This window comes from Maribacter sp. UH1 (genome assembly GCF_056839145.1).
The window spans coordinates 3,314,017-3,775,389 of record NZ_CM166387.1 but is presented as its reverse complement, the minus strand read 5'-3'; the positions used below and the strand labels follow the sequence as shown (position 1 = coordinate 3,775,389).

Sequence of the window (461,373 nt, the reverse complement as noted above, 5' to 3'; positions counted from 1 at the left end):
CCCCAGTAAAATTAAAGGTTATGTTTAGAAATAATGATACCGATGCAATAAGAATATTACTTAAAGAAATAGGAGAAAGTACATTTGACCATTTTTTTAATCAGACACAAGCAAAAAACCGACCTAAGTCCATGAAGGGATTCTATTTAGAAGCAATTGACAATGAAGTTATGCTTTGTTATGAATATCCATCAAAAGCTACTTTGAAAATAATGGATGTTAAGAACTATAGTACAGTTCCAAAAACAAAATGGGATTTTGTAAAGACTAATAAGGTTTTATCTTAAAGTAAAACTATGGTTTTAAATATCTGAATCTATAAGTACTTTCCGATTAGTAATATGAAGTCTACATATAGCCCTATCAATACAAGTAATCTCTAAGCATGTAGTGCGCTAAAATATTTAATATATATTTTTTAAAGACATTATACCAAACAATAAAGTAAGCATGAATCTAACCCAAAAATTAAAAAACAGTATACTTGAACGACTAGCTTTGACAAAAGAACTAGCCTCTAAGACTAGCATAGAATTATACAAAGACGAATTCTTTATTGATTCATCAGAACTTATAAAAGAAAATTCCGAAGAATTAAGTAATAGAATAAAATCATACTTTAAAAATTCTGAGGATGACATTATATATACTGTAGAACTTGTTGGCTGTGACAAATATGAAAAAGTACAAGAGAATTTTGAGACAATTAAAAAGGATAAGACAGATGATCGAAGCTATTCCAAAGTCAATGATAAAAACGATCCTTGTAAATATCTCTATGTAGGTTCAAGTCAAAGAAAAAATTTAGCTACACGAATACGAAATCATTTTGGGCTAGGTGGTAAAACTGTATATTCCATGCATCTACTTTACTCATTTCCGAAGGAAATTAATTGTAAAATCAAAATAACTCTATACAAAATTGATATGCCAAGTCAAGAAGATAATGCTATCAATCTATTAGAGCTTTACGAGCAAGAACTCTGGGATAAATACAAGCCCATGTTTGGGAAACAGAGTGGGTTGTTGTAAAAATTTGCACTTCTTCATCTAAGTAATTTAAGGTTCTTGGATGTAAAATTTTTAGATAACGTAGGATTTAACTAATCAATTGAATATTCAAATAAATGAGCATAAGACAATTTGAATCAGCACAGCTGAAAGCTCCTTTTCTTGGTAAGCCCCACTACCCTATTTCAGGTCTTGATCAACTAGGATTAAACTTAACTAGCGAACGCATATTTGATTTACTATTACCCGGGTTAAACAATGTAACTCAGCGAATACGGTACTATTCATTTTATTGTTGGTTTTTTGATTGGTATTCTCAAACCATCAGAACTACATCTAAAAGTAAACAAAATAAATATTTAAGAAGGGCTGAATTCCTACTCGCTCTCGTTGCTGCTCATAATAAAGCCCAAGGTGTTCCTGGAATATCTAAAGCCGAATCAGTTTACGAAGTATCAGATAATCTAATTAATCTATTATTAGGTACTAATGAAGGGGCTTCAAGTGAAGGCTCTTACTGGAAAAACACAAGAGGTGTCTTAGGTCAGTACTACATTAGTTCAATTAAGCAAATGGGAATTTTAGTTGACCAAGGTGATAAAGACGGTTTATATATTCGAACAGATTTTAATCACGAATCTAAAATTTCAGGAAAAGAATTAGGTGAAGCTTTTAATCAAAACATAATGAGTTCCAAGCAAATATTCTTGGCAGCTGTTGAAGAAAACAGCATCACAAAAGACAATATTGAACTCATTGCAAAGGATTTTGACATGTTAACTATCCCGGACAATACTACCGAACAAGATTATTTATGGAAACTGTTTTCCGGAGTAGATCAACCAAAAGAAAAAATAGAAACTTATTACAGAAAAGAAACAATAAAATTACTTCTGTCAAATGTAAGTACTCATAATGAAAAAGAGAGGTATAATCAATTAAATGTACCGATCGACATTTATAACCAGCAATGGAAAGAAAAATTTAGCATGACCGAAAAGCTATGGTATTTCTTTATTTTAGAACAATTTTGGAGTGTAGCATGTACCGGTTGTCTTGATGGTTTTATCAATATTTTAGAAGAAGAATCTAAGAATAATTGGATTGACGAAATAGCTTTGATTGAAAATGTTAAAACTAAAGTCGGTCAATTGATTGAAGATGATAATTATAATATAGTCGAAGATGCTTTTACAACTATTGATGATAAAAATCTAGCGGTAGTCGAATTAGTAGAATTATCAAAAGTTGAATCAGACCCATATCTGCAAATCAAATATGCACTTTACGCAATTGGCAAACTATTCAAAGAAAATAATTTGAGTAGAAATGAATTACTTGAAATATCGAAAAAGAATAAAATTCATACCCCTAGTAGTTTTCTTGTCACTTATGACGATTTAAAAATCAAGCAAGATTTACCTATAATTCAATTTGTCGGTTACTTTCTTACCCGTTATGTCATAAATAGACATCACTATGTTGCTTTACGCAAGCTCAATGCAACTCAAAACAGTGCTAAATTTTATCGAGAAGATGGAATGATTAAACTAGTTGACACCTTTAATTACGATTATTCATCTCCCAGAATACATACACTAATTGATTTCATGAAAGACCTTAGTCTAATTGAACCAAAGTCCACAATTCTTACTACCAAAGGCAAAAATTACTTAAAACAATTGGCGTAATGAAGATAGAAAGATCAAACATTCTAGAACTTATTGGCTCTGGAAAAAATAAATATCACAGTTGTGTTATCACCAGTTATAGTATTGACCTTGCCTTTTTCGAACAGCTTGTATTACCAAAACTTAGAGCTTCTGGAGTAACAAATATTAATCTATTTGTTGATGCAGGGATGCTTGAAAAATATCTAGCCTCACATTTAGGAAATAGTACTAATAAATTCAATTTAAATTATAGCATAACACCAGTACATCTTTCAGGCGCATTTCATTCAAAAATGCTTTTTTTAGCCGGAAAGAATAAAGGCTATCTTTCCATAGGCAGCGGCAATATCACTTCTAGCGGCTTATTATACAATGATGAAATTTGGTCATCTTTTTACATAGCAAAGACAAAAGAAAAAACAAAGCCAATATTTAACTCGGCATGGAATTATATACAAACTCTCTCTGAAAATTGTCTGGAAATTAACCTAACGAAAATCAATTGGATTCCACAGCACTCTAATTGGATAAGCGAATTAAGTGAACCAAGTAATTCGGTTTTAGAAGATAAAAAAACAACTTACCAATTATCTTTTAATCATAAGGGTTCTGCACTTTATGAAAACATAATAAAAAAACTTCCTAAAAAACCTACAGCAATTAAAATTATGTCTCCATATTATAATCGTTCTGGAGCTTTATTAGATAGATTGATTAGAGATCTCAACCCTAGAGTAGTTCATTGTGTTGTCGATACTTCAAGTGGCATACTACCTGTTAATTTCACATCAGAGATTTGTCAATTTTCAGATTGGAAAGATGTAATTAAAAGTGACAATTCAAATAGTATAAAAAGACTACACGCAAAAATCCTACAATTTGAATATCCAGAAAAGACAGTTTTAATATTCGGTAGTGCCAATGCAACTCTAGAAGCATTTGGCATTAGCAAAAGTAGAACTCAAAATGACGAAGCAATTATTAGTATTCAAACTGATACTACAAGAGACTTTGTAAAGGAATTAGGAATCTTAATTCCTAAAGAAGGAACTATTGACCTATCTAAGGCTACTATTTTAGAGGTTGATAATACACATAAAACATCCAATAAACTAAAAATTAAGTATGTTGAATTATCTGAAATTACTCTTAGAATAACGACACAAGAGAAGATAACTCAAATTTTGAGATTAAAAACGTTTGATAACAATGACCAAGCTTTAGAGAGCTTGGAAATACGCTCAGATTCAACAATATTTCAAACAACTTTAAAAATTACAGAAAGAATTTTCAAAGTAGCTTTATTTGATTCTAAAACGAATGAAAGAATTTCAACCTTTGGATTGGTTCAACATATTGAACATTTAAAAAAATCAAATCCAGATGAACGCCTTGCCAAACTACAGTCTTTTGAACAACTAAATATTTTCGATTCCATCAACTTTGAATTAGTATTAGACTTCTTAAAAGAAGAAAACATTTTTAAAGAAAGTAACGCATCAAATGTACCTGTGCTTCAAAGTAATAAAAGAATAGAAGATGAAGGAGAAGTTTTATCTCCAGATGAATATAATAAAAATGCAAACTCATTTGATAATGAAGCTACTAGTAATGAAAACATAACATCCCTAATTGAAGAGTTCCTAGATGTTTTGAAGATTAGAGAAGAAAAAGAAGAGCTATCAGATAATATTGAAGAAATGGCAAAGGACGCCAATGATGACGGACTAACTGAAAGTATTATAGTTGAACATAAAAATAGAATCATAGGCTCAAAAGAAGGCAAACGTATAACTCGTAAAATTGAGAGAACAGTAAAATCTGTTTACAACCTTATCAATAATAGAACTGAAACAGGAGTACTCCAAGATAATAGAACAGTCAAAGCATTATTTATAGGATTTCATATTCTATTGCACTTTTGGGATGAAGTCTACAGTGAAGAATTATGTATCATTAAAATACGATATACAAATCTTTCTGAACTTTCTAAACTAGAGAATAATTTTGGTTTAAAACGACTAAAAATTCAAACGAACTCATCAAAATATGAAGTTAAATATCATATTGATTATACTAATTTAGCCGCATTTTTAGATTTTATTGAAACTTCAAATTTTCACCTGGTTGAGAAGCCATCAGAACCTATAACTCTTCAGCATAATTTCATTAATCATAAGCATGTTAGTTCTTATGAAAATAACACCATCCTTTTTGATTTTATAAATCTTGGAGTTTGTACAATTCTAACTTCAATAAAACAAAAAGACCTAGAGCTAGATAAGTCGCAAAAAATTAAATTTTACACGCTTCTTACGAAACTTATGAGCCGTACTATGTGGAATAAAAAAATGTCATTCTGGAGAGATCTTATATTACTTAACACTTATGATTGTATCAGCGATTTAGAAATATTTGATAGAAAAATTACTGGCTCTGATTTTAAACTAGAAAAAAGTTTTATCAAGTTTAAAAAAGATTTAGAATCAAATTTGATTACATCTGAACCGATTAGTTCACAATTAACTGGTGTTATTATTTACAGTAGTAATTACGGTTTTGGAAGAGTTAAGCGAATTTTAAAAGATGGAATTTTCGAGTTTTATTCGCCAATTTTAAATACGAACTTTAAAACAGATGATTTAGGAGTATATACAAAGCTCTTCATTGGCAGAAAATTAAAGGTATTTAAAAAATAAACCTTTGCTATTCTTAAATTTAGAATGATGAGTATTGATATAAAATATTAATATAGTGCAATTTAATACACTATTAATCACAGCTTTTAAATACAAAAGAATTTAGATACTAAATAGTGCATTTTAAAGCACTTTTTGCAAACAAATTAATTTATAAACAGATATTGTCATAAAAATGAGTCAAATTATAGACTTTAAAAGATTGGTCAATAGTATAAACGAAAGTTTAGAAATACTAGATGTAACTTAAGAAAAATTAGCAGAACTTTGAGCAGTTTGTTTATGCACACTTAAAAAGTTTGAAAGTGGCAAATAAAATTCGACCGCAAAAACTTTTAATAAGCTAGGTAAATTTTTTTGTGTAATACGGGGAAATCAAGGTCTATTAATTAATTTAGTAGTTAGATATCCTCAAATTGCTAATTTCCGTGCACTTTCCGGGACTTATTGTACCCCAAATTACGTTAAACCCCTTTATATATAGGATTATAATTCCTGTATCGGCAAATAAATAAAATAAAAGTATCAACCATGAATAGTTTCATCCTTTCCATAATTTTGAATCACTTGTGCTTCAAACTCAACTAACTCTTGCCAGCGTTTATCCACATCAACATCTTGACCATATTTACGAGCGAAGCCAATAAATGTAGTGTAATGACCTGCTTCGCTAATCATTAAATCCCTATAAAATTTAGATAATTCCGGATCTTTAATTTCTTCTGACAGTAATTTGAAACGTTCGCAGCTTCTTGCTTCTATCATTGCAGAAAACAATAATCTATCTACCATAGATTGTAACCTGTTACCACCTTTATTCATGAATTTATATAATTCATTCACATAACTATCCTTACGTTCTCTACCTAGCGTATAACCCCGCTCTTTAATAATATCATGCACCATTTGAAAATGCACCAATTCTTCTTGCGCCAGTAGAAGTAAATCTGTAACTAAATCCGGGTATTCAGAATTTAGGGTAATTATGGTAATGGCATTAGTTGCTGCCTTTTGTTCGCACCATGCATGATCTGTTAGAATCTCTTCAAGATTCTTCTCAACAATGTTGACCCAACGTGGATCAGTAGCTAATTTTAGATGTAACATGGTATTCATTTTTTTGTAAATGTAGGCGTCAGTACCCGAAATACAATAATGAAAACCCCATATAATTATAAATATGAGACGGAAATACAATTTATAATCCTAAAACCTATTTTAATTACAGGCAAAGCAACATAATGCTATTTATGCTTACATATTTCTTCGATACTGCCCTCCTACTTCAAACATAGCATGAGTAATTTGCCCTAATGAACAGTATTTTGTTGTCTCCATTAATTGCTCAAAAGTATTTTCATTATGTAATGCAACTTCTTGTAAAGCTTTTAATGACTTTTCTGCACTGGTACTATTTCTTTCCTGTAAATCTTTAAGGTTACTGATTTGTTCTTTCTTTTCATCTTCGGTTGCCCTAATAACTTCATCTGGTATTACAGTAGGTGATCCTTTTGAAGATAGAAAAGTATTCACTCCTATTATTGGTAGTTCCCCTGTGTGCTTCTTTGTTTCGTAATACAAACTCTCTTCTTGAATCTTACTACGCTGGTACATACTTTCCATAGCACCAAGTACGCCGCCACGATCGGTAATTCTATCAAACTCTACCATAACGGCTTCTTCAACCAAATCGGTCAATTCTTCGGTAATAAAAGATCCTTGCATCGGGTTTTCATTTTTAGCCAACCCAAGCTCTTTATTAATAATCAATTGTATAGCCATCGCCCTTCTTACAGAATGTTCTGTAGGCGTGGTAATTGCCTCGTCATAAGCATTGGTATGTAAAGAATTGCAATTATCATAAATAGCATAGAGTGCCTGTAACGTGGTTCTAATATCATTGAAGTCAATCTCTTGCGCATGTAAAGAGCGACCAGATGTCTGAATATGGTATTTCAGTTTTTGTGAACGTTCATTACCTCCATATTTCAACTTCATGGCTTTTGCCCAAATTCTTCTAGCCACCCTACCAATTACGGCATATTCAGGGTCAAGTCCATTACTAAAGAAAAAAGAAAGGTTTGGCGCGAATGCATCAATATGCATACCTCTAGACAGGTAATATTCTACAAAAGTAAAGCCATTGGCAAGTGTAAATGCCAACTGACTAATAGGGTTCGCCCCTGCTTCGGCAATGTGGTATCCAGAAATAGACACCGAATAAAAATTACGCACATTCTGATCTATAAAATACTGTTGTACATCACCCATTAATCGCAATGAAAATTCAGTAGAAAAAATACACGTATTCTGTGCCTGATCCTCTTTTAAAATATCTGCCTGTACCGTACCTCGTACTTTCGATAATGCATCTGACTTTAGTTCTGCATATACATCTGCATTTAAAACTTGATCACCAGTTACTCCCAAAAGAAATAATCCAAGACCATCATTTCCTTCTGGTAACTCACCTGCATAGATTGGACGCTTAGCACCTAACTTTTTATAAATAGCCTTGATTTTAGCATTTACCTCATTCTCTAATCCGTTGGCCTTAATATACTTCTCACACTGCTGGTCAATAGCCGCATTCATAAAATACGCTGCAATAGTAGCTGCAGGACCATTAATTGTCATGGAAACCGAAGTGGTAGGTGCACATAAATCGAAGCCAGAATATAGCTTTTTAGCATCATCCAAACAGCAAATACTAACACCACTATTCCCGATTTTACCATAAATATCTGGTCGATCGCCTGGATCTTCACCATAAAGTGTTACCGAATCAAATGCCGTTGACAAGCGCGCTGCCGGCAATCCTTTAGACACATAATGAAAACGTTTATTCGTTCTTTCAGGTCCGCCTTCTCCCGCAAACATTCTGGTAGGGTCTTCTCCTTGTCTCTTAAAAGGAAAAACGCCTGCCGTAAATGGGAACTCTCCCGGTACGTTTTCTTGCAAAGACCATTTTAAAATATCTCCCCAGCCTTCATATTTTGGTAAAATTACTTTTGGTATTTGTGTTTGTGATAAAGATTTTGATGTTGTTTCCACCTTCACTTCCTTACCTCTAACTACATAGGTGAAAAAATCACCCTCGTAATTCGCTTTCTTTGCGTTCCACTCATCTATAATTTTCTTATTATGTGGGTCTAGGTCTAATTGTAATTCCTCTTTTGCAGCTTCAATAGCTTCTAATGCCTCTTCCTTATCTTTTAATATTTCAGAAGATTCTTTTAAACTAAAAAGCTTTTGGGCGATTACTTTTTGATGTTCTGCTCTTTCGTTATAATCACGAATAGTATCCGTTATTTCAGAAAGATATCTTGTTCTCTTTGGCGGAATAATATAAATCTTCTCGGACATTTCTCGAGAACTTTCAAATGTTGACTTTAAGTCCTCAGCTCCCGTTTTACCCACTAAAGTATCAATCACCGCCCTGTATAATTGATTCATCCCCGGGTCATTAAATTGAGAAGCAATAGTACCATAAGCAGGAAGCTCCTCTGCCGGGGTATCCCACAACTGATGATTACGCTGGTATTGCTTTTTCACATCTCGCAAAGCATCTAAAGCCCCTCTTTTATCAAACTTATTTAGAGCAATTAAATCGGCAAAGTCAAGCATGTCGATTTTTTCTAGCTGAGTTGCTGCGCCATATTCAGGAGTCATAACATATAAAGACACATCTGAATGTTCGGTAATCTCGGTATCTGACTGCCCAATACCCGAGGTTTCCAAAATAATGAGGTCAAAACCGGCAGCCTTGGTAATATCTACGGCATCTTTTACATATTTTGATAAGGCTAAGTTTGACTGTCGAGTAGCCAATGAACGCATGTATACCCTATCATTAAAAATAGCATTCATACGAATACGGTCTCCCAACAAAGCTCCACCTGTTTTTCTTTTGGAAGGATCAACGGAAATTACGGCGATTTTCTTATGCTCAAAATCCGTTAAAAAACGACGTACTAATTCATCAACTAAAGATGACTTACCAGAACCACCTGTCCCAGTAATACCTAATACAGGAGCTACCTTTTTCGTTTCAACCTTTTTTCTAATATTGTTAAGAACCTCTTCATGCTTTTTAGGAAAGTTCTCTGCAGACGAAATAAGTCTGGCAATATCCGAATAGCCAAGTTTCTTTACCTTGCCAAATTCACCATTCAGTTGTTTACCTACCGGAAAATCACTTTTTTGAATCAAGTCATTGATCATACCTTGAAGTCCCATTTCACGACCATCATCGGGTGAATATATTCTCTCTATTCCATAAGCATGTAATTCATCTATTTCTTCCGGAAGAATGGTACCTCCGCCACCACCGAACAACTTAATTTCTGATGCACCTTTTTCCTTCAACAAATCATACATATATTTAAAGTATTCTACATGCCCCCCTTGATATGAAGTTATAGCAATTGCTTGAACATCTTCTTGAATTGCACAATCAACAATTTCCTGCACTGATCGGTTATGACCTAAATGAATAACTTCACAACCTGTGGATTGAATAATTCTACGCATTATATTAATTGCCGCATCATGACCATCAAAAAGAGAAGCCGCGGTAACAATACGAATATGATTTTGAGGTTTATAAGGAGTTTGTATGATATGGTTCATTTTATATGCTCAATTTAATTTTTAATTGCCTAATATTTTCCGAATGATGTATCAATTACATGCAATGAATCGTCGTTTATTACATTTTAGTTTTTGCACATATTGATGTTGTAACAACAATTTTAGATTGATACGAAAATAAAGATTTTAATTAGCAATAATTCATTTTTACTCTATTTCAAGGGTATTAAATGATATATTAATAAATATTTACCTGAATTTTAACGAATTGCTATTTCCAAGAACATGAATTACCTTTCTATAATCATCTCTTCAATTAAAAAAGCCTAGATTTACGACTATTTTCATTCCTTTATCTATGATTTATTTAGACCAATTAGGAAATCAATTAGACATAGACCATACGCCTTCTCGTATTATTTCTTTTGTTCCCTCTATCACAGAATTATTGTTCGATTTAGGATTAGATGATAAAATTGTTGGTTGTACCAAATTCTGCATACACCCTAACAAACCATATCTCACGAAAAGCATGATTGGTGGCACAAAGGATTTAAATTTAGAAAAGATTGTAAAATTAAATCCTGATTTAATTCTGGCTAACAAAGAAGAAAACAATAAGAAACAAATTGAATTTTTGAATAAATCCATACCTGTATGGATAAGTGATGTTAAGACTTTTGACGATAGTTTAGAAATGATTGAGCAAATCGGTTTGATTACTGGTAGCACTTTTAGAGCAAATAAAATCATCAACCAGTTAAACAACCATCTAAAACCCAAAGCTCCTCTTAAAAAAGCTGTATATCTCATCTGGAAAGATCCATATATGACCGTGGGTGGCGACACTTATATAAATGACATGCTAAACAGAGTCGGTTATATTAATCTATTTTCAGAGCAAAACCGCTACCCTATTGTAACCATAGAAGAAATAAGTGATTATAAACCTGATGTAATACTATTATCATCTGAGCCCTACCCATTTAAAGAAGAACATCTAAAAACTATTAAGGGTCTTATAAAAAATACGGATGTAGAATTAGTTGACGGAGAATTCTATTCTTGGTATGGATCTAGACAAATCCATATAACAGCTAAAAATACCTAAAATATATTTTTCATTGATACATCTAAAATAATAGAGCCTTTTAATAGTTATCAAGGTTGAAGATATCGTATTATACATGTAATATACGTAAAGCCATTCCACATTGTAAATTTCATAAAAACTTATAATGGTAATAAATAGTAACTTTGATGTAAAATAAACCCTCAGATAACTAAAACCTAATTTCAGTTTATGTTCAGCTTTTTCTCCAAAAAACATTTTTTAATTGACCATTTAGACGGATTTATTGATATTCATAATCACATCTTACCAGGTATAGATGACGGAGCAAAAACTATTGAGGATTCTATTAAGCTTATAAAAGGTTTTAATGAATTTGGAGTAACAGATTTTATCTGTACGCCACATATTATGGAGAATTATTACCCAAATAATCCCAGTACTATTGCCAGCTCGTTATCATTACTCCAAAATGCTTTAAAAATGAACAATTTGGAGCATGTGAATATAGAGGCTGCAGCGGAACACATGATCGATTCTGGTTTTGAAAAAATTCTTGAAGACAAACAATTCATGCCTTTGGCTAAAAACTACTTATTAATAGAAATGTCTTATTTACAGGCTTCAATTAATTTTGATAGTTCGGTAGATAAAATCAAAAGCTCAGGTTTATTTCCAATTTTCGCACATCCAGAGCGGTATGCATATTTACACAAAAATCTAAAAGCCTACTCTAGATATAAGAACGACGGTTTATTATTCCAAATGAATATGTTATCCTTAGGTGATTACTATGGTAAAGAAGTTAAACAAACAGCTTTATACTTACTAAAGAACAATCTAATAGATTTTGTTGCTAGTGATGTTCATAAGATTACTCAATTAAATTACCTCAAAAAAATAAGCATCAATGAAAAAACACTGATGCTTATTAAGCCTATTATCGAAAAGACTATTTATAATTTTAAGTGAAAAAGTTTTTTCCATAAAACTTTCTTACTTATCCTTTGATAATTTATATTTCTAAAAGGAGCTTTTTATTTGAACAATAATCTTATAATTATCAAGGAGATATTTCATTATTAAATTTTAAATTAATTCTCTAAAAAGTTTTATAATTTGAGCAAAAAAAAGCGAAAAATCTAAGTTAGATTTTTCGCTTTTCCATTTTTAATATTATTTCTTATTTTAATTTCTCACTACCAACTTTTTCACCAACGGAATATCTACACCTTGTATGTAAGCGTAAACTGTATAGATTTCATTTCTCAAATCGCCTATATACAATTCATAACTTCCATTACCATTAAATGATTCAAGGTATTCATATGTCTTAACTAACCTACCGCTAGTATCGTATATATAGATTCCTAATAATGGCGCCGGAACTTCCAAATTAATAAATACTTGAGCATTTTCACTTGCTGGATTTGGAGATATCACCATATTATCCATCGTTGCATCATAAGTTTCATTTTGGCTGATAGTCCAATCAAATGTTATTGTACTTGATTCTGAAGGACTACCGTCGTCGGTTACCGTAACCATGACTTCATACGGGCTATTAACAGATGCACCAGCTGCTATCGTTCCACTAATTAATCCAGTAGACGGATCAATATTCAAGCCATCAGGAAGGTTAGTTGCCGTGAAAGTCAAATTATCGTCATCAGTAGCAAGAATTTGAAATGAAATTTCTTCACCTTCCATTCCACCTTGTGCTCCAGGGAGTGTTACCTCAGGTGCTTCGTTAATCACTACGATGATATCAGTTACGTTCCAAACAAAAGATATAGTACTCTCTTCTGAAGGGTTACCATCGTCAGTAACAGTAATATTTACTACGAAAGGACTATTGGCCGATACACCAGCTTCAATTGTACCACTAATCAATCCTGTACTCATATCTATTGTCAACCCATCAGGAAGATTCGTTGCAGTATAAGTCAGATTATCGTCTTCCGCATCAGTTGCTTCAATCTGTAATGAAACTACATCTCCTTCAACTCCGTTTTGATCCCCTGGGTTTGTTACCACTGGTGCCAAGTTCACGGCAACATCGGTTACAGTCCAAGTAAAGGATATAGTACTCTCTTCTGAAGGACTACCGTCATCCGTTACAGTAACTGTCACTGCGAATGGACTGTTGGTTGATGCTCCAGCTTCAATTGTACCACTAATAAATCCTGTACTCATATCTATTGTCAACCCATCAGGAAGATTCGTTGCAGTATAAGTCAGATTATCGTCTTCCGCATCAGTTGCTTCAATCTGTAATGAAACTACATCTCCTTCAACTCCGTTTTGATCCCCTGGGTTTGTTACCACTGGTGCCAAGTTCACGGCAACATCGGTTACAGTCCAAGTAAAGGATATAGTACTCTCTTCTGAAGGACTACCGTCATCCGTTACAGTAACTGTCACTGCGAATGGACTGTTGGTTGATGCTCCAGCTTCAATTGTACCACTAATAAATCCTGTACTCATATCTATTGTCAACCCATCAGGAAGATTCGTTGTAGTATAAGTCAGATTATCATCTTCGCCATCTGTTGCTTCAATCTGTAATGAAACTACATCTCCTTCAACTCCGTTTTGATCTCCTGGGTTTGTTACCGTTGGTGCCAAGTTCACGGCAACATCGGTTACAGTCCAAGTAAAGGATATAGTACTCTCTTCTGAAGGACTACCGTCATCCGTTACAGTAACTGTCACTGCGAATGGACTGTTGGTCGATGCTCCAGCTTCAATTGTACCACTAATCAATCCTGTTGTCATATCTATTGTCAACCCATCTGGAAGATTGGTTGCCGCAAAGGTCATATTATCGTCTTCGCCATCAGTTGCTTCAATCTGTAATGAAACTACATCTCCTTCAACTCCGTTTTGATCTCCTGGGTTTGTAACTACCGGAGCTGTATTTGTTGCAACCGCAGTTACGTTCCAAACAAAGGATACCGAACTTGATTCTGAAGGACTACCATCATCTGTTACAGTAACATCTACTGTTAATGGACTGTTGGCTGATGCTCCAGTTGCTATCGTACCGCTTATTAGTCCTGTTGACAAATCAATATCTAATCCATCAGGGAGGTTCGTTGCCGAATAAGTCAATCCGTCTGAATCCGTAGCTATAATTTGTAGAGATACTATTTCACCTTCTACACCATTCTGTTCGTCCGGGTTAGTAACTACAGGAGCTTCATTAGCAGGAGTATTTACCGTAATTGTTAAAGTTGCCGTATTTGTAAGAACACCATCACTCACCGTTAATTCTACTTCGTATACACCAGGCGTATCAAAATCATGAATAGGATCCGCAGTAGCATCTATTGGAGAACCATCTTTAAAGTCCCATAAATATTCAACCACTCCAGTATCATCCGTAGAATTACTACCTGTAAAATCAACAGTTAAAATAGCATCACCTGTCGTAACATCCGACTCTATGACTGCTATTGGTGCAGTATTACCTGCCTCACCAACATTCCAAACAAATTCTAATGTATTTGACTGAGAAGGGCTACAGTCATCTGTTACCGTTACCTCTACATCATATGGACTTTCTCCCGAAGCTCCATTTGTAATACTACCTTGAGTAGATTCGGCAGCTGCAAACAATTGCGCTTCGTCATAATTTTGACTCACCAAATGCAATGCTAAACGATCAATTAAATGACCATTCGATCTAGATGAAATTTCCATGGTATATGTACCTGCATTATCAAATTCTACAAATACCCAATGCGCATCATTATCACTAGTTTTAGTACTCCAACTCCAATCTAGTGTATTGGTATATAACTTTAACCAACCATCAGCAGACGCACCCTCTACCTCTGGTGTTTTACCCAATCCTTTAGGGTAAACAATACCACCAGATCCATCAACATTTTTAGCACCATAAAAATCATTGGCATCATTAAAACGTAACCAAGCATCATTATGTTCTGTAGAAGGTACAGAAGGGGCAATGATACCTATATTATTATACCATTGGAATCTATAAACACCTGGTGTAGTAATTTCAACCTGAGTAGAAATAGTTCCAACACCCGGAGTATTAAAACTGTCAACTGAATTGAAAAGATATCCACTACCTGTATAACCAGGTTCAGTAGTCTCTTCGGTCCAGTTAGCTCCATATGTTAAATTTTCCATCTCAATAACTACTAGACCATTGTTCTCTTGATAAGCGCCAGTACCCGCACCACCATTAGAAACTGTACCGGATATTAAACCTGTATCAGGATCTATAGTTAAACCTGCAGGCAAGCCAGTTGCACTATATGTCTCGTCAGTACAAGCCCCTGTTGCATCAATTTGTAAGGAAACCACATCACCTTCACTATTATTCTGTGTACCGGGATCCGTAATTTCTGGAACATTTACAGCATTAGATAAGGTTATTTCCTTAGTTGTACCATTACCATATGTAATTGTTAACAATGCACTTCTATTATCTCCTGTTCCAGATAGACTTATCTCAATAGGATGCGTACTATTCGCATTCAACAATTGATTCGTTAATTCACCTGATACTATACTAAAATCACTAGCATTAGTCCCTGAAATAACCATCGAAGCTATTATAACCCCAACATTTCCATTTTCAATATTCAAATCAATAGTTTCTGTTTCCCCATCTGCAATTAATAATCCATCTAAAGAATTTACTTCACTTGCAACACTAGGGCTACCAACTGGAGCATCCTCTCCATAGTATTCCATGTTTTTCTGGTTATCCCCACCTTGTACAGGAGAACCTGCCGTAATAAATATTCCATTTCCGGAAACAATAGCCTGAGTACCATGTCTAGGATAATTCAATCCTGGTAAAGTAGTCCAAGTTTGAGATAAAGGATCATACTCTTCAACAGTTGTTAAAGCAGGTCCTGCCGTTTCGCTTTCACCACCAATAACCATTAACTTATCATTGAAGTTAACTGCAGAAGAACCACCTCTAGGTGTTGGTATATTCTGACCAGCTGGTAATGTACTCCAACTTTGACTTGTAAAGTCGTACACGTCAACTTCATCTATTGTGGGAGCAAAAACTCCTCCTGCTCCACCTGACAGACGACCACCAGATACGTATAATTTATCATCAATAACCACTGCAGCAAAGTGATCTCTTTCTCTTGGCGCATCAGCTAAAGGTGTCCATACTCCGGTTGCAGGATCATATTCATCAAAATATGAAACATAACCTCCATCGTGTCCTTGCGTGTTACCGGCCACAACATAAAATTTATTGTTATACATCACCAACCCTGCGGAACCTCTTCTTCTAGCAGCTGGTATCTCTGGACCTTGAATCCATTCTTCTACCGCTGGATCAAATGCCCAAACGTATTCAGCAGGTGTTTCCGTTGGGTAGGAATTATCTTTAAAAGAACCTATAATCCAAATTAATCCTTGGTATTCCGTAGCTTGAAAATGATTAAATTCAAAAGGAGCTGAATCAACTAAAGAATTCCAAGAATCAGTAGTATAATCATAAATATCAATAGTTGAAGCATTCTCTCTACCCCCCATTAAGTAAAACTTATCACCAGCTTGAACAAATGAATTTTCATGTCTTGCCGTATAATTTTCATCTTCATCTTTATCAACCCATGTTGAAGCTATATTCCAATTGAAAGTTGTACTAGCGGGAGCAGAACCACGTCTAACAGCAGTAACTACAACTTCATGTGCACCATTATTATTTGGACCACCTACAGAAGCCGTTGTCTCGATAGTACCAGTTACTTGACCAGTAGCAGCATTTATACTAATTCCGTCAGGTTGACCTGAGATGTAATAAATAAGCTCTTCTCCTGAGTCACCACCAGTTGCTGATGCTGTAAAATCTATTACTGCATCAATATCACTAACTTGGTTCGCTATTGCCGTAATAGATAAAGTAGGATTTGCTGCATCTATTTCAAAAATTTCTATAGCACTAAGAATTGGATTTTCAGCGACACCATGTAGAAATTCTAAATTTAATTCACCATCATTAAGGGTTACTGGAAAAGAAAGCATACCTGCCCTCAAATGTCCAAACTCTGCTATAATATCCAAATCATTTTCCACTACCGTTCCTTCTAATAAAATATCGAATATTCTATCTCCAATTTCACTAGCTGGCTCATAACTGTTTCCTAAATAAATATTCACCACATAATCACCATTCTCTAAAGGAAATATAAACTCCATCTCCTCACCATCAGCAGCATCATAACGTTCTCTTGCAAAAATTCCATTGAACGTAGTATTGTCAATGTAAGCTGGAACGGTATTATGTTTCTTATTAAATTCCAAAAGTGAATTAATAGAGAATCCAGTATTTACTGAATACATACTAGAGGTATATGCTCCATTTGTATTATTAAATTTCCAGTCAGTAGCAGTATCCGTAGCAGTAACCAAATCACCACCTACGTTTACTCTATAACTGAATGCTTCAAAAATTATCCAATCAAAGGTAATTGTAACAGCATCATTTGTTAGACCATCATTATCATCTATAGTAATGGTAACAGTATAAGGACTATTTAATTCAGCTCCAGCTTCAACTGTACCACCAATTTGCCCATTAGTTGGTTCTATTACCAATCCTGGCGGAAGACCTACAGCTGCATAGTTTTTATTTCCATCACCGCCAAAAGCAGTTACAGCCAAACTACCATCAAGCTGTTCACCGACCGGAGTTCTCTGCTCTTCTATATCTGCTACATAGATAGGAGTTTCGGTATCTGAAGCATCTAAAATTTCAATACCATTGATCATTGGGTTTTCTATGGCACCATGAACGAATACAATGTTAATCTCACCATCAGTTACCGGAATAATATGACTAATAACAGTACCTACTTCATGACCATAGGTAGCAGATAAATCTATATCATCTAATGCCGGGTATGTTAATCCTTCTATTTGAACATCAAATAGACGTTGCTCTGCTTCTGAAGTACCTTCCCAACCATTAGCCATATATAATCTCACTTCATAATTACCACTCTGTGTAACAGGAAATGAATATGTCATATTTGGTGCACCTGGTGCACTATCTGCTCTTTCTGTTTTAAAAATTTGATTTGGTGTAGTAGTAGGAACACTAGACCCACCATCTGCATCGAAAGAAAAAGTTTGATTGCTACCGGCATTTGCTAAATATGCTGAATTACTACCTTGAGTATCCCCTTCCCAATCGATATCTCCATCAATTGCGGTAATTTGTGGTCCCCCAGTATTTACACGGTAAAAAACAAACGGAGAATCGGTAACATTAACTTCAAATGTTTGTTCTACAAAGTTCAAATCTCCGTCAGTTGCCCTTATCGTAATATTTGATAATGCAGAAATTCCAGGATATGATAACGTTAATTCATTTGCGCTAATTACCGCACCTACATTGGCGTCTGTAATATTTTCTACTGTGTAAGTAAGGTTAGATACCCCATTATCATCACCAAAGAAATTATTTAATTCAATAATTTCGTCATTAGAGTTAATATATCTATCAAGATCAGGAATTTCAGCTAATACAAAAGGTTTACTATCCAAAACATTAAGAAAATCATATGTCACTCCAATTTCCTTACCTGTTTCATTAGATGTTCCTATAATACCAACTGCCAAATCTGTAGTAGTTTGTTGTAAGGCCGTTAAAATATTACCTGTCGCAGTTAATGTACCAACTGTTACTCTAGTACCTCCACCTGTAAAACTATATTGACAAATTACTTCACCATCTGCAGGATTCACTACTAAATAAAACACTATACTATCTGGTCGATTATTAACATCAATAATAACATCTTGTGTAGACTGAATTACATCATTAACTTCTTGTAAAATAGATACGCCATTTTGGGTTATAACCATTTTTATATAGTTGCTTTGTGTACCGTCTCCAATAAAAATACCCAACTCTCCATTTGGTGCATCAGTATTTCCGTAAAGTTGCAAAGGACCATCAAACCCAACCATACTAGAAGTTACAGTAAACACGTCGGTATTTTGATCTACCTGAATACCATATTGAAATCCTTTTTCCTGATTATTGGTTGTCCCTAAAGCCGTACCAGATGTCCAGTTTATAATCATAGCGCCAGCTGCACCACCTAATACATCATTTGGGTTAGGATCATTAGGGTCATTTTCTCTATCTAACCAGTTTTGCCAATTAGGATTAGGATCACCATTATTCATAAGACCGGTTAACCCTAAACCTCTATGTCCTCCTAAACTAGTATCTGAAAACAACTCATTAACAAATGGAATTGTAAAAGCATCACTTCCTGAATCAGCAGGGTCTCCTAATTGAAATGGATCTACATCATCATTAATACCATCATTATCATCATCTAAATCAATAAGGTTGGAATCAAGAATAGTTGTTACTGATTTATCAAAATCTTCTGGTTGAGACCCACCGTTACAAGCTTCCGTATCATTATCTTCTTCATCTTGATTAGTATACCCATCTTCATCATAATCGGCAAGAGGATCGTATTCTGGATCACTAGGGTCTACACAGTCCACTAAATCAGCAGGTTCCAACACAAGAATTTTAGACGTGGAATTAGTATCCTCTGCTGAACCGCTAAAAATCCCAACCCAAATAGTTCCCGGAAAAGGATCTGTATTGCTATTACATGTTATCCCTAGAGCATTACCTCCCAAGTTAGAGGCAAATGCAGATGTCAATGTTTCCAAACTACCATTGGCATTGAGTTCTACCCTTCGCAACAAACTATCATCACTACCAGCAATCAAATCACCTTTCATAGCTTCACCAAAATTGTCTGCCGTGTATTCATCTATACCATTGGTATTAGTATCCCAAATAGTTACAATATCATCTTCGGGACCATCTGGGTTATCAATACCAGGTCCTCTCCAATCACCTTCAACAATATTAGCATTGGCAACAGGAACTGGCGGCCAGTTCGCAGGTAACCCAAGACTAGCATCTGTTGTAGAACCGGGTGTTGACCCATCTGGATCATAAATTAAAGTTCTAAAGACTGCATCGTTATTAGTTGTTGCACTTGGGGTATAATATAAACCGGCATCGGTAGGATTGGCTCTAACAGGGTTTGGATGACCTCCATAATAACTTCCAAAAACATAATTTTGAATATCCGTTGTAATCAAGTGTAAATGATCATCGTTTACAATTTGCTCTCCACCTGAAGATGAAGAACTCCCAGGTTCGCCCGGAACATAATTATTAGTTACTGTTCCTGACATTCCTTCATTTTCAGGAAAGCCTCCCCAACTTCCGTTAGGACCATTGTCTGTAACATAAACAGCACCACTCTCTGTTACGACTAAATCATAGGCATTTCTATATCCAGGGGAAAAAATCTGCACGGGTCCACCAGGAACTATCATACCTTGGTTTAAACCATCATTACCACCAAATGGATCATTTACATCAACACCATTGTACGCAGGATTATCTGGGTCAGTAATCCCGTTAACATTAGCACGAGTTGGGTCATCTAAAGTTGGTATATCATAGATATAACTTCGCCCTTCATCACTGAGTGTAGGCATAGCTTCTATTAAATCTAAATTTACAGAAAGAATAGCTCCAGAAAGTGCATACTCCATAGCATAATTAAAACTTAGGGATGGACTTCCGCCATTAGTATTTCCTCCTTGAGCTACAATTAAATAATCCACCCCACCTATAGTAACAAACTCAAGACCATTAGTTGCGTGGTTTTCCTCTGAACGTGGTAATCCCCTTACAATATCTACAACATCCCATGTTGTTCCATTCCAAGTAAACCTGGTTATAATTCCAGAATTCGTATCCAAACCGGTATCGCCTACACCTCCAGTTACACCACCACCAACTCTAAAATCACTAGAAGTTGCGTAGATTATTGGAAACTCTGCTGTTCCTGCTAAAGTTATTCCAGTAGTTTCCCTATATATGGAAGAGTCTTCAGAACCATCATCATTATGATTTTGAATATCATTTATACCAGTTATAACTTCTGTATTTATTACCTTAAAATTGCTATCACCAACTCTTTCAATAGTCAATGCTTTTATGGTACCTGGATACTCAGAAAAGTACAGTCTACCATCGAGACCCCACATCAAGGATGTGGAAGCTAAAGCGTTACCATTTCCATCGAAATCAAGTTCACTTAGATCAAAGTTAACCTGTGCATTCATCTGGGTAATACCTAAGACGAATAACATAAAAAGATTTAATAAAAAAGATTTGAAGTAATTCTGTTTCATATTCTAGGAGAATAAAGTGATACTAATATTTTACCGTTCTACACGGTATTCTAATTTTAAAACAAATATAATTCAATAACACAATTGACGATTATTAGTCGTCTTATATTCGTTTAAACCTGAATGTTACTCGATAAAGTACAAGTATAAAATTCACCTTTACTAGTAGGAAAAAAGCCATAAAGCATGAACGGTTCATAATCTTGGATAAATAATCATACCAAAATTAGGGGCGAAAAATATTAAAAAACTGTAGAACAAGGAGTTAAGACCATTAAACATATTTGTTAATAAAAACATAAAATATGTAAAGCACTATATTAATTTCACTAAAATGTATAATTCTGAATAAATAAAAAAGACACGATAATCATAATAATCATCGTGTCTTTTTTATTTTTTAGTGATTCTAAATTTTAGAATTTCCACCATTTTTTGGCGCTTTTACTATAACCGTAACCATATTTACCGCCGTAACCTAAACTATCTAAACTAACATCATTTACAACAAAGGAAACACCTTTTAATTTGCCTTCTTCACGTAAGTTGAGAGGGAATTTAACGGCAGATTCATCAGTTACACCAGCTCTGGTCACATATATAATATGATTTGCATAAGGCGCAATTAATAAAGTATCACTAACCACCATCATTGGTGCTGTATCGACAATTACATAATCATACATTTCAGACACTTCTTCTAACAAATCCTCAATTTTAGAACTCATTAATAATTCTGCCGGATTTGGTGGAATTTTACCAGAGTAAATAACATCTATAGTATTATGATGTACCAACATAGGTCTAATGATATCTCTAACACGTATAGTATCATCTAGCAAGTATTCCGTTAAACCAGCGTCTTTATTTCTAGATGGCGTTTTTAGCTTATCTACAGAATCACCCGAAAAGAAGGTATATAATTTAGGGTTTCTAATATCAGCACCTACCAAAAGTACCTTTTTATTTGTACTCGCCAATATCATTGAAAGGTTAGATGAGACAAAAGTCTTACCCTCTCCTGGCGTACTTGAAGTTACATAAATAATATTATTTTTACCGCTATTACTTGCATGCTTGGTTTTAATGAGAAAATCTAAGTTAGCTCGTATAATACGTAGTGCTTCAGCAAGAACGGACCGATCATCATTTATAATAATTTTACTATCCTTTTTAGAAAGACTAGGTAACTCACCCAAAACAGGAATATCATTAGTGAATTTCTCTAAGCTGTGCTTATTTTGAATCTTGGTATCTAACTGATCCTTACCATAAATTACTCCAAAAGGCAACAATAATCCTAACATCAAAGCGGCTAAGTATGTAATAGCTTTTTTAGGTTTTACCGGTGTTGGACTAGAAACATAAGCTTTATCGATTACATTGGATTTAGGCGAAGCTGAAGCAAATGCTATTTGTGACTCTTCACGTTTCTGTAATAAATATAAATACAAAGATTCTGTAGTTTCTTGCTTTCTAGTAATATTTCTAAGTTCCCGTTGATTTTCAGGAGCAGAGTATATTGTACCTTGAATTCTACCTAATTGACTTTGCAACGTACTAACATTCATACCTACGTTACGCTCTAATGAATTTAAACTAGATTGCATTGTACTTTTAATACCATCTAATTGCTCATCAAGATTAACAATCATAGGGTTTTGTTCATTAGAGCTTTTCAATAATCGTTTACGCTCTGCGACCAAAGCGTTATATTGAACTGTAGCCTGACTTAAAGCTCCACTTCCCACATCAACAACAGGCATTTCATCATAACCAGTTTCACCGCTTACATAGTCTTTTAATCCACTTACCATTTGCAGCTGCACTTTTGCATTCTCTAAATTAGAACGGCTACTTGCACTTACTTGAACAGCAGCACCTACTTCAATACCAGAACCGGTCATACCCTTTTCAGTCAATAATTCTTGAGCATCTTTATCTACATTAGTTAAAGTACCAGATATTAATTGAATACGGTTGTTAATGAAATCAGAAGTTGTATCAGCAATACGTTTTTTTTCATCGATTGCATTTCTATTATATATCTCAATTAACTTGTCTATAATGTCTTTTGCTTTTTTAGGAATAGCACTTGTCATTGACACATCTAGAATATTAGAAAATTCAGCGCTTACAGATATTTTAACAGCAGACTTAAAAGTTCTTGCCACTCTTTCAACAGGACTTAAAGAAACTTGAAATCTTTTTCCTATTAAACTTTTTGGATCTTTTACATTAGGTGTAATCACCATATCTCCAATTGGTGTAGAAATACCATTACCGTAAGAATAAATTTTAGACGGCACATTTTCATTCTCAGTAAAACCAAAAGTATTACCAGAAGAAAACTCTATAAAAAAACTATAATTAGCATTATTAACAGTAGAATCTGCAGCAATAAAATTTACTTTTACAGGAGGGTTAGAATAAACTTCAGAGTTTATAATATTCCCTAAGGCCATAATCTTTACATTAGCCCCCAGTTCCTTAACAACTTCTATAAAATTAGATCTAGATGCCAATATCTCAATTTCATCTTCTACCTGTTTAGAGGAACCACCAAAAACTCCAAGATCTTGAAAAATACTCATCTCATTTCCTGTATTTTTTTCTTGAACAATTTGTATTTGTGATATTACAGCATACTCTGGAGTTGTATATCTAATATTTACATAAGCCAATGCCAATGCCATAAAACCACATAAAACAAACCATTTCCAATGTTTTGCGTAGGTCGATATAACATTTTTAATATCCTCTTTTTTTTCTGAAAAACTCATAGAATGATTTTGAATTGGGATAGGACAATCTTGTTAATTATTATTAAGAAGTAAAATTGTAGTAGTTATTAGAAGAGACGCTATGGATACTGCTAGCCCAGCTCTATTATCTAAAGATGAAGTCTTAATTGCAGAATTATTAGGTTCCACGTAAACCACATCATTTTGCGTTAAATAATAAACAGGAGAACTTAATGCTTCCTTACTAGTTAAATCTATACGCGTATACACCTTTGTTCCATTAAAATCTCTAATAACTAATACGTTATTCCGCATACCTTTTATGTTAAGGTCATTTGCTAAACCAATAGCTTCTAACACGGTAATTTGCTCTCCATTAACGAAATAAGTTCCAGGAGTATTAACCTGACCCAAAACAGTTACCGAGAAATTAACAAGTCTTATATTAATAATAGGATCTTTCAAGTATGGCTCTAATTTTTCTTTTAGCAGATTTTTAGTTTCCTCCGGGGTAAGTCCCACCAACTTTATTTCTCCAAGAACTGGAAAATCAATATTACCCTGTTTGTCTATTATATAGTCTAATTGCTCAGGTCTAGAGCCATTGGTCATCACCCCTTTAAAAACATTAAATGGTAAACTGGCTTCAGAATCTAAAGTGGAAACGTTTATAGATATTACATCATCAATTTTAAAGGTATTTACATGAGAATTATCACTAACGATAGTCTCATATTCTTGCGCATCTTGAAAATAAACAACATCTTTTTTAGAGGCACATGAAGCTATAAATAAACCTGCGCTTAGTATTAATAAGCAATTTTTAATTCTTGTTTTCAATGAATTCATTCTTCTTAAAATATTTGTAATGGTTAGTGTTATGATAATTAAGGTTGAACTATTTTGAGCGGAGCTATATTTTGACCATCTGTAGGTTTACCAGATTTATCAAGCTCACAAAAATCTGAATTTTTAGAAACATATTCGGGTACAATCTCCTTCATCAACTTAACCGTATTACCACTAAAAAACATATTGGTAATACATAACTCATCAATTTTGGACCTCACTTTAGCATATTCTACATCTCGAACTTTACTAATTTTTATTTTTTGATGATATGTAGGCAAGGTATTTTCACCATTTGCCAAAAGTTCTTCATACAGCTTCTCTCCTGGACGTAATCCAGTGATTTTAATATCAATATCCTCTGGATATCTTAAACCTGATAGCTTTATCATATTCTTGGCCAAGTCAAATATTTTTACAGATTCTCCCATGTCAAAAATAAATATTTCCCCTCCATCACCCATGGCGCCAGCTTCTAAAACCAATTGTGAAGCTTCTGGTATGGTCATAAAATAACGCGTTATATCTTTGTGCGTTAATGTTAAAGGACCTCCTTTTTCAATTTGCTTTCTAAACAAAGGAATAACCGATCCATTGGAACCTAATACATTACCAAAACGAGTCGTAATAAATTTAGTTTTGTTTTCTTTTTGCATACAGCTAATATACATTTCTGCAATTCGCTTAGTTGCACCCATAACATTGGTAGGGTTTACAGCTTTATCAGTAGATACAAAGACAAATTTCTCCACACCATGTATAACAGATAAGTCTGCTACATTTTTTGTTCCACCAATATTAATTTTAATAGCTTCATAAGAATTGTACTCCATCAATGGCACATGCTTATATGCCGCAGCATGAAAAACTACATTTGGCTTATGTTCACTAAACAATGCGTTCATTCTATTCTTATCCCTAATATCCGTAACAATAGGAATAAAATTATGAAAGCCGTTTTGTTTTAATTCCTGTTGCAAATCATAAAGAGCAGATTCAGCTGAATCAAGAACAATCAGCGACTTGTAGGAATAATTACAAATTTGACGAACAATTTCACTACCAATAGATCCTGCACCACCAGTAACCATAATTGACTTATTCATCAATTCCATGGCAATTTTACTATTTTTTATGGTGATTGGCGCCCTATCTAATAAATCTTCTATTTGAACTTGTTTAATTTGAGACACTTTTAGTTCTCCATTAATCCAATCTTCAATTGGTGGTACAATTTTAACTATTATAGGTAAGTCTACAAGCCCTTCAACGGTTTTACGCAATTTAGCAGAATCTATATTCTGTATGGAAAATATAATTTCTGAAATATTATTTTTTACAATAAAAGCCTCCGTCAATGATTTTCTAGCGAAAACAGGAACCCCATTAATATTTTTACCTATTTTTTTAACATCCCTATCAATAAACCCTACTACCTTATACCTACTTTTAGAATGGTTGGTAATAGCGCTACGGGTAAGTACACCTGACTCCCCCGCCCCATAAATTAAAACATGCTTATTTACTTTTAGGCTTCCATTAATTCTATTATACAATGATTTAAAAGCAAACCTTGAGGCAGTTAACACCACAAACGTGATTAAACTGTTAATAATAATAATGGACAACGGTACCGTAAAACTATTTATAAAACCTACTTCCCTATTCCCTATTACTATGAATATTAAAATGATACTAGATAAACAAACTGCATTAAAAATATTATAAACATCTCTAACGCCCGTATGGCGAACAACTCCATTGTAAGAACCAACTATAACAAAAGATACTAACGCCGTAAGAATAACCAAAGGTAATTGTACAACTAAATTTTGAACATCAAAATTAAAGGTCAAATTAAATCTAATCAAGTAAGACAAAACAAACGAAAAACCAACTGTAAGCAGGTCTATAAATAAAACCAGCCATTTAGAGGCATATCGTTGAGAAGTATAGTTTAAAAATCTTAATATCATAACAGTACTTTTTTAATACAATCCGAAACACGTTTCAAATCTTCAGAACTTAGGTTACTACCACTTGGTAAACACAATCCCCTATTAAATAAATCTTCGGAAGTGCCGTTAACAAATTTTTTGTATCCATTAAATATAGGCTGCATATGTAGTGGCTTCCACAATGGTCTAGATTCTATATTTTCTTCTAACAAAGCCAGTCTAATTCGTTCTCTTGTATCAAATGAAGGTGTAAGCACACAACTTAACCATCTATTTGAATAAAAACCTTCTGCTTCATCTATAAACTCAATTTCTTTTAAAGAAGCCAATTCATTTTTATAATATGCAAAGTTACTCCTTCTAGAGTCAACTCTATTTTGCAACACTTGCATTTGACCACGGCCAATACCTGCTAAAACATTGCTCATACGGTAATTATAACCAACATTAGAATGTTGATAATGCGGTGCATCATCCCTAGCTTGTGTGGCTAAAAATATGGCTTTATCTGTATGGGACTTGCTTTTAGCGGTTAAGGCACCACCCCCAGAAGTTGTAATAATTTTGTTGCCATTAAAGGAAAGAACACCTATATCTCCAAAAGCTCCACAGGGTTTATCCATATATGTACTACCTAAAGCTTCTGCACTATCTTCCAATACCGGAATACCGTACTCTTTAGCGATGGCATGAATTTCATCCACCCTATAAGGCATACCATACAAATGCACTGCGATAATCGCTTTTGGCAATCCTTTCTCTAAAAGTCTATTTTCAATTGCTTGTCTTAAAAGAATTGGAGACATATTCCAGGTATCTACTTCACTATCTACAAAAACCGGAGAAGCCCCAAGGTACATTATAGGGTTTGCGGAAGCAGAAAAAGTAAAACTTTGACAAAGTACCTCGTCACCTTGTTTCACCCCTAAAAGTTGTAGACCTAAATGAATAGCAGCTGTACCTGAGCTTAAAGCAGCTACATGCACATCATTACCTAATTGGTCCGCAATAGCATGTTCAAATGCATTTACATTAGGTCCCAAAGGTGCAATCCAATTAGTTTCAAAGGCCTCATTGACATAATCCTGTTCCGCCCCACCCATGTGAGGAGAGGATAACCATATTTTTTCCTTTGTATCTATCACTTTATTTTTTTAATATTTGAGTAAATGTACGTCAACTTGTACCTAAATTTAAATTGCAATATCTTAATTCGTTTAATCCCAAAAATTAATCGTTCAACTACTTTTAGAAAAACTTTTAAAGTAAATTCTTACCTTTTGCCGAACGATTTTTTTAGCCAGATGAACGAAATAAATTAATATTTACTAACAGTAATACAATTACTACTATTTTTAAATAAACGACTACTTACCGCATTTTCAGATACTATAACGTAACAACCTAAACCTTATTATAAGTACTAAAATCTTTATGATCTCTTTTGTATAAATCGTCAGAAGGTAATGATTTAAAGTATTCATATGTTTTTCTCATTCCTTCTTCTCTAAGGACCTTTGGTTCCCAACCTAGAATCTCCTTGGCTTTAGAAATATCTGGTTGACGTTGCATAGGATCATCTTGAGGTAATGGCTTAAATATAACTTTTTGCGTTGTACCCGTTAATTTAATTATTTCTTCTGCAAAGTCTTTAATAGTAATTTCATGAGGATTTCCAATATTAACAGGCTGATCATAATCACTTAAAAGCAATCTATAGATACCCTCTACTTCATCATCTACATAACAAAAAGATCTTGTCTGATCTCCTTTTCCAAAAACTGTCAAATCTTCACCTCTTAAGGCTTGACCAATAAAAGCGGGAATAACACGTCCATCATTTAGTCGCATTCTTGGTCCATAGGTATTAAATATTCTAACAATTCTTGTTTCAACACCATGAAATCTATTGTACGCCATGGTAATAGATTCCATAAATCGTTTCGCTTCATCATATACTCCACGTGGTCCAATAGTATTTACATTACCGTAATACTCCTCTGTTTGTGGGTGTACCAATGGATCACCGTAAATCTCAGAAGTGGAAGCGATTAGAATTCGAGCATTCTTTTCTTTTGCCAAACCCAAAAGATTATGTGTTCCTAGTGCTCCTACTTTTAAAGTTTGAATAGGAATTTTCAAATAATCTATAGGGCTTGCTGGAGAAGCAAAATGTAAAATATAATCTAAATCTCCAGCGATATGAACAAATTTGGTAACATCATGATGAAAAAATTCAAATTGCTCCAAATGAAACAAATGCTCCAAATTTCTAATATCACCAGTAATAAGGTTATCCATAGCTATTACATGATAGCCTTCTTTTATAAAACGGTCGCAGAGGTGTGATCCCAAAAATCCAGCTCCACCGGTAATTAAAACTTTTTTCAAAATATTGTTATTTTAGGTATTACGAAGATAGGTCAATGATAGTAAGCACAAAAAATGATTACAGAAATTACTTTCAAATTCAAAATTATAGGATGAAATCATACTAAACTATCAAAAATGTAGTTCATCATATGGACGATTTTAATTTTTCTTGAATCATATACATGATTAACTGTTTAAATATTATCTTATTATTATTCAAAGTAAAAAAAACATAAAAACTATTAAATTAACTCTTAAACGACTAAATAATACTTAATCATTTATCTTTGCAAATTTTGCAAAAGCATCAATTTAAAAATATGAAAAAAATTACAAATATATGCTGTATTGGAGCTGGTTACGTAGGTGGCCCAACCATGTCAGTTATTGCAAGTCAATGCCCAGAAATTAAAGTGACCGTTGTAGACATCAATCAGGAAAGAATTGATAGCTGGAATGATGACAACCTAGACAATCTTCCAATATATGAGCCTGGCTTAAAGGAAATTGTTGGCAAGGCAAGAAACAAAAATCTATTTTTTTCAACGGAAGTTGACAAAGCAATTGATGAAGCCCAAATTATTTTTATATCTGTAAACACTCCTACCAAAACCTATGGTAAAGGAAAAGGTCAAGCTGCAGATTTAAAGTTTGTAGAACTTTGTGCAAGAAACATAGCTAAAGTAGCCAAAGATGACAAAATTGTAGTCGAAAAATCAACCTTACCGGTACGTACAGCTAGCGCAATAAAAAGTATATTACAGCATACTGGAAATAAAGTAAATTTTGAAATATTATCTAATCCTGAGTTTTTAGCGGAAGGTACGGCTATAGATGATCTTTTAAATGCCGACAGGGTCTTAATTGGTGGTGATGACACCCCTTCTGGCCAAGAAGCTAAAGACACTTTAAGTTCAATATACGAACAATGGTTACCTAAAGAACGAGTATTACAAACTAACGTTTGGTCTTCAGAATTATCAAAATTAGTTGCAAATGCATTTTTAGCACAAAGAGTATCTTCTATTAATACTATCTCTGCATTATGTGAAAAAACAGATGCCAATATTCAAGAAATTTCTAGAGCTATTGGTTATGACAGCCGTATTGGACCAAAATTCTTAAATGCATCGGTAGGTTTTGGCGGTTCTTGTTTTCAAAAAGATATTTTAAACTTAGTATATATTGCACGCTCATACGGCCTTACGGAAGTTGCTGATTACTGGGAACAGGTAATTATTGCTAATGATTATCAAAAAAGTCGTTTCGCAGAACATATCATATCTTCATTATACAATACTATTTCAGGTAAGAAAATTGTTATTTACGGTTGGGCATTTAAAAAGGATACCAACGATACAAGGGAATCTCCTGCAATTGCTGTTGCGGATGCTTTATTGGATGAAAATGCAGAAATCACGGTATATGACCCTAAGGTTACTGCAGAAAGAATTTATGCCGATTTAGATTATTTAGGTACTCGCTCTCCAGAAGAAAACAGAAGACTTTTAAAAGTTAGTAATGACCCAATGAATGCTACGAAAGAAGCACATGCCGTTGCTATTTTAACGGAATGGGACGAGTTTAAAACCTATGATTGGAATACCGTTTATGACCAAATGTTAAAACCTGCATTTGTCTTTGACGGAAGACGTTTATTAGACAATGAAACAATGCATTCAATAGGTTTTAATTATTATAAAATAGGACAATCATGAAAATTCTAGTTACCGGTGCTGCCGGATTCATAGGATTTTTTGTTGCTAAATCTCTTCTAGAAAAAGGGCATACCGTTGTTGGTTTAGATAACATCAACGATTACTATGATGTAAATTTAAAGTACGACAGACTAAAAGAATTAGGTATTAGCAAAAGCAATGCAGAAGTTTTTAATAAAATTGCTACTAGTGAAAGTAAGTCACAATTCTCATTTATCCGTTTAAATTTAGAGGATCGCGAACATTTACCTTTGCTATTTAAAGAACAAGCATTCGACAAGGTTTGTAACCTAGCCGCACAAGCAGGTGTACGCTATAGTTTAGAAAACCCAGAGGCTTATGTTGACAGTAACGTAGTTGGTTTTTTAAATATTTTAGAATGTTGTCGTCATTATAAAATTAAACACTTGATCTACGCAAGTAGCTCAAGTGTTTATGGTTTAAATGAAAAAATACCTTTTGAAACCAGTGACAATGTAGACCACCCTATCAGTTTATATGCAGCCACAAAAAAGAGCAATGAATTAATGGCGCATACGTATGCGCATTTATACGGTTTTAAAACTACAGGATTACGATTCTTTACTGTTTATGGACCATGGGGAAGACCAGATATGGCCATGTTCCTATTTACCGATGCCGTAGCCAACGACAAACCTATTAAAGTATTTAACAACGGGCAGCTAGAACGCGATTTCACTTATATAGATGATATTACTGAAGGTGTGGTAAGGATTATTCAAAAACCAGTCACAGAACAAACAGAGAAAGAGGATTTATTTAAAATTTATAACATTGGAAATAGTAAGTCCGTCAAATTAATGGATTTTATTACTGCCATAGAAGAAAGTTTAAATACCGAAGCCAAAAAAGACATGTACCCCATGCAACCTGGTGATGTTGTAAAGACATGGGCCAATGTAGATGATTTAATTGCAGATTATGACTACAAACCTAATACACCAATAAAAGAAGGTGTTAACAGATTTGTAAGCTGGTATAAAGATTATTACTTGTAAATTCTACTATTTAATATTCATCTTTATAAAAGATGATTTTAATTTTTAAGAGAACATGCTCTTCAATTCCATCGAGTTTCTATTTTTTTTTCCAATAGTATTTATTTTGTATTGGTTTTTAAGCGATAGATTAACATTACAGAATCTACTACTTTTAGGAGCTAGTTATATTTTTTATGCCTGGTGGGATTGGCGCTTTCTCTCATTAATTATTATAAGTTCTGTTATTGACTATGTTGCTGGTTTATCAATACATAAAGCCATTACAGAAAAGCAACGAAAGTTTTGGCTAATGGTCAGTTTGGTAGCCAATTTAGGTTTTCTATCTATTTTCAAATATTATAACTTCTTTGCCGAATCTTTTACTCAAGCAGTTTCATCTTTTGGCTGGCAACCTAATGACTTAACGTTAAATATTATTTTACCTGTTGGCATAAGTTTTTACACATTTCAAACATTAAGCTACACCATTGATATTTATAGAGGTAGTTTTAAACCAACAACTAGTGTTCTCTCATTCTTCACTTATATAGCATTCTTTCCACAATTAGTAGCCGGTCCCATTGAACGGGCATCTAATCTTTTACCTCAGATTGAAAAGAAAAGAACATTTAATAAAGAATGGTTTAATGAGGGTATTTTACAAATCTTTATAGGTTTATTTAGAAAAATAGTTATAGCCGATACGCTTGCAACCTATGTTGACACTATATATGCAGACCCAAGCCTATATAATTCGAGTACACTATTTTTGGCCACTTTTTTCTATGCTTTTCAAATTTATTTTGATTTTGCCGGCTATTCAGATATTGCGATAGGTACAGCAAAAGTTATGGGGTTTAGGTTTCATCAAAATTTTAACTTACCCTATTTTTCAAAGTCCTTAACAGAATTCTGGCGAAAATGGCATATTTCATTGTCATTTTGGTTAAGAGATTATTTGTATATTTCTCTTGGCGGAAATAGAAAAGGTATAAAAATCACCTATCGTAATTTAATGATTACTATGTTACTTGGAGGATTATGGCATGGTAGTTCTTGGAATTTTATTATTTGGGGAGGTATACATGGTTTAGTTTTAAGCATTGAAAAGTATATAAAATCAAATTCACGATTTAATTTTTTGAGTAGATTCGCTTTTTTAGGCTATCCACTTACATTCTTCATTGTACTAATATCATGGGTGTTTTTCAGAGCAACTACGTTTGAAACCGCAATTATTGCCATAAAGAAAATTTTAATTTTCAAAGGTAGCATTCCATTTATTGGTGATATCAACATAATGGTCAATTCTTTATTTGTACTAACATTAGGTATTGCTTTTGACTATTACCTATTTAAAAAAGAAGTAGCTCTAGAAAATTTCGGAAAGAATTTTGCCCCTTTAAAAATTGCTATAATTTGTAGTATATTAATTGTACTAACTAACTTGTTCTACTCAACATCTAACAACTTTATTTATTTTCAATTTTAATATGAACAAACATAGCCTCCTATATATTATCAAACTAATTTTTTTAGTAGTTTCGGTAGTGTATACTCTAGATAAAGTAGTCTATTTTGGTCTAGAAACTCTTAATAAAAATGTATATACTGGATCTAGTGGCGGTAAAGTAAATCAATTTTTAAGAGAAAAAGATAATTTAGATTTTATAGTTCTTGGGAGTTCAAGAGCTAATCACCATATTGACAATATCAAAATTTCTAAGAATTCTTTTAATATGGGGCTCGATGGCACTAAAATTGCTTTTTCTGCAACTTTATTAAAAACACTACCAACAAACAAAGCACAAATTATTTTATTACACATTTCACCTAAATATTCATTAAATAGCAATTATAAAGGTAATGACATTGCAGGCTTATCTAAACTATACCATCAAAATAATATTATAAAGGAAGAATATAATGCCTTAGGCAAGAATAAAATCATGAATCAAATATTTTGGTCACTAAACTTTAACGGCACAGTAATGGGTTTATTCAAAAATTATTTTTTTCCTAATTATGATATTAATACATATTCTGGCTATGATCCACTTTATATTACCGATGAACAAAAGCGTATTTTCAAAACAGTACTTGAAAACAAGATAAATGAACCCTGTTTAAATGAACCTAAACTTAACTCTATTTACGAAAGATATTTAGATGAAATCTCTTTGTTTTGTAAAGAAAATAACAAAAAATTAATTCTTTTCACCGCCCCTATATATCAAGACGATTGTAAAAACGACGATGATATTTTAGGTAAAATACTAAAACAAAAAAATATTGAATATTGGAATATGACTTCTTTTTTCAACGATAATAATTCTTTAGATTATTGGCGAGATAATTCTCACTTGTCAAACACTGGGGCTGAAATATTTACAGATTCAATAAAATCCAAATTGAAGCAATTAAATTAACTTTTTTTTCAAAAAGAGACTTCTATTAGTGCTAAAACTTCTAAAATACTAATGCTTATTTAACCAAATTAATATTTTTTTTAATCACAATTCCAATTTGTGCATTGTTATTAAAGGCGTTGGGTATATTAAATCCAACTAATGTTATACTTTATAACAAACTTTAATTATAGTGATTTGCACAATGAGAAAACGGATTTTTTTTTGTTAGCAAATTATCTGGAATGAAATGAAAAATTATACTAGAAATTCAATAATAAAGTAACCCACAATAATATTGGTCCAAATATCTATTCCCTTCTTATATTAAAAATTATGCCAATTTATCAGAGCTTCAAATATTTAAGCAGTAAGGCATGTTACAAATTTTAAACGATTTTGCTAAAATATTCATCTACTTATATACATCCTACAAATATGCTCAAAGTTGAAACAAATATTAGCAATCCATTCCCCTACTCTACCATTATTAATTTGATAAAAGCATAAAAACAGATTTATCCACTCAAATTTTAGAAATAAAGAACTATGAATCTACATTATTTTAACATTGTTTTACAATCAACTTAGAGGTTAGAAGTGCTTCAATTTAAAAAATATAAAGAATCCAAATTAATAATGTCACCTATACAAGACTGTGATTTAAATAACTCTTAGGCTCATAATACATAATTTACCATCAATTATTAATAACCCTTTTAAAAGATTAAAAATTAGAAATTGAAATTCTTATACCTCGAAATAAAAAATAACAAAACTAAAACAAACTCCGCGACAAAAATTCCACTAGTTGAATTAAATATTATTAATTTCACACTATAAATTTTTTATATGAAAATTGGAATTATAGGTTTAGGTTATGTTGGTTTACCACTGGCGGCACTTTTTGCCAACAAATATGATGTTATAGGATTTGACATTAATGAACGCAGGGTAGAAGAAATTAAAAGTGGAAAAGACACCACTTTAGAACTTACAAGCATGGGTCTTGAAAAAATATTAAAGAAAAAATCAGATATTAAAGGTTCTGGTCTTTATTGCACAGCGAACATTAACGAATTAAAGAACTGTAATTATTATATCATTACAGTTCCAACACCTGTGGACGATACCAAAAGACCTGTTTTTACTCCTTTAATTAATGCAAGTAAGACCGTTGGTGAAATACTTAAAAAAGGAGATATTGTAATATACGAATCCACTGTTTACCCTGGAGCAACTGAAGAAATATGCATTCCTGTATTAGAAAAAACTAGTGGGCTGGTTTTTAACAAAGATTTCTATGCAGGATACTCACCAGAAAGAATTAATCCTGGAGACAAACTTCACACTGTTGAGAAAATACTAAAAGTCACATCTGGCTCCACTCCAGAGATTGCTAAAAAAGTTGATGAACTTTATAATTCTGTAATTACAGCTGGAACACATTTAGCACCCACTATAAAAGTAGCCGAAGCTTCAAAAGTTATTGAAAATACTCAAAGGGATATTAATATTGCTTTTGTGAATGAATTAGCTAAAATATTTCATTTATTGGATATAGACACTAATGACGTTCTTAAAGCAGCGGGAACGAAATGGAATTTCCTTCCTTTTAAACCAGGGTTAGTAGGTGGTCACTGTATTGGTGTAGACCCTTACTATTTAGCTCAAAAAGCTCAAGAAAATGGATATAATCCAGATTTAATATTAGCAAGCAGGCGTATTAATGATGGCATGGGAGAATATTTAAGTTTACAAATCATTAAATTAATGTTGAAACATGATTTGGCAGTAAAGGATTCTAAAGTATTGATTATGGGAATAACTTTTAAGGAAGACTGCCCTGACATAAGGAATACAAAAGTTGTAGACATGATTAGAAGTCTTCAAGATTATAGAGTAAAAACTACTATTTATGACCCATGGGCAGAGCCCGAGGAAGTTCAACAAGAATATGGACTAACAACTACTCAAAAACTGCCTTCCGGTCTATATGATGTTGTCATACTTGCGGTTGCCCATAAAGAATATATTAATATTAATGTACAAGATTTAATTAAAGATAATGGTGTCATATATGATATAAAAGGAGTTCTGCCCGGAAAGACACATGGAAGATTGTAATATACAATATTTATAATCCTAGCATCTTTAATAAAATTAAATCAAAATCTTTTACAGAGGTTTAGATAACGAAACATTTAATAATAAAATTGGCACAATTAGTTCTTTGGAAATGAAAATATAAAGTTTACTAAACCCGAAGATGTACTAACTATATGAATTAAGAGGTATCTTAAAGAAAGATGTAATTGATAGATTATAAATCTACACCAAATTTAAAAGTTAAAGCTTGTATGGAATCTCATTTTCATACAAGCTTTTTTATTTAAAATTAAAATTACAGTTAAAATACAATGATCTTTAACGTCAAATAAATCATGTAACGGGTCAATAAATTTCTCCAATTTCTTATCGAGATGTTAACAAAAATAGTATTTGGTCGAAAAAAAGTGTAAAATAGTGTATTTCGTCGATTAAAAACATCCGATCAACCGACTTCCTTCGTAATACAAGCGTTGCCAATAAAAATCAAATTAATCTATAAGGCATTCACCTTTAATCGATTAATAAGATATTTAACAAATAAAAAATCATTCGCATCGTTAGACTTACACGTACCCAAAACTTAACATGCAGTTCATCGAAAAAAACGGTTATTTCATCGACCTATTAAATTATTAGATTATTATTGCAACCCAAATAGTATTTTTTTTAATTCAAAAGCAAAGTACCTACTTATGTCAAAGTTCCTAAAATTTTCTTCAATATTGACCCTGTCATTTTTTGCACTATTCACACTATTTTCTTGCAGTAAGGATGCAGACCTTTTATCAGAATATGTCATTAATGAAAATGATGATTTACAGAGTTTAACTATTCTTACCAATGATAGTTTTTATATGGCTGCTGGTCAAAATACCATTTTAATGGATGTGTTGAACAATGATAATTTAAGTGATAATGTAAATGTTACAATAATAGAAACATCTGCTCCACTAAACGGTATTGTCACAATAAATGATGATAATACTTTAACCTATAGAGCTGGAGAAACAACTCCAGAGGAAACAACTCCAGAGGAAACAACTCCAGAGGAAACAACTCCAGAGGAAACAACTCCAGAGGAAACAACAACTCCAGAGGAAACAACAACAACAGAGCAAACAACAACAGAGCAAACAACAACAACAGAGGAAACAACAACAGAGGAAACAACAACAGAGGAAACAACACCAGAGGATGATAATACACAGGAAGAGCAATCTACGACTGAAGATACTTTCACCTATACTGCAGAAGTAGTAGATGAAGAAACCGGAACGGTGACCGTTGAAGAAGCAATTGTAACTGTATCACCTGGCCCTCCAACTGAAGACATCAACTCTAGGGAGACTTTAAATATGGGTGAGCTATTAGCCTTTCCTGGTGCAAAAGGTTTTGGTCAAAACACTACAGGAGGTAGGGGTGGTAACGTATATCATGTCACCAACTTAAATGATTCTGGTAGCGGAAGTTTAAGATATGGAATTGAAACTGTAACAGGCGCTAGAACTATTGTATTTGATGTGGGAGGAGAAATAAATCTTTATAGTGACATTATCGTTAGAAAAGAACATGGTAATTTAACCGTTGCAGGACAAACTGCCCCAAATCCTGGTATTTCCATAAAAAATTATGGTATAGACATTCAAAGTTCAAATGTTATCGTTCGTTATATAACTGTTAGAATGGGAGAATATCAAATGAATAATGGGGGTATAGAAAGTGATTGCATCCGAATAAAGAATTTTGGAGGTGGTACCATTTCAAATATAATCATTGACCATTGTTCACTTTCTTGGGCCACTGACGAAATATTTTCCATAAGTGGGCAAGGTGGAGTGGCTGACAGTAGAATTGAAAACATTAGTTTCAATCATAACATTATTGGAGAAGCAACTAACATAAGCGGTTATAATATTTTATATGGTGTAAACGCTTTTAATCTTACTTTTTATGGTAATTATCTTTCTTCTGCTCGAGAACGAAGTCCATTAAATGGGTATGGCGATAATGGAGAAAGTTCGGAATGGATTAACAATATCACCTATGGTTTTGAAACTGGTAGCATTGTTTCTTTTGGTACTAATTATGATTTATTAGGAAGTATTTATAAAGCATATGCAAATAATGAACCAGATTATGAAGTTATAGGAGCAGGAGCAAATTTATCTTCAAATACAATTGATGAAGGAACTTTCTACGCAAAAGATAATTTTAAAATCAATGCACCAACTAAAAATTTATTTAATCAGGCAGCTATTACTAGAATAAATAACACACCAAATAGGTATTTCTCTAACAGTAAAATTAATAGTTGGTATGACAATATAAGCGATATTGAATCTTTAGTCTTATCTGATACTAATGGTAACTCAATATATCGCGATGCAGTAGATACCCGTTTAATTCAGAACTACTATAATGAATCTGGGTCTATATGGAATGGTAGCAACCCCGATGAATTACCTGGTGGATGGCCAACCAAATTATCTACTCAAAGACCTAATGATTACGACACTGATAAAGATGGATTAGCGGATGAATGGGAAATAAATTATTTCGGAAATTTAAACAAAACAGCTAACTCTGATGAGAATAGTGATGGCTATACCAATTTAGAAGAGTTTTTGCATAGTTTGACCCTTTAAATATTGAATATATTTCTGATACAGCTTTGTTTAAAAAGAGCCACCTAAGTTTTTAGGTGGCTCTTTTTATTTACACTTACTTAGTTTAATTAACTTTTAAATCAAAACTAAAACCATTCTCATCAAGGTTATTTCTAAAGTTTTAAAACACTCTTATATTTGATATACAGCTAAAATCGCACAATTTTAATTTAAAAATATAGTTTACTATAATGTTTCCAATAAAATTATAAAATGAAAATTGATTTCTTAATTAACTCATTATCTAGTGGTGGTGCAGAAAGAGTTATGACAACTTTAGCTAATGCATTTAGCGAAAAAAAAAATGATGTAAGATTAATAACTTTTAATAATAATGATTTTTATAAATTAAATACAAATGTAAAAAGAGTCAAACTACATCATGGTCAAATTAAGAATCATACAATTAGATCTTTAATTAATTTATTTTCATTCCTTTATAACAAAAACAGTCGACCCGATATTTTAATTTCATTTCTTCCTCAAAATAATTTAATTACAATTGTAGTAGCAAAGATTTTAGGAATCAAATTAATAATAAGTGAGCATAGTAATCACAAAGTAGAAGTTAGTTCTAAAATAAAAAAAATAAGAAAATATTTATATAAATACGCAGATTTTACGACTGTATTAACTTCCTTCGACGTTTCCTTTTATGAATCATTAGGTGCAAAAGTGTCGGTAATGGCAAATCCCATTGTACTACCCAATAAAATAAATAAATTTGAAAACCGCAAAAAAAATATTTTGATTGCTGGATCTTTAAATAGGTTTAAATTAAAAGGTTTTGATTCTCTTTTGCATATTATTAACCCAATACTTAAATCTAATCCTGATTGGACATTGACTATTGCAGGGACAGGAGAAAAAGGTATGTTAAAATTAAAGGATATAGTACGAGTTTTAAATATTGAAGAGCAAGTGATCTTCACAGGATTTTGTGAAAATATTGAAGAACTTATGCAAAATTCCCAAATATTTATTTTAAGCTCACAATATGAAGGATTACCAATGGTTTTAATGGAAGCTTTATCAAATGGCATGAGCTGTATCGCATATGATTGTATTTCTGGACCGAGAGATTTAATTACAGATAACAAAAATGGTTTACTTATAGAGAATCAAAATGAAAAACTCATGCGAGATGGCATACTTAAATTAATTAATGATGATAATTTACGAAAGAAATTAGCCGAAAACTCACCATTATCTGTAGATAAATACAGTGTAGAAAATATAATGCAACAATGGAAAGATTTAATTTTGCAAATTGATTAAAACTTATGAATATTTCTTTAGTAATTAAGTATTGTATTCTCGCTTTGATATTATGGTACTTACCAGGGTTTAGTTTATTTTATTTTGAAAGTTCTTTATCTTCTCCGTTAAGCTATTTGTCTTATATACTGATTCTGATTTTTATTATTATAAATGGAAAATCTGGTAACTGTACACCTATGTTAATTGTAGGTGCCTGTTATTTTTTGATAAGTTCATTAGCAAATCAAGCCTATATGCCCGATTTCAAAACTTTTGTCATTATTGTTTTTAAGTACTTCATAATTATATGGGGCGGATATGAAGTAATGAAGAAAACCAGTTCAAATGAAATGGGTATTTTTATGTTAATAGGTGCTTTGTCCATATTAGCCAATACTTTTTTGTTTGAAAACCCAAAAGGTGATAATGGAAGATATAGTGGATTTTATATTGACCCGAACAATGCCGGACTAATCTGTTCCATAGGTTTCGCATTAAGCTTTGTGTTCAAAAAGTCTTTACGAATAATTAGTAAAACAACATTTACTCTATTGGGTATTCTTACTTTTTCAAGAACTTTTATAGTTTCTTGGTTACTACTCAATATAGTTTCAATAAAATTAGATATTAAAAACGCCAAAATGATAGGCATTGGATTCTTTTTACTGAGTTCCTTGCTTATCTATAATGAATTTTTACCTAATAAAAATGTAAGACTGGAGCAATTAGGCGCAATGATTAGTGGCGGTGACAGTAGCAGTAGCAAAGGGTTACAAAAAGACTCTAGATTAGATACATGGAGTAGATATTTTGACGCATTGCAAGACAAACCTTTTTTTGGAAATGGCTATCTAGCTTTTGGGGGAAATGGTGTTGCTCCACCTGTTGGAGTACATAATACCTATTTAATGATTATGGGTGAATCTGGTATTTTTACCCTTTTAATTTTCATATGTTATATTATTTGGTTAAGCATAAAATGTATAAAACACTTTCAAGAGATACCCCACGTTCTAATGATGCTAATAGCCTTATTTCTATTCTTAATGACCAACCATAATTTTTTTACTACGGACTACTCTTTACTAATACTAGTTTGGATTCATACTCAAGTGGAAAAACAAGAGAATGATTTAACAATCAATTTACAAACAAATGCCGTTTAAAGTTTTCAGCATACGAATACAAGGGAATTTCAAATGAAAAAAATATTAAGTTTTCTAAAAAGTACTTCTGATATCCTAAAAAGTATTTTAAAGAAACAGAAATCACAACTTTTAAGTAACATGTTAATCGTTGGTGGTATTTCATTATTAGTTAAAGGAATTAGTTTCTTCAAGGAGATTTTTATTGCAGATACTTATGGTGTTTCATTACTTCTTGATACATTTTTAATTGCGGTATTAATACCAACATTTATTCAAAGCGTTTTTATAAATTCTTATGGAAGCGTTTTCATTCCAAATTATTTACTTGAAAAAAAAGCAAAAAAAGACACTAGTAGTTTTCAATCAAGCAGTTTTATAATAACGGTTGGAATTGGTCTCCTGATGATTCTCATCATTTATATTGGTGTTGATTATTATTTAGAGTATTTATTTCCAGGGCATGAAAATGCTTATTACGATTTGATAAAAACACAACTCTTTATAATTTTACCTTGTATTCTATTTTGGGCAATATCTTCATTAATATCTGGATTATTAATGGCGGATAATGAGTTTCTCGTATCATCATTGAATGCTATTTTTATACCAATCGCAACTATTATTTGTCTTTTTTTCCATAATGAACTACAAGAAAAAGCATTGGCTTTAGGAATGTTGACAGGAAGTTTTTCAAGTACAATTTACCTTATTTATTTTGGGTTCAAAAAAAGACTATTACAACTAGGTTCTCCGAATTTTAAAAATGATAATATCCAAGTCATATTAAAACAAGTTCCGGCAAAAGTTTCTTCTGGGTTGATAAATGGAGTAAACCCTATGGTTGATCAATATTTTTCTGCACAAATGGCTATTGGTGCTATAGCAGCACTTAACTATGGTTACAAAATACCAATGGTTACGATTAGCTTATTGAGTATACCAATAGGTAGTACAATTTTACCTTATTTCTCAAATAAAGCTGCAGAGAATAGAGAAGATACATTTCTATATTTGAAAAAAATGATTAAAATGTGCTTGATAGGATTATCACTTGTTACACTAATTTTAATCATTTTTTCCAAATTGATAATTATAATATTTTTTGAACGAGGTGAGTTTAATTCTGACAATACCGATATAGTATACTTAATTCAACAAATGTATTTTATTCAAATACCTTTTTATATTATGGGGATAATTATGAATAAATATTTGACCGCAATAAATAAGAATAATTTCTTAGTATGGTCTTCTATATTAAGTCTTTCTCTCAATATTTTATTTAATTATACGTTTGTAGAATGGATAGGTATTAAAGGTTTAGCTTTAGCTACTTCACTAGTGTCACTTATTAATGCACTTGTAATATACCTGTATATCACAAAACAACACTCAAAAGAATTTTATGTTTAGCGTATTGACACCTACATACAACAGAGCACATACCCTAAAAAGGGTATTTGATTCGTTAAAAGCTCAAACCTTTCAAGATTTTGAGTGGATTATAATTGACGACGCCAGTAGTGATGAAACTTCAAAATTAATTGATAGTTGGGAAATAGTGAATTTACCCTTTTCCGTAAAGTATTTGGTTTTACCAGAAAATAAGGGGAAACCAAACGCCCTAAATGAAGGTCTAAATCACTGTAATAACGAGATTACCATAATTGCAGATAGCGATGATACCTTTGTTCCAAATACATTTCAGGAATTATATCAACTTTGGAGTTCTGTAAATATCACTAAAAATGCAGATAAGATTGCTACAATTTGGACCTTGGTAAAAGATGAAGATAATAATTTGGTAGGAGAAAAGTTTCCTGATAATTTTTGGCAAGTAGATTTTAATAATCGCGTACTTAAAAAAGACCAAAGAGTAGCTGGTGAAAAATGGCACAGTTGGAGAACAGAAGTATTAAAAAAATATAAAATGTTTCATAGTGACCAATCATTTATAAGTGAAAGTGCAACATGGAATAGAATAAACAAAGACTATGATTATTTGTGTGTAAACGTATTTCATCGAGTTTATTATTCAAGTCCTGATGGTTACATTCAAAAACAAAAAACTAGATTAGAGTTAGAAAAAGTGAAATATTATAATGCATATTATCAGCTATACGAAACTACTATTTCTGATATCTATAAATTTGAATATTTTAGAAGTTACGCATTTGATTATATAAAATCTAGACTCACGTTTAAAGATTCACAAATTTCATTAGACAGAATTAAAACTATTAATTGCTTAATTATTGCTCTAGGATTTATACCAAAAAAAATAATCTCATTTATAAAACAAAAAAGTTAGACCTTTCTTTTATTATACATGAGAGTCTCTAAATATTATCCATAATTTCTATGATAACATCCAAAAAAGAATATAATTTCTATCTTGAGCAAGATTCGATTGCTAGAGGTATTCAGATTCATTCGTTTAAGGACAAATTGAAAGATTTTTTAGTTCCAGCACCCACATGGAAATTTCAGAAATCATTAAGGAAATTAGAATTCTATTCTAACTGTAAAACTAATTTAATCGATAAACTATATATTAAATACCTACGTTATAAATTTCAAAAAATATCATTAAAATTAGGTTTCTCAATTCCTATCAACGTTTTCGGACCAGGTTTGTGCATCCTACATTACGGAACTATTGTGGTAAATAGTAAAGCACGAATCGGGAAAAATTGCAGAATGGAAGTTTGTGTAAATATTGGGGCATCTGGCGGAAAACCTGAAGCTCCACAAATAGGCGATAATGTTTATATAGCTCCCGGTGTAAAAATTTACGGCGATATCAGTTTAGGAAATAATATTGCAATTGCAGCAAATTCTTCGGTAAATAAGTCTTTTAATGAAGATGGAATTCTAATAGGAGGATCACCTGCAAAGAAGATAAGCGAGGTTGATATTAAAAGAATAATTAAACACATTTAATGTATAAAATCCTTTTTATAATCCCAAGTTTGTCCCCTGGCGGTGCAGAAAAAGTAATGTCTTTTTTGGCACAAAATATGGATGCTAAAAAATTTGAAACCAAACTTATTGTTATAGGTTTTGAAAAAGATAATGCATATGATATATCAAATGTAAAAACTATTTATTTGAACAATTCTAGTGTTGGCAAAGCATTTCTACCTCTATTAAAATTGGTCCATAAAGAGAAACCTAATTTAGTATTGAGTTCATTATCTCATTTAAATGCGATAATGGGCTATGTCTCTTTTTTTAACCCAAAAACCGTTTTCATTGGAAGACAAACAACGGTTCATGGTGCAAGTAGCGTTTTCAACGGAAGAACAAAAATTAAAACTAAGCTAATTAATTTCGCGTACCATATAGGTTATAAAGGTCTAGATAAATTGATAAGTCAATCAAAAGATATGACTAATGACCTTATTCAAAAGCAAAATGTTGATAAAACTGACATTATAACTATAAACAATCCGGTCTCACAGAATTTTAAGGTGAAGTCAGAAATACCAGTTCATAATAAAGAATTTAAATTCATCACTGTGGGCAGATTAACGAAAAAAAAAGGGCATGCTAGAATTTTACAAATACTTTCAAAATTAAAATATCCTTTTCATTATACTATTATAGGTGATGGAGTTGAAAAACCAAATATTGAAGCTGCTATTAATCAATTAAATTTGAGCCAAAATATCACTTTTATCCCTTTCACAGATAAGGTCAATGATTATTTAACAAATAGCCATGTGTTTTTGCAAGGTTCATTCGTTGAAGGTTTTCCTAACGCACTTATTGAAAGTATATCCGTTGGCACCCCTGCCATTGTTTTTAAGGCACCAGGAGGCATGAATGAAATAATGGTAAATGGCGAAAATGGATTTCTAGTAGATAACGAGGACATATTCATTGAAAAGTTAGAAGTTATAATAGAGAATATCAATGATTTTACACCAAATATGGTTAGTAAAACAGTAAGAAAAAAGTATAGCTCTCAGCAGATTATATCTGAATATGAGGATTTATTTGAATCGTTAGTAAATAACAAATCTTAAAAATATAATCTTTGAAAAGAGAGAATAACAAAATTTGCATTTTTATTTATTCAATGTCAGGTGGTGGTGCTGAGCGGGTAATGTCTTACCTTCTACCCTATTTACAGGCTAAAAACTATAACGTAGTTTTAGTATTGATGAATACTAAAATTGTATACCCAAGCATAGAAAATATTCCTATTCATTATTTAGAAAAATCTGAACCAATGGAATCTGGTTTAATCAAATTTATTAAACTACCGTATTTAGCTTGGAAATACGCGCAATTTTTAAAGAAAGAAAAAATCACCCACTCATTTAGTCTTTTATCAAGGCCCTGTTATATTAATATCATGGCACGTTGGTTTACACGGCACCCCTACAAGCTTATGGTGAGTGAACGTAATTACCCCAGCTTGCAGTACGGATACAACGACATGCAAAGTAAAATAAATAGATTTTTGGTTAAATGGCTTTATCCGAAAGCCGACCTTATAATAAGTAATGCCAAAGCTAGTGCTCAAGATTTAGTATCAAATTTTAATGTTCCTTCAGAGAAAACAGGTGTAATTTATAATCCAATAGATTTAGAAAAGATCAATAATATTACACCAAACAATACTCTATTTGACTCTAAATATATTAATCTTGTTAGTGTTGGAAGGTTGCAAATAGTAAAGAACCATCAACTAATGATAAAGGCAATTGCTCCTTTTAAAAAGGTGCGACTATATGTTTTTGGGGAAGGAGAGCTACGCGAAGATTTACAAACACAAATAAATACTTTAGGTATTACAGAAAGAGTTTTTTTAATGGGTTTTGAAAGTAACCCATTCCAGTATTTGAAAGCAGCAGATATATTTATTTTCAGTTCTAACCATGAGGGCTTTCCTAATGTAATCATGGAGGCTATGGCATGTGGTCTTCCGATTATTACTACCAATTGTAAATCTGGTCCTGATGAAATTATGGAGCTTAAAGAAACCAAATCAGATGATATTATGACTACTGATTACGGGGTACTTAGCCCTGTAGGGGATGTAAAATCACTTCAAAAAGGAATAGCATATTGCCTAGAAAATCCTGAATATTTAGTTCATTGCAGAAATAATGTAAAAAAACGTATAAAAGATTTTGAAAGAGAACCTATTTTAGAACTGTACACAAATCATATCTTAGCATAATATGTCTCTTGCCCATAAAAAAAAATCTAACGAAAAAATAATTAGAACAGCTGCTGTGCCTGGTTCGTTATATGGACTATTAAAGGGACAACTTCATTTCTTAAATCAGTATTATAATATAATTGGTGTAGCATCTGAAGGTACTGTTTTAAAGCAAGTGGAAGAACGTGAAGGCATACGAACCAAAGGTATAAATATAGAACGATCCATAAGTCCGTTCAAAGATTTAGTCTCATTATATAAGCTTTACAGGTATTTTCGTCAAGAGAAACCTTTAATGGTACACTCTATAACCCCTAAAGCGGGGTTACTTAGCATGATAGCAGCCTATTTTGCAAATGTACCCGTTAGGGCGCATACATTTACAGGACTAATTTTCCCCACCCAAACGGGATTTTTAAAAAAGCTATTATTATTATTTGATAAAATAATCTGCAGATTTGCTACAAATGTATACCCTGAAGGTAACGGAGTAAAAAATGACCTAATACAATATAAGGTTACCACAAAACCTTTAAAAGTCATAGCCAACGGTAACGTTAATGGTAAAGACCTCTCCTATTTTGACCCTAATCTATTACCAAAAGAATCTTTAATAGTTGAAAAGGACAATCTAGGTATTACAGATAAAGATTTTGTTTTCATATTTATTGGAAGGTTGGTGAACGACAAAGGCATGAACGAATTAGTTAGCGCCTTCTGTAAACTTGTTGAAATACACGCTGATGTAAAATTGATTCTTGTAGGTTCTCACGAAGGTGAAACAGATATTTTACCAGAAAGTACCTGGAATAAGTTAAATGAAGAAAAACGTATTATCTGGGTTGGTAAGAAAGATGACATTAGACCCTATTTATCTCTATCTACCGCTCTTGTCTTCCCAAGCTATCGAGAGGGTTTCCCTAATGTAGTTTTAGAGGCCGGTGCAATGGGGTTACCAGCCATAGTAACAGATATTAATGGTAGTAATGAAATTATTGAAAATGGCAAAAATGGATATATTGTTCCTTCAAAAAATGAAATGGCATTATTGAAAGCTATGACACTTTTTGTGGAAGAACCAAGTTTAGTATCAGCTATGGCTAAAAATGCCAGAGCGATGATAGCCGACCGTTATGAGCAAAGTTTTGTTTGGAAATCTATTCTAGAGGAATATAAACGTATAATTTCAACCACTGATTAAATATATTATACTTCACTATTTTAGGTAAAAAGTGGTTTTACCCATTAGCCCTATATTACAGTAATTGGTCTATTTACTGCTTTACTAGAATTTTATAATAATTAATTTAGCCCCCTAATAATAGTCAATAGCATGTATACTAGTTTTTTAAAAGGATTTTTTGATTTTATAATAGCTGCATTAGTGCTTTTGGCATTGAGCCCCGTATTTTTAATTGTTTGGATTTCATTAGCTATTTCAAATAACGGTAGTGCTTTCTTTTATCAACAAAGACCGGGTAAAGATCAAAAAATATTTAAAATTATCAAGTTCAAATCTATGAACGATAAAAAAGATAAAGAAGGTAATCTTCTGCCCGATTTTAAACGAATGACGGCAATAGGTAAATTTATTAGAAATACGTCTTTAGACGAATTACCACAATTGTTAAATGTATTGAAAGGTGATATGAGTCTTATTGGACCTAGACCTTTGTTAGTTTCTTACCTACCCTTATATAGTGAAGAACAAAATAAGAGACACTTAGTCAAACCAGGTATTACAGGTTGGGCTCAAGTTAATGGTAGGAATGCAATTTCTTGGGATAAAAAATTTGAGTATGATGTGTGGTATGTAAACCATATTTCTTTTACTATTGATATGAAAATATACTTCATGACATTACAAAAAGTATTAAAAAGATCCGACATCTCAGCATCGGATAATACGACCATGGAAAAGTTTGTTGGTAACAAATAACACTATCTATAGCTTTATCACGTTGAAGTAATAATAATACTTGTATAACCCCCGTTATACTATCTGAATATAAATTGTGATAATGAAAACTGTAATGATTTTGGGAGGTGCCAAAGGTGTTGGTAAAGAAATATTAAAGTCTTGTATTGAAAAAGGCTACAATGTTGCTTTCAGCGGAAGACAAACAACACTTGGCTCGAAAATAATTAAATCATTAAATGCAGAAGATAGACTCTATTTTCATGAATTAGATCTTAATAAAATAGATGAAATCGAGAATTTTTATATTGAAACTATTAAACGATTTAAAAAGATAGATTCTTTAATTTTGTATGCAGGTATAACACCAGTTTCCTCAATTATGGACACTGAAGAAGAAATTTATGATAGTGTATTCAATGTCAATCTAAAGGCTCCATTTTTCCTGTTGAAACATGTATTAAAATCCATGAAAGAACATAAATCTGGTTCTATTGTTTTCTTTGGATCAGCTCATATGGATTATGGTGAAATAGATAGAGCTGCTTATGCACTAACTAAAAGTTCGCTAAATACATTATCCACTCATATTGCCCATCATTATGCAAAATATGGGATTAGGTCTAACTATTTAGTTATGGGATGGACAAATACAGAAGGGGAACTTGAATTGAGAAAGAAAGAGGGAGTCAGCGAAAAAGAGTTACAGCAAAAAGCCTCTAGTATTTTACCAATGGGACGAATGTTAAACACCTTTGACCCTGTACCTGCGGTAATGTATTTTATTTCCGATCAGTCAGAAATGACTACGGGCTCAATCATGAGAATTACTGGAGGAGAGTATATATAGTTGTCATTTATGATTGATTCATTAGTATTTCATTCTAATTCTGAACTTCTAGAAGGACCTGTATTCGATAAAGAGAATAATCATCTTTATTTAGTATCTATTTTAGACTATCTAGTATATTTTCATAACCCACATACTAAAGAAGTTCTCAGTATAAAGCTAGATTCTCCTGTTAGTTGCATTTATCTTTTAGGTTATAAAAAAGTCTTAGCTGTATCTAAAAATGGTTTTTTTGAAATAGACTTTAATACATTAGAAAAGAAATTTGCTTTTCAAATTGATATTGATAATGCTGTTAGATATAATGACGGTATCAAAGATCCAATAGGAAGATATATTATAGGAACCATGGGATACCCACAGGTGAAAAAAAATATTGGACAGGTGTTTTCTTATCATAACGGACAATACAAGACTATTATTAAAAACACCACAATCTCAAACGGATTGGCATTTTCTTTAGATAATAAGTGGCTCTATTTTATTGATACACCTACCCAAAAAGTAGCGAAGTATTCATACGATTTAATAACTGGTGATGTAAAGTTCGATTCTTACATAATAGAATTACAGGATAGAGGAAGTCCTGATGGTATGTGCATAGATACTAATGGAATGTTATGGATTGCCGAATGGGGAGGCTCATGTGTGTCTCAATGGAACCCTATAAATGGTGTTAAATTAAAACATATAGAGTTGCCTTGTACTAACGTTACTTCATGCTGTTTTGATACTAACGCAAACTTATATGTGACTACGGCAAAATCTGAATCTAAAAAAGATATATACGGAGGTGGTTTATACTATCTTGAATTAAATAAAATCTAAACTTATGAACACTGTTGAAATAAGCGTAATTGTTCCGATATATAGAATTGAAAAATATTTACCACAATGTGTTGACAGTCTTCTAAATCAGTCTTTTTTAGACTTTGAATTAATTTTGGTAGATGATGGCAGCCCAGACAACTGTCCAAAAATTTGTGATGATTACGCCAAAAAAGACGCACGAATTAAAGTGATTCATAAAGAAAATGGCGGCCTTGTAAGTGCAAGAAAAGAAGGGTTGAAAAGTGCAAAAGGAAAATATGTAACCTTTGTTGATGGAGACGATTGGGTAGATAAATTTTATCTAGACATTATGTTTAAACTTGCCGATACAAATAAGGCAGACCTGGTAGTTACAGGTCACTTTAGAGAATTTGACGGAAAAATCGAAACGATTAAACCAAAAGATGTAGGTATTTATGACGAGAAGGAACTAAAATCTAAAATACTTCCCAATGCTATATACAACGGTGAATTTTGTGAACATGGTATATCTACATATGTTTGGAACAAGCTATTCAAAAAAGATTTATTAGATCAAATTCTTTTCAATGTACCAAATGATGTGGTCATGGGCGAAGATGCTGCAATTACCTTTTCATATTTAACTATTACAAAAAGTTTAGTTATAAGTAGCACTCCCCTATACTATTATAGACAACGACATGATTCTATTGTAAAATCTGTGGAGAATCCTAAAATTGAATATTATAGATTAGGATTACTTATGAATTATTTACAATCGAAACTTAAAATGTCACTCGATGAAAATAATATAAAAGAGCAAATAACATATTACCTATACTCCCAAATATTGGTAAGGTCTGGAGGATTGATATACGATGAAGATGGAAATCGAATATTTAATCCGTTTTTAAATATTGAGCCAAACTCAAGAGTTGTAGTTTATAGTTCTGGCTCTTTCGGTCAACATATTTTATCTACCAACATAAAGAATAATTATTTTAAAGTTGTCAATTGGATAGATGTCGATTATCATGAATTAAAAATAGGTGATAATTATGTTAAACCAATTAGTTCAGTATCAGAATTAGATTACGATTATTTGATAATAGCGACGATAAATCCTTCTTATCATAAAAACATCAAAACAGAACTAAGTCTTATGGGCGTAGATGAAAAAAAGATTGTGAAAATCAATACAGATTTCAACCAAGTCAGTAATTTACTTGTTCAATTAGGGTTTGACGATGAATTTAGATTTCAAAATAACTGATTTTTAAAAGCAGTTAAAATTACATCGCTATTATTACAATTTAAAAAAATCAAATTAAGGTTTTACTTATGAAAAAACTTATAATATTAGGAGGAAATCCTGAAACAGCAATATTAGTTGACATAGCAATTTCAATGGGCATTTACACTATTGTTGTTGACCCTAACCCAGATGCACCTGCAAAAAAGAATGCCTCTGAAACTTATGATATAGATGGTTTTGAGGTTGATAAAATAGTTCAGCTAGCGAAAGACTTGAAAGTTGACGCCGTCTTGGTAGGGGTAGCAGATATTTTAGTAAAACCCTATGGTGAAATTTGCGCAAAGCTTAATATGCCAACGTATGCCAACAAGGAAGCAATTGAAGCTTTTTGTAGTAAAGATGGATTTAAAAAGTATTGTGAAAAATTCGATATACAAGATATACCCGGCACCTATCTTGATAATGATTCAAATATAGAAAAACCAGCAAATATTGACTATCCATTAATGATTAAACCTGTTGATAATGGTGGTGGTGTTGGCATGAAAATATGCAGAGACGACAAAGACTTTAAAGATTCTGTAAAAACTGCATTAGAATTTTCTAAAAAGGGAGTCGTTCTAGTAGAAAAATATATGGAATGTGATGATATGGCCGTCTACTACACTTTTAGAAATGGCACACCATATCTTTCTGCTACCTATGATAGGATTACTACTAAAATACAAGGAGACTTTAGTCCCGTAGGTATTGGAGCAATCTATCCTTCAAAAAACACAGATTTATTTATTGAAAAAATACACCCGAAACTTAGCGATTTTTTTAAAAAACTTAATATTCAAAATGGAGTACTTAACCTTCAGTTCTTCGTAGAGAACGGCATTTTTTACGCCTACGATCCTGGGTTTAGGTTACAAGGTGAAGCCCCACATATTCATTTAGCACATATTAATGGTTTTGATCATAGAAAAATGCTCATCAATTTTGCCTTTACAGGCGTTCTAGGGGAAGAAGATTTTCCTGAAAAGAACGATTATATGTTTAGAGGTAAAAAAGCATGTACAATATGGGTTCTATTAAAAGAAGGAACAATTAATACTATTGAAGGTTTAGCTGAAATTAAAGATGATAAAAACGTAATTTTTGTTTTAGACAGATTTAAGGAAGGCGATAGTGTTAAAAAAGAATGGCTAGGAACTGAGAGACAAGTTTTTTCTCGTATTTACGTTGTAGCTGATTCAATTGAAGAATTGAATTCTAAAATGACAGAGTTTAAAGAAAAGTTAGTAATTACAGATAATTCTGGAAATGATATGATATTGACATGGCCAGAAACAATAAATGCTAAAAACTACCTTTAAAACTAACATATAGCATTAACTATTTATTAAAAAATATGGAAAATAAAACAGCCGTTATTACAGGTGGCTCTAGAAATATAGGTTTAGCAATAGCTGAGAAATTTTACGCTATTGGTTATAATGTAGCCATTTTAAGTGTTTCTGAAAACAGTGCAAAAAAAGCTGCTAAAAATATTGATGACACAGGCAAAAAAGTAATTGGATACAGATGTGACGTTACAAATGTATCATCGGTTGAAGAAACTCTTGAACATATTAATTCGCACTTTGGCGGAATAGATATTCTCGTAAATAGTGCCGGTATTTTAGACATGGCTAGCATAGAAGAAACCTCTATTGAAGAATGGGATAATGTTATGGCTGTTAACCTTAGAGGTACGTTTACCATGATTCAAAAATCAATTCCATATTTGGAAAAGAGTAAACATCCGAGAATTATAAACTTATCGTCCAATTCAGGTAGAATGGGAGGATTTGAAAATGGAATGGCCTATAGCGCATCTAAAGGTGGAATTATAGCATTGACATATGGTTTAGCCAGAAGACTTGCCAAAAAAAGAATTACAGTGAACTGTATTGCACCAGGGACTATAGAATCAGATATGTCTGCGGCACGTAGCCCTGAAGTTTTAAAGAAATTAAAAGAAAGATTTCCTTTAGAAAGATTTGGAACACCTAAAGAAGTTGCAGCTGCGGCTTGCTATTTTGCAAGTGACGATGCTGGCTTTACAACTGGTTCAGTTCTAGATGTGAACGGAGGATTATTCATGGGATAAAATAAAAAATATGAAATCAAATATATTAGAATCATTTAGTTTAGCCGGTAAAAAAGCAATAGTAGTTGGTGGCGCCGGTGACCTTGGAAAAGCTATGGTTGAGGCGATATCTCAAGCAGGTGCGCAAACTGTAGTCATAGACTTTGATGAAAAAGTTTTTGACATTTGCGAGCAATTCAGAAAAGATGGCCTAAAAGTAGATGCTTTACGAGCAGATATTAGTAAAATAGCTGAAATAAAAGAATCTTATCAATCTGCATTAGATTTACTAGGAGGAAAAGTAGATATTTTGATTAATTCTGCAGGAATTCAAAGAAGATACCCTAGTGAAGATTTCCCTGATGAAGAATGGAGTAAGGTAATTGCTATTAATCTAGATGCTACTTTCTATTACTGCAAATATGTTGCAAAAAACATGTTAGAAAATGGAGGTGGAAAAATAATTAATATTGCTTCTTTGATGAGTTTCTTAGGAGGAATTACTATTCCGGCTTATGCAGCATCAAAAGGAGGCGTAGGTCAATTGACAAAAGCACTATCAAATGATTGGGCAGCAAAAGGTATCTGTGTTAATGCTATAGCACCTGGTTATATGGATACTCAACTCAATACAGCTTTGATAAACGATAAAAAAAGAACCGAAGAAGTTTTCATTAGAGTTCCCATGAAAAGATGGGGTAATGGCGAGGATTTAAAAGGGTTGACAGTATTCTTATGTTCTTCTGCTAGCGACTACATTACTGGTACTGTTATACCTGTAGATGGAGGATATTTAGGAAGATAAATTATCTAATTTTTAGATTTTAATTAAACAATTAGTAAAAAAATAATAGGTTCGTAAAATTAAATTGAAGTCATTAATCCGATTAAAATGTTAGAAAACAATTTTATTAGGTGATAATACTAGATTCAATAATTTTACGACCTATTTATATAGTACATAAAAGGAATATAGCAATTTTGATTTCTATTATTGCCCTCTTATTACTAATATACCAATGTTAACTCCGATTCTAAAATTTTGACTAAAACATTAGCAACCAGTAATGAAATTAAGCATAATTATTCCTTTATATAATAAGGAAAAATATATTGAGCGCTGCTTGCAGAGTCTATTAGACCAAGGATTATCTTCAACCGATTACGAGATAATCATTGTTGATGATGGCTCAAAAGATTCTAGTGTTGTAACTGTTAATGATTATGTAAATAAAAAAAACATAGTCAACATAAAATTGATTTCGCAAATTAACCAAGGTCCAAGTGCTGCTCGTAATAATGGATTACGGATAGCTGAAGGAGATTATCTCTATTTTCTTGATGCAGATGATTTATTATCTAAAAACGCATTAAATGTTCTTCTATCCTTATTAAATGATAAGCATCTTGATATTTTAGAATTTGATACTAAAGAAATTGAAGAAGGAAAATTAACCAATTTACCCAATATAAACTTAAAGGACATAAACGATAAAAGTACCGCTATAATGAAAGGTACTGATTTCATTGCTCAAAATGATTTAAGAAATCAAGCCTGGCGGTATTTAATCAATAGAAAATTTCTTTTAAATACAGGTATTCTATTTCTTGAGGATATGAGAGCATACGAAGATCTAATTTTTACTGCAAGTGTTTTTTTAGCATCGACTAGAACCTTAAAAGTTAATATTGACGCACATAGGTATATTAAGGTTGCTGGTTCTATAGTTACCACTAAAAACCCTAAAAAAAATCTAGAATTTGTTTTAGGTATGGTAAAAGCAGTTGAAGAACTAGATAAGCTAATCAAAAATTACGATAAATCATTAGCAGAAAACAAACTAGTTATAAAAAAATTAAAAGCAAAGCAACAGGCAGTAGTTTACGCTTTAATTATACGCGCATTTAAATATCGACTTAATTCAAAAGATTTAAATATAATATTAGATCAAATGAAAACGTTAGATGCTTATCCAATTGACCCTAAATTAGGCGGAGTTGGAAATAATAACCTAACAGAGAAATTAGTTTTGCTACCTATTATCAATAACAAAACCTTACTTCTAGTAGGCTTAAATACTTCAAAGAAACTTTCATTTCTTTTAAATTAAAAAATAACAAAATAGGCTTTGGTATAAAAATTACCAAAATGCTTTATTACTTGAACTAAAATATATAAATATGATTTGTTTCCTTGTACCTGTAAAGAGTAAGAAACTTTCTTCTGATTGGGATAAATTCAGTGAACTGGTAAACCGTAGTCTAAAATCAATCAATGGTCAAAAAGACAAGGATTTTCAAATAGTAGTTGCTTGTCATGAATTACCTACTAACAAATTTGAACATCCACAAGTTCATTATATACAAGTTGATTTTGATATACCAAAATTAACTAATGAGGATTGGGAAAAAGATAGGCAGCTCAAAGAAGGTGATAAGGCAAGAAAAATACAAAGCGCATACTCATATGCCATAGACAAATTTAATATAGATTATTTTATGGTTGTTGATTCTGATGATTGTATTGATAATGGTATTAGCAAATATGTAAACAGTAGAATCAAGGACAATCTTCCTGGTTGGTATGTTGACAAAGGTTATTTCTATACAGAAGGAAGTAAATTTGCTTTTATGATTCGTAGTAATTTTAATGTTAGATGTGGTACTTGTATTATCATTAAGAAAGAATTATTTCAACAGGTAATACAACAAGAGCCATATCTCTATTATTTTCATGAGACCATAGAGCTTGATGATAATCTTTCTTTAATACCATACCCAAAACCAGCCGCATTATATAGTATGGCAAATGGAGAGAACCACTATATGTCCCAGTCAAAAATGATGAACCTTGTAAATCAAACCAAATTTTTGACAATAAGTCATATTAAAAGCCTTTATTCTAAAATAACAAGATACAGACCTAGGTACATAGGAAATAGATTTAAGAAATCATTTAATTTTTATAATATTTCTTAAAACATAAAATTATAGCTACTTAAAATTTCCAAATAACAAAGCTTCAACCTAAATCTCAATATCAGTGAATTTAGTTGAAGCTTTTACATTAAAAATACCAAATTTTCAAAATTACTTTACATATTTAATTTACTGTAAAATAATAATTAGATTTACTTTATCACATGTGCTCATCGCATATATAGCAATCTTCCCGTATTACGATATTTTCACTTAATTCTTTTGAGGTAAAATTAATTCATAAATAAAAACGGTATAAAATTTTCAAAAAAACAACCGTAAAATATTTTACTTTACTGATATACATAAGAATACACATTCAAAACCATTCATTTCATATTACCAATAATTAGGTAACTATAATTCTTCTTACAAATTTCAGCACTTAAAATGTTGAAGTTGTGCATTTCAACGATCTTTTTAAATTATTCTGGTATTTGATAGACCAAAAAGATACTTTCGTCGTAAATAAGTCGCAATTTGTCGTTAATGTTCTCTTCCCCAAGTTTAACAGACAACAACTTATATTCATATTATATAGCACATTATAAACTGAAATCTTTAACTATTTAATTATCAATAACTCCACTAAACATTAATTATGAAATTAAAAATTACTCTTTTATTACTATTACAAGCATTTTGCTTTAATCAGGTCTACGCACAATGTAGTGGTGCAGATTTTGAGGAAGAAAATGGAATTGCTATTTTAGAATTGGATTCAAAAACTTCAGGAAGTTGGCGAAAAGAATCAACGTCTGGTTCGTCTGGAGGTTCAGCATTGACTTATAGAGGAAGTAATTACTTCAACTCACCTGGAAATTCAACAATTACATATCAAGTAAGAATAAACTCTTCTGGTACTTATAGATTTATTTGGCGTAACAGAATTAGCGTTATAGCTAGTAGCAATGCCAGTACAGAACATAACGATTCTTGGTTAAAAATCAATGCTTCTAATTTTTATGGGCAAAGCGGCAGTAGCAGAATTTATCCTGGAGGATCAGGAAGAACTCCTACTCCAGAAGGTGCAAGCTCAGGAGGATGGTTTAAAGTATATACCAATACTATCGACTGGAGTTACAGTACTAAAACCAGTGACAATGATGCACATGCAGTTTATGCAACATTTAATAGTGCCGGTGTTTACTCCATTCAAGTTTCTGCAAGATCGAATGGCCATACCATTGATAGAATGGTACTTTACAAAGAAGGTAGTTATTCTGCAGCTCAAGCTGAAAGTTTATCTAGAGCAGAGACTAAATGTTCTGGTGGTACGACTACACCTACCCCAACTCCTACAACAAATGAAGCACCTACTGTAAATATTACTAGCCCAAGTAATGGTCAAACTATTACAAGTGGTAGTTCAGTTACGGTACAATTATCTTCAAGTGATCCAGATGGTAACATTACTAGTCATGAACTTTCTGTAAATAACAGCTTAGTTGATACGGACGGTGTAAACTACAGTCCTTACACATTGACTAATATTCAACCAGGTAGTTATGTTATTTCAGCAAAAGTAACAGATAGCAATGGCGCTTCTGACACTAGTACAGTAAATATAACGGTTACTGGTGGTGGTACAACTAACCCAGAGCCAGAACCTGAACCAACTCCACCAGCATCAAACACTGCTCCAACGGTAGATATTTCAAACCTAAATGATGGTCAGACTATCTCAGCTGGATCTAATGTTTCTGTTGCAATTAATTCAAATGACACCGATGGTAGTATCGTAAAGCACCAAGTATATGTTAATGATGTATTGGTAGATACTGATGGTACAAACTATACACCCCACATTATAGAAGATATTAGTTCTGGTAATTATTCCATTAGAGCTACCGTAACTGATAACTCAGGCGAGACAACTTCAGATACTGTTGTTATTACTGTGAATGATGATGATGAACCAACTACAAATCCGACACCTCCTACATCAAGTTCTGATCCTGCAGTAAGCATTACCAATCTTACTAATGGTCAAAGTTTCAATGCCGGCTCTGATGTATCAGTCAATTTAACTGCTTCTGATGCCGATGGTAGTGTTGTTAAGTATCAAATTTTCGTAAATGATGTTTTAGTTGACACAGATGGCGCAAATTACACTCCTCATATTATAAGCAGCATTAGTAATGGAAATTATGAAATAAAAGCTACTGTTACAGATAATGATAACAATACAAATTCTGCCGTAGTCAATATTGCAGTAGGACCTGCTACAACTCCTACTCCACCAACAAGTGGTAATCAAGCACCGACAGTTCAAATAACTTCATTAAGCGAAGGACAGGTTATATCTGTAGGAGAAGAAGTTTTAGTTGATGTAATTGCTAATGATAGTGATGGTGATGTTATTAAGTATCAGGTCTATATTGATGGAGATTTAGTTGATACTGATGGAGAAGTATATACTTCTCATCCTTTTCAAGAATCTACATCAGGAAATTACCAAGTTCAGGTAGTCGTTACTGATAATGATGGTGCTACAGGTTCTGATATAATAAATGTTTCAGTTGGATCTGGTGGATCTACTCCAACAACACCAACTACACCTTCACTAACATTAAATCTAATTGATGCGATATCTAATGCTAATATTGGTACTTTGTCAAATGGATTAGCTTTAAGCTCATCAAATACACAAAATGTAAATGTTAGAGCAAATGTTCCTTCTGAAGCGCAAAGTGTACTATTAGTACTTTCAGGAGCGCAGAGTGAAACAAGATATGAAAATGTTGCACCATATGCTTTATTTGGAGATGTAGATGGTGACTACAATGCTGCTAACCTTTCTAATGGCTCTTACACTTTAAAAGTGTCCGCATATTCAGGTACTAATGGAAGTGGGTCTCTTGTTGCTACAGAAACAATAAACTTTAGTGTTGGTTCAATTACAAATAAAACTGCATATGCTTTTCCTAACCCTGTTCAAACAGATGGTAAAGTATCAGTTCATCTACCAAAAGGTAATGGTGGTAATTACGAATACACCGTTTCTAATGCGATGGGAATTCAGTTAGAAAAAGGTACATTTAAAGCTGGAGAATCTGAGACAGATATTGATCTTGAATTATCTAATATAGGAAGACAAACGAAGGGTGTCTACTATTTAAGTATTTCAAAAGGTGGTTCTAATCAAATCATCCCACTTTTAAGACAGTAGTTGATAAAGTAACTAATATAAAAGTCGGCTTCTATTTTCAGTTGCCGACTTTTTTTATTTAATAAATTACAGAGAAATTAATTTTACCTTCAGATAATAACAGCAATATATACTAAGTCCAAAATAGTTCTAAACAAATTAATATATTGTATTTTAAGAAACCCTAAAAAGGTGATAAATTTAGAACAGAAGTATTTTATTAGATATGAATTCTCTTACAGAAAATATCAATGAAATAGCTATTTTTACAGTACTAGAAGTTTAAGAATTATTATATGAACTTAATTACATTTATTAAGTTTATATAGCAACTAACTATTCTTCATGGAAGTCTACATATAAGACAGATTTATAAAGAAAAAGTATTCTTCAAACTTAAAGCAAAATGAAAAAAGGGTTGATTCTATTATTTATAGTAATTATAATTCAATCATGCGGAGTTGATTTAGATGTATTAGAATATGCGGATACAGAGCCAATAGATGATGGAATAGATATTTTGTTAATCTATCCGGAAAACGAATCTGTAATTAATGAAGGTACAAATGTATCCGGAACCGAAAGCAGATTAGTTTTTAAATGGTCAAATAAAAATGATGATAATTTTAGTCCTTATAGCTTGCAACTTATTAACTTAAATAGCAATGACACTATTATTTATGAGAGCTTAGAATCTGAATCTGCAATAACTCTGCAAAGAGATGTTGAATATTCTTGGTTTGTAACAGGTATAGCAGATAGTAAAAGTAATACCTGGTCATTTTATAACAATGGACCTGAAATTGATTCCAATGCACCTGTTCCAGCAATAGCTATCTCCCCTGTTAGTGGTGCTTCGATATCTCAAACAAGTACCACAGTAAACCTAATCTGGCAATCTGAAGACCCTAACAATGATATTACAGCATATGATTTATATTTTGGGGAAATAGAAGATCCCGATATTTATGAGAACGATATTACCACTTCCAGATATAATGACATACCTGTTGAAGCTGGCAAAATCTATTATTGGAAAATTGTAACCAAAGACAGTGTAGGCAATAAGTCCACCTCAGAAGTCTTTACTTTTAGTGTAGGTTAAAATTGTAATTTATAACTTATAGAAAAGGACTGTAGTAAAAATTTACATAAACAAAAAGCCCGATAAATGTCTAAAACACATATCGGGCTTTTCTTATATCTTAATCTGTTAAAATTCTTGTATAACAAACTCAGATCGTCTGTTTACTGCATGCTTTTCTTCTGGACAATATGTATTGTCATCACAATCATTTAATAACATAGATTCCCCATATGCCTCTGTCATTAATTTATCTTCAGAAATACCTTTGGAAATTAGGTAAGCTTTAGTTTTATCAACTCTTCGTTGAGATAACCAATCGTTATATTTAGAAGTTCCTCGAGAATCTGTATGAGAAGTAATCTTTAATGTTAATGCTGGAATTTCCTCTAGAACTAGAGCTAAAGAATCCAAAACTATTTTTGATGACGGATTAACGTAAGATGAATTTAACGCAAAGTAAACATTTCCTAAATTTTCTATCTTAGATTTGATTTCTGCTTTTCGTCTATTCATAGCATCTACTTTTGCTTTTTCAGCAGCAGCTAATGCATCAACCTCTTGTTGCTTCTTAAGTCTTTCTGCCAATAAGGCTTCGTCCTTCAAACGATTTACTTCATTAATAGAATCTGTTTGGCGTTGCTTTTCTTTTTCAATTGCCGCTAATAATTCTAACTTCTCTTCACCTCGTTTAGAAAGACCTTTTTCAATTCCGAATTGATAAACAACTCCAGCGGCATGTTGTATATGATTAGTAGCCCCTTCTCCCTGGCTCATAGCCCATTTTCCCGTAGAATTGAAGTCTAACCCCCATCTGTCTGAAAACCATGTTCTAAAACCTACAACTGCATTATATGTTCCCCTACCTTTATTATTAGCATCAGTATAACCAGCTCCGATACCAACATAAGGATCAAACCAACCTGTTTCTCCTATAATTTTATTTAAATCATACGTTATTCTACCATCTAATCCATAATAATTGATATTTTCAGTTATAAAGACTCCATCAATATTATTACCTTCTTTATATTGATTGTAGGTTCCTATAGCCTCTAAACCTAGACCACTCTTGAAATACCTACCAATACTTACTCTAGATGGAAATGGAACGATATTCCACTCTTCCCCTACGTTAAAGATACCATCAAAAACATTACCTGAATCATCTACAGCATTTAAGCCAACACCGAAAATCCAAGAACTCTGCACAATACTATCTTTTGCAGTAATCTGAAGTTCATCTTGGGCATAACCGACAGATGAAAACATGAGGAGTAATAAAAAACTAAAAAAAGTAGTAGTTTTCATAATTATAAATTTGGGGTTACAAAATGTAAAATTAGTTGTTGATGAGAAGGTTAACAAATAATTACCATGTACAGTAATTAAAATCGTTTGGTAGTCGAATGTAGAATTATTATCGACTAATTACTTCATAATTTTTAGAGTTTTTGTACTTAAAGGCAACTTATACACGCTGAAAGGACTTACAATAAAATTATTTTCTTCTTTAGAAGCTGTAGTTTTAAGCTTATGAATTTGCAAATTATCAACCTTCTCATTCAATTTTAAATTAGCATAATTGGAAGCTGTACTGTCCCCACACCAAATTAGTATCATTTCGCTATTAAAATCTATTGAAGGCGGAGTCAATCCTGGTTTTCTTGTTCGATTTATCTTGCCATAAAAGGCATTTAAATCTTTTTGATTTTTTATTAAAATATACTCTTCTTGTTCAAAGCCGCTATAATTTTCATTTAAGATAAGTTCCATACCTATTTCATTAGATTCTTGCAAATTACTTTGAGCAGTACTTTTACAAGAATTCAATTGAATTATTGCCAATAAAATTAAACAAATAGAATATTTAAACATTTTTGAATCTTCCGTTATAAGCCCTTTCATATACCTCCTCATAAAGAGGTACTACTTTTTGAATATCAAAACGTTGTGCTTCTTTTAAGGCATTAAGTTTAAATCGTTCCAAAACACTATCATTCTTTAAAATGGTGATTGCCTTAGCTGCCATATCGCTTATATCACCTACATCACTTAAAAATCCGCTAACGCCTTCTGTATTCACTTCTGGTATACCACCTGCATTACTAGAAATAACAGGAACTTTATTAATCATGGCTTCTAGAGCAGCAAGACCAAAACTTTCGGATTGAGACGGTAAGAGAAATAAATCTGAAAAGCATAAAATCTTATCTATCTCATTACTATTACCTAAGAATATAACTTTATCCGCTATACCTAATTCTTCACACAAACGTTCAGCACCTGCCTTTTCAGGACCTTCACCTACCATAATTAGTTTTGAAGGAATCTCTAACTGTATTTTACTAAATATTTTAATAACGTCTGGTATACGCTTTACTTTTCTAAAATTACTAATATGAGTAACAATACGTTCATCTTCAGTTGCCATGTTAGATCTTTGACAATCCGTAAAAGATGTACTATATTTTTTAGCATCTATAAAGTTAGGGATAACTTCTATATCACCCTGTATATCAAAAGTATCTAAAGTTCCTTGTTTTAAACTTGTTGAAACTGAAGTAACTACATCCGACTGATTTATGCTAAAGGTAACCGCAGGCTTATAAAATGGATGTTTACCTACTAAAGTAATATCCGTACCATGCAATGTTGTAATCATAGGTACGTATATACCTTCTTCTTCTAACATCTTCTTAGCCATATACCCAGCGTACGCATGAGGTATAGCATAATGCACATGTAAAAGATCTATTTTATGAAGTTTAATAGTATCGACCAACTTACTGGATAATGCAAGTTCATAAGGTTGATAATGAAAGAGTGGATATTCTGGCACATGAACTTCATGAAAAAATATCTTATTACTCAACAACTCTAAACGCACAGGCTGCTTATAAGTAATAAAATGAATCTCATGACCTCTATTTGCCAATGCAATTCCTAATTCCGTTGCTACAACACCACTACCACCAAAGGTAGGGTAACATACTATTGCTATTTTCATTACAACAAAATTACCTTTTTTAATTCAGAATTGAATCGTAAATGGCTTGTTGAATTCTTGTTCTTAACCCAGATTTAACTAAAAGTGTGTTAGATGCGGAAGGATATGTTCTATTAGATAAAAATACGTAGACTATTTCTTCTTCTGGATCAGCCCAAGTATACGTGCCAGTAAAACCACTGTGCCCAAAACTTTTTCTAGAAACACAACCACATGTAGGACCACTGTGTTGCAACTGTGGCTTATCAAAACCTACTCCCCTACGCACATTGTTATCACAGAAATAACAAGTATTGAATTTTTTAACTGTCCTAGAATCGAAAAACTTAGTCCCGCCATAATACCCATCTTGTAGATACATCTGCATAATCTTGGCAATGTCATTAGAGTTACTAAAGAGACCGGCATGACCACCCACGCCTGCTTGCATTGCAGCACCCATATCATGAACGTAACCCTGTACTCTACCATACCTATAATAGTTATCTTCCTCAGAAGGAACAATCTTATTCTTGTCAAACTTCTCTAAAGGATTATATGAGGTATGATTTGCTCCTATTCTACTGTAAAGAAAATTAGATGTTAATCCGTCTAACCTTTGACCGTAACTTTCTTCGACTACCTTTTTCATTACATAATATGGTACGTCGCTATAACGGTATCTGTTAGACTTTAAATCTTGTCTACCTATTCTATTGTAAATTGAATCTTTATATGCATCCGCTAAATATAGATTGTCATAAACTTTTGTTGAAAAACCAGGCAATGGTTTATTTCTATAAAATTCACCTGATGGTTTTTTATTTTCGTCTAACGTATTTATGTAAAACGGAATCCAAGCTGGTAAGCGACCATAATGAGAAAGTGCCTTTAAAACGGTAACATTTTTAATTTCAGTGTTAGAATAATTTGGCACCAACTCTTCAAAAGTATTGTTCAAACCTATTCTACCTTCCTCTTCCATCTTCATTACCATTGGCAAAGTGGCCAATATCTTGGTTAAAGAAGCAAGATCATAAATGTAATCGTTGGTTATTTTTTCTTTACTATCATAGGTAGGTTTCCCAAAACTTTTCTGATAAATTACTTTTCCTTTTCTAGCAACTAAAACTTGAGCACCAGGAAACATTAAACTATCTAAACCATGGCTCATTAATTCATCTATTTCTCTAAGTCCTTTTGAGCTCATACCAACACGCTCTGGTATACTATATCCCAATCTACTTAATGATTTTACCTGAACGCCTGTATGTACAGGAAATTCTGGATGTGCAGAAACAGGTATTTTACCTGTAGCACTAACAGCTCCAAATAATACTTCTGCAGTTTTCTCTTGTGCAATAGCACTATTTTGATAAGACATGACTACGCCATCAATCATATCATATGATTTAACATCCAATAAAGCATATGGCTTAGCAAATACACAAAGTATAAGGTTAGAGGTACGTTCACTTCCTATTGCTTGCAACCAGTTTAGTTCTTTAGTTGAAAACTTATAGGACTTCCACGGACTTTCATTACTCTTATGATGACCAACAATAACTAAATTAAAATCTTTTAACTTAGCCTTTAAGGTATTGATATCATTTACCTCTACTACTGTAACATCGGCATAATTCTTTAATCCTTTTATGAAAGCCTCGTTATCAGAATCGCCCATTTTAACATAAGCGATTTTCTTATTGTCAAGATTTTTAATAGACAGTATATCTAACTTATTCTTTACAACCGTAATTGCATTCTCAATAGCTTGCTCGTAAATAATATCATCTTCTAAGCTATTTAAATCTTCGTATAAATTATTTAAAGCAATAGGTCTGTACTTATTTAAGCCTGCCTTATATTTTGCCATTAAAATCTTTTTGACAGAATAAGCCAATCGCTCTTCAGACAACTTACCCTTATCATAAGCCTTTGCTAATTTTTCTTTTGCGCTAACAATATTTTCAGGCATTAACAACATATCGTTACCTGCCATAAAAGCATCTAGTTCTACGCTACCATCTTTACCTTTCGTAGACACCCCTTTCATATTCAGTGCATCGGTAAATATCAATCCTTCGTAACCTAATTCTTCTTTTAGAATACCTGATATAATTTGTTCGGATAATGAAGAAGGCATTCCTTTTTTCATCTCAAGCGCAGGCACTTCTAAGTGAGCAACCATAATACTACTTAAACCAGAACTAATTAATTTTTTAAAAGGATAAAGTTCTAGGCTGTCCAATCGTTTTCTCGAGAACGGTATAACCGGCAAATTGTGATGCGAATCTACCTCTGTATCTCCATGCCCAGGAAAGTGTTTTCCATTTGCCAATACTCCTGCACTCTCCATTCCGCGTGTAAAAGCTATTCCCTTTGCAACTACATTATCCCTATCCTCTCCAAAAGAACGATTACCTATAATTGGATTTTTTGGATTTGTATTGATATCTAAATCAGGCGCAAAATTTATATGAACACCTAATCGTTTTGCATGCTTACCTATTTGGTAGCCTACTTTTTCAACAATAGAATTATCTTGAATTGCACCCAAGGTCATATTCCACGGGAAAGCATAAGTAGAATCTAAACGCATAGATAGTCCCCATTCCGCATCCATACCAATAAGTAGTGGAACTTTTGAGGCTTCTTGATAATCATTGGTAAGTTTAGCCTGACGTACAGGACCACCTTTAGAAAAAATTACTCCGCCTAAATGCTCTTTTACTATTAAGTTCTTAATTAAATCTGTTGCCTGCTTACTTTGATTGGAAGCAACGCTTACCATAAATAGCTGACCTAACTTTTGGTCCAAACTCATTTGATTGTACTGAGCATCTACCCATCTCTGCTGATTGGTGCTATCCTTAGTTACTAAAGGATTTTGAGCTAATATACTGGAACAGCAAAACAACCCACAAATAAGAATAAAAATATAGCGCATAAAAAAATATGTACTGAGATAACTATTATGGATTGAAATTATTGCATTTCATCGATAAAACCCAATAAATTCTGATACTTAAGAAGAAATTATGTTAAAGGAAACGAGCATGCCAACTCTCAGAAGCAGGTACTTCCCAGTGTTCCAAATACTCTCCCTTATTGGCAACCAGATTGTTAAATACAATCGTGTTTTTTGAAATGGCTTTTTGCTTTGCCATAGCCTTAAAATCAATTAAGCTTTTGTAAGCTACAAACTCTCCTTGTTTATAAGATACATTCATTTTATCCAGCAACAGAACATCATATTTCTTTTCTAATGCCTGTATAAAATGTACCGATGCATCTATAGAACAACCGGTAGCACCTTGGTTAGTTTGATCAAGGGCAATGACTATAAATCTTCTGTACTTAATTTCATAACCTGCATTTAAATCATTGCCATGCGCAGTCCATGATGTTAAAAAAGTATCTAAGTCCGTTCCAATTTCTGCAATTTCCTTTTCAGAAAACGATCGATTACATTGGTATATCCAAACTCTTGAAGTATCTGGTAATGTGTTAAATTCTACTAGCAAATTTCGCTTCTTTAAATTATAAATCTTCTGCAGCTGCAATCATTTCAGCGATATCCATTACTGCAACATCATCTTCCTTTTCCTTATTCTTCACACCATCGGTCATCATAGTATTACAAAAAGGACAACCTGCCGCTATAATTTCCGGTTTAGTCTCTAAGGCTTGCTCCGTACGTTCAATGTTCACATCTTTATCACCTTTTTCCGGTTCCTTGAACATTTGTGCACCACCTGCACCGCAACAAAGACCTCTTTGCTTACAGCTCTTCATTTCAATAAGCTCGGCATCCAACTTTCTAATTAAATCCCTTGGTGCTTCATACACTCCATTTGCCCTACCTAAATAGCAAGGATCATGAAAAGTGATACGCTTACCTTTAAAACTACCGCCCTCCATGGAAATTCTACCTTCGGACAGCAAATCCTTTAAAAACTGAGTGTGGTGCACTACTTCATAGCTACCACCTAAGCCAGGATATTCATTTTTAATAGTATTGAAACAATGCGGACATGCTGTTACTATTTTTTTTATTTCATAAGCGTTCAGCACCTCTATATTAGTAACTGCTTGCATCTGAAACAAAAACTCATTACCAGCACGTTTTGCAGGATCACCGGTACAACTTTCTTCTGTACCAAGTACCGCAAAAGAAACATTCGCCTTATTTAAAATCTTTACGAAGGCTTTCGTTATTTTCTTTGCTCTATCATCAAAACTACCAGCACAACCTACCCAAAACAAAACTTCAGGTACAGTTCCCGACGCAAAAAACTCTGCCATTGTAGGCACTTTTAATTCACTTGCCATATCTATCTTTAAGATTCTTTACTCCAATTTAAACGGTCCATTTGGTTAAATGGCCAAGGTGCTCCATTATTCTCAATATTACCCATCATATTATTCAAATCTGTTGGAGCCGCAGATTGTTCCATTACCAAATACTGTCTCATATCCATAATTATGGAAAGAGGGTCAATACTAATTGGGCAGGCTTGAACACAGGCATTACAAGATGTACATGCCCATAATTCTTCTGGGGTAATATAATCATTCAACAATTGTTTACCGTCATCTTTAAACTCGCCTTTATTAGCATCGATATTCTTACCAACTTCTTCTAGACGGTCACGAGTATCCATCATAATTTTACGAGGAGATAATTTTTTTCCTGTCTGATTTGCCGGGCATTCGCTAGTGCAACGACCACATTCCGTACAGGTATAAGCATTTAGTAATTGTACCCAACTCAAATCTTGCACGTCTGATGCACCAAACTTATCTGGAACAGCAGCATCTTCTGCAGGTTCAGCATAAGGATCAGCATCTGGGTCCATCATCATTTTAACTTCATCAGTAACTGATTGCAAGTTTTTGAATTGTCCCTTTGGTGTCAACTTCCCATAATACGTATTTGGGAATGCAAGTAAAATATGTAAGTGCTTTGAGTAGTAAAGATAATTTAGGAAAAATAAAATTCCAGCAATATGCAGCCACCAAGCTGTACGCTCTAATAATACCAAACTAGAAATTGACATACCTTCAAACATAGGAGCAATCATACTACTAATAGGAAATGCTCCAGCAGTTACATAGTGATCAGCACCCATTTGTTGCAACTGATAATCTGCACCGTTCATTGTTAAGAAAAGAACCATCAAGACCAATTCAATGTAAAGAATCAGATTACCATCTTTCTTTGGCCAACCTTCCATTTCAGGTTTAAAAAATCGTTTTAATTTAATAACGTTTCTTCTAATCCAGAAAATAACTACTGCAACGATAACCAATAGTGCAAGTACTTCAAAAGAACCAATTAAGAAATCATATACAGGACCTAAAACAGCAAACATTCTATGTGTACCAAAAATACCATCTAAAATAATTTCTAGTACTTCAATATTGATAATCACAAAACCAACATAAACAATGATATGTAATGCACCTGCAATAGGCCTCACTACCATTTTTGATTGCCCTAGGGCAATCATTGCCATGTTTTTCCAACGTTGCGGTTTATCATCGGTCAACGATTCTTCTTTTCCCAAGAAAATATTTCTTTTCAACTTAGAAACATTCCTTACAAAAAAACCAATACCTGCTATAAGCAGTATTACAAAAATTACATTAGGGAGATATTGCATATAATTAAGTCTTCTTTACTCGATAATCTATGTTTAAATGCCCCGACACTTTGGTCGAAATATTAACTTTGTTTTCAATTTAATGCCTTGCGGAATTCCTCAAAGGATTTTTAATTCTCAATAGCATTGGTTGCTGGATCATTTTCTGGCAACTCGTAGTCTTTCTGTTTTTTACCAAACACAGAAACATTTACATACCTTTTTGGGTTCAAACGAAAATCCTGCAGCAGAAGATCTAGTTCACGTGATGCATTATTTAAGTTATTGTATAGTTCCTTATCATTCATAAGTAAACCAAGTGAACCATCACCATTTTCTATTTTTGCAGTTACTTGATCCAAACTAGCCATTGTAGATTCTAAACTAGCTAAAGTTCTTCCTAGTCCGGCAGAATTTAAAGAATCTGAAAGTTTTGCGAAATTAGCTGTCAACTGTTCAAAATTTTCGAAAGAGTTATTTAGCTTATCCTTATTTGTATCTAAAACGGAGTTAAGCTGAGTTGCACTACCGTTAAGGCTAGTAATTAATGTATTTAAGCCACCAATAACTTCTTTTAATTCTTTTTTAGTCTTTTCATCTAAAACTGAATTAACATTAACCAAAACGGAGTCTGCTCCAGAAATAGCAGATTCAACCTTACGAACTAAAGGATTTAACTTCTGCTGTGCCAAATCTGTTATCCCCGGTCTTGTTTCTGTACGTAATGTATCACCAGATTGCGCTAAAGCCTCATCAAAAACAGGTTTAATCTGTAATCCCTTACCACCAATAATACCGGTATCATAAAGTTCAACAGTACTATTTTTAGAAAACTTAAATTCATTGCCAACAGTAAAAGTTACCAATAAATTTCCTCTCTCATCTAAAAATTTGATGTCATTGACCTTACCAACACTGAATCCGTTAATAGAAACAGTGGTACCGGATTGTAAGCCACCAACATTAGGGTATACGGCAAAAAACGTTTTACTATTGTCAAAAATAGGAGTCGACTTTAAATAGCTGAACCCCATGATGAACAGCAATATGCCACCAATAACGATAATTCCTGTTTTTAATTCTCTAGATAGTTTCAAACAAATATGTTTTTAGTCCTCTCAAAATTATGAATAAATTTTGCAACTTATGGCCTTAAATTAGAAACCTCATCAATAGCGTCTTGAATTGGAATTCTTTCACCTAATTTATAAGCAACAATATAAGCAGTTGCATATCCTTTTTCCTGGGCTTGAGTCTGCATCATTTTAGCTTCTCTATATGACCTTGTTTCACCATACATATAACGATATAAGTTTTTATATGGCTCTTGAGATAGATTAGATAATCCTTTAAAGTTGCTAGAATTAAGTGCTACATTTTTACTACTTGCCATTAATTGAATTTTAAAGACAATAGAATTTGCAACTTCTTTTTCATTGATTGCTTCCTTAACCTTAACGACAGGCGCATCCGCCACTTCTTTTACTTCTTCAACTTTTGGTGGCGTTTTAACTTCTATTGGTTTCTCTACTTCGGCAACTACTTCTTTTACAGGCTCAACAACAGCCTCTTTGACCGGATCCACAACAACCTCTTTCTTATCCTCAACCTTTTCAACAATTTCTTTGGTAATTGGTGGGGCTGTAGGTTTAGTTACTACGGTTTCAACATTCTCTATAGTTGGCTGAACTCCTTCTTTATAATGCAAAATTGCTTTGGCTATAGCATCCCCCATTTCATTTTGCCCTTTTGTAGAGTTTAAATAAGCACCTTCATCTTTATTTGTCAAAAAACCTGTCTCTACTAAAACACTTGGCATAAATGTTTGATGTAAAACAATAAACCCTGCCTGTTTTACTTTTCTATCCGTTCTTTTAAGTTGATTAGAAAAATTTTCCTGAATCATTGAAGCTAATGCAACACTTTGATCTAAAAATTCTTCTTGCATTATTGTAAGCCCGATAACCGATTCTGGAGAATTAATATCGTAATCAGCATATCTATTCTCGTAATTATCCTCTAAATAAATTACCGAGTTTTCTTTCTTGGCAATCTCAAAATTTTGCTTGTTGGCATGAAGTCCTAATACAAAGGTTCCTGCCCCATGAGCATCAGAAGTATGAGAATCACAATGTACTGACACAAATAAATCGGCATTTGCTTTATTTGCCACTTCCCCCCTAACATATAAATCAATAAACGTATCATCTTTACGAGTGTAAATAACCTTTATATCTTTATTCTTGGAAAGAATTTCACCTACTTTTAAAACAATGTTCAGGGCTATTTTCTTTTCTAAATAACCATTACCCAAGTTTCCGGGATCATGCCCACCGTGCCCGGCATCAAGTACAACTATAAATGGATCATCTGATATATTTTCCTTGTCAGACACTGTAAAAGACAGAAGTAATAACGCTGTGGTTAAAACTAAAGAAATGCTAAAGAATTTTATTTTCATATGTGTTAGGGATTTTATCGCCCTTATAATGGTTAAATTTATTGTAAGACCCTACATACGGATTAAAAAATATATGTAAGTTTGACATCTTAAATAACGGCTCATTGGACCGCCAAACCTTTACAAAAATAGGATATATAGCCTTGCAATCAAACAAACAATACTTACTTTTCCTATTCATGGTTTTTGCCAGTGCTTTTTATGCCACCGGTCAAGAAGGTAAAATTACGACTCTTAATATCAAAGCAGATAGAGATTCAATAATTGCGCCATTGTTCCCACCAACAGCGATTAGGGACTCTATAACCAACGATTCTTTAGTTGCAGATTCATTAAACCAAAAGCCTCCCTTACTTTTAGATAAGATAAAATACAAGGCAAAAGATTACGTAAAGTTAAGTCAAAAAGAAAATAAAATTTATCTGTATAACGAAGCAGAAATCTATTATCAAGATACCGAACTTAAGGCAGGTATCATCATTATGGATTATATTAAAAATGAAGTCTACGCCGGTAGAATGGTAGATTCCCTAGGCAACTATACGCAACTACCTTACTTTAAACAAGGTGAAAACATTGTAATACCAGATTCTATACGTTTTAATTTTGATACACAAAAAGCGCTCATCTGGAATTCTAGAACGGAACAGCAGGCAGCTGCTGGATCACTTGGTAGCGATGCTATGAAGGTATATGCTGAAATCACAAAAAAAGAAAATGATTCCGTATACTTTTTAAGCGAAGGAAAACTAACCACGTCAACAGACACTATAAATCCTGATTATTATATTAGAGTACGGAAGGCAAAGTTTGTTCCTAAAAAGAAGGTTATTGCCGGTTTTAGTAATCTTTATATTGCTGATGTACCAACTCCTATAGCCATGCCTTTTGCATATTTTCCACTTTCTCAAGGCAGATCAGCAGGTATTTTAATGCCCTCTTTTGGTAACGACCCAGATACTGGATACTTTCTTCAAGATATGGGTTATTATGTACCATTAGGCGATTATGCAGATGTTACACTCTCTGGAGATTTTTACACGAATGGTAGTTATGCTTTTAGAACAGCTTCCATTTACACCAAACGCTATAAATACCGGGGGAATGTCAATTTAAGGTTTGAAAATATTGTCAATAGCCAAAAGGGGTTCAGTGACTATAGTTTATCTCGTAATTATAATATTCAATTTTCTCATTCACAAGACACAAAAGCTAGTCCTAATTCTAGATTTTCAGCATCCGTAAACTTAGGTAGTAGCGATTATTATCAAAATTCGCTGCAACAGCGTAATTTACCCAATACGCAAAATAATACTTTATCATCATCAATATCTTATTCTAAAACTTTTCCTAATTACCCGTCTGTTAATATGAGTTTGACAGCTACACATTCACAACTTACAACTTCGGCAACAGATGATGACGATGACGACGATGATAATATAAATATGACCTTACCTACTTTTCAAGCAAGTGTTGAGCGTATTTACCCTTTTGTGAAAAAGGATGGTATAAAAAAGGGAATTATCGATAATATCAATTTTCAATACAGTGTCAATGCCCAAAATAGATTGACCACAAACGACGAAGATTTTTTTACGGCAAAAATGTTTGATAATGCCCGTGTAGGTGCAAGCCACAGTATTCCCGTTGCAACCAACTTCAAAGTAGCTAAATTTTTCAGTGTAAGTATGGGCGCTAGCTACGAAGATGTTTGGTCTTTAGAAACCTACAACAGAAGTTATGATAATGATCTAGAAGAAGTGGTTATAGATACCGTTAGCGGTTTTGACCGTTACAACACATACAACTTCAATGCAAGTATAGGTACTACTCTATACGGTACTTTTGATTTTGGAGAAGACAAAAGAATTCAAGCCATAAGACATACCATGAGACCTTCTTTAAGTTACGGTTACGCTCCTTCATTTGAACAGTTTTATGATGAGTATCTTGGTGAAGACGGCGTTGAAGTGCAATACAGTCGTTTTACAGGAACTCTTAATGGCGCACCTTCCTTAGGAAAATCTAACAGTTTAAGCTTTTCTTTAGCAAATACCTTAGAAGCAAAAGTCAGGGATAAGGATTCTACCAAAATTGAACCTAAGAAAATATCGCTATTAAGCAATTTCAACATTTCTACAGGTTATAATTTTGAATCTGATTCTCTACGTCTTAATCCCTTAAGCATTAACGGCGGGACAAATATCCTAGATAATAAAATGTCTATTAACTTCTCTGCCGGTTTAGACCCTTATGCCATTGACAATAACGGAACAAGAATAAACACCTTTAATATTGATAACGGCGGTAGCCTTTTTAGATTAACCAGAGCGAATGCGAACGTATCATACTCCATCAGTAGTGAAATGTTCGGTAAAAAAGATGATAAAGAAAGAGACGAAGAAGAAGAGCTAGACCCTTTTGATTATGTTGCACAAAGTGGCGGTAGAGAAGATGATCTATTTGGTCGTGCCGATGACTTCAACTCAAACCCTGTTAGAAAGGACGATAAAAATTCTGACGTTGAGAACCCAATATTTGGCACAAAAATACCCTGGAACTTTAGACTGGCCTACTCAGCAAACTACAGTAATTCTGCACGGCAAAATGAATTTAGCAGTCACTCGTTAATGTTTTCAGGTGACATAGAGCTTGCACCACGTTGGTCTGTAGGTGGCTCTTCTGGTTACGATTTTAAAAATCAAGGTTTCACCCTAACTCAATTACGTTTTCAAAGAGACTTAAAGAGTTTTACCATGCGCTTTAACTGGACTCCTTTCGGTACTTATAAGAGATGGTACTTCTTTATAGGTATAGATTCATCTATACTTAAGGATCTTAAATGGGAAAACAGAAGCCAGAACTAACACCTAAATTCTAAAAAAAATGAAGAAAATAATAAACACAGAGAACGCTCCAGCACCTATAGGACCTTACAATCAAGCAACATTGAGTAACGGTACTTTATACATTTCAGGTCAAATTCCTTTGAATCCTAAAAGTGGAGAATTAGTTTCTGGAGATATCAAGCTAGAGACTAAACAGTCTATGGAAAATTTAAAGGCCATTTTAACCGAAGCTGAAATGACCTTTGAAAATGTTGTTAAATCGTCTATTTTTCTTAGTGACATGAATCAGTTCACTGAAGTCAACGAAGTATATGCTTCATATTTTAATGCAGAAACTGCACCGGCAAGAGAAACGGTAGAAGTTGCAAATTTACCAAAGTTTGTAAATGTTGAAATTTCTATGATTGCCGTAAAATAAAAATTTACATATTAGCTTTGTGAAATTCCACAAGACCTTCAATAGGCTTTTGTCTAATTACACCAACTATTAAGTCATTTCTTAGCAATACAGAAGTTAGTTCTTCTCTTAAGTAATAAGCAACACTACCAACAAAATTGATTGGTACTTTTGTTGCTAATTCAAACTGCATTACATAGTTATTTATAAACTGCTGAAATCCTTTATCTATAACTCCTTTAGAATATGGATGATCTTTGTTCTCGATTAAAAACCGAGCAAAGGTTGCTAGATAGGTATTTGGATTAGGTTGCTTGTATAAATTCTCTTTAATAACATCAGCATCCAAATCATGCTGCTTAGCAAATTTGTGTGCTAGATCCGCAGGCATTTTATGAAAGTAATAGTCACGTATTAATTTACGCCCAAAAAAGTTACCACTACCATCGTCCATAGGAATATACCCTAATGACGTTACTTTCTGAAACAATTGATTACCATCGTAATAACTACAATTAGAACCTGTACCCAAAATACAAACTATACCTTGATGACCTACTTTGGTAGTAGCAAATATGGCTGCATACGTATCTTCTTTTACATCGGCTTTGGCATTAGGAAAAAAGTCTTTGAAAATTGTTTTTAAGAACAATTTCATTCGGTCGGTACCACAACCAGCTCCATAAAAATAGAGGTGGGTTACTTTCTCCCTATTTTTAGAAATTTCAAAATTATTCGCTAAACGATCTTCAATAACATCTTTTGTCAGTACCTCAGGACTTAGACCTAAAGTTTGCGTTAAAAAAAGTTGTTCACCATTTTCATCCAATGCAATCCAATCAGACTTGGTTGCGCCACTATCTACTATTAAAATCATATACCGAAGGTCTTTAAAAAATAATCCTGAAAATAAGGTAAAAGCGCCTCATTTTCAGGATATATCTATGTTATACTAAAATTAAGGTTATAAGGTATTAACGTGCTGCATTAAGTCTACCATTTTGTTAGAGAAACCAGCCTCGTTATCATACCAGGAAATTAGCTTAAAGAAACCAGAGTTAAGCTCTATACAAGCCTCTGCATCAAAAATACTAGTTCTTGGGTCACTTACGAAATCTTGAGAAACAACTGCTTCTTCAGTGTAACCTAATACACCTTTAAGCTCACCTTCAGACGCAGCTTTGAAAGCTTTTTTAATTTCATCCAAAGAAGTTTCCTTACTTGTTCTTACAGTTAAATCCACAACAGATACATCTGCAGTAGGCACTCTAAACGCCATACCAGTAAGTTTTCCTGTTAATGCAGGTATAACCTTGGTTACCGCAACAGCAGCCCCTGTAGTTGAAGGAATAATATTCAACATTGCAGAACGACCTAAACGGTAGTTTTTTCTAGACGGTGAATCTACTGTAAATTGAGTAGAAGTACTTGCGTGGATTGTTGTCATCAACGCTTCTTCTATACCAAAGCTATCATTTAACACCTTAGCAACAGGAGCCAAACAGTTAGTAGTACAAGATGCATTAGATACAATAACATCTGATGCCTTAACCTCTTTATGGTTTACACCCATTACAAACATTGGCGCATCTTTAGAAGGAGCAGAAATAACTACTTTTTTAGCACCACCATCAATATGGTATTGAGCTGTTTCTAAAGTTGTGAAAATACCAGTACATTCTGCAACAGTATCTGCACCAACAGCATCCCACTTAATATTCTTTGGATCTCTTTCTGCAGTAATACGTACTGTTTTACCATTTACTACCAAATGACCATCTTTTACCTCTACGGTACCATCGAATTTACCGTGAACAGAATCATACTTTAACAAGTAAGCCAAGTGCTCAACATCTAATAAGTCGTTGATAGCAACAACATCAACATCACCACGCTTAATTGTGGTTCTGAATACCAATCTACCTATTCTACCAAAACCGTTAATTCCTATTTTCAAATTTGACATTTTCTCTATTTTTAATTTTTAATATTATGTAGTCATTATTTCTGAAACTCTTATAAGCTCCTTATCAATTTTTGTGTGCCCTTTAATCGCCTTATTTATTGGCGTAAGGGTAAGCGTATTATCTTGAATACCTACCATTAGATTGGTTTTACCTTCCAGCAAAGCCTCTACAGCCTTTACTCCCATTCTACTAGCAAGAACACGATCGTAACAAGATGGCGCACCACCTCTTTGCATATGTCCTAATACAGATACACGAACATCGTAAATTGGCAAATGCTCCTCAACATATTCTTTAAGTTCAAATACGTTTTTACCAGATTTATCACCTTCCGCAACAATTACGATACTTGAAGACTTACCAGATTCCTTACTTCTTTTTAAAGACTCAAGCAATCGATCCAACCCTAAATTCTCTTCTGGAATCAAAATTTCCTCAGCACCTGCACCAACACCTGCGTTCAAAGCTATATGCCCAACATCTCTACCCATAACTTCCACGAAGAATAGTCTGTTATGAGAACTTGCCGTATCCCTAATTTTATCGATACACTCTACTACAGTATTTAACGCTGTGTCAAAACCTAAAGTAAACGTAGTACCAAAAATATCATTATCAATAGTACCGGGAATACCAATTACAGGAAAATTATATTCTCTATTGAAAATCATAGCACCTGTAAAGCTACCATCACCGCCAATAACCACAAATGCATCTATACCAGCTTTTACAAGTTGATCGTGCGCAGTTTTTCTACCTTCAGGAGTTCTAAAATCGTCACAACGTGCAGATTTAAGAATAGTTCCTCCTTTATTGATAATATTATTTACGCTACGGGCATCCATAGGTTTAAAATCCCCCTCTATCATACCTTGGTACCCTCTATAGACTGCAACACAATCTACCTTCATGTAGGCACACGTACGAACAACTGATCTTATGGCAGCATTCATGCCTGGAGAATCACCCCCTGAAGTCAGTACCGCTATTTTTTTTATTTCTGAAGACATTGAAAAATTTAAGCCAACGAAATTAATAAATCTTAGTCAAAAACGGAATAAAACTAAGTCGCATTTTAAGAAAAAATCAACGAAAAGGATTTCGCTGTAACAGATTAATACTCAAATTCTTAAAATTTGTTATTTATTGCAAAAAAGATGAGAATTCCTTTATTAATTCAATGATTTAGGCTTGTCATAAAATCGAATTAAACTATCATTACCCATAACCGAAGATGGGGTTTCAATTTCTTTTACAGGTTCTTCTTCAATTGCTGGTTTGGTAGCCAAAATCTTTTGAAAAAGTTCTTTAAAATTATTGAAATCTACCTCATAAGATATTCCCGCTCCTTGAGTGGAGCCCTGTTGATCTGACAAATAGGCTTGTATCTCACTCTGTCTACTGAAGAAATTAGCACTTAGCGTACCTTCTTCATTCAGTAATACCTGAATTTCAAAATCACCTGCAACCAAAGTTTCACTAGATGCACCCACCGGAACACCTACTTTACCATTAAACAATATTCTATCTGATATTTGAGTAGATACCGTAACCCCTATTCTATCATCCGTTTCTATATCAGCTGACCGATCCAATATACCTTGCTCATAAGATAGACCAAGATTAAATTTATCATTACCACCGCTTAATATAGAGTTTAGAATACTGGATGCACTTTGAACCAAGTTACCTGTTATCGCTTGTTGATTGATACCACTTTGAGAATTTACGAATGTACCTTGTGCCAATAAGAATATGGCATTCTTTTCTTCTACCGTTGGATCCTGTAAACGATATTCCAATTCAGATTTCACGATGGAGTTCGTACCCGGAAAATCAATACCAAAATCAATATCCGGTTTTTGAAGTTGACCGGTTAGACTAATAATTACATCAGTAGGTATTCTTCTAGTAAATCCTGCATCATCAAGCAATGGTGCCGGATTGGCATTTAAAGAATACACCGCCTCCATGTCTAAAATAGCTTCTAAAGGTTTTTGATCCCAGTTTATAGTACCACCGGGCTCCACCTTAAATTTCTTGTCTATGATTCCTCCAAACTTATAATTGAACTCACCGGTAACAACAACATAGTCCCCGTACATTTCAAATTTACCATTGGTATTGATCTGTATCAATATAATACCCACACCGGTTCCCTTCAGAGAGCTTCCAGTTTTGGTATCGGTCACAATTTCAACTTCGGCATCTGGCGTTACGTCAAGGTTAAATTCCAACTCAAGACCTTGATAATCTTTTAATTGGCGTTGGTTTTCAATTCTTAACTTATCTTTCTTTTCCAGAAAATTAATAAAAGAATAATCACCAACACTTACCACATCACTTAAAGGGATTTTTAGTGATGTACCTTTTGCCGTAGATCCATCTACCGTAATGTTCAATGCCGTTGTTGGTCCATAAATACGACCCGTACCATTCAAATAACCGGTACCATAATACAATTCGCCCTCTTTAAACTCCGTATTAAGAATTAAGAATTTATCATTCTTGGTATCTACATTCAAATCCAAAACCCAATCTTTAAAGAAGCTGTGGGTAATTGTACCATCTAAATTGGCTCGTGTGCCTTTTGTGACATCTTCTAATGCTATATTTTCAAAGTCGAAAGTCTGATTTTTAAGTATTACTCTTGAACGAGGTGCAAAACCATAATCAACATTTAAATACGGCACAGCAATACCTGCATTATCTAAAGTTAACAGACCATTAAAATCAGGATTATCTACATTTCCTTCAATCTTGACCCTACCATCTATATCTCCGCGTATATGGTCTATAACACCTTCGCCCAGTGGGCTAAACGGTTCCAATCCAAAATTATTAAAATTGGCAATTAGGTTTGCTTTAGGTATTTCTCCTTTATTTTCAATACTACCTACTACGCTGAATTTCTCGACATTATTATCCGATAGTTGGGAATTTACCTGAAACTCGGATAAATCTTTATTTCCAATAATATTTATAGCTAAATCTCCCAAAGGAATACTGTTAATTCCAAAATCAACAATATTTAAATTTGATGATGGCAAATAGATTCCGTCTTTTTGAAGCACATTCAAAGTACCGTTAACCTCTCCTTGTAATTTTAGACTATCTATTACAGGCGTTATTTTATCCAAGGAAACTATTTTGAACTGAAGCTGCAGATCTTTATACGTTGAATCTGCCAATTGACCCTTTAATCTAATTTGCTCCTTTTCTTCATTGTTCATCACAATTTCTTGGATTGTAATGCTATCTAAAGACCTATTTAGTATAACCTTGTTTTTGGTATCACCATCTTTATTCAATACCCATTTATTGCCTTTAAAATTAACATCGGAAGTTTTAAGACCAATAACGGATTTATTATCCTTATTAAATGTATGATAAAAGTTCAGGTTATATGAATCGTTAAATTCACTACCTCCCTTAAATTCAGACCTAAAGAACAAGGTATCTTTTAAAGTAGTGTTAATCAGATTAAAATCCTTAAAATTATAATACGGTGTATCTAATTCACCCACAGAAACGAAAGTATTGAAGAGCGGGTTCTTATTATCAATTCTAACCTCAATACTATCGGCAGCCGTACCAAAAGCCTCTATACTTGGAGACGCAAAATTGAGCTTAAAATCACCATCATCCGCTACTATATTCCCTTTTATAAAAGTGTTGGGATCAAAACGTACCTCAGGAAAGAATACATCTACAATCTTATTATATATCTTAAAATTAAAGGAAAGGTTTTGACCATCTGATATTTGAAAAGGTCTATAATTTGTATAAATACTACCCAAAGAGTTTTGTACAAGTTTACCTAATTCCCTCACTTTAAAATTACCCTTCATAAAACCGGTAATTATATCTGGTGAGTTTATATTGATAGTGCGCTCGCGATCTTCACCAAAGCTAGAAGTAACGGCAAAATCTTCAAAATAATAGGTATCATTTACGTTTTGATAGCTCGTTTGCGTGAAGTTAATATCTCCGGTAATATTATCTAAGGTAGTACCGGTAATATCCATACTAACGTTACCCTTAAACACTGAAACACTATCATTTATAATATTCAACTTCTTTAGATCGGCATAATCTACAGAAGCAATAAAGTTGAAGTTATTTCTTGTTTCCGCCACATTGGCCAGACCCTTAAAATCAAATTTAAAATTCTCGTCATTACTAATCAAAGAACCATCAAACAACTGATCTTTAATTAGACCTGAAACACGTAAATCTTGATAATTATAATTATTAAATTCTATAGAATATATTTGCCCTATAACCTCGGTATTCAATTTCTCTTTCACAAAACCTTTTCCTTCTACGTTGAAATCCAAAGTTGTTTTACCTAGGTTTTTATTTTCAGTGAAATCACCTAAATCAAAATCTATCAAAGAGATAAATCCTTTATAGGTAGCATTGTCAATATTATTAAAATCACTCAGTACAATATCCGCATAACTGCTACCTACGGCGGTGTTTAAATTTACTTTTGCATCTACTGAAGAATTGGTGATGAAAGCATTACCACGAATAGTAAATTGCCCAAGCTTACTAAAAGAAGAAGGTAATGACTTGCCAATTAAATTTGGTAATAACGCATTCAATTGATAGTAACTACTTGTAACATTTTTCATTTCAGCATTTAAGCTAAAAGGTTTTTGCTTGTTAAATAAATTTTTAAAATTAAAATCGCCACGTATTCCGGTATCATCAGAAAACAGGAAGAGATCATCAGTATTAAGATCATTTAAAACTCCGTTTACATTGGCGTTGAACATTACTTCTTTTCCCTTACCAAATTCATTGTAAAGCAAGTTAACTTCATCAAAAGCAACCTTAGATTCTTTAAACTCTGCCACCACATTAACCTTGTTCAAGAAATCCGCAAAATCTTTTCGGTCATAATTAAATACCAAATTACCATCTAAAGCAGAAAGCGGAGTTTGTATTTGCAAGGAATCAAAGCGCATTTGCTGCTTTGTATACTTAAAATTAGTTGCTAATCTATCAACTTTTAATCCTCTATTACTAAAGAAGGACATTTCTTGAATATCTGCAGAAACCTCAGGACCTAGAATTAAAAAATCTCCTGCATTTATATTTAGACTATCAAAATTTAAGACAGTCGCATTATTTAGGTTTTCATCAATATACTTAAACCTGCTATTCTCAATATCTACATTAGATGAGGAAAGCCTAAAAGGTGGCGTACCAGGCGCCCGGGGTTTACCATTATCTAGTTTATCTACAAAAACCTCCAAATTAGTATTCGTTTCGCCAAAATAAGTTTTAAGCTTAAAATTCAATTCATCAACATCTATATCTCCGAATTCTAAGTTACCTTGAGCTAAATTACCTATGCTGAGAATAGAGGTTTTAAGCTCATTTACATAGAATAAAGTATCTTGTTGGTAGTCTTCAATAAAGACTCCTTCCAAACCCGTATTCCATGAAATCAAAGAAACCTTTAAGCGCTCTATATTAATATGCGTACCATATTGATCGTTAATTTTTTTCGTAGCAAACTGTGCCAGCAAGGTCTGTACCACTGGCAGTGAAAAAATGATAGTACCTAAAACACATATCAGCAAAAGCACCAATAATGTTCTAACCAATATTTTTCTCAGTTTTTTGATAGGTCTTTATGTTTTACCTTTGTTGCTCAAATTTTATTCCAAATATGTCTGAACACGATACAATTTATATACTTGCAATAGAATCTTCTTGTGATGACACTTCTGCGGCAGTTTTAATGAACGATAAAGTGCTCAGTAATGTTGTGGCTACCCAGGCTATTCACGAAGAATATGGAGGGGTTGTACCAGAACTTGCTTCAAGAGCGCATCAACAAAATATAGTCCCTGTCGTTCATCAAGCCATAGCCAAAGCAAATATCGATAAAAAACAATTATCAGCCATAGCATTTACACGCGGACCTGGACTAATGGGCTCATTACTTGTAGGCACCTCATTTGCAAAATCTTTATCATTAGGTTTACAAATACCTCTTATTGAAGTTAACCACATGAAAGCCCATATTTTAGCTCATTTTATAAATGATGAAACTATGAAGGCACCATCATTTCCTTTTTTGGCATTGACCATAAGTGGAGGTCATACACAAATTGTTCAAGTCAACGATTTCTTTGATATGAAAATTATTGGGCAAACTTTAGATGATGCAGTTGGTGAAGCATTTGATAAGAGTGCAAAAATTTTAGGGCTACCCTACCCTGGCGGACCATTAATAGACAAATATGCCGCAACTGGTAATCCTCATAAATTTGAATTCACCATACCAAATGTAAAAGACTTGGATTTTAGTTTTAGCGGATTAAAAACCAATATTTTATACTTTATTCAAAGACAAACGAAAGAGAATCCGGATTTTATCAAGAACAATTTGGAGGATATTTGTGCTTCTATACAATATACAATCATCACTATATTGATGAGAAAATTGAAAAAAGCTGTAAAACAGACTGGTATAAAAGAAATTGCCATTGGAGGTGGAGTATCAGCCAATTCCGGTATTAGAAACGCACTGGTAGAAGCACAATCCAAGTTTGGATGGAAAACCTATATTCCTAAATTTAAGTATTGCACTGACAATGCTGCCATGATAGGTATTGTAGGCTATCAAAAATACAAGAACGAGAAATTTTCTCAACAAGATGTAACGGCTAAAGCCAGGTATGTTATATCATAGCTTTTAAAACTACCCACATGCAATTATTTTACAATTCAGATATAAAAGACACTGATGCCACTTTCATTTTCGATAGTAATGAAAGTAAGCACATTATAAAAGTTTTGAGAAAAAAAAATGGTGACCAGCTATGGATTACAAATGGTTATGGTTATTTATTTGAAGCAAAAATAATTAGGGATAATTTAAAAAAATGCGAGGTAGAACTTGTGTCATCTAAAAAAAACCATCCAAAATCTCATTGGTTACATATAGCAGTTGCACCAACAAAAATGAATGATCGTTTTGAGTGGTTTTTAGAAAAAGCTACCGAAATAGGGATTGATGAAATAACACCTATCATTTGTGACAGATCAGAACGCAAAGTACTAAAACTTGAACGTATGCAACGTGTGTTAGAATCAGCCATGAAGCAATCTTTGCAAACATATCTACCTAAATTAAACGAACCCATTAGTTTTTCTGAATTTTTAGAAAAACCAGCTGCTGAACTACAATTTATTGCGCATTGTGAAGACACCGAAAGGCATGAACTAAAAAGAAGGGTCGCTGCAGATAAAGATGTTACTATTTTAATAGGTCCTGAAGGTGATTTTTCTCCCGAAGAGATTAAAAATGCTATGCAAAAAGGATACGCCCCAGTTGCTATGGGCAAAACAAGATTAAGAACAGAAACTGCAGCAATCGTAGCTTGCACCATTATAGCAACCATTAACAATGGCTAATATTAAATAGCTTCTTTAACCGCACCCAAGATATCGCCATTGTTGTTTTCCATTATCAACATAAGAATAAGTTCTTCTTTGTTTTTAACGGTTGAAGGGATGGTTATAGAACCACTAAGACTACTATTTGCAATTTTTATCGTCTTTTCTGCCACCACAATGTTGGAGTTTACTAACGTTCTTTGTCTGTTCTCTCCTCTTTTTACTTGTGTTGTCCTCTCGTTTAAAACTAAAACAGCTCGCACATTTTTACCTGAAGTATCTCCAGCAATAGTATAATTGAAATTTATTTTGTCCGTTTCTCTATTTAAACTTTGTACAATAAATTGGTTCTCTGATTTCAAAACAGAATATTTATTGATAGCATTTAAAACCTTTCCTTTATTTGAACCTACTAGATGCTCTTTACCGTTAACCACCAATTCTGGAGTGTAGTTCCCTTTATATCCAAATTTTCTATTATAACTGCTTTGTTTTTCAGTAAATTCCTTATTACTAAATGGATCAGCCCAACCTATATAGTTCCAATAATCAACATGGAAACTAAGCACAAATACATTATCAGGATACCTAACCTTAACTTCCTGCAATAATTCATCCGCTGGCGGACAACTAGAACAACCTTGTGAAGTAAAAAGCTCTAGCACTACTACTCCGTTAAATGCTTTTTCTGAAAACTTTGAAGAAAAAGCATCACCAACTTTATTATCTTTACTCGGTTGGGATGGAATAAAGGAGGTTAAAAAAAGACCTGCTCCTAAAAACAAAAGAATAATCAATTTTTTATCTAACATAATAGTATAATTAGGTATACTATTATTCGAATTAAAATGAAAAAACTTACAATATATCTTGTTTTAAGCCTGTTATTCTGCAGTTTTCAGATATTTTCACAAGAAATAGCTATTTTAAAATATCAAGGTGGTGGAGATTGGTACGCCAACCCCACTGCATTACCTAACTTAATTACCTATTGCAACAATAATATTGACACAACCATAAATAGTAAACCAGAAACCGTAGAGGTTGGTAGTAGTTCCATTTTTCAATATCCTTTTTTACATATGACAGGGCATGGTAATGTTGTGTTTTCTGATCAGGAAATAGAAAACTTAAGAAACTACCTTTTATCCGGTGGATTTTTACATATTGATGACAATTATGGCATGAAGCCTTATATTACTAGGGAAATCAAAAAGCTTTTTCCAAATACAGAATTAGAGGAGTTAGGTGCTGAACATCAGATATTTAAAAACACCTATTCTTTTCCAAAAGGGTTGCCAAAAATTCATGAGCATGATGGGCAGCGCCCGCAAGCATTTGCCATATCAAAAAACAATAGAATTGTATTATTGTTTACATCAGAATCAGATTTAGGTGATGGCTGGGAAGATCCTACAGTGCATAATGATCCTGCAGAGGTACGAGAAAAAGCGCTGCAAATGGGCGCCAATATTATAACTTATGCCTTTAAAAATTAATCAATGACCGCAAAAACCATATCGCAAGGCATATTAAGAGCAATAGGTGTATTAGTTGGCATAGCTCTTTTACTATATTTTTTATACACGATACAATCTGTTATCGCATACTTAGCAATTGCAGCTGTTACCGCATTAATAGGCAGCCCTTTAGTCCGTTTTTTTAGATTACGACTTAAACTACCAAATATACTTGCCGTTATTATCACAATGGTTCTCATGGTTGGTTTGTTAGTAGGTATTATAGCTCTATTCATACCATTATTAACAGAGCAAGGCAAAAACCTGTCCTTACTTGATATAGACGAATTACAAAAAAGTTTAAACACATTATACCATCAAATTACGAATTATCTAGGCTTATCATCGCATATAGTAGAAGATGTAATTGATGATTCTGGTTTAGAACAGAATATTCTACAGGGCTTGGATATTGGTTTTATTCCAAATTTTTTAAACTCCTTTTTAAATATCTTGAGCACAGCGAGTATTGGTTTATTTTCAGTTCTCTTTATTTCTTTTTTCTTTTTAAAGGACAGTAAATTATTTGAACACGGTTTATTGATTTTCGTTCCAGTCGATAAAAAGAAAGGCACCACCAATTCAATTGGAAAAATTAATGGATTATTGTCAAGATACTTTGTTGGTCTTTTACTTCAGATTTTTATTCTATTTGTCATTTACACGATCGTCTTACTTATAGTCGGTATTGAAAATGCAGTAGTTATAGCCTTTCTATGCGCCCTTTTTAATATCATACCTTACATAGGACCTATAATAGGTGGTGTTATCATGTTGACATTGACCATGACCAGTAATTTGGGTTCTGATTTTAGTGAAGTAATATTACCAAAAACAGGTTATGTATTTATAGGATTGCTAATAGGGCAATTGGTAGACAATTTTTTCTCCCAACCTTTTATATTTTCAAATAGCGTAAAGTCTCATCCCTTAGAGATTTTCTTGGTTATTATCATTGCAGGCTTATTATTTGGTACCGTAGGTATGATAGTAGCTGTTCCTGGATATACTGCTATTAAAGTTATTTTAAAAGAATTTCTTTCTGATAATCAAATAGTAAAATCTTTGACCCATAATCTTTAGATTGTTGTGAATAAAGAATTAATAAGTAGTGAAGTACAAAATTTTATTGATGATAACCTAAAGACCGATATTCACAAAATCATCTTATCAAAACCAAAGTTCAAAAATGTCAGCCAAAAAGAGTTGGCCGAACAAATCGAGTCAAAAGTAAGGGCAAAATCAAAATTACCTACATGGTTTAAAACCAAAAATATATATTACCCTAACAAACTTAATCTTTCACAGACTTCATCAGAAATTACGGCAAATTACAAAGCTTCGTTAATAGACGGTAATTCCTTAATTGATGTAACTGGTGGGTTTGGAGTAGATTCATTTGCGTTTTCCCGTAAATTAAACCAAGTCACTCACATCGAAAATAACGAGGCTCTATCTAAAATTGCCGATTACAACTTTACCCAAATGGGTATTACAAATATAAAATGTATTTCAGAAGACGGATTAGCATTTTTGAATAACACATCTAACTCATATAATTGGCTTTATGTAGACCCATCTAGAAGAGACAAGAACAACAAAAAAGTATATTACTTAGCTGATTGCGAACCCAATGTAGTAAGCAACATGGATCTTTTACTGTCAAAATCTTCGAATCTAATTATTAAAACCGGACCATTGTTAGATATTAAAAGTGGCTTAAAGGAATTGGGATCTGTAAAAGAAATACACATTGTGGCTGTTAACAATGATGTAAAGGAGCTACTTTGGCTAATTGAAAAGGGTTTTAATAGTGAAACTCTTATAAAAACAGTAAATTTTAAATCTAATAACGTACAAGAGTTCAATTTTAATATAAGCGACGAGGAACATACAATCTCTGAATATTCAGAACCTTTAGCATATGTATATGAACCAAACGCATCCATTTTAAAATCTGGTTCGTTTCATTTTATAGGAAAGCATTTCAACTTATATAAACTTCACCCTAATTCACATTTGTACACATCAGAAAAATTAATTGAGTTCCCTGGGCGTATATTTAAAGTTGAAGATATTTATGATTACTCAAAGAAAACATTTAAAAAATCAGGGATTTCCAAAGCCAATATCACTACAAGAAACTTCCCGGATTCGGTAGAAAAAATCAGAAAAAAACTAGGCATTAAAGACGGTGGAATTAACTATCTTTTCTTCACAACCAACATTGCCGGAAAATTAGTATCTATTTCATGTTTTCAAATTTAAAAAAGCATTTTATTATGCCATTTAATAATCCCATTTATTAAATTATAACTCATTTAGAAGTAGCTCAAAAAAGTAAAACTACAACGTTGTAAATTACCTTTTAACGTAATTTTTATCTACATAACGAAATGAAAATGTTAAAAATTTAACGTAGAAAATTCCAAATTTATCGATAGCTAAATTATTGATTACTCAATATTTACGCCTATTAATACAGATTATTACAATAACAATACTACAAAATGGATTTATGACCTTCGAAAATTAACATTGATGAATTATCGATATTTAAAGTAAAAGTGCTATTATTATACCGGATTTTGATTTTTTTAACATTTAATTACTGCAACTATAAATTTTAGAAGCTCAATTTCCGCGCATTTAATTTAAACTAACAAACAACAACTATTATGAGTCAAAAACGTGATTACACGTTGATGAAATCCAGCAAAAGGTCATCCTTTATTAAGTATGGAGTTTTATCAATGCTTGTTTGCTTAGGTACCCAATTGGTACAAGCAAATGAAAACACAAGTACTTCAAACGAAGTTGAAGTAAAAACGCTTCAATCTACTATTACGGGAACCGTTTTAGATGACACTGGCCAACCATTACCTGGAGCCAATGTTGTAGAAAAAGGAACAACTAATGGTACACAAACAGATTTTGATGGTAACTATAGCTTAAATGTATCTGATGGTGCTACATTGGTATTTAGCTATATAGGATTTAAAAGTACAGAGATTGCCGTGAACGGTCAATCAAGTGTGAATGCAACTTTAGCTGAAGATGCTGCCGCTCTTGATGAAGTTGTTGTATTAGGTTACTCAACTCAAACAAGAGGTGATATTACCGGTTCTGTAGCATCTGTAGATGTATCAGAAGCAACAAAAGCACCAGTTGTAAATGCTGCTTCTGCATTACAAGGTCGTGTAAGTGGTGTAACTGTAGTACAAAATGCGACACCAGGTAGCCCACCAAAAATTAATATTCGTGGTTTTGGTACTAGTAATAATACCAACCCATTGTTTATTATTGATGGTCTACAAACAGATGACCCATTTGTATTAAACAGTATTAACCCGAACGACATTGATCAAATGAACGTCTTAAAAGATGGTGCAGCTGCCATATATGGTGCAAGAGCATCTAACGGGGTAGTAATTATTACAACTAAAGGCGGTGGTTATAATATGGACAAACCAATAGTATCTGTTGACACATACACTGGGTTTTCTTCAATAACAAACACTCCTGAGTTTTTAAATGCACAACAGTTAGGAGATGTATTGTTTCAAAGTTCAGCAAACGATGGTACAGTGTTTGATCACCCACAATATGGTAATGGTTCATCTGCAGTTGTTCCTTCAGCATTAAATGGTTATACAAGAGTAGTTTCTTATGACCCTATCGTAAGAGGTGACGCCTCGGCTTCTGTAAATCCAAATGGCACAGATTGGATAGATGCTATTACTAGAACATCAATTATTCAAAGTGTTGCATTCTCTATTGCTAATGGTGAAGAGAACAGTAAGTATTCACTTTCCGCAAATTTCTTGAACAATCCAAGTAATCTTGTAAACACATTCTATAAAATAGGTCAAATTCGATTAAACTCTGAATTTAAACTAGGAGACAAAGTTCGTATTGGTCAACACTTTAGCACAGCCTATTCTAACGGAAACCAAGGTGGTGCCGGAGCTAGATATGAAGAAGCAGTAAGAAGTAGCCCATTAATTCCTTTATATGATGATAATGGTAATTTTGCAGGTACAGGAGCCCAAGGAACAGGTAACTCAAGAAGCCCGTTAGCTCAGTTAAGTAGAGCTAGTGACGACTTTAATAAGACTCTTAGGGTTTTAGGAGATATCTATTTATCTGCTGAAATAGCAAATGGCCTTACGTTTAAAACTAATTTTGGTGGTACAATTAATTCATTCAATACTCGTAGTTTTGTAGCATTAGATCCTGAGCATAGTGAGCCATTAGGAACCAATCAACTAAGGGAACTTAACCAAGATGGTTATTCATGGACTTTCACAAATACGTTAAACTATAAAAAAACCTTTGAAAACAGTAAAATTGATGCTTTAGTAGGTATTGAGTCTGTTGAAGACGGTATTAAAGGAAAACAAGTAAGTAGAACCGGTTTCTTATTTGAAACACCAGACTTTTACTTATTAAACAATGGTAGTGGTACACCTAACATTGACAATGCCTATGACGCTACTACTAGTTTGTATTCCATATTTGGTTCTGCAACGTATTCTTATGCTGACAAATATTTTATTACAGGTACTTTACGTAACGATACATCTTCACGTTTTGCTGGAGATAATAAAAGTGACACATTTCCATCAATTAGTGGTGCTTGGGTAGTTAGTAAAGAAGATTTTATCTCTTCTGATTCAGCTTTAAGCTGGTTGAAACTAAAAGGTTCATGGGGTCAATTAGGTAATCAATCTTTACCAGCAAGTAATCCTACAATAAACATTTCTTCACTAAATGAAAGTTTATCTAATTATGCTATTGATGGTAGCTCTATAGCAACAGGAGCATTATTATCCGCTGTTGGTAACCCAAATTTAAAATGGGAAACTAGTGAGGCAATCAATGCAGGTATTGAACTTGGCTTTTTCAGTGATAAACTGAATTTAGATTTTGAATGGTTCAATATTAAAACTAAAGATTTAATTGTTCAAGATAACAGTTTAATTAGTACAACAGCTATCGATGCTGGTGCACCTTATGTAAATGCAGGAAATGTAACCAATACTGGTTTTGATATCAATCTTCGCTATAAAGATGAAACTGAATCTGGATGGGAATATGGTTTCGATGTAAACTTTTCTAAATACAAGAATGAAGTAACTGATTGGATCAGTGACTTCCAAACTGGTGATGACAGCTTCCGTGGTGGTGCTGTTTCTAGAACACAGGTTGGTCAGCCTATTTCTTCTTTCTTTGGTAGAGAAGTAATTGGTTTTACAGATGAAGGTAGATTTGAATATAGAGATGTAAACGGTGACACGGTAATAGACGATGACGACAGAACTTTTATTGGTTCTCCTCACCCAGATTTCACTTATGGATTCAACTTTAACTTAGGGTACAAAGCTTTTGACTTGTCATTATTCTTACAAGGTTCTCAAGGAAATGACATTTACAATTACACTAAAATATTTACTGATTTCCCAACTTTCGTTGATGGTAATAGAAGTGTAAGAGTTTTAGATTCTTGGACACCAACAAATACGAATGCTACATTACCAGCATTAAGTAATTCTATTCAAAATAGTGAAACACAACCAAATTCATACTTTGTTGAAGACGGTTCTTACTTACGTTTAAAAAATGTTCAATTAGGTTATGCTTTCCCTGATAAAGTAGCAAATAAGATTGGTCTTGATTTATTACGTGTTTACGTACAAGCCACAAATTTACTTACGGTTACAGGTTACGATGGGTTTGATCCTGAGATTATTTCATCGGTTACCGGTAATAACTTAACATTAGGTGTAGATAGTCAGGTTGTACCACAATCTAGAATTCTTACACTTGGATTTAATTTAAAATTGTAAAAAAATGAAAAAGAAATTAATTTATTTATTCTCACTATTCGCTGTTATAAGCGCATGTAGTGATGATTTTACAGAGCAACCTGCAGTTGGTGCTCTTAGTGACGCTGCAGTACAAAATGAAGATGGTGTTGAACTCCTTTTAGTTGGAGCTTATTCCACTCTTGATGGTATCCGTAATAACCTTTCTGGAAATGGTTTTGCCGCAAGTGGTGATAACTGGTGGTTTGACGTTGTAGCAGATGACGCCCATAAAGGTAGTACTGATGGTGATCAAGCTGATCTTTTTGAAATGGAAGTTTACAACTGGACAACTGGTAACCCTTACGTTTTAGGTAAATGGTCATCTATATTTGCCGGTGTAAATAGAGCTAACGCAGTAATTGCATTAATAGCAACCATTGAAGATGCAGATTTAACCGGAAAATTAGCAGAAGCTCGTTTTTTAAGAGGTCATTTTAATTTTGAATTGCAAAGAATTTATGGAAATGTACCTTACATTTCTGAAGAGAATTACGCAAATACAGAATTCAATCAACCTAACCCTGGTCCTATCTGGGATGAAATTGAAGCCGACTTACAATTTGCTATGGATAATTTACCTGCAACACAAGAACAGTCAGGTAGACCAACTTCATGGGCTGCTCAAGCTTATTTAGGTAAAGTTCATTTACAACAATCTGAATGGGCTGCTGCTTTTGATTTATTGGAAGATGTGATAAACAATGGTCCGTATAGCTTAAACTCAGAGTTTGTAGCTAATTTTGAAAGTACAGGAGAGAATAGTTCTGAAGCAGTTTTTGCAATTCAATTTACAGCTGATGATGGACAGTCATTTAATGGTAATATTGGAGGGGTATTAAATTTCCCTAACCCAGGACCGTTTGGATCTTGTTGTGGTTTTTACCAACCTTCTCAGGATTTGGTAAATGCTTTTCAAACTGATGCAACTACTGGTCTTCCTCTTTTGGATACCTTCAATCAGTCTGATGTAGCAAACGATTATGGTATTGAAGATGAAGATGCTTTTACACCACACACAGGTCCTTTAGATCCAAGATTAGATTATACCGTTGGTAGAAGAGGTGTTGATTATAACCGTTATGGTACTTTCCCTGGTCACTCTTGGATTCGTGCAACTTTCTCAGATATTTCAGGTCCTTATTTACCTGCCAAAAATGTATACCAAAGTGGTGATGCTGACAACCAAGGTACAGGTGCTTGGGGTCAACAACATTCGGGTATAAACTATCATATTATACGTTTTGCTGATGTTCTTTTAATGGGTGCTGAAGCTGCTGTTGAAACCAATGATTTGGCATCAGCCTTAACATGGGTAAACTTAGTACGTAACAGAGCTAAGAATATGACATATGTTCAAAATGAAGCAGGTGATGCAGATGCTGCGAACTATGTAATTGAACCTTACACAAGTTTTGCCGATCAAGCTTTCGCAAGAAAAGCTGTTCGTCATGAACGTCGTTTAGAACTTGGTATGGAAGGTCACCGTTTATTCGACCTATACAGATGGGGTAACGGAGTGGAAGTAATCAATGAGTATATTTCTAATGAAAGCCGTACTATTGCAAACTTCGGTACAAAGGCTAATGCTTTTGAAGCTAAAAATGAAGTTTTACCAATTCCTTTATCGGCAATTGATTTAAGTGGTGGTATTCTAGAGCAGAATCCTGGTTACTAAATAATAGTTTTTAAAATTATTTAAAGCAGGACATTAACATGTCCTGCTTTTTTATTTGATGCCATTGACAGAAATTCACCCTCCATTTATTATCATTAGAATATGTTTTAGCTACCATATTGATTAACGTTTTAAAGTACAAACAAGTATTACTACAAAAGCTATAAGTAAATACCCTTGTGGCTATGATATTCTATTCAAAAATATTATTTTGGTACTTGATAAAATGATTGGATTTAGTTATCCAATTTTCTATTAATTATCATTTTTTTCAACTCTTACATTCAACTAACTCATCTCACTTTGTATACTTCTAAACTAACAACTACTTTTAAGCATAAGGCTGTAAGAACAATTCTATCTATAACTTTAGTACTGTTTCTACTTAATGCCACTCATTGTAAAAAACAGAGCGATTCATTATTTGAAATTGTACCAAGTTCAGATTCAGGAATTGATTTCAATAACAAAATAGTTGAGACAGATAGTTTCAATATTTTAACAAGTGAATATATTTTCAACGGTGGTGGCGTAGCTATAGGAGATTTTAACAATGACCAAAAACCGGATATATTTTTTAGCGGAAATCAAGTTTCAAACAAGCTATTTTTAAATGAAGGAAATTTTAAATTTAAAGATGTCTCCAAAGAATCTAAAATAGAAGCCCTAAATAAATGGAATACAGGGGTTGCCTTGGCAGATATAAACAATGACGGCTTTTTAGATATTTACGTTTGTTCTGCAATGCTAAACAGTGAAGAGGAAAAGAAAAATATACTGTTTATACATCAAGGTTTAGATAACAATGGTGTACCATCCTTTAAAAATATGGCTAAAGAATATGGTCTTGAAGAATCTGGCAATAGTATGGGTGCATCTTTCATAGACTATAACAAAGATGGTCTTTTAGATTTATATGTTTTAAACAATGTGGATGTACATATATTACCATCTAATTTTAGAAAAAAAATCACCGACGGTTCTGCCCTGAGTAATGATAAGTTATATAAAAATAATGGTGACGGCACATTTACAGATGTTACGTTAGAAGCAGGTATTACCATAGAAGGTTATGGTTTAGGTCTCTCTATTGCCGACCTAAATTATGACGGTTGGCCAGATATATATGTTAGTAATGATTACCTGTCAAATGATATTCTCTACATTAACAATCAAGACGGAACATTTACTAATAAGATAAAAGAGAATATTAAACACCAAAGTAAGTTTTCTATGGGAAATGATATTTCCGATTATAACAATGATGGTTATTTGGATATTATCACCTTAGATATGCTTGGTGAAACCAATGAAAGATTAAAAACAACATTAGCAGGAAACAAATACACAGAATATATTTTAAACGACCGTTTTGGCTATGAATACCAACATACCAGAAACATGTTACAAAAAGGTAATGGAAACAATGTGCCTTTTAGCGAAATAGGATTAATGGCAGGTGTATCTAAAACAGATTGGAGCTGGTCTCCCCTATTTGCTGATATGGACAATGATGGATATGAAGATTTACTAATTACAAATGGTTTTCCAAGAGATATTACGGACTTAGATTTTGGCGATTTCAAATTTAACGTTAGTAGATATTTAAGTCCCGCTCAAATTTTAGACTCTATCCCAAAAATAAAGATTCCTAATTACGCATATAAAAACAACACCAACAATCAGTTTACAGATGTTAGTGAGGATTGGGGTATTGGAATAGCATCATTTTCCAATGGTGCTGCATTTGCTGATTTAGATAATGATGGTGATTTGGATTATATTGTAAATAACATTAACGATGAAGCGTTGATTTTTCAAAACCAAACCGACCTAAAAGATGGTCAACATAATTACCTAAGTATAGACCTTAAAGATTCCCCTTCAAAATCGCAAAAAACAGGTGCGAAAATTATTTTAAGGTTTGATGATGATACATTTCAATATAAGGAACATCATACCTACAGAGGCTATATGTCTACCGTTGAAGACATCATGCATTTTGGTCTCGGCTCCAAAAAACAAATAACATCCATTGAAATACTATGGCCAGATAATAAGTTTCAAAAAATTTCTAATGTCAAAGCAAATCAAAGAATAATTCTAAATTATGAAGATGCAGTTTCAATAGTCTCAGATAAATTAAGTTTCCCACTAGTAGCCAAAAAAGAAAAAACAATTTTCAAAGAGGTTTCCAGTGATATAGGATTATCATATTTACATGAAGAAAAAGATATTGTAGATTATAATATTCAACGAACAATACCACATAAATTAACGCAAAATGGTCCAGTAACAGCTGTGGGAGATATGAATGGTGATGGTATTGAAGATTTTATTATTGGTAGTTCTTCAGGCAATTCACCTCAATTATTTTTTCAAAACGCAGAAGGTAAGTTCATGCAACAAAGTTTATTTGATGATGAAGAAAACAAGAAATATGAAGAGGAAAGCATTGCTTTATTCGATTTAGAGAACGATGGTGATTTAGACATGTACTTAGTTTCTGGTAGTAATGAATTTAATCTAGAAAGTATATACTACAATCATAGGTTATTGATTAATGATGGTCAAGGAAACTTTGATATTGCAACTGATCAAATGCCTACAATTAGTGCAAGCGGCTCTATTGTTACCATCTCAGACTTTGACAAAGATGGGTTTATCGATTTGTTTATTGGCGGAAGAACTCCTTATTCAAAATACCCTAATACGGAAAAAAGCTTTTTATTAAAAAACCAAAATGGCATATTAAAAGATGTAACCACTAGTATGGTTCCTGATTTAAGTAACATAGGTATGGTTACAGATGCTGTTTGGGCAGATATTGATTTAGATGGAAATGATGATTTAATTGTAGTTGGTGAATTTATGCCTATCTCAATATTTAAAAATAACGGTACCAGTTTTAAAAAATTAAATAAAACAGGAATTGAAAATCTTTCCGGTTGGTGGGAAAGTATCATAAAAACCGACATAGATAATGATGGCGACATTGATTTCGTAGTTGGTAATTTAGGTATGAATAATTTTTATCAACCTTCAGCGGAAAGACCAGTAACCGTAGTCGCAAAAGATTTTGACAACAACGGCACTATAGACCCCGTAATGTTCGCATATTTCAAAGACAGCTTTGACAATCCCATCTACAAGGCATTTCCTGTAAATTTTTGGGGAGATTTAAATGGACAGAGTCCAATTTTCAGAGCAAAATACAACACATTTAAAGCATATTCCAAAGCAACTATTGCTACCCTATTTACAGATGAAGAATTAGAAGGGTCAACTAAATTAATTGGTAATTATGATAATAGTATTATTATAGAAAATAATGGTGATGGTACATTTAAATATAGTCCACTACCTACAGAAGCTCAAGTTGCTCCCATAAACGGAATTACATCTTTGGATTATAACAATGATGGTTACCAAGATCTTTTATTAGTTGGAAATAATTTTGGAAATGAAGTTTTTATAGGAAGAAATGATGCCTTTAATGGTTTATTACTACAAAACGACGGAAATGGCAAATTCAAATCTATTGAGACATCTAAAAGCGGATTTCTTGTGCCTGGAGATTCAAAAAGTATAGCTACCGTTAAAAGTAACAAAGAAAATTATCCATACTATGTCGTTACTCAGAATAGAGACTCTGTTCGGGTATTTCAGAAGAACTAAGGGAAATTGGTCATTTCAACTCCTGATTAATAAACCAATCATATAAAGCTTCGGTTTCATACGCTTTTATCCATGCGTTGTGACCTACGTTAGGGTATCTTGTGAAAATGACCTCATAGCCCATTTCCTTTAATTTAGCGACCATATTTTCAGATTCGGAAAAGGGAATGGACTTATCTTTCTCTCCATGGAAAACCCAAATAGGCATTTCGCGATTAATCCATGAAGCATATGGTAATGGTGCCATGCCACATACTACCGCCATAGCTGCAAAAGTATCTGGGTATTGAACCGCCAATTCCCACGCAGCTCCCCCTCCCCTACTCAATCCCGTTAAATAAATTCGCTTTTTATCTATTCTATTATTATCTACAATTGAATCTAGTAATTGTTTTACCGCTCTAGTATTCCACCATTTTTTGGCATTCGGATTTTGAGGTGCCAGTATTAAAAAAGGAAACTTTTTGCCTTGAACTATCAATTTTGGAGGACCATTCCTCTTAACGGTCACCAAACTATCGCCCGATTCACCACCACCATGTAAAAACAAAAGAATAGGAAAATCTTTCTCAGGCTCTTCTTCATAGTCTTCTGGAAAATACAGATAATAGGCTAGATTTTCTTTTACATTCGTTTCCATTGCCGAATCTATTAGAATGGGCTTTGCTTGAGATGCGCAACTTTGAAAAATAACCAATAAAATAATATATATAATTGCCCTCATCTGTAAAATCTAAATTATCCATCAAATGTACCCTAAAAACAAGTTCTTTTATAGTTATTGTAGTTTTAGGTTCATTCAGGTTTAAAAAGTTAGACGATGAAGAATTAAAAAACTTAATAAAATAAAAAAAGAGGATGCATTTTGCATCCTCTTTTTTTTATGTTACTATCTTAATTTATCTGTATAAAGTAAAGTGACCTACATACTTAAGCTCATCGCTATTAGCATTTACTACGTACCAATAATCTCCTGTTGGCACTTCTTTACCTTCATAGGTACCGTCCCAACCGCTAACCTCATCCAATACAGCCACTACTCTACCGTAACGGTCATATATTCTAACCTCAACTCCGTCAAAAAGATCTCTATTCTTTGGTGACCAAATATCATTAAGGTTATCACCATCAGGAGTAAAGAAATTAGGGAATTCTAACATACCCGTAAATTCAAACGGTACACTTAATTCAAGCTCACAACCTCTTGCATCTCTAACCCGAACATTTACTATTCCGCTTTCGTTAGTTGTAAATGTAGTTTCCTCACCGTAAGATTGTCCGTTAAAGAAGAATTCATATTCTCCATAACCACCTTCCGCAAAAGCTTGAACTTCATTTGGCCCTGTTTTATCAACTACCAAACTTAGCGGCTCATATGCATCTATACTGAACTCTACAAAATTTGTACATCCGTTTTCATGATAGATATAAACAGTGTGGTCACCTGCCGGTAAATCTCCCCAAACATACTCATCATTTGCATTTGCCGTAATAGCATCTGTAGGGTCAATTGGATCTAATGCAAACATCAACTCTGAAAGCAAATTGGTATTCTCTAATTGAATAGTTGTGGTGCTATTTGGAAAAATACCTTCGCAACCATATTGTACTTGTGGTTCTGCTGTTAAATCTACCCCAATATCAATAGTGAACAACTCTGAAGCTGCACACAAGTTAGCATCTTGTATGTAAATAATATAAGAAGCACCACCTTGTAAATCTTCAATTATTTCTCCGTTGTAAGGTGCAAATACCGCTGTGCCAGTTTCATCAACTGGATCAACCATTTCAATTTTATACTCAAAATACGGAGTAGGATTCACTAAAACATCATTAAAAGGGGTACCACCTATGATATCAAAAACTACTGTTCCATCATTAGCTCCAATACATAATTCATCTGTAGTCTCAATATTGATTACTTCTAATTGGTCTGGCTCTTCTACCGTAATAAAATCTTTTTCAAAACAACCGTTGTCATCTTTAATTAAGATTTCATAAGTACCAGCTGCAAGTTCATCAAAAGTATAAGTACCTGGATTATCAGAATCACTAAAGAATTCATTAAAGTTAGGGGCAATAGCAAATTGAATCAAACCTTCACCGCCATCACTTACAGAAACTGTAATTGTACCGTCTTCTTCTCCATTACAAGTAACATCTGTAGGAACGGCATCAAAAATTATTGGATCAGGTCTAACTATTTCAAACGGACCAGCAATATCCATACAAGTAGCTCCACTAGTTACAGCTATATAATATTCTGTGCCTTCTGGAAGTCCCTCAAACGTTCCGTTATCTTGAGGACCTCTAATAACCGTTGCTGTTGCAGCAGGATTAAAAGCATCTACAGGATCACCTTCATACAGGTAAAATAAATCCGCACCTACACCGCCGTTAACAAACGACTCTATTCTACCATCTAATTCAGATGCACAAGAAATATCATCCGGTAAATTTGGAAGTAAAGTAATACCCGTAGCATCGGTCATTGTAATACCATTAGAACGAATTGCCGGACAAGCACCGGCTCCATTTACTTTTCTTACATCAAACTGATACGTAATACCCTGAACTCCTGTAATAGTTACAGAATTGCTCGTCATAGGCTGATAAGTACCAATAGCAACCCCGTTTTCAACTCTTAAATATTCATAGGTAAATAAAGGATCAGGATTCTCTACCGTCATTCTCATTTCACCGTCTCCACCACAACCAGGCACCCTTGTCTGTACCAATAATGGTTGAATTGGTGGTGGTGGATCAACGTAGTAAGCGTCTGTTACATATGAACATCCAAAACTAGAAGATACTTCTATTGCATACCAACCAGCGCTAATATAACCTCCACTATCGCCAATGAAAGTTGGTGTATTCTGCAATCCACTTTCAGATACAACAGCTGTGTTATCATCACCACTTAAATATAATAATGTGTAATTGTAACCAGCACCAGGGAAACCGCCGCTTGCACCAGGTGTAGCAGTAATAGCATCACCAGAAGTGATATCATAAGCTTCAAGAACAGCATTGTTACCATTAGGGCAATCTAAAGTTTGCGGCTCTCTAATACCGGCAATTATTTGCGGTACTTCTTCTAATTCTATCTCCACTGTGTTTGTACAACCCTCAACATCTCTCACCTCTACTTCATAGAAACCAAAAGACAACCCTGTGAATTCATTATCGTTTGAGAATGCTGCTATCTCAGTAGTATAACTAGAACCACCGTCAGTGCTCATTAATAACCTGTATTCATAAGGAGTTGTATCCCAACCACCAGTACCGGTAGCTATAATTTCACCAGTATCATTCGTACAACTAACATTACCTATAGACTCAGCAGTAACTTGAAGTTCTCCGTTTGGAGTTCTAATGTTAGTAACATTACTTGTTCCAGAACAGAATGGCGTATCAATAGAAACGACATCAACAATTAAATTACCGCCGATCAGGTTATCTATTCTTGCTTCGTCTCCGTTTACATCAGGGAAATTATTAGTATCAAAAGTTCCTGAAGCCAAAGGTGTTGTTCTTGCATCATCAGTAGCCTCATAAACGATGTAATCAAATACACCAACATAATCGCTCACTGTAATAAATAGAGCCCCATCATTTCCAGGTACTGCACAACTAACCGGTTTAGCCTCGCTAATTAATACCGTAGGTGCTATCGGCGTATTCACCGTATGTACTGGCATTGGGTAGGTACAGCCAACTGTATTATCTACAACTTCGAACAAGTAATCACCTACATCTGGCAAGTACACATCAACATAGTTATTACCAGCTGTATTTGTTACAGGGGCAACCGCAGTAACCGAAACCGTATTTACAGTAAAATCAGTTGTGCCTGCTACTTCTATACGTACACGCTCATCATCTCTACAATTTAAAATATCTACCTCAACAATTGTTGGAACAACATCGGTCGGCGGATTGATAGTAGGAACGTCAAATGTAGTCTGACAACCATTTCCATCAATAGCATAAACAGTAATATTTTGAGCAGAACCATCATCAATAATTTCAAAAGTATTCCCTGGCTGATAATTTTCAAAACCAGTAATGCTATATTGATACCCTGAACCAACAGTACCTGCATCATCAACAGTCACTGTAATAATGGTTGAACTATATCTATTTGCACCTGGCTCGCAAGCAAAATCTGCAGCACTAGCACTAATACTAAATGCATCAGGATTTGTGATTGTGTGTACCGCAGATAGAACCTCACAGTTACGCGCCGTTACCACCTGTACTTGATAATCACCTGCTGGTAAATCTGAAAATGCACCCGTATTATTTCTATCTTGTTCAGAAGATGTAGTTAAGTTATTTAGGATATAGGTAATTGGAGTGTCTTGAGATGTGAATGGCACTAATGCATTTGCAGGACCAACTACTACCTCTATAGACCCATCATTTTCATCTCTACAGCTAATATCAATTGCTTCTTCTGAAACTATAACTGGCTGTGCTGCTTGATTTAAAATAATGTTAGATACCGTAGTTTCACAAAAACCAGCACCATCATTTACAATGTTATCCGTAATTACAACCTCATAAGTACCAGGCACAAGTCCTGTAAAAATTGGATCATTATTTTGTGTTATTGGTCCAACTGCACTAGAATTATAATCTATACCTGTTAGCTCAAATTCAAAATCTCCACTACCACCAGTAGTTGAAATCGTAATTTGTCCATCGGCATCATTACACGTACTATCTGTTGAGAATCTACCTGTTGCAGATAAGAAGTCATAAACCGTAGCAGTACCTTCACTAGTACAACCATTGGCATCTACTACATCTACTACATAATCACCAGGGCTACTAACAACATAAGTATATTCCCAAAATGATCCGACTACAGTTGGCAATTGCTCATCACCACCTAAAGTAAATCTTGGTGTGTTAACAGAACTAGGTACTCTTACCGTTATATCAAAAGCAGTTGAAGTAGGATCACATTGATTAACCACAGCAAATGTTGGAACTGGTAAATCTGGATCTAAAGAAATAATGGTAGCAATATCAAAAGAAGTACAACCACTTGCATCTCTTACATAAACATCATAAGTGCCATCAGCTGCCGAGAATGTGGTATCTGTAGTCCAACCTGATGGTGCCACACCTGCATCCATAAAAGCAAATTCATACGGACCACCTGAACCACCTCTACCCTGAACGGTAACTTGACCAAAAGCATTACAATTTGCAGGAACTTCCTGTAAAATATCAATATCAGGTAAATTCTGAAGTATGGTAACCGGAGCGGCATCTGTACATGTATCGGTTAAATTTTCAACCAATATCTGATAATTACCTGGTAATTCAGGATACGCACCGTTATATGGTAAAGCTGTAGTTGTTACCGAAGCTACCAACTCCGTTTCTGAACCATCTTCATTATCGATCAATACGATTCTCAAATCATCACCAATGGTATATCCAATAATTTCATAAGCGATTTCTCCATTTCTATTGGTATCACAAGCCCCAGGTGTTGAAACTGCAGTAACCTCTAAAGTGGAAGGTGCATCTACAGGTGGAATTTCCTGCTCATAGGTACAACCTGTACCAGTATCTAATACGACTACGGTATACGCTACTCCATACTGAATACCATCAGTAGTATTGCTAAACGTATGGTCATTGACAGCCGGTGTATTATTTAATGCGTAAAAACTAGGCTGATCTAATAATCTAATTTCATATGAACCAGAACCTCCACTTACACTAACTGCATAAGTAAATGATGTATCATCACAATCTGCAGGTGCTGGTGGCGGTATTGGTGTAATTACCACTTCGTTAGAAGTTATAGAAACCGTATCTATATCCGTGCAACCATTAGCATCAATTGTAATAACCGTATAATCTCCCGTTACCAAAAGTGGATCTAAAATTTGTACCGGTAATGCAGAAGGATCAACATCTTCCATTCTTGTAATTTCTACCCCTGTATTATCTTCTATGACAAAAGTATAATTAGCCGTACCGTCAGTTACAGCATCAATATTGATACCACCACTTACTGGCCCACTACCTCCACAAACTGCCTGTTCTTCAGAAACCGTAGTTGCAGGTGGTGGTGTTGTATCTAAAACAATATCGAATGTATCAGCTGGGGTTTCACAACCTCTAGCATCTCTAACCAAGTAAGAATAAGTACCTACAGTTAAGTTGGAGTATACCGTTTCCGATGCCCATCCCGTTCCATTAAAATTAACTTCGTAAGGTGGCACACCGCTTGTAGCATCAGGTATAATAGTTACCGAACCATTATTTGTTGAACTACAACTAACCGGTCTAGCAACATAAGATGCAGCAGCAATATTTTGAGGGGGATTTAAAGTGATTGCAACAGATTCTGCAACACAACCACTGCTTGTGGTATTATTATCTGTAATTCTGAAAACATAATCGCCAGGTACATTTGTATCATAATCAAAAGTATCGGTAGTTAGTGGCATAGCAGCTCCAAAAGTAGCACCACCATCAGAACTAACCTCATACTGTTTTGCCCCAGCACCAGAAGTATAGCCTCCATTAACACTTACTTCAATTCTACCATCAGCTCCACCACAAGGTATTTCCGCTGTAATACTTGTATTTACTCTCAATTGTGGCGCAATTGTCACTGAAATACTATCTGAACAGTCATTACCATCAACAACTTCAATCGTATAATTACCAGGAGAAAGTCCGCCAAAAGTTGCAGTTGGTTGCAACGTACCCCCATTAATTCTATATTGATGCGAACCAATAGCTGCAGTACCTGCAGTAGAAGTTACTGCAACCGTAGCACCAGTACCTGCTACAAAACAGAAATCAGATGATGGTCCATCCAAAGAAATACTTGGAGCATCAATAGGGTTTAAATCGAATGAAAAAGTATCTGTACAACCTTCAGCATCTTCAACAGTTAATGTATATGTTCCCGTTGCAGAAAGATTACTAAAGGTTCTTCCAGATTTTGGACCAATTTGTGGACCAACAGGCTGCGTTAAGGTATATCTATATGTACCCCAACCACCAGTTGCATCTGCTCTAACAGCTCCTAAATTTCCATTGGCACAACTCATAGCTGTTACCGTAGAAGTAGATAAATCCAATACCGGAGCTTCATTAATATCCAATGAAATAGTATCCGTACATCCTGTATCAGCGTCGGTAACCGTAATTGTATATGTACCTGCTCCAGATAATGGCAAGTCAACTTCACGGTCACTTTGCGGGGCACTAGTGGTACCTCCGTTAATATCATATGTATAATTGTTTGCGAAACCGTCAACAATAAAAGTTCCGCTACCATCGGTAGCACCATTACATACTCTTAGATCTCCACCCGACTTAACTTGAACTCGAATAGAACTGATTTCAACAGGTCTAAAACCTTCAGTATAAGAACAACCATTTATATCTGTAATTTGAAAAATATATGCCTGTGAAGTTAATAACCCAACGAACGTATCATTAGTTCCGTTATCAACATAAGCCGGACTAATTATTTCATATCTATTGGTTGCAGCATTACTTGTTGGTGTCAACTGCACATCTGTAGTACCCGCGGCACAGCTAGTATTGCTCTGGGCAAAATCTAAATCTGTAGGTGGATCAACATCTAAGATATCTATTGCAGTTAATTCTAAACGACAACCGCCCGCATCACGAATAATAGGGGTATAAGTTCCCGTAGCCAAATCTGTATAAGATGTAATAGTTGAAAAATTAACTCCGTCTATACTAAACTCGTAACCACTACCTGAACCACCAGAAAACGGACCTACAAAATCAATTTGTCCGCCTACGTTTCCAGTACCAGAACATGTAACATCGGCAATTTTAGTAGCAGATCCTGTTAATGAACCAACAGTGTCTACCGTTACCGATGGCAAGGCTAAAGTACATTCAAATGCACCTTGTTCGTACCTTACTTCAATATCATTATACGTACCTGCCGCAACTGAAATCTGTGGAGTGCTCACCCATGGATCAGATGCACTTTCTCTATAGGAAATATTGTAACCTCTACCATTATTGATAGTGAATTCCAATTTGGCGCCACCGTTACTACACGTACCATCAACACCAGCAACAGTTACATCTGGCGGCAATAAATCTTCAACATCTGAAGAAGCGTTTATAATACAACCATTACTATCGGTAATTACAAAATCGTAGGTACCTGCAGTGCTAACTGTATACGTTGTAGTACCAGAATCTGTAGCAGCATCTCCAAAAGAAGGTTGTACAGATCCGCCATTTACTGTAAATGTATAAGGCGCAGAACCACCTGAGGTATTTAACGTAATATCTACACTAGAAATATCAGAACAGCCAAAACTACTATTCACCTCAGTTGATGCATCTAGAGCAGAAGCCCCTGCACCAATTGTCATTGGATCACCATTAATATCTAAACTCTGTCTTGGAGGATCAATTCCGTTCAACGGATCACCAGTACATTGTTGCGTTTCAACTTGTACTGTATATGTACCAAAACCTACAGCTGAAAAAGTGTAAGGGTTTGTTGAAATAAATGCAGTAAATTCTTGAGCAACACCACTTGAATTCAGCAATGTATACTTATAAGGACCAGGAACATTAGATGCGGTTACGGTAATTGTACCCGTATCCCCACTACATAATGCATCTGTAAAAGTTGTAGCGATTTCTATTTCCTTTTCTTCTATAACTATAGGCTCATAAGGATATTCACAAGTATTTGCTGTATTTTTTAATCTTGCAAGAATGTTATATGTACCGGGAGTTAAGTTAGAAAATATAGCTCCTTGCCAAGAAGTACCACCATCAATACTAAATTCATAAGCACTAGACAAATTGGTAATCTGTATTCTACCATCTACACCACAGATATAATCTTGTTTTACATATGTTTGGGTTATGGTACTTTTCTTTACTTTGAAATAATATGGTTGATTGTCTATTTCAACTCTATATTCAGCACCTGAAGTAGCTGATACAGAACTGGCATCAAGATTAAAAGTTTGTCCGGTTCCAATTTCCGTATAACAAGCATCTGTAGTATTAGGACATTCTACATTCACATCTGCTGAACAAGAACCACCCAATACCTGCCATGAAACTGAGCTATAAGGACCACCAGTTAAACTTATGATACGATCGTCAAAATCACCACATAAATTAAACCGAGCAATTGTAAATCCATTATCATTACAAGTTACCGTATTGTCCGCACCTACTATTGGTGTAGAAAACATTACCGGAGCCGCTAAGCTAGACTTAGGCGAAACTTTATTTTCTAATGTCTTGTGATTGTTGGTAGAAACCGAAACAGCCTTTTCGATTACATGAGCCACCTCTTCGTATAAAGTAGTTACTTTAGAGTTGGCTAGAGCCGTAGTACCAATTACTGAAAGAACAATCAGAAGAAGTACATACAGCGCATACCGCTGTTGTTTTGGAAGCATAGGTTAAGATTCGTTTTTAAGAACAAAGTCGATTTGGGATCTAATTAGTTCTTTGGTGTAATTTTTTGCTTATATTTTAACTTTTAAATAATCATGTGTTCTCTAATATATTTCTAACGCCCGTATATGAAAAATAGTATTATTCTCAACCTTTTATTCGTTGTAACGCTAAATTTTTCTTGTGCACAAAATACTGATAACAAGGTTACTACCCCAAAAGAGTCTGTTTTTACAGCTAAGCTGTTCGTCGATGAGGTACAGATTCCATGGGGCTTCACCTTCCTTCCTGACAAAAGTATTTTAATCACTGAAAAAGAAGGAAAATTGATACATTTCGTCAATGGAAAAAAAACGATAATTAACAATGTTCCTGAGGTATATAATAGAGGCCAAGGCGGATTGTTAGATATAGCCCTACATCCTAAGTACACAGAAAACGGGTGGATTTACCTCACCTATGCATCAACAGATGGGAATGAAAAGGGCGGCCATACGGCAATTATGAGAGCAAAATTGAAGAATAGTTCTTTGACAGAAAAACAAGTACTTTACAAGGCAACACCCAATACTACTAAAGGGCAACATTTTGGATCTAGAATTGCTTTTGATAACGAAGGATATCTATACTTTTCAATTGGTGAACGTGGGGAAAGAGATATCAATCCACAAGATATCAAAAGAGATGGTGGCAAAATTTATCGTTTACATGAAGATGGGCGTATTCCGAAAGACAATCCATTTATAAATGAAAAAGGCGCCAAGACTGCAATTTACAGTTACGGACACCGAAATCCGCAAGGGTTAATAAAGCACCCCCTCACAGGTGAAATTTGGGACAATGAACACGGACCTAGAGGTGGTGATGAAATTAATACTATTAAAAAAGGAGCTAATTATGGATGGCCCCTAGTTACTTACGGCATCAATTATGGCGGTACACCTATAACCGATAAAACAGAAATGAAAGGCATGGAGCAACCTATACATTATTGGGTACCCTCCATTGCACCTAGCGGAATGGAGTATGTGACAACAGATAAGTACAAAAACTGGAAAGGAAGCCTTTTAGTAGGATCTTTAGCTTTTCAATATTTAGAACGTTTGGTCTTAGACGGAAGCAAAGTAACTGCAAGAGAAAAGTTAATGGAAGGACTAGGTAGAGTAAGAGCCGTAAAGGAAGGACCTGATGGTTATATTTATGTAGCCGTTGAAGGCAAAGGTATCTATAAGTTGATACCGAAAAAGTAGACAACAACTCCAAACATTAAAAAAGGTCTGTACGTTAATTCAACCGTTACAGACCTTTTGCTATTTTTATAGTATACTTTATATCCTTACTTATCCCCTACCGGCATCTATAGCCAGCTTTACGGAACCATGTTTTTTAAGCAACGCTTCTGCAGCTGTATATTCAATATCTAGACCTTCCATAATGTAGCGCGTACCGCGATCAACCAACTTATCGTTGCTTAATTGCATATTCACCATCTTATTACCTTTTACTCTACCAATTTTTATCATTAACGCAGTAGATATCATATTCAAAACCAATTTTTGAGAAGTTCCACTTTTCATTCTTGTACTACCGGTAAGGAATTCTGGACCTACATTTATTTCAATAGGAATATCTGCAATCCTTGCAATTGGTGCTCCAGGGTTATTGGTAATCGCTGCAGTTAAAATTCCATGTTTCTTGGCATCTTCTAATCCCCCAATAACATATGGCGTACTACCTGATGCCGCAATACCAACAACAACATCATTAGCATTAATATCATGGACCTTTAAATCTAACCATGCCTGTTTGGTAGCATCTTCGGCATTTTCAACAGCTTTTCTTATAGCTGTATCTCCACCAGCAATTAAACCCACAACACGTTCATGCGGCATACCAAAAGTTGGCGGAATTTCAGAAGCATCTAAAATTCCCAATCTACCACTGGTACCGGCGCCTATGTAAAAAAGCCTTCCTCCTTTATTAAATCTTTCCGTTAAGGCATCTACAAGTTTTGTTACTTGCGGAATCGTTTTTTCTACCGCATCCGCTATTTTCTTATCCTCCTCATTCATTTTTTGAAGAATAGTATTGGTATCCATCAACTCTAAATTGTCGTGATTGGACGGAGTCTCTGTAATCTTTTTGTAATCCATTTAATTATAAAATTTTTATATCGTGATTTTTAAAAGCCTTTAGCAAATTGTCATCCGGCTTTAACTCGGTAATCATAGTGTTAATAGAATTGATATCACAAGTCTTATACCGGTGCTGAGAATTCAGTTTTTCAGAAATAGATAAAAGCACGGTTTTCTTAGAAGCTTTTATTACCGCTTTTTTTATCTGAACAATATCCCAATCAAATTCCGTCAACCCATAAGTGGCATCAACATATCCTGTACCAATAAAACTATAATCGAATCGAATTTCAGAAATATGGTGAATGGCATTTGCACCAATGGCAATCTGGGCTTCCTTAGAAATTTGTCCGCCTATAGAAATTACATTGATATTGGCTTTATGGGAAAGCTCCATAGCAACCGGCAGACTAATGGTAAAACAAGTAAGATTCAGATTCTCAGGTATAATTCTAGCCAACTCCATACACGTAGTACCACCATCTAAAAAAATAACGGCTCCATCTCTCAACATACCAACTGCCTTAACAGCAATGGCAGCCTTATCGGCCAACTTATAAATATTGGTGTTCTTAGCACTATTGGTCATATAACCCATAGATATTGCACCGCCATGTACCTTACGCAGTTTATTTTCCGCATCAAGCTCTTTTACATCTCTTCTAATAGTATCAATAGAAACATCCAAAGCCTCTGCTATATCCGTTATAAGAATTCTATTGTGTAAATCAACCTCACTTAAAATAGTCTGTTGCCGTTCTTCTTTTAGCATTTAAAAAGCTCTTTTTTACTTATGAATCATACAAAGATAGGGATTTTTAGCTCATGCAGTTTTATGACGTTAATATAATGTAAATAGAATTTAATGATTAATTAACAGCAAAATACAGCATAATTTATGGCATAAAACTGCAAATATTCAAAATAACGCATATATTTGCATGATTTAAAAATCCAAAACCCTACCACAACCATATGAAAACAATAGTTAAAAATTCTAAAATAGACATCTCCCACAAGCCTATTGGCCAGTTTGAAGAAACACGATTCGAAAAAATTCACAATGTAATTTTCGAAGATTCCAACGAAGCTTCAATAGTAGTGGCTCATGAAATTGCCGCTTTAATAAAAAAGAGGCAAGGACAAAAAAGAAACTGCGTTTTAGGTTTAGCCACAGGTTCTTCGCCTATAAGGGTTTATGAAGAATTGGTTCGTATGCACAAAGAAGAAGGTTTGAGTTTCAAAAATGTTGTGACCTTCAACTTAGATGAATATTTACCGATGGAGCCTAATAACATACAGAGTTATTTCTACTTCATGCATGAGCATCTTTTCAACCATGTAGATATCCCAGAAAAGAATATTCATATTCCAGATGGTACGGTTAGTAATGAAGAAACAACTGCATATTGCCTAGGGTATGATCGCAAAATAAAGGAGCATGGTGGCTTAGATTTTCAATTATTGGGAATTGGTAGAACAGGTCATGTTGGATTTAACGAACCTGGATCACATTTTAATTCTGGAACAAGAGTTATTACGCTAGACCACATAACCCGCGTAGATGCCGCACCTGCCTTTTTAGGAATAGCCAATGTCCCTAGAAAAGCTATTACCATGGGGATTGCAACAGTACGTAAAGCCAAGAGAATTGTTTTATTAGGCTGGGGTGAAAATAAAGCGGGCATCATTAAAAAAACTATTGAAGGCGATATCTCATCTCATGTACCGGCAACATATTTACAAGAACATGACAATTGTACTTTTGTTTTAGATACCGGTGCCGGTAGCCAATTAACAAGAAATAAAACACCTTGGTTGGTTGATGCATGCGAATGGACAGAAGAATTAAAAGCAAAAGCTATGGTTTGGCTTTGCGAAAATACCGGTAAGACCATATTAAGCTTAACAGATAAAGATTATAACGATAATGGCATGGCCGACCTATTAGCTTTAGCTGATTCATATGATCTGAATATTGAAATGTTCAATAAGCTGCAGCATACCATTACCGGATGGCCGGGTGGCAAACCAAATGCTGATGACACACATAGACCAGAACGTGCAACACCGGCAAAAAAGCGTGTAATCATATTTAGTCCGCACCCAGATGACGATGTAATTTCTATGGGCGGAACTTTTGATAGATTAGTGGAGCAAGGACATGATGTTCATATCGTTTACCAAACATCTGGCAACATTGCGGTTTCTGATACCGATGCCAGAAAATATGCCGAGATTGCCATGCAGATTAATCCGTCTGAAGAGGCAGAAAGAATTATAAAATCAATTGCAGATAAGAATGAAACTCGTATAGATGCGCCAGAAGTTAGAAATCTAAAAGGCAAAATTAGAAGAGGAGAATCTTATGCCGCTACTAGATATATGGGGCTGCAAGATGAAAATGTACATTTCTTGGATTTGCCGTTTTATGAGACTGGCACCATAAAGAAGAAAAACTTATCTGAAGAAGATATTAATATAGTAGTAGATATTATCAAAGAAATAAAACCTCATCAAATTTATGCCGCTGGCGATTTAGCAGATCCACACGGTACGCATAAGGTTTGTTTAGATGCCGTATTTGCAGCTTGTGAAGAATTAAAATCAGAATCATTTATAAAAGATTGCTGGTTATGGTTATACAGAGGTGCTTGGCATGAGTGGGATATCAACGAAATTGAAATGGCCGTACCTATGAGTCCGGGGCAAGTATTGAAAAAAAGGTATGCCATTTTCTGCCACCAGTCTCAAAAAGACGGAGTAATGTTTCAAGGTGATGACTCAAGAGAATTTTGGATGCGTGCAGAAGAAAGGAACCGCGACACCGCTAATAAATATAAAGCTATGGGCTTATCATCATATGCAGCAATGGAAGCCTTTGTAAGACATAAATTTAACTAACAACTAAATTTGAATTAAAAGACCTATTTTTAGTTTTAAAATGGGTCTTTTCTACATTTATGACTAAACAACTAACGCTACTCGTACTTTTATTGCTGCTTCATTCGTGCGGAATTTTTAATTCTTATGAAAAATATCCGAAGAGAGAGTTCAGAGGGGTTTGGATTGCTACCGTGGTCAATATAGATTGGCCAAAAAATGGCAACGACACCGCAGAAAAACAAAAAGCTGACTACCTTAAAATTCTAGATTTTTATGAAAAGGAAAATTACAATGCCGTAATTGTACAAGTACGCGCTGCTGGTGATGCTTTTTATAAATCTGATTACGCACCCTATTCCCGATTTTTAACCGGTGAAGAAGGTAAAGCTCCACAATGGAATACAGATGTTCTTGAGTGGATGATCAATGAAGCCCACCAACGTGGCATGGAATTCCACGCATGGCTAAACCCGTATAGAGCAACTTTCGATGAGAATTTTGAAGTACTATCAGAAACGCATGACTATTGTACAAACCCTGAGTGGATGGTACATTACGGTAAAAAGAACTACTACAATCCTGGATTGCCAGAAGTACGCAACCATTTTTCAAACATCATTGCGGAGTTAGTCTCCAACTATGATGTAGATGCCATACATTTTGATGATTATTTTTATCCTTACACTATTAAAGATGCCGTATTTAATGATTCATTGGCGTTCGAAACCTATGCACAGAAGAATCAAAAAATTGATGATTGGCGACGCAGTAATATTGATTCATTAGTAAGGCAATCTCACGAAACCATTAAATCCATAAAACCATGGGTGCAGTTTGGCATTAGTCCTTTTGGTGTTTGGAAAAACAATTCCACAGACCCAAAAGGTTCTGACACTAAAGCAGGGCAAACCACCTACGAAGATTTATACGCGGACCCTTTACTTTGGATGGAAAAAGGCTGGATAGACTATCTAGCACCACAAGTTTATTGGAGTATGGATTTACCCGTAGCATCTCACAGAAAAATTTTGGATTGGTGGTCAAAAAACAATTACGATACTAACCTCTATATAGGTAATAGTCCATATAAGATTAGAAACAATAGCGATAAAGCATGGGATGATATTGAAGAAATTCCAAATCAGATTGAGCTTGCCCGTGAAACACCTCAAATACAGGGTAATATTATGTTCAGCGCCAAATCCCTAATGAAAGATAACGATGATGTAGTTGAGTATATGCATAAGAAATATTACAAAAAGCCAGCATTAAATCCGGTTTCTACCTTATCAAAAAAGCATTCTGCAAAAAAACCTAAGTTAATAGCTACTTCTAAAACAGATTCAGAGCTTGTTCTTGAATTCAATGATTTAAGAGAAATACGGTTTGCTTTGTTTTACAACTCTGGTATACGGGTCAAAGAAACATATGACATCAAGAAATTACGATCTAAAATATATGTTGATAACACCTCCAATGTTGTACGTATTCCTATTAACCAACTGAGAAAAAAATATAATGCCATTAGTTTTATAGACGTATATGGTAAAGAAACTACACCTATAATTTTTAATTTAAAACAAGTTAATAAGTAATATGGTACAAAAAGACAAAGGAGCTTGGGCATGGGTACCCGTGTTATACTTCACACAGGGCTTACCTTATGTATTGGTGGTTACCGTATCTGTAATCATGTACAAGAAACTAGGTGTAAGTAATGAAGATATTGGACTATATACCAGTATTCTCTATTTACCTTGGGTATTAAAACCATTATGGAGTCCGTTCGTGGATTTAAAAAGTACTAAGCGTAAATGGTTTTTGAGCATGCAGCTCTTAATTGCCATTGCCTTGTTAGGTGTTGGACTCACTCTACCCACCAACATGTTCTTCGTTTCATCATTAGCCTGTTTTTGGATGGCAGCTTTTGCTTCTGCAACAAATGATATTGCTTCAGATGGATATTACATGTTAGGTCTTACCGAAAAGAAACAATCTTTCTTTGTTGGAATGAGAAGTACCTTCTATCGTCTTGCAATGGTAACAGGCGAAGGGTTGATAGTTGTGCTAGCAGGATTTTTAGAAAATAAATATGGAGACAATACCAAAGCTTGGAGCGTAACCATGTCGGCAGCAGCTTTTTTAATGCTTATTATGACCGTTGCCAACTTTTTCGTCACTCCAAAATATGAATCTGAAAGCAACCAAGAAAAAGAAAAACCCGCAGGTTTCTTAGAAGTATTTGCTTCATTCTTTAAAAAACCAGGTATAGGCATTGCTTTAGCCTTTATTCTAACCTATCGTTTGGGAGAATCGCAATTGGTAAAAATGACATCTCCTTTTTTGCTGGATTCCCCTGATAAAGGAGGGTTAGGATATTCTACAGAACAGCTAGGAACCATTTTTGGCACAGCAGGAGTTATTTTTCTTTCCATTGGAGGTATTTTAGGAGGCATTTTAATTTCAAGGGACGGATTAAAAAAGTGGATGCTACCAATGGTGCTTTCATTAAACCTACCAAACATTTTGTATGCTGTATTGGCAATCACAAATACAACAAATATTTATGCCGTAACGGCAACCGTAATTTTTGAAAAGTTCGGTTACGGATTCGGTTTTGCCGCCTTTTTAATGTACCTCATTTACATTGCAGATGGCAAGTCTAAAACATCTCATTATGCAATTGCCACAGGTTTCATGGCGCTAGGTATGATGCTACCAGGTATGGTAAGCGGCTATATTCAACAATGGCTGGGCTATGATGGCTTCTTTGTTTGGGTAGTAATTGCTGCCTTGCCCGCACTATTCCTTTTAAAATTCATTTCTTATCCGGCAGATTTCGGCAAAAAAACAACACTTCCCAATGAATAATATGACACCTACAAAAGAAGCTATAGAAAAACTCTCTTTGATTGAAAAAGTGGGACAGCTTTTTATGCCTGCAGCTTTTATTAATGATACAGAAGAAGAAATTCAGAAATTAGAAAAACTGATTTCTGAGCACCACGTTGGCAGTCTATGCTTTTTTCACTCCAGGGCAAGTGCGGCTACCAATTTTGAAGGCAAGAAAAAAATAGTTGTCAATAAAAATAGCTTTGACACCTTAAGAAACCTCATCAAGAGATATCAAAAAGCGGCAACATACCCCCTATTGATTTCTATTGATGCCGAATGGGGTTTGGCAATGAGAATAGAAAATACGCCTCAATATCCATATGCCATAACCTTAGGAGCAAATACAGAAAATAAAGATTTAGTATTTGAAGTTGGTAAGCAGATTGCCAAAGATTGCAAAGCTGCGGGTATTCATTGGAATCTTTCTCCCGTAGTTGATGTCAACGTTAATCCTAACAACCCTGTTATTGGTTATCGTTCTTTTGGTGATAACAAGCACAATGTAGTTACCATGGCGACTGCTTATGTAAAAGGAACACAAAGCGAAAACGTGCTTACAAGCATTAAACATTTTCCGGGTCATGGGGACACCGCTACAGATTCGCATTTGGGCTTACCTGTTATAGATAAATCGAAAAAAGATTTACTTGAAAATGAATTGTATCCTTTTCAAAAATTAATAGACGAAGGTGTAGATTCGGTCATGGCAGGGCATTTATCCGTCACCGCTTTAACCACTAGTCCAGAATTACCTTCAAGCATAAATAAAGATATTATTACAGGAGTGTTACGCAATGAAATGGGTTTTGACGGTGTTGTAATATCCGATGCTTTAAATATGCATGCCGTATCTAAAAATTTTCCAACAAAGGGTGAACTAGAATGGCTCGCCTTTAATGCCGGTAACGACGTACTATGCTTTGCCGAACATATTGAAGAAGGAATACAATTTATCTTACAAAATGCATCTGAAAAACAAATAAATAAGAGCATAGAACGTATTTGGCATTTAAAGGAAAAAGCGATTATCGAAGATAGTTCTGAATCAGAAGTAACCGACCCATCATCTTTGAATAGAAAAATAGCTGAGCAGTCACTTACACTGCATCATGGTTCTAGCGTCGATATTGCAAATTTTAAAGAAACCAATTTCTGCACATTAACCATTAAAAGATTTGGGACGGATCAAACGAAAAAAGATATTTTAGGTAATATCAAAGAGATGAGAAAGGAAGTTAAGAACGAAACTGAAATTCTTTTGCTTTTGACTCCGCCACAGATAAAACCGACCAATAAATTCGGTTTTTTTGATGAAGAAATCGATTTCATAAACGACCTGATAACAACTAAGAATGTAGTGTTGTATCATTTTGGCAATCCGTATGCATTGAAGTTTTTCAAAACCGAAAAAACAACCGCAACGGTAATCGCATATCAAAATTTTAAAGAGTTTCAAGATGTGGCAACTGAGCATTTTTTAGGTCAACTTGAAGCAAAAGGGAAATTGCCGGTATCATTGAGCTAATCTATTATATTAAAAAATCAACCAAATGAAAACATATAAAATCATCGGTCTTATGTCTGGCACATCATTAGATGGTCTTGACTTGGCATATTGTCACATTTGGGAGAAAAATGATGTATGGCAATTTGATATTAAAAAAACCAAAAGTGTTAAGTATTCTTCAGAAATGCTGAACACCTTAAAAAATGCTATTAGTTTATCCGCAGAAAAACTTATTGAATTACATAATACGTACGGTACGTGGCTAGGTGAGCAAACCTCTATATTTATAAACGAGAACAAATTAGATGTAGACTACATAGCAAGTCACGGTCATACCACACATCACCGACCAGAAATGGGACTTACGTTTCAAGTAGGTTCTGGTCAACATTTAGCAAATGCTACAGGAATTAAGGTCATAGCAGATTTTAGAACAAATGATTTAGCACTTGGTGGACAAGGAGCGCCATTGGTGCCTATTGGTGACCGCATGTTTTTTAATGAATATGAATTTTGCCTGAATTTAGGAGGAATCAGTAATATCTCTTTTGAAGTAAAAGATAAGAGAATAGCCTACGACATTGGTTTGGCAAATATGATTCTAAATTATATTACCAGAAAGGTTGATTTAGAATATGATGAAGACGGAAATCTTGCACGTGCTGGGGTTATAAATACAGAAATGCTAGAGCGGTTAAATAATCTTGAATATTATCTGTTACCGCACCCAAAATCTATAGGTTATGAGTGGTTTTTAGAAGAAGTGGTACCCATTGTAGAAGAGACAGATGATACCATTGAACATTTACTACACACCAGTATTCATCATATATGTGATAAAGTGGCTCAACAGATCCAATTAAATTTTATAAATAAAGACCAACAAATATTAGTAACAGGCGGTGGCGCACTCAATTCATTTTTAATAGAAACACTACAAGAAAAATTAGGCGCAAAGACAAAAGTAGTTGTACCAGAAAAAATAATCATTGAATTTAAAGAAGCTTTGGTATTCGCATTAATGGGTGTATTGAGAGTGGAGCAATTAACAAATGTACTTTCATCGGTAACTGGAGCAAAAAAAGATTCTTCAAGTGGAGTATTGTTCATACCCAATTAAAGTTTTTTACCTAATTTACTCGATAATCGAGAATCAAATAAGCAGAGATTCACCCCTGCAACACACTAATTTTTAATTGAAGTTTCCTTAAATCAACTTTTAGGAAATAGACTTCGTTAAAACCAAAATAGACATGTCAGAAAAACAAAAGAAAGCGTCGGCTTATTGGAAAGAAAATGTCAGGTACCTGTTCATTTTATTAGCTATTTGGTTTATCGTCTCTTTTGGTGCGGGTATACTATTTAAAGAATCTTTAGATGCCATAAAAATTGGTGGTTTTAAACTAGGTTTTTGGTTTGCACAACAAGGTTCTATTTATGTATTTGTTATTCTGATTTTTGTCTATGTAAGACTCATGAACAAATTGGATAAGAAATACGGATACGACGAATAACAACACAACCATCAACCACCAAAAAACCAACTTATGAGTGTTCAAACTTGGACGTATATTTTAGTAGGACTCACCTTCGCTCTCTATATAGGAATTGCAATCTGGTCTAGAGCCGGGTCTACCAAGGACTTTTATGTTGCTGGTGGCGGAGTATCTCCACTTGCTAACGGTATGGCAACGGCAGCCGATTGGATGTCCGCCGCCTCGTTTATTTCTATGGCAGGAATAATATCCTTTGCCGGCTATGATGGTTCCGTATACCTTATGGGTTGGACAGGCGGTTATGTACTACTGGCATTACTGCTAGCCCCTTACCTAAGAAAATTTGGCAAATTCACCGTACCAGACTTTATAGGTGACAGATACTATTCAAAAACTGCACGTATTGTTGCAGTAATCTGCGCATTGATTGTTTCCTTCACATATGTAGCGGGTCAAATGCGGGGTGTTGGGGTAGTATTCTCAAGGTTTCTACAAGTAGATATCAATACAGGTGTTATTATTGGTATGATTATCGTTTTGTTTTATGCCGTTTTAGGAGGAATGAAAGGTATTACCTATACACAAGTAGCACAGTACTGTGTATTAATTTTTGCCTTTATGGTTCCCGCAATATTCATTTCCATACAAATGACAGGAAATCCTATTCCGCAATTGGGTATGGGCGCGACACTTAATGATGGTTCTGGTACTTTTCTTTTAGATAAGTTAGACGGACTTTCAACAGAACTAGGATTCAACGAATATACCGACGGCTCTAAATCGGTGACCGATATATTTGCTATCACCTTAGCTTTAATGGTGGGCACCGCAGGGTTACCACACGTAATCGTGAGGTTCTTCACCGTTAAAAAAGTCAAAGACGCTAGAAAATCTGCCGGGTTGGCTTTACTGTTAATCGCTATTCTATATACTACGGCACCTGCCGTTTCTGTTTTTGCAAAGACCAATTTAATTAATACGGTAAGTAATGAAGAATACTCAAGTATGCCGGTTTGGTTTAAAAACTGGGAAGAAACGGGACTCCTTTCTTTCGATGATAAGAATGAGGATGGTAAAATTCAATATGTAGCAGATGCATCTAAAAATGAATTGACCATTGATAATGATATTATGGTATTGGCAAATCCTGAGATTGCGGATCTACCTGCCTGGGTAATTGCTTTGGTTGCAGCAGGAGGATTAGCGGCAGCACTTTCAACAGCAGCAGGTTTATTATTAGTTATCTCTGCATCGGTTTCTCATGATTTGGTAAAGAAAGTGTTTAAACCGAATATTTCTGACAAAGCAGAATTATGGGTAGCAAGAGGTGCCGCAACGGTAGCAGTAGTTATTGCTGGGTACTTTGGTATTAATCCTCCAGGTTTTGTAGCCGCAGTAGTGGCACTGGCATTTGGTTTGGCAGCTGCATCATTCTTCCCTGCCATTGTATTAGGTATATTTTATAAAAAAATGAATAAAGAAGGAGCCATTAGCGGAATGGTAGTGGGTATAGTTCTCATGCTATTTTATATGACCAAATTTAAATTTGGCTGGTTTGGTGGCGGAACACCTGATGATTGGTGGTTTGGTATTTCGCCTGAAGGCTTTGGTAGTATCGCTATGATTGCTAACTTTATTATAGCCATTATCGTTCTTCAATTTACACCAGAACCACCTAAAGATGTGCAAGAAATTGTAGAAAATATTAGAATACCCAGTGGCGCAGGTGAAGCCACGGGACATTAACAGAAACAAATCAACATTCAACAACAACCAAAGGACTTCAACAACCTTTGTATAATAAATTAACGCATACCATGAGTAATTATCACATTAAACACCTGGAGGAATATTATCAAGTCTATCGAAAATCGGTTCGTAATCCTGAAGCTTTTTGGGAAGAAATTGCTGAAGAGCATTTTGTTTGGCGTAAACGATGGGATAATGTATTAAGTTGGGATTTTAAAAAACCAGAGATAAAATGGTTTGAAGGTGCTAAATTGAATATAACAGAAAACTGTTTAGACCGTCATTTACCAACAAGGGGAAATAAAACAGCTATCATTTTTGAACCTAACAATCCAAAGGAAGAAGCACAACATATAACCTACAGGCAATTACATGAACGTGTATGCCGTATGGCAAATGTTTTGTTAGACCACGGAGTCAAAAAAGGTGATCGTGTTTGCATTTATCTACCTATGATTCCTGAATTATCTGTAGCACTTTTAGCATGTGCGCGTATTGGGGCTATACATTCAGTAGTATTTGCAGGGTTTTCATCTCATGCATTAGCAACCCGTATCAATGATTCTGACTGTAAAGTTGTACTGACATCAGATGGTTCTTATAGAGGAAACAAAGCAATAGATCTAAAAGGCCTTGTAGATAAAGCCTTGGAAGGTTGTCCAGGAGTTGCAAATGTGCTCGTCGTAAAACGTACCAAATCTAAAATTGACATGTTAGAAGGTAGGGATAAATGGCTACAACCATTGTTAGATGAAGCCTATGCAGATTGCGTTGCTGAGGTTATGGATGCTGAAGACCCGTTATTTATACTTTACACTTCAGGTTCTACTGGAACCCCAAAAGGAATGGTGCATACCACGGCAGGTTACATGGTGTATACCGCATATACCTTTAAAAACGTATTTCAATATACCGAGAATGATGTGTATTGGTGCACTGCAGATATCGGCTGGATTACCGGACATTCGTATATTGTCTACGGACCACTAGCAAATGGAGCAACTACTTTAATGTTTGAAGGCGTTCCCTCCTATCCGGATTTTGGTCGTTTTTGGGAAGTTGTTGAAAAACACAAAGTAAATCAGTTTTATACCGCGCCAACTGCTATTAGAGCGCTAGGTAAAGAAAGTTTAGATTTTGTTGAAAAGCATGATTTATCAAGCCTTAAAGTTTTAGGATCTGTAGGCGAACCTATTAATGAAGAAGCATGGCATTGGTACAATAATAATGTTGGTAAAAAGAACAGCCCTATTGTAGATACGTGGTGGCAAACAGAAACCGGTGGTATTATGATCACCCCTATACCTTACGTAACCCCAACTACTCCAACTTATGCAACGCTGCCATTTATTGGTATACAACCAGCGTTAATGGATGAAAACGCAAAAGAAGTAAAAGGTAATCAAGTAGAAGGCAGGCTATGTGTAAAATTCCCATGGCCATCTATAGCAAGAACTATTTGGGGTAATCACGACCGCTACAGAGACACCTATTTTTCAGCATATGAAAACATGTATTTCACAGGCGATGGCGCGTTGAGAGATGCCGTTGGGTATTACAGAATTACTGGTCGTGTAGATGATGTCATCATAGTTTCCGGTCATAATTTAGGTACTGCACCAATAGAAGACTCCATTAACGAACACCCAGCAGTGGCAGAATCCGCAATTGTAGGTTTCCCTCATGATGTAAAAGGAAATGCTCTTTACGGATATGTTATTCTAAAAGAAACAGGTGAAAGTAGAGATCGCGACAACTTAAGAAAAGAAATCAACCAACAGATTACCGAACTTGTTGGTCCTATTGCAAAATTGGATAAAATTCAGTTTGTATCTGGACTTCCAAAAACACGAAGCGGTAAAATTATGCGTAGAATTTTACGTAAAATCGCGAGTAATGATACAAGTAATTTAGGTGATACCAGTACGTTATTGAATCCGGAAGTTGTTCAAGAAATCATGGACAATTCGCTGTAGCCATATTTGTATCTAAATTTTTAAGAAATTCGCCGAACCTGCTAAAAATAGGTTTGGCGAATTTTATTTTATTAGAGAAGTTGTCAATACTATATCCGCATATTCCCAGCTTAACTTTCTTTTTGCTTCAGTTTCGTGAACCATATTTTGGTCATTCAGCTTCTCATATGCTAGTTTTAAACCATGTAATGCCCACCCGTTTTTAGGTAACCTAGCCAGATCTTCTTCATAAGATTTGATTGCATCGTCATAAAGTTCTGCATCAATTTGTATAGCCCCAAGATGGTGCCTTACAGAGAAAAACCAATCTGGTGGTTCATTATAATTTAAACTATCCTCAATTTCAACCGCTTCCTTCAATAATACTATACTTTCTAGGTACTTAGATTCTTTAGCCAAGATTTCTGCTTTCAAAACATTTCTAGCTATTTGAACCAAAACGTATACCGAGTTAATATCCCAAATTGATATTTCCTTTAAACTATCATCTTTCGCATAAACCTCTAAAGTTCGTAATTCCTTTTTTGCATTTTCAATTTCATCTAATCTTAAAAAAGCCATTCCACGGGCATAACTTAAAATAGCTGATGGATATTTTAAAGAAGGAACTTCATTTTTCATTTTTAATATTTCATTCCACTTTCCAAACTTCACGTTAATGTAAAATGGTATCGTATAAAAATGTTGAAGCGTTCCCCAACCTGGCTCTTTCATTAACGTGGTACTTGAATACTTTGCTACTTTATTAGATGCGTCTAATGCCATTTCACTATTACCTTCTAATGAGGCGGTAGCTGCCAAAAAATGATAATTATGAGGAAAGTAAGCTATAGGATATGCACCTTGAGCATGGCAGGAAGCCACATAACTACTATCAACAGCTACTGCCTGAACATTTGCCAATGTGCCTTTATGGTAGTCCCCTGTTCGAATATAAATATGTGAAGGCATGTGAACAAGGTGCCCGGCACCAGGCACTAGACCTTCATCAAAAATTGCAGCGCTTTCTAAAGCATCTTCCGGATGTAAGGACGCTTCAAGCATATGAATTTTAAAGTGATGTGCTCCCGGGTGTTTTGGATCTATTTCCAAAGCGCTGTTGACTACTTGAATTATTTCATTTGTTCTATCTCTAGGATTTCCTTTTTCATCCCATAAATCAAAAGGATACATATCCATTATTGACTCGGCATACAATGCAGCAACATCAGCATCGTATAAATAATTATTATGAACTTCACGCAATGCGTTTGAATATGCCAAATCAAGATTACCTCTATCCTCAACCGGAAACTGAACATACCTTTTTGACAAGGCATCAATGAGATCTTTTTCTTTTTGAGAAGCGTTATTTTCTGCCAGTTCTTTTGCCTTTTGTACTGCATCGTACGCTCTTTGATAATTATCTGGTTCCATCCCTGCATTATAATTAGGTCCCAATACATACGCAAAACCCCAATATGCCATTGCACAATTAGGGTCTAACTTAGTGGCATAGTAGAAAGATCTTGCCGCCTCAGCATGGTTGAAACCGTAAGCCAAAACCGCACCTTGATTTACATATTGTTGTGCTAATCTATTATTGGTAGTTACAGGGAACTCCATCACATTTAACCCGTCTATCAAAGGAGCAATATTATCAGATTGATACCATGATATATCTGTTGTGATGGGAGCGCAAGCAATAAAAGGTCTGTTTGAAATATTTTCAGTGTTCCCTCTATTCTTACACGCTATGAAAACAAAAAGTAATACAAAGAAATAAAGAAATGATTTTTTCATAGCTGTAAACATCAATATTTATCAAAATACAATATTTACAATATAGATTCATGAGACTGAAAATCAAATATTTAACGTGCAATCCGCATTGAAGAACGTATAAATGACAAAAAACCGGAATACTTAATCTACAATTAAGAACAAGTCTTATCTATAAAAAATCATTTGGAGAACGCACGATTACTTGCAAAAAGAGGACGCGTTTTAAATGTCATAAATAATAATACCGATATGAGTCCGCATACACCCAAACCTGCAAAAAGTGCCCAAACAGAATCTTCAATAAAGCTACCTACGAAAATTGAAATTGGAATAGAGAGAATTGTAGAGATGAATCCCGTAATTGCTGCGCCAATACCAGCAATATGACCAATAGGTTCCATTGCAATTGATCGCATATTTCCCCAAATAAATCCTAAACACAAAAACTGCAGTGATAAGAATATCAGTAAAATAGTAATACTTGGATTTTTAGCCCCTAAAAATAAAAGACTATATGACAAGGCTATAAATGTGAATGCTACTAATGCTGTAAAAGATAAATTCCGCATTCCAAAACGCAACACCAATGTACCGTTCATCAATGTAGAAAACCCTACTGAAAGCGCAAGTCCGGCAAACACATAAGGAAATGTTTCAGTTAACCCGTAAAGCTCTTCAAAAACATGTTGAGCAGAACTTAAGTAAACAAGAAAAGATCCTGTAATCAATCCTGATATCATGGTACACGAAACGGTTTCTTTGTATTTAAAAATCTCTTTCGTCCCTCTAATAAAAACATGAAAAGAAAAAGGAACTTTGTATTCCGGATGTAAGGTTTCTTCTTGTCTTTTATAAAACCAAATCCCTACAACCAGAGCAAAAAACAGCTGCATATAAAAGATACCTTGCCAACCCGTAATACCCATTACCGCTTTACCAATAGCAGGTGCCACCACAGGAACAAGAATAAAGAACGCTGTAACAAATGACATGATTTTTGCCATATAATCCCCTCTATAGGTGTCACGAATTATAGAAATACTTATAGTTCTGGGTGCAGACAGACCAATTCCCTGCAATACACGACCAACTAACATTACCTCAAGATTTGGCGCTAACAAACAAATGATACTAGCAATCAAAAAAACAGTAAACCCAAAGTATACAATGGGCTTTCTACCAAGACTATCTGATAATGGACCAAAAAACAACTGCCCTACTCCCAACCCTAAAAAAATCATCGTTACTAATAACTGATTCCGTGTTGGATCTAAGCTATTGATAGACACGCCAATATCTGCCATAGCCGGCAAAATAGCATCGATTGTCAATGCAACAATCGACATCAAAGAAGCCATTAAGGCAACAAACTCAAAATTCGGTTTTACCTGTTCATTCTGCATTGTGCAAAAATACGGCTTAACATTTCAAGCTATGTTATTAAAAGTTGATATTTGAGATTATGCATTTTTGAAATTCAAATATGTACTTTTGCATTAAATTACAATGTATGCTGATTATAGGTATTGCCGGTGGAACAGGTTGTGGAAAAACCACAGTAGTAAATCAAATTATAAATGAATTACCTAATGAAGAAGTTGGAGTAATAACACAAGATTCTTACTATAACGACCTATCTCATTTATCTCTTGAAGAACGACGCAAAACTAACTTTGACCACCCAAGTTCTATAGATTTCGCATTATTGGAGCAACATTTAATTGCTTTAAAAAATGGTGAATCTATTGAACAGCCTGTATATTCTTTTTTAGAATGTAATAGAACTGCAAAAACAGTTTTAACACACCCAACAAAGGTTATTATCGTAGAAGGTATATTGATTATGACCAATTCTGCCATTCGTAAAATGTTTGATATTAAAATATTCGTGCACGCAGATACAGATGAAAGACTGATCAGAAGATTAAAGCGAGATGTTAATGAAAGAGGTTGGGATTTGGATGAAACTATAGAAAAATACCAAGCCGTAATCAAGCCAATGCACGAACAGTTCATTGAACCTACAAAAGAGTATGCAGATATTATTATTCCGAATAATAAATACAACACGGTTGCCGTTGAAATAGTTAAGAGTATTATCAACGAAAAAATCATGCAAGAGTAATGGCTTTTAAGGATTTAAAACAAAAAAAATGGTTTAAGATCATGACCAATATGTATGTATTGGTCCTATCCGTTTTTGTTGTTTGGATGCTTTTTTTTGATACCAATTCACTCTTAATTCATCTAGAATTAAGAAAAGAAATCAAGAAATTAGAAAAAACTCAAGATTTTTTAAAAGAAGAAATAGCCAGAGATAAAAAAATTATCGAAAAATTATCTGACGAAGATGAACTTGAGCGCTTTGCCCGCGAGGAGTATTATTTAAAGAAAAAGAACGAAGAAATATATCTAATTGAATACGAGGATAGTTTAAAACTCAAAGACAATAAATAGTTTTTCATATCCTTTGAATAAGTTTTTACCAATTTATATACTACGCAATATACAGGTCCTTAACCATTTCATAATTAAAAGTTTAACGCTTTATTAAAGAAAAGTAAGCGCTAATTCACTTAGTGTTAACAAAAAGCTTTCATTAGCCCCATAAATAATTGTATTTTTACCACCTAACTTACTTTGAACATGGGCAAGATTATTGCTATAGCCAACCAAAAAGGCGGTGTAGGTAAAACTACTACTTCGGTAAACTTAGCTGCCTCGCTAGGTGTATTGGAAAAAAAGGTATTATTAATAGATGCCGACCCTCAGGCGAATGCCACTTCTGGGTTAGGTATAGATGTTGACGGCGTTGAATTAGGCTCGTACCAATTATTGGAACATACTAAAACAGCCAGAGAAACCATCATCTCTACTACATCTCCCAATGTAGACCTTATTCCCGCACACATTGACCTTGTTGCCATTGAAATAGAACTGGTTGACAAGGACGAGCGTGAGTATATGATGAAAAAAGCCATTACCGAGCTTAAAGAGGATTATGATTATATATTAATAGATTGTGCGCCTTCATTAGGGTTATTGACATTAAATGCTTTAACAGCTGCAGATTCTGTAGTAATACCTATACAATGTGAGTATTTTGCATTAGAAGGGCTAGGCAAATTATTAAATACGATAAAGAGCGTTCAAAAATTACATAATGCCGAATTGGATATTGAAGGCATGTTGTTAACCATGTACGATTCTAGATTACGCTTATCTAACCAAGTAGTTGATGAGGTAAGAAAGCATTTTGGAGACATGGTTTTTGACACTGTAATTCAACGTAACGTTAGATTAAGTGAAGCTCCTAGTTATGGAGAAAGTATAATCAAATATGATGCTGCAAGTAAAGGAGCAACAAATTATTTGAACTTGGCTAACGAGATAGTCAAAAAAAATAAGCAGACGGTTTAAGTATGGCAAAAGCGACAAAGAAACAAGCTCTTGGTAGAGGACTTTCGGCTCTTTTGAAAGACCCGGAAAATGATATAAACACGGCATCAGATAAGAATGCAGATAAAGTTGTTGGTAATATAATAGAACTAGATTTAGAACACATTGAAGTAAATCCATTTCAACCACGTTCTAATTTCAATGATGAATCTATAAAAGAATTAGCCGCTTCTATAAAAGAATTGGGTGTTATTCAGCCAATTACTGTAAGAAAATTAGGCTTTAACGAATACCAACTTGTATCTGGAGAAAGAAGATATCGTGCTTCTAAACTTTTAGGTTTAGAAACTATACCAGCTTATATACGTATTGCTAATGACCAAGAGTCTTTAGAGATGGCTTTGGTTGAAAATATTCAACGCCAAGATTTAGACCCTATTGAAATAGCACTCTCTTACCAACGTCTTATTGATGAAATCAACCTTACTCAAGAGAGGCTAAGTGAACGTGTTGGTAAAAAAAGATCAACTATTGCCAATTACTTACGTCTATTAAAGTTAGACCCAATTATTCAAACGGGTATGCGTGACGGATTCTTAACAATGGGTCACGGAAGAGCTTTGGTTAATATCGACAAAAAGCAAGATCAAATTTCGCTATACGAAAAGATTATATTTGACAACCTTTCTGTTAGAGATACCGAAAGTGCTGTAAAAGCCTATCATGCAGATGATGTACCTACTGACGAAATAGTTAAAACAGTAAAAAAAGAAGCTTCTGTTTTTGTTCGTAAAGGGATAAAGGAACTAACCGATGCCTTATCGGTAAAGGTGGATATCAAGTCTGCTGATAATGCAAGAGGAAAAATAACCATACCATTTAAGTCTCAAGAGGAATTTGACCGTATCAAAAAATTGATAACAGGTGCGTAACTATCTTTTATTATTTAGTACTCTATTATTATTCATTAATTTCTCCTATTCTCAAGAGGAGCAAGATTCTATTCCTAAAACTGAAATAGACAGTGTACAAGCAGATTTAGCTGATAAGGGAGTAGTTATCAAAGATTCCGTTTCTTTTAAAAAAGCAAAAAAGGAATTCAATCCTTTAGCACCAAGTAAAGCAGCATTTTACTCTGCCGTTATACCAGGATTGGGTCAAATTTATAACAAGAGATATTGGAAAGTCCCTATTGTATGGGGAGCTATTGGTGGAAGTGCTTATATGTATGCATGGAACAATAATCAATATCAAAGTTTCAGAACTGCATTTAAAAGAAGGCAAGCAGGTTTTACAGATGACGAGTATTATGATATCAATGGTGATAATGCTGTCGGTGATGATCCAGATTTAGATACAGATGACCTTGAATATCAACAAGAACGTTTTCAAAGTGATCGTGATCTTTGGCTGGTTGCAGCTATTGGCTTATATGCCTTAAATATTGTTGATGCCAATGTTGACGCACATTTAAAACAATTTAATATTGACGATGACCTAAGTATAGACTTTGAACCATATCTTGATTTTAATCAAGTAACCAATAGTCCTAATTACGGAATGGCATTAATTATAAAATTTTAAAAATGAGAATTGCACTTTTCGGATACGGAAAAATGGGTCAGATGATAGAGCAAATCGCTCTAAAACGTGGTCATGAAATTGTTGCTAAAATTGACGAAAACTCTGAGAATATTGATTTCAGCAAAATGGATGTTGCTATTGATTTTAGTATGCCAGAAGCAGCTTTTGGTAATATTAGCAAATGCTTGAATAACAGTATTCCCGTAATCTCAGGAACAACCGGTTGGTTAGATAAATATGATGAAGCAATTTCTTTATGTGAAGAAAAGAAAGGTGCTTTTATCTATGCCTCTAATTTTAGTTTAGGAGTAAATATTTTTTTCGAGCTAAATCATTACTTGGCAAAAATGATGCAAAATCTTCCTGAATATAAAGTAGAATTAGAAGAAATACATCACACTCAAAAATTAGATGCCCCAAGTGGTACAGCAATAACCTTGGCAGAAGGTGTCATCGCTAATTCTAATTACGCCCAATGGAAATTAGATAGCGCATCTGACGAGAGCCTAAAAATCACATCTAAACGAATTGGAAAAGTACCAGGCACACACACCGTTGCTTATGACAGTGTTGTAGATAGTATTGAAATAAAACATACTGCCCATAACAGAGAAGGTTTCGCTTTAGGAGCCGTTACAGCTGCGGAATGGATCATCGGAAAAACAGGTGTTTTTTCAATGCGAGATGTGTTAAACCTAGGTTAAAAACGTAACAAAAATCAATCTATAAGACTGATGGATTATCGATGTTAAACAATACATCTAAAAATTCATTCTATTTCAATAAAAAACAAAGACGATGAACGGCACCCAATGGATTATTTTTATTCTCATTGTACAAGTAATACATTTCTTAGGTACTTGGAAACTATACGTTAAAGCAGGCAGAAAAGCTTGGGAAGCAGCAATACCTGTTTATAATGCCATAGTTTTAATGCAAATAATCAATAGACCAAAATGGTGGGTGATTTTATTATTCATCCCTATAATCAACCTTTTGATGTTCCCCGTAATATGGGTAGAAACCATAAGAAGCTTCGGAAGAAATAGTAAGTTAGAAACTTGGATCGTAGTATTGACACTTGGTTTTTATATTTACTACGTAAACTATGCTCTCGATGTAAAATATATTGAGGACAGATCGTTACACCCAACAACAGCTGCAGGTGAATGGGTTAGCTCCATTTTATTCGCAGTTGTTGCTGCTACTTTGGTACACACTTATTTTATTCAACCTTATGTAATACCTACAGGTTCTCTAGAACGTACTTTAAGAGTAGGAGACTTTCTTTTTGTAAGCAAATTTCACTACGGCGCGAGAACACCTATGACGACTGTTGCTGCGCCAATGGTTCATGATACATTACCAGGGCTGGGCATTCCGTCTTATTTAAAGAAACCACAACTACCATATTTCAGGCTACCTGGATTTACAAAAGTAGAAAGAAATGATATTGTAGTATTTAGCTGGCCCGCAGATACCGTTCGTGTATTTTTCAAAAAAGAAAAAGGCGTTGACAAACCAATAGATAAAAAATCTAACTATGTTAAACGTTGCGTTGGTGTACCCGGCGATTCTCTAGAAGTACGTGATGGTTATGTTTTTATCGACGGAAAGCAATTAGAATTACCTAAAAGCGCCAAACCTCAGTTTGATTATAACATTTACAGCTCTAAGGGAGTATCTTCAAAAACACTTGACGATTTAGGTGTAACTGATTTCACTAGAAAATATTTATCTGGGCAGTTAAATCAAAATCAAGCAAATGCCCTTAACCCTTATTTGATAGGTTATAATCCAACGGATAATGGGCAACTGGAACTATATACAAAGGCATCAGGTATACCATCAAATATTATATCCAAATATGGATTCGCATTAAAAGAAATTACCGATCGCCAACGTACGGTTCCTTTAACTGCAGATATGGTTACATCTCTAAGAAACAATCCTAATATTGATTCTGTAGTACAAAAGGTAGTAGAAAAAGGGAGAAGAGGCATTAATTTATTTCCTCAAAGTCCGGATTATCCTTGGAATTACAGCCAAATGGGACCCATCTACATCCCTCAAAAAGGAGCAACGGTAGATTTAAATTTAAAAGTACTTCCCCTATATAAGAAGATTATAAAAGAATACGAGAAGAACGAGATTTCTGTATCTGGAAATCAAATTAGCATTAATGGATCACCAGCTACAACATATACTTTCAAACAAGATTACTTTTGGATGATGGGTGACAATAGAGACCACTCAGAAGACAGTAGAGCTTGGGGTTATGTTCCTGAAAACCATATAGTTGGTACTCCCATTTTCATATGGATGAGTTTCGATAATTTTACCGAGGGCATTAGCAATTGGAGACCACGATGGGATCGTATATTCACAACTGTAAATGGGGACGGAGAACCCCAATCTTATTTCAAATATTTCTTAATATTACTAATAGCTTATTTCGTAGGAAATTGGTTCTGGAAACGTAAAAAGGATAAAAAGTGAAATTAATTCATCCCTCATATTTCCCTAACATACTAACGTTTAGTTATATCATGCACCACCCAGTTTGTTGGGAGGTGAATGATAATTACCAAAAACAGACATTCAGGAATAGAACATATATTTCTAATGATCGAGGCAAGCACATACTTAGTATTCCTATTATTCATGTAGGCAGATCAAATGGTAGACAAAAGTATAAGGATGTTAAAATTGATAATTCCTATCCTTGGCAGAGACAACATTGGCGCACATTAGAGACCGCCTATAGAACATCACCTTTCTTTGAGTTCTATGAAGATGATATTAAACCGTTATACGATAGACCTTATGAAAGTCTACTTGAGTATAATTTAAAAACGATAGAAACCATATTTGAATGTCTTCAATTAGAAATGCCGACGGCTAAAACAAGTACTTTTGAGATCAAACCTGAAGATAAGGAAGATTATAGATTTTTGATAAGCGCAAAATTTAAGCCCCAACTAAATATCGAAGCCTACACACAAGTATTTGGTGACCGACATGGTTTTACGCCCAACCTAAGCATTCTGGATCTTTTATTTAACCTAGGTCCCAATAGTATAGAATATCTAAAACACGAGTTTATAGCTACCTCAAATGATTAGGTTTATAGCGCACTATGGAATACATTTTATTGTACCCATTGTAATTGCTATCTATTTCTATAGGGAAAATATGCTTTGGTCTGCAGTAATACTTTTATCTGCAATTGTAATTGATATAGATCACTTGCTAGCAACACCATTATTTGACCCAAACCGTTGTAGTATCAATTTTCATCCACTTCATAGTTACTGGGCAATTGGTCTATATACCGTAATGTTCTTATTTAAGAAAACTAGAATTTTTGGCTTAGCATTGCTATTACATATATTGGCAGATATAGTAGACTGCCTTTTTATTCTTCAGACATCTTAAAAGTGGCCATAATAGGTTCGTGGTCAGATATATCTATCTTGTAATTCTTATGAGATAAGAATGTAAAACTAGGGTCTCCCAAAATCATATCAATTCTAAAAGGGAACTTCCAAAATTTGATAGTCTCCCCATATCCGTGTCCAGATTCTAAAAAACTATCTTTTAAATCACCCTTAATATTAAAATACACTTTAGAAAATTGGGTATTATTAAAATCACCACCTACAATAACAGGATAAGGACTGGTTTTGATATGCTCTCTCACAATATCAGATTGTCGTTCTTGTTTATCAAAAGAATCCCTTAGTCTAACAAGCAGCTTATCTGACCGTTCTTTTTTAAAATAATTTGGTCTGATACTTAAAGATTCTAGATGCAGATTATAGAAGCGAATGGTGTCTTTCTTAAATACGATATCCGCATAAACGCCACCATTAAATGTATTAGGAAAATCAAGCTCTCCATTATTAATAATCTTAAGCTTTGAAAATATAGCTAGATTTTTACTTGACTCCCCGTCTTTAATTTCAAATTTATTGGCTTTATAAGGATAGTTTTTCAACATATGATCCTTAAGATAATGAGGTTCGAATTCTTGAAAATAAATAATATCAGGATTCTCACCTTCAATAAATTCTACAACTTCTGGACTAGTGATATTCTCCCAATCCCCATGATATTTACTATGAAAACCCAATGCGTTATAAGTTAACAAAGAAATGGTATCAGAATCAGCAATAGTTTTTGACTTTCCATTAAAAGCTATAAAAGAACCAAGTGTATAGTATCCAAAAACTAAAATGGAAAGAGATAGCATCATATAAATTTTCTTACCAAATAACCAGTATAGAAAAAACAACATATTTATTAAAACCAATGCAGGCACTGTTAAACTTATAAATGCCAAACTAGCTATAGATGTATATGGTACTATGCATGCTAAAACCAAACATATTGCTGCAATCACATTTAAAAACAACATGAACTTTTTAAAAAAAGACATTCTCTTCATGTTCAATTTTCTTTACCCGCTTTAAATAAAAAGTCCTTCTCAGTCTTTGACAAACTTTCATAGCCAGACTTGCTTATTTTATCTAGTATAGCATCAATCTTTTTCTGATGTGTTTTCTTGTCGTAATCTACGGCAGATTTACTGTTACTATGGGTAGTGCTTTTATTCTTATATACTGTTTTTAATGGCGCCTTCTTCTCCGAACCTTTAAAGATGTTGACAATACTATCCATAAACTTTGAGAATCCAGCCCCTATGTCGTTTCCTTTTGTTAATTGACTTGCATATAGGTAACCTAAAAAAGCGCCTCCCAAATGCGCTAAATGACCTCCTGAATTACTAATGGGTAGTTGAATCAAATCACTCAAAACCAACACGGCACCAACCATCCATAATTTTACATTGAAAAATATAACCCGAACCTCTTGGTTAGGTAAATAGGTACAAATAAATATCAGAACAGCACTAGCACCTGCAGAAGCCCCTATTAAAGTTGCATTAACATCAAAGAAAGCAGGAAATATATTATAACCTAAAACAAAGAAGAGTCCGCCTAAAATAACTCCTAACAAATACACATTTAAAAATCGCTTAGCGTCAAAAAGATTTAAAAAGATACGACCTACGAAATAAATCATCAACATGTTCCAAAATAGGTGACCTATCCCTCCATGAAAAAATGAATAAGTTACAATAGACCATGGTTGAAAAGCGATATCGACAATATCATTAGGCAATTCGAACCATTGCACAATAATGTTGCTTGACAAGCCAAATAAGAACGGGATTAGGGCATTTACAATAAAAACTATCACGTTGACCGCAATGAGTTTTTCCGCAATGTTTAATCTACTAAATTGATATTTTAAATCTGGTTGAGCCATAGTTTAGTTCCACCTATTATTATTAAACTGATTTTTTTTCCAGTACCACATCATTAAGAATCCAAATAAAGCACCTCCTACGTGCGCAAAGTGCGCAATACCCTGTCCAAACAAACTATACCCAGTTACACCTGAAAACAAATCTAAACCTATTAAAACAGGTATAAAGAATTTTGCCTTGATAGGAACCGGAAGGAAAATAAGAAACAATTCGCTATTCGGGTAAGACATCCCAAAGGCAACCAATATACCGTAAATAGCACCTGAAGCACCAACTACCGGAGTATTAAATGCTCCTAGGAAGTTATCTATAGTAGCTTTACCTGCTATACCATACCAATCTGTACTATACTGCCCGCTATTGATAATCTCTAGAATACTACTCTCAGATATACCTGCATCCATCAAAGCACTCATACCGGCATTGTAATAGTAATAATTCACACCTATATGAATCAAAGCAGCACCTAAACCAGCAGAAATATAAAAAAACAAAAACTTATTTCTACCCCACATACGCTCTAAAGGCGTACCAAATGCCCACAAAGCATACATATTAAAAAGAATATGCATAAAACCACCATGCATAAACATATGTGTGATAATCTGCCATAACTGAAAATGATCATTCTTTGGAAAGTACAATGAAAACCACTCGTACATCTGTTCGCCATACAATTGTGTAGCAACAAAAAACAGAACATTAATAATCAGTAAGTGTTTTATTGTTTCTGTTATTCTTCCCATTTATATAAATTTTCGTTCAATATCATTCTCTGTAACTGTAATGTATACTTTTTTGTTAAACGGACTCAAAGTTGTTTCCTTACATGCAAATAAATCGTTCACCAATTTAACTTGAGAAAACTCATCCAAGGTTTCGCCTGTTTTCACCGAAAGTGTTTTTGCTAATGTTTTTGCCAACATATCACTTTGAGAAAAACTATCACCAGGTACTTCTTGTTGAAAATCAGAAATTAGTTGTTCCATTATCATTTGCACTTCACTTTCTACAACTAGTACGGGAACTCCAGAAATCTCTACTCCGTCTTCAGTAATCTCCCCGAATACAAAACCTACGGTACAAAGATTATCTTTGATTTCTTTTAAAATATTAATTTCACTCGTAGAAAAAGATAAGGTCAATGGAAAAAGTAACTGCTGACTTATAGCTTCTTTTATGGTAATATTTTTTAAAAAATTCTCATACAATACACGTTGGTGTGCTCTACTTTGATTAATAACCACCATGCCAGACTTTATCGTCGTTATAATATACTTTTTACGCATTTGAAAAGTGGTAGTAGAATGATCAACAACCTCTTTTTCACCATCGAAAATACTACTGTTCACAACCTCTGACTCAAACTCTAAATGGCTAACACCGCCATCTACCGTTGTTTCTAAACCTTCATACAACTTCTCCCAACCATCTACTTTTGGTTTTGAATAACTACCCCCACCAGAGTTACTTTTTGAAGGTTTTACAGTCTCAAAAGGATTAAATGAAGAGTCCACCACGACTTGCGGTATACCTACCTGTTTGTTTTTGTAGGAATAAGGGGTATCTAAATTTTGGTCTTGTTCAAAATCAAGCGCAGGCACCACATTAAATTGACCTAAACTATGCTTTACAGTTGATTTAAGCATGGCATACAAAGTATGCTCATCATCAAATTTTACTTCTGTTTTGGTAGGATGTATATTAATATCAATAGTACCTGGATCAACCTCTAGGTTCAAAAAATAACCAGGGTGCGTACCCGGACGGATTACTCCCTCAAAAGCACCTAATATAGCATGATGTAAATACGGACTCTTTATAAATCTATTATTAGCAAAGAAAAACTGTTCTCCCCTACTCTTTTTAGCAAATTCTGGCTTTTGAATGTACCCTGATATTTTTACTACCTGAGTTTCTTCCTCTACAGGTACAAGTTTTTCATCTGTTTTTCTTCCAAAAATATGTACAATACGTTTTCTAAAATCATTGCCTGGTAACTGAAAAACATCGCTACCGTTATTATAAAAATTAAAAGCAACCTGAGGATGCGCCAATGCAATTCTATGAAACTCGTCTGCTATATGTCGATATTCTACCTGGTCAGATTTTAAAAAATTACGTCTTGCAGGGATATTGAAGAAAAGATTCTTTACCAGCATTGAGGTCCCTTTAGGGGCAACAACCACTTCTTGCGTAACTATTTTACTCCCTTCAATCTTAATTTTCGTACCAATTTCGTCATCTTCGGTCTTTGTAAGCATTTCTACATGTGCAATAGCCGCAATAGAAGCCAAAGCCTCTCCCCTAAAACCTTTGGTATTCAAATTAAATAGATCTTCTGCCTTTTGAATTTTAGAAGTGGCATGGCGCTCAAAACTTAAGCGTGCATCTGTACCGCTCATACCTTTACCATTATCAACCACTTGAATAAGTGTTTTACCACCATCTTTAATAATAAGTTGAATATCGGTAGCACCTGCATCAATGGCATTCTCCATTAACTCTTTTACCACAGAAGATGGACGTTGCACCACTTCACCAGCAGCAATTTGGTTTGCTACATGGTCAGGTAATAATCTAATAATATCTGCCATTATGAAGTAAAGAAAATTGTGAGGTCAAAATCAATGATATAAAGAAAAATAAAAACCAGTACTGCAATTATAATAGCCATTCTAATCTTTAAGTTGCGATCTCCCTTTCTTTTAGAATCTTCAATTGCACTATTGATTTTTCTTTTTAATCCTCGAGATGTATTTAATGTGCTACGAAACTGGTCAAATTTAGGTTCCATTTTATACGGATTCCCTTTTCCTTTGCCATCATAATACCTAGGATTGTATTCAAATGACCTATTTTTTCTTAACCGCGTTATTTTGCTCAACATCCCCATAACTTCAAAGTTACTTAAAATAGAAAAATGGCGCATGTTACCAATGCCAAAATTTGTTAACATCTTACGACATTAAGCTAGCAACCTTAAGCTTAGTGGAAATTGAACTAGTGAAAAAGTTTACTTATTACCTAAAACTGCCATTTTTATGGCTGCAATAGCGGCTTCAGTACCTTTGTTTCCATGCTTACCACCACTACGATCTATGGCTTGTTGCATGTTATTATCTGTAAGTACACAAAATATAACCGGCACATTAGTAATGACATTTAAGTCTTTTATGCCTTGAGCTGTAGCATCACAAACAAAATCGAAATGTTTGGTTTCGCCTTGTATAACACTTCCAATGGCAATAACTGCATCGACCTTAAGACTCTTGATCATTTTCTTTGAACCAAAAGTAAGCTCAAAACTACCAGGAACATCCCAACGGATAATATCAGATTCTTGTGCTCCGCAATCTAACAAAGCTTGAATAGCACCTGAATATAAACCCTCTGTTATTTCTGAATTCCATTCTGAAACAACAATCCCAAACCGAAGTCCGTTCGCGTTTGGGATTGTTGCCTTATCGTAAACCGATAAATTTTTATTTACTGTAGCCATTATTCACCACTTTTAGCCATACCTATAAATGCATCTATAGAATTGGCATTTTCTGATTTTGGAAACTCGTCCTTAATTTTTTGAAAGAAACCTAAGGCTTTATCCTTATCTCCCATCTCCAATGCGGTTACGCCAGCTTTATACAAAAACTTTGGAGCAGTATAATCATTGTTACTATGCTTTACAGCAGCCTCATAATACCCTAAAGCATCAGAAGGTTGGTCTAATTGCATAAAAGCATCTCCTAAACCACCTTTTGCCAAGGCACCTAAAACATCATCATCAGAGCTAAAATCCTCTAAATAAGTAATAGCTTCTTGATAATTGTTCATATTCAAGTATGACATACCCGCACCGTAGTTTGCAAGATTGGCAGCTTTTGTACCACTATATTCTTCTATAATATCTAAAAAACCATATTTTCCTTCAGCACCTTCCAATGCCAATGTAAATAATGAATCTTTAGCAGTTGTTGCAACCAATGCTTGGTCAAAATATTGTTGTGGGTAGTACATTTCATTTGCAGCACTTGCCTCTTTCGGCTTTTCTACAAATTGGTCATAAGCCAAGTAGCCTAAAACACCAATAGCAATAACACCAATGACACCCAAAATGATATTCTGATTCTTAGAAACCCATTCTTCAGATCTAGAAGCGCCCTCATCTAACGAACTAAAAACTTCAGCTGTTGTGCTTTCCTGTTCGTCAAATTCTTGCTGTTCAACCTTTGTTTCAGGTTTATATCCTCTTTTCTTATATGTTGCCATCTCTAAATTTATTGATCGCGCAAAAATAATGGTTTTATTGAAATCGCAAAGTGTATTTATTCGTTATTTTTGGATATTTTAAGCTAGTTTACATTCTTCCAAATCTAAAATCTGATATTCTTAATGCTACTGAGACAATTATCATTGATCAATTACAAAAATTTTGAGTCCAAAGAATTGTTGTTCGATGCTAAAATAAATTGTTTTGTAGGTGATAACGGAATTGGAAAAACAAACATTCTTGACTCCATCTACCATTTATCATTTGGCAAGAGTTACTTTAACCCCGTTTCTTCTCAAAACATTCGTCACGGATCAGATTTCTTTGTAATTGACGGCACTTTTGAAAAAGAGGGAAGGGAAGAAAAAATTGTCTGCAGCTTAAAAAAGAACAATAAGAAAATCATAAAACGAAACGGCAAGGCCTATGACCGTTTTGCCGACCACATTGGTCTTTTGCCTTTGGTTATTATCTCTCCGGCAGATAGAGACCTTATCATTGAAGGTAGCGATACGCGTAGAAAGTTCATTGACGGTGTTATCTCTCAATCAGACAAAAGTTATTTACAAAACCTCATCAATTACAACAAGGTAGTTTCTCAAAGAAATGCCTTGCTAAAATACTTTGCGGCCAATAGAACTTTCAATAAGGATACTTTGGCGGTCTACAATGAGCAGATGGAGACGTATGGTACTGAAATCTTTAAAAAAAGAACATCTTTTCTAGAGGCTTTTATTCCTATTTTTCAAGAACAATATAAATCTATTACAGGCAATACAGAAGATGTTTCCCTTTCCTATAACAGCAAATTGAAAGATTATGACTTGCTAACGCTTTTAAACAAAAATTTAGACAAAGACAGAGCCTTACAATATACTAGTGTAGGAGTACATAAGGATGACCTTAGTTTTGAAATCAGCAACTACCCTATTAAGAAATTTGGCAGCCAAGGTCAACAGAAGTCTTTTTTAATAGCTTTAAAATTTGCCCAGTTTCATTTTATGAAATCTCAAAGTGGCACTACCCCTATATTAATTTTAGATGATATTTTTGATAAGTTGGATGAGCACCGGGTCTCTCACATCATCACTTTGGTAAACAATGAAAATTTTGGGCAGATCTTTATAAGTGACACACATGCCGACAGAACCGAAAGTGTTGTTAAAAAAATTCATCAATCGTATAAAATATTTAAATTGTAAGGATGAAAAAATTACTGATCATTTGTTCTTTGATTCTTATTTCTTGCAATTCAAAAATTGATAAGAATCAGTTGCATTTATTAAATGGGTATTGGGAAATTAAAGAAGTTACTTTTAAGGACGGAGCAAAAAAAGTATACTCAATTAACAGTACTATTGACTATATAAAGTTAGATTCGTTAAAAGGGTTCAGAAAAAAAGTAGACCCTAAATTTAATGGTACTTTTGAAACTTCTAATGATGCCGAGCCTTTTACAATTAGAATTTCTAACGATTCTATATTCATGAGCTACAATAATAACGCTAACACATGGGAAGAGGTATTGACAGAATTATCAAAAGATAGCTTTAAGGTAAAGAACAACCAAGGTATCACCTATACATACAACAAATTTGAACCTATAAACATAACCCCATAATGGCAAGTAGAGGCAACGACAACACTTCAATGAAAGATGCACTTTCCGCATTTATTCAAAAGAATAAATTGGAAAAAGGAATAGATAAGGTTGACGCCAGAGAAGCATGGGCTAAGCTTATGGGTAACGGTGTTAATAATTACACTACAGAAATAGAATTAAAATTCGGTACGCTTTACGTAGCGTTAAGCTCTTCTGTATTACGCGATGAATTAAGCATGGGCAAATCTAAAATAGTCCGAATGCTTAATGAAGAAATTGGGAAAGAAGTCGTAAAAAAACTCGTGCTTAGATAGTTGTTGGCTGTTGGCTGTTGGAAAATACTAGATATAAAAAATGCCAGCTCTTTTGAGCTGGCATTTTTTATATCTAAACAATTTAACTTAGTAAATTTCTCTACCAGAAAAATGGAATGAACCTTCAATAGCTGCATTCTCATCGCTATCAGAACCGTGTACTGCATTCTCACCAATACTAGTAGCGAACATTTTACGAATAGTACCTTCTGCTGCGTCTGCAGGGTTGGTAGCACCTATCAATGCTCTAAAATCTTCAACAGCATTTTCTTTTTCCAAGATTGCCGCTACAATTGTACCGCTAGTCATGAATTCAACTAATTCACCAAAGAAAGGACGCTCTCTATGTACACCATAAAATTCTTGTGCATCTCTTAAGCTCAATTGTGTATATTTCATCGCTACGATCTTAAAACCAGCAGCAGTAATTTTTTCTAAAATAGCCCCAATATGTCCGTTTTTAACGGCATCTGGTTTAATCATTGTAAACGTTCTATTCGTACTCATATCTTAATTTTTGCGCAAAAATACGTTTTTCCACATATCTCACAACTATTCGTAGACTTGTTCTATTTTCTCTAACACTATTCCGTTATCACCAACTATCTTAAAATCAACCTTTTTAGTCTTAAAATCGAATTCTAAGATTCCAAAACTTTCTGTAAAAATGACTTCTCCTACTCTATATTTATTAGGCTCACCGGTAAAACCTCTATAAGCATGTGTGAGTCCGCTACTGGTAAAATCTATTACCGGATAACTCATACCTTCAATATTGGTTTTAGAAAATTCAGAAATATGTCTGTCCCCAGATAACACAATTACACCGCCCGCATTGGAATCTGCTATCATCTTTGCCAGTTTATCTACTTCATGAGGAAAATTACCCCAAGCTTCAAAGCCATGTTCATTAGATAAATACTGCACACTGCTTACGATAATATTAAAATCAGATTTTGATGTATTCAATTCATTCTCCAACCAATTCCATTGTACTTCTCCCAACATAGTTCCTTCTCCATACTCATTGGGTTTCAATCTTTTTTTGGTTTCGGTATCAGGAGTCAATTTTGTTCTAAAATATCGGGTATCAAGTATTATGATATTGATTGAATGACCATCAACTTCATATTTCTTAGCATTATAAACCCCTTTACGTTCTCTTAGCGGACTATCATCTGGCACATTCATGAAATTTAAAAACTCTTGTTGACTGGCATCTTTTGCTTCAAATTCTACTCCGCCATCATTTAGACCATAATCATGATCGTCCCAAGTACCTAATACATCCGTACTTTCTAGTAGTTTTTTATAATCGGATTGTTCTTTTTGCACATTGTACATAGCTCTTAAGGCAACCATATTATCCGTATCCGCATAAACATTATCGCCTCCCCAAACCCAAACATCCGGTTCTGTATTTAAAACATCATCCCATAAGAGATTTGGTAAATCAACTCTATTACAGGAACCAAACGCAAGTACAAAATCGGCATTCACAGCATTATCTTCTACTGTTTTTTTGTTGGATGAACACGATGCCAATATGAGGGTGCTCATTAAAAAGTATATTATTTTCATATGAGATAGTTAAGTCTGGGTAAAATTAAGGCTTTCGGTTTAAAGCCTATATTATTAAATTGTATCTTTGCCGCCATGAATTTAGAGCACCTGAACGAGCTGAAAAAGTTACTTTCTTCAACTAAGAAAATAGCAATTATTCCACATAAAAACCCCGACGGAGACGCCATTGGATCAACATTGGCACTTTGGCATTATTTAGTTAATACTGGACATACGGTCAGCATTGTAGCTCCCAATGATTATCCAAAGTTTTTAAAATGGATGCCAGGTTCAGATAAAATTTTGAATTTCGAAAAAGAAAATTTACAGTCTAAAGCATGCATTAACAATGCTGATATCATATTTACATTAGACTTCAACCATTTAGGCCGTGTAGGTCAAATGAGTGATATTCTAGAATCTGCACAAGCAACTTTTGTAATGGTTGATCACCATCAAGAGCCATCAGATTACGCTAAAATCATGTATTCAGATGTAAAAATGAGTTCTACCTGCGAAATGGTCTATGTACTCATTAATCAACTGGGCAATGAAAACAGTATTACCCCTGAAATGGCTAATTGTATATATACAGGTATCATGACAGATACTGGATCTTTTAAATTTGCAGCTACTACCAGTAATACCCATAGAGTCATTGCCGACCTTATGGACAAAGGTGCTGAAGGTACAGAAATTCACCACCGTATATATGACACCAATTCTCCAAGCAGACTGCATTTACTGGGCTGCGCTTTGAAGAACATGGTGATATTAGAAGAATTTTCAACAGCATACATTACGTTGAGCCAAGACGAACTGGACACCTTTAATTACCAAAAAGGAGACACGGAAGGTTTTGTAAACTACGGTTTAACATTGGACGGTATTAAATTTGCCGTCATATTTATAGAAAACAGAGAAGAAGGTATTTATAAAATCTCATTTAGGTCTGTTGGTGAATTTTCTGTAAATGATTTCGCAAGACAACATTTTAGTGGTGGCGGACATACAAATGCAGCAGGTGGAAAAAGTGATGATACTTTAGAAGAGACAATTACCAAATTTACATCGTTACTACCATTATATAAAGATCAATTACAATCATGAGATTAGTTTCTTTTTTATTTTTATCCATATTGATATTAGGTTGCGACGGACCAGAACCAAGAAGACCTATTCAGACAAAAAGCGGCAGTTTTTTTAAGGCGTCTATTGAAAGAAGCAGAAAATTATTGGAAGCCGAAGAAAGTAAAATTCAAGAAATTATAGCATTAGATTCTTTGAAGCACTATTCTCATAGCAGCTCTGGATCATGGTACCATTACCTAACCGTTAATGAAGAAAGTGATTACACGCCTAAAACCGACGATCTAGTTGCATTCAACTATGACATATTAACTTTAGACAATGACACTATATATTCTCAAGAAGAAATTGGTGTTGTTACCTATAAGGTTGATAAGCAAGAGTTATTCTTAGGACTTAGAGATGCCGTTAAAATGCTAAAAGAAAATGAGCGAGCTACCTTTCTCTTTCCTTCATCCATAGCATTTGGCTACCATGGCGATGAAAATAAAATAGGTAGTAATATTCCCATAAAATCTACGATTACCATTTTAAAAATAGAAAAACAAGAAGACAACACAGTAAATTAAAATGACCATTATGATTAAAAAAATGTACTTGATTGCAGTAATAGGCTTAGTTCTAGCTAGCTGCAAAACCAGTAAAAGAGCAGATTTAGGAGACGGTTTATTTGCAGATATCAAAACTTCTAAAGGCGATATAATTGTTCGTTTAGAGCAAGAGAAAACTCCAGTTACCGTGGCTAACTTTGTCTCTTTAGCAGAAGGAACAAATACTTTCGTTAGCGAAGAATACAAAGGCAAAAAATACTATGACGGATTAACGTTTCACAGGATTATGAAAGATTTCATGATACAAGGTGGTGATCCTTTAGGTCAAGGAACAGGCAATCCTGGTTATAAATTCATGGATGAATTCAACGACTCTTTGGTTCATGATAAAAAAGGTATTCTTTCTATGGCCAATTCAGGACCAACAACTAACGGTAGTCAGTTTTTCATCACACATAAGGAAACTCCTTGGTTAAACAACAAACACACTGTATTTGGTGAAGTTGTAGAAGGTATGGATGTAGTAGATTCTATTGCCAATGTTGCTGTAGGTGCAGGTAACAAACCTGTAGAACCAGTGATTATGAATACTGTTGAGATTATTAGGAATGGTAAAGAGGCTCGTAAATTTGATGCCGTGCAAATCATGACAGACTATTTTGATGGTGAAGAAGATAGACTTGCTGCTATTGAAAAAGAGAAAGCTGAAAAATTAGCTGCAGTTCAAAAAATAAAAACTGAGTTTGCTTCTTCTATTGAAGCTCAAAAAGCAAAGGCAAAAACATTGGATTCCGGTCTTAAGGTATTAACCTTAGAAAGTGGTTCTGGTGAAAAGCCAAAAGTAGGTCAGAAAGTCAACGTAATGTATGCTGGTTATTTAATGGACGGCACTTTATTTGATAGCAACTACGAAGAAATCGCCCAGAAATATGGAATGTTCGATATTAAAAGACAACAAGGTGGTGGCTATATGCCAATACCTATGGACTATTCTCCAGAATCTCGTTTAATCGCAGGATTTAGAGAAGGACTTTTAACAATGAAAGTTGGTGATAAAGTTCGTTTGTTCATTCCTTCTCATTTAGGTTATGGACCACAAGGTGGCGGTCCAATTCCACCAGATGCAGATTTAATATTTGATTTAGAAATTACGGGCTTAGCCCAATAATTATAAGAAATAAAAAAAGCCCTTTAGTTTTCACTAAAGGGCTTTTTTTATACCTGAAATTTTAATTAGTATGCTTCAGAATTTCTAAAAGCAAACTCCAGAACTTCTGAACAGATGATATACTAACCCGTTCATCTGGCGAATGGGCTCCAAGAATGGTTGGTCCAAAACTTACCATATCTACATCAGGATAATTCTGTCCTAAAATACCGCATTCCAAACCTGCATGGCAAGCAACTACCCTAGGCTCTTCTTTAAACAAATTAATATAGGTGTCTCTCGCTACAGTTAATATTTCTGAATTAGGATTAGGATTCCAACCTGGGTAAGCTCCACTAAATTCCACCTTAAAACCACTGATCTCAAAAGCGGAACGTAGAGAATTAGCCAAATCTAACTTTGCGGTATCAACAGACGAGCGCGTTAAGCACCCAATAGATATTTCTCCTTTTTCAACTTTTACAATAGCAATATTGTTAGAAGTCTCCACCAAATCATCAATTGCAGCACTCATAGCATATACGCCGTTATGTGCAGCATAGACAGCTTTAACCAGTTTTTCTTGAGCACCAAGACCCATTACCTTTTTGGCAGGTTTTAAATCTTTAAACTCTATTTGTAAATCTGGCTCTTGTACGCTTAACTCTGCCTTTATAGCTTTAGAAAGTTCATTTATCTTCTTAAAGAATTCATCGGCATGCTTTCTACCAACATTTAGTCTACAAACACTTTCCCTAGGTATTGCATTTCTAAGACTGCCACCGTTCAATGAACTAATACGAACGTTATAATCAAGACCTAAAAAAAGTAATCTATTCATAATCTTATTGGCGTTACCCAAACCTTTATGAATATCCATACCACTATGGCCACCTTTTAAACCTTTTACAGTAATTTCTAAACCGGCATCACCGTGAGTTCCGTCCTTTTCATTGTATGTTCTAGTTGCCGTAACATCAATACCACCTGCACAACCTATATCAATTTCATCATCTTCCTCCGTATCTAAATTCAAAAGAATTTCACCCTGTAAGACCCCCGCTTTCAGTTCAAAAGCTCCAGTCATTCCAGTTTCCTCATCAATTGTAAATAAAGCTTCAAGAGCAGGATGCTGTATTTCTGTACTTTCTAAAAGCGCCATTATAGCGACAACACCCATACCATTATCAGCACCTAAGGTGGTGCCCTTTGCTTTCACCCAATCACCATCAACATACATTTCTATACCTTGAGTCTCAAAGTCAAAAACGGTATCTGCATTTTTTTGATGTACCATATCTAAATGACTCTGCAGTGTTATCATTTTTTTATCTTCCATACCTTTTGTGGCAGGCTTTCTTATAATAACATTACCTATTTCATCAGAGAAAGTTTCTAGACCAAGAGCATTGCCAAACTCCAACATAAAGCTAATGACCCTTTCCTCCTTTTTAGAAGGTCTGGGCACCGCATTCAATCTAGAAAAATTCTTCCAAACTGAGATTGGCTCTAATTTATTTATATCCATACTATTATTTTCATGGTTAGTGCCTGCAAAAATACTGATAGAAAAAGGATTTCGCTATTTTTGGAGATAATGAAGATATCTTTAAAGAATGCCATTGTAATTTCATTGATTCCCCAAATCATTATTGTAAAATGGCTAGGTACGCGGTCAGACTTAGTTGAAAAATACTATAGTAACGGATTATATCCTATAATTTCTAAATTCTTTAGACTACTATTGGGATGGATACCCTTTTCAGTAGGTGATATCATTTACTTCGTGTTAATAGTACTTGCACTCCTTTACCTAATTAAAAACAGAAAATACATTTGGCGAAATAAACTGAAATTTTTACAAAATGTAGCCATGGTACTGTCCATCGCTTATTTCACATTTCATGTGATGTGGGGTTTGAATTATTATAGGGAACCGCTAGCTAAAAAACTGGAATTAACACCTAATAAAGATTATCAAGACTTACTTGAATTTACAGAACGGTTAATTCAAAAAACGAACGAAACACAGGTAACTATCACAAACGACTCAAGTTTAGCAGTCAAAATTCCGTATTCACAAAAGGAGATTTTCAACAAAACAATTCAAGGTTACGACCATTTAAAAACGATACATCCATTTTTAGCTTACGATACACCAAGCATTAAAAAATCATTATTCAGTACCGGCCTAACATATATGGGCTACGCCGGATATTTAAATCCGTTTACCAACGAAGCTCAAGTAAACGATTTACTGCCCAACTTTAGATTTCCCTTTGTTGCAGGTCATGAAGTTGGTCACCAGTTGGGATATTCCGCAGAAAACGAAACAAACTTCATAGGTTATTTGGTTACTTCTAATAACGAAGATGACTATTTTAAATATGCAGCTTATGCATATGGCTTAGGCTATTGTCTAAATGATATTAGACGATCGGACAAAAAAGATTTCGACAGATTAATGCTTCAGCTAAACGCTGGTGTTAAAAGCAACTTTCAAGAAATGGCTATTTTTTGGAACTCTTATGAAAACCCTATGGAACCAGTATTTAAATCTGTTTTTGATACGTTCCTAAAAGCTAATAATCAAAAAGAAGGAATTAAAAGTTATAGCGCTGTAGTACTCTTTTTAGTAGCCTATCACAAAGACCACCAACTTTAAAATAGGCTTAAAACTTCGCGATCCTAAAGCGATTTATTACTGTTTCCTATAATATTTTAAGAAAATAATGGCTATTCTCAATTACTGTCAATTCAATTGTTAAAGAAAAGTGAAACAGACCGAATTTACTGTAGAATCCGAGTATTTTTAAAACACTAATTCAAACCAAACATAATGAAAAAACTATTTTTTGCGCTATGCCTACTCGGGTATGGCTCATTATTAACTGCACAAGATTATTTCCCAGAAAACGCTGGGGTAAAAGTCAACAATAACAACTACACGGCTTTTACGAATGCAAAAATCTTTGTAACCCCAACACAAGTAATTGAAAAGGGAACATTATTAATTCAACACGGTAAAGTAGTTAGCGCTTCAAGTTCCGTTAGCATTCCAAAAAATGCTGTTGTTATCGATTTAGATGGAAAATCTATTTACCCTTCCTTCATTGACGTCTACTCTAAATTTGGCGTAGAACAAGCAAAGAAAAAACCAGGCAGAGGCAGATCTACTCAATACGAACCTTCTAGAGAGGGCTATTACTGGAACGACCATATAATGCCAGAAAACAAAGCAATTGAAAAATTCACTTATGATGACAAGGAAGCCAAAATACTTCGTGAAGCTGGTTTTGGTGTCGTTAACTCTCACATTCAAGATGGTATTGCCAGAGGTACCGGTGTGCTTATTGCTCTAAATGGAAACGGAACTAATGCAAACAGAATTTTAGATGACCGTTCTGCACAGTATTTTTCTTTAAGCAGGAGTATTGCCAAAGGGCAATCTTACCCTGGTTCATTAATGGGAACATTAGCGCTGTTGAGACAAATGTATAGTGATGCCAACTGGTATGCTAAAGGCAATGCGTCTACTACGGACCTTTCTTTGGAAGCACTTAATGAGAATAAAAGTTTGGTTCAAATTTTTGAAGCAAAGGATAAATCCCATGATTTACGTGCCGATAAGATAGGAGATGCCAATGGTATACAATACACCATTTTAGGTGGCGGTAATGAATTTGAGCGTATTGAAGAAATAAAAGCTACCAATGCAAAATTCATTTTACCACTTAACTTTCCAGACGCCTACGATGTTTCTAATCCGTATGCCGTAGGGTATGTTTCTTTACAAGATATGCGTTATTGGAACCAAGCTCCTTCTAACCCAAAGGTATTGGCAGAAAACGGAATTCAGTTTTCACTGACTATCCATGATTTAAAATCACCGGCTAAATTTAAAGCGAAGTTGATGAAAGCCATTGAATACGGACTTTCCCCTACCAAAGCGTTAGAAGCTTTAACTACCGTACCTGCGCAAATATTAGGTAAATCAAATGAAATAGGTTCTTTAAAAACAGGTGCTCTTGCCAACTTCTTAATTACTTCAGGTGATGTTTTTGATAAATCTACTACACTATATGAAAACTGGGTTCAAGGCACAAAAAGTGTTGTTAATTCAATGGATTCAAAAGACATTCGTGGAGATTACAACTTAACCGTTCAAGGAAAATCTTATGATGTTTCTATAACAGGAGAAATCCTTAAGCCTAAAATTGAGGTAAAGCAAGACACTTCAAAATTGTCTTCTAAAATAGCATATAATGACAATTGGGTAACTATGTCATTTGCGACAGATAAAGGTGAAAAAACATATAGAATGATAGGTGCAGTTACTAAAGCATCTGACAATCTAACTGGTCGTTTGGTATTACCTGATGGTACAGAGTCGCAATTCACGGCAACCAAATCCAAATCTTTCACAGAAAAAGAAGCTGAGAAAAAAGACAAGGGCAAAACAATAAAAGTAATGCCGGTTACCTTCCCTAATGTAGGATACGGATTCGCATCAAAACCAAAAGCACAAAATACATTGTTCAAAAATGCTACGGTATGGACAAGTGAAGATGCTGGTATCCTAGAAAATACCGATGTTCTTGTTAAAAACGGAAAAATTGTCAAAATAGGAAAAGATTTAAACGCTGGTGGCGCAACAGTTATTGATGCTACAGGCAAACATTTAACTGCTGGTATCATTGACGAACATAGTCATATTGCAGCTTTAGCCGTAAACGAAGCTGGTCAAAACAGTTCTGCCGAAGTAAAAATGGAAGATGTGGTAGACCCAGAACATATGGGTATTTATCGCTCTCTTGCAGGTGGTGTTACATCTCTACAATTACTACATGGTTCTGCAAACCCAATTGGTGGTAGATCTGCCATATTGAAATTAAAATGGGGCGAAGAAGCAGACGGATTAATATATGACAACTCACCTAAGTTCATCAAATTCGCACTTGGCGAAAATGTAAAGCAAAGTAACTGGGGCAGCTTCTCTCGTTTCCCACAGACACGTATGGGTGTTGAACAGTTATACATGAACTATTTTCAAAGGGCAAAGGAGTATGACACCAAAAAGAAAAATGGTGAGCCATATCGTTATGATGAGGAAATGGAAGTATTGGCTGAAATCATAAACGGAGAACGTTTTATTTCTTGTCACTCTTATGTGCAAAGCGAAATCAATATGATGATGAAAGTTGCTGAACATTTTGGGTTCAGAATTAATACGTTCACTCATATCTTAGAAGGGTACAAAGTAGCCGATAAAATGGCGGAACATGGTGTTGGTGCCGGTACGTTTAGCGACTGGTGGGCATACAAATTTGAAGTAAACGACGCTATACCTTACAATGCTGCTATCATGCAACAGCAAGGTGTTGTTACGGCAATTAATAGTGATGACCGCGAAATGATAAGAAGATTAAATCAAGAAGCTGCAAAAACTATAAAGTATGGCGGCATGACAGAATTAGAAGCTTGGAAAATGGTTACTATCAATCCTGCTAAGCTTTTACATCTAGATGATCGTGTAGGAAGTATTAAAGAAGGTAAAGATGCAGATTTGGTATTATGGTCTGGTAGTCCACTATCTATTTATACGAAAGCAGAAAAAACAATGATCGAAGGTGTTACTTATTTTGATTTAGAAACGGACAAGAAAAACCGTGAGAAAATCAAAAAAGAAAGAAATGAGTTGGTTACCATGATGCTTAAAGAGAAAAGTAGTGGTAAAAAAACTCAAGGTCCTAAACAGAGTGTAAAAAGAGACTTCACTTGTGAAAGCCTTTAAATCAACAAACTGCATTTCTTAAAATATAAAACAATACAAATGAAAAAATTTATAACCTTAATCATAGCCTTAGCATTGGTCCTACCAGCTTTGGCACAACAAACACCCGGTTCTAAACAAACCGAAGCTATTACTATTGAAGGTGCCACCGCGCATTTAGGTAATGGGGAAGTTATTGAAAGCTCACTTATCATGTTTGAAGATGGTAAAATTACTTTCGTAGGCGACTCTAAAATGAGAATTGCCAGAAAAGGTAAAGTAATAGATGCCACGGGAAAACATGTTTACCCAGGCTTCATTGCCCCTGCAAAAACTTTAGGTCTTGTTGAAATCGATGCCGTAAGAGCATCTAAGGATGAAGATGAGATAGGAGATTTCATACCACATGTAAGAAGTTTAATCGCGTATAATGCAGAATCTAAAGTAGTAGAAAGTATGCGACCTAATGGAGTTTTGATCGGACAAATTGCACCGTCTGGTGGTAGAATCTCAGGTACATCAAGTATTGTACAGTTTGATGCTTGGAACTGGGAAGATGCCGCTATTAAAGTAAATGATGGTATTCATTTAAACTGGCCTTCAACTTTTAAGCAAGGTCGTTGGTGGGCTGGCGAAGACCCAGGGTATCACCCCAACAAGGATTATGCTGCACAAACAGAAGCCGTAGCTACATTTTTGAAGACTTCCGCTGCATATGGTAAATCTACCCCTAAAGAAGTAAACCCAGCTTACGCTGCAATGCAAGGAGTATTTGATGCTAGCCAAAAATTATATGTGTATGCCGATGATGAAAAGCAAATTATCGATGCAATCAACACTTTAAAGTCTAATGGTGCCAAAGAAGTCGTATTAATTGGTGGTTATCATGCCTATAAAATTCCTGAGTTTTTAAAGAGCAATAACATTCCTGTTTTGGTTCAGTACACACACAACCTACCTGTATTTGATGATGATGATTATGATCTACCTTACAAATTACCTAAGTTGTTGGTAGATGCGGGTTTATTAGTAGGAATTCAAAATTCAGATGCGGTGAACTTTCAAACTAGAAATTTACCTTTCTATGCAGGTCAAGCAGCACAGCAAGGTTTGGACAAAGAAGTAGCCGTTCAATTATTAACAGGTAATACTGCCAAGATTTTAGGTATAGATGATCTTTACGGAACATTAGAGAATGGCAAAAGTGCTACACTTTTCATATCTGAAGGTGATGCTTTAGAAATGGCAGGGAATCAATTAACACATGTTTTTATTGATGGTAGAACAGTTTCATTAGAAACACACCAAACTGAGCTTTGGAAACGCTATATGGGCAAGTACGAAGGAAAATAGTGATTTTTATAAGTTGATATAATAAAAGAGGCTGTCTACAATTGTAGACAGCCTCTTTTTTATTTACAAAAACGCTGTAATTATTTCTTACCAAGCATATATCCTAGATATGCCATTGGCATATAAGCCACAATAATATCTAAAGCGGTAAACCACATTGGTCCGCCCAACATAGCAATATTTGCAGTACCACCAATTAGAAAAAACAAGCCAATAATTAAAGCCATGAGCATTTTTCTGGTTGCCGCAATTTTAGTTGCGACGATGGCACCTACTAAAGTTCCCAAAGCATGGGCAAGAAAAGGAAAAATAAAATGCTTGGGTTCAAATAAATGCATTGTAGCCTTCAACCCTTCCATTGTTGTTATGTCACCACCCTCAGGTGGCGGAATTATGGAACCACTAATCATAATAATTCCCATATTTACAATACTACCCACAACTACTCCGGCTATGACCGCCAAAATATTCTTTACTACTGGATTCATATAGAAAAATTTAATTGATTACTATCTGGTTCTTACAAATGGCACAACCTCCCCTACCTCATAATCCTTACTTCTTGGTTCTAGACAAACAAAACCATCAGCTTTTGCTAAACTTGTTAAATCTCCCGATCCATTTTCGACTACGGGCGTTGCCCAAAATATACCTTCTTTTATTTCAGTACGCACCTGAATAAACCGGGTTAACGGCTGTGTTATTTTAATTGCCACACTTAGCTTAATATACGAATTTTCTAATGGCACTCCCCAAGAGACCTGCAACCATGGTAAAAAATAGAGATGATAATTGGCAAAGGTAGAAACCGGATTTCCTGGAAAAGAAAAAATAACGGTCTTATATTTAGGGTGAATTCCAAACCAAAATGGCTTACCTGGTCTTTGCAATACTCTATGAAAAACTTTCTCCACACCCAATGACTCCATTACTTCCGGGATAAAATCAAACTTTCCTTTTGATACTCCGCCACTTAACAAAAGCACATCGTTTTCAGTTAATGCTTTTTCCAATTCATTTTTAATAATTGCTTTATCATCTAACAAATGAAGGGAACTCGCTTCAATTTTAGAATTCATTAATGCTGCTTCAATTGTTAGCATATTAGATTTTCTAATTTGATGTGGTTCTGGAATATCCTTTACCTCTACCAATTCATTACCAGTAGCAATAGTGCAAATTTTAGGATTACCCATAACCTCAACCATAGCTTTCCCAACCGTAGCCATCACTCCGATTTCCGCTGGAGTAATATTTTTTCCTTTTGATAATAGAAGCGTACCAGCCTTTTCATCACTACCTTGATAATGTATATTCTGACCTTTTTTGACCTTCTCGTTAATTGTAACCTTGTTATCTACAATAGTGATGTGTTCATACATAACAACAGTATCACAATTTTCAGGCACTACAGCACCCGTCATCACTTCCAAACAATTACTTTTATCTTTTAAAACTTGTTGAACTTCACCAGCGGCAGCAACTACTTCAACAACAAAAGAATGACCATTATTCACAAAATCTGAGAACTGAATTGCAATACCATCTTTGGTTGCCCGATCAAATGGTGGAAAATCCCTATCAGCAAAAATATCTTCAGCCAATATTCTATTTAAACTATTTAAAAGTGAAACATTCTCCGTTCCCAAATCAAGAGGATGGTCCAACACTTTCTGAAATGCTTCTTTAAATGTAATCATAGAATTAAAGGTAAAACTATTACAAACTATAGCCTTGAAGAATTGTAGCTAATTATTTTAAACTTCTAAAATAACCCGAGTCCATTTATTAACAAGACTCTAATACCCACTACAAACACCAACAAAGCAGTAACCCTTTTAATACCGTTTGCCGAAAGTTTTTTAAGACTGATGCGAATACCTAACTGTCCGCCAAGAAGAACGGCTACAACCAAGCAAATAGTTTCTAGCCATGGTAATGACAATGAATTACTGGTTATCAACCCAAATAACCCAGATACAGAATTTACCAAAATGAATAAACTTGCTAGAGCGGCTATTTTGATGGCTTTATTCCATCGTAAATGATTTAAAATCGGAGCAAGAAAAATTCCTCCACCAATCCCTACTAATCCAGACAAAAATCCAATTCCCGCTCCCAATACATAACTTAAATAATCAGGATAATCTTCAACCTCTTTTTTAGATTGGTTTATATTAAAGGTCTGAACTGCCAAGAACAATGCTGATAGAATAAGAGAACATCCCAAAATCATAAAAAACACACGCTCTTCTAAACGAAATGTAGCTCCTATATATGCCAACGGAATACTTGCCAAAACAAAGGGTAAAAAATCTTTCCACTTTGCATGACCATTTTTAAAATACAGATACGTACTACCGGAAACAACTACTAAATTACAAACCAGTGCAATTGATCTAATCTCAAAAAAACTAGTTAGAAATAGCGTTAACAAAGCCAAATAGCTAGAGCCACCACCAAAACCTACAGAAGAATAAAGTGTAGCAATGATAAAAAAACCAATGCATAGTATAATTAGATGCTCAATTGGTATCAACATAATTTTTCATCTGGTTCATACCTCCCGTAACATTAACAAAGTCTTTACCCGGAAATAATTCTTGCAATTTTACTATTGCTTTTTTGCTACGAATACCGGACTGGCAAATTACATAAACCGTTTTCTCTAAATTAACCTCAGCGACCCTATCAGTTAATGAACCCAATGGTATATGCTTGGCTTCTTTTAAATGTTGCCTCTGAAACTCTTTATCGGTTCGCACATCAATAAGTTCAATTGAGTTACTTGAAAGTAATTTTTGAAGTTCACTAGCCTCAACTGATTTTAGCGGAAATTCACAATCAAACTCGTAGCTAGGAGCTAACGTTTTAATCTTATTGTTACCAGATTGTAATTGAAATTTCATTCGTTGCATACGCTGGCTAAGTGTATCAAACAGTAATAAAACACCTGATAACACCTCGCCTATTTCAGCAATAACCTTTACCACTTCTAAAGCTTGTAGATTACCTATGATACCTGGCAAAATACCTAGCACACCATTTTCATTACAATTAGGTACTGCATCTGCCGACGGCATGGTTGGGAACAAACAACGATATGTTGGCCCGCCTTTGTAATTAAAAACACTTACCTGCCCTTCAAAAGCGTGTAGTGCCCCATATACAAATGGTTTGTTGGCTATTACACAAGCATCATTAATCAAATACCTAGTGGGGAAATTATCTGTAGCATCTACAACTATATCATAATCTTTAATAATATCAAGTGCGTTGGCGGTTGTTAAATAAGACTTGTAAATCTCAATATTGGTTGTAGAATTCTGAGCTGACAACTGTTTCTTTATCGCTTCAACTTTGGGAGTGCCTACCATAGTCTCAGTAAATAAAACTTGACGATGAAGATTAGATAACGAAACTACATCGGCATCAACAATACCCAAAGTACCAACACCCATAGCGTTCAAATAGGTTAAGACAGGAATTCCTAATCCGCCAGCACCTACTACAAGTACTTTTGCCTGATTTAATTTTTGTTGACCTTCAGTTCCAAATCCGTCTAAAGTTATTTGTCTTAGGTAACGTTCCTCGTTCATGGTGCTATTTTTAGTAGCGCTTCTTCATACTCTGCTCTAGAATTAGCATTGAGCAATACCTCTTTTTCTTTTGGAAACACCAAGTTGACATCTGAATTTATCAGAAATTTTCTAGGACAAGAACCATTACCCGCTTCTAAATATGCAACGGACTTTTGTAAAGCCTCAGGTTCCCAAATAGCACAAAGTGGCTCTGGTAAAGGATCATCAGCATCGGCAAAAGCACTTGCTATTTTATCTAAGTTTCTTGCTGCTATTAATTCTTGAAGTGCCTTTTTATCCATTAACGGTAAATCGCACGCTAATACTAGCCAAGCAACTTCTGGGTAAGCTTTATGTGCTGATAGCAATCCATTATATGGTCCACGAAATTCATCATTATCCACTATAGTTTTAAATGAATCTGAAATTTCTTTCTCTTGATCTTTACGAATACTCAGAAAAGTTTGGTCACAGACTTCATTCAACAAATGGTATAAATGCTCACGTTGCGGAAGATTATGATACGTAATTAAACCCTTATCCTCTCCCATTCTAGTACTTTTTCCTCCTGATAGCACTAAACCGTATATCTTATCTTTGGAAATCATTCTTCCCTCCTGTTTTTTGTTCTAATTTAATTGCACCAATGACAATATCTTGCGAAAGTGCCTTGCACATATCATAAATAGTTAAGGCAGCTATAGAAACACCGGTTAAGGCTTCCATTTCCACTCCTGTTTTTTCATTGCACTTTACAGTGCAAATAATCTGAAATGAATCTAAGCCTGGTTCAATTTCAACATTAATTTTAGACAGATTTATTTGATGGCATAAGGGTATTAATTCCGATGTTTTCTTTACACCTTGTATTCCAGCAATAACAGCTGTTTGTACAATACTTCCTTTCTTGCCTACAAAATCTTGATCTGATAATGATTTAAAAACTTCCTTTGGAAATTTTATAGTACCACTAGCAATTGCGGTACGTATTGAAGCTATTTTTTGAGAAACGTCTACCATAGTAGCATTCCCAGATTCATCTATATGTGATAATTTCTTTTGCATTATCCTCCTATTGAAGTCATTGAATTACTAAATACGTCTTTATATTTTTCTTGTGCTTCAAAACCAGTTTTAGCACGACTGCCTACAGCCTTTAAAATTTCTTTTTTGATATTTTCTTCCACATCATCAGCTCTCATAATATCTCTTAAATTCGCACTTGCTTTAGCGTACAAACAAGTGATAACATCACCGGTAGCTGAAATTCTTAACCGATTACAACTACCACAAAAAGTTCTACTAAAAGAAGGAATAACTCCGAACGTGCCTTTATAACCGGGAATCTTATAATTAATGGAAGTAGATGTTTTTGGTGATTCTAATTTATAATAATCTGGGTGCTCACTTCTAATATGTTCAAGTATGGTCTTAAAATCCCATTTTATAGTTTGAAATTCTTTTGAACCACCATTAAATGGCATTTCTTCCAAATACCGAACTGAGACATTATAGTGTTTTGTAAGCTCTAGCATAGGTAAAATATCATCTGTATTTTGACCATCTAAAGCAATGAAATTAATACGGACATTAAATCCTTCGGTTATTAAGCGAATCATATTATTATACACCAAATCATAATGATCCCGGCGTGTAATACGCTCAAAAGTCTCACGATTAATGGCATCCATACTCACATTAATATTCTTAATGCCAAGTTCTTTCAACTCATCAATATACGGACCAATTAAAGTCGCATTCGTAGTAACAGATATATCATTAAGTCCCTCTAACTTTGATAAGCTTCTTAGCAATACCATTAAATCTTTACGTACAAAAGGTTCGCCACCAGTAATACGTATTTTGTCTATACCTTGAGAAACCACAATCTCACTCAATTTCACCAACTCATCAATGGTAAACAATTTGTCATTTTTAGCAAAATTGATTCCCTCCTCTGGCATGCAATAATTACAACGAAGATTGCAACGATCTGTAACCGCCAATCTCAAGTAATTAATTGCTCTATTATGGTTGTCTACTAACATATTTTTAATACAAGTTCAAACTCAAAAATCAAATACAAATTCAAAAATGAAACACAAACACAAGTTCAAGTTCAAATTCTCTATCCTCTAACTTCTCTTCTCTATTTGCTATTTTCTTTACTCTATTATCTCTTTTCTATATTCTATTCTCTTTCCTCTAACTTCTCTTTTCCAAAAATCACGGATGAGCCGAAACCCACACGGTCTTATTCTTAAACTTCTCTTTCTTCCAGATAGGAACGGTTTCTTTAAGAGTATCGATCAGATATCTACAGGCTTCAAAACACGCATCTCTGTGTGCAGATGATGCACCTACAACCACAACGGGTTCTTCAACACCCTTTTCACCAACCGCATGTCTCATGACCACTTTATTCAATGACCATTTCTGTAGAGCGCTGTCAGCAATTTTCTCCATTTCTTTAAGCGCCATCGTTTTATAAGTTTCAAACTCCAAAGCAACTACTTCTTCGTTATTTGTAAACTCACGTACAGCACCTACAAAAACACAGATTCCTCCGCTATTGGCATCGCTTAATTCAGCATACACCTTAGCCGTATCAATTTCATCGACTATCTCAATTACTTTCTTCATTAGCCTCCGCTTACTGGTGGTATAATGGCAATTTCTTCGTTGCCAATTAATGTTACATTATCATCCGCATATTCACTATTTACAGCTACAGCCAATGAATTTAATTTTGAAAATTCAGGATAAGAATCAATCAGTTGTTTTTTAAGTTCGGCAACATTTACAGGCTTAAATTCATCAGAAAAATTAATTTCTGAACTACCTACGATATCTTTTGTTATACCAAAAAAAAGTACATTCATATCCCATTAAAATTAGATAAATTCCAAGTTAGGTATAAAAAATAAGGTGCCATAAAAATGGCACCTATTTTAAAAAAATTATATGATTTTGAGAAACTCCTTACTCCACAATTACAGCATTCTCAGGTTTAGAATAAAAACCGTTTGGCTTAGCCTCTGTAGATAACGTAGCATTTTCAAAGTTTACGGTTTTAGCCGGTCCTTTAACTTCACCTTCTTCAACTTTATGCCAAGTAATTGATTTTGGCAATAAAAAGGCATCAACCTTTACCCAATCATTATAATTGATCCAATTAATTTTCTTAGATGGCTCACCACTAAAATACGTCATAGTATAACCCAACCATCTCATTTCAAAAGTCTCTGCATCATAATGAATATAGTATTCGTCTGTAGAAGAAGCCCCTACTCCACTATTATAAGAAATTTTATAACCCGGGTATGAAACCCCCTCATATACCAAAGCATCAACTTCTTCATATTTTATTCCGTCATCAGACAATACAAATGGCATTGCGTAGAAGTAAAACATTAAATTATGATAGAACTTAGGTTTACCTTCATAGTTACCTGTGTTATCTAAAAGCCAAACTTCAGCACCATCATAACCAATTGTGTATGCTGGAGTAGAAATTTTATCGAATCTTTTATGAAGATCAATAGTCTGTAATTCGTTGAACTTCTCGTTAGGCATTTCAAAATTCAACGTTTTGTATCCCTTCCAAGCATTTAATCCGCCATGAGCTTCAAATACTTTATTCAATTCCGCAGGATATTTATCTAAATTCACTTGTGTTGCAACTTCTTCAGCAGCTTCTGTAATGGTTTCTTTTTTAGGAGCTTCTTTACATGAAAATATTGCCAAGGCTAAAACTAAAAGGTAAAATTTATTCATAATGTCAATTGATTATTTATTGTTTTTTGAAATCCGTTAGTCGAGAAACTACAAGAGACTTACTAAATTGAACTATTTTTGTATTTCATGCAAGCAACAAAAAACATAAGTAGCGCCCAAAACCCACTGATAAAGAAGATTTTACTATTAAAAGAAAAATCTAGGGAGCGCAAAAAAACAGGTCTTTTTGTCTTAGAAGGGCTGCGCGAATTGCAGATTGCAAGCAATGCAGGGTATGGTATAGATACCATTCTATACTGCGAAACCATTTTAGAAAACACAGCTATAATACAGTCCTTCAGCAGTGATCAACTCATATCCGTAACACTAGATGTTTACAAGAAATTAGCTTACAGAGACACTACGGAAGGCATCATTGCTATTGCGAAGAGTAAAGACCACGAGCTCTCGTCTTTAAAATTCAAGACTAAAAATCCGCTAGTGCTGATCGCAGAAGCACCTGAAAAACCAGGCAATATAGGTGCACTACTGAGAACGGCAGACGCTGCAAATTTAGATGCCGTCTTAATTGCCAATCCAAAAACCGATTTATATAATCCCAATATTATAAGATCAAGTGTGGGTTGTATTTTTTCAAGGAATGTTAAAATAGGCAGTACGACAGAAATTATATCCTTTTTAAAAAAAGAAGGATTTCAGATATTTTGCGCTGCACTATCTGCATCCAAAGATTATACGACGGTTGATTATAAAGATCCCACAGCAATAGTAGTAGGAACCGAACATTCTGGACTAAGTGAAGAATGGCTTACGAACAGTACACAGAACATTATTATACCAATGGAAGGTGAGATAGATTCCATGAACGTTTCGGTCTCTGCGGCAATACTTATCTTTGAAGCCAAACGTCAGCGAAAAATAAACCAGTAAAACATATACTTTTTATAGTACCGTTTTCGTTTGCAACTACACTATATGGATAATACATTCGTCTTTTATTGTATACTTTTCATTTTGATAGCGGAGTTTATACTTGCTACGGTGATGAATTACTTAAACGCACAGCGATTTAAAGACCCTATACCTGAGGATTTAAACGATGTTTATAATACAGAGGAATATGAAAAATCTCAAGCCTACAAACTCACCAATTATAAATTTGGTGTTTTTACATCGGTATTTTCATTGTTATTGATTCTAACCTTTTTATTGTTTGGCGGATTTGCCTTTGTCGATAACATTGCACAAAACCAGAGTGATAACATTATCGTACAAGCATTGGTTTTCTTCGGTATCATTATGATCGGAAGCGATATTATCAATATTCCATTTTCTTACTACCAAACATTTGTAATCGAAGAAAGATTTGGTTTTAATAAAACAACCATATCGACTTTCTTTTTAGACAAATCAAAACAATGGGCAATGACCATAATTGTTGGTGGTGGAATTCTATCTTTGGTCATTTGGTTTTTTCAATGGGCTGGCACCAACTTTTGGCTGTATACGTGGGCATTGGTTGCAGCATTCACATTGTTCATGAATGTGTTTTACAGCAAGCTAATTGTACCATTGTTTAATAAGCAAGAACCTTTGGAAGCTGGTAGTTTGAAAGAAAAAATTGAAAACTACGCCGCACAAGTAGGTTTTGATCTACAAAATATATTTGTGATTAACGGATCTAAACGATCTACAAAAGCCAACGCATATTTTTCAGGATTTGGAAAAGAAAAGCGAGTAACCTTATATGACACCTTAATTAATGATTTGGAGGAAGAAGAGATTGTAGCCGTATTGGCACATGAAATAGGTCATTATAAAAGAAAGCACATCATATATAATCTAGCGACATCTATTTTGCTTACAGGATTAATGCTATTGTTACTCTCATTATTTATTAATAACCCAGAAGTTTCGTTGGCAATAGGTGTAGACAGACCTAGTTTTCACGCAGCCTTAATAGGTTTTGGAATATTATATAGTCCCATTTCAGAAATAACAGGCTTGTTAATGAATCATTTTTCAAGAAAATTCGAGTACCAGGCAGATGACTATGCTAAAGACACATACGCAGCCTTACCATTGGTCACTTCTTTGAAAAAGCTATCAAAAAACAGTCTTAGCAACCTTACGCCGCACCCAGCATATGTATTTATGCACTATTCTCACCCACCGTTAATCGATCGCATACGTAATTTAAAGGCATAATTTTTGTTGTGCATCATATAAGATTATCTTATTTTTAATCTAGTATGACACAGGCAGCGATAGAAGAGGAAAATAAGCTTATAGCTCAAGAGTACAAAGAGTTACTCCGAATTAGTTATCAAACATTGACAGATGATGATAAAAAACTAATACGAAGCGCTTTTGAGGTCGCTGTTGATGCGCACAAAACGCAACGAAGAAAATCTGGCGAAGCTTATATTTTTCATCCAATAGCAGTAGCAAAAATAGTAGCTTCTGAAATTGGACTTGATGCCGTTTCCATAGCCTCTGCCCTATTACATGATGTAGTTGAGGACACCGAGTACACTTTAGATGATATTGACCGTATGTTCGGTGAAACCGTAGCGCGTATTGTTGACGGACTCACTAAAATTTCGCATTTAAAGAAAGACATGAACATCTCTCAGCAAGCAGAGAATTTCAGAAAAATGCTCTTGACCTTAAATGACGATGTACGTGTTATTATCATTAAGATTGCCGATCGATATCACAACATGCTCACCATGGATTCTATGCCAGAGCACAAGCAAGTAAAGATTGCATCAGAAACATTGTATATCTATGCGCCTCTTGCACATAGAATTGGTCTATATAATATTAAAACAGAATTAGAAGATTTAAGTTTAAAATATACAGAGCCAGAGGTTTACAACTCTATTAAAGATAAAATAGAAGATAGCAAAGAAGACCAACAAGCTTATATTGATGCATTTTCTGGCACAATTGACAATTCACTTAAAAAAGAAGGTCTTAATTACATTATAAAAGGGAGGATGAAGTCTATCTTCTCTATGCGCAAAAAGATGATTGCCCAAAATGTAACTTTTGAGGAAATCTACGATAAATTTGCCATTAGAATTATTTACAAATCAGACCCGCAGAATGAAAAGTTTCTAGCTTGGAAAATATATTCCATAGTTACAGATCACTTTACCCCGAACCCCGTTAGATTAAGAGATTGGATATCCTCCCCTAAGTCCACAGGCTATGAAGCCTTGCACATTACCGTTATGGGACCAAAAGGGAAATGGGTAGAAGTCCAGATTAGAAGTGAACGTATGCACGAAATAGCTGAAAAAGGGTATGCTGCGCATTTCAAATACAAACACGGCGATCAAAAAGAACAAGGTATAGAAGTGTGGTTAAACAAGCTACAAGAAGCCTTGGAGAATGCAAATACCAATGCTGTTGATTTTGTAGAAGAATTTAAGCTGAACCTATATTCAAAAGAAATATTTGTTTTTACCCCAAAAGGAGAATTAAGGTCTTTGCCCAAAGGTGCAACGCCACTAGATTTTTCTTTTAACATACATACAGAAGTTGGTATGCGTACCAGAGGCGCTAAGGTCAATGGTAAACTGGTTCCTTTGAACACCACACTTTCAAGCGGAGATCAAGTGGAGATTATTACCTCTGATCAAGCAAAACCAAATCAAAACTGGTTAGACTATGCTACTACCGCTAGAGCTAGGGCAAAAATCAAATCTGTTTTACGGGAAGAGAAAAAAGCTGTTGCCGAAGATGGAAAAGAGATTTTACGCAGAAAATTAAAGTCTCAGAAAATTTCGCTCAATGAAGATTCCATTAATAAAATGGTCTCCTTCTTCAAATTAAAAACAAGTCTAGATTTGTTTTATAGAGTTGGTATAGGCTCTATTGACAATACTATGATTAAAGACTTTGCATCTTCTTACAGTAATGCATTCATCAGTTTCTTTAAGAACAGAATGCGCAAATCGCCAACACAAGAAGATATCAACAAAGATGAAATCACTTCTAAGTATGACATGCTTGTTTTTGGCAAGGAAGAAGAAAAACTAGAATACAAGCTATCCCAATGTTGTAATCCTATACCTGGTGATGAAGTATTTGGCTTTGTAAGTGTTTCTGAAGGAATTAAGGTGCACAAAAAAAATTGTCCAAATGCTATTTCATTACAGTCTAACTATGCCTACCGTATTATTAGTGCCAAATGGATAGATTCATCGCAACAAGAATACCAAGCTGACATAGTGATGACCGGTATAGATAACTTAGGACTTGTAAATGATATTACAGAAGTTATATCTGATATTATGCACGTAAATATGCGTAATTTAAATTTCAGCACTGATGGTGGCACCTTTAAAGGTAAGATTACCGTAGTGGTCAAAAACAAAGCTGTACTGAAAAAATTGACCGATAATCTTATGAACATCAACGGTATTGATAAAGTTACTCGTATTTAGAAAAAGGAAATTAAAATTTAACTGTACCTTTGTGTATTAATGTAGTAAATATGTCTTCTGATAAAAATCAAGAAATTGTAAAAAACGTCTTCACCGCCTTTTTAGAGGACAAAGGACATAGAAAAACCCCAGAACGTTACGCTATTCTTCAAGAGATTTATGAAAGTGATGAACATTTTGATATAGAGTCTCTTTATATTAAAATGAAGAATAAAAACTATCGTGTAAGTAGGGCTACCTTATACAACACCATTGAACTTCTCTTAGATTGCAAATTGGTACGTAAGCATCAGTTTGGAAAGAATCAGGCTCAATATGAAAAATCATATTTTGATCGTCAGCATGACCATGTTATACTAACGGATACCGGTGAGGTCATGGAATTTTGTGATCCAAGAATACAGTCTATTAAAAAAACTATAGAAGAAGTTTTCGACATAACCATAAATACGCATTCCCTATATTTTTATGGGACTAAAAATACTCCTGCTAAAAACGCAGGCAAAAAAGAAATTAAATAAAACTAACCAAGTATATAAAATTTAGATGGCAGTAGATTTATTGTTAGGCCTACAATGGGGTGACGAAGGAAAAGGAAAAATCGTTGACGTATTAACTAGAGATTACGACATTATTGCACGTTTTCAAGGCGGTCCAAATGCTGGTCACACCTTAGAATTTGACGGTATTAAACACGTTCTTAGAACTATTCCTTCCGGAATTTTTCATAAAAAAGCAATGAACGTTATAGGTAACGGTGTTGTTATCGATCCAGTTGTTTTTGTAAAAGAACTAGAAGGCTTAGACCAGTTCAACATAGACTACAAGGCCAAACTTATTATCTCTAGAAAAGCACATTTAATATTACCAACACACCGTTTATTAGATGCCGCATCTGAAGCATCTAAAGGAAAAGCAAAAATTGGTTCTACATTAAAAGGTATTGGTCCAACTTATATGGACAAGACCGGTAGAAACGGTATGCGTATTGGAGATTTAGAATTGGATTCTTGGAAAGAAAAGTACCGTCATTTAGCAGACAAACACGAGGCTATGATCAGCTTCTATAATGTTGATGTACAGTATGACTTAGAAGAAATGGAAGTTGAATTTTTTGATGCTGTAGAGCGTTTAAAAGAATTAACTTTTATTGATAGTGAAGAGTATTTGAACGAGGCTATTAAAGCAGGTAAAACTATATTGGCAGAAGGCGCTCAAGGATCTTTATTAGATATCGATTTTGGAACATACCCTTTTGTTACTTCATCTAATACAACTGCAGCAGGTGCTTGTACAGGTTTAGGTATTGCTCCAAATAAAGTAAAAGAAGTGTTTGGTATTTTTAAAGCATATACAACACGTGTAGGTTCCGGTCCTTTCCCAACAGAATTATTTGACGAAGTTGGTGCAGAAATGGCTAAAGTAGGTCACGAGTTTGGTGCGGTAACCGGTAGACCACGTCGTTGTGGCTGGTTAGATCTTGTAGCATTAAAATATGCTTGTCAGGTTAACGGTGTTACACAATTAAATATGATGAAAGGTGATGTACTTTCTGGGTTTGATAGCCTGCAAGTATGTACTGCCTATAAGTATAAGGGTAAGACCATAACTCATTTCCCATATAACATAGAACCAGAAAATGTAACTCCTGTTTACACTGAGTTCCCATGTTGGAAAGAAGATTTAACCAAAATGACTTCAGCAGACCAGTTGCCGAAAGAACTTAACGAGTACATCGATTTCCTTGAAAAAGAATTAGAAGTACCGATCAAGATTGTTTCTGTAGGTCCAGATAGAACACAGACAATATTGAGATAAACATTAAGCGACCAGAATAGGTTGTTCAACTTTCAGGAATGGCGATATAGGGAAATACCTTTATCGCCATTCTTTTTTTTTGTATTTTCAAGTTTGTGCAAAATGTACATTTCCACAATTCAGCAACAACTTAACTACAACTAAACAAATGAAAATAACCACCTATGCTTCCTTGCTATTTTTTCTTGTTCTAGCGACATCTTGCAAGTCAGAAAAAAAAGAAAAAGTAGAAGAAAAAAACAATGAATGGATTACTCTTTTCGATGGTAATACCACAAAAGGATGGCGCGCATACAACGGCAAAGAACTGCCACCAGGTTGGATAGCTAAAGATGGAGAATTACAATTTGATACAGAATTGGGTATGGAGCAAGATTACACCGGTGGCACAGATATTATTTATGGCGCAGAAGAGTTTGATAATTTTGAACTCTATGTAGAATGGAAATTGCCGAAAGGTGGAAACAGCGGTATTTTCTACCACTTGAAAGAAGGTTATGATAGTCCGCCAGAAGTTGCACCAGAATATCAATTGATCGATGATGAAAACTATGCCAGCATTCACGACATTACTGATTATAACTTAAGCTTAGGTTATACAGAAAAACCCGAGGAATTAAAGCCGCTTCAGCAAACCGCCTCTGATTATGCCATGCATGCCGCTAATCCAGAAGGTAAAATACTGCATCCGGTGGGGCAATGGAACACTACTAGAATCATTTTCACCCCAGAACAGGTAGAGCACTGGTTAAACGGTAAGAAGGTGGTTTCTTTTGTACCGTGGGATGAAGCTTGGTACGAGAAGAAGAATTCGGATAAATGGAAAAATAGTGAAGACTACGGTAAGTTTAAAACCGGCTATATCGGTTTTCAAGATCATTCTAGCCCTATTTGGTTCAGAAACATAAAAATCAAAAAACTTTAACCACCACACCAATGAACAAAAGAGACTTTCTAAAAAACGCAGCTACATTATCAACATTTGTATTACTTCCATCCGGACTTTGGTCTTGTAAAAAAGAAGTCAAAAAATTGACAAGATTAAAAACTGCACACATTGGCGTTGGCAATATGGGAGCCGAAGATTTAAAAGCCATTTCATCTCACAGCAAGGTTGATGTCACCGCATTATGCGATGTTGATGCAAACAATTTAGCAGCTGCAAAAGAACTTCATCCTAATGCAAAAACATATACCGACTATAGAGCGATGTTAAAAGAAATGGGCGATGAGATCGATGCCGTTATTGTTTCTACACCAGACCACACCCATGCACCAGCTTCTATGATGGCTATGGAAATGGACAAGCCTGTGTATTGCCAAAAACCATTGACCCATTATGTATCTGAAGCAAGGGCGATGAAAAAGCTGGCCGAAGAAAAAGGATTGGTCACTCAAATGGGAATTCAGGTACATTCGTTCTATGACTACAAATTGGCAACGTTATTAATACAATCCGGTATCATAGGTAAAGTACATACGGTTCGTGCTTGGTCACCAAAAGATTGGGGTTATGACGGAGCTGAACCTACTGGATCTGACCCGATACCAGCATCATTAGATTGGAATCTTTGGCTAGGAACTTCGGCAGAAAGACCTTATAAGGAAGGCTTCTATCACCCAGGCAACTGGAGAAAGTTAGTTGATTATGGTTGTGGGACATTAGGTGACATGGGCGTACATATTTTTGATACTCCGTATAACGCATTAGCTCTACAAGTTCCAAAAACGATTAAAAATGAATGCAGAGAACCGAATGGATTCGGTTTTCCACAGAACAACGTCGTTACTTATGAATTTCCACAAACAGAATATACTACGGAAACTTTAAAATGGGTTTGGTATGATGGTCCGGGTGCACCAAAAGACCATGAAGATTTAATATTACCAGGGGCTCAAAACACCGAAACTACCGAAGAAAGTAGTGAAGATTCTATGAAAGATAAAATGTCTTTGGAAACAAAAACAGCAGATGAAGGCGCGTTACCAGATCAAGGTGCCATGTTCATTGGTGAAAAAGGAAGATTATTGCTACCGCATTTCATGCAATTACCAAAAAAGATTGTAGATGGTAAATATGTAGATATTTCTGCAGAAATAGAATCGATAGAAAAAGCTAACAATATGGGCAAACCAATTAGAGATTATGATTTGGAAGGACCAAAACATTACCATCAGTTTGTAGATGCTTGCTTGGGAACAGATGAAACTACCGCTCCTTTCTCCTATGCATCTAGGCTAACGGAAACCATTCTATTAGGTGTAATCGCCGGTAGATTCCCTAACCAAACTTTACATTGGGACAGTGAGAATGCAAAATTTTCCGAAGATGAAGCCAATGCTTTTCTTGAAGGAAATTATAGAGATTTCTAAAACACATGAAAATAAAAAACCACTTTCGGGTGGTTTTTTTTACATCCATTCTTTTTTAACTTTACCGTACATGGGCGATCTTAGATACATTTGAAAAAAGCCTAAAAAATTATATTTTTCATTTAGAAACACTCATCAACAAACCCCATAAAACAATTGTCCTTTTCGCATTAAAATCCCAAAAGTATCTTAACCATGACAAGGCTCTTTTAAAATGTCCTATTTTTGAAAAAATTTTTAGGTTGAAAAAGATTTATCCAGTAGTTCTTTTATGCTTAGCATGTTCTCTTTTTGGCTATTCCCAGCAGAATACTACCGAAGAAGAACCCAAACAAATCAATATAGTCTACGGTGCCAATTTTACTAAAAACGAAGCCGAATATCCAGGTGCTTCTATTTTTAGTAAAGATACCCGTCAAGTTCAATTTGAACACCAAGGTGCCGATTTGTGGTGCGATGTTGCTATTTATTACCAATTAGAAAATAGATTGGAAGCTATTGGCAATGTCATTTTAAAGCAGGGAGATTCTGTTGAAATGACCAGTAAAAAAATCAACTACTTAGGTGATGTAAAGTTGGCTAAAGCATGGGGTAATGTTGTATTGACAAATTCTGATATGACCTTAAGAACGGATACCTTACGTTTAGATCGCGAAAAGCAAGAAGCTTTTTATCAAGATAACGGTACTGTAGTAGATTCAGCAAATACGTTGACCAGCAAAATTGGTAAGTATTTTATGGAACTTAAAAAATATCAGTTCTTAGACAGCGTACATGTTAAAAACCCTGAATATACTTTAGACTCAGAACAATTAGACTATTATACAAATTCTAAAAACGCTTATATGTACGGTCCGTCAACTATAAACGGAGAAACGTACAAAATATATTGTGAAAGAGGATTTTATGACACCAAAGTAGAAACCGGCTACGGAATTAAAAACACTCGTATAGATTACAACAACAGAATTATAGAAGGTGATAGCGTTTATTTCAATAAGGCTGAGGAATTTGCATCTGCCACTAATAACATTACCGTTACAGATACTATAAACAATGGTATTATCAGAGCGCACTATGCCGAAGTATTTAAAGCTAAAGATTCTGTATTTGCAACAAGAAGAGCAGTTTCTATTTCTGTTCAAGAACGAGATTCTCTTTATGTTCATGGAGATACATTAATGGTCACTGGAAAACCAGAAGATAGAATTCTACGAGCTTTTAGAAATGCTAAATTCTACAAAACAGATTTAAGCGGTAAATGTGATAGCATCCATTCAGAACAAAAAACCGGTATTACCCAATTAATTAAGAATCCAGTTATTTGGAATGGTGCCAACCAAATGACAGGTGACAGCATTCATCTAAAATCGAATCTAGAAACTGAAAAACTAGACTCCTTAAAAGTATTGAACAATGCCTTTATAATTTCTTTGGACAGTGTTAGCATGACCGGATATAACCAAGCCAAGGGAATTAATTTATACGGAAAATTCATTGAAAACGAATTAAAACTCATAGACTTAATACAAAATACCGAGGTCGTTTATTATATGTACAATGATGATGACGAACTAATAGGTATTGATAAAACTGTGTGTAGCAAAATAAGAATTACTATGGCAGAAAATGACATAGAAAACTTGACTTTTTATACAGACCCAGATGGCGATATTTTCCCTGAGAAAGACCTACCAAAGAATAGTAGAATATTAAAAGGCTTTGTATGGCGTGGAGATGAACGCATATTAACTAAGGATGATATTTTTGATGAAGATGATAATAACCTAAAACTTGTAGTTATCAATGGCATTGATAACCCAATAGATATTGACGCTGAGGAGCAACAACGAAGTCAAAACGAATCTGACCCGGTAAATAATATTCCTACACAAGATAAAGCAACAGACCCTAAAAAGTCTGTAAAGCCTAAAAAGGTGAAATAGCTATTTCACATGAACAAAGACTTTCTAAAATATCAAGCACAGACTTCTCCCTACCCTTTAGGCATGGAAGTTTCCTATGCCAGCGGCAGTTATATTTTTGACACCAATGGTAGTGCTCATTTAGATTTTGTTGCCGGAGTATCGGCATGTACTCTTGGTCATTGTTACCCAGATGTGGTAGATGCAATAAAAAAGCAAGTAGATAAATATATGCACGTAATGGTGTATGGCGAATATGCACAATCACCAGCAACCATATACACAAAGTTGCTTGCGGATAATTTACCTGAACCTCTAGAGGTAACCTACTTGGTTAATTCTGGAACAGAAGCTATTGAAGGTGCGTTAAAATTGGCGCGTAGATATACTGGTCGTTCAGAAATTATTGCAGCTAAATCCGCCTATCATGGTAATACCATGGGTAGCTTAAGTCTTATGGATTTTGAAGAACGCAAAAGTGTTTTTAGACCTTTATTACCAGACATTTATCATATCAGTTTCAATAACGAAGAAGATTTAGATAAGATAACCTCTAAAACCGCCTGTGTTATTTTAGAGACCATACAAGGTGGCGCTGGTTTTATACTTCCATCAAAAGACTATTTAAAAAAAGTAAAAGCGCGTTGCAAAGAAATGGGAGCGCTCTTAATACTTGATGAAATACAGCCCGGTTTTGGCAGAACAGGAAAGCTATTCGCATTTGAACATTTTAATTGCATCCCTGATATTTTAGTTATCGGCAAAGGGATGGCATCTGGCCTGCCCGTTGGTGCTTTTACAGCTAGTAAAGAAATTATGCATACGCTAAGTGAGAATCCTAAAATGGGTCACATAACTACTTTTGGCGGTAATCCGGTAATTGCAGCATCTAGCTTGGCTACACTAAACGTACTGTTGAACTCGACTTTAATTGCTGACACCTTAATTAAAGAAAAGCTCTTTAAATCGTTATTAAAACATCCGAAGATAAAAGAAATTAGAGGTAAAGGATTGATGCTTGCCTTGATAATGGATTCTCCAGAAACAGCCAATGAATTGGTATTAAAAGCAAAAGAGAAAAATCTTATTCTTTTTTGGTTATTATTTGAAAATAGAGCGGTAAGAATTTCCCCGCCATTGACCATTTCAGAAAAAGAAATTAAAGATGGTTGTGCTATAATCTTAGAACTTCTTAACGCTATGTAAATCAGCGTTGTTAACTAATTTGTTAATAATATCGATTAACAAGATGGCTGAAACCCCATACAATCACTTACTTTTAAAATATCTTGTAAAACCAAATAGTGCCTATGGCGTTAGAATCTAACGAGAGACCGGACAAGCCAATAACAAAATTTGAATCAATGTTAAAGACAGATGATGTCTATTTCTTTGATGCAGAGGATTTTGAAGATATTGTGCACCATTACCTAAATCATGGGAAGATTTCTTTGGCTAAAAAAGGAATTAAAATTGGTTTACAGCAGCATCCAGCTTCTATAGAACTGAAATTGCTGCAGGTAGAAGTCATGGTTTTTGAAAACCAGATGGAAAAAGCCGAAGCCCTGCTAGATGAATTACAGCAGTTGGATAATAATAATGATGAAATTTACATTCAACGTGCCAACATTTTTTCTAAGAGAGATGACCATGCTGGCGCAATAGAATTACTACAAAAAGCATTAAGCTTCACTAATAATAGTTTTGATATCTACAGCCTACTGGGTATGGAGTATTTGTTCATGGACAACTTCAATAATGCCAAGGAGAGCTTTATGAAATGTGTGGAGTTTGACGAACAAGATTATTCATCGCTCTATAATGTGGTGTATTGCTTTGAATTCCTTGAGGATTATGATGGTGCAATAGTTTACTTGAACAGCTATTTAGAAAAGAATCCGTATTGCGAAGTAGCTTGGCATCAGTTAGGTAAGCAGTATTATTTTAAAGAAATGTATACGGAAGCATTAACTGCTTTTGATTTTGCAGTTATTTCAGATGATACTTTTATTGGCGCTTACTTTGAAAAAGGAAAAGTACTTGAAAAATTAGGTCGCCATAAAGAGGCCATTGAAAATTACGAAACCACCATTTCCATTGAAGACCCTACCTCTCATGCATTTTTGAGAATAGGTAAATGTTATGAAAAACTGAAGGATACTGAAATGGCCAAGTACTATTTCTACCAAACAGTACATGAAGATCCACTTTTAGACAAAGGCTGGTTGGCGATTACAAATCTATATTATAATAGTAGAGATTTTGAAAAGGCAGTTTTCTATATAAATAAAGCTTTGAATATTGATGGTGAGAATCCGCAATACTGGAAAAAGTGTGCGCAAATTCACATGGCTTTAAAGAATTATGACCAAGCAGATTTCGCTTTTAAACAAGCAGTGGACCTTGGTAATTTTGAAATAGATACATGGTTAAGCTGGGCAGAGGTTGTTCATATTAACGGAGAGGAATCTGCCGCAGTAGAAATCTTAGCCCAAGGTAGAGAGTTTTATCCTGAAAATTTAAAACTTTTATATAGATCTGTAGGCTACCTACTACTTGCCAAAGACCCTATCAACGCACGCATTATGTTAATGGATGCATTGAAGATTGACAAAAAGCAGAAAAAACTACATTTGTTCACTGAAAATTTTCCAGAATACGGCAAGTCTGATTGGACACAAGAAATTGTAAGAAAATACAATAAAACCTCTTAGAATAGGTTCTACATTTCATGGACAATAGAAAACTAAAAGATTACACCTTCATATCTCTAAAAGGAATGGCAATGGGTATTGCCGAATTGGTTCCGGGAGTATCTGGTGGCACAATAGCCTTTGTAACAGGCATCTACGAAGAATTTATCACCTCTATCAATAACGTTAATCTAAAAACTTTAAAAGTTTTAAAGGAAGAAGGTTTTAAAATGTTTTGGGAGAAATTGAACGGTAACTTTCTTTTAGCCCTGCTAATTGGTATGATGATCAGTATTTTCTCATTATCAAAAGTTATTGCTTGGTTATTAGAAGAACACCCAATTGTAACCTGGTCCTTCTTTTTTGGTTTGGTATTGGCCAGTGTCATTTTCGTCGCTAAATCCATAAAAAAATGGAATATTTTAGGTTTTATATTATTTCTAATTGCAACAGTCACAGCTTTCTATATAACCACCCTTCCTCCTTCTACTAGTTCTGGCAGCTTGCCATTTATCTTTTTATCGGGTGCTATTGCAATTTGCGCCATGGTTTTACCAGGTATTTCCGGTTCTTTTATATTGGTGTTACTAGGTTCTTACAAAACCGTTTTAGAAGCCGTTAATGAAAAAGATTTTGGAATTGTAATTACTTTTGCTTTTGGCGCTGCCTTTGGTATTTTAAGTTTTGCCAGAATTTTAAAATGGATGTTTACCAATTACAAAAATAGCACCTTAGCTTTTTTAACAGGTTTCATCTTAGGCTCGTTGAACGAAATATGGCCTTGGAAGAATATCATCGAAATTATTCAGATAGGTAAAAAAGAAATAATCATTGACGAAAATATTTCTCCATTCGCTTTTCAAGGTGATAATCAATTAACCTTTGCTATTGTAGCTGCTGTAATAGGTTTTTCTCTTATTTTTATATTAGAAAAATCAGCTTCTAAGAAGTAACGCTAAAACCTACATGAACGAAACCCGATCCTTTACTGATAAATTTTTCTTGGTCGTAAAGGGACTTTGTATGGGCGCCGCCAATAAGGTACCCGGTGTTTCAGGTGGTATAGTTGCATTTGTTGGTGGTTTCTACGAAGAATTTATTTATTCGCTACAAAAGGTAAATGGCAAAGCCTTTAAACTTCTTGTTAACGGAAGACTCAAAAGCTTCTACAGGTATATAAACGGCTCTTTTTTAACCCTGCTCATTTTTGGCATGCTGGTCAGTTACTTCAGTATATCAAAAGTATTAGATTATTTTTTGGTTAAACGAGAACTCTATGTTTGGGCCGCTTTTTTTGGTATGATCCTAGGATCTATATATTACATAGGTAAGGATTTCGATTATTGGAAAAAGAAAACATTTACCGCTGCCATTATAGGCTTAAGTGTTGGTGTAGCCATTAGTTTTCTTAGTCCCGCAAAGGAAAACGACAACTTACTTTTTATTTTTTTATGTGGAATGATCAGTGTATCTGGTATGACTTTACCTGGGCTATCGGGTTCCTTTATATTAATATTACTAGGTAATTACGTACTCCTTTTAGTAGATTCCGTTAATGCCTTATATGATACATTCTCAGAATTATTAGTAGGTGATTTTAGCTTTACTTCCAATACGGAAAGGTTGCATACGCTTAAGATTTTAGCGGTATTCACCCTAGGTTCCGCTACAGGCTTAGTAACCCTATCCCATTTATTAACTTATGTTTTAAAACACTATAAGCACATTACTACGGCTACTATTTTAGGTTTCATTACAGGATCTTTAGGAGTAGTATGGCCGTGGAAAAGAACCATTTTTAAAACGGGAATTAATGGAAAAAATATTTTAGATACGAACGGAAAACCGATAATAATGAACTATGAAAGGTTTCTACCAGATTTGACCACCGTAGAAAACTGGACGGCTATTTTCTTTATTATCATAGGTATTAGTATTTTGCTACTTTTAGATTGGTATGGAAAAAACAGAAGAACAGAAAGCTAATTACGGCTTAATAGGAAAAGATATTTCTTATTCATTTTCAAGAGGATATTTTAAAAAGAAATTCGAAGATATGGGGTTGGATCAATGCCAATATCAAAATTTCGATTTGCAAGCCATATCAGAATTCCCCACTATCTTTGAAACTACAGAAAACGTAAAGGGTCTAAACATTACTATACCTTATAAAGAAGAGGTAATGGCTTTTTTAGATGATATGGATATGGCTGCAAAAAAAATTGGAGCCGTGAATACCATAAAATTTACAGAAAATGGTTTAGTTGGTTTCAATACCGATGCCTATGGGTTTGAGAAATCTATAGAACCATATTTAAAAGAACACCATAAAAAGGCATTGATCTTAGGTACGGGAGGAGCATCAAAAGCAATCGCATTTGTATTGGATGAATTAGGAATTAATTTTTCTTTTGTGTCCAGAAGTGGTAAAAATAATGGATATACCTATAGTGAGTTAAATGATGATATTATTGCTGACCATACCTTGATCATAAACTGCTCTCCAGTAGGTACCTTCCCCAATATTGAAGAAAAACCTGCAATTCCGTATTCCCAAATCAACAAACAACATCTTCTTTTTGATCTCATTTATAATCCTGAAGAAACTTCTTTTCTTGCTGCCGGTAAAGCTAATGGCGCGTCCATATGTAACGGACATAAGATGTTAGAGTTTCAGGCCGAAAAATCATGGGAAATTTGGAATCGATAACTATCCTTCTTCACACATATCAATTAGAAAGACAATGTAAAATATAGGTTTACCCTAGATTACTCTTTGGTGATTTAACTAAAAAGAACAATCAATTCTTTGCCAGTCGTAGGGTTGTTACTATCTTGTAAGCATATAATTTAGGATTATGTCTGAGGATAAAGAACAACAATTACCAGAGAATTCAATTGAGGAAAAAACTACGACCGAAACTACTGAAAACGTAGTGGAGGAAACCGTTAATCCTTCAGACGAATCAACACCATTACAAACAGAAACTACAACTGCACCAAATGAAGATGCAGAAGAAACTGATGTAATGAATGAAATTGACGATTCTAATGCAGAAGATGCAGAAGATACCGACAATGAAAAAAGACATGAGATCCCAATGCCAGATTACCATGACATGAGCATGGAAAATTTGGTAGGTGAATTACAACGTTTGGTTAAGAATGAGAAGGTACAAGCCATAAGAAAACATGTTGATTCTATTAAAGACGAATTCAATCAAAAATTTGATCAGTTTTTAGAGGAAAAGAAAGAAGAATTCATCTCAAACGGAGGTAATGAAATTGACTTCAGATACAATTCTGTTGACAAACAACAATTTAACGAAGTATACTCAGAATACAGAGACAAGCGCAACCAATATTACAAGAGTTTAGAAAAGAGTCACAAAGAAAATCTTGCCTATAGATTAGACCTTATTGAACAATTAAAAGCCTTGGTGAATGTAGAAGAGGATATTAATACAACGTATAACAATTTTAAGGATATACAAGCTAAATGGCGCCATGCCGGACCAATACCTCGCGCAGATTATAACAATGTCTGGAAAACATACCACCACCACATTGAAATATTCTACGACTTTTTAAATATCAATAGAGACTTAAGAGATTTAGATTTTAAGCATAATCTAGAGGAAAAAGGTAAAATAGTTGCTAGAGCAGAAGAACTTTCTAAGGAACCAGATTTAAATAGAGCATTTAGAGAACTACAGGTATTGCACAAAATCTGGAAAGAAGATTTAGGTCCTGTAGGTAAAGACCATAGAGAAGAAATCTGGGATCGTTTTAGTGCTGCTACAAAAATTATTCATGAAAGAAGACAAGATTACTTTAAGAATCTTGATAAGATAAAAGAAGAAAATTTAGAGCGAAAGCACGCAATTATAGCGGAGATAAATACACTTAGTGAAAATGTATCCAGCAATCATGGTGCACTTCAACAACAGATTAAAAAATTAGAGGAACTTAGAGAGTCCTTTTTTAAAGCCGGTCAAGTGCCACAAAAAGTGAATTCTAAGACATGGAATAGCTTTAAGGCAGCGGTCCGCGCATTCAATCAGAATAAAAATGCTTTTTATAAGAATCTTAAAAAAGAGCAACAAGAGAATTTAGAGAAGAAAAGAGCTCTATTGGAAATTGCGGTTTCTTTAAAAGATAGCGATGATTTTGATGCTACAACTTCAGAAATGAAGCGCATACAAGGTCAATGGAAAAAAATTGGACATGTGCCAAGAAAATATTCAGATAAGCTTTGGAAAGAATTCAAAACAGCCTGCAACCATTATTTCGATAGATTAAATGCGCTTAAAAGTGATGCATTTAAAGAAGAAGAAGCAAATTTTAAACTTAAAGATGAATTCATTAATCGTCTTAAGGCTTTTGAATTAAGTGGTGACAAAGCAAAAGATTTAGAAGCTATAACAAAGTTTTCCGAAGAATGGAAAACCTACGGTAGAGTTCCTTTTAAAAAGAAAAGCATCAATCAAAAGTTCGATAAAATTATAGATGCACTATATCAAAAATGTGGTGTTAGTAAACAAGAATCTGAACTGTTGAAATATGGTAACAAAATTCAACAATTAAGTAACAATGATAATCAAGAGCGTGCAATACAAAATGAGCGTGCTTTTATTAGAAAAAAGATTGATGAGAGTAAAGATGAAATTAGACAACTAGAAAATAATCTACAGTTTTTCTCTAATGCTTCTGAAAGCAACCCATTGGTACAAGACGTTATAAAAAGAGTCAACCAACACAAAGAAGCTTTATCTGCTTGGAAAGCAAAATTAAAGAAGTTGAATATCTTAAAAAACAATCTACTTAAAGAAGAGGAAGAAGCCGAGGATACTGAAGAAACCAAAACCGAGGAGTAACTTTAATTCTTAATAGAAAAATATAAAACATTTAAACATTTCAAACGTTATAAATGTAAGAAAATACTCACTTTAATTATATTGAGTACATAGTTACATATAAAATGGTTAAACCTGAAATACCGAATAACGAAAAACAAAGGCTAGAAGCACTAAAAAGTTTTAATGTACTTGATACATTAGAAGAAAAGGAATATGATGCTATAACCCGTATAGCCGCAGATATTTGTAATACTCCCATGGCCTTAGTTTCCCTTGTTGATGAAGATCGACAGTGGTTTAAATCTCACCACGGTATAGATGCCACAGAAACTCCTAGAGATTTAGCTTTTTGCGCGCACGCCATTAATTCTCCAGATTCTTTATTATTGGTTAATGATGCCAATAAAGACGAACGATTTTTTGACAACCCTTTGGTTACAGGCGGTCCGTCAGTACAATTTTACGCTGGCGCTCCATTAAATACAAAAGAAGGCCAATCTATAGGTACGCTGTGTGTTATAGATACCAAACCAAGAGAAAAATTTACCGAAAAACAACAAGCGTCTTTAAAAGATTTAGCTGATCAAGTAATGGCACAGTTAGAGTTGAGAAGGCAAAATATACAGCAGAAGATTGTAAATGAAGAATTACGAATAAAGAACAACCAACTAAAGCAATTATCATATCGAATGGCGCATGATATGAAAACACCATTATTGGGCATTAGCTCAATGGTTGGCTTTATTAAAGAAGATTATTCCGATTTTTTTAAAGATACCGAAATACCAAAATATCTAGGCATTATAGATACTAGAGTAGATTACATGGAATCTTTAATCACTGGTATTATCAATTACAACTCAATAACCAATGCCGAGATAAATCTTGAAAAATTTAATGTATCAAAAGAAATAGAAAATGTACTAAGCAAACAATCTGACAATGAATCTGTTTCTTTACAATTAGAAAATTGCGATCACGACATTAATCATTCTTTAAATAGCTTTGACCAAATTTTTAGAGATTTAATATCTAACAGTATTAAATTTACCGATAAGTCTGATATTGAAATTACGGTTTCTTTTAGCGAAGATGAAAAATCTTATTCTTTCACTTATGAAGATAATGGTCCTGGCATACCAGAGAAATACTGGAAAAAGGTTTTTTTATTATTCGAAAAACTTAGTACGGAAGGTGCCACCGATACCGGTATTGGACTAACCACCATTAAAGAGCTTATAGAAAAACTAGGCGGAGATATCACTATAGGCAAACGTAGTGACAATAAAGAGGGTGTGCATTTCAATTTTACACTTTCCAAGAACCTTAATTAAGGTATATGAAATCAGTAATCTGGATTGTAATAGTTATTTCAAATTTCATTTCTATACCATCAAGTAAGGAACTACAAGTAATAGGAAATCAAACTAAGACAGCGAAGAAAGAAGCTTACTTAGTATTGAATACAAAATGTAACTTCTGCCATTCCGTAAAGAAAAATAGAACTATTTTTTCCCTTGAAAATATGGACGGATTAGCAAAAGCGATAGAATTTCAAGTGTTTACAAAGAAAAAAATGCCGAAAGGCAGAAAAAATAAATTATCATCCTTAGAAGAAACCCAATTATTAAATTGGATCAAAACTTTAGATTAGAAATAAAAAAAGCCTCTATAAATAGAGGCTTTTTTTATTATTAATTGTGTTTATTACTTAGCAACGTTAACCGCTCTTGTCTCTCGTATTACAGTAACTTTCACTTGACCTGGATAAGTCATATCGGTTTGTATTTTTTGAGAAATCTCGAAAGACAATTGTGCAGCTCTGTCATCATTAACTTTTTCGCTCTCAACAATTACACGAAGCTCTCTACCTGCTTGAATAGCATAAGCCTTCTGTACCCCACTAAATCCAAATGCAATCTCTTCTAGATCTTTTAAACGTTGAATATAAGAATCTAAAACCTGTCTTCTTGCTCCTGGTCTAGCACCACTAATGGCATCACAAACCTGAACTATTGGGGCAATAAGCGTTTTCATTTCAATTTCATCGTGGTGAGCACCAATAGCATTACACACTTCTGGTTTCTCTCCAAACTTCTCTGCCCACTGCATACCTAAGATAGCGTGTGGAGTTTCTATTTCATTTTCGGTATTAGGTACTTTACCTATATCATGTAAAAGTCCGGCACGTTTAGCGATTTTAGGATTCAATCCTAATTCAGATGCCATAACACCACAAAGTTTAGCAACCTCTCTAGAGTGTTGTAACAAGTTCTGACCGTAAGAAGATCTATACTTCATTCTACCAACAGCACGTATTAATTCTGGGTGTAAACCGTGAATACCCAAATCTATAACCGTACGCTTACCTATTTCAACAATTTCAGTCTCAATTTGCTTCTCTGTTTTCTTTACAATTTCCTCTATTCTTGCCGGGTGAATTCTACCGTCTGTAACTAATTTATGAAGCGATAGTCTTGCAACTTCTCTTCTAACAGAATCAAAACAAGAAAGAATAATAGCCTCTGGCGTATCATCAACAATAATTTCTACACCCGTAGCCGCCTCTAAAGCTCTAATATTTCTACCTTCCCTACCAATAATTCTACCTTTAACATCATCAGATTCTATATTGAATACGGACACACAGTTTTCAACCGCTTCTTCAGTACCAATTCTTTGAATGGTATTAATGATGATTTTACGTGCTTCTTGCTGTGCGGTAAGTTTAGATTCTTCAACAGTAGACTGTATAAAAGCCATTGCATCTGTCTTTGCAGTCTCTTTTAAACTCTCTACCAATTGATTTTTAGCCTCATCCGCAGACAGTCCAGAAATAACTTCTAGCTGTTGAATTTGACTTTTGTGCATTTTATCCAACTCCTCATGACGCTTGTCAAAAAGTTGTCTTTTCTGCTCTACATCTTTTAATTTACTATCTAACTGAGAGTTCATGTTCTTGTTCTTGGCAAGTTCACTACTCACTTGAGATTCTTTATCTCTAGTACGCTTTTCTGCGTCGCTTATCTTCTTATCCTTATTATTAATAACCTTTTCATGTTCGGCTTTTAATTCTAAGAATTTTTCTTTCGCCTGTAAGATTTTTTCTTTCTTGACACTTTCTCCTTCGGCATTTGCATCTTTTAAAATACGTTCAGCATCTTTCTTTGCATTTATAATGGTTTTAGAGGCTTTCCCTTTTTCCAAAAATTTTGCTATTGCAAAACCGATTGCCAGCCCAACTATTGCGGCAATAATTATCATTGTACTATCCATAGTGTAATTTATTAATAAAAAAAAAGCCCACATTGGAGAAGTTTTGATCAAACTCCGGTAAACAGGTTTAGGGCTAACAGACTGATCAAGGATCCCTATACAAGTAGGGCTTGCTTTTACAATCTAAACTCACCCTTTTTAAAAAAAATAAATGTTGAGTTTGTCAAAAGGTATTACCAATGTGGGCAGTAACTTAATGTATTTAAAAGAACGTTTTTATTTCAAAGCCAATTTAGATGTTACCAAATCCTCAAGTGCTTGTAAGCGCTCTTCAGCTTCTTTGGTTCCTTCTGTTTGCTCTATGCCATTCTGTTCAATTTTAGACGCAAATTGCAAGGCGCACATGGCCAAAACATCTTGTTTGTCTCTAACTGCATAGTTCTGCTCAAATTTTTTAGCCAACTGTTCTATATTCTTAGCTGCTTTACGCAAGCCTTCTTCCTGAGCGGGGTCAATAGTCAATGGATAGACCCTATCAGCAATAGAAAGTTTTATTTTGAGCTTTTCTGACATATTATTATAAACATTACTCCGACAATTGAGCTATACAATGGTCCAACTCTCGTATTAATGTATTTATTTTAAGCTTAGCTTCTGTTTTATTGGTATTACTGCCAAGCATTGAATTAGCTAGTTTAAGCGAATTATATTTTTCTTCCCATTCAGACACCGTTTTACTGGCGCTTTCCTGTGAAGATTTTATATTCCTTAATTCTTTTTCCAATTCTAGATTAGCATTGTTCAAAACCTCAAGTTTATGCAACAATTTGCTAATTTTATTTTCTAAAGAATCAACGATTTTAATTAACTCGCTCATACATTACCATCAATGCGATTTACACAAAGTTAACATAGATTATATGACTTAGCAATAGTTTTTTCAAATATTCGTAAATCAGCGGTACATAAATTCAGAATACACAACCATATACTCTTTGTAATAATTTTTGCACCCTCAACTTCATTGAATTGTATTTGATTAATTATTTTCGCAGTATTCCTATCTACCTATGAAAAAAATATCCCTTGGTCTGTTATTATTATTTTGTTTTAGTCTTTTCTCACAAGAAAAATATCCGAAAGATGTTTTTGGTCCACCAATGGATATCCCCATTATTTTAGCGGGTACTTTTGGCGAGTTACGTTCCAATCATTTTCATTCTGGTGTTGATATAAAAACACAGCAGCGAGAGGGAATCCCGATCAACGCAATAGGTGATGGTACTATAACCCGAATTAAAGTTTCTCTTTGGGGTTACGGTAAAGTGCTTTACATGGCCCACCCAAACGGGTATACATCAGTTTATGGTCACCTTCAAAAATTTTCACCTAGAATTGAAGCCTACATCAAGAAATTACAATACAATAAAAAATCGTTTGAAGTAGAAGTATTTCCTGATTACGGGGAGTTAAAAGTTTCTAAAGGCGAACTTATTGCCTATAGTGGTAACACAGGTGGTTCTGCAGGTCCGCATTTACATTTTGAAATACGAAGTAGCATTTCTGAAAAACCCACCAATCCGTTAATGTACGGTTTAGAGGTTGCCGATGCTACTAATCCTATTTTAGAAAAATTATTTATTTATCCGTTAACAGATAATTCTCATGTTAATAATAATTACGAAAGAACACAGATAAACGTTAGTAAACAGAAAGATGGTACATTTTTAGCGGATAAAGTAACTGCTTTAGGTGAAATTGGAGTTGGTTTTATTGGATTTGATAGGTTAGATATGGCCGCCAATAAAAATGGCGTTTATAGTGTAGAACTTAGTGTAAACGGCAAAGTGTATTCTTTATATGATTTTGAGAAATTTTCATTTGGAGAAACCAGATATATAAACACACTTGTAGATTATGATTATTACGGTAGAAATAGGCAAAAAATTCAAAAAAGTTTTAAATCGCCAGGTAACAAGCTTAGTATTTACAAAGACATATATAATGATGGCAAAGTTAAAATAAACGAAGGCTTAAGTTATAACGCCAAATTATTGATTAAAGATTATGCTGGTAATAAAATTGAGGTCAACATACCTATTGAAGGGGTAAAGAATCTATTGGGCAATAAAAAGGTTATAGAAAAAACCGACAACTATGTAATCGCAAAAAAACCCAATAATTTTGATTTAGAAGGTGCTAAGGTATATTTCCCAACAAACACTTTTTATGAGGATTTTTATATTGACTTAAAGAAAGGAAAAGATACGGTTACCATACACACCAACACTGTGCCTGCACATAGAAACTTTACAATCACTTTTGACGTTTCTAAATATTCACAAGAAGAACGAAAGCAATTGTTTATCGCCAGATTAGATTCTAAACTTAGACCAAACCACACTAATACGTATAAACGTGGTAATGAATTTACAACAAGAACACGTAATTTAGGAACATATACTTTAGCTAAGGATACTGTAGCGCCAACCATAAGAACCAAAAACTTTAAAGAAAAGCAATGGTTAAATAATTACAAGTACCTAAGTGTACAGATTGCAGATGACTTAAGTGGTGTAGACAAATATTCCGCTACCTTAAACGGAGAATGGATATTAATGGAGTATGAACCTAAGCGCAATACCCTTACTTATAATTTTGACGATAAGATTGCTGATCAAACGCAATGTGTACTTGAAGTTACCGTTACAGATAATGTAGGTAATACAAACACCTTAAGCACCTCCTTTTACAGAAAATAATATAGTTGAAACTTTATAATGTTCTAAGCCTGATATTACTGCTGTGCAGCTCCATTGGTTTTGCTCAGAACGCTACTATTTCTGGTATAGTACTAGGTGCAAATAATGAACCGTTACCAAATGTCAATATATCCTGTAAGGGTTTAGGAACCACTACAAATTCTGACGGATTCTATATTCTAGAGATTACCTCAGATATAGAGAACACCATAGTTTTTTCTCATATTGCATACTTAGACGTCGTATTGGAAAAATTACTATTGAATACGAACGAGACCTTTGAGTTCAATCCTGTTTTAAAAAATGATGTTACCCAAATAGACGGCGTAACCGTTTCTGCCACTGGGACCAAAGAAGCTAATAACATTCTGAATATTTCTCCAGAGAAAATTAGAAAAATACCAGGAGCAAATTCAGGGGTAGAGACCATATTAAAACTCTTACCAGGCGTATCTTCCAATAACGAATTAAGTACGCAGTATGCGGTACGGGGCGGTAATTACGATGAAAATTTAGTGTATGTAAACGAGATAGAAGTGTACAGACCCTTTTTAATTCGTTCTGCACAACAAGAAGGATTAAGCTTTGTTAACAGTGACCTAGTACAGAATGTGAAATTTTCAGCTGGTGGTTTTCAAGCAAAGTATGGTGATAAACTAGCTTCTGTATTAGATATTAAATACAAGACCCCTACTCTATTTTCCATTAGGGCAGATGTAAGTTTTCTTGGTGCAAGCACAAGTTTAGAAACTGTTTCTAAAAACCAAAAATTGAGCTCAGTATCCGGTATAAGATATAGAAACAACTCTTTACTGGTTAATACCCTGCAGACACAAAGCAATTTCAATCCGGCATTTACAGATATTCAAAGTTATTTGACCTACCGTTTTTCACCTAAATTTCAGTTAAATTTTCTAGGTAACCTAACTGTCAACGATTACAAGAACGAACCTTTAAACAGACAAACTAATTTTGGAACCATAGATAATCCTCAGGCATTAGTAGTTTTTTATCAAGGACAAGAGACAAATAAATATACCACCGCATTAGGAGCTTTAAAAGGCAGTTATTTTTTAAATGAGAATACTACATTAAAATTGATATCCTCCATTTATCATACTACAGAAGAAGAATATTCAGATGTTGTTGCAGCCTATGAGCTTGGTGATGTTGATAGTAATTTAGGTAGCGATACGGCTGGCGAAGTGTTAACTTCTCGCGGTATAGGTTCTCAGTTCAACAGAACGAGAAACGATCTAGATGCCTTAATATTTAATCTAGAGCACAAAGGCTTACATACTATGGGTAATTCCATTTTGGAATGGGGAGCAAAATATACTCATGAAGATATACGCGATCAATTACGTGAATCTGAATTTATAGATTCTGCAGGATTTTCCATTAGACCACCTAGAAGTGAATTCATAAATAATCAACCTTCTGAACCATTTGATGCACCTTTAGAAGCATATAGCGGATTAAGCGCTTTGAACTTTGTGAAGACAAATAGGTTTTCTGGCTACGTTCAATTGGGAACACATAAAACATGGAGCAATGCAGATGTGTATTACAACGTTGGTGTACGCTCTCATCATTGGACAGTTAGTGGAACCGGAGTTGAAAAAGTATCACAAACCGTTTTTAGCCCGCGTGCGCAATTTGCAATAAAACCCAACTGGGATAAAGATATGCTCTTTAGGTTATCTACAGGAATATATCATCAACCACCTTTCTACAGAGAACTACGCGACAACACTGGCACAATACAGCCAAATGTAAAAGCACAAAAAGCATTTCATTTCGTAGCAGGTAATGAGTATAGTTTTCTTCTTTGGGATAGACCTTTTACATTGATAAGCGAAGCGTATTACAAAAAATTGGAAAATGTGAATTCGTATACTTTAGAAGATGTACGTATAAGATACGCAGCCAACAATGACACTGAAGCTTATGTTTATGGAGCGGAAATTAGATTAAACGGTGCCTTTGTACCAGGAACGGAGTCTTGGGTAAGTCTAGGTTATTTAAAAACCGAAGAGAATAGAAACAATAGAGGCTATATACCCAGACCTACAGATCAACGCGTAAAATTTGGCATTCTCTTTCAAGATTACATACCTACGATTCCAGATTTAAAAATGTATTTGAATTTGGTTTATCAAACAGGTGTTCCCGGTGGATCCCCAAGTTATGCCGACCCATATATTTTTCAGAATAGATTAAGAGATTATAAACGTGCAGATTTAGGAATTTCATATATTTTTGCAAATAAGAACAAACAATTTCCAAAAACACATTGGCTACGCAATTTTAAAGAATTGAGTTTAGGTTTTGAAATTTTCAATTTATTCAACAATCAAAATTCAATTACTAACACTTGGGTAAGAGATGCCGACAGTAAAAATGAATATGCTGTACCAAATTATCTTACTTCTAGGGTTTTAAACTTAAAATTGGGTATACGTCTTTAAACAATACAAATGAAAAGAATACTTTTCTTACTAGCACTTATTTCCTCATTTGCTGTAATGGCTCAGAAAAACATTTATGAAAGTCCAAGTTTTGATAACTTGAGTGCTGACCATAATGTATTAGCTATCATTCCTTTTTTAACCAATTTAGATTTAAATGAAAAAGTGTCTAAAACGGAACAAAAAAGATTAGAAGAAAACGAAGGTTACGCTGTGCAAAATGCTTTAGAGACTTATTTCTCTAAGCGTAGTAAAAAGAAAAAGCTTCCGGTAACATTTCAAAACATTGAAAATACAGCAGCTATCTTAGCTAAGAAGAACATCAGTTATGATAATATAGATGTATATACCACAAAGGAGCTAAGCGAAATCTTAGGTGTTGATGGTATTATTAGTGGCACCTTAGATTTAAACATACTACTATCTAATGGTATACCAACAGAGTTCAGCTTTACAGACTATTTCTCTGGAGGGGCAAATTACGGTAGAATTGGCATTAAAATAAGCGATGGCGATTCTGGTAAACTTCTTTGGAAGTACGAAAAGGAAATCAATAAGAAAACCGGTAAGAACACCACTGACCTTATTGACCGTATGATGAAATTAGCCATTAGAAAATTCCCTTACGAGAGAGAACGTAAAAGAGATCGTAAAAATTAATTACGCTTCCACAATATCCTTTAAGGCTGCAATAGTGTAATCTATATCCTCTTTGGTATTATAAGTTGAGAATGAAAAGCGAACAGATGGCTTTTTCATGTCCTCATCAGATAATATCTGGGTAAGTACATGAGAACCAGCATCACTGCCAGACTGGCAAGCACTACCTTTAGAACAAGCAATACCTTTCATATCTAAATTAAATAAAAGCAACATCGCTTTTTCTTCTGTAATAGGTAAACATACGTTTACCAAAGTATAGGTACTCTTCTCCAAATCACCAGAATGTCCATTAAATTTGACTCCAGGTATTTCTTTAGTTATCTGATCAATGAAGTAAGATTTTATGCCTTCAACATATTTCTTTTCTTCTTCTAAGTTCTCGTATGCATGAATAAAAGCCTCTTCTAAACCAACTATATTATGAAAAGACTCGGTACCGGCCCTAAGACCACGTTCTTGAGAACCACCTGAAATCATACAGCTTAAACCTGAATTCTTACGAATAAAGGCAAAACCAATACCTTTTGGTCCATGAAACTTATGAGCGGCAGCAGCTAAAAAATCTATCGGAAATGCTTTTACATCCCAATTATAATGTCCTAAAGACTGTACGGTATCTGAATGTACGAGTGCATCATACTTTTTAGATAAAAGGGTAATTTCCTCTAAATTGATTTTATTTCCTATTTCATTATTTACATGCATTAGGCTAACCAATTTTTTGGAGTCATCTTTTTGTAAAAGTGTTTCTAAATGAGCTATATCAGGATTACCAAATGCATCTAAATCTACATATAACAATTGAATCAATCCTTTCTGTTCCAATTCTTCTACAGTATGTAAAACTGCATGGTGCTCAATTCTAGTTGTAATAATAGTTTTTACACCAAGATCACGTACTGCACATCTAATGATCATATTATCAGCTTCTGTACCACCAGATGTAAATATAATTTCTGACGGCTGTGCGTTCATATACTTAGCAATTATTTTGCGTGCACTTTCAATAGCGGTTTTTGCCGTTCTTCCAAAACTATGAGTAGAAGAAGGGTTTCCATAAATAGCTAAAGCTTCTTGCATTTTTGCAATTACATTAGGGTGAACTTGTGTAGTGGCTGCGTTATCTAAATATACTTGTTTCATATAGGCGTACTCTAAAATAAATAATGAACAAAAATAGTTAATTAACCTATAATTGACAGTGATGCGACAGACAGATTTATAAATTTTAAACTAAATTTGAAATATGAAAAAATACCTTTTAATTGGCTGTTCCATATTATTCTTTAACTGTAATGATGGTGACCTACAGATAGAAACTGTTGATTTTGACAGTATTGAAACAATTGAAAGTTGTAATGATATTTCTCCAACAACAGAAAATGTATTGTTTAAAATAAACGATGACGAAGCATTAATATTAAATCTTCCTAGTGAACTATTAAAAAATGAAGTTTCAACTACTGAAATTGAAAGTGCTGTACCAGGTAGTTCTCAAATTACCTATCGTATTTTCTCTGAGACCGTTAGTAGTAGTTATTTTTGTGACTCACCACCACCACTTACGCCAACTGTTCTAGAGGAAATTGAAGCGGAAGGTGGTAGTATTATAGTAACAACCGTTGAAGTAGACAGTGTAACTTTTTCACATACGATTCAATTAAGTGGCGTTACTTTTTTAAATGAAAATGGTAGTAGAATTACAGATTTACAAGTGAATGAATTTGGCACTGTAACCACTTCAGTAGAATAATTAGAAGTTTTGAAAAATATAAACTTCCGTTGCACCTAACCCATACTTTTGGTAATCGGCATCATAATACTTTACATTGTCATATTTTCTGAATAAATAACCCAATTCTTCTTTTAAAACACCCTCACCAACCCCATGTATAAATACAATTTTCTGTATTCTTTTACTAATAGCAAAATCTAGTTGACGTTTGGCTGTATCTAACTGCAGGGTAAGCATATCAAACTTACTTATAGATTTAGGGTTCTTAATAAGTTGATTTATATGCAGATCAACTTCCATTTTTGGAGCTGTACGTTCCTTTGACTTTAGAACTCTTGTCTTTTTACGCTTAGGAATTTCCTTTTCCTTTTTAATTTTAGCGACTTCATAATTAGAAACGCGAATATCATCGGCTATCAAAACCAATTCATGAGCGCTGAATGTTAATGGAAACCCATCATCACTTAGCATAGTAATATTGTTGCCATTAATAGACTCCACAACGCCTTTTATGACATCGTCAATAGTTTCTACCGTATCACCAATATTAAAATGAGGCATGTTTTTATTTTGAATACACAAAAATAATGGTAATTTTCGGACTACTAATTTATTTATAGATGCGTATTAAAGCATTAATTATTTTTCTAGGACTTGAAAGTTTCATGCTACCCTGTTTCACAAAGCAAATATTAGGGGTTGATTGTCCTGGTTGTGGTTTACAACGATCGCTATTATTTTTACTTAAAGGGGAGTTTACATCTGCCTTTTTAATGTACCCAGCTATTTACCCTATGCTTTTACTTTTTGGCTTTTTAGGATTAAATAAATTATACCCTTTTAAACATTCAAATACAATTACAATTACGCTTATGGTAAGTACCGTAGGTTTTATATTAACCAATTATATTTTAAAATTTATCTAATAACTAAACCTTTAAATTATGGAACAAGAAAAACTACCTAATGCAACGCTAATACTAGTATTAGGAATCGTTGGATACTTATGTTGCTGCTTTGCAGGAATTGGTATAATACCTGCAGGAGTTGCATTTTATTTAGCTACTAAATCTGAAAAAATTTATAAAGAAAACCCAGAAGCATATGACAATTACCAGCAAATAAAAACAGGGAAAATAGTATCTCTGATTGCATTGATTTTATGCGCTTTAATGGTAATTCGTTTTATTTATGTTTTAACCACAAGTGACTGGGATTTACTAATGGAACAACAGCAAGAGATAATGGAACAATGGGGACTGGAACAATAACTAAATGAACAATTCAGAATATCAACAAATACCAGGTTCTAGTAACGCTTTAACTTTTGGCATTTTATCTATTGCATTAACCCTTTTCTGTTGTGGTCCCTTTGGTGCTATATTCAGTTTCATTGGCTTAAGCAATGCTAAAAAAGCTAAGAGTTATTTTGAAGCTAACCCTGGGAATTATAGAGGGTATGAAAATATTAAAACAGGAAGAATTCTTTCTTATATAGGACTAGCACTAGCTCTTATTTACCTAGTATTCTGTATTCTCTATTTCGGATTGATTATCGCTTTCTTTGCAACAGCTGATTTTCAATAGGAAAATAGTAATTAAAAAAAATCCCCGATTTACATCGGGGATTTTTTATTTCTAGTTTTTAAACTCTTGTAGTGTTTTAATAATAATAGAAACACAATCTAAAAGCTGTTCTTTTGTCATTACCAATGGTGGTGCAAATCTTATAATATTACCATGTGTAGGTTTTGCAAGTAATCCGTTTTCTTTTAAAGCCATACAAATATCCCATGCAGTAGAACTATCCTCACTATCATTAATAAGTATTGCATTTAAAAGACCTTTACCTCTAACACTGTTTACCAAATCTGTGGTTGGTATAAATTTATTTAGTTCAGCTCTAAAAAGCTCACCTAACTCAAAGGCATTTTCTGCAAGCTCCTCATCTTTTACCACTTCTAAGGCAGCCATACCAACGGCAGCGGCAATAGGGTTACCACCAAAAGTGCTACCATGATTTCCTGGGCGTATAACACCCATAATATTATCATTAGCCAAAACTGCAGAAACAGGGTATGCCCCACCGGACAAAGCTTTACCTAATATTAAAATATCTGGCTTAATTTCAGGTATTCCACTACAATGTTTATCTGGGCAAGAACAATTACCACATGTTGCCAACAAACGACCTGTTCTGGCAATCCCTGTTTGTACTTCATCTGCAATGAACAATACATTATACTTTTCACACAAAGCTTTCGCTCCGCTTAGATAACCTTCAGATGGCACATAAACTCCAGCTTCACCTTGTATAGGCTCCACTAAAAAACCAGCGATATTTGAATTTGATTTTAAAACATCCTCTAGAGCAGATAGATTATCGTACTCTATTTTAATGAATCCGTCAGTATATGGACCAAAGTTCTTACGAGCAACAGGGTCATTTGAAAAAGAAATTATAGTTGTTGTACGACCGTGAAAATTATTTTCGCAAACAATTATTTCAGCATTGTTCTCTGCAATACCTTTTTCTTCATACGCCCATTTTCTACAAATTTTCAAAGCTGTTTCTACAGCTTCTGCACCTGTATTCATAGGTAACAACTTATCAAAATGAAAAGTTTCGGTTGCATACTTCTCGTATTTACCCAACATATCATTGTAAAATGCTCTAGAAGTCAAAGACAATGTTTTTGCTTGTTCTGTCATAGCATTTACAATTTTGGGGTGACAATGCCCTTGATTTACGGCAGAGTACGCAGAAAGAAAATCATAATATTTTTTTCCTTCCACATCCCAAACATGAACACCTTCCCCTTTACTTAATACAACAGGTAATGGGTGATAATTGTGAGCACCGTGTTTTTCTTCTAATGCAATAGCATCCTTAGAAGTGATGTTTTCTAAAATTGACATGATAAAAATTACTTTAAATAAAACTTTAGCAATTCCTTCTATACCTTTTTCCTTTCAAATCCCGAAAAAGTCATCGGGGCGAAAATTCAGCGTGGGAGAGAAATCATCCTGTAGAATTACAAACTTAATAAATATTTTTTTTGAACTACTATAAATATGAAAAGAACCTATGAACTACCATTAAGTGTGACCTTTAACAAAATATGGTGTCTTAATTAATACAACCAATTTATTATAAAAAGAACACTATGAATTATTTAGAGAACATGATGACTAGCCTTTCTAACTCAGTCGGCGATTTTTTACCAACTACCATCGGCGCAATACTGATCCTTTTGATAGGATGGTTTATTGCCGGATTTTTAAAAAGGCTTATTACAAAATTAATTAAACGAACCAATGTTGACAGCAAACTTGGAACAGGTAAAGTGGTACTTTCTTCCTTTATTGGAAAATTAGTATACTTCTTTATCATGATTTTTGTGTTTATGCTTGCTTTAGAAAAGTTAGGTATGACGAGCGTTTTAGATCCAGTTAAGAACCTACTTAATGGCTTTACAGATTACATACCAAATATTGTAGGTGCAGGTTTAGTAGGCTATATAGGTTATATGCTAGCTACTATTGTATCTGAATTAGTAGGTCTTTCAGGCGAAACTATACAAAGTTTTGTACCTAAATTAAAACTTCCGGAAAATTTAGATTTAGTAAATATCCTTAAAAAAGTAGTTTTCATTTTTATCTTTATTCCGCTATTGATAACCGCATTGAACATCTTAAATATGGATGCTATCTCTGTTCCCGCAACACATATGCTAGAACAATTTTTTGCTGCCATACCAAAAATCATCGTTGCTGTTCTAATTCTTTTAATCTTCGTTATAGGTGGTAGATTTGTTGCTAGTTTGGTTACAGATTTATTAGAAAGTTTAAATTTAGATGGTATTGTAAACAGAATGAATTTAAGCAGCTTATCGTCTAATACAAACCTTTCAAAACTTTTAGGTAATGTTGTTTACTTTTTCATTGTTCTTTTTGGAATTACGACTGCATTAGAAAAATTAGAATTTGAAAAACTTACCAATGTACTTGACACTTTAGTAGGTGTTTCTGGAAATATTCTTTTCGGATTAGTAATTTTAATCATAGGAAACTGGATTGCCTCTACAGCTCACAAAGCTATGGCTAAAGATGAAAGCAGTCTTTTTGTTGCTTCAATTGTAAGAATATGCATTTTAGCTATTTTCTTAGCAATGGGTCTTAAGACCATGGGTATTGGTGATGAAATTATCAATATGGCTTTTGGTATTACATTGGGTACTATTGCAGTAACCATTGCACTATCATTTGGCTTAGGCGGTAGAGAAGCTGCTGGCAAGCAAATGGAAAGAATTTTAAACAAATTCAATAAGAACAAATAGTAGTAAAATATATTTTACTGTTCAAAGTCAGGGAATCTTAAATTAAAGATTTCCTGACTTTTTTTATTTAAATAATTAGGTAAACATTTGATTAGCTACTTGAACGGTCATATTTAACTAAATATAACAAGGCTACTAGGTTTATTAGTTATAATAAATGCCATGGGATGCTTATTTTTGCCACATGCGAAAAAAGACAAAGCGAGTAGTTTTTGAAAATGTAACGGTAACTGATGCTGCTGCAAAAGGAAAAACTATTGGTAAAGCCCCAGATGGTAGGGTTATTTTCTTAAATAACACCGTACCTGGCGACGTGGTAGATGTACAAACTACAAAAAAAAGAAAAGCTTATTTTGAAGGAACTGCTATTAATTTTCACAGTCTTTCAGATAAAAGAGTAGACCCGGTTTGTCAGCATTTTAATGTTTGTGGGGGCTGTAAATGGCAAGATATGAGCTATGAACACCAACTTTTTTACAAGCAGAAAGAAGTAGAGAATAACCTAAAAAGAATAGGTCATTTAGATTTGCCAGAGCTTACACCTATACTTGGTTCAGAACAACAATACTTCTACAGAAACAAAATGGAATTTTCTTTTTCTGACAGTCGTTGGTTAACGCTAGAAGAAGTAAGATCAGATAATCAAATAGAAGATAGAAATGCCTTAGGTTTTCATATACCAGGCATGTGGGACAAGATTTTGGACATTAAAAAATGTCATTTACAAAAAGACCCATCAAACGCAATACGTTTAGAGACTAAAAAATTTGCCACTGAAAACGGATTAACATTTTTTAATCCAAGAAACCAATATGGATTGCTACGTACATTAATGATACGTACTAGTTCTATAGGTGAAATAATGATTTTAGTTCAGTTTTTTGAAGATGATAAAGAGAAAAGAGAATTGCTTTTAAATCATCTTTCTACAACTTTCCCAGAGATTACATCATTATTATATGTAATCAACCCAAAACAGAACGATACTATTTACGATCAAGAGATTATCTGTTTTTCAGGTAGAGATCATATTTTCGAAGAAATGGAAGGACTAAAATTTAAAATCAATGCCAAGTCTTTTTATCAAACGAATTCAGAGCAAGCTTATGAGCTATATAAAATCACCAGAAATTTTGCAGATTTAAATGGTGATGAATTGGTGTATGATTTATATACGGGTACGGGTACCATTGCACAATTTGTTTCTAAAAAAGCTAAAAAAGTAATAGGTATAGAATCGGTACCTGAAGCAATTTTAGATGCCAAGGCAAACGCAGAGCGAAACAAAGTTGAAAACGTTGATTTCTTTGTTGGCGATATGAAAAATGTTTTCAACGAACAATTTATTGCTCAAAATGGTGTGCCAGATGTTATTATTACCGATCCTCCACGAGATGGAATGCATAAAGATGTAGTTCAGCAAATATTGAACATTGCACCTAAAAAAGTTGTTTACGTAAGCTGTAATAGCGCTACACAGGCAAGAGATTTAGAACTAATGAAAGATATGTACAATATAACCAAGGTTCAGCCTGTAGACATGTTTCCGCAGACGCACCACGTAGAAAATGTTGTACTTTTAGAAAAGAAAGTTTAGGATGAGAAAAATTCAATTCGGCTTATTGCTGTTTCTTAGTATTATTTCTGCATCGTCATGTGAGAAAGATGATATCTGTGTAGAAGGAGACACTCCCTTACTGGTCATAGAATTTTATGATATTGATGACATAGAGACATTAAAAGAAGTAAAGACTTTAAGGGTAGTCGGTGTCGGTCAAAATGTAACCGTGAATACTGTTACGGATCGCAGCAATTTAAGTACCATATCCATTCCGTTAAAGACAGATGAAGATACTACAAGTTTCATATTAATTAGCGACTCGGCAGATTCTGATGATGGCGCGGAAATAGGCAACCTAGATACCATTAATTTTTCATACACTAGAATTGAAGACTTTCTTTCACGTGGATGCGGTTTCGTAGTAAATTATGATGAACTACAAGCGAATGCAACAGCAGATACAGATAATTGGATTCAAAATATAGAAATAACACAGTCACTAGTCACCAACTCAGATTCTACACATGTCAAGATTTTTCACTAATCTTTTATTTATACTGGGAACTTGCATGGCTTTTAGCCAGAGTAAACCAATTGATCTTAACCCTAAGGATACGGTGGAATATAAACAATCCTATGGTTTACGTTTAGGTGTAGATTTAAGTAGAATTATAACCGGTGCCTTAGACGACAACTATCAAGGAATTGAATTTGTTGCGGATTACAGATTAACCCAAAATTTATATCTAGCTGCAGAACTTGGAAGCGAAAAAAAGACACGACAGGAAGACTTATACAATTTTACAACCTCTGGCAATTACATTAAACTAGGTATCAATAAAAACAATTATGCTAATTGGTATGGAGAGCAAAATTTGATTTACATGGGTGCCAGATTAGGATTCAGCACTTTTGAAAATACCCTTAATAACTATCAATACTTTGATACGAATAGATACTGGAATCCAGATGATTTTGCAAATGGATCGGATACTCCAGAAAATTTCTCAGGTCTTTCTGCAACTTGGATAGAAGCTCTTTTTGGAACTAAATTTGAAATCTTCTCAAATATATATCTTGGAGCTAGTGTACGTTTAGGACTTATATTAACTCAAAAAGAAGACGAGCGTTTTCCTAATCTATGGGTACCCGGTTTTAACAAAGTAACGTGGGATAGTAATTTTGGTATTGGCTATAACTATAGTATTTCTTATTTCTTACCGCTTTATAAAAAGAAAAATAAGGCTAAGAAAAAGATTGAAAATTCTAATGAACCGGTAGGACCGCCTAAGCCAAAAGAGCGCTTATAAAACTTTAAATCCTTTAATAAATACCCATTTCATTACAATCTTCTCAAGCCCTTCTATTTTTGCAACTGCAAATTTGGGAGCTAGTAGAGAAGCTGCAATAGCAGCTATTGCTGATAAATAAAGACTATTTATTGACAGCGAAATGTATAAGAGAAAGCGGAACAATACAAATAGTACTGCAAAGCCTAAAAAATTATATATTAGAACTTTATGTTTTAGCTTCATTCTTCATTTCTTTTTTGATATTTGGCCTTCTTACTACCTTCATACATTTCATACTTTACCAAACGAGATTCTAGATGGCTATTAAATACCTTTATTTTTCGAGAAGGTCTTAACCCTACAAACTTTAAAGCAGGCAGATTACTTGTTATAAACCAAGCATTAGTACCAGGGTAACCTTGTTTTAAAGTATCACCAATAGCACTATAAAAGTTTTCCAAATCAATATCTAGACGTTCTCCATAAGGTGGGTTAAAGCACATATGCAAGGTACCTTCTGTTTGCTTATCAGTTTTGAAGAAATCTTTTCTTTCTACTGTGATATAATCTTCAAGATTAGCATTTTCTATATTGTCTTGAGCCTTTCTAACAGCAGAAGGCGCTTTATCGTAGCCTATAATTTTATGATGAAACTCTCTTGTTTTCTTCAAACTAGAATCTACGATCTTCTCATATAATTCAGCATCAAAATCAGTCCACTTCTCAAAAGCAAATTCCTTCCTATTAATATTTGCGGGAATATTACAAGCAATCATAGCCGCTTCTGTCAACATAGTACCACTACCACACATTGGGTCAAGAAAATCACACTGACCATCCCATCCACTTAATAAAAGCAAGCCAGAAGCTAATACCTCATTTATTGGTGCAATATTCGTTGCTGTACGGTATCCTCTTTTGTGCAAGGAGTAACCAGAACTATCTAAAGACACATTACAGTCATTATTATGAATATGAATGTTGATACGTAAATCTGGATTTTTAACATCTACATCTGGTCTTGTACCATCAGTATCCCTAAATTTATCTACAATAGCATCTTTAGTCTTTTGTGACACATACAAGGAATGTGTAAACTGCTCTGAATTCACCGTAGCATCTATGGCAAAAGTTTCGCTGACAGAAAGATACTCTGTCCAATCCATCGCATATATTTTCTTGTACAGATCATTTTCATCTCTGACACGAAAAGAATGTATTGGTTTAATAATTTTAATAGCTGTTCTCAAACATAGATTGGCTTTGTACATAAAGCCATTATCACCTTCAAAAGATACATTTCTAGTTCCCTCAACAACATTGCTTGCCCCCAAATTTCTAAGTTCTTTAGAAAGTAGTTCTTCGAAACCAAATAAGGTCTTAGCGACCATTTTAAAATTATTACCCATATTCATCTTTTCTCGTACCGCAAAAATACGCTAATTTTGACGCCTGTTTAATTTATGACCTATTTCCTTTTTTTAAAAGGTTTATCAGCATCACATGATTTATATTTTACCTATTCTAGGAGTGCTTATTAGTTTTCTTTTTGTGGTTGTTGCAAAACCCCAGAAAAACGAATCCTTCAAACTATTATTAGCATTTAGTGGCGCATTTTTATTAGCACTTACTATTTTTGAAATGTTACCTGAAGTATATGAAAATACGAATCCTAAAACTATAGGTGTATTTATAATGCTAGGTATTCTTTTTCAAATATTTTTAGAATTTTTCTCAAAAGGAGCTGAACACGGCCACGTTCATATTTCGAAGCAAAGTAAAGATTTTCCTTGGTTACTTTTTATTAGTCTATGCACCCACTCTCTATTGGAAGGTCTACCTATAGGTACAAATGACACCATTATTTACGGTATCCTAATTCATAAAATTCCTATAGCAATAATATTGAGTATATTCCTTTTAGGGTCAAATATTAAACCTATTTACGCAGCATTTTTCATGCTTTTATTCTCTGTTATGACTCCGTTAGGCACCTATTTAGCTAATACAACAGATATACTTTCCACTTACGGTATGTATTTAAATGCCCTAGTAATAGGTGTGTTCTTACATATTTCAACTGTTATACTATTTGAAAGTTCTGAAGGGCATAAGTTTAATTTAAGAAAGTTGTTGGTGATTTTACTAGGTATAACAATCGCATATTATCTATAATGTTCAGTAAAGAAGAATCAAGAAAATTACGAGAAGAATTTTGGATTGCTTTTGGCAAATCGTTTCCAAACAAATGGACTTTATATAAAACTGAAGTTAAAGGCTTATCATTCAAATTTCATTTTGATTTAAAAAAAGCTATAGTTTCCATTGACGTAGATTCTGATTTTGATCAACGAATTAAAGTATGGGATAAACTAATTGCTTTAAAATCGATATTATTAGATGAATTCCTTCCTGAAGGAATATTTGAAGATTTTTATATCCTAGAAAACCAAAAAGAAATATCAAGAATTTATGTAGAACTAAACAACGTATCTATACATAATAAAAATACATGGAGGGAGACAATGGTATTTTTAAACCATAATATGTTGCAGATAGAGAAATTCTATGAAGAATATAAAGATGTTATAGATTCTTAATCTTATTAAAAAACATTTAGATTACATCTAGGTAAATAAAATACCAATGGCATATTGCTCCGCACAGTACAAAAAGGTGCCAAATAAAGTGATTATACGGAATTTTTCTTACCGCATAAAATAATATTCCTATAGTATAAAATGCACCTCCAAGCATGAGTAAATTAATTCCAAACTCTGAAGTATTATCTACCAGATTTTGAAAATCGAATATTATGAGCCATCCCATGGCTAAATAAAGTAGCAAGGATATAATTTCAAACTTACCAGTAAAAAATAACTTTAAAATAGTACCAACAGCAGCTATACCCCATACAGCAAAGAAAATAGACCATCCATTCCCGTTAATAAGTGTTATTAAAGCAACAGGGCTATACGTACCCGCAATTAAATAGTATATATTTATATGGTCTAGAATTCTCATTCTGAGTTTCCAAACCTTATTATCGACTGCGTGATATATCGTAGATACTGATAGCATACTTATTAATGATAGGCTATATATCACTATTCCCCACGTTGACCACTCAGATTTATGATTATTTCCTTGAATAAGAAACACCATACCCACCAAAGCCAATATAGCGCCTATACCATGAGAGATGGTATTGAACTTTTCTTCCTTTTCTAATGAATCTAAGTACATCATAACAATTTTTATAACACTATCACCTTCACAAAATCCGATACAATGACTAAAATTAGTGCTTTGTATGACCTCATAGATATAAAATTAAAGCTATTCTATAAAATCTGATAATAGTCTTAAAGTTATTAGAAGAAAAATATAACCTTGACTTTATTCCATAAAAAAAGCCCCTTACATTACTGTAAAGGGCTTTCGAAAAAGGCGGCTACCTACTCTCCCACTTGGTATAGCAGTACCATCGGCGCAAACGGTCTTAACTTCCCTGTTCGGAATGGTAAGGGGTGGGCCCCGTCGCCATGGCCACCTAAGTTTTGGATCGGGTATTCCCGACCGCGGCCTTCGCCGCAATATCGTTGACATGAATGGAACAGGATCCTATAAAGGAAAGAAGCACTTATAATATTAAAGTATGTTTCGGTATAAAAAGAAAGAGGTTAAAGATCGTCGTCCGCCCCTCCGCAAGGGAAGGGCGTACGTATGCGCAAGCCTGACGGGCAATTAGTACTACTCGGCTACGGACATTACTGCCCTTCTACCTATAGCCTATCAACGTGGTCATCTCCCACGGCCCTTTAAAGAAATCTCATCTTGTGGCCGGTTTCGCGCTTATATGCTTTCAGCGCTTATCCGATCCCGACATAGCTACCCAGCGATGCTCCTGGCGGAACAACTGGTGCACCAGCGGTCAGTCCAACTCGGTCCTCTCGTACTAGAGTCAGATCCACTCAAATTTCTAACGCCCGCAGTAGATAGAGACCGAACTGTCTCACGACGTTCTGAACCCAGCTCGCGTGCCACTTTAATGGGCGAACAGCCCAACCCTTGGGACCTTCTCCAGCCCCAGGATGTGACGAGCCGACATCGAGGTGCCAAACCCCCCCGTCGATATGAGCTCTTGGGGGAGATCAGCCTGTTATCCCCGGCGTACCTTTTATCCTTTGAGCGATGGCCCTTCCATGCGGAACCACCGGATCACTATGCTCTTGTTTCCAACCTGATCGACCTGTATGTCTCTCAGTCAAGCGCCCTTGTGCCATTGCACTCTACACACGATTGCCAACCGTATTGAGGGCACCTTTAGAAGCCTCCGTTACTCTTTTGGAGGCGACCACCCCAGTCAAACTACCCACCACGCACTGTTCTCTCATAGAGAGTTAGGCCCCGGACAAGCAAAGGCTGGTATTTCAACAATGACTCCACCACACCTGGCGATGCAGCTTCAAAGTCTCCCAGCTATCCTACACATTGCTTGACCAAGGTCAATACGAAGCTATAGTAAAGGTGCACGGGGTCTTTTCGTCCCACTGCGGGTAACCGGCATCTTCACCGATACTACAATTTCACCGAGCTCATGGCCGAGACAGTGTCCAGATCGTTGCACCATTCGTGCAGGTCGGAACTTACCCGACAAGGAATTTCGCTACCTTAGGACCGTTATAGTTACGGCCGCCGTTTACTGGGGCTTCAATTCAATGCTTCGCCGAAGCTGACATCTCCTCTTAACCTTCCAGCACCGGGCAGGTGTCAGGCCCTATACTTCATCTTTCGATTTTGCAGAGCCCTGTGTTTTTGATAAACAGTCGCCTGGACCTCTTCACTGCGGCCCCCCATAAGGGGGCGACCCTTCTCCCGAAGTTACGGGTCTATTTTGCCTAGTTCCTTAGCCATGAATCTCTCGAGCGCCTTAGAATACTCATCCCAACCACCTGTGTCGGTTTACGGTACGGGCTGCTTCACTCGCTTTTCTTGGAAGTCGATATGCTGGATTATCACCTTGACCGTGGTCTCGGTGTACTATCGGGGTATTACTACTCCCTTCAACGTACAATTCCGTCTGTACGCACCAACTTCTCGCCTCCGTCACTTTTAGCGTGAGCAGGTACAGAAATATTAATCTGTTGTCCATCCACTATCCCCTTCGGGTTCGCGTTAGGTCCCGACTGACCCCCAGCTGATTAGCATAGCTGGGGAAACCTTGGTCTTTCGGCGTGCGGGTTTCTCGCCCGCATTATCGTTACTTATGCCTACATTTTCGTTTGTAACCGCTCCAGCATCCCTCGCAGGTACGCCTTCGACGCAGTTACAATGCTCCCCTACCCCTCATATAAATATGAAGTCACGGCTTCGGTGATATACTTATGCCCGATTATTATCCATGCGGAACCGCTCGACCAGTGAGCTGTTACGCACTCTTTAAATGAATGGCTGCTTCCAAGCCAACATCCTGGCTGTCAATGCAGTTCCACCGCGTTATATCAACTTAGTATATACTTTGGGACCTTAGCCGGTGATCTGGGTTCTTTCCCTCTCGGACATGGACCTTAGCACCCATGCCCTCACTGCGCAGAAACATTTTATAGCATTCGGAGTTTGTCAGGAATTGGTAGGCGGTGAAGCCCCCGCATCCAATCAGTAGCTCTACCTCTATAAAACTATCTACACGCTGCACCTAAATGCATTTCGGGGAGTACGAGCTATTTCCGAGCTTGATTGGCCTTTCACCCCTACCCACAGGTCATCCCAAGACTTTTCAACGTCAACGGGTTCGGTCCTCCACTATGTGTTACCACAGCTTCAACCTGCCCATGGGTAGATCGCACGGTTTCGCGTCTACTACTACTGACTATGGCGCCCTATTAAGACTCGCTTTCGCTACGGCTCCGTTCCTGAAGAACTTAACCTTGCCAGTAAAAGTAACTCGTAGGCTCATTATGCAAAAGGCACGCCGTCACCCATATGGGCTCCGACCGCTTGTAAGCGTATGGTTTCAGGATCTATTTCACTCCGTTATTCACGGTTCTTTTCACCTTTCCCTCACGGTACTGGTTCACTATCGGTCTCTCAGGAGTATTTAGTCTTGGCGGATGGTCCCGCCGGATTCATACAGGGTTTCACGTGCCCCGCACTACTCAGGATACCACTATCTAAATGCTCTTTGCCTATACGGGACTATCACCCTCTATGGTCGCTATTTCCAAAGCGTTCTAGTTCATCACATCTCGAATATCGTGGTCCTACAACCCCGCACATGCCGGAACATGTACGGTTTGGACTAATCCGATTTCGCTCGCCGCTACTATCGGAATCACTTTTGTTTTCTCCTCCTCCGGGTACTTAGATGTTTCAGTTCCCCGGGTTTACTTCTCTTACGAGATGACATATCTTCAATATGCCGGGTTGCCCCATTCGGATATCTACGGATCATATCGTGTGTGCCGATCCCCGTAGCTTTTCGCAGCTTATCACGTCCTTCTTCGCCTCTGAGAGCCTAGGCATTCCCCATACGCCCTTTTCCAGCTTGTCGCCAGATCTTTAATCTATTCTATCTTATTCGTACTCTTTACTTAATAAAGATTCGTGTTTCTTTCTTTTTTAGTCGATAATACACCTAAATGTATTACCTCCTGTTCCAATATGTCAATGAACTTTGTCGTGAGCCACGACAGGCAATTGAATACCTATCTTTCTCATCTGCGATACTTCGAGATAAAATAAATTATCCCTGGGCATCGCCCAGTGGAGAATATCGGAGTCGAACCGATGACCTCCTGCGTGCAAGGCAGGCGCTCTAGCCAGCTGAGCTAATCCCCCATTCTATAAGTCGGCAGTTGCCAGTTTACAGTTGACAGGTAGCACAACTTCTAAAATTTCCTTCAATATTTCAATATATGAACGTTTCGCCTATCTCTAAACGAATTCCTTTTTTGTAGTCCCAGGCAGACTCGAACTGCCGACCTCTACATTATCAGTGTAGCGCTCTAACCAGCTGAGCTATGGGACTGTCCCTACTCCTTCCTCTTAGTATAAATACCTTTTTTGGAAAAAGCAATTACTTATATATCATGATCATGGAGATTATTTTTTTCGAACAATTCTTAAAGCGAAAACATTATTAAATCAAAAGACCGGGACCGTTATTCCGATTCTTTACTTCATCAGGGACCGTCCTTAAAGGACAATCTCTAGAAAGGAGGTGTTCCAGCCGCACCTTCCGGTACGGCTACCTTGTTACGACTTAGCCCTAGTTACCGATCTTGCCCTAGGCCGCTCCTTACGGTGACGGACTTCAGGCACTCCCGGCTTCCATGGCTTGACGGGCGGTGTGTACAAGGCCCGGGAACGTATTCACCGGATCATGGCTGATATCCGATTACTAGCGATTCCAGCTTCACGGGGTCGAGTTGCAGACCCCGATCCGAACTGTGATAGGTTTTATAGATTCGCTCCGCCTTGCGACGTGGCTGCTCTCTGTACCTACCATTGTAGCACGTGTGTGGCCCAGGACGTAAGGGCCGTGATGATTTGACGTCATCCCCACCTTCCTCACGGTTTGCACCGGCAGTCCCGTTAGAGTCCCCATCATGACATGCTGGCAACTAACGGTAGGGGTTGCGCTCGTTATAGGACTTAACCTGACACCTCACGGCACGAGCTGACGACAACCATGCAGCACCTTGCAAATTGCCCGAAGGAAAATCTATCTCTAGACCTGTCAATATGCATTTAAGCCCTGGTAAGGTTCCTCGCGTATCATCGAATTAAACCACATGCTCCACCGCTTGTGCGGGCCCCCGTCAATTCCTTTGAGTTTCATTCTTGCGAACGTACTCCCCAGGTGGGATACTTATCACTTTCGCTTGGCCGCCCAAGACTCAAGGCCTCGGACAGCTAGTATCCATCGTTTACGGCGTGGACTACCAGGGTATCTAATCCTGTTCGCTCCCCACGCTTTCGTCCATCAGCGTCAGTATATAGTTAGTCACCTGCCTTCGCAATCGGTGTTCTATGTAATATCTATGCATTTCACCGCTACACTACATATTCCGGCAACTTCACTATAACTCAAGACCAACAGTATCAAAGGCAATTTTACAGTTGAGCTGCAAACTTTCACCCCTGACTTATCGGCCCGCCTACGGACCCTTTAAACCCAATAATTCCGGATAACGCTCGGACCCTCCGTATTACCGCGGCTGCTGGCACGGAGTTAGCCGGTCCTTATTCTTACGGTACCGTCAGTAGAGTACACGTACTCTTTTTTCTTCCCGTATAAAAGCAGTTTACTACCCATAGGGCATTCTTCCTGCACGCGGCATGGCTGGATCAGAGTCTCCTCCATTGTCCAATATTCCTCACTGCTGCCTCCCGTAGGAGTCTGGTCCGTGTCTCAGTACCAGTGTGGGGGATCCCCCTCTCAGGGCCCCTACCCATCGTAGCCTTGGTAAGCCGTTACCTTACCAACAAGCTAATGGGACGCATGGCCATCTTATACCGCCCGAAGGCTTTAACCGTATCCCGATGCCGGGTCACGGTACTACGGGGCATTAATCCAAGTTTCCCTGGGCTATTCCCCTGTACAAGGTAGGTTCCATACGCGGTGCGCACCCGTGCGCCGGTCGTCATCTTGTGCAAGCACAAATGTTACCCCTCGACTTGCATGTGTTAGGCCTGCCGCTAGCGTTCATCCTGAGCCAGGATCAAACTCTTCATCGTTGTTTTGTAAATATTCGTCCCAACGAAGTCAAAATCCATCCCGGCCCCGACTCTCGATTCAATTCCTTATATATGTCCTAAGACATACTGAATTTTCATGTTTCCTTAATTCTTGTTCCTCTCATCCAGGTCCTCACCTGAACTCGATTCTTATCTCCACAATATTTCAATGAACTTCTATCCACTCAGCTCAAAATCCCTCGATTTCCTAACCTCGTTTCCCTTAGGTGTTTCCCTAAGCGGCTGCAAATATACAACTGTTTTTTAACCTGACAACTTTTATCGAAAAAAATATTTTCTTTTTTTCATCAGACCTAAACAACATATCTAAGAACCTATTTCCTACTCCCGATTCCAAAATCATCTTCCTCGTTTGCGGGGTGCAAATGTACACACTATTATTAATTTCACAACCATTTTTTAAAATAAAATTAAAGAAAAATTTACATCAACATGCAACACACTTATAAATAACACATTAACCATATTATAAAAATACAAAGCATTAAATTTTATCAAAAAAGATACTATATACTAAATACACTAAAAGACATAAACCTAGTATATAGCTTCGACCGATCAAAGACAAATACATTACAGGTCCTTTACATTATAACATGATTCTATTGCGGACGTGAATAGTTCATATTATCTTTGACATCCTATAATATGTACAACAATGATTAAAATTACACTTCCCGACGGATCGGTAAAGGAATTTGAAAAAGACACAACCCCAATACTGGTTGCAAAAAGCATAAGCGAAGGTTTAGCACGTAATGTTATTTCCGCAAAATTCAATAATACTATTGTAGAAACCACCACACCATTAGATACTGACGGCAGCTTAGTTTTATATACATGGAATGATAAAGAAGGAAAAACTGCTTTTTGGCATTCCACCTCACATATTGTAGCTCAAGCGATAGAAGAATTATACCCAGGCGTAAAATTAACTATTGGTCCAGCTATTGAAAACGGTTTCTATTATGACGTTGAACTTCCTACCGGTTCTATTTCTGAGAAAGATTTTCCTACCATAGAAAAGAAAGCATTGGAAATTGCTCGTGGAAAGCATGATTATAAAATGAGATCTGTTTCAAAGGCAGATGCTCTTTCTTTTTACAAAGACCAAGGCAATGAGTACAAAGTAGAGTTAATAGAAAATCTTGAAGATGGGACTATAACTTTTTGTGACCATGATAGTTTTACTGATTTATGTAGAGGTGGCCATATACCAAATACAGGAATAGTAAAAGCTATTAAAGTATTAAGTGTTGCAGGTGCCTACTGGAGAGGTGACGAAAACAACACTCAACTAACACGAATCTATGGTATCTCTTTTCCTAAACAAAAAGAACTTACGCAATATCTAGAACTTCTTGAAGAAGCAAAAAAACGTGACCACAGAAAACTAGGTAAAGAACTTGAATTATTCACTTTTTCACAAAAAGTTGGTCAAGGTCTACCTTTATGGCTACCCAAAGGAGCTGCCTTAAGAGAGAGACTTGAAAATTTTCTGAAAAAAGCCCAAAAGAAAGCTGGTTATGAAATGGTGGTTACTCCACATATTGGACAGAAAGAACTATATGTAACCTCTGGACATTATGAAAAATACGGTGAAGACAGCTTTCAACCTATACACACACCAAAAGAAGGCGAGGAATTTTTATTGAAACCAATGAACTGCCCTCACCACTGTGAAATCTACAATACCAAACCATATAGTTATAAAGAACTTCCAAAAAGGTTTGCTGAATTTGGTACTGTATATAGATATGAACAAAGTGGAGAACTCCACGGTCTTACACGTGTACGTGGATTTACTCAAGATGACGCCCATATTTTCTGCACACCAGACCAATTGGACGAAGAGTTTAAAAATGTAATTGACCTATCATTATATGTATTGGGTTCATTAGGATTTGACAATTTTACGGCACAGGTATCTGTTCGTGATTTGGATACTCCAGAAAAATATATTGGATCAGTTGAAAACTGGGAAAAAGCAGAGCAAGCAATTATCAATGCCGCCAAAGAAAAAGGCTTAGATTTTGTGGTTGAAGCAGGTGAAGCAGCTTTCTATGGTCCAAAGCTAGATTTCATGGTAAAAGACGCCTTGGGAAGACAGTGGCAGTTAGGAACAATCCAGGTAGATTACAACCTACCGGAAAGATTTGATCTTAATTACAAAGGCAGTGATAATGAACTACATAGACCAGTGATGATTCACCGCGCACCTTTTGGAAGCATGGAACGTTTTATAGCTTTATTACTGGAACATACAGGTGGTAATTTCCCATTATGGTTAACCCCTGAGCAAGCTATTATTCTTCCTGTTAGCGAAAAACACGAAAAATATGCTGAAAAAGTTTTAAAATCCCTAGAAAATAACGAAATTCGCGCCCTTATCGATGGTAGAAACGAGACTATTGGTAAGAAGATACGTGAAGCAGAAATGAGTAAAGTTCCATTTATGCTTATCGTTGGGGACAATGATGAAGTTGCAAATACCATTTCTGTACGTAAACATGGTGGTGAAGATTTAGGAGCAATAGATATAACTATGTTCACGGACTTGGTCAACACAGAAATAAATAGTACCTTAAAGACGTTTAAAGAATAAAAGTTTAATTAAAATTATTTAGTCATAGCAATACGTAAAAGATTTAGACCACAACCTAGAAGGGAAAATAAGAATCCCCATAATATCAATGAAAAGATAACAGCCCCAAAAGTTAGGTTGGTAGGTGACAATGTTGAAGTAGGTGTATATCCTTTTCCTCAGGCTCTTGAGAAAGCAGAAGAATTAGGTTTGGATTTGGTAGAGATATCTCCAAAGGCAGACCCTCCTGTTTGTAAGATTATGGAGTATAAAAAGTTTTTATACGAGCAGAAGAAAAGAGACAAGGCCATGAAAGCGAAAGCTTCAAAGGTCGTTGTTAAAGAAATAAGATTTGGTCCTAATACAGATGATCATGATTATGACTTTAAAAAGAAACACGCTGAAAAGTTCCTTAAAGAAGGAGCTAAACTAAAGGCGTACGTATTTTTCAAAGGTCGTTCAATCGTCTATAAAGATCAGGGTGAAATTTTATTATTGAAATTAGCTTCTGAATTAGAAGAATTAGGGAAGGTAGAACAAATGCCTAAACTAGAAGGAAAGCGTATGACAATGTTCATTGCTCCTAAGACTAAAGGAAAATAACATAACATTTCGGTTTCGTAATACGACCGAATGTATTTATAAAATACTAAACGCTGCTTACGGTTGTGAGCAGCGTTTAGCATGCAAAGTGAGATTAATATATAAACTAGGAGAAAATGCCTAAACAAAAAACAAAATCCAGTGCTAAGAAGCGTTTTAAGCTTACAGGTACAGGTAAAATTAAAAGAAAGCACGCTTTTAAGAGTCACATTTTGACTAAAAAATCTAAAAAGCGTAAGCTTAAGTTAACACATGATGGTTTAGTTCATCAAGCAGATGTTAACAGTATTAAAGAACAATTACGTTTAAAGTAAATCAAGTTCTTTAAAAGGTAAAATTATTAACCATGGAGTTAGGCCTTAAAAGTTCCTTTAAATTATAAGGGCGCCTACTACAAAAAATTAGAAAAAATGCCAAGATCAGTAAATGCAGTAGCTTCAAGAGCCAGAAGAAAAAAGGTAATGAAGCAAGCCAAAGGTTACTTTGGAAGACGTAAAAACGTTTGGACAGTAGCCAAAAATGCGGTTGAAAAAGCAATGTTATATGCTTATAGAGACCGTAGAAACAAGAAAAGAACTTTTCGTTCATTATGGATTACCCGTATTAATGCAGGTGCCAGACAACACGGAATGTCCTACTCTCAATTTATGGGAAAAGTAAAAGCTAATAACATTGAACTTAACAGAAAAGTTCTTGCAGATTTAGCAATGAACCACCCAGATGCCTTTAAGGCAGTTGTAGATCAGGTAAAATAAATTAATAACAATCTCACTTTTTGAAAAATCCGATTCTTACGAATCGGATTTTTTAATTTTAGCTATAGCCGCTTTAAATTCTTCCCAATCTATAAGCTCATCCCCACTTTCATCATAACCTTCAATTAGCTTTGAAGATACAATACCTCTAATGAATCCACTTATTTCTGCTTGTTTTAAGAGCTTGACAATTTCTGCCTTTGTCAATTTTTGATCATTATCCTTATCAAAAAAATTAAAGGCCATCTCAGGAGTTTGAAAATGGTTGGTAATTAGTATTTGAATTTTATTTAAAATAGATTCTTCTGTAGTCATATTCCCTTAGCTTTACTTCAAGTTACTCAAAATTCAATTTCCCCACAACGTCAACAATATATTTCTACCTGAAGCATAATTTCTATGCTCGCAAAGATAAATACCCTGCCAGATACCCATATTCAATTTACCATTGGTTACTGGTACCTGTACCGAAGCACCCATTAATGATGCCTTAATATGCGCGGGCATATCATCTGAACCCTCGTAATCATGTTTATAATATGGTGCATTTTCAGGCACCATAATATTTATATGAGTTTCAAAATCATCACGGACCGTTGGATCTGCATTTTCATTAATTGTAAGGCTAGCAGAAGTATGCTTTATAAATACCTGTAAGAACCCCGTATCAATATCTTTTATTTCAGGAATTTTAGCAACTATTTCATTAGTTATAATATGAAATCCCCTTTTATATGCGCGTAATTGAAACTCCTTCTGAATTAACTTCATCTCTTGTAAATTATTAAATAAAGGTAAAACTTTGAACATAACCCACCTTATTAAACATCATTCAAATATCTTTGCCCTAAATATAAAATATATGGATTTATCAAAGATTAAAATGGTTGTAACCGACATGGATGGGACACTTTTGAACTCTAACCACCAAGTTAGCGACCAATTCTTTGAAATATTCAAAGATTTAAAATCTCAAGGCATCACTTTTGTAGCCGCAAGTGGAAGACAGTATAATAGTATCATAGATAAGCTAGATGCTATTAAAAATGACATTATTGTTATTGCGGAGAATGGAGGATTTGCCATGAAACAGCAAACTGAAATTTTAGCTACTCCACTAGAACAACAACATGTTCAAAATATTTTAAGGACACTTGATGATATCCCAAACATACACCCGGTAATTTGTACAAAGCACAAAGCTTATCTAACAAATAAATCTAATGCCTTTACCAATAAATTAGCAGAATACTATACCGAATACGAAATTATAGAAACTTTGACCGATTTTAATTCTGAGGTTATTAAAATCGCAATTTATCATTTTGAAAGTTCAGAAGAACACATATACCCATATGTAAAACATTTTGAAACGAATTTAAAAGTAAAAGTATCTGGTGAAAATTGGCTTGACATTTCAAATATGAATGCAAACAAAGGATACGCCTTAGATAAACTAATGAAAAGCTATAATCTAAAATCAGATGAAGTTATGGTTTTTGGAGATTTTAACAATGATCTTGAAATGTTGGCACTTTCAGATTATGGGTTTGCTATGGAAAATGCTCATCCAAATGTAAAAGAAGTAGCAAAATTCAGCACTTTAAGCAATGACGAAAACGGTGTTGAGCACATATTAAAGATGCTAGTTAAATAGTTGTACTTAGTACACTCACCTAATTTTACTCGACAGCTGGTTTTAATTCGCTTGGCACATACCCCATAGTTCGCTTAAATGCCGTGGTAAAATGTTGCGGATTAGCATAGCCTACTTCATAAGCAGCATGTGCAATAGTTGCCCCGTGTTGTGTAATTAAACTCTTTGCTACCTCCATACGTAATGCTGTAATATACTTGAATATGGTTATCCCGTATAACTTTTTAAAATCGCGCTTTAGCTTTGTAGCATTGATTCCTGCTAAATCTGCTAGGTCTAAAATTTTGAGAGGTTCTTTTAAGTTTTTTCTAATATGATCTTCTACCCGAACTAAGGCTAAGTAATCTGAATTTAACAATTTCACATTGCTCTTAGAAAGCTTGGATGTTTGTCTACCTAAAAGAAAATCAATCATTAAAACTGTTAATTTACTTTCCAAATACGTCTTTCTAATATCACCGTTATAAGGACATTGAATAATATCATTTATTTTACTTCGAATACTAGGCGGAATGAATTTACTTTTATCCCATAGCACAAAGGAATTAGAATTTTGAATGGCACTATTTAGTTTTTCAAAAGAAGATTCAAATTCGGTGCCCAATAAATTTTTCAACAAACTGGGCTTTACATATATTTCAAATGATTTGGCGTTACCCTTAAAGAATATATCTCTTCCCTCAGTTGTTGGATAGTAAAACATATTACAATGATTTTCTGGAATTTGAACCAGGTATTTTATATGTCTAAGCGGTTGGTAGCAATAAGTACCTTCTAAGGAAAAATGAAGTTTTATTAAATGCTCATCACTAGAAACACAAATTTCAGAATTGAATTCATGAATTAATTGGTTATTAGAAAAGTCAATTCCACGTACAAAAGAACTATTATCTTTAGTAGTTACCTCTACTTGATTGAATTGCACCGAATTGTCCAAAAATCCATTTTTGAACAATTGACTCACCCGTATTTCTTTCCTCAACAACTCTTTATTCATAAGCTTTTTCTACCCACAATTCATTACTTCCTTTCGCGTATGTTTAAATTCCTTTCTCGGTACTCCCCTCTTCAAACCTGCTATAGATTTGCAAAACTAAGTTATTTAGACTAAATCTTAATAAAGATAAGATCCTTTTTAAAATCAAATGAAGAACTTCTTAACAGCAATACTTTTCTTAATATTTCTTTCAGCAAAGGGTCAAGACTTTTCCAGTACAGTTTCAGGTAAGGTTACAGATACATCTGGTAAGCCATTACCTTTTGCAAGTGTTTTAATTGAAGGTTCAAAACTCGGTGTTCTTACAGACGACTATGGAAGCTATACTCTTAAAAATATTCCCTTAGGGGAACATAACATTGTAGTATCATTTATTGGATACACAACTCTTTCAAAAGACATTGAAATCAGTGAAAACACTAAACAAATTACTCTTAACTATACTTTAGAAGAAAACGTTGAAAATTTAAATGAAGTAAATGTCAACGGTAAATCAAAAGAAACAAAACTAGAGACAAAAGGTTTTGCAGTGAATGCCATAAAAACTGAAGAAGCTAGTCTTAGAAATATTCAAACCAACGAATTACTGAATACCACTGTTGGTGTAAAGATTCGACAAAATGGTGGATTAGGATCAGAGGTAACTTATAGTTTAAATGGTTTATCAGGTAATTCGGTTCGCATATTCATTGACGGGATACCAATTTCTACGTACGGCAATTCTTTTAACTTAAACAGTATACCCCCTTCAATGATTAAAAACATTGAAGTTTACAAAGGTGTGGTTCCAGGTCATTTAGCAGATGATGCCCTAGGCGGAGCCATTAATATTGTGATGCACAATGATGCTAAAACAAATTTTAACGCATCTATATCTTACGGATCTTTCAATACAATACAAGCAAGTGTTAACGGTTTGTACCGCTTTGATAAATCTGGATTAACAGTAAAAGCTTCGTTATTTCATAACTATTCTGATAACGACTACAAAGTATCTGGCAGAAGTGTTGTTACAACTGGACTGGGCGGAGTACAAACCCCAATTACCGCGAGAAGGTTTAACGATGCATATAGATCAACCGGTGGAAGAGCAGAAATTGGGTACACAAACGTATCCTGGGCTGATCAATTTTTTATAGGAGTTACAGGATCTGATGATTACAAAGAGGTACAGCATGGTGCTTTTATGACCATAACACCATATAAAGATAGATTTCTTGAATCTGATGCCTTACTTGGTAGCATTAAATACCAAAAGAAAGATTTATTCACAAAAGGTCTTGACGTCAACATTAACGGTTTATACGGAAAAAGAAATCGTGCTGTAAACGATACGGTCTCCTGGGCCTATAGTTGGACAGGAGAACGAGCAATTGATTTTAGAGGAAATGAATATCAATATACTTGGCGTTCTCAACAAGAAGGTGGTCCTACGTTAGCAAAAATAAAAAGGAATGTGGCATCTATAAGAACCGGTGTTTCCTATGCTATAAACAAAAATCATAAACTCTCGGCTAATCATGTTTATAGTGGAATTGACAGAGAAGATAGTGACGCTCTACAATCTGTTTTAGAAAACACTTTTGTGGGTACCAGAGATTTAAAAAAGAATATATACTCCATAACCTATGAACTAACGGCTTTTGACGAAAAACTAAAAACCAGTTTATTTGGTAAGCACTATCAACAGAAAACAACTAGTGTTGACCCCGCAATAGAAACTGATGCTGACGGAAATGATGTGATAGTAGATGAAGTAGTAAGCAGCAATAAAAATTACGATGGTTATGGTTTTGCGGCTTCCTACGAAATCGTGCCTAATATCACCTTTTTAGCATCCGCGGAAAAAGCAATCAGATTACCAGATGAAACCGAAATTTTTGGTAATGACGGAGACAATGTTGTAGCCAATTCAAGCATTGATCCAGAAAGTAGTGAGAATTATAACTTAGGGTTTAGATTTGGACACTTTTCTATTAAAAAACATGATTTCACTATATCCACCAATGTTTTCACGAGAAATATAAAAGATAGAATTGGGCTACCAATAGAAACATCTTTGAATGTAGATGATGAATTAATCGTCTATGTAAATCAAGGTAGTGGAACATCAAAAGGTTTTGATGCTCAATTAAATTACTCATATAACAACAATTTTGGACTCAACTTTAATATATCAAAGTTCGACTTGAAAATTGAAAATCAAGGAATAGAAATCGATGTTCCTAATACTCCGTTTTTCACCATGAACGGTGGCTTACGCTATTCATTTAAAAATCTTATTCAAAAGAAATCTAGATTAAACGCATTCTATAATGTGTATTTCACTGATGAATTCTCATTCTTAACTGCACAAGGCAGTAATACTGTCGGCAATGAATTCTTTGAAGTGCCACAGCAGTTGTCTCAAGATATTGGACTTAGTTATGCGTTTCCAGACAACAGATTTGTAGTAAGTTTTGATGTCAAAAATATATTTGACGAACCCGTTTACGATAATCTTTCTGTACAAAAACCAGGAAGAGCTTTTTACCTAAAATTAAATTACGCAATAAATAAATTCTAATCCTTTAATCAATACATAAAATGAAAAAAACTATCCTAAACCTTAAAACCTTTGCTGCCGTAATACTTACCGCTAGTTTAATGACCGCTTGTAGCAGTGATGACGATACCGTAGTTACACCAGATACAGATACCGAAGAACAAGAAACAGAAGAACCAGTTGAAGAAGAAGATCCAAGATGGATTACCGTTGCAGGAGCAAAAATGGGAGAAGAGCCAGGTGATGGAAACGGAGGCACATTAATTTATGCTGTAACCAGTGTTGACGCCAAAGACCCTACAGTTTCTATTAATCCTTTTGAAAATGGATTTATAGCACCTTCAAACAGAACGGCAAGATTACAATCTTCTGAAGATGGAAATACCATTTTCAATATAAGCTACGCAGGTGATACTGGCGGAAATTACACTAAATATACTGTTGAAGGCGGACAAACATTTACCCCATCTGGATCTGAAGTCAGTATAGCTCCTTATGTTGGTACAGCTCCGCGTTGGATTAAGTTATTTGACGGAGATCAAACTGGTGCAGCTGTATATGTATCTACTGAAAACGAATTTGACGAGAATGATGCCTACACCCGTACCGAGGCTACCATTGGCGTAGTAACATTAGATTTGGTCAACTCTTCTATTAAAGAATTCCAAGAGCACAGTGTTCCGTTGTCCGCTGAAGAAGAAGCTGCTGGATACTATATATCTAGAATTGATATGCCAACATTAAATGCAGCAGGAGACAAATTATATATTGGTGCCCGTTTAAGTAAAGTTGATCCTGCTACAGCAGAAAGCGATAGTGATTATGAGATTTTAGGTTCTAAAACAATTGTATTGGACTACCCGTCTCTATTAAACCCAACAGTTATAACTTCTACCATTGGTCATGGAAATACCAATGGATACCGTAGTATTAATTCTTTCGAATATAATGGTAGCGTGTACCAAGCCAACCAAAGTGACCCAGAAGGTTCTTATATTTTAAAAATCGATGCTGACAATGAATACGATGACACGTACGACTTTAACCTAGATGATGCCTTAGGTATAGAAGGAGCATATATACTTGCATGGAGACCTGCTGCAAATGGTAAAGCCGTTGTAGCTTACCGTCATAACGGATCTGCTGAAGGAGTTGCTGGTCTACAAGGATTTTTTGCCCTTGTTGATTTAAATGCCCAAACTGCAGTAAGAATTGACGATATACCTTATGACCCAGATTTCTACTTATTCCAATATCAAGGATTTGTAGTTGAAGGAACAGAGATATATCTTACTCAAGGCGCTGTTGGACAGAATGGAAATATCTATGTTGTAGATACAGAAACTGGTGCTGTTACTAAAGGTGCTGAATTGGTTAATACTACAGGAAGTCACTTTATTGGGGTATTCTAGTATACAAAAGATACCTCTATTAAAAAACCGTTATCAAGACAATTGTTTTGATAACGGTTTTTTATTTCTTTCTATTACTACTAAAATTACAATTAGGTTTTCTGTTTCTTCTTTCGAGCAGCTGGGAACAAAACATTATTTAATATTAAACGATAACCAGGCGAAGTTGGATGCAACTCCAGCTCCGTTTTAGGATCCCCTACCCTATGTTGATAATCTTCGGGATCATGTCCGCCATAAAAGGTAAAAAATCCCTTTCCTTTAATTCCGTGTATATATCTAGCTTCCTCATTAAGTTTATTTTCCCCTAATACCAAAACAGTCGGCTTTATTTCAGAGCGTGTAAAAGCAGTTGTTTGCCCCATGAACCCTTTTACCAAAGAAGTATGATTCTGGCATAACATCGTAGGTACAGGGTCCCATTTAGCCGAAAAATCCATCAAAGAAAAGTAATCTGACTCTTTTGGAACATTACCTCTTTTATTAGTCATATCTATAGAAGAGAATTCATATTTCAACGGACTACGTTCTAAAATGAAATCTGTGAAAGCAAAAGTTTTTCCATAATCTAAGCTTGCTTGATAGTTGGGATCAGAAGCATCACCATCAAACATAGGTTCTACAATATCAATACCGTCAGCAGCCAAGGCAATATCAAAACTATCGGTTGCCGAACACATGGCAAACATGAATCCGCCGCCAATTACATAATTTCTAATTTTCAAGGCAACCGCCCTTTTTTCTTCGGATACTTTATCATAACCTAATTTCTTGGCTAACTTTTCTGAATTTTTCTTTCCTTCTATATACCAAGGCGTTGCTCTGTACGCACCATAAAACTTGCCATATTGACCAGTAAAATCTTCATGATGCAAATGCAACCAGTCATACAATGCCAGCTTATCTCCAAGCACTTCTTCATCATAAATGGTAGTATAAGGTATCTCGGCATAGGTCAATGCCATGGTTACCGCATCATCCCAAGGTTGTTTATCTTTTGGTGAATACACCGCTATACGAGGAGCTTTTTCCAAAATTACCGCATCTTGATTAATGGAAGGGCTACTGATTTCATCTAAAATTCCATTTGCCTGTCCGTCCGATAAAATTTCAAAACTTACGCCCCTAATCTGGCACTCTTTTCGAATACTTTCGCCGTCTGGCAATAAAAAAGAACCTCCACGGTAATTCAATAACCACTGTACTTTTTGTTGCTTTGCCAAGACCCAATATGTAATGCCATACGCTTTTAAATGATTCTTTTGACTATCCGCATCCATAGGTATAAGAATAGATGATGCGAACAATTGCAAAGAAAAAAAGAGGAATAAAACAGAGGTAATTAATTTACGCATAAAGTTTTCTAAAACTATTCACTCAAAGATATAGTAAAATCTTTTGAGCAGTATTTAAGATGCAGTTAAAGCTAATGTAAATAAGTTAACGAGATTTTATTTAAATCAATTGTTTTAAAACCAAAAAAGTCTCCCCAATGGAAGACTTTCAGACTTTTAAATATATGATATTTTAAAAAGGAACATCATTATCCTCATCTAAATCTGGACTATTGTTCATACTACTACCAAAAGCATCATCTGCACTTGGCAAGTTTTTGGTTGCAAACGGATTCTCTTCATTTGCGTTCATTTTAGATTGAAATTCAAAAGGAGAATCAAAATCATCAAGGTTATCAAATTTACCTTGATTACCAATAAACTTCAACCTAATATTTTCTAAACCACCATTACGGTGTTTTGCCACAATAAATTCACCCTGACCTTGTGTTGGCGTACGCTCTTCATCATCCCATTCTTCAATCTTATAGTACTCAGGTCTATAAATAAACGATACAATATCGGCATCTTGCTCAATCGCTCCAGATTCCCTCAAATCCGAAAGAATAGGTCTTTTACTACCTCCACGTGTTTCAACGGCACGTGATAACTGAGATAATGCAATTACAGGAACGTTCAATTCTTTTGCAAGGGCTTTCAAGTTTCGAGAAATAGTAGAAATTTCCTGTTCCCTGTTTCCTCCTTTTTGACTACCACCAGCTGTCATTAACTGCAAATAATCAATCATGATCATTTTAATACCATGCTGAGAAGCAAGACGTCTTGCCTTTGCACGTAAATCGAATATAGATAATGACGGGGTATCATCAATGAACAAAGGAGCTTTTTCCAAAGTTTTTACCTTTACGTTTAACTGCTCCCACTCATGCTTTTCTAGCTTACCGGTTCTTAATTTTTCTGAAGACAAACCTGTTTCAGAGGAAATCAATCTAGTAATCAACTGTACTGAGGACATCTCCAAAGAGAAGAAAGCTACAGGAGTGTTTGTATTCACGGCCATATTTCTTGCCATAGATAAGGTAAAAGCCGTTTTACCCATACCAGGACGTGCTGCAACGATAATTAAATCACTTGGCTGCCAACCAGATGTTAGTTTATCCAACTTATCAAATCCGGATGCAACACCACTCATTCCCTCTTTACCGGCAATCTCTTCAATTCGTTTTTTAGCTTGTATAACTAAATCTTGAGCTGTCTCCGCAGAACGCTTTAAGTTACCTTGGGTAACATCATATAATTTTGCTTCGGCAGTGTCTAACAAATCAAAAACATCTACAGCTTCATCATATGCCTCTTCAATTATTTCACCTGAAATTTTAATCAAACTACGCTGAATAAACTTCTGAAGAATAATACGTGCGTGAAACTCAATATGAGCAGACGAAGCTACTTTTTGAGTTAATTTTATCAAATAAAAATCGCCTCCACAGACCTCTAGCTTACCAGCTTTCTTAAGTTGTGACGAAACGGTTAATAAATCTATAGGTTGCGACTCTTCAAAGAGAATGAAGATAGCCTCATAAATGAATCTATGAGCGTCTTTATAGAATACATCTGGGTGTAAAATATCAATAACTTCATCAACACCTTTTTTATCTATCATCATAGCACCCAACACAACCTCTTCTAAATCAATAGCTTGTGGTGGAATTTTGCCTTTTTCAAGACTTATAATATTAGATTTGTCAATCTTTCGAGCGACAAAAGGTTTCGTGTTCTCCATAGTGCGAAAGTATACAATTAACCTTTAGTTAACGTGAAAAACATCAATTTCGATGTTCACAGTTGACTAACAATTGACTGTTAATAAGTTACAATTTTCTGTTGATAACATAAAAAAACCGAGGAATAAAATCCTCGGTATATTTTTAAGAAGCCTAAAATGCAGATTAGCCGTTAAAAACGCCCATTTGTGCGTATTTATCCATGCGTTGATTTACAAGTTCTTTTGGTGATAACTTTTGAAGATCTTCAAAATGAGAAGAAATTTTATTTTTTACCGTTTCAAAAGTTTTAGGTCTGTTGGCATGTGCTCCACCTGCAGGCTCACGAATGATTTCATCGATCAATTTCAACTTTTTCATATCGGTCGCTGTCAATTTTAAAGCCTCGGCAGCTCTTTCTTTATATTCCCAGCTTCTCCATAATATAGAAGAACATGATTCTGGTGAAATTACAGAATACCAAGTATTCTCTAACATTAACACCTTATCACCAACACCTATACCTAATGCACCACCAGAAGCACCTTCACCTATAATTACAACAATTACAGGTACTTTAAGGCGAGTCATTTCAAGAATATTTCTTGCAATTGCCTCTCCTTGACCTCTTTCTTCTGCCTCAATACCTGGGTAAGCACCCGGTGTATCTATTAAGCAAACTACAGGTACTTGGAATTTTTCAGCAGATTTCATTAATCGTAAAGCCTTTCTATACCCTTCTGGGTTAGCCATACCAAAATTTCTATACTGACGCGTTTTTGTATTATATCCTTTTTGTTGACCAATGAACATATAGCTCTGATCACCAATTTTACCTAAACCACCAATCATAGCCTTGTCATCCTTTACGGTACGATCACCATGAAGTTCCAAGAACGTATCTCCACAAATGGCTTTAATATAATCTAATGTATAAGGTCTATTTGGATGTCTAGATAACTGTACTCGTTGCCAAGCAGTTAAATTCTTATAGATATCTTTTCTAGTTTCGGTAAGTTTCTTTTCAATCTGTTTACATGTCTCGGTCACATCAACATCACTTTCCTCTCCAATGATCATGCACTTGTCCAATTGTTCTTCCAACTCTTTGATCGGAAGTTCAAAATCCAAATATTCCATATTTCTATAAAGTTTCTTTAGTTGCGGCTCAAAGATAAAACTTTAATACCTAAATCTTGGGTACCCTTTTTTTAATATTTGCTCTTTGTTTTAAAATACCGTTCGCAATGACCGTACTGAGTATGATTAAGGCTCCCACATAAAACATAGGTTTCATTTTTTCTTCTGATCCAAATATAAACCAAGCTAAAAAAATACCATAGACCGGTTCTAGATTTGTTGTAAGCATAACCGTATATGGAGTTAAAACACGCATAATCTTTACCGATGCAATAAAGGCATACGCCGTACAAATAAGGGCTAATACTACTAAATAAACCCAATCCATGTGTGGCAGTGTTATTAATGACATACTAAAATCACCCTTAGCAATTAAAATTATTGATAAGAAAACCATGCCCACGCCTAATTCATAAAAAGATATAACCGATGGACGATGAGTTTGAACCAGCTTACCGTTTATCAATGAAAAGACTGCTGCCAAAAATGCCGATATCAATGCGATGACCATACCAAAAACATATTCTGTTTCTACCTTAAATATTAAATAGAGCCCCGCTACGACCATTAACCCAAAGAAAATCTCATAGCCTATTATCTTTCGCTTATACCAAAAAGGTTCCATTAAGGCTGTAAAAAAAGCTCCTGTAGACATCATGGCCAATGCTACAGATACTGTAGAGACTTTAATTGCCAAGAAAAAGGTTACCCAATGTAAAGCGACAACCACTCCCCCACCTAACAACCACCAAAATGTTTTCCTTGAAACTTTTAAACTGAATTTGGCAAAAAGTATATATACTGCTATAAATAAGGTTGCCATACCCATTCTAATCCACACCAAGGGTAATGAATCTATAGTAATTAACTTTCCTAGAATGGCTGTAAAGCCCCAAATAAAGACAATGAAATGTAAGTGTAGTAGATTAAGTATTCTATCTTTTTGCATTTTGAAGTAGATAAAATGCCAGACATCCAAAAACTACATTAGGTATGATAACCGCAAGTAAAGGAGAAAAGCCCGATTGCTCTGCCAGTACACCGAATACCTTATCAAAAAATATAAATATAAAAGCAATTAAAATACCAAATGCTAAGTTAGCCCCCATACCACCACGTCTCTTAACCGACGATACCGAAACAGCAATAATAGTCAATATAAAAGCTGTTAACGGCAACGCCCAACGCTTATATTTAACCAAGACGTAGGTATTAATATTAGATGCACCCTTTCTCCTTTGGTCCTTAATAAAGGTGTCCAATTCAAAAAGATTCTTTGTTTCTGCAACGTATGAAACCGGGGTAAGATCACCTATATCAAAAGCAAAAATGGTATCTAACCTACGTTTACTTTCAATAATTGCCGTATCCCCCATAATGGTACGTTTTTTATAGGAAGTTAATCGGTAACTAGAATCCTTATCTACCCATCTAATATTTGCGGCAGATATTTTAAAATCCAATTCATTGTTTTCTTTAAAACGCTCAAATGTAAAATTATGACCCAACTGCCTAGCTGGATCGAAACTACTCACATAAATAAAATCGGTTTCATTGAGCTGATTAAAGATATTGTTGGTGACCCGATCTTGTTTGCCTTTTTTAAGGTATTTGTATTTAAATTCATTGAAGCCCACACTAGCGTTGGGTACAATAAACATGGTCATAAAGAACATTAAAACAGCTACCATAGAAGCTCCAATAATGTAAGGTCTTAAAAACCGACCATAAGAAACCCCAGAACTTAATATGGCAACAATCTCGGTATTGTTAGCAAGTTTAGAGGTAAAGAATATTACAGATAAGAATAAAAAAATAGGAAACAATAGATTACCAATGTAAATGGTGAAATTCACATAATACATAACTATTTCATTCAACGGTGCTTCATTATCGATCATTTTACCGATCTGTTCTGCCAAATTCACCATAATACCAATGGGAATGAATAACAAAAGCATTAGCGAAAAAGTCGCTAGATACCGTTTTAGAATGTATTTATCTATTATTGATAGCATTATAGCCTTTTATCCATTTGTTTTACCATCATATCTTTCCACATTCTAAAATCTCCTGCAATAATATGCTTTCGTGCTTCACGCACCAACCACATATAAAAGCCTAAGTTATGAATTGTGGCAATTTGTTTACCCAAATATTCATTAGCAGCAAATAAATGTCTTAAATAAGCTTTAGAATATTCACGGTCTACAAAAGTGGTTCCCATTTCATCAATAGGAGAAAAATCATCTTCCCACTTTTTGTTCTTAATGTTAATGGTACCGTGTGCGGTAAACAACATTCCGTTTCTAGCGTTTCTAGTAGGCATCACACAATCAAACATATCTATGCCCAAGGCAATATTCTCCAAGATATTAATAGGTGTACCAACACCCATAAGGTACCTTGGTTTATCTTCCGGTAGAATTTCACACACCACCTCTGTCATACCATACATTTCTTCAGCGGGCTCACCAACAGATAATCCGCCAATTGCATTCCCTTCAGCTCCCGCATTTGCTATATATTCTGCAGATTGCCTTCTTAAATCTTTATAAGTAGACCCTTGTACGATAGGAAAAAATGTTTGTGCATAATCATATTCAAAAGGTGTTTTTTCCAAATGATTGATACATCTATCTAACCACCTATGCGTCATATGCATAGATCTCTTTGCATAATTATACTCACACGGGTAAGGCGTGCACTCATCAAAAGCCATAATGATATCCGCACCGATTACACGCTGAATTTCCATTACATTTTCTGGTGTAAACAAATGCATGGATCCGTCAATGTGCGATTTAAACTTGACCCCTTCTTCTTTAATCTTTCTATTACCGGATAAAGAATATACTTGGTAACCACCACTATCTGTAAGAATATTTCTATCCCAACCCATAAATTTATGGAGTCCGCCTGCTTTCTTTAAAATCTCAGTTTTGGGTCTAAGAAATAAATGATAGGTATTTCCAAGAATAATATCTGGGTTTACCTCTTCTCTTAGTTCTTTTTGATGCACTCCTTTTACAGAGGCTACCGTGCCCACCGGCATAAATATTGGGGTTTCAATAGTACCATGATCGGTAACAATGGTACCTGCCCTAGCTTTTGATTGTAAATCGGTATTGTGTAGTGTAAACTTCAAAATTTCTAAATCTAGCTGCAAATATAATGAACTGTCTGTGGGAAAAACTTAATAAAAAGCAAAGATGTTAATGAAACCAATAAATTACAAAGCGTGACTTTATAAAATTGAAATTGACCCAAACGAAATACAAAACAATAAAGATATTTTACCTCCGTTCTGATGGTATAACGAGAAATGGAACATTTGGTATCGTATTTGCTACATGTACCACTTAAAACAACAACGATATGAAAAAAACAATTTTAGTTGCCTTCATGGCACTCTCTGGGTTTTATGGAATGGCACAGAGTGATTCGGGATTTGGTATTAAAGGAGGATTAAATTACAACGCAAACGGAGATTATTTTGAATCTGCGGGAGATGTTGCTAGAAATCCTGATAGAAACATTGGGTACCACGTAGGTATCTTCGGAAAAATTGGTGCTTCTAAAGTTTATGTTAGACCAGAGTTGGTATATACCAAAACAAAGTCTGATTATGATGGAGCTGATTTTGATATGAGCAAATTAGATGTACCGGTATTATTAGGCATCAACTTGGTTGGACCGTTGCATGTTTTTGCCGGACCTAGTTTTCAATACATTTTAGACACTGAATTTGACGGTATTACTATTGACGATGTGGAAAATGATTTTTCCGTTGGCATGAATATCGGTGCTGGAGTTAACCTTGGTAAATTAGGGATAGATTTACGCTATGAGAGAGGATTTAGTGATAACGAAGCTTCTTTTATAAATACGAACATTACAAATCTAGGACCAAGTAGAATAGACACTAGACCAGATCAATTGATATTAAGTTTGTCTTTAACGATGTAAACAAAACAACAAGAAACAAAAAACCTCTTAAGACTACTTAAGAGGTTTTTTTATTCTTTAGAATAAATTTCTATAAGTCGTTATCAAGATGATCGGGAGTTCCGTCACCATCCGTATCAAGGAAACCAACAAAATTACCATCGGCATCCAACTCAATTTCGTCAATTGTTAAAATACCGTCACCGTCATCATCGGTATCATTAAAGTTTGCTAAAAACACTGTAAATCCTTCTAAGTCTTCATCAGTATTATCATCACTAAGATTACCGTTTCCGTTTATATCTTCTAAAATTGAAGGAATTCCATCACCATCAAAATCTGAATCTGGTTCATATGTAAATGCATCAACCTTAAAAATTAGTGGCGAATATGTTGGTACTACGGTATTAGGAGATGAATCAAAATAAGCTAATGCCGCAGGCATAAAAATAGCCCCAATTCCATATCCTTCATAACTAACGGTACCATCTCCATTTTCTATAGGACCGTTACCTGTTTGGAAGTTTTTCATACCGTTACCAAAACCTTGCACTACAGAAGAAAGATTAAAGCGAATTGGCTGATTAACGGAAGCATCAAAAAGAGTACCATCCAATAATAATCCTTCATATCTAAGAATACAAAAGTCACCAATTGTTGGTTTGCCTTCAGCAACTCCTTGTCTTACTATAAGTGTGTAAAGAGTTTGATCAACTACCTCATCATCATCCGGTCTACCCAAATTTTCAGAATCAACAGTAATTGTTTGAGTAATTAAATTAGGACTATCAAAAAGTGATTGTCTAGAACTGTTGTCGCCAGCAATGGTATCGAATTTAATCTTAAAATCGAATCCTTCTGGTGGCGTTTCAAACTCGTCATCATTATAAAAATGAGTCTTCAAAAACTCTATAATCTCAGCATCATCCTCTATGGTAACTTCACTCAATAACCTTGGTGGTACAACTTCACCAATAGCATCATCATCATTTCTACATGAACCTAAAATAATTAAGCCAGCTATTAGTAAGTATGCATTTCTTAATTTCATCAATAATTTATTTTGAACGCGCAAGATACAATTTTCCCCTATTTTTGTTTGGAAGTTAACAAAGAAATGCAACCTATAATGCGCATAGATAAATTCTTGTGGAGTATACGATATTTTAAAACACGTAACATTGCATCTACCGCATGCAAAAAAGGTCATGTGAAAATTAACGGTAACACTGCCAAGCCAGGCAAAGAAGTTTTTCCGATGGATGAAATAGTAGTGCGCAAAAATCAAATCGATTATAAACTTACTGTTCTTGACATACCACCAAGTCGTGTTGGCGCAAAATTAGTAGACATATACAGAAAAGATACTACACCAAAAGAAGCCTTTGAGCATAATGAACTATTGCAATATTCAAAAGACTATTATCGTAAAAAAGGAATTGGCAGACCCACAAAAAAAGATAGACGAGATATTGATGATTATCTAGAAGGTCCTTCAAATACAAATGATGACCAAACAGCAGAACCCAATATTAAAAGTAAAGAAACAGAAGATTAACAAAAACTTTTAAAAACATACCTATCTTTATTGTTTTAAGAATAGCAAATGCAACAGACCATACTTTCACATCAGCAGATTCAACATAAAATTGAACGCATAGCGTACCAAATCTATGAAGCTAATGTTTCTGAAGAGGAAATCATAATAGCAGGTATAGAAGGCGGCGGATTACAATTTGCAAAGAAGATCGTTGCTAAACTTAAAAAGATTACCGAGGCTAAAATTGTATTATGCAAACTATCTATGGACAAGAAAAATCCGTTAGGTAGTGGTGTAACTACCTCTTTGCCTGATAATGACTTCATAAATAAATCGGTCGTAATCGTTGATGATGTTCTAAATTCCGGTACTACATTAATATATGGAGTACACCACTTTCTAAAAACCCCTTTAAAGCAACTTAAAACTGCAGTATTGGTCAATAGAAACCACAAGAAATATCCGGTTAAGGCAGATTATAAAGGAATTTCTCTATCGACCTCATTGCAAGAGCATGTAAACGTGCATTTTGAAACTAAAAATGACAGAGTCTATTTAGACTAAATTATTTACGATCATTTCTGCAATTTCAGTTGGTGTATTATTATTGCTCTTTATTTTCTGATGTGCCTGATTGTAGAAAAAGCTTCTCTCGAATAAATGCATGCCAATAAACTCAGTTAATTTTTCATCATCTAAATGAGAAATCATTGGGCGATGACTTTTTTCTTTCTTTAAACGATCGGTCAGTTCATTTATACCCACATTTAAATAAAAAGAATTGGCAGTTTTTTCATTGATTAGCTCCATATTTTTTCCAAAACAAGGCGTACCACCACCTAATGAAAGCACAAAACTACCTTCTTTTGAAAAAACTTTTTGAAGGTATTCTATTTCCTTTTTTCTAAAATATATTTCTCCTTTAGTCTCAAAAATGGAAGCGATAGACATCTCCTCACCTTCTTCAATATAATCATCTAAATCTAAAAATTTAATATTCAAATGGTTAGCAACAATTCTACCAACTGTAGATTTACCACTACCCATGTAACCTACCAAAACAATTTTCACTTCTTTCATTTGCACAAAATTGGACTAAATAAAAGGGTTTTCAAAAAAAAATAAATTTATCTCATAAATGGCTTGCAAAATAAAGTTATCGACGTATATTTGCACCCGCATTGAGGGAATATTAATTCTGAATATGCTTTTGACCTGGTAGCTCAGTTGGTAGAGCATCTCCCTTTTAAGGAGAGGGTCCTGGGTTCGAGCCCCAGCCAGGTCACCACTAAATATTAGCCTCTTCAAAAAAAAGAGGCTTTTTTATTTAAAGTTTTGAGTTGATTTATTTGACTTAATGACCTAGTAAGTTCTTTAGACATTTTGACCTGGTAGCTCAGTTGGTAGAGCATCTCCCTTTTAAGGAGAGGGTCCTGGGTTCGAGCCCCAGCCAGGTCACTTTAAAACCTTCAAATATGTATTATTTGGAGGTTTTTTTGTTTCTACTTATCTCTTATATAATTATATCTCGAATTTCTGCTATATCTTCTATCTAAACTCTAGACAGTTTTACATCCTTTTCGACTGACACAAGTCATATACTAAATCTAACACATAAGATAACTTTACCCTTTTAATATATTATCTATAATATACAACACTATTCCTAAGTAACTGAAATAGGTAATTTCAATTCAACATATGTCTCAAAACTTAGAAGCACCAGGCAAACCAGGTATAGATGCCAGATGGACATCTAGTACCAAGTCAGGTATTGGAAAGGCGCTTAACCCCGCTTCAGATGTTACTTTCACCCTTAGTCACGGTATTCTCAATGAAGCCTACTACCCTCGTGAAGATATTGCTTGTTTACGCGACATGGGCTTTATTGTAACAGATGGGCATGAGTTCTTCTCAGAAGAAAAACGGGATACAGAACACAAAATTGAAACACTTAAAGAAGGTATACCAGCATATAGAATTTTAAATACAGATAGATTCAATAAATATCAAATTACAAAAGAGGTCATTATCGACCCATTTAGAAATACTATTTTACAACATATTACTTTTGACCAAAAGGACCCTAATTTACCGTTACGACTTTTTGCCCTTCTTGCCCCGCATTTAAATAATGAAGGAGGTAACAATACAGGCTGGTTAGGCAGTTATAAAGGGGTAGAGATGTTTTTTGCTGAAAATGGAGATATAGCACTAGCAATGGCATGTTCTTCAAAATGGATAAAACGCTCTGTAGGATATGTAGGCACCTCTGACGGTTGGTTAGATATTAGGCAACACGGAGAATTGAAATGGCAATATGATAGTGCCACTAAAGGAAATATAGCGTGCACCGGAGAAATTGATGTCACAGAAAAAGAACTTGTTTTAGCAATAAGCTTTGGCAGAACACATATCGAAGCTGCTAATCATGCTAGGGCAAGTATTCTGAATGGTTTTGATACTGCAAAAAAAAGGTATATCCAAGAATGGCAAATTTGGCAGAATACGTTACCTAAAATATCTGCAAAAAATTTTAAAATGAGTGCTGCAATACTACGTATGCACGAAGCTAAAAACTTTCCTGGTGGTATCATAGCTAGTTTATCTATACCCTGGGGAGGTACAAAAGGTGATTCTGACAAAAGTGGATACCATGTAGTGTGGCCTAGAGATTTAGTAGAGACAGCAGGCGGTTTCAATGCTTTGGAGACAAAAGCAGATGTATCTAGAATTGTAAATTACTTAATGTCTACACAAAATGAAGATGGTAGCTGGCCACAAAATATGTGGCTTCAAGGAGAACCAAACTGGTCTGGGCTACAAATGGACCAAATTGCACTACCCATATTAGAGATTTTAAAAGGCTACTTACGAAATACAATGAGTAAAAGCCGACAAAAAAGGTACTGGCCATTGGCAAAAAAAGCTATAGTATTTCTTTTGGTCAATGGTCCTTATACCGATCAAGATCGTTGGGAAGAAGAAAGTGGGTTCTCTCCTTTTACAATGGCTACGGAAATTGCAGCTTTATTGGCAGGCGCTGAGCTAGCGGACTTAAATGATGAAAATGATTTTGCCAACTATTGTCGCGAAACCGCAGATAGTTGGAACGATACTTTAGAACATCGCACCTATGTTACTGATACTCCCCTAGCAAAAAAACACGACGTTGATGGATATTATATACGTATAAATCCATTTTCAGACATTGCCGCATCAGAATTAGGCGATAGAACAATCAATTTAAAAAATCATCATTTAGATCATGGTAAAACCAAAATCAATGAATTAGTAAGTGTAGACGCTTTAGCATTAGTAAGGTTTGGACTTCGTGATGCCAAAGACCCTAAAATTATAAACACATTAAAGATTATCGATGAAGAATTAAAAGTTAACACACCCAATGGAGATTGTTGGTATCGATATAATAATGATGGCTATGGAGAGCATGATAACGGTGAACCCTACAACGGTACTGGAAAAGGCAGGGCTTGGCCTCTATTAACTGGAGAAAGAGGTCATTATGAAATAGCTGCGGGTAATATTGAAAAAGCCCATAATTGTTTAATGGCAATGGAGGCTTTTGCAAACAAAGGTTTAATACCTGAACAAATATGGGATAAAGATAGTATTCCAGAAAAAGGTTTATACCGTGGTGAACATACAGGATCTGCAATGCCTTTAACATGGGCACATGCAGAGTACATAAAGCTTTGTATTTCTATAGAGTATAAAAAAGTTTTTGACATGCCACTTAATACCTGCCAACGCTATCTTAAAGAGAAAAAGAAATCTAATACCGCAATATGGCGTTTTGACAATGGTGTAAAAACTTTGATGAAAAGAAAAATACTACGTATTGAAACTTTGGCTAAATGTACTGTTCTTTGGACGGATGACAATTGGAAAACAACTTTTAGAACAAAGGCTAAGGATTTGAACTTTGGATTATTTGCGACCGATATTGAACCCAAAAATGAAGAAGTGACAACCATACAATTTACATTTTACTGGAACCAAGCTCACAAATGGGAAGGAAAAAATTATTCTGTTTCAGTAACTAGTGAATAAAATTCATTTTATAATCAAGAAGAATATCGATACATTTTCTTCATTATACTATAAAGTTCTGGATGCTTTTCTTGAAATTGCTCTGGATTATTAAAGAAATATTCGCTCGCCACACTCAGAAATTCAACTTCACTGGTTGCCCCATATGGATTAATATCAGATTTATTTTTTTTGATACTTTCAATTTCTTTGTGCATCAATTTCAACCAAGGGGCTACATATTGTTTTTGCATAAGACTTTCAGGAAGACCATCAACGGCACCATCAGCCATATCTATTAAATGCACAAATTCATGAATACCAACATTGCTAGAGGAATTCTCATTCTTAAATCCTGCACGTAGGGCGGGCAATGATAAAATCATTAAACGATTCATATTTCCTTTACCTACCTTTCCTAAAATATTACGTCCATCACCTTCCGTTTGGTGATCATCGTTAAAACTACCTTGGTAAAGTAAAACCTCATTAATATTACGATATCGCAATTCAGGAAAACCAAACAAGGGTATTACAGCACTAGCCCCTACTAACAAACGATCAGTATCATTAATTTCTATTTTTACACCGGTTATAGTTACATCATCAAAAAAATATAATAGTTCTTGTTCAAAACGTAACTTGTCGGTTGCAGACAAATCTGCATAAAATGATACTTCTTTATTAAGAATATTGCGCCAAGTATCATTAAAGTTATCTAGATTAATGGTTTTCTTATAGAACCAAACCCTCCATACTATAACCAAAACAAAAAGTAATAAAGGCAAAAAAACATAAAGACTATTGGACATAGTCAAAGTTAAGTAGTTTTAAAAAAACAGACAATAATAGATGTTCCCCAACCCTATTACTGCCTGTTCTATCAAAAACCAACCAATTAAAAAAATACCATTGATTAACACTAATGGTATTTTTTCAATTTTATACTCGGCGTTTATGATGATTTAAAATTTTTCCTTTCTCATTGGTATGCACATGAATTTTTTTACCATGATTCTCTAACACTACCCTATATCTCTTTTTTGCTTTATTATCACCAACTTGTACCATATCATAAGAATCTTTTAATATTTTCCAATTAGGATATTCTTTTGCTATAGATTTACTTACACTGTAAGGTAGAGCCACATTTTTAAAATGCTCTGTAATTTTAATCAGTTCACCATCTCTATCATAGGTAACAGTAACTTCTTTACCCGCCGTATGCATATCTATTTCATAGGTATCATAATCAGCATTAGTATCTATATTGGGGTTTATATAAACATCACCTTCTACATATTCTACTGGTATAGCATTATACTCTATTATAGTAAAATCCGGAAAATCTTCTTCTAAAGCTGTTACCACTAATTCAGGAACATCTTCTACTTCTAATTTTGCTTTAAATAACAAATCTTGTGCATTAGATTGTAAAGTCAACCCCATTAATACTGCACTTAAAACTATTGTTTTCATGTTTTTAAAATTTAAAATGAACTTCAGTTATAATTATTAAATCTTTAGGCTTCCACAGATTCTTTTGTCTGCATTTCAACTTCAGTGCCTGCGGTATCAGACATTATTTTCTCTGCTTTTTCTAGTTCTTCAGTAGAACCATGAGCAATAACCAAATACTTATCGGCTTTTAAAGCAGTTTCATATTGTAGCACGCTATCTTTTGGTATTCCAATTCCAAAAAGAGCTCCGCCTAAAGCGGACAATCCGCCTACAACTACTGCACCTTCTAAACCACCTACTAATGAAGATACTATTGGTCCTGCTAGCACTACCGGTCCTATCCCTGGTATCAAGAAAAAACCTGCTCCGAAGACAAATCCCCAAATGCCTCCCCAAAAAGCACCTGCCGATCCCCAGGTTTTCATTCTATCTCCGGTATTATAAAAACCAATGACCTTATCTTCCTCATGGTAATCTTTACCAACAATAGAAAGTTTTTTCATATCAAAGCCAGATTCTTGAAGCTCTTTAACTACCTTCTCAGCTTTCTCATGAGAGTCGCATATTGCAACAGTTACTTCTTTTTTCATACTATTCTATTTAATTGTTAAACCTACAATTAGTGTTTTGATAGAATAAAAGTATAAGGTTCATAAAGCTATATGGCTGACCTACATCAGTTCCATAAATTTTAGTATTATTTTAACGAATAGTTTATTTGGTTTTGTAGTAATCAAAAACATTTCAATAAATACAGAAAAAGGGATAAATCTTGTTTGAAATAAAAATTATTGTTTGTTTAAAATCCGTTTCAATAAAATTGAATAAATAGGAGCATTACCTAAAATAGTAGTGCAAACAGAAGCTGTAACCGCAGTAAAAATCAAAGGCAAAATCAACTCATAATTTGCCGTCATTTCTACTGAAAGCGCCAAACCTGTAAGTGGAGCCCTAATGGTTGAGGCAAAGATGCCCGCCATACCGGCAACAGCAAAAATAGCAGGATCAAGTACAAGCTCTGGAAAAAAATGTTGCGCTACACCGCCAAAGAGCATACCTATAATTACTCCTAAAGTTATTAAGGGAGTAAAAATACCTCCTGGTACTCCAGACCCATAACTAAGAACAGAAAGAATAAACCGAACTACAAATAGCAACAAAAGAAACTTCATGGTAAAAGAACTATTATAAACATGTGATATGGTACTGTAACCTGCTCCGACCATATCATCTGAAATTAAACCCACACCAGTTATTACGAGTGCCAAAATCAACGCTACTATTACATAATTCACTTTTAAGTTTTTGAAAAAATCTAGAGAGAGTATCAATGTTTTATTAAATGCAATTCCTATAACACTAAGTAAAAGACCTAGCAATACAAACAACCATATACCTGATAGTTCTTCAAAAGTAAAAATGGTTGTTTTAAGAATAGGGCCGCCACCTATTAATAGTCTAACAATCATATCTGCAGAACCTGCCCCTATCATAAGTGCAGCTAATGAATAAAAATTAAATTTAAAATGACCGTTCATTTCCTCGATTACAAAAATAATACCTGCAAAAGGAGCATTGAAAGCACTTGCCAAACCTGCTGCGGCACCTGTGCTTATTAAAGGATTATCTTCTTCTACCGGTTGCTTAAAAACATCTTCGGTCATCTTACCAACATTAGCACCAATTTGTACAGTTGGTCCTTCCCTGCCAAGTAACAAACCACTACTTAAAGAGAATAACGATGCTATGAATTTAACCGGTAGAACCTTACGCCATCTAACTGGTCTTAAACCATCTAGAGCACCTTCTATCTCTTGAATTCCGCTACCTGCAGTTTCTGGTGCATATTTTTTAACTAAGAAAATTGAAAACCAAACACCTAGAAAAGTGAAGAAAATTGACCATAACCAATCTAGACCAAACTGATTAAAACCCACTATTTTAGAAATTGTTCTTAACGTTACAAGACGGGAAAGTATCAATCTAAAGAGTGAACTCAACAAACCTGTAACCAAACCTACCAAAAGTGCATATAGTAAGAGTTTGTAATTACTTATGTCACTAATTACCAATCTTTTGATAAAACTGATTTTTCTTTCACTATTCATTTAAAATATTTAAAGTCTATACTGTTAAATATGTTATTACAATATTAAAAAGCTAGGGCAGCCTATTGCATGACCCAAATCAGCTAAGGCAAATAATATTCAATTTAAGTATAGGTGACCCAAGTCATTCTTAGTTAGAAAAGGAGCGTATACTTTTGAACTTGTAATTAGTTACAAATTCATAACAGGGTGAAACTCAAGATTCCGAAAAAAATAAAGCAATCGCTTATCGAATTAGGAGATCTCTCTTATTTCTCAGCTCGTTTTTTCAAAGAAGCGTTTCGGCCACCCTTTGAGTTTAATGAGTTTGTTAGGCAATGCTATCAAATTGGGTATCGGTCATTGACCCTGGTTTTAGTTACTGGCTTTATAATAGGGTTAGTTCTAGATTTACAGTCACGACCAACAATGATTCAATTTGGTGCTGTTTCTTGGATGCCCAACATGGTTGGCATTTCCATAGTACGCGAGTTAGGACCTGTGATAACAGCTTTGGTTTGTGCTGGGCGTATTTCATCTGGTATAGGAGCAGAATTGGGTTCTATGCGGGTAACCGAACAGATTGATGCAATGGAAGTTTCTGGCACCAATCCTTTTAAATATTTAGTAGTTACAAGGGTTATGGCCTCAATACTAATGATCCCGTTATTGGTAATATTAAGTGATGCCGTTGCTCTTTTTGGTTCAGCGTTAATTGAAAACATGAAGGGCAATGTTTCTTTTCAACTTTATTTTAATACGGTATTCGATGTTTTATCTTATTCAGATATAATACCGGCACTAATAAAAACCTTCTTCTTTGGTTTTGCAATCGGTATAGTAGGTTGTTTTAAAGGATATTATAGTAAAAAAGGAACTGCAGGTGTTGGCGTAGCGGCAAATACGGCTGTAGTAATGACCTCTTTACTTCTATTTTTAATAGATTTTGTAGCGGTCTTCATATCTAACATTTTTTTTGACTCATAATGGAAGATAAAAAGAACATATCAAAACAGGTTAAAGACAAAAAGGAAGTCATTATAGAAATCAAAGATCTCTATAAAAGCTTTGGGGACAATAAGGTGCTAGACGGATTTCATATGGAGCTGTTCAAAGGCGAAAATCTTGTAGTCATGGGTAAGTCTGGCTCTGGAAAATCGGTGATGATAAAATGTTTAGTAGGCTTAATGCAACCAGATAGTGGTTACATTTCTGTTCTGGGTAAAGAAATAAAAAAATTAGATCGTGAAACTTTAGATATACTTAGATCTGATATTGGTTTCTTATTTCAAGGTAGTGCCCTTTATGATTCAATGACCGTAAGAGAAAATTTAGAGTTCCCAATGCGTCGTCACAAAGAAAAATTTGGTGTTATAAAGGATACTACATCATTGGTAACTGATGCCTTGGAAAGTGTTGGACTAGCACATACCATTGATCTTATGCCTCAAGAGCTATCTGGCGGTATGCAGCGTAGAATTGCCTTGGCACGTACGCTCATTCTAAAACCTAAAATTATACTTTATGATGAACCTACCACCGGTTTAGATCCTATTACATCCAAAGAAATTATTGAATTAATGCGCAACATTCAGATAAAATACGGTACATCTTCATTAATTATTACACATGATGTTGATTGCGCCCGAGTCATATCTGACCGAATGATTTTACTAGTAGACGGTATCAACTACATTGAAGGTACATACACTGATCTAATACAATCAACAGACCCAAAGGTAGAAGCATTTTTTAAAAAATAAATTATGGAAAAATCAGCATCTGAAAAATTGAGACTAGGCGTTTTTGTTCTTATTGGATCAGTTTTGTCAATACTTGTCATTTATTTAATTGGCAACAAGCAAAACATGTTTGGTAATACCTTTACCCTTAATGCTACATTTAATAATGTACGGGGTCTACAAAATGGAAATAATGTGAGATATGCTGGCATAAATATTGGCACAGTAAAAGACATAGAAATGATTAATGATACTACGATACAAGTAGGTATGTTAATTGACAATAATATGCAGAAACATATTAGAAAAAATTCTGTCGCAAATATAGGATCAGATGGTTTAGTAGGTAGTATGATTATCAATATTGTACCGGGTATAGGCGAAGCGCCATATATAAAACCAAATGATGAAATTAAATCATTTAGCAATGTTGCCACTTCTGATATGATGAATACATTGAACGTAACCAATGAAAATGCTGCAATATTTACAGAGCAACTCTTAAACATTACACGTTCAATAAATGAAGGAAAAGGAACTGTAGGTCGTTTACTTAATGACACCATATTAGGTGATAATTTAAACCAAACGATAATCAATCTAAAAAACACTACTTATAATGCTCAGAAAACGATGAAAAAACTAGATGAGCTAGTGGAACATTTAGATAATAAAGAAAGTGTAGCTGCAACTTTATTTGGCGACTCGCTTTCCGGAAGAAAAATAAAAAACGTTCTAAAAAATCTCGAAAACTCTTCTATTGAAATTGAAAAAACAACTAAAAATCTCAATGCTGTAATTAGTAATATTGATAATGGTAATGGCGCCATTAACTATTTATCGACAGATACTACTTTAGTTAACCAGCTGCAGAATTCAATGAAAAATGTTGATGAAGGCATCTTAAAATTCAATGAAAACATGGAAGCGCTTAAACATAATTTCTTGACCCGTGGATATTTCAAAAAACAAGAAAAACAAAAAGCAAAAAATCTAAGAGAGGTAGAAAACTAGAGAATTTTAAAATTTCAGCTTTCATGATTTGTATCATATATCATTTTTGAATACCACCATACCTTCATACTCCTAAAACAATTATGGATTAGAAACCAGTGTTCTCTACTCTTACTTTTTAATGAATAATCTTTAATGGTAAAGGATTAAAACAACACTATAAATTCAATAAAATGAATTCAAAAATTACATCTATTTCGGCTCTTGAAATATTAGACTCTAGAGGAAACCCTACACTAAAGGCATATGTAACTTTAGAAGATGGAACTAAAGCTTCCGCCTCCGTACCATCAGGAGCATCAACTGGTATGAACGAAGCTTTAGAACTGCGCGATAACGAAAAACGTTACAGTGGAAAAGGCGTTCAGAAAGCTGTAGAAAACGTTAATAAAAAGATAGCTGCAGCGCTAACAGGAATGAATGCAGTTGACCAAAAAAATATTGATTATACAATGATTGAATTAGATGGTACCGAGAATAAATCTCAGCTTGGTGCCAATGCCATTTTAGGCGTTTCTATGGCAGTCGCTAAAGCGGCAGCCGTATCATCTAACCTTCCGCTATATCGTTATTTGGGTGGATCTAACAACTTACGTATTCCAGTGCCTTGCATGAATATTCTTAACGGTGGCGAACATGCAGATAATAGTGTAGATTTTCAGGAATTCATGCTAGTACCACATGGTGCTCCAAGTTTTAAGGAAGGCCTTAGGTACGTTGCAGAAACTTTTCATGTACTCAAAAGAATATTAAAGAATAAAGGTCTTGCTACAAGTGTTGGTGATGAAGGCGGTTTTGCACCTAATTGCGCTAGCAATGAAATTGCTATAGAATTTATTATTGAAGCAATTGAACAAGCCGGATACCAACCTGGCATAGATTTATCCGTCGCCATTGATAGTGCCGCCAATTCCTTCTCGCCTAATTTGGGTAACAAGTATGATCTTACCAAATCTGGTGCTGGTAAAATGACAACAGATGAGCTTATTGATATGTCTGGAGAATGGATAAAAAAATACCCGATCATCTCTTGGGAAGACCCTCTTTCTGAAGGAGATTGGAACGGGTTTTCTAAATTCACTAAGAAGTTTGGAGATAAAATAGAAGTGGTAGGCGATGATATTTTTGTTACCAACAGAAAATATATCAGCAGAGGAATTAGCGAGAAAACGGCTAATTCAGCGCTAATCAAATTAAATCAGATTGGTTCGGTAACAGAAACAATAGAAGCCGTGCGCATGTGCCGTGAAGCAGGATGGCGCTATTTTTTATCTCATCGCTCTGGTGAAACCGAAGATACCTTCTTAGCAGATTTTGCCGTAGCTATGGATGGCGGACATTTAAAAGCTGGGTCTGCATGCAGAGGAGAACGTGTGGCCAAATACAATAGACTATTAGAAATAGAGCACCAACTTAAAGGAAGATCAGAATACCGCTGGAAATAGTATAAGCTCTTTTACTACACAAAAAAAGACATATCATTATTAATACATAACACTAGTTATTAGAATTCACTTTTACAACAGCATAGAATTATGACAGATATATCAGTAAGCGAAAGCACTAGTATTCTCAGAGAAAATTATAATGGTCATTTAGCATATATAGCAGAGGGCAAACCCTACGTAATTCCTATTACCTATTATTTTGATGCTGAAGATAATAGTTTAATAAGCTATACTGCAAAAGGTCATAAAATTGATGCCATGCGAAAAAACAACGATGTTTCTATGGTAGTAGAACAGCTACATTCCATGGTAAATTGGGAGTCCGCCCTTGTTCATGGCATATTTGAAGAATTAGAAGGTATTACCGCTAAGGAAAAATTACATCAATTCACAGAAGGAATAAAAGCAATTATTAGAAATAAGGAACATAAAAATGTTGAGTTTATCAATGAATTTTCAAGCAAATCGTATGCAAGAGGTACACCTATAGTTTATAAAATAAATATTGAAAAAGTTACAGGTAAACGTCGTGAGATATAATCTTGTTTCGGCATAGTATATATAATCTACTTATTGATTATATAATTATCAGAATTAGAAATAATAACAATTTAAAAAAATCATAATGAGTGCAAAATCAAATAAAGTCGCAATGATTACTGGTGGCGGACAAGGAATTGGGGAAGCTATTTGCAAGAGGTTGGCAAAAGACGGATTCTCAATATCCGTTGCTGATTTAAACGAAATAAATGCTGCTAAAGTTGCCAAGGCAATTAATGAAGAAGGTGGTAGCGCAATTGCCATTCAAGTAGATGTTGCAGACCGTGAAAGCGTATTCTCTGCTGTGGAAGAAACAGCTGCTAAATTAGGTGGTTTTGATGTTATTGTGAACAATGCAGGCGTAGGTCCTATTACACCAATTGACACTATAACTCCAGAGCAGTTTGATAAGGTTTACAGAATTAATGTAGCCGGTGTGCTATGGGGAATTCAGGCTGCCCAAAAGAAATTTAAAGAATTAGGTCACGGAGGAAAAATTATAAATGCCACCTCTCAAGCAGGTGTAGTAGGTAACCCGGGCTTAGCACTATACTGTGGAACCAAGTTTGCCATAAGGGGAATAACCCAAGTAGCTGCTCGCGATTTAGCAAAAGACGCAATTACATCTAATGCGTACGCGCCTGGCATTGTAAAAACACCTATGATGTTCGGCATAGCACATGACGTGGGTCAAGCAGCTGGCAAATCTGACGAATGGGGTATGGAAACTTTCGCTAAAAATGTAACATTGGGCAGATTATCAGAACCAGAAGATGTAGCTGCAGGTGTGTCTTTCTTAGCCGGTCCAGATTCAAATTATATGACTGGTCAAACTTTGATCATTGATGGTGGAATGCAATTTCATTAAACTGAATATTTAAGTTTAAAAAAAGTACTCTAGTTCGTACTAACTGATTACACATGTATTAAATAGTTCACCCAACAAGTGAAGTTTTAAGTACCATCTTTACATTCACATGTTGGGTTATACCTTTAAAAAAATCACTTTCACACACTTTTCTTTAGTAGAAAAACACTTCTAAACAGATATAAAACTAATCAAATACAGAGCTAATGCTATGTATTTATTTGATAAAAGTCACACAATTTATTTTTTTACGATAATCTACAGCTACATGACCTGAATCATAAAGGAGGTGGAGCTAACAAGCTAGTTTTGTGTAGAATTAAGATCGTCTTCGGTAAAGACATCACATCATAAAAGTCTATATAAAATGAAACATTGTTCTATAATTTTATTGGTTATAATACTCTTGCCTGTAAGTTGGAGCTACGCTCAAACGTTAGAATTAGACTACTGCCAAGACAGAGCTAGATCTATTAGTCCTATTAAAAAACAAGAATTACTTTATGAAGCAGAAGCTTCTATGAACATCAAAAATTTAAATAGTTTTAATCTTCCCCAATCACGATTAAATGGTGAGTACAACTACTTATCTGACGTGTTAGATATAGGAATTGATATTGCTGGTTTAGATATCGCAGAAATACCTCAAAACCAATACACACTATCCTTAGATGTATCCCAAAAAATTTATGATGGTGGTTATATAAAGAATGCCAAAAAAATGCAAAAAGCACAAATGGCTGCCAATATAAAGGGTATGGAGGTTGACTTGTTTGAGATAAAAGGAATGATAAATACCCTTTATTTCAATGCTTTAGTATATCAAGAAAATGAAAAGCTACTTTCAACGGTAGTAGATGAATTGCAGAAACAACATAAAAAATTAATGTCCTTGGTTGAAAACGGTGCCATGCTAAAAAGTAACGCCAACATTCTTAAGCAGCAAATTTTACGAATTCAACAGCAAATTTTAGAAGTACAGCTAGGGCGAAAAGCAGTAATTGATATGCTAAGTGATTGGATTGGAGAACCCATTGCCCCAGACACTGAATTTAGACTCCCGTTAATAGCTGAACAAGATCTCGCCCAAGATATCAATAGACCAGAACAACAATATTTTGATTTAATGGAAGACAATCTTGAATCTCAAAAAAAGGTATTAAACGCACAAGTTTTACCCAATCTATCTGGTATTGCTCAATTGGGTATTGGGAGTCCTAATCCATTAAATTATTTTGAAGTAGACGTTACTGAATATTATGTTGTTGGAGCACGATTGAAATGGAATTTTTGGGATTGGAAACAAACATCCAGAAAAAAGAAAGTACTTGAAATTAATAAAGATATTCTGTCAAGCAAAAAAGAAGATTTTGAAAAGAAAATAAAAATAGCAGCTATTCGAGATCAATCTAGTATAGAAACCTACAAACAACTCATTGAAAAAGATAAAAAGATACTAGAGCTACAAGAAGATATTGTTCAAAAAAGTTATTCCCAATTTCAAAACGGTGTTATTACCTCAACAGATTACATCATAGAAATAAACAAAAGAACAGAAGCACAGTTGAATCTGCAAATACACGGTATTCAAAAAATACAGTCGGAAATTAATTATCTGACCACGAAAGGAAATTTATAACAATTAAATAGATATGAAAATGAAATATTTTATAGCCGTTATCATTTTAAGCTTCGGACTCATTAGTTGCTCTGGCGAGAAATTATCTGACGCATATGGCAATTTTGAAGCTGATGAAGTTATTGTTGGCTCAGAAGGTCAAGGTAAAATTCTTGCTTTTAATGTTAAAGAAGGAGAGCAAATACAAGCGGGTACAATTGTAGGGTACATAGATACTATGCAGCTATCACTTAAAAAACAACAGTTGATAGCTAGTATAAATGCTGTATCTGCACAGACCATAGACGTACAAAGTCAATTGAATATTTATAGGGAACAGAAAAACAATATTATACGTGAACAACGAAGAGTAGAACATATGTTGAAAGACGAGGCTGCTACACAAAAAGAATTGGACAATATAAATGGAAACATTGAGGTAGTGGACCGTGAGATAGAAGCTTCCAGAAAAAAGTTAGAAACCAATAACAGAGGTATTCTAAGCCAAATAGAGCCTATAGAAAGACAAATAGACCAGATCAATGATCAAATAAATAAAAGTCTAATCATGAACCCTATTTCTGGAACGGTACTTACAAAATATTCAGAAGAAATGGAGTTGGCAGGCTATGGAACCCCTCTATATAAGATTGCTGGTCTAGATGAAATTACACTCAAAGTTTATGTAAGCGGTGATCAACTTTCTCATATAAAAATTGGGCAAGAAGTTGAAGTATTGATCGATGACACTAAAAAAGAAAACCGCGCTTTAAAAGGAACAATAAAGTGGATAGCATCCGAGGCTGAGTTTACTCCTAAAATTGTTCAAACCAAAGACGAAAGGGTAGATATGGTGTATGCGGTTAAAGTATTGGTGCAAAATGATGGCTATCTAAAAATTGGTATGCCGGGCGAAATTAACTTCACGAGTAACTCGTCTGATGAAGAAAAATAAATATAACCACTAATAGGTAAGGATGACATCAATTTCGGCAGATAATATTGTAATGCATTATGGCAAGGTCAAAGCTTTAGACGCAGTTTCTCTAAAAGTAGAAAAAGGCGAATTGTTTGGGCTAATTGGTCCTGATGGTGCTGGAAAAACAAGTCTGATAAAGATTCTGGGCACTTTATTATTGGCTAATGGCGGTAAAGCCGAAATAGAAGGTATGGATGTTGTAAAGCAGTACCAAAATATACGGCGACAAATTGGCTATATGCCAGGTAAATTTTCATTATATCAAGATTTGACTGTTGAAGAAAATCTAAATTTCTATGCCTCTATTTTTGGGACTACATTAGAAGAAAACTATGACCTCATCAAAGGTATTTACCAACAAATAGAACCTTTTAAAAAAAGAAGAGCGGGTAAGCTATCTGGCGGAATGAAACAAAAATTAGCACTTTCGTGCGCTTTAATTCACAAGCCTAAAGTCTTGTTTTTAGATGAACCTACCAGAGGTGTAGATCCTGTTTCTAGGCAAGAACTTTGGAATATGCTTCAAAGCTTAAAGAAAGAAAAGATAACCATTTTGGTTTCTACTGCTTACATGGAAGAAGCACTTCTTTGCGACCGAATTTCATTAATGGACCATGGTAAAATATTGGCTACGAACAGCCCAGAAGGACTCATAGCTGATTTTGAAAAACCGTTGTACGCTATACGCTCGGGCAATTCATTTAAAATCATTAAAAAGCTTAAGGCTTATGAGCATGCCAACTCTGTTTATCCCTTTGGAGATTGGGTCCATTATACAGACCAACGTGATACGATTAACACTGCAGAAATAAAATCTTATTTGGAGAATAATGACACTCCCCATATAGAAATAAAACAGATAAAAGCAACCGTGGAAGATTGCTATATGTCACTTACCTCTAAAAATAAAAGTTATGAGCCAGCCTGAAACAGCATTTAGCATTTATGTAGAGAATCTGACCAAAAAATTCGATGATTTTGTGGCGGTAGACAAAATTACTTTCAATGTAAAAAAAGGGGAAATATTCGGTTTTTTGGGGGCTAACGGTGCTGGTAAAACTACAGCAATGCGAATGCTCATTGGTGTTTTAGAACCTACCAGTGGTAAAGGTGAAGTAGCAGGATATGATATTTTTAAAAACTCCAGAAAGCTTAAAAAACATATCGGTTATATGAGTCAAAAATTTTCATTGTATGATGATTTAACAGCAAAAGAAAACATGCGTTTTTTTGGAGGAATCTATGGACTTTCCAATAAAGAAATTAAAAATCGCACTAAAGAGCTACTGACCCATTTTAAAATGGAACATATTGAAGAAGAACGTATAAGCTCATTACCCTTGGGCTGGAAACAAAAATTGGCATTCTGTACTGCTTTAATGCATAAACCAGATGTAGTTTTTTTGGATGAACCTACTAGTGGTGTTGACCCTTCTATAAGAAGACAATTTTGGGAAATGATCTATGAAACAGCAGAAGGCGGTGTAACCGTATTAGTAACTACCCATAATATGGATGAAGCTGAATATTGCCATCGAATATCTATGATGGTAGCTGGACAAATGATTAAAGTGGATACTCCCCAAAATTTAAAAAACGAGTATAAACTAGATACAATGGCAGAAGTATTTCTCCATTTAGCAAAAGGGTATGAAAAGGAACATGCAATTACCTAAAAATGAATTGGTTTAGATCATTGAAGATATAAAAGAACAAAATGAAAAATTTCAAGATATTCAAAGGACTTGTTCGTAAAGAGTTTCTCCATATTTTAAGAGATTGGCGTTCCTTAACAATGCTATTGGGCATACCTATTGTCTTGGTATTACTATTTGGTTCTGTAATGACCATGGAAATTAAAGATGCCAATATTGCTATTGTAGATCATGCCAAAGATCACGATTCAAAAGAACTCATCAATTTAATTAGCACTTCAGAATTTTTCAAGTTGGTAAAATACCTAGATACTTCTGATGAGATTGATGAAGAATTTAAAAAAGGTACCATTCGTATGGCATTTGTTTTTGATAAAGACTTTGGTTATAAACTTCACCATGAGGGTCATGCTCAGATACAATTAATTGCCGATGGTTCTAAAATTTTGACCTCCCCTAGCCTAATCTCTTATGGTAAGATTATAATCAATAAACATATTGCCAGTAAAAATCCGCCTAGCGCCGCCGGTTATTATATTATACCAACGGTGCGTATGATGTATAATAAAAATCTTAATGGTAGGTATATGACGGTACCTGGTATTATGTCAACCGTTATTTTATTGGTGGGCGCACTAATGACCTCACTTTCAATTACAAAAGAAAAAGAATTAGGAACTTTAGAGCTATTATTAAGTACACCTATTAATCGCTTTCTTATAATGTTCGCGAAAATAGTGCCCTACCTAGTCACTTCATTTATAAGCGCCTTATCTATAATTTGGGCGGCAAAATATGTATTTGAAGTACCGGTATCTGGTAGTATGGGACTTTTGATATTGAATACCGTTCTCTACATTCTTACAGCTCTTGCCTTAGGATTATTGATATCAACTTTCGCAAATTCTCAGCTTACAGCTATGATGATTACGATGACCTTATTAATGTTACCTACAGAAGTACTGTCGGGAATGACCTTCCCTACAGACAGTCTGCCATTAGTATTACAATGGATGGGCAAATTATTGCCTTCCACATGGTTCAACATTATAAGTAAAGGCATATTACTTCAAGGTGCTAAAGCAGATAATCTTTTATTTGAGACTACCATACTTGTGATAATGGTAATGGTATTTTATTTCTGGAGTGTCATACGTTTTAAACCCAGACTCCAATAACAATTAACCGTTAAAATACAGACCAATGCGTATCATAAGATTCATTATTGTCAAAGAATTTATTCAGATTTTTAGAAATCCTCTGTTGGTACTCATTATTTTGTCTCAACCTTTTATACAAGTGCTGTTATTAGGCACTGCGGGTGGTGATATTAACTATGCAAGTGTGTATGTTGTAGATGAAGATTTATCGTCTACTTCTAGAGAAATCATTTCTAAAATGGAGGGTTCAGATTTCTTTGATATTCGAGGGGCTTCTTTAACTATGAATGAAGCTTTTAAAGTAATGGAGTATAAGAACATTAATTTGATTGTACATTTTCCTCCAAATTTTGAAAAAAAACTACTTAAAGAACATAGCAGTAAAGTACAATTGGTCACCAATGCCATTGATGCTATTACCGCCAGTCTTACCTATGCTTACTCAAGTGAAATTATAGGTGCAGTAAATAAAGATGTGGCAATAAAATGGGGTTCAAAAAGCACCACCAATAAAGCATCAACCATTAGTATTCCATATTCTTACTGGTATAATAGAGCACTTATTAGTCAATATATAATGGTACCTGCTATGTGCGTTGCCATGGTTGTAATGATCACCATTCTATTATCAGGAATGAATATTGTAAAGGAAAAAGAAATTGGTACAATGGAGCAATTAAATGTAACCCCAATGCGGAAAACTCATTTTATAATGGGGAAAATAATTCCGGTTTGGATTATTAATATTGTACTCTTGGGTATTGGTTTAATTCTAAGTAGAGTTGTATTTCACGTACCTGTAGTAGGTAGCCTTTGGCTAGTATTCTTTTTATCGGGTGTTGTAATGTTTCTACTTTTGGCGGTGGGAGTTTTAATTTCGGTAATATCAAATACGCAACAACAAGCAATGTTTTTTACTTTTTTCATCATAATGATATTTGTGATTTTTGGTGACTTTATAACTCCTATAGATAATATGCCTACATGGGGTAAGGCTATGGCCGAATTAAACCCTCAAGCCTATTATTCTCGTATGATTCACTTGGTAATTACTAAAGGTAGTGGCATAAAAGATATTTTACCTGACCTGTTAAAGGTCTCTGGATTAACCTTTGCTACTTTAGCCCTTTCCCTATACATCTTTAATAAAAAGGATTAAAAATTCGACTGAGTTGACTTTTCACAGGTATCATCAATAGCACATACATAGTTAAGCATAAAGCCGTAAATGCAAACAAAAAGGCTATCGTAACTTACGATAGCCTTTTTGTTTAAACTTAACCTAAGATTTTAGTATTCGTCTTTCTTTAAAGCCGTAAAACCAGAAACAACATCAAAAAGTTCTTCATCAATAGAGCTTTGTCGTAATCTGTGATACGTATGCCCTATCTCTTCTAATAATTCTTCTATATTTTTCTCTGCACGTTGCATAGCATTTAACCTACTTAAATTTTCGCTAGCTAATGATTCTGTACAAGTTTTATAAAGTGTAACAAAAAGATACTCTCGTATTAAACGATGTATAAGTTCACCACCATCCCCTATTACTTCTGGCTGTTTTTGGGTAGGCCATTTTAACTGAGACTTTTCTTGAATCCATTTTTCATCTAACGGAAACAGACGTAATTTCTCTTGTTCATAAGAACCTTCATTAACCAAGTGGTTATGAAAAAGATAATATTCATCTATACTTCCGCTTCCGCGATTTTTTTCTACTTCTACTAGAATTGAACCTATAAGAGAAGTAATGGCATTAATAGAATTTGGAAGATTAAACTCCTTGGTTACCAACATCCCCATATCTTTTAATAATAAAGGAACCCTAACGCCAACGGTCCAAATTTCTAATGTACCCTCATGAGTAGATAAAGAATCTTGAACATATTGCGAAAGCGCATCATTAAACTGCCCAACAAACCCTTGATCTGATCCAAAAACAATTGCGCAAATAGATTTTTCACTTTTATTAGTATTGGCGATTCTGCTATTCTGCTGATTATCTAATCTAACATGTTTTAAATAGGCTACTAAACCTAAAGAAACATTATTCCAATAATCACCTAAAGACTCCATTGCCATTTCATATTGACCAATATTGGCAGCAGCCATTGCCTTCATAGTACGTACTATAGAATTCAGATCTTTGGCTCCGGTAATTTGTCTTGTTAAGCTTTCTAACGAATCCATAGTTACATATTTATGTGATTACAATGCTTATTGAAATTCTTTGAGTGCAGCCGCTGTAGTCTTTAAAACAAGTTCTATAGCTGCATCATCTAAACCTCTATCGGTATACAAAGATTTATGAATAGTATCTGGTAAAGTGGCTATACTTTTAATAACCGCCTTTTCAGCTTTACTCATGTTTTCTATTGTTATGTCATCAAAGAATCCGTTTGTTAATGCTAAAAGAACACCTATTTGTTCTGCAACAGATAAAGGTTGAAGTTCATTCTGCTTTAAAATTTCACGAATACGCTTACCATGCTCAATAACCTTTTTTGTTTCCTCATCTAAATGAGAACCAAAACGGGCAAAGGTTTCTAATTCTTCGAACTGTGAAAATCCAAGTTTCAAAACACCTGCTATAGATTGATAAGCCGATAATTGCGCTTTACCACCAACACGAGAAACAGATTTACCCACCTCAACAGCAGGTAAAATACCAAGTTCAAATTGTTTGGGCGATAAATAAATTTGACCGTCAGTAATTGAAATTAAATTAGTGGGAATATATGCCGACATGTTCTGCGCTTCAGTCTCTATTATAGGTAGAGCAGTTAATGACCCGCCGCCGAGCTCTTCACTTAAATGAGTAGAACGTTCTAATAATCTAGAATGTATATAAAATATATCTCCGGGGAATGCCTCTCTTCCTGGTGGTCTTTTTAATAAAAGGGATAGTTCTCTATATGCTCTAGCATGGTTTGTTAAATCATCATATACAATGAGCACATCATTACCCATTTCCATAAAATATTCAGCAATACTAGTTGCTGCATAAGGAGCTATATATTGTAACCCAGGACTATTATTACCTTCTGTAACCATAACAACGGTATATGCCATTGCCCCATTTTCTTTTAAATCTGCAACTACCTTTGCAACCGCAGAAGCTCGTTGCCCTATGGCACAATAGACACAGATAACATCTTTATCTTTTTGATTAACGATAGTATCTATTGCAATAGCAGTTTTACCTGTTTGTCTATCCCCTAAAATTAATTCTCGTTGTCCCCTACCTATGGGTATGAGTGCATCTATAACCTTAATACCGGTTTGCAGCGGCATGCTTACACCAGAACGATCCATAATTGGAGTAGCATTTCGTTCTATGGGCAATCTTTTATCATAAGCAATAGCCCCTTTTTCGTCCATTGGTCCTCCTAAAGGACCTATTACCCTACCTATAAGGGATTTACCCACAGGAACATCCATAACCCGATTGGTACGTTCTACAAGGTCACCCGCATTTAAATCTGAATCTTCACCTAAAAGAATAGCACCAATTTCCTCTTCTTCAATACTAAAAGCAATACCATATAAATTACCAGGAAATTTCAATAACTCCTCATACCCAACATTGGGTAAACCTGATACTTTGACCACACCAGCTGAAACACTGGTAACCCGACCCACTTCTTTTGGGGCTAATTTAAACTCATGATCGGTTCTATTTTTAGCAAGCTCATTGAACGTATCATCTAATAAGCTTTTGTAGTCCGTTACACCCATATTATATAATTTTATTTGGTCGCTACTTCAACATCTTCTGCAAACGACCCTAAATATTCTGCAACGCTCCAAGACAATTTGTACCCATTTGTTAAAATTTCAATACCGTTAATAAGCTCTGGTTGTATTTTAAATTCAAAAGTACTATCGGTTTTCAGCAAGCTACCTATCGCTTTTTTTACGAGAGCTCGTTGTTCCCCAGATAAAGCAAAGGCACTTTGAACCAGTATAGCTTTACCACCTTTTAAAGCTTCTGAAAATTTTGTTTTTTCATCAGCTTTTAGGCCATTTAATCGTTTTAAAAAAACAGCAACAGTCTGATCTTCTAAGCTAACGGATGAAAGGTCTTTCAATGTTTTTCTTGCAATGTCAAGAACTTCACCTTTTAATCTTTTAGTCACGTTGTCATTTTTAATAGCTTGATCCTCGGTAAATGCTTTTTCTAAACTATTTTTAAGCTTGTTAGCTTCATCTCTAGCAGTAGCTTTTAATCTATCTGCTTCTGCTTTAGCTTCATCAGCTGCCTTTTGCATTAATACATCTTTCTCTTTATTGAAAATTTCGTTTTTATGGTTAAATTCATCTTTAGCTTGATCTGCTTCTTTCTTTTGAGATTCAGCAGCTAAAAGTTGTTTCTTAATATTCGATTCCCGTTCATCTATTGCAGATAAAATAGGTCGATAAAGAAATTTTTTCAATAACCACATCAACACCACAAAATTGATGATTTGAGCTATTACAGTAAACCAGTCGATTTTCATATTTGTAGTATTATGCGATGAAATGGTTCCAGAACGGATTGGCAAAAATTAAAATCATTGAAATCACAAAACAATAGATTGCCAAAGATTCTAACATAGCCAAACCCACAAACAACGTACGGGTTACAGTCTGACTTGCATCTGGTTGCTGCGCCATAGAACTTAAGGCGGTAGAAATAGATTTACCTTGACCTAGAGCCGGTATCATACAGCCAATTCCTGTGGTTAAGCCGGCAGTAATGATTGATACCATTGCTATTATTGTAGTATTATCCATAGTATTAAATTTTATAGTTTTTATTTTAAATTTTGAATTGAAATTGCCTTCTTATTAAGTTTCTGCTACTATTAATTTTTTAGCCTTATTCTTTCGCCGTGACTTCTTCTTGTCTGATTCTTCGGTTGCCGCAGCGATATAAACTGTTGCTAAAATGCTAAAGATATACGCCTGTATAATTCCTGTAATTAATCCTAATACGGTCATTAACACCGGAAAAAACAATGGGGCAATACTTAAGAGAATAGTGACAATCAAACCACCACTCATAATATTACCAAAGAGACGAACAGCCAATGCCAACGTTCGTGATATTTCACTAATGATATTAAAGGGTAGCATGATGAATGTTGGCTCTATAAATGTTTTCAAATATTGTATAACACCATTCTCTGCTATACCAAAAATGGGTGTTGCAAGAAAAACACATAACGCCAAAGCTGCAGTTGTAGATAGCGAGCTTGTAGGCGGTTCATAACCAGGGAAAATGATACACAAATTGGCAAAAGCAATAAAAATGAACAAAGTGCCTATAAAACCAAGGAATTTCTCTGATTTCTTTAAACCCACTTCTTTTATCTGTTGGTTCATACCCGTTACAAGCATTTCTAAAATGCATTGCCATCGTGATATTTTTAAACCTGTTTGTAGTTTTCTGGTTATTAGAACAGCTGTAAGAACCAACACCAGCATCAATACCCAAGTGGTTACCAATGTTAGATTGATGGTTATAAAACCATTCTGCCAAAATATTGTTTCGTCTGGACTAAGTTCCATCTTACTCTTGTTTGTCTATTGTTATAGGTTTCATCTCTTTTATTTTGGTCATACGAACAACAACAAACCGAGCTATTATAAAGCCTAAGAGACAAATCAGCATATACTTTAAACTATGCTGACCCATATAATAAAAGCCCAATAGCGTAATGCCTACTCGTATAAACAAACTCCCTATATACCAAAGTACAGGATTTTTTGAATCAAGCATTTTCTTTGAAGTAAACCAAAGTCCTCCAAAAAATAGGAGTCCTAGGCACGAGCCACCTAACAGTACCAATAAAGTCATAAGTAAATCATTCATTCTTTTTATTTTTATGTTCGTGCATTGATTTATTTTCTTTGTCTATCCATTGCCAAGCAAGTGCGCAACCAACAAATAAACCGCCTATTAATAAGGTTAGCGTCCAGGAAAAAGTCTGCGGATAATCTTTATCTAACCAAACCCCTAATACGGCTCCAAATACGGTTGGTACTGCAACAGACCAACCCACCATACCAAAAGTTCCAAATCCTCTCCATTCACTTCTTTTCTCTTCATTTCTGGCATATAACATTTGCCGTTCTTTATTATCTACCTCATCTAAAAAACTGCTCTTTTTATTATCGCTAGTCTTATTCATTATTGACGAAGTTTTTTAATACCATGAATAAATTCACTTTCTAATTTGGCAACAGCCTTTCGCATATCTCTTTCCTCTTCATCTAAATTCACAAATTGGTTCGCTACCGCGTTTCTAAGTTGACCTAGGTCTGCCCCGGCTATAGCATTTCTTACAGATACCTCCACATAACCGTCTCGCTTTGTTAAAATACCTTCATCTAATGCTACAAAGTGTTCTTGTCCATTTTTTGTTTCATAGGTTAAAATACCAGGTACCAAAGCAGCTACACAATCTAACCTTTGCTGTAAAAACCCATAAGAACCAGCGTTGGTATCTACTACAATGCGCTGCACATCTGAGATTTTCAGAAATATCTTAAACGGAAGTAGAATATGTAGCTCCATTATTTTTGGTTTTAAGTCTATGCTTTTGCAGTTTCTTTTTTATCAGCATCGGTGATATTTTCTTCTTTCTTCTGTTCTTTTTTGGCTTTTTCTATTGCCTCTTCAATAGTACCGATCATATAGAAAGCAGACTCTGGTAAATCTTTAAACTCATCGTTGAGAATACGCTCACACCCGTCAAGGGCATCTTCTAATTTGACACCTTTTCCTTTAAGTCCACTAAACTGTTCTGTTGTAAAAAAGGGTTGTGTAAAAAAGCGTTCTAAGCGTCTAGCCCTATTAACCGTTGCACGATCTTTTACAGAAAGTTGTTCTAAACCAAGCATGGCTATAATATCTTTTAGCTCTTCGTATTGCGCTAGTGTTTGTTTTATTTGTTGTAAAAGGTGGTAATGACGCTCACCTATAACACCCGGTGTTGCCATTTTAGAGCTAGACTGTAATAAATCTATAGCAGGAAAAAGTCCTTCTCCAGCCCTCTTTCTTGATAATGTAATAGAGGCTGAAAGATGAGAAAAGGTATGTACAGCAGCAGGATCAGTTAAATCATCTGCTGGAACATAAACCGCCTGTATACTAGTAATAGCACCTGTAGTGGTATTCGCTATACGTTCTTCAAATTTTGAAAGTTCGGTACCCAATGTTGGTTGGTAACCTAGTCTTGATGGCATTTGCCCCATAAGACCAGAAACCTCCATACCCGCTTGAATAAACCGAAATACATTATCTACAAGTAAAAGAACATCGCGGTGCTCTTCGTCCCTAAAATATTCTGCCATGGTTAAAGCAGCGTGCCCTACACGAAAACGTGCTCCGGGTGGTTCGTTCATTTGTCCGAACATCATCACCATATCTTTCAATACATCGGCTTTTTTCATATCGTGATACAACTCATGTCCTTCACGGCAACGTTCACCAATACCACAAAACATACTTATACCTTGGTGATAGCCTACCATATTATGAATCATCTCTGTAAGCAGAACTGTTTTACCAACACCTGCTCCACCAAACAAACCTGCGTTACCACCATGTTGTAAGGGTACCATTACATCAATAGCCTTTATTCCTGTTTCAAAAATTTCTGATTTTGTAGATCGTTTTGATAACGGCGGCGGTAATTGGTGTACGCTATTTCGTTTCATTTCTGGCAACGCATCTCCATGATCTATGGCATTACCAAAAACATCGAACATGCGCCCCATTATTTCCTTTCCAACAGGTACGGTCAACTGTCCTCCATTTGTCTGTGCCTGCATACCTCTTGCCAAACCTTGTGTTGGGGTCAATGCTATACCTCTAATTCTATTATCATCTAATTGAGATAGTACCTCAATAGCTATAGCATTATCTGGACCTGTATGGATTAATGTATTAATAGATGGTAAATTTTCATCAAACCAAATATCTACTACACTACCACGTACAGCAACTACTCTACCCAAGTTTAAATCGCTCTCATCAAGTTTTAAGGTCGTTGCCATAGTATTCTGTTCTTGTAAATAAAGTAGTAAAGGTATTTCTACATCAACCGATTGTAAATGACCTAGGTCAGTACTCTTTTTTTTTACGTATGACTCAGGTCATTTGCATTACTAATGAAACAGTTGAAATTCGTAATCAGAAATCTTGGTCTATAGACCTTATAAATCTTTAGCGATGAAAAATTACATACGTCATTTTAACGAAATCAATATTAACGATGTACCAACTGTAGGAGGAAAAAATGCCTCTTTAGGAGAAATGTTTCAAAAGCTGACATCTAAAGGAGTACAAGTACCTGATGGGTTTGCTACTACCGCAGAAGCATATTGGCATTTTTTACAAGAAGTGCATATTAAAGATGAGATTTTTGGTCTTTTAGAAAATTTGAATACTAAAGATTTCTCTAATCTTAAGGAAATTGGAGAAAGTGTAAGAAATGCAATTCTAGCAACAGAAATCCCTCAAGACATCCAAGATTCTATAAATGAAGGATATGATTTTTTAGCCAATAAATATAAAGGTGATATTTCTTTAGCAGTAAGAAGTAGTGCCACTGCAGAAGATTTACCAAGTGCAAGTTTTGCTGGTCAGCAAGACACGTATTTAAACGTAAAAGGGAAAAAAGATCTAATAGATGCCTGTAAAAGATGTTACGCATCTTTATTCACCAATAGAGCTATAAAATATAGAGAGGATAATGGTTTTGATCATACCAAAGTAGCATTATCTATTGGTATACAAATGATGGTACGTTCAGATCTAGCTGCATCTGGTGTCAATTTCACCTTAGATCCAGATACCGGTTTTGACCAAGTTGTAATGGTTTCAAGTATCTACGGACTAGGTGAAAATATTGTTCAAGGCAGTATTAACCCCGATGATTATTTTGTTTACAAGCCTAGCCTAAAAAACGGCATAGAACAACCTATTATTTCTAGACGTTTGGGTAGTAAGGAAAAAACCATGGTCTATGATAAAACGGGCAGTGGAATTATAAATCTTGACACTCCGGTAGAGAAACAAGAACAATATGTACTTACAGATGACGAGGTTGTTAAACTTGCAAAATGGGCGATGATCATTGAAGATCATTACCAACACCCTATGGATATAGAATGGGCAAAAGATGGAATTACCAATGAACTCTTTATTGTTCAAGCTAGACCAGAAACCGTTCAAAGTAATAAGAAAGACAAACTAAAAATTAAAACGTACACCTTACGCAACAAGAGTAAAGAAATTACTCAAGGTATGGGTCTGGGCAACAAAATAGCATCTGGCAAAGCACGCATATTACACAGTCCAAAAGAATCTGACAAGCTACAAGAAGGCGAAATACTGGTTACGGAACGTACCAACCCAGATTGGGATCCAATTCTAAAAAAAGCAGCAGGTATCATTACTAATCAAGGCGGTAGAACTAGCCACGCGGCAATCGTTGCTCGTGAAGTAGGCGCTGCTGCTATTGTTGGCAGTAACAATGCAACAGAGGTTATAAAAGATGGGCAAGAAATTACCATATCATGTGCTGAAGGCGATACAGGTATAGTGTATGATGGTCTTTTAGATTGGGATGAAAAAGTAATTGACCTTTCTACTTTAGGAAAACCAAAAACACAACCAATGCTTATTCTGGCAGATCCAGATCAGGCATTTAAATTCTCTTTCTATCCTTCTGCAGGAGTTGGGTTAATGCGTATGGAATTTGTCATTAATAATTCTATTCAAATTCACCCAATGGCTTTAAAACATTTTGATTCTTTAAAAGATCAGGCTGTAAAAGATAAAATTCAGAAGCTAACACACCACTACCCGGACAAGGCAGATTATTTTGTACACAAACTTGCGGAAGGTATTGGTACTATTGCAGCTGCTTTTTACCCTAAAGATGTTATTGTTCGTACCAGTGATTTTAAAACGAATGAATATGCAAACCTTATAGGTGGTACAGAGTTTGAACCTGTAGAATCAAACCCAATGCTCGGTTTTAGAGGAGCTTCTAGATATTACAATCCAAAATACCAAGATGCCTTTGCCTTAGAATGTAAAGCGTTGAAAAGGGTAAGAGAAACCATGGGATTCACCAATGTAAAAATTATGATTCCGTTTTGCCGTACGTTAAAAGAAGCTGACAAAGTAGTTGGTGTTTTAGAAGAAAATGGCTTAAAAAGAGGCGAAAACGGACTTCAACTTTATATGATGACCGAAATCCCTAACAACATTATACTAGCAGAACAATTTGCAAAATACTTTGATGGCTTTTCAATTGGCTCAAATGATTTAACCCAATTGACTTTAGGTGTAGATAGAGATTCTGAATTGTTGAGCGATATTTTTGATATTAATGATCCAGGGGTAAAACAAATGATTGCCATGGTGATTAAATCCGCAAATAAAACAAATACTAAAATTGGACTTTGCGGTCAGGCACCAAGTGATTATCCGGAATTTGCTCAATTTCTTGTTGAGACTGGGATCAACTCTATATCCTTTAATCCAGATGCGTTGATTTCAGGTATCAAAAACATAAACAAAGCAGAAGAAAATATAGTTGAATACGGCATGGCCGAAAGCAGCAATTAATGCCACTTTAGAATTTAAAAATGAAAATAGCAATATTCAACGTTCATAATTGGGAGAAAGATTATTTACAAAGTGCTAATCAAGATAAGCATGAACTTAAAATGTTTGATACTTATCTAACTTTAGATACTGTAGATTTGGCTAAAGAGTGTGATGCCATTTGTATTTTTACCGAAGACAATGCTTCTGCTCCTATTTTAAATAGGTTACATGAACTTGGTGTTAAGTACGTAGCCTTGCGTACTGCAGGTTTTAATAATGTTGATGTGCCACATGCACAGAAATTGGGTATTCGTATAGCACGAGTACCCGAATATTCTCCCTATGCAATTGCTGAATTTACGGTAGGTGTCATGCTTGCGCTTAACCGAAAATTAGTAAGAACCCATTACCGAATCATGGAAATGAATTTTTCATTGAACGGTCTGGTAGGTTTTGACATGAACGGTAAAACAGTAGGTATCATTGGTACAGGTAAAATTGGGAGCGTAGTAGCAAAGATTTTACATGGCTTTGGCTGTAAACTATTGCTATATGACATTTTTGAGAACAATTCCCTAGTTGAAAATTACGAGGCTACTTATACAGATTTAGATTCCTTAGTTGAACAATCTGATATCATCACCTTACATGCACCTCTAAATAAAAACACACATCATCTTATCAATGCCAATAGCATTTCTAAAATGAAAAAAGGAGTGATGTTAATCAATGCAGGTCGTGGAGGTTTACTCAATACCCAAGATGTTATAAACGGTTTAAAAAGTGGACAAGTAGGATACTTTGGTATGGATGTTTATGAGGAAGAAAAAGGACTCTACTTTGAAGACCACTCGGAAGATATTCTTCAAGACGATGCCATAGCGCGGTTAATGACACTTAGAAATGTATTGATAAGTAGTCACCAAGCATTTTTGACAGAAACTGCACTCCAAAACATATCAAGAATCACCTTTGAAAATCTTGAATGTATGGAAAAAGGTGATGCTTGTAAAAATGAAATTAAAATAGCTTAACATGGGTAGATTAGTATTGGTAAGACACGGTAAAAGTTTATGGAACGTAAAAAATGTTTTTACTGGATGGACAGATATTGACTTGGCACCAGAAGGAAAAGAAGAAGCTAAAATAGCCGGAGAACTTATTAAATCTAATCTTATAGACATTGATATTTGTTTCTCCTCCTATCTAAAAAGAGCGATACGAACTGCTTTGATCTTATTGGAAACTGCAGAAATGATGCATGTAGACTGCAAGTATAGCTGGAAGCTGAACGAAAGACATTATGGAGATTGGCAGGGAAAAAATAAGGACGACGTATTAAAAGAGGTAGGAGAAGATTTTTTTCTAAGTGTACGAAGAGGTTATGATACCCCACCACCTAGCCTACCTGCATTTGACAAAAGAAGTCCTGAATATGATTCTAATTACAAGGCTTTAGATTCGTCTATTTTACCATTGGCAGAATCATTGAAAGACACTTCAAAAAGAGTCATCAACTATTTTTTTGAAGCGATTGCACCAGAATTAGCTCAAGGTAAAACCGTATTAATTGCTGCTCATGGTAACTCTTTACGAGCATTAATTGAGTTTTTAGAACATATTTCAACAGAAGATATAGCCAAGTTAGAAGTCGCAACAGGTATACCCCATTTGTATGAGTTTGATGAAAAGTTAAATGTAATAGATCACTATAAATTAAAATAGTAGATATGGCCCGTATAATAACACTAACCGTAAGTCCTGCAATAGATAAAAATACCACAGTAGCAGGAATAAGACCTAATTCCAAATTACGCTGTACCGAGCCTACTTTTGACGCAGGTGGTGGCGGAATAAATGTATCTAGAGCTATTCAAAACCTAGGCGGCTCATCACTCTGCAGTTACTTTGCAGGCGGACCAAATGGGGCATTCTTAAAACACCTATTAGATGAAAAAAACATAGAACAATCTATCATTGAAATAGAGGGTTTTACCCGTGAAAATTTAGCAGTTACGGATACAAGCACTAATCAACAATTTAGATTTGGAATGCCAGGTCCTTCCATTAAAAAGGTAGAATGGCAGAACGCACTAAAACAACTTGAATTACAGCTCGAAAAAGATGATTACCTGGTCGCAAGCGGCAAGTTACCGCCTAATGTACCTGATGACTTTTATATAAAAGTAAGTCATATCGCAGAAATTAAAGGAGCTAAATTTATTCTTGATACTTCTGGCGAACCTTTATTGAAAGCTGCCAATTCTAAAGTTTATATGCTTAAGCCAAACTTAGCAGAACTTGGTATGCTTTGTAACGAACCCTCTATTACAGACTTAAAATTAAAATCATTGGCAAAAGCGTTTTTGGAGAATCATGATTGTGAAATTCTTGTTGTTTCACTCGGTCCAAAAGGTGCCTTACTTGCCACTAAAGATGAAATGGCACAAATACCTGCTCCTGTAGTTCACCAAAAAAGTACCATTGGTGCAGGTGACAGTATGGTTGCAGGAATGGTTATGAGTCTTATTTGGGAAAAATCTTTTAGTGACATGGTCAGATATGGTGTAGCATGCGGAACCGCAGCTACAATGCACCATGGTACACAGCTATGTTTTAAAAAAGATGTGGACAAATTGTATGATTGGATTAAAAACCAAAAATCTATCTAAGGAACAAATTAAAATACGCGTAATGGAACTTGAAAAATATTTAAAAGAAGAAACCTTCTACTTACTGGATCATGAATGTACTACAATCCCTAAAAAAAATATTCACCTACCAGGTCCAGATTTTGTGGATAGGATAATGGCATCTACAGATAGATCTAATAGAGTATTAGGCAGTTTACAGCAACTATTTAATCATGGTAGACTAGCTGGTACTGGGCATCTTTCCCTATTACCGGTAGATCAAGGTGTAGAACATTCTGCAGGTGCTAGCTTTGCGCCAAATCCTGCATATTTTGATCCAGAAAATATTGTGAAACTTGCCATAGAAGGTGGTTGTAATGCAGTTGCTTCTACATTAGGGGTATTAGGTGCCGTTTCAAGAAAATATGCCCACAAAATACCCTTTCTAGTTAAACTGAACCATAACGAGCTACTTACCTACCCTAATACTTTTGACCAAATCTATTTTGCCCAAGTAGAACAAGCTTGGAATATGGGTGCTGTAGCTGTAGGTGCCACTATCTATTTTGGCTCTCCAGAATCTGATAGACAAATTCAAGAAACTACTAAAGCTTTTAGACGGGCGCATGAGTTAGGTATGGCTACTGTACTTTGGTGCTACCTTCGTAATGATGCGTTTAAAACAGACAAAGACTACGCTGTAAGTGCAGATTTAACGGGACAAGCAAACCATCTTGGTGTTACCATTGAGGCAGATATCATAAAACAGAAACAGCCAAGTAATAATGGTGGTTTTCTGGCTTTAGATAATTTCGGAAAAACAAGTGATCTTGTATATAGCAAGCTCACTACAAACCACCCAATAGATTTAACTAGGTACCAAGTTGCAAATTGTTATATGGGGCGCGCCGGACTTATTAATTCTGGTGGAGCTTCAGGAGAAGATGACTTCGCCGCTGCGGCACGTACAGCCGTAATTAATAAAAGAGCTGGTGGAATGGGATTAATTTCTGGTAGAAAAGCATTTCAAAGATCTATGAAAGATGGTGTACAATTACTACATCTTATACAAGATATTTATTTAGACCCAGAAATTACAATCGCCTAATTACATAATATGAAAACGACAGAAAGACTTTCTATACCTATAGGTCAAACATCTTTAATACCATTAGCAGTAGCTAATAAATATAAAATAAGCACAAAAAATAGTTTTGTACTAGCTGGTGACATTGGAGGAACAAAAACCAACCTTGCACTTTTTGAATATAATGATGGGCAACTATTTCAAATAAAGCAAAACTCATATAAAACCAAAGATTATACTTCGTTATTAGAAATCATCAAAGAATTCGAAATAACTGAAATGAACAAAATCGACAGTATTTGTTTTGGCGTTGCAGGTCCTATTACAAAGGGTAAAGTTCATGGCACTAATTTTCCTTGGGACATAGATACTGAAGAACTCATTAAAGCGCTTAACCTTAACTCTATTTATTTAATCAATGATATGGAAGCAAATGCGTATGGTCTCGCTGCGCTAGATGAAAAAGATTTAGACCCTTTAAAGTATGGTTCACAAATAGAAGGCAATGCAGTGATTATTTCTCCTGGTACCGGTTTGGGAGAAGCAGGCTTATATTGGGACGGCAAAGCGTATCATCCATTTGCTACCGAAGGGGGACATTGTGATTTTAGCCCTAGATATGATTTTGACCTTGAGATATGGAAATACTTTCAACAAAAATATGGTCATGTCAGTTGGGAACGTCTATTGTCAGGACAGGGTATTAGAGATATCTACCAGCTTATACGAAATGTAAGCGGTGTCAAAGAAACCGATGATTTTATAGCTAAAATGGCTAAAGAAGATCCTGCCGCAGTTATTACCAAAACTGCATTGGCCGGGACTGATCCCGTCTGTGTGGAAACACTAGAGTTATTTATTCGATTTTTAGCCATAGAAACATCTCAACTTGCCTTAAAGTTTAAAGCAACAGGCGGTATCTATATTGGAGGTGGAATTATGCCAAAAATAATTAAGGGGATGAATCGGGAAGTATTTACCGATAATTTCATGCAATCCGGTAGACTGAATTCTCTTTTAGAAATGGTACCGGTAAATGTTATTTTAAACGAAAATACAGCATTATTAGGGGCTGCTTATTTTGCTACAATGTCAATAGTATAAAACTTAAAACTACTTTAGGCTTTTCATCCTAAAGTAGTTTTAAATTACCGTTTTTATAATTTAAAATTTATCGGCATTTACATCAAACTCAATGACTTTAAAAAGTTGTCTTCTATTGTTTTTCGTATTTGCAATAAATTGAACAATATCTTTTTCAAGCTCTTTATGTGCGCTTCTAAACGATTTAATTTCTTGATGTTCACTATCATCTATAACCTCAGCTAAGTATGCCAAATGCTTCTTAATCCTTTGTAAGAGCTCATTACAATCTCTTGTATCTTTTAGAATACTTTCCCCTACCCTAGTTATATTATCTAAATTATCTTTAACAGTTGTCCAGGTAAAATATTTATCTTCAAGATGTCGTAAAAATTTAAGATCATCTTTATAAAATAACAGTTCAGATTGCCAGTGCTCTGTTAAAATATATAGTTCTTCTAAACTTCCAATATCTATAAAATCTCCCTTAGGTCTACTTCTTAAATATTCCATTTAGTTTATTAATTAAAACCTTTATTTATATATTACTATTCCAATTTATTCTAAAACTAGTAATGGTATTTTAGAACTTAAAATGAGTTTTTGGGTAAGTTCAGCATCAGATGAGTTACCACTTTCAGAATGATTTCTAGGAAGTATGGTTACAAGATCAATCTCATTTTTTATAGCGTAAGTATAAATACCCTCTAAAATATCATCGTTTTTTATGAATGCGCGTTCTTGATAAAATGTTTCTAGATAATACTCAATGGCGCTTTCGTTTTTTTCTTCCTCTTTACTATAACCATATAAAATAGGCTCATTCTCAACGGTCAGTACATTAACTTTAGCATTACATTTACGGGCTATCATTAGAAGAGCCCCTAGCCTTTTAGTATCATCAATTTCCTCTTTACCAATCACTAAGGCAATATTTGCTAGACTGTATTCATTAAAATTTTTAGGGACTACTAAAACGGGACAATTACATGCTAAAACAAGTTTAGCCGTATTGGTGTGCTGATTATCACCTAATTTATTATCACCAGCAGTTCCCATAATAATTAAATCTATTTTGTCTTTTTTCTTAATTTCCAATAAAGTGTCAACAAGTTTGCCCTCCTGTATTTCCCATTCAATTTTATGCTGAAGAAGATGAGCATACTTCTCCTCTAAGTTCTTAAAATTTTCCGGGGACAACTGTAGATTACAATTTCCAGAAACGTACGCCAATACAATTCTTACGTGGTCTAGTCTACCAACGAAACTTACAGCATAATCAAGAGCATTTCTTGAGGCTTTCGTAAAATCGAATGGAATCATTATAGTTGAAATTTTGTCCATGATTTAATAATTTAGAGATGACTTTTGTAAGTCAATTAATTAAAAATAGATTCTGTTGTTTAAATTAATAAAGGGCATTTATTGAACCATTGATCATATTACTCAAGTATAAACCCAAATACCCAATATGCTTAATGCTCCAGTTTAGGTTTAACGATCTTCCATTTATTGGATTCATCTTTGACTTTTAATAAATCTGAAGAGATTATCTGTGCATGTAATTCAGGTAATTCATATAGCTTTTTTGACATAATGATATTTTGTCTTTCTTGAATAGGCCACAGTAGTTCGCCTTTTTCATTGACCACGATCTCGGTAAAGGCATAATCGTAAATATTCAATTGAAAAGAATTTTTACCACGCAACGCTTTACTCTCATAAATACCAACAGCATAACCATTATTGAACTGGCTAACATTTAAAAATTCAGCAGCCACAACTACTTTACCTGTTTTATCTATAAAACCATATCTAGCAATACCATCATCTTGCATTCTTTTTATAGAACAGAGTCCGTTAACGAATTGAGGAAATCCTATTCCCTCAATACCAATATTCATAGTATTAGGAGTCTTATTCCAAACTAAATCATCCCTGAACGCTATAACCAACTTACCTTCTTCATTTATAAAACCCCATTGGTTTCCCTTTTTAACAGCAGCTAAACCTTCATTAAAAGGTGCTACTTCATCTAGATTACCTACTAAAGGTTTATTGAGTTCTTCAAGAGATTGTGCAAAACCCAATAAGGGTATTAATAACAACAAAGCAATATTTATTATGTGTTTCATGATTTATGATTTAATGTTCATTCAAAACTATGTACATCAAATAAATACTGAAATGACTTGGGTCAGTTGGGTTACTTTGATAAATTAAATCTCCAGAACAGGAGTGTAAAAACTGTAGAATGACAGGCAAAAGAGCACTTTGTCATTTTTATTCATTTTAAGACTACTGACCTAGGTCATCTATAAGCCTAAAGATTTAGAATAATTTTGACTGAGTTTAATTTTAAAATATTGAATCATGATAAAAGACCATTCTAAACATTATAATGATCTAGTTCATTTAATTGGGGAACTAGGTGAAAAAATACCTGAAACCATAGGTGGTTTCAATAGCCTGCATAAGGCTAGTACTGCAGAAGGTGTGCTATCATCAAAAACAAAAGAGCTCATTGCCTTAGGTATTGCCATAACTGTTCGTTGCGATGGTTGTATTGCATTTCACGTACATGATGCAATAAAAGCTGGTGCTAGTTCTGAAGAAATAGTGGAAACTATTGGTGTTGCCGTAATGATGGGTGGTGGACCAGCTCTTATGTATGGCTGTGAAGCACTTGAGGCATTAAACCAATTTATAGTATTAGAAGACTAATTAAAATATCTTATTATGAAAGCAACAATTAACAATTCAGATTTACATTTTGAACACAAACAATGGGAGTCTGAGCTAGCCTTTTGGAAGGATGAACTAAAAACTTTCAATGACAGATTAGGTGAACTGGCAGCTCGTTGGACAGATAAAGATGTACTAAAGCAACTTGAACATTATCAAAACGAATTTATTTTACATGGTAATGTAATAGAGGATCTACAAGAGAGTATTGAAAAACACGAATTAAATATTGCAAATCATGAATCTTCATTAGATATAACAATGACGAACACGCACATGGATGTTCGAAATAAAATGGAAGCCGAAAGACAAATTTATATTGATCTTAAAAAAGAGTTCTTTAAGTTTTTATCAAAATATATGTAAAACAACATAGTAAGGGTTGTGTTCAGCAATCTTAACTAAAAAGGTTTGAAAAAAGCACGTTATTAGTTTCTATTCTAGAAATTAATAGCGTGCTTTTTAAATTGAATTAATAGATCAATTTCATGCTATACAATCCTGCTCAGATATATTTTAATAGTAGACTTTTTACTTAAAAAAACACTACACTCATTGCCATAGCAAAGTTTAGCAATCCAAAATTAAATAGCTTTTTTTCTTGCACCTGACCTAGGTCAGGCTATGCTACAACGTCTTACAATACATTTGAATATTGATTGAAACTCTAAGAGTTTAGATGAATAGAAATAAAAATCGTAAAACGAGAATTATGAACACAATATTAGATTCAGCTCAAAAGGCTATAAAAAACTGGTGGATATCCATTTTAATAGGAATTCTATATGTTGGTATTGGGGTGTGGGTTATGCAAACCCCTTTAGAAAGCTATATATCGCTAAGTATCATATTCAGTATGTTCATTCTTGTATCTGGTATTTTCCAAATTGCTTTTTCCATTTCCAATAAAAGTGAAATGAAAGATTGGGGCTGGTATTTATCAGGAGGTGTTTTAGATTTATTAATTGGCATATTGCTCTTGACCCACCCAATGATGACCATGGCTATTTTGCCACTTTATATAGGGTTTTGGTTACTCTTTCAAAGTACATTATCTATAGGGCTCTCTTTTCAATTAAAATCTTTTGGAATCCTAGGTTGGGGTTGGTTATTATTTTGGAGCATTATCACCCTTTTATTTTCATTCCTACTATTGTTCAATCCAATTTTCGCGGGCTTAAGCATTGTATACATGACTGCCTTCGCATTAATTACTGCAGGGGTTTTCAGAATCTTTCTAGGAATCAATCTTAAGAAAATAGGTAAAAATCTATAAGACACTTTCACTAAAACATCAAAATCAATTCATTAGGGTGTTTTGATATAAACTAAAAATGAATCAGAATTAAAAATAAAAATCATGGGAAAAGTAACAGAAAAATTCGACAAAGTATTAAATGCATCACCATTCCCAGGGCATGTAGATCATGCTCCAGATGCTAGTAAAGAAGTAGTCCGCAATTCTAAAGATCAACCTATGCCTTTTGCTGATCTTACTGGGAACTACCAACGTAATAAAGGTATACCCACTAAATCTTTTATAAACAGTAAGGTTTATATTGTAGGTACTGGTATTGCTGGTCTGTCTGCTGCATATTACTTTATAAGAGATGGGCACATACCCGGAAAAAATATAATTTTTCTTGACAAAATAGCTATTGAAGGCGGTTCTTTAGATGGATCAGGAAATGCTAAAGATGGCTACCTTATAAGAGGTGGTAGAGAACTGGAAATGAACTATGAGAATTTATGGGATCTTTTTCAAGATATACCTGCTCTAGAAATGCCAGCTCCTTATAGTGTATTAGACGAATTTCGTTTATTAAATGATAACGACCCCAATTATTCAAAAGCTAGGTTAATTAATAATAATGGAGAAGTACTAGATTTTAGCAAATTTAATTTGGACAAACTAGATCAATTAGCTGTTGTAAAACTGTTACTTAAAAAGAAAGAAGAGCTAGATGATGTTACTGTTGAAAGTTATTTTAGTGTCTCATTTTTTAAAAGTAATTTTTGGACTCTATTTCGTACTATGTTCGCTTTTGAAAACTGGCACAGTTTACTAGAGTGCAAATTATATATGCACCGATTTTTACACCGTATTGACGGTTTTAATGATCTCTCATGCTTGGTATTTCCAAAATACAATCAGCATGACACCTTTGTAAAACCATTAACAGAACATCTAAAATCTAAAGGGGTTAAAATTCAGTTCAACACCTTCGTTAAAGATTTAGATGTGCAAATAAATACAGAAGGTAAAGTCGTTAAAGGTATAATTACCCAACAAGAAGATAAAGAAGTAACAATCCCTGTAACTGAAAACGATTTTGTGATTGTTACCACAGGTTCTATGACAGAAGACACGCGTTATGGCGATAATACAAATGCCCCAATAGAAGGAATTGATAGTATTAAAAGTGGTGAAAGTGACGGATGGCAGTTATGGAAAAACTTAGCTACAAAATCTACTGAATTTGGTAAACCTGAAAAGTTCTACAGCTCTGTTGAAAAATCTTCTTGGGAATCTGCAACATTAACATGTCGCCCATCAGCTTTCACCGAAAAAATAAAAGAATACTGTGTAAACGACCCATATTCTGGAAAATCGGCAACCGGAGGGATCGTTACTATAACAGACTCTAACTGGTTAATGAGTTTTACCATTAATCGCCAACCTCACTTTCCTGAACAACCAGATGATATTCTGGTGATATGGGTGTATGCTTTATTTATGGATAAAGACGGTAACTATAGTAAAAAACCAATGCCACAATGCACAGGTAATGAGGTATTAGCTGAGTTATGTTTTCATATTGGTTTAGAGGATAAAATCGATACTATCATTAAAAATACTATTGTTAAAACCAGTTTCATGCCATACATAACCTCAATGTTTATGCCTAGAGCAGTAGGAGACAGACCAGAAGTTGTACCAAATGGCTCTAAAAATTTAGGTCTTGTAGGGCAGTTTGTAGAAACACATAATGATGTAGTGTTTACCGTAGACACTTCAATTAGAACTGCTAGAATAGCTGTTTATAAATTGTTGAACCTTAACAAGCAAGTGCCTGATATTGCTGCTGGTCAGTATGATATTCGTCAACTATTAAAAGCTGCTAAGGCGTTAAACGATTACAAACCTTTCCCAGGAGAAAGTGTTTTAAAGCGTGTACTTAAAAATACTTACTTTGAACATATTTTACCTGAAGGAGTAGAAGACGAAGATCAACATGATTCTTTTCTTTATGAACAGTTAGATAAAATTAAAGGGTGGGCAAAAGAGCTTACGCATTAACTTTTAAAAGGGTTTAGTTACCTTGTAAAAAAGGTAAATTCTATCTTATTGGTTTTTAGCCATTTTCATGCAGAGATAAGGATTGCTTTAATCTTAAAACAATACTTGATTTGAAAATATACGATATTATAATTATAGGCGGCGGACAAGCAGGGTTATCCGTTGGCTATTTTTTAAGAAGAAGCTCGTTGAGCTATCTTATATTAGATAATCAAAAAGAAGCTGGTGGATCTTGGTTAAAAACCTGGGATAGTCTTAAACTATTCTCGCCTTCAACATACAGTTCCCTATCTGGTTGGGGCATGCCTATAGGTAAAAATGAATATCCTTCAAAATCAGAATTTCTAGCATACATATCTGCCTATGAAAAAAGATATGAGTTTGCTATTCAAAGACAAACCGATGTTTTTAAAGTTGAAAAAGAAAATGGGCTCTTTAAAACCGAAACCAACAAAGGAGTTTTTTATTCAAAGACCATAGTAAGTGCAACCGGAACGTCAGGAAATCCGTTTATACCAGAATACCCAAAAAGGACAACATTTACAGGTATACAAGTACATTCTGTAGATTATAATAATCCAGATATTTTTAAAGGCAAAAAAACCTTGATTATAGGTGGAGGAAATTCTGGAGCACAAATATTAGCAGAAGTATCAAAAGTAACAACTACACAATGGGTAACATTAAAGGAGCCTCAGTTTCTACCTGATGATATTGACGGGCGCTACCTTTTTAATGAAGCAACACAAAAATTTCTAGGTAAATCAAAAGACACATCCCAGAAGAATCATAGCATTTCCTTGGCAAATATTGTTATGGTGGCTAGTGTAAAAGAGGCACGAAGTAGAAATGTATTACATGCCGTTCGTCCTTTCAAAGAGTTTTATGAACATGGCGTTATCTGGCAAGATGGAACCAAAGAACAGTTTAATGCTATTATTTGGTGTACTGGCTTTAAAGCTAATTTAAAACACTTGCAATCATTAGGGGTTGTAGAAAATAATAAAATAGAGACTACTAATACCCGTTCAATAAAAGAGCCTAATTTATGGCTTGTAGGTTATGGTAATTGGACCGGTTTTGCCTCTGCTACCATTTACGGCGTGGGTAAAACAGCCCGCCAAACTGTAAAAGAAATCAGAGAATCACTTACTAATTCTGATAGCTAAAAATCTATTTGAAGCATATTTCCGTTTCTGATTTCTGTACATACAAAGCTTAGTCTTTTCTTTCAATAATACTATAATTGTAAAGTTTTCTTAAAAATCGATAACATGATTTGTATCAGTACAATCGTTTTTGAATCTCAATAACTTTGGTATATCGTATATAAAAATCTACAAAAATGAGAACACCGAACATAGGAATTTCAGAAGAAAATAGACAGGCTATTACTGATCAATTATCAAAAATATTAGCAGATGAATTTGTACTCTATTCAAAAACGCTAAATTTTCATTGGAACCTAGAAGGACCTGATTTTCATTCGGTACACCTTTATTTAGAAACGTTGTATGAAGAGCAACAAGAGGTGGTAGATACCGTAGCTGAAAAAATACGAGCATTAGGTCATTATGTACCAGCAACTTTAAAAGACTACTCTCAATTAACGCATCTTACCGAAAAAACAAAAGGCGGAAATGATAGTCAAAGCATATTCGCAGAGTTATTAGAAGACCACGAGAGCATAATCATTTTTATACGGGAAGAAATTACACCTATTGCCGACAAATGGAAGGCTGAGGGTATCAGTGATTATATTACCGGTTTAATGGAACAACATGAGAAAACTGCATGGATGTTGCGCTCTCACCTAAAATGATTACAATTGATACATGATATAAATTGACAACAGCTTCTAATGTTCAGTTTTTAAATACTAGAAGCTGTTATTTTAATCGATCAATGTGAAATCAGACGCTAATTGGGTAACAGAACTTCCACCAATAAAAACTTTAAAGTCGCCCGTTTCAGATTCCCACTTATTATTTGCAGAATAAAATTCTAACGTCTTAGGAGTGATGGTAAAGCTCACATTTTTAGTCTCACCTGGCTTTAGAGAAACCATTTTGAAATCTTTTAATTCTTTTACAGGTCTAGCAATACTGGCAAATAAATCCTGAATATATAGTTGTACCACTTCTTTACCTTCGTATTTACCGGTATTCGACAAATCGAAACTTACTTTCAACTCTCCGGTTTTGCTTAATGAGTTTGTATTTAACTTTATGTTTTTGTAGGTAAATTCAGTGTAACTCAATCCATAACCAAACTCATACAAAGGTGTATTTACTTCATCTGTATAATGTGTCCAGAAAACAAGATCATTACCAGGGTATGTTGGCCTTCCTGTACTTAGATAGTTATAATACAATGGTACCTGCCCAACATTTCTTGGAAAAGTCATTGGTAATTTTCCACTTGGGTTATAATCACCATAAAGTACCTTGGCGATAGCATCACCACTAGTTGAACCCAATTGCCAAGCTTCTACAATTGCTGGTATATTTTCATCTGCCCAATTAATGGTCAACGGCCTTCCATTCATTAAAACCAAAACTATATTCTTATTGACCGCATACACTGCTTCTAATAATTCTTGTTGTAAACCCGGTAAATCTAAATTTGCTCTACTTCTACCCTCGCCTGATTGAAAACCATGCTCTCCTAAGACCATTACTACTACATCTTTATTTTTAGCTACTGCTACAGCTTCTGCAATACCAGTTCTATCTGTAGTGTTTATATCAATTTCAAAGACGAAAGCTTCCTTACCCTTTACTAGCTCCACTCCTTTCTCATGGTGCAGTTTGTTTCCTTTGTATTTCTTTAAGCCTTCAATTACCGATACTGCAGAATTATCTTCAGCGGCAAGTCTCCAACCACCTAATGGACTATTCTTATCAGCTGCCAAAGGACCAATAACCGCTATGTTCATTCCCTTCTTTTTTAAAGGAAGCAACTGGTCATCATTTTTTAGAAGCACTATAGACTTTTCTGCCATATCAAGAGCTATCGCTTTATTTTTATCACTTCCTATTACTTCTTTTTCTCGGTCTTCATTACAATATTTATAAGGGTCATCAAAAAGACCTAATTCATATTTTACCCTTAAAATTCGTCTTACGGAATCATCAATTTTGTCAAGGGAAACTTTACCTTCATCTACCAAATTTTTTAAATGCTTTACATATAAATAAGATTCCATATCCATATCACTACCGGCATTTGCAGCACTTTCCGCAGCAGATTTGCCATCTTTAGAATATCCATGAGCAACCATTTCAGCCATTGAACCCCAGTCAGAAACCACAAAACCTTGATAGTCCCATTCTCCTTTTAAAACATCTCTTTGTAAAAAAGAATTTCCCGTAGCTGGTATTCCATTAAGTACATTAAATGAATTCATGAATGTCTTTACATCAGCTTCTATTGCTGCCATAAACGGAGGAAAAATAGTATTGTATAATGTTGACGTACCTACATCTACCGTATTGTAATCCCTACCCGCTTCAGAAAAGCCATACCCAGCAAAATGTTTAGCTGTAGCCGCTATAGTATTTGGTGCAGAAAGGTCTTCTCCTTGAAACCCGGTAATTCTTGCTTTTGCTATTTGACTACCCAAATAAGGATCTTCACCTGCGCCTTCCATTACTCTACCCCATCGTGCATCTCTTGATATATCTACCATTGGGGCAAAAGTCCAGTTTATACCCGTTGCAGATGCTTCATCGGCAGCCATTGCAGCAGAAGCTTTTATTGCATCCATATCCCAACTAGCAGATTCTGCCAATGGTATTGGACTCTGCGTTCTATAACCATGTATTACATCATAACCAATAACCAAAGGAATACCCAATCTAGATTCTTCAACTACAATCTTCTGTACCTTACGTACTTCTTCTACGCCGGTAACATTTAACATAGAGCCTACCCAACCATTTTTAAGATGCTCAAATTTACTAGAGGCATCACCTTCTTTTGGAACAGGACCCGTAACATTCCAAAAACCATTATACTGGTTCATTTGTCCAACCTTTTCTTCAAGAGTCATAAGACCCATTAAAGAATCTATTTTCTTTTCTATGACAACATCTAATTTTGTCTGTGCGTAATTACTATGGTTAAATACAAATAAACAGAAGGCAATTAATATATATTTTTTCATGCTTTTTATTATAATGAAGAGTTTAATGGTCAATAAAATAGAACCATAGAAGATTCGAATTTACTCTAAAATTATGATAAATACCAAGAGTATTAAAAACACAAAAAAAGTATGATAGTATGTGATTTTCTTAATCAAGTAAAACCTTATTTAACTTTTAGAAATAAGGTAAAACGTTCTTCAATTTTAAGAATAAAGAATTTGTAAAAAGTATTTTTTTAGATTACAATAAAATAGTTCTAATGGTTACAATCACCATTTAAGAACCGATCTAAAACCTTAAGTTGCCACTTACCAACTACAGAAAGATTTGTTTCTGCATTTAATAGAACAAGACCATACCCTAAACGAGATAGCTTGCAGTCACTTATAACCTCGTTATTCATACTACTAAAAACCGGTTTAAAATGTTCTTTTAGATTTAGTTTAGAATTTTTAGCAACATTCATTGCCTTAGTAACAGCATCACTAATTTGTTTTGGAGAAAGTCCATCATACAATAAATCACTTGCAAAATAATACAATCGCAATCCATAATAGAAATCCATAAAATTGTTGATACTATCCGTATATTTTTGTTCTAATTTATAAATGGAGACTTGCATAATAGAACCAGTTTTAAGAGATGAAAAAATTAATTGAAGAATTGCACAAACATTTATATAAAAAAACTAATCTGCTTGAAGTAATTAAGATGACAGCTACACTGAATTTACTGAACAGTTCAGAATAGCCATCACCAAAAAAACAGAAACTAAAGACTTTTTATATAATCAAAAACCATTAGCTTAAACTGACGAAAATTACTTGTAAAACTTTCTAGTCGTGCTTTAAGCTGACGATGCTTTTCTCTATAATCAGAATCAGACAAGCCAGGTTCACCCATTTCTAAATATGACAGCATTTTTTCATGTTCCATAATATCATGAGCTAGATAATCAAACAATTCTGAATGAACCTTATCTAGATCTTTAAGTATTTTTCCAAAAGATTTTTGCGCATCATCTTTCGGTTTATTTTTTTCTAACAAGTCAGCAAAAAATGTAGTTTCATACTTATAAAATGCAATGTTGCTTAACCATTCTTCACTTTCAAAATGAAGTACGTCTAAACCTGCACCTAATAATAATTCTGCTTTCGGATTTATTGTTTTTGTTTTCATAATATATAGAAGTAAACAGTTTACATTATTTGTTTAAATACCATATAAAAATGCAGATATATGAAAGAGAATACCATGACCTAGGTCAGTCTAGCAAAATATTTTTATTAAAAAAATTACTTGGTTCAATAAGAATACAAAAGAATATTACTTGATTTATTGCTATAATCTATTGTCTTAAGCCAAGTAATTTTGTTGCTAATTTCTCAATTGTTAGATTATTACCTCTAATAACAAGTAGGTAATCACCATTACTGAGATTTTTAACGCTTTCTGCCGCTTGCTGTTCACTAACTCCAAATCCTCTTAACACTCCGTAAGGTCCTCCAGAAAGTATACCAATATTACTTTTACCAATCGGATTGAGAAAAGTAGACACTAAAAAACCGGATACAAATAAATGACCTAACTCGCGATTATAGAATGAATCAAATTCTGTTTCATCTCCTATTATTTTTTTAAGTAATTGTTGCATATCATTTTTATGTAATGCTAACTTATGGGAATCATCTGTATCGTTTGCATTACCTATAACAGAAATACCTATGCTATCATCATTCATTTCGCGTATTGCTAATAATGCATTTACTAATTCAGCAAAATTAGTATAGGAGTTTAGGAAAGTTTTTTTTAACTCTGAGTGTGGGACATTCATTATGCTAACTATTTAGAGACATCAAGTTTAAAATTGGCTATTCTCTATAGCTAAGTTACAAGTACACCATATGAATATCACTGACCTAAGTCAGTATACTCAAAATAATCTTTTAAATTTTATCGAATTAAAAAGATTAGTTATTATCAGTTTTTTCGAATGAAATCAGATAATTAAACTAGCCAAAGTCTGCCACCTGCTGCAGTTGTTTTCTATCTGATAATATAATACTCCTAGAAGTTCCTAATTGAATTATCCCCTTTTCTTTAAAACTAGAAAGTACACGTATGGCAGTCTCTGTAGCTGTGCCTATTAAACCTGCAAAATCTTCTCTGGAAATACTTATTCCCAGGTCTTCATCTTTAACTAGACCTTTATCATATAGTTCTAATAATGCCGTAGCTGCTCTTTTACGCACTGTGTCAAAGGCCATACCCATTAACTGCTCTTGCATATGAAGTACGTTATTGGACACCATAGCAATAAATTTATTAGACACCTCCCTATTATTGAATAATAACTGTGTAAATTCTTTTTTGGGTATACAGCATACTTCACAATTACTAAGTGCCACAGCGGTTTCCGTGTATAACCCTGAGCTTCCTAAAACACAAAGCTGTCCTATAAAATCACCTGCTTTGAACATGCCCGTTATATACTCTTTACCATTTTCATTATGCTTGTATGTCTTGACTTCACCACTCTGTATAAAATATAAGTTATAAGCCATACCTCCTTCAGAAAAAATCTCCTCTTTTGCTTTTAAATGAATTAGCTCTCGGTCTTCTGAAAGGTCTTTTAATTCTTGAAATTTTGAAGCTTCCTTTATAAACTCGTTTATACCTTTAGTATTTCTAGAAAACTCTTTACGTAAAAAAGAGCTCTTTTTAAGTCTTGCCTCTATAGCTTCAATTAAGTCTTCTGCCTCAAACGGTTTTGTCAAATAATCATCTGCACCTAAAGTCATTCCCTTTCTTAAGTCTGACTTTTCAGATTTAGCCGTTAGAAAAATAAAAGGAATACTCGCCGTACTGGAATCCTCACTTAATTGTTTAAATACACCATAACCGTCAAGTTCAGGCATCATTATATCGCAGAGAATAACATCTGGTCTAAATGATTTTGCTTTTTCAACACCAATTCTACCATTTTCAGCAGTATTAACTTCATAATGTTCAAGTTCTAGAAGTTCTGCGGTCATTTCGCGTATATCTAGATTGTCTTCAATAAGTAGTACTTTTTTCATTTTCCAATAGATTTAAAGGTAGTTCAACAGTAAAGGTTGTACCCTTGTTCAGTTCACTCTGAAAGCCTATAATACCATTCATTAATAGTACATATTGCTTAACTATATTTAACCCTAAGCCGGTACCCTGATAATTTGCAGCATTATTTGCTCTGTAAAAACGCTGAAACATATAACCCTGATCTTCAACAGGAATTCCGATACCCTGATCTATAACTTTAAAAAGAAGTTTCGAATCTTCGGTTGCTATTTTTAAGGTTATTTTTTTATTCTCGTTAGAATATTTAATAGCATTTGACAATAAATTATGTACAATATGCCTCAATAATTTAACATCAAGCCCTACTTCTATCTGATGCTGACTGTACATTATTTCAATAACTTGACCCTCCTTTTTAATACCTTGAATTTCTTCTACTAAAGTTTGACAAAATTCAACGACATTGAATAAGGTAGGTATTGCTATTACTTTGCCTTCTTCTAACTTACTTAATGACAGAAAATCATTTAAAATAGCCACCAGGTTCTTTACACTGTTTTTGACCTTACTTATATATTTTAATCTTTTCACTTCAAGACCATCACCATTTTGTCTTTCCATAAGATTTGTAGCAGAAAGTATAGCACTCAAAGGTGTTCTAAACTCATGAGAAGCCATTGAAATAAAACGTGATTTTAGCTCATTTAATTCTTTTTCCTTCGTTAATGTATTTCTAATATCTATTTCTACCCTCTTCTGGTCTGTAATATTATTATAGACTATTAATGCATTTTCAACTTCTTGTTCTTCATTGAACAATGGTGTGGTATTTACCAAATACGGTTTATCCTGTATTATTAATTCAAAAGAACAGTGTTCACCTTCTATGGTTTTTAATAGCTTTTCCTTAACCTTTTCAAGTACTTCAGATGCTACTACCTTAATATCATCTATGGTATCGCCTATATGAATACTTTCTCTAAAACCAAGAATATCTAAATCTTCTCCTTCAAGAAATAGTATTTTCAGATTTAAATCAACTACACCAACAAAGCCTCCCGGAAAATTTTTGAAAATTGTCTCTAAAAGTTTACGGCTAGTAATGGCATTGTTTTCCGCCAACTTTGTATACTGAATTTGATCTTCTAAGCTTAAATTAGATTCAACCAATTTCTGAACTATTTCCTTTAGTTCTATAGTACGGTCATTAACCTTATTTTCCAAAGCTTCGGCATATGTAGCTAATTGTTGCCGGCTATTATCTAAAGCAACACCAACATTGTGCTGCTCAATTGCTACACTAATTGCTTGTGTTATGATATAGATAATCTCCTTTTCTGTGTCTAGAGGTTTTCTTGAAATAGGAAAATAAATTGCAAAAGTTCCTAATAATTCTTTATTAGATGAAAATATAGGAAAGGACCAACATGCATTTATATTATCTTTTAAAACTAATTCTTGAAAATTTCCCCATAAAGGATCACTTAGTGTATCTGTAACGATAACCTCTTTCTTGAAATAAGCTGTTGTACCACAAGAACCATTATCAGGCGCAACAAACATTTTTTCAATGGCCCTTGTATAACTTTCTGAAAGGCTAGGTGCCGCTAATTTTTCTAATTTTCCAGATTCTTTATTCAATAACAGAATTGAACTTTTACAATTATGTATAGCAGATTCAATAGTTTCTATAATTTTAAACGCAATACTTTTTAATGGCTCATGCTGTATAATCATATCCATCACATGAGATTGTCCTATTTTAAAAATCTCATCAACTACGTGAACTGTAACATCACTTTGTATACCCACAAAATGTGTCAATACTTTTCTAGAATTGTAAATCGGAGTTATACTTATTTCGTTCCAGAACAATGACCCGTCTTTTCTATAATTTCTTAAAACTACTTTACACTCTTCCCCATTTTTTATAGCATCAGACATTTTGCTAATTTCAGGCTGTCCCTTATCCTCACCTTGAAGAAAACGGCAATTCTTCCCTATAAAATCTGCTTGCTCATAACCTGTAGTTTTTGTAAAAGCTGCATTACCGTAAATAATAGGAAGATCTGGTTTTTGAGCATCACAAATAATAATTCCATTAGCAGTTACCGCCAAAGCACGGTTACGAACATATAGCACATTTTCTATTACTTTTTCTTCAGTAATATCTCTTAAAATAGTTAAAACTTGATTTTTGTTCATAGGAACAATACGACCCTCGTAAAATTGCCTGCCGTTTTCTCCTTCAAAATCATATTCAATAAACTGAAGCTCGTCACTCTCAATGGTTTTATCCATTCCCTTACGCACCTCTTTATAAATATGACCTGGTAATACTTCTTTTATATTTGCCCCTATTAGAGTTGCAGGTGAAGCAAACAGTTTCTCTGGTTCTGTGGCATAACAATCAATAAATTCACCTTCATGATTTAGTATAAACATCATATCTGGAAGCGCACCTAGTAAAGCTCTATTTTTAGACAAATTATCCTCTAATTGCTTTTCAGTCTCTTTTTGCTCCGTTATATCTTGAATGGTTCCAAACCATTCTAATGGCTTACCATCTTCATCATAAGTGGCTTTCCCATTTGCAACAACATATCTTATTGAGCTATCTGCTCTAATTATTCTTTTTTTATTTATAAAAGAGGTGTGATTTTTAATAGCATATTTTACACCTTCTGCAGTGGCTTGACGGTCGTCTGGATGAATGAATTCTTTAGCATTTTCTGGTGTAAGTATATCATCACCTGGCTCTAAACCACATATTCTATAAAACTCATCAGACCATTCTCTTTCATTTGTTTGTAAATCCCAAACCCAACTACCCACATGAGCAAGGCTTTGTGCCTCATTCATTTTCTCTGTATTTATTGCTGCTTTTTTTAAAGCTAACAGCCTTTCTGTTATATCATTTACAAATGCTACAACTACATTTTTATCATGTATTTTGGTAGGACTTAAACTTATTTCCAATGGTATTTGAGTACCATCTTTTCTAATACCCAACAAATGACCTCCTTTACCCATTGCTCTGGTTACCGGGGCTTTATAAAATTCTTCTCTATAATTTTTATGTGATTTTTTAAATTGATGCGGAATTAGGTCTTCAACTATTTTATGAGTCAGTTCACCAGATTCATAACCAAATATTTTTTCGACCGAAGAATTAGCCTTAATAATCTTACCATCTTGACATACAACCAAAATACCTTCTACAGAAGATTCAAATATTCCCTTAAAGAGGTCATTATCTGAAAATTTTTCTGCCATTATAATTGATTTATAGGTTTTCTGAATGTTCTATTTCCATAGCATAAAAGAATTCTTATTGTGAAAAAATAATCCTTAAACAACATGTAGGTTATTTATTGTTTTAACAAAGAATATGAACTATTCAACTTTTCATTTATATGAAAATCAATAATTAATTATTGACAAATGTATTATTGAGTACCCTACATAAATATGACCAATATCATGTTTATAATTATGTAACAAAAAAAGGGAAGGAGCTATGCTCCTTCCCTTCCCAATATGTTTTGGTTTATGTTGGTTATTCTACCACAATAAACTCTGACCTTCTGTTCAGTTGATGTTTCTCTTTGCTACAAGGCACATCGTTGCTACAGCCATTGGTAAGCTCCGTTTCGCCGTAACCTTCATATGAGATCCTGTTGCTTGATATACCCGCTGCTATGAGGTAATCGGCTGTTGCCTTTGCCCTGTTCGCGGATAAACGCATGTTGTACGCATCGTTCGCACGTGAATCGGTATGCGAGCGTACCTGTACGTTTACACTTGGGTATTCGTTAAGGTATGCCAATACCTTTTCTATGCTGATCTTGGCATCTTCCCTGATGAAGTACTTGTCAAAATCAAAGTAGATCGGTTCTATGTTCAGGTATTTCGCAAGGTCGGTGCCTACAGGTGCCGATGGGTCTACCTGTGCCAGTACGATCTCTATGCCGGTCGCGTCTTCAGCCTTAACCGTCATGAAGGTTTTGTTACCTTCTTCATAGTCCACTTTGGTCGCCACTACTTTGTAGCTTCCTTCCGCGCAGTTGCCTTCCATTTCGAATGCTCCATTGGTATCCGTGCTCGAGCTCGATACCACTTTGTTATCCTTGTCGTATACCGTTACCGATGCATCCGTTAACAGTGCATTGGTCTTCTCGTCCTTTACGATTCCCGTAATATTTGTATGGCAGGTGAAGTCCAACGGTGTCATTTCTATAAAACTATAGATATCGTCATTGCCCTGTCCTCCTTTTCGGTTCGATGCGAAAAAGCCTTTCTTCGTCTCTTCGTTGATAATGTACGAGAAGTCGTCTTCCTCTCCGTTCAAAGGACGTCCTACATTGTAGATCTCTCCCCTTTCATTGTTCAGGTCCGTTGCGAAGACGTCAAGTCCCCCTAGTCCCGGATGCCCGTCCGAAGAGAAATATAGTTTATTAGATTCCGTTACGAACGGAAAGGTCTCCCTTGCCTCCGTGTTGATTCTTGGTCCTAGGTTCTTCGGTGTACCAAAAGTACCGTCCGTGTTGATGTCCACAACATAGATATCCGATTCCCCTTTCGTTCCCGGCATGTCCGAGGCGAAATACAATTTGGTTTCATCGTTGTTCAGCGTAGGATGTGCTACCGAATAGCTGTCACCGTTGAAAGGCAGTTCCTCTATATTTTTCCATTCATTGTTTTCTTTGGTAGCCCTGTATATCTTTAACCTACTTACCCCTTCTTCGTCCCTTTCGAACTTGCCCTCGTCGGAGTTGTTACGTGTAAAGTACATCGTGCTTCCGTCCTTGGTGAATGCCGTTGACGATTCATGGGTCTTCTTATTCAGTTGCTTGGATAACTTGTCTACATTGGTAAAGTTACCCTGATTGTCCTGTTCAGCTTTGTACAGGTTCAAGAAAGAGCCGTTGTTCCATTTATGGATGTTCTTCGTTAGCAGTCCGCTGTCCCTTGCAGTAGAAAACACCAATCCGTCTTCATAGAAAGAAGGTGCAAAGTCCGATACCTTCGAGTTCAGCCCTATGTTCTTCAGTTCGTACCTGCCAGAACGTTCCTCGATCTGTTCCAGATAATTCTGGTTTTCTCCAAAAGTGATGGCACGTTGATCGTTCGCTTTTGCACTCTTGAACTTCTGCATCCATGTATCCGATTCGTCATAGTTTTCCAATGACTTAAGTGTTTGTGCATATCTGTACATATACTCCGGGTCGATATCCGCGCCTTCCAATGCGAACAGTTTGCCGTACCAGCTAGATGCCTCTTCGTAGTTCGCGTTCAGATAGTTCGCGTTCCCGAGGTTCTTATAGATATCCTCCTCCGTATTTCCGTCCTTTACCAATTGCTCGTACGATCGTATCGCAGAGGCATAGGCATAGTTCGTGAATTTTGTATCCGCTTTCTGTATCTTCTTGTCCTGTGCGTTTGCCATCATAGCCATTACCGCCAAGCCACAAAAAATATATCCTGTTTTTTTCATGTCGTTTTTTATTAAAAGAATCTTGGGGTGATCACTCGTTTGTACTTGTTCAGGAACTCATACCTCAGCATGATCTCGAAGGATCCGTCGTTGAACGTTGTAGCTCCAAGGTCCGTCGTTTCCTTATCATATGCCAGACCCAGCATCAACTGGTCGTTCAGCTGGAAACCGAACAGTGCGCTGATCGCAGCGTCCCATCGGTACGCCGCTCCCAAGGAGAACTTGTCGTTGAACAGGAAGTTCGCGCTCAGGTCAACTTGTAACGGTGCACCTTTTACCGCTTTTACAAGTGCCGCAGGTTTGAACTTTACATCGTTCTTTAGTTCGAACACATAGCCCGTGATCAGATAGAGGTTCATACGCTCCTGCGCGATCAAACTGGAACTGTTCGTATCGGAACTGTCGAAATGTTCGGTCTGCAGGAAGTTCGGTACCGATAGTCCCGTATAGAAACGGTCCGTATGGTAATAGATACCAGCACCGAAGTTCGGCGAGAACTTGTTGTCGATATTCGGCAGGTTGCTCTCCGCCCCGTAGTTCCTTAACTTGGTAAAGTCCACGTTGAACAGGTGTCCGCCCGCTTTTAGTCCGAACGACAGCTTCCCCTCCTCCGAGGTCTTTACCGTATAGCTGAACGCCGCATCGATATAGGTATCCTGGTTGGTACCGTTACCAATCTCGTCATTTACTACGGACAATCCCAATCCTACATGTTCGGATACAGGGGTATGGAAGTTCAGCGTCTGCGTCGTAGGCGCGCCGTCAAGCCCCACCCACTGCGAACGGTGGAGTGCCGCTATGCTCAACACTCCCCGGGAACCTGCGTACGCAGGGTTCACCGATATCGTATTGTACATGTACTGCGTGTACTGCGCATCTTGCTGCGCATGACCCATAAAGAGTCCCGCAACGGTAATTATAATGGTTAGAAAATATTTGTTCATCGTATCTTTTTTAAAGGGGATTTTTTTATCTGTTGATGTATAGGTAACCGGCTTTATTTAAATTGTCACCATTGTTATTATACTTGATTATATAGAAATAAGTACCTACAGGTAACTTCGAGTCGGTTGATATAGTTACCCTTCCGTTAGAAACTCCTTTAAAAGTATTCGTAACATTATTGTAACCGTTCATTTCATAAACCAATACACCCCATCTGTTATAGATTTGTACCGTATTGTTAGGATATGACTCTATATTATCTATTAAGAACTCATCATTTGTACCATCATTATCCGGTGTAATGATTTCATTGATAACAGAAATACCTGTCTCTACCAATTCTGGATCACAACCTGCTTCTAAGGTTGGAACACCGTTCAATGAATCACAAGGGTTAAGCGGATCTGTACCGTCTGTTATCTCTTGTCCATCTACGATAGTATCTCCATCTGTATCTGCAACATCTGGATCCGTACCGATCGCCAATTCTTGAGAAGTTGTAAGACCATCTTCATCACAATCGGAAATCAAATAATCACCACCTTGTTCCAAGGTTATGCTACCTTCATTGTAATCACAAGGATCTTCCGGATTGGTATCATCTTCAAGCTCTTGCCCGTTAATTACACCATCGCCATCACAATCGGCAACTAAGTAATCACCTGAGAAATCAAGCGTAATATTTTCTATTACGTAATCACAAGGGTCATTCTTATCCGTACCATCAGCTTCTTCTTGCGTATCAAGAACACCATCGCCATCACTATCACCTATTTCTCTAAAGTTCACTTCTGGTGTGGTAGCGTCGTCGTCGTTATCCGTACCGTCAGCACCCGTATCCAAATCATTGTTTACATCGTTACCCGGAGTCCTGTCAAACCCGTCATCCAATCCATCATTATCAGAATCAATACCTGTAAAAGTACCTTCATCTGTTTCATCAATGTCTAGAACACCGTCATCTTCAGAATCAAGGTCCAAGTAATCTGGAGTTCCGTCACCGTCCGTATCTTCTGGAACCAATCCACCTGGATAGTTGGTATCCAACCCTACTTCATCAAAAGTATCGGCAGGAACAATATACGCCAAGGTAGGCTGTGCTTCTACGTTATCTGGAATACCATCATCATCCGCATCGATATCCAAGAAGTTAGCTTCACCTGTACCATCTGTATTTGGAGGAACCGTTCCTTCTGAACTATCTGCTTGACCATCAGTATTTGCATCAGCAAATCCAGAATCATTAGCATCTATAACACCGTCATTGTTTGTGTCAAGTGCACCATTACCTGATTCCACTACATCTGTAATACCATCATTATCAGCATCAATATCAAATTGGTTAGGGATACCGTCACCGTCAAAATCGAACGCTGGTTCAGTTGTTCCGTTTACATCACCAATTAATGGATCGTTAGGATCATCATCGGAATGGTTTGGAACACCATCATTGTCATCATCCGCACTTGGATCAATTCCATTGGTCTCCACTAAATCAGCTATACCATCGTTATCGTCATCCAAATCAATTGTATCAGGAATACCATCTTGATCGAAATCTAAGATATCTCTAAAATCTACCTGAGTTAAATCGGCATCATCTTCGTTATCCGTTGCAATGGCACCTGTATCCAGATCATTGTTGACATCATTACCAACAGTATCGTCATAGGCATCGTTTAGACCATCTGAATCTGCATCTGCCAAAGGATCAGTTAACGTTCCTTGTCCCGCTTCAAGAGCATCAGAAACACCATCGGCATCTGAGTCGTCATCCAAATAATCAGGAATACCATCCATATCCGTATCTTCTGGAACCAATCCACCTGGGTAATTCGTATCCAATCCGGTTGCGTCAAAAGCATCTGCTGGTACGATATACGCATCAGTAGGTTGTGCTTCTACGTTATCTGGAATACCATCATCGTCTGCATCGATATCCAAGAAGTTAGCTTCACCTGTACCATCTGTATTTGGTGGAGTCGTTCCTTCTGAACTGTCCGCTTGACCATCAATATTCACATCAGCAAATCCAGAATCATTAGCATCTATAACACCGTCATTATTTGTATCAAGGTCACCGTTACCAGCTTCCACAACATCTACGATACCATCATTATCCGCATCAATATCAAAGTGGTTAGGGATTCCGTCACCGTCAAAATCGAACGCTGGTTCCGTAGTTCCGTTTACATCACCAATTAATGGATCGTTAGGATCATCATCGGAATGGTTAGGAACACCATCGTTATCATCATCTGCACTTGGGTCGATTCCGTTAGCTTCATCTAAATCTGAGATACCATCGTTATCATCATCAAGATCTACTGTATCTGGAATACCATCTTGATCAGTATCTAGCATTGACCTAAAGTCAACCTCAGCCATATCTGCATCGTCTTCGTTATCCGTTGCTATTGCACCAGTATCCAAATCATTGTTTACATCGTTACCTACTGTATCATCAAAAGCATCGTTTAATCCGTCATTATCAGCATCTGCTAAAGGATCTACAAGAGTTCCTTGTCCAGCTTCCAACATATCTGAAATACCATCATCGTCAGAATCATCATCCAAATAATCAGGAGTTAAATCTGTATCCGTATCCTCAGGTCTTAATCCGTTCGGGTAATTTGTATCTACACCATTTGGACTAAAAGTATCGGCAGGAACAACATAACCAGTTGTAGGTTGTGCCTCTACATTATCTGGAATACCATCGTCATCCGCATCGATATCCAAGAAATCTGCATTTCCGGTTGTATCGGTATTCAGTGGTGTTGTACCTTCTGAACTATCTGCCTGACCATCATTATTGTTATCTTCAAAACCAGTATCGATATTGTCGATTACACCGTCATTGTTAGTATCTAAAGCATCATTACCAGCTTCATATACATCAAATATTCCGTCATTATCCGCATCGATATCAAAGTGATTTGGAATACCATCACCGTCAAAATCGAACGCTGGTTCCGTAGTTCCGTTTACATCTCCAATTAATGGATCGTTAGGATCATCATCAGAATGGTTTGGAACACCATCGTTATCGTCATCTGCACTTGGATCGATTCCGTTAGCTTCATCTAAATCTGAGATACCATCGTTATCGTCATCAAGATCTGCTGTATCTGGGATACCATCACCATCAAAGTCCAATACCGATCTAAAATCAACTTCAGCTACATCAGCATCATCTTCGTTATCCGTTGCTATTGCACCAGTATCCAAATCATTGTTTACATCGTTACCCGGAGTATCATCAAAAGCATCGTTTAATCCGTCACCATCAGCATCTGCTAAAGGATCTGTTAACGTACCTTGACCCGCTTCTAACATATCTGAAATACCATCATCGTCAGAATCATCATCCAAATAATCAGGAGTTAAATCCGTATCTGTATCCTCAGGTCTTAATCCGTTCGGGTAATTTGTATCTACACCATTTGGACTAAAAGTATCGGCAGGAACAACATAACCAGTTGTAGGTTGTGCCTCTACATTATCTGGAATACCATCGTCATCCGCATCGATATCCAAGAAATCTGCATTTCCTGTAGTATCCGTATTCAGTGGTGTTGTACCTTCTGAACTGTCTGCTTGACCATCATTATTGTTGTCTTCAAAATTGTCATCAACACTATCGATAACACCGTCATTATTAGTATCTAAAGCATCATTACCCGCTTCGTACACATCAAATATTCCGTCATTATCCGCATCGATATCAAAGTGATTTGGAATACCGTCACCGTCAAAATCGAACGCTGGTTCCGTAGTTCCGTTTACATCACCAACTAATGGATCGTTTGGATCATCATCAGAATGGTTTGGAACACCATCGTTATCATCATCTGCACTTGGATCGATTCCGTTAGCTTCATCTAAATCTGAGATACCATCGTTATCGTCATCAAGGTCTACCGTATCTGGAATACCATCTTGATCGAAATCCAATACCGATCTAAAATCAACTTCTGTCAAATCTGTATCATCTTCATTATCCGTTGCTATTGCACCAGTATCCAAATCATTGTTTACATCATTACCAGGGGTATCATCAAAAGCATCGTTCAATCCGTCACCATCAGCATCTGCTAAAGGATCTGTTAACGTACCTTGACCCGCTTCTAATGCATCACTAATTCCGTCGTTTTCAGAATCCAAGTCTAAATAATCTGGAGTTAAATCCGTATCCGTATCCTCTGGTCTTAGACCATTAGGATAATTTGTATCAACACCATCTCTATTGAATGCATCTGCAGGAACAACATAACCTGTTGTAGGTTGTGCCTCTACGTTATCTGGAATACCATCATCATCGGCATCTATATCCAAGAAATCTGCATTTACTGTAGTATCCGTATTCAGAGGTGTTGTACCTTCTGAACTATCTGCCTGACCATCATTATTGTTGTCTTCAAAATTGTCATCAACACTATCGATAACACCGTCATTGTTGGTATCTAATGCATCATTACCAGCTTCGTACACATCAAAGATGCCGTCATTATCCGCATCGATATCAAAATGATTAGGAATACCATCACCATCAAAATCGAATGCCGGCTCTACAGTTCCGTTCACATCACCAACTAATGGGTCTGCAGGATCGTCATCTAAATAATTTACGATACCATCATTATCATCATCTGCACTTGGGTCAACCCCGTTAGACTCATCTAAATCAGAAATACCATCATTGTCATCATCTAGATCAACGATATCCATAATACCATCTTGGTCACGATCTAATATAGATCTGAAATCGACCTCAGCGGTATCTAAATCATCTTCGTTATCCGTTGCTATTGCACCAGTATCCAAATCATTGTTTACATCATTACCAGGAGTATCATCATAAGCATCGTTCAATCCGTCACCGTCGGCATCAGCCAATGGGTCTGTGATTGCACCTTGACCAGCTTCTATGACATCTGGCGTACCATCAGCATCAGAATCTGCATCTAAATAATCAGGCGTTAAATCTGTATCCGTATCCTCTGGTCTAAGACCATTTGGATAATTTGTATCAACACCATCTCTATTGAATGCATCTGCAGGAACAATATAACCTGTTGTAGGTTGTGCCTCTACGTTATCTGGAATACCATCATCATCGGCATCGATATCCAAGAAATCTGCATTTCCTGTAGTATCCGTATTCAGTGGCGTTGTACCTTCTGAACTATCTGCCTGACCGTCATTATTATTATCTTCAAAATTGTCATCAATACCATCAATAACCCCGTCATTGTTAGTATCTAAAGCATCATTACCCGCTTCGTACACATCAAAGATGCCGTCATTATCCGCATCGATATCAAAGTGGTTAGGAATACCGTCACCGTCAAAATCGAATGCCGGCTCTACAGTTCCGTTTACATCACCAACTAGTGGATCAGCAGGATCGTCATCTAAATAATTTACGATACCATCATTATCATCATCTGCACTTGGGTCAACCCCGTTTGATTCATCTAAATCAGAAATACCATCATTGTCATCATCTAAATCAACAATATCCATAATGCCATCTTGGTCACGATCTAATATAGATCTGAAATCGACCTCAGCAGTATCTAGATCATCTTCGTTATCTGTTGCGATTGCACCTGTATCCAAATCATTGTTTACATCTAAACCTGGAGTATCATCAAAAGCATCATTCAACCCGTCACCGTCAGCATCAGCCAAAGGATCTGTCAATGTTCCTTGTCCGGCTTCAATAATATCTGGCGTACCATCATCGTCAGAATCAGGATCCAAGTAATCAGGAATTAAATCATTATCAGTATCCGCAGGTGTAATTCCGTTTGGATAATTAGTATCTAAACCTTCAGTGTCAAAAGCATCATCTGGAGCATCATAAGCTGCCGTTGGTTGTGCTTCAACATTATCTGGAATACCATCATCATCTGCATCTATATCAATATAGTTTGCACCACCTGTTGTATCTGTATTTAATGGCGCAGTACCTTCTGTAGCATCTGCTTGACCATTATCATTTGCATCTAAGAATACATCATCAGTACTGTCAATAGCTCCATCATTATTGGTATCTAAAGCACCTGTACCATTTTCAACTACATCTAGAATACCATCATTATCAGCATCTATATCTAAGTGGTTAGGATTAGCATCACCGTCAAAATTATCTATTGGTAAAGCTGTACCAGGACCATCTGTAGCCGTTGGTGTTGTATTATCATCTGTATCTGCAATATCTGAAAGTCCGTCACCATCTGCATCAGCAATAGTTCCTGTTCCGATAACACCATCGTTATCCGGGTCAGAACCACCTGCTTCCGTTACATCTGGAATACCATCATTATCAGAGTCTGTATCTATTCTATCATCAAATCCGTCACCATCGGTATCAGGACTTTCTAAAGGAGTACCTGGAGTAGTTGCATCTGCAGGATCAACACTATCTGCCAAGCCATCACGGTCTGTATCCGTAGCGAAAGTATCTATAACACCGTCATTGTCCGCATCTGGACCACCAGCTTCTGTTACATCCGGAATACCATCGTTATCAGAATCTAAATCTATTCTATCTTCGATACCGTCACCATCAGAATCTTCATCTGGTAAAGGAGTCGCTGCAATTTCATCTGCAAGTCCGTCATTATTCGTATCTGTCATAGACGTTGGGTCACCAGGGGTTGGATAGTCTATATGACCGTCACCATCATCATCGGTTCCACCAGCTTCTATTGAATCTGGAATACCATCATTATCAGAATCTAAGTCAATACTATCTGGAATACCGTCTCCGTCTGTATCGCCTGTTTCATCAACATCTAAGATTCCGTCATTATCATCATCAATATCCACAGTATCCATAATACCATCGTTATCAGAATCTAATATGGATCTAAAGTCGACCTCTGCAGGATCTAAATCATCTACATTATCTGTTGCTATCGCACCAGTATCCAGATCATTATTTACATCGTTACCTGGAGTATCATCAAAAGCATCGTTTAAGCCATCTGCATCAGCATCAGCTAAAGGATCTATGATTGTTCCTTGACCAGCTTCCTCTACATCACTAACACCATCATTGTCAGAATCACTATCTAAATAATCTGGAATTAAATCACCATCTGTACTTACAGGAGTTAAACCAACAGGATAGTTGGTATCTAATCCGTTAGCAGCCTCCCCATCTGCAGGAGCAATATACCCAGCGGTTGTCTGTGCTTCTACATTATCTGGAATACCATCATCATCGGCATCGATATCTAAATAGTTTACACCACCTGTACCATCTGTATTTGGTATTGGAAGTGGAGAAGCTGCTGTAGCATCATCCCAACCATCTGTTGTCGTTGTATCATCAAAACCATCTATGATACCGTCACCGTCAACATCAAGACCACCAGCTTCAGTAGTATCTGTAATACCATCATTATCTGAATCTATGTCTAAGTGATTTGGAACACTATCACCATCAAAATTATCAATTGGTAATGGAGTACCTGTGCCATCTGCCAAGTCAGTTGTCGTATTATCATCTGGATCTACAATATCTGAAAGTCCGTCTCCGTCTGCATCATCTATTGGACCAGTACCGATTCTACCATCGTTATCTGGATCTTCACCACCAGCTTCAATTACATCTGGAATACCATCGTTCTCTGAATCTAGATCTATTCTATCATCTAAACCGTCATTATCCGTATCTGGATTTGGAATTGGCGTACCAGGAGTAGTAGGGCCAACTGGGTCTACACTATCAGCAAGTCCGTCATTATCCGTATCGGTCATAAACGTATCAATGATACCATCACCGTCACCATCCATACCACCAGCTTCTATAGTATCTGTAATTCCGTCATTATCAGAATCTAAATCTAATCGATCTAAAATTCCGTCATTATCAGAATCCTCATCTGGTAAAGGAGTAGTATCTATACTGTCGGCAACACCGTTACCATCAGCATCTACAAAACCATCTACAGCACCATCGCCATCAGCATCTTCGCCACCGGCTTCTAAAGTATCTGTAATACCATCGTTATCAGCATCTAAATCTAAGTAATCTGGATTACCATCACCATCTGTATCAATTGGATCAATACCATCTGTATCTGTACCAACAACAGGAATACCTGTTAATGGGTCTATAGCACCCGGGGTATTAAAGCCACTTGTAGTTTGTGCTTCAACCGTATCTAAAATACCGTCATTGTCACTATCTAAATCGTAAGCATTAAGTATACCGTCGCCATCAAAATCACCACTATCATCAGTAGTACCATCTCCATTTGTATCAAAAACATTTGAAGTTGAATTAATTTGTACACAACCATTCTGTGGTGTACAAGGTGCACTACCTTCTGGACCATCTGTAGTATCATTATCCACTACATCTGCAAGTCCGTCATTATCTATATCCGTAATATTATCAAGAACACCGTCACCGTCTGCATCTATATTACCAGAACCACTCTCAACAATATCGGTAATACCATCATTGTCAGAATCTAGGTCTAATTGATTTGGAACACCATCGCCATCTGTATCAAAATTAATACATATACCATTTGCATTTAATCCGCCGCAAGTTGGAAAATCTGTGTCATAGTAGTTTGGAGTACCATCGCCATCTAAATCATCATCTGGATCAGGTAAGCCCATTGTTGCGCAATCCCATCCGTTAACACCATCAAAAGTAGCAGCACAGAAATCTGGATCTTCATAATCTAAAGTTCCGTCACCATCTGCATCGCCATTATATACTTCAATAACATCAGGTATACCGTCATTATCATCATCTAAATCTAATGGAGCTCCTGAAGCTACAGAAACGGGAATTAAGATAGCCTCACACTGACAATTGGAACTAGAAGGTAAAAACTCTACTATAAAATTAGTACCTGAACAAGCAGCACCAACAGTAGTGAATATAATTTCATCTGTAATTGTAGACGAATTAGGAATAGCATCAGCTATAGTACCTGTTGAGATAGCAACACCATCAATATCTCCATTTACATCCGCACAGTATACACTATAAGCATAACCTGCATCTGCATCTACAAGAGCGGTATTCTCAATATCTAACGATAAATGATATTCGTAATTATTACTGGTATCTACCGAAAAGAAGCTATCATTTGCCGTACCAACCAAAATTGGTTTTTCTAAAGGCATTATTTCATATGTAAAACCTGTTGCTACTTGAAAATCTGCACAACTAGCAGTTGAACAAGTAACACCGCCTACAGTTACATAATTTACTATCTGGACTTCTGCCGTATCATCACATATACCTTCATCGGTAGTTATAAAATCAAAGTCAAAAGTTATAGCATCTCCATCAACAACACCTGCAGGATATTCCAATATAAATTCTTGATGATCACCTACTGTAGCAATACTAACAAAAGTAGCTCCATCAGCACTGGTGAAAGATCCGTCAACATATTCTATACCTGAACGTAAGGTTACCCTTCCGAAATCAGATGTACCAGTTATACCTCCACTAATAGTAGTTTGTACAGATATATTGTCTGTAACTCCACAACCTTGTATAGGCGCTCCAAAACCTGGAAGACTTATTACACTAAAAGTAGTGTAAGGAGCTACTGCACCTAAAGCTTGTATAGAATTAGAAACTATTCTAGAACCGTTACCAGCAGCAATATCACCACATGGTTCTTCTCCGTAAACTTTAAAGGTAAATTCAGAATTCGATATAAAATCGCACTCTAATTGAATTTCAAGATCAACATCTGCGGTTCTTTCATTTATAGAGTTGACTGCAGGGTTACCCGCTATACCATTCAACGCAAGTATATTGGTATGCTCTAATAAATTCACTTTAGCAATACCATTCTCTATAGTAACAGTTACCGGTTGAGTATCAAGTGGATCAGTAGAACCTTTAGGATAAGTAACATTAGTACTTACAATAGAAATACCACCATCACCACCAGGAATAGCAAACTGTAATGACGGAAAAACTAAATCTGCCAATTGCGCACTAATTACATCTACATTAATATGAAACGGCGTACACAAATCTTGTGGTGTATTTGGTTGATTTGTAATAGCTACCTGTACTTGTGAACCTTTAGGCTCTAAAGTTATAGAGGTAGAATTTTGATAACACGTTGCCCCTACCGATTGATAATCTGTTATATCTACATTGGTATCTGGATAGCCAGGATAACCTGAACAATCCCAACCATGCTCTACAAGTACTGTTAAATCTGTACAATCTTCAAAGTCTGCTTTAAATCGTAAAGATTTTGTAGCACCCGATGCAACAGTACCAGCTTCAATCCAAGTTTTATCTCCTGATTGGTAATAGTTAACTGGTGTTTCAACACCTGCAGCAACAGAAAATGCACCTGTAATATTAATACCTACTGGTGAAGTAACCTGTAACCAATTATAGTCTACATCTTCTGGACTAGTATTACTTATGTTAGTATCAAAATCTACCGTATATGCATCCCCGTTAACCGTTGGTGCCGGTGATTGTACAATAAAAGTTGGTTGAGTATAAGTAAAAGTATTAGTACCCGAAATGCTTGCCGCTTCTGGAGCATCGGTATACGCGAAATTTTCAAAATTTATCGTGTATTGATATTGAACTGAAGCAGGAGATTCACATGTACCCATAAACTCCACGAAAAATCTAGGTTGAATCAAAGAAGTCTGATCCAGATTAACAAAACCAGGTCCTGGGGTAATTATTATTTGTCCATTACTTTCGGTAGCTATGAACTCGCCTGTTGCTGTTGAATAAGTACTACTTTCAAACTGTACAGAAGTTATATTCCCTGTAAATCTTGCTCCTTCCGGAATATCAACTACGGTATTTGTCCAGATAGTTGTTGGTCTATATTCATCTGGGTGCATATCATCTGGTCCCATATTATGTGTCCAGTATAGCACACCGTTAGATGGGGTACAACCATTAGTTGATCTAGATTGATTACTATGGTTTATACGTGGTCTAGAATAAAATGCCCTATCTCCCCAAGTATCACAACCCACTCTATTTGCGGCTGTATTTGCAGGATGATCTGTGAATCCAAAGAACTCTCCCCTTAAATTAGTTAGTTCATAATAATCAATATCATCAAAATCTTTGCTGAACTCAAAGGTTAATACCAACTCAACTATATCTTGTTCACTTGCATCTCCTTCATAATTATATGCTCCTCCTATTAAAGTTCTATCATCTGAAAGATCAAAACTCAACATATGTTCCGTAGTACCATTAGTTGTTAAAACAGGAGCATTGGTAATAGTACCAGATTGTGATGAAGTTGGTGTATCGTTTATGGTTATCTGAGCATCTATAAGGGTAATAATGTCTGCCCCACCAGCAGCCAAACTTTGCGTATTATAGGTTAAATCAAAATATAAATTGTCTAAGGAAATATTATTAATAGAGGCTGTAGTAGTAATCTGCATTTGATCACCTGCCATATATTTGTTAAGACCGCCTGTGTTGTCATCTAAAACTACTTTTGTAGACATGGTTTCATCCGTCCATCCGGCTGTAATTCTTTTAGCATCAAAACCTTCAATTGCAGGACCAACACATGGACCTGGGCAATGGGTATATATATTAATTACGCCACAATGAATATCTTGGTCCCAACATGTTTCACTAGAGCCGGTTGCTTTAAAATTTGTTGTGTAAGGTATTGCTTGTATACCGTTAGGACCACACGAAAAAGTTAATGGGAATTCTACCCAATCCTTAAATTCAACACTAACGTTATTAATGGTAGTAGTTGTATAGGTAATAGTATTACCTGTTTGTGTAAATTCTGAAGAAGCAGAAGGTTGTAATGACATACCTGTTGGCACTTCTATGGTAATACTCCATTCCGTATTACCATTATCTGCAAATATAGCATCTCCGTCGATCGTTGGTGTTCCCGTTCCATTAGCCTGCATTGATGGAGCAATTGCTATTGTAAAATCTTCATTATTTACAATATCTGTTGGCGCATCAATTTCTGTTACACTTCTATAATCCCTAATGATATTGAAGTAATTTAAGTCTATTCGTTCTGGAATTCGATCACTTTTACATTGGTCTTTAAAAAACACATCAAAATAGGTATGCTCCCATTCCAGATAATCAAACCTGCCGGTACCACAATTATCCTTAGGTGTCAATTCAAAATCAAAAGAAAGTTCTGTTGATTCACCAGGAGGTAAATCATCATAATATCCATCATTATCTAAATCATCAAAACCACCGGCCCCATCAGGATCCGATGTGAAAAAGTTTGGAGGTATTACGTTCGTTGTAGTAGTTGCGTAAGAATCACTCGTGACATTATTAGGTGTGAAAGTAGGGTTTGTTCCAAATCTAAAATTTGAAAATTGTCGAGTTTCAAAGCGCTCATAGCCCCATAAAGGATTAGAATCCGCTGTTGAAACCGGACTTCCATTTGCACCTCTACCCAAATTAATACCAACATCCAAAGCCATTGAACCAGCAGTGGCATTTGTATTTTCGATTCTCACTGTATATGTAACCGCTTCGCATAAGTCAGGGTTTGTAGATCCAACTTTGGTTACTTCAATATCCGGTACATTTGCACCAAAATTCAATGACCCGGTCTGTGGAGCTGCAGCCTGGCAAGTTTCGCCAGCATTACAACCCCAATAGGTATTATGGACTATAGCAGTATCTACACAATCATCTACTCTAAACTCTTCTTGAAATACAATAACCTCACCATTATCAAAGCAATTATCATTATTGCCGACAACTCCTGCAAAAGGAGCTGCGTTTAAATCAATTTCATAAGTCAATACTTGACCAACCGTTGAAACAGGAGTTAAGGGTGTTCCTGCATATGATAACTCATATATATCATCGACATCTTCACCAACATCTACATAATATGTAAATGTTTCTGTACAACCATTACCACCTTGCGCAATTGTTATATCTCTAGTATACGTTTCACCAACATTGGCATCAACAGTAGGTATGGCTGAAATATTTAATGAAGCTGCTAATAATGGATATGACGAAACAGTAATATCTGAATCTGAATCTGAATTTGGACCACCTTGATCTATAAAGTTAATGGTGTGGGCATCTTTAAATAACCCGCCCGAGTTTAAAAATTGTACAGCATCACAACTTGCGCTTCTATTGAACCTAAATACCACTTCATCAGCAACCTGCCATTCAGCGTTACTAGGTCGTAAAATTGTAAAAACTGGATCAGAGGGTGTACCTCCAGCTGTAAGAACATAATCACCAGAACCTGACTGTGAAGTAATACTCGCCGAATTGGCAACATACTCTACACCATCTGGTAAATCAAAAGTAATACTGAAATCTGTACAAGTTGGAAACTTACTACTAATTGTTACCTCTTCAAAAGAATCACCGTCTCCACATGTTGGCAAATTATCTGGGGAGAGAAGTACGGTATATCGATTACTATCTATCTGCGCCTGTATATCATTAGAATATAACAGCATTAACAACAAAGACAAAAAGAAAATTTTAATGGAAAACTTCATACTAGAGGTAAATATTTACATTTTTTAAGGACTACTTAAAAAGTAAGTTTAGTACTACAAAATATTTGTTATAAGCACAAATCTAGTTGAAGGCTAAAGTGTTTTATATTTTTTGTTGTGAAATGAAGATAGTTGTATGGCAAATGTTAAAAAACGTATGTGTAATATCTCCATTTTATTGCACTTTATCGATGAAGTAAGTTATAGCAGGCTTTGCAAAGGTATGTATTAAACAGTCATACTTCGCTAAAACGTAGTTTTCAAGCCAAACCCATTATCTACGGGTCTTAAGAGCCTAAATATTGAAATTCTAATTTTCCAATATCTTTGTGAGCAAGTGTAAATATCAGGCGCACCTTAAATTGGTCAACCAGTAATTCCTACAAATATTATATTAAAAAAATTGAAAAAATGTTCATACGTTCCTACAGAAAAAAGAGTGATTTTAACAAAACCTGAAGCGATTTCCAATCTTAGTATTAAAACTTGAGATACACTAAGTAATATTTAAATAAAATCTAATCATCTTTTATTTTTTTATCTTTTGTACTATATCAGTTGAAAACAAAAAAAGTGGATAGAAGCATTGCTTCTATCCACTTTTAATTAATTTGATCTTTGTAAATTATTCTACCACAATAAACTCCGATCTTCTGTTGAGTTGATGGTTCTCTTTGCTACATGGAACATTGTTGCTACAGTCGTTCGTAAGCTCCGTTTCGCCGTAACCTTCATATGAGATCCTGTTGCTTGATATACCCGCCGCTATGAGGTAATCGGCTGTTGCCTTTGCCCTGTTCGCGGATAAACGCATGTTGTACGCATCATTAGCACGTGAGTCCGTATGCGAGCGTACCTGTACGTTTACACTTGGGTATTCGTTAAGGTATGCCAATACCTTTTCTATGCTGATCTTGGCATCTTCCCTGATGAAGTACTTGTCGAAATCAAAGTAGATCGGTTCTATGTTCAGGTATTTTGCAAGGTCGGTGCCTACAGGTGCCGATGGGTCTACCTGTGCCAATACGATCTCTATGCCCATGGCATCTTCAGCTTTGACGGTCATGAAGGTTTTGTTGCCTTCCTCATAGTCCGCTTTGGTAGCTACTACCTTGTAACTTCCTTCCGCGCAGTTGCCTTCCATCTCGAACGCTCCGTTGGCATCCGTGCTCGAGCTAGATACCACTTTGTTATCCTTGTCGTATACCGTTACCGATGCATCCGTTAACAGTGCATTGGTCTTCTCGTCCTTTACGATTCCCGTAATATTTGTATGACATGTAAAGTCGAGCGGGGTCATTTCCACAAAACCGTAGATATCGTCATTGCCCTGTCCTCCTTTTCGGTTCGACGCGAAAAAGCCTTTCTTGGTCTCTTCGTTGATAATATATGAAAAGTCGTCTTCCTCCCCGTTCAAAGGACGTCCTACATTGTAGATCTCTCCCCTTTCATTGTTCAGGTCCGTTGCGAAGACGTCAAGTCCCCCTAGTCCCGGATGCCCGTCCGAAGAGAAATATAGTTTATTAGATTCCGTTACGAACGGAAAGGTCTCCCTTGCCTCCGTGTTGATTCTTGGTCCTAGGTTCTTCGGTGTACCAAAAGTACCGTCCGTGTTGATGTCCACAACATAGATATCCGATTCCCCTTTCGTTCCCGGCATGTCCGAGGCGAAATACAATTTGGTTTCATCGTTGTTCAGCGTAGGATGTGCTACCGAATAGCTGTCACCGTTGAAAGGCAGTTCCTCTATATTTTTCCATTCATTGTTTTCTTTGGTAGCCCTGTATATCTTTAACCTACTTACCCCTTCTTCGTCCCTTTCGAACTTGCCCTCGTCGGAGTTGTTCCTTGTAAAGTACATTGTCTGTCCGTCCTTGGTGAATGCCGTCGACGATTCATGGGTCTTCTTGTTCAGTTGCTTGCTCAGCTTGTCCACATTGGTAAAGTTACCTTGATCGTCCTGTGCCGCTTTGTACAGGTTCAAGAAAGAACCATTGTTCCATTTATGGATGTTCTTCGTTAGCAGTCCGCTGTCCCTTGCCGTAGAGAACACCAGTCCGTCTTCATAGAAAGAGGGCGCAAAGTCCGATACCTTCGAGTTCAGCCCGATGTTCTTTAGTTCGTACCTGCCCGAGCGTTCCTCGATCTGTTCCAGATAATCCTGGTTTTCTCCAAAAGTGATGGCACGTTGATCGTTCGCTTTTGCGTTCTTGAACTTGTTCATCCATGTGTCGGATTCCGTATAGTTCTCCAATGACTTCAAGGTCTGTGCGTAGCGGTACATATACTCCGGGTCGATATCCGCGCCTTCCAATGCGAACAGTTTGCCGTACCAGCTAGATGCCTCTTCGTAGTTCGCGTTCAGATAGTTCGCGTTGCCGAGGTTCTTATAGATATCCTCCTCCGTATTCCCGTCCTTTACCAATTGCTCGTACGATCGTATCGCGGAGGCATAGGCATAGTTCGTGAATTTCGTGTCCGCTTTCTGTATCTTCTTGTCCTGTGCGCTTGCCATCATAGCCATTACCGCCAAGCCACAAAAAATATATCCTGTTTTTTTCATGTCGTTTTTTATTAAAAGAATCTTGGGGTGATCACTCGTTTGTATTTGTTCAGGAACTCGTACCTCAGCATGATCTCGAAGGATCCGTCGTTGAACGTGGTAGCTCCAAGGTCCGTCGTTTCCTTGTCATATGCCAGACCCAGCATCAACTGGTCGTTCAGCTGGAAACCGAACAGTGCGCTGATCGCCGCGTCCCATCTATACGCCGCTCCCAAGGAGAACTTGTCGTTGAACAGGAAGTTCGCGCTCAGGTCTACCTGTAACGGTGCGCCTTTTACAGCTTTTACAAGTGCCGCAGGTTTGAACTTTACATCGTTCTTTAGTTCGAACACATAGCCCGTGATCAGATAGAGGTTCATACGCTCCTGCGCGATCAAACTGGAACTGTTCGTATCGGAACTGTCGAAATGTTCGGTTTGCAGGAAGTTCGGTACCGATAGTCCCGTATAGAAACGGTCCGTATGGTAATAGATACCAGCACCGAAGTTCGGCGAGAACTTGTTGTCGATATTCGGCAGGTTGCTCTCCGCCCCGTAGTTCCTCAGTTTCGTAAAGTCCACGTTGAACAGGTGTCCGCCCGCTTTTAGACCGAACGACAGCTTCCCCTCCTCTGAGGTCTTTACCGTATAGCTGAACGCCGCATCGATATAGGTATCCTGGTTGGTACCGTTTCCGATTTCGTCGTTCACTACGGACAATCCCAATCCTACATGTTCGGATACCGGGGTATGGAAGTTAAGTGTCTGCGTCGTAGGTGCGCCGTCAAGCCCCACCCACTGTGAACGATGGAGTGCCGCTATGCTCAATACTCCCCGTGAACCTGCATACGCAGGGTTCACCGATATCGTATTGTACATGTACTGCGTGTACTGGGCGTCTTGCTGCGCATGGCCCAAAAAGAGTCCCGCAACGGTAATTATTACTGTGAAAATAAGTTTTCTCATCTTTTTATATTTTTTGGGAATTTTTATCTGTTGATATATAAATAACCGGCTTTATCTAAATTATCTCCGTCATTCTCGTATTTAATTACATAGAAATAGACACCCACTGGTAACTCTGAATCTTCACTAATGGTAGCTCTACCATTAGATACACCTTGGAAGGTATTGGTAACATTGTCATAGCCTATCATTTCATACACTATTACACCCCAACGGTTATATATCTGAACCTTATTATTAGGGAAGGATTCAATATTTTCTATTCTAAAGAAATCATTGACTCCATCATTATCCGGAGTAATGACTTCGTTGAAAACTGAAATACCCGTATCTACAACTTCTGCATTACAACCAGCATCTAAACTTGGAACACCGCCTATAGAATCACATGGATCTAATGGATCTGTACCATCCTCAACTTCTTGTCCATCCAAAATAGTATCTCCATCGGTATCCGCATTGTTAGTATCTGTACCTATCGCATCTTCTTCAGATAACGTTAATCCATCTTCATCACAATCAGAAATCAAATAATCACCACTTTGTTCAACGGTAATACTACCTTCATCAAAATCACAAGGGTCTTCCGGGTTGGTATCATCTTCAAGCTCTTGCTCATTAATTACACCATCGCCATCACAATCTGCTACTAAGTAATCACCTGAGAAATCTAAGGTTGCATTTTCGATTACAAAATCACATGGATTATCAGGGTCTGTACCGTCTGCTATTTCTTGCGTATCAAGAACACCATCGCCATCACTATCGCTAGCACTATCACCTATTTCTCTAAAGTCAACTTCTGGTGTTGTTGAATCATCATCGTTATCCGTACCATCGGCACCCGTATCTAAATCATTGTTTACATCAAGACCTGGCGTATCATCAAACGCATTGTTCAAGCCATCATTATCGGCATCTGCCATAGCATCTACTAAAGTTCCTTGACCAGCTTCTAAGACATCAGTAGTACCATCATTATCAGAATCTGCATCTAAATAATCAGGTATTAAATCACCGTCTGTATCTTCAGGTCTTAATCCGTTAGGGTAGTTTGTATCTACACCGTTAACATCAAAAACATCTGCAGGAGCAACATAACCTGACGTTGGTTGTGCCTCTACGTTATCTGGAATACCATCATCATCGGCATCGATATCCAAGAAATCTGCATTACCTGCACCATCTGTATTTGGAGGTATCGTTCCTTCTGAACCATCTGCTTGACCGTTACCATCAGTATCGGCAAATCCATCATCATTACTGTCAATAACACCATCATTGTTCGTATCCAAAGCATCATTACCAGCTTCATATACATCAAAAATGCCATCATTGTCACCATCTAAATCAAAGTGGTTAGGAATACCGTCACCGTCAAAATCAAACGCTGGTTCCGTTGTTCCGTTTACATCGCCAATTAATGGATCGTTAGGATTATCATCGGAATGGTTTGGAACACCATCGTTGTCATCATCTGCACTTGGGTCGATTCCATTGGCTTCATCTAAATCTGAGATACCATCATTATCGTCATCCAAATCAATTGTATCAGGAATACCATCTTGATCAAAATCTAGGATATCTCTAAAATCTACCTGAGTTAAATCGGCATCATTTTCGTTATCCGTTGCGATTGCACCAGTATCTAGATCATTGTTAACATCTAAACCTGGCGTATCATCAAAGGCATCGTTAAGACCATCTGAATCTGCATCTGCCATAGGGTCTATTAAAGTTCCTTGACCAGCTTCTTCTACATCTGGAGCACCATCATTATCAGAATCTGCATCCAAGTAATCAGGAATACCATCCATATCCGTATCTTCTGGAACCAATCCGCCTGGGTAGTTCGTATCCAATCCGGTTGCGTCAAAAGCATCTGCTGGTACGATATACGCATCAGTAGGTTGCGCTTCTACGTTATCTGGAATACCATCATCATCCGTATCGATATCCAAGAAATTAGCTTCACCTGTACCATCGGTATTTGGTGGAGTCGTTCCTTCTGAATCATCAGCCTGACCGTTATCATCAGTATCAGCGAAACCAGTATCAAGACCATCAATAACACCATCATTATTTGTATCAAGGTCACCGTTACCAGCTTCCACAACATCTACGATACCATCATTATCCGCATCAATATCAAAGTGATTTGGAATACCATCACCGTCAAAATCGAACGCTGGTTCAGTTGTTCCGTTTACATCACCAATTAATGGATCGTTAGGATTGTCATCGGAATGGTTTGGAACACCATCGTTATCATCATCCGCACTTGGGTCGATTCCGTTAGCTTCATCTAAATCTGAGATACCATCGTTATCATCATCAAGATCTACTGTATCTGGAATACCATCTTGGTCATGATCTAACATTGACCTAAAATCAACCTCAGCTACATCTGCATCATCTACGTTATCAGTAGCAATTGCTCCTGTATCCAAATCATTGTTTACATTAATACCTAGTGTATCATCAAAAGCATCGTTCAATCCGTCATTATCAGCATCTGCCAAAGGATCTACAAGAGTTCCTTGTCCAGCCTCTAACTCATCACTTATGGTGTCACCATCAGAATCTAAATCCAGATAATCTGGTGTGCCATCTAAGTCCGTATCTTCTGGCTCAATTCCGCCTGGGTAATTGGTATCCAATCCTGTTAAGTCAAAAGCATCTGCTGGTACGGTATACGCATCAGTAGGTTGTGCTTCCACGTTATCCGGAATACCGTCATCATCAGCATCGATATCTAAATAGTTTGCGCCACCTGTAGTATCTGTATTAATTGTTTCTGTGCCTTCTGTAGCATCTGCTTGACCATTATCATTTGCATCTAAAAAGCCATCGTCATCGCTATCAATTACACCGTCATTATTAGTATCTAATGCTCCTGTATCGTTTTCTACAAGGTCTAGAATACCATCATTATCCGAATCTATATCCAAGTGGTTGGGATTTGCATCCACATCAAAATTATCAATTGGCAAAGCTGTGCCTGAACCATCGGTAACTGCTATGGTTGTATTATCATCAGTATCTACAATATCCGATAATCCGTCACCGTCTGCATCACTAATGGGTCCTGTTCCAATTACACCATCGTTATCTGGGTCTATACCGCCAGCTTCAACTACATCTGGTATACCATCGTTATCAGAATCGGTATCCCTTCGATTATCAAAACCGTCAGTATCAGTATCAGGATTATCTAATGGAACACCAGGTGTTGCGGGTCCCACTGGATCTACACTATCTGCTAAACCATCACTATCTGTATCTGTAGCAAAAGTATCTATAACACCATCGCTATTTGCATCCGTACCACCTGCTTCTGTTACATCTGGTATACCGTCATTATCAGAATCTAGATCTATTCTATCATCTAACCCATCATTATCTGTATCAGGGTTTTCAAGAGGTGTACCTGGTGTAGTAGCATCAACTGGGTCAACGCTGTCTGCTAAACCATCATTATCTGTATCTGTAGCGAAAGTATCTATAATACCATCACCATTCGTATCTGGACCACCAGCTTCAATTACATCTGGAATACCATCATTATCTGAATCTAAGTCTAAACGATCTTTTATACCATCATTATCTGAATCTTCATCTGGTAAAGGAGTAGTATCAACACTATCGGCAACACCGTTATCATCTACATCAAAAAAACCATCAACTTCGCCATCACCATCTACATCTATACCACCTGCTTCCTTAATATCTGGAATACCATCATTGTCTGAATCTAAATCCAATTGATTAGGAATACCATCACAATCCGTATCACAAGGGATTTGGTGGAACAAAGTAAAAGCTTCATAAGAGTTTGATGTTGAACCTGAACTTCTGTAGTAATCAATTTCTACCCAATTTACAGCAACCCCATTAGAATTTACTTCCCATATATTTAGATTTCCACCATAGCCACCACTAACATTATCAAAACCAACACTGGTAGTTCCATTTCCATTAACATTAGGACCACCATTGGTACCTGAATTAGCAGCTGTTGCCGTAGGTCTTTTATAGGTTGTTCCTGTTAACGGCACAGTAGATGTTATTACAATAGCTTCATCTGACGCTAGATTTCCATGCATTATACTACTAAGATTTAATATTTCAGGACCACTTGTAAATTCTATTCTATAACGAATACCCCCATCACAACCGTCCAATTTGTCAATAGCTATATTTTCTCCATTTGCGTTTGAGAAACCCTTAAAGGAATCAATGTCGTTACAAATATTAGTGGTATTCGATGCCAGTTGAGAAGGCATTGCCGTTATCGTATAATTAATTACGTCTGTACCTGCAGCACAACCTGGGATATCAAATGCTTGTGTTAATATCTGTGGTGTTTCCGTTCCGTCATGTAAGGCGCTTCTATCCAAATTATTAACAGCATCAGCAGAAATACTATCCGTTCCATTTCCGCAAGCAAGTTCCTCTGTATCTAAAATTCCATCATTATCATCATCTAAATCCGAAGAGTCTGGTATACCATCACCATCTGTATCAGCATCAACATCTATTATATCATTATCTCTGTAATCAAGATCGCCAGTTGAATTTTCATCACCAAGATTAGAAGCATTTGGTGGATTTATTCCATCATTAACGGTATTACCCGTAATTGCGCTGTCATCTATATCATCGAAGGCATCATCAAGACCATCAACATCAGCATCAACCCCAAGAATAGAACTATATATATCACCATTTTCTAATATATCATTTAAGCCATCACCATCAGAATCGTCATCTATATAATCAGGAATAATATCTGAATTAGGAAAAGTAGCATCTGTATTTACAGGTGTAAGACCAATTGAACCAGGTGCTTCATAATTGTCATCTACTCCATTCATATTTGCATCGGTCATAGCAGTCCCCACTCCACTAGGAGCTGTATAGCCTGACGTTGTTTGTGCTTCTATATTATCAGGAATTCCATCATCATCAGCATCAATATCTAAATAATTAGGTGCTCCTAAAGAATCACTATTCGTCAAAGATAGTGGAGTCGTTTCTAAAGAATCATCTAAACCATTCATGTTACTATCATTTAAGGTTGTAGCATCACCTGATGTATTATAATCAACCTCACCATCATTATTTGAATCAGAACCACCAGCCTCTATAATGTCTAAAATACCATCATTATCAGAGTCTAAATCTAAAGAATTGGGAACACCATCACCGTCAAAATCAGCTGTTGGATCTGCTATACAATATCCAAATGCGTAAAAACCTACTGTTACTTGAGCACTAACACCATCTGCCTTACCTGAAGTGATAACTAATTGATCAATAGTACCCGGAATAAAAGTGGAAAACACGTTGATTAAGGGATCAAATGAATTGTCGAAAACCGTACCTTGAACTGTATTTCCAGAAACAAAAACACCATTATCTAAACCACTGAAGTTATCAGCAGTAATAGTTATAGGTGTACCACCATTGAATGCAGTTATAGTCACCTGATCATTATTATTTAAACCACCTGTTATAAAAGAGAAGTTTTTAACTGGGGTAGGAAAGTCAAACGTGTAGGTAACAACATCTGCTGAAGCACTATTGTTTGTGTTTTGTGGTTGACCATAAAGAAAGTCACCTATTTGAGCATTGTTTTGTATTTGAATACCGTTAGCCCAAGTTGCAGAACCAGAAACGGCTGCGGAAAAATTAAATGTTCCGTTATCTAAATCATTAAGAACAACTGGACTTGTTGGACTTGTTGAGAAATCTGTATTTGTCGCATATCCTGGTGAATTTAAATCAGTAGAGGTAATACACAAAAGACCTTCCTCTAGGTCAGGAATACCATCATTGTCATCATCTAAATCATTTATGTCTAAAACAGTGTCATTATCACTGTCTTGAGCACTAACATTTTGTATTGAAACAAAAACCAAAATCAGCGAAAAGCTAAACAGGGTTTTTAACAAAAAAGTAGAATTTTTCATAGTTGAAGTTGTTAATTTATCTTCTTGTAAAATAGAAATTTGTACAGGATAAAATATACTCTGTATCAATTGGGTTGGTTTAAAATATCTTAAAAAATATAAGTACTTTTTCATAAAAGAGAGGCGTTTAGATAACTAGCATGAGCCGTATGATTAAAAGATTCGACAAAATGCTTTATATATTTTATAGAATTATATTTCCAAATAGACACCACTCCTAAGTTTGTCTCTAGGCTAAGGAAAGCAATGGGTTTTTCTTTTAAGAATTTTGATAAATTCTTCATTGTTCGCGTTTTTTATTTTCATCTTTTACCCGCTTGGTTATAAGCGTAAAATCTTTTCATACTCCTTTAAACAATTTAAATAGTGACTTACCGCAGGTTAAACTCCAGAAGTTTATTTGATTTTATTTATTTTGACTATGCAAAGAACTTTTGATTAGAATGTTAATTTCAAATTTGGTTTCTATTTGGTTAAATATCTAGAATATCTTATTTAAGATTGCAAAATGTACCTTTTCGCATAGAAAATAGTGATAAGCACTTTTTTAAATAGTTCATTGTTTTGTTGAATTAAAATCCATTCCTTTTTTGTTTAGAAACACTTTTAATGAAAAAGTTACATTTTTTCATATTAAGGCGTTTATTTACCGTTTAAACTCTTAAAAACACCTAGATTACAAAAAAAGTAATCCAAATACTACACTGCGTTTATTACTATTACAAAGCTAGATTGGAGTTTAAATCGCTTATATTTTTTGTTGTGAAATGAAAGAAGTTGTTTGTGAAATACCATATTTTGTAGGTGAAAAAATAAGATAAAATGGCATTTTACCGATAAAGTCAATAAATTCAATACTTTCAAGAGGTAATTACAATTCAAGCTAGTTCAGAACTAAATTTTGAATAAAAATCAATAATAATAGACCTATTTAAGTGATAAAAAATCACTGTTAACAAAACCATAAATCTTGTTAGCAAGTGTTAAATTCAGGCGGATCGCTAATTGGTAAACCAGTATAACTGCATAAAATTTATTTTAACGATGGAGAAAAACCATTAATTTTATTCCTACAAAAAATCATCTACCCATAACCCTAAAATAGATCAGAATTTTAATTAATTAACAACTGCCCAATTTTAAATTTTAAGATATACTTCCGCTGTTAAAAATAAATTTAAACAATGCATATTTTTTAACTTCCTAAATATTGTAGAACTTTAGGTTAGAATTGTAATTGCTATGAATACAGCGGAGGATAAATTAAAAGAACGTGTAAAAGAACTTACCTGCCTTTATGAGGTTACCTCTATAATTGTTAATTCTGATTATGACCAATTAGAAGCTTCTCTTGAAGCTATCGCCTATTGTCTTAAAAGAGCCTGGCAGTTTGAAAATGTTACAGAAGTCTATTTAAAAACAGGCGAATACCAAGTACAGACCGATGATTATAAAGACGGTATGGTCACCTTAGTTTCCAAGATCAAGGTCTTCAATAAAATAGAAGGCGAAGTTTTTGTTGGCTACCCTTCAAACAAATATACTCTTGACGATTTTTTGATTGAAGAACAGACCTTATTGAATAACGTGGCCTTAGCTATTGGTAACCTTATTGAACGTAAACAAATTCGTGATAGTGAAGCCATTACCAAAAGAAAGATGGAGCGCACAGATCGTTTGCATATTCTAGGTGAAATTACCGCAGGCATAGCCCATGAACTAAATACACCCCTAGCAAATATTCTTGGTTTTGCTGAATTATTGACTGATAAGATTACGGATAAAGAGACCGTTAGAGACCTTGAAAAAATAATGGATAGTGCTATTTTTAGCCGAGAAATAGTGAAAAAACTGATGTTCTTTGCTTGTGAAATGCCACAGGAAATGAAGATGGTAAAACTGAACCCAATAATAACCAGTGTTATAAAATTGCTTGAACCCTCTTTACGACCTAAAAATCTAAAGCTTTCTACATATTTTGATAATGATGACATTGAACTAAGGGCAGATACTGTGCAATTGACACAAGTAATGTTTAATCTGATTATGAATGCTATCTACTATTCTCCCAATGGTAGTACTATTACCATACATGTTTTAGAAACAGCAAGTCATGTCAGTATTGAAATTACTGATGAAGGAAAAGGTATACCGACCCAATTAGAAGACAAGGTATTTGAGCCTTTTTTCACTTCTAAACCTATTGGAGAAGGTTCTGGCTTAGGACTAAGTGTTGTACATGGTATTATTACCAGCCACAAAGGTAAAATAGAACACAAGCCAAATACACCTAAAGGGACTATATTTACCATTGACTTTCCTAAATTGTAATTATGGATTTGCGCAAAGAGAACATTCTTATAGTAGATGATGACATAGACATTTTAGAGCTTTTACAAAGGCACCTGAAGTCTATGGACTACCATACCTATAAAGCCGTTTCAGTGAAAGAAGCTTTATTTATATTAAAAGATACTTTTATTGACCTGCTCATTACCGATATACAAATGCCCGAAATAGACGGACTCCAATTATTAAAGTTTGCTAATGAGCATTATCCTGAGATTCCTAAATTGGTAGTTACCGGTTACCCCTCTGTAGAAGGAACTTTAGAGGTCATAAAATCTGGAGCCATAGATTATTTGACCAAACCCTTCACCAAAGCTGAGTTAAAAGAGGCGATTGAAAAAGCATTGGCTCAAAATGCAAAACGTAAACAGGTAAAAAGCATTCAGCTGAAATCTGGCGAGAATATATATTCAGATATGGTTGGCGCATCTGAAGCTTTTAAAAAAGTTACCAATATCATTGAACGTGTAAAAGATAATAAAGCAACAGTAATTGTGACTGGTGAAAGTGGAACGGGAAAAGAATTAGTTGCCAGAGCAATTCACTATTCAGGCAAATTTTCTAGAGAGCCATTTATTGCCGTTAACTGCTCAGCCATACCGGAAAACCTACAAGAGGCTGAACTATTCGGATACATTAAAGGTGCGTTTACAGGTGCCAACGAAAATAGAAACGGTTTTTTTCAGGCGGCTGAAGGAGGAACTTTATTTTTAGATGAGATCGGTACAGCCTCATTAGCCGTGCAAGCAAAATTACTCCGTGCACTACAAGAGAAAGAAATTACCAGAGTAGGTTCACAAAAGGTTGAAAAAGTCGATATTAGAATTATTGCGGCTACCAATGCTAATCTACGAGAAGAGATAAAAAGCAACAGGTTTAGAGAAGATCTATATTACAGATTAACCGTTGTAGAAATCAATGTGCCTCCCCTACGCGAGCGTAAATCCGATATAAGCATATTGACCGATAAGTTTTTGCGTAAATACGGTATAGAATTTAAAGACCGTTTACTTCGTATTTCTCCGGAAGCATTGCAAATACTTGAGCGATATAATTGGCCTGGAAATATTAGGGAATTAGAAAATATTATTCAAAGGGCCGTTATCATGACAGATGGTAGTATTGAAGTAAAGGATCTTCCTGAATTTTTAAAGTACCAAATTGATTTTCCAGAAAACGAATTACGCCCGTTACGTGTTATGGAAAAAGAATATATACAACGCGTATTAACTCACACCAACGGCAACAAGACCAAAGCTGCTGAAATTCTTCAAATAGATCGCAAAACCCTGCGTGAAAAATTAAAGTAACACCGGGTAATTTCTCCCCAATCGGGTAATTATACCCCACTTACAAAAAATTCATCAAAATTATTTTAATTTATAACTATTTGAAAGTCAATTTATTATAAAATAATTTGATTTTCAAATTATTTACAGGCATATCAATTGCTTTATAGACAATGTATAGCAAACTATTATAAATAGTCAGTACAATCATTAAAAGCAACAGATGAAATACGGCAGTCTCGTTTTTGAACAAAGTGAATTCTTGATAATTAAAGAACATCTAGAAAACAATATTACTATAGAAGACTATGCACATAAAAATGTGTTAGAAATTCTAATTCAAAATATGAATATCGCTATGTGTTTAAATGTAGAAGATATTCCGTTCGATATTATCACATTAAACTCTATTCTAAAAGTTACCGGTGCATCTGGTATACGGCAAACGTTTCAGATCGTATCACCTGACGAAGTAGACGTTAAGAACAATAAAATTTCTGTAATCAGCAGCTTAGGTGCATCGGTTATTGGACGCGCGGTAGAAGATAAAATCTCATACGGATTACCAGGAGACCTTATATCATTAAAAATAATAAAAGTAAACCAACCAAATTCAGCCAACAAAAGCACTACTGAAGAGCTAAAGACCAAAAAAGAAACAATTTATTAACTCTAAATCACTCAGTTATGTTAAAATACGCAATTACCCTATTATTTTCAGTAAGTCTATTAAACGCACAAAACAACACCACTGTACAAACAGAGGTAAATGTTGGTGATATTTTTGAAATAGGAAAACCTGAATCAAATAAATACAAACACATAGATTTCCCAAGAGAAAACTTCATTATTAAACGCGGTGGCATAGCCAATTATAGGCGGGCTCATGGCGAAGAAGTTGTAGTAACAGCCGTTAAGGAGTTAAAAGACGGTACAACACAAATTAAAATAAAACGTAATGATGGTGGTCGCTTTTTTAATAGCCATACAGTAGTAACTGTTGACTATAAAGACGCCATTACATCGGGTGAATTACAAGCACTATAATTTTTTTTAGTTGGTTGATAATCCACTTGGCTTCTATAAATAAGTTGGCTGATTTATTAAGAATCAACCAAGTGGATTTCTTTTCAAAGTAGCATTTTCAAATTTATTCATAACCCTAGAACTAAACTCATGTTTACAAAACTAAGAACATCACAAAGATTACATGCTGGCTTTATATTGGCTATTGCATTTTTATTGGTGTTGGGTTCTAATAGATTATATCACAGACATTTTTCTACGTTACAAAACACCGTAAATTCTGTGTATGATAATAGGGTTAAAGTTCAAGATTACATTTATCAATTAAACAATATTTTCCATATAAAAAGACTACGTTTCATTACTGAAGATAATTTTACCGCAGTAGCAAATGAAAATGAAAAAGCAGAAAAATTACTTTCAGATTTTGCGCTAACAGAACTAACTACTAAAGAATATAGTGCACTGAACGAATTGACTTCTCAGTTCCATAAACTTAAAATATTTGAAAACAAGGTTTTACAATCCCAAAATAATCTTAGCAATGGGGTTGCTTTACTCTCACTACAAACTCTAAAAAAAATAGATGAAAAATTAGATGTACTGGCTACAATACAATTAGAAGAAAGCAAGCAAATGACCCAGCTTTCTAACAAAGCTTTAGAAAGCAACTTACTACTTTCTAAATTATCGCTAGGCTTTTTAATATGTATTGGTGTTGCCTTGTTGGCATTAATTTTTTATCCCATAAAAACTAAAGAATCCGTCCTAGATTAAGGGACAATCAAATACATCTTAATATGAGCTCGATGAAAAATTATATGCGGAGCATATGCTCAACATGCACCCACGCTACACATTGTTCTTTAACAATAAATAAAAATAGCATTTATGCGTGCAGCGAATATTTTCATTTTCTAGATATCACTAACGAACCCGTTTTGGTAGTATCTAACGAAATGTCTAGTAATGAATTAAATAAAAAATTAGTCTTAAACTAAATAGAATGATAGCAAAAGTAGCATCTAAAAAAGCGCCTAAACAAGGCATGCTAGACAATGTAATGCGACAATTTGATAATGCCGCAGATATTATTGACCTAAACGCCAATATTAGAAAAATTCTTGAGGTGACCAATAATGAGATCGTTGTACATTTTCCCGTACGGATGGATAATGGTGAGGTTGAAATATTTACCGGTTACCGTGTTCAGCATAACAATGCGCTGGGACCGTATAAGGGCGGCTTACGTTATCATCCTACCGTTGATATTGATGCAGCAAAAGCATTGGCAATGTGGATGACTTGGAAAACCTCTTTGGCAGGTTTACCGTATGGCGGTGCAAAGGGTGGAATTCAACTAGACCCGAACAAGTATTCAAATTCCGAATTAGAACGTATAACCAGAAGGTTCACTTACGCATTAGGAGATAATATTGGTCCGGAATTAGATATTCCTGCACCAGATGTAAATACCAATCCGCAGACTATGGCTTGGATTCTAGACACCTATATGTCTACCAAATCTCCTGCAGAACGGTCTACCAATATGCACGTAGTTACAGGTAAACCTATTGGTGCGGGTGGTTCAAAAGGTCGTGATAGAGCTACGGGATATGGAGTATTTCTTACCATTAAATTTTGGGCAGAAAGTCATAATGTAGATTTAAAGGACAAAAAATTTATAGTACAAGGTTTTGGTAATGTTGGGTATTGGGCAGCCTATTTCTTGGTTAACGAAGGTGCCATTTTAACCGCGGCACAAGATGCCTATGGTAGTATAGCAAATGAAGAAGGTATAGATGTAGATCAGTTATTAGCATACGCTAAGGGCAATAAAGGCAGCATTCTTGGCTATGCAAAGGCAAGAACGATCAATAGCAAAGATTTCTTTTCCTTAGACTGTGATATATGTATACCTGCGGCATTAGGTAACCAGATTACGCCCAAAAATGCCAACAAGATAAAAGCTTATTTAATTGCCGAAGGTGCCAACGGACCTACAGATGTAGATGCTGAAGAAATTCTATTGAAAAAAGGCATCGACATCATTCCAGATATTCTTTGCAATTCTGGCGGTGTAATTGGCAGCTACTTTGAGTGGTTACAGAACCGAAATGGCGAAATATGGTCTTTAGACGAGGTCATGGAAAAGCTGGAAAAGAAAATGAAAGAATCTTTTACCACCGTTCTAGAAACATCGAAAAAGAGAAAAGTAGACATGCGTACCGCAGCCTTTGTAATCGCTATTGAACGATTAGAAGAGGCGTACGTACAACGTGGTATTTTTCCATGATCAATAAAACAGTATTTAAATAATGATGATGATTTTAAGAAATATGTAGTTAATACTGCCACATTGGGCGTGGTCGAAATTATTTGAAATAAGCTAGCCAATGTTCTCGGCTGCGCTTAAAATGGCAATGAACAATACTTTTAATATTATATCTGAATAAAATAGGAGAAAATGAAGTACGGCAATCTAGTTATAGAAAAGAAAGAATACGTGGTACTTAAAAGGTTTATGAACCTATCGGGTTATTACAAAGATGATACGCTACGTAAATCTGTCCAAAAATTGGCAGGAGAATTAGAAACTGCCACCGTTTGCGATGCATCAGACATGTACGATGATGTTATACGGTTCAATACAACAGTTACCATCGTATCTGAAAACGGTTGGCAAAAAAAGTTCAAGCTGGTAATGCCAACGGACAGTGATATAAAGAATGATAAAATATCTATACTCACCCCAATGGGTGCAGCGGTTATTGGCTACAGCGAAGGAGATTCCATTACTTGGGAGTTTCCATCCGGAGAACAAAAGCTAACAATTGAAAAAGTAGAACAAGAAAATCAGCATATGAATATAAATATGGTATTATGATTACATCCAAACATTTTTATCCGCATGAATCTGACAAAAGAATAATGGTAAAGAAGGATAAGCTGGAAATTAACAACTGGACAGATGAACTAGAGTTTCTAAATAAGGAAATCGAATTCTATTTGGACATTGAAGATAGCATCATACAAAGCTCAAAATTATACCAAGAGCTACACCATATTCGTAGGGAAAATGCATTAATGCTAGCAGCACTATACAAATATGACAATACCGTAAGTAAAGCAATTGAATGTGATACTATCGCCTGCGACGCCTATTATCTTAATCACCATGAAAAGAAAAGAGATGGCTACCTATCGCTGATTCAAAATTACAGAAACCTAAAACTAAAAGTATTGTCACAAATATTAATACAAGCAAAAAGTTAAATGAATTAGAAACTACCATTGTAAACCAAACCCACCAAACCTCTAAAATATACCGTAATGGAAAATAGAATATTATTACCAACAGATTTTTCAAAAAACTCATGGAATGCTATACAGTACGCCATTAAATTATTTGAAAATAAAAAATGCTCATTTTATATTTTGCATACCTATTCTAAAGAAACCTATGGTTTAGACAGTTTAACATTACTAGATCCAGATGAAGCCTTTGATAAAATGTCCGAATTAAGGTCAAGAAAAGATTTGGGCGATATACTGGTGCGGTTATCACAACTAAAGAATAAAAATCACCAGTTTCATGTAGTATCTGAATCTACGCTACTTTCAAACGCCATAAAAAACCTGAATAAAGAACACCGTTTTAAAATGATAGTAATGGGTGCCAAGGGCATGACGAACCAAATAGGGGAAACATATGGTAAACAGACCCTAGGTATATTAAAACAGATAAGAAAATGTCCAATTTTGATAGTGCCTACCAAACTTGATTTTAATTACCCAAAAGAAATTGTTTTAAGTACCAATTTCAATACAAAAATTAAAGTATCTGAAATAAAATACCTGGTAGATATTGCCAAATTAAGTAATGCTTGCATACAAGTATTAAGTCTAACAGCTCCCCATAAATTAACCTTTAATCAAAAAAGAAATAAAGTATTTATTCGTAAACAGCTTAAAGACGTAGCGCATAAGTTTAATTCCTTACGAAATTCAAATATGGCTATTGCCCTAAGCTGTTTCGTAGAGATTAGGCAATCTAACATGATTAGTTATATAGATAGAAAACCATCGTTTTGGGAACGACTAGGATTTGGTAGGTTATCATTAAGAAAATTAGGCTATTATACAAATGTGCCCGTATTGGCACTGCATGCAAAATAGGCTATTTTACAACATATTGGTCGTTTCTGGTTATTGCAAATCGTACATTTGTATGATTATAATGAATAGGAACAATGGACGACGATTTTCATAGAATACTATATAATTATCTTGTAGAAACGGGACTAAGCGAAAAAGGTGCTGCGTATTTAAACCTTGCTATTTTATTGGTTTCAGCATTGGTATTGGCATATTTCTTAGATCTTATCATCTGGAAAGTGTTACGATCAATCTCACTTAAACTAGCGCAAAAATCCAAAACAAATTTTGATAATTTTCTGGTAGCTAATAGAGTACCAAGATATGTAGCCCATATTATTCCCTTAAGCATTTTAGTAGAACTTGTACCCTTTGGCTTTATAGGTTTTGATTATGCCGCACAAATAGTCCTAAAATTTTTAAATGTACTTTTTGTAATTCTTGCCCTATACCTAGTAAAAAATATATTTCGAAGTATAAATGATTATTTAAAGACCAAATCAAGGTTTAGAGATAAACCAATGGATAGTTATATACAGGTATTCATGATTTTTGCATGGGTCGTAGGTATTTTTACCATATTCGCTATAATAACAGAAATACAGGTTTGGAAGTTTTTTACTGCTCTAGGAGCCGGTTCTGCAGTTATATTGTTAATTTTTAAAGATTCTATTCTTGGTCTTGTGGCAAGTATACAAGTGAGCATCAATGATATGGTTCGGATTGGGGACTGGATCAGTTTTGATAAATTCGGTGCCGATGGTAATGTGGTCGAAATATCACTTGCCACTGTAAAAGTCCAAAATTTTGATAATACCATTACAACTATACCAACTTATGCATTAATATCAGATTCTTTTAAAAACTGGCGAGGAATGCAAGAATCTGGTGGAAGACGAATGAAACGTGCCTTGATTATTAGCCAAAAAAGCATTCGTTTTCTGTCTGATACCGATGTTGAAGAATTTCAAAAAATTCAATTAATTCAGCCGTATTTAAATACTCGAGCAGAACAGATCAATACCTACAACACAGAAAACAATATCAACAAGGACCTTGCAATAAATGGTAGAAACTTAACCAATATTGGGGTTTTTAGAAAATATGTAAACGATTACCTCCAAAACCATTCTGCAGTAAATAAAGGTATGACTTTAATGGTGCGCCAATTAGCACCCACACCGCAAGGTATTCCGTTAGAGGTGTATGCTTTTAGCTCTGACAAACGTTGGGAGAATTACGAGTATGTAATGGCAGATATCTTTGACCACCTATTGTCTGCCCTACCCTATTTCCATTTACAGGTGTATGAAATACCGGTACCAGTAGCTACTTCATAAGATTTGGTGTATTAACCTTAACTGAAAATTGTATCTTTCTTGGGTATTTATGCTGTTGTGCATACTTGCATTGGTCGCTATAAACAGATAATCATGCTTAAAGAAACATTCACAAAACTTCTGTCAAAATATACAGACGATAATCGTTTGACAAATATATTGTGGTCAGAAATTGAGAAAAACTATACAGGCAAAAAAAGACATTATCATACATTACAGCATCTTGATAATTTATATTCTCAATTAACTATTGTAAAGGAAGAAATAAAAAACTGGGAAACCATATTATTTACACTTTATTACCACGACATAATCTACAATGCTACAAAATCAGACAACGAAGAAAAAAGTGCTGAACTCGCTGAAAAACGTATGAAGGAAATTTCGGTTTCTAGCAACATTATTGAACAATGCAAAGAGCAAATTTTAGCTACCAAATCGCACCATAAATCAATAGACAGCGACACTAACTATTTTACAGATGCCGACCTTTCCGTATTAGGTAAAAGTTGGGAAACATACGCTCTATACTACAAAAATGTTAGAAAGGAATATGCTATCTATCCCGCATTCATATATAATCCTGGGCGTAAAAAAGTTCTCAATCATTTTTTGTCGATGGACAGAATTTTTAAAACCGACTTTTTTTACAATAAGTTTGAAACACAAGCTAAACAGAACTTACAACGAGAACTAGATTCGTTATGATAAAAGAAAAATGGGATCTGCCTTTGTAAATTATAAGGCGCAGATACTAATCTTTAGTCAGTATTATTAAAAATAGAATTGAAAAAACCAACCAATATTAAAATATGAGCATTTTTAGAAAAATTGATAAAGTACTTGGTGCTTTTGGCAATATAAGAGCTTTAGAAAGAAACCATGTTGATACCTACACTGAAAACTTAATTAAAAATATATCTGGAGAAAAGATTGCTGAATCTAAAGATGGTCAATTATATATAGAATTTCAGGAATTAGCTGGATTTGAATTTCTAGAATCCACCATTTTAAGTAGAGAAAATATTAAAACATTTAAAGGTGCAAAATTATCTTTTATTGGCGATAACAATGAAATGATTCTAGATTCTGATATAACAGAAATTGAATCAGATTATTCAAATGTTTCAAATCGATGGATGACAAAAGTTAGTTATGTTGTTACCAAAGATGATATCAATTTCATAACTGAGAAAAAGGCAGATTTCATTTTATTTCAATACAAAAAGAAGTCAATTAAATTGTATGTTATTAAATAAAATAAAGATTAGAAAATATAAAATTTCATTTAAATTTCAATCTTAGTTAAAACTTTAAAAGTTGTAACATAAACCTCATTATTGTATAATGACATTCAAGTAGAAAAAACATATGATTAAATTCTTTTTAAAAGCAAAACATTGGCAACTATTCATTTTAATATTTGGTATTCCCTTGGCCTATCAACTATTCACTATATCTCAATTATTTGGACCACGTTCTTATCCAAATTCAATATCAGATAGTGGAGTTGGCAAAACTGAAGTTCTAAACGACAACATCATTTATTTTGACTATTTCCCATATGTAATGATTTTATTCGTTGTTATATTCTTCGGTTGGTTTTGGTCTATCGCAATCGGACTTCAAAAAAAAATTCCTTCAGAAATTAAAATGAAGGTTGAAAAATTTAAAATTTTATTCTTCATTCCTCTTATCTACATTATATCCATAATGCTTTTTATAGGCGGACTATTTTCTGGAACAGGAACTAATAGTTTCTCATTCATCGGTTGGCCTTTGCTTATTATTTCATTACTTCACCTATTCTCCATGTTCTGTATATTTTACTCCATGTATTTTGTGGCTAAAACAATTAAAACTACCGAATTAAAACGAAAAGTAGTGTTTGGAGATTTTGCCGGAGAATTTTTCCTCTTATGGTTCTATTTCATTGGTATATGGATTATTCAGCCAAAAGTGAATAAACTTTTTCTACATAAAACTACAGCAATTAATAATAGTCAAAAGCAGTAAAACGCAATAGTTATGAATACAAAGAATCTATGTGAACTATCAGATGAAGAATTAATAATTGACAAAAAGAATCTGAAAAAATCTAAAATTATTAATGCATTTGTAATCGGGTTTCTTGCCAGTATAATTGCTATAGGAATTGTTTCTTCAATTTACGGGAAAAATTATACCGTTTTTATTCCATTACTATTTCCTGTTTATTTTATTTATAGAATAGTCAGCAATTCTAATAAAAACAAAAAATTAGAAACGATTTTGAAAGAGCGAAATATCTAAAACAAATATAAGCTTCATTACTCCCCTACTCTTCATAGTCCAATGTTAAAAGCTTAAATGAAAAACAAAATCTTAATTACATTTTTACTTATTATAACTACAATCTCTTGCAAAACAATAGACAAGAAGACGATTACTAACCCATGCATTGAAATTGAATGGACGACAGATTTAAAAGGAGACTTTTCTTTTAAAGAAAATTGGAGTTATAAAGAAGGAGTTTATAAAAACAGTCATGGTCAATTAAGTTGTGACGGCAGCTGCCCTGTAGCAATTGACCGAATGAAAGATATTACCGGTAAAATTTATAAAGATTCATTAAAAGCATTTTATAAGCTAATAGATACTACTCACATATACCAATCATTAAAGTCAGAAAATAAAATGTATGAATATTCAGGTTCAGATTTTATGGATTTCAAGAAACTAAAGAATGGAACTATAAAAGGAGAATCTCAAAGCAACGTATCTACACATAGTAATTTAATGTTAGAACTAAAAAATGATTCTTGTACTGCTTTAGTTTATTTCAACAGCATAAGAGATTTAGGTGTACATACTTTCCCTTTAAAAAGCGGAACTATTAAAATTGACATACCTTTATTTGAAAACGGAATTATAAAAGCCGTGTTCGATTTTGAATTTGTAAATACTTTAGAAACAAATAAACAGTTATACTGGAAAGGGAATATTTACAGCAAAATAATTACGGAATAAGAAGTACGAACACCATACTGCCAATTAAATGAACGAAAATCTTAAGCAATACGAGCAGTCAATTAAGAAAAAGCACAGTTTTAGTTGGTCTCCCAAATTTGAAGAGGAAATAAAAACCGATTTGAATAAAACAGTCATTATAAATGTCGTCAATAAAACTTTTGAAAAGTTAGGGTGGGATATTGTTTACCATGATGATAGAAATGCCGAAGCGAAACGAAAAGGAGATTGGAACCGCTGGACCGAAAAAATTAATGTCTCATTTAAAAACGGCAAATTAAACGTTAAAAGTGTTTCTCTAGGCAACGAAATGTGGGATAACGGAAGAAACTCAAAAAGAGTAAAATTATTCATTCATGCATTTCAACAAACTGAGAAAGAGTTTGACCATGAAACATTAGCCGAACTTGAAAAGGAAATTGAAAAAGCAAACAATTGGGAGGACTACGTAATACCAGAAAATTTACCAAAGCCTAAAAGTAGAAAAGCACCTCAAATTTGGATTCCCGTTGTTGGCGGTTTAATTACAGCGCTCATAGTTGGCTTTGTCGTTGCTTTTCTATCTGTCAAAGGCATATACATCATTGGTATTTTTGAGGTTGTTGTCGCAATTATTCTAGGCTATGTACTTACGCAACTCATCAAATTAAGCAATTATACATTTTATGATCATTTACACTACTTACTTATAACAATGATAGTGGTTACCTACGTATCCAATCAATACTTTCAGTATCAAATAATATTGAATGAAAATAACTTTGAAGCCTTTAGTTTTTGGGATTTTTTACAAGTAAGATTTGATGCTGGTTTAACCATTAAAAATACAAATACAGGTTGGATCGGTTTAGTTATAAGTTGGATCGTTCAATTAGTAATTACCTATTACGTGGGTCTTTTGAGATTTGTTTCTGGTTTAACAACTTATCAGCTTAAAAGAGTGCCTACAGAGGTTATTGATTTTGCCTACTATCATTTTGTAAAAGAAAAAACAGAGCAACAAGTTAGAACTGAACTATCAAAAATGGGTTGGACAGCTGCTCAAGACCAAGATGAAGTTTTTGAATCGATTGGAGCAATAGCAGGAGCTACAGAATTAAATAGAATGGAGTAAAGAATTAGAGTTCAACAGAACAAATTCACCTACAAGAACCAAAAATGAAAAATATAATAATCATAGTATTCCTAATAGTTTCTAATTTCACTTATGCACAAAGCGAAGAGAACAAAGAAAAATTTAGAACATTAGAACCAGATATTTGGTTGGGCATTTGGGATAAGGAGAACTCAAGCCAAGAAATAAAAATTGATAGCCTTAACTATAATGAAATTCCAAAATCATTGGATTTTAAAGGCACCGTTGTGGAAGCGCTAAAATGGAAAGATGCCAATGGTGAAAATATTCTAATACAAACGTTAACGGGCAATTTCACTTGGATGGACTATGAAAAGGATAGTACAGATTACATGCTTCAAGACAAAGCTGAATTATATGCTTATTTATTTGTAAAAAGCAATACTCAACAAGAGTACAAGAGGCAATGGCGGGTATATGATTATATAGAATGTTTTGGGGTAGATTGGTTTATAGGCTTTGCACCAAAAGCAACCACCATTACAGATTTGGACCATGACGGCATTACTGAAATAGCTATGCCTTACGTATCTATGTGCCGTGGAGGAATGGATCCTGGTACCATGAAAATAATCATGTTCGAAGAAAATACAAAATATGCCTTTAGAGGCGAAACCATGCTTATGTGCGGTAATGAAGATGCCTATGGCGGCGAATTTGAAGCCAGTTCAAATTTAGAACAAAAGCCAAGTTTTAATGCTTTTCTAAAACAACATTGGAATAGAAATAAATGTGAAGAAGGAAAATACTACTAGAGTTAAAGTATTATAATCACATATAATAACCAATTACAATACCAGTATAAATATCGGCAACACTCTTCTATTGTTCCACTTATAGCTATCAAAAGTATCGAATACAAACTAAACTACAACGTTTGTCAATTCGGTATAATAACAGGCATATCAATACGATATATTTATACAGATATGTCAAATCCATTTAAAAAAATTGTAAAAAACGCCAACGAAACCCAAAAGGATTGGGGAACGAATACTACTTCTGAGACCAGTTCTCGGAAATGTAGTAATTGTGGCGCTGCAAGACCTAAAGACACCAATTTAACAACTTGCGATTATTGTGACTTTAAGTTTATGGATATAGACAACGAGATTAAAACCGATATATAATGTTTGGATTCTCTAAAAAAGAAAGCAAAGAAGAAAGAAAAAACCAGCCAGAATACCTTGCCTTGGTTGAAAAGTGGGATACATTTTTAGCAAAAATGGAGAAGCGCTTTACAGAGTCGTTAGTACATGCCGAAGAAGCCATATTAGACAATTTAGAAGCAAATAACTATGACATGTCTGCAAACATGACTGCATGGAGCGGAATTAAATCTCAGCTAGAAGCTTTAGGCGATAAAATAGAGAAAACGTTCGATGATAAAGTACAACCCCAAATGTTAGATTATGTTGAACGATGGGATATTATTGATCAAGACCAAAAGGGCTCAGAATTATCATATTCTTTTAGCAGAAGAATAAAACGTTTTGAAATTGAACTAGAAGGTAAAATTGCTCAAGAGTTTTACAACCATGCTATTCAATTATTAAATGAAGATTTTCATTGCTCGCAATGCAGTGGTAAGCTAGAAGTGAAAAAAGACATATTTAGATCGCATTATGTAGGTTGTGGGTATTGCAATACGGTAAACACCTTTATACCTAGCGATAAAATTACAGAAATACGTTGGGTTGTTGATAATATAGCGAAACACAAAGTATTGAAAGAGTGGGATGAAAAAAATGTAGCCAAAGCGCATTGTCAAAGTTTTCGCAGTTTAAATAAAGGTGATGATAAAGCCCCATTGGCAAAAGCCTATGATAACTGGGAAATTAAAGAAAATGCATTCTGGACTAATTATTTTACAGAAAGAGCCACCTTTTTGCCAGAATACCAAGAAACGATTGAACACGATGTAAGTGTAAAAATGAATCTCTTTTTCTATGATAATAAAAAGAGGAGCGATTTAAATAACAATTAAAACTAACCAAATAATGGAAATTAACGGAGTAACTTTTAGAGACTATGCATGTGCATCGGCGAATATGGCAGCAGGTATGCCTACAGAAAAAATTTGTGAAATTCTAGGTATAGAGTTACCAGTTTGGGAAGACACTAAAAACCAATGGAACGGTAAAATGGCAGAATTGAGCCATGACGATATGAAGTTTTTTGGTGAAGTCTTTATGAATCCGAAACAAGGTAAGTTTACCAATGCTGAAGGCGGTGCCGAAGGTCCGGAAGTAGCACTTGCAAAATATCCAAAATGGAGCGACCACATTAAAATGGAAAGACATTTTGCTATTGCTCAAGATGTAGGTATCGATATTGATTTTCAAGAAGAGTACGGTATTACTATTACAGAGTTTTCTCAACTAGGCATGCATTGGGGAGGGCGAATTCAAAAAGCCATGCAAGAAGATCCTAATTCTGGTAAAATTCAGAAACTTATGAAAAAACAAGGAAGATTAACTGAAAAGTGGGAGGCACACTTTAATGAAATGTACCAAGGTCAGAGCGCAAACTTAAGTGATGACATTGATTTTTAAGACAATATATACTAACCATTTACTATAAGTAAGGATAAGGCTGAATAATTTTATTCAGCTTTATTTGTTATTGGTACATACCATTTTCAACACTATTAAGCTACAAACGCAAATTCAATTATTACATATACATGAAATACGTACTAGTTATATGCTTATTAAGTCTACAAATTATGGCTGGGCAGCAACTACAGGAAAAGGCTACCAATAAGAACAAAACTTTAGAAGGATTCTATGATTTATCTGAAATGGAAATGCCTACTAAACTATACCTGTTAGACAATAATCTATTTCATTACTACGCCATTTTTGGTAGCGTAGATTTAGAAGTTTATGGTACTTATAGTATTAATGGCAAAGAACTAAAATTACAGCCCAGCAAAGAATTGGTGCAACCTTATGTTCTATATGCAAGGCACAATGACCAATTAAAAGACACTATTTCATTTAATTACATAAGCCCAGAGCATCACAGAGAAAAAGTATTTTTTAAGGTTGATGAAGAATGGGTTACAAACCCTCAAAGTACAGGTAGTTTTGACGAAGTTTCACTAAAGTACAACATTGCAACCGTAAAAAACATCAAAGTAAATCTTACCGCTAGTCAAATACGTGAAACCCCTACTTACAATACAGTAGAACTATACTCAGTTGCAGTCGCAAAAGGGTATAATGAATTTTTAATGGATAATAATCGTTTTTATTACATGAGACAGCGTTTAGCTAAAGAACCATTAGTAGTCGAAGGAGATAAAATAATTAGCGGAGGAAAAGAAAGAATACGAGAACCTTTACATGAATCTGATAAAAAAGCAATAACCAGGTACATTGCTACAGGTGGTTTTTTTAGGGACACGACAATTAATCGTGATAAAGAATTTCACAAAATCGACCTTATAAAAGAAGATGCTAAACCACTGCTGCATATATTGAAAAATGGTAAAATAAAGGAAGAAAACTAATATTGGATTTCTATTTCAGAAAAGCCTTTTTAAAACCTAGATACCAATGAAATTTACAATACTACTATTCTTTTTAATAGTCCCTATCTCGCAGTTTTCTTTGAGCGCTCAAGAAGTTCCTATTCTTGAATCTAAAATAGAATCAGACTATGATTTTGAAACAAAGAAAGATTTATGGTCTACTTGTAATTTATTATTTACAGATATGAAAGTATGGAACAGATACGATGAAGACGAAAGAAATAAATTGACAAACAAATGTGGAGAGTTAGGTTACAGTGAAGCTTGCGAAGACATGTGGAGTATTGTTTGCGGTGATGATTGGACGGATGAAGGTTATAACATTCACAAGCTAGATAAACAAATCCCATTTTGCAGTGTTTCTTCTGCCCTAAGTACACAAAAAAATAACATCTACAATCATACGAGTATAAGTGACTTAAGTTACGCTACTGCTTGGGTAGAAGGTGTAAAAGGGGATGGTATTGGTGAATATGTTGAATTTAATTTTCCGGCACAACATCCACGTATTACAGCCATCAAGATTGCAAATGGTTATATAAAAGACAAAACTACTTGGAAAAATAACTCCCGTGTAAAACAATTAAAAGTATGTTTAAACAATAAAGAGTTTGTCATTTTAAATCTAAAAGATGTGTATGCAGAACAGATTTTTGAGATACCAATAATAGGCTATGAAATAACTTATAGAGGTGTTACCAAAGACGGTAAGAGTTATTATAAATATAGGGATGAAAAAGGCAATCAGTTCAAGTCTTATAATAAAGAAATAGAATCAGGAGATACAATAAGGTTTGACATCATAAGTGTTTACAAAGGTGATAAATACGATGATACCGCTATAACAGAAATATATTTTTCGGGATTAGATGTGTATTAATATATGAGATTAATTAGTAGCATATGAATAAGGAATTAAAGAACATACTAGGTAAGTTAGATAACCAAGATGCTAATCAGCAAGAACTAGGTTTTGAGGCTTTGGCAATTATAAAAGAAATAATAAAACAAAACCCTTTTGATATTGATATGCTAACGCTGCGTATGCGTTTAAATACTGATATTTTTGAAAACACATCTCAAATTATAGAGGACGCAACTTTTATAATAGAAAATGACCAATTTAAGCAAGATAAAATGGTTGGTTATGATTGGCTTTTCTGGGTCTATAATGATTCGCTTTCAATGCCAGATAAAGCTGCCGAAGTTATTGAGGAGCAATTGGTAGAAATACAAACTCTTTATAAGAAACGTTATATAAAGGATGATAAAGAAAGTGAGTTACTAGATAAATTAGCCCTTTTAAAGCATAATAATAAGCAAACAGATGTTGCGTTAGACCTATGGTATAAAGCTTATAAAAAATATCCATTTTTTTATAACAATGGCTTTGTGGGCTTAAAACATTTAGAAAAAGAAAATTATAAGATTGCAGAAGAAATTCTACTAACACATTACACTTGGTCTTTTGATAGCGAAGATGGTTATCGATTGCAATACGGCATCAAACTAAAAGAAATGTATGATGCTAAAAAGCTAGATAAAAACCCACAATTACTAGGGCTGCTATTTAATATTATTAGAAATGAAAAAAATCATTTTAAAATAACGGATAAACTAGATTTTTACGAAAAGTATTACCCTGAAGTAGAAAAGTGGTTAGAAATTTATCCAAACAATGCATTATTAGTAACTGCTATTGCAAATACACATTACTTTGATACAAAAAATTATGTAAAGGCATATGAAGCTTTTAAACTTCTTTTTAATTGCGAAAACCATACTGCTTATACAGATTTAGATAGAGTTAAAAAAGCGGCAAAAAAATCTAATAATGATTTTTTAAGTCTTCCTTTTAAATTTTCCGGTCCTTCTGTACATATGTACAACACATTATCCACTTTTACTATCCTATACAATAAAACAAAAAAAACCAAAAAGAAGAAAAAAATAGCACAAATAGCAATACAGTATGGTGAAGTAGGTTATCAGCAATATAAAGATTACCTGCTATTTGGTAAAGGAGACACTCACAACAACCAACCACATTTATTTGCCATGCTATGTAATAATTATGCAAATGCATTGGGTAATTATGCTGAGACTCTTAAATATGACAAAGAGAAAGAACTGCTGTATGACAAAGCTGGAAGCATTCACATAGAAGGTTTTCAAATGAGTCCATTTATGGAAAATATGGAAAATGCATCTTATGATTATTTAGAAGGTAAAAATTATCAAAAATCAATAGAAAGTACACAAACAGTTTTTGAGCAATATGGCAAAGAGTTAAGTATAAACGAGAGACAAAAATACTTTTTACGCTTAGTAAAATGTTATGTTGGTTTAAAAGACCTCGAAAATGCAGAAGCAAATTATTATAAGGCAAAAAAACTTTATAACAAGATAGGACAAGGGGCTAAAGATGCTGCCCATTATGTAATATTTTCAGGGAAAATATTTTATGAATATGCTGTAACAGAAGAAAAAGTATATGATAAATATATACCAGAAATGGAATGGTTTCTTGATCAAGAAGTAATACAAGAACAAGAACCTAAAGAAGTAGGTTTGGTAGCTTATTATTTAGGTCTTTGCTATAATGCCACAAACCAAAAGGATAAAGCTGCCAAAGCGTTTCAAAAAACGGTAGACTATTTACAAGATATAGATGATTGGGAATTTTACGAAACAATATGTGAGGAAGCCGAAAATGCTTTAGATGACCTTGGAGTTAAGGTTATTAAAAGAAAGAAAAAAAATAACAAATCTGTTTTAAAAAAAATCGTGGATACTTTATTCTTTCCGTTTATGATTGTAGGTCTTATGGGTGCATCCTTAGTCGCATTGGTTCAATTGATGATGAAAAAAGAAGAATAAGTACTATGAGAACCTCATATCACCATACTAATTCTCTTTTTTTCTATAATTATAACCAAACGAAAAAATTAGGTTATACCGCTAACTGTTGTTTTATAAATAAAAAATAATATGAAAATATTACAGTCCCTAATGCTATTTACAATCATTGTTCTACACTCCTGCAAAGGGCAAAATAACCAAGAAGAAAAACCACTTACAGGTTTTAACAAGGTAGAATTAATTCTAGATAATGAGTTTATCTCAAAAGATACCATTACCCAACAAAACACCAGTTTTTTAAATGCTACAACCACGCAAAATGTTTCTGTATTACATCATATAGAAGAAACAGAGTTTCATATGTATAATGGCTTAGCGTTCAAAAACAAGAATGTTGGGATTATTGTTGGCGGTGCTGGTTTAATAACCAGAATTACAAAAGATGGTGGTAAAACCTGGCTAGAAAATCGATTCTCTAGATTTGGCAATCCGTTTTATTCAGTAGCATTTTCTGGTGATAACATATTTGTAATTGGTGATAGTGAATACATTTTCACTACTCCAGATTTTGGAAAAAACTGGAGTGTATTTAACACCAAAGAACTATTTGAAAAAAGAGGACGTATTTCACCCAAATACTACAAAACACGGTTTGTTAATGACAAGATTGGTTTTATAGTAGGCTCTGGGTATATAAGTGGAGAAGAGAATAGCTTTTCAGTTATTCTTAAAACCGTAGATGCTGGCAAAACCTGGACTACTATTGAACATATGGGCTTAGAAAAAGAAACTGAAGGAATCTCAGACTTTGTTGCCGTTTCAGAAAAAGAAATTATTGTAGTGACTTTTTCAGGCAGAAGTTACAAAAGTACTGACGGTGGTAGTAATTGGCGAATACTATTTGAGACGGACGGTGAAGATTTTGTAAACCTCAATTCTATTGCTTTCTTAAACCAAAACATTGGGTTAATAGGTGGTTTAAATGGAGACTTATTCTATACCGATAATAGCGGTAATGATTGGCGTAAAATTGATGTTCCAAAAGATGGAGATGGGTACAAAGCCAACATATCTGATATTATTTTCACTAAAGAATCTGCCTTAATTACCACAAGTATATCTTCTGATTATTACAGAGACACCTTTGTTTACGAACTCAATATAGACGGAACCAATTGTAGACCCTTTTTAATTTCAGAGAGTGAAGATGTTCTATTTACAGGAGAATCATTCGGTATTCAAGCTACAGCAGATGAAGTGTTTATTTTAGATAGAGACAATTTATATAAGACAAAAACATCAAATAAGTGATATGGCTTTTAGTTTGAAAAAGATTTGTATAATTATTATGGTTCTATTTACAGCTTCTTGTTCAGATGCTGACGAAACCTATTACGAGATAAGCGGAGATGAAGTACTATACCATTCCGTTTATAGACTTGGACAGGAATACTACACAAAAGCGCATACTTCTATTGAAGTTGTAGAAGGGGCAGATGCAAAAACCTTTCAGCAATTAACGAAATATTACGGCATAGATAAATTGAGTGTTTTTAACGAAACTCAAAAACTGATTAAACGAGACCCAGCTACCTTTAAGGTTATAAAAAGATACATTACGGCTGATAAATATGGTGTGTATTATGACAATAACATTATCCCAAACAGTCATGGTCCAAGCTTTAGGTTTTTAAACGACAAATATGCTGTAGATGATAATCAAGTATATTACAATCCTTCTGACCCTAACAGCATTTTACATGGTATTGACAAAAACTCTTTTTCGGTTTTAGGTGATGATTACAGCGAGTATGCCAAAGATAAAAAACAGGTATTCTATAAGGGAAAATCAATCGATGACGCCGATGTTAATTCATTTAGCATTTTAAAAAATGATTTTTCTAAAGATGGAACATCTATATTCTTTAAAAGGGAAAAAATTAAAGAAGCCGACTATAATTCGTTTCAAATTTTAAGTTACGAAGAGGTAAAAGAATACGAATACAAATTCGAGGCGCAAGACCACAACAATCTTTATAGCGGCAACGGTAGTAGTATCAGAATAACCAAGAAAACCGAAGTAACAAATGAACATTAAAAATCAATTCTTACTATTACTTGTCTTTTGTAGCATTACCAACCTTATAGCGCAAAAGGATACGCTCTACTTCAATTTGAAATGGAATAAAACTGACAAAAGCAATGCTGCCTTTTTTCGCCTTGTACCGTTAGAAAAAAAGGGCGATTTATATAAGGTAAAAGATTATTATATAAACGGTAATCTGCAAATGCAGGGCTATTGGTCTAATTTGGAAAAAGAGACCTTGCATGGCAAAATAACCTGGTACTTTGAAGACGGCACAAAGTCTATAGAATCAGTTTATAATAATGGTGTATTAGATGGTACAAATACCATTTATAAAAAAGGAGGTCAGGTAAGCTCTAAAGGCGTCTACAAGAACAACAAGCCTTATTCAGGTAGTTTTATCGTTTACCGATTATTACAAACCTATGCCAATGGTATATTAAATGGCGAAGAAATAAGTTATGCTGAAAATGGCAAAATAGCAACTAGAGGAATCAATAAAAACGGTAAACGATTTAGTGGAGAATTTGCCAATACACAAACAGAAAAAACCACGTACACAGATGGAAAAAATGACGGTTTCACCACAGCATACTATGATTTAAATTTTAGTCAAAAAAAGCAGAAGTATACTATTAGCAATAGTTTAAAAGAAGGCGAAGAAATTTCCTATTACGAAGACGGTAAAGAAAAAGCTAGAGGTATAAATAAGGCGGGAATGTCATATAACGGTTCATTTTACAATGAATATACGCGCAAAATCGCCTCTTATAAAGATGGTGGTTTTCATGGTCCGCTCACCACCTTTAATGAACAAGGTAAAATAATTTCCATACGTGAATATGTTAATGGTAAGATTTCAGGTAAGGTCATGAGTACGGGGCTTTTTAAAACCAAAACATGTGAATGTGAGTATAGAAATCAAAAACCTTTCAACGGTGAAGAATGCAAAGGTTATGACGTTTATGAATATGAAGATGGACAATTGGTAAAATTAACCTCTTACAATTCTGAAAATGAAGACGAAAAAATAGAAATTCAGTTGTTTAAAGATAAAGAGAAAACTAAAAAATTTGTCAACCTAAACGGAGAAGCATACGAGCTACATTATAAAAATGGCAAGGCATATTCTGGTCAAAATTATGATCGTATATCGGGTAGCCTAACCACTTTTAAAAATGGTACAAAAGAAGGTCCTTTTCGAATTAGTAAGAAATATAAGGGCTATATAGCATCTGGTAATTATAACCAAGGCGTTTACGAAGGAAAAATAGAATTTGAAAATTTACAAAGTAAGACAAGTACATTTTGCACCTACCAAAATGGAAAACCAATTGATGGTACTGCAATTTACAAAGACACCATTATATCTTATAAAAATGGACTTAAAAACGGATTAGAAACTCCTATGCGTGCTTATGGAGCCTACAATTCACCTTTTGATAGTATTAGTAGAAACTATATAGATGGGAAGCTGCATGGTCAAATTAAATACTTTCAAGAAAGTACATTAATAGCAGAAGGACTGTACAATAAGAACAAACCTTTTACCGGAGTATTTTATGAGTATTCTGGCGGCACTAATTATACCCGCAACACCTACAACGAAGGCGAACAATTAAAAGAGGAATACATCTCTCAGAAATTTAAAGCTAACTACGAATATAAAGACAGTAAACTTCATCAAGGAAAATTCTATTACAATGAAGATTTAATTGCTGAGGGCAGCTATAAAAACGGCATTCCGTTTGAAGGTAGCTTTGCCACACTAGAAAAAATCGACAAAAACTATTTCCCTGAGAAGTACACACTTACTAGCTATAAAAAAAGCAAGAAAAATGGAGAAGAAATTGTGGTTAATTTTAAAGAGAATTCAATAGAAAAAGTGATTCAATATAAAAACGGAAAAATCCTAAGCGAAATTATTTTTCTCCCTTTCAAAGACAAAAACAGTCTTGTAGGTACCTATAAAAACAACATGCCTTTTTCAGGAGATTTTTTAACGACCCTAGCTATTAACCTACCTGATACAGAAACGAAAAGTAGCTATCAATCTGTAAGTCATTATGAAAACGGTAAAAAATCTGGCATGGAATACTATACTACCATGGGTTCTAATATGCAGGTAGTTTTAGATAGTGTAAGCTATAACAACGGAAAACCATTTCAAGGCAATCTAATTGAAATATACCATAGCGATACCCTAGAACACCTTTATGAAAATGGAAGTTTAATACAGACCAATATTTTTACATGGGGACTTAGTAAAAAACCAAATGCAATAGTTAGGTATACCAATGAAGGCTATAAAACTACTAATGAACAATCTTCTAATAACACGACCAATTATTCTAGTGAAGTAACTTATATAAATACCGATTCTAGTGCAGGAACCGCAATTATTACCCGCTATGGAAATGAAATGGGAAGATTTTCATTTTCAAAAAAAGGAATTTCAAATGCTTCATTTTCATTTAAGGAATATGACACAAACGTTATCATAGAAAGTATTTCTTTGAATAAAATAAATCTAGTTTTTGACTTAGAAAATATGCTGATTAAGTTTGAAAGTACACTTAAACCTGCGCATATTATAAAACCTAGTGATGTTCAAGACTGGCTTCGACTATTTTATTTTGGTGATGGTCCGGCAAGTTTTTATTTACATGGTGAAGAAACTCCTATTGCCACATGTATGTATAAAGAAGGTAGAGAATACAACGGTGTTACAACTAATATAAACAAAGATGGCAGCTATAACTTTAACTTGTATAAGAAAGGTAAATTGGTTGAAAATCAAAAAAATATAACCAAACAGCAATTAGTACAACTAATTAAAACCAAACATTAACTATAATGAAAAGCATACTCCCCCTACTCTTTTTAGTTTTTACTATCCAAATAACGGCACAACAAGACACGCTCTATTTTGACGCTGATTGGCATAGAACCGAAAAAGCTAATGCATCGTTTTTTAGACCGTTACCACTAGAAAAGGAGGGTGATCTGTATCATGTAAAAGACTATTTCATAAGCGGAAACATTCAGATGGATGGCTATTGGTCAAACCTTGAAGATGAAATTAATCAAGGAAAAATACAATGGTACCATGAAAATGGTCAGCTTTTAGAAAGTAGGCATTACACTAATGGTAAACTTAACGGAGAATCATTAGTCTACTCCCAAAACGGATTTTTAAGAGCCAAGGGCGAATATAGAAATGATGAAGGTTGGAAAGGTACTTTTATTCACCCATGCTGTTTCAATGGTTACATACCCATTTACAGAGAAGGTAAGCGTATTGGTCAGCAAATATTTTATGAAGACTCCGATCAACTAGCGCAACAGAAATTACAACAGAATGACAGTATTGATATAACATTATATTTTGATAAAAAAGGAAATAAAATAGGGGGAAATCAATATATAAATGGAAATATAAAAAACGGAATGTTAGCCAAATTTCTCATCAATAAAGAAGATGATGCCTTAGGTTTAAAAGACTATATGCATTTTAAAAATGGAAAATTAAATGGTGAGTATGCTACTTTTTCTGACGATGGTAAATTGTTTTCAAAAGTCGATTATAAAGATGACCAACCTTATAACGGAACTGTCTTTAACTACAGTAACTTAAAAACATATGTCAACGGAAAATCAGAAGGTGAGGAAATAGGATACTCAAGAAAAAAAGAAGCAATCACTAGAGGAATAAATAAAGATGGAGAACATTGGGATGGTGAATTCGTAGATAGTTATGAAAATAAAATTTACAGCTACAAGGAAGGCAGGTTAGATGGTAAACAAACTTCATTCTATTCTGATAACTTGGAGCAAGTAAAGTCATATGAACATATTAAAAATAATGACAAAGACGGGGAAAGCGCCTATTACTTGCAGGATGGTGAAGAAGTGGCAAAAGGAATCTACAAAGATGACAAACCTTGGAACGGAACTTTTTATAATCCCTACAGCTTGTCTTTTTCTTCATTTAATGATGGAAAAAAACATGGAATGTTTACTCAGTATAACTACGAAGGTGAAGTTGTAGAACAACAAGCATATGAAAATGATTTACTGACTGGAAAGGTTAAAAGTAATCTTATAGATGGAGATATTTGCGAATGTATTTATAAAAAAGGGAATCCGTACACGGGTCAAGTTTGTGACAACTATACCAAAACGCACTATGAAAAAGGGCTTATTGTTAAAATAGACAATTTCAGTTTTGATTATAAAAATGATACTTTAGTTTTTACTGGTAGCACCACTTACGAAAACGGAATTGTTAGCGCACAATCTATTATTGCAAAAAGTAAAACCTATGCATTAACCTTTAAAAATGAACTACCGTACAACGGTGTTCAATACATAGCTTATAGTGAAGAAATTACCACCTATAAAAATGGAATTAAAGAAGGTGTTTTTTTAGAGCAAGACGAAAACAACCGAGATTTAACTATTAGTGGTATTTATAAGAAAAATCAACGCCATGGATTAATTGAGTTCTATGAAAAGGACTTAGACAGGAAGACCACTTGTATCTATAAAAAAGGGAAACCTATAAAGGGTACCGTTATATATGACCATACGTTTACAACCTACAAAAACGGTCTAAAACAAGGGATTGAAAAAGAAATCACTGAAACAAGGCTCGAAGAAGTTATAGGCAGACAGGCAGAATACGATAAGGGAATTATTTTAACCGAATCATACCCTCACTTAAAAAATTCAAATGGAGAAATTGCCAAAGGCGTGTACAAAAATGGCAAACCATATAATGGTGATTTTTTTAAATTCGAACCTATACTAGCCTCATTTACCCATTATGAGAATGGGGAAATATTTGGAGCGCAATACGTAGGTTTTAACGATTATCAAACCCTAGTAGTTGTAGATTCTATGCAATATAAATCTGGTAGACCGTACCAGGGCAGGTTTATGGAGCATACAGAAGACAGGTTGCATTTTCACGAATACCAAAACGGAAAACTTGTTAAAACAATAGTAACAAAAGATGATTTAAATCAAAAAATACGAAATACGGTTATCTATACGGATACGGGATTTACGGTTGCAGAAAGAGATGCAGATTTAGTGATGTTCAGAGGTACATATTTGAATGAAGAACAAACGAAAGCAAAAGTTGAAGTATTTTCTGATGTTGACGTGTCGGCAGGCACACTAGAATATGATAAAAATAAAATAACTACAATCGACATTAATTATCATGAAGCGCGCTATGATATCAATTATTCATTAGTTGAATCTAAATTAGTTATCACCTTGAAAAAAGAAGGAATATTATTAAAGGCATATCCTAGTTTAAAACATATTAATCAGTTTACATATAAAAATTTCCTTAACCCAGAAGAGCTTTTTGTTGATGGTGAAGTAACCATGTATTCTTATGTAGACAATAAGCTTTTAGCAACAGGTGTAATTCTTAACAATGATTTCTACGATGGTGAACATATTCGTTATGCAAAGGACAGTAAAACCTATACGTATTTTGAATATGAAAAAGGAGAGCGTTTAGCTTGGGAAACTAGCCTAACCAAAGAAGCCCTTTTAGAGCTTTTAAAGAAAATATAATTTTAATGAAAATTAATTATAAACACTCGGTTTCTCCTTTTTTAGTCAAAGTTCTCGATAATTTTTTTGACACCTATAAATTAAATAGATACGAATACAAATTAGTGAGATATTCTTAACAATAATCCTTTTTCTTAGAAGTTCAATCAACTACAACCAAGAAAAAAATTATGGGATTATTCAGTAAAAAAGATACAACAACAGTTTTATCTGAAAGATGGACAAAAGAAGGTAAACAATTTAAAAATCAACTAAATGCATTTTTAGATGCCATATATAAAGGTGGTGATGGTCCAGAAGAGCCCCATGAAACTCGTGCAGATATGGCAGAGGCTGTTTACCATAAAGCCATAGAACTGAATAAGCATGGAGAGCATAAAAAACTACGTGAATTATTTCCGCCAGCGTATGAACCATTCGAGCAATTTTATGGCGGAATCTCTAGAAGTATAAACCAAGTTATTGTATTAAAAGATGATAAAATTGTAGTTCGTGCAGATGGTAATATTTATTTGGATGACGGCAATGTTTATTTATTAGAAGATGATAACATAACCAAGCAAAAAGGAGTTCGTGCTATAGGAATTTCAGCAAACAAAGAATTTGTAGTTAAGGTTACTAAAAAAGAAGTACAGGTGTATAATGATTGGGATGCAGAACCAATACATATTTTCAAATACCCTAAAGGATACGGCAAAGCAACAGAAAACATAAAAGTTGCCAATTTTAAAAAAGAAGGTCTTATAGTTCTAAGTGCTACTGCTTTCAATGATGGCAAACGAGTGTTATTGGCGACTACGAACGGTATTTTTATAGTTGGTGATCAGGTTAGTGAATGTGTATTTCCAACACAAGAAATGCTTCCCCATTTTATAGAGAGTTTCTATGAAGAATATGATGAAGACGAAACTTTTGAAGTCAACTTAGATTATTTCCACGCTGCATTATCCCCAGAAAACACTAAAATAGCTACTGGTTTTCAATCAAGTGAACATTTTATTTTAGAAGAAATAGACGGTCATTTTCAAACAACAGGTAAAGTTCAGGCACGTTCAGAATACCCACATACCGTAGCTTTTCATGATACTTTAAATCATATCGCCTTAGGTTCATGTCATTATCAACAAAGTGGTGTAATTGGTATGGACTTAAACCATTTACCAATAGAGGCAAATACATCATGGTATCAAGATTTTGATGAACGTTTTGATGTTATGAATGACAATCTTTGGGTCTTCTCTATACTGCCATTTAAAGACGGTTATTTATTAGGTTCCAATAATGGCTATATCTGGTATGTAAATCCTAAGAACCCACAGGACAAAGCCTATTTACATGTTGGAGGTACTATTATGAGCATGGATTATTCTGCTGATAAAACACACTTAGTAATTGGTACGTTCTCTGGTTACATTATAAAGTTTGACTTAACAGTAACAGAAAGAGACAAAACCTTAGTAACAGATATGAATGTAAAAGAAACCAACCGTTGGGTTATTTGGCAAGATATTGAACCTTTAATTTGGTAAAAAACTATATGCAATTACTAGATAATCCATATACATTTTGGTGTGGCTTAATTGCCGCCAATATTCTTATGTATTTATGTACAATTGCAATTAGCTATACCTGGTCTAAAGTCTACAACCACAAAACATTAGCGCTTACGAAACCCGATGTTATAAATAGTATATTAGTCGTACTTATTAATATTGTGATAGCCATACCTGGTTACTATTTATACATTAATGAATACATTAGGTTTACAATAGACACTAATTTTTTCCTGGATTTTGCTATACTCTTTTTCACTTTTGATTTGGTTATGTACTTACTACATTTGGTATCTCACTTTGTTTGGCCATTTAACAAGTTTCATAAGAAACATCATGCTCATGAATACTTTAATGCTATTAGTTTGTATGTAATGGCACCATCTGAAACCATATTGTTTGGCTTACTATTAACAGCTTGTGCCTATTTTATTCAACTTAACATTTACAGTTTTCTAGCTTTTATATTTTTAAACTGGGCCCTTGGTGTCATTGGGCATTTAAACACAAAATCTACCAAACAACCATGGCTGTTTGGTAACCATGTTTTTCATAAAACGCACCATCAACAAGCCAATCAAAATTTTGGATTTTATACCGTAATCTGGGATAAAATATTTGGCACCTATTATAAGCCTCAATAATATTGTAATACAGATACTGCAAATTAATACAGGTTCAATGATTATAATTTTACTACTTATTATTGTTGGGTTACCTTTATTACTAATAATACTTGCCATAAGGGCGTTAATTAAAAAGAAGAAGAAAGCAGCCGTATGGTTGTTAAGCTGTACCATAGCATACGTACTAATATTTTATATTATTACGTGGTTAACACATGGTAGTACAATGGCTAGATTTTAATTTTAATGACATCTCCCTGCAAAATGTTTAAAGTAATGAACACACAACATTTTAAAATACTAGCCCTAATACTATTGGGCGTTACCCTGCTCTACAGTTGTGCTAATACCAATGAAACAAAGAGTGTTTCTTTTTACCATTGGAAAGCTAAAGCAAAGTTTACCGATACTTATAAAAACGCTTTAACATTAGCAAATAGTAAAAAGGTATATGTACATTATTTTGACCTTAATCTAGTCGGTGAAAAGGATTCAGAAAACGATGGTATTTATCCTGTTTATTTGTTAAGAGAAGTAGATGAGGCATATCAAGATTTTGATATAGTACCAGTGGTTTATATTACTAATCAAGTATTTAGAAATGCAATAAATATAAAAGGTCTGGTAGAGCGCACCACTAAATTAATACACCAGATAAGTAAAAAGCAGTTTCATAAAAAACTAACCACAATTCAGATTGATTGTGATTGGACACAGACTACAAAAAATGCCTATTTTGAATTTTTAAAATTGATGCAAAAAGAATTTGAAATTTCTACAACCATTAGGTTACATCAAATAAAATTTCAAAAGCAAACCGGTATTCCGCCTGTAAAAATAGGAACCTTAATGTTGTATAATATTGGAGATTTAAAAAACCAAAAAGAGAATTCAATTTTAGAAAATAGCATCGTTCAAAAATATATAAATTCAGAGACCAGTTACCCTTTAAAATTAAGTCTTGGATTACCTCTTTTTTCACAGACTATAGTAACCAACACTTCAAACAAAATAAAAATAATAAAAGATACAGAACGCTCTGTTTTAGAGAATGATAGCCATTTTAAAAAAGTAGACGAGACTAATTTTTCAATTGTAAAAGACACTTTGTACAAAGGGTTTTATTTAAGCACAGGTTATAATTTAAAATTAGAAGAACTTTCTAAAAAAGAGATTGTTACATCCTACAAAACAGTAAAAAATAGCAAGTTAAATATTGATGACATCATCTTTTATCATTTAGATAACAGTACCTTAAACAGCTTGGATTTAGAAAAAATAATAACCGAATTATGAAAAATATACTCACGGTAATAACGCTATTTTTCACTTCAATTACCCTGGCTTGTGGCGGCGGAGAATGGTATGGTGGCTTTTACAACCTATTTAAGCAAACTAATATTTCTGCAGAAGAGTTCTATCCTTTTTTGCGAGATGAATACAACCATTTTTATGAAGAGCATTATTACTATGATCAAAACGCTAAAAAAGTCTACCCAAAAGGAAATGTAAAACTTTGGGAAAGTATTCTAACCAACTGGACTACAAAAGAAATTGAGAAAGCGGTTTACAATTATGACCAGTTTAATTGGGAGAATAAAAACTCAGTCTTAGAAAAAAATACAAAAACTTATTTAGCATTTGCTCAAAAATGTAGCGAAATGTTTAGCTATAGAAGCGCAAGAAGCACTTGGGATTATGAGAAAGCCTTATTGCAGTCAGAATATAAAGAGCAAGATGCGCAAGCTTTAGTTGCAGAGGCGAATACTTTGTTAAGTACGATAACTAATGAGCAACTAAAAGCAAGGTATCACTATCAAATAATTAGGGCATTGCATTACACAAAAAATTATAGTGAGGCTATTACTTTTTTTGAAAATACGATCAAGAATAAAGTGACTAAAAATGAAATATATTATTACATATTAGATCAGGTTGCCGGTTGTCATTACTCTTCAGGCAATTATGACCTAGCAGCCTACTATTTTACCAAAGTACTTAACAAGAGTGTAGACAGAAAAAAATCTGCCTTTAACAGCTTTAATTTTTGCACATTTAAAAATGTAGATGGTGCGCACTATTCTAAGGGAATTGTAGATGAAAAAGACTTACTGTTAATTCGTAGTCTACGAGATTTTTCAGATGAAATTAACAACATTAAAAAATTTATTGCATTAGACGCAAATGATGCCCGCGTAGAATTACTATTTATGCGTGCATTAAGCAATGTAGAACGCGATGTTTGGGAAACCGACAGTTACGAGCATAAAAAGGAATTACCTTATCTAAAAGCTAATAATAAACATGCTAACTTATTACAGGTAGCAGAACAGCAAATAGCTTCGGGGGTAAAGAATAAAGATTTCTGGAGAATGGCTAGCTCCTATTTATCTTTTGTAAACAAAGACCTTACTGCAGCCAAGCACAAATTAAAAGAAGTAAAGACATTCTCTGATCAAAAGAAAATATTAAACATTGTTTATGAGGTATTTACTTGGGAAACTATTAGCCCAGAAAATGAAAATTACATTCATAAAGTTTTACTAGAAAACCCCATTAAGAAAGATGAAAGTGCAGAAGATTGGCGTTTAATCATTTTAGATAAAATAGCTCATACCTATTTAAACAATGGTGAAATCGCTAAATCGTTTTTAGTCCATAATAGTATCCAGAATACCAATAAAATACAATCATTAGAACTTTTAAATGATTTAGAAAAATTCTATTTAAAACAAAATAAGAGTGCATACGAAAAACAACTGATTCAAATAAGTACAAATGATAACGTAAACTATTTAGATTACATCAATTACCAAAAAGGGGTCTATTATTTATATAAACAAAACCCTACGCAAGCATTAGTATTTTTTAATAAAAACAAAACGTATGTAGGCAAGAAATCAATACCAGCATTAATTTTTAGTAACAACATAAAAGAATGTTTTGATTGTGTAGAAAGTGAGGTTATGGCAGATGAAGTGTATAAAGCCTTCCCATTTATCGCCACTACATTTAGCAGAAAACAACTAGCAGAAAATTTGATTGCTTTAGAGCAATTAAGGCAAGATGAAAAGCAATGGAAAGTTAAACTCGCCAATTATCTTTTAGGTAATTATTACTTCAACATATCTAACACAGGGTATTACAGAGGCCTCTTAACCAGTAATTCTAACTGCTGTAGTTATAGTTACACCTTTAACGATCAAATTAAGGAAGCAGATGCCATAATTAAAAATAAAGAAAACTATAATTTATCTACCATATTTCTACATGACAAAAACTATTTTGATATGAGTTCTGTTGCCATGCAGTATTATCAAAATACCATAGACCTTTCTACGGATAGTGAGCTTAATGCACGGTGTTTATATCTAATGGCTAAGTGTGAATTAAATCGTTTTTATAATGTAGGCGCTTCAGCAACTTTTGAGGTAAAAGAGAATGAATATTATACATTTAAACTGCCTCAATATAAAAGCTTCAAAACTTTAGAAGAAGAATATTCATCGACCGATTTTTACAATATGATTATTGATGAGTGTAGCTATTTTAAACTTTATACAGCGCAGTAAAATTTAGGCATTAGGAATTTAAAAAACTTAGTTATAAAAAGAGTTTACGATGTGTAAAAAATAAAGAGCAAAAACCTTAAATTTTGAGGATTTAGTTGATGATATGTTTACCGAAAGTTTTAGTAAAAAACAATACTAAAAATTGTGAGTAAGAAGATATTATTACATATTTTCTAAAATCATTACCTGAAGACAATATGTGACGCTTAAATCTTACTATTTACCAAAGGTTCTTAATAACACTCATAATTAACACATATTATTTACACTAATTTTTGGAATTAAAATACGACTCCCCTACCTCATCTTCACACTAGTAAATTAAATGACTACGCATATAAATTGTTTATTGGTAAAAGAAATATAAATGGCATTTTAGGGTTATATATATCCAATTAATTTACAAACCTAAAAATAGTACCTATGTTAGAAATTTTAGCAATTGGTTATTTTACCAAAAAAATCAGATCAATAGCCGAAGAAAAAAATATAAAACCCAGTAAATGGATTTGGAGATTGGTACTTACTTGGTTCGGTGTAGAAATAGTCACTATAATTTTAATTTTTGCACTAACAAATACTGATATTGACGATGGTATTTTTATGGCAGTTTTACCTGCACTATTATTGGCAGCATTAAGTGCTTTCTATACAGTAGAACAGCTTAAAAAACAACCAGATCAATCTTCTGACAAAGTTAACACTCATGTAATTGAAGGTTAAATACCATGATAACCAAACGCTTTTTTGTATAAACTCATAATACTTACAAACTAGATGTTCACGCTTATCAATTGAAATTGTAGAACAAAAGAACTATTGCTATTATTGTTTTCAAAGACTTTTAATATCAAGAATTAAATGAACATAGCAAATCAATTTCGTTCAGTAATACAATGGGGAAATCCAAATGAAAAGGACCTTTTTATTAAGTTCACAGATAGAGGTAATGAAATTAAAAATGCATCAAAGCTAATACTTCAACCTGGTCAAGGTTGCATATTAACTTATGAAGGCAAGGTAGAGAGTGTTTTAGTTGAAGAAGGCATGTATGACCTTAAATCTGATAACACTCCTTTTTTAACTTCTTTAAAAAAGTTACTCTCTTTACGTGAGGGGAGTGAACATGTAGTGGGTATTTGGTTTTATCGCAAAGCAGATATTTTAAATATGCGCTGGGGCACTCGAGTACCTATTGCATATACCGACCCCATTTACACATTTCCAATTTTACTTTCTGCATTTGGCAATTATAGCATTAGAATAACAAAACCGCAATGGTTTTTTGAGAATGTGATAGCTGGTCAAGAAGTGTACTGTCACTCTCATTTAAAAGAAGTTTTCATTTCTAGGGTAACCCAACCCATTACAGATTATTTGGCAAATGCTAAATTCTCTTATGTTGACATTGACAGTAATCTAAATGTCATAGCAGTTGAAGCAAAGGAAAAAACAGCTTCAGTTTTTGCAGATCTGGGTTTTGAAGTATTGGATTTTAGAATAGAAGGCTCTCAGTTCGATAAAGAAACTGTAGACCGAATAGCAAAAATATCTGACGTACAAGCAGAAGTTTTAGCCGCTAAAATTGCCGGAGTGGAATACACAGAAATGCAACGTATTGCCGCAATGCGAGATGCCGCTAATAATGAAGCTGGTGCTGCAGGTGTTTTAATGGGTTTGAATGCTGGCACTCAAGCAAATTCAACTATAAACCAAGTATCTGAAAACCAAAAACCAGCAATAGATAGCCCTATGGTAAAATTAAAAAAACTAAAAGAACTGTTTGAGATGGAGTTGATTTCAGACAGTGAATATGCCGATAAGAAAAAAGCAATTTTAGATAGTATGTAATAATAGCATATCTTCAAAAAATCTAAATTTTTATTAATGTGCACAGGTTATAAAAAAATGAAACAAACTAAATTCTTTATTCTTCTATTAATAATTGTTTCGTTTACCTGTTGCAAAAAAAGTAGGCAAAATAATACTTTAACGGATAGTGAATTTTTAGATTTCATAACAAATACAAACTTAAGACCATCCTTACAGAAAATTGATAGCCTAATTAAATATGAAAACTTATCAGATGAAAGAAGGGCTATTTTGTTTCATGAAAAAGGTAGGTTATTAGCAACGCTAGAAAAAGACGTTGAGGCAATAGGCAGTTTAAATGAAGCACTGTACTTATTCCATAAAGAATCTAACAAAGAATATTTAGCCAAGACAAATATGTTATTGGGCGATTCATATGCTATGCTTTCTAAGCAAGATACCGCTGCTATATATACCAATACTGCTTATAATTTTTTTCGTGAAATCGGCGACAAGAAAGGGGAAGCTAAAACATTGAACTCTTTAGGACATCTATCTTTTTTAGCGGGAGATTATGATTCTTCTATAGTTCATGTAAAAAAAGCTATTGACCTTCAGATAGCCCTAGATGACAAAGAGACTTTGTCTGCTTCATATAACAATTTAGGCTTCATATTAGAACAAACAGAAAATTTTGATGAAGCAATTAGGTATTATAAAAAAGCTATTGCACTTAATAAGGAAGTAGATAGATTAAATACAAATGCCCTAAGAAATTTAGGTTATGTTCATTTAATACAAAATGACCCTAAAAAATGTATTTCCATCTACAAGGAAGCATTGGGCATTGAAGAACAAACAGAGCACTATGTTATACAGCAAGAAATTTATGAAGTGCTTATAGAAGCTGCTGTAAAAGATGAAGATTTTAAAAGCATCCCAGAATTCATTAGAAAAAAAGACTCCGTCACTCAATTGCTCAATTCTTACGAAAGTGAGGAGAAAATGAAATTGATCAATAGAAAAAATGAACAATTCATTGAACAAGAGAACTTAAAAAAAGAGTTAGAACTAAATAAAAAGAACAAGATTATTTTAGGCGCAATTTTGAGCTTTTTACTCGCCTTTGGTTTGTATGTTTTTCAAAAGAACAGAAATTCTAGATTAGAATTAAAACAGCAGAAATTAGAACTAGAACAAAAGATACTAAGAACACAAATGAATCCACATTTTGTTTTTAATGCGCTTACAGCAATTCAGAAAACGTTTTTTGATGAAGACCCCATAAAGTCAAGTACCTACCTTACACGTTTTGCCAAGTTGGTTAGACAGAATTTTGATGTAGTGAATAAAAAGCAAATTACCTTAGAAGAAGACCTTGACATTTTAAAGAACTATATAGAAACGCAGCAGCTACGCTTTGAAAATAAGTTTAACTACGAAATAAACTTAGCTGATGACATTGAAGTTTCAATGATAAAATTACCGCCAATGTTATTACAACCTTTTATTGAAAATTCAATTGAGCATGGTCTAAAACCTAAAAATGAAAAAGGGCTACTTCAAATAAACATTACAGAGCAAGGCAAATATATTCATATAGAAATTATAGATAATGGTGTTGGCTATAACAAAGAAAAAGTCAGTGACAATCGTGAACACGCTATTGATATATTTATAAAGCGATTAAGATTAAGAGGCTTAGGAGAGGAGAAAAAGTTTTCTATACAAGCCTTAGAAAATAATAAGGGAACCAAAGTATCTATCTTCTTAAACCTACACCAATGATTAAAATTGCAATCATAGATGATGAAATCAATGTTAGGGAATTGATTAAAAAAATGCTGAAATTAATTTCCAGCTCATATGTTGTAGTAGGTGAAGCTGCATCAATTTCTGGTGCAAAAGACATGCTTAACAATTGTAAACCAGACTTGGTTTTTCTAGATATTGAGCTTGAAGATGGCAGCGGTTTTAATTTGTTGGAGCAATTGCCTCAAATACATTTTAAACTTGTTTTCATTACTGCTTTTAATGAATTTGCCATACGTGCATTTAAGTATAATGCTTTTGACTACATACTTAAACCCATTGCACCAGAAGAGTTGAAAAACACTTTAAAACGGGTAGAATCTATGGTATATGTAGAGAAAGAAACTAAAACCCAATTAAAAAACTTAAAAGAAAACAGAGAATCTACTATTCAAAAAATTGCTCTTAAAACAGCAAAAAAAATGTATCTTTTAGAAGTTGATGCTATTCTTTATTGCCAATCTGATGGGTCTTATACAAAAGTAGTCACAGAAAATGAGACTATACTAGTTTCTAAAAATCTGAAGCATTATCAAGAATTACTACCTGAAGATATTTTTATAAGAACTCATCAATCATATCTAGTAAACAAAGGACATATTCTTAGTCTTGAAAACGATACTATTCTTTTAAAAAACAACGAAACCGTTGCTATTTCTGCAAGGCGAAAGTCTGAAATAAAAGCCATACTGTCAAACGGATAAGCTTTAAAAGCAGCGAATATCAATTAAGATACGACACTTATCAATCGGGTTGACGCCAAAGCACTTTTTTAAGCTATTTCTTGTTATTTAGGTACCAAAACCAACAAAAGCCGCTTAGGCTTTGACCAACCTAACAATGACCAAAATCTATTTTAAGAAAGAGAATTTAATACTATGGTATTTTCTTTTTGCCATGGGTGTAGCTATACTAATTTTTGGTTGGCTGTTAATAGAGTATTTCGCCTGGCAAGCAATTTTAATCTTAAGTATTTCTATTTCTAAAATCATTGGTATTAACAAAAAACCGATAACCCCTATTTTAGAATTGAATGACGAAGGCATCACGCTACTTGGTTTAAAGGACCAACCCTTCTACCCTTTTGCCAATATCAATAAAATACATATAGATAGCCGTGCCTTAAACGGATACATAAAATTAAAGAATCCGAATAAAAAAGTAATACTAGATTCTGTTGCCATATCTATAAAAGATCAACGAGAAATCGCTGCTTTTGTCAACCTAAGATTATAACACCCACAATATGTTTAAAATAGCCACTAGTTTAGCCGCTAAGAAACCAATAGGGAGACAATATCTATTATTGCTCTTTTTTTTCATTGTGTCATTTTCCTTTAGCCAAGTAACACCCGCAGAGAAAATAGCCTTAGAAGCGGTTTATAATTCTTTAGACGGACCAAACTGGAATAGTCAGAACGATGCAGACACTTCCGATAATTGGGATTTCACTCAGCCTGTGACAGATGCATGGTATGGTATCGATGTGGTTGATGGTCATATAGAAAGGATGTATTTAAGTCAGTTCAACGACCAAAACAATTTATCAGGAAGTTTGCCTCCTGAAATTGGTGATTTTCCTTTTTTAAAGACTTTAGAAATAGAATATGCCGATTTAACAGGAACTACAATACCTACCCAAATAGGAAATCTACTGGCGTTAGAAGAATTAGAATTAGGCTCTAATAAATTGAGTGGAACCTTGCCTACTACCTTGGGAAATCTAATAAATTTAAAAAAATTAAATATAGACCAAAACAGAGATATAACAGGTATTATCCCTACAGAAATAGGGAATCTAATCAACTTAACAACCTTAAGTTTTGTCAATAATGATTTAAGTGGTGCAATACCAAACGAACTTACGCAATTAATCCAATTAAAATCTTTATACCTAGACAGAAATGGGTTTACCGGCGCTCTTCCTTCTAATATTGGCAATTTAGTAAACCTCGAGTCTATTTCTATCCGTACAAATCAATTATCAGGAAGTATTCCTTCTTCAATAGGCAATCTTACCCAATTAATTTCTTTTTCGGCATATGATAACTTGTTTTCAGGTGTTTTACCATCCCAGATGGGTTCTCTGTCTAGTCTTAAAACACTTAACTTACAAAACAATTTACTTACAGGTGCGATTCCTATAACATTCGGCAACCTAACTAGTCTAACCTACCTTGCACTATATGATAACCAATTATCAGGTAGTATTCCTTCTGAATTAGAAGGAATGATTAACGTGAGACAAATAAACCTTAGTAATAATTCACTTACCGGAACGATACCTCCAGAATTATCTAATTTACCAGAACTCTTTCACCTTTCTCTAGGTGGTAATCAACTAAGCGGTACCATACCGACTGCATTTGGTAACTTTGCTAAACTAACGACCTTAACTCTAAGCGAAAATCAACTTACAGGTCAAATACCGACGGAAATAGGGAATGTTGCAACGCTAGAAACTCTAAATCTAGGGGACAATCAATTATCAGGGACTATTCCAGATTTCACATCATCCCCTCAATTTAGTAGTTTTACATTCTCGAACAACCTATTTGAATTTGGAGATTTTGAAACCCAATTCACTTGGTACGATACCAATCTATCTATATTTAGAGACTCTCCTCAGGCAAAAGTCGATGCCGTTGAAACAAGAGACTTAAACGCTGGCGACAACACTACCATCACAACCAATTGTAGTGGTACCCAAAATAAGTATCAATGGTTTAAAGATAATTCACCAATATCGGGAGCTACAAATGCTACGTTAACTCTAACCAATTTACAAACTACAGATACAGGTGTTTATCATTGTGAAGTAACCAGTGATATCGTTACTGATTTAACGATTGAAAGAAATGAAGTAACCATAAACATTACAGTTGGGTCAAACCCCTTAGACGACTTCGTAACCACATGGAAAACCGATAACCCAGGCACATCAAATACGACTTCTATAACCATACCTACTACAGGTACTGGTTATGACTACGATGTAGATTGGGATAATGATGGTGTTTTTGATGATCTAGGGTTAACAGGCAATGTAACCCATGATTTTGGTACTCCAGGAACCTATACTATAAGAATACAAGGCGATTTTCCAAGAATATTTTTTAATAACGGATTAGATAAAGAAAAGATTATTTCCATTGACCAGTGGGGTAATCAAGTTTGGACTAGTATGCAAAGTGCATTCAACGGTTGTATAAATTTAGAAGGGAATTTTACAGATAAACCAGATTTATCTATTGTTGAAAGTACTGCCTCTATGTTTCAAAGTTGTCTTGTTTTTAATCACGATATAGGAGATTGGGATGTTTCTAATGTAGAGAACATGAATTCGATGTTTTATCGCTGTTTTGCTTTTAATCAAGATATCGGAGGTTGGGATGTTTCTAGAGCAACAGACATGGGGTGGATGTTTCAAAGTTGCACCGTTTTTAATCAAAATCTAGAAGATTGGGGACCGAAAGTATTTCAAGTTACTGACATGAGAAATATGTTCCGATCTGCTAAAGCCTTTAATGGCAATATTACCAATTGGGATACTTCTGCCGTAACAGACATGTCCAATATGTTTTCAAGCACGGATAATTTTAACCAAGATATCGGAGGTTGGGATACATCAAAAGTTACTGATATGTGGCGAATGTTCACTGATGCTATAGCTTTTAATGAAAATATAGGAGGGTGGAATACAGGAAGCGTAGATAATATGGAACTTATGTTTTCTGGTGCTACGTCTTTTGATCAAAATATTGGAAACTGGAATGTTACTAGTCTTGAGAATGCTGAAAATATGTTTCAGTCTGTAACATTATCTACAGCTAATTACGATGCATTGTTAAACGGATGGAATTCACAAAGCTTAAAACCTGGTATACCATTTTCTGGAGGTAATAGTAAATATTGCGATGGAGAAGCTGCAAGAAATATCATGACAGTAACGGATAGCTGGATAATTACTGATGGAGGTAAAGAATGTGCCGTCACAGCTCCTAATTGTCCAGAAGTAAATGCACCATTTAATACAGCAACTGGTGTATCTATTAGTCCGACTATTACATGGAATGCTTCAACAGGAGCAACTGGTTATAGAGTAACCGTAGGCACAAGTTCTGGCGGTACGGATATAGTGAATGAAAATTTAGGTAATGTATTAAATTATACACCTTCAAACGATTTGTTAGAGAACACAACCTATTATGTTTCTGTTTTTGCTATAAATAATACTGTTGAATCTACTTCTTGTGCGGTAATCGAGTTTACGACAACAGCGAATGCATCACAGGTATGTAATTATGCTGCAGAAGTAATAGGTTTTAGCAGTGAATTTAATACAACTTCATGGTCTGCTAATCAAGCTTTAGGACCATTTAATATTTTTCCAAATTATGGAGATTTAATCGGTACATGGGCACCTCAAACCACAGACGGTCAAAGAGAATGGATAGAATTACGATTTGATAATCCCGCTCCAATAAGTGCGATACACATCTTTGAAACATACAACGGAGGATCAATAGACAATGTGCTAGTAAAAAATCCTAACACAAATCAATGGGAATCAGTATATACGGCAACACCTGTTCATATAACATGTTCAAGAATTTTAAAAATTGAATTTCCACAAACAATATTTGATGTATCTGAAGTAAGAATAGAACTAGATAGCCCAGCGGTGCCGGGTTGGAATGAAATAGATGCTATTGCAATTAACAATGGTGAAGAATGCTCAGGTGCAACTTATGTAAATTTAGATAAACCTACTAATGTTAATTGTTGGGATGATTATCAGTTTAATAACACCTCTTGTACTTGGGAAAACCAAGGAACACAACCGTTAGAACCCACTACAGAATGTTGGGAAACCGCAACTTTTAATAATACAACTTGTTCATGGGACGTAACTGGAACACAACCAGAAGAACCTACAGCAGCATGCGGGCAAACAGTAACGTTTAATTCAACAACGTGTTCTTGGGATGTTACGGGAACAGCAGACCTAGAACCAACTACAGAATGTTGGGAGACATCTACTTTTAATTCTGCAACATGCTCATGGGAAGTAACTGGAACACAAGATCCAGAACCTACTACAGAATGTTGGGAAACGGCAACTTTTAATAATACAACATGCTCATGGGAAGTAACTGGAACTCAAGACGCAGAACCCACTACAGAATGTTGGGAGACAGCGAATTTTAATAATACAACGTGCTCATGGGACGTAACCGGAACACAAGATCCAGAACCTACTACAGAATGTTGGGAGACATCTACTTTTAATACTGCAACATGCTCATGGGAAGTAACTGGAACACAAGACCCAGAACCCCCTACGGAATGTTGGGAAACGGCTACTTTTAATAATACAACTTGCTCTTGGGAAGTAACTGGAACTCAAGACCCGGAACCAACAGCATCATGTGGTCAAACAGTAACTTTCAATTCTACAACGTGTTCTTGGGATGTTACTGGCACAGCTGACCCAGAACCAGTAACTGAATGCTGGGAGACAGCGACTTTTAATAATACAACATGCTCATGGGAGGTAACTGGAACACGAGACCCAGAACCCACTACAGAATGTTGGGAGACATCGACTTTTAATACTGCAACATGCTCATGGGAAGTAACTGGAACACAAGACCCAGAACCCCCTACGGAATGTTGGGAAACGGCTACTTTTAATAATACAACTTGCTCTTGGGAAGTAACTGGAACTCAAGACCCGGAACCAACAGCATCATGTGGTCAAACAGTAACGTTTAATTCTACAACGTGTTCTTGGGATGTTACTGGCACAGCTGACCCAGAACCTGAAACTGAATGCTGGGAGGTAGCGACTTTTAATAATACAACATGCTCATGGGAGGTAACTGGAACGCAAGAACCTGAACCACCGGCATCATGTGGTCAAACAGTAACGTTTAATTCTACAACGTGTTCTTGGGATGTTACTGGCACAGCTGACCCAGAACCTGAAACTGAATGCTGGGAGACAGCGACTTTTAATAATACAACATGCTCATGGGAGGTAACTGGAACGCAAGAACCTGAACCACCGGCATCATGTGGTCAAACAGTAACGTTTAATTCAATAACATGTTCTTGGGACGTAACAGGAAGTCAATCAGAAAAACCAACTACAAGTTGTGGTCAAACGGCAACTTTCAACCCAACTACATGTTCATGGGAAGTATCAGGAACGGAAGCTCCTATAGTATCTTACCCTGCTGATGCCAGTACAGATATTTCTATAAACCCGACCGTTAAATGGCAGGCGACTAATGAAGCAATAAGCTATAGAGTAATTATTGGAACTAGTTTAGGAGGAACAGAAATTGAAGAAACCGTAGTAGAAAATGTCTTAGCATATACTGTAACTAATGCCTTAGAAGAAAATAGCACATATTTTGTTTCTGTTTTTGCCATAACAAATACAGGAGAGTCAGAATTATGTTCTGCTAATGAATTTACCACAGAAGAAATTAATGAAGAAGAGGAAGAACAAGAAGAAGAAATTATCACTGAAGGTATTTCACCATTCTTTACACCAAACAATGACGGCTACCATGATACTTGGAATATTGAAGATGTAGATAATACTATTGACTACATATATGTACTGGATAGATTTGGAAAAATTCTTAAAAAGATTAGACCTGAGTCAAAAGGTTGGGATGGTACTTACAAAGGTAAATCAATGCCCGAAGATGATTATTGGTACGTCATTGTACATGATTCAGGAGCACAAGAAAGAGGACATTTTAGTTTAATAAAAAGATAATAACGATGCAAAAATCAATTTATCTTTTATTAGCAGGTATAAGTATGTTCTTAACTCAATTTTTAGGAGCACAAGGCACATTACCCGTATACTCAGATTACTTGTCAGATAATATTTTTATGGTACACCCAAGTGCCGCTGGTATTGGCAATAGCGCAAAAGTAAGACTAACACATCGTCAACAATGGAACGGAGTTAGTGGTTCACCTGCACTGCAAACAATAAGTATGCATGGCGGTATAGGAAATAACACTGCTTTAGGCGGATTAATTTTTAATGATAAAAACGGATTTCATTCTCAGGTCGGATTTCAAGGGGCTTATGCCTATCATTTAAATTTTGGAAGTTATGAGGCATTAGACCAACTATCTTTTGGTCTAGCAGCTTCTTATGTTCTAAATAATTTAGATCAACGAACTTTTGTTGATTTTGATCCTATTGTTGCGCAGGTAATACGGTCTGAAGCCTATTTCAATGGCGATTTAAGCTTTGCCTATCACAAATTAGATGGTTTTATTTATCTCACTGCCAAAAATATTTTACTCAATACGCGAGAAGTAGTAAACTCGGAATTTAAGTCATTGAATCTTAGAAGATACCTTTTAAATGTTGGCTATTTTTTTGGTCGCGGACAAAATCTACAATTTGAGCCATCGGCAATGTTTCAATATGTAGAAAATACGGGCGAAAGTTTATTGGACATAAACGCCAAAGTGTATCAAACTTTTGGTGACACTGCAAGAGCATGGTTTGCACTATCCTACAGACGTAGCCTAGAAAAAAATGAAGTAAAAAATTTCAATCTAATTACCCCCATAGCTGGTATTGAATTTGACCGATTTTTAATATCATATACCTACTCAAGTGAATTTGGAGGATTGGTTACAGGTAATGGAGGATTTCATCAAATTACGTTAGGTGTTAATCTGTTCTCAAATAGACGCTCTAACCGTGGTTACAACTCTAGATATAATAGCTTTTTGTATAAGACTAATAACTAGAAGAGTATTAAGAGAAGCATATATCATTTTAATAACTCCTCCACCCTACTCCTCATCTTCTATTCATTTATATGGTAGCCCATTTCTAAGAAAGAATAAGTTTGACTTTGTCCAAGAGAATTATTTTAATCTAGAAAGTATAGATGAATAGGTAAGGAAAAGTTAATGTCACTCCACTTTAATTCTTTTAAACAGGCATTAACTCTTCAAATACTTATATTTATTGTACCAGATTAACAGTTCAACCTAAAATAAATATCATGAATAAAATAGCAATTTTATATCAGGCAAAACTCCCACCTATTAAAAATGGAATTCAGAAACCAATGAAACCTGGTGGGTATTCAGATAGTGGAGCGGACATAGCTTATGAATTGAAAAAAAATGGCATTCACATAATTACACCAATTGAAAATCCTGATATTAACATTGATTTAGATTGGGTCTTTCCAGATACAAAAGAGGGGATTGAACATGCCATTAGTAAAGGAGCAGACACATTTTGGTTAAATACCGTTTTATATAAAAAGCATGAAATTGAGCACTTTTTTAACAAAAAACTTCAATTTATAGGGCAATTACCTGAAAAAGTGGACATTTATGATGATAAATATTTTACGAACGAATTATTACGAAAAAATCAAATTCCGGTTCCTAAATCACAATTAATCACCTCAAAAGACCTTACCGAATACAAATTAAGTTTAAGTTTCCCTTTGGTCGTTAAACCCATAAGAGGTCGTGGAAGTCAAGGAGTAACATTGGTGAAAAATCAAAAAGAATTAGACAACAGCCTTAGAAATATATTCTCTGATAAAGAATATGGAGACATCGTACTTCTAGAGCAATATTTAAATGGTCAAGAAATAACAATTACCGTAATGCCTAGAGGCACATATGTAATTAACCATAACGAAACAAAACACGAAACCCCTTGGTGCCTACCTGCAGTAAAAAGATTTAACCATAAAGATGGTATAGCTCCATACAACGGTAATATAGCCGTCATAAATAATAGTTTGGTATTGAATGATGCCGAACTGAAATCTAAAGAAATTTCAGAAGTATATAGCCATTGCCAAAAAGCTGGGGAACTGCTACAAATAAATGCACCTATTCGTATAGACTGCCGTGCAGATGAAAATGGAAAGTATTATTTATTCGATTTAAATATGAAACCTAACATGACAGGGCCTTCTAGACCACAAAGACAAAATCAAGATAGTTTAACACTACTCTCCGCAAGAAAAATAGGCTGGAGTTATTTTGAACTTCTAAAAAACATGATAAGACAATCGTGGATTGTCTAAATTCATCATTTTAGTTTAGTTGTGCCTAAATTAATACAACAAAGCATATGCAAAAACGTTAAAAACCTAAACGATAATAACATCAACGCAATGGGCATATTTAAAAAGTTATTCGGTTCAAAAGATAATGAAGAACCAAAAAAAGAAACCGAAAACAAACCAATTTCAAAATCTTATGATGACATTTCTTGGATGACGGATTTAAGAAGAGAAAATCTGGATATTTGTTTCAATGCCGGCTTTGAACCTACCATCTCGCTACCAACAGAACTAGGCAGACAATTAAGACCTGCTATAGAAATAGCAAATAGACTACATGCCATAAAAGCATTGGTACTATGGTTAATGGTACCTGAAGAAAATTTACCAAAAAAACACATCTTAAGTTTTATTGATAATAATAATCTTGAAGATTTCATGACTGCAGAAGAAAAATCAATCTTAACGTTATCACGAGATGATGAACAAGCAAGAAACGCTATAGGTTGGAAATTTGAAAACGCATGGCCTTTGGCTTGGTATTTTGGCTATATGGAACCTGAAATAACAGGAGAAATGATGTCAGGCGACCAAATGCAGGACATTTTAAGTAATTATACATGTAAATTAGATGGCAGTATAGCAGAGTGGATAAAGGATAAGGAAATAGTCTCAAAAGACGATTTGATGCAAAAGGAAGACTTGTTCTACTGTTTGCATAACGCAGTTAGAAGTGCTCAATTAGGTAGTGATACGGTTCCTTCTGGTTTTGACCCTATGGGCAATGGTGGTGTAATTCATGAAAGAAGACATTCATTAACGTATATAGTTTCTAAAGATACCAGTTGGGAAGACACAGATTTAAGTACTTAATAGTACTTTTACCCTAAAATATAATTAGTAAACTACTAACAAATATGTCTCTTTATCAAAAAGTTGAAGCAGTAGCATCAAAAGTGTTTAAGAAGAATACCATTTTTAAATATGGTTTTAATCTATCACCCATGTACAAAAGAAGTACTGCCAAAATAATTGAGGTATCAGAAGATTTATTACACGTTAGAATTAAATTACCGCTATCTTATAAAAACAAAAATTACGTCAATTCCATTTTTGGTGGTAGTCTATTCTCTGCCGTAGATCCTATACCTATGATTCAGCTTTTAAGCATTATGGGCAACGACTATGTTGTTTGGGATAAATCTGCTGAAATATTCTTCAAAAAACCGGCAAAAGAAAATCTATATGCAGACTTTAATTTTTCTGAAGATGAGCTTGCAGAAATTAAAGCTCAGGTAGCCGAAAAGAAAGAAGTTGATGTTATTAAAACCACGCAGCTCACCAATAAAGAAAAAACCCAAGTGTTTTGTGAGGTTAGAAAAACAATTTACATAGCTAACAAAGCGTATTTTAAAGAGAAGCGTAAGAAAAAACAAGTGGTTAGTGTTTAGTTGTGAGTTGTTAGCTTTACTTGTAAAAAATCACTTCAAAAGGCTATTCCTAATTAGACTAAATCGTTTTTCACTTTCTTACAATACCACTTAAATAAATTACAAAATCAAACAAAATTCTTTCATTATTCCACATATTTTATATTTAAAGTTTTCAAAAACTTTAAAATAAATGAACGTTAATCTTCTACATACAGATATACAACTTGAAAATGAACGGGTGCTTCTTCTTCCCTTTAACCACCATCGATATAATGAGCTTAAAGAAATAATTTTTGAAGATGATATTTGGGAATACATGGGAATGCACATGAAAACCGAAAACGATTTTAATAATTATGTCGCAACTACTTTAAGAGACAAGAAAAACGGAATTAGCTATCCCTTTCTTATCATTGATAAAAAGACAAACCAGATTGCAGGCAGCACTAGATACGGGTATATAAATAGTAGAAGTGAGAAATGTGAAATTGGTTGGACCTGGTACGGAAAAGAGTTTCAAGGCACGGGACTTAACAAAGCCTGTAAATTTGAACTGCTTAAATTCGGATTTGAAAATATTGGTTTTAGAAGAATACAGTTCAGCGTAGACGAGGAAAATAAAAGATCACAAAAAGCTGTTGAAAAACTAGGTGCTACAAAAGAAGGTATTTTCAGAAACAATTATATTGCACCAAATGGTAGTAGTAGAAATGACGTTTATTACAGTATCATAAAAGAAAATTGGAAAGCAATTAAAGTAGAACGATTTTCTAAATTTTTATAGCATTTAAAATCTAAAAAATAGCTTCGTCAAATAGTATACATAGATAGATTATCTATATTTTTTCTCATCTTTGTTATTGGCAGTTTAAACTAAAACTGAACATAGAAAACTTAGATTGAACAAAAAAATAGCACAAAAACATGAAAAATTTATTTGCACTTTTACTAATGATAATGAGCTTCACTAGCTTCGGACAAACTATTACCGGCCAATGGGAAACTTATGATGATGAGACAAACGAGAAAAAAGCACTTATTGAAATCTACAAAACCAATGATACGTATTTCGCCAAAATAGTCAATAGCTATAAAAGTGATGCAGACAAAGTTTGCGACAACTGTAAAGGGGCTAAAAAAGGTCAAAAAATAAGAGGTTTAGTTATCATCGAAGACATTAAAAAAGACGGCGATGAATATAATGACGGTACAATTCTAGACCCAGAAAACGGTAAAGAATATAAGTGTTACTTAGAATTGGAAGAACCTAACAAACTGAAAGTGAGAGGTTATTTAGGATTTTCTCTTTTAGGAAGAACCCAATACTGGATCAGAAAGCAATAAATAATTAAATGCAAACCATACTTGGGGCAAACGGTCAAATTGCAATAGAGTTAGCGAAAGAGCTAAAGAAAAAGTACACTTCTAACATTAGGCTCGTAAGTCGAAATCCGAAGAAAGTAAACGAAACCGACACGCTTTTTTCCGCTAATTTATTAGACAAGCAAAAAACCGAAGAAGCTGTAAAAGGAAGTGAAATTGCATATTTAACAGTTGGTCTACCCATGAATACCAAAATGTGGGTAGACCAATTTCCAATAATGATGCGCAATGTTATCGATGCCTGTAAAAAGCACCATACCAAATTGGTGTTCTTTGATAACACCTACATGTATGCCCAAAATGAAACTCCATTAACCGAAGAGAGCAAATTTGCACCAGTGGGACCAAAAGGAAAAGTAAGAGCAGAAATTACTACCATGCTTTTAGATGAAATGGCTGCAAATAATTTAGAAGCAGTTATCTGTAGAGCTCCAGAATTTTATGGTCCTGGCAAAACGCAGAGCATCACCAACGCCATCATTTTCGACAATATAAAACAAGGCAAAAAATTAAAAGTATTTATTAGCGACGCTAACCTAAGAACACTAATATGGACACCAGATGCCAGTAAGGCAATGGCTTTAATAGGCAACACGCCCAACGCCTTTAATCAAACTTGGCACCTACCCTGCGATGATGACCGATTAACCTATGAGCAGCTTATAGCGTTGAGCTCAAAGATTTACGGCAAACAATTTTCATATACAATTGTACCTAAAATTGCTTTTAAAATAGGTGGTATTTTTAAGTCACAGATGAAAGAGTTGCAAGAATTGTTACCAAGGTACAAGCATGATAACATTTTCGTTTCTACCAAGTTTAAAAACAGATTTCCAGAGTTTTTGGTTACCAGATATCAAGAAGGTATTGAGCAAATTAAGAATGGGCAATAGCATTTTAAACTGAAAGCCAACAAAATAATATGAGGTAAGTAATTAGTCAGAAGCAAATTATAAGTAGTTTAGAAATAAATTAGTCAGCATTAATTTATTTTAAAAACCACCATTTAAAATGCAAGACCAACACTTCCTAAAAAAAATATTCTCCCCTACTACTTTTTCAGAAAAAGAACTGGAATTAATTATTCCAAAATTCAAAAAGGTAAGTTTTCGTAAAAACGACTATCTCTTAAAAGAAGGTAAAACTGAAAACCACTACTGGTTTATAGAAAGCGGTTTTGCGCGTTCGTTTGTTAATGACACCAAAGGCAACGATATTACTACAGATTTTTATGGGCAAGGCGAAATCGCAATAGATTGGTCTTCCTTTTTTCTTCGCAACCCTACGAGAGAAAATATTCAAGCCTTAACTGACGTTGTTTGCTGGCAATTAGACTTTGATACATTTCAACAACTATTTCATAGCATTGAACCTTTTAGGGAGCAAGGGCGTAAAAAATTGGTGGGTAGTTATTTTGCACTTAAAAATCAGCGTGTATCATTTATAGCAGATGAAGCAAAAGAACGCTATCTACGATTACTACAAGAGAAACCACACGTTATTAAAAACGTTTCGCTACAGCATATTGCCACATATTTAGGCATTACTAAGTATTCGTTAAGTCGCATTCGCAAAGAAATAGCATCGTAAAGTCCGTTTTTGCCATAGGGCAATTTTTTAGTGAAAAGTGGCATATATATTTGTCTTTATAACCACAGCTGTTCAAAATGGCAAAAAATAAAACCACTTTATGAAAACAATATTCGACAAGAACACTAATAGCGAACTGATTGAAAGAATTCAGAACCTGAAAGAATCTGACAGTGCAAAATGGGGTAAGATGGACGCATATCAAATGCTAAAACATTGCACGTTAGGCGAAGAAATGTTTCAAGGTAAAAAGCAATATAAAAGACTCTTCATTGGCAAGTTATTTGGCAGAATGGCATTAAAAGGAATTATAATAAATGAACTTCCAATGAAGAAAAACCAGCCTACTCATCCTGAATTAAAAATATCTGGATCAGGAGATTTTGATAGCGAAAAGCAAAAGTGGATTAGTTTACTAAAAGACTATAACGGTTATTCAAAAACAAACTTCATTCATCCGTTTTTTGGAAAAATGACCAACGACGAAATTGGCATATTTGTTTATAAACATACCGATCATCACTTACTTCAATTTAATAGATAATTAAATGTTATGCTAGAAGCCGTATTTTTATTTATTACACTTCTGACCTTATTCTTGTTTTATATTGGAACAGGAAAAAACCTAAAAATGTTATCTATTTTTATTGGATGGCAGTTAGTAATAGGACTTCTGTCCTACTTTGAAGTGTTTAAAGAAAAGCCCATATTATTCCCATTGGCAATCATCGGTACTATTCTATTATCTATTTTGTGTTTTAGGATGATTGCCGTCAGCAAATTGAAAAGAAATTTTTTGATAGGAATCCACATTATAAGAATCCCTGTAGAATTATGTCTTTATGCACTTTACATAGAAAGTATGATTCCTGAAATTATGACATTCTCAGGTTGGAATTTTGATGTAATAATCGGGATATCTGCAGGTATTATTTTAATATATGAACTTGTGACAAACAAAGTGTTGGCACGTAAATCTTTCATAGTTTGGAATTATATTGGGCTGCTGTTTTTATCTTTTATTGTAATTATAGCCATATTATCTTCCCCTTTACCAATTCAGCAATTTGCATTTGAGCAACCAAATATGGCTCTTTTTCAATTTCCATATTGTTTTTTACCGACATGTATAGTGCCCATCGTTTTTATCTCTCATTTCATGCTTATTAAACATCTTAAATAATTCTAAAACATTAATAATCAGTATTCCTGTTTTAACTTAATCTTTTCATTTTTTAAATAAAGGCGTAGTATTTTTAGCACAAACACAACCATTGCCAAAACATTTACTATTCATACTTATAGCAGTACTAGCCTCCTTTTTGGGGTTTGGTCAAGACAATTCTACTCTATTAAATGGTAAGCTTTCAAGTTCTAAAAATGATGTCTCTAACGTATTAATCGTTAATCTCAATTCCAGAAAATCTACCATAACAGATTCCCTTGGTTTATTTTCTATTGAGGTGAAGTTAAAGGACTCGGTACGTTTTACTGCAGTGCAATACCTACCTAAAGAAATAGTAATTAGTGAATCTCACATGAATAGTAGCTTAATAGCCATACAACTTATTGATAATATTATTGATTTAAGCGAAGTTACAGTTACCCCCTATAATTTAACCGGTGAGATTGACAGAGATATAGATAGGCTGCATATAAAACCTACAGTAACATCATATTCCTTAGGGCTACAAAATGCAGATGTCACCAAAATGACCCAAAGCGAAAGGTTACTACAAGAAGCTGATAGAGGAAAATATGTAAGTCTCCAAACAATGGATGAGTACGGTAAGTTAAATGAAATTTTGAGTTATGTTGGGTTTGGGTTGAGTGTTAAGGTAAATACCCATAAAATCATGAACAAAGTTTCTGGCAGAACTAAATCATTAGAAGAAATGGTGGAGCGTGATGAAAATATGAATCTAGAAAAAGAAATTATTTATAAATTTTCAAAGCGAACAATAGCAGAACATTTTAACATACCAGAATCTAACGTAAACGGCTTTCTCACCTATTGCCTTTCTCAACCTGATTTTAATGCACTATCTAGCTCAGGAAATATGGCAGAAATATGGGCTTACCTAGAAACAAAAAATGTTGATTTTAAGAAGAACGATTTTTCCGAAGAATAGCATAATCTAAATTCTTATCACAAACTTGAAGTCAACTTCATCATAGTAGAACTTAAGGAATACAACCAACGCAATTGTTCCCAAATAAGTTGTTCTTCTTGATGATTTCGTTTTAACGTACTGTTATCTTCTGCATTCAAATTCACATTTTCAGAATCGAACTTTGGCAATTGTTTTTCAAACGTAATTACCTCTTCAAAATTAGGCTCATTCCCACTATCAATGATATTAGAAAGCGTTTGCATTACTAAACCAAGGTTTTCATCTATCTTAGAAACAATACTACTAAATCGTTCTGACGCCTCTGTCGTGGTATGGTGTTGAATATAAATACTTAATGATGCCAACGAGGATAAAAAGTTATGGTTCAGCTCTACCAACTCATAAATTTTATTCAAGTTCTTCTGCTTAGAGTGTGGTTCTTGCGTCATGCGCTGAAATGCCGAACTTAAATTTGAAGTCTCTAAAAAAGCGCTTTTTCGTGCCAATCTATAGCTGGTAGGTACGTTGCCCTTGTTTACGTAAAAATCTGTAATTTCAGATAGGTACATTCTATTTGCCTCAACACTTTTAGTAACATCTTTTTGTATTTCTTGAAAACTCCAGCTGGGCCATAAAAACAGAAATCCTACATATGATAATCCTGCACCAACTAGCGTATCTAAAATTCGGTATTGTATTACCGTCATAACATCCGGCTGTAAAATTCCATAAATAAATACAATACTTAGCGTTACATAGATCGCAGATAATTTGTAATTTTTCTGTAGCATTGACAACGCAACAACAAATGAAATCAATGCCAATACTGCATATACATACACATCTTGTACTAAGTATACAATCCCCGTAGCAATGGCTCCACCTATAATAGTACCTATAGTTCGGTCCTTAGATCGTGTTTTTGTAAGACCATAATTAGGTCTCATAATCAATATAATGGTTAAAAGTATCCAATATGGATTCTGAAATGCAAATACATTACCCAGCACAAATCCTATCATTAAGGTAATTGCCAAACGCAATGAATGTCTAAATATGGTAGACCTAAAACTGAGGTTTCTCAATAAAATACGCGGACTATAATCTTGAGATATCAAGAAACGTTTTAGAATTTCCTTATCTATAAATTCTTCCGAGGCTACATCGTGATCACTAAGCAACCACTTCATTCTTTTAAGTTTGTCGAATTGCTTTTCTTGATATTCTAACAAATTCTGAAACATTATAAAAGCTTCGTAAGCCTTGGCATCTTTTACAGTACCAAGTGCTGAAATTTTAATTCGCAAATCTTCAAAATGCTTTGTAAGTGCATCATGTTTTGGCAACTGACTAGGCTTATTGCCAATTTCAGAAATTAATTGCAGTTGATTAGCCATCTCAAAAGTCAAGTTTTGAAACAACTTGGTAAATTCTGGATACCGTTTAAACTGCTCATCCATCTTTGAATAATTTACCGGATTCGCACCTGCTGTTTCCAACATTTCAATTAATTGTACCAACACCAGTACCCGCTTACCATTGTAAGTAGACCTGCCAGAGTTTTTACGGGAAAGGATAAGAATTTCACGCAACGTATCATGTTGTTCTGTAAGTTCGCTTTGAAGCAGAAACAACCGTTGCTGCAATTTTTTTCTGTTAGATTGTTCATCTATCAGCTGCGCTCGTTTCTTTAAAAGTTTACCGGTATGACCTATGGTATCATATAAAATTTCTTCGGTCTGCCCCTTAGGATTTATTTTATGCCATAATAAGGACAGGGCTAAATACCAGAGTCCGCCTAGCCCTACCAACAATGCATATTCATAAATCTTCAATTTATCGGGCGTATGGGCAAAGCTTAATATCAGCGCCAAAAGTCCTGAAAAGCTTATCAATGAAGCTCTAAAACCATAAGAGGAGATTAAGGATATGGCAAAACTTACAACCCCTAAAATAATTAGGGCCAGCCAAGTAGCATAGTGTAAATATCCACCAATAAAGCTAACTACCATTATTAAAGCTGCCGAAAAAAGTATACCGTAAACTTTATGTTTCTGGCTACCGTTAACATCACTAGGGTTACACCAAAAAGCACCAAAACAAATAGCAACACCAATTTCGGTATATCCTGTAGAAATACCAATTGACAAAGGTGTTACAACCGCAACTACGGTAAGTACAGACTTTGAAAAATTAGTACTACCTAAGTATTGCAGCAGCTCCTTAAAAGAAACAGAAATGAAATTTTGAATATTGTTCAACACCTATAAAATCAGGTACAAAGATACACTTTGGTACTAAGATGCATTAACTACATAAAAACAAAAAGTGCTGAGATAATTAAATCTCAACACCTCTAATTAATTTTAAAAATGTAAACTTAAATTTTAAGTATATTTATCTATAATGAACAGAGATTTTAGCTAGTTGACCTACAATCTTAACGGAGTCTTTCATAGAAAGTTTAGAACCATCTGCATGTATCCATCTTTTTAAAGGTTGTTCACAAATCATACTTTTAACCGCTGTTTTACCAAAGTACTTTTTCATTCTCATAAAAAGCTCAACATCAAAAAGCCATTTGGTAACAAATTTTTTAGTGAACATTTTAGAGGCAATCTCGCGATCCATCACTTTTGCACCACATTGGGTATCTTTAAAAGGCATGCCTAAAATAGTTTGAATGATCAGATTAATAGTCATACTAATAATCTTACGAGCAGACTCTTTTGTAATATCAGCGCCCATTCTTGAGATACGAGAACCACTTACAATCTTAAAATCCGAACTTTCAATGGTTTTTACCAAATCGTCAAAATCTCTAAAATCAGTAGACAGATCGGCATCTAAAAATCCTATATAATCTAACTGTTGATCTTTTACCAAGTGTAAAACACCTTGGCGAACAGCTTCGGCTTTTCCACCATTTTGCTTACAGTTATAAATACTTATGTTATCTGGATTGTCTTCTTTTAATTTCTTTAAAACCGATAAGGTGTTATCTGAACTATCATCATTTACAAAGCACAAATGATACCCAAGATTTTTATGTGCAAATTGTTTAAACTCTTCACTTAGAAGGCGCTCTTCTTCATTATAACAAGGTATAACGACACCAACGCAATTCTTCTGAAGCATACGTGTATCGGATTTTTTCGCTGTACCTACTCCCTCATTTTCAGGTGCGCCTATTATTCTTTTTATTCTAGCAGCCATTTCGTCTAAACTTACCGGTTTTTTAAGGTAATCATTAACCCCTAAATCAAAATTCTGCATAATTAAATGCTCATCCGTATTACCTGATATTACAAGAATTGGCGTATCGCTTTTCATGAATACACGAATATATTTTACCACTTCGGTACCTGTACAAGAAACTAGTTCTGTACCGGACATTTCTGGCATATTCATATCAAGCAATACCAAATCGGGCTTAAATGAATTAAACTGTTGAATACCACTTTCAATTGAATTTGCAGTTTGTACTTCATATCCTATATCAGTTAATCGTTTCTCAACAGAAAGTAGAATAAGCTTTTGGTCATCTATGGCTAGAATTTTCATACGTTTGGTTTTGGTTAGTATTTGGTTATTTACATACTGATACCGCAAAACTAGCTTGTAAACAAACGGATAATGAATTAGAAAAGGTGGCTAACCATTTTCTGTAGACCAATGGCTTTATAAGTTCGATAGGGCATTGCAACTAAAAGAACATTACACCTATATTTGCATTGTTATATTTTCTTACATAAATAGATACTAGAAAATTGAGCTTCAACATCGTTATAACAAGTGAAAATTAATTCCTGTATCCATAAGCTAAGAAATACAACCATAAATTGATTGGAGAGTTATGAGTTGAAAGTGTATAATTTTGTAGGTTTTCCATTATTAAAAAATGTTTTGGTAACCTTTTAATTGTAATCATCATCTTATATCTTTAAATAGAATTTGATTCTAATGTAAACTTTGAAGAAAAAAACCAATACCCTCTTAATATTAGCTTTAATTGTTGGGCTAGCTTTTCATGGTTCTGCCATTTTCTTTACATTGGAGTCTACTTACGATGCATTAATTCACCTATTTTTTGCAGACCATTATGCCAGCAGTTGGTTTGACCCGTGGGAGTATAGATGGTATACCGGCTTTACAGTTCAGTCGTATCCTCCATTGGTACATCAACTCATAGGTATACTCTCTTACATTGGCGGACTAAAATTTGGTATGTATACCGTTGCCTTAATAGCCATAGTACTATTTATCACCGGCGCCTACAGGTATACGTTGCTCATGACCGGTAGCCGGCGAATTGCAGGTTACGGGGCCGTTATGGCAGTATTTTCATCAACATTCGTAGAGACCTTACATATTTTTGGTCAGTTACCAAGTATATCGGCATTATCCATTTTGCTGCATTCAATGACCGAAATATATCTGTACATCAAAACAGGGAAAACTCGGTACTTCATTACATCGGCAACCATGCTTGCCGTTACGGTGACTTCTCATCATGTAACACCTTTGTTTGGCATGGTATTTTTTATTGCACCGCTAATGGGAATGGCAGTAATGGATGCCGCTAGAGAAAAAGTTGAATCATATAAAGCACTTACATTCAAAGTATTTTGGCGTACCACTTTACAGCATTTCTGGCGTATAGCCAAATTTGGAGGCACTGCAATATTCTTGCTGGTATTCTGTATTTTTCCTTACTGGTACAACTCTAAAAGAAACCCTATAACTCAAGTTGCCATTCCGCATGGATCTCGAGATAATTTCTTGGAGATCACCTCATCCGGACTCGTATTTTTCCTGATTCCTTGGGGTGTATTTCTCTTTATACTACCCTACTTCTTTTACAGATATTTTAGTAAAAGGTATGTATTCTTTGGATTATCATTTACCCTATTGACCATTTTAGGAACAGGAGGAACTACGCCTATACCACGTTTAATGCTGGGTGAAATGGCTTTTAATATTTTAACGTTGGATAGGTTTACGTTATGGGCTACCATTATGGCACTCCCCATATTTGCGGAGTTTGCCTACCGGATGGTTGAAGGCGATTTAAAAACCTTAATTCAAGAAAAATTTGGTGGCGTATATCATAGAGTCCTTGGTGGCTTAATTGCTGGTGGTATGTTGTTTATGGTACTATTCACTATGACTTTAGGTTATTTTAGACCATCGCAACCCGCTAAAATAAAAATGCTGCCCATTGTTAACTTTCTTGGGGCAGATTCCCATGACTCCTGGAGATATCTACCTTTAGGTTTCGGTGATCAAATGGCATGGCTATCTGCACAGACTAGGGCAATGACAGTTGATGGAAATTACCACTCTGCCCGCCGGTTACCAGAATTAACCACAAGAGCTATAGAGCGAATAGAAAATTCAAAATTTAGAGGCGTAGAAGGTATTGGATCCTTACAGCAGTTCTTGACCGTACCCGAAAAATATAATTTAAAGTACATTTTCTCGAACGATAAATTCTATGACCCCATTCTCTATTATTGTGGTTGGCAACGGCTGCAGCAATTAGAAAACGGAATTATGGTTTGGGAAAAGCTCAATGTGGCACCTATACCGCAAATTATGCCCAAGCAAGATGTACCTACCATAATGAAAATTATGTGGGGTATCATTCCGCTATCAACAGTACTCATCGCCATTTTTGTCAATATTCAGATGATATGGGTCCGGTTGTTAAAGTCAAGAAAAGTACCGGTTCATTCATTCATGAAATTAGAACTACCGTATAATAAATTTCCATCAAAACTATTGACCTTTTCCCACTGGTGGGCATTACTTGTACTGGTATGTATGGGGTATGGCATGTATATTTTTTATGTAAAAAACGTTACCCAGCTTTCACCCAATAATGTGGTGGAATCTTACTATGACGCATTGGATTTCAAGGAGTTTTCCAGGGCGCACTCCTACATTGACCCTGAGGAAAATATTGATATTGCCCAGTATATGCTAGAGGTTTCGGTTACAGATGGTATTTTAAGCTCGTATGCAAAATTAGATTCGTTAGGCATCGAAATTTATGATGAAACAGAAAATAGCGCTAAGGCAAAAGTAGCCACACGTTGGATCACCCCTTTAGAGAATGTATTCAACAATGAATTTTATGAACTGGTAAAACGAAAGAATAAGTGGTACGTAAAATCATTAAAGGTCGATAATGACATACCACCAGATCAACTATTTACTGCCAATGGCACCACCTATTATAATCATGGTAGACGAAAAATCACCACCCAAGAAACCTATCATGAAGATGTGTTGAAACAACCAGTTCTAGAAATTCTATCCGCTAAATTGGTTAAATACAAAGGTCAGTATAGTATAATTGGTGAGTTACAAAATGTTGATAATACCCCAGCAGATATTGTAATTAAAGCCACGTTATATAATGATGACAATAAGGAATTGGCGAATTACAATGCCAAGCATCAGATAAAACATAAGTTGATGCCAAAAGAAACAACGACCTTTAAAATCAATTTTGAAGGCATAGCATGGTCTTCTACAAAAGACACCCTACCACCAACTTTTGATCCTGACCAATTTACACCTGTAAGCTTTGAACAGCAACCCACAAAATTCAACCTACAATCTGCGGGTAATACTGCAAACACAGATTTATATAAGCATGTTGCTTTGCAAGACTTAGAATACACGGAACAAGGTTTCAATGGTGTTTTGTTTAATTCAGGCGTGCAAGAAGTAACTATTCCGCAATTGATTATATCTTATTACGATGAAAATAGCGAACTACTTTGGGTAGATCATAAGTTTGTAACCGAAGGAGTCAGAATTCAACGTAAGCAATTCTTTAATTATAAACCATTAGCACTAGATAGCTTAGAAGTAATTAGCAGTAGTTTAGAAAACTGCTTTGTTAATGGCTCACCCAATAAGGCTATTGCCGATAAATTATTCCCTAATAGAAAGTTGGTACACGGCAAACAGCAAACCCAACCCTTTAAGGGAAAAGGATATGAGTTTATAAAATTTGAGATCAACAGTTATATAGGTAATCCAAAATAGTATGCGCAATACGATACTACTACTTTTAGGTCTTGTACTATTTGGTTGTTCAGAAAAAAAAGAAGAACAGCCCAAGGAAACCTATATACCCCAAACTGAACTACTATCGCAAGTAAAAAATAGTATTGCAGGTGATGCTATCAACATATCCTTTAAAACAGAATCACCCAATGAAACCTATAAATTACAGGTTAAAAATGCTTATGGTAGTGTGTTACTAGACTCCAATGAAAAAGAAACGGATAACATTGAATTTAGCATTCCTAAAAACTTTACTAGAATTGCCGGTCCTTTCAATTGGAAATTGGTTTTAAATGGCGAGGTGTTGGAAGAAGGCACGCATACTATTGCCACAAATGCACCAAAGGCTACGTATGTAGAATCATATTTTGGTCCCCGTAGTGTAACGGCAGGTAGAAATGATTTCTCTATGTTGACCATCTCACCTACAGACGCTTATGACAATCCATTGGATGACGGCACAGAGGTTACCGTTAAATATCAATTTTTAGAAAATATTGATGAATTACAAATAACGACAGAGAGCTTTATTGCATGGTATAATGTGGCCTCTACCTTAAAATCTGGTAGAATATTGGTAACATCAGAATGTAATGGCACCACCTCTAAAGAATTGGCAACCATTGTATACCCTGCAAATGCAGTCAACTTTTCAATTAGTAGTTCTAGTGCCCATAATTTTGCTGATGGCAACCAAATAGTAACCTTTATATCAGATATAATAAAAGATGAGTTTGGCAATACAGTTACAAATGGCACACTGGTAACTTTTGTAATCAAAAATGAAAAAGACCAATATTTATATACCATTGGCACCACTATTAACGGTGTAGCAGAGGCTAAAACCTTACACCCGGACAAAGCTGCCATATGGGAGGTACAAGCTTTTGTAACAGGAGCCGCTGAAAGTAATACCACAAAATTTGAATTCCAATCTGCGATAAAAGACTACGCCGTTCATTTTTCTAAAGGAAATAGAAATATTGATGTTGGTCCGTTTGAAAGTTTTATGAAACAACTGATTCCTGACGGATTACTATTACAATTAGACATATACGATGCAAATGGAGAATTTATAGACACCAAAAAAACTACATCTAAAAACGGAGTATCAAATATTTTCTTAGGCGAGCATTTTCTTGAAGAGGGCGACTATATATTAAAATTGACCGCTGCAGGGATCACTAAAGAATTTACAAAGAATATACATGGCGATACAGTTAAATAAAACATTATACAGAACTGTGTTAATAGTCACCTTTTTGGCTATCAACGGACTTATTCTATATGGTATTGGAGCTGCCTGGGCATTTATGAATACCGGTGCGGATAAAACCTCTATGCTCCATTTAGAAGTACCTATGGATGATGTGTATAAGCCAAATCTTAACTGGTTAAATATTGACAATCCTGGGCGACCAATGGAAGAGCAAGCATTAGGAGAGATTACCAATGATTATATGAATGCATGGCATGTTAGAAATATTGCATTCAAGAAAAATGACCGTTACGGTATAGAAGATTTTTACACGGACAGTGCACGGGTTAGATTATATGATAATATTGATTTGAATGTAAAGAATAACCATTGGTACAAGCGCACTACCCTAAACCATAATCCCGCATTAGATTTTTACACGGCAGATGGCACTATGGTGGTGTTTAAAGACTATAATGTAGAGGAGTACCAAGAAACCTATGAAGGTGAATCCCTCCTTTTTAAAGAAAAAGACACTACTAGTTACCAAGTAATGATGCTCTTAGAGGACGGATTTTGGCGAATTAGGCACTTAAAAGAGATACCAAACCCAATTGACACTTCTAATGTAGAAAAGAGAAACATACAGGCTAAACTTGAAAAAATAAAACTGCAAAGAGGTCTAAACTATTATCCAAAAGACTCCCCTTGGGACACTTTTGGAAAGCGTTTTAACGATACCATAATCAATGATGATTTTCAAATTATTAGTGAAATGGGATTAAATACTATTCGTGTATTTATTCAATATGAAGATTTTGGAAAAAATAGGGTCGATGCCAAAAAATTGGAACTTTTAAAGAAACTATTAGATAAAGCAGAAGATAATAAGTTAGATGTTCTTATTACCCTTTTCGATTTTTATGGTGATTACGATATATCTAACTGGACATTGACACACAGACATGCAGAAGCCATTGTAAATGCGGTAAAGGACCACCCAGCGCTTTTAGGGTGGGATATAAAAAACGAACCCGATCTAGATTTTGATTCTCGCGGCAAGGATAATGTAATACAGTGGCTAAATCAAATGATTTTAGAAATTAGAAATTATGATACTAAAAACCCAATAACCATTGGTTGGTCTAACCCAGAGGCTGCCTTGAATCTATCTAAAGAAGTTGATTTTATTTCTTTTCACTATTATAAAAAGCCCCAGTACTTTTTAGAATCTTATAAGATATTGAGGTATTTAACTCCAAATAAACCTATTGTGTTACAAGAATACGGAGATTCTTCTTATGATGGTATGTGGAGTTTATTTTCAGGCTCTGACGAAAAACAAGCCGCTTATTATAAAGAAATGCAAGGGTATTTAGAAGATGAGAACATTCCTTATTTATTCTGGACGCTTTACGACTTTGAAAAAGTACCAAGTTCCGTTGCCGGTAGCTTACCCTGGAGAACAAAAAAGCAACACTTCTTTGGTTGTTTGGATTCTTTAGGTAATAAAAAGCCATCTTACTATGAACTAGCTATAAAGAATAAATAAACTAAAATTTAGGCACAAAAAAAGGCTGGTTACCACACCAGCCCTCAAATACTAACCATATCGATTCTTAATGAACCAATTTCTTCTCCACAGTTGATATATCTATATTGAAACCAGTTTCTTTAGATTTCTGTATAGCCTTAAAGTAGTCTATATACATCTGTGTAATAGCGGACATTGGTAATGAACATGCCGCTTTATAATTTTGTTTCGCCAACTGAACCCTATATGAATCATCTGTAATAATCTTCTCAATGGCATTTGCAAGTGAAGACGTATCGTGAGCATCAAAAAACTCGCCTACATATCCCTCCTCTTTTACCAATACACTTAAATCGCCTAAATCTGGCAAGGCAACTGCATTACCATAGCTACCAGCTTGGTGTAATACTCCTGAACTACCAGTAGTAGAGGTATAAGGAAAAACGGTAACTGCACTATCGCCAAATATCTTTGGAACATCTTCTTCAGCTACATAACCAGTATATCGTATTTGCGGTACATGGCTATATTTTTTCTTCATTTCTTCCAAATAACCTGGTGTGTTAGGGCTATCTGTCCCTGCAATAACAATTTCAATATCTTCATTGGTACGGGCTCTAATTTCTTCCACAGCCTCTATAAGAATTTCAACTTTTTTATAAGTACCAAACTTACCAAAAGCCATTACTTGTTTTGGACCTGCAGGAAGTTTAAAATCTGGCTCTGGGGGAGTTTCAAATGCACCATGCGGAATTAAAGCTACGTTCTTAACCTTATACTTATCTTCTAATGTAGTTACATATTTACTTATGGTAACCGCAAGAACATCTGAAGCTAAAACAAACTTCGTCAACGTAGTACCAATAAAATTATAGATACTTTGTAGTATTTTATTATTGGTAAAACCTGCATTCTCTAAATCTACCTGCTCAAGAATATTATGTAATAAAGAAATTGTTGGTATACCCTTAATTTTGCATATAAAAGGAAGCATTAAACCCATTGCAGCCGGTATTTTTTTATCTCCGAATTTTAAAAACTGAAGATTAAATAAAACCGCATCTGGTTTCACCTTAGATATGGTTTTATTGATGCTGAAAATGTTACTATAACTATTAAAACTCCAACATTCTTTCACCGTAATCTTACAGCCTTCGCCCTCAAAATTTAAATCTTTAGGTCCGTCAGTTCTATCGGTGATCAAAATTAATTCTGTTACCTCTTCTTGAAGTCTAAAATGCTTTACCAAATAATAACCATATTCTGTTAAGGTTACTTTACTAGGTGGGTATGCGGTTACAATTGCTAATTTCATTTGAGTTATATTTTATTAAACAGGACTTTTTTTTATGTGGGACCAATCCCTTTTTTAATTCTTTTATTCTTTAATGACTTTAGAATCCGCTTTATTCTTGATGATAAAAAATAGAAGTTGAGCTACCAGTAAAATGACCATAGCAATGATTTGCATATGAACTACCGTTTCTAGATTATCATGATATAGCATGATCAAAGCAAATTGAGAGAAGCCTAACAATCCAGATAGTATTACGGGCGAGTATTGATTTAATGATAAAAAGTAATAAGCGAATATATTAGATACAGCGAACAGTGAAGTCGCCAAGGCGTACTTCCATAGTAAATGTGCAATAGACAAATAAGCATCACCGAACATTAAGGTGATGATCAAATTTGGAAACAGAAAGCACACAAATACGATAAACGTGGATAAACCACCAATAAAGAATACATACTTAAACAGCACCGGAGCCGTTGGCTCGCCATCTTTTTGTTTCTGAATGACTGTTGGCATTAATAACATTACAAACATCCAAGCCACAAAGTACACTACCCTACCTATCAATGCCAATGATGAATACAAGCCAGCTTGTTTATCATCAAAGTAATGCTTGACCAACAAAATGTCACTATTGTTTATTATAATCTGAGTAAGTTCATAACCGGCAGTAAGACCAATGAATATCCAAACCTGCTTTAAATCTACAGCGGCTAACTTATCTTTAGAAAATACCTGAACACCTTTAAAATCTGACGGAAAAAGTCCGAAAACAAAAGAAAGTGCTATACCAGTTGCAATTAAAATACCCGGCTCAAAAGGAACCAAAAGCAAAAGTGCGAAAGTAAGCAGTAGTCTACTCCACATTTCCGTTTGGTAAGTACCTGCCAATTTTCCAAAATCATGCCCACCTTGAAATCTTCCTCTATTTACACTCATAACAAAGTACAAGGGTATAGCAACCGCAAAAATCATAAACATATAATGATTTTGGGTATTGAACAGTTCTTGAAGATTCTTGGAAAAAATGAGCACAAGAATACCTGTAAATACACCAAATACCAATGCATACCTATACATGGTATTCTTAAAAGCAATCCACGTATAATCTGTAAATAAAACCGCAAATTTTGTAGTCGCCAGTTGAAATGTCATACCAACAAAAGAAAGTACTAATAGCAAAGTGACCAATAATGCAGCATCTGCAAAGGCTTCTGGACCTAACAATCTACCTAGCAGTAGATTGTAAAGGTAATTGCCGCCATTTACAAGCAAAGCACTACCCATAAACAATTGTTTAGAGGAGATTCGCTTTAAAGCTAGTTTAATTGCTGTCATTTTGATAGGGTGGTTTTTGGGGATTATGAGGTGTTATTATCTATATACAACCGCAATTTTAGCAAGTTGACCAACAATTTTTACAGAGTCTTTCATTGAAAGTTTAGAACCATCTGCATGTATCCATCTTTTAAGTGGCTGTTCACAAATAAGTTTAATAGCTTCTTTTTTACCAAAGTATTTTCTCATTCGTATAAACATCTCCACATCAAACAACCATTTGGTTATAAATGGTTTAGTAAACATTAAGGCTACCACAGAGCGATCCATAACTTTGGCACCGCATTGTGTATCATTAAATGGCATTCTTAAGATGGTACGTATAATCAAGTTAATGGTCATACTAATTATTTTACGTGCAGATTCTTTAGTTATATCAGCACCCATTCTACTCATTCTAGAACCACTAACAATTTTAAAATCAGACTGATCAAGTGTTTCCACCAAATCATCAAAATCTCTAAAATCTGTAGAAAGATCAGCATCTAAAAAGCCTATATAATCTAATTGAGGATCTTTGGCCATATGTAACATACCTAAGCGTACGGCTTCGGCTTTACCACCATTTTTCTCACAATCATAAATACTTATATTGCTTTCGTTACCTTTTTTCAATTCTTCTAAAACCTCTAAAGTTTTATCAGTACTACCATCGTTTACAAAACAAAGATGATAACCAAGGTTACTATGAGCAAAATCCCTAAATTCCTTACCTAAAAGACGTTCTTCTTCATTATAACAAGGGATAACAACACCAACGCAATTTTTTTGAAGCATACGACCTGTATTGGCAACTTCAGTATTCATTTCTATGACTGGAGCACCAATAAGCCTTTTAATACGAGCAGACATTTCTGATAAGCTCACTGGCTTTTTCATGTAATCATCGATGCCCAAGGTAAAGCCATCCATTATTATGGCTTCTTCAGTATTACCGGACATTACTAAAACCGGAGTAGATCTTCTTTCCCCACTTTTAATATATTTTACAACTTCTAAACCAGACATGTCTGGCATATTTATATCAACAAGTACTAAATCTGGCTTAAAAGAATCATATAAGTCTATTCCTTTTTGACCAGAATCTGCGGTCTTAACATCATAGCCTAGCTCGGTAAGCCGTTTTTCAACAGACAATAATATAAGCTGCTGATCATCAATAGTTAGTATTTTCATGGTTTTACGTAAGTAAGATTTAACTTACATATAACGCACAGATTCACAAAAATTGTAGTTTTTATGTAAAAAAATCAATAACTGATAATACGTACAAGTCCCCTAACCAATTGATAATTAACTAAAATAACAGCAATTATTACGATTTAAGCTTTAAAAAAAAGTCATACATAGCATATTTATTTACCTATAAAAACCTTTGAAAATTGATAAAATAAAAGGGAGTAGCTAACCACACTACCCCCTTTTCACTAAACCTAACCAAAAAGTTTAAACCATTAATTCTTTTTCTACTAAAGGTATATCTAACGTAAAACCTTTAGATTTTGCTAACTGCAAAGCTTTAAAGTATTCAACATACATTTTTGTAATAGCTGACATGGGCAGTGAACAAGCCGCTTTATAATTTTCTTTGGCCAAATACTTTCTATACGAATCATGTTCAAGAATATTCTCAATGGCATCTGCCAAAGATGCTACACTTTCAGGCTCAAAAAATTCGCCTTTATAACCTTCCTCTTTAACCAGTATGCTAAGATCCCCTAAATCTGGTAATGCAACAGCTTTACCATAACTACCTGCTTGGTGCAATACACCAGAACTGCCTGTGGTAGATGTATATGGAAAAACTACAACTGCACTTTCACCAAATAGTACAGGAACATCTTCTTCAGCTACATAACCTGTAAAAAGTAATTGATCAACATTTACATATTTATTTTTCATACTATCTAAATACCCTGGGGTATTAGGACTATCTGTACCGGCAATTACAATTTCAATGTCCTGTTTGGTGCGTTGTCTGATCAGCTCTACTGCTTCAATCAAAATATCTACCTTTTTATAAGTACCGAATTTTCCAAAAGCCATTACTTTTTTTGGTCCAGCTGGTAATGTAAAATCAGGTTTAGGTGGAGATTCAAAAGAACCATGTGGAATTAAGGCTACATTTCTAGATTGATATTTTTGTTCTAATATGGTTTGATATTTACTAATGGTAACCGCAACTACATCTGAAGCCAAAACAAATCTTGTTAATACATTTCCAATACCATTATAAACCTTCTGCATTAACTTATTAGAAGTGATACCAGCATTCTCCAAATCTACTTGCTCTAAAATATTATGTAGTAATGATATAGTAGGTATACCTTTTAATTTGCATATTAGTGGTAACATTAACCCCATTGCAGCAGGTATTTTTTTATCTCCGAATTTTAAAAACTGAAGATTGAAAAGGACAGCATCGGGTTTTGTTTCTTTAATAACACGGTTAATCTTGAAAATGTTTTTGTAATCATTAAAATTCCAGCATTCTTTTACCATAATCTTACATCCTTCTTCATTAAAAGCAAGATCCTTAGCACCCTCGGTCTTGTCAGTAATTAAAACAATTTCCGTTACTTCTTTTTGAAGTCTAAAATGTTTTACTAGGTGATAGCCGTATTCGGTCAATGTTACTTTACTTGGAGGATAAGCGGTTACAATTGCAAGTTTCATAGGTTAAGGTTTAAAATACTATTGGGTTATTTCTCTTACAAATATCTATATATGATAAAGCATTTAGAGCTCATATTAGGTGGATGAAAGCTTACTGTAGACGAATGGAAGTTCTAATTGGTTAAGCCATTCTCATAATTTAATTAATGGGTAATTCAATTGACATTAATTAAATAATCTTAATCCATAATAACCTAAAAAAAGCCCGAAGATGGGGGATTTCCTCGGGCTAGACACACTTAATATCAAAGTATTAAGAAGTCTTGTTCAGTATGTTATTATGAGCAAAATATAACAGCTGAGCCGCCAGCAAAGCAACCATGGCTATAATTTGAACTTGTACCACCATATATAAAGTACTATGAAAGAACATGATCAAGACAATTTGCGATATGCCCAATGCACCAGAGAGTATTACAGGAATGTATTTATCTAGTGACAAAAAATAATAGGCAAATATATTGGAGATAGCGAACAGCGATGTTGCCAGAGCATACTGCCATAATAATGGTGCCATAGATACATATGCTTCACCAAACATTATTTGAATAATAAATTCTGGAAAAACAGCACAAGAGAATATGATAGAAACAGCTAAAATACCAACATAGCTTACATATTTAATTAATATAGGTGCAGTAGCCTCTCCTTCTTTTTGCTTTTGTACTACCGCAGGCAACAACAGCATAACAAACATCCACGCTACAAAATAAACAACACGCCCAATCATAGCTAATGAAGAATAGAGTCCGGCATTAACGGTATCAAAATAATGCTTCACTAAAAGAATATCACTGTTGTTAATGATTATTTGGGTAAGTTCATAACAAGCAGTTAATACGATAAAACTGATAACTTTTTGCCTGTTCTCTTTGGATAAAGACACTTTCTGTGTGAAACTTTTTAAATTGACATTTGTTGGGATTAATCCGAATACAAAAGATAGACCAATACCTAAAACCACTATAAAAGCAGGTTTATAAGGTACAAACCATAATAAACCTATTGTAATTAATAATCTACTCCACATTTCTGTTTGGTAAGTAATAGATAGTTTGCCATAATCTTGTTTTCCTTGATACCTTCCTCTGTTTACAGACATAAAAAAATATAAGGGTACGGAAACAGCAAAGGTTTTAAAAAGTAGATCAGATTCTGTATGAAATATTTCTTGCAAGCTTTCTGCAAAGGCAAAAAGCAGAATGCCTATTAGCATACCAAAAGCCAAGGCGTACTTATATAAAAGTTGTTTTAGAGCTACCCAATCATCATTAGAAAATAAGATCGCAAATTTTGCCGTAGCCAGTTGAAAGGTCATTCCTAAAAAGGATAATATCAATAACAACGTAATCAATAAAGCAGCCTCACTATACGCTGCAGGACCAAGAAGTCTACCTAGAATAAGGTTATAGAGGTAATTGCCACCGTTTACGACCAGTACACTAAACATAAATACTTTTTCTGGAGAAACTTTATTCAGTACTAGTTTAATTGCTGTCATGGTTATGTTTTTTAAAGTCCAAACATTGACTTGGTTAGAGTTCAAATATCATAAAGACTACCCTCTATTTTCTAGTGCTTTAGGCAGATAACCAATTGCTGTAGATGAATGGCGTTTATCCTACTTCCGTAGCGGTAGATGCAATTTTATCTTTACAATATTAAAATTGACAAATAAATCGCAATAATTACCGTTAGGTATTTGTAGTATAAATCTCACTTTAATGATTCGCAAAGTAGTATTCCTTATTCTTTTAACCTCTTCCCTATTAAGAGCTCAATCTGATATGACCAAAGGCTTTGGTTTATTGGAGAAAGGTGACTTTCAAGAAGCTGAGCTTTTTTTTGGTGAATACCTTAAAACCGATCCTAATAATAAAACTGCGTTACTTTGTTATGGACGAGCTGTTGGACTAAGTGGAGAACCAAGAAAGGCAACAGGTCTTTTTTCTGATCTTTTAGAAGATTACCCTGGTGATTTTGAGATATTGATCAACTACAATGAATCTTTTTTATGGGCAAAAGAATATGAACAGGCTAAACCTTTATATGCAGATTTAGTTGAAAAATTCCCTACTAAATTTGGTGCCGTATTAGGGTATGCAAATACATTGAGTAATTTAAAAGAATACAAGTCTGCTTTAAGCTGGGTTGAAAAAGCGATAGCATTACAGCCAGAAAATGAAAGTGCAAAAGTCTCCAGAAAATTTATGAGGTTAGGTTATGCCAATGCCTATGTAAATAACCAACAATATGGTAAGGGAGAGCAGATACTTAAAAAAATATTCGAAGATTTTCCTGAAGATAAAGATGTACTCATCAACTTGGCTAATCTTTATCTAATAACAAAACAGGCAGACAAAGCAAAGAACATGTATGTTAGGTATGCCACCACTCCAAAAGATTCCATTACCGCTTTAAATGGTATTGCTTTGGCAGAACATTTAGATGAAAATGACAAAGAGGCGCTAATTATTGCCAAAGGCGCAACTGTAAAAGTAGATAAAATTGATGACGTATCACTTACTGAAAACACTTACGATCGCTATGTGCAAGCCATGATCTGGAATAAAAAATTTATACCTGCCCGTAAAAAAATAGATAGTTTAGAAGCCCATTTTCCAAATAGAAATTGGATACATGCCTTAAAAGCTACTTTAGGTCTGTACACTGGTGATTCAAAAGCAAGTGTAGAAAGTTATGACAGAATTTTAGTGAACGACAGTGCTTCTTTTGACGGTAATTTAGGGAAAGCAAATGCCTTATTTGCATCAGATAAAATCATACCGGCATATCATATGGCCAATCAAACCTTGAAATTTTATGAAAATCAAAAAGATGCCAAAGGCTTTATTGAGAAGTTGAATTTAATGCACACACCAACTATTGAAGAGCATGCCGCCTATACTTTTGATAATGGTAACAATACCGCCTTTTATACAAACACTACGGTAGACGTTCCTTTCTCTACCAAATTTAGAACCACCTTTTCTTATTTCTTTAGATCTACCGAAAATACGGTGACAGATAACAAAGCCACTTCTCATGTAGCATTAATGGGTTTACAATATAAACTATTACCAAAGACTGTTTTAAAAACGGTATTGGGTTTTAACAACTCTAGGTTTTTAGATGAAGCATATACACAGCCTGTTCTTGATATAAAATTAGATTTACAACCTTTTAAGCTTCAAAACTTAACCTTGGGATACCAAAGAGAAGTACAAAGTTTTAATGCCGAATTAATAGAGCGTGAAATTGTACAAAACCACTACGGTCTAAATTATAATTTAGGCACCAATGTTAATTTTGGTTGGTATACACAGTTAATGCACACGCAGCAGAGTGATGATAATGTTAGAAACTTATTATTTACATCGCTTTATTATAATGTGCTTAAAAAGCCAGCTTTGAAAATGGGTCTTAATTATCAGTACATTACATTTAAAGATCAAGTACCAACTATATATTTTAGTCCTGAGAAATACCAAGCAGTTGAACTATTTGCAGATGTTCGTGGCAAAATATCTGAAAAGACGTCATATATGGCCAGTGCCGCTACCGGTATTCAAAAAGTTGAAGATGACCCTAACACTAATATCTTTAGAGCAGAAGCTTCTGTACAACATCAATTTTCTAAACGTTTTAGTTTAAATGTTTACGGTAAGTACAGTAATATTGCCTCTGCAACAGCTGCAGGTTTTGAGTTTACCGAAATAGGACTAAAAGCAAAATGGTTGTTTTTAAAGAAACCAATATTCTACAAAAAGTTAAAACTAGATTAGCTTCATAAAACCGTTTTCTGTGAGTACCAAAAAGAGTTTAATTAATTTATGCATAGCTAATTACATCACTGCTAAAAAACTCGTTAAAAACACTTTTAATTCTTACAAAAAACTTAACTACTTCTAAAATAAATGGTGAAATATTCTAAAATTTACCTATAAAATTTATTAAAATGTAAGAATTTTACTTATTTTAGCGTAGGTCGTTAGAACACCATCCATAATCAAAAATATTATTGAAAATGAAACTCTAACAGAGGTAGAATGTGGAAGAGAGTTTTAAAAATGTTTATTGGCCTTTATGTGCCACTTTTTGCGCTTACCCTTTTTTTATATCACTCTCAAAAGGCAGAACAAATTGATGCTATTATGGAGCGTCAGATTCGTGCAAACACGATGAAGAAAGTTTCTTTTGAAGAAAAATATCATTCATTTTTACGTAATACCCAATATTGGGCCAATTTAAAATATCCAAAGAATTTTGATCCTCTAGCAGAGCATTCTTCTTTCTTAAATTCATATCTAGAACTTATTGAATATATAACTATTTATGATCAATTTCGCTTTATAGATTTAGAAGGAAAAGAATTTTTTAGAGCCCAACGGGTAGGAAACGATACTCTTATTATTAACCCTTTACAAGATAAAAATCAACATACCTATGTTCAAGCAGGCTTACAATTAAAAAAAAATCAAATATATCTTTCTCAAATAAGCTTAAATAAGGAAAATGGGGAAATTGAAAAACCGCATAAACCAGTAATGAGAGCTGTGGCTCCTATTTTTGATATTGGGGAAAATCAAATTGGTTTAGTGGTCATCAATTTTAAAATGAAAAAAATTCTAGACCAGATAAAAGCCAAAGTTGAAGAAAAAAATATTTATTTATTAGATGAGAATTTTAAAGTTATAACAGCAAGTACTATAGAAGAAGATTTACCCTATGAATCTGAAAATAAAAATAGATACATAGACGGTATTTTAAATACCAAAGCAATAACCCATATTCAAGACAGCACTTTTGTTGAAAATGGTCATATTTGGACGCAGCAAAGCATTAATTTAAATGGAAAGACATTTACGTTTGGTTCTCAATCTAACCTACCTACAGAAGTAGTAACCCAGTCTAATTTGCTTATGGCTTTGGAAGTTCCTCCCAGAGTAGTAAAAGCTGAATTACAACCTTTATTTCGAAGTCTGTTTATATTTAATATCATTTCAATTATTGGTCTATTAACACTATGCTATGTATTTCAAAAAAAGAAAATAGAAAAAGAACTTTTCTACAGAGAGTTAGAAAACAAAAACATTTTGTTGACCAGAAGTAAGGACAAGTTAGAAGAGAACAACGTTATGGTCAATGAAATGAATAATAGCTTAGAAATAAGAAATAAGCAATTGAGTGATTTCAACTATTTAATTTCTCACAATCTACGTTCACCAGTAACTAGTATGTCTGTAATTGTTGAAATGATACAGAAAGAGAAAAACCCAGAGGTATTACATCAATTATTACCTAAACTGGATGATGTTGCCAAAAGCATAACTCATTTAACTGAAGACATCAACGACTATGTATCTATTCTCGATAACAAAGAGATTAAAATAGCAGACATCAATTTGGAAGAATTAATAGAAGAGGTGAAACATGAATTTACAGAAACACTTTTAGACAATAGTGGTTTTGAAGTACGGCTAGACTTAAAGGGATGGAATCATATTACCTATTCAAAACTCTATTTGCAGAGTATAGTACATAATTTTATTTCTAATTCGATAAAGTATAAAAGAGATAACGTTGATTCATACATTGAGTTTGAATCTGCCTTGGAAAACAACCAAAAAGTGCTATACGTTAGAGACAATGGTATAGGTTTAAACCTTAGTAGACATGGTGAAAATGTCTTTAAATTATATAAAAGATTCCATAGAAATATCTCTGGAAAAGGAATGGGATTATTCTTAATAAAATCTCAATTAGAAGCATTGAATGCAACAATAACAATAGATAGTAAAGTAGGAGAAGGAACTACATTTAAATTAATATTTGAAAAATGAACACAAAACCAAACATTTTACTAATCGATGACGACGAATTGTATTTATATCTAATGGAAAAAACAATTCGTCAAATATCTAATGAATTGGTAGTTACATCATTTACAGATGGTGAGCAAGCTGTTGAGTACATAGCTGAATGCACAGAAGCAAAAGTGGAACTACCTGAAGTGATATTTTTGGACATCAACATGCCATTTTTAGATGGTTGGGGCTTTTTAAAAGAATTTAAAAAACTTAAACCAAAAATCATTAACAATATAAATATCTATATGGTCAGTTCTTCTATGCGTGATAGTGATGTAAAAAGAGCATCACATTTTGAAGAGCTTACGGGTTATGTAGTAAAACCTGTAAACAAGGTACAATTAGCAGAAATATTCAAGAAAATCTACCACGAAAACTGGTAGAACTATTTTTAAACGTAAAGCTTAAAGCAAGTTTAATCGTCTCATTAATTCTGGGCGATTAGAGCGACTAATAGGTACTACATTTTTGGCAATCAATACACTATTGTCTTCAATATCAATAATTTTGGTAAAGTTGATAATGTAAGAACGGTGTATTTGCAAAAATAATTTTTCGGGCAATTTCTCCTTTATTTTCTTTAGAGTAGTATGCACCCTATGTTCTTCTTTCTCTGTTTTAACATCAATATAATCTCCTTTCGCTTCAATGACCAAAATTTCATTAAGCTTCAATTTTATCAACCTTCTATCAATATTTATATACAAGTCTTCGCCCTCTGGAGAATTTTGTTGAGATGCTGGCATCTGAGCCTGTGGCTTTTGAGCGAGACTGTTTTTAACTTTATCTATACTTTTCTCAAAACGTTCTAATGTAATTGGCTTCACTAAATAATCAACAATACACTCATATTCATAAGCCGCTATTGCAAAATCGGTATCAGATGTGGTCATGACCACTTTGGGAGGGTTTTTTAGGGTCTGCACAAAATCAACACCACTAAAGCCTGGCATATGAATATCTAAAAAAATAACATCTATAGTCTGCTGATTTAAAAACTTAATTGCAGATATGGCATTATCAAATTCTTCGATGACATCTAGCTCTGGTATTTTAGAACACATTTGTTTTACAATTGCCCTGGCCATTGCTTCATCATCTATAATAATACAATTCATTTATATTGTTTTAATATATTCTTCAATAGTATCTAATACTTCAACGAATTTAGATTGACTATCGTGCTTTCCGTCCAATAATTCCATTTCATAGGCAACTGCCAGTTTATATGAATCGTGCATACCTAAAATATTGAACTTGTGTTTTAGTTTATGAACGATCTCTGCAGTTTCTTTTACCCTACTATTTTCTACATGGCCAAAATATTCTTCTCTCTCTAACGGAAATTCATTTTTAATAATATCTATGAATTGACCTCTAAATGCAACATCATCTCCCGCAAGCTCATCTACATAATTAAGGTTTGGTTGCTCTATCATAAATTCTTCTTTAAAGTTATAAAAAACGTAGTACCCACGTTCTCTTCAGAATCTAACCAAACACTGCCTTCATAAAGTACCGTAATTTTCTTTACAATTGCAAGACCAATACCTGTGGCATTATTGGTTGTCTCCAATTTTTTAAACATTTGAAATATACCTTGCTGGTGTTTAGCGGGTATTCCCTTTCCATTATCGGAAACGCTAAATTTCCAATATACATCGTCCGGTTCGTATTCAATGGTAATAATACCCTGGTCTAAATGCTCTGTAGCGGTGATCGCATTTAAAAATAAGTTCATGAACAGTTGTTCTAAACGCTCTCTTTCAAATGCCATTTCCGGCAAATTTTCTGGATACTTTATAGTTACATTTTCTGGTACAAAAATGGTCTCTTCAATATCTCTTAAGCTATCTTCCAATTTAAAAACGACTCGCTGTTCTTTGGTTTCTCCCATAGTGGCATGGCTTAAAATACCAGTGACCAGTTTGTCCATTTTAGCAAGGTTCTGTGATACCAATTTGCAATTTTCCTTACTGGTATCTGAAAAATTCTTTTTTTCATCCTCAGATATCCAATCCATTAAGGCGCTAATATTTCTAATGGGCGATCTAAGATCATGGGACACCATCTGGGCATAATTATTTAGAGATTCATTTTGGTTCTCCAAACTACTTACCAGTTTATCTTTTTCTAATGTCATCTCAGAAACCTTATGTGCTAAATTACTTATGTAAGTAGCAAGCTGCTCCGTATTTAAATCCTCTTGAAGATTTTTTTGAGTTGACTGTTCCTCATTTAAATTTTCCCTTAAACTACGAATAGCATTTTCTAAAGAACCAAGAATACTTTTCTGCTGTGTTGCTTCTTCCCTTAATTTTTTATTGGCATCAAAAAGTTCTTCAGAACTTATAGTTGAGGCTCTATGAAGCATTGAAAATTTATCATCATAATTCTCGTATGATTTTTCAACTGCCTCTAGAAAACTATCTATTTCTGTATCTGATTCTAAATGGGCAGGTAAATATTTTCTTATCTGTCTTTTTAAAAGGGAATGCATTATTCGCTAAATAAGGTTAATGTCATGGTCTGGTTATGCAATTTACAACTATCTTGACCACTGAACGGTGCCATTTCTCCGTATGAGTAAAAACCACTTATTACCGTATTATCGCCAATGACAGCCTTTACTTCCTCTATTTCTTCTTCGGTACGCTGATCCATAACCAGTTTTCGACCAATACAACTAATCAATAACGCTAACTCTGGAGAGTTCTTTCTACCTTCCATAGCCAATTCAGCTGCATGAAAAGCACCATTAGCAATATCATCTACAGAAGACATCATTAACTGTACTCTAGAGCCCACAGGAACATCACCGGCTAAGGTCATAGTATTCTCATTATCGTCGATATTTAAAATAGTACGAACCAACGGTTCTGCATCTTCGGTCGCCTTTACGCTTAGCGGGTAAAGCAATGCGGATTTTGGTAGTTCATTGGCTTTTTCGCCTAAATAATTTTTGTATAAATCCAAAGCTGGTTTACCGTCAAGTTCATGAAGTACATTACCATTAGATTTTGTAATTATTCTTTCTGGTCCAAAGTTGGTCCACCCTCCATAATTGGAGCTTGAAATTTCTAAGGTATCACCATAAAATCCAATAGCTATTATTTCTCCTTCTTTTGGATTTTCGTTGTACGATGCCAACGTTCGCTCAAAACGATCATCATCACCACAGAGTCCGCCAGATAAACCAAAGCTACTATTTTCTAAATGCTCAAGACCATCTATTAGCGCACTTCCATTTACAGTGCTTCCTTCAGAAATCACAAACATGTGTTTTAGATTTTCTTTTGGGAATTCTGATATTAGACTCTCACCTAACTTTTCATCATCATTATTAAAATCATCTACATTACTTCTTTTAACCAATACAGTACTTCTTTCAAATTCAATAGCCGTTAAAACTACGGTACCGTCTAAAACCTTATCATCTATAATCTCACCAGAGGTGGTACCAAAAACAATGTGTCCGGTTGGAAACAATTCTCTAACCTCAGCATAAATTCCATCATTTTCCAACATGTATCGGTTACCAAAAACTAATACTAAAGGTTCATTTAATGGAATGGATTGTTGAATTACAAAAGACTCATTAGGTTTTTTAATTGCTTGAACTATTTTCATAATAAGGGTATTAGTTATGATCTTTTTTAATGGTAAAATGAAATTGGGTTCCTTCACCAACTACACTGTCGATCCATACCCTACCTTGGTAACGATCTATAATTTTCTTAACTATGGATAGCCCTATACCTGTAGACCTTTCGTTATTTCCGATAGATTGAAAAATGTCAAAAATCTTTTTATGATATTCTTCTGGTATACCTACACCATTATCGCTAATGGTAAATTGCCAAAACTCGCCATCATCTTTATATAATACTTCTACGAGACCTACCTCTCTTTCAATATGAACTACGGCATTACCTATAATATTTTGAAAAACCTGATGCACTTTTATTCTATCTGCCATAATAGTAGGTAATGTTTTAGGCACCACCAATTTTACGTGCTCAGGAATAAAAATGGTTTCCCCAATATCTGTAATTACTCCATTTAAATCTACTTTAGAATCATCTAAGGCAGAACTATTGGCAGTTGAATATTCCAAAATACCATGAATTAACTTATCCATAGAAGCAACCTTCTCTTGCATAAGTTCTAAATTCTGTTTGCCGCCTTCATCTAAAACATCTTTATAATCATCACTTAGCCAAGTGGCCAAAGCGCTAATACTTCTAAGAGGGGATTTAAGGTCATGAGAAACAATATGCGCATATTCCTGCAGGCCTTGATTACTATTTTCAAGATCCTTGACCAATTTTTCTTTCTGCAGTTCTAATTCTTTTTGTTCGGTTATATCCAATGTAATACCAATAGATCCAATTACATTATGATCTTTATTAAATAGAGGCGCTACACTTACCAACCAATGTCTTGTTTCGCCCGTTTTAGTAATTACATGGACTTCATAAGAATCAGATTTACCAGTTGCACGGGTTTTAATTTGATCAGATACCTTTCGTCTATCTTCTAGACTTACAAAATGTTTAGCGTTGATACCAACCAGTTCACTTTCTTCATAGCCGATCATCTCACAAAAACTCTGATTGACCATTTGAATGATGCCGTCTCTATCAGCTTCTAGCAACCCTAAATTCATATTGGCGATAATACCGCTATATTTTTCTCTTTCAGTTTTTAAACGTTCTTCAGCTTCTAATTGTTTGGTAATATCTTCAACCATCATTACCATATAGCTGATTTCTTTATAGATATTACGTACGGCACTTACAGATAATTTTACCTGTAATATTTCACCACTATTTTTTACAAACTTCTGGTGTATGGTATATTTATCAATTTCACCGTTGTTTAGTTTATTTTGTAATTGTTCTCCTTCTTTTAAACTATCTGCATCAGTGAAATCCTTAACGTTCATTCTCATAAAATCATCATAGGAATATCCTAATAAAGAAGTCATTGTATAATTGACTTTAATAATTTTATTTACATCAACTAGAATAATACCTAATGGAGAACTATTAACAATGATATCTAATTGGCGTTTTTGTTCTGACAATAACTCTCTAACTTCCATTTCTTGAGTAATGTCCCTAACAATACCTTGTGCAGCAATTGGTTGTTTTTCTTTATTAAAAACTAAACTAGCGTTAATTTCAACCCATTTTTCCTCACCGCCTTTTATAAATATCTTGGCTCTATAATTTTTTAGCATGCCAACCTCTCTTAAACTACTAAAAGATTCCATGGTATATTCCATGAAATCTTCGTGTACCAATTTCCAAAGGTTGATTTCTTCTTTTTTATGATCAAACCCCAAAAAGTTTTTTGCAGATTGGTTCATACTTACCACATTAAATGATAAGTCCATGACTACATAAGGGTCTATAATATTGATAAAAACACCATCTAGTTCAGAGGTCTTTTCACTTAATAAGTTTTCTAACTTATTATTAGACTCTTTTAAATGGCGTGCCTCTTCATAAAGCTCATGAGATTTTTGCTCTAATAACCTTTCGGCTTGTTGGCGAGCCATCTTTTGCCTTGCTAAAGCTTTTTTAAGAAGAGTAACTTCTTTACTATCCATGCTGTACAACGTCAAATTTTACTTCTGTACCATCTTCTTTTAAAAGTTCGTAAGTAATATCGGCTTTTCCATTAAAGTGCTCAAAAGCCTTTTCTATAAGACCATGAGCCAATCTATATAATCCTCTAGAGGAGGAATATACCATGGAAATAGAATTATCTGTTTTTTCTAGAATCTTAAATGTAGGTAACTCGGCTTCTGGATAAAGCTTTTGCACATGTACATGAATGTGGTCTTCTATAGAATAAAGGAGTCCAATAGGAGATTTATAACTTTGAATAACCTCTGGATGTGCATTTTTTAGACTAGAAAATAAATACAGTCCAAATGCATAAATCAAATCCCCGGCCGGTAAATCTACCTCTGCACTCAACTGGGTGATCAATGCCACCATTTCGTTAAATTCATAGGTTGCAACAGAGGTGTAAATGCCTTGAGATGGCAAATCTGATTTCTCAATAATATTATCAACGGTCTCTAACCCAAACTCAGATTCGACCATTTCTAAAAACTCGGTAAATACTATTCCTTTCATTTGAATTTTTTATATCATATTCAAACGTAGGAAAATTAATACATATAATCAGAAAAATGTTGTGAAATGCGATTTTTTGTTAGCCTTTCACTAGTTGATTAACGCTCCAATACTCTAAAACAGCATTTAACTTATATTCGTAATCTTCATATTTCAAAGGCTTTATAACATAACCAGCGATACCAACTTCATAGCATTTTAGTAAATCTGCCCTATTTTCAGATGTGGTTAAAATCACTGTTGGTAGATATCTTAAACGTTCATCTTCTTTTAGAATAGTAAGAAATTCTATACCGTTCATTCTAGGCATATTCAAATCTAAAAGTATGATATCCGGTAATTTCTCACCTGATTTCAAATGAGTTAATGCAGATTCGCCATTTTTAGCTTCAACGATATTATGCTTTAAGTTTAGTTTGGAAACTGTTCGTTTCAACTTCATTACTTCTATTAAATCGTCTTCTATAAGTAGGATGTCCATTGTGGTTTATTTTTGATACTACAAAGGTGGAAGATTAGTTACAAATAATTTGACCAGTGTAGACGAATGGCAATTAAGTGTCGGTGAATGGTAAATACATACCGTTGAGCATTTAACGATTTACTTAAAAAGTACGGTCAGGATCAAAGGCAGCTATATCCATAGACGTCTTATTACCAGACAATAACTCTGCAATTAACTTTCCTGTAGCGGGTCCTAAACTCCACCCCATCATTGCATGACCTGTACCTATCGTTAAATTCTTAATTTTAGTTGATTTGCCAATGTAAGGCAAGCCATCTGGTGAAACCGGTCTTAAACCTGTCTTTACATTTTTAATTTCAGTTTCGTTGATTGTCAAATCTGGATAAAAAGAATGGGCTCCATTTGCAATAGCCATTACACGTTCATTTCTTACAATGTTATTATTGCCAGAAAACTCCATGGTACCTGCAAATCTAGTAAACCCGTTCATAGGCGTAACCGCCATTTTAGATTCCATTAAAATAGCCGGTATTGAAATTCCGGTATCACGCTCTACATTAATTCGATACCCCTTACCACCCTGCAAAGGCAGTTTTAGTTTCATTTTTTTAGAAAGTTCCCCACTCCATGAACCTGCAGCTAATACAACCTCATCTAGTTGATAATTACCCTTATCTGTTATAACTTCTATTATTTTGTTGCCTGAGCTCTTTATATCAACAACTTCTTCATTGGTTTTAATGACGACACCTTCACCTTTAAGGAATGCCAGCAATTTGGGCATAATTTCAGTTGGTGTTGTATGGCCATCACATTCATAATGTATAGCTCCTTCTGCAGCTATGTTTACGTTAGGTTCTAGCTTTAGCAATTCTGACTTGTTCAAATCAGACACTTCTAGTCCTTCAAAAGCTACCCTTTCCGCAACTTGCTTTTCATGTAGGTAAGCAGATTCAGTTTTGTAAAGCATTAGAAGTCCTTTTCTTTCAAGTTGAAAATCACCCAAATCTCCAGAATTTTTAATATCTGTAAACAATTCTCTACTTATTAGGTTAATTTCTTTTATTGCCGGAATTGCTTTTTCAACTTTTTCAGGTGTAGATGACTTATGAAAATACCAGGACCATTTTAAAAAATCCATATCTAATCTCGGTTTCATGTAAAACGGACTAGCGGAATTGAACATCATCTTAATACCTTTAGCTATCATACCTGGTGATGCCAGAGGAATAATATGACTTGGGGTAATGTAACCTGCATTCACAAATGATGCGCCAGTAGTTATGTCGCCTTTATCAATTACCGTTACTTCAAAACCTTCTTTATGTAGATAGTAAGCAGTACTGAGCCCAACGATTCCTCCTCCAATAACAACGACACTTTTCATTCTCTGTATATTAAATTACTTGAAAACCGTGAGCATACGGATCATCATCATCAATAGTAATCGTATTCTGACCATATATTTTTGCCCACCCTTTAATACTAGGTACTACAGCAGAGATACTCGCTAAAGTAGTTTCTTTTTCTACACGACCTATAAATTGAGACCCAATGAAACTTTCATGTATAAAATCATCACCTACTTTCAATTTTCCTTTTGCATACCATTGCGCCATGCGGGCAGATGTTCCTGTACCACAAGGAGAGCGATCAATAGCTTTATCGCCATAGAACACAGCATTTCTAGCAGTAGCTTTATCAGATATTGTTTTGCCAGCCCACAAAATATGACTCACATCTTTAATGGTTGCATTTTCTGGATGTATAAATAAATCAGGATATTTCAGATTGATTTTTTCGCGAATTTCTTGACTGAACTGAATTAGTTGATTGGCAGAATAATCTTGTATACCGTTAAAATTCTTTTGGGGATCTACAATGGCATAAAAATTTCCTCCGTAGGATACATCAAAAACCAATTCACCCAACGCAGAAGAGTCAACCGTTAGTTCGGTAGCTGCCAGGTAAGATTTTACATTGGTCAATTTTACCCAATCAACTTTTTCTCCAGTTTTCTGATATGTAATATGTACCAAACCAGCGGGAGTTTCCATACGAACTTCACCAGGAGTTTTAGGCTGTATCAACCCCTCTTCAATACCAATGGTAATGGCACCAATAGTTCCGTGACCACACATGGGCAGGCATCCGCTAGTTTCAATAAACAAAATACCGAAATCATTATTTGGGTCGCTTGGCGGATAAAAAATACTACCGCTCATCATATCATGACCTCGTGGCTCAAACATCAACCCTTTTCTTATCCAATCATAATCCCTTAGAAAATGCTGACGTTTCTCGCTCATAGTAACACCAACTAAATCTGGACCGCCTTGTTTTATAACCCTAACAGGATTACCACAAGTATGAGCATCGATACAAACAAAAGTGCTACTGGCCATATCAAGAGTGTGTTATATGTTTCAGTTTTTAGTGTATTCCCCTTCTACCAATCGGGTGATTTTAAGAGGGTTTTCATTTTGCAGAGCCAATGGTAATAATTTATTTGGCCAATCTTGAAAAGAAACGGGACGCACCCACCTTTTAATAGCCGATGTACCTACAGATGTAAAACGAGGATCTGTAGTTGCAGGGAACGGACCTCCATGGACCATAGAAGAATTAACCTCTACCCCGGTTGGTACACCATTGAACAAAATTCGCCCAACCCTACTCTGTAAAGCATCTACAACGCCAGAATTATTCTCTAAATCTTCTTCAGAGCCTAAAATAGTTCCTGTCAACTGTCCTTCTAGATGATTTAAGATAGCTTCTAATTCACTCGTATTCTCACATTCAACTACTACGGAAAATGGTCCAAAAACTTCTCTATGTAATTTTGTATTTGCCAAAAAATCTGCACCACTCACTTTTAAAATAGAAGGTTTAGCAGTATTCGCATTTGTATCCTTCTTGTAATCGGCAGTAATAGTTACTCCGCTCTGTGCTGACAATTCCTTTTTACCTTCATTATATTTTGCATATATATTAGGATGCAGCATGCAAGTAGGCTCCAGTTTTAATATTTCTTCTGATAATGTTTTTATAATTCCATCTAACTTTTCACCCTTAACTGCCAACACCAAACCAGGGTTGGTACAAAACTGACCAGCACCTAAAGTAATTGAAGAAGCATATTTAGTTGCCCAAGCATCACCATCGTTTTCTAAAGCTGACGGTAATACAACCACTGGGTTTATACTCCCCATTTCTGCAAATACGGGAATAGGCTCATCTCTTTCATTTGCCAATCTATACAATGCCGTACCACCATTTATACTTCCAGTGAAACCAACAGCTTTTACTTTTGGGTGTTTCACCAATTGCTGCCCTACTTCTATACCACTACTGTTCAAATTAGAAAATACACCATTTGGCACACCCGTTTTCTCAGCTGCCTTAATAATAGCAGAAGATACCAGTTCACCGGTACCAGCGTGCATTGGGTGACTTTTTACAATTACTGGACAGCCTGCAGCGAGAGCACTTGCCGTATCTCCCCCAGCTGTAGAAAATGCCAATGGAAAATTACTTGCACCAAAGACCACTACTGGACCTAGAGGAAATAGCATTTTTCTAATATCAGATTTTGGCATGGGTTCCCTATTAGGCTGTGCTTTTTCTATAACAGCCTCTACCCAAGAACCATCTTTTAATAAATTGGCAAAAGCACGAAGTTGCCCCATGGTACGTCCACGTTCACCTCTTGCCCTACCCTCTGGCAAACCCGATTCCTTACAATAGGTATGAATTAGGTCATCTCCAATTGCTTCAATTTCATCGGCAATCGCTTCTAAAAACCCTGCCTTTTTAGCTCCTGAAAAATCTTTATAAACTTTAAAAGCGGTTGTTGCCAAATCAACGGCTTCATCAATTTCATTGGCAGATGCTTCGTAGAATGTCCACTCTGTATCTTTATTTTGTTTGGGATCAAAAGTCTTAAAAGTTTTATTTCCTTTCTTTGAAGATTTGCTCCCTATTGCATTTGTACCGCTTATCATTTTCTGTATTTATGGTGTTACTCAAAAGTAAATAAAGATGCTGAAACAAATTTCTATTCTTTCCTTACATTTCTATCCATATGCATATTTCTTAATTAGATATCAAAAAGTACTATTTCCTTAATTGATCTCCTTATAATTTGGCAATGAGGGTCTAGTTGCCATACCTTGTTTTATAATAGCCGCTACTCTTTCTCGTTCTGCGCCCACTAAAGGTAATCTTGGTGCACGGACATTTTCAGTGCCAATACCCGTTGCAACCTCTGCCATTTTTATGTTCTGCACCAATTGCGGACTGATATCCAATTCTAATAATGGTAAAAACCATCGGTAAATTTCTAAAGCTTCTTTAATCCTACCAGCTCTGGCCAGTTCAAAAACTGCACATGTTTCTGCCGGAAAAGCACATACCAAGCCGGCAACCCAACCATCGGCTCCCATAAGTGTACTTTCTAAACCTAAAGTATCAACACCTGTTAACACATTAAGTCTATTTCCAAATCTTGTTTTAATACGGGTAATATTAGATATATCTCTAGTAGATTCTTTTACCGCCTGTATATTCTCGCAAACCGTTAACTCCTCTAACATATCAAGAGTAACCATTATACCATAATCTATAGGGTTATTATAAATCATAATCGGCAAATCTGTACTATTGGCAGTTTCTTTAAAATACGTCACTGTTTCATGGTCATTAGCCTTATACCGCATTGGCGGTAACATCATTAAACCTGTAGCACCACATTCTTTAGCTACTTCCGCAGCGTGTATTGCACCTTTAGTTGTTTGTTCGGCAATGTTAATGATTACGGGCACTTGACCTTCTACAAGATTTACGGTCTCCCTTATTAAAACTTTCTTCTCATCATAGGTAAGTGTACTGGCTTCACCCAGAGTTCCGCCCAAAATTATTCCACTTACACCTGCATCTAGTTGCGCCTTAATATTTATGGAGAACATATCTAGATCAAGTTCATCTTTATCAGTAAATTTTGTGGTAACCGCTGGCATAACGCCTGTCCATGAAATACTCATTTTGTTTTCTTTTATTTAATATCCAAAATTAGGTATAGCATGTTGCACTATATGTTGTCATATTATCCATACATGGTACTATTCTACCATCTTTTCATTCAATATTTATTTTATAGTGATAAATTAGATGCATATGAAAATATTTCCTTTTAAAATACCAAAGCCCTTAAATGAACATTTAATAGTTCAAGTAGATAAGGAACCTGTTTTTTATAACAAGCTTCATCAACATGAAGAAATACAAATAAGCTACATCATAAGCGGTAACGGAAAGTTGTTGGTAGGCGATAGCATTCATCAATTCTCTATGGGAGATATCTACGTTATTGGCAGTAACATGCCTCATGTTTTTAAAAGTATACCAAGGCAGCAAGATGCTCATATGTTAACTGTTTTCTTTACTGAAAAATCCTTTGGCACATCATTCTTTGAGCTACCATATTTAAATGACCTAGGCAACTTCTTTACTAATGCCGCCGGAGGATTTAAAGTAACATCAAATAAAAAACAGATTGCTCATCAATTATTAGAAATACAGTCGCAACAAAAACTAAACCTTTTTGTTTCCTTTTTATATCTTTTAGAAGAACTAAGTAAAGTAAATATAGAACCTCTTAGTAAGTTTATATACTCTAAAACGTTGAGTTCTACAGAAGGTAAGCGCTTACAGGACATTTTTGACTTCGTATTCAAAAACTTCCATCAACCAATTTCGTTAGATGAGATAGCAAAAATGGCATATATGACACCAAATGCCTTCTGTCGTTTTTTTAAACAAAGAACAGACAAGACCTTTTTTCAATTTCTAATAGAACTACGTGTTGCACATGCTTGCCAATTATTTATTTCCAATAAAGAGCTGAATGTTAATATGGTAGCAGAACTTTCTGGTTTCAACTCCATTTCTAATTTCAATAAGAAGTTTAAAAAAATAAAAGGAATTACACCTACGCAATACCAACAGTCTATTTCATCTTAATATAACTTCATTATTTATAACGGTATTAATTTTAAATTGAAATATAGGTTTCTATATTTGCCATTCAATTTACTACAGGTATGCCCACGTGGTGGAATTGGTAGACATGCTACCTTGAGGGGGTAGTGTTCGTAAGGACGTGCTGGTTCGACTCCAGTCGTGGGCACAAAAAGGTTAGATTTAGGTCTAACCTTTTTTTATGAAATAAACCAAAGCTTTATCAACAGTCAAAATTACTCTTGAATCAAATAAACTCTTATTAACTTTATTCTAGCTAAAAGTACTTCTTCACCTCCCGTACAGACCTGATGCACCTTTTAATTCAATAGAAATAGGATTGTTTTTTATCTTCCAATATAATCTTGAATAATCTTTTTCTTTTTTAATAAAAAAATCAGAATGCATTTTTTCAATCTCATTGTTACTTAAATCTGCATTATCAATACGGATTTTGGCAAATGATTCTCTTAACTCTTTTATTTTGTTGTTTTGAATCCAAAATTTGGTAAAATAAGGTCGTTTAATAACACTATCAGGTATATCTTCTATGTAATTGTTGCTTGCAAAAAATTCATGCACTCTTGTTTTTAAAAACACCGAAGAATGTAACTCTTTAATCTTATTTTTAGATATATCGAGAGATCCAAGTTGAAAAAAATTAACATCACCTAAATTAAACGCTGCAATTTGATTAGAAGCAAAATTTAGCTTTTTCAATGACACAGTTGTGATATTATGTTTTTCAAATTCTTGTATATCAAACGATGCTATTTTATTAGACCTCAATAAGAGAACTTCAAGTTTATGCTTAAAGAAATTATAATCAATCTCTTTAATTAAGTTGTTTGAGTAATCTATTAGTTTCAAATAGGGTAAACTAAGCAACCCCGCATCCATCTTACTTAATTTATTTTGTTTTAAATGAATTTCAGTAAGTTGCTTCAATTCTTCTAACTCTTTTGGGAGTTGAGTTATTTTATTACTACTCAAATTCAAAGACTTCAAATTTTTCAAAGATGACAACCAGCTTAAATCAACAAGCTTACAACCTGCTACGTTCAATGTTTTTAGATTTTCCAGTTTCTTTAATTCAGATACATCTTCAAATTCATTTTGCTCAGCCTCCAATGATTCTAAATGAATTAATTCACCCACCGACCTCGGTATAGTCAAATGTGAACCGTTCAAAACCAAGTGTTTTAATGATGCCATCTCTTTAAAATGAGGAATAGCAGAATTAAGATCTAAATTAGGACATGAATAAAAACGAAGTGTTTGAATCTGATTAAAATATTTGATCTCTTCTGGAATTACTTTAATAGTGTTTTTCTTTACCTCGAACACATTAGGTAAAACATCTTTAATATTTCGATTAGATGTTGCTATAGCATGATGCATAAACCTAAAAACAAACTCATCTATTTCTGGGTGCTTTAGCAAATGAGCTAATTTATGTTGCGTGCTACCCGATTTTCGCAAACTTCCAGATACGCCTACTTTAGCATGTTGAACAAAAAGTTGTGAACCATATTTTTCATATAACTTTGTTGCCTTCTTAGCTATCTTTTTGTCAGGATGGGTAGTCATTATTGCGGCAAGTAGTGACTGAATCGTTTTATTAGCCCCACCGCCTTCAATAATTTCAAATGCAATTTTGTAGTTCTCATCTAAATTACTTGACAAGAGTTTTAATAACTGATCATTAAGTCCTGCATTATCATCCTGTAATAACCATGGATCTTCGAGTTTTACGATTAAATCTTGCAAGTAATCTTTAAATACAACCTTCTTATTACTAATAATAAGCTTTTCAAAGTCATAATATTCGGTTTCACTACCTACCACAAATACTTTATTCTCTTTATCACTTTCGTCTGCCAAATAAAAACACGTATCATTAAGTAACTCTGCCCATTTCTTCTTTGTAAACCCTTTTACTTTTGTAAGTAACACAATACCAGTTCTTTCGTTACTCTCCAAAGCAGAATCCAATTTATCAGGCAATATATCTTTCAGCTCAATAAAATTCTTTTTATAAAAGCAAAACAGCATTTGCTTAGTGTCATTCGACAATTCAGAATTAATATACTTATGCCTAAAAGAAGTCACTAAGTCATTAAGCCTCTTATTTTCCTTAAATTCAACATGCCTAGTTAAGCCAAGACATAATGGCGTTTTATCTTCAGAAAAATAACTTCTAAAATTTAAATAATTCAAAAAATCAAGTTCAAGAAAATTAGGTTGTATATCTTCAGGATTTAGATTAAAGTCAATATTTAAACTTTCTAACCAAGGCATTTTCTTTACAACACTAACCAACCCATCCATATCCTTCTTTTTCTCAAGCCCATAACCAAGGACAAGATGCTTAAGTGTCTTTAATTCAGATAGAACACTCGGAAACTTTTTCCCTCTATAACTACCTAATTTAAAATGCAGAAGGTTTGGTAAATGCTTAATCTTAGCAATATCCTTGTCTAAATTTATTTGGTTATTTCTATCTATGGAAATTGATTCCAATAAATGTAGTTCAGACAAATCTGGTAATGACTTGTATTTACCTCCTAAAAAAGATATTCTTTTTAATTTCTTTAAGGCTAGAATAGAAGTTGGAATTTCTATTAATGCCATAGCATTAAGATCTAATGTTGTTGCATCTGAAAATTGTTCAAAAAAATCATTAGGTAAAACCGACAGCTTTTTTTTATAATCTCTAATTTGAAGATGTGTCTCGTTATAAAATACAAATTCTGAATAATCAATCGATTCTTTTAATTCCGTTTCGACTTTCCCAGAAATATTGGTTTGTTTTTTAAACATAGCAATTTACATTTTTGTTAAAATAAGTTTACCTATTTCAGGAATAGCATAAAGTCTTTTTAAATCTTTTCTATCTGCGTTTACTAGGTCTTGAGCCATAGATAAACGTAGGTCGTTAGGAATAAATGCTAACATTATAAATTTATGCAGATTATCAAACTGTTTATTGCTAAGCTCAGTTTTATTATAGATCAAACTGTTAGTTAAACGGGTGAGAATTACTGATAATATATCTAATCGTTTTGTTTTACCATCTATCAGTTCTTTTAATCTTCCGTTAATTAGTTTAAAATCAATAGTATTAAGAATTTCTTCAGGCGCAACAAGCTTATCCAAATCCATATTAATAAAATTAATGAAAGCCACAGAAGTTTCTTGATCAAGACAACCATCTGCAATAATTTTGACTAAATCAAGAGATTTTTTTAAATCAGATATAGAATTAATGGACTGAAAAAACTGAACTAAAGAACGTGGCGTTGTTCTTTGACCGGTTACAACCTCAGGATAATTTAAAACAAAGGCGATACCCCTTGGATCTATTTCTTTTTTCTCTGCCCATCTAGCCCATGTTTTCACATCAAACTCCATAGAAACATGAATCATTCTTGTAAGCATAGCATCATCCATAGTAGTAACAGAATAATCACCGCCATCTGGGTTTGCAGTCGAAATTATCATCCAATTTTCTGGCAAGGTCCAACTAACCAATTCATAATTTTGAAGTAATTGCATAATCCCTCTTAATATTCGATCATCAGCTCTATTGATGTCGTCAATAAGTAAAATTCCTGGTCCTTTCTTGGTAGGAACCCAGTCTGGTGCTACAAATTGGGTGCTGTTTTTATCATTAACATCTTTAATCTGCGGCATACCGACCAAGTCGCCCATCTCTTCGAATTGAGCAGGTGCTATATATATAAATTCAAACCCATTCTCTAAAGCAAATTCTTTTACCAATTCAGTTTTTCCAATACCATGCATTCCCCAAATACAAGCTGGTGTAGGCCTGTTTAGACTTTTTTGGTCAAAACTACAATCTGTCAAATGTTTTAAAAAATCCCTTACTTTATCGGCATTTACAGTAGCCCCATAGGTTATGTAATTAAATTGATTATTTTTTTCCATATTAGCTTATACTTATAATTTTGCTTTACGACCTGGTAACTTTTTAAAGTCGTTACTATCTGTTTCAATTCCTTCTTTACTGATAACCCACAAAATAGGGAAGCGCGAATGAGTTTTAGGTTTTGGTGCAACCCCATCGGTGAAATAAATTAACCCATCTGGTTTAAAGGTTTTATTTCCATATTCTATAGGAGCATTAAAATCAGTGCCTCCACCGCCTGTCACAAAAGTTGGTGTAACGCCTTTATAGGCATAAGATCGGTTTATCACAACGTCGCACTCTACAACTTCTATTTCTGCTCCTTGTCTCCAAATATGATATACTTCATTAAAAAAGTCAGCTAACTCACTTTTATGTATACTCCCTGATGTATCAATTGCAATTAATAGCTTTTTAAGCTTTTTAATTTTAATACCAGGCACAGTGCCAAACCTTTTAGAAGGTCTTTTAAGTGTTGTTCTAATCTTGGTTTTACAACTACTTTCAGAAAAAAGTTTAACAACCCTTCTCCAATCAACTAAAGGTTTTGGTTTTATAAGTATTTGTTCAAGCCAGGATCGTAAACCTGCAGGTAAATTTCCAAAAACCTTAACCGAAGTTTTCTTATTTGCAATATTAATGAGGTTTTCTATTTGAGCTTCTGTTAAGCTTTTATCTATATTATTTTGCGAATAAATTTCAACCCATTTGTCATGTCTATTTAGTCCGTGTGAAGTTTCCTGTATATTATTATAATTTTTTGCTGCTTCTGAATCTTTAAACTTGCCATTTAATTCATTTTTAAGCTCGATCAGTTTATCATAATAATAGTGGTGTGTTCTATCTTTTTCCAGTTGCAACTCAGGAAACGTTTCTAAAAAAATGGATTCATCTGGCAATTGATTTCTTTCTATAAACTGATTTACAACTATGTCCATAGCAATATTTAAAAGATGCTTGTTAAAGTTTTTGACATTGACCAACGTGTGCTTAAAGATAATATGTAACACCTCATGCTTAATAACTCCATACCTATGTTTTTCATCAGTTAAGAAATTATCCCAAAATATAGGATTGATATATAACGTGTGTGCATTTCCCGTAATACCAACCCCCATTGTTTGAACATCGTCATCAGAATCAACAACTTCTTTATTCATGCAACTAAACAAATGAGAATAAAAAGGCTCTTTTAATAACAAGGATATGCTTGTCCTTGTGACTTCTTCAAGTATTCTTCCGTTGTCAATACTCATAAAATCATCTATTTTGTTTCTCGTTTACCGCTTTTCTAAAGTTGGTCATTTTCTCTTTTTCTTGTTCAGAACCATCAACAAAAATTCTGGAATTGTGAAACGGAATATCACTTTCATCAGGTATTTCAATAGTGTCAGCATCGCTAAATATACCTATATATCTTGCTTCAGATTTAAATATTGAAATAGGTATTTTAGAAATAATCGTCTTGCTTAACCTTATTTCATCAACCTTTAGTTTTTCGAACTCGTCAGGCAATTTTTCAATAGCATTTTCCTGCATATTTAATTCTCTTATCTGTTTAAAAGAAAAGAATAGAGTAGGAATCTCTTTAAAGTCGTTTTGATTTAAGTTTATTCTATTGAGCATTACAGATGCTAAATCATGTTTTGTCTTTTCATTCGATTGAAATAAAGAACCCAAAAAACCGTGCTTCTTTCCTTTCTCAACGTCCCCAATAGAACTCAAATGATTGTTCTGTGCATTTATGCTTCGACCTCTGTAAGACAAACCCTTAGTACTGAATAAACTTACTGGTAAATTTTTTAATTCATTGTTTCTTAAAGTAATCTCTTCTAGTCTCAAACAATTTTCAAAAGTATCTGGTAAGTCGCTTAATTTACAATCTGACAAATTAAGGGAACGTAACTTCTGAAGTTTATTAAAGTTAATCGTAATATTTTCTAAAGGATTTTGATCAAGCGATAAAAAATCTAATGATTCAAATGTTTCAATAAACGATGGTAGCTCTTTAATTTGATTGTAACTTAAATTCAAAAATTCTAATTTCTTGTAAGATTCAATAAATGAAATATTGGATAGACCCGTATAGTTTAAATGTAAACGAGTTATATTTATTAAACTTTTTAAATTGTCTACATCTTTTAAATTAAGTTTGACAATAATCAGCTCTTTCACAGAACTGTTTATTTGAGACAAATCGGGAATTCGCATATCACCAGAGGCTTGCCAGTGACCAATACTAAGTTTTTCTAATGTTGGTATTTCTAGAAACGAGGCAGGAAAACTATCCATTGATTGTTCTACATTTAGTGTATGCAGTGGTAGTTTATGTATTTTCTTTTTTAGAAACTCTTCTCGTATTGGTTCAGAGGGCATTATTCTTAAAGTGTGAATAAAATCGCATTCGTTCAACGACTCTGTTATTTGGTTAAACCCTACCTTTTCTAAGTATACACGTCCAAAAGAATTTATAAAATAATCATTAATTCTACCTTCCTTATTGGCTTGGTGCCATCTAATCATTTTAAAGGCTAAAATAAAAGCACATAGATCAATTTCATCATGATGATATATTTTTTTGAAATTTTCAAGTTCTTTTTTCTTATAACTATCTTTCCAAGTATTCTTTATATGATTTTGTAAATCTGAAGAAGCATATTTTTTAAAAAGGTTACGAGAAGTTTTTCTTATTCCAATATCTGTATGAAACAAATGGATAGCTACGAGATAGCTTATAATTAACCTATTAGCACCTCCACCCTCAATTACGGGAAGTATTAAAGCTAATTGATCTTCATCTTTGGCTTTTAACAATCGAGTAATCTGTTGTATAAGCTCCGTACTACTTTCTTCTAATAAATAAGGCGTATCTTCTTCTATAAGTTGCTCTTTTAAATGATCTTCAAGAAAGAAGTTAAAACCTTTATTGAATAACTTCTCAATATCTTTCAAATCTACTTTTGGGGTTATAAGAGCATAAGAAACATCTACAGGTTTAGTTTTAACTTTGAAGCCTTTTTTACCTAGTATATCCTTTAAATTCTTAAGGGTTCCCATACTAGGTTTACCTGATACATATACCACGGAACCATCTGTAAAACCTTCTTCAAAAGGGTTTTTTAAAATTTTAAAGAGTGGTTTGTAGTAACCAGATAAAAGAGCAAAAGCAATCATTCTTTCTTGCTCAGACTTGATCTGTAGTTTATCAATTGTAATAAGAGCTTCTTCTGCACTTTTTAGTACTTTAAACAGCCTTGTAAACTTTATCCAGCCTTGAGGTAGAATTGCATACTCTAGTGGTAATTGAATGTCTTTTATATCATTATAAGTATTACCCTGGATGTCAATTTTCAATTCCTTTATAAATGATAATTTTACTATTGAAGCCGGAATTACCTTATCTTGAGTTACAATTTGAGCGTATTCCAAATTAGGAAATTGCTGAAGATTTTCTATGTACCAATCTAAAGTACGTGGTTCCCTGAAATTAAATTCCAGCTTTTTAATGGAACTCATTTTTGCCAGTTTGTCAATTTCCTGATTAATATCTAAGTTAGGAAAAGCTGAAAATTGTATAGATTCAATATGTTTTAAGTTGTAAAACTCTTCAGGAAAACTAGTTATTTCCTCATCACGCCAATATATTTCTTTTAAGTTTAATAATTGTGATAGTAGTTTAAAATCTGCATTCGATATTGTACCTGCAGTAATTTTTTCAAGCTTCTCAAAAGCTACTACTTTTAAAAAATTAAGGGCTAAACCATTACCTAACCAATGCAACTCTTTCAAATCTGTTAGGTTGTATAATGATTCTGGAATTTGGGTAAGATCAGGATTATTTCTTATAACAAGAGATTCCAATTGTTCTAACTTACCAATGGTTTTGGGAAGCTCAATTACTCCCGTACTTATAATGTTTAAACTTTTAAGGTCATTTAATTCTCCTATAGTTTCAGAAATATTCTTCAACCCTCTTAGATAACTAAATGATAGTGATTCAAGATTTTTAAGTAATCCTAAATTATTAGGTGAATCTTGACGAGCTTCCTCATCACTATACAATGACATTCTATAAAACCTAAATTCTTTAATTTGTGGCCAACTTGCTAAATTGTTTATTAATGACTCAAGATTTAATTCCGGATTATCTTGGTATTTTATCTCTTTTAAATTTTTCAATTTTTTCAAAGAATCAGGAAGTTCAACTAGGTTGTTTTCTTCTAAATCTAAAGATTCCAACTGTGTCATATCTCCTAATGATTCTGGTAAATCTTTAAGTTTCCATTGCCTAAAACTGAATTGTTTCAGACTAGGTAACCCAGCCAATACTTTACATACTTGCTCTAGGTCAAGTTCAGCGTTACCTTTTAAATGTATAGTTTCAAGTTTTTTTAGATTAGCAATTTCTTTAGGTAGTGATTTTAATTTATTAGATTCAAGATACAACACCTTTAAATTAGTCAAATTCCCAATCTCCACTGGCAAAACTGATAAACCTGAAGAGGAAAGATCAAGTTCTTCAAGATTTTTTAAATTAAAAAAAGCAGCCGGTAATTTCTTTAGTTTATTAAAACGAAGATTTAAATACTTAAGATTTTTAAATCCATTTAATTGTTCAGGATATGTAGTTAAATTATTGTTCCTTAAATTTAAAAAAGTCAATGAATCTAGAGAAGAAAAAGATGGTGCCAATATTTTTAAGCCATTGCTCCTTAGGTCAAGAATTTCAAGGGCTTTGAGATTTCCAATGCTTTCAGGCAATTCTTTTGTTGCATTTTTAATTAATCCAAGACCTTTTAAGTTCTTTAATTTAGATAACTGAATAAATAATTCTTCATGATTTAGTGTTTTATTATAGCTTAAATCAAACTCAAGGTGAGGTAACATATTGAAATCAATTGTATTTATAGCTAACCTTTTCAACTTGCGATTCTGTAAAACAAAACGAACCTTGTTACCTTTTAAACTTTTTACCCTACGTAAATCACCTGTTTCAATTAATTCATCATTCGCCGGCATCTTTTGATATTGCATAATCTATATTTAGGATATAACTCTAACGTTAATATATTTGATTAATTATTAGCAATTAATTCCTGTATTACCTTTTGCTTTAAATCTATATATCCGATTTTTTTATAAATATCTTTTTCAAACCTTATACCTTTTTTCAATTACAAATAATCTCAAAATCAAAATCACAATTTTATTTTGATAATTTTAACTACTAAGTACCCCATGGCATTTTAATAAATTGTAGATTTGTTTAATCCTTTTTCAGAAAGTATGAACAATGTAAAAAAGCAATTTAGTATTAGAGACCTTGAAAACCTCTCTGGAATTAAAGCACACACCATTAGAATTTGGGAAAAAAGATACAATCTTTTATCTCCTGAACGTACCGATACTAACATTAGAACGTATAGCCTCTCTAGCCTTCAAAAGCTACTTAATGTTACACTACTCTATAACAACGGACATAAAATTTCTAAGATTGCTAAGATTTCTGATAAAGATATTCCGTACGTGGTTCGCGAAATAGTAGCAAAACACAGTCATAAAAGTCAGGCAATTAATGCTTTTAAACTAGCCATGGTCAATTTTGATCAAACTATGTTCTTTAATACTTACAATGCCTTATTAAGTGAAAATTCATTTAGAGAAATTTTTAAAGAGACTTTTGTTCCTTTATTGAATGAACTTGGATTGCTATGGCAGACGGATACTATTAGTCCGGCTCATGAGCATTTTATGAGTAGTTTAATTAAACAAAAGATTTTATTAAACACCGAAAAGCTTCAACATTTAGAACCTACAAAAAAGGATAAAGTATTTGTGGCTTTTTTACCCGAGAACGAAATTCACGATATAGGCTTATTATATATTAACTACGAAATCATTTTAAAAGGATATAAATGCATCTATTTAGGTCCCACAATACCTATGGAGAATCTAGAAGATGTGCTGAAGTATTTTGATGACATCTATTTTGTATCCTATTTTACAGTTTTTCCAGAAAAAGATAAGGTTAACAAGTATCTAGAAGACTTCTCTGAATTAGTTTCCAAGTATAACAATCCAAACTTTTGGATTTTAGGTAGACAGACAAATTTCATTGAAGAAGATACAAAACCCAACTTCTGTAGAACTTTTACTTCTATTGACAGCTTAGTTAACAACCTATAATCTTACAGAAATAAATGAATAGAAGTTGTATTGTAATCGGTTCTGGTTTTTCATCATTATCAGCATCTTGTTACTTGGCAAAAGCTGGGTGGGACGTAACCATATTTGAAAAAAATGATACCGTTGGTGGTCGTGCATCGCAATTTATAAAAGACGGATTTACTTTTGACATGGGTCCTAGCTGGTATTGGATGCCCGATATTTTTGACAAGTTTTTTGCTGATTTCAATAAACAAACATCAGATTACTATCAATTGGACAAGTTGAGTCCGGCCTATAAAATTTTCTTTTCAGATGATGTTATTACCATTGGTGATAGCATGGATAAAATTTGCGAGGAATTTGAACGCATAGAGCCAGGTAGCTCAAAAGCGTTAAAGAAGTTCATTGATAAAGCGCAAGAAAATTATGACATTGCCATCAATAAGGTGGTTCTAAGACCAGGACTTTCACCTTTAGAATTGGTAACTAAAGAAACGATTTTAAAAGTCGACCAATTTTTTAAAACTATTAGCTCACAAGTACGTAAGTCTTTTAAAAACCCAAAATTGGTATCAACATTAGAATTTCCTGTATTGTTTCTTGGCGCTAAGCCTAGTAATACACCGTCATTCTATAATTTCATGAATTTTGCAGATTTTGGTTTAGGTACATGGCACCCTAAAGGTGGTATGTATGAGGTAATCAAGGCAATGGAAAGCTTAGCAATAGAATTGGGTGTAACAATACATACAAATTCACCTATAAGTAAAATTATAATTGATAACGGCAAAGCTTCCGGTGTAATATGTAATGATAAAACCTACAAGGCAGACAAAGTTCTAAGCGGTGCAGATTATCAGCATTCAGAAAGTTTGTTGGATGAAAAATACCAGCAATACAGTCAGAATTATTGGGAGAAAAAGGTTTTTGCACCCTCCTCTCTTTTATTTTATATTGGATTTGATAAAAAATTAAATAATGTAGAACATCATAATCTATTTTTTGATACGGATTTTGAGTTACATGCTAAGGAAATTTACGACAATCCAAAATGGCCTACAAATCCGTTATTCTATGCCAACTTTCCTTCTATAACAGATGCGAGCATGGCTCCAGAAGGTTGTGAAACAGGTTTTTTCCTGGTGCCAATTGCAACAGCGTTAGAAGACACCGAGGAACTAAGAAATCAATATTTTGACATTATAATAGATCGTTTTCAAGAAAGAACCGATCAAGACATTAGAAATAATATTATATTCAAAGAAACATTCTGTGTAAATGATTTTGTAGAACGCTATAATTCATACAAAGGAAATGCCTATGGTATGGCAAACACCTTAACACAGACCGCTTTTTTGAGACCAAATTTAAGAAGTAAAAAGGTCACCGACCTTTACTTTACAGGACAACTGACAGTACCTGGCCCCGGAGTACCACCAGCTTTAATATCTGGAAAATTAGTGTCAGAATTAATTATTAAGGACAACTAGTTATATATGAAAGATACTTTTGATCAAGTTTCGTACCAGTGCAGTAAAGTCGTTACCAAACGATACAGTACTTCTTTTGCTTTGGCAACAAAGATGCTTCACCCATCTATTCGTTTTCATATTTATAATATTTACGGTTTTGTACGCTTTGCCGATGAAATTGTAGATACTTTTCATGACTATGATAAGGAAATACTTTTTGATAAATTTGAACAAGAGCTTGAAGCATCTTTAAGAGATAAAATCAGTCTTAATCCAATTTTAAATTCATTTCAACATACCTTCCACACGTATAGTATTCCTAAACATTTGGTTGATTCATTTATGAAAAGCATGCGAATGGATCTAGTTAAGAACATCTACCGTACCGATGCTGAATACAAAGAATACATTTATGGTTCTGCTGATGTAGTTGGTTTAATGTGTTTACAGGTGTTTGTAAAAGGTGATGTTGAAGAATATAACAAGTTGAAAGAATCTGCCATGGCATTGGGTTCGGCATTTCAAAAGGTGAATTTTTTACGCGATGTAAAAGCCGATTTTGAAGAACTAAATAGATCTTATTTCCCAAACACCAATTTAAAGGAATTGGACGAAGCCTCTAAAAAAAGAATCGTTGAAGAGATTAAAGCAGATTTTAAGTTAGGCTACCAAGGAATCGTAGATTTACCTGCTGAAGCTAAATTTGGAGTCTATACCGCTTACAAGTATTACTATAAACTGCTTAAAAAATTACAAGGCACACCCTCTTTGGAAATTAAAAACGCCCGGATACGAGTTCCAAATTATCAAAAATTTGGACTACTGGCTCGTTCTTATGTTAAATTTAAAATGAACTTAGTATAATGAATATAGTGATTTGGATATTGATTTTTCTAGGAACATTCTTGTTCATGGAATTTATGGCGTGGTTCACGCACAAGTATGTCATGCATGGTTTTTTATGGAGTCTTCATAAAGATCATCATAAAAAAGACCACGATTCTTGGTTTGAAAGGAATGATGCCTTTTTTATTTTCTACGCTATCGTTAGTATGTCTTTGTTTTATGCAGGCACTACCGATTTTTGGTATGGCTACCCATTAGGATTCGGGATACTAGCTTATGGTATAGCCTATTTTCTAGTGCATGACATCTTCATTCACCAACGTTTTAAACTCTTTAGAAACGCTAATAATTGGTATAGCAGAGGGGTTAGAAGAGCGCATAAAATGCATCATAAGCATATTGGCAAAGGAGACGGAGAATGTTTTGGGATGCTTTTTGTACCCTTTAAATATTTTAAAAAATAAGTTTTAAGTAGATAGCACCAATATTTATTCTGCGATAAGTTGATTTAGAAGCTCATCAACTTTTTCATTATCCCAATCAGCAATGGCATTTTGGTGAATTACAATGGCACCATTTTTATCAATTACATAAGACCCTGGTGGTTTTAGTAATGATACCGGACTTGGTTCTCCAATAATTTGATAGGTTACAGGAAAAGTATATCCCTGTTCTTCCATAAAAAGCTCTACAGGAGCTCTCTCTTCATTGGTAATTACATAGAACTTCATCTTATCACCATAAGTATCATAAAGATATTGTATGTCTTTCAATTGCGCTTGAGAGGGCATATGCCACGATGTCCAAAAAGTAATAAAGGCAACCTGCCCTTTGGCTTCGTCAAAATTAAAAAACTTCCAATTTGCATCTTTCAACTTCCAATCGTAGTCAGTTATCTTACCTCGGTTTTCTGGTTGTATAATAGTTGGGGAAGTGGCAAAAACCCTGTTGAGAATAATCTTGCTATAATCACCTAAAGGGGTAACAAAAAAAGAAAGTACAAAAGCAATGATCAATAAGGTAAAAACCGTTTGTCTCTTCATAAAAGTTAGATAGGCATCAAAACTAAAAAACTCCTGATTAATATCAGGAGTTTTCCTTACAAATTTTGAGTTGTTGAATTATGAGGCATTTTCCCTCTTAATAACGTTTAAAGCAGAACCTTCTCTATACCACCCAATTTGAGCTGCATTGTAAGTATGGTTTACTTTGATAACATCTTTGCTACCATCGGCATGAACAACCTCAACGGTCAACTGCTTATCCGGTGCAAATTCTGCTATGTCTATAAAATTAAAAGTATCGTCTTCTTGAATAAGATCATAATCGCTTTCATTAGCGAATGTTAACCCAAGCATACCTTGCTTTTTAAGGTTTGTTTCATGAATACGAGCAAACGATTTAACTATTACTGCAGCAACACCTAAATGACGTGGCTCCATTGCAGCATGCTCACGTGAAGAACCTTCACCATAATTGTGATCACCAACAACAACACTTCTTATTCCGGCTGCTTTATATGCCCTTGCAGTATCTGGTACTCCACCAAACTCTCCGTTCAATTGGTTCTTGACCATATTGGTCTTTTTGCCAAATGCATTAACAGCACCAATTAGACAGTTATTAGAAATGTTATCTAAATGCCCACGGAAACGCAACCATGGCCCTGCCATAGATATATGATCTGTTGTACACTTACCAAATGCTTTTATCAATAGCTTTGCCCCCATTAAACTTTCGTCCTTAATTGGAGTAAAAGGCTCTAACAATTGTAATCTTTCAGAATCTGGCGAAACTTTAACCTCTACGCCTGAACCATCTTCATCTGGAGCTAAGTATCCAGCATCCTCAACTTCAAAACCTTTAGGAGGCAATTCCCATCCCGTAGGCTCATCGAACATTACTTCTTCTCCCTTTGCATTGATTAATTTATCCGTCATCGGGTTAAAATCCAATCTACCTGCAATAGCAATAGCAGCTGTAATTTCTGGAGAAGCTACAAAAGCATGTGTGTTAGGGTTACCATCAGCACGCTTAGCAAAGTTTCTATTAAAAGAATGAACAATACTATTTTTAGGTGCATTTTTAGGATCACTATAACGTGCCCACTGTCCAATACATGGTCCACATGCGTTGGTAAAAATCTTAGCATCCAACTTTTCAAATATTCCAAGAATACCATCACGGTCAGCTGTATATCTTACTTGTTCAGAACCAGGGTTGATTCCTAATTCCGACTTCATTTTAATTCCTTTATCAATAGCTTGTTGAGCAATTGAGGAAGCTCTAGATAAATCTTCATAAGAAGAGTTGGTACAAGAACCTATCAAGCCCCACTCAACAGCCAATGGCCATTCATGAGAAGTAGCCTTTTCGGTCATATCACTACCAACTTTCGTAGATAAATCTGGCGTAAAAGGACCATTTAACAATGGTGTTAATTTAGAAAGGTCTATTTCAATAACCTCATCAAAATATTGCTCTGGGTTTGCGTACACCTCAGCATCTGCCGTTAAATGTTCTTTCACTGTATTTGCAGCATCGGCAATATCAGCCCTATCAGTAGCTCTTAAATAACGCTCCATTGACTCATCATAGCCAAAAGTAGAGGTGGTTGCCCCTATTTCCGCTCCCATGTTACAAATAGTTCCTTTACCTGTACAGGAAAGGTTTTTGGCACCTTCGCCAAAATATTCCACTATAGCCCCTGTTCCACCTTTTACGGTAAGAATCTCAGCAACTTTTAATATAACATCTTTTGGTGCTGTCCAACCAGAAATATTACCGGTCAACTTAACACCTATTAATTTTGGAAACTTAAGCTCCCAAGCCATACCTGCCATTACATCAACAGCATCTGCACCACCAACACCAATAGCAACCATACCTAACCCACCTGCATTAACAGTATGTGAATCAGTACCGATCATCATCCCACCCGGGAAAGCATAATTCTCCAATACTACTTGGTGAATAATACCTGCACCAGGCTTCCAAAAACCAATTCCGTATTTATTTGAAACAGACTCCAAGAAGTCAAAAACCTCTGCACTAGTCGTGTTGGCTGATTTTAAATCTGCAGTAGCACCATTTTTAGCTTGGATCAAGTGATCACAATGAACTGTTGTTGGTACTGCAACCTTTGGCTTACCGGCTTGCATAAATTGCAATAAAGCCATTTGAGCAGTAGCATCTTGACAAGCAATACGATCCGGAGCAAAATCAACATAATCCTTTCCTCGGGTGAATGCTTCGGTCGGGCTACCATCCCACAAATGAGAATATAAAATCTTTTCTGAAAGCGTAAGTGGCTTACCTACCACCTCTCTTGCCTTGTCTACACGTTCCGACATGGAAGCGTAAACCTTTTTAATCATATCTATGTCAAAAGCCATAAAATTTATTTATAAAAATTGTTAATCTATCTTACCTGTACAAGATACAAAATGTAAGATGATTTTAAGAGCGCATATGAAATTAAGAATGATTATAAAAAGTGGGGAGACAAAAGCCTGTATAGCTATACAGACTTTTCTTTAAGCTTCTTATTCATTGGTAATTTTAGATAATGGTCAATATATTTAAAGAAATACAAATTCAACTATACTGTATAGCTCTGTTCCATATTATTTGTAGACACATTCAACTTGACTAAAATCTATGACCCTACCTGTAAAAACGCTTATAAAACAAACTTTTATATGATTTAAACTTGATGTAATTTTGACCAAAATTGAAACTTTATGACATCACCTTTTCATTTATCAAAAGAAGAAATGCAATCCTATGGTTATAAAGTTGTGGATTTCATTGTTGAGCATTATACAGAAATTGAAAATAAAAATCCTGTAAGCATTGCTACAAGAAAAGAAATGGATTCTCTTTTTTTACAAGAAGCTCCTGATCATGGTATGCCTGCGGATGAAGTTTTAGACTTTGTAATGGATAATGTAATACCGAATTCCAATATATCCGGTCATCCAAAATCCTTCTCATTTGTACCAGGACCAAGTAATTTCATTAGTGCTATTTCCGATTCCCTAGCAACAGGTTTTAATATTTTTTCTGGCGGATGGATTATTTCTGCTGCTGCGGCAGAGCTAGAAATTGTTACTTTAAACTGGCTTTTGAAGATGTTTAATTTCCCCATTAAAAAAGGTGGAGGTATTTTTACAAGCGGTGGTTCTATGGCTAATTTAACAGCTTTAGTAACTGCAAGAAGAGTAAAATGTGGAGATGATTTTTCTAATGCTATTATTTATTTGTCTGACCAAGCCCATTCCTCCAATATTAAAGCAATTAGGGTCTTAGGGTTTAAAAAAGAACAAATTAAAATAATTCCTACCGATCTAGAATTTAAAATAAGCATCAATAAACTTAAAAACGAAATTGCAAAGGATAAAATTGAAGGCAAAAAACCTTTTTGTATCATCGCGTCTGCAGGTACTACAAATACGGGCACGGTAGACCCTCTAGATACCTTAGCAGATATTTGTGAAAAAGAAAAACTTTGGTTTCATATTGATGGTGCATATGGAGGAGCGGCTATTTTATCCGATAAAGGAAGTAAGCTTTTACAAGGTATTGAACGTGCGGATTCTTTAACCGTAGACCCTCATAAATGGTTCTTTCAGCCCTATGAAATTGGATGTTTATTGGTAAAGGACTCTTCTTGGCTAAGTAACACCTTTAGCGAAAAACCAGAATACTTAAGAGATATAGAAGGCAACGAATCAGAAATTAATTTTTACGATTACGGTATTCAATTAACAAGAAGATTTAGGGCCTTAAAGTTTTACATGTCAATTAAAACGTATGGTTTAGACGCTTTTAAAAAAGCAATCTCTTATAATATTGACTTAGCCGATAAAACAGAGGACCTTCTAAGAGAAAGTGGTAATTGGGAAATTGTTTCGTTAGCAACTTTGGCTATTATTAATTTTAGATACAACCCATTGGAATTAAAATTATCTGAAGTTGAATTAGATAAGCTAAATCAAGAAATTTCAGCAAGAGTTGTAGCTTCCAAAGAAGCACTTTTAGTAACTACAGTTTTACAAAACCAAGTGGTCATTAGAATGTGCTTAATTAACCCAGACACGACATTAGATCACATTAAAGACACGTTAAATCAATGTGAAAATTTCGCAAAACAGATTATTTTAGATTGGAAAAAATCGGTTTAATAATAGTTATTAAAAAGTCGGACTATAAAAATCTATTTATTAGTAGTAACAAAAAATGCCTGAGTTAAACTCAGGCATTTTTATTGTAAACTAATTATTTATCTACTATCTAACCAATTGCTTGGTAGAAGGTTTAAACTTCGTTAAAACTATACCATCAACAGCTGCTTCATATTCTGCCATTGTAGGAGTTCTTCCTAAGATCGTAGATAATACTACAACCGGAGTAGATGATAATAATGACTCTCCTTTTTTCTCACCCGTATCTTTTACAACACGACCTTGGAATAAACGAGTAGATGTTGCCATTACCGTATCTCCTGGTTCTGCCTTTTCTTGGTTACCCATACATAGGTTACAACCTGGGCGCTCTAGGTACAGCATGTTTTCGTATTTGGTACGTGCCAATCCTTTAGGTGCGCTATCGTCAAATTCGAATCCTGAGTACTTTACTAATACATCCCAGTCTCCTTCAGCTTTTAACTCATCTACAATGTTGTATGTTGGAGGTGCAACTACTAAAGGAGCTTTGAATTCTACCTTTCCGTTTTGCGCTTCAACATTTTTCAACATTTGAGCTAATATTTTCATATCACCTTTGTGAACCATACATGACCCCACAAAACCTAAATCTACTTTTTTGGTTCCACCATAGTAAGATAATGGACGAATATTGTCATGCGTATAACGCTTAGAAACATCTTCATTATTTACATCTGGATCAGCAATCATTGGTTCAGCAATTTCATCTAAATCAATAACTACTTCTGCATGATACTTAGCATCTGCATCTGGTCTTAAAGATGGCTTAATACCTGTTTTAAGTTCCGTAATTCTAGTTTCTGCTTTATCAACAAGTCCTTGAAGTACACCCTTTGCATTGTCCATACCCTTTTCGATCATGATTTGGATACGACCTTTTGCAATCTCTAATGACTCTATTAAAGTATCGTCTTCAGAAATACAAATAGATGCTTTCGCTTTCATTTCTGCTGTCCAATCCGTAAACGTAAATGCTTCATCAGAAGTTAACGTACCAATATGAACCTCTATTACACGACCTTGGAATACGTTTTCGCCTCCAAACTGTTGTAACATTTGTTGTTGTGTAGCATGTACCACATCACGGAAATCCATGTAAGATTTCATCTGTCCTTTAAAGGTCACTTTAACAGATTCCGGAATTGGCATGGACGCCTCACCTGTAGCCAATGCTAAAGCAACTGTACCTGAATCAGCACCAAAAGCAACACCTTTAGACATACGTGTGTGCGAATCTCCACCAATAATGATATCCCAATCACCTACCGTAATATCGTTCAATACTTTATGAATAACATCCGTCATTGGAAAATACTTTCCTTTTGGATCACGACCGGTAATTAAACCGAAATCATTCATAAAGCTCATTAATCTTGGAATATTGGCTTTAGACTTATCATCCCAAACCGAAGCTGTATGACAACCGGATTGGTATGCCCCATCAACAATTGGAGAAATAACCGTTGCAGCCATCATCTCTAATTCTTGAGAAGTCATTAAACCTGTAGTATCTTGAGAACCTACAATGTTTACTTCAGCACGAACGTAAGAACCTGCATGCAATGTAGCCCCTGAAGTACCTACAGCATTTCTATTGAAAATTTTCTCTACAGCTGTTAATCCTTGTCCTTCTATAGAAACTTCTTTTGAAGTTGCATATACTTGAGGTACTTCTATACCTAAAGTTTTAGCTGCGAATGTTTGTAGTTTTTTACCAAAAACAACCGCATAAGAACCACCCGCTTTCATGAACTCCATTTTCTGTGGAGTAAATGCTGCGGAAATATCTTTTAATTCAACTTTACCATGATAAAGTTTTTTCTCTTTTGTATTAATAGTAAGCACCGTACCTGTAGCAACAGAATACATTTGCTTTAGAATTGGCTCACCATCTTCATCAACTATGGTATTACCAGCTTCATCTTTTTGCTTCACCCAGTTTTTAAGGTCTAACCCTATACCACCGGTTACACCCACTGTAGTCAAGAAAATTGGAGCGATACCGTTAGTACCGGCAATTACCGGAGCAATGTTAATAAAAGGAACATACGGACTAGAAGAAATACCTGTCCATAATGCTACGTTGTTTACACCAGACATCCTAGAAGAACCAACGCCCATTGTTCCTTTTTCCGCAATCAGCATTACACGCTTATCAGGATGTTGCTCCTTTAAAGCCAATAATTCATTTTGCATGTCCTTGTTATGCTCAAACATACATTGACCATGTAATTCCCGGTCAGATCTTGAGTGTGCATCACCGCCTGGCGATAATAAATCCGTAGAGATATCACCAACACCTGCAATATATGTTACAACTTCTATTTCTTCTTCTATTTCTGGAAGCTTAGTGAAGAACTCAGCCTTTGCGTAACTTTCTATAATATCTTTTGCAATGGCATTCCCATTTTTTAGAGCTTCTTCTAAACGAGAAGTATCTGCCTCATAAAGGAATACCTGAGTTTTTAATACCTCAGCTGCTTGTTTTGCCAAAGCTTCATCAGAACCTAAAGCGATATCTAACAATACCTTCACAGAGGGTCCACCCTTCATATGAGATAATTGCTCAAAAGCAAAAGCAGTAGTAATTTCTTTTACGACCGACTCACCAAGAATGATTTCTTTTAAAAATTTAGCTTTTACCCCTGCAGCACTAGTTGTACCAGGTAAAACATTATAGATAAAAAAGTTTAGAGATTCTTCTCTATACTCATTATCTACATCTTTAATTTGCTCAATGATTTTGCTAAGTAATTCAGCACCATCAATTGGCTTTGGATGAAGACCTTGACTTTTACGCTCTTCAATCTCCTTAAGGTAATCTTTATAAATGCTCATTAAAAAGTAATTTGTATTGTTAATTTTGATGCAGACAAGTAGCTAGATTTCTATTTCGTTCTGAAGACTTGTTGATGAAATGAGAATCATTATAACTACAAATTAACAGATTGAATTGATTTTAAGAATATACTTTATTGAATAAGAACAATGTATAATCCTCTAAACTTTCCAATGTCAAATGTCATCTGTTAATTAATATTAAGTTAACGCAATTCCGTAAAATTACGTAATATAGAACGCATTTAAAATTAAATAAGTATGATTAGCTACTTTTTCTCAAAAGATGCAGAAAGTGCGTAGATATCAAACAATAATGATAACCATTTTATTTAATTGATTCGAAAAATGTAGAAAAACGGCAGTTTTTTAAAGTAATCTATCAATAATATCCTCTTCACTGATACCTTCTGCCTCCGCTTTGTAGTTTTTTATGATACGATGACGTAATATACCTTTAACAACAGCATGTACATCTTCTATATCTGGAGAGAACTTACCATGAATAGCGGCATTTGCCTTCGCACCCAAAATTAGATTTTGAGATGCTCTTGGTCCTGCTCCCCAATCTAAATATTGTTTTACGTAATCAGAAGCTGAGTCTAAGTTAGGTCTTGTACTATTTACCAATTTTACCGCATACTCCACAACATTATCTGCCACAGGTATTCTACGTACCAAGTCTTGAATGGCAATAATATCCTTTGCATTAAATAGCGGATTTACTACTTGCTTTCTATCTGCAGTAGTATTCTTCACCACTTGAATTTCTTCGGCTATAGAAGGGTATTTTAATTCTATGGCAAACATAAAACGGTCTAATTGCGCTTCTGGCAAAGGGTAGGTTCCTTCTTGCTCAATAGGGTTTTGCGTTGCCAAAACAAAGTATGGCAAATCTAACTTATGCTGATGACCGGCAATAGTTACCGCTCGCTCTTGCATAGCCTCTAATAGTGCTGCCTGAGTTTTAGGCGGAGTTCTATTGATTTCATCTGCCAAAATAATATTTGAAAATATAGGACCTTTTATAAACTTAAAGTTTCTGTTCTGATCCAATACCTCACTACCAAGAATATCACTTGGCATTAAATCTGGTGTAAACTGAATTCTTTTAAAGTCTAGACCTAATGCTTGGGCAATGGTATTCACCATTAAAGTTTTTGCCAAGCCTGGCACGCCGATTAGCAAAGAGTGACCACCTGTGTAAATAGAAAGCAAAATCTGTTCAATAACCTCATCTTGACCTACAATGATTTTGGCTATTTCCTTTTTAAGCTCAGCATGTTTTACTACTAGGCGTTCTATTGCTGCAACGTCTGACATATATCTATTCTTTTACCCAGTTATTAGCGAACTCACAATCTTTGTTCTCATCGTTAACACTAATATAGGTATCTTCTATATGCTCGTCCATCCATTTTTTAATGGCATTGTATTTCTTTTCAGTAAGCGCCAATTCTTGAATCTTAGTATAATCTTTAGAGAAATCAGCAACGTGCTCATCATATCTATTGGTAATCTTAAGAATTTTATATTTTGGAGCTCCACCTCTTGGATCTTCTTCCAATACAGGATATGTAATTTCATTATCCTTTAAGTTCTGTACTTGATTGTACAACGTAGGATCCATTTTAGTCAACTCAAATTTAGAATCGAAGTTTATTGGATTACGTAACAAACCGCCATCAAACTTCGTTTCTTTCTCATCTGAGAAATTTAACGCAGCCTCGGCAAAAGTAAATTCGCCATCAATAATTTTCTTACGGATACTATCCAACTCCGTTTTAGCTTCATCCAGAACATTTTGAGAGATTTCCGGTTGAATCAATATGTGTCTTAAATCCAGCTCTTGACCTCTAATTTTCTCGATATAAATAATATGAAACCCGAAAGTAGTCTCAAATGGCTCAGAAACCTCACCTTCTCTTAAGCTAAAAGCGACATCTTTAAACTTCTTATCAAAACCTGTGTCTTTCGTAATACTATAAAAACCACCTTTAGACTTAGAGCCTGGATCTTGAGAATATAAAATAGCCTTTACACTAAAACTAGAGCCGTTATCATCAACATCTGCCTTAATCTGATTCAGCTTATCTATTACCTTCTGCTTTTCTTCATCAGATGGCTCTGGTTCTTTGGTAATCTGAGCAATTTCTAACTCAGCACCAAATACCGGACGTTCATCTTCTGGTATCTTGTTAAAGAACTGACGAACCTCTTCTGGTGTAATTTCAATTTCTTTAATAATATCCTGTTGCATACGCTCAGAAAGCATACGTAACTTATTAATCTTATAAAGCTCTTCTCTAAAACTAGCTTCGTCAGTTTTCTTATAGTACTTCAACACCTTTTCCATTGAACCTATTTGCTGTACTAAAGACTGCAGTTGACGATCACCGGTTGCATTTACCTCATCATCTGAAACCAAGATACTATCTTGAACAGCTTGGTTAGCATACAAACGATCTTCCATTAACTTACCTAAAAGTCCGCAGTGTGTAATATCTTCTGTAGATGCACCTTGACTTTTAAGATCGATCAATGTTTTTTCAATATCAGAATCTAAGATTACGTAATCACCAACAACTGCGGCTATACCATCTAGTTTAATTCTTTTAAAATTTGTTGCGGAGTCTTTTTTTACTGGCGCCGCTTCAGCTATAGCTTCCATTGGTTCTGCTTCATCAGCAGAAACATTCGGTATAGAATCTTGCGCTGTTGCCATACCTGAGAACAGTAAAACCGCTCCTATGTAAATACTATTTTTTATTTTCGAAAACTTCAAATTCATTATCCTTGATTGCTTCATCTAATAATTCAGTTTCTAATTTGCGTAGGTAGTCCATTTTTCTACGACTTAATAAAACTTGTTCAATTGTAGGTTTAATAAAGGACAAAGGCGCTATGTCATTAACATCTTTAGTTTCCTCTATTTTTCCCAAATATACCCCGATTGAATCCTCTAATTCAAAAAATTGTGAATTTTTTAAGTACTTATTGGCATTGTCTGGGTTAATTGGGGGTATTTCTTCGAATATTCTAGTATAGCGCACCCATATAGAATCATTAAAATTCAATTTAGTAAACTGAACACCAATAGAATCTAAATAGCTAACATCGTCTATTTTAAATCTTTTTAACCGTTTCCCTACCTCATCTTGATCTAAAAATCCTTTTGGCAAAGCAACAAAACGTATTCTAGCAATACGCTCTTTAAGCTTAAAATTCTCTTTGGCATTTTCGTAAAACGCATTTAACTGCTCTTCCGTAATAACGGAATCCGTAGCCTGTGCCACCAACGCTTCTTTATAAACACTTGTGTATAGTTCAGTTCTATAGTCATCTACCAAAGCATTATATTCTGCCAGTTTTTCTTCTGATAGATTAATTTTTGCTTTAGAAAGTAACAACTGCTTAGAAGCCCAATTATTTATATAGTTAACAGCAAAAGAAGCACTATCCCCTTTTGTCATATTCTCTGTGATTAACGGCGCCAGATCATCTTCATATAAAAAAGACTCACCTACCCTAGCAATAACCTTCTTTTCCTCATCTTTCTTAAACAGACCGTCACAAGAAACGAAAGCAAAAGAAATTAGCCCTATGGTCACAATAGGGTAAACCTTACGTAGTAAAAACATTGATTTCTTAAAAAACATCGAGCAAAAATAGCAATAACCAAATCGTGTGCAAATGCATAAGGATTTACTTAACACATTTTTTTAGGTCTCACAAGATATAACAAATAGCTAATAATCAACTAAAAATAGTAATTCACCCCATAGTAATCTCATTACTTACTAACCACAAACTGCCATTTTTTAGGTAAATTTGTTATTTATTTTATAACCTAATACAACATATTCTTGAACCGACAGATAAAACTAATATGGGACTTTAGAGGTCCTGCTGCATTAAAAACGGCAGAACATCATGTTAAGCACCTAAATGAATTCATAGCTTCAGAAAAAACAGCGTTAAGCATTACCGGTTTTAAGGAAATAAACGACATGTACAGTATTGCATTTATGGTCGTGGAAGAAAAGGAAATGATTACGGTCAGAGACTTATTGAAACCTCACCGCGGTGAAGTCTACACTCCATAAATAAAACATAGTAGCATGAAGCACTTTCTTCTTTTTATATGTGGTGTCCTTTTATCTTCTTGCGCTCAAGAACAACGGAATTTAAATTTTCTTGAGGTTGCACTATCTTCTGACAATCCTAAAATAAAAAGGGTGATGGATAGTGTTGAAAACTATCAAGTTCAAATTAGATACACACAAATTGATAGAAGAAATGATAGCGTCTTTTTTACCGATTATGATTTTCAGGTAAACGACAGCGTGTATTTTTATCCTGCAAGCACAGTTAAATTCCCAACTGCCGTACTAGCTCTAGAAAAGTTAAATAATATAGACAGCTTAACTATAAATACCAGGTATTACATAGAAGGTGACACTATTGAAAGTACGTTTGCCAAAGATGTATCCAAAATTTTTGCTGTTAGCGATAATTTAGCAAACAATAGATTGGTGGAATTCTTAGGATTTGAAGCCATCAATGAGAGTTTAAACAATAAAAAAATATCACCTGTTAGACTTAGCCACAGATTAGGTTATCATTCAGATGATTTAAGAACAAAGCCCTTAATTATCTATTTAAACGATTCAACAACGGGCATTACTAATTCATTACTCAACAAAACACCTAAAAAGTTAGAACTGTTAGATATTGAAAAGGGCGTAGGTTATTATGAAGATGAAGAGTTAATTAAAGAACCATTCGATTTTAGTTTGAAAAACTATTACCCTATTCAATCGCAACACAACTTGTTAAAAAGGGTAGTATTTCCTCAAAAGTATAAAGCATCAGAACAATTTGATCTTAGTAATGAACAGCGTGAGCATTTATTAACAGCAATGCATACCGTTCCTCAAAAAGCAGGTTATGACCCAACCACATATTACGATGGCTATTGTAAGTTTTTCATCTATGGCGACACTAAGAAAGACATTCCCCAGCATATTGAAATTTATAATAAAGTAGGATTTGCCTACGGTACGCTAACCGATTGCGCATATATTAAAGACACAGAAAAGAATATCGACTTTCTTTTAACCGCAACAATTTTAGTGAACAAAGACGGTATCTTCAATGACGATGCTTATGAGTATGACGAAATCGGAATTCCGTTTTTAGCACAATTAGGAAGAGAGATCTACCAACAAGAAGTAAATCGAAATCAACATTAGAAACAGCAAGCTGATTATGCAAGACAACACCAATAAAACTAGAATAAACAAATACCTTAGCGAAGCTGGTTATTGCTCACGTAGGGCTGCAGATAAATTGATTGATCAAGGTAGAGTAACCATAAACGGAGAAGTGCCAGAAATGGGAACTAAAATATCAGCCGGTGATGTTGTTAAAGTTGATGGAGAACTAATTAAAGGACCTAAGGGAAAATCTACGTATTTGGCATTCAACAAACCCATAGGTATTGTTTGTACTACAGATACAGGTGTAGAAAAGGATAATATTATAGATTACATTAACTACCCAAAGCGTATTTTTCCAATTGGGAGATTAGACAAACCAAGTGAGGGACTTATTTTTTTAACCGATGATGGCGATATCGTAAACAAGATTCTACGCGCACGTAACAATCATGAGAAAGAGTATTTGGTAACGGTAGATAAACCTATTACAATAGATTTTTTAAATAGGATGAGAAAAGGAATTCCCATTCTTGATCAAGTAACCAGGGAATGTGAAGTTTTTGAAGTAAGTACGTATCAATTCAGGATCATTCTAACTCAAGGTCTAAACAGACAAATTCGTAGAATGTGCGAATATTTAGATTATAGGGTAAAGAAGTTGAAACGCATTAGAATTATGAACGTGCAGTTAGATGTACCCGTTGGAAAATGGCGTGATCTTACCGAAGAAGAATTAAAGGAAATCAACAGGCTGGTAAGTACCTCATCTAAAACATTTGACGGCAAAAAGTAATTTTGCCATATTATCCAACACTAATGATTTAACAGTAAAAAGCCCTTTAATTCGTTATTAATCACTACCTTATAAAGAAAAGATTCGTTATGCTACAAGAGTACAAATTTTCATTTAAGAACCATTCCATAAAGTATTTATTGGTATTTCTTTTTTCAATAGGAATAGGAGCAAATACCATGTGGGCACAAACTATTAATTACACCGAATACACCGGTGAAGTTTTAGACGCTGATAGTAAGAAACCATTAATTTTCGCAACACTAACCGTTGACAACACCAATGTAACCACCATCACCAACTCTGAAGGTCAGTTTTCGCTGAAAGTTCCAAATGAGTACACTGTGAACAACTTAACTATTGCCTTTTTAGGATATAAAACGAAACAAATTGCCATTACTGAATTAGAGGAAAAGAAGAACAAAATCTTCATGACAGAATTTGTTATGGCTTTATCAGAGGCAAGTATAGATGCCCCAAATGATGCTGAAGCCTTGGTAAAGGAGACACTGAACAAAAAAGGGGACAATTATTTAAATGAAAGTACTGTAATGACCGCCTTTTACCGAGAAACTATTAAAAAAAGAAGAACGAACGTAAGTCTTTCCGAAGCGGTAGTGAATATTTACAAAACTCCGTATTCATCTAAAAAGACAGATGCACTGGAACTTTATAAGGCACGAAAAAGTACTGACTACACTAAGTTAGATACTGTTGCTTTAAAACTACAAGGAGGACCGTTCAATACGTTGTTCGTAGACATGGTAAAATACCCTAACTACATTTTTACTCCGAAGACATTAGCGTATTATGATTTCTCATTTGACACTTCTACACGAGTAAATGATCAACTAATTTATGTTATTGATTTCAAGCAAAAGCCTGAAATTATAGACCCATTATATAACGGTAAATTATATATCGATGCAGAAAACAAGATTTTAACAAGCGCCATTTACTCTCTAAACATTACAGATAAAAGATTGGCATCTCAAATGTTTGTAAGAAGAAAACCAAAAAACGCAGACGTATGGCCAACAGAGGTGTCTTACCGTGTAGACTACAGAGAAAAAGATGGAAAATGGTACTATGGGTATAGCAATGTGCTATTAGAGTTTAAAATAGATTGGGACAAACGCTTATTCAACTCGGTATACAGCATGAATTGTGAAATGGCCATTACAGATTGGGAGAAAAATACCGACAATGCCTTCCCCAAATATAAAGATAGAATGAAGTCTTCCATTATACTAAGTGATGAAGCTATTGGTTTTGCTGATCCAGATTTCTGGGGAGAATACAATATTATTGAACCGGAAAAATCAATAGAATCTGCCATCAAAAAAATACAAAGACAATTACGAAAAGGTAAATCTATCAACGGTACAGCTGCGAGATAGAAAGATTTAAGTAGTGTTTAAAAAGAATCCCTTTGCTATTCTATAACAGAATTACAAAGGGATTTTTATTTATAGTTTTTGAATACCTTATTTAGGCATCACTAAAGCGTCTATAGCGTGTATTACTCCGTTGCTAGCAGCTACATCTGCCATAACTACGGTTGCCATATTCCCTTTTTCATCTTTCAACATTACCTTATCATCGCTAAGTGATAATGTAATCATTCCACCCTGTACTGTTTTAACTGAAAACATACCATCATTTTCACTGATTGCCTTAACCACATCTGCAGCCATGAACTTACCAGCTACTACATGGTAAGTTAAAATACCGGTCAATGCGTCTTTACTTTCTGGCTTTAATAATGTGTCTACAGTTCCTGCTGGCAATGCTTCAAAAGCTGTGTTTACAGGTGCAAAAACAGTAAACGGACCTTCACTATTTAATGTTTCTACCAAATCAGCCGCTTTTACTGCAGCTACCAATGTTGTAAAATTGTCATTTCCTGCTGCAACACCTACAATAGTTTCTGTCTGGGCAGAAATGTTCGTAACAAACAATGTAATTGCACTTAATAATGTAATTTTTAAAATTTTCATAGTTCTTTTTTTTTAGATTTCTGTAAAAGTATAACGGAACTACGAGCAATAGTCTTAAATTTTGTTTAAAGTTTTATTTAAAATATTAAACAATATATAATTTACTATATATCAGCACTTTGAAAATAAATAAATGAGATAAAATTTGATTTATCACGTTTCTTACGTTTAAAATAGAACAGATATAGTTAGAATTCACCCAAAAAAATAATATGAATCACTAATGAAACAGCTATTAAAAAACAAATCCATTACCCTATCTAAATTGGGTAATGGATTTGTAAATAAATTATAGCTAATTAGATTAGTTTGCTACTTCACTAATAAATTTTAATCGATACAATCTTAACTCTTCTTCTTCATACTCACCATCAAATTCGGTCATAGCTTCTTCAAGGTTATCACTATCCGCCTCTAAGAAGTACTCATGTATTTCTTCTTGTTGATCCTCATCTAAAATCTCATCGATCCAATAATTCAGGTTCAACTTTGTACCGCTATATACAATTTGCTCCATTTCTTTAATAAGATCAGGAATTTCCAATCCTTTTGCCGATGCAATATCAGACAAAGGTAATTTTCTATCTACATTCTGTATAACATATAACTTCAAGGCAGAATTAGCCCCTGTACTTTTAACTACAAGATCATCTGGTCTAATGATTTCATTTTCCTCAACATAAGTGGCAATAAAAGCAATAAATGGCTTACCGTATTTCTTAGCCTTACCTTCTCCTACTCCATGAACATTCAACATTTCTTCATGTGAAATAGGATATTTCAAAGCCATATCCTCCAATGAAGGATCTTGAAAAACTACAAATGGCGGAACACCTATTTTCTTTGCCTGTGCTTTTCGTAAATCTTTTAATTGTTTTAATAATTTTTCATCGGCAATACCGCCAGATTTAGCGGCACCAACAATAGCATTATCATTTTCAGCATTGTAAACGTGATCCTTGGTCATCATAAAAGATGATGGCTTAGTTAAAAACTCCTTACCATTATCCGTTACATGTAATACGCCGTATTGCTCTATCTCTTTTCTCAATAATCCGGCAACCAATGTCTGGCGAATAAGTGCCATCCAATAACTTTTATCCTTATCAGAACCAATTCCAAAAAACTCTTTTTCATTGGTCTTATGTGAAGATATTATTGCATTTGTTTTACCACGCAACGCGTTTACAATCTCTTTAGATTTAAACTTTTCACTTGTACCAGTTACTACCTTAAGCAACTTCTCAACATTATCCTTCGCCTCTTCTTTCTCTTTAGGATTTCTGGTATTGTCATCCATTTCGGCACCTTCACCGTTAACGTCGTCAAATTCCTCTCCAAAATAATGAAGTATAAATTTACGTCTAGACATGGAGGTTTCTGCATAGGCCACCACCTCTTGCAATAAAGCATTTCCTATTTCTTGTTCAGCAACAGGTTTACCAGACATAAACTTCTCTAGCTTTTCAATATCCTTATAAGAATAATAAGCTAAACAATGCCCTTCTCCGCCATCTCGACCAGCTCTTCCTGTTTCTTGATAGTAACTTTCAATACTTTTTGGAATATCATGATGAATAACAAAACGCACATCTGGCTTATCTATCCCCATACCAAAAGCAATGGTAGCGACAACCACATCTACATCTTCCATCAAGAACATATCTTGATATTTAGATCTTGTTTTTGCATCAAAACCTGCATGGTATGGCACAGCACTTACTCCGTTTACCTGCAATACTTGAGCTAACTCTTCTACCTTTTTACGACTAAGGCAATATATAATTCCTGATTTACCAGAATTTTGTTTCACAAAACGGATAATATCCGCTTCTATATTCTCTGTTTTGGTACGTACTTCGTAAAATAAATTAGGTCGGTTAAAAGAAGCTTTAAAAAGCTTTGCCCCACCTATACCTAAATTCTTAATTATATCTTCTTGAACCTTTGGGGTTGCCGTTGCTGTAAGTCCGATGATAGGAATATCATCTCCTAATCGTGCAACTATAGATTTCAAATTTCTATACTCAGGTCTAAAATCATGACCCCATTCAGATATACAATGCGCTTCATCTACAGCTACAAACGAGACCTTTACTGAACGTAGAAATTCTACATTCTCTTCTTTTGTCAAAGATTCTGGTGCAACATACAGTAGTTTAGTGACTCCATTTGTTATATCTTCTTTCACCTGTTTTATCTCCCCTTTGTTCAATGAGGAATTTAAAACATGGGCTATTCCTACCTCAGAAGAAACCCCACGTATGGCATCTACTTGATTCTTCATTAAAGCGATCAACGGAGATACGATAATTGCAGTACCCTCTTGCATAAGGGCAGGTAACTGGTAACACATAGATTTACCACCACCAGTTGGCATGATTACAAACGTATTATTCTGTTTTAAAACATTTTTAATTACCTCTTCTTGAAGTCCTTTAAACTGAGAAAAACCAAAATATTTTTTTAATGAGGAATGTAAATCGATATTGTCAAATTCTTTACTGTCTGTCACATTTTACATTTAAGGGGACACTACTTACTTTAAAATTTTATAAGCGAACAAAATTACAAATTGCCTAGCTAGGCGTTTCTAAATTATTATGCGATAATCGGCATTTAAAATTAAGTTTGTTTAATTTTGTCATCTTAAAGATAATACATTCTTTTAGGAATACAATCCATAATTTGAATAATAGATTGATTGCAACGGACACCATTATTGGCTTAGCAAGAAAAACCATTGAAACTGAGCGTGATGCTATAGCACAACTTTCCTCACTTTTAACCGATGATTTTGCTAGCATCGTAAACTGCATTATTGAAGCAAAAGGACGCGTAATAATTTCAGGCATCGGTAAGAGTGCTATCATTGCCACCAAAATTGTAGCTACCCTGAATTCTACAGGTACTCCCGCAATTTTCATGCATGCCGGAGATGCCATTCATGGAGACCTGGGAACCGTACAGGACAATGACGTTGTTATCTGTATTTCAAACAGTGGAAATACACCAGAAATAAAGATGTTGGTTCCGCTCATAAAAAGAGGTACGAACAAGCTAATTGCCATGACGGGGAACACCGATTCTTTTTTGGCAAAACAAGCAGATTTTATTTTAAATACCCATGTGGACAAGGAAGCTTGCCCTAACGGACTAGCTCCTACAACAAGTACTACAGCTCAATTAGTTATGGGTGATGCACTTGCAATTGTACTTTTGGAAATTAAAGGATTTAGCAGTTCTGATTTTGCAAAATACCATCCTGGTGGATCTTTAGGTAAGAGATTATATTTAAGAGTTGCAGACTTGGTAAGTAAAAATCAAGTCCCACAAGTTCAAAAAGATGAAGAGGTCAAAAAAGTAATTATTGAAATCTCTAAAAAAATGTTGGGCGTAACAGCTGTACTTGATGGCAAAAAAGTTGTTGGTATCGTAACCGATGGCGATATTAGACGCATGCTAAACAAACATGACAACATTAAAGGTTTGACTGCAGAAGACATCATGACTACAAACCCTAAGACCATACCTGCAAACACCTTGGCTATTAAGGCTTTAGAACACATGCAAAAAAAGGGAATATCACAATTGTTAGCCATGGATGAAGATACATATGTTGGCGTTATCCATTTACATAATTTAATAAACGAAGGTATTTTATAATGAGTTCCAAAACTACCACGCCACCGAATGAGATGTCATTTCTTGATCATTTAGAAGAACTAAGATGGCATTTAATAAGATCCGTATTGGCAGTTGTTATCATAGGAAGTGTTGCCTTTTTAATGAAAGGTTTCATTTTTGACACTATAATATTCGGACCAAAAAACATGAACTTCCCCACGTATCGCTTCTTTTGTGATATTGCTACGTGGTTGAATCAAGTGCAATCTTTTACGGTAATAGATTCCTCTTTCTGTGCCGATGAATTTCCGTTTACCATTCAAAGTCGAGAAATGGGCGGACAATTTTCTGCCCACATTTGGACTTCCATTTGGGCAGGGGTTATTCTTGGATTTCCCTACATATTATATGAAATGTGGAAATTTATTAGTCCGGGGCTACATGCCAACGAACGCAAGAACTCCCGCGGCTTTATATTAATTGCATCTATCTTATTTTTTATAGGAGTTTTATTTGGATACTACATTGTAGCGCCACTTTCAATTAACTTCCTAGGGTCTTATGTTGTTAGTGACTCCGTTTTAAACGAGTTCGATTTGGACTCTTATATTGGGACATTAAAAATATCCGTACTTGCTTGTGGTATATTATTTGAACTACCGATCATCATTTTCTTTTTAACTAAAGTAGGTTTAGTTACACCTGAACTGATGAAGAAGTACAGAAAAATAGCCTTGGTAGTTGTTTTGATACTTTCTGCAGTAATTACACCACCAGACGTTACAAGTCAGATTATAGTTGCCATACCGGTAATTGTACTATACCAGATAAGTATTTTTATATCTGCGATGGTATTGAGAAAAGAAAGAAAAAAAGCTGAAAAAGAAAAAAAGAAAAATAGAAATGTCAAACCAAATTGAAGAATTTAATGCCTACCGTTCTAAGATGAACGATAAGTTACTGGCAGATAACAATAAAGTTGTAAAACGTATATTTAATTTAGATACCAATGCATTTGCTGCAGGTGCTTTAGATGTTAAAACCAAAGAATTATTAGGTCTTGTTGCGTCAACCGTATTGCGTTGCGACGATTGTGTAAAATACCATTTAGAAAGTTCTTACAACGAAGGCGTTTCTAAAGAAGAGGTCATGGAAACTTTAAGTATTGCCACTTTAGTTGGCGGTACCATTGTAATTCCACATTTGAGAAGAGCTTATGAATATTGGGAAGAATTAGAAAACCAACAAGGTTAAAAAATCGCCAATTACTTTTCTAACAGACCAATAACCAATAGATTTGAAAACATGAAGTTACGTGCCGACAATATTATGAAGTCCTACAGAGGTCGTAGGGTGGTTAAAGGAATTTCTCTTGAAGTTAATCAAGGTGAAATTGTAGGGTTACTTGGACCTAACGGTGCCGGTAAGACCACTTCCTTTTATATGATCGTTGGGCTTGTAAAACCCAATGGCGGCAGCATCTATTTAGATGATATGGAAATCACCAAATTTCCTATGTACAAGAGAGCACAAAATGGTATTGGGTACTTGGCACAAGAAGCATCTGTCTTTAGAAAGCTAAGTATTGAAAAGAATATTTTAAGCGTACTTCAATTGACAAAATTGAGCAAAAAAGAGCAACACATGAAAATGGAGTCGCTTATAGAGGAGTTCGGTTTAGGTCATATACGCAAAAGTCGTGGTGACTTATTATCAGGTGGTGAGCGAAGAAGAACAGAAATCGCTAGAGCTTTGGCTACGGATCCAAAATTTATTTTGCTAGATGAACCTTTCGCCGGGGTAGATCCCGTGGCCGTAGAGGATATTCAACGTATTGTAGCGCAGTTAAAAGACAAAAACATTGGAATACTTATTACAGACCACAACGTACAGGAAACGCTTGCTATTACAGAGCGTTCTTACCTAATGTTTGAAGGTGGTATTCTAAAATCAGGAGAACCAGAAGAATTAGCTGCAGATGAAATGGTACGTAAAGTTTATCTGGGTCAGAACTTTGAACTAAGAAAGAAGAAATTGGATTTTTAATGAGTACCATACCTACTCTATTTCCTTATACTTTTTAAGATTATATAATCCCCAGCCAAAGAATATCAATTCTAAAATTAATGCTGGTGTAAATAACGATGAAATTCCATCAAAAATAGTACTTACTATTCTACCAAAAGAAATTCCGCCCATAAAGAGCACATTACATAAGGTTGCTGCATACCAAAGTTTCGTTTTATAGGACCCCAATATCCAAAACAGCCCTACACCCATATAAATACCCATTACCGCACGTAGCATATTCTTTAGCTCCAAATCAACCACTTCAAAACCCAAAAGTTCGGGCATAATATATGTTGGATGGCCACCATAAACTACACCGGCTATAATAACAACAACCCCTGATAATAATAAATTAAGATTTTTTGGAATCGTCATATCCTGATTTGCCATAAAGTTGAAAATATCTAAATGCTGCTATTCCACCAATAAATGAAAACAGGGCTAGCATCCAGAATACCTGCTGATGCCCTTCTAAGCCAGGTGATGCATCTAACAAATAGCCCATTGCCGGACCAGCAAAAATATCGGGAGTATACCCTATCAACGAAATTAACCCAACCGCAGTTCCAGTTAATACCAAGGGAATTCTTCCGCTTTGCATCACCGCAAAGTATAAAGAACGAATAGCATACACGCCCAATGCCACAATCATGATAGAGAACAAGAATACGAAATAAGAAACATTGGCAACCATACCCGATGCGAACAACAAAGAACCTAACAGTGCAACAACAAAACCTATCAATAGAAATAGAGTTGGTCTAGAACGGTCTGCTATCACACCTATAAAAATACCCACTACCGGTCTTGCGAATAATAAAAAGGTACCTACTTCTGCAGATTCCACCTCATTGTACAACATTACATCTTGCGCATAAAGCGAAAAAATATCGGTGATTTTATAACCTACGTAAGCACATAGAATTATAATCATTAGTAGTAAAACTGAAGGTAAACGTAGTACTTCTTTAATTTGAGAAACGGTGATTCTTTCTACGACAATCTCGTTTTCAAGGCTTTCAGGTAATCTCATAAAAAACCAGACCAGAACACCTACAATAGATACTATAGCTGCAGAGGTCAATATTACATACCGAAAAGCAAACCTACTTTCTTCCAAAGTGGCAACTTCTAGATCTGCCGACATAAAGTGAGAAAAAACAAGCACTCCCAATGTTCCAAATAGTGCCCCTACCAATCCCCTACCGCCATCTAAAAAACCAAAAGCTTTGCCTTGTGAACTTTGACCTCCCCACACTCGGGTAGCTTTTATCATAGGCGACCAAAACAAGAAAATTGTAGTAAAACCCCAAAAGCCGTAAAGTACTTGCAAGGTTAAATAGTCTGGGAATGTAGCAAAGACCAATCCGCCAAGAGCGGTCATCCAAAGCGCAATGGCTATTAATTTTCTTGGCTGAAATTTATCGGCTAAAGGCCCTCCTAATAAATAAGAAATCAATGCAACAAAGCCATACACGGAAAAACACAAACCCAACGAAACATTATCAAGTTCAAACACTTTTAAAACGGTAGGTCTAAAAACACGCTGTAATACAAAAGGTAAAATAAAGACGCTCTCCCCTGCTAAAATCAATAACAACAGATAATACCAAGGCGTTTTTTCGGGGTCTTTCATTTTTCTCTTATCGGAATCCAAACCTCTTCTTCTGAGTTTGGATCATTGTTTTTGTATTTAGCTCCCAGTACTTCAAAATGAGGACGGTCATCTAATATATAATCAGAATTGGGTATCCATTCTCCGTAAATCAATTGAAAAAAAGCCTGCGCATTTTGTGCAGTTCCTTTGTAATTGAACACCGCAAACATGCCAGTTTCTAAAATTAAACTATTCATTTCCTCTGGAATGAACTCTAAATTTTCAACCTCAACGCATGCCCATTTTACAAATCTATTTGCAGGAGAAAACGCTTTAAAATAATCTACCGGATATTCTTGTAGAGATATAAAATCATCAGACGACCTATTAGGCACTTCCTTACTTCGCCCTCTGAAATTCTTCCAAAGGTCAAAAGTTTTATTATCGATCAAACTCAATTCCTGAGAAAGACCAATCAATTTTCGTTCTTTACTTTCTACAATTCTTACATCCATCTCCCTAGTATAATAATCAAACATAACCAATTCATTTAAAATCTCGAAAAATAGCAGACTTGTAATCTCCTGTAGTTTCAATAACATAAACATAAAGTTCAACTAACGTTGATTCATCAGAATTAAAACAATTTTGAGGAAACTAAATGACCAGATGAAAACGACGAAAAATACAAGAAGAAATTTTATTCAAAAAACCTTAATGGCTTCCGGAGGATTAATTTTAGCTCCAAACTTTATAAGCTGTAGCGATGATGATGATTTACAAGTTGAATATGACGAATCCCAATTAACGGTACAAAACTTCAATTATGGAGTAGCCAGTTTTGACCCAAGTAGTTCCGGAGTTATTATATGGAGCCGTTTTAATTCCGCAAATGTTGAAATTATCTGGGAAGTTTCTACGCAATCAAATTTCAATAACATATTAAGAACCGGAAAAATAACAACTGAAGATTCTAGGGACAACACTCTGGCCATTGAATTAACAGAGCTAGATCCAGACCAAAAACTATATTATAGATTTATTAGTACAACAGACAATTCAATTTCCGTTGTGGGTGAAACCATCACATTACCTACGGATGCCACTCAAGCTAAATTAGCAGTATGCTCTTGTTCAAATTACCAAGCAGGTCTTTTTAATGTGTATGATGCCATGGCAAATTCAGATGCAGATATCATTGTGCACTTAGGTGATTACTTCTACGAATATGGCGCCGGTGGATACGGTTCTACAGAAGAGAACGCTTTCTTAAACCGTTTTCATGAACCTGCGGGAGAAATCATTTCTCTAGATGATTACAGAACTAGATACAAGCAATATAGATCAGATGCTTCTTTACAATTAGCCCACCAAAAGAAACCGTTCATTTGTGTTTGGGACGATCATGAAATTGCCAATGACACCTATAAAGAAGGAGCAGAAAATCATGATGAAGCCACTGAAGGCAGTTTTGAAGTCAGAAAGCAAAATGCTTTACAAGCATATAGCGAGTTTTTACCTTTCTCCAGAATAGCTGCAGATGACAATAGCATTATTTACCGTTCTGTAAATATTGGTAACCTTGTTAACCTTATTTTAATGGACACCCGTCTAATAGGTAGGGATAAGCAATTGAATATTGGCGATTATTATACAGCAACAGGCTTTGATGCCCTAGCATTTCAAACTGCATTGACAGACCCAAACCGTTCTATAGTAGGAGTAACCCAAAGAGATTGGATTATATCTGAACTAAATAGTAGTTCTGCCAAATGGCAGGTTTTAGGTCAACAAGTACTCATGGGTAAAATGAACATACCTGTGGAGTTATTAACTGCATTTGGTTCTGAAAATTTTGGTGCCATTCTAACAGAACTTGTGACCATCAAGTTAAGATTATTAAATAATGACCCTAGCTTAAGTGCAGAAGAAATTGCGAGAGTAACTACCGTTATACCTTATAATTTAGATGCTTGGGACGGCTACCCAATTGACAGAGAGATTATTTATAGTGCATTGAATGGCAAAAAGATAGTAACTTTTGCCGGCGATACCCATAATGCTTGGCAAAATACGTTGACTTCAGAAAATGGAACGGAAGTAGGTATAGAATTGGCAACATCCTCAATTAGCTCACCAGGCTTTGAAACATATCTTGGCGCAAATTCTTCACCTGAATTAGTTGCAGGTTTCCAAGAAGCATTAGTAGCATTAATAGACGGATTAAATTATTTTGATGCATCAAGAAGAGGATATATGATGACAACATTTACAACTACAGATGTAACGTCTGAATGGATTTTTGTAGACACCTTATTATCAGAAAGCTATTCAACAGAAATAGGATATTCTTTAAGCTATTCCTAAATAATTCTAAAGTAAAATTAAATGTCGTGTTGCATGTTCAACACGACATTTTTTTATAATACCAATAGCCCATGATTACGTAAACCTGTTACTTGCTTAGAATACCAAAACAGCTCAAAATCTTCTAATTGAGATTCGTAATCTTTTTTCAACTGACCATAACTTAAAGGCTTATTCTCAGGTTTCAATTGTTCTAGAGTAGCAAGCAACCATTCTCCTTTATCCTTATCTACTATTATTTCATACATATCTGTCTTTGTATGAAAACCCAATTCTAATTGCTGCCAAGTCATGCCTTTTTTCTTCTTCACACGTTCATTGGCAATAGGCATTGGTCCTATCCATGCTATTTTAGCCGTAGATTTTGTATTCAGAACAAGTTCTTGTTGCAGGCAATTATAGATATAGTCTGCGGAAATCGCTGAAGGTGGAATCTTAAAATCGAACCATTCTTGCAAACTCATATCAAAACCGATACCATGCATAAAATTGAAAAGCGATTTTTTTAATCCGAAACTGAACTTACTGTGGTCAACCCCTGTTTTATCTTTAAAGTCAATATCGTTGTTCGCAAAGCTTATGGTTTTTAAATCTGGCATAACTCCGTATTCTTCCGGATGTAAACCAACGGGACTATGAGCGGTCAATGCAAATTGATGCCAAAAACCAGATTGAATAATACCCAATTCAAACAACTGACGCACCATTTCTAAACTATCAACCGTTTCTTGAATAGTCTGTGTTGGGTAGCCGTACATTAAATAGGAATGCACCATTATGTTGGCTTCGGTAAAATTGCGTGTTACTTGCGCCACTTGCTCAACCGTTACACCTTTATCTATGAGTTTTAACAATCGGTCAGATGCCACTTCCAATCCACCAGAAACTGCAATACAACCCGATGCTTTCAAGAGATAACATAAATCTTGAGTGAAATTCTTTTCAAAACGAATATTCGTCCACCACGTAATGGTCAGGTTTCTTTTAAGTACCTCCAAAGCAAAAGCTTTCATTAAAGAAGGTGGTGCCGCTTCATCCACAAAATGAAATCCGGATTCCCCGGTTTGTTCCACTAATGTTTCTACACGGTCAACCAACAAATTAGCCGCTACAGGTTCGTAAATTTTTATATAATCTAAAGAGATATCGCAGAAAGTACATTTACCCCAATAGCAACCATGAGCCATGGTCAGTTTGTTCCAACGACCATCGCTCCATAAACTGTGCATGGGGTTGGCAATTTCAATGACGGAAATGTAATTGCTTAATTGCAGATCGGCATAATCTGGCGTACCAACATCTTGCTGTTTGTAATCTTGCCTTAAACTATCGTTTTTATAAACGACTTTACCATCCTCTAAAAGAAAAGCACGCTTTAATTCTCCTTCCCCATTGACCACGTATTGATGTACCAATTCTAAAGGAAGCTCTCCATCGTCTAATGTAATAAAATCAAAAAACTCAAATACACGAACATCAGTAAGGCTACGTAGTTCTGTATTTGGGAATCCGCCACCCATAGCAATTTTTACATCAGGATAATTTGCTTTTATAAATTGGGCACAACGAAAAGCACTATATAAATTACCCGGAAAAGGAACCGAAAAACATACCAATTTAGGTTGAACCTCTTCTAACTGTTCTTTTAAAATGGCTAGCGTTAACTCATCAATAAAAGTGGGTTCTTCGTTAAGATGACTATAAAGATCATCGAATGAATTGGCACTGCGTCCTAAACGTTCTGCATACCTACTGAATCCGAAATTTGGGTCTATACATTCTACTATAAAATCTGAAAGATCTTCAAGATATAAGGTTGCCAAATGTTTGGCTTTATCTTGCATACCCATATTACCAAAAGCCCATTCTAAATCATCTAACTGTTCAAAACGAGAAGCTTGTGGCAAAAAATTATCGGTACATAATTGCCTAGCCAAGGTGTCATTTTTTCCTTGCAAAAAGAGAATGACAGCATCTAGGGTTTTCAAGTAATCATTACGAAGCGCGTAAATTCTTTGGCAATTTTCAGTCACTATGGCATCCGAAGAAAAAGCCATGTTAAAAAGTTGCTGAAATGTATCTTTATTAAAGAGTTCTAAAATCACCTCAATCCCTAAATCGGACTGAAAAGAAGAAATACTCTTTGTATTCAAAAAACCTTTAATATAAGCCGTTGCCGGATACGGAGTATTTAATTGGGTAAAAGGTGGTGTTATTAAAAGAAGGTCTTTCACAAGGATTATTTAAAACTTTATTGCTTAATATTATATTAAACATACAATACTCATCCACACATGATATAGTAAATTGCCATCTGACGTATATTATTCTATTGTTACTTTTTGATCTGATTTTGTAATCATTTTCATCTTCATAGTCATATTATCATTAATCTCAATGGTCATATCCATTGGTAATTCAGATGTGTATTGTACAATATAATTTTCTTTTATATCAAATGATGATGTTCCTACCCCATCACCGCTTGCCATCATGTTTAACTGATCTTGACTCATATCCAAACTTAAAGATTGATTAATATCAAAAAATGCTAAACCGTCTTTTATTTCCGTAAGCAAATATTCCATATCAATTTTAACTGAAATTGGTCTCATTCCTTCCAAAGGTATTGCCATTGGAATTTCACTATTAAATACATCACCAACCATCATTGGTTCATCAGGAAATTTTATTGCTGCTTGGACATTTTCCAATGTAACTTTCAACACATCTCTCATCTGCTGCGTAACATTCTCCCCTAGTATACTATCTATCTTAAATTTATTTTCTACGTCATATTTTCCTAAAATTTTCATATCAGAAAATGGAAGTTCCTCTGAGCTGGTTTTTCCATTTATAGTTTTTGTAGAAATCATTTTACCATATTCTAGCTTAGCTAAAAACTCTCCATTTTCATCAAGATCATATGTAGTTATCTCTGTTGACAAATCCGTAATTTCTTCAGTAACGATTGGCAATTCAAGCCCTCTACTTTTCATTTGATCAATTATCTCCTTATCGGCAATGAATTCGATTTCACCAGATGATGAAGATTTAATATGGCTTTTATATATCTTATTAGGCTTAAATTTAGCTTCAAAAACAATACTTTCTTGAGCTAAACTTGAAATCGACATTAAAAGAAGTAAAAAGAGATTTAGTATTTTTTTCATTATTTATTATTAGGGAAAAAGAAAAATGCAAAACAAAGATAATGGTTACTCTACTCATTATTCAATATCTCGCGCACGGCCTGCTGATATGCTCTGGGATTATTAGCCTTTTTTATCTTTTTGAATGCCTTATGTGGATTGGAAGTTGAAAGTGCAAAGTATTCCCAGAAACCCCGCATTTTCATTTTTATAGGTGTTGGCCCTGATAATGCTTCATCATATTGCTGATAGATGGTGTCGTGAAATTCCGAAAAAATCTTCCAACGGTCTTTTGGATATTTCGTCGTATTGTTTTTAATCATACTTGGCAGAAATGGGTCGGCAATTAAACCTCTACCCATCATAAAGTTTTCAACTGTGGGAAAGCGCTCTTTCATTTCTTGAAACTTCGCTACTGTAGTAATATCGCCGTTATAGTATAATGTATGTTTAGTGCTATCAACACACTTCTGAAAAGCATCAAGATCTACTCCACCCTTATACAATTGCTTTCCAATACGTGCGTGAATAGCAATATTCTTTAACGGGTAGGTATCTAGAATAGGAAAAACATCTAATATCTCTTCTGCATTTTCATACCCCATTCTCATTTTCATAGAAACCACCACATCGGTTTCTTCATGAGCTCGTTTTAAAATATGATCTATTTTTTCGGGATTACAAATGAGTCCGCTACCCATACCTTGTTTGGTTACCATTGGGTAAGGGCAACCTAAATTCCAGTTCAATTCCTTGTAACCTAAACTCTGAATATATTTTACCACAAACAAAAATTCATCGGCATCTCCGGTCATTACCTGTGGTATTACTTCTAAGGTAGTATTATTCTCTGGCTGTAAATCTTTCTGATAGGAGTTCTTAATCACCATTTTACCGTTTAAGCGAATGTATGGCGCATAAAAAGTATCGATACCTCCAAAATACTTATGGAATGCATTTCGGAATCTAAAATCGGTAAAGCCCTGTAATGGGGATGATAATAAGGTAATTGACATGTATAGATTACTGGGTTTGATGCAAACCTTTCAGTTTTGCAACAACAGATTCAGCTGCAAAAATAGCGCCTTCCATGTAACCAGAGTGATGTTTTGATGTTTCTGCACCAGAAATAAACAATTTATTATCAAATAAGGGTACTTGATACATTACATGACCTCCGTTTTGATGCGGAAACAAATTATCTGCTTGCCTATGAGATTTGGTAAACTCTTCATTATACCAAGCCGTTTCATGATACGATTCATATTTTAGGGCATCATCCCCAAAAACCAATTTCAATTGTGCCTCGATTTTTTCAATTCGTTGTTCTTTAGTAAAACGAGCACAGCTACCAGAAGCAAAACCGACTAAGGCGTACGACTCATTTTCTAGATTAGATTGATCGTAAAACTCGGTAAGCGGACCAACATTACTAAATATCGTACCCGATTTACCTTGCGCTCTCCAAAACGGCTTTTTATAGGCTAGAGCAACTTTAATGGAATCTTGCATCCAAGTATGAGTTTGCTCTGCTAATGAAACAAATTCATTAGGTAACTGAGGCGTAAATGTTATTTGATCTATTAATGATGCTGGTGGCAATGTAGTGATAACAATATTTGCATTTAATGTGCGAGAATTTGTTTTCACTTTAACTTCATTATCAATCACATTTATTTCATTGACCTCTTCACTTAAAAAGATGGTATTTGGTTTCAGTTTAGCAGCTATTGAATTGAGTAAATCAATAGTTCCGTTTTTAAATCGGTAACTCGGACTATCATTTGGAACCGCTATTTCTTGTGGTGGTACATTTGAAAATGTTTGAAAATAAGATGTACCGGTCATAAATTGTTCGAAGTACGGAACTTTAAATTCGTCTATAACTTCTGCCAAATGGTAATGAGCCTGATTGAACCAAGTAGCACCCATTTCAACTTTAGTATTTCCAGATTGTAAGGTATGTATTCTACCACCAATTCTATCTCGTGCCTCTAATATTTTGACATCAAAGCCAAGTTCTTGCAACCGATACGCAGCTAACAAACCCGATAATCCTGCGCCGATAATTACTACCGATGTATTCATGTTGTTAAGTTATTCTAATTAAAATAAATGATAAAATAGCTATTGCCAAATTTGTTGAGTACCTAATTTTACTGTCAGTTCCAGTGATTTTATTCCCTTTTTAGGAACATAAATTGAATCGAGAACCTTTTAGGCAGAAAGGTTCTCGACACACTCTATTTTCAATGAAAATATTGTAAAATGAAGCACTCTAACTGACATTATTACTTTTTACACTCATTTGGTAAAAAAATCATCAAAGCTTTGATTGGAGTACGCTAACGGTTACCAATAACTGACCAATATGTCTTTGGCTATGCTCAGCAGCGTGAAATAAGAGACCGATTACGGTAGATGGTAATTTCTTTCTACCCACCGTTCTTTTTTCGGTAAATGAAGTTTCTGGTAACGTTTTAAAATATGCTAAAGCTTCCGCAACCTTTGTTGAAAACTGCTCTTGCAAATCGGCTACTTCAGTGTTTAAATTAAAAGAACCTTCTGCTTTTAGAAATTGAAACTGCTCCTCTGATAACGATTCACCTTTGGCATATGTCAACATTCTGTCCAAAACACCTGTAATATGATTCATATGAAACCCAACAGAAGCTCTACCTGCAGCTTTAGCCCAAAGCAATTCTTTTGGAAAGTCTTGAGTATACTTTTTAAGCTCTCTTTCAGATTGCAATAAAGCATGTGCGGCTGGTTGCAACAAATCTGGCACACCTTGAATAGGTCCGCTTAACCAAAATTCATATTCTTCATTTTCCATAATCAATCTTCCTAAATAATTCTATTTTTAAAGTCTCTCTTGTATAGCTGAACTTACTACGTAAAACAGAATAATTAAAGGAATTGCCATGAACTTCATGGTAACGATAAGCACTAAGCTAATTATCAAAAAGATATAACGCATAGCATTATCCTTGAAGCTAGTATTCTTGAATTTTAAAGCAAAAAGCGGCAAATTAGCATTTAACAGATAGGCACTTACTAAAGTTAAGATGATTAAGAACCACTGATTAAGTATAAGGCTATTTAAAAAATCATTGTTTTGATACAGAAGAATTAATGGTAATGACAAAATTAAAAGTGCATTTGCAGGAGTTGGTAGACCTATAAAAGAAGACGTCTGATTTTCATCGATATTAAATTTCGCTAATCGGTATCCAGAAGCCATTGTCACTATAAATCCAAAAAACGGTACCAAATGAATGTATTGAAATTTACCTGCCTCCATAAAAAAGTGAGCACCATCTCCCCATCCGCTAGTTTGAGACATTGCCAGTAATTGAAACATGACAACACCAGGCACAAGTCCGCTCGTAATCATATCCGCCAGAGAATCTAACTGTAAGCCCAGTTCACTTTTTACATCTAAAACACGCGCAGCCAATCCGTCAAAAAAATCAAAGAAAATACCTAGTGCAACAAATATAGCTGCAAGTTCTAATTTATTCATGACAGCGAACATAGTAGCCACGCAGCCACAGAACACGTTCAAAAGAGTAATAAAATTGGGTATATGTTTTTTCATAATCTTCGGTCTATAATCACAATCTCAAAAAGGCAGAAAACCTTATCTCAATTATTGCTCTAAATTAATATAATTATATGGTGGTATTGGTATTCTGAGTTAAAAAGCTATTAGACCACTCATATTCGGTAACGTTTTAGAAGTTACCCATTGAAATTAGGCAAGTACAACAATCAAATTTACAATCACTTAAACACATGGTATTAAAATAAAAACTACCTTTTAAAGGGTCATATCACAAATTAGTTCTCAAATGAAAAATATTATGCATGCATAGTATTGTTTAGTTGATATTTTAGAATTAAATTATAGCCTTTGTAACAATTTCAGAGAAAAATTGAAGTTTTATAACAAATATTTACAAATACTAACCATTAAATACATTGCCAAAAAATGAAAATTAAGAAGGTTTTAGTAGCCAACAGAAGTGAAATTGCAATTCGTGTATTACGTGCCTGTACAGAGCTAAACATTAAAACAGTTGCCATTTATACTTATGAAGACCGCTATTCTCAACACCGGAACAAAGCCGATGAATCTTACCAAATAGGTGAAGACAATCAGCCATTAAAACCTTATTTGGACATTCCGCAGATTATAGCTTTGGCAAAGGCTAAAAATGTAGACGCCATTCACCCAGGATACGGCTTCTTATCTGAAAACTCAGAATTTGCAAGACAATGTGCCGCCAATGATATTATTTTTATTGGTCCAGATCCAAAAGTGATGGATGCTCTTGGGGATAAAATTACCGCCAAAAAAGTTGCTGTAAAATGTAATGTTCCCATTATTGAAAGCAATAAAAAGAAACTGACATCTTTAAAAGTCGCATTGGCTGAAGCCGCAACCATAGGATACCCGATAATGCTAAAAGCTGCCTCCGGTGGTGGTGGCCGTGGTATGCGAATCATTAGAAAAGATGAAGATCTAGAAATGAATTTCGATTCTGCCCGTAACGAAGCATTAAACGCTTTTGGCGATGACACTATGTTTCTTGAAAAATATGTAGAAGACCCTAAACATATAGAAGTACAGATCGTAGCCGATAACCACGGAAATATTCGCCACTTGCATGAACGTGACTGTTCAGTTCAGCGTCGTCATCAAAAAGTGGTAGAAATTGCACCTTCGCATAATGTTAGTGAAGAAGTAAAACAGAATCTTTACAAATATGCCGTTGACATTGCCAAAGAGGTCAACTATAACAATATTGGTACGGTAGAGTTTTTAGTAGATCCTGATGACAACATATATTTTATTGAAGTAAACCCAAGAATACAAGTTGAACATACGGTTACAGAAATGGTTACTGGTATTGATCTGGTAAAAACACAGATATTCGTTGCCGGCAATTACAAATTAGATAGCCAGCAAATAAAAATATATGGTCAAGAGACCATTGCTACTTATGGCTTTGCCCTTCAATGTAGATTAACTACTGAAGACCCGGTTAATAATTTTACCCCAGATTACGGCACAGTGACTACGTATAGAAGTGCCTCTGGTATGGGTATTCGTTTAGATGCAGGTAGTATTTACCAAGGTTATCAGGTGAGTCCGTTTTTCGATTCCATGTTGGTAAAAGTATCATCTCACGGTAGAACACTAGATGGCGCCACCCGTAAAATGGTACGGGCATTAAAAGAGTTTAGAATTAGAGGTGTTGAAACCAATATTCATTTCTTACAGAATGTAATTCAGCATCCTACTTTTAAGGATGGCAAGGTTACCGTAAACTTTATACAGAACACCCCTGCCCTATTTGATATAAAACTTTCTCAAGATAGAACCTCTAAGGTGGTAAACTTTTTGGCAGAAGTAATTGTCAATGGTAATTCTGATGTCAAATATATAGACGAAAACAAAGTCTTTAGAAACGCTAAGGTTCCAAAATTCAATCCGTTAGAAGCACATCCCAAGGGAACAAAAGATATGCTGACCGAAATGGGTCCAGAGAAATTTTGTGCTTGGTTAATGGATGAAAAGAAGATTCATTATACGGACACCACCATGCGCGATGCCCATCAATCTTTATTGGCAACAAGAATGCGTACGTATGATATGTTGCGCGTAGCGGAGAGTTATGCCAAAAATCACCCAAACACATTTAGTATGGAAGTTTGGGGCGGTGCAACTTTTGATGTGAGTATGCGATTCTTACATGAGAGTCCGTGGACTAGGCTACGTGAACTACGCAAAGCTGTACCTAATATATTATTTCAAATGCTTCTTAGAGGCTCTAACGGAGTTGGTTACAAAGCATACCCAGATAACTTGATTGAAAAATTCGTTGAGAAATCTTGGGAAAACGGTGTAGATATATTCAGGATTTTTGATTCGCTCAATTGGGTGAAAGCTATGGAACCTAGTATTAACTATGTACGCAATAAAACTGGCGGTATTGCCGAAGCAGCGTTGAGTTATACGGGAGATATTCTTGATGTAAACGAAACCAAATACAACTTAAAATATTACACGCAGCTTGCAAAAGACCTAGAAAATGCCGGTGCGCATATGATTGCCATAAAAGATATGGCGGGACTTTTAAAGCCCTATGCTGCTACGGAATTGGTAACCGCGTTAAAAGACACGGTAAAGCTTCCTATTCATTTACATACACATGATACTTCTTCACTACAAACAACTACCTACTTAAAAGCAATTGAAGCAGGCGTTGATGTGGTTGATGTTGCATTGGGCGGATTATCCGGCTTAACATCTCAGCCCAACTTTAATTCGGTAGTTGAAATGATGAAGGGTCAGCCAAGGGCAAATGAGTTTGATATGCCGAAGCTGAATCAGTTTTCTAACTATTGGGAAGATACAAGAGAGTTATACTACCCCTTTGAATCCGGATTGAAATCTGGTACCGCAGAAGTGTATGGTCATGAAATACCTGGTGGGCAGTATTCAAACTTACGTCCGCAAGCAACAGCATTAGGTCTTGGCGATAGATTTGATGAAGTAAAGAAAATGTATGCCGATGTCAATAAACTTTTTGGAAACCTGATCAAGGTAACTCCAAGTTCCAAAGTTGTTGGCGATATGGCTATATTTTTGGTTACGAACGAACTTACTACAGAAGACGTAATGACACGTGGTGAGGAAATATCGTTCCCAGATTCTGTAATTAGTTTCTTTATGGGAGATTTAGGTCAGCCCGTTGGCGGATTTCCTAAAAAGCTTCAAAAGATTATTCTAAAAAACAAGAAGCCTTATACAAATAGACCGAATGCTCATCTAGCACCAACAGATTTTGACAAGGAATTTAAAGCCTTTAAAAAGAAGTTTCAAAAAGGATTTACACGTGCTATAGAAATGGAAGATTTTCTTTCGTATACCTTATACCCAAAAGTGTTTGAAAAAGCACATGAAAATTATAAACTATACGGTAACCTAGCATTGGTACAAACAAAGCATTTCTTCTATGGCATGAAACTTCGTGAAGAAACCTTAATAGAATTAGAACCGGGTAAGACGGTAATCGTAAGATTACTTTCTGTAGGTATACCGAATGAATTAGGTATGAGAACCGTATTCTTTCAGGTAAACGGTGAGAATAGATTCGTTGATGTTTTAGATACTTCTTTGAATTTAAAAATTGAAGAAAACGAAAAAATAGACCCAGCAAATGATGATCAAATTGGGGCGCCACTACAAGGATCCCTTTACAAAGTTTTGGTCAAGAAAGGCCAAGAAGTAAAAGAGAACGACCCATTATTCGTTATTGAAGCCATGAAAATGGAAACTACGGTTACCGCATTTAAAGCTGGTAAAGTAGCATCAATTAGTTTAAAAGAAGGTAGTATGGTAAAGCAAGATGATTTGGTGGTAACCATTTCATAAGTTCAGTAGTATTTTTTTAGCACATATTTCTAAAGCCACCTATTTTAGGTGGCTTTTGTTTTATTAGACCCTACAACTACGTCATCACAGTCTTTCACAAAAATTTAAAAAATCCAACCTACTTCAAGTCTGTTATTATTTGCATCTTTGCAGTTGCTATGAACTAGTAAAGGTATGTTCAGAAAAATCACATTTCTTTTAGTACTCTTTTTTACTGCATTTTTGGGTCTTGCTCAAAATGCACAACTATCACCATTATCAAAAATCAGCTTATTGACCGTTGGTACAGGTGAAGATTTAGCAGCCAAATTTGGGCATAGCGCTATAAGACTGCAAGATCCTACTTTAGGTATTGATGAAGTATACGGTTACGGAACTTACGATTTTGAAGATCCTAATTTCTATCTGAACTTTACACGTGGTAAACTATCATACACCATTTCTAGAATTCCGTTCAAGTATTTTGAATACTCTTACCAACAAGAAAAACGATGGATAAGGGAACAAGAGCTAGATGTCAATTTAGAACAGCGCAATAATATTATCACTTTTTTAGAGCACAACTTACTGCCCGAGAACAAGAAGTATAAGTATGACTTTTTGTTCGATAATTGTGCCACTAGAATACCTCTGGTATTTGAAAAAACTTTGGGTAATACCTTTAAATTCGATTATAACCACCTAGAAGAGCAATTAACATTTAGGGAGTTGATTCGTCTAAAATTGAATCCGAATTCGTGGTCCAATTTTGGTATTGATTTAGCTTTAGGCTCTGTAATTGATAGAGAGGCAACGCCTTATGAGCATTTGTTCTTACCTATTTATGTGTATGAGCAAATGAAGCACACCACATTAGATGGCAAACCTATTGTTAAAAAGGAAACTGTATTATTAGACATTCCAGAACAAGAAGATAGGTCTCCCCTATTTTTAACACCTTTATTTTGGCTAAGCATAGTATTGCTTTTGGTCTGTTACATTACGTATACGGATTATAAAAATCTCCGCAGAAATAAATGGTTAGACTTCGGGTTATTTATTGTTACCGGACTAGCAGGTGTACTTATATTGTTCCTGTGGTTTGCAACAGATCATTTAGCCACCAAAGCCAATTTCAATTCCCTTTGGGCATTTGCACCGAATATTATCATAGCATTTATAGTAATCAAAAAACAGGTTCCGTCATGGATAATTACTTACATCATATTTTTAACCATATTATTGGGTATCACCTGTATACTGTGGATGTTTAAAATTCAAGTGTTTTCCATATTATTAATCATCGTTTTACTAGCATTAGCTATTCGCTACGTTTTCCTCATTTATTATTTTAAGAGTAAACAACTAAGTAAAAAATAAAATTAAGTTACCCTACATGAATCTACTTACCGTTGAAAATATTTCGAAAGCCTATGGCGAACATGTTCTTTTTGACAACCTATCTTTTGGTATCAACAAAGACCAAAAAATTGCCTTAATCGCTAAAAACGGTACAGGAAAAACATCGATTCTTAATATACTATCGGGTGCAGACACACCAGATAGTGGACAAGTAAATTACCGTAAATCTACACGGGTTTCCTTTTTGGCACAAGAGCCAGTTATGGACCCAAACCTAACTGTAGAAGAAACTATTTTTGCATCTGACAACGAGGTGTTACAAGTTATCAAAAACTATGAAAAAGCGCTTTTAAATATTGAAGAGTCAGATGCCTACCAAAAAGCATTTGAAGCAATGGACCGCTTTGAAGCTTGGGATTTTGAAACACAATACAAGCAGATTCTATATAAGTTAAAGCTAGATGATTTAAATGCCAAAGTCGGCAAACTATCTGGTGGACAAAAGAAGCGTTTGGCATTGGCTAATGCCCTAATAAATAAACCAGACCTTTTGGTATTAGATGAACCTACCAACCATTTAGATTTAGAAATGATCGAATGGTTAGAAGAGTTTTTTGCGAAAGAAAACATGACCTTGTTTATGGTAACACACGACCGTTATTTTTTGGAACGTGTTTGTAATGAAATCATTGAACTAGAAAACGGAAAACTATATCCATATAAAGGGAATTATAGTTACTATTTAGAAAAGAAAGAAGCGCGTATAGAGCAAGAGGCGGTAGAGCAGCATAAAACAGAGCTTCTCTTTAAGAAGGAATTGGATTGGATGCGCAGGCAACCAAAAGCACGTACCACTAAGTCTAAATCTAGAATAGATGATTTTGCCGTAATTAAAGACAAAGCAAGTCAACGTAGAAAAGACCACAAAGTTCAGTTAGAATTGAACATGGAACGTATGGGAAGCAAAATTCTTGAACTACACAAGATTTCAAAATCTTTTCCGAATAAACCGATTCTTGACAAGTTTGAATATGTATTTCAAAAAGGAGAACGTATTGGCATCATCGGCAAGAACGGTACCGGTAAATCTACCTTCTTAAATATTTTAAGTGGACGCGACCAACCGGACAGCGGTAAAGTAGTTGTGGGGGAAACCATCAAATTTGGGTATTACACTCAAAAAGGTATTGAAATAAAAGAAGGTCAGAAGGTAATCGATGTTATTCGTGAGTTCGGTGATTACATTCCGCTAATGAAAGGCAGACAGATTTCTGCACAGCAGTTATTGGAGCGTTTTCTTTTTGACAGAAAAAAACAGTATGATTTTGTTGATAAGCTAAGTGGTGGTGAGCGTAAACGGTTGTACCTATGTACCATATTGATACAGAATCCTAATTTCTTAATATTAGATGAACCTACCAACGATTTAGATATTGTTACATTGAATGTATTGGAAAGCTTCTTAATGGATTTCCAAGGATGTTTAATGGTGGTTTCTCACGACCGTTACTTTATGGATAAGATTGTAGATCACTTATTTGTATTTAGAGGTGATGCGGTTGTTGAAGATTTTCCTGGCAACTACTCTGATTATAGAGCATATGAAGACAGTCAGATTTTAGAAAAGAGAGAGCAAAAAGAAACGCAAACAACTACCAAGACCAGTTGGAAAGAACCGGATGCTTCGCCAAAAATCTCATATGCAGAACAGCAAGAGTATAAGAAGTTAGAAAGAGAGATTCAAAAATTGGAAAAATCTAAAGTAGTATTACAAGAAAAATTCACTGACAGCTCTTTAAGTGGCGATGATATCAAGAACCTATCCATTGAGCTTAAAGAGGTTACCGATGCCATAGAAACCAAAACAGAACGTTGGTTTGAGCTTTCTGCATTAATGGAAAGTTAGACTTCAATAATCACTAAATTCCAAATAGATTTTATAACTACATAAACCGTAGACGAATGATTTTTACCATTCGTCTACAGTTAAATGATGCCCAACGACGAGCGGCAAAATATGTTTGGGCTTGCCTGTACTTTAGCAGTGTAAAACAAATATTATGAAATCTATTATTCTTTTAACCGCTCTTTTCTTCACATGTTTCTTCGCTCAGGCACAAGCTAACAATGAGAACGTTTCTGTAGAGATTGAAACTGTACAAGTTGAAATGGTTGAAACAATTGAAAGTAATGATATTGTTGTTCCAACTATTGAAACTGAAAACACTATCGAAGTTGCAAGATTGTACAAGAACAAAAACAACAGAGTAATCAAGGCTTTAAAATTTTCAACAAAAATGAACAGCGCTAAACTTTCTTAATACAATAATTCGATTCCCTTTTCGCCCCAAATCTTACCTACCCCATTTCTTACCATTACCTACTTTTTAAATACAAAAACAAATGTCAAGTTCAAGTTCAAGTTCAAACTCAAACTCAAACTCAAACTCAAATTCAAAACTCAAATTCAAACCCAAGCTTAAGTTCAAAAATCTGGTTCAAGCAAACCGTTTAACCTGGCAGCATACATTACTTTACTAATATCTGCAGCATAAACATATAAGCAGGCAGTACCAATAACTACGGTAACTGAGCGAACTATAATATCTAGAGGACAGTTGACTTCTAATTTTCCATGAAATTAATTAACGATGCCTATTTACCATTCGTCTATAGTTAAATGATGGCCAACGACGAGCGGCAAAATATGTTTGGGCTTGCCTGTACTTTAGCATTGTAAAACAAATATTATGAAATCAATTATTCTTTTAACCGCTCTTTTCTTCACATGTTTCTTCGCTCAGGCACAAGCTAACAACGAGAATGTTTCTATTGAGATCGAAACTGTACAAGTAGAGATGGTTCAGACTATTGAAAGTAATGATATGGTTGTTCCAACTATTGAAACTGAAAACACTATTGAAGTTGCTAGATTATATAAGAACAAAAACAATGCAGTAATCAAGGCTTTAAAATTTTCAACGAAATTGAACAGCGCTAAACTTTCTTAATACAATAATTCAATTTCCTTTTCGCCCCACATCCTACCTAACCCATTTCTTACCATTACCTACTTTTTAAAATACAAAAACAAATGTCAAGTTCAAGTTCAAACTCAAACTCAAACTCAAACTCAAAACTAAAATTAAAACCCAAGCTTAAGTTCAAAAATCTGGTTCAAGCTAACCGTTTAAGTTGGCAGCATACATTCCCCTACTAATATCTGCAGGGTAAACACATAAGCAGGCAATACCAATACCTACGGTAACTGAGCGAACTATAATACCTAGAGGACAGTTGACTTCTGATTTTCCATAAAATTAATTAACGATGCCTATTTACCATTCGTCTATAGTTAAATGACGCCCAACGACAAGCGGCAAAATATGTTTGGGCTTGCCTGTACTTTAGCATTGTAAAACAAATATTATGAAATCAATTATTCTTTTAACCGCTCTTTTCTTCACATGTTTCTTCGCTCAGGCACAAGCTAACAATGAGAACGTTTCTGTAGAGATCGAAACTTTACAAGTAGAGATGGTTCAGACTATTGAAAGTAATGATATGGTTGTTCCAACTATTGAAACTGAAAACACTATTGAAGTTGCTAGATTATATAAGAACAAAAACAACAGAGTAATCAAGGCTTTAAAATTCTCAACAAAAATAAACAGCGCTAAACTTTCTTAATACATTAATTCAATTTCCTTTTCGCCCCACATCTTACCTACCCCATTTCTTACCATTACCTACTTTTTAAATACAAAGTCAAATTCAAAAATCAAACTCAAGTTCAATGACAATCTTTACTTTTGACAAAATTTGAAAAGGTAACTAGTGTTTCGTTTTATATCCTATATTAAATTTCTTCTTACGTCTAATAATCAGCACGGAATTCATTCGCCATTTGTGTATGAATACATTACCAACTGTCTTTATAAGAAAAGAGAATTAAAACTTCCCATTACCGCAAAAGTCTTTATTAAGAGTATAGACTACTTTAATTACAAGTCTATCTTTCTTGTGGGTGATTATAACACATCCGAAGAACTCATTAAACAACATTGTTCTAATATATCTACCGTTGAAAATAATCCAGATATTATTCTTGCAAACATCAATGATTTAAAAAGTATAAATCTAAATACGCTATCTAACGACTGCATGCTTCTTTTAGACGGAATACATAAAAACAAAAAAAATCTAGAAATTTGGAAAAATCTTAAAACAGAAAATAATGTTAAGGTCACAATAGATATGTTTTATTGTGGCGCCGTATTTTTTAGAAGAGAACAAGCAAAGGAACATTTTAAAATACGGATATAAACCAGTAATTTTAGACTAAAGCAAATCTTAATGAGCAGTAACACTATATACATTACCCTTGGTGTCGTTTTCGCTATCTACTTAGCCATACGTATTACCAGTAAAGGAAAATCTAAAGACCGCAAATCAAGAAAGTTTATGGGTGATTATGAAAGAAAAAATAAAGGTGGTAAAGAATAAAAGTCAAGCTATTATTTTAAACATTTATGTTAACCACAGTTGAATCTTTACTTCTTTCTAACACTCACTTTCAATGAAAATATATACTAAAACAGGCGATGACGGAACTACCGGACTATTTGGTGGCACACGTGTACCAAAACATCATATACGAATTGACAGTTATGGTACCGTGGATGAGCTAAATTCTTGGATCGGACTCATTAGAGATCAAGATATTGACCCCATATACCAGCATCAACTAATTGCAATACAAGAACATTTGTTTACCGTTGGTGCTATTTTAGCTACCAATCCAGAAAAAGAAATGCTTAAAAATGGTACGGAGCGTTTAAAAATAACAAAAGTAGGTACTACTGAAATCAACTTTTTGGAGGACGCTATTGACCAAATGGATTCGCAATTACCGCAAATGACCCATTTTATTCTACCTGGTGGTCATACAACCGTGTCATACTGTCATATTGCCCGTACAGTATGCAGAAGGGCTGAGCGTATTTCAACTTTATTGCACCAAAATGAACCGTTTGATAAAAATGTGTTATCTTTTATAAATAGACTTTCAGATTATCTCTTTGTATTGGCACGAAAATTGTCCTATGATTTACAAGCAAATGAAATAAAATGGGTTCCTAAAAAAAAGGACTAATAAATCCGTAATTTATTCGTTATCAATTAATAAATGCAGAAAAACATAATGATAAGCTGAAATTTATTACTATTTATTTTGCTGTTTCAATTTAAAAATTACTTTTGCAAAAAATTAAAATCAAAAAATTACTATGTATTGGACATTAGAATTAGCATCTTATTTAAGTGATGCACCTTGGCCGGCAAGTAAAGATGAGTTAATAGATTACTCCATCAGAACTGGAGCCCCTCTTGAAGTTGTAGAAAATTTACAATCTATGGAAGAAGAAGGTGGCGAAATATATGAATCTATCGAAGAGATCTGGCCTGACTATCCAACGGAAGAAGACTACCTCTGGAACGAGGACGAATATTAATATTCGATATCATAATAACTACTAAAAAGTCTCCTCGGAGGCTTTTTTTTTATGTAATTTTGACAGGTTCTTAGGTAATTTGGTCGAAAAATCAAGACTGGAATACCTTTTGCTCTTTAACAGCATCGATTACAATTGTCGATTATAAAATATTTTGAAAGCTATTCTAGCTAATATATTAGTCAGAAAAGCTTCAATTCTAATAGATTAAAATATATGAGTTTCATTAATTCCATCCTAAAGGCATTCGTTGGTGATAAATCACAAAAAGATGTAAAGGAATTACAGCCTTTAGTAGACCAGATAAAGTCGTTCGAATCAAAATTAGAAAGTCTTAGTCATGACGAACTTAGACAGAAAACAATAGATTTCAAGAAGGCTATTCAAGAATCTATCAAAGAAAAAACCGATCACATCAGTGCTTTGGAAGAAGAGGTAAAGAACTCTACAGACATTGATAAAAACGAAGACATTTATACAGAAATAGATAAGCTAAAAGAAGAAGCTTATACAATTTCTGAAGAGACTTTAAATAAGATATTACCTGAAGCTTTTGCCGTAGTAAAGGAAACTGCTAAGCGTTTCGCCAATAACGAAACCCTAGAGGTGACAGCATCAGAATATGACAGAACTTTGTCAGGTTCTAAAGACTATGTTACTCTTGAAGGCACCAATGCAATTTGGAAAAATTCTTGGGATGCTGCCGGTAAAGAAGTTACTTGGGACATGGTGCATTATGATGTACAGCTTATTGGTGGTATTGCCATGCACCAAGGTAAAATTGCAGAGATGCAAACGGGTGAAGGTAAAACCCTAGTTGCAACATTGCCGTTATACTTAAATGCTTTAAGTGGTAACGGTGCCCATTTGGTAACTGTAAATGATTACTTAGCAAAAAGAGATAGTGCTTGGATGGCACCTATATTCCAATTTCATGGACTTTCTGTAGATTGTATTGATTACCACAGACCAAATTCTGATGGTAGACGTGCAGCTTACAATGCGGATATTACATACGGTACCAATAATGAATTCGGTTTTGATTACCTAAGGGATAATATGGCGCACACACCAAAAGATTTGGTACAACGCCCACATAATTATGCCATGGTAGATGAGGTTGATTCTGTATTGGTAGATGATGCCCGTACACCATTGATTATATCTGGTCCGGTACCAGAGGGTGACCGTCATGAATTCAATGAACTAAAACCAAAGGTTGACGAGATCGTTAGAAAGCAACGTCAGCATTTAACGGGAGTTTTGGCAGAGGCTAAAAAATTAATTGCGGAAGGTGACACTAAAGAAGGCGGATTCTTATTATTAAGAGTTTACCGTGGTCTACCAAAGAACAAGGCATTAATTAAATTCTTGAGTGAAGAAGGTGTTAAGCAATTGCTTCAAAAAACAGAGAATTATTACATGCAAGACAACAACAGGGAAATGCCGGTTGTTGATGAAGATTTATTGTTTGTAATCGACGAGAAGAACAACCAAATAGAATTGACCGATAAAGGGGTTAATTATATTTCTGGTGAGCAGGATAAAGATTTCTTTGTGATGCCAGATATTGGTGGAGAGATCGCCAAAATTGAAAGTCAAAATCTTGAGATTGAAAAAGAGGCAGAATTAAAAGAAGAGCTTTTTAAAGATTTCACTATTAAGAGTGAACGTATACATACCATGAGCCAGTTGTTAAAGGCTTATACCCTATTTGAAAAGGATACGGAATATGTGGTAATGGATAATAAGGTAATGATCGTTGATGAGCAGACCGGTCGTATTATGGACGGTCGTAGATATTCTGACGGATTACACCAAGCAATAGAAGCCAAGGAAAACGTGAAAATTGAGGCATTAACTCAAACTTTTGCAACGGTTACTTTACAGAACTACTTTAGAATGTATAGTAAGCTTGCCGGTATGACAGGTACGGCGGTTACGGAAGCTGGTGAATTCTGGGAAATCTACAAGTTAGATGTAATGGAAATCCCAACCAACAGACCTATTGCAAGAGAAGATAAAAATGACCTTATCTACAAGACAAAAAGAGAAAAATACAATGCCATAATTGAAGAAGTAACCAAAATAAGTAACGCAGGCAGACCTGTTCTTATTGGTACAACTTCTGTAGAGATATCAGAATTATTATCTAAATTATTAAGTGTTCGTAAAGTACCACATAATGTACTGAACGCTAAACTTCATAAGAAAGAGGCAGATGTAGTTGCAGAGGCAGGTAATGCCGGTGTAGTAACTATTGCAACCAACATGGCTGGTCGTGGTACGGATATTAAATTGTCTGACGCTGTTAAGAAAGCAGGCGGACTGGCGATTATTGGTACGGAAAGACATGATTCTCGTCGTGTAGATAGACAGTTACGTGGTCGTTCCGGACGTCAAGGAGATCCAGGAAGCTCTCAATTCTATGTTTCATTAGAAGATAACCTAATGCGTTTATTTGGATCGGACAGGGTTGCCAAGATGATGGATAAAATGGGCTTGGAAGATGGTGAAGTTATTCAGCATAGCATGATGACCAAATCTATTGAGCGTGCTCAGAAAAAAGTTGAAGAGAACAACTTTGGTGTACGTAAGCGTTTATTGGAGTATGATGATGTTATGAACGCACAACGTGAAGTTGTTTACAAGAGAAGGCGCCACGCATTACAAGGAGAGCGTTTAAAGCTAGATATTGCTAATATGGTTTATGATACCTGTGAGGTTATCGTAGAAAGCAATAAAGCTGCTAGTGATTATAAGAATTTAGAATTTGAATTGATCAAGTACTTCTCTATTACGGCACCGGTAGATGAAGCTGAGTTTGGCAAATTGTCCGCTCAAGAAATTACAGGTAAAATTTATAAGGCAGCATACGAACATTATAATGCTAAGATGGAGCGCAATGCCGCTGCAGCTTTCCCAGTAATTAAAAAGGTACATGAAGATAATGCCAATAACTTTGAGCGTATTGTAGTTCCTTTTACTGATGGTATTAAAAGTTTGAATGTAGTAACCAACCTTCAAGAGGCTTACGATACTAATGGTAAGCAATTGATTACGGATTTTGAAAAGAACATCTCATTGGCTATTATAGATGATTCTTGGAAAACACATTTACGTAAGATGGATGAGTTAAAGCAATCGGTTCAATTAGCGGTTCACGAACAAAAGGATCCTTTATTGATTTATAAGTTCGAAGCATTTGAACTTTTTAAATCCATGATAGAGAAAGTGAATAAAGATGTTGTTTCTTTCTTGTTCAAAGGAGAATTACCTTCTGAAAATGCTAGTGCTATCCAAGAGGAAAGAAATGTTCAACGTAAAGAGAATTTACAGACTACAAAAGAGGAAATTCCTAATAGTGATGAATTAGCGGCACGTAGTAGAGCAGTTAGTCAAAATCAGGCTGAACGTCCTGCAGTTACCGAAACTATTACAAGGGAACAACCAAAAATAGGAAGAAATGAGCGCGTTACCATTAAAAATGTAATGAGTGGCGAGAGTAAAACGGTAAAGTTTAAACAAGCAGAACCACTCTTACAAAATGGATCATGGGTTTTGACTCAAGATTAATATAGACAACATTATAAGTTTTAAAAAAGGCATCCAAATAGATGCCTTTTTTATTTACTGTTTATAACAAGCTATATATAAACGAAATAGCAACTAATTTGCAATTGAATCTTTTTTCAAGATTATGTATTGAATTGTCCAATTAACAGTTCATTTCATATTTTTAACCATTATTTAGGCAAAAAAAATATGTAATTCAGAAAAATAATGAACGTTTTTATCATACTTAAGTAGAAAATACTAGTATAATGATAAAAACATAATTAGATTTACATTACGTAATTCGTATGTTTTCTAGTACATAAATAATATCTATGCCCGGATTTACCATTGACAAAGAACGTCTACAGGATAAAACCAAACTATTTTTAAGGGTAAATTATACCACAAGCATCATCTCCATCCTTTTTGGAGCTTTATGCTATTTCTTTTTGAACATAACACAAGTTATACCCTTTGCACTTACTGGCTTTGCTATTTTAAACATTATCAATTTACTTTACTTCAGGTCTCATAAAAAAATAGTACCAACATTTAATTTCTCATCTATTATAGGTTTAATTACCGCTGTAGTAGTAACCGTATATAGTGGTGGTATTCATAGTCCATTTATATTCATGATTCCGTTAATCGCCTTTGGTGGGTTTGTAAACAGTACTAAATATGGTAGGGTATATTTTAATATTATAACTATTCTTATTCTATTGGTTTTTACGCAGAGCATACCTGAATTAAGCATTACAGAAAATTTAATTCCAGAAGAATCAAGCTCGGTCTTTAGTTTGGTTTCCGTTTTATTCGCTGTATTTATTTTAGGAAACACCTTAGGAAAAACACTTCTAAAAACCTATAATGCCATGTACAGTTCTAAAAAGGCATTGGCAAATCAAGTACACGAAAAAGAAAATCTTTTAAAAGAAGTACATCATAGAGTAAAAAACAATCTACAAACAGTTTCCAGTTTGTTAAGCTTACAATCTAGAAATATAGAAACCGGACCAATGAAAGGTCTTTTAAAAGGTACTCAGAATAGGGTAATTGCCATGGCTATGGTTCATGAAATGTTGTATATGCGTAATGATATTAGCCATATTGAATACAAATCTTACGTTCTAGAATTAGGTGAATATTTAATTCGTTCTATAAAAGGAAATGATAATAATGTTGACTTAAAAATTGATATTCCAAACATAAAATTAGGTATAGATACCGCCATTCCATTAGGACTTTTAATTAATGAAACATTGACCAATGCCTTAAAATATGGCATTGAAAGTGATAACGAAGGTGAAATTAGTATTAAGCTTCAACAGGATACAGAAAAAGAAAACTGTTATATCCTAGAAATTGGTGATAATGGAATCGGCTTCCCAGAAACCATTAATTATAAAACTACTAAATCTTTAGGTTTAAAACTGATTCACAATCTTACCCGCCAATTACGCGGAACAATAGAACGCGATAATTCTAAAAAAGGAACTAACTACATCATCAAGTTCCAAGAAATCAAGCAACAACTATCTCCAGTTGCTTAAAGCAATATTCTATATTCACTACTTATACTTGAAAGGTAGAACTTAGTCCTAAATTTTATTTGATAAATAATACCATCACTAATAAAGGATAGTGAATTGTTTTATTTTGGTACGTATATAAGATAGATATAGTAATTTGTTATCTTATACCGTTGTTACCTTGCATTTAATCAAAAAATGATACAAAAAGTCAAATATTCAATTTCCGATTTACAAAATTCCAGCGATGAAGAATTAATTTCCTTGGTTTACGATAAAGCAACGGAATTATATTTGGAAACTTTTGGAGAAAGTTTGGATAAAGCAGATTCTGCAATGAGTGATTTACTAGCGACTTGGGTTTTGGAATCGGAAGTTCACAACGGTGGATTTGACCAATTTTTTCATAATAATGGGCTTGAATACGGTTATAATGCTGCGAATGGACTTAGAAGAATTGCGGCAGATAATTATTTGTTGGTAAGTGAAAAGGCGATTGAGGTATTTAAAAATCAAAGTGAGGAATATCAAAAGAAAAGGAATCCGGACTTTAATCCTCTCGATGATGAGTTTTATGACCTAGAAGGACTTGAAAAGCGAAGAATTGAATACATACGTAGCAACTACGTAAAATTTGTTGTGGAATAAAAATGTATGTTAACTAAACGTAATACGGACCTTAGGGTAAAACCGAAAGATCCGTGTATACCTTCCTACCGGCAGGCAGGTTTATAAAGCCTCTAATCTCGGTAGCTATCGTGAATGGATTTAGCTTTAAACAAGAAGAATTAAAACTTGATAATAAGCTTTATCTTCGTTCGTAGACAGAAACGAAAAGTTTCCTTAATAGCTTACAAAGATTAGCTAAAACGTTGTAAATCATTTAGAAAATTTAAATATGATTAAAAACATTTTCACTTTTATTTTTATTGTCACGTTTTCAATACAAGCCTTTTCTCAAAAATGTGAGAACTCTATTGACCCATTTACAAACGAACAAGTTATTTCATTTAATTTTAATCAAAAGTCAGTTTATTTTGAGATTAAAGAAGAAAAGATAGTCTTTGAGGTGATTTTCAGTTATTGGGGTGAAAGAGATCATGAATTTATGGAAGGAACAGAACTACTGTTTAAACTTGAAAATGGAACAAAACTTGAATTAAAAACAATTAGAAAATCTTCTCCAAAAATTGAAAATGTAACATCTTCAAGTGCGTCTGTTTTATTCCCCAGATTTGGAGCAGGTGGCACTTCTTCAACTACGGAAAATTTCACTAGTTATAGTTTCACTTTTACTCTAACTCCTGAGGAAATAATCAAATTGGCGGAATCACAAATTGAGATAATTAGAATTCCTGAAACCGATAATGAAGGATATGTTGACTTAGAAGCTAAAGGAAAAACAAAGAGGAAAGTAAAGGCAATCAATAAGGGAGCTATTTGTTTAAGCGAAAACTTATAATCCAATAAAACTTTTTTCAACAAAACTTAAACTTAATGCGGACTTTAGGGCAAAATTTAAAGTTCTGTATATACCTGCCTGCCGGTAGGCAATAAGCTTTAGCTCAAATCTTCACATACATTTAAAGAACCATAAGAATTAAGATTAATATCCCTCCTATATTTATAATATAAAGAACTGTTGAATTTTATTGAGATTATTATAGAAGTTTAAGAATTAACCTGATTTAATTATCTCAATAATAGCTTTTAATATTTCTGCTTATACTCTCAATTTCCTAAGATCCAAACTTAAAACGTATCTAATTAATTAAAAGTTTGGTTTACAGTCACCCATAATTTCTGAGGCTTTAGTTATATTTAAGGTAACTAACTCAAACAACCTCTTTATGTTCCGTAAGTTACTACTTGCAACCGCAATAACCTTCGCTGTCTTGCTTTCCGTCAACGCCCAATCCTTAGAAGGTGATGGTCCACATTCGCAATTGATCATTAGAGGCGTTATGCTTATTAACGGCAACGGTGCACCACCACAAGGTCCTATAGACATAGTGGTAGAAAACAATATTATTAAAGACGTAAAAGTTGTTGGCTACCCTGGTGTAGCAATCGATGATTCTAAAAGACCGCAATTAAAAACAGGCGGTAAGGAACTAGATTGTACCGGCATGTATTTAATGCCCGGTTTTATTGATATGCACACACATATTGGCGGTGATGCCCAAGGTGCAGACCCTGATTATGTATTTAAACTTTGGATGGCTCATGGTGTAACTACCGCCCGTGAAGTTGCTGGTAGAGGTATTGATGTCACCCTTGACTTAAAACGCAAAAGTGAAAAAAATGAAATTATAGCTCCGCGTATTATATCCTACACAGCCTTTGGACAAACCAGTAAATCTTTTAATCCGTTAAATGATATTCCGATATCTACCCCTGATCAAGCAAGAGAATGGGTACGTGCCAATGCTAAAAAAGGTGCTGATGGCATCAAGTTTTTTGGAGCAGAACCGGCAATTATGGCAGCGGCATTAGACGAGAACAAAAAATTAGGACTAGGCTCTGCTTGCCACCATGCACAAATGAGTGTTGCTCGTTGGAATATTTTACATTCCGCCAGAGCAGGGTTAACCTCTATGGAGCATTGGTACGGACTTCCAGAAGCTTTGTTCGATGATAGAACGGTACAAGATTTTCCGTTGGACTACAATTACCAAAACGAACAAGATCGCTTTGAAAATGCAGGTAAATTATGGGAACAAGCTGCAGAACCTTATTCTGAGCATTGGAATAATGTAATGAATGAACTATTAGAACTTGATTTCACCTTAGACCCAACTTTCAATATCTATGAGGCTAGTAGAGATTTGCAGCGAGCTAGACGAGCTGAATGGCATGAAGATTATACATTACCATCTTTATGGGAGTTTTATCAGCCTAGCAAAGTATCTCATGGATCGTACTGGCATGATTGGGGAACGGAACAAGAAGTTGCGTGGAGAAAAAATTATAAACTTTGGATGACCTTTATCAATGAATATAAAAACAGAGGCGGTAGAGTAACCACAGGATCAGATTCCGGATTCATTTTTCAATTATACGGATTTGCCTATATAAGAGAACTGGAATTAATGCGAGAAGCTGGGTTTCATCCTTTAGAAATTATACAATCTGCAACATTAAAAGGTGCAGAGGCATTAGGAATGGATGACAAATTAGGTTCGGTAACCATAGGCAAATTGGCAGACTTTGTCATTGTTGAGGAAAATCCGCTACAAAATTTCAAAGTATTATATGGTACGGGAGCTATAAAACTTACCGAGGACAATGAGGTGGTTCGGGTTGGTGGTGTAAAATACACCGTTAAAGATGGAATCATTTATGATTCCAAAGCACTACTGGCTGACGTAAAACGCCAAGTAGATGAAGCTAAAGCTAAAAGCAACTATACTATTAAGCAGCCTGGCGTTAAAAATTAAAATTTACGCTTGTTTACAGGTACTTTAATTGGACGTACTTTTTTTTCGTTTTTTGAAGTAAAAGCAATAGTTGCAATAACAATAAGTGCTGGTATTAAAATTGAAAGTATCATCATAATTTGAAATTTATAAGGTGCTTCATTGCACCTTTTAATATATGGCAAAGATTATGCCAACTTACCGTATGATTTCTTTGTAGCGAACGCCAATTCTTTGTTAATTCTAGCATTTGCGTATCTGTACAAACGCGCTACTGACGTTTCATCAGTGATCTCAATCGTTTTTTCGTTGCCAGTATTGTCAGAGCTATCAGCCAAAACAACACCCACTTCAGTAGTGTTAATTTTATCATCTGTCAGGGGAGTTTGTGCCAATGCTAATGCTCCGGCGAAAATAACTATCAGTAAGGTGAATATTGCTTTCATATTGTAATATTGAACAATATAAAAGTAGTTTCAGGTCAAGGATAATGCCTCTTCCCCTCGCTAAACTGCTATAATTTTCGGCTAGCGTAAAAATCTGTGACGAATAGACAGAAAGTGTCGACGAATGGTTTTTGGTCTAAAAACAGCACACCGATTTGAAGTGTATTTAATCGATATTTTTGAGTACGTGAAATTTACGACACCCCTATAATTGGGCTCTAAAAGCAACTATAGAAGTGGAAAACAGAATTCATTATAATGAAGTAAATATTCCTATTTTTTGTTTCTACCACGTTTACCGTAGTTCTTATCTCCACGGGTCTTTGGTTTAGTGTATTTCTTTTTAATAATACGTTTATAAGAACCACCTTGATTTTCTTTCTTGTTCTTATCGGATTTTTCATGAAAACTTGCTCCACGTTCCTCTTCATTTATATTAAGCGGATTTTCACGCTCTCTATGCTTTGGTTGCTCATCAAAAGTAAGTTGAGTGGCAATTTCAACTCCGTCAGGCAAAGGTTGTAGATTTACCTTATGCGACATCAACTCTTCTATAGCGTCTTTTGCTTCTTCCTCTTTGGGTGTATACATTAAAATTGAAGTACCTTCTTTCTCTGCCCTACCCGTTCTACCAATTCGGTGCATGTAGTTTTCTGGATATGTTGGCGTATCAAAATTAATAACATGGGATATCTCTTGTAAATCCAATCCACGTGCCATAACATCAGTAGTTACCAAAATACGATTCTTACCCTCGTCAAACTGATTTATGGAACGTAGTCTATAATTCTGTGTTTTGTTGGAGTGTATTATACAGATTTCTTCACTGAAAAATTCTGCCAACTCTTTAAACAGTAAATCGGCACTTCGCTTACTTGAAACAAATACCAAAACCTTATGGTAGGTTTCTTCATCTTGTAACAAGTTGACCAACAAATTTACTTTTGTATAAAAGTTAGGTGTGGCGTAGCCATATTGGGTAATATTCTCTAAAGGAGTTCCACTAACGGCAATGGCAATTTTTTGAACGCCGGTAAAGAAATCGGTAATGAACAATTCAATATCGTCGGTCATCGTGGCAGAAAACATAATATTCTGTCTCTTCTGTGGTAATAGTTCGAAAATATTTACGAGCTGAAACCTAAAGCCTAGATCAAGCATAACATCGACCTCATCAATTACCAGCTTCTTCACTTGTTTTAATTGAACCGCTTTGGTAAGAATTAAATCATACAATCTTGCAGGTGTTGCTACCAGAACATCTGTACCCAAAGCCAAAGCTTCTTTTTGACGCAACATACTCTTACCGCCAAATACACCAAGAATGCGAATACCTGCATATTTAGCCAACTTCTCCGCCTCTTCCACTACTTGTACCACAAGCTCTCGTGTAGGTACTAGAATAATCACCTTAGGGTGAATATCTTTAGAAAACTTCAGTGTATTTATAATAGGAAGCAAATAAGCAAAAGTTTTACCCGTACCTGTTTGTGCAATACCAACAACATCACTACCGCTCATTACTATAGGAAAAGCTTTTTCTTGAATGGGAGTAGTATTTTCAAAACCTAAATCATCAAGAGCTTTTTCTAAGTTTCTAGATATTTTTAAATCGGTAAACAACGGCATAACAATCACTTTTGTATTTCAAGTGCAAAGCTATGTTGATTAGTTGACAAATTACGTATAGTGAGAGATTTATCGGTAATTAAGTCAAAAGTAACTATGAAAGCTAAAAATATTAAAGGAGTTTAAAGTTAGACTTTTAAAATACGTCTACTTTTTCCTGTGGATAAATAAAGAACCGAACCTAAAATGGGTAGAAATAGTACAATTAGCAACCATGTGATTTTACCGTCATTCTTAAATTCATGACGCGCTATATCAACTAAACAATACACCCAAACAAACAGCGCTGCAATTAAAAAAGTTTGCCAAAAACCTAATGTAAATGAAAAATCTGCTGGTATATTCATAATTGCCTGATTTATAAAAATGACTATGCCATAAAGTTATAAAAATTAATACCATATAAATTACTAAATTTCAAATAGAAAAGTATATCCTTAATTAATGAAATTACACACATACCTATTCGTATTTATACCTTTTATATTTTTTAATGAATTAGCCGCCCAAGCAACTAATAAAACATATGACGAAGCTATTAACATCGCCATTGAAAAAGAGTATCCTGAATACCACACCGCCCTTTTAAACATATTAGATGATTTTGAAAAGGAATTGATTTCCAAAAATATAATTGCCGATGGTACTTATAAAAACTATGTCAGCCTATTAAACGAAATAAGTAATGATAGTACCTATGAAATAGTAAGTGATTTTGCTTTGGGAGATTCTTTAAAGATAAATGCTATGCACTATAAGTATAAACTCGCCAAAACTATGAAAACGGTGCCATTAATACAGTATAGAAATGAAGCTCAGCCAAAAAGCATACTATTTAATCAGCGAGCATCTGAAATTACTAAAGAAAAAGGAAAATTCAACCGTTCAGATTATGCATCACTATTATTAGAGGTCTATGATGAAGAAGACTTTCAACTACCAACAATACGAACACAACTGTATCGATTTCTAGACCCGAATACAAATCATATACGCTATATTAACATTGGTCAACCTACCCATAGGAAATAGAATTTTATACTTGAATCCATCGGCTTTAGTTCTTGACTTATCAGCACAACTTGTATCCCATTTATTTTAATCAAAATTAGCTGTGAACATCCTCTTACCACCAACATAAGTCTCCAAAACTTTTACATCTTTAATAGCTTTAGGATCAATCTGAAAAAGATCATCATTTAAAATTACGAAGTCCGCCAACTTGCCTACTTGTAAAGTTCCCTTCACCTTTTCATCAAAAGAGCTGTAAGCAGCATCTTTTGTATACGCAATTAATGCTTGCTCAACATTTATCTTTTGTTCAGGCACCCAACCATTAGGGTTTTCACCATCTAAAGTTCTTCTGGTAACAGCTGCATATATACCATACAAAGGGGAAGCTGGCGCCACAGGCCAATCACTACTGAATACTAAAGTGGTATTGGCATCTAAAATGGATTTAAAAGCATACGTTGTCTTTATACGGTCATGACCAATAAGTTCTTCTGCCCACCTACCATCATCAATAGCATGGTAAGGTTGCATACTTGTAATAACGTCAAGTTTAGAAAATCTTTCAATGTCTTCAACAGCCAAGTGTTGTGCATGTTCAATTCTTAGTCGTCTGTCCCGTTTGCCATTTTTGACTACGACACTATCAAAAAGATTTAATATGGTGCTGTTCGCCAAATCACCTATGGCGTGAACGGTAATCTGCAGTTGCTTTTTATCGGCGTTTAATATCCAATTATTTAAACTATCCTTATCAACAATGAACAAACCCTTATCGGTAGGCTTATCTGAATACGGTTCTTTAAAGGCTGCAGTGTGCGAACCTAAAGATCCATCTACAAAACCTTTCATAAGTCCATTCTTTAACCATTTGGAGTCATTCTGATCTTTAGCTACTGTTTTCCAATACTTCAAGGGATCGGCAGTATATACTCTTACCTTGAATTGATTCTTGGAATTCATTTTTTCCAAAATCTCATAACCGCCCAAACTATCTACATCATGTATCGTAGTTACCCCTTGTGAAACCAAATAATCTTGAGCAGCACTAATTGCCTTTTCCTTTTCTGCTTTTGTTAATTCTGAAATTTTATTAAGTACCAAGTACATGGCTTCACTTTTAAGAATACCGGTTGGCGTTCCATCAGCATTTTTAACAATTTCTCCATTTTCTACATCAAGACTATTTTCATCTATACCTGCAATTTTGAGAGCTGCAGAATTGGCTAAGATCATATGCCCGTCCATTCTATAAATAGCCACTGGGTTATCACCCGTATATTCATCTATCCAATCTTTATTGGGTAATTCACCTCCCCACAAGGTATGATCCCAATTCCCCTCAACTATCCATTGACCCGGTTCAATTTCTTTAGTAAAGGCGGAAATTCTTTCAATAAATTCTTGCTTTGTACTGGCGTCTCTTAATTGCACACTTAAAAGACTATTACCTCCCATTAACAGGTGCACATGAGTATCAATAAACCCTGGTGTAATAAACTTTCCTAGTACATCTTTAACCTCAGTAGCTGGGCCTTTAAACTTTTGAATATCATCTAAAGTGCCAATAGCTAAGATAGTATCTGCCCTAATAGCCATAGCCTCGGCTTTTGGAGCATCAGTATCTCCCGTCCAAATATCAGCATTGGTAATTATTAAATCTGCTTTTACATTATTCTTACTACAAGAGCAAACAAGTATAACATTAACCAACAAAAGGAATAGTTGCTTTTTCATGCTATTAAAGGTAGAAAAGTAAAAATGTATTTGTTCGCATTTCTGCTAACAATTATATATTATTAATTCCCTTCTTTTCGTAACACCTGCAGTGGCGGACTATTTAATACTCCTCTACTATTCATTAAACCGATTGCCAAGACTAGAAATGTAATACCCGGTAATACCACCAAAAATGGCACCCAAGATGGAACAAACGGAGTATCAAAAACAAAATAAGCCAATAGGAAACTACTTAGTAAAGAAAGTACTACTCCTACTCCAGTACCTAAAACACCTAAGAACAAATATTCCAGAGCATTAATTTTTAAAATTTGTTTACTCTGAGCACCAAGTGTTCTTAGTAAAACACTTTCACGAATTCGTTGGTATTTACTGTTACGAACAGATCCTATCAATACAATGATACCTGTAAGAATACTAAAGAATGCCATAAAAGATATGACCCATGAAATTTTATCTAAAATATCTTCGACCAAGGTTACTACCTGTCTTAAATCTATGATAGAAACATTAGGGAATTTCTTTACCAATTCTCGCTGTAAACCTGCGGATGATTTTTTATCTGGGGCATTGGTAGTCACCACATGAAACTGTGGCGCATTCTCTAAAACTCCCTTTGGGAATACAATAGAGAAATTGAGTTGCATACGTGCCCAATCTACTTGACGAATATTACCTACAACAGTAGTCATAAGTTTCCCTTGCACATTAAATACCAGCGTATCACCAATAGTGACTAAAGCATCATTTGCCACATTATCTGCCAATGAAATAGGAATTACCTTTGCATTAGAATCCGCAGAAGGTATCCACTCCCCTTCCAATAATTTCTCCGAACCAATCATAGAATCCCTATAAGTAGTTCTAAACTCATGGTTTAAAATCCATTTGTTCATTCGGGTGGTGGTATCTAATCGTATATCATTTACATTCCTATCTTTAATACGTTCCATTCGCATGGTAACAATAGGAATATTATCTATTACAGGAAACCCCTTGGGTGTTATGGTGTTCGCTACGGCATCACGCTGATCAGTTTGTACATCGAACAAAATTAAATTCGGACTTTCTGCACTTGCTTCAAAAGAGGTTTTGGCAAGAAGAAAATCTTTCGTAAAGTATAAAGTACTAATTAAAAACGTTCCAATACCTATGGCTAAAATCAACACTACGGTCTGATTATTTGGTCGGTATAAATTCAACAAACTTTGTCTTGCGGCAAAACTCCATGATTTAGGAAAGTAGCGTTTTATCAATCGCATAAATAGAATCGATACTCCCGCCAAAATTGAAAATGTTACCAATATACCCGCAACAAAACTCAATGCAAACACCCATCTACCCAATAACCAAAAGGCGAATAAAAATATAAAAAGTACTACAGCAACGATTACCCAAATTTGGTAAGGTCTAGCTTTCTTACCAGTATCTTCTTGTACACGTAGTACTTGTAACGGAGATACAAACCAAGTATGTATTAATGGAGATAAAGCAAATAATACGGACATACAAACACCAAGTAACAACCCAACGAATATGGCTTGAAATGAGGTAGATATCTCAACTTGAAAAGGTAAAAACTCTTGTAATATAAGTGGAAAGGTCTGTTGCAACAACAATCCTATAATAGTACCTTTGAGTCCGCCTAATAATCCCATACCTGCAATTTGAATCAGGTATATTAAAAAGGTTTGTTTTCTTGTAGCACCCAAACATTTTAGCACTGCTACCGCTTTTAATTTCTCTTTTATATAGATATGTACAGAGCTGGCAATACCAACGCACCCTAAGAGGAGTGCTATAAATGCCACTAGGTTTAGAAAACGACCTACATTATCATACCTACGACCCAAGCGCTCGCTTGTATCTGTATGGGTATCCATATCTGCATTTTCAGCATCTAATAACGGATCAACATCTTTACTTAAAGCTTCTAAATCTGCTTTATCACTATTAAAGTAATAATTATACTTTAAACGACTACCACGTTGTAAGAGTCCGCTTTGTTCCATAAAACGAAAAGGGACAATAATGGGTGGCGCGGCAGTAGCACCAATGCCTGTACTTCCTGGAGCGGTAATTAATGAGCCAACAATAGGGAAAGTAACATTACCAAGTTTTACACTATCGCCAGGTTTTAAATTGTATTGCAACATTGCAGTAGCATCAACAAGCGCCCCACCTTTTTCCAAATATTCTTGTGCAGCCGTGAGCGGTTCTGTTTCTAAAGCTCCATAAAAAGGAAAAGCGCCCTCAATGGCACGCACCTGAACCAATTTTGTTGTCAGACTTTTAGGGAAAGCCGCCATGGAAGCAAAATTGACTTCTCGTGCATTATATCCGCCTAAAGAATCCATCAATTCCGTTACTCTTGCATTTGCCGGCTGATTGCTATCGATAAGAAAATCCGCACCCATAAGTGCTTTAGACTGTAGACCGATATTATCTTTTAGGTTATCACTGAAAGATTGAATTGACACCACCGCGGCAATACCAAGAATTATGGAAGCCATGAATAACAGCAAACGTTTACCGCTAGCCTTTCCATCGCGCCAAGCCATTTTTAATAACCAATTGAATGGTGCCTTTGATGTTCTAAGTGTTGTACTCAAGATATTGCCGTGGTTTCGTTGATTACTATTTTACCACCTTTAAGTCGCAATACATGTTTATTCAAATTGGCCAACTCTAAATCATGGGTGACAATAACCAAAGTAGTTCCCATTTCTTTATTCAAATCAAATAAAAGCTTAATGACCTTTTCCCCGGTTTCTTCATCTAAGTTACCTGTAGGTTCATCAGCAAAAAGTATAGAAGGCTTATTAGAAAATGCCCTTGCCAAAGCAACTCGTTGCTGTTCACCGCCAGATAATTGAGATGGATAATGATCATGACGATCACCCAAACCAACCTTGTTTAAAAGTTCCATTGCATCTTTAGAAGCATTGGCAGCTCCTTGTAATTCTAAAGGAACACTAACATTTTCTAAAGCCGTTAAAGTGGGTAGCAATTGAAAGTCTTGAAAAATGAATCCTACCTTTTCATTTCTTAAGAGTGCACGTTGATCCTCATTTAGAGCACTTAAATCTTCCCCACATAATTCTATGGTTCCTTCGTTTATTTCATCTAATCCGGCGCATAGTCCTAAAAGAGTGGTTTTTCCACTACCAGACGGACCAACTATTGCAAAAGTGTCACCTTCTTCTATTGAAAAAGAAATATCATCAATAACTGTCAAATTCTTAGATCCGCTGGTATACGTTTTCTTTAGATTATGTACGTTTAATATCTTTGTCATAAATCATTTTGGTACAAGACAACAAAATAAACAAATGATTTGGAATCTAATAAGTTAAGACTATGTTGAAAGTATTAAAGTTTCGTTATTTTTTAGTGGTGTTGTTGTTCGTTGGATGTGGAGAAACACCAGAAAAAAAGCAAACTGACACCCAAACCGAAGAAGTTAGTAGCCCGGAAAAAGAAGCAATTTCTGCCGATGACAAAGTGATTTTGTTCTACGGAAACAGTCTTACCGCTGCGTATGGCTTAGATACCAAGGAAGGGTTCCCAAATAGAATACAATTAAAGTTAGATTCTTTAGGTCTAGATTATAAAGTAATTAACTCCGGATTGAGCGGAGAAACCACCTCTGGAGGATTAAATCGTTTGGATTGGGTACTAAATCAGCCAGTAGATATTTTTGTTTTAGAATTAGGTGCGAACGACGGATTGCGAGGTATACCCATTACAGAATCGATGAATAATTTACAATCGATGATCGATATGGTCAAAGAAAAAAATCCTGAAACGCAAATTATATTGGCAGGTATGCAAATACCACCAAATATGGGTGCAGATTATGCTTCGCAATTTAAGATGATGTACCCTGCATTAGCTAAATCTAATGATATAGCGTTGATTCCCTTTTTATTGGAAGGTGTTGCCGGTATCTCTGAATTGAACTTAGAAGATGGAATTCACCCAACTGCAGAAGGACAGAAAATAGTTACTGAAAATGTATGGGAGGTTTTAAAAACTATCGTTTTACCTCAAGGGGGAATGGAGGTAACCGAAAAACTTGTAGAAGATATAAACTAGGCGAAAGAAACCGTTCTTACTCTTACCTTAAAAAGTAAGGCACGTTTAATCCTTGCATTTTTGACTTTGTAAAACCTTGCAGCTGTTTGGAAACCATGAGTGTTTACGTCAGACTTAATTGTTACATCTGCCATGGGCATAACAATGGTCTGTACTTTCGTGTCTGGTAACTTCGATTGTGCTTGGGACTTGGTTCCCAAACAGATAACAAGGAATAAAAAAATAATTGTACGCATAATAAAGTAGGTAAATTTGGTTTATAGATAACCAGCTACTCGTAAGTAAACGTATTTCAAATTCGACAAGAGGTACAGTTTTTACGATGAAAAGTTTGCTTTTCGATGTACTACCAATTTTTGTAGTCCGTTTTCCTACAAAATTTTCTTCCATTAGACACCGAATTTGTGCAGTTCATCGAATTAATAAGCTTTTTCCTACAAAAACAACTTTGTATCCTATAATAGGACTACAAAAAGTGAGTTCAAAAATGAGAATTGACTTTGGTTGTTAGTTGTTAGTTGTTAGTTGTTAGTTGTTAGTTGTTAGTTGTTAGTTGTTAGTTGTTAGTTGTTAGTTGTTAGTTGTTAGTTGTTAGTTGTTAGGAACAATAAAAATTTAGCTTCGCTAAATTTTTATTGAACTTACATCATTTAAACTCTATGACTTATTTTGCCACTTATTACTTTCAACCTTTTACTTCGTACTTCTTACTTAATACTCTTTACTTCATACTTCATACTAAAAGACTAAGCCATTTTAGGTTTGTTCGCTTTCGTTAAGAAATTCAAATCTCTTTTAATTCTTGAGTTTTTGAATTTGTACAATCTAGCTACTTCAGTATTCGTATTTGCTTTTACTTCAAATGCTGTTTCAGTAACAATGCTCATTTCAATAGTTTCAACCT

At 34.7% G+C, this 461,373-nt stretch carries 361 protein-coding genes, 5 tRNA genes, 3 rRNA genes and 1 other RNA gene (2 of these 370 cut by a window edge); 221 read left to right on the top strand and 149 right to left on the bottom strand.

Going from position 1 to position 461,373, the window contains the following annotated elements:
- From UH1x_RS16265 to UH1x_RS16250, 4 genes are all read left to right on the top strand, one after another.
- On the top strand, positions 1-287 hold the 3' end of the coding sequence (locus UH1x_RS16265) for a hypothetical protein (RefSeq protein ID WP_482623027.1). It extends 961 nt beyond the left edge of the window; 287 of the gene's 1,248 nt are visible here — the last part of the coding sequence; its start codon lies beyond the left edge, outside the window; the stop codon is at positions 285-287.
- A gap of 163 nt (positions 288-450) precedes the next feature.
- Complete coding sequence (locus tag UH1x_RS16260) at positions 451-1,032, top strand: hypothetical protein (RefSeq protein WP_482623025.1); 582 nt, start codon at positions 451-453, stop codon at positions 1,030-1,032.
- 95 nt (positions 1,033-1,127) lie between these two features.
- Positions 1,128-2,702, top strand: coding sequence for a hypothetical protein (locus tag UH1x_RS16255; protein WP_482623023.1), 1,575 nt, complete (start codon positions 1,128-1,130; stop codon positions 2,700-2,702).
- Positions 2,702-5,383, top strand: a complete 2,682-nt coding sequence (locus UH1x_RS16250) for a phospholipase D-like domain-containing protein (protein ID WP_482623022.1) — start codon at positions 2,702-2,704, stop codon at positions 5,381-5,383. The genes UH1x_RS16255 and UH1x_RS16250 overlap by 1 nt, the downstream gene beginning before the upstream one ends.
- 525 nt (positions 5,384-5,908) lie before the next feature.
- Here UH1x_RS16250 and UH1x_RS16245 read toward each other — a convergent pair.
- Positions 5,909-6,490 carry a MiaE family protein gene (locus UH1x_RS16245; protein ID WP_482623020.1) on the bottom strand — a complete coding sequence of 194 codons (582 nt, stop codon included), beginning with the start codon at positions 6,488-6,490 and terminating at the stop codon, positions 5,909-5,911.
- Between the two features lie 147 nt (positions 6,491-6,637).
- Positions 6,638-10,015, bottom strand: a complete 3,378-nt coding sequence (locus UH1x_RS16240; RefSeq protein ID WP_482623018.1) for a methylmalonyl-CoA mutase family protein — start codon at positions 10,013-10,015, stop codon at positions 6,638-6,640.
- A gap of 319 nt (positions 10,016-10,334) precedes the next feature.
- Between UH1x_RS16240 and UH1x_RS16235 the strand changes: the two genes are divergently transcribed.
- Together UH1x_RS16235 and UH1x_RS16230 are read left to right on the top strand one after the other, a co-directional pair.
- On the top strand, positions 10,335-11,087 hold the full coding sequence (locus tag UH1x_RS16235) for an ABC transporter substrate-binding protein (RefSeq protein ID WP_482623017.1): 753 nt from the start codon (positions 10,335-10,337) through the stop codon (positions 11,085-11,087).
- 192 nt (positions 11,088-11,279) lie between these two features.
- Entirely contained in the window at positions 11,280-12,020 is a 741-nt protein-coding gene (locus UH1x_RS16230) for a tyrosine-protein phosphatase (RefSeq protein ID WP_482623015.1), read from the top strand.
- Between the two features lie 216 nt (positions 12,021-12,236).
- Here UH1x_RS16230 and UH1x_RS16225 read toward each other — a convergent pair whose 3' ends face one another.
- From UH1x_RS16225 to UH1x_RS16200, 6 genes are all read right to left on the bottom strand, one after another.
- Complete coding sequence (locus UH1x_RS16225; protein ID WP_482623014.1) at positions 12,237-21,263, bottom strand: putative Ig domain-containing protein; 9,027 nt, start codon at positions 21,261-21,263, stop codon at positions 12,237-12,239.
- Positions 21,264-21,721: 458 nt separating this feature from the next.
- Positions 21,722-24,088 carry a GumC family protein gene (locus tag UH1x_RS16220; protein ID WP_482623012.1) on the bottom strand — a complete coding sequence of 789 codons (2,367 nt, stop codon included), beginning with the start codon at positions 24,086-24,088 and terminating at the stop codon, positions 21,722-21,724.
- A gap of 33 nt (positions 24,089-24,121) precedes the next feature.
- Positions 24,122-24,898, bottom strand: a complete 777-nt coding sequence (locus UH1x_RS16215; protein WP_482623010.1) for a polysaccharide biosynthesis/export family protein — start codon at positions 24,896-24,898, stop codon at positions 24,122-24,124.
- 38 nt (positions 24,899-24,936) lie between these two features.
- Entirely contained in the window at positions 24,937-26,874 is a 1,938-nt protein-coding gene (locus tag UH1x_RS16210) for a polysaccharide biosynthesis protein (protein WP_482623008.1), read from the bottom strand.
- On the bottom strand, positions 26,871-27,998 hold the full coding sequence (locus tag UH1x_RS16205; RefSeq protein WP_482626516.1) for a DegT/DnrJ/EryC1/StrS family aminotransferase: 1,128 nt from the start codon (positions 27,996-27,998) through the stop codon (positions 26,871-26,873). The genes UH1x_RS16210 and UH1x_RS16205 overlap by 4 nt, the downstream gene beginning before the upstream one ends.
- Before the next feature lie 262 nt (positions 27,999-28,260).
- Complete coding sequence (locus UH1x_RS16200) at positions 28,261-29,247, bottom strand: UDP-glucuronic acid decarboxylase family protein (protein ID WP_482623007.1); 987 nt, start codon at positions 29,245-29,247, stop codon at positions 28,261-28,263.
- A 302-nt stretch (positions 29,248-29,549) separates the two neighbouring features.
- On the opposite strand from UH1x_RS16200, the gene UH1x_RS16195 reads away from it, so the two are divergent.
- From UH1x_RS16195 to UH1x_RS16075, 25 genes are all read left to right on the top strand, one after another.
- The gene (locus UH1x_RS16195; protein WP_482623005.1) at positions 29,550-30,947 is read left to right on the top strand and encodes a nucleotide sugar dehydrogenase; all 1,398 of its coding nucleotides are present in this window, start codon (positions 29,550-29,552) and stop codon (positions 30,945-30,947) included.
- Entirely contained in the window at positions 30,944-31,966 is a 1,023-nt protein-coding gene (locus UH1x_RS16190; RefSeq protein WP_482623004.1) for an NAD-dependent epimerase, read from the top strand. Before UH1x_RS16195 ends, UH1x_RS16190 begins: the two co-directional genes overlap by 4 nt.
- Before the next feature lie 106 nt (positions 31,967-32,072).
- Entirely contained in the window at positions 32,073-33,440 is a 1,368-nt protein-coding gene (locus UH1x_RS16185) for an MBOAT family O-acyltransferase (RefSeq protein ID WP_482623003.1), read from the top strand.
- Position 33,441: 1 nt separating this feature from the next.
- Positions 33,442-34,377 (top strand): hypothetical protein, encoded by a 936-nt coding sequence (locus tag UH1x_RS16180; RefSeq protein WP_482623001.1) that lies wholly within the window; start codon positions 33,442-33,444, stop codon positions 34,375-34,377.
- An 831-nt stretch (positions 34,378-35,208) separates the two neighbouring features.
- On the top strand, positions 35,209-36,483 hold the full coding sequence (locus tag UH1x_RS16175; RefSeq protein ID WP_482623000.1) for a nucleotide sugar dehydrogenase: 1,275 nt from the start codon (positions 35,209-35,211) through the stop codon (positions 36,481-36,483).
- Between the two features lie 677 nt (positions 36,484-37,160).
- Positions 37,161-39,113: a hypothetical protein gene (locus tag UH1x_RS16170; RefSeq protein ID WP_482622998.1), complete on the top strand. Its 1,953-nt coding sequence runs from the start codon at positions 37,161-37,163 to the stop codon at positions 39,111-39,113.
- A 234-nt stretch (positions 39,114-39,347) separates the two neighbouring features.
- Entirely contained in the window at positions 39,348-40,412 is a 1,065-nt protein-coding gene (locus tag UH1x_RS16165; RefSeq protein ID WP_482622997.1) for a glycosyltransferase family 4 protein, read from the top strand.
- A gap of 236 nt (positions 40,413-40,648) precedes the next feature.
- A complete protein-coding gene (locus UH1x_RS16160) occupies positions 40,649-41,560 on the top strand; it encodes an O-antigen ligase family protein (RefSeq protein WP_482622995.1) in 912 nt (303 codons plus the stop codon).
- A gap of 33 nt (positions 41,561-41,593) precedes the next feature.
- Entirely contained in the window at positions 41,594-42,955 is a 1,362-nt protein-coding gene (gene murJ / locus UH1x_RS16155; RefSeq protein WP_482622993.1) for a murein biosynthesis integral membrane protein MurJ, read from the top strand.
- Positions 42,948-43,853 (top strand): glycosyltransferase family 2 protein, encoded by a 906-nt coding sequence (locus UH1x_RS16150; RefSeq protein WP_482622991.1) that lies wholly within the window; start codon positions 42,948-42,950, stop codon positions 43,851-43,853. The genes murJ and UH1x_RS16150 overlap by 8 nt, the downstream gene beginning before the upstream one ends.
- Before the next feature lie 50 nt (positions 43,854-43,903).
- The gene (locus UH1x_RS16145) at positions 43,904-44,485 is read left to right on the top strand and encodes a serine O-acetyltransferase (RefSeq protein WP_482622990.1); all 582 of its coding nucleotides are present in this window, start codon (positions 43,904-43,906) and stop codon (positions 44,483-44,485) included.
- A complete protein-coding gene (locus tag UH1x_RS16140) occupies positions 44,485-45,573 on the top strand; it encodes a glycosyltransferase (protein ID WP_482622988.1) in 1,089 nt (362 codons plus the stop codon). The genes UH1x_RS16145 and UH1x_RS16140 overlap by 1 nt, the downstream gene beginning before the upstream one ends.
- Before the next feature lie 11 nt (positions 45,574-45,584).
- Complete coding sequence (locus UH1x_RS16135) at positions 45,585-46,736, top strand: glycosyltransferase (RefSeq protein WP_482622986.1); 1,152 nt, start codon at positions 45,585-45,587, stop codon at positions 46,734-46,736.
- 1 nt (position 46,737) lies between these two features.
- A complete protein-coding gene (locus UH1x_RS16130; protein ID WP_482622984.1) occupies positions 46,738-47,919 on the top strand; it encodes a glycosyltransferase family 4 protein in 1,182 nt (393 codons plus the stop codon).
- Between the two features lie 132 nt (positions 47,920-48,051).
- Positions 48,052-48,657: a sugar transferase gene (locus tag UH1x_RS16125; RefSeq protein WP_482622982.1), complete on the top strand. Its 606-nt coding sequence runs from the start codon at positions 48,052-48,054 to the stop codon at positions 48,655-48,657.
- A gap of 82 nt (positions 48,658-48,739) precedes the next feature.
- Complete coding sequence (locus tag UH1x_RS16120; RefSeq protein ID WP_482622980.1) at positions 48,740-49,486, top strand: SDR family NAD(P)-dependent oxidoreductase; 747 nt, start codon at positions 48,740-48,742, stop codon at positions 49,484-49,486.
- Between the two features lie 9 nt (positions 49,487-49,495).
- Complete coding sequence (locus tag UH1x_RS16115; RefSeq protein ID WP_482622979.1) at positions 49,496-50,314, top strand: SMP-30/gluconolactonase/LRE family protein; 819 nt, start codon at positions 49,496-49,498, stop codon at positions 50,312-50,314.
- A 4-nt stretch (positions 50,315-50,318) separates the two neighbouring features.
- Complete coding sequence (locus UH1x_RS16110; RefSeq protein ID WP_482622978.1) at positions 50,319-51,551, top strand: glycosyltransferase family 2 protein; 1,233 nt, start codon at positions 50,319-50,321, stop codon at positions 51,549-51,551.
- A 68-nt stretch (positions 51,552-51,619) separates the two neighbouring features.
- Positions 51,620-52,894, top strand: a complete 1,275-nt coding sequence (locus UH1x_RS16105) for an ATP-grasp domain-containing protein (protein ID WP_482622976.1) — start codon at positions 51,620-51,622, stop codon at positions 52,892-52,894.
- A gap of 35 nt (positions 52,895-52,929) precedes the next feature.
- Positions 52,930-53,670, top strand: a complete 741-nt coding sequence (locus UH1x_RS16100) for an SDR family NAD(P)-dependent oxidoreductase (RefSeq protein WP_482622975.1) — start codon at positions 52,930-52,932, stop codon at positions 53,668-53,670.
- Between the two features lie 10 nt (positions 53,671-53,680).
- Positions 53,681-54,454, top strand: coding sequence for an SDR family oxidoreductase (locus UH1x_RS16095; RefSeq protein ID WP_482622973.1), 774 nt, complete (start codon positions 53,681-53,683; stop codon positions 54,452-54,454).
- 262 nt (positions 54,455-54,716) lie between these two features.
- Positions 54,717-55,760 carry a glycosyltransferase gene (locus UH1x_RS16090; protein WP_482622971.1) on the top strand — a complete coding sequence of 348 codons (1,044 nt, stop codon included), beginning with the start codon at positions 54,717-54,719 and terminating at the stop codon, positions 55,758-55,760.
- A 70-nt stretch (positions 55,761-55,830) separates the two neighbouring features.
- Positions 55,831-56,628 (top strand): hypothetical protein, encoded by a 798-nt coding sequence (locus UH1x_RS16085; protein WP_482622969.1) that lies wholly within the window; start codon positions 55,831-55,833, stop codon positions 56,626-56,628.
- A gap of 601 nt (positions 56,629-57,229) precedes the next feature.
- Positions 57,230-59,800 (top strand): Ig-like domain-containing protein, encoded by a 2,571-nt coding sequence (locus UH1x_RS16080; protein ID WP_482622967.1) that lies wholly within the window; start codon positions 57,230-57,232, stop codon positions 59,798-59,800.
- A gap of 385 nt (positions 59,801-60,185) precedes the next feature.
- Positions 60,186-60,884 (top strand): hypothetical protein, encoded by a 699-nt coding sequence (locus UH1x_RS16075; RefSeq protein ID WP_482622965.1) that lies wholly within the window; start codon positions 60,186-60,188, stop codon positions 60,882-60,884.
- 108 nt (positions 60,885-60,992) lie between these two features.
- On the opposite strand, the gene UH1x_RS16070 is transcribed toward UH1x_RS16075, so the two are convergent.
- The 9 genes from UH1x_RS16070 to UH1x_RS16030 form a co-directional block, all read right to left on the bottom strand.
- Complete coding sequence (locus UH1x_RS16070) at positions 60,993-62,174, bottom strand: OmpA family protein (protein ID WP_482622963.1); 1,182 nt, start codon at positions 62,172-62,174, stop codon at positions 60,993-60,995.
- Between the two features lie 120 nt (positions 62,175-62,294).
- Positions 62,295-62,741, bottom strand: a complete 447-nt coding sequence (locus tag UH1x_RS16065; RefSeq protein ID WP_482622961.1) for a hypothetical protein — start codon at positions 62,739-62,741, stop codon at positions 62,295-62,297.
- Positions 62,734-63,873 carry an N-acetyl-alpha-D-glucosaminyl L-malate synthase BshA gene (gene bshA / locus UH1x_RS16060; RefSeq protein WP_482622959.1) on the bottom strand — a complete coding sequence of 380 codons (1,140 nt, stop codon included), beginning with the start codon at positions 63,871-63,873 and terminating at the stop codon, positions 62,734-62,736. Before bshA ends, UH1x_RS16065 begins: the two co-directional genes overlap by 8 nt.
- Positions 63,874-63,892: 19 nt before the next feature.
- Complete coding sequence (locus UH1x_RS16055) at positions 63,893-66,802, bottom strand: serine hydrolase domain-containing protein (RefSeq protein ID WP_482622958.1); 2,910 nt, start codon at positions 66,800-66,802, stop codon at positions 63,893-63,895.
- Between the two features lie 94 nt (positions 66,803-66,896).
- Complete coding sequence (locus tag UH1x_RS16050; RefSeq protein ID WP_482622956.1) at positions 66,897-67,379, bottom strand: ABC transporter ATPase; 483 nt, start codon at positions 67,377-67,379, stop codon at positions 66,897-66,899.
- Between the two features lie 16 nt (positions 67,380-67,395).
- Entirely contained in the window at positions 67,396-68,187 is a 792-nt protein-coding gene (locus UH1x_RS16045) for a (Fe-S)-binding protein (protein ID WP_482622954.1), read from the bottom strand.
- 8 nt (positions 68,188-68,195) lie between these two features.
- The gene (locus UH1x_RS16040; protein WP_482622952.1) at positions 68,196-69,521 is read right to left on the bottom strand and encodes a 4Fe-4S dicluster domain-containing protein; all 1,326 of its coding nucleotides are present in this window, start codon (positions 69,519-69,521) and stop codon (positions 68,196-68,198) included.
- Positions 69,522-69,631: 110 nt separating this feature from the next.
- Complete coding sequence (locus tag UH1x_RS16035) at positions 69,632-70,597, bottom strand: MlaD family protein (protein WP_482622951.1); 966 nt, start codon at positions 70,595-70,597, stop codon at positions 69,632-69,634.
- Positions 70,598-70,644: 47 nt separating this feature from the next.
- Positions 70,645-71,961 (bottom strand): N-acetylmuramoyl-L-alanine amidase family protein, encoded by a 1,317-nt coding sequence (locus tag UH1x_RS16030; RefSeq protein ID WP_482622949.1) that lies wholly within the window; start codon positions 71,959-71,961, stop codon positions 70,645-70,647.
- Between the two features lie 179 nt (positions 71,962-72,140).
- Here UH1x_RS16030 and UH1x_RS16025 point away from each other — a divergent pair, with 179 nt between their 5' ends.
- Positions 72,141-74,831 (top strand): putative LPS assembly protein LptD, encoded by a 2,691-nt coding sequence (locus UH1x_RS16025; RefSeq protein WP_482626515.1) that lies wholly within the window; start codon positions 72,141-72,143, stop codon positions 74,829-74,831.
- A 19-nt stretch (positions 74,832-74,850) separates the two neighbouring features.
- Positions 74,851-75,231, top strand: coding sequence for a RidA family protein (locus UH1x_RS16020; protein ID WP_036153499.1), 381 nt, complete (start codon positions 74,851-74,853; stop codon positions 75,229-75,231).
- Between the two features lie 4 nt (positions 75,232-75,235).
- Here UH1x_RS16020 and UH1x_RS16015 read toward each other — a convergent pair whose 3' ends face one another.
- The 4 genes from UH1x_RS16015 to UH1x_RS16000 all read right to left on the bottom strand — a co-directional run bounded on the left by UH1x_RS16015 (position 75,236) and on the right by UH1x_RS16000 (position 82,801).
- Positions 75,236-76,087, bottom strand: coding sequence for an N-acetylglucosamine kinase (locus tag UH1x_RS16015; protein ID WP_482622947.1), 852 nt, complete (start codon positions 76,085-76,087; stop codon positions 75,236-75,238).
- Positions 76,088-76,174: 87 nt separating this feature from the next.
- Positions 76,175-77,176: a type I glyceraldehyde-3-phosphate dehydrogenase gene (gene gap, locus UH1x_RS16010; protein WP_482622946.1), complete on the bottom strand. Its 1,002-nt coding sequence runs from the start codon at positions 77,174-77,176 to the stop codon at positions 76,175-76,177.
- Between the two features lie 24 nt (positions 77,177-77,200).
- Complete coding sequence (gene pfkA, locus UH1x_RS16005; protein ID WP_482622944.1) at positions 77,201-78,187, bottom strand: 6-phosphofructokinase; 987 nt, start codon at positions 78,185-78,187, stop codon at positions 77,201-77,203.
- A gap of 162 nt (positions 78,188-78,349) precedes the next feature.
- Entirely contained in the window at positions 78,350-82,801 is a 4,452-nt protein-coding gene (locus UH1x_RS16000) for a translocation/assembly module TamB domain-containing protein (protein ID WP_482626514.1), read from the bottom strand.
- A 62-nt stretch (positions 82,802-82,863) separates the two neighbouring features.
- On the opposite strand from UH1x_RS16000, the gene tsaD reads away from it, so the two are divergent.
- Positions 82,864-83,892: a tRNA (adenosine(37)-N6)-threonylcarbamoyltransferase complex transferase subunit TsaD gene (gene tsaD / locus UH1x_RS15995; protein ID WP_482622943.1), complete on the top strand. Its 1,029-nt coding sequence runs from the start codon at positions 82,864-82,866 to the stop codon at positions 83,890-83,892.
- Positions 83,893-83,909: 17 nt separating this feature from the next.
- Positions 83,910-84,617, top strand: a complete 708-nt coding sequence (locus UH1x_RS15990; RefSeq protein WP_482622941.1) for a 16S rRNA (uracil(1498)-N(3))-methyltransferase — start codon at positions 83,910-83,912, stop codon at positions 84,615-84,617.
- 2 nt (positions 84,618-84,619) lie between these two features.
- On the opposite strand, the gene UH1x_RS15985 is transcribed toward UH1x_RS15990, so the two are convergent.
- On the bottom strand, positions 84,620-85,411 hold the full coding sequence (locus UH1x_RS15985; RefSeq protein ID WP_482622939.1) for a DUF1223 domain-containing protein: 792 nt from the start codon (positions 85,409-85,411) through the stop codon (positions 84,620-84,622).
- A gap of 36 nt (positions 85,412-85,447) precedes the next feature.
- Here UH1x_RS15985 and UH1x_RS15980 point away from each other — a divergent pair, with 36 nt between their 5' ends.
- From UH1x_RS15980 to UH1x_RS15955, 6 genes are all read left to right on the top strand, one after another.
- Positions 85,448-86,098 carry a DUF4159 domain-containing protein gene (locus UH1x_RS15980; RefSeq protein ID WP_482622937.1) on the top strand — a complete coding sequence of 217 codons (651 nt, stop codon included), beginning with the start codon at positions 85,448-85,450 and terminating at the stop codon, positions 86,096-86,098.
- A 3-nt stretch (positions 86,099-86,101) separates the two neighbouring features.
- Complete coding sequence (locus UH1x_RS15975; protein ID WP_482622936.1) at positions 86,102-87,202, top strand: AI-2E family transporter; 1,101 nt, start codon at positions 86,102-86,104, stop codon at positions 87,200-87,202.
- Between the two features lie 6 nt (positions 87,203-87,208).
- The gene (locus UH1x_RS15970) at positions 87,209-88,387 is read left to right on the top strand and encodes a THUMP-like domain-containing protein (RefSeq protein ID WP_482622934.1); all 1,179 of its coding nucleotides are present in this window, start codon (positions 87,209-87,211) and stop codon (positions 88,385-88,387) included.
- A gap of 410 nt (positions 88,388-88,797) precedes the next feature.
- Positions 88,798-91,968 carry a SusC/RagA family TonB-linked outer membrane protein gene (locus UH1x_RS15965; protein ID WP_482622932.1) on the top strand — a complete coding sequence of 1,057 codons (3,171 nt, stop codon included), beginning with the start codon at positions 88,798-88,800 and terminating at the stop codon, positions 91,966-91,968.
- 4 nt (positions 91,969-91,972) lie between these two features.
- Positions 91,973-93,664, top strand: a complete 1,692-nt coding sequence (locus UH1x_RS15960; protein WP_482622930.1) for a RagB/SusD family nutrient uptake outer membrane protein — start codon at positions 91,973-91,975, stop codon at positions 93,662-93,664.
- 303 nt (positions 93,665-93,967) lie between these two features.
- A complete protein-coding gene (locus UH1x_RS15955) occupies positions 93,968-97,342 on the top strand; it encodes a VCBS repeat-containing protein (protein ID WP_482622929.1) in 3,375 nt (1,124 codons plus the stop codon).
- A gap of 10 nt (positions 97,343-97,352) precedes the next feature.
- On the opposite strand, the gene UH1x_RS15950 is transcribed toward UH1x_RS15955, so the two are convergent.
- Both UH1x_RS15950 and UH1x_RS15945 read right to left on the bottom strand, forming a co-directional pair.
- Positions 97,353-98,066, bottom strand: a complete 714-nt coding sequence (locus UH1x_RS15950; protein WP_482622927.1) for a carboxylesterase family protein — start codon at positions 98,064-98,066, stop codon at positions 97,353-97,355.
- A 175-nt stretch (positions 98,067-98,241) separates the two neighbouring features.
- Positions 98,242-106,803 carry a T9SS type B sorting domain-containing protein gene (locus UH1x_RS15945; protein WP_482622925.1) on the bottom strand — a complete coding sequence of 2,854 codons (8,562 nt, stop codon included), beginning with the start codon at positions 106,801-106,803 and terminating at the stop codon, positions 98,242-98,244.
- Between the two features lie 126 nt (positions 106,804-106,929).
- Between UH1x_RS15945 and UH1x_RS15940 the strand changes: the two genes are divergently transcribed.
- Positions 106,930-108,051 (top strand): PQQ-dependent sugar dehydrogenase, encoded by a 1,122-nt coding sequence (locus UH1x_RS15940; RefSeq protein WP_482622923.1) that lies wholly within the window; start codon positions 106,930-106,932, stop codon positions 108,049-108,051.
- A gap of 90 nt (positions 108,052-108,141) precedes the next feature.
- Here the strand turns inward: UH1x_RS15940 and murQ are convergent, their stop codons facing one another.
- Together murQ and UH1x_RS15930 are read right to left on the bottom strand one after the other, a co-directional pair.
- Positions 108,142-108,954, bottom strand: coding sequence for an N-acetylmuramic acid 6-phosphate etherase (gene murQ, locus UH1x_RS15935; RefSeq protein ID WP_482622921.1), 813 nt, complete (start codon positions 108,952-108,954; stop codon positions 108,142-108,144).
- 4 nt (positions 108,955-108,958) lie between these two features.
- Entirely contained in the window at positions 108,959-109,708 is a 750-nt protein-coding gene (locus UH1x_RS15930) for a DeoR/GlpR family DNA-binding transcription regulator (protein ID WP_482622919.1), read from the bottom strand.
- Positions 109,709-109,911: 203 nt separating this feature from the next.
- On the opposite strand from UH1x_RS15930, the gene nagB reads away from it, so the two are divergent.
- The 8 genes from nagB to acs all read left to right on the top strand — a co-directional run bounded on the left by nagB (position 109,912) and on the right by acs (position 121,445).
- A complete protein-coding gene (gene nagB / locus UH1x_RS15925) occupies positions 109,912-111,840 on the top strand; it encodes a glucosamine-6-phosphate deaminase (RefSeq protein ID WP_482622917.1) in 1,929 nt (642 codons plus the stop codon).
- Between the two features lie 59 nt (positions 111,841-111,899).
- Positions 111,900-113,417: a glycoside hydrolase family 10-like protein gene (locus UH1x_RS15920; protein ID WP_482622915.1), complete on the top strand. Its 1,518-nt coding sequence runs from the start codon at positions 111,900-111,902 to the stop codon at positions 113,415-113,417.
- Between the two features lies 1 nt (position 113,418).
- Positions 113,419-114,693 carry an MFS transporter gene (locus UH1x_RS15915; protein ID WP_482622914.1) on the top strand — a complete coding sequence of 425 codons (1,275 nt, stop codon included), beginning with the start codon at positions 113,419-113,421 and terminating at the stop codon, positions 114,691-114,693.
- Positions 114,686-116,242 carry a glycoside hydrolase family 3 protein gene (locus UH1x_RS15910; RefSeq protein ID WP_482622913.1) on the top strand — a complete coding sequence of 519 codons (1,557 nt, stop codon included), beginning with the start codon at positions 114,686-114,688 and terminating at the stop codon, positions 116,240-116,242. Before UH1x_RS15915 ends, UH1x_RS15910 begins: the two co-directional genes overlap by 8 nt.
- A gap of 25 nt (positions 116,243-116,267) precedes the next feature.
- Positions 116,268-117,344 carry an anhydro-N-acetylmuramic acid kinase gene (locus tag UH1x_RS15905; RefSeq protein ID WP_482622912.1) on the top strand — a complete coding sequence of 359 codons (1,077 nt, stop codon included), beginning with the start codon at positions 116,268-116,270 and terminating at the stop codon, positions 117,342-117,344.
- A 133-nt stretch (positions 117,345-117,477) separates the two neighbouring features.
- On the top strand, positions 117,478-117,738 hold the full coding sequence (locus tag UH1x_RS15900; protein WP_405415902.1) for a DUF4212 domain-containing protein: 261 nt from the start codon (positions 117,478-117,480) through the stop codon (positions 117,736-117,738).
- Positions 117,739-117,771: 33 nt separating this feature from the next.
- Positions 117,772-119,466: a sodium:solute symporter family protein gene (locus tag UH1x_RS15895; RefSeq protein ID WP_482622910.1), complete on the top strand. Its 1,695-nt coding sequence runs from the start codon at positions 117,772-117,774 to the stop codon at positions 119,464-119,466.
- Positions 119,467-119,513: 47 nt separating this feature from the next.
- Positions 119,514-121,445, top strand: coding sequence for an acetate--CoA ligase (gene acs / locus UH1x_RS15890; protein ID WP_482622908.1), 1,932 nt, complete (start codon positions 119,514-119,516; stop codon positions 121,443-121,445).
- Between the two features lie 63 nt (positions 121,446-121,508).
- Here acs and UH1x_RS15885 read toward each other — a convergent pair whose 3' ends face one another.
- Both UH1x_RS15885 and UH1x_RS15880 read right to left on the bottom strand, forming a co-directional pair.
- On the bottom strand, positions 121,509-123,227 hold the full coding sequence (locus UH1x_RS15885) for a tetratricopeptide repeat protein (RefSeq protein ID WP_482622906.1): 1,719 nt from the start codon (positions 123,225-123,227) through the stop codon (positions 121,509-121,511).
- A gap of 161 nt (positions 123,228-123,388) precedes the next feature.
- A complete protein-coding gene (locus UH1x_RS15880; protein WP_482622904.1) occupies positions 123,389-124,612 on the bottom strand; it encodes a multidrug effflux MFS transporter in 1,224 nt (407 codons plus the stop codon).
- 107 nt (positions 124,613-124,719) lie between these two features.
- Between UH1x_RS15880 and udk the strand changes: the two genes are divergently transcribed.
- From udk to UH1x_RS15835, 9 genes are all read left to right on the top strand, one after another.
- A complete protein-coding gene (gene udk / locus UH1x_RS15875; RefSeq protein ID WP_405415912.1) occupies positions 124,720-125,334 on the top strand; it encodes a uridine kinase in 615 nt (204 codons plus the stop codon).
- Positions 125,334-125,666: an FtsB family cell division protein gene (locus tag UH1x_RS15870; protein ID WP_036153454.1), complete on the top strand. Its 333-nt coding sequence runs from the start codon at positions 125,334-125,336 to the stop codon at positions 125,664-125,666. The genes udk and UH1x_RS15870 overlap by 1 nt, the downstream gene beginning before the upstream one ends.
- Positions 125,667-125,855: 189 nt before the next feature.
- A complete protein-coding gene (locus tag UH1x_RS15865) occupies positions 125,856-126,629 on the top strand; it encodes a ParA family protein (RefSeq protein WP_482622901.1) in 774 nt (257 codons plus the stop codon).
- Positions 126,630-126,631: 2 nt separating this feature from the next.
- Positions 126,632-127,540 (top strand): ParB/RepB/Spo0J family partition protein, encoded by a 909-nt coding sequence (locus UH1x_RS15860; RefSeq protein WP_482622899.1) that lies wholly within the window; start codon positions 126,632-126,634, stop codon positions 127,538-127,540.
- Positions 127,533-128,192: a DUF5683 domain-containing protein gene (locus UH1x_RS15855; protein ID WP_482622897.1), complete on the top strand. Its 660-nt coding sequence runs from the start codon at positions 127,533-127,535 to the stop codon at positions 128,190-128,192. Before UH1x_RS15860 ends, UH1x_RS15855 begins: the two co-directional genes overlap by 8 nt.
- Before the next feature lie 2 nt (positions 128,193-128,194).
- Entirely contained in the window at positions 128,195-128,896 is a 702-nt protein-coding gene (dapB, locus tag UH1x_RS15850) for a 4-hydroxy-tetrahydrodipicolinate reductase (protein ID WP_482622895.1), read from the top strand.
- Between the two features lie 94 nt (positions 128,897-128,990).
- A complete protein-coding gene (lepB, locus tag UH1x_RS15845; protein WP_482622894.1) occupies positions 128,991-130,691 on the top strand; it encodes a signal peptidase I in 1,701 nt (566 codons plus the stop codon).
- The gene (locus UH1x_RS15840) at positions 130,688-131,317 is read left to right on the top strand and encodes a WbqC family protein (protein WP_482622892.1); all 630 of its coding nucleotides are present in this window, start codon (positions 130,688-130,690) and stop codon (positions 131,315-131,317) included. The genes lepB and UH1x_RS15840 overlap by 4 nt, the downstream gene beginning before the upstream one ends.
- Entirely contained in the window at positions 131,310-131,630 is a 321-nt protein-coding gene (locus UH1x_RS15835) for a DUF6122 family protein (RefSeq protein WP_482622891.1), read from the top strand. The genes UH1x_RS15840 and UH1x_RS15835 overlap by 8 nt, the downstream gene beginning before the upstream one ends.
- Here the strand turns inward: UH1x_RS15835 and UH1x_RS15830 are convergent.
- The 7 genes from UH1x_RS15830 to UH1x_RS15800 are packed head-to-tail and all read right to left on the bottom strand — an operon-like array spanning position 131,611 to position 137,796.
- Positions 131,611-132,633: an endonuclease/exonuclease/phosphatase family protein gene (locus UH1x_RS15830; protein ID WP_482622890.1), complete on the bottom strand. Its 1,023-nt coding sequence runs from the start codon at positions 132,631-132,633 to the stop codon at positions 131,611-131,613. The two genes, UH1x_RS15835 and UH1x_RS15830, sit on opposite strands and share 20 nt — an antisense overlap.
- 11 nt (positions 132,634-132,644) lie before the next feature.
- On the bottom strand, positions 132,645-133,526 hold the full coding sequence (locus tag UH1x_RS15825) for a rhomboid family intramembrane serine protease (RefSeq protein ID WP_482622889.1): 882 nt from the start codon (positions 133,524-133,526) through the stop codon (positions 132,645-132,647).
- A 3-nt stretch (positions 133,527-133,529) separates the two neighbouring features.
- Complete coding sequence (locus UH1x_RS15820; RefSeq protein ID WP_036153430.1) at positions 133,530-134,273, bottom strand: rhomboid family intramembrane serine protease; 744 nt, start codon at positions 134,271-134,273, stop codon at positions 133,530-133,532.
- On the bottom strand, positions 134,274-136,124 hold the full coding sequence (gene mutL / locus UH1x_RS15815; protein ID WP_482622887.1) for a DNA mismatch repair endonuclease MutL: 1,851 nt from the start codon (positions 136,122-136,124) through the stop codon (positions 134,274-134,276).
- The gene (locus tag UH1x_RS15810) at positions 136,124-136,486 is read right to left on the bottom strand and encodes a riboflavin synthase subunit beta (RefSeq protein WP_482622885.1); all 363 of its coding nucleotides are present in this window, start codon (positions 136,484-136,486) and stop codon (positions 136,124-136,126) included. The genes mutL and UH1x_RS15810 overlap by 1 nt, the downstream gene beginning before the upstream one ends.
- Before the next feature lie 57 nt (positions 136,487-136,543).
- Positions 136,544-137,029, bottom strand: a complete 486-nt coding sequence (ribH, locus tag UH1x_RS15805; RefSeq protein ID WP_482622884.1) for a 6,7-dimethyl-8-ribityllumazine synthase — start codon at positions 137,027-137,029, stop codon at positions 136,544-136,546.
- Positions 137,029-137,796 (bottom strand): tetratricopeptide repeat protein, encoded by a 768-nt coding sequence (locus tag UH1x_RS15800; protein WP_482622882.1) that lies wholly within the window; start codon positions 137,794-137,796, stop codon positions 137,029-137,031. The genes ribH and UH1x_RS15800 overlap by 1 nt, the downstream gene beginning before the upstream one ends.
- Before the next feature lie 123 nt (positions 137,797-137,919).
- Here UH1x_RS15800 and recF point away from each other — a divergent pair, with 123 nt between their 5' ends.
- Genes recF through UH1x_RS15785 form a run of 3 tightly spaced genes read left to right on the top strand, consistent with a single transcriptional unit; the run spans position 137,920 to position 139,714 of the window.
- A complete protein-coding gene (gene recF / locus UH1x_RS15795; RefSeq protein ID WP_036153422.1) occupies positions 137,920-138,999 on the top strand; it encodes a DNA replication/repair protein RecF in 1,080 nt (359 codons plus the stop codon).
- Positions 139,000-139,001: 2 nt separating this feature from the next.
- Positions 139,002-139,418, top strand: a complete 417-nt coding sequence (locus UH1x_RS15790; protein ID WP_482622880.1) for a lipocalin family protein — start codon at positions 139,002-139,004, stop codon at positions 139,416-139,418.
- Positions 139,418-139,714 (top strand): DciA family protein, encoded by a 297-nt coding sequence (locus UH1x_RS15785; RefSeq protein WP_036153419.1) that lies wholly within the window; start codon positions 139,418-139,420, stop codon positions 139,712-139,714. The genes UH1x_RS15790 and UH1x_RS15785 overlap by 1 nt, the downstream gene beginning before the upstream one ends.
- A gap of 87 nt (positions 139,715-139,801) precedes the next feature.
- Here the strand turns inward: UH1x_RS15785 and UH1x_RS15780 are convergent, their stop codons facing one another.
- Positions 139,802-140,221, bottom strand: a complete 420-nt coding sequence (locus UH1x_RS15780; RefSeq protein ID WP_036153417.1) for a nucleoside-diphosphate kinase — start codon at positions 140,219-140,221, stop codon at positions 139,802-139,804.
- Between the two features lie 45 nt (positions 140,222-140,266).
- Positions 140,267-141,295, bottom strand: a complete 1,029-nt coding sequence (locus UH1x_RS15775) for an alkaline phosphatase D family protein (protein WP_482622878.1) — start codon at positions 141,293-141,295, stop codon at positions 140,267-140,269.
- Positions 141,296-141,370: 75 nt separating this feature from the next.
- Between UH1x_RS15775 and UH1x_RS15770 the strand changes: the two genes are divergently transcribed.
- Genes UH1x_RS15770 through UH1x_RS15760 form a run of 3 tightly spaced genes read left to right on the top strand, consistent with a single transcriptional unit; the run spans position 141,371 to position 144,085 of the window.
- Positions 141,371-142,387 (top strand): DHH family phosphoesterase, encoded by a 1,017-nt coding sequence (locus UH1x_RS15770; protein WP_482622876.1) that lies wholly within the window; start codon positions 141,371-141,373, stop codon positions 142,385-142,387.
- Entirely contained in the window at positions 142,384-142,935 is a 552-nt protein-coding gene (gene gldI, locus UH1x_RS15765; protein ID WP_405415951.1) for a gliding motility-associated peptidyl-prolyl isomerase GldI, read from the top strand. Before UH1x_RS15770 ends, gldI begins: the two co-directional genes overlap by 4 nt.
- A gap of 10 nt (positions 142,936-142,945) precedes the next feature.
- Entirely contained in the window at positions 142,946-144,085 is a 1,140-nt protein-coding gene (locus tag UH1x_RS15760) for a peptidylprolyl isomerase (RefSeq protein ID WP_482622874.1), read from the top strand.
- A gap of 61 nt (positions 144,086-144,146) precedes the next feature.
- Here UH1x_RS15760 and UH1x_RS15755 read toward each other — a convergent pair whose 3' ends face one another.
- Complete coding sequence (locus tag UH1x_RS15755) at positions 144,147-145,592, bottom strand: aminoacyl-histidine dipeptidase (protein WP_482622872.1); 1,446 nt, start codon at positions 145,590-145,592, stop codon at positions 144,147-144,149.
- A gap of 69 nt (positions 145,593-145,661) precedes the next feature.
- Here UH1x_RS15755 and UH1x_RS15750 point away from each other — a divergent pair, with 69 nt between their 5' ends.
- From UH1x_RS15750 to UH1x_RS15740, 3 genes are all read left to right on the top strand, one after another.
- On the top strand, positions 145,662-146,729 hold the full coding sequence (locus tag UH1x_RS15750; protein ID WP_482622871.1) for a DUF3810 domain-containing protein: 1,068 nt from the start codon (positions 145,662-145,664) through the stop codon (positions 146,727-146,729).
- Between the two features lie 174 nt (positions 146,730-146,903).
- On the top strand, positions 146,904-149,858 hold the full coding sequence (locus tag UH1x_RS15745) for an amidohydrolase family protein (protein ID WP_482622870.1): 2,955 nt from the start codon (positions 146,904-146,906) through the stop codon (positions 149,856-149,858).
- A 39-nt stretch (positions 149,859-149,897) separates the two neighbouring features.
- Positions 149,898-151,190, top strand: coding sequence for an amidohydrolase family protein (locus UH1x_RS15740; protein WP_482622869.1), 1,293 nt, complete (start codon positions 149,898-149,900; stop codon positions 151,188-151,190).
- Positions 151,191-151,270: 80 nt separating this feature from the next.
- Here the strand turns inward: UH1x_RS15740 and UH1x_RS15735 are convergent, their stop codons facing one another.
- The 10 genes from UH1x_RS15735 to UH1x_RS15690 all read right to left on the bottom strand — a co-directional run bounded on the left by UH1x_RS15735 (position 151,271) and on the right by UH1x_RS15690 (position 158,548).
- Positions 151,271-151,678: a hypothetical protein gene (locus UH1x_RS15735; RefSeq protein WP_482622867.1), complete on the bottom strand. Its 408-nt coding sequence runs from the start codon at positions 151,676-151,678 to the stop codon at positions 151,271-151,273.
- A 21-nt stretch (positions 151,679-151,699) separates the two neighbouring features.
- Positions 151,700-152,890 carry a molybdopterin molybdotransferase MoeA gene (locus tag UH1x_RS15730; RefSeq protein WP_482622865.1) on the bottom strand — a complete coding sequence of 397 codons (1,191 nt, stop codon included), beginning with the start codon at positions 152,888-152,890 and terminating at the stop codon, positions 151,700-151,702.
- Between the two features lie 65 nt (positions 152,891-152,955).
- On the bottom strand, positions 152,956-153,732 hold the full coding sequence (locus UH1x_RS15725) for a sulfite exporter TauE/SafE family protein (RefSeq protein ID WP_482622863.1): 777 nt from the start codon (positions 153,730-153,732) through the stop codon (positions 152,956-152,958).
- A complete protein-coding gene (gene moeB / locus UH1x_RS15720; RefSeq protein WP_482622862.1) occupies positions 153,716-154,789 on the bottom strand; it encodes a molybdopterin-synthase adenylyltransferase MoeB in 1,074 nt (357 codons plus the stop codon). Before moeB ends, UH1x_RS15725 begins: the two co-directional genes overlap by 17 nt.
- Entirely contained in the window at positions 154,786-155,379 is a 594-nt protein-coding gene (locus UH1x_RS15715; RefSeq protein WP_482622861.1) for an NTP transferase domain-containing protein, read from the bottom strand. Before UH1x_RS15715 ends, moeB begins: the two co-directional genes overlap by 4 nt.
- Complete coding sequence (gene moaC / locus UH1x_RS15710; RefSeq protein WP_482622859.1) at positions 155,363-155,836, bottom strand: cyclic pyranopterin monophosphate synthase MoaC; 474 nt, start codon at positions 155,834-155,836, stop codon at positions 155,363-155,365. The genes UH1x_RS15715 and moaC overlap by 17 nt, the downstream gene beginning before the upstream one ends.
- Positions 155,836-156,819, bottom strand: a complete 984-nt coding sequence (gene moaA / locus UH1x_RS15705) for a GTP 3',8-cyclase MoaA (RefSeq protein ID WP_482622857.1) — start codon at positions 156,817-156,819, stop codon at positions 155,836-155,838. The genes moaC and moaA overlap by 1 nt, the downstream gene beginning before the upstream one ends.
- 178 nt (positions 156,820-156,997) lie before the next feature.
- Positions 156,998-157,414 carry a molybdenum cofactor biosynthesis protein MoaE gene (locus UH1x_RS15700; protein ID WP_482622856.1) on the bottom strand — a complete coding sequence of 139 codons (417 nt, stop codon included), beginning with the start codon at positions 157,412-157,414 and terminating at the stop codon, positions 156,998-157,000.
- Positions 157,414-157,653, bottom strand: coding sequence for a MoaD/ThiS family protein (locus UH1x_RS15695; RefSeq protein ID WP_036153379.1), 240 nt, complete (start codon positions 157,651-157,653; stop codon positions 157,414-157,416). The genes UH1x_RS15700 and UH1x_RS15695 overlap by 1 nt, the downstream gene beginning before the upstream one ends.
- Positions 157,654-157,753: 100 nt before the next feature.
- The gene (locus tag UH1x_RS15690; RefSeq protein WP_482622854.1) at positions 157,754-158,548 is read right to left on the bottom strand and encodes a DUF6503 family protein; all 795 of its coding nucleotides are present in this window, start codon (positions 158,546-158,548) and stop codon (positions 157,754-157,756) included.
- Positions 158,549-158,635: 87 nt separating this feature from the next.
- On the opposite strand from UH1x_RS15690, the gene UH1x_RS15685 reads away from it, so the two are divergent.
- The 16 genes from UH1x_RS15685 (at position 158,636) to UH1x_RS15610 (ending at position 178,288) form a co-directional block, all read left to right on the top strand.
- Complete coding sequence (locus UH1x_RS15685; RefSeq protein WP_482622852.1) at positions 158,636-159,439, top strand: TrmH family RNA methyltransferase; 804 nt, start codon at positions 158,636-158,638, stop codon at positions 159,437-159,439.
- Between the two features lie 45 nt (positions 159,440-159,484).
- Entirely contained in the window at positions 159,485-160,717 is a 1,233-nt protein-coding gene (locus UH1x_RS15680; protein ID WP_482622850.1) for a M48 family metallopeptidase, read from the top strand.
- A 44-nt stretch (positions 160,718-160,761) separates the two neighbouring features.
- The gene (locus UH1x_RS15675; RefSeq protein WP_396634947.1) at positions 160,762-162,966 is read left to right on the top strand and encodes a RelA/SpoT family protein; all 2,205 of its coding nucleotides are present in this window, start codon (positions 160,762-160,764) and stop codon (positions 162,964-162,966) included.
- A gap of 50 nt (positions 162,967-163,016) precedes the next feature.
- Positions 163,017-163,487, top strand: coding sequence for a Fur family transcriptional regulator (locus UH1x_RS15670; RefSeq protein WP_036153368.1), 471 nt, complete (start codon positions 163,017-163,019; stop codon positions 163,485-163,487).
- Between the two features lie 25 nt (positions 163,488-163,512).
- Positions 163,513-164,784, top strand: coding sequence for an adenylosuccinate synthase (locus tag UH1x_RS15665; protein ID WP_482622848.1), 1,272 nt, complete (start codon positions 163,513-163,515; stop codon positions 164,782-164,784).
- Positions 164,785-164,932: 148 nt separating this feature from the next.
- Entirely contained in the window at positions 164,933-165,709 is a 777-nt protein-coding gene (locus tag UH1x_RS15660; protein ID WP_482622846.1) for a 3-keto-disaccharide hydrolase, read from the top strand.
- Positions 165,710-165,720: 11 nt separating this feature from the next.
- Complete coding sequence (locus UH1x_RS15655; protein ID WP_482622844.1) at positions 165,721-167,157, top strand: Gfo/Idh/MocA family protein; 1,437 nt, start codon at positions 165,721-165,723, stop codon at positions 167,155-167,157.
- 242 nt (positions 167,158-167,399) lie between these two features.
- On the top strand, positions 167,400-169,103 hold the full coding sequence (locus tag UH1x_RS15650) for an OstA-like protein (protein ID WP_482622842.1): 1,704 nt from the start codon (positions 167,400-167,402) through the stop codon (positions 169,101-169,103).
- 9 nt (positions 169,104-169,112) lie between these two features.
- On the top strand, positions 169,113-170,288 hold the full coding sequence (locus UH1x_RS15645; protein WP_482622840.1) for an aspartate aminotransferase family protein: 1,176 nt from the start codon (positions 169,113-169,115) through the stop codon (positions 170,286-170,288).
- Positions 170,289-170,392: 104 nt separating this feature from the next.
- Positions 170,393-171,796 carry a tetratricopeptide repeat protein gene (locus UH1x_RS15640; RefSeq protein ID WP_482622839.1) on the top strand — a complete coding sequence of 468 codons (1,404 nt, stop codon included), beginning with the start codon at positions 170,393-170,395 and terminating at the stop codon, positions 171,794-171,796.
- Positions 171,797-171,813: 17 nt separating this feature from the next.
- A complete protein-coding gene (locus UH1x_RS15635) occupies positions 171,814-172,728 on the top strand; it encodes a DUF368 domain-containing protein (protein WP_482622838.1) in 915 nt (304 codons plus the stop codon).
- A gap of 13 nt (positions 172,729-172,741) precedes the next feature.
- Complete coding sequence (locus UH1x_RS15630) at positions 172,742-173,761, top strand: DUF368 domain-containing protein (RefSeq protein ID WP_482622836.1); 1,020 nt, start codon at positions 172,742-172,744, stop codon at positions 173,759-173,761.
- The gene (locus UH1x_RS15625) at positions 173,733-174,485 is read left to right on the top strand and encodes a shikimate dehydrogenase family protein (protein WP_482622835.1); all 753 of its coding nucleotides are present in this window, start codon (positions 173,733-173,735) and stop codon (positions 174,483-174,485) included. The genes UH1x_RS15630 and UH1x_RS15625 overlap by 29 nt, the downstream gene beginning before the upstream one ends.
- Before the next feature lie 148 nt (positions 174,486-174,633).
- On the top strand, positions 174,634-176,652 hold the full coding sequence (locus UH1x_RS15620) for a DUF349 domain-containing protein (RefSeq protein WP_482622833.1): 2,019 nt from the start codon (positions 174,634-174,636) through the stop codon (positions 176,650-176,652).
- A gap of 104 nt (positions 176,653-176,756) precedes the next feature.
- Positions 176,757-177,968, top strand: a complete 1,212-nt coding sequence (locus UH1x_RS15615) for a sensor histidine kinase (RefSeq protein WP_482622831.1) — start codon at positions 176,757-176,759, stop codon at positions 177,966-177,968.
- 5 nt (positions 177,969-177,973) lie between these two features.
- Entirely contained in the window at positions 177,974-178,288 is a 315-nt protein-coding gene (locus UH1x_RS15610) for a hypothetical protein (RefSeq protein WP_396634961.1), read from the top strand.
- 53 nt (positions 178,289-178,341) lie between these two features.
- Here UH1x_RS15610 and rny read toward each other — a convergent pair whose 3' ends face one another.
- From rny to UH1x_RS15590, 4 genes are all read right to left on the bottom strand, one after another.
- The gene (gene rny / locus UH1x_RS15605; protein ID WP_482622829.1) at positions 178,342-179,910 is read right to left on the bottom strand and encodes a ribonuclease Y; all 1,569 of its coding nucleotides are present in this window, start codon (positions 179,908-179,910) and stop codon (positions 178,342-178,344) included.
- A gap of 49 nt (positions 179,911-179,959) precedes the next feature.
- Positions 179,960-180,070: non-coding RNA, 6S RNA (gene ssrS, locus UH1x_RS15600), on the bottom strand.
- 56 nt (positions 180,071-180,126) lie between these two features.
- Positions 180,127-180,423, bottom strand: coding sequence for a cell division protein ZapA (locus UH1x_RS15595; protein WP_073246067.1), 297 nt, complete (start codon positions 180,421-180,423; stop codon positions 180,127-180,129).
- 13 nt (positions 180,424-180,436) lie between these two features.
- On the bottom strand, positions 180,437-180,727 hold the full coding sequence (locus tag UH1x_RS15590; RefSeq protein ID WP_036153335.1) for a hypothetical protein: 291 nt from the start codon (positions 180,725-180,727) through the stop codon (positions 180,437-180,439).
- Positions 180,728-180,920: 193 nt separating this feature from the next.
- Between UH1x_RS15590 and UH1x_RS15585 the strand changes: the two genes are divergently transcribed.
- From UH1x_RS15585 to UH1x_RS15575, 3 genes are read left to right on the top strand one after another with little or no spacing between them, the layout of a single operon-like run.
- Positions 180,921-182,612 (top strand): M23 family metallopeptidase, encoded by a 1,692-nt coding sequence (locus UH1x_RS15585; RefSeq protein ID WP_482622827.1) that lies wholly within the window; start codon positions 180,921-180,923, stop codon positions 182,610-182,612.
- Between the two features lie 5 nt (positions 182,613-182,617).
- Positions 182,618-185,083: a TonB-dependent receptor gene (locus UH1x_RS15580; RefSeq protein ID WP_482622825.1), complete on the top strand. Its 2,466-nt coding sequence runs from the start codon at positions 182,618-182,620 to the stop codon at positions 185,081-185,083.
- A gap of 9 nt (positions 185,084-185,092) precedes the next feature.
- On the top strand, positions 185,093-185,743 hold the full coding sequence (locus tag UH1x_RS15575) for a hypothetical protein (RefSeq protein ID WP_036153330.1): 651 nt from the start codon (positions 185,093-185,095) through the stop codon (positions 185,741-185,743).
- Here UH1x_RS15575 and UH1x_RS15570 read toward each other — a convergent pair whose 3' ends face one another.
- Positions 185,744-186,889: a cysteine desulfurase family protein gene (locus UH1x_RS15570; RefSeq protein WP_482622823.1), complete on the bottom strand. Its 1,146-nt coding sequence runs from the start codon at positions 186,887-186,889 to the stop codon at positions 185,744-185,746.
- A gap of 103 nt (positions 186,890-186,992) precedes the next feature.
- Between UH1x_RS15570 and UH1x_RS15565 the strand changes: the two genes are divergently transcribed.
- A complete protein-coding gene (locus UH1x_RS15565; protein WP_482622821.1) occupies positions 186,993-187,499 on the top strand; it encodes a hypothetical protein in 507 nt (168 codons plus the stop codon).
- On the opposite strand, the gene UH1x_RS15560 is transcribed toward UH1x_RS15565, so the two are convergent.
- Positions 187,500-188,042, bottom strand: coding sequence for a Smr/MutS family protein (locus tag UH1x_RS15560; protein WP_482622819.1), 543 nt, complete (start codon positions 188,040-188,042; stop codon positions 187,500-187,502).
- A 59-nt stretch (positions 188,043-188,101) separates the two neighbouring features.
- Between UH1x_RS15560 and UH1x_RS15555 the strand changes: the two genes are divergently transcribed.
- Genes UH1x_RS15555 through UH1x_RS15545 form a run of 3 tightly spaced genes read left to right on the top strand, consistent with a single transcriptional unit; the run spans position 188,102 to position 189,068 of the window.
- Positions 188,102-188,407 carry a DUF2752 domain-containing protein gene (locus UH1x_RS15555; protein WP_482622818.1) on the top strand — a complete coding sequence of 102 codons (306 nt, stop codon included), beginning with the start codon at positions 188,102-188,104 and terminating at the stop codon, positions 188,405-188,407.
- An 18-nt stretch (positions 188,408-188,425) separates the two neighbouring features.
- The gene (locus UH1x_RS15550) at positions 188,426-188,752 is read left to right on the top strand and encodes a CCC motif membrane protein (RefSeq protein ID WP_482622816.1); all 327 of its coding nucleotides are present in this window, start codon (positions 188,426-188,428) and stop codon (positions 188,750-188,752) included.
- A 4-nt stretch (positions 188,753-188,756) separates the two neighbouring features.
- On the top strand, positions 188,757-189,068 hold the full coding sequence (locus tag UH1x_RS15545) for a CCC motif membrane protein (RefSeq protein ID WP_482622814.1): 312 nt from the start codon (positions 188,757-188,759) through the stop codon (positions 189,066-189,068).
- Between the two features lie 51 nt (positions 189,069-189,119).
- Here the strand turns inward: UH1x_RS15545 and rocD are convergent, their stop codons facing one another.
- Entirely contained in the window at positions 189,120-190,400 is a 1,281-nt protein-coding gene (gene rocD / locus UH1x_RS15540) for an ornithine--oxo-acid transaminase (RefSeq protein ID WP_482622812.1), read from the bottom strand.
- 248 nt (positions 190,401-190,648) lie between these two features.
- Here rocD and UH1x_RS15535 point away from each other — a divergent pair, with 248 nt between their 5' ends.
- The 4 genes from UH1x_RS15535 (at position 190,649) to UH1x_RS15520 (ending at position 194,692) form a co-directional block, all read left to right on the top strand.
- Positions 190,649-191,821 (top strand): mechanosensitive ion channel, encoded by a 1,173-nt coding sequence (locus UH1x_RS15535; RefSeq protein ID WP_482622810.1) that lies wholly within the window; start codon positions 190,649-190,651, stop codon positions 191,819-191,821.
- A gap of 184 nt (positions 191,822-192,005) precedes the next feature.
- Positions 192,006-193,418, top strand: coding sequence for a 23S rRNA (uracil(1939)-C(5))-methyltransferase RlmD (gene rlmD, locus UH1x_RS15530; RefSeq protein ID WP_482622808.1), 1,413 nt, complete (start codon positions 192,006-192,008; stop codon positions 193,416-193,418).
- A 1-nt stretch (position 193,419) separates the two neighbouring features.
- Positions 193,420-193,926 (top strand): DUF6452 family protein, encoded by a 507-nt coding sequence (locus tag UH1x_RS15525; protein ID WP_482622806.1) that lies wholly within the window; start codon positions 193,420-193,422, stop codon positions 193,924-193,926.
- A 25-nt stretch (positions 193,927-193,951) separates the two neighbouring features.
- Positions 193,952-194,692 (top strand): DUF6048 family protein, encoded by a 741-nt coding sequence (locus UH1x_RS15520; protein WP_482622804.1) that lies wholly within the window; start codon positions 193,952-193,954, stop codon positions 194,690-194,692.
- Here the strand turns inward: UH1x_RS15520 and UH1x_RS15515 are convergent.
- Together UH1x_RS15515 and UH1x_RS15510 are read right to left on the bottom strand one after the other, a co-directional pair.
- A complete protein-coding gene (locus UH1x_RS15515) occupies positions 194,687-194,917 on the bottom strand; it encodes a hypothetical protein (protein ID WP_299799050.1) in 231 nt (76 codons plus the stop codon). The two genes, UH1x_RS15520 and UH1x_RS15515, sit on opposite strands and share 6 nt — an antisense overlap.
- On the bottom strand, positions 194,914-196,083 hold the full coding sequence (locus UH1x_RS15510) for a THUMP domain-containing class I SAM-dependent RNA methyltransferase (RefSeq protein WP_482622802.1): 1,170 nt from the start codon (positions 196,081-196,083) through the stop codon (positions 194,914-194,916). Before UH1x_RS15510 ends, UH1x_RS15515 begins: the two co-directional genes overlap by 4 nt.
- A gap of 94 nt (positions 196,084-196,177) precedes the next feature.
- Here UH1x_RS15510 and UH1x_RS15505 point away from each other — a divergent pair, with 94 nt between their 5' ends.
- Together UH1x_RS15505 and UH1x_RS15500 are read left to right on the top strand one after the other, a co-directional pair.
- Complete coding sequence (locus tag UH1x_RS15505; RefSeq protein ID WP_482622800.1) at positions 196,178-196,849, top strand: ZIP family metal transporter; 672 nt, start codon at positions 196,178-196,180, stop codon at positions 196,847-196,849.
- Positions 196,849-197,274 carry a DUF4268 domain-containing protein gene (locus tag UH1x_RS15500; protein ID WP_482622798.1) on the top strand — a complete coding sequence of 142 codons (426 nt, stop codon included), beginning with the start codon at positions 196,849-196,851 and terminating at the stop codon, positions 197,272-197,274. Before UH1x_RS15505 ends, UH1x_RS15500 begins: the two co-directional genes overlap by 1 nt.
- A 16-nt stretch (positions 197,275-197,290) precedes the next feature.
- Here the strand turns inward: UH1x_RS15500 and trhA are convergent, their stop codons facing one another.
- The 6 genes from trhA to UH1x_RS15470 all read right to left on the bottom strand — a co-directional run bounded on the left by trhA (position 197,291) and on the right by UH1x_RS15470 (position 203,416).
- Positions 197,291-197,923: a PAQR family membrane homeostasis protein TrhA gene (gene trhA, locus UH1x_RS15495; RefSeq protein WP_482622796.1), complete on the bottom strand. Its 633-nt coding sequence runs from the start codon at positions 197,921-197,923 to the stop codon at positions 197,291-197,293.
- 196 nt (positions 197,924-198,119) lie between these two features.
- Positions 198,120-198,231: ribosomal RNA gene (gene rrf / locus UH1x_RS15490) — 5S ribosomal RNA — on the bottom strand.
- 169 nt (positions 198,232-198,400) lie between these two features.
- Positions 198,401-201,228 (bottom strand): 23S ribosomal RNA (locus tag UH1x_RS15485).
- A 212-nt stretch (positions 201,229-201,440) separates the two neighbouring features.
- Positions 201,441-201,514: transfer RNA gene (locus UH1x_RS15480), tRNA-Ala, on the bottom strand.
- A 116-nt stretch (positions 201,515-201,630) separates the two neighbouring features.
- Positions 201,631-201,704 (bottom strand) — tRNA-Ile (locus UH1x_RS15475).
- A 185-nt stretch (positions 201,705-201,889) separates the two neighbouring features.
- A 16S ribosomal RNA gene (locus UH1x_RS15470) occupies positions 201,890-203,416 on the bottom strand.
- Together the 16S, 23S and 5S rRNA genes with 2 tRNA genes alongside form the textbook arrangement of a ribosomal RNA operon.
- Positions 203,417-204,095: 679 nt before the next feature.
- Between UH1x_RS15470 and thrS the strand changes: the two genes are divergently transcribed.
- The 4 genes from thrS to rplT all read left to right on the top strand — a co-directional run bounded on the left by thrS (position 204,096) and on the right by rplT (position 207,379).
- Positions 204,096-206,042, top strand: a complete 1,947-nt coding sequence (thrS, locus tag UH1x_RS15465) for a threonine--tRNA ligase (RefSeq protein WP_482622795.1) — start codon at positions 204,096-204,098, stop codon at positions 206,040-206,042.
- A gap of 24 nt (positions 206,043-206,066) precedes the next feature.
- Entirely contained in the window at positions 206,067-206,624 is a 558-nt protein-coding gene (gene infC, locus UH1x_RS15460) for a translation initiation factor IF-3 (protein ID WP_084135105.1), read from the top strand.
- A gap of 116 nt (positions 206,625-206,740) precedes the next feature.
- A complete protein-coding gene (gene rpmI, locus UH1x_RS15455) occupies positions 206,741-206,938 on the top strand; it encodes a 50S ribosomal protein L35 (protein WP_027064530.1) in 198 nt (65 codons plus the stop codon).
- 96 nt (positions 206,939-207,034) lie between these two features.
- Complete coding sequence (gene rplT / locus UH1x_RS15450) at positions 207,035-207,379, top strand: 50S ribosomal protein L20 (RefSeq protein ID WP_027064529.1); 345 nt, start codon at positions 207,035-207,037, stop codon at positions 207,377-207,379.
- Positions 207,380-207,415: 36 nt separating this feature from the next.
- Here rplT and UH1x_RS15445 read toward each other — a convergent pair whose 3' ends face one another.
- Both UH1x_RS15445 and UH1x_RS15440 read right to left on the bottom strand, forming a co-directional pair.
- Positions 207,416-207,694, bottom strand: a complete 279-nt coding sequence (locus UH1x_RS15445; protein WP_482622793.1) for an EF-hand domain-containing protein — start codon at positions 207,692-207,694, stop codon at positions 207,416-207,418.
- A gap of 33 nt (positions 207,695-207,727) precedes the next feature.
- Positions 207,728-208,150 (bottom strand): secondary thiamine-phosphate synthase enzyme YjbQ, encoded by a 423-nt coding sequence (locus tag UH1x_RS15440; protein WP_482626513.1) that lies wholly within the window; start codon positions 208,148-208,150, stop codon positions 207,728-207,730.
- Between the two features lie 91 nt (positions 208,151-208,241).
- Here UH1x_RS15440 and UH1x_RS15435 point away from each other — a divergent pair, with 91 nt between their 5' ends.
- Positions 208,242-209,036, top strand: coding sequence for an HAD family hydrolase (locus UH1x_RS15435; RefSeq protein WP_482622791.1), 795 nt, complete (start codon positions 208,242-208,244; stop codon positions 209,034-209,036).
- A gap of 25 nt (positions 209,037-209,061) precedes the next feature.
- Here the strand turns inward: UH1x_RS15435 and UH1x_RS15430 are convergent, their stop codons facing one another.
- Positions 209,062-210,033 (bottom strand): helix-turn-helix transcriptional regulator, encoded by a 972-nt coding sequence (locus tag UH1x_RS15430; RefSeq protein ID WP_482622789.1) that lies wholly within the window; start codon positions 210,031-210,033, stop codon positions 209,062-209,064.
- A gap of 148 nt (positions 210,034-210,181) precedes the next feature.
- Here UH1x_RS15430 and UH1x_RS15425 point away from each other — a divergent pair, with 148 nt between their 5' ends.
- On the top strand, positions 210,182-212,599 hold the full coding sequence (locus UH1x_RS15425) for a TonB-dependent receptor (RefSeq protein ID WP_482622787.1): 2,418 nt from the start codon (positions 210,182-210,184) through the stop codon (positions 212,597-212,599).
- 20 nt (positions 212,600-212,619) lie between these two features.
- Positions 212,620-213,990: a hypothetical protein gene (locus tag UH1x_RS15420; protein WP_482622786.1), complete on the top strand. Its 1,371-nt coding sequence runs from the start codon at positions 212,620-212,622 to the stop codon at positions 213,988-213,990.
- Between the two features lie 92 nt (positions 213,991-214,082).
- Here UH1x_RS15420 and UH1x_RS15415 read toward each other — a convergent pair whose 3' ends face one another.
- From UH1x_RS15415 to tgt, 6 genes are all read right to left on the bottom strand, one after another.
- A complete protein-coding gene (locus UH1x_RS15415; RefSeq protein ID WP_482622784.1) occupies positions 214,083-215,345 on the bottom strand; it encodes an asparagine synthetase B in 1,263 nt (420 codons plus the stop codon).
- A gap of 172 nt (positions 215,346-215,517) precedes the next feature.
- Positions 215,518-217,068 (bottom strand): replicative DNA helicase, encoded by a 1,551-nt coding sequence (gene dnaB / locus UH1x_RS15410; RefSeq protein ID WP_036153273.1) that lies wholly within the window; start codon positions 217,066-217,068, stop codon positions 215,518-215,520.
- A gap of 166 nt (positions 217,069-217,234) precedes the next feature.
- Entirely contained in the window at positions 217,235-218,188 is a 954-nt protein-coding gene (locus tag UH1x_RS15405; RefSeq protein WP_036153271.1) for an acetyl-CoA carboxylase carboxyltransferase subunit alpha, read from the bottom strand.
- Between the two features lie 49 nt (positions 218,189-218,237).
- On the bottom strand, positions 218,238-219,137 hold the full coding sequence (locus UH1x_RS15400; protein ID WP_482622782.1) for a DMT family transporter: 900 nt from the start codon (positions 219,135-219,137) through the stop codon (positions 218,238-218,240).
- A complete protein-coding gene (locus tag UH1x_RS15395; RefSeq protein ID WP_396634991.1) occupies positions 219,124-220,206 on the bottom strand; it encodes an LptF/LptG family permease in 1,083 nt (360 codons plus the stop codon). Before UH1x_RS15395 ends, UH1x_RS15400 begins: the two co-directional genes overlap by 14 nt.
- Positions 220,206-221,336 (bottom strand): tRNA guanosine(34) transglycosylase Tgt, encoded by a 1,131-nt coding sequence (tgt, locus tag UH1x_RS15390; protein WP_396634992.1) that lies wholly within the window; start codon positions 221,334-221,336, stop codon positions 220,206-220,208. The genes UH1x_RS15395 and tgt overlap by 1 nt, the downstream gene beginning before the upstream one ends.
- Positions 221,337-221,566: 230 nt before the next feature.
- Between tgt and UH1x_RS15385 the strand changes: the two genes are divergently transcribed.
- Complete coding sequence (locus tag UH1x_RS15385; RefSeq protein ID WP_482622780.1) at positions 221,567-222,157, top strand: outer membrane beta-barrel protein; 591 nt, start codon at positions 221,567-221,569, stop codon at positions 222,155-222,157.
- A gap of 70 nt (positions 222,158-222,227) precedes the next feature.
- Here UH1x_RS15385 and UH1x_RS15380 read toward each other — a convergent pair whose 3' ends face one another.
- Complete coding sequence (locus tag UH1x_RS15380) at positions 222,228-223,187, bottom strand: FKBP-type peptidyl-prolyl cis-trans isomerase (protein ID WP_482622778.1); 960 nt, start codon at positions 223,185-223,187, stop codon at positions 222,228-222,230.
- A 78-nt stretch (positions 223,188-223,265) separates the two neighbouring features.
- Between UH1x_RS15380 and UH1x_RS15375 the strand changes: the two genes are divergently transcribed.
- Positions 223,266-223,694, top strand: coding sequence for an RNA-binding S4 domain-containing protein (locus UH1x_RS15375; RefSeq protein ID WP_051941947.1), 429 nt, complete (start codon positions 223,266-223,268; stop codon positions 223,692-223,694).
- Between the two features lie 48 nt (positions 223,695-223,742).
- A complete protein-coding gene (locus UH1x_RS15370; protein ID WP_036153260.1) occupies positions 223,743-224,240 on the top strand; it encodes a phosphoribosyltransferase family protein in 498 nt (165 codons plus the stop codon).
- Here the strand turns inward: UH1x_RS15370 and UH1x_RS15365 are convergent.
- Positions 224,232-224,747: a shikimate kinase gene (locus UH1x_RS15365; RefSeq protein WP_482626512.1), complete on the bottom strand. Its 516-nt coding sequence runs from the start codon at positions 224,745-224,747 to the stop codon at positions 224,232-224,234. The genes UH1x_RS15370 and UH1x_RS15365 overlap by 9 nt on opposite strands.
- Positions 224,748-224,888: 141 nt before the next feature.
- Between UH1x_RS15365 and UH1x_RS15360 the strand changes: the two genes are divergently transcribed.
- From UH1x_RS15360 to UH1x_RS15350, 3 genes are all read left to right on the top strand, one after another.
- Positions 224,889-224,964, top strand: a tRNA-Lys gene (locus UH1x_RS15360).
- Between the two features lie 97 nt (positions 224,965-225,061).
- Positions 225,062-225,134, top strand: a tRNA-Lys gene (locus tag UH1x_RS15355).
- A gap of 243 nt (positions 225,135-225,377) precedes the next feature.
- Complete coding sequence (locus UH1x_RS15350; RefSeq protein WP_482622777.1) at positions 225,378-227,750, top strand: glycoside hydrolase family 15 protein; 2,373 nt, start codon at positions 225,378-225,380, stop codon at positions 227,748-227,750.
- Between the two features lie 14 nt (positions 227,751-227,764).
- On the opposite strand, the gene UH1x_RS15345 is transcribed toward UH1x_RS15350, so the two are convergent.
- The 4 genes from UH1x_RS15345 to clcA all read right to left on the bottom strand — a co-directional run bounded on the left by UH1x_RS15345 (position 227,765) and on the right by clcA (position 231,298).
- Positions 227,765-228,541 (bottom strand): M90 family metallopeptidase, encoded by a 777-nt coding sequence (locus UH1x_RS15345; RefSeq protein WP_482622775.1) that lies wholly within the window; start codon positions 228,539-228,541, stop codon positions 227,765-227,767.
- Between the two features lie 130 nt (positions 228,542-228,671).
- Positions 228,672-229,208 (bottom strand): hypothetical protein, encoded by a 537-nt coding sequence (locus UH1x_RS15340; RefSeq protein WP_482622774.1) that lies wholly within the window; start codon positions 229,206-229,208, stop codon positions 228,672-228,674.
- Positions 229,209-229,252: 44 nt separating this feature from the next.
- The gene (locus tag UH1x_RS15335) at positions 229,253-229,780 is read right to left on the bottom strand and encodes a general stress protein (protein WP_482622773.1); all 528 of its coding nucleotides are present in this window, start codon (positions 229,778-229,780) and stop codon (positions 229,253-229,255) included.
- Between the two features lie 198 nt (positions 229,781-229,978).
- A complete protein-coding gene (gene clcA / locus UH1x_RS15330; RefSeq protein ID WP_482622771.1) occupies positions 229,979-231,298 on the bottom strand; it encodes a H(+)/Cl(-) exchange transporter ClcA in 1,320 nt (439 codons plus the stop codon).
- A 189-nt stretch (positions 231,299-231,487) separates the two neighbouring features.
- On the opposite strand from clcA, the gene UH1x_RS15325 reads away from it, so the two are divergent.
- The 12 genes from UH1x_RS15325 to UH1x_RS15270 all read left to right on the top strand — a co-directional run bounded on the left by UH1x_RS15325 (position 231,488) and on the right by UH1x_RS15270 (position 243,460).
- Positions 231,488-232,264 (top strand): MlaE family ABC transporter permease, encoded by a 777-nt coding sequence (locus UH1x_RS15325; RefSeq protein ID WP_482622770.1) that lies wholly within the window; start codon positions 231,488-231,490, stop codon positions 232,262-232,264.
- A complete protein-coding gene (locus tag UH1x_RS15320) occupies positions 232,264-233,040 on the top strand; it encodes an ABC transporter ATP-binding protein (protein WP_482622768.1) in 777 nt (258 codons plus the stop codon). The genes UH1x_RS15325 and UH1x_RS15320 overlap by 1 nt, the downstream gene beginning before the upstream one ends.
- 3 nt (positions 233,041-233,043) lie before the next feature.
- On the top strand, positions 233,044-234,033 hold the full coding sequence (locus tag UH1x_RS15315) for an MlaD family protein (protein WP_482622766.1): 990 nt from the start codon (positions 233,044-233,046) through the stop codon (positions 234,031-234,033).
- Between the two features lie 173 nt (positions 234,034-234,206).
- Positions 234,207-235,478, top strand: coding sequence for a phosphopyruvate hydratase (eno, locus tag UH1x_RS15310; RefSeq protein WP_482622764.1), 1,272 nt, complete (start codon positions 234,207-234,209; stop codon positions 235,476-235,478).
- Positions 235,479-235,568: 90 nt separating this feature from the next.
- Positions 235,569-236,021, top strand: a complete 453-nt coding sequence (locus UH1x_RS15305) for a pyridoxamine 5'-phosphate oxidase family protein (RefSeq protein ID WP_482622763.1) — start codon at positions 235,569-235,571, stop codon at positions 236,019-236,021.
- An 85-nt stretch (positions 236,022-236,106) separates the two neighbouring features.
- Positions 236,107-236,889 (top strand): (S)-acetoin forming diacetyl reductase, encoded by a 783-nt coding sequence (locus UH1x_RS15300; protein ID WP_482622762.1) that lies wholly within the window; start codon positions 236,107-236,109, stop codon positions 236,887-236,889.
- A 367-nt stretch (positions 236,890-237,256) separates the two neighbouring features.
- Positions 237,257-238,528 (top strand): TolC family protein, encoded by a 1,272-nt coding sequence (locus UH1x_RS15295; RefSeq protein WP_482622760.1) that lies wholly within the window; start codon positions 237,257-237,259, stop codon positions 238,526-238,528.
- Positions 238,529-238,547: 19 nt separating this feature from the next.
- Positions 238,548-239,462, top strand: coding sequence for an HlyD family secretion protein (locus UH1x_RS15290; protein WP_482622758.1), 915 nt, complete (start codon positions 238,548-238,550; stop codon positions 239,460-239,462).
- A 22-nt stretch (positions 239,463-239,484) separates the two neighbouring features.
- Positions 239,485-240,414, top strand: a complete 930-nt coding sequence (locus UH1x_RS15285; protein WP_482622756.1) for an ABC transporter ATP-binding protein — start codon at positions 239,485-239,487, stop codon at positions 240,412-240,414.
- Positions 240,401-241,162, top strand: a complete 762-nt coding sequence (locus UH1x_RS15280) for an ABC transporter ATP-binding protein (protein ID WP_482622754.1) — start codon at positions 240,401-240,403, stop codon at positions 241,160-241,162. The genes UH1x_RS15285 and UH1x_RS15280 overlap by 14 nt, the downstream gene beginning before the upstream one ends.
- 41 nt (positions 241,163-241,203) lie before the next feature.
- Positions 241,204-242,319: an ABC transporter permease gene (locus tag UH1x_RS15275; protein WP_482622752.1), complete on the top strand. Its 1,116-nt coding sequence runs from the start codon at positions 241,204-241,206 to the stop codon at positions 242,317-242,319.
- A 25-nt stretch (positions 242,320-242,344) separates the two neighbouring features.
- On the top strand, positions 242,345-243,460 hold the full coding sequence (locus UH1x_RS15270) for an ABC transporter permease (protein WP_482622750.1): 1,116 nt from the start codon (positions 242,345-242,347) through the stop codon (positions 243,458-243,460).
- A gap of 131 nt (positions 243,461-243,591) precedes the next feature.
- On the opposite strand, the gene UH1x_RS15265 is transcribed toward UH1x_RS15270, so the two are convergent.
- The 9 genes from UH1x_RS15265 to atpD are packed head-to-tail and all read right to left on the bottom strand — an operon-like array spanning position 243,592 to position 250,344.
- Positions 243,592-244,488, bottom strand: a complete 897-nt coding sequence (locus UH1x_RS15265; protein WP_482622749.1) for a F0F1 ATP synthase subunit gamma — start codon at positions 244,486-244,488, stop codon at positions 243,592-243,594.
- A gap of 27 nt (positions 244,489-244,515) precedes the next feature.
- Positions 244,516-246,036, bottom strand: coding sequence for an alternate F1F0 ATPase, F1 subunit alpha (locus UH1x_RS15260; protein WP_482622747.1), 1,521 nt, complete (start codon positions 246,034-246,036; stop codon positions 244,516-244,518).
- 11 nt (positions 246,037-246,047) lie between these two features.
- On the bottom strand, positions 246,048-246,797 hold the full coding sequence (locus UH1x_RS15255) for a F0F1 ATP synthase subunit B family protein (RefSeq protein WP_482622745.1): 750 nt from the start codon (positions 246,795-246,797) through the stop codon (positions 246,048-246,050).
- Between the two features lie 10 nt (positions 246,798-246,807).
- A complete protein-coding gene (locus UH1x_RS15250) occupies positions 246,808-247,074 on the bottom strand; it encodes a F0F1 ATP synthase subunit C (protein WP_165748493.1) in 267 nt (88 codons plus the stop codon).
- A gap of 54 nt (positions 247,075-247,128) precedes the next feature.
- On the bottom strand, positions 247,129-247,851 hold the full coding sequence (locus tag UH1x_RS15245) for a F0F1 ATP synthase subunit A (RefSeq protein WP_482622744.1): 723 nt from the start codon (positions 247,849-247,851) through the stop codon (positions 247,129-247,131).
- A gap of 1 nt (position 247,852) precedes the next feature.
- Positions 247,853-248,155 (bottom strand): N-ATPase subunit AtpR, encoded by a 303-nt coding sequence (locus UH1x_RS15240; protein ID WP_482622742.1) that lies wholly within the window; start codon positions 248,153-248,155, stop codon positions 247,853-247,855.
- The gene (locus tag UH1x_RS15235; RefSeq protein WP_482622741.1) at positions 248,148-248,474 is read right to left on the bottom strand and encodes an AtpZ/AtpI family protein; all 327 of its coding nucleotides are present in this window, start codon (positions 248,472-248,474) and stop codon (positions 248,148-248,150) included. The genes UH1x_RS15240 and UH1x_RS15235 overlap by 8 nt, the downstream gene beginning before the upstream one ends.
- Positions 248,474-248,860: a F0F1 ATP synthase subunit epsilon gene (locus UH1x_RS15230; protein ID WP_482622740.1), complete on the bottom strand. Its 387-nt coding sequence runs from the start codon at positions 248,858-248,860 to the stop codon at positions 248,474-248,476. Before UH1x_RS15230 ends, UH1x_RS15235 begins: the two co-directional genes overlap by 1 nt.
- Before the next feature lie 17 nt (positions 248,861-248,877).
- Positions 248,878-250,344 carry a F0F1 ATP synthase subunit beta gene (gene atpD / locus UH1x_RS15225; RefSeq protein ID WP_482622738.1) on the bottom strand — a complete coding sequence of 489 codons (1,467 nt, stop codon included), beginning with the start codon at positions 250,342-250,344 and terminating at the stop codon, positions 248,878-248,880.
- Between the two features lie 175 nt (positions 250,345-250,519).
- Between atpD and ppsA the strand changes: the two genes are divergently transcribed.
- Genes ppsA through glk form a run of 6 tightly spaced genes read left to right on the top strand, consistent with a single transcriptional unit; the run spans position 250,520 to position 257,734 of the window.
- Positions 250,520-252,928, top strand: coding sequence for a phosphoenolpyruvate synthase (ppsA, locus tag UH1x_RS15220; RefSeq protein WP_482622736.1), 2,409 nt, complete (start codon positions 250,520-250,522; stop codon positions 252,926-252,928).
- 20 nt (positions 252,929-252,948) lie between these two features.
- Complete coding sequence (locus UH1x_RS15215) at positions 252,949-253,944, top strand: 2-hydroxyacid dehydrogenase (protein WP_482622735.1); 996 nt, start codon at positions 252,949-252,951, stop codon at positions 253,942-253,944.
- Between the two features lies 1 nt (position 253,945).
- Positions 253,946-254,635 (top strand): 2,3-bisphosphoglycerate-dependent phosphoglycerate mutase, encoded by a 690-nt coding sequence (locus UH1x_RS15210; protein WP_405398232.1) that lies wholly within the window; start codon positions 253,946-253,948, stop codon positions 254,633-254,635.
- Between the two features lie 5 nt (positions 254,636-254,640).
- Complete coding sequence (locus tag UH1x_RS15205) at positions 254,641-255,582, top strand: 1-phosphofructokinase family hexose kinase (protein WP_482622733.1); 942 nt, start codon at positions 254,641-254,643, stop codon at positions 255,580-255,582.
- 22 nt (positions 255,583-255,604) lie between these two features.
- Complete coding sequence (locus UH1x_RS15200; protein WP_482622731.1) at positions 255,605-256,651, top strand: class I fructose-bisphosphate aldolase; 1,047 nt, start codon at positions 255,605-255,607, stop codon at positions 256,649-256,651.
- Between the two features lie 9 nt (positions 256,652-256,660).
- Positions 256,661-257,734, top strand: a complete 1,074-nt coding sequence (glk, locus tag UH1x_RS15195; protein WP_482622730.1) for a glucokinase — start codon at positions 256,661-256,663, stop codon at positions 257,732-257,734.
- A 60-nt stretch (positions 257,735-257,794) separates the two neighbouring features.
- On the opposite strand, the gene UH1x_RS15190 is transcribed toward glk, so the two are convergent.
- The 3 genes from UH1x_RS15190 to UH1x_RS15180 all read right to left on the bottom strand — a co-directional run bounded on the left by UH1x_RS15190 (position 257,795) and on the right by UH1x_RS15180 (position 259,848).
- Positions 257,795-258,226, bottom strand: a complete 432-nt coding sequence (locus UH1x_RS15190; RefSeq protein WP_482622729.1) for a hypothetical protein — start codon at positions 258,224-258,226, stop codon at positions 257,795-257,797.
- Between the two features lie 45 nt (positions 258,227-258,271).
- Positions 258,272-259,057, bottom strand: coding sequence for a universal stress protein (locus UH1x_RS15185; protein WP_482622728.1), 786 nt, complete (start codon positions 259,055-259,057; stop codon positions 258,272-258,274).
- 131 nt (positions 259,058-259,188) lie between these two features.
- On the bottom strand, positions 259,189-259,848 hold the full coding sequence (locus UH1x_RS15180) for a WG repeat-containing protein (protein ID WP_482622726.1): 660 nt from the start codon (positions 259,846-259,848) through the stop codon (positions 259,189-259,191).
- 238 nt (positions 259,849-260,086) lie between these two features.
- Here UH1x_RS15180 and UH1x_RS15175 point away from each other — a divergent pair, with 238 nt between their 5' ends.
- From UH1x_RS15175 to UH1x_RS15150, 6 genes are all read left to right on the top strand, one after another.
- Entirely contained in the window at positions 260,087-260,437 is a 351-nt protein-coding gene (locus UH1x_RS15175; RefSeq protein WP_405398241.1) for a carboxymuconolactone decarboxylase family protein, read from the top strand.
- A 15-nt stretch (positions 260,438-260,452) separates the two neighbouring features.
- Positions 260,453-260,824 carry a hypothetical protein gene (locus UH1x_RS15170; protein ID WP_482622724.1) on the top strand — a complete coding sequence of 124 codons (372 nt, stop codon included), beginning with the start codon at positions 260,453-260,455 and terminating at the stop codon, positions 260,822-260,824.
- Between the two features lie 346 nt (positions 260,825-261,170).
- Complete coding sequence (locus tag UH1x_RS15165) at positions 261,171-261,734, top strand: HdeD family acid-resistance protein (protein WP_482622723.1); 564 nt, start codon at positions 261,171-261,173, stop codon at positions 261,732-261,734.
- Between the two features lie 84 nt (positions 261,735-261,818).
- Positions 261,819-263,759 carry an oleate hydratase gene (locus UH1x_RS15160; RefSeq protein WP_482622721.1) on the top strand — a complete coding sequence of 647 codons (1,941 nt, stop codon included), beginning with the start codon at positions 261,819-261,821 and terminating at the stop codon, positions 263,757-263,759.
- Positions 263,760-263,869: 110 nt separating this feature from the next.
- A complete protein-coding gene (locus UH1x_RS15155) occupies positions 263,870-264,928 on the top strand; it encodes an ArsO family NAD(P)H-dependent flavin-containing monooxygenase (protein WP_482622719.1) in 1,059 nt (352 codons plus the stop codon).
- Positions 264,929-265,104: 176 nt separating this feature from the next.
- Entirely contained in the window at positions 265,105-265,581 is a 477-nt protein-coding gene (locus UH1x_RS15150) for a Dps family protein (protein ID WP_482622717.1), read from the top strand.
- A 72-nt stretch (positions 265,582-265,653) separates the two neighbouring features.
- Here UH1x_RS15150 and bglX read toward each other — a convergent pair whose 3' ends face one another.
- From bglX to UH1x_RS15090, 12 genes are all read right to left on the bottom strand, one after another.
- Positions 265,654-267,927 (bottom strand): beta-glucosidase BglX, encoded by a 2,274-nt coding sequence (gene bglX, locus UH1x_RS15145; RefSeq protein ID WP_482622715.1) that lies wholly within the window; start codon positions 267,925-267,927, stop codon positions 265,654-265,656.
- Positions 267,928-268,166: 239 nt separating this feature from the next.
- Positions 268,167-268,532 (bottom strand): hypothetical protein, encoded by a 366-nt coding sequence (locus UH1x_RS15140; protein ID WP_482622714.1) that lies wholly within the window; start codon positions 268,530-268,532, stop codon positions 268,167-268,169.
- A 149-nt stretch (positions 268,533-268,681) separates the two neighbouring features.
- Positions 268,682-269,089, bottom strand: coding sequence for a hypothetical protein (locus UH1x_RS15135; RefSeq protein ID WP_482622713.1), 408 nt, complete (start codon positions 269,087-269,089; stop codon positions 268,682-268,684).
- A gap of 169 nt (positions 269,090-269,258) precedes the next feature.
- Positions 269,259-269,744 carry a hypothetical protein gene (locus tag UH1x_RS15130; protein ID WP_482622712.1) on the bottom strand — a complete coding sequence of 162 codons (486 nt, stop codon included), beginning with the start codon at positions 269,742-269,744 and terminating at the stop codon, positions 269,259-269,261.
- Between the two features lie 178 nt (positions 269,745-269,922).
- A complete protein-coding gene (locus tag UH1x_RS15125) occupies positions 269,923-270,990 on the bottom strand; it encodes a response regulator (protein WP_482622710.1) in 1,068 nt (355 codons plus the stop codon).
- A complete protein-coding gene (locus tag UH1x_RS15120; protein WP_482622708.1) occupies positions 270,968-274,246 on the bottom strand; it encodes a sensor histidine kinase in 3,279 nt (1,092 codons plus the stop codon). Before UH1x_RS15120 ends, UH1x_RS15125 begins: the two co-directional genes overlap by 23 nt.
- A gap of 283 nt (positions 274,247-274,529) precedes the next feature.
- Complete coding sequence (locus UH1x_RS15115; protein WP_482622706.1) at positions 274,530-276,467, bottom strand: OmpA family protein; 1,938 nt, start codon at positions 276,465-276,467, stop codon at positions 274,530-274,532.
- 11 nt (positions 276,468-276,478) lie between these two features.
- Entirely contained in the window at positions 276,479-277,411 is a 933-nt protein-coding gene (locus tag UH1x_RS15110; RefSeq protein WP_482622705.1) for a PorP/SprF family type IX secretion system membrane protein, read from the bottom strand.
- A 25-nt stretch (positions 277,412-277,436) separates the two neighbouring features.
- Positions 277,437-290,942: a T9SS type B sorting domain-containing protein gene (locus UH1x_RS15105; protein ID WP_482622703.1), complete on the bottom strand. Its 13,506-nt coding sequence runs from the start codon at positions 290,940-290,942 to the stop codon at positions 277,437-277,439.
- Positions 290,943-291,567: 625 nt separating this feature from the next.
- Positions 291,568-293,505 carry an OmpA family protein gene (locus UH1x_RS15100; protein ID WP_482622701.1) on the bottom strand — a complete coding sequence of 646 codons (1,938 nt, stop codon included), beginning with the start codon at positions 293,503-293,505 and terminating at the stop codon, positions 291,568-291,570.
- 11 nt (positions 293,506-293,516) lie between these two features.
- Entirely contained in the window at positions 293,517-294,449 is a 933-nt protein-coding gene (locus tag UH1x_RS15095; RefSeq protein WP_482622699.1) for a PorP/SprF family type IX secretion system membrane protein, read from the bottom strand.
- Positions 294,450-294,472: 23 nt separating this feature from the next.
- Positions 294,473-300,538 carry a T9SS type B sorting domain-containing protein gene (locus UH1x_RS15090; protein WP_482622697.1) on the bottom strand — a complete coding sequence of 2,022 codons (6,066 nt, stop codon included), beginning with the start codon at positions 300,536-300,538 and terminating at the stop codon, positions 294,473-294,475.
- Between the two features lie 1,128 nt (positions 300,539-301,666).
- Here UH1x_RS15090 and UH1x_RS15085 point away from each other — a divergent pair.
- From UH1x_RS15085 to UH1x_RS14850, 48 genes are all read left to right on the top strand, one after another.
- Positions 301,667-302,755: a sensor histidine kinase gene (locus tag UH1x_RS15085; RefSeq protein WP_482622696.1), complete on the top strand. Its 1,089-nt coding sequence runs from the start codon at positions 301,667-301,669 to the stop codon at positions 302,753-302,755.
- A 2-nt stretch (positions 302,756-302,757) separates the two neighbouring features.
- Positions 302,758-304,083, top strand: coding sequence for a sigma-54-dependent transcriptional regulator (locus tag UH1x_RS15080; protein WP_482622694.1), 1,326 nt, complete (start codon positions 302,758-302,760; stop codon positions 304,081-304,083).
- Positions 304,084-304,285: 202 nt separating this feature from the next.
- A complete protein-coding gene (locus UH1x_RS15075) occupies positions 304,286-304,732 on the top strand; it encodes a GreA/GreB family elongation factor (protein ID WP_482622692.1) in 447 nt (148 codons plus the stop codon).
- A 17-nt stretch (positions 304,733-304,749) separates the two neighbouring features.
- Positions 304,750-305,109, top strand: coding sequence for a hypothetical protein (locus tag UH1x_RS15070; protein WP_482622690.1), 360 nt, complete (start codon positions 304,750-304,752; stop codon positions 305,107-305,109).
- 129 nt (positions 305,110-305,238) lie between these two features.
- Entirely contained in the window at positions 305,239-305,865 is a 627-nt protein-coding gene (locus UH1x_RS15065; RefSeq protein WP_482622689.1) for an MCP four helix bundle domain-containing protein, read from the top strand.
- Positions 305,866-306,094: 229 nt separating this feature from the next.
- Positions 306,095-307,384 (top strand): Glu/Leu/Phe/Val family dehydrogenase, encoded by a 1,290-nt coding sequence (locus UH1x_RS15060; protein ID WP_482622687.1) that lies wholly within the window; start codon positions 306,095-306,097, stop codon positions 307,382-307,384.
- Between the two features lie 171 nt (positions 307,385-307,555).
- Positions 307,556-307,975 (top strand): GreA/GreB family elongation factor, encoded by a 420-nt coding sequence (locus tag UH1x_RS15055; RefSeq protein WP_482622685.1) that lies wholly within the window; start codon positions 307,556-307,558, stop codon positions 307,973-307,975.
- Positions 307,972-308,364: a hypothetical protein gene (locus tag UH1x_RS15050; protein WP_482622684.1), complete on the top strand. Its 393-nt coding sequence runs from the start codon at positions 307,972-307,974 to the stop codon at positions 308,362-308,364. Before UH1x_RS15055 ends, UH1x_RS15050 begins: the two co-directional genes overlap by 4 nt.
- A 57-nt stretch (positions 308,365-308,421) precedes the next feature.
- Positions 308,422-309,267 carry a universal stress protein gene (locus UH1x_RS15045; protein WP_482622682.1) on the top strand — a complete coding sequence of 282 codons (846 nt, stop codon included), beginning with the start codon at positions 308,422-308,424 and terminating at the stop codon, positions 309,265-309,267.
- A 74-nt stretch (positions 309,268-309,341) separates the two neighbouring features.
- Positions 309,342-310,586 carry a mechanosensitive ion channel family protein gene (locus UH1x_RS15040; protein WP_482622681.1) on the top strand — a complete coding sequence of 415 codons (1,245 nt, stop codon included), beginning with the start codon at positions 309,342-309,344 and terminating at the stop codon, positions 310,584-310,586.
- A 93-nt stretch (positions 310,587-310,679) separates the two neighbouring features.
- Positions 310,680-311,294, top strand: coding sequence for an HD domain-containing protein (locus UH1x_RS15035; protein ID WP_482622679.1), 615 nt, complete (start codon positions 310,680-310,682; stop codon positions 311,292-311,294).
- A gap of 104 nt (positions 311,295-311,398) precedes the next feature.
- Positions 311,399-311,845 (top strand): hypothetical protein, encoded by a 447-nt coding sequence (locus UH1x_RS15030; protein ID WP_482622677.1) that lies wholly within the window; start codon positions 311,399-311,401, stop codon positions 311,843-311,845.
- A gap of 112 nt (positions 311,846-311,957) precedes the next feature.
- The gene (locus tag UH1x_RS15025; protein WP_482622675.1) at positions 311,958-312,602 is read left to right on the top strand and encodes a hypothetical protein; all 645 of its coding nucleotides are present in this window, start codon (positions 311,958-311,960) and stop codon (positions 312,600-312,602) included.
- Between the two features lie 12 nt (positions 312,603-312,614).
- Complete coding sequence (locus UH1x_RS15020) at positions 312,615-312,878, top strand: hypothetical protein (protein WP_482622673.1); 264 nt, start codon at positions 312,615-312,617, stop codon at positions 312,876-312,878.
- Between the two features lie 57 nt (positions 312,879-312,935).
- Positions 312,936-313,595: a hypothetical protein gene (locus UH1x_RS15015; RefSeq protein ID WP_482622671.1), complete on the top strand. Its 660-nt coding sequence runs from the start codon at positions 312,936-312,938 to the stop codon at positions 313,593-313,595.
- Positions 313,596-313,623: 28 nt separating this feature from the next.
- Positions 313,624-314,709: a hypothetical protein gene (locus UH1x_RS15010; RefSeq protein ID WP_482622669.1), complete on the top strand. Its 1,086-nt coding sequence runs from the start codon at positions 313,624-313,626 to the stop codon at positions 314,707-314,709.
- Positions 314,710-314,753: 44 nt separating this feature from the next.
- Positions 314,754-315,485 (top strand): M949_RS01915 family surface polysaccharide biosynthesis protein, encoded by a 732-nt coding sequence (locus tag UH1x_RS15005; RefSeq protein WP_482622667.1) that lies wholly within the window; start codon positions 314,754-314,756, stop codon positions 315,483-315,485.
- Positions 315,486-315,659: 174 nt separating this feature from the next.
- Entirely contained in the window at positions 315,660-315,860 is a 201-nt protein-coding gene (locus tag UH1x_RS15000) for a hypothetical protein (protein ID WP_299795803.1), read from the top strand.
- Positions 315,860-316,717, top strand: coding sequence for a hypothetical protein (locus UH1x_RS14995; RefSeq protein ID WP_482622665.1), 858 nt, complete (start codon positions 315,860-315,862; stop codon positions 316,715-316,717). The genes UH1x_RS15000 and UH1x_RS14995 overlap by 1 nt, the downstream gene beginning before the upstream one ends.
- Before the next feature lie 13 nt (positions 316,718-316,730).
- Positions 316,731-317,285, top strand: a complete 555-nt coding sequence (locus UH1x_RS14990; protein ID WP_482622664.1) for a DUF6620 family protein — start codon at positions 316,731-316,733, stop codon at positions 317,283-317,285.
- 131 nt (positions 317,286-317,416) lie between these two features.
- Complete coding sequence (locus UH1x_RS14985) at positions 317,417-318,247, top strand: hypothetical protein (protein WP_482622663.1); 831 nt, start codon at positions 317,417-317,419, stop codon at positions 318,245-318,247.
- A 46-nt stretch (positions 318,248-318,293) separates the two neighbouring features.
- Positions 318,294-319,148 (top strand): NADase-type glycan-binding domain-containing protein, encoded by an 855-nt coding sequence (locus UH1x_RS14980; protein ID WP_482622661.1) that lies wholly within the window; start codon positions 318,294-318,296, stop codon positions 319,146-319,148.
- A 23-nt stretch (positions 319,149-319,171) separates the two neighbouring features.
- Positions 319,172-321,148 carry a hypothetical protein gene (locus tag UH1x_RS14975; RefSeq protein WP_482622659.1) on the top strand — a complete coding sequence of 659 codons (1,977 nt, stop codon included), beginning with the start codon at positions 319,172-319,174 and terminating at the stop codon, positions 321,146-321,148.
- A gap of 111 nt (positions 321,149-321,259) precedes the next feature.
- Positions 321,260-322,441 (top strand): WD40/YVTN/BNR-like repeat-containing protein, encoded by a 1,182-nt coding sequence (locus UH1x_RS14970; RefSeq protein WP_482622658.1) that lies wholly within the window; start codon positions 321,260-321,262, stop codon positions 322,439-322,441.
- A gap of 37 nt (positions 322,442-322,478) precedes the next feature.
- Positions 322,479-323,228 (top strand): DKNYY domain-containing protein, encoded by a 750-nt coding sequence (locus UH1x_RS14965; RefSeq protein WP_482622656.1) that lies wholly within the window; start codon positions 322,479-322,481, stop codon positions 323,226-323,228.
- On the top strand, positions 323,218-326,067 hold the full coding sequence (locus tag UH1x_RS14960; protein ID WP_482622655.1) for a toxin-antitoxin system YwqK family antitoxin: 2,850 nt from the start codon (positions 323,218-323,220) through the stop codon (positions 326,065-326,067). Before UH1x_RS14965 ends, UH1x_RS14960 begins: the two co-directional genes overlap by 11 nt.
- Positions 326,068-326,072: 5 nt before the next feature.
- Complete coding sequence (locus tag UH1x_RS14955) at positions 326,073-328,811, top strand: toxin-antitoxin system YwqK family antitoxin (RefSeq protein WP_482622654.1); 2,739 nt, start codon at positions 326,073-326,075, stop codon at positions 328,809-328,811.
- A 170-nt stretch (positions 328,812-328,981) separates the two neighbouring features.
- Complete coding sequence (locus UH1x_RS14950) at positions 328,982-330,340, top strand: hypothetical protein (RefSeq protein WP_482622653.1); 1,359 nt, start codon at positions 328,982-328,984, stop codon at positions 330,338-330,340.
- 8 nt (positions 330,341-330,348) lie between these two features.
- The gene (locus UH1x_RS14945) at positions 330,349-331,008 is read left to right on the top strand and encodes a sterol desaturase family protein (protein ID WP_482622651.1); all 660 of its coding nucleotides are present in this window, start codon (positions 330,349-330,351) and stop codon (positions 331,006-331,008) included.
- A 258-nt stretch (positions 331,009-331,266) separates the two neighbouring features.
- A complete protein-coding gene (locus tag UH1x_RS14940) occupies positions 331,267-332,286 on the top strand; it encodes a hypothetical protein (protein ID WP_482622650.1) in 1,020 nt (339 codons plus the stop codon).
- On the top strand, positions 332,283-334,562 hold the full coding sequence (locus UH1x_RS14935; RefSeq protein ID WP_482622649.1) for a hypothetical protein: 2,280 nt from the start codon (positions 332,283-332,285) through the stop codon (positions 334,560-334,562). The genes UH1x_RS14940 and UH1x_RS14935 overlap by 4 nt, the downstream gene beginning before the upstream one ends.
- Positions 334,563-334,985: 423 nt before the next feature.
- Positions 334,986-335,285 (top strand): hypothetical protein, encoded by a 300-nt coding sequence (locus tag UH1x_RS14930; RefSeq protein ID WP_299795848.1) that lies wholly within the window; start codon positions 334,986-334,988, stop codon positions 335,283-335,285.
- A 138-nt stretch (positions 335,286-335,423) separates the two neighbouring features.
- Positions 335,424-336,413, top strand: a complete 990-nt coding sequence (locus UH1x_RS14925) for an SPFH domain-containing protein (RefSeq protein ID WP_482622648.1) — start codon at positions 335,424-335,426, stop codon at positions 336,411-336,413.
- A 57-nt stretch (positions 336,414-336,470) separates the two neighbouring features.
- Positions 336,471-338,162, top strand: a complete 1,692-nt coding sequence (locus tag UH1x_RS14920) for a tetratricopeptide repeat-containing sensor histidine kinase (protein WP_482622647.1) — start codon at positions 336,471-336,473, stop codon at positions 338,160-338,162.
- Positions 338,159-338,890 (top strand): LytR/AlgR family response regulator transcription factor, encoded by a 732-nt coding sequence (locus UH1x_RS14915; protein WP_482622646.1) that lies wholly within the window; start codon positions 338,159-338,161, stop codon positions 338,888-338,890. Before UH1x_RS14920 ends, UH1x_RS14915 begins: the two co-directional genes overlap by 4 nt.
- 136 nt (positions 338,891-339,026) lie before the next feature.
- Entirely contained in the window at positions 339,027-339,422 is a 396-nt protein-coding gene (locus UH1x_RS14910; protein WP_299795859.1) for a hypothetical protein, read from the top strand.
- Positions 339,423-339,432: 10 nt separating this feature from the next.
- Positions 339,433-344,982, top strand: a complete 5,550-nt coding sequence (locus tag UH1x_RS14905) for a BspA family leucine-rich repeat surface protein (RefSeq protein WP_482622644.1) — start codon at positions 339,433-339,435, stop codon at positions 344,980-344,982.
- A 5-nt stretch (positions 344,983-344,987) separates the two neighbouring features.
- Positions 344,988-345,983 (top strand): PorP/SprF family type IX secretion system membrane protein, encoded by a 996-nt coding sequence (locus UH1x_RS14900; RefSeq protein WP_482622643.1) that lies wholly within the window; start codon positions 344,988-344,990, stop codon positions 345,981-345,983.
- Positions 345,984-346,243: 260 nt separating this feature from the next.
- Positions 346,244-347,293 (top strand): ATP-grasp domain-containing protein, encoded by a 1,050-nt coding sequence (locus tag UH1x_RS14895; RefSeq protein WP_482622641.1) that lies wholly within the window; start codon positions 346,244-346,246, stop codon positions 347,291-347,293.
- A 90-nt stretch (positions 347,294-347,383) separates the two neighbouring features.
- Positions 347,384-348,145 carry a DUF4272 domain-containing protein gene (locus UH1x_RS14890; RefSeq protein WP_482622639.1) on the top strand — a complete coding sequence of 254 codons (762 nt, stop codon included), beginning with the start codon at positions 347,384-347,386 and terminating at the stop codon, positions 348,143-348,145.
- 44 nt (positions 348,146-348,189) lie between these two features.
- Positions 348,190-348,723, top strand: a complete 534-nt coding sequence (locus tag UH1x_RS14885) for a DUF4442 domain-containing protein (protein WP_482622637.1) — start codon at positions 348,190-348,192, stop codon at positions 348,721-348,723.
- A gap of 172 nt (positions 348,724-348,895) precedes the next feature.
- Positions 348,896-349,489, top strand: a complete 594-nt coding sequence (locus UH1x_RS14880) for a GNAT family N-acetyltransferase (RefSeq protein ID WP_482622635.1) — start codon at positions 348,896-348,898, stop codon at positions 349,487-349,489.
- Positions 349,490-349,629: 140 nt separating this feature from the next.
- Positions 349,630-350,049 (top strand): DUF2147 domain-containing protein, encoded by a 420-nt coding sequence (locus UH1x_RS14875; protein ID WP_482622634.1) that lies wholly within the window; start codon positions 349,630-349,632, stop codon positions 350,047-350,049.
- Positions 350,050-350,057: 8 nt separating this feature from the next.
- Positions 350,058-350,981 carry an NAD-dependent epimerase/dehydratase family protein gene (locus UH1x_RS14870; protein ID WP_482622632.1) on the top strand — a complete coding sequence of 308 codons (924 nt, stop codon included), beginning with the start codon at positions 350,058-350,060 and terminating at the stop codon, positions 350,979-350,981.
- A gap of 118 nt (positions 350,982-351,099) precedes the next feature.
- Entirely contained in the window at positions 351,100-351,678 is a 579-nt protein-coding gene (locus UH1x_RS14865) for a Crp/Fnr family transcriptional regulator (protein ID WP_482622630.1), read from the top strand.
- A gap of 100 nt (positions 351,679-351,778) precedes the next feature.
- Complete coding sequence (locus UH1x_RS14860; RefSeq protein ID WP_482622628.1) at positions 351,779-352,222, top strand: DUF1569 domain-containing protein; 444 nt, start codon at positions 351,779-351,781, stop codon at positions 352,220-352,222.
- A gap of 9 nt (positions 352,223-352,231) precedes the next feature.
- Positions 352,232-352,861 carry a hypothetical protein gene (locus UH1x_RS14855; RefSeq protein ID WP_482622626.1) on the top strand — a complete coding sequence of 210 codons (630 nt, stop codon included), beginning with the start codon at positions 352,232-352,234 and terminating at the stop codon, positions 352,859-352,861.
- A 91-nt stretch (positions 352,862-352,952) separates the two neighbouring features.
- Entirely contained in the window at positions 352,953-353,810 is an 858-nt protein-coding gene (locus tag UH1x_RS14850) for a hypothetical protein (RefSeq protein ID WP_482622624.1), read from the top strand.
- Positions 353,811-353,827: 17 nt separating this feature from the next.
- On the opposite strand, the gene UH1x_RS14845 is transcribed toward UH1x_RS14850, so the two are convergent.
- Both UH1x_RS14845 and UH1x_RS14840 read right to left on the bottom strand, forming a co-directional pair.
- Complete coding sequence (locus UH1x_RS14845) at positions 353,828-356,053, bottom strand: FUSC family protein (RefSeq protein ID WP_482622622.1); 2,226 nt, start codon at positions 356,051-356,053, stop codon at positions 353,828-353,830.
- 136 nt (positions 356,054-356,189) lie between these two features.
- Positions 356,190-357,356, bottom strand: coding sequence for a response regulator (locus tag UH1x_RS14840; RefSeq protein WP_482622621.1), 1,167 nt, complete (start codon positions 357,354-357,356; stop codon positions 356,190-356,192).
- A gap of 408 nt (positions 357,357-357,764) precedes the next feature.
- Between UH1x_RS14840 and UH1x_RS14835 the strand changes: the two genes are divergently transcribed.
- From UH1x_RS14835 to UH1x_RS14825, 3 genes are read left to right on the top strand one after another with little or no spacing between them, the layout of a single operon-like run.
- The gene (locus UH1x_RS14835) at positions 357,765-360,854 is read left to right on the top strand and encodes a hypothetical protein (RefSeq protein WP_482622620.1); all 3,090 of its coding nucleotides are present in this window, start codon (positions 357,765-357,767) and stop codon (positions 360,852-360,854) included.
- A gap of 1 nt (position 360,855) precedes the next feature.
- Positions 360,856-362,103, top strand: coding sequence for a hypothetical protein (locus UH1x_RS14830; protein WP_482622618.1), 1,248 nt, complete (start codon positions 360,856-360,858; stop codon positions 362,101-362,103).
- On the top strand, positions 362,084-363,625 hold the full coding sequence (locus UH1x_RS14825) for a glycoside hydrolase family 2 TIM barrel-domain containing protein (protein WP_482622616.1): 1,542 nt from the start codon (positions 362,084-362,086) through the stop codon (positions 363,623-363,625). The genes UH1x_RS14830 and UH1x_RS14825 overlap by 20 nt, the downstream gene beginning before the upstream one ends.
- A gap of 67 nt (positions 363,626-363,692) precedes the next feature.
- Here the strand turns inward: UH1x_RS14825 and UH1x_RS14820 are convergent, their stop codons facing one another.
- The 5 genes from UH1x_RS14820 to UH1x_RS14800 form a co-directional block, all read right to left on the bottom strand.
- Positions 363,693-364,922 (bottom strand): glycosyltransferase, encoded by a 1,230-nt coding sequence (locus UH1x_RS14820; RefSeq protein WP_482622614.1) that lies wholly within the window; start codon positions 364,920-364,922, stop codon positions 363,693-363,695.
- 63 nt (positions 364,923-364,985) lie between these two features.
- Entirely contained in the window at positions 364,986-366,242 is a 1,257-nt protein-coding gene (locus tag UH1x_RS14815; RefSeq protein ID WP_482622612.1) for an MATE family efflux transporter, read from the bottom strand.
- 36 nt (positions 366,243-366,278) lie between these two features.
- On the bottom strand, positions 366,279-367,418 hold the full coding sequence (locus tag UH1x_RS14810) for a response regulator (protein WP_482622610.1): 1,140 nt from the start codon (positions 367,416-367,418) through the stop codon (positions 366,279-366,281).
- Positions 367,419-367,688: 270 nt separating this feature from the next.
- Entirely contained in the window at positions 367,689-368,918 is a 1,230-nt protein-coding gene (locus UH1x_RS14805) for a glycosyltransferase (RefSeq protein WP_482622609.1), read from the bottom strand.
- Between the two features lie 253 nt (positions 368,919-369,171).
- Positions 369,172-370,419, bottom strand: coding sequence for an oligosaccharide flippase family protein (locus tag UH1x_RS14800; protein WP_482622607.1), 1,248 nt, complete (start codon positions 370,417-370,419; stop codon positions 369,172-369,174).
- 223 nt (positions 370,420-370,642) lie between these two features.
- Here UH1x_RS14800 and UH1x_RS14795 point away from each other — a divergent pair, with 223 nt between their 5' ends.
- The 3 genes from UH1x_RS14795 to UH1x_RS14785 all read left to right on the top strand — a co-directional run bounded on the left by UH1x_RS14795 (position 370,643) and on the right by UH1x_RS14785 (position 375,171).
- A complete protein-coding gene (locus UH1x_RS14795) occupies positions 370,643-372,703 on the top strand; it encodes a tetratricopeptide repeat protein (RefSeq protein WP_482622606.1) in 2,061 nt (686 codons plus the stop codon).
- 264 nt (positions 372,704-372,967) lie between these two features.
- Entirely contained in the window at positions 372,968-374,761 is a 1,794-nt protein-coding gene (locus UH1x_RS14790) for a sensor histidine kinase (RefSeq protein WP_482622604.1), read from the top strand.
- Positions 374,758-375,171: a response regulator gene (locus UH1x_RS14785; RefSeq protein WP_482622603.1), complete on the top strand. Its 414-nt coding sequence runs from the start codon at positions 374,758-374,760 to the stop codon at positions 375,169-375,171. The genes UH1x_RS14790 and UH1x_RS14785 overlap by 4 nt, the downstream gene beginning before the upstream one ends.
- 21 nt (positions 375,172-375,192) lie before the next feature.
- On the opposite strand, the gene UH1x_RS14780 is transcribed toward UH1x_RS14785, so the two are convergent.
- From UH1x_RS14780 to UH1x_RS14730, 11 genes are all read right to left on the bottom strand, one after another.
- On the bottom strand, positions 375,193-375,906 hold the full coding sequence (locus tag UH1x_RS14780; protein WP_482622601.1) for a LytR/AlgR family response regulator transcription factor: 714 nt from the start codon (positions 375,904-375,906) through the stop codon (positions 375,193-375,195).
- Positions 375,907-376,227, bottom strand: coding sequence for an Hpt domain-containing protein (locus tag UH1x_RS14775; protein ID WP_482622600.1), 321 nt, complete (start codon positions 376,225-376,227; stop codon positions 375,907-375,909).
- Positions 376,224-377,288, bottom strand: coding sequence for a sensor histidine kinase (locus UH1x_RS14770; RefSeq protein WP_482622599.1), 1,065 nt, complete (start codon positions 377,286-377,288; stop codon positions 376,224-376,226). The genes UH1x_RS14775 and UH1x_RS14770 overlap by 4 nt, the downstream gene beginning before the upstream one ends.
- Complete coding sequence (locus UH1x_RS14765) at positions 377,288-378,418, bottom strand: FIST signal transduction protein (RefSeq protein ID WP_482622598.1); 1,131 nt, start codon at positions 378,416-378,418, stop codon at positions 377,288-377,290. Before UH1x_RS14765 ends, UH1x_RS14770 begins: the two co-directional genes overlap by 1 nt.
- Before the next feature lie 10 nt (positions 378,419-378,428).
- Positions 378,429-380,405, bottom strand: coding sequence for a PAS domain-containing sensor histidine kinase (locus UH1x_RS14760; RefSeq protein WP_482622596.1), 1,977 nt, complete (start codon positions 380,403-380,405; stop codon positions 378,429-378,431).
- Positions 380,398-380,940: a heme NO-binding domain-containing protein gene (locus UH1x_RS14755; RefSeq protein WP_482622594.1), complete on the bottom strand. Its 543-nt coding sequence runs from the start codon at positions 380,938-380,940 to the stop codon at positions 380,398-380,400. The genes UH1x_RS14760 and UH1x_RS14755 overlap by 8 nt, the downstream gene beginning before the upstream one ends.
- Positions 380,941-381,019: 79 nt before the next feature.
- On the bottom strand, positions 381,020-381,421 hold the full coding sequence (locus UH1x_RS14750; RefSeq protein WP_482622593.1) for a response regulator: 402 nt from the start codon (positions 381,419-381,421) through the stop codon (positions 381,020-381,022).
- 124 nt (positions 381,422-381,545) lie between these two features.
- Entirely contained in the window at positions 381,546-382,793 is a 1,248-nt protein-coding gene (locus UH1x_RS14745) for an NAD(P)/FAD-dependent oxidoreductase (protein ID WP_482622591.1), read from the bottom strand.
- 10 nt (positions 382,794-382,803) lie between these two features.
- Positions 382,804-383,811, bottom strand: coding sequence for a 4-hydroxyproline epimerase (locus UH1x_RS14740; RefSeq protein WP_482622590.1), 1,008 nt, complete (start codon positions 383,809-383,811; stop codon positions 382,804-382,806).
- A gap of 21 nt (positions 383,812-383,832) precedes the next feature.
- The gene (locus UH1x_RS14735) at positions 383,833-385,410 is read right to left on the bottom strand and encodes an aldehyde dehydrogenase (NADP(+)) (protein WP_482622588.1); all 1,578 of its coding nucleotides are present in this window, start codon (positions 385,408-385,410) and stop codon (positions 383,833-383,835) included.
- A gap of 120 nt (positions 385,411-385,530) precedes the next feature.
- Entirely contained in the window at positions 385,531-386,448 is a 918-nt protein-coding gene (locus UH1x_RS14730) for a dihydrodipicolinate synthase family protein (protein WP_482622586.1), read from the bottom strand.
- 133 nt (positions 386,449-386,581) lie between these two features.
- Between UH1x_RS14730 and UH1x_RS14725 the strand changes: the two genes are divergently transcribed.
- Both UH1x_RS14725 and UH1x_RS14720 read left to right on the top strand, forming a co-directional pair.
- A complete protein-coding gene (locus tag UH1x_RS14725) occupies positions 386,582-387,427 on the top strand; it encodes a helix-turn-helix domain-containing protein (RefSeq protein ID WP_482622584.1) in 846 nt (281 codons plus the stop codon).
- Positions 387,428-387,509: 82 nt separating this feature from the next.
- Positions 387,510-387,593, top strand: a tRNA-Leu gene (locus UH1x_RS14720).
- Positions 387,594-387,715: 122 nt separating this feature from the next.
- Here UH1x_RS14720 and UH1x_RS14715 read toward each other — a convergent pair.
- From UH1x_RS14715 to UH1x_RS14700, 4 genes are read right to left on the bottom strand one after another with little or no spacing between them, the layout of a single operon-like run.
- Complete coding sequence (locus tag UH1x_RS14715; RefSeq protein WP_482622582.1) at positions 387,716-390,247, bottom strand: leucine-rich repeat domain-containing protein; 2,532 nt, start codon at positions 390,245-390,247, stop codon at positions 387,716-387,718.
- 6 nt (positions 390,248-390,253) lie between these two features.
- Positions 390,254-391,375, bottom strand: coding sequence for an AAA family ATPase (locus UH1x_RS14710; protein WP_482622580.1), 1,122 nt, complete (start codon positions 391,373-391,375; stop codon positions 390,254-390,256).
- A 12-nt stretch (positions 391,376-391,387) separates the two neighbouring features.
- Positions 391,388-392,611: a vWA domain-containing protein gene (locus tag UH1x_RS14705; protein ID WP_482622578.1), complete on the bottom strand. Its 1,224-nt coding sequence runs from the start codon at positions 392,609-392,611 to the stop codon at positions 391,388-391,390.
- A 4-nt stretch (positions 392,612-392,615) separates the two neighbouring features.
- Complete coding sequence (locus UH1x_RS14700) at positions 392,616-396,389, bottom strand: leucine-rich repeat domain-containing protein (RefSeq protein WP_482622576.1); 3,774 nt, start codon at positions 396,387-396,389, stop codon at positions 392,616-392,618.
- Positions 396,390-396,641: 252 nt separating this feature from the next.
- Between UH1x_RS14700 and UH1x_RS14695 the strand changes: the two genes are divergently transcribed.
- From UH1x_RS14695 to UH1x_RS14680, 4 genes are read left to right on the top strand one after another with little or no spacing between them, the layout of a single operon-like run.
- Complete coding sequence (locus UH1x_RS14695) at positions 396,642-397,541, top strand: MerR family transcriptional regulator (protein WP_036153101.1); 900 nt, start codon at positions 396,642-396,644, stop codon at positions 397,539-397,541.
- A 14-nt stretch (positions 397,542-397,555) separates the two neighbouring features.
- Positions 397,556-399,013, top strand: a complete 1,458-nt coding sequence (locus tag UH1x_RS14690; protein WP_482622574.1) for a phytoene desaturase family protein — start codon at positions 397,556-397,558, stop codon at positions 399,011-399,013.
- 6 nt (positions 399,014-399,019) lie between these two features.
- A complete protein-coding gene (locus tag UH1x_RS14685) occupies positions 399,020-399,859 on the top strand; it encodes a phytoene/squalene synthase family protein (RefSeq protein WP_405409860.1) in 840 nt (279 codons plus the stop codon).
- Entirely contained in the window at positions 399,859-400,305 is a 447-nt protein-coding gene (locus tag UH1x_RS14680) for a sterol desaturase family protein (RefSeq protein ID WP_482622573.1), read from the top strand. Before UH1x_RS14685 ends, UH1x_RS14680 begins: the two co-directional genes overlap by 1 nt.
- Before the next feature lie 24 nt (positions 400,306-400,329).
- On the opposite strand, the gene UH1x_RS14675 is transcribed toward UH1x_RS14680, so the two are convergent.
- Positions 400,330-400,884: a TlpA family protein disulfide reductase gene (locus UH1x_RS14675; RefSeq protein ID WP_482622572.1), complete on the bottom strand. Its 555-nt coding sequence runs from the start codon at positions 400,882-400,884 to the stop codon at positions 400,330-400,332.
- A gap of 78 nt (positions 400,885-400,962) precedes the next feature.
- The gene (locus UH1x_RS14670; protein ID WP_482622571.1) at positions 400,963-403,236 is read right to left on the bottom strand and encodes an aconitate hydratase; all 2,274 of its coding nucleotides are present in this window, start codon (positions 403,234-403,236) and stop codon (positions 400,963-400,965) included.
- A gap of 348 nt (positions 403,237-403,584) precedes the next feature.
- Between UH1x_RS14670 and UH1x_RS14665 the strand changes: the two genes are divergently transcribed.
- Positions 403,585-405,027 (top strand): pyridoxal phosphate-dependent decarboxylase family protein, encoded by a 1,443-nt coding sequence (locus UH1x_RS14665; RefSeq protein WP_396635051.1) that lies wholly within the window; start codon positions 403,585-403,587, stop codon positions 405,025-405,027.
- A 105-nt stretch (positions 405,028-405,132) separates the two neighbouring features.
- Here the strand turns inward: UH1x_RS14665 and UH1x_RS14660 are convergent, their stop codons facing one another.
- The 4 genes from UH1x_RS14660 to UH1x_RS14645 form a co-directional block, all read right to left on the bottom strand.
- Entirely contained in the window at positions 405,133-407,907 is a 2,775-nt protein-coding gene (locus UH1x_RS14660) for a bifunctional aconitate hydratase 2/2-methylisocitrate dehydratase (RefSeq protein WP_482622569.1), read from the bottom strand.
- Between the two features lie 369 nt (positions 407,908-408,276).
- Positions 408,277-409,230: an AAA family ATPase gene (locus UH1x_RS14655; protein ID WP_482622567.1), complete on the bottom strand. Its 954-nt coding sequence runs from the start codon at positions 409,228-409,230 to the stop codon at positions 408,277-408,279.
- A 4-nt stretch (positions 409,231-409,234) separates the two neighbouring features.
- Positions 409,235-410,698, bottom strand: coding sequence for a peptidylprolyl isomerase (locus tag UH1x_RS14650; RefSeq protein ID WP_482622565.1), 1,464 nt, complete (start codon positions 410,696-410,698; stop codon positions 409,235-409,237).
- Positions 410,667-411,548: a peptidyl-prolyl cis-trans isomerase gene (locus UH1x_RS14645; RefSeq protein ID WP_482622563.1), complete on the bottom strand. Its 882-nt coding sequence runs from the start codon at positions 411,546-411,548 to the stop codon at positions 410,667-410,669. Before UH1x_RS14645 ends, UH1x_RS14650 begins: the two co-directional genes overlap by 32 nt.
- Before the next feature lie 225 nt (positions 411,549-411,773).
- Between UH1x_RS14645 and UH1x_RS14640 the strand changes: the two genes are divergently transcribed.
- The 4 genes from UH1x_RS14640 to UH1x_RS14625 all read left to right on the top strand — a co-directional run bounded on the left by UH1x_RS14640 (position 411,774) and on the right by UH1x_RS14625 (position 415,322).
- Complete coding sequence (locus UH1x_RS14640; protein ID WP_482622561.1) at positions 411,774-412,013, top strand: hypothetical protein; 240 nt, start codon at positions 411,774-411,776, stop codon at positions 412,011-412,013.
- Positions 412,014-412,028: 15 nt separating this feature from the next.
- On the top strand, positions 412,029-413,162 hold the full coding sequence (locus UH1x_RS14635) for a serine hydrolase (RefSeq protein WP_482622559.1): 1,134 nt from the start codon (positions 412,029-412,031) through the stop codon (positions 413,160-413,162).
- Between the two features lie 16 nt (positions 413,163-413,178).
- Entirely contained in the window at positions 413,179-413,922 is a 744-nt protein-coding gene (rluF, locus tag UH1x_RS14630; protein ID WP_405409876.1) for a 23S rRNA pseudouridine(2604) synthase RluF, read from the top strand.
- An 89-nt stretch (positions 413,923-414,011) separates the two neighbouring features.
- On the top strand, positions 414,012-415,322 hold the full coding sequence (locus UH1x_RS14625; RefSeq protein WP_482622558.1) for a carboxypeptidase-like regulatory domain-containing protein: 1,311 nt from the start codon (positions 414,012-414,014) through the stop codon (positions 415,320-415,322).
- A gap of 87 nt (positions 415,323-415,409) precedes the next feature.
- Here the strand turns inward: UH1x_RS14625 and UH1x_RS14620 are convergent, their stop codons facing one another.
- Both UH1x_RS14620 and recQ read right to left on the bottom strand, forming a co-directional pair.
- A complete protein-coding gene (locus UH1x_RS14620; RefSeq protein WP_482622557.1) occupies positions 415,410-415,922 on the bottom strand; it encodes a fasciclin domain-containing protein in 513 nt (170 codons plus the stop codon).
- 304 nt (positions 415,923-416,226) lie between these two features.
- On the bottom strand, positions 416,227-418,437 hold the full coding sequence (gene recQ, locus UH1x_RS14615; protein ID WP_482622555.1) for a DNA helicase RecQ: 2,211 nt from the start codon (positions 418,435-418,437) through the stop codon (positions 416,227-416,229).
- 173 nt (positions 418,438-418,610) lie between these two features.
- Between recQ and UH1x_RS14610 the strand changes: the two genes are divergently transcribed.
- Genes UH1x_RS14610 through lptB form a run of 4 tightly spaced genes read left to right on the top strand, consistent with a single transcriptional unit; the run spans position 418,611 to position 421,595 of the window.
- Positions 418,611-419,588, top strand: a complete 978-nt coding sequence (locus tag UH1x_RS14610) for a KpsF/GutQ family sugar-phosphate isomerase (RefSeq protein ID WP_036153068.1) — start codon at positions 418,611-418,613, stop codon at positions 419,586-419,588.
- The gene (gene tatC, locus UH1x_RS14605; protein WP_482622553.1) at positions 419,588-420,469 is read left to right on the top strand and encodes a twin-arginine translocase subunit TatC; all 882 of its coding nucleotides are present in this window, start codon (positions 419,588-419,590) and stop codon (positions 420,467-420,469) included. Before UH1x_RS14610 ends, tatC begins: the two co-directional genes overlap by 1 nt.
- Complete coding sequence (locus UH1x_RS14600) at positions 420,453-420,803, top strand: carboxymuconolactone decarboxylase family protein (RefSeq protein WP_036153063.1); 351 nt, start codon at positions 420,453-420,455, stop codon at positions 420,801-420,803. The genes tatC and UH1x_RS14600 overlap by 17 nt, the downstream gene beginning before the upstream one ends.
- 51 nt (positions 420,804-420,854) lie before the next feature.
- Positions 420,855-421,595: an LPS export ABC transporter ATP-binding protein gene (lptB, locus tag UH1x_RS14595; RefSeq protein ID WP_036153061.1), complete on the top strand. Its 741-nt coding sequence runs from the start codon at positions 420,855-420,857 to the stop codon at positions 421,593-421,595.
- Between the two features lie 12 nt (positions 421,596-421,607).
- Here the strand turns inward: lptB and UH1x_RS14590 are convergent, their stop codons facing one another.
- The 3 genes from UH1x_RS14590 to UH1x_RS14580 are packed head-to-tail and all read right to left on the bottom strand — an operon-like array spanning position 421,608 to position 423,818.
- Entirely contained in the window at positions 421,608-422,009 is a 402-nt protein-coding gene (locus UH1x_RS14590) for a DUF4345 domain-containing protein (RefSeq protein ID WP_482622552.1), read from the bottom strand.
- Complete coding sequence (locus tag UH1x_RS14585; RefSeq protein WP_482622550.1) at positions 421,972-423,255, bottom strand: MFS transporter; 1,284 nt, start codon at positions 423,253-423,255, stop codon at positions 421,972-421,974. The genes UH1x_RS14590 and UH1x_RS14585 overlap by 38 nt, the downstream gene beginning before the upstream one ends.
- Positions 423,252-423,818 carry a GyrI-like domain-containing protein gene (locus UH1x_RS14580; RefSeq protein WP_482622549.1) on the bottom strand — a complete coding sequence of 189 codons (567 nt, stop codon included), beginning with the start codon at positions 423,816-423,818 and terminating at the stop codon, positions 423,252-423,254. The genes UH1x_RS14585 and UH1x_RS14580 overlap by 4 nt, the downstream gene beginning before the upstream one ends.
- 67 nt (positions 423,819-423,885) lie before the next feature.
- Between UH1x_RS14580 and UH1x_RS14575 the strand changes: the two genes are divergently transcribed.
- Positions 423,886-425,583 carry an alkaline phosphatase D family protein gene (locus UH1x_RS14575; RefSeq protein WP_482622548.1) on the top strand — a complete coding sequence of 566 codons (1,698 nt, stop codon included), beginning with the start codon at positions 423,886-423,888 and terminating at the stop codon, positions 425,581-425,583.
- Between the two features lie 53 nt (positions 425,584-425,636).
- Here UH1x_RS14575 and UH1x_RS14570 read toward each other — a convergent pair whose 3' ends face one another.
- The 6 genes from UH1x_RS14570 to UH1x_RS14545 all read right to left on the bottom strand — a co-directional run bounded on the left by UH1x_RS14570 (position 425,637) and on the right by UH1x_RS14545 (position 432,336).
- The gene (locus UH1x_RS14570; RefSeq protein WP_482622547.1) at positions 425,637-427,817 is read right to left on the bottom strand and encodes a B12-binding domain-containing radical SAM protein; all 2,181 of its coding nucleotides are present in this window, start codon (positions 427,815-427,817) and stop codon (positions 425,637-425,639) included.
- A gap of 90 nt (positions 427,818-427,907) precedes the next feature.
- A complete protein-coding gene (locus UH1x_RS14565) occupies positions 427,908-428,756 on the bottom strand; it encodes a hypothetical protein (protein WP_482622546.1) in 849 nt (282 codons plus the stop codon).
- Positions 428,757-428,806: 50 nt separating this feature from the next.
- Positions 428,807-429,751 (bottom strand): tRNA dihydrouridine synthase, encoded by a 945-nt coding sequence (locus UH1x_RS14560; protein WP_482622544.1) that lies wholly within the window; start codon positions 429,749-429,751, stop codon positions 428,807-428,809.
- Positions 429,752-429,758: 7 nt separating this feature from the next.
- Positions 429,759-430,823 (bottom strand): flavin monoamine oxidase family protein, encoded by a 1,065-nt coding sequence (locus UH1x_RS14555; protein ID WP_482622542.1) that lies wholly within the window; start codon positions 430,821-430,823, stop codon positions 429,759-429,761.
- 235 nt (positions 430,824-431,058) lie between these two features.
- A complete protein-coding gene (locus UH1x_RS14550) occupies positions 431,059-431,571 on the bottom strand; it encodes a DinB family protein (RefSeq protein WP_482622541.1) in 513 nt (170 codons plus the stop codon).
- Between the two features lie 27 nt (positions 431,572-431,598).
- The gene (locus tag UH1x_RS14545) at positions 431,599-432,336 is read right to left on the bottom strand and encodes a CDP-alcohol phosphatidyltransferase family protein (RefSeq protein ID WP_482622540.1); all 738 of its coding nucleotides are present in this window, start codon (positions 432,334-432,336) and stop codon (positions 431,599-431,601) included.
- A gap of 393 nt (positions 432,337-432,729) precedes the next feature.
- On the opposite strand from UH1x_RS14545, the gene UH1x_RS14540 reads away from it, so the two are divergent.
- The 15 genes from UH1x_RS14540 to UH1x_RS14470 all read left to right on the top strand — a co-directional run bounded on the left by UH1x_RS14540 (position 432,730) and on the right by UH1x_RS14470 (position 451,566).
- Complete coding sequence (locus UH1x_RS14540; protein WP_482622539.1) at positions 432,730-436,182, top strand: pyruvate carboxylase; 3,453 nt, start codon at positions 432,730-432,732, stop codon at positions 436,180-436,182.
- A 174-nt stretch (positions 436,183-436,356) separates the two neighbouring features.
- Positions 436,357-437,541: a lipoprotein N-acyltransferase Lnb domain-containing protein gene (locus UH1x_RS14535; RefSeq protein WP_482622538.1), complete on the top strand. Its 1,185-nt coding sequence runs from the start codon at positions 436,357-436,359 to the stop codon at positions 437,539-437,541.
- 16 nt (positions 437,542-437,557) lie between these two features.
- Positions 437,558-439,429 carry an ABC-F family ATP-binding cassette domain-containing protein gene (locus UH1x_RS14530; protein WP_482622536.1) on the top strand — a complete coding sequence of 624 codons (1,872 nt, stop codon included), beginning with the start codon at positions 437,558-437,560 and terminating at the stop codon, positions 439,427-439,429.
- Between the two features lie 154 nt (positions 439,430-439,583).
- On the top strand, positions 439,584-439,844 hold the full coding sequence (locus UH1x_RS14525; RefSeq protein WP_482622534.1) for a hypothetical protein: 261 nt from the start codon (positions 439,584-439,586) through the stop codon (positions 439,842-439,844).
- 429 nt (positions 439,845-440,273) lie between these two features.
- Positions 440,274-440,534 (top strand): hypothetical protein, encoded by a 261-nt coding sequence (locus tag UH1x_RS14520; protein WP_482622532.1) that lies wholly within the window; start codon positions 440,274-440,276, stop codon positions 440,532-440,534.
- A gap of 418 nt (positions 440,535-440,952) precedes the next feature.
- Positions 440,953-441,213 (top strand): hypothetical protein, encoded by a 261-nt coding sequence (locus tag UH1x_RS14515; protein WP_482622530.1) that lies wholly within the window; start codon positions 440,953-440,955, stop codon positions 441,211-441,213.
- 147 nt (positions 441,214-441,360) lie between these two features.
- The gene (locus UH1x_RS14510) at positions 441,361-441,849 is read left to right on the top strand and encodes a hypothetical protein (protein WP_482622528.1); all 489 of its coding nucleotides are present in this window, start codon (positions 441,361-441,363) and stop codon (positions 441,847-441,849) included.
- Positions 441,850-441,879: 30 nt separating this feature from the next.
- Positions 441,880-442,029, top strand: coding sequence for a hypothetical protein (locus tag UH1x_RS14505; RefSeq protein WP_396635081.1), 150 nt, complete (start codon positions 441,880-441,882; stop codon positions 442,027-442,029).
- Positions 442,030-442,102: 73 nt separating this feature from the next.
- The gene (locus UH1x_RS14500) at positions 442,103-442,678 is read left to right on the top strand and encodes a cob(I)yrinic acid a,c-diamide adenosyltransferase (protein WP_482622526.1); all 576 of its coding nucleotides are present in this window, start codon (positions 442,103-442,105) and stop codon (positions 442,676-442,678) included.
- Positions 442,679-442,811: 133 nt separating this feature from the next.
- Positions 442,812-443,036, top strand: coding sequence for a DUF2795 domain-containing protein (locus UH1x_RS14495; protein ID WP_027064442.1), 225 nt, complete (start codon positions 442,812-442,814; stop codon positions 443,034-443,036).
- 216 nt (positions 443,037-443,252) lie between these two features.
- On the top strand, positions 443,253-446,612 hold the full coding sequence (gene secA / locus UH1x_RS14490) for a preprotein translocase subunit SecA (RefSeq protein ID WP_482622524.1): 3,360 nt from the start codon (positions 443,253-443,255) through the stop codon (positions 446,610-446,612).
- A 314-nt stretch (positions 446,613-446,926) separates the two neighbouring features.
- The gene (locus tag UH1x_RS14485; protein WP_482622522.1) at positions 446,927-448,147 is read left to right on the top strand and encodes a sensor histidine kinase; all 1,221 of its coding nucleotides are present in this window, start codon (positions 446,927-446,929) and stop codon (positions 448,145-448,147) included.
- Positions 448,148-448,324: 177 nt separating this feature from the next.
- A complete protein-coding gene (locus tag UH1x_RS14480) occupies positions 448,325-448,774 on the top strand; it encodes a DMP19 family protein (protein WP_482622520.1) in 450 nt (149 codons plus the stop codon).
- Positions 448,775-449,024: 250 nt separating this feature from the next.
- Positions 449,025-449,588, top strand: coding sequence for a hypothetical protein (locus tag UH1x_RS14475; RefSeq protein WP_482622519.1), 564 nt, complete (start codon positions 449,025-449,027; stop codon positions 449,586-449,588).
- 388 nt (positions 449,589-449,976) lie between these two features.
- A complete protein-coding gene (locus UH1x_RS14470) occupies positions 449,977-451,566 on the top strand; it encodes an amidohydrolase family protein (protein WP_482622518.1) in 1,590 nt (529 codons plus the stop codon).
- Between the two features lie 167 nt (positions 451,567-451,733).
- Here UH1x_RS14470 and UH1x_RS14465 read toward each other — a convergent pair whose 3' ends face one another.
- The 3 genes from UH1x_RS14465 to UH1x_RS14455 all read right to left on the bottom strand — a co-directional run bounded on the left by UH1x_RS14465 (position 451,734) and on the right by UH1x_RS14455 (position 453,967).
- Positions 451,734-451,991, bottom strand: coding sequence for a hypothetical protein (locus tag UH1x_RS14465; protein WP_482622517.1), 258 nt, complete (start codon positions 451,989-451,991; stop codon positions 451,734-451,736).
- Between the two features lie 273 nt (positions 451,992-452,264).
- Positions 452,265-453,620, bottom strand: coding sequence for a DEAD/DEAH box helicase (locus UH1x_RS14460; protein WP_482622515.1), 1,356 nt, complete (start codon positions 453,618-453,620; stop codon positions 452,265-452,267).
- Between the two features lie 128 nt (positions 453,621-453,748).
- Positions 453,749-453,967 (bottom strand): PLDc N-terminal domain-containing protein, encoded by a 219-nt coding sequence (locus UH1x_RS14455; RefSeq protein ID WP_036157916.1) that lies wholly within the window; start codon positions 453,965-453,967, stop codon positions 453,749-453,751.
- Between the two features lie 97 nt (positions 453,968-454,064).
- On the opposite strand from UH1x_RS14455, the gene UH1x_RS14450 reads away from it, so the two are divergent.
- Positions 454,065-454,652, top strand: coding sequence for a hypothetical protein (locus UH1x_RS14450; RefSeq protein WP_482622513.1), 588 nt, complete (start codon positions 454,065-454,067; stop codon positions 454,650-454,652).
- Between the two features lie 66 nt (positions 454,653-454,718).
- On the opposite strand, the gene UH1x_RS14445 is transcribed toward UH1x_RS14450, so the two are convergent.
- The 3 genes from UH1x_RS14445 to UH1x_RS14435 form a co-directional block, all read right to left on the bottom strand.
- A complete protein-coding gene (locus UH1x_RS14445; protein WP_482622512.1) occupies positions 454,719-456,368 on the bottom strand; it encodes an amidohydrolase in 1,650 nt (549 codons plus the stop codon).
- Positions 456,369-456,430: 62 nt separating this feature from the next.
- The gene (locus tag UH1x_RS14440; protein ID WP_482626511.1) at positions 456,431-458,932 is read right to left on the bottom strand and encodes an ABC transporter permease; all 2,502 of its coding nucleotides are present in this window, start codon (positions 458,930-458,932) and stop codon (positions 456,431-456,433) included.
- Positions 458,933-458,979: 47 nt separating this feature from the next.
- The gene (locus tag UH1x_RS14435; protein WP_482622510.1) at positions 458,980-459,669 is read right to left on the bottom strand and encodes an ABC transporter ATP-binding protein; all 690 of its coding nucleotides are present in this window, start codon (positions 459,667-459,669) and stop codon (positions 458,980-458,982) included.
- Between the two features lie 62 nt (positions 459,670-459,731).
- On the opposite strand from UH1x_RS14435, the gene UH1x_RS14430 reads away from it, so the two are divergent.
- Positions 459,732-460,469, top strand: a complete 738-nt coding sequence (locus UH1x_RS14430) for an arylesterase (RefSeq protein ID WP_482622508.1) — start codon at positions 459,732-459,734, stop codon at positions 460,467-460,469.
- On the opposite strand, the gene UH1x_RS14425 is transcribed toward UH1x_RS14430, so the two are convergent.
- Positions 460,466-460,705, bottom strand: a complete 240-nt coding sequence (locus UH1x_RS14425; protein ID WP_482622506.1) for a hypothetical protein — start codon at positions 460,703-460,705, stop codon at positions 460,466-460,468. The genes UH1x_RS14430 and UH1x_RS14425 overlap by 4 nt on opposite strands.
- 510 nt (positions 460,706-461,215) lie before the next feature.
- Positions 461,216-461,373 carry the 3' portion of a hypothetical protein gene (locus tag UH1x_RS14420; RefSeq protein WP_036152995.1) on the bottom strand. Its footprint extends 79 nt past the window's final position, so only the last 158 of its 237 coding nucleotides appear in the window; the start codon falls outside the window, past its right edge — the gene reads right to left on this strand; its stop codon occupies positions 461,216-461,218.

Bases quoted from the DNA above. Each gene is read 5' to 3' on its own strand.
- UH1x_RS14485 (WP_482622522.1), top strand. From the start codon at position 446,927: ATGCCCGGATTTACCATTGACAAAGAACGTCTACAGGATAAAACCAAA.
- udk (WP_405415912.1), top strand. From the start codon at position 124,720: ATGCTGATTATAGGTATTGCCGGTGGAACAGGTTGTGGAAAAACCACA.
- UH1x_RS14450 (WP_482622513.1), top strand. From the start codon at position 454,065: ATGAAATTACACACATACCTATTCGTATTTATACCTTTTATATTTTTT.
- UH1x_RS15400 (WP_482622782.1), bottom strand. From the start codon at position 219,137: ATGCAAAAAGATAGAATACTTAATCTACTACACTTACATTTCATTGTC.
- UH1x_RS14860 (WP_482622628.1), top strand. From the start codon at position 351,779: ATGAAAACAATATTCGACAAGAACACTAATAGCGAACTGATTGAAAGA.
- UH1x_RS15100 (WP_482622701.1), bottom strand. From the start codon at position 293,505: ATGAAAAAAACAGGATATATTTTTTGTGGCTTGGCGGTAATGGCTATG.
- UH1x_RS15510 (WP_482622802.1), bottom strand. From the start codon at position 196,083: ATGGGTAATAATTTTAAAATGGTCGCTAAGACCTTATTTGGTTTCGAA.
- UH1x_RS15270 (WP_482622750.1), top strand. From the start codon at position 242,345: ATGCGTATCATAAGATTCATTATTGTCAAAGAATTTATTCAGATTTTT.
- UH1x_RS15230 (WP_482622740.1), bottom strand. From the start codon at position 248,860: ATGGAGCTACATATTCTACTTCCGTTTAAGATATTTCTGAAAATCTCA.
- UH1x_RS16195 (WP_482623005.1), top strand. From the start codon at position 29,550: ATGAAAAAAATTACAAATATATGCTGTATTGGAGCTGGTTACGTAGGT.
- UH1x_RS15025 (WP_482622675.1), top strand. From the start codon at position 311,958: ATGATTAAATTCTTTTTAAAAGCAAAACATTGGCAACTATTCATTTTA.
- tsaD (WP_482622943.1), top strand. From the start codon at position 82,864: ATGTCTGAACACGATACAATTTATATACTTGCAATAGAATCTTCTTGT.
- UH1x_RS15655 (WP_482622844.1), top strand. From the start codon at position 165,721: ATGAACAAAAGAGACTTTCTAAAAAACGCAGCTACATTATCAACATTT.
- UH1x_RS16125 (WP_482622982.1), top strand. From the start codon at position 48,052: ATGTATACTAGTTTTTTAAAAGGATTTTTTGATTTTATAATAGCTGCA.
- UH1x_RS15380 (WP_482622778.1), bottom strand. From the start codon at position 223,187: ATGAAATTAAGAAATGCATACTTACTAATAGCTGGCTTAATTATTTTA.
- UH1x_RS14830 (WP_482622618.1), top strand. From the start codon at position 360,856: ATGCGCAATACGATACTACTACTTTTAGGTCTTGTACTATTTGGTTGT.
- UH1x_RS16250 (WP_482623022.1), top strand. From the start codon at position 2,702: ATGAAGATAGAAAGATCAAACATTCTAGAACTTATTGGCTCTGGAAAA.
- UH1x_RS16150 (WP_482622991.1), top strand. From the start codon at position 42,948: ATGTTTAGCGTATTGACACCTACATACAACAGAGCACATACCCTAAAA.
- UH1x_RS15555 (WP_482622818.1), top strand. From the start codon at position 188,102: ATGCGTATTAAAGCATTAATTATTTTTCTAGGACTTGAAAGTTTCATG.
- rpmI (WP_027064530.1), top strand. From the start codon at position 206,741: ATGCCTAAACAAAAAACAAAATCCAGTGCTAAGAAGCGTTTTAAGCTT.
- UH1x_RS15630 (WP_482622836.1), top strand. From the start codon at position 172,742: ATGAACGAAACCCGATCCTTTACTGATAAATTTTTCTTGGTCGTAAAG.
- UH1x_RS14620 (WP_482622557.1), bottom strand. From the start codon at position 415,922: ATGAAAATTTTAAAAATTACATTATTAAGTGCAATTACATTGTTTGTT.
- UH1x_RS15285 (WP_482622756.1), top strand. From the start codon at position 239,485: ATGACATCAATTTCGGCAGATAATATTGTAATGCATTATGGCAAGGTC.
- UH1x_RS15120 (WP_482622708.1), bottom strand. From the start codon at position 274,246: ATGGCAGAAAAATTTTCAGATAATGACCTCTTTAAGGGAATATTTGAA.
- UH1x_RS14995 (WP_482622665.1), top strand. From the start codon at position 315,860: ATGTTTGGATTCTCTAAAAAAGAAAGCAAAGAAGAAAGAAAAAACCAG.
- UH1x_RS15060 (WP_482622687.1), top strand. From the start codon at position 306,095: ATGATAGCAAAAGTAGCATCTAAAAAAGCGCCTAAACAAGGCATGCTA.
- UH1x_RS14625 (WP_482622558.1), top strand. From the start codon at position 414,012: ATGCTACAAGAGTACAAATTTTCATTTAAGAACCATTCCATAAAGTAT.
- UH1x_RS16065 (WP_482622961.1), bottom strand. From the start codon at position 62,741: ATGTTTAAATATTCTATTTGTTTAATTTTATTGGCAATAATTCAATTG.
- UH1x_RS16085 (WP_482622969.1), top strand. From the start codon at position 55,831: ATGATTTGTTTCCTTGTACCTGTAAAGAGTAAGAAACTTTCTTCTGAT.
- UH1x_RS14525 (WP_482622534.1), top strand. From the start codon at position 439,584: ATGAAATCTATTATTCTTTTAACCGCTCTTTTCTTCACATGTTTCTTC.
- UH1x_RS15640 (WP_482622839.1), top strand. From the start codon at position 170,393: ATGGCGTTAGAATCTAACGAGAGACCGGACAAGCCAATAACAAAATTT.
- UH1x_RS15180 (WP_482622726.1), bottom strand. From the start codon at position 259,848: ATGAAACACATAATAAATATTGCTTTGTTGTTATTAATACCCTTATTG.
- UH1x_RS15895 (WP_482622910.1), top strand. From the start codon at position 117,772: ATGAGTGTTCAAACTTGGACGTATATTTTAGTAGGACTCACCTTCGCT.
- UH1x_RS16225 (WP_482623014.1), bottom strand. From the start codon at position 21,263: ATGTTATTCGTCTTAGGTATTACCCAGATGAATGCACAGGTTAACTTT.
- UH1x_RS16105 (WP_482622976.1), top strand. From the start codon at position 51,620: ATGAAAAAACTTATAATATTAGGAGGAAATCCTGAAACAGCAATATTA.
- UH1x_RS15080 (WP_482622694.1), top strand. From the start codon at position 302,758: ATGGATTTGCGCAAAGAGAACATTCTTATAGTAGATGATGACATAGAC.
- UH1x_RS15300 (WP_482622762.1), top strand. From the start codon at position 236,107: ATGAGTGCAAAATCAAATAAAGTCGCAATGATTACTGGTGGCGGACAA.
- UH1x_RS15810 (WP_482622885.1), bottom strand. From the start codon at position 136,486: ATGTTAACAAATTTTGGCATTGGTAACATGCGCCATTTTTCTATTTTA.
- UH1x_RS14975 (WP_482622659.1), top strand. From the start codon at position 319,172: ATGAATAAGGAATTAAAGAACATACTAGGTAAGTTAGATAACCAAGAT.
- UH1x_RS14430 (WP_482622508.1), top strand. From the start codon at position 459,732: ATGTTGAAAGTATTAAAGTTTCGTTATTTTTTAGTGGTGTTGTTGTTC.
- UH1x_RS15150 (WP_482622717.1), top strand. From the start codon at position 265,105: ATGAGAACACCGAACATAGGAATTTCAGAAGAAAATAGACAGGCTATT.
- UH1x_RS15125 (WP_482622710.1), bottom strand. From the start codon at position 270,990: ATGAAAAAAGTACTACTTATTGAAGACAATCTAGATATACGCGAAATG.
- UH1x_RS15185 (WP_482622728.1), bottom strand. From the start codon at position 259,057: ATGGACAAAATTTCAACTATAATGATTCCATTCGATTTTACGAAAGCC.
- UH1x_RS15910 (WP_482622913.1), top strand. From the start codon at position 114,686: ATGAATAATATGACACCTACAAAAGAAGCTATAGAAAAACTCTCTTTG.
- UH1x_RS16070 (WP_482622963.1), bottom strand. From the start codon at position 62,174: ATGAAAACTACTACTTTTTTTAGTTTTTTATTACTCCTCATGTTTTCA.
- UH1x_RS15940 (WP_482622923.1), top strand. From the start codon at position 106,930: ATGAAAAATAGTATTATTCTCAACCTTTTATTCGTTGTAACGCTAAAT.
- UH1x_RS16220 (WP_482623012.1), bottom strand. From the start codon at position 24,088: ATGAGTTTTTCAGAAAAAAAAGAGGATATTAAAAATGTTATATCGACC.
- UH1x_RS14670 (WP_482622571.1), bottom strand. From the start codon at position 403,236: ATGGCTTTTGACATAGATATGATTAAAAAGGTTTACGCTTCCATGTCG.
- UH1x_RS15790 (WP_482622880.1), top strand. From the start codon at position 139,002: ATGAAAAAATTACTGATCATTTGTTCTTTGATTCTTATTTCTTGCAAT.
- UH1x_RS15415 (WP_482622784.1), bottom strand. From the start codon at position 215,345: ATGCGTAAATTAATTACCTCTGTTTTATTCCTCTTTTTTTCTTTGCAA.
- murQ (WP_482622921.1), bottom strand. From the start codon at position 108,954: ATGGATTACAAAAAGATTACAGAGACTCCGTCCAATCACGACAATTTA.
- UH1x_RS15750 (WP_482622871.1), top strand. From the start codon at position 145,662: ATGAAGATATCTTTAAAGAATGCCATTGTAATTTCATTGATTCCCCAA.
- UH1x_RS16090 (WP_482622971.1), top strand. From the start codon at position 54,717: ATGAAATTAAGCATAATTATTCCTTTATATAATAAGGAAAAATATATT.
- UH1x_RS15990 (WP_482622941.1), top strand. From the start codon at position 83,910: ATGCAATTATTTTACAATTCAGATATAAAAGACACTGATGCCACTTTC.
- UH1x_RS14660 (WP_482622569.1), bottom strand. From the start codon at position 407,907: ATGAGCATTTATAAAGATTACCTTAAGGAGATTGAAGAGCGTAAAAGT.
- UH1x_RS15110 (WP_482622705.1), bottom strand. From the start codon at position 277,411: ATGAACAAATATTTTCTAACCATTATAATTACCGTTGCGGGACTCTTT.
- UH1x_RS14800 (WP_482622607.1), bottom strand. From the start codon at position 370,419: ATGACAGCAATTAAACTAGTACTGAATAAAGTTTCTCCAGAAAAAGTA.
- rplT (WP_027064529.1), top strand. From the start codon at position 207,035: ATGCCAAGATCAGTAAATGCAGTAGCTTCAAGAGCCAGAAGAAAAAAG.
- UH1x_RS15745 (WP_482622870.1), top strand. From the start codon at position 146,904: ATGAAAAAACTATTTTTTGCGCTATGCCTACTCGGGTATGGCTCATTA.
- UH1x_RS15320 (WP_482622768.1), top strand. From the start codon at position 232,264: ATGGAAGATAAAAAGAACATATCAAAACAGGTTAAAGACAAAAAGGAA.
- UH1x_RS15565 (WP_482622821.1), top strand. From the start codon at position 186,993: ATGAAAAAATACCTTTTAATTGGCTGTTCCATATTATTCTTTAACTGT.
- UH1x_RS15105 (WP_482622703.1), bottom strand. From the start codon at position 290,942: ATGAAGTTTTCCATTAAAATTTTCTTTTTGTCTTTGTTGTTAATGCTG.
- UH1x_RS14775 (WP_482622600.1), bottom strand. From the start codon at position 376,227: ATGATAGAGCAACCAAACCTTAATTATGTAGATGAGCTTGCGGGAGAT.
- UH1x_RS15905 (WP_482622912.1), top strand. From the start codon at position 116,268: ATGAAAACATATAAAATCATCGGTCTTATGTCTGGCACATCATTAGAT.
- UH1x_RS14965 (WP_482622656.1), top strand. From the start codon at position 322,479: ATGGTTCTATTTACAGCTTCTTGTTCAGATGCTGACGAAACCTATTAC.
- UH1x_RS15130 (WP_482622712.1), bottom strand. From the start codon at position 269,744: ATGAATGTCCCACACTCAGAGTTAAAAAAAACTTTCCTAAACTCCTAT.
- UH1x_RS14985 (WP_482622663.1), top strand. From the start codon at position 317,417: ATGAAATACGTACTAGTTATATGCTTATTAAGTCTACAAATTATGGCT.
- UH1x_RS14465 (WP_482622517.1), bottom strand. From the start codon at position 451,991: ATGAAAGCAATATTCACCTTACTGATAGTTATTTTCGCCGGAGCATTA.
- UH1x_RS16055 (WP_482622958.1), bottom strand. From the start codon at position 66,802: ATGCGCTATATTTTTATTCTTATTTGTGGGTTGTTTTGCTGTTCCAGT.
- UH1x_RS14580 (WP_482622549.1), bottom strand. From the start codon at position 423,818: ATGTTATTGAAACTACAGGAGATTACAAGTCTGCTATTTTTCGAGATT.
- clcA (WP_482622771.1), bottom strand. From the start codon at position 231,298: ATGAATAGTGAAAGAAAAATCAGTTTTATCAAAAGATTGGTAATTAGT.
- UH1x_RS15505 (WP_482622800.1), top strand. From the start codon at position 196,178: ATGATTTATATTTTACCTATTCTAGGAGTGCTTATTAGTTTTCTTTTT.
- UH1x_RS14770 (WP_482622599.1), bottom strand. From the start codon at position 377,288: ATGCATTCCCTTTTAAAAAGACAGATAAGAAAATATTTACCTGCCCAT.
- mutL (WP_482622887.1), bottom strand. From the start codon at position 136,124: ATGGCAGATATTATTAGATTATTACCTGACCATGTAGCAAACCAAATT.
- UH1x_RS14960 (WP_482622655.1), top strand. From the start codon at position 323,218: ATGAACATTAAAAATCAATTCTTACTATTACTTGTCTTTTGTAGCATT.
- UH1x_RS15885 (WP_482622906.1), bottom strand. From the start codon at position 123,227: ATGAAAAAATCATTTCTTTATTTCTTTGTATTACTTTTTGTTTTCATA.
- UH1x_RS16030 (WP_482622949.1), bottom strand. From the start codon at position 71,961: ATGAAAATAAAATTCTTTAGCATTTCTTTAGTTTTAACCACAGCGTTA.
- UH1x_RS15090 (WP_482622697.1), bottom strand. From the start codon at position 300,538: ATGAAAAAGTACTTATATTTTTTAAGATATTTTAAACCAACCCAATTG.
- UH1x_RS14535 (WP_482622538.1), top strand. From the start codon at position 436,357: ATGTTCAGAAAAATCACATTTCTTTTAGTACTCTTTTTTACTGCATTT.
- UH1x_RS16015 (WP_482622947.1), bottom strand. From the start codon at position 76,087: ATGATTTTAATAGTAGATAGTGGCGCAACCAAGTCTGATTGGATTGCA.
- UH1x_RS15980 (WP_482622937.1), top strand. From the start codon at position 85,448: ATGAAAAAACTTACAATATATCTTGTTTTAAGCCTGTTATTCTGCAGT.
- UH1x_RS14760 (WP_482622596.1), bottom strand. From the start codon at position 380,405: ATGGATAGTAAAGAAGTTACTCTTCTTAAAAAAGCTTTAGCAAGGCAA.
- UH1x_RS14895 (WP_482622641.1), top strand. From the start codon at position 346,244: ATGAATAAAATAGCAATTTTATATCAGGCAAAACTCCCACCTATTAAA.
- UH1x_RS15500 (WP_482622798.1), top strand. From the start codon at position 196,849: ATGTTCAGTAAAGAAGAATCAAGAAAATTACGAGAAGAATTTTGGATT.
- UH1x_RS15930 (WP_482622919.1), bottom strand. From the start codon at position 109,708: ATGCTAAAAGAAGAACGGCAACAGACTATTTTAAGTGAGGTTGATTTA.
- UH1x_RS15160 (WP_482622721.1), top strand. From the start codon at position 261,819: ATGGGAAAAGTAACAGAAAAATTCGACAAAGTATTAAATGCATCACCA.
- lptB (WP_036153061.1), top strand. From the start codon at position 420,855: ATGAAGTTACGTGCCGACAATATTATGAAGTCCTACAGAGGTCGTAGG.
- UH1x_RS16255 (WP_482623023.1), top strand. From the start codon at position 1,128: ATGAGCATAAGACAATTTGAATCAGCACAGCTGAAAGCTCCTTTTCTT.
- UH1x_RS14650 (WP_482622565.1), bottom strand. From the start codon at position 410,698: ATGAATTTGAAGTTTTCGAAAATAAAAAATAGTATTTACATAGGAGCG.
- UH1x_RS14950 (WP_482622653.1), top strand. From the start codon at position 328,982: ATGGGATTATTCAGTAAAAAAGATACAACAACAGTTTTATCTGAAAGA.
- recF (WP_036153422.1), top strand. From the start codon at position 137,920: ATGCTACTGAGACAATTATCATTGATCAATTACAAAAATTTTGAGTCC.
- UH1x_RS15405 (WP_036153271.1), bottom strand. From the start codon at position 218,188: ATGGAATATTTGGATTTTGAACTTCCGATCAAAGAGTTGGAAGAACAA.
- UH1x_RS15265 (WP_482622749.1), bottom strand. From the start codon at position 244,488: ATGGATTCGTTAGAAAGCTTAACAAGACAAATTACCGGAGCCAAAGAT.
- UH1x_RS16240 (WP_482623018.1), bottom strand. From the start codon at position 10,015: ATGAACCATATCATACAAACTCCTTATAAACCTCAAAATCATATTCGT.
- UH1x_RS15115 (WP_482622706.1), bottom strand. From the start codon at position 276,467: ATGAAAAAAACAGGATATATTTTTTGTGGCTTGGCGGTAATGGCTATG.
- UH1x_RS14935 (WP_482622649.1), top strand. From the start codon at position 332,283: ATGAAAAATATACTCACGGTAATAACGCTATTTTTCACTTCAATTACC.
- UH1x_RS14930 (WP_299795848.1), top strand. From the start codon at position 334,986: ATGTTAGAAATTTTAGCAATTGGTTATTTTACCAAAAAAATCAGATCA.
- UH1x_RS15575 (WP_036153330.1), top strand. From the start codon at position 185,093: ATGAAAAGAATACTTTTCTTACTAGCACTTATTTCCTCATTTGCTGTA.
- UH1x_RS15235 (WP_482622741.1), bottom strand. From the start codon at position 248,474: ATGAATAAGACTAGCGATAATAAAAAGAGCAGTTTTTTAGATGAGGTA.
- UH1x_RS15395 (WP_396634991.1), bottom strand. From the start codon at position 220,206: ATGCTATCAATAATAGATAAATACATTCTAAAACGGTATCTAGCGACT.
- UH1x_RS15520 (WP_482622804.1), top strand. From the start codon at position 193,952: ATGGCTTTTAGCCAGAGTAAACCAATTGATCTTAACCCTAAGGATACG.
- UH1x_RS15570 (WP_482622823.1), bottom strand. From the start codon at position 186,889: ATGAAACAAGTATATTTAGATAACGCAGCCACTACACAAGTTCACCCT.
- UH1x_RS15305 (WP_482622763.1), top strand. From the start codon at position 235,569: ATGACAGATATATCAGTAAGCGAAAGCACTAGTATTCTCAGAGAAAAT.
- rocD (WP_482622812.1), bottom strand. From the start codon at position 190,400: ATGTCAATTTTAGAAAACATCACTTCTAAGGATGCTATTGCATTAGAA.
- UH1x_RS14990 (WP_482622664.1), top strand. From the start codon at position 316,731: ATGGAAATTAACGGAGTAACTTTTAGAGACTATGCATGTGCATCGGCG.
- UH1x_RS14635 (WP_482622559.1), top strand. From the start codon at position 412,029: ATGAAGCACTTTCTTCTTTTTATATGTGGTGTCCTTTTATCTTCTTGC.
- UH1x_RS15660 (WP_482622846.1), top strand. From the start codon at position 164,933: ATGAAAATAACCACCTATGCTTCCTTGCTATTTTTTCTTGTTCTAGCG.
- UH1x_RS15985 (WP_482622939.1), bottom strand. From the start codon at position 85,411: ATGTTAGATAAAAAATTGATTATTCTTTTGTTTTTAGGAGCAGGTCTT.
- UH1x_RS16260 (WP_482623025.1), top strand. From the start codon at position 451: ATGAATCTAACCCAAAAATTAAAAAACAGTATACTTGAACGACTAGCT.
- UH1x_RS14870 (WP_482622632.1), top strand. From the start codon at position 350,058: ATGCAAACCATACTTGGGGCAAACGGTCAAATTGCAATAGAGTTAGCG.
- UH1x_RS15020 (WP_482622673.1), top strand. From the start codon at position 312,615: ATGAATACAAAGAATCTATGTGAACTATCAGATGAAGAATTAATAATT.
- UH1x_RS15085 (WP_482622696.1), top strand. From the start codon at position 301,667: ATGAATACAGCGGAGGATAAATTAAAAGAACGTGTAAAAGAACTTACC.
- UH1x_RS15725 (WP_482622863.1), bottom strand. From the start codon at position 153,732: ATGTTGATACCAATTGAGCATCTAATTATACTATGCATTGGTTTTTTT.
- UH1x_RS15445 (WP_482622793.1), bottom strand. From the start codon at position 207,694: ATGACTACAGAAGAATCTATTTTAAATAAAATTCAAATACTAATTACC.
- moeB (WP_482622862.1), bottom strand. From the start codon at position 154,789: ATGAACGAGGAACGTTACCTAAGACAAATAACTTTAGACGGATTTGGA.
- UH1x_RS15035 (WP_482622679.1), top strand. From the start codon at position 310,680: ATGCTTAAAGAAACATTCACAAAACTTCTGTCAAAATATACAGACGAT.
- UH1x_RS15770 (WP_482622876.1), top strand. From the start codon at position 141,371: ATGAATTTAGAGCACCTGAACGAGCTGAAAAAGTTACTTTCTTCAACT.
- UH1x_RS15820 (WP_036153430.1), bottom strand. From the start codon at position 134,273: ATGGGAAGAATAACAGAAACAATAAAACACTTACTGATTATTAATGTT.
- UH1x_RS15670 (WP_036153368.1), top strand. From the start codon at position 163,017: ATGTCTTCTGATAAAAATCAAGAAATTGTAAAAAACGTCTTCACCGCC.
- UH1x_RS14655 (WP_482622567.1), bottom strand. From the start codon at position 409,230: ATGTCAGACGTTGCAGCAATAGAACGCCTAGTAGTAAAACATGCTGAG.
- UH1x_RS14780 (WP_482622601.1), bottom strand. From the start codon at position 375,906: ATGAATTGTATTATTATAGATGATGAAGCAATGGCCAGGGCAATTGTA.
- UH1x_RS15200 (WP_482622731.1), top strand. From the start codon at position 255,605: ATGGAACTTGAAAAATATTTAAAAGAAGAAACCTTCTACTTACTGGAT.
- UH1x_RS14790 (WP_482622604.1), top strand. From the start codon at position 372,968: ATGTGGAAGAGAGTTTTAAAAATGTTTATTGGCCTTTATGTGCCACTT.
- UH1x_RS15610 (WP_396634961.1), top strand. From the start codon at position 177,974: ATGAAATCAGTAATCTGGATTGTAATAGTTATTTCAAATTTCATTTCT.
- UH1x_RS16190 (WP_482623004.1), top strand. From the start codon at position 30,944: ATGAAAATTCTAGTTACCGGTGCTGCCGGATTCATAGGATTTTTTGTT.
- UH1x_RS15350 (WP_482622777.1), top strand. From the start codon at position 225,378: ATGTCTCAAAACTTAGAAGCACCAGGCAAACCAGGTATAGATGCCAGA.
- bshA (WP_482622959.1), bottom strand. From the start codon at position 63,873: ATGAAAATAGCAATAGTATGTTACCCTACCTTTGGTGGTAGTGGTGTT.
- UH1x_RS15535 (WP_482622810.1), top strand. From the start codon at position 190,649: ATGAATTATTTAGAGAACATGATGACTAGCCTTTCTAACTCAGTCGGC.
- UH1x_RS14750 (WP_482622593.1), bottom strand. From the start codon at position 381,421: ATGGACATCCTACTTATAGAAGACGATTTAATAGAAGTAATGAAGTTG.
- UH1x_RS14530 (WP_482622536.1), top strand. From the start codon at position 437,558: ATGAATCTACTTACCGTTGAAAATATTTCGAAAGCCTATGGCGAACAT.
- UH1x_RS14945 (WP_482622651.1), top strand. From the start codon at position 330,349: ATGCAATTACTAGATAATCCATATACATTTTGGTGTGGCTTAATTGCC.
- ribH (WP_482622884.1), bottom strand. From the start codon at position 137,029: ATGGCTACAGTAAATAAAAATTTATCGGTTTACGATAAGGCAACAATC.
- UH1x_RS15205 (WP_482622733.1), top strand. From the start codon at position 254,641: ATGGCCCGTATAATAACACTAACCGTAAGTCCTGCAATAGATAAAAAT.
- UH1x_RS14880 (WP_482622635.1), top strand. From the start codon at position 348,896: ATGAACGTTAATCTTCTACATACAGATATACAACTTGAAAATGAACGG.
- UH1x_RS15690 (WP_482622854.1), bottom strand. From the start codon at position 158,548: ATGAATAAATTTTACCTTTTAGTTTTAGCCTTGGCAATATTTTCATGT.
- UH1x_RS15260 (WP_482622747.1), bottom strand. From the start codon at position 246,036: ATGGGTGTAACGGACTACAAAAGCTTATTAGATGATACGTTCAATGAG.
- UH1x_RS15870 (WP_036153454.1), top strand. From the start codon at position 125,334: ATGGCTTTTAAGGATTTAAAACAAAAAAAATGGTTTAAGATCATGACC.
- UH1x_RS14440 (WP_482626511.1), bottom strand. From the start codon at position 458,932: ATGGCTTGGCGCGATGGAAAGGCTAGCGGTAAACGTTTGCTGTTATTC.
- UH1x_RS16210 (WP_482623008.1), bottom strand. From the start codon at position 26,874: ATGATATTAAGATTTTTAAACTATACTTCTCAACGATATGCCTCTAAA.
- UH1x_RS16140 (WP_482622988.1), top strand. From the start codon at position 44,485: ATGTATAAAATCCTTTTTATAATCCCAAGTTTGTCCCCTGGCGGTGCA.
- UH1x_RS15045 (WP_482622682.1), top strand. From the start codon at position 308,422: ATGGAAAATAGAATATTATTACCAACAGATTTTTCAAAAAACTCATGG.
- UH1x_RS14495 (WP_027064442.1), top strand. From the start codon at position 442,812: ATGTATTGGACATTAGAATTAGCATCTTATTTAAGTGATGCACCTTGG.
- UH1x_RS15620 (WP_482622833.1), top strand. From the start codon at position 174,634: ATGTCTGAGGATAAAGAACAACAATTACCAGAGAATTCAATTGAGGAA.
- UH1x_RS14715 (WP_482622582.1), bottom strand. From the start codon at position 390,247: ATGTTTAAAAAACAAACCAATATTTCTGGGAAAGTCGAAACGGAATTA.
- UH1x_RS15135 (WP_482622713.1), bottom strand. From the start codon at position 269,089: ATGAAAACAAAAACAATAAATCCGAAAGCAGAATTATTATTAGGTGCA.
- UH1x_RS14695 (WP_036153101.1), top strand. From the start codon at position 396,642: ATGAACAATGTAAAAAAGCAATTTAGTATTAGAGACCTTGAAAACCTC.
- UH1x_RS15525 (WP_482622806.1), top strand. From the start codon at position 193,420: ATGAGAAAAATTCAATTCGGCTTATTGCTGTTTCTTAGTATTATTTCT.
- UH1x_RS15945 (WP_482622925.1), bottom strand. From the start codon at position 106,803: ATGCTTCCAAAACAACAGCGGTATGCGCTGTATGTACTTCTTCTGATT.
- UH1x_RS15775 (WP_482622878.1), bottom strand. From the start codon at position 141,295: ATGAAAATAATATACTTTTTAATGAGCACCCTCATATTGGCATCGTGT.
- UH1x_RS16180 (WP_482623001.1), top strand. From the start codon at position 33,442: ATGAACAAACATAGCCTCCTATATATTATCAAACTAATTTTTTTAGTA.
- atpD (WP_482622738.1), bottom strand. From the start codon at position 250,344: ATGGCAACGACCTTAAAACTTGATGAGAGCGATTTAAACTTGGGTAGA.
- eno (WP_482622764.1), top strand. From the start codon at position 234,207: ATGAATTCAAAAATTACATCTATTTCGGCTCTTGAAATATTAGACTCT.
- UH1x_RS16020 (WP_036153499.1), top strand. From the start codon at position 74,851: ATGAAGAAAATAATAAACACAGAGAACGCTCCAGCACCTATAGGACCT.
- UH1x_RS14795 (WP_482622606.1), top strand. From the start codon at position 370,643: ATGATTCGCAAAGTAGTATTCCTTATTCTTTTAACCTCTTCCCTATTA.
- UH1x_RS15780 (WP_036153417.1), bottom strand. From the start codon at position 140,221: ATGAGTACGAATAGAACGTTTACAATGATTAAACCAGATGCCGTTAAA.
- UH1x_RS14500 (WP_482622526.1), top strand. From the start codon at position 442,103: ATGAAAATATATACTAAAACAGGCGATGACGGAACTACCGGACTATTT.
- UH1x_RS14955 (WP_482622654.1), top strand. From the start codon at position 326,073: ATGAAAAGCATACTCCCCCTACTCTTTTTAGTTTTTACTATCCAAATA.
- UH1x_RS15055 (WP_482622685.1), top strand. From the start codon at position 307,556: ATGAAGTACGGCAATCTAGTTATAGAAAAGAAAGAATACGTGGTACTT.
- UH1x_RS16115 (WP_482622979.1), top strand. From the start codon at position 49,496: ATGATTGATTCATTAGTATTTCATTCTAATTCTGAACTTCTAGAAGGA.
- UH1x_RS15250 (WP_165748493.1), bottom strand. From the start codon at position 247,074: ATGGATAATACTACAATAATAGCAATGGTATCAATCATTACTGCCGGC.
- UH1x_RS14805 (WP_482622609.1), bottom strand. From the start codon at position 368,918: ATGAAACTTGCAATTGTAACCGCTTATCCTCCAAGTAAAGTAACATTG.
- UH1x_RS15695 (WP_036153379.1), bottom strand. From the start codon at position 157,653: ATGAATGTACTTTTTTTTGGTATAACAAAAGATATCGTAGGTAGTTCA.
- UH1x_RS15825 (WP_482622889.1), bottom strand. From the start codon at position 133,526: ATGGCTCAACCAGATTTAAAATATCAATTTAGTAGATTAAACATTGCG.
- UH1x_RS16095 (WP_482622973.1), top strand. From the start codon at position 53,681: ATGAAATCAAATATATTAGAATCATTTAGTTTAGCCGGTAAAAAAGCA.
- UH1x_RS14745 (WP_482622591.1), bottom strand. From the start codon at position 382,793: ATGAAAAGTGTCGTTGTTATTGGAGGAGGAATCGTTGGGCTCAGTACT.
- UH1x_RS16160 (WP_482622995.1), top strand. From the start codon at position 40,649: ATGCCCGATTTCAAAACTTTTGTCATTATTGTTTTTAAGTACTTCATA.
- UH1x_RS14940 (WP_482622650.1), top strand. From the start codon at position 331,267: ATGAACACACAACATTTTAAAATACTAGCCCTAATACTATTGGGCGTT.
- UH1x_RS16235 (WP_482623017.1), top strand. From the start codon at position 10,335: ATGATTTATTTAGACCAATTAGGAAATCAATTAGACATAGACCATACG.
- UH1x_RS14885 (WP_482622637.1), top strand. From the start codon at position 348,190: ATGTCTCTTTATCAAAAAGTTGAAGCAGTAGCATCAAAAGTGTTTAAG.
- UH1x_RS15560 (WP_482622819.1), bottom strand. From the start codon at position 188,042: ATGCCTCATTTTAATATTGGTGATACGGTAGAAACTATTGACGATGTC.
- dapB (WP_482622895.1), top strand. From the start codon at position 128,195: ATGAGAATTGCACTTTTCGGATACGGAAAAATGGGTCAGATGATAGAG.
- UH1x_RS14980 (WP_482622661.1), top strand. From the start codon at position 318,294: ATGAAATTTACAATACTACTATTCTTTTTAATAGTCCCTATCTCGCAG.
- UH1x_RS14475 (WP_482622519.1), top strand. From the start codon at position 449,025: ATGATTAAAAACATTTTCACTTTTATTTTTATTGTCACGTTTTCAATA.
- ppsA (WP_482622736.1), top strand. From the start codon at position 250,520: ATGAAAAATTACATACGTCATTTTAACGAAATCAATATTAACGATGTA.
- glk (WP_482622730.1), top strand. From the start codon at position 256,661: ATGAAAACGACAGAAAGACTTTCTATACCTATAGGTCAAACATCTTTA.
- UH1x_RS15375 (WP_051941947.1), top strand. From the start codon at position 223,266: ATGCGCATAGATAAATTCTTGTGGAGTATACGATATTTTAAAACACGT.
- secA (WP_482622524.1), top strand. From the start codon at position 443,253: ATGAGTTTCATTAATTCCATCCTAAAGGCATTCGTTGGTGATAAATCA.
- UH1x_RS14735 (WP_482622588.1), bottom strand. From the start codon at position 385,410: ATGATAAGCGGTACAAATGCAATAGGGAGCAAATCTTCAAAGAAAGGA.
- UH1x_RS14515 (WP_482622530.1), top strand. From the start codon at position 440,953: ATGAAATCAATTATTCTTTTAACCGCTCTTTTCTTCACATGTTTCTTC.
- UH1x_RS15435 (WP_482622791.1), top strand. From the start codon at position 208,242: ATGGATTTATCAAAGATTAAAATGGTTGTAACCGACATGGATGGGACA.
- UH1x_RS15430 (WP_482622789.1), bottom strand. From the start codon at position 210,033: ATGAATAAAGAGTTGTTGAGGAAAGAAATACGGGTGAGTCAATTGTTC.
- UH1x_RS15635 (WP_482622838.1), top strand. From the start codon at position 171,814: ATGGACAATAGAAAACTAAAAGATTACACCTTCATATCTCTAAAAGGA.
- UH1x_RS14810 (WP_482622610.1), bottom strand. From the start codon at position 367,418: ATGAAAATACTAACTATTGATGATCAGCAGCTTATATTATTGTCTGTT.
- UH1x_RS15065 (WP_482622689.1), top strand. From the start codon at position 305,239: ATGTTTACAAAACTAAGAACATCACAAAGATTACATGCTGGCTTTATA.
- UH1x_RS15440 (WP_482626513.1), bottom strand. From the start codon at position 208,150: ATGAAGTTAATTCAGAAGGAGTTTCAATTACGCGCATATAAAAGGGGA.
- UH1x_RS15290 (WP_482622758.1), top strand. From the start codon at position 238,548: ATGAAATATTTTATAGCCGTTATCATTTTAAGCTTCGGACTCATTAGT.
- UH1x_RS15215 (WP_482622735.1), top strand. From the start codon at position 252,949: ATGAAAATAGCAATATTCAACGTTCATAATTGGGAGAAAGATTATTTA.
- UH1x_RS15315 (WP_482622766.1), top strand. From the start codon at position 233,044: ATGGAAAAATCAGCATCTGAAAAATTGAGACTAGGCGTTTTTGTTCTT.
- UH1x_RS15165 (WP_482622723.1), top strand. From the start codon at position 261,171: ATGAACACAATATTAGATTCAGCTCAAAAGGCTATAAAAAACTGGTGG.
- UH1x_RS15585 (WP_482622827.1), top strand. From the start codon at position 180,921: ATGAAAAAAATATCCCTTGGTCTGTTATTATTATTTTGTTTTAGTCTT.
- UH1x_RS14550 (WP_482622541.1), bottom strand. From the start codon at position 431,571: ATGGAAAATGAAGAATATGAATTTTGGTTAAGCGGACCTATTCAAGGT.
- UH1x_RS16075 (WP_482622965.1), top strand. From the start codon at position 60,186: ATGAAAAAAGGGTTGATTCTATTATTTATAGTAATTATAATTCAATCA.
- UH1x_RS15595 (WP_073246067.1), bottom strand. From the start codon at position 180,423: ATGTCAGAAAAGCTCAAAATAAAACTTTCTATTGCTGATAGGGTCTAT.
- UH1x_RS14470 (WP_482622518.1), top strand. From the start codon at position 449,977: ATGTTCCGTAAGTTACTACTTGCAACCGCAATAACCTTCGCTGTCTTG.
- UH1x_RS16165 (WP_482622997.1), top strand. From the start codon at position 39,348: ATGAAAATTGATTTCTTAATTAACTCATTATCTAGTGGTGGTGCAGAA.
- UH1x_RS14875 (WP_482622634.1), top strand. From the start codon at position 349,630: ATGAAAAATTTATTTGCACTTTTACTAATGATAATGAGCTTCACTAGC.
- UH1x_RS14920 (WP_482622647.1), top strand. From the start codon at position 336,471: ATGAAACAAACTAAATTCTTTATTCTTCTATTAATAATTGTTTCGTTT.
- UH1x_RS14590 (WP_482622552.1), bottom strand. From the start codon at position 422,009: ATGGCAAATCAGGATATGACGATTCCAAAAAATCTTAATTTATTATTA.
- UH1x_RS14435 (WP_482622510.1), bottom strand. From the start codon at position 459,669: ATGACAAAGATATTAAACGTACATAATCTAAAGAAAACGTATACCAGC.
- UH1x_RS15960 (WP_482622930.1), top strand. From the start codon at position 91,973: ATGAAAAAGAAATTAATTTATTTATTCTCACTATTCGCTGTTATAAGC.
- UH1x_RS14545 (WP_482622540.1), bottom strand. From the start codon at position 432,336: ATGAAAAAACATATACCCAATTTTATTACTCTTTTGAACGTGTTCTGT.
- rny (WP_482622829.1), bottom strand. From the start codon at position 179,910: ATGGATAGTACAATGATAATTATTGCCGCAATAGTTGGGCTGGCAATC.
- UH1x_RS15030 (WP_482622677.1), top strand. From the start codon at position 311,399: ATGAGCATTTTTAGAAAAATTGATAAAGTACTTGGTGCTTTTGGCAAT.
- UH1x_RS14705 (WP_482622578.1), bottom strand. From the start codon at position 392,611: ATGAGTATTGACAACGGAAGAATACTTGAAGAAGTCACAAGGACAAGC.
- UH1x_RS15700 (WP_482622856.1), bottom strand. From the start codon at position 157,414: ATGAAGAAAGTAATTGAGATAGTCGATGAAATTGATACGGCTAAGGTG.
- UH1x_RS15785 (WP_036153419.1), top strand. From the start codon at position 139,418: ATGGCAAGTAGAGGCAACGACAACACTTCAATGAAAGATGCACTTTCC.
- UH1x_RS15095 (WP_482622699.1), bottom strand. From the start codon at position 294,449: ATGAGAAAACTTATTTTCACAGTAATAATTACCGTTGCGGGACTCTTT.
- UH1x_RS15005 (WP_482622667.1), top strand. From the start codon at position 314,754: ATGAAAAATATAATAATCATAGTATTCCTAATAGTTTCTAATTTCACT.
- UH1x_RS14755 (WP_482622594.1), bottom strand. From the start codon at position 380,940: ATGAAAGGAATAGTATTTACCGAGTTTTTAGAAATGGTCGAATCTGAG.
- UH1x_RS15420 (WP_482622786.1), top strand. From the start codon at position 212,620: ATGAAAAAAACTATCCTAAACCTTAAAACCTTTGCTGCCGTAATACTT.
- UH1x_RS14520 (WP_482622532.1), top strand. From the start codon at position 440,274: ATGAAATCAATTATTCTTTTAACCGCTCTTTTCTTCACATGTTTCTTC.
- UH1x_RS14765 (WP_482622598.1), bottom strand. From the start codon at position 378,418: ATGAAAATAGTTCAAGCAATTAAAAAACCTAATGAGTCTTTTGTAATT.
- UH1x_RS16145 (WP_482622990.1), top strand. From the start codon at position 43,904: ATGATAACATCCAAAAAAGAATATAATTTCTATCTTGAGCAAGATTCG.
- UH1x_RS15335 (WP_482622773.1), bottom strand. From the start codon at position 229,780: ATGAAAAAAGAAGTAACTGTTGCAATATGCGACTCTCATGAGAAAGCT.
- UH1x_RS15210 (WP_405398232.1), top strand. From the start codon at position 253,946: ATGGGTAGATTAGTATTGGTAAGACACGGTAAAAGTTTATGGAACGTA.
- UH1x_RS15900 (WP_405415902.1), top strand. From the start codon at position 117,478: ATGTCAGAAAAACAAAAGAAAGCGTCGGCTTATTGGAAAGAAAATGTC.
- UH1x_RS15835 (WP_482622891.1), top strand. From the start codon at position 131,310: ATGATTAGGTTTATAGCGCACTATGGAATACATTTTATTGTACCCATT.
- UH1x_RS15755 (WP_482622872.1), bottom strand. From the start codon at position 145,592: ATGGATATAAATAAATTAGAGCCAATCTCAGTTTGGAAGAATTTTTCT.
- UH1x_RS16130 (WP_482622984.1), top strand. From the start codon at position 46,738: ATGTCTCTTGCCCATAAAAAAAAATCTAACGAAAAAATAATTAGAACA.
- rluF (WP_405409876.1), top strand. From the start codon at position 413,179: ATGCAAGACAACACCAATAAAACTAGAATAAACAAATACCTTAGCGAA.
- UH1x_RS15255 (WP_482622745.1), bottom strand. From the start codon at position 246,797: ATGAAAATCGACTGGTTTACTGTAATAGCTCAAATCATCAATTTTGTG.
- UH1x_RS14560 (WP_482622544.1), bottom strand. From the start codon at position 429,751: ATGTCAATTACCTTATTATCATCCCCATTACAGGGCTTTACCGATTTT.
- UH1x_RS14460 (WP_482622515.1), bottom strand. From the start codon at position 453,620: ATGCCGTTGTTTACCGATTTAAAAATATCTAGAAACTTAGAAAAAGCT.
- UH1x_RS14925 (WP_482622648.1), top strand. From the start codon at position 335,424: ATGAACATAGCAAATCAATTTCGTTCAGTAATACAATGGGGAAATCCA.
- UH1x_RS15645 (WP_482622840.1), top strand. From the start codon at position 169,113: ATGAACAAAGACTTTCTAAAATATCAAGCACAGACTTCTCCCTACCCT.
- UH1x_RS14555 (WP_482622542.1), bottom strand. From the start codon at position 430,823: ATGAATACATCGGTAGTAATTATCGGCGCAGGATTATCGGGTTTGTTA.
- tatC (WP_482622553.1), top strand. From the start codon at position 419,588: ATGAGTTCCAAAACTACCACGCCACCGAATGAGATGTCATTTCTTGAT.
- UH1x_RS14445 (WP_482622512.1), bottom strand. From the start codon at position 456,368: ATGAAAAAGCAACTATTCCTTTTGTTGGTTAATGTTATACTTGTTTGC.
- UH1x_RS16100 (WP_482622975.1), top strand. From the start codon at position 52,930: ATGGAAAATAAAACAGCCGTTATTACAGGTGGCTCTAGAAATATAGGT.
- UH1x_RS15615 (WP_482622831.1), top strand. From the start codon at position 176,757: ATGGTTAAACCTGAAATACCGAATAACGAAAAACAAAGGCTAGAAGCA.
- UH1x_RS14865 (WP_482622630.1), top strand. From the start codon at position 351,100: ATGCAAGACCAACACTTCCTAAAAAAAATATTCTCCCCTACTACTTTT.
- UH1x_RS15010 (WP_482622669.1), top strand. From the start codon at position 313,624: ATGAACGAAAATCTTAAGCAATACGAGCAGTCAATTAAGAAAAAGCAC.
- UH1x_RS14785 (WP_482622603.1), top strand. From the start codon at position 374,758: ATGAACACAAAACCAAACATTTTACTAATCGATGACGACGAATTGTAT.
- UH1x_RS14700 (WP_482622576.1), bottom strand. From the start codon at position 396,389: ATGCAATATCAAAAGATGCCGGCGAATGATGAATTAATTGAAACAGGT.
- UH1x_RS15140 (WP_482622714.1), bottom strand. From the start codon at position 268,532: ATGCAAGTCTCCATTTATAAATTAGAACAAAAATATACGGATAGTATC.
- UH1x_RS15715 (WP_482622861.1), bottom strand. From the start codon at position 155,379: ATGATTTCCAAAGATAAGATATACGGTTTAGTGCTATCAGGAGGAAAA.
- UH1x_RS14730 (WP_482622586.1), bottom strand. From the start codon at position 386,448: ATGAGTATTTCATGGACAGGCGTTATGCCAGCGGTTACCACAAAATTT.
- UH1x_RS14685 (WP_405409860.1), top strand. From the start codon at position 399,020: ATGAAAGATACTTTTGATCAAGTTTCGTACCAGTGCAGTAAAGTCGTT.
- UH1x_RS16120 (WP_482622980.1), top strand. From the start codon at position 48,740: ATGAAAACTGTAATGATTTTGGGAGGTGCCAAAGGTGTTGGTAAAGAA.
- UH1x_RS15340 (WP_482622774.1), bottom strand. From the start codon at position 229,208: ATGAAAACAATAGTTTTAAGTGCAGTATTAATGGGGTTGACTTTACAA.
- UH1x_RS16170 (WP_482622998.1), top strand. From the start codon at position 37,161: ATGTCAAAGTTCCTAAAATTTTCTTCAATATTGACCCTGTCATTTTTT.
- nagB (WP_482622917.1), top strand. From the start codon at position 109,912: ATGAAAACAATAGTTAAAAATTCTAAAATAGACATCTCCCACAAGCCT.
- UH1x_RS15385 (WP_482622780.1), top strand. From the start codon at position 221,567: ATGAAAAAAACAATTTTAGTTGCCTTCATGGCACTCTCTGGGTTTTAT.
- UH1x_RS15515 (WP_299799050.1), bottom strand. From the start codon at position 194,917: ATGAAGCTAAAACATAAAGTTCTAATATATAATTTTTTAGGCTTTGCA.
- UH1x_RS14910 (WP_299795859.1), top strand. From the start codon at position 339,027: ATGACCAAAATCTATTTTAAGAAAGAGAATTTAATACTATGGTATTTT.
- UH1x_RS15735 (WP_482622867.1), bottom strand. From the start codon at position 151,678: ATGAATCCAGTAGTAAAGAATATTTTGGCGGTCATAGCCGGAGTAGTT.
- bglX (WP_482622715.1), bottom strand. From the start codon at position 267,927: ATGAAAAAATATATATTAATTGCCTTCTGTTTATTTGTATTTAACCAT.
- UH1x_RS15295 (WP_482622760.1), top strand. From the start codon at position 237,257: ATGAAACATTGTTCTATAATTTTATTGGTTATAATACTCTTGCCTGTA.
- UH1x_RS14540 (WP_482622539.1), top strand. From the start codon at position 432,730: ATGAAAATTAAGAAGGTTTTAGTAGCCAACAGAAGTGAAATTGCAATT.
- UH1x_RS15860 (WP_482622899.1), top strand. From the start codon at position 126,632: ATGGCAAAAGCGACAAAGAAACAAGCTCTTGGTAGAGGACTTTCGGCT.
- pfkA (WP_482622944.1), bottom strand. From the start codon at position 78,187: ATGTCTTCAGAAATAAAAAAAATAGCGGTACTGACTTCAGGGGGTGAT.
- UH1x_RS15370 (WP_036153260.1), top strand. From the start codon at position 223,743: ATGCAACAGACCATACTTTCACATCAGCAGATTCAACATAAAATTGAA.
- UH1x_RS15275 (WP_482622752.1), top strand. From the start codon at position 241,204: ATGAAAAATTTCAAGATATTCAAAGGACTTGTTCGTAAAGAGTTTCTC.
- UH1x_RS14900 (WP_482622643.1), top strand. From the start codon at position 344,988: ATGCAAAAATCAATTTATCTTTTATTAGCAGGTATAAGTATGTTCTTA.
- UH1x_RS15865 (WP_482622901.1), top strand. From the start codon at position 125,856: ATGGGCAAGATTATTGCTATAGCCAACCAAAAAGGCGGTGTAGGTAAA.
- UH1x_RS15915 (WP_482622914.1), top strand. From the start codon at position 113,419: ATGGTACAAAAAGACAAAGGAGCTTGGGCATGGGTACCCGTGTTATAC.
- UH1x_RS14680 (WP_482622573.1), top strand. From the start codon at position 399,859: ATGAATATAGTGATTTGGATATTGATTTTTCTAGGAACATTCTTGTTC.
- trhA (WP_482622796.1), bottom strand. From the start codon at position 197,923: ATGATGTACTTAGATTCATTAGAAAAGGAAGAAAAGTTCAATACCATC.
- UH1x_RS14970 (WP_482622658.1), top strand. From the start codon at position 321,260: ATGAAAATATTACAGTCCCTAATGCTATTTACAATCATTGTTCTACAC.
- UH1x_RS14600 (WP_036153063.1), top strand. From the start codon at position 420,453: ATGTCAAACCAAATTGAAGAATTTAATGCCTACCGTTCTAAGATGAAC.
- UH1x_RS15760 (WP_482622874.1), top strand. From the start codon at position 142,946: ATGATTAAAAAAATGTACTTGATTGCAGTAATAGGCTTAGTTCTAGCT.
- UH1x_RS15545 (WP_482622814.1), top strand. From the start codon at position 188,757: ATGAACAATTCAGAATATCAACAAATACCAGGTTCTAGTAACGCTTTA.
- UH1x_RS16080 (WP_482622967.1), top strand. From the start codon at position 57,230: ATGAAATTAAAAATTACTCTTTTATTACTATTACAAGCATTTTGCTTT.
- UH1x_RS14675 (WP_482622572.1), bottom strand. From the start codon at position 400,884: ATGAAGAGACAAACGGTTTTTACCTTATTGATCATTGCTTTTGTACTT.
- UH1x_RS14820 (WP_482622614.1), bottom strand. From the start codon at position 364,922: ATGAAATTAGCAATTGTAACCGCATACCCACCTAGTAAAGTAACCTTA.
- UH1x_RS15015 (WP_482622671.1), top strand. From the start codon at position 312,936: ATGAAAAACAAAATCTTAATTACATTTTTACTTATTATAACTACAATC.
- rlmD (WP_482622808.1), top strand. From the start codon at position 192,006: ATGCGAAAAAAGACAAAGCGAGTAGTTTTTGAAAATGTAACGGTAACT.
- UH1x_RS15050 (WP_482622684.1), top strand. From the start codon at position 307,972: ATGATTACATCCAAACATTTTTATCCGCATGAATCTGACAAAAGAATA.
- UH1x_RS14740 (WP_482622590.1), bottom strand. From the start codon at position 383,811: ATGGCCAGTAGCACTTTTGTTTGTATCGATGCTCATACTTGTGGTAAT.
- UH1x_RS15675 (WP_396634947.1), top strand. From the start codon at position 160,762: ATGACACAGGCAGCGATAGAAGAGGAAAATAAGCTTATAGCTCAAGAG.
- UH1x_RS14890 (WP_482622639.1), top strand. From the start codon at position 347,384: ATGGGCATATTTAAAAAGTTATTCGGTTCAAAAGATAATGAAGAACCA.
- UH1x_RS15730 (WP_482622865.1), bottom strand. From the start codon at position 152,890: ATGATTACATTTAAAGAAGCATTTCAGAAAGTGTTGGACCATCCTCTT.
- UH1x_RS14840 (WP_482622621.1), bottom strand. From the start codon at position 357,356: ATGAAAATTCTAGCCATAGATGACCAAAAGCTTATTCTACTTTCTGTT.
- UH1x_RS15280 (WP_482622754.1), top strand. From the start codon at position 240,401: ATGAGCCAGCCTGAAACAGCATTTAGCATTTATGTAGAGAATCTGACC.
- UH1x_RS14690 (WP_482622574.1), top strand. From the start codon at position 397,556: ATGAATAGAAGTTGTATTGTAATCGGTTCTGGTTTTTCATCATTATCA.
- UH1x_RS14645 (WP_482622563.1), bottom strand. From the start codon at position 411,548: ATGTTTTTACTACGTAAGGTTTACCCTATTGTGACCATAGGGCTAATT.
- UH1x_RS15830 (WP_482622890.1), bottom strand. From the start codon at position 132,633: ATGTCTTTTTTTAAAAAGTTCATGTTGTTTTTAAATGTGATTGCAGCA.
- UH1x_RS14425 (WP_482622506.1), bottom strand. From the start codon at position 460,705: ATGCGTACAATTATTTTTTTATTCCTTGTTATCTGTTTGGGAACCAAG.
- UH1x_RS15800 (WP_482622882.1), bottom strand. From the start codon at position 137,796: ATGGCAACATATAAGAAAAGAGGATATAAACCTGAAACAAAGGTTGAA.
- UH1x_RS15625 (WP_482622835.1), top strand. From the start codon at position 173,733: ATGGAAAAAACAGAAGAACAGAAAGCTAATTACGGCTTAATAGGAAAA.
- thrS (WP_482622795.1), top strand. From the start codon at position 204,096: ATGATTAAAATTACACTTCCCGACGGATCGGTAAAGGAATTTGAAAAA.
- UH1x_RS15680 (WP_482622850.1), top strand. From the start codon at position 159,485: ATGGATAATACATTCGTCTTTTATTGTATACTTTTCATTTTGATAGCG.
- UH1x_RS15040 (WP_482622681.1), top strand. From the start codon at position 309,342: ATGGACGACGATTTTCATAGAATACTATATAATTATCTTGTAGAAACG.
- UH1x_RS14665 (WP_396635051.1), top strand. From the start codon at position 403,585: ATGACATCACCTTTTCATTTATCAAAAGAAGAAATGCAATCCTATGGT.
- UH1x_RS14825 (WP_482622616.1), top strand. From the start codon at position 362,084: ATGGCGATACAGTTAAATAAAACATTATACAGAACTGTGTTAATAGTC.
- UH1x_RS15240 (WP_482622742.1), bottom strand. From the start codon at position 248,155: ATGAATGATTTACTTATGACTTTATTGGTACTGTTAGGTGGCTCGTGC.
- UH1x_RS16245 (WP_482623020.1), bottom strand. From the start codon at position 6,490: ATGTTACATCTAAAATTAGCTACTGATCCACGTTGGGTCAACATTGTT.
- UH1x_RS16230 (WP_482623015.1), top strand. From the start codon at position 11,280: ATGTTCAGCTTTTTCTCCAAAAAACATTTTTTAATTGACCATTTAGAC.
- gap (WP_482622946.1), bottom strand. From the start codon at position 77,176: ATGTCAAATTTGAAAATAGGAATTAACGGTTTTGGTAGAATAGGTAGA.
- UH1x_RS15740 (WP_482622869.1), top strand. From the start codon at position 149,898: ATGAAAAAATTTATAACCTTAATCATAGCCTTAGCATTGGTCCTACCA.
- UH1x_RS14815 (WP_482622612.1), bottom strand. From the start codon at position 366,242: ATGACAGCAATTAAACTAGCTTTAAAGCGAATCTCCTCTAAACAATTG.
- UH1x_RS15425 (WP_482622787.1), top strand. From the start codon at position 210,182: ATGAAGAACTTCTTAACAGCAATACTTTTCTTAATATTTCTTTCAGCA.
- UH1x_RS15685 (WP_482622852.1), top strand. From the start codon at position 158,636: ATGCAAGCAACAAAAAACATAAGTAGCGCCCAAAACCCACTGATAAAG.
- UH1x_RS14855 (WP_482622626.1), top strand. From the start codon at position 352,232: ATGCTAGAAGCCGTATTTTTATTTATTACACTTCTGACCTTATTCTTG.
- UH1x_RS14725 (WP_482622584.1), top strand. From the start codon at position 386,582: ATGAAAATATTTCCTTTTAAAATACCAAAGCCCTTAAATGAACATTTA.
- UH1x_RS15550 (WP_482622816.1), top strand. From the start codon at position 188,426: ATGGAACAAGAAAAACTACCTAATGCAACGCTAATACTAGTATTAGGA.
- gldI (WP_405415951.1), top strand. From the start codon at position 142,384: ATGAGATTAGTTTCTTTTTTATTTTTATCCATATTGATATTAGGTTGC.
- UH1x_RS16025 (WP_482626515.1), top strand. From the start codon at position 72,141: ATGGTTTTTGCCAGTGCTTTTTATGCCACCGGTCAAGAAGGTAAAATT.
- UH1x_RS15170 (WP_482622724.1), top strand. From the start codon at position 260,453: ATGAAAGCAACAATTAACAATTCAGATTTACATTTTGAACACAAACAA.
- UH1x_RS16175 (WP_482623000.1), top strand. From the start codon at position 35,209: ATGAAAATTGGAATTATAGGTTTAGGTTATGTTGGTTTACCACTGGCG.
- UH1x_RS14455 (WP_036157916.1), bottom strand. From the start codon at position 453,967: ATGAATATACCAGCAGATTTTTCATTTACATTAGGTTTTTGGCAAACT.
- UH1x_RS15880 (WP_482622904.1), bottom strand. From the start codon at position 124,612: ATGCAGAATGAACAGGTAAAACCGAATTTTGAGTTTGTTGCCTTAATG.
- UH1x_RS14505 (WP_396635081.1), top strand. From the start codon at position 441,880: ATGAGCAGTAACACTATATACATTACCCTTGGTGTCGTTTTCGCTATC.
- UH1x_RS15590 (WP_036153335.1), bottom strand. From the start codon at position 180,727: ATGAGCGAGTTAATTAAAATCGTTGATTCTTTAGAAAATAAAATTAGC.
- UH1x_RS14585 (WP_482622550.1), bottom strand. From the start codon at position 423,255: ATGAAAGACCCCGAAAAAACGCCTTGGTATTATCTGTTGTTATTGATT.
- UH1x_RS15245 (WP_482622744.1), bottom strand. From the start codon at position 247,851: ATGGAACTTAGTCCAGACGAAACAATATTTTGGCAGAATGGTTTTATA.
- UH1x_RS14905 (WP_482622644.1), top strand. From the start codon at position 339,433: ATGTTTAAAATAGCCACTAGTTTAGCCGCTAAGAAACCAATAGGGAGA.
- UH1x_RS16045 (WP_482622954.1), bottom strand. From the start codon at position 68,187: ATGGCAAGTGAATTAAAAGTGCCTACAATGGCAGAGTTTTTTGCGTCG.
- UH1x_RS15190 (WP_482622729.1), bottom strand. From the start codon at position 258,226: ATGGAATATTTAAGAAGTAGACCTAAGGGAGATTTTATAGATATTGGA.
- UH1x_RS15070 (WP_482622690.1), top strand. From the start codon at position 304,750: ATGTTAAAATACGCAATTACCCTATTATTTTCAGTAAGTCTATTAAAC.
- dnaB (WP_036153273.1), bottom strand. From the start codon at position 217,068: ATGGAGAACACGAAACCTTTTGTCGCTCGAAAGATTGACAAATCTAAT.
- UH1x_RS14480 (WP_482622520.1), top strand. From the start codon at position 448,325: ATGATACAAAAAGTCAAATATTCAATTTCCGATTTACAAAATTCCAGC.
- UH1x_RS14565 (WP_482622546.1), bottom strand. From the start codon at position 428,756: ATGAAAAAAATACTAAATCTCTTTTTACTTCTTTTAATGTCGATTTCA.
- UH1x_RS15000 (WP_299795803.1), top strand. From the start codon at position 315,660: ATGTCAAATCCATTTAAAAAAATTGTAAAAAACGCCAACGAAACCCAA.
- UH1x_RS16215 (WP_482623010.1), bottom strand. From the start codon at position 24,898: ATGAATTCATTGAAAACAAGAATTAAAAATTGCTTATTAATACTAAGC.
- UH1x_RS15175 (WP_405398241.1), top strand. From the start codon at position 260,087: ATGATAAAAGACCATTCTAAACATTATAATGATCTAGTTCATTTAATT.
- UH1x_RS14710 (WP_482622580.1), bottom strand. From the start codon at position 391,375: ATGGAAAAAAATAATCAATTTAATTACATAACCTATGGGGCTACTGTA.
- UH1x_RS15975 (WP_482622936.1), top strand. From the start codon at position 86,102: ATGACCGCAAAAACCATATCGCAAGGCATATTAAGAGCAATAGGTGTA.
- UH1x_RS15665 (WP_482622848.1), top strand. From the start codon at position 163,513: ATGGCAGTAGATTTATTGTTAGGCCTACAATGGGGTGACGAAGGAAAA.
- moaA (WP_482622857.1), bottom strand. From the start codon at position 156,819: ATGTTAGTAGACAACCATAATAGAGCAATTAATTACTTGAGATTGGCG.
- murJ (WP_482622993.1), top strand. From the start codon at position 41,594: ATGAAAAAAATATTAAGTTTTCTAAAAAGTACTTCTGATATCCTAAAA.
- UH1x_RS15920 (WP_482622915.1), top strand. From the start codon at position 111,900: ATGACTAAACAACTAACGCTACTCGTACTTTTATTGCTGCTTCATTCG.
- moaC (WP_482622859.1), bottom strand. From the start codon at position 155,836: ATGCAAAAGAAATTATCACATATAGATGAATCTGGGAATGCTACTATG.
- UH1x_RS15345 (WP_482622775.1), bottom strand. From the start codon at position 228,541: ATGTCCAATAGTCTTTATGTTTTTTTGCCTTTATTACTTTTTGTTTTG.
- UH1x_RS16040 (WP_482622952.1), bottom strand. From the start codon at position 69,521: ATGCAATATCTCCCTAATGTAATTTTTGTAATACTGCTTATAGCAGGT.
- UH1x_RS14575 (WP_482622548.1), top strand. From the start codon at position 423,886: ATGAAAACGACGAAAAATACAAGAAGAAATTTTATTCAAAAAACCTTA.
- UH1x_RS14915 (WP_482622646.1), top strand. From the start codon at position 338,159: ATGATTAAAATTGCAATCATAGATGATGAAATCAATGTTAGGGAATTG.
- UH1x_RS15075 (WP_482622692.1), top strand. From the start codon at position 304,286: ATGAAATACGGCAGTCTCGTTTTTGAACAAAGTGAATTCTTGATAATT.
- UH1x_RS16110 (WP_482622978.1), top strand. From the start codon at position 50,319: ATGAACACTGTTGAAATAAGCGTAATTGTTCCGATATATAGAATTGAA.
- UH1x_RS15950 (WP_482622927.1), bottom strand. From the start codon at position 98,066: ATGAGGGCAATTATATATATTATTTTATTGGTTATTTTTCAAAGTTGC.
- UH1x_RS15965 (WP_482622932.1), top strand. From the start codon at position 88,798: ATGAGTCAAAAACGTGATTACACGTTGATGAAATCCAGCAAAAGGTCA.
- lepB (WP_482622894.1), top strand. From the start codon at position 128,991: ATGAACGGCACCCAATGGATTATTTTTATTCTCATTGTACAAGTAATA.